Here is a 452,748-nt window from a genome sequence, read left to right as displayed (position 1 = left end):
GTTCCCATGACCTGGCCGGTCTGGGTCAACGGCACCTGGTCGGCAAGGCGGGCGATGCCGAAGTCGGTGACCTTGACCCGGCCGTCCGGCGTGATCAGCAGGTTGCCGGGCTTGACGTCACGGTGCACCAGTCCCTGGGCGTGGGCGACGGAGAGGGCACGGGCGGTCTGGGCGATCATCGAGAGTGTGCGGTCCGGCGAGAGGACCTGCTCGTGCTCGATGATGCTGCTCAGCGGCTGGCCCGGCACCAGTTCCATGACGAGGTAGGCGGAACCTTCTTCCTCGCCGTAGTCAAAGACGTTGGCGATGCCCACGTGGTTCAGCAGTGCAGTGTGGCGGGCTTCCGCGCGGAAACGCTGGAGGAACCCGGGGTCGCCTGTGTACTCCTCCTTGAGCACCTTGATGGCAACGATACGCCCGAGGATAAGGTCCTTGGCTTTCCAGACTTCACCCATGCCGCCGATCGCAATACGCGTGGTCAACTGGAATCTGCCGCCGAGGGTGATTCCCGATGTAGGCCTCACTTATTCAACACCGCCTCAAAAATCTTCTTTGCGTTCGGACTGGTTAGCTGTGCGCCGGTGGTGATGTCCACGCCCTGCATGACGACCGTGACGGACACCTGCGGATCGTTTGCCGGCGCGAATCCGGTGAACCAGGAGTTGTTCAGGCCCTCGGTTCCGAGTTCGGCGGTGCCGGTCTTGCCCGCAACTTCCACTCCGGGCACTGCCGCTCCGGCGCCGATGCCCTGGCTGACCACGCTGGTCATCCACTCGGTGATCTGGCTGGCGATCTCCGGCGTGGTGGAGGTCCGCAGCGGAACCGGCTTCGGTTCGTCGATGACGCGCAGGTCCGGCGACCGCACGGCCTTGATCAGGTTCGGTGCCATCTGCACGCCGCCATTTGCCACCGCGGAGGTCATCAGCGCGACCTGCAGCGGGGTGGCGCGGACGTCGCGCTGGCCGATGGCGGACTGGGCCAGCCCGGCGGCGTCAAGGTCCCTCGGGAAGGTGCTTACGGCGTAGTCCAGCTTGAGCTGGTCGCCGAGCTCCTGGCCCCACCCGAATCTCGCGGCCTGGTCGGCGATGGCTTCCTCGCCGAGCTTCTCAGCGATGCTGGCGAACGGAGTGTTGCAGGACTGCTGGAGCGCGAAGGCGAAGTCCGCCGTGGTCCGGGTGTAGCAGTTGCCGCCGGCGTAGTTCGGCAGCCGGTACTGGATGCCCGGGAAGGACATCTCCGCCGGGTTGGGCAGCTGGCTGTCCGCGTTGTACCTCCCGGAGCGCAGGGCCGCCGCGGTGTCCACGATCTTGAAGACCGACCCCGGAGCCAGCAGGGCGCCGGTGGGACCGCTGACGGACGGGTTCAGGTTGATGCCGGGGACCTTGATGACCTCGTTGTAGCTGGCCTGCTCCTTGGCAGCGTCCTGGCTGGCAATGCGGTTGGGATCGTAGGACGGCTTGCTGACCATGGCAAGGATGTTGCCGGTCTTGGGCTCCGTGACCACGATCGAGCCCCGCTGCCCGTCCGGGATGAGGTCGTACGCCAGCTTCTGGATCTCCGGGTCAATGGTCAATTCCACTGACGCGCCCTTGGGCTGGTTCCCCAGGAACAGCTGGCCGATGCGGTCCAGGAAGAGCTGGTCCGAGCTTCCGGCAAGCTGCGCGTCCATGGCCCGTTCCAGCCCGGTCACGCCGTAGTTCTTTGAGAAGTATCCGGTGATGCCGGCGTACAGCTCGGGCTGCGTGTAGGTGCGCTGGAATTTGCAGGACTCGCTGCCCTCAACGGATTCGGCGATGGGGGCGCCGTCCACCAGGATGGCACCCCGGTCGTTGCAGTAGTTCTGCAGAATCGCGCGCTTGTTCCAGGCGTTGGCCTTCAGCTCATCCGCACCGACCACCTGGACGTAGCTGATGGCGCCGAAGATCAGGGCGAACATGGCGATTGCGGCAACCCATGAGTGTCGTATTGCCTGGTTCACAGTTGTTTCACCGCCTCGGTGGGAGCGTCCGGAAGGGTCTGGGTGGAATTGTTACCGCTCCGGCCGCCGGTGACGGCCGGAGTGTGTGCGGCGGTCTTCTGCGCCTCGGGCGTCCTGCCCGGCTGCATCGGTGTGGTGTCCACCGGTCCGCGTGCGGTGTGCGAAATCATCAGGAGCAAGCCGACGATGATCCAGTTCGCCAGAAGGGACGACCCTCCGGCTGCGAGGAACGGCGTGGTCAGGCCTGTCAGCGGAATCAGGCGCGTCACGCCGCCGATGACAACGAAGCACTGCAGTGCCACGGCGAAGGACAGTCCGCAAGCCAGCAGTTTGCCGAACGCATCCCTCGTGCCGAGGGCCGCCCGGAAACCGCGGGTGAAGAGCAGCAGGTACATCATCACGATGGCAAACAGTCCGATGAGGCCAAGCTCCTCACCGAAGGAAGCGATGATCATGTCGCTGTTGGCAAAGGGCACGAGGTTGGGGCGGCCCTGTCCCAGCCCGGTCCCCACGAGTCCGCCGCTGGCCATCCCGAAGAGGCCCTCGACGATCTGGCCGCTGCCGCCGGGTGAGCGTCCAAACACCTCTTCGGTGAAGGCGTTCAGCCACGAATCGATGCGCAGGGCAACGTGGGAGAAGACCTGCGAAGCGAGGAAGCCGCCGCCCAGAATCAGGGAGACACCGATGACCACCCAGCTGATGCGGCTGGTCGCCACATAGATCATGACGATGAACAGGCCGAAGAACAGGATGGACGAGCCAAGGTCACGCTGGAAGATGAGGACGCCGATGCTCACGAGCCATGCCGTGATCATCGGGCCCATGTCCTTGAAACGCGGGAACTGCAGGGGGCCGATCTTCCTGCCGGCCAGCATGATCAGATCGCGGTTGGAGGACAGGTACCCGGCAAAAAATATGGCCAGCGTGATCTTGGCGACCTCGCCCGGTTGGAACGTCATGGGGCCAAGCCTGATCCACACGCGCGCGCCGAGGATTTCCCCGGCGGTGATGCCCGGCACCAGGGGAAGGATGAGCAGCAGCGCACTGGCCGCGAGTGAAATAAAGGTGAAGCGGCGCAGGACGCGGTGATCCTTGAGGAGCCAGATGACAGCGATGGCGACGGCCATGGCGATCAGTGTCCAGCGCATCTGGTTGTTCCCCGTGTCGTCCCCGGGCGCGTCCAGACGGTGGATCATGGCGAGCCCGAGACCGTTGAGGGCAACCACAATCGGAAGTATTACCGGATCGGCATACTTCGCCCGGAGGCGGAGAACGACGTGGAAGACCAGGGCGGCGACCGCAAGGAGGCTGGACTGGAACCAGAAATCGGTGTCGAAAGAGTTCTGATCGTCGATGCTGATCAGCGCGTTGGCGCCGATGCTGACCGTCAGGGCCAGCACCAGCAGGGCGAGCTCGACGTTGCGCCGCGGCTTGGGCATCGTGTCGGCGTGGGTCATTGGCCCCCCTCACAGGTTGCGGTCGGGGATGGTGAGGCGGCTGCGCCCAGGGTCGGCGTTCGCGACGGCGTCGGCTTGGGACTCGCCGTGGCGGCCGGAGCCTTGGCGGCCGCGGATGCCGTTGGTTTGGGTGTGGCCGTCGCCCTGGTGGACCGGGGTGAGGGTGACGCTGTCGCCGTGGGAGTGGGCGATGGCGTGATGCACTCATCCGCGGGTGCAGTGCTGCCTGTGCGTTCCAGGTTCTTCACGATGCGCTGCGCGTCGTAGAGGTCCCGGGCGGGCACCGTCTGGCGGACTCGCTGCTGCGAGAACTGCGGCAGGGACTCCATCCGGATGTCGGTGACGGCCTCCAGTGTGGAGAGCTGGATGGGGCCGAGGCGCTGCGAGACGCCGTTGTAGATCGCCACGCGCTGGTCGAACTCTCCGATGTAGTAGCGGGTCTGGGTCCAGGCGTAACCCAGCCACAGGCCCACTGCAAGGACCACGAGGGCTGCGGCTGCGATGCCGATGGTGATCCAGTGCCGCGGGCGCCGTTCTTGGCCGAGGTACTCCGCCTCGTCACGCACCGGTTCGGCTTTGTGGGTGAGGAGCGTGGCGGCGCGGCGGGCTACAGTGCGGCCGGCGATGGTGGGGATGGAGCCGGTTTCAGCTGCTGTGACCGCCGCGCCGACCAGCAGGTGGGGGCGTGAAGCCAGTTCCTCGCGCAGCACTTCGGCGGACAGGTGCTCGCCCAGATGCGGATCTGTGGTTGCTGTTGGTTCTTGGCCTTCGCTCTGATCTGCGTTAGCACCGTTGGGGGAGGTGCCAGTGTCCGCGTCCTGGCTCTTCTGGCCGTCAGCCCCTGGTTCCTTGGCTGATGCTGCAGCAGCGGCTGCTGCCAGTCCTGCCGCCCGGTCTTTTCCGTCCCGGTCTTTCCCGTCGGCCAGCCCCTCTGATGTGCCTGCAGCTGTGGCGGGCTTTTCCTTCGAAGGTTCCGGTTCTGCGGCTTCCGGTGACGGAACGACTTCGACGGCGGCCGTCTGGACGTCGTCGACCGTCTGCTCAGCGATTTCCAGCATGATGATGGTGACGTTGTCCGGGGCGCCGGCTTCCAGCGTCAGGTCGACGAGAGTTTCAACGCATTCGCGAATGTCCGGGGTTTCGCGGACCGTCCGCTCCACGACGTGTCCTGCCACGTAGTTCAGGCCGTCGGAGCACAGCAGCCAGCGTTCGCCGGGTTCGACGTCCAGGGTGGCGAGGTCGAGCTCCGGACTGGCGTCGACGTCCCCGAGGACCCGCATGAGGACGTTCTTGTGAGGGTGGGTTTCCGCTTCCTCCGGACGGAGCCGGCCCTCGTCGATCAGGCGCTGGACGAACGTGTGGTCCACACTGATCTGCTCGAATTCGCCGTTGCGCAGCCGGTACGCCCGCGAGTCGCCGATGTGGGCAAAGTGCAGTTTGCCCTCAGCAAGCAGCAGGGCGGTCACCGTGGTGCCCATGCCGGCGAGTTTCGGGTTGATGTGGACCAGTTCGGATAGCAAAGAGTTCGCGGTCTGGATTTCGTCGGCGAGAACGGTGCCGGCGTCGCCGTCGTAGTCGTCGGTGTCCAGGTGGATCATGTCCAAAACTGTGGCCGCGGAGGCCACGTCCCCGCCGGCGTGCCCGCCCATGCCGTCGGCAACGACGGCGAGATGCCGCCCGACGTAGGCGGAATCGTCATTCTTGGCCCTGACGCGTCCGGTGTCGGAGCGCGCGGCATAGCGCATTATCAGGGGACGCGGAGAGGCGGTCGCCTTCTCTGCGGGAGTGTCCGGAGCGGCCATGCCTATGGCCTCAATTCGATGACCGTCTTGCCGATTCTCACGGGAACGCCGAGGTCCACAGGATGGGCCCGGGTGAGCTGCTGGTCGGCCAGGTAGGTGCCGTTCGTGGAGCCGAGGTCCTCAATGAACCAGCGGCTTCCCTGCGGGAACAGCCGTGCATGCCGGCCGGAGGCGTAGTCGTCCTCCAGCACAAGGGTGGCTTCCTGGGCCCTGCCCAGCAGGATGGGACTGGCGGCCAGCGGAACGGTCCGCCCCTTGAGCGGGCCTTCGGTGACAACCAATTGACGGGCCTGCTGCTTGACGGGAGCGGGTGCCGGTTCTGCGAGCTCGGGGTTCTTTCGGACCTGCCGTGCCGTGGGGGCGCCTGTGGCGGCCTTCCGGCCGATCATGAGGTCACGGCGCATGGCGGAAACAATGCTGAAGATCAGGACCCAGAGCAGCAGCAGGAAACCAAAGCGGAGGGCGGTAATGGTCAGTTCGCTCATGGGCGGCCGCCATTGTTGGCGGGTAGGAGGCGGAAAATGATTTTGGTCCGTCCCATCGTGATGGTGGAGCCGTCGGTGAGCTCCATGCTGCCGGCTACCTTGTGCCCGTTGACGTAACTGCCGTTGGTGGATCCCAGATCCACCGCCGTCGTGGTGCCGCCCTCGGTCCTGATTTCCAGATGGCGGCGCGACACGCCCGTGTCATCGACCAAAATGTCAGCCTCTGATGAACGTCCGAGGACGATCGAGGGCGCGTTGAGTGAATACCGCTGGCCGTCGATGTCGAGAACGGGCTGCAGGCGGGCGGGTTTGCGGCTCGGTGCCGCCGGAAGGTTGGTGCGGGGCGCTGCCGCCGCAGGGCCGTTGGCCTTCTCGGTCTTGGAGGTGATTTCGAAGTCCCCGGGACGGCCGGCGTCATCGCGCCGGAAGGAAATGCGGACCGGTCCCTGCAGTGTGTAGCCCTGGCTGCGGACATGGTTGATCACTACATCGCAGAGTTCCTCGGCGAGCGGTGTTCCCCATTCCTGGGCCCGCTGGAAGTCCTCGTCACTGAGCAGCACGTCAAAGACGTTGGGCGTCAGAGTCCGCCCGGCGGCGATGGTGATGGCCTTGTGGTCTACTTCGCGGCGGAGCCGGCTGGCGATTTCCACCGGCTCGACCTGTGCCTTGGAACCGGTGGAGAAGACGCCGCGGACGGCCTTTTCGATGCCGCGCTCGACTTTGTCCAGCAAACCCATGGTCCTTCTCCTTTCCTTACAGCTGTGGGGCAGTGTGCCTTCTAAACGTCAGCTCCCAGCACACGTCACAACAGAACTTGAGCCCGCCGGTAACGGGCGCTTATACATCCGATACTACTTGCCACCCCTGTGAATGACCTTAATCCACAACGCGCCGGGGCCCCGATTCGTTCATGCGTGACGCAACTGTTGCCCGTTTCACAGGTGGTTATTCCGGCCTTGAACCGGCTTCCGGGAGGGCCCCAGTTGGCCGATTGGCGTTTTGATGCGATTGTCCGTTATGCTTGATCTCGCTGCTTTTACGAGGTTCGCAGCTCCGGACTCCGGAGCGAAAACCAAGTGGGAGAAGTTGCGCGCGAGTGGCGGAACGGCAGACGCGCTGGCTTCAGGTGCCAGTGTCCGAAAGGGCGTGGGGGTTCAAATCCCCCCTCGCGCACGCAATCGAAACACCCCGGTCTTTAGACCGGGGTGTTTTTGTATGTCCGGACTGGCAGGCTCGGGATTGCTCCGTTAAGGCTCTGCTTTGCTCAGTTAAACCAGGACACCCCGGCCGTCTGACCGGGGCGTCCCTATATATACGGGTTGCTGGCGCCCTATTTCGCTGCCGCAGGCAGCCCGATGCGTCCGTCGGCGGAGTCCGTCCCCTTATACGTGTCCCCTGCGGCTTCAGGTGACCCTGGCCCCTTGCGCTCCTTCAGGAAGTACACGAGTCCGGCTGCCAGGGTGGATGCCGCGGCGAGTGCGAAGAGCCCGGGGACCACGCTGCCGGTCTGTTCCTTGATGATGCCGAATCCGAACGGGGCCACGAAGCCGCCCAGGTTGCCCAAGGAGTTGATGATGGCGATGGCGGGGGCGAGGACCAGCGGATGCAGGGTGGACTGGGGGATCGTCCAGAACAGGGGTGAGGCGCTCTTGAAGCCCATGGCTGCGATCGCCAGGAAGACCAGGGCAAAGACAGGGGAGGCGACGGCTGCCGCGAGGGTGCCGACGGCGGCCACGAGGAGCGCGGCCACCAGCAGTGGGCGCTTGGACTTTGCCTTGTCCTGCCACTTGGCTGCGAAGTACATGGCGAAGACGGCGCACACCCATGGAATGGAGGACAGAAAACCGACGCTCAGGTCGGTGGTGCCCGGAATCTGCTTGACGATGGTGGGCAGCCAGAAGGTGTTCGCATAAATGGAGAGCTGCACGGAGAAGTAGATGCCGCAGAGCAGCAGGATCTGGGGGTTAAGGAGCATCTTCCAGCGGTTGACCTTGCCGCCGTGTGCCTTGGTGTGCTCGGCATCCTCCTGGTCGATTGCCCCCGTCAGGGCCGACTTCTCGGCAGCAGTAAGCCACTTTGCGTCGTGGATCTTTGCGTCGAGGAAGAAGAACACGGTGATGCCTACGGCGACAGAGAGCAGCCCCTCGAAACCGAACAGCCACTGCCAGCCGCGCAGGCCCAGGACATCATGAAGGCTCAGGAGGAGGCCGGCAATGGGGCCGGAGAGGGCCGCCGCCACCGATGACCCTGCGATGAAGATCGCTGTGGCCTTGCCACGCTGGCCTGCCGGAACCCAGCGGGCGAAGTAGAAGATGACGGCGGGGAAGAACCCCGCTTCAGCAGCGCCGAGCAGGAAGCGCAGAACGTAGAACATCATTTCGTTCTGGACAAACGCCATCAGGAACGACACGATGCCCCAGCTGATCATGATCCTGGTCAGCCAGACCTTGGCACCGTACTTTTCCATCATCACGTTGCTGGGAAGCTCGAAGATTGCGTAGGCGATGAAGAACAGTCCGGCTCCGAAACCGTACGCAGCGGCGCCGATCCCCACGTCAGCCTGCAGGTGGTCCTGCGCGTACCCGATGTTGGACCGGTTCAGCTGGTTGCATACGAGCATGACCAGCATGATGGGCAGCACCCGCCGGAAGAACTTCTTGGTGGCCGAAGCCAGATCCGTGACAGCGGTGTCTACAGACTGCATGGGGGAATCCTCTTTGATAGATCAGCAAGCTTGCGCTGCGGGGACGACGGGCCGGGCCGTTGTGCTCCTCGCCACAGCACCCGTTAACTGTAAACAGTGCTATTCATGCCCGTCCAACACGCATATTGCATGGCTTGATACCCAGGGAGACTGATTCCGCTAGAGCACCGCCTTGCGCCGCTCTCCCGTTGAACGCAGGCGGCAGGGAGTTACTCGCGGCCCGCGCGAAGCCGGCGCCGGGAGTTGGCGATGTGGCTGCGCATCGCAGCGGCAGCGGAAGCGCCGTCGCCCTCTGCGATGGCGGCGTAAATGGACCCGTGCTCATGGACCACCTGATCGAAGTGGTCCCGGGCGTAATGCTCGACGCCGGTCATCAGCCGGGTGCGTGGCATGGCGATCATCGTCTGGCCGAGGGAAGCGAGGCAGTCCGAGTAGAAGGGGTTCCCGGAGGCGGAGGCAACGGCGCGGTGGAACTCGTAGTCGTATTTCATGGCATGCGCTGGGTGCTCCACGCTGGCTGTGAAGTCCTCCAGCGCCTTCTGCAGCGCCTTGAGCTGCCGGTCCGTGTGGTTCCGGGCAGCCAGGGCTGCAGCTTCGGCTTCCACTCCCATCCGGAACTCCAGCAGGTGCAGGCGGTCTTCGATGCTGGCCACCGGCCGGGTACCCGCCGTCGTACCTTCTCGGGGCGGGGTCAGCGCAAAGCTGCCCCGCCCCCTTTCGGTTTCCACGAGACCTTCGGCCTGGAGCCGCGTCAGCGCCGCACGGACCACGGTGCGGCTCACACCAAATTCGCTGATCAGGGTGTTTTCGCTCGGGAGCTTCTCCCCGGGCTGGATGTCACCGTCGACGATGCGGGTGCGAAGGTCGGCGGCGAGGTCCGCGGTCAGGTTCCGGCTCATGGATCCTAGATTACGCGCCGAATTCCACCGTCTCGGTGGTCCAGGCGCGGGCCTGGTCGCTGAGTGTCACGCCGAGGCCGGGGCGGTCCGGAACCATCATGCGGCCGTTCTTGGTTTCGAGGCGCTCATTGAACAGCGGGTCCAGCCAGTCGAAGTGCTCCACCCACGGTTCGCGCGGGTACGCCGCGGCGAGGTGCAGGTGGATCTCCATGGCGAAGTGCGGCGCGAGGCCCAGACCGCGCTCATCGGCCAGGGCGGCCAGCCGCAGGAACTGGGTGATGCCGCCGACGCGCGGGGCGTCAGGCTGGATGATGTCGCAGCCGTTGGCGCTGATCAGGCCCTTGTGTTCGGCCACCGAGGCGAGCATTTCACCGGTGGCGATGGGGGTGTCCAGGACCTGGGCAAGATGGGCGTGGCCCTCGAAGTCGTAGGCGTCCAGCGGTTCCTCGATCCAGATGAGGTTGAACTCCTCGAGCTGGCGGCCCATGCGCAGGGCGGTGGCGCGGTCCCACTGCTGGTTGGCGTCCACCATGAGCGGGACGTCCCAGCCGATGTGTTCCCGGATGCCGGCCACGCGGCGCAGGTCCTCTTTGCTGTCCGGAAGGCCGACCTTGATCTTGATGCCGCCGATGCCCTCATCGATGGACTGCGTGGCGCGTGCCTTGACCTCGTCCAGGGTGGCGTTGAGGAACCCGCCGGACGTGTTGTACGTCTGGACAGCGTCGCGGTACGAGCCCAGGAGCTTGGCGAGGGGGAGCCCGGCGCGCTTGGCCTTGAGGTCGTAGAGTGCGATGTCGATGGCGGCGAGGGCCTGGGTGGCGACCCCGGAGCGGCCCACGGATGCGCCCGCCCAGAGCAGCTTGGTGTAGATCTTGCCAATGTCGTTGGGGTCCTCGCCAATGATGCCCTCGGCGACTTCCTTGGCGTGGGCGTACTGGGCGGGTCCGCCTGCGCGCTTGGAGTAGCTGAAGCCAAGGCCGGTGTGGCCCTGCTCGGTGGTGATTTCGGCGAAGAGGAAGACCACCTCGGTCATGGGCTTCTGGCGGCCGGTGAACACCTTGGCGTCGCTGATCGGGACGGACAGCGGAAGCCGTGCGGTGGATAGTTTGACGTGCCGGATCAGATCGACGGTACTCATGGGTTCTCCTTGGTCGGGGGCAACATCGCCCGTGTACCTAGGATATAAGCTTGGTACTTGTACTACAAGTTCTGGCGCTTGAGGTGGCGCTCCCCGGGCACCTGCCGGGCGGCGAACGTGCCCGGCTGCGGCTCCTGCGATGGGCAGGCGCCGCAGCCGGGCATCCACGTCGGCAGGGTTAACGGATGCCCTCGTTGGCGAATTTCTGGACGTCAGCCACGTTTTCCTTGTCCACGATGGTGGGGCCCGTCAGCACAGGCTGGCCGCCGCCGATGAGGAAACCGCCGCGCTTGAACTGCCAGAGTGCGTCGATGGCGCCGTATCCCTGCAGCCAGGGCTGCTGGTCGACCGTGAACAGGAGGGAGCCGTCCGCGATTTTCTCCGCGAGTTCCTTGTTCAGGTCGAAGCTGGCGACCTTCGCCTGGCTGCCGGCCTCAGAAACGGATTTCAGCAGGGTCAGGGTGATGGGGGCGCCGAGGCCGATGATGACGTCCGCGTCCTTAGACGCCTGCAGCTTGGCCGTAGCCGTGGAAGCGACCGCTGTCATGTCCGTGCCCGCTACGTAGAGAATTTCTGTCCCGGGCACCTTGGCTTTGACGCCGGCGCAGCGGTTTTCCAGGCCGACGTGGCCCTGGACCTGAATGACGCAGATGGGGCGCTTGAAGCCGCCCTCTGCGAGCTTTGCGCCTACTGCCTCGCCGGCAAGCTTGTCGTCGGAGCCGAAGTGGGTGAACGCGCCCAGCTGCTTCGAGACGCTTTCGCCGGCGTTGAGGCTGACGACCTGGATGCCCGCATCAGTGGCCTTTTTGATTGCATCCTTCAAAGCATCGGGGGTTGCGAGGGTGACGGCGATGCCGTCCACCTTCAGGTTGATGGCCTGCTCGATCAGCTGGGACTGCCGGGCGGCTTCCGGATCGTTGAGATACTGAAGCTCAACATTGTCCTTCGCGGCTGCTTCTTCAGCTCCCTTGCGGACAATATCCCAGAAAGTGTCCCCTGCGGGGGCGTGGGTGATCAGCGCAATTTTCATGCGCTCCGTGGTGGCCACCTGCCCCCCAGCCGCATTTCCTCCGGTCTCAGGCGTGCGGCCGCCTTGGCTGGAGCAGGCGGTCAGGGTCAGCATGGGAATGGCGACGGCAGCGACGGCGGCGCGGCGCCAGGCAAACTTCTTCACTCGTGATCTCCTTCGATCAGGCAATTCGTGTCTCGTGTTTCAGGTGGCGTGGGGTCAGGCCCGGAACCAGGGGGAGTATATGATGGACGCCACGTTTGGAGCGCTCCATAGAAGAATAGAAAGCCGTGTTTGTCCTGTCAATGGGTTTCGAGAAATTCCTGGTTCAGCTCAGGCGGGCGACGGCGCCGTGGATCCCCTGGCGATGAGGGACGGAGCAAGCAGCAGTTGCCTGCGGGGGCCCTTCGGCTCGGTGATGCGTCCCAGCAGCGCGTGGGCGGCCTCGGCGCCGATGGAGGCGTTGTGGCTGTCGATCGACGTCAGGTTGAGATAGCGCGACTCGGCCAGCGCCGTGTTGTCATAACCGACGACGGAAACGTCCGCGGGCGTCCTGAGGCCCTGCTCCTTGAGGGCCGCCAAGGCACCAAGGGCCATGGTGTCATTGGCAGCAAAAACAGCCGTCACGCCGGGATGGCCCTCCAGCAGCTCGCGGGCCGCGAGATAGCCGGCCTCTTCCGTGGTCTCGCCGGACTCACCTGCCAAGAGGGCCTGCAGGCCGGCTGCGGCAATGCCCCGGAGGTAGCCGTCCCGGCGCGCTCTGGCGGACCCGCCTTGCCCGGTGAGATGCGCAATGCGGGTGTGCCCGAGCTGGACCAGGTGCTCCACGGCCAGCTGCGCGCCCTGCACCTCGTCGCTTGCAACCACATCAGCGGTGCCTGCATCAAGCTCGCGGACGCCCGCCACGACAAACGGAACATCCAGCTTCCGCAGAGGAGACGCGGCATGGGGCTCCGCCGCGATGATCAGCCCGTCCACGTGCATGGCCAGGAAGCCATCCAGCGGATTGCGCCCGGAGAGGGCTTCAAGCTGCAGGTCAGCCACCGTGACGTTCCATCCCGCCGGATCGAGAACGGACCGCAGGCCCCGGAGCGCCTCAACGAACCAGGGGTTGTGGAAGTCGTCGATCAGCAGCCCAATGCTCCGTGTCTTGTTGGCGGCCAGTGCGCTGGCCGCCCTGCTCGGCCGGTAGCCGAGTTCGTCGATGGCTGTCTGCACCGCCTTGCGGCGCGCGCCGCTCACGTTGGGTGATCCTCGAAGCACCAGGGACACCAGCGACTTCGAAACGCCGGCGCGGTTGGCCACGTCGTAAATAGTCGGCCGGGCGGAGCCGGGGTCCGTGGAAGCTTTCACAGGCCAATCATCCCATTTCATTCGGTTCAAAAAGGGATTGACAGGACAAACCGGCAACCCTACAGTCTTATGGAGCGCTCCAAATCACAGTACAACTTTCCGGCCATCGCCGGTACCCGAGCCGCAGCGCTCGGCCAGTGTTCAAAGGAGAAACACATGAGCAAGTCACTCGGCGTCGCAGTCATCGGCGCAGGCATGGCGGGCAAGGCGCACGCAGCGGCCTACCGTACCGCCTCCACCCTGTACTCCCCGGATCTGCCCGAGATCCGGCTCGTCTCCATCGGGGACGTCAACCCCGAGTTTGGTTCCGCCGCGGCGAAGCGATTCGGGTACGAGCGGCACGACAGCTCCTGGCAGGCCATCGCTGAAGCGGATGACATCGACGTGGTCAGCGTCGTCATCGCCAACAAGCTTCACCGCGAGGTGGTCGAAGGACTCCTGGCCGCAGGAAAGCATGTCCTCTGTGAAAAGCCGCTGAGCGACACCATGGAGGACGCCCGCGCCATGGCAGAAGCCGCCCGCAGCGCGTCCTCGCTGGGCCGGATCGGCTTCACCTTCCGCCGCACACCAGGCATCGCCTACATCCGCGACCTCATCCGTTCCGGCACCCTTGGCAAGGTCCTGCACTTCAGCGGCCGGTACTGGACCGACTACGGCTGCAGCCCCCAGGCTCCCATGAGCTGGCGCTACAAGGGCGGCGCCGGCAGCGGCGCGCTTGCCGACGTCGGCAGCCACCTCGCCTATGTCGCCGAGTTCCTGTGCGGAGACATCCAGTCGGTCAGCGGTGGACAGCTGAGCACCGTCATTCCGCAGCGCCCGCTGCCGCTCGGTGCGGTCATGGGCCATGACCACTCCGCGGTCAGCGACGTCTTCGAACCCGTAGAAAACGACGACGTCGCAGCCTTCTCCGCGGAGTTCGCCTCCGGCGTCGGCAGCCTCGCCGTCTCCCGCGTCGCTGCCGGCCACGCCAACACCCTGACGTTCGAGGTGTTCTGCGAAAACGGAGCCGCACTGTTCGACCAGCGCCGCCCCGCCGAGATCGGGCTCTTCCTGAACGAGGGCGCCTCGGCCCAGAACGGCTACCGCCAAGTGGTCCTCGGACCCGAGCACCCGTACATCGCCGGCGGCCTCGCCATGGACGCCCCGAGCGTCGGGTTCGGCCAGAACGAGGCGTTCGGCTACCAGGCCCGGGCGTTCCTCGAAGAGGTGGCCGGTCTGCCCTCCGAGTCCTCGCTCCCGCGCTGCGCCAGCTTCGATGAAGGCGTGCGCAACATGGAGATCCTTGCCGCCGTCACCGAATCCGCACAGCAGGGCGGCCGCAGCGTGACCATCCCGGAACTGGCGTTCGCCTAAGCGCGGTGGTGACAGGATGACAGCCCCGGAAACGACACACGAAGCAGCCGCACCGCGGAAGTTCATGCGGAAAATCGCGTTCTTCTCGACATTCGGCGGGCTGCTGTTCGGCCACGACACCGGAGTCATCAACGGTGCCCTGCCCTTCATGCGCGAGGACCTTGCGCTGAATCCCGCTCCAGGAAGGGCTGGTGACGTCGGCGCTGCTGCTCGGGGATTCAAAACCGGCGACAAGGAAGCGCTTTTCCGCGAGGGTGGCCGCAGGGAGCCTGCCGGCACCCCTACTTCCTAGCCATTAGTGCGGCACCACCCAAACAGATTGTCATAGGAGAAAAAATGAAACTCGGCGTCTACAACGCAATCCTGCACGACCGTCCCCTGCCCGAGGCCCTCAAAGTCATTGCCAACCTGGGCCTGACCGGCATCGAGATCAACACCGGTGGATTCCTTCCTCCGGCCCACATCCCTAACATCGATGAGATCCTCACCAGCGATGCAGCGCGTGACGACTATCTGGCGATTTTCGAGGGAACGGGTGTTTCCATTGCCGGCCTGAACTGCAATGGCAACCCCCTGCACCCCAACCGGGATATCGGCGACAAGCATGCTGAGGACGTGCGCAAGTCGATCCGCCTGGCCCACCGCCTGGGCCAGAACCGTGTAGTCACCATGTCCGGGCTTCCCGGGGGTGAGCCCGGTGCCACCCGGACGAACTGGGTGGTTAACGCCTGGAACTCGGCAGCCCTCGATGTCCTGGATTACCAGTGGGAGATCGCTGCGGAGTTCTGGAAGGAAACGGACCAGCTGGCACGCGAGCTCGACGTCAAAGTCGCCCTGGAGCTGCACCCGCAGAACCTGGTCTTCAACACCGCTGACGTCTACAAGTTGATTGAGCTGACCGGCGCCACCCATGTCGGCGTCGAGCTGGATGCCTCGCACCTGTTCTGGCAGCAGATGGACCCGGTCGCGGTGGTCCGCGAACTCGGTCCGCTGGTGTTCCACGCTGCTGCGAAAGACGTCCGCGTAAACAAGGAGAACGCCGCGCTCTACGGCGTGCTGGACAACAGTTTCCGCAGGCTGTCCCCGGACGAGAACCGGACAAACCTCGGGGGCGACGAGTGGGCGAACGAGTGGCCGAAAAACTCGGCCTGGGACTTCGTTGCCCTGGGCCGCGGCCACGACACCGCCTACTGGACCGAGTTCCTGAGGGCCCTCCACGAAGTGGACCCGGACATGCTGGTCAACATCGAACACGAGGACGTCTCGCTCGGTCGGATCGAAGGCCTGGAGGTGGCGTCCAAGGTCCTGCGCGACGCCGACGCCGCACTGCGGACGTCCTTGGTTGCGCAGTAGGACTTCTCCTCTCAACGGACGGGGACGGCTTTCTTCGGAAAGCCGCCCCCTTTTTTGCCCCGGGCTCAGAAGCCTAGAGCAGGGCTTTATCGGTTTCGTCTGCTGCCTGTTTGGAGACCTCAACTGAGGCAGGCAGCCGGTCTGGATCCGACTCCGGTTGGGTGGCAGCCGAAGCGTCGGTTTGGGCTTCGGTTTGGGCGGAGCCCGACGACGGGTGGGCGGCCACAGCTGCAGCGTGCTCGGCCAGGACTCCTGTCCGGTGCCGGATCCGCAGCCGGTAGAGCAGTGCCCCGCCGATGCTCACGGCAGCCACGAACATGACGCCGCCCCACTGCAGGTACCACTCGAAGGGCGGGACCGAGTTGTAGATCTCCGGCCGCGGCCAGATCAGGTTCAGGGTCATGGCCCCGCCCCAGAGCACCGCGAGGATGTTCACGGGCAGGCCCCATTTGCCGAGCTTGAATCCTGCCTCAGAACCGTTGTCCGGCAGCGGCCACTTCTTTACGAAACGCCGCCGCAGCATCGGAACGGTGACCAGCAGGTAGGACAGGTAGATCAGCACGATGCTGATGCTGGAGAGGATCGTGAAGATCGCGGGCTGGGAGATGTTGACGATCAGCGGGATGACCGCGATGACTCCGATGACGATGGCCGCGACAGTGGGCGTCTTCCGCTCGGGGTGCACCTTGCTGAGCTGGCGGCTGAAGGGCAGGTTGTTGTCCCGGGCCATGGCGAACATCATGCGGATCGCGGCGGCGTGGACGGCGAGCGTGCAGACGGTCACGGCCACGACGATGCAGACCAGGAAGGCCTTGCCGAACGGGCCGCCCAGTACGGAGAGCACGATGTACTGCAGACCGCCGTCGGCAGCGCCCAGCTTGGGGTCGTTCAGGTCGGGGGCGGCCAGGAGCCCGCCGAGGAGGATCAGGCCGCCCAGCACAAAGGACGCCGTGATCGCACGCAGGATGGCTTTGGGAGCGGTCTTTTTCGGGTCCTTCGTCTCCTCACCGAGGGAACTGGCGGTGTCAAAGCCGTACATCACGTACCCGGATGCCATGGCGCCGATGAGGAACACCCCGAAGAAGCCAAGATCGTGGCCCTCGCCGAAGCCTGCCGTGTTGAAAAGGACTTCCGGGCCGCGCACCACATGCCAGGCAAGGGCCAGGATGAGGAGCACGGCGGCGGCGAGCTCCACGAAGACGCCGATGCTGTTGATCTTGGTCATGAGCTTCACGCCGAAGGCATTGATGAGGGTGGAGATCGAGATCATGATGCTGGCCAGCAGGACGCCGTTGACGGCGAAGTCGAACTGGCCCGTTCCGTCACCGATGATCTGGAAACCTGACCAGATCTGCGGCAGGGTGAGCTGCAGCGCCAGGGCCACGGCGCCAAGCGCCACGATCGAGGAGATCAGCAGCAGCCAGCCGGCCAGCCAGGCGAGCGTCCCTGACGAGAGCTGCTTGGCCCAGTTGTAGACCGATCCGGCCACCGGGTAGCGGCCGGCCAGTTCAGCGAAGCACAGGGCCACCATGAGCTGGCCCGCGAAAACGAGGGGCCAGGACCAGGCGTAGGCCGGTCCGGCCATGGAGAAACCAAAGTAGAACAGTTGGAAAACGCCGGTGAGGATGGAGATGTAGCTGACTCCGGCGGCGAAGCTGGCGAACTTGCCGATGCTGCGGTCCAGGGTCTGGGCGTACCCAAACTCGTCCATGCCGCTTGTATCGCTCTTACCGGATCCTGATTTGGTGGGTTCTAACATCCGAGCTCCTAAGTCGAAAAGCACGATGGTGATGTACCGCGCCCGCCATTGGACGCGGGTGAATCAACGGCCGGGCGCGGATGCGCACGGCCATTCCCCCTTCTGGTACTGCCTGGCCAGTAGTGGCCCCGCCCGCTTCGTTGCGGGATGAGCCAAACCAGCCGCTGGGTGTGGGCCGGGTGTTATGGCCCGGACCCGCGCTGATACGGGAAAAATGCAAGTGCAGGGAGCGGGCGTGATGCTCCCGCCACCAGGGTTCGCGTCACCAGCGCGGATCTCGCCTTAGGCGCGCTGCCGGTCAGGCGAGGGACGCGCTGAGCTCCGCCTTCGCCGTCGCTGTTTCCCCGGCCCGGCTGGCGCGGATGAGGTCCGCGCAGCGTTCCCCGATCATCATGACGGTGATATTGGGGTTGACCGTAACATGTTCGGGCATGACCGAGGCATCGGCGACGCGAAGGCCGGTGACGCCCTTGACCTGCAGCTCTGAGTCGAGCGGGGACATGACGTCGTCGGCTGGCCCCATGCGGACGGTCCCGACGGGGTGGTAGACGGTGTTGTGTGTCTTGCGGATGTAGTCCCGCAGTTCCTCGTCGGTCTGCGCCTCGACGCCCGGTGAGAGCTCGCGGCCGGTCCATTCGGCCATGGCAGGCTGGGCGGCGATTTCGCGGGCCTTGCGGATACCGGCCACCATGACGCGCATGTCGTGGCCCTCCGGATCGGTGAAGTACCGCGGGTCCACCGCGGGCTTGTCGCGGAAGTCGCGGCTGCGCAGCCGGACGGTGCCGCGGGAACGGGCGTGGGTGACGTTCGGGGTCAGGCTGAAGCCATTGTCCGTCGTGGGGTAGCCGTACCGCAACGTGTTCATGTCGAACGGGACGGAGCCGTAGTGCATCATCAGGTCCGGGCGGTCCAGGCCGTCCTCGGTGGGGGTGAAGATGCCGATCTCCCACCACTGCGTCGAAGTCTGCACCATGGGCTGCTTGGCCTCGAACTGCACGACGCCTTCGGGGTGGTCCTGCAGGTGCTCGCCGACGCCGGGGGAGTCCACCAGGACCTCGATGCCGTGCTCGGCGAGGTGCGCGGCGGGGCCGATGCCGGAGAGCATGAGCAGCTTGGGCGAGTCGATGGCGCCGGTGGACAGGACCACCTCGCATCGCGCCGAGAGCCGGTGGGTCCGGCCGAACCCCGAGTCCACGACGTCGACGCCGGTGCAGCGCCTGTCTGTGTCGAACACCAGTTGGCGGGCGCGCAGGCCGGTCAGCAGTGTGAAGTTCTCGCGCTCGATTATCGGGTGGATGTAGGAGACCGAGCTGGAGGAACGGGTGCCGTCCGCGCGTCGGTTGATCTGGAAAAAGTTGGCGCCGTTGATCACGGTGGTGCCGCTGTTGAACTTCGCCCGTGGAATGCCGGCCTGTTCGCAGGCGTCCAGGAGTGCGACGCCGGTGGGGTCCGCCGGGGGCACGTTCATCAGGTGCACGGGGCCTGAGTCGCCGTGGTGCGGTGCGTCCGGGCCGGCGTCCTCATTGGTTTCCAGCCGCTGGTACAGCGGCCAGGCGGCCGCAGCGTTCCAGCCGGTGGCGCCGTACTTGGACTCCCACTCGTCCAGGTCTTCCCGCGGGGCCCAGAAGGCGATGCAGGAGTTGTGGCTGGAGCAGCCACCCATGACCTTCGCGCGGGCGTGGCGCATGAAGGAGTTGCCGTTCTGCTGCGGTTCGATCGGGTAGTCCCAGTCGTAGCCGGAGTCCAGCAGCTCCATCCAGCGGTCCAGCTGCAATATTTCGGGCACCCCGCGGTCGTCCGGGCCGGCCTCCACCAGCGCCACGGACACGGCCGGGTCCTCGCTCAGCCGGGCGGCCACTGCAGCTCCGGCGGATCCGCCGCCGATGATGATGTAGTCGAACTCGCGGTTGCTGAGGGTCTCGACGTTGTTGGTATGCATCTAGTTCTCCTTGCCGGGGTCAGCGAACCAGCCGGTCACCTGCGGGCTGGTGTTCTGGTAGATGTGCTTGGCTTCCTGGTATTCGGCCAGGCCGGTCGGGCCGAGCTCACGGCCGACGCCGGACTGGCCGAAGCCGCCCCACTCGGCCTGCGGGAGGTAGGGGTGGTAGTCGTTGATCCAGACGGTGCCGTGCCGCAGCCGGCCGGCCACGCGCTGGGCCTTGCCGGCGTCCTGGGTCCAGACCGCGCCGGCCAGCCCGTAGATAGTGTCGTTGGCGGTCGCCACTGCCTCGTCTTCGGTGCGGAAGGTCTCGACGGTCACTACGGGCCCGAAGGCTTCGTCCACGACGACGGACATTCCCTTGTGCACGCGGTCCAGGATGGTTGGCTGGTAGTAGAAACCGGCGTCGTACTTCTTTCCTTCAGGCGCCGCGCCGCCGCACCGCAGCCGCGCACCCTCCTCCACGCCGCGCTGCACGTAGGCGTGGACCTTTTCGCGGTGGGCTGCGGAAATCAGCGGGCCCGTTTCGGCAGCCTCTTCGAACGGGCCGCCGAGGCAGATGCCCTGCGCGCGGCGGACCAGCTCGTCGATGAAGCGCTCAGCGATGGATTCCTCCACCACCAGCCGCGCTCCGGCGGAGCAGACCTGCCCGGAGTGCACGAACGCCCCGTTCAGCGCATTGTCGACGGCGGCGTCGAAGTCCGCGTCGGCGAACACCACGTTGGGGTTCTTGCCGCCGAGCTCCAGCGCCACCTTCTTCACGGTGCCGGCGGCGGCCGCGGCGATGCGCTTGCCCGTCTCCAACCCGCCGGTGAAGGAGACCATGTCGACGCCGGGATGTTCCGAGAGCGGTGCGCCGGCGTCCGCGCCGGCGCCGGTCACGAGGTTGGCGACGCCGTCCGGCAGGCCCAGGTCCTGCAGCAGCTGCATGGCCAGGATGGCCGTGGACGGGGTCAGCTCGGAGGGCTTGAGCACGAAGGTGCAGCCGGCTGCCAGTGCAGGCGCGATCTTCCACGCTGCTTGGAGCAGGGGGTAGTTCCACGGCGTGATCAAGCCGCAGACACCCACCGGCTCGTAGACGATTTTGCTGGCGACGGCGGGGTCCCCGGCGTCGACCACGCGGCCCGCCTGCTGCCCGGCGAGCCTTCCAAAATATTCAAAGCAGGCGGCGATGTCGTCCATGTCGATCCGGCTTTCGGCGATCCGCTTGCCGGTATCCAGGGATTCGGCGCGGGCGAACTTCTCGCGGCGTTCGCGCAGTTCCGCGGCGACTTTGAGCAGGAAGGCTCCGCGCTCGGGTGCCGGGACCGAGGCCCAGACGCCTGAGTCGAAGGCTGCACGGGCGGCAGCGATGGCGCGTTCGGCATCTTCCCGGCAGGCCTCGGACACGGTGGCGACCAGTTCGCCGTCGGCTGGGTTGCGGATTGTGCGCACAGCGCCGGACGCGGCTGCCTCCCACGAACCGTTGATGAACAGGGTGGATGCGGTTTCGGTCATGTCCCGGGCGGCATCAGGTGTGGTGTAGGTCATACGAAGCACAGTAATTGAAGTTGAACACTTGTTCAAGACTTGATTTGAACAAGTGTTCAATGCTATTTATGACCGGGTGCCGCTGCGTGAAGTGGTGTTCGGGGCTCCTGGGGCTCGACGCCCCGGGTCGCGGGGGTTGCCGCTAAGCGGCGAAGGCGATCTGCTCCGTGCGGGCGATGCTCCTTTGGATGGATGCCTTGTCTACGCCAAGGAGCGCTGTTAGCCACATGCCGTTTTGTATGACGACAATGTCGGCTGCCCGCTCCCGGCATTCATCACGGGAAAGGTCGGGTTTGGCATTTCCTATCAGCGTCGCGAGCCCATCGAGATACCGCTCAAACGCCGCTGCGTTGATCAGCGCAAAGTCATCATCGGCTTGCGCGAGAGCCCAAAGGTGGAGACGCAGAGACAGATATCGTGTGGTGAGAAGTTCCGGGCCCGCAACCCGCCGGAGGGCCTTGCGGAGCTGTTCGTCCGGGGGCGACGCCGGGTCGGGCGCGACCAGCATGAGGTCGTGCTCGTCGGTTCGGTGCAAGGCCGCACGGATCAGGCTCGACTTGTCTTCGTAGTAGTAGTTCACCAGCCCCAGTGCAACGCCGGCTTCGCGCGCCACGGCCCGCATGTTGACGCCTGAGATGCCGTGGCGAGACAGCAGGTCCAGCGCCGCTTCGAGAATGCGCGACTGCCTGTCAACTTGTTCGCCGGAGTTCACGGTGCTTGTATCCACCCGGCCAGACTATTGCCAATCCCGGATGAGTGCATCTCAGAGTGCGTTGCCGGTTAGGGCTTGGAAATTGGGAAGGGCCTGCCGGTGGCGTAGGTGGCGCTGGCTCTTTCCATGCCTGCTTTGGACCGGGTGAAGCTGGCAGCATCCCGGGCACCTGGCCAAAAGGCCAGCCAGAGGACGGCGAAGCAGCCGTGCGCATTACGTAAAGCGAGCTGCTCGAGGCGCTTCCACAATGGCCAGCTGGCCGGTCTCGGGGACACCAGGAAATTGCACCTGCAAGGGCTCAGGAGCGGCCGCCGGCGCCTCGTGAGGGGAGCGCATGCGATAAAGCGCTACTGCGGAAATGAGGAACCAAGCGACATTGGTGACCACGGACGGCCAGGCTCCGTGGAACGCGCCGTTAACAATGAAGGCACAAGAACCGAGGAGATTCGCGGTCTGGAAGCCCTTGCCAGCCTTCAGCCACCCCATGGACACAGAGAGGTACGCGGTAAGTATCGCAATCGCGCCGGCCCAGCCGGATAGTTCAAACAGCAGTTCCATGACGTCCTTTCGGTCCCCGGCGTGGGCCTTTGGCGTTGGTCCGCCCGGGCTGATCCCACTGTCCTGTAGTTTCAACAGCAATTATGGGGACGGCTTCGCTTTAGATCAATTGCATTCCACTGAAGACATGGTTTAGAACTGCTTAACATGGATATCGACCCGCGCCGGCTGCGCGTACTTCTTGCGGTGGCCCGCACCGGCGGGGTGCTGGCCGCGGCTGATGAGCTGGGGATCACGGCGTCAGCGGTGTCCCAGCAGCTCAGCAGATTGGAGGATGAGACGGGGCACGCCCTGGTCGTGCGCACCCCCAAAGGCTCAGTGCTGACACCCGCCGGCCTGGCGGTAGCAGAGGCCGGCGAGGAGATCGAGCGCGCACTCAGCGTCGCCCGCGCCCGGATGGAAGGCGGGGCCAAGATCACAGGGGTCGTGCGGGTGGGGGGATTCACCAGCTTTGTCCGCACGGTGGTGATCCCGCGTCTGCCCGAATGGCGCAGCCAGTATCCGCAATTGCAGATCCGGATCGTTGAGGACGACTTCCCTGCCCTGATGCGGCTGCTCCGCCAGCGCCAGCTCGACGCCGTCGTGGTCGAGCTCGATTCGACGACGGCCGCGCAACGATCACTGTCCGCCGGAATGACCGAGGAGCCCCTGCTGGACGAGCCATGGAAACTGGTCGTTCCGCAGGGTGCCTTGCTCACCACCGAGAACGTCGACCTTAGCCGTCTGCCACTTCCATGGCTCGGCGTCGAGCCGTCAGCCGCCAACGCTGCGGTGCTCGGTCGGCTCGGCCAGTCGACAGGTGCCCAGATGGAAACCGCGCATCAGTACCAGGACACGCTCACCGCTCTCGCACTCGTTGCTGCGGGCGAGGGCGTTGCCATCGTGCCCACCTTGGCGTTGACCGGTGTCGTCCAGGACGGGGTGGACGTCCTGGACGTCCCCGGACTGGGGACCCGGCGCATCGTTCTGCGACGGTTCGACCGGCGGCGGCCAACCAGCACGCCTGTTGACACCGTCGCGCGCCTTCTACGGGAATCTGCCGCGGCGTTCGACACCCGGTCGACATCCTGACCGCCCGCACCTTCGGACCCTCCCCCATCGATTCCGCATGCCCGGCGCCAGTAGCCATCACCGCCCTGGGCCCGACAGGGATGCCAGAAGAAATTGTTGAACAATCCTTGTCGGTGAGGCATGATGGTTGAAGAATCCAACCTGAGACGAGGGTCACATGCCTTTCATCGATCTGAACAGCGACGTCGGAGAATCCTTCGGCAACTGGACCATGGGCGACGACGCCGCCGTCTTCCGCCACGTCACCAGCGCCAACGTGGCCTGCGGCTTCCACGCGGGCGACCCGAGCACCATCGCCCGCACCTGCCGCGACGCCGCGGCCGCCGGCGTCACCATCGGAGCGCACGTGGGGTACCGCGATCTCGCCGGGTTCGGGCGCCGGTTCCTCGACTGCTCCGCGACCGAACTCGCCGACGATGTCCTGTACCAGCTCGGCGCACTCCAGGCACTCGCCCGTGCGGCCGGCGCCGAGGTCAGGTACGTCAAGCCCCACGGCGCCCTCTACAACACCATCGTGCACCACGAGGTCCACGCCCAGGCCGTCGTGGACGCCGTGCACGCGTTCAGCCCGGACCTGCCGCTGCTGCTCCTCCCCGGATCCGTGGCCCTGCAAAAGGCCGAAGCCCGGGGATTGCGCGCACTGTCCGAAGCGTTCGCGGACCGTGCTTACAACCCGGACGGAACACTGGTATCCCGCCGCGAGGAGGGAGCCGTGCTGCACGACCACCAGGCCATCACGGCGAACATGGTCCGGCTCGCCACCGAGGGAAAGATCATCACCCGTGACGGATCGGTGGTGGATGTCAGGCCGGACAGCATCTGCGTGCACGGCGATACACCGGGGGCAGTGGCCATGGCCGGCGCCGTGCGCGCCGGGCTTGAGGCCGCCGGCGTCACCGTCCGGAGCTTCGCGTGAGCATCACCGGCCTCCGCTGGGCCGGCCCCCGCGCGCTGCTCGTGGAGCTGACGGACCTCGGCTCCGTGCTGGCCCTGCACCACCGGCTGCAGGCGGAGCCCCTTCCTGGGCAGCTCGACGCCATCGCCGGCGCCGCCACCGTCCTCGTGAAATTCGCCTCGCGGTTCCACACGGGCAGTGCCCGGGAACTCATCCCGCACCTTGACCTCAATAAGCGCGTTCAGGACACCGGCAATGAGATCGCCATCGAAGTGGTGTACGACGGCGAGGACCTCGCCGAAGTAGGCCGACTCACCGGCCTGGGTGCCGACGGCGTCATAGCCGCGCACACCGGCCAGCCATGGACAGGCGCATTCGGCGGCTTCGCCCCGGGCTTCACTTACCTCGTGGGGGAAAACGACTCTCTGAGCGTGCCGCGCCGCAGCTCGCCCCGGACAGCCGTCCCCGCGGGATCGGTGGCGCTGGGGGGTGCCTTCTCCGCGGTCTACCCCCGGCAGTCGCCCGGCGGCTGGCAGCTTATCGGCCACACGACGGCTGTGATGTGGGACCTGGACCGGGAGTCTCCGGCCCTTGTCCGGCCAGGTGACACCGTCCGCTACGTGGCCGTCCGGGAATCCGTGCCGGTGCACAACGGCACAGCAGCGAAGCGGGCCGGCGCGGCAGCTGACGCCGCAGGGCCGGCCGAAAGTGCCGCCGGATCGGGCCTTACCGTTGAAGCCCCCGGCTTGCAGTCCCTCGTTCAGGACCTGGGCCGCCCGGGCCTGGGTGACCTTGGAGTGTCCCCCTCGGGCGCTGCCGACCAGCGCTCTGCACGCCAGGCTAACCGGCTTGTGGGCAACGAGCCGGGCGCCGCCGTCGTCGAAAATCTCTTGGGCGGGCTGGCCGTGCGCGCCCAAGGCGACCAGGTGCTTGCCGTGTCCGGCGCACCGGCCGGCCTGTTGATCCACGACTCCACCGGGACGCTCCTGCGGCGTCCGGCCCTGCACGCACCCTTTGCGCTGCTCGACGGCGAGACCCTCACCATCGATGCGCCGTCCGCCGGTGTCCGGAACTATCTGGGCGTGCGCGGCGGGTTCGACGTGCCGCCGGTGCTCGGCAGCCGGTCCAGCGATTCGATGTCCGGGATCGGACCCGCCCCGCTGCTACCGGGAACCTTCCTGCCCGTCGCCCCTGTGACGGGGGTCCAGCCGGTGGGGATTCCCGAAGAAGCCATGCCGGGCCGCGGCGCATCGCCCGTCCTGCGGGTGACGCTGGGGCCGCGTGATGACTGGTTCGGCCCCGATGCCATCAAGGTCCTGACCGGGCAGCAGTGGCTGGTCACCGAACAGTCCAACCGCATCGGCGTCAGGCTCGCACCGCCGGGGGACGATAAGCCGGAGCAGGGCCGCGCCCTGGAGCGTACCCGCGAAGGCGAGCTGCCGAGCGAAGGTACCGTCGCCGGGGCATTGCAGGTGCCGCCCAACGGACATCCCGTTCTCTTCCTGGCCGACCACCCGGTGACCGGCGGATATCCGGTGATCGCCGTCGTCGTGCCCGAGGACCTGCCGGTGGCGGCGCAGCTGCCGCCGGGGCAGCACGTGCGGTTCTCCGTCGTGGACCCCCACACCCTGGCACCCATCGACCAAGACACTTCCCAAGAATTTGCCGTGAGCACCGCATCCGAAGGAAACCAGCCATGAAAAAAGTCCTGATTGCCAACCGCGGTGAAATCGCGGTGCGGATTGCCCGGGCCTGCTCCGATGCGGGGCTGCAATCCGTTGCCGTCTACTCCGATCCCGACGCCGATGCCCTGCACGTGCGGATCGCGGACGAGGCGTACGCGCTCGGCGGGACCTCCAGCGCCGAGACGTATCTCGACATCCCGAAGCTGCTGGGGGTGGCCCGCCGCTCAGGCGCCGACGCCGTCCACCCCGGCTACGGCTTCCTCTCCGAAAACGCCGACTTCGCGGAGGCCGTCGTCAACGCCGGCCTGACCTGGATCGGACCGACCGCCGAGTCGATCAGAGCCCTCGGCAACAAGGTGACGGCCCGCGAAATCGCCGTCCGCGCAGGAGCGCCACTGGTACCCGGCAGCGACGGGCCTGTGGCCAACGCCGAGGAAGTGCTGGAGTTTGCCCGCGGATACGGCCTGCCGGTGGCCATCAAGGCCGCGTTCGGCGGCGGCGGCCGCGGACTGAAGGTGGCGCGGCGCATGGAGGACGTGGAAGACGCGTTCGAATCGGCGGTCCGCGAATCGACGGCCGCGTTCGGCCGCGGCGAGTGCTTTGTGGAGCGGTTCCTGGACCAGCCGCGGCACGTGGAAGCCCAGGTCCTGGCGGACACCCACGGCAACGTGGTGGTGATGGGAACCCGAGACTGCTCCCTGCAGCGCCGCAACCAGAAGCTCGTGGAGGAGGCCCCCGCGCCGTTCCTCACCCCGGAGCAGAGGTCCCTCATCCACGAATCCGCCAAAGCCATCTGCCGCGAGGCGGACTACCACGGCGCCGGAACCGTCGAGTTCCTGGTGGGCAAGGACGGCATCATCTCCTTCCTCGAGGTCAACACCCGCCTGCAGGTGGAACACCCGGTGACCGAGGAGACCTCCGGCGTGGACCTGGTCCGCGAGCAGTTCCGCATCGCCGCCGGCCATGCGCTCGAGCTGACCTCCGACCCCGAGCCCCGGGGTCACGCCATCGAATTCCGGCTCAACGCCGAGGACCCGGCCCGCGGCTTCCTGCCGGGCCCGGGGACCGTCGAGGTCTTCGAGCCGCCCACCGGCGCCGGCATCCGCGTCGATTCCGGCGTCCGCTCCGGTTCCGTGGTGCCGGGGGAGTATGACTCCCTGCTGGCGAAGCTGATCGTCCACGGCCAGGACCGCCCGCAGGCCCTCCGCCGTGCCGCGGCGGCGCTCGCGGAGATGCGGATCGAGGGGCTGCCGACCGTCCTGCCGTTCCACCGGGCTGTAGTGCGCCACCCGGCGTTCACGGCTGAGGAGGGCCTGGGGGTCCACACCACATGGATTGAGAATGAGTTCGCCGAGCACCTCGCCGCCTCTCCGGAGATTGCCCGCACCCAGCCCGGTGCCGCCCGGAAGACGTTCACCGTGGAGCTGGACGGCAAGGCCGTGCAGCTGGGGCTCCCCTCGAAGCTGTACGAAGCCCTCCTCAGCGGGGGCGGCGGCGCCGCAGGGCACCACACTGCCGGCGAAGAGGAAGAGGACGACGCCGAACTCACCTCGCCGATGTCCGGCTCGCTTGTGAAGTGGGTCGCCAAGACCGGGGACACCGTCGAGGCCGGCCAGCCGGTGGCCGTGCTTGAGGCCATGAAAATGGAAACAGTCGTGTCCGCCCACCGTGGCGGCACCCTGACGCGTGGACAGCAGGAGCCGGGTACCGCCGTCGGGCGCGGGGAGGTCCTGGCCAGCATCGCCTGACGGGGACCGATCCTTCGATAGATTGGAACGATGCCCATGAACGCAGCACTCCAAGGGATCGCCGACGGCGGCCAGGCAACCCACGCCCACACGGGGGCGTGGGTTGCCGGCGTGCTCCGTTCCCGCATCTCCGCCGGTCAGCTTCCGCCGGGAACCAAACTGTCCGAACAGAAGCTGTCCGAGGCGCTGGGCGTTTCCAGGAACACCCTGCGTGAGGCGTTCACGGTCCTTGCCGGGGAGTCTGTGGTGCAGCGGATCCCCAACCGGGGCGTCTACGTTGCCGCTCCCGGAGCGGACGATGTGCGCGAAATTTACCGTGTCCGTCGGCTGATTGAGCCTGCAGCCGTGCTGTGGGGAGACATTCCGGCTGAAGCGCTCGAGGGCCTCGAGGCCATCATCACCACGGCCAAGGACGCCAAGGCCGCGGGTTCGGTGGAGCGCATGGCCGACGCCAACCAGGAGCTGCACAAGGCCTTCGTGGCGCTCTCGGGCAGCGGATCCCTGCAGGAACTGATGGAGAAAGTGCTGGCCGAGATGCGCCTGGTGTTCCATGCCATGGCCACCACGCCGGACTTCCACAGCCACTACGTCGAGCGCAACGCCGCCCTCGTGGAGCAGATCCGCGCGGGACAGCGCGAAGAGGCAGCGGCGGAGCTCCGGCGCTACCTCGATGCGGCCGAGCACGAGCTGCTGGTGCACATCGGGGCCGTGCCGGAAGAGCCCAGTTCCGCAGAAGCCCGCCCCCCCGAAGAGCCCCACCCAACTAAGTAGCAGTTCAGGCCGTTCCCAGCGCTGGGAACGGCCTGAACTGCTACTTACTTGGGGGGTTACTTGGGGGATGGGGGGACGCGGGGGACTTTGGGACGGGGTGGGGAGGCGGCTAGGGCACGAGGTACGAGCTATCCCGGGCGTCGGTAATGAGCATGTGCCCCGGTGCATGGCCGATAGCCAGCGCCGGACGTGACTCCATCACGGCGGCCTGCGGAGTCACACCGCAGGCCCAGAACACGGGGATGTGGCCTTCAGGGATATCAACGGGGTCGCCGAAATCGGGGCGGGACAGGTCAGCGATGCCCAGCTCGGACGGGTTGCCGATATGGACCGGCGCACCGTGCACGGCCGGATAGCGGGAGGTGATGCGGACGGCGTCGGCCACCTGCGACGCCGGGACGGGCCGCATCGAGACCACCAGCGGCCCGGCCATGGCGCCGGCCGGTTCGCAGCGGACGGACGTGCGGTACATCGGCACGTTCACGCCCTGGTCGATGTGGGCAATGCGGATGCCGCCTTCCTGCAGCGCCGCCTCAAACGTAAAGCTGCAGCCGACGATGAACGTCACCAGGTCGTCGCGCCAGTAGCCGCTGATGTCCGTGGGCTCGTCCACCATTACCCCGTTTTCGTACACGGCGTATTTGGGCACGTCAGTCCGGACGTCGCCGCCGGCGAGCAGCGTACCGCTGGTCTCGCCGGCGTCGAGCACGCCGAGGATGGGGCACGGCTTGGGGTTCCGCTGCGCGAACAGCAGCACGTCGAACGCCTGTGCTTTCGGCACGATGATCAGGTTCGCCTGCGCGTAGCCGGCACTCCACCCGGAGGTGGGCGTCACCAGCCCTGCGCGGAAGAGTGAGCGGGCGTCGGTCGGTGAAAGTGCTGCCGGGTTTTCGGGCAGAACGACGGCGGGTGGCTGCTTTGCGGGCATGGTCATGCCAGGCTTCCTTTCGTTTAGCCGTTGCCGGCTAGACCCAGAGTTTGGCGAGGCCGGTGAGGGAGTTCCATCCCAGGAAAAGGGTGAGCAGCCAGGCCAGGGCGCCGATGATCAGCAGACTCTTGGGGTATTCGTAGCCGTGCATCAGATCGCGGCGGCGCCATGCGACCCAGAGCAGGACAGCGAAGCCCACGGGGAGGATGAGGCCGTTGAACGCGCCGGCGAAGATCAGCAGCTGCTGGGGTGCCTGGCCGATCAGGAGGTAGGCCACGGCGCAGACGGCGATGAAGGCCACCGTGATCAGGTTGCGCTTGCGCTCGGGGGTAGTGGACTTGGTAACGAAGGAAACCGAGGTGAAGGCCGCGCCGATCACGGAGGTGATGGAGGCCGCCCACAGGATGACGCCGAACATGCGCAGGCCGATCTCGCCGGCAGCTGCTTCAAAGGCGGAGGCCGCAAGGTTGTTCTGGGCGAGGGTCACGCCGCCTGCCACGACGCCGAGGATGGCGAGGAAGAGCAGGATGCGCATGAGGCAGGTGACCATGATGCCGAGGATGGAGCTGTGGGTGATTTCCTTGACGTGGCGCACCCCTGTGGCGCCGGAATCCAGCATGCGGTGGGCGCCGGCGTAGGTGATGTAGCCGCCGATGGTGCCGCCGATCAGGGTGGTGATGACCAGGAAGTCGACTTCCTCCGGCAGGACTGTGTTCTTCAGCGCCTCACCAAGCGGCGGTGCCGAGACGATGGCCACGTACAGGGTCATCAGGATCATGACGGCACCGAGGAGCACCACGATCTTGTCCAGGGCCAGCCCGGCCTTCTTGCTGAGGAAGATGAGGATGGCGATGACGGCGGAGATGGCGCCGCCAATCTTGGGGTCCAGGCCCATCATCGCGTTGGTGCCAAGGCCCGTGCCGGCGATGTTGCCGACGTTGAAGACCAGGCCGCCGAGGAACACCAGGCCGGCGAGGAACCAGCCGACGCCGGGGAGGACGTGGTTGCCCAGTTCCTGTGCGCGCATGCCGGAGACGCCGATGACCCGCCACACGTTGGTCTGCACTGCGATGTCCACGAGGATCGAGACGAGGATGGCGAACGCGAACGCTGCCCCGAGCTGGACTGTGAAGGCGGCCGTCTGGGTGATGAATCCGGGGCCGATGGCGCTGGTGGCCATGAGGAACATGGCGCCGAGCAGGGCGGAGCGCCTGCCGGTTTTTGCCTTGATTGTGAGATGGGTTTCCGTGGTTTCCATTGGGTCCGTCCAAGGGCTCTGGGTGACTGGAGTCACAACGGGTGTCTCCGGCCACTCTACAGACTGTTGAACAATCCGCGCAAGAGATTGTTCAACAATAATCATTTGGCGGCCACGGAGCGTTAGCGCCGCAACCGCCCGATGGGCCTATCGTGGCCCTGTGTCCCTGCTCTGGGGAAGGAGGAATTTGCCGGCTAAGGCGGACGAGTGGCAGCGGATCAGCCGACCGCCCAGGCCACGGCCAGTAACGCCCCGGCGCTGAGCAGCGTGGTGCAGAGGATCACGTCCCGGGCCACGCTCATGCCCCGGCCGTACGGGGAAGCGAACAGGAAGACGTTCTGGGCTGTGGGGAGGGCTGCCATGATGACGCTCGCGAGAAGGTGCTGCCCCTCGAGGCCGAACACAAACCGGCCCAACGCCCAGACGATGAGCGGCATGCCGGCAATCTTGAGGAAGGTCGCCACGAGGGTCTCGGTGCGCCCGTCGTCTTTCTGCAGCGGTGCCCGGCCCGCCAGCGACAGGCCGAAGGCAAGCAGCACCATGGGCACGGCACCGCCGGCAAGCATGTCGATGGGCTTCTGCAGCAGCTCCGGCTCCTGCCAGCGTGTCAGCGCCACAATGGCGCCGAGCCCTGAGGCAATGATCATCGGATTGGCGAACGGCTGGACCAGGATCCTTTTCCACGAAATTCCGGCACCACCGGAAAGACCCAGCACTGTCAGGTAAAAGGGAGCAAGAACCAGGATCTGCACCAGCAGCACAGGCGCCACGTGCTGTGCGGTTCCCACGGCGTAGAGGGAAACCGGGATGCCGATGTTGTTGGCGTTGGCGTAGCTGCTGGCCATGGCGCCAACCGCCGTCTCCGCCACCGGGCGGCGGAAGAACAGGAAACCAGCAGGCAATAAAGAAGCCCCACGATCGCTGCGGACAGCAGCGCCAGCGGGGCATCAGTTCCGAGGGCGGCCCGGATGTCGGAGCCGGCCACCACGGTGTAAAGCAGGGCAGGGTTGGTGATGTAGAAGGCAGTGCGGGTCAGCGCATTCTGGACCTCCGGGCCCAGAATGCGAAGCCTGGCAGCGAGGTATCCGACGGCGATGACTGCAGAAACGATGAGTATTCCGGAGACGACGCCGCCCACACTCTGCCCTTCTATTTATCTGTATGGTTTTTGTTTTCACTGGTGGTTCCGCACGGCCGTCTCATGTTGCGGGGAGGGACGGCCGTGCGGAAGTTTCTTGGCGCTGCAGGAAAGGACCTACCTGACGAGGCAGGGTCGCTTCGGATCGAAGGACCAGCCGTCGATGTAGTACTGCATGCCGATGCTGTCGTCGCGCGCATCCAGCCCGTGCTGCAGGTACAGCTGGTGCGCCTCGTCCAGGGCCTCGCGGTCCAGCTCGATGCCCAGTCCGGACGCGGCCGGAACCTCGATGGCGCCGCCCTTGATCTGCAGCGGTTTCTTAGTGAGGCCCTGCCCGTCCTGCCAGATCCAGTGCGTGTCCAGCGCAGTGATTTCGCCGGGGGCGGCCGCGCCGGTGTGCGTGAACATGGCCAGCGAAATGTCAAAGTGGTTGTTGGAGTGCGAGCCCCAGGTCAGGCCGAACTCCTTGCACAGCTGGGCCACTCGGACCGAGCCGTGCATGGTCCAGAAGTGCGGGTCCGCAAGCGGGATGTCCACGGCGTTGCTGCGGATGGCGTGCGCCATTTCGCGCCAGTCCGTGGCGATCATGTTGGTGGCCGTCTTCAGGCCTGTTGCACGGCGGAACTCGGCCATGACCTCGCGCCCGGAGAAGCGGCCTTCGGCGCCGCAGGGGTCCTCGGCGTAGGCCACGACGCCCTGCATCCGCTTGCCCAGCCGGATGGCCTCCTCCAGCAGCCAGCCGCCGTTCGGATCCAGCGTCACCCGTGCATCGGGGAAGCGGTTGGCCAGTGCCGTTACCACGTCCACCTCGTCGTCGCCGGACAGCACGCCGCCCTTGAGCTTGAAGTCGCTGAAGCCGTAGCGCTCCTGCGCCGCTTCAGCCAGCGCGACGACGGCTTCCGGAGTCATTGCCTCCTGGCGGCGCAGCTCTTCCCAGCGGTCCGACGGCGCGTCCTCCACGAGGTACGGAAGATCCGTCCGCTGGTGGTCACCGACGAAGAACAGGTATCCGAGCATGGGCACGGACGTGCGCTGCTGGCCGTCCCCCAGCAGTTCGGCCACCGGGACGCCAAGGAACTGGCCGTGCAGGTCCAGCAGGGCCGATTCGACGGCGGTGACGGCGTGGACGGTGGTGCGCAGGTCGAAGGTCTGCAGGCCACGGCCGCCGGCGTCGCGGTCCGCGAACTCCGCGGCGATTTCGCGCAGCAGGGAGCGGTAGCGGGCCACCGGCTTGCCGGCGATCAGGCCGCCGGCCTCCTCGATGGTGGTGCGGATCTTCTCACCGCCCGGGACCTCGCCGAGGCCGGTCCGGCCGTCGGAGTCAGTCACGATGACCACGTTCCGGGTGAAGAACGGCCCGTGGGCGCCGCTGAGGTTCATCAGCATGCTGTCGTAGCCCGCAACCGGGACTACTTCCACGCGTGAAATGACAGGCTGGCCGGTCATGCGCTGACCTCTTCTTTCTCTGCAACAGGAACAACTTCGCCGTCGATCCGGCGGTTCAGCTGCCAGGGGTTCGCGTCCTGAAGCGGTGCGGGCAGCAGTTCCTGGGGCAGGTTCTGGTAGGCGACCGGCCGCAGGAAGCGGTTGATGGCCAGCGTACCCACGGAGGTGGTGCGGGGATCGGACGTTGCCGGGAACGGGCCGCCGTGGACCATGGCGTGCCCAACTTCGACGCCGGTGGGCCAGCCGTTCACGATGATGCGCCCCACCTTCTGTTCCAACGCCGGGATCAGGCGCGCCGCCGTCGGGTAGTCCTCCTCGGTGAGCTGCAGGGAAGCGGTAAGCTGCCCCTCGATCCGGTTGGTGGCCTCCACCAGTTCCTCGGCGGAGGAGTAGCGGATGACCAGGGACGCAGCACCAAAAATTTCCGCGTGCAGCACCTGGTTGCTGATGAAGTCGCGGATTTCCGTGCCGTAGATGGCCGGTGCCGGGGCGTTCTCGGTGGGGCCGGGGGTTCCGGTCCCGACGACCGTCACGTTCTCGGCCGCGCCGAGCGCCTCGGTGCCGGAGTTCCAGGAGCCGGCAATGCCGGCGGTCAGCATGGTCTGGCCGGCGCAGGCGGCAACAGCGCGTCCGACGGCGGCAGCGAGCTTGTCGCCTGCCTCACCGGCGGGGGCGAACAGCAGGCCGGGGGAGGTGCAGAGCTGGCCGGAGCTGCCGGTCACGGCGGTGACGTACTGCTGGGCCAGGGCGTCAACGTCACCCTTGAGCGCGCCGGGGAACACGAATACCGGGTTGAGCGAGGACATCTCCGCGTACACGGGGATGGGCTCCGGGCGGGCGGCGGCGGCGCGCATGAGGGCGATGCCGGCGCTCTGGGATCCGGTGAAGCCCACGGCCTTGATGGCGGGGTCCGCCACGAGGGCCTGGCCGATGCTGCTGCCCGGGCCGTAGATCAGGGAGAAGATGCCCGGGTGCAGGCCGAGGTCGGCAACCGCCTTGGCGATGGCCTGGCCCACGAGTTCGCTGGTGCCGGGGTGGGCGTTGTGCGCCTTGAAGACCACGGGGCAGCCGGCGGCGAGGGCAGAGGCGGTGTCCCCGCCCGCCGTTGAGAAGGCCAGCGGGAAGTTGCTGGCGCCGAAGACAGCGACAGGACCCAGCGGGATCTGGCGCTGGCGGATGTCGGCGCGGGGCAGGGGTGCCCGGTCCGGGATCGCTGGGTCGATGCGCACGCCGCGGAAGTCGCCCTGGCGGACAACGTTCGCAAACAAGCGCAGCTGGCCGGTGGTGCGGGCGCGTTCACCCTGGAGCCGGGCGGCGGGCAGACCCGTCTCCTGTCCGGCGCGGATGATGAGTTCGTCGCCGATGGCTTCGATGTTGTCCGCGATGGCGTCCAGGAACGCGGCGTGGGTTTCAGGGTCAAGGGTGCTGAAGGATTCGAAGGCCTCGGCGGCGGCCGAGGTGGCGGCCTGGAGCTGCGCCTCGGTCAGCAGGGTGTAGGCCGGCTCGAGCTGTTCGTTCGTGGCCGGGTTGAAGGCGAAGGCGGTCTTGCCTTCGCCAGCGACGGTTTGTCCGGCGATCAGGGAGTGTCCGGTGAGGGTCACAGTTTGTTCCTCCTGGGTAAAGGTGGCAGCTGGCCAGTTGGCCGGCAGTTAGGAGACGGTCGGCTAGGACACAGTCGCTAGGAGACCTTGGCGATGAGTGCTTTGAGGTCGGCCAGGTCCTGCGGCGCCATGTTCTGCAGCGGTGGACGGACGCCGCCGGCGGAGCGGCCGATGGCGTCGAGGCCGCCCTTGACGATGGACACGGCGTAGCCCTTTACGCGGTCGCGGATGTCCAGGTAGGGGATGACGAAGTCGTTGAGCTTCTGGTTCACGGCAACGCGGTCGTTGTTGCGGACATCCTGGTAGAAGTCGAGCGCGAACTGCGGAACGAAGTTGTACATCGCGCTGGAGTAGGTGCTCATCCCCAACTGCAGCAGCGGGAGCGCGAAGGTCTCTGCGGTGGGGAGGCCGCCCAGGTAGAACAGGCGGTCGCCGAGCTTGGCGTACACGCGGGCATCGTGCTCGAGGTCGCCCACGCCGTCCTTGAAGCCGATCAGGTTCTCGTGCCGGTCCGCCAGGGCGGCCACCGTGGTGTCCCTGTAAATGGCGTTGGCGCGGTTGTAGATGATGACGCCGAGTGAGGTGGCACTGCAGACGGCGCTGACGTGGTCGATCAGGCCGCCCTGGTCGGCTTCCGTCAGGTACGGCGGCAGCAGCAGGATGCCCTCGGCGCCTGCGGCTTCGGCAGCGTTCGCGTTTTCGATGGCTTGGGCGGTCGAGCCGCCTGCAGACGCCAGGACCGGGACAATGCCGCCCACCTCGTCGACGGCGGCCCGCACCACGCGTGCCGATTCGGCCGGAGTCAGGGAGAAGCCCTCACCGGTGCCGCCTGCCGCGAAAAGGCCGGCGACCGGGAAGCTGGCCTGCCACGCGAGGTGCTTGCGGTAGTTTTCCTCGTCAAACTGCAGCTCGGCATCGAAGGAGGTTACGGGGAAGGAGAGCAGCCCGTCCTTGAGCGTGTTGGCAAGTTCCTGGGGTGAGTATTTGGCCACGGTGGGTCCTCCATGTCGGCGCCGCGTCGGTGCGGCGGATAAGTTCTTCCCTTCCACACTAGGCAGGCAGGTGATGCCTGTCTAAGTTCATTTTTGTATGCATTGATACCCCTCTGGCATTACTGCTCGCACTCCCGCAGAGTCAGTTCTCGCGGAACTCGAGGGACCGCAGCAGGCGGGACAGCGCTGGGTTACGGCTGCTGCGGTTCCAGATCGCATGCAGTTCCACCGGATCGCCCACGCTGCTTTTCAGTGGCAGGAACTCCACGCCCCGGACGCCCAGCAGAGTCGCAGAGTGCGGGACAAAGGCAACGCCGCGCTTGGCGGCCACGAGGGAAACCATGGTGAGGATCTGGCTGACCGTGTGGACCACGTTCGCGTGCTGGATGGGGATCATGCGGATCACGAGGTCATAGAAGTACTGGGCCTGGGTCGGCGAGTGCATGATGAGGGATTCGTTCTCGAGGTCTTCGTCGATAATGTCCCGGTCCAGATCCGCCAGGGGATGCCCGGACGGGACGGCCAGCACCATGGCCTCCCGGTACAGCAGATGGGAATCGAAGGTCTCCTTGTCGAACGGCGGCCGGGCGAGGCCGAGGTCCAGTTCGCCGGTCTGCAGGCCCATGATCTGCTCGCCAGTCACGAGTTCCTGCAGGTCGATGTCCACGTCCGGGAGGATGTCCGCGATCTCTTCAAGCAGGGGCCCGAGGATGCTGAACCCGCTGGCGGCGGTGAAGCCGATCCGCAGATGCCCGGAGCGTCCCGAGGCAATCCGCCGGGCCGTAGCAGGTGCCCGTTCCGCAAGGGCAATCAGCCGCCGGGCTTCGTCCAGGAACGCCCGGCCCGCCGGTGTCAGCTCGACTTTCCGGTTGTCCCGCTCCAGCAGTTCCGCGCCCACCGTCTTTTCAAGCTTTTGGATCTGGCGGCTCAGGGGCGGCTGCGTCATGTTGAGCCGCTCCGCTGCCCGGCCGAAATGGAGTTCCTCAGCCACAGCGATGAAGCCTGCCAGCTGGTCGAAAGTGAACATGATGCCTTCCGGGTATTACCTGATGCATATTTGGGCTTAGACATGCATCATAACGGCTCCCTACACTCGACAAGGCGGACCGGGCAGTGACCCGGTTCACAACTACTTACAGGGCCCCCGCCCCGCAGTGCAAACGAGGAGTTTCAATGACGCGCTTCCCATCCCGCCGTTCCATCATCGGAACGGCTTCCGCCGTGGCCCTTCTGGCCCTGACTGCCTGCGGCAATGTTGCCGGTGGCAGCTCCGATTCATCGAAGTACCCCAGCGGCCCCGTGAACCTCACGGTAGGGCAGGCTCCCGGCGGCAGCACCGACCTGATTGCACGCGCCGTTTCCGAAGGCGCCGCCAAGACCCTCGGCGCCCCGATGCCCGTGGTGAACAAGCCCGGCGCCAACGGCGCCCTCGCCTCCAAGGAAGTCGCCGGCAAGCCGGCAGACGGCCAGAACCTCGTCCTGCTCAACGCCTCCCTGATCACCATCACTCCGCTGGCCGTGACTCCGGACGAGGCCGTGAACATCGACGACTTCGACGTCATCGCCGGCCTGTCCCAGGACGACTACGTCCTGGTTGCCAGTGAGAAGTCGGGCTTCAAGACGATCAAGGATGTCACCGGCGCCGGCCGCAACATCACCTTCGGCACCACCGGCGTGGGCACGGGAAGCCAGCTCGCCCAGACCGTGCTGTTCAAGCAGGCCAACGTCAAGGGCACCGATGTTCCCTTCGACAGCGGCAAGCCCGCTCTGACCGCCGTCCTCGGCAACCAGGTGGAACTGGCCACCATCCAGCTCGGCGAAGCAATGCCGCAGATCAAGGCCGGCAAGGTTTCCCCGCTCCTGGTGTTCGCCGAGGAGCGCAACACCTTCCTGCCGGACACCCCCACGGCGAAGGAGTCCGGCTACGACGTTCCGGTGGCACAGTATCGGGCGGTGGCTGCACCCAAGGGAACGCCCCAGGAGGTCAAGGACAAGCTCACCGCAGCGCTGCAGGAGACCTTCAAGTCCGACGCTTACAAGCAGTTCAATGAGCAGAACCTGCTGACCCCGAAGGAAATCTCCGGCGAGGAAGTTGTCACCCAGTGGAAGGACTACGCCGCGAAGTACAAGGCCCTGGTGGAGAAGTACGACATCAGCCTCAGCGGAACGAAGTGACTCCAGTGAAGGCAACACCCGGAGTGCCCGCCGGAGAGGGCAGCCGCGCCGCTGCCCGCTCCGGCGGGGACGCCCCGCTTCCCGGCGCCCCCATTCCAGAGGCGGACCTGGATGACTTCACTCCCGAACAGCTGGCGGCGCAGTGGGAAGAGGAAAAGCCGCCGTCGGCAGGTCCCCTCGCCAACGCCGGCTCCTCCCTGGTGGTCCTCGGCCTCGGCATCGCTGCCCTTGTCCTGTCCGTGGTGATGGGACTGGGAACCCCGGCGGCGCCCCAGCCCGGGCTCTGGCCCTTCCTGATCAGCTGCGTGATGGTGGCCCTGGGTCTTTTCCAGCTGGTCATGGGCCGGCACAACCGCGACGCCGAGAAGTTCACGCGTATGTCCATGGCGCCGCTCACGGGCCTGGTGACCCTAGCCCTCATGGTGGCACTGATGCCCATGATCGGCTTCGAACTGCCGGCACTGGCACTCTGCATCGTCTGGATGCGGTTCCTGGGCAGCGAAACCTGGCGCTCCACGCTCGTGGTGAGTGCCGCCGTCGTCGGAGCGTTTTACGGGCTCTTTGTCCTGGCGCTCAACACCTCCATCCCCCATCTCTTCTAGGAGACCCCCGTGGATTTTCTGAATCCCGTGCTCAACGGATTTGCGGTTGTCCTGGAGCCCACCAATCTTCTGTACTGCCTGGTCGGCGTCGTTATCGGCATGCTGATCGGTGTGCTGCCAGGGCTGGGCCCGGCCGCAACCATCGCCATCCTTCTCCCCCTGACTTACAACGTGGAGCCCGTCACCGCCATCATCATGCTGGCCGGCATCTTCTACGGCGCCCAGTACGGCGGCACCATCACCTCCGTGTTGCTCCGCCTGCCCGGCGAGGCCTCCTCCGTGGTCACCGTCTTTGACGGCTACCAGCTGGCGAGGAAAGGCAAAGCCGGCACTGCGCTCGGCCTGGCATCCATCGGTTCGTTTGTGGGCGGCACCGCGGCCATCATCGGCCTGACCTTCCTGGCCCCGCTGGTGGCCGGCTTCGCACTCGACTTCGGACCCGCGGAATACTCCGCGCTCGCCCTGCTCGGCATTCTGCTTGTCGCCACCATCAGCAGCGGCTCGAAGACGAAGGCCCTCATCGCCGCCGCGCTGGGGCTGCTGCTCGCCACGGTCGGGCGCGATGTCTTCACCGGCGAGACCCGCTACACCTTCGGCAGCCTGGAGCTGGCCGACGGCATCGACTTCGTACCGATCGCCATGGGCGTCTTCGGCCTCGGCGAAATTCTCTACAACCTCGAGGAGCGGCACCGCGCTGCCAAGGCACCGTCCAAGGTGACCAACGTGTGGCCCTCCCGCGGCGACCTGAAGCAGGCCTCCGGCTCGATCGGCCGCGGCTCTATTTTGGGATTCTTCCTCGGCATCCTGCCGGGCGGCGGTGCCACCATCGCCTCGATGGCCTCGTACGCCATGGAGAAGAAGCGGGCCAAGGAGCCGGAACGCTTCGGCAAGGGAGCGCCGGAGGGTGTGGCCGGACCGGAGACGGCGAACAACGCCGCCGCCACCTCATCCTTCATTCCGCTGCTGACCCTCGGCATTCCCGCCAACGCCACCATGGCGCTGATGTTCGGCGCGCTGCTGATCCAGGGCGTCACCCCCGGCCCGCAGCTGGTGGATGAGAACCCCGACCTCTTCTGGGGCGTGGTGAACTCGATGTACATCGGGAACATCCTGCTGCTGATCATGAGCCTGCCCCTCGTAGGGCTGTTCGTGAAGATCCTCCGTGTCCGGGCAGCAATCCTCGCCCCGATCACGGCCCTGATCACGCTGCTGGGGGCCTACACGATCAACAACAGCATGTTCGACGTCACCCTCGTGGTGGTCTTCGGCGTCATCGGCTACCTGATGAAAAAGTTTGGCTTCGAGCCCGGACCGCTGGTCCTGGCCTTCGTGCTCGGCGAACTGCTTGAAAGCTCCCTGCGGCGTTCACTGCTCGTATTCGGCGGCGATCCCACGGGCTTTTTCGGCCGCCCGATCTCGGCGACGTTGCTCCTCGTGTTCGTCCTGGTGGCACTGATGCCGGCGATCAAGACCATGCTGGCCAAGCGCAAGACGGCTGCCGCTCAGGAGCCCGAGACAGTTCAGATTAAGGAGAAGGTATGAGCATCATCGTCGGATTCGTCCCCACACCCGCGGGCGAGGCGGCCCTGACCGCCGGCATCGCCGAAGCGCAGCTCCGGAAACAGGACCTCGTGATCGTCAACTCGGCCCGCGAAGGTGCCCTCGTGGACAAGGCTGTTGCGCCGGACGATGTGCTGGAGCGCGCCGCGCGCCGTGCCGCTGATGCCGGCGTCACGGCGTCGGTCATCCAGCCGCCATACCAGCATGACCTCGCCGACGAATTCCTCGACGTTGCCCGGGAGGCTAACGCCTCCCTGATCGTGATCGGCCTGCGGCACAGGTCGCAGGTGGGCAAGTTCATCCTGGGCAGCCACGCCCAGCGGATCCTCATGCAGGCCGACCGCCCGGTGCTGGCCGTCAAGGCCGACGGTGCGCACTTCTAGCATGTCCACCCTCGCAGTCAGCCGCCAGCCGCAGCACCAGGGTTAGCCGGTACGCATCAGCGCCGGTCCCGGCCGCAAACCTGTGTGGAGCGGGCCTGCTTTTCCCTGCGTGCGCGGAGAATGCGGCTAAGGATGGTCGGGGCCAGTGCCAGGAGCAACTTTTTCATAGCGGTACTTCCTCTTCTCGGTACTTCCACTTACAGGGAGTGATGACAAAGCGGCCGCCTCGCCAAGCCGGTGAGGCGGCCGCCGTCGTGTTCCAGGGGCTCACGTGTTTTGGACGTGGTCCTTGGCGTCGGTGGCGCTGGTTTTGACGTCGGTGACGGCGGTTTGGCCTTCGTCTTTGACGTGGGCTGCGGCGTCGGTGGCGGTGGCCTTGACGTTTTCCATGGCTTCCTGGGCTTGGTCTTTCAGGTCCTGGCCCATGTCCTTGGCTGCTTCGGTGAGCTGGCTGGTGACCGGTTCCGCGGCGCTCTTGAGGGCTTCGGCTGCTTCGCGTTCCTTCTGGCTTGGCGGGATCAGGGAGGAGACGAGCAGTCCGGCGCCGAAGGCGATCAGGCCCGCGGCCAGGGGGTTGCCCTGGGTTTTCGCGGCGGCTTTGTGCGGGGCGTCAGCGACGGCGGATCCGACGTTCTGGACGGTGGAGCTGACCGTGGAGCTGACGTTGGAGCCGGCGTCCTGGAGGGTGGAGGTGACGTTGGTTCGGGCGTCGTGCAGGGCCGATCCTGCGTTGCCGGTGGCGGAATGGAGGCTGCCGGAGGTGCTGTGGGTGGCGTGGTCGGCTGCTCCCATGACTTTCTCCTTCATTCCGGTCACGGCGTTCCTGACCTTGTCCTTGGCCTTGCCGGTCTGGCGGTGGACGATGTTTGAGGGGGTGACTTTGTCCGCGACGGCGTCCACGTTGGTGCCCAGCCGGGCGCGGGTGGCTTCGATGTCGGCGCGGATGGCGTCCGGGTTCTCGTTGCTCATTTAGTGGCCTCCGTTGGGTTTGAGGGTGGGTGGGATTTCCTGGACGGTTTCGACGGTCTGGGGCATGCCCTTGATCTTCTTGAGTTCCTTCTTGCCGATGGAGGCGAGGACCGCGGCGATGATGCCCCAGATCAGGGCGACGACGACGGCGGACCAGCCCAGGCCCATCAGCTCGCCCAGGGCGTACCAGAGGGCGATGGAGAGGAACAGGAGCACGAAGTGCCCGGCCACGCCGGCGCCGGCGAACATGCCGCCGCCTTTCCCGGCGCGGGTGGCGGACTGTTTCGCTTCGGCCTTGGCGAGCTCCAGTTCCTGGCGCATCAGGGTGGACAGGTCCCGGGTGACATCACCGAGCAGGTCACCCAGGGAATTTGAGTCCGCCTTCGCGTGCGCGGCGGTGGGAGGTGATTCCGGAACCTGGCTGCTCACAGGGGACGACCTTCCACGCGGGCGAAGGGATCGTCGTCCTCCCGCAGGGGCGTACCGGCTGCGGGCAGGGACTGCGTGGAGGCAGGAGCACCTGTACCGTGCACCGTGGGTTCATCGAAGTAGCGGTCGGCGCCGCCGCCCAGAATCATCGTCTCCTGATGGATCGGAGTAGGGGCCGATGGCGCGGAAAAAGCTGGCTGCGACGCCGGTGCCGAGGCTGCGTGGCCAGTCGCCTGGCCGTCCGATACCGGGGCGCCGGCCTGGAGGCTGCGGCCGAGGCGTCCGGCCAGCAAGCCTGCACCGGCTGCGATGAGCAGGAAGGTGCCGGGGCGCTGGCGGGCGAAGGACTTGACCTCGTTCAGCAGTGAGCCCGGATCCCGGTTGCCAAGCCAGGACGCGACGGAGTCGGAGCGTTCGGCGGCCTGGCGGATGAGGTCGGAGGCAACGCCCTGCTGCTCCGGCGCGTCGGCCATGTCGCGCAGCTGCGAGGAAATAGCGCGGATGCCCTCGGCGGCCTTCTGCTGCTGGGCCCCTGCCTGGTCCGTCAGGCCGGACTTGGCCTGGCTGAGCAGGTCCTTGGTGTTCGTCTTGACCTCGGACGCCACATTCGCGGCCTCGGCCTTGGCGGTGCCTGCCACGCTCTGGGCTGCACCCTTCGCCTCACCAGCGATGTTGGAAGCTTCTTCCTTGGCTGCTTCCTTCTTGGACGAGGAGCCATCCTGGCTGGCTGAAAAGCCGTCCGGGCTCGACGTGTATGCCGGGGCTGAAGGGGAAGCTGATGCTCCCGATCCCTGGTACGGAAGCGTGGAGGCCGGCTCTGCGGCTTGTGGCCATTGGTTCTCTGTCATCGTTGCTCTCTTTCGCAGAAGGTCGGCTGGCGATCAAGAACCAGCAGTGCTGGGGGAACAGTAAGCACGGTTACCAACTGATAGTAAGCACACTTGCTATTTGCAGCGCAAGGGATGCTGCCGTCGAAAGAAGATTACTAAGCATGCTTGTCAACCGGATGGTAAGCATGCTTATGGTGGGGGAGTGCAATGTCCGGCAGGGAGGCATTGCGACCGAAACGCATCAGAGATCCAAGGAGACACCATGCTCACCAAGGAACACATCGACGATCTGCTTCAGCGCAACGGCAACGTTCTTTCCGCAGACGGGGACAAGATCGGTTCGGTCGGACAGGTGTACGCGGATGACGCTGACGGTCAGCCTACGTGGGTCACCGTCAAGACCGGCCTCTTCGGTACTTCCGAGTCTTTCATCCCGCTGCAGGGAGCCCGCTTGGAAGGGGACGACATTGTTGTCCCTTACACCAAGGACCAGGTCAAGGACGCGCCCCGTGTGGACACCGATGGACACCTGGAGCCGACTGAGGAAGACCGCCTTTACGACCACTACGGCATCGGCGGCGGCACCCAGACCTACGCCGACACGACGGCCGGCCGGGACACGGACTACGCCGGAACCGGCACTGCCGGCGGGTTTGCTGCCGCGGATGACCGCGCAACGGGCGATGCACGCGGAACCGTGGGGCACGACACCTCAGGCCCCACAACGGACGACGCCATGACCCGCTCGGAGGAGCGCCTCCACGTGGGTACGGAAAGGGAGGCCACCGGACGGGCGCGGCTGCGCAAGTACGTCACCACCGAGAACGTGACCCAGACCGTTCCGGTGCAGCGCGAAGAAGTCCGCATCGAACGGGAACCGATCACGGACGCCAACCGGGCTGACGCCATGTCCGGGCCGGACATCAGCGACGAGGAACACGAGGTCATCCTCCACGAGGAACGGCCCGTCGTCGAGAAGGAAACCGTTCCGGTGGAGCGGGTCCGCCTTGATAAGGACACCGTGACCGATCAGGTCACCGTCGATGAGGAAGTCCGCAAGGAGCGCATCGAAACCGACGGGATCGACGAGACCCGCCGGTAGTCACGCTTGTTTTCGAGCGGCAAGTCAGGGCCGGGGCGCATGCCCTGGCCCTGACTGCTGCCTGCACTTTATGACCGTTCGTAAAGTTGCACGACAAATACCTGTGGTGCAACGTAGTGGTTCAGAGATAGTTGAACCTTTTAGCATGCTCCCTCGTGGGAGCGAGGCGTCCGGGCAGGAATGTCCTGGACGGCCGTAGCAATCCCGGGAGAAGCAACATGACCGCCCAGCACGACCTGCCCCTGACCGTCACCGTCACGGACCGCACCTCCATGGAACACCAGCTGGAGGCAGCAGTGTCAGTGGCCCGCGAACGGGCAATGCATGAGCGGAGCCGCGGCATTCTGGTGACCAGGCATGCAGTGGACAGGTTCAGCGTGGCGCTCAGCGACACCGTTCCCTTCGGCATCACCCACGAGCTTCAGGCCTGGTAGAAGCTCACCTTATATCCACGGCCGTTCACGTGTGAAGGTCCTAAAGCGTGCCTAGGGCGGGGTTCCCGGCATCGATATCCAGTGGGACGATTCCACTATGAGCGAGAAAAAAGACGAGAACCCGCCGGATCATGGTCCGCACCAACATGCCCATACGGCGCCGTCTACCCAGCAAATGCGCACTGTCGGCCAACGCCGCCGCGACGCGGAAGAGAAACTGGAGCACCATCTCCAGGAAGCCCGCCACAAGGACACTTCACACCACGCAGAGGCTGCCAAGCAGGAGGGCAGTGAATAGGGTCAGGCGTTCGATGGTGAATTGGGGTCGGCCTCGCCGCTGATGGCTGCAACGAGCCGTTCGCGGGGTCTGGCCAGATGCTCGTCCAGAAACCCCGCTGCAGCCGCGCCGTCGCCGGCCTTAATCAGGTCAAGGAGGTGCCGGTGTTCCTTGACGATGCGGTCCGGCCGGACAAGGTGCAGGCCCTGAACCTGGGCCATGCAGAGTTTGACCTGCGAGATGAGGGAGTCGTACATCCGGCTGGTTCTCGGGCTCTCCAGGCTGTCCACCAGTGCCTGGTGGAAGCGCATGTCAGGGTCGACGACGTCAAGGTCCGATCCGCCGGTGATCCGCTCCAGTTCCTCCTGCGCTACCCGGGCGCCGGCCGGTATGGACCGGGCTTCGGCCAGCTGCAGGAGCGCTGCCTTCTCGAGAAGCGCCCTGGTCTTGTAGATGTCCCGGACGTCCTCCGGGGTGAGGGTGACTATCCGCGCCGTCTTGTTGGACCGGCGTACCAGAAGCGATTCGGAGACGAGTTTTTCAATGGCGGCCTTGGCGGTGGGGCGTGCCACCTCATATTCCGCGGCCACTTCCACTTCCTTGAAGGAGGCGTCAGCGGGGTAACCGCCCCGCAGGATGCGCGACCTGATGTCTGCCGCGATGGCCTCCACGAGGGAAACAGTCATCAGTTGTGTCACCGCATCCTCCTTGTTTCCCTCGATTCTAAGCGCAGGAGAACACTCTGAATACCTGCAAGCCATGTAAACTTGCTAGACAAAATTGGATTTTCGGACTGTAATTGTTGTTCGAACCACTGATGGTCCGCGGCCCGGACCGTTCTCAATGAGGAGATGGCATGTTTGAACAGAATCTCGATCCCGCGGATGGGTCAGCGGTCCGGGGGTCCGGTGCGGCGGCTTCAAACGCCCGGCAGGACGCTTCAGCCGCTGTGCGCATCCTTATCGCTCCGGACAAATTCAAGGGCTGCCTCACGGCCGCGGAAGTTGCCGGTGCCATCCGCGCAGGGATTGACTCCGCGGGGCCGGGCGCGAGGACCCAGGTAACAATGCTGCCGCTTGCAGACGGCGGTGACGGCAGTGTGGAAGCCGCAGTGTCTGCAGGTTTTCGCTCCCTGTCCGTCCATGTGCAGGACGCTGACGGCCTCGCCCGCCCTGCCGGCATCGCCTTCGACGGGACAACTGCCGTGGTGGAGGTTGCCGGGACCTGCGGGCTCGCCACTCTCCGCGGTCCCCTTCGGCCGCTGGATGCCTCCAGCCGCGGCCTCGGGGAGGCCATGCTCGCAGCGGCGCTGTTGAAACCGAAGCGTCTCGTGGTGGCCCTCGGCGGCAGTGCCAGCACCGACGGCGGCGCCGGAATGCTTGCCGCCCTCGGCGTGCAGTTCAGGGATGCCGACGGCGGTCTGGTGGAACCCAGCGGCGGGGAACTGGAGAGGATCGTGGACGTCGACCTCAGCAACGTCGTCGATCTCACCGGGATCGAAATAATCGGTGCCAGCGACGTGACCAACCAGCTGCGCGGACCTGACGGCGCAGCCCACGTCTTCGGCCCCCAGAAGGGAGCCGATGCCGCCACGGTGGCGCAGCTCGACGCCGGGCTCTCAGCATTGGTCGAAGCCTGCAGGGGCATCCCGGTCCTCGATCCAGAAACACTGGCAGACCGTCCCGGCGCCGGCAGCGCCGGAGGAATCGGATTCGGGCTCCTCCTCCTGGGCGGGTCTCTCGTGTCCGGAGCGGACTACTTCCTGGATCTCCTCGGATTCGATGAGCAAGTGTGGGAAGCCGATCTGCTCATCACCGGCGAAGGACGCCTTGACGCTCAAACGGCGGACGGCAAGCTCATTTCCGCTGTCTGCGCGCGGGCGGAAGGAACTCCCGTGTGGGCAGTCGTGGGATGTTCGACCCTGGACGGACCGGCGGCACGGGAGCTGGGCCTGGAAGGCGTCGTTGCCCTCCAGGACCTCAGTGCGCACGATACGTCCAAGGATCCCGCCGCCGCTGCGGAACTGCTCCGGCAGGCCGGCCGAGACGTCGTCCATCAGGTGGGCGCCCTCCCCGTCAACGTGAGCTCCGTGTGAAGTAGACGCTCCAACACCTTGGTGGTGCAGGGATTCTTGAGCAGATCTTGAGCCTGCCCTGCCCCGGTCTTGATGCTCCCGAGTGAGACTGGTCACAGGCGGCCGTGCAGCAGAGACGCGGCGGCTGATTCTTGGGGAAGGATCCATTGTGGCTGGTAGCAATGTCGAGACGTACTACGAAGACTTGCTGTGGAAGACGCGGCGGGAAGGGTGCGGTCCGTCGCTTGTGGTGAGCACAAGCCAGTCTGAGGCGCTGGATGCGGGACGGCGCACGGCGGTGCGGGACCGCGTGGACCACATAATCCGTGACATCGACGGCAGGCTCCTGTGCAGGAACAGCTACAGGGACCTTCCCAACATTCGCTAGCAAGTTTCCCCGGAAAAAGCCAGGGCAAAGTAGAGACAGACAGGTCTGTCTCTACTCGCCCTGGCTTTTGCAGGCGGGATGCGACGCCGGGTCCAAGCGGGACTCAAGTAATCCAGTTGAGTGATTTACTAACGGGTCAGTAGCGTTGAAACCGGCAACCTCCGCATGTCCCCCATGTGCGGAGGTTGCTTCGTTCCGAGCTGGATGCGGCGGTGGGCAACCGCATCGGCGAGGCTCTGGTCGTGCGTCACCAGCATCAGAGCGCAGCCTTGGCTGTCCACCTGGTCCATGAGGCAGCTCATCGTTTCCTGCTGCGTGATGAGGTCCAGCCGCGAGGTCGGCTCATCGGCGAAGACAAGGGCGGGCCGGAGCAGCATGGCCCGAATGATGGCGAGCCGTTGCAGCTCCCCGCCGGACACCTGCCCCGGCATCCGCTCGAGCAGCCCGGGGGCGAGGCGGAGCGAGGCCATCAGTTCATCGAGGCGGTCCCGGCCCAGCCGGTGGCGTCTCATCACGTCGCCGAAGGAGTCCTTGAGGGCGGCGCGGGGAGCGAATGCCACCGTGGGGTCCTGGTAGAGCTTCTGCAGCCGCCCGCCGTCGAGCACGTCCGCATGCCGCACCCTGCCGGAGTCCGGCGGCAGCAGGCGCAGCAGGATGTTGCCGAGCGTCGTCTTGCCGCTGCCGCTGGGACCGCGGAGCGCGATCCTTTCCCCCTGCCGGACAGTGACGGAGAGGTCAGAGAAGAGCCTCTGCCCGCCGTAGGACTTGCTGAGCCCCTCTCCCGAGATGAGCGGCTGTCCTGACGGTTCGGCGGCTGACCCGCTGTGGGCCCAGTAATAGTTCCAGTTGACCGGCTCGGCGCCGAGCAGCTGGCGGGTGTACGGGTGCGCCGGTTCTGTGAGCACCTCCCCGGCAGGGCCCTGCTCGATGACGTGGGCGTCTTTCATCACCAGAACCGTGCCGCCGAGCTCGCGGGCAAGGTCCAGGTCATGCGTGATGGTCAGGAGGATGCCACCGCCGTCGAGGTGGCGTTGCAGCAGCGCCGCCAGCTCCCCCCGCGCAGCCACGTCCAGTCCCTTCGAAGGTTCATCGGCGATGAGTACCTGGGCGTTTCCGATAGTGGACGCGGCGAACGCGACGCGCTGGGCCATGCCGCCGGACAGTGTGTGCGGGTAGGCGCGGGTCGCGTAGCCAAGCCCGAGCGAGCCCAGCAGGGTCCGGGCCGACTGGCGTGCAGACCCCTTGTCCGATGTGAAGGAGCGGGCGCCCTCGGCGACCTGTTCCTGTACCCGCATGGTGGGGTCAAGGGACAGCACCGGTTCCTGGGGCAGCAGGGACATGACCCGCCCCCAGAGCGCCCGCCGGTTGGTCCGCTCGGCCAGGTCGCAGGTGGTGCCGTCTACGGCGAGGGATCCTTGGAGCGTGAGGCTGCCGGGCAAGGTTCCCATGATCGCGTGGGCCAGCAGCGATTTTCCGGAGCCGCTTTCGCCGACGATCGTGACGGCCTGCCCGCGCTCGAAGTGCAGATTTTCGACGTCGACAAGGGTGGTGCCACCGGCGGAGACGGCGAGGTGGCTGAGGCGCATGCTCATGTGCTGGATTCCTTGCTACGCAGGGCCAGGAGGCCCGCCAGTACGGTGGTGAGGATCAGGACGGGTGCCAGGGACATCCAGGGTGCCTCGTGGTAGTACGGGAACGCTTCGGTGATCATCAGTCCCAGTTCCGGTGTGGGCGGCTGGATTCCCACTCCGACGAATCCCAGTGTGGACAGGGCGAGGATGGACGTTCCGACGCCGAAGGTGGCCATCGTGGTCAGCTGCGGTCGCAGTTCGGGCCAGAGGTGGCGGCGCATGATGTGGACCGGGCCCAGCTTGAACAGTCCGGCGGCCTCGACGGCCGGCCCGGCGAGCACCAGTCCGCTGCGTGCGCGGACCACTCGGAAGTACTCCACCCACTGGGCCAGCGCCAGCCCGACGTAGAGTGTCCACAGGTCGCCATTCGCGACAGCGGAGAACATGAGGACCACCAGCAGGGCCGGCAGGGCGATGAATGCCTCCGACAGGCCGTGCAGCAGGGTGTCGACCCAGCCGCCGCGCCACGCAGCGGCAATGCCGGCGAGGGTTCCGGCCAGCAGGGCGGTCACTACGCACAACACGGCCATCATCAGCGACAGCTGCGTCGCATGGGCCAGGCGGGCCACGACGCTCCGGCCGAGGTGGTCCCGGCCGAGCGGCTCGGCGAGGCTGGGTGCTTCGAGGAAGCGTGACAGGTCCTGCGCAGCGTGGTCCGGCCAGGCAAGCGGGCCAAGGAGGGCGAACAGCAGCAGGAGGGAAAGCAGCGCAGCGGCAGCGTGCCGGATCCGCTGTCCTTTCACGCCTTCCGCAGGGCGGGGCAGGGTCAGCGGCAGTGTCATCGGACTGCCTCCCGAACGCGGGGACGCGGGTCAAGCGCGAGCGAGCCCAGGTCGACCACGGTGTTCAGGACGACGACGAGGAGGGCAAGTGCCAGGGCCGTCGCCTGGATCACCGGTATGTCCCGCCAAAAGATGGCATGCACCAGGGCGTGGCCCAGGCCGGGCCAGGCGAAGAGGCTTTCGACGACGACAACACCTTCGATGAGGATGAGCAGCTGCACGCCGACATACACAATCAGGGCCACACCGCTGTTCCTCAGCACGTGCCGAAAGAACACCAGCCGTTCACCCAGCCCCTTGGTGGCGGCAAAACGGACATAGTCAGACTGCCGGACCTGCACCACGGCATCCCTGGTCACCCGGGCAAAAAGCCCCGAAAGTCCGACGGCGAGCGTGGCGGCTGGGAGCACGATGTTGCCGGTTGCACCGTGGCCGGCGGCGGGAAGGGCCCCGAGCTGCACGGAGAAGACCAGGATCAGCACCAGGCCCAGGAGGAACGGCGGCAGCGCCCGCGCTGCGGAAACCCAGAGCGTCGTGAGCCGGTCCAGCAGTCCGCCCGGCCTGGCCGCGGCGAAGGTTCCGACCGTGGCGCCGACAGCCAGCCCGGCGATCAGCGCCGCGACGGCGAGCTGGATGCTGCTGGAGAGGTAGAGCCCCAGCTCTGTGCGGACGCTGGCACCCGTGACCAGCGAGGTTCCCAGATTGAGGGAGAGCAGGTCCCCGAGCCAGTCGAGGAGCTGCTGCCATGCAGGGCGGTCCAGTCCCAGCTCATGCCGCACGGCGTCGGCTGAGGCCGCGGTGACCTGGTCATAGCCGTAACGGCCTGCGGCGATGCGGAACCCGATGTCGCCCGGCAGGCTTTGAACGATGGCGAAGCAGGCAGTCGAAACGAGCAGCACCACTGCGGCGGCCTGGACGGCGCGCTCGCGGAGCACCAGGGCGACCGGGCCGGCGGCACGCCGCTGCCTGGACGTTCGCTGAAGAGTTGTTGGGATTGAAGTCTGCATGGGTTCCTACTTCGTCCAGGTAAGTTCTATGAGCCGCCAGGAGCGTTCCAGGGGATCCAGTTCCAGTCCGCTGACGCGCTTGCTGACCACTGCGCTCTGGCGGTACCAGGCGACCGGTATGACGGGCAGGTCGCGCTGCAGGATTTCGGCCACCTGCCGCCGTCCTTCCTTCAGACCCTCGGGATCGGCGCCGCTGGCCATCGTGTTCAGTGTCGACGTCAGCGCCGGGTCATGCCAGCCCATCGCTCCGTGGTCCGCGCCGTCCGCGCCGAAGTCGCCGGCGAGCGTGACCAGCGCATCGGGCACGAGGGCGTAGTTGCGGGCGTACAGGCCGAGCTCAAGGGAGCCGTCCTGGTGGCCGGCCGGGACTTCGCTGGAGTTGCCCACCTTGACGTTGAGCGTAATCCCCAACTCCTTCAGCTTTGCCTGGATGGCGGTGGCCAGAATCGGCAGTTCGGGGCGGTCCGGGAAAGTGCGTAGGGTGACGGAGAACTTCTTGCCGTCCCGTTCCAGCATGCCGTCGCTGCCTGCCCGCCAGCCGGCCTTCGCCAGCAGCTCCCTGGCTGCTTCCTCGTCGTGCTTCAGTGGCGCCACTGAATCCTGGTGCCACTCCGGGAGTGACGGCGCGAACAGCTGGGTGGCCGCCATCTCCGGGTCCCGCAGCAGGGCCGTGGCCATCGAATCGCGGTCCAGGGCCATGCTCAGTGCCTGCCGGACGCCCGTGTCCTTCAGGATGTGGTGTCCGGCGTTGACCTTGAGCAGGATGGTGCGGGGCAGGGTGACGTCCTTGATGGTCAGCTTTCCCGATTGCTTGAGACGCTGCAGGCTGGTCGGATCCATGCCGAAGGTCACGTCGGCCTGGCCGCTCTCGGCCATCAGGGCCCGGCTCTCGGCGCGGCCCACAGCCTGGTAACTCACCTCAGTAATCGCGGGCTTCTTTCCGTGCCACTGATCGAAGGCGACGAGATCGACGTCGGCCGGCTGTTCCAGCCGCTTGATCCGGTAAGGCCCGGATCCCACCACTGAAGTCACGGTGCGGTCGGCGCCGTACGAACTGGGTGCCAGAATTTGGGTGCTCGTGTGGGCCAGGACCGCGGGCAGGGGAGCGAACGGTTTTGCCAAATCCACGCGCACTGCTCCGCCGTCGGCGGCGATGGCCTTGACGGGGACTTCTGACAAGGGTGTTCCGGCCTTGGTCTTGGCGGTCTGGAGGGCGGCGGCTACGGCAGCAGCGGTGACGGGCGTGCCGTCGTGGAAGGAGGCGTCCTTGCGGAGGCTGAAGCGCCAGGAGAGTCCTCCCGGGTCCACATCCCAGCGGGAAGCGAGGCCGGGCTGCAAAACGCCGTTGATATCGGCGTCGACAAGGGTCTCCGCCACCTGCAGCCGGGTGAAAAAGCCGCCGCTGGTGGACGGGTCCAGGCTGTGAAGTTCGAACTGCCCCACCACCTTTAACGGCCGGTCAGGGTCAGTACTGGTGTTTGCACCCTCCCCGGCGCACGCCGCCAACAGCAGCAGCGCCGCCACGGACGCACCCGCCGCACTGAGTTTCCGCCACATCATTTCCAGGCCTTTCTTTGATCAATCGTTTCCATCGAAGCGTAGATGCAAATGATTATCAATAACAAATAAGTCGGGAAGCCGTCCGACTGCGGCGAATGTTAAGGGCAGCGCGGGCCGGGTAACTGAAAAGGGGCAGGAGTGATGTTCCTGGGCAGCGAAAAGCCTCCCCGGCGTAAGTCCCGGGGAGGCTGTCGATACCGCTGGGTTATCGGGATGTCAGAGGCGCTGGTGTAATTCCGCGTCTCGGCTCATCCATTCACGTCAGGTCCTCGCGCTCACCTGGACATCGTCTTCGGCGTCGAGGTGCGGATCCTTTGCGTGTGCCGGACGATGCAGCAGCGGCCGCAGGATGGCCACTGCGGCGTACAGCCCGATGGCAAGGACCACGATTGTTGCGCCCGGAGAGAGCTCCTGGAAGTAGGTGATGGACAGGCCGGTGACGCAGACAGCGGCGCCTATGCCCATCGCCGTCGTCATCGTCGCCCGGAAGGAGCGGGCGCTGAGCTGTGCGATGGCCACCGGCACGATCATCAGTGCTGAGACGAGGAGGACACCGACGACGCGCATCGAGACCGAGACGGTCAGTGCAGCCAGCACGGCCACCATGATGTTCAGGGTGCGGGTGGGGAGGCCGGTGGAGCGGGCGAAGTCCTCATCGTGGCACAGGGCGAACAGTGCCGGGCGCAGTCCCAGCCCGATGCCCAGGATGACGAGGGCCAGGCCCGCGGTGAGCCAGACGTCCAGGGTTGTGACGGTGGAAATGGAGCCGAACAGGTAGCCGGTGAGGTTCGCGGCGGTGCCCCCGGCCATGCCGATCAGCAGCACGCCGCCGGCAATGCCGCCGTAAAAGAGCAGCGCGAGGGCCAGGTCCCCGCTGGTCCGGCCCTTCTCCCTGACGATCTCGATGAGCACGGCACCGATGACCGCTGCGACGACGGCGCCTGGTATGGCCAGCAGGTCGTGCGGCGTGAGCCCGGCGGCGCTGCCCGCCAGCCAGCCCATGGCCACGCCGGTCAGGGCGACGTGTCCGATGCCGTCGCCGAGGAGTGCCAACCGTCGTTGCACCAGGTAGGTCCCCATGACAGGCGCTGAGATGCCCACGAGGACGGCAACCATCAGGCCGCGCTGCATAAGCGGACTGGACAGCATTAACAGCAAGGCGTCGATCATGGACTTCACCACTCCGAACGGAGGTCGGGGACTTTGTGTCCGGGAGGGGGCGTGTCCCCGTGGGCGTGAACGTGGTCATGGTCCGGGTGGTCGTGGCCCGGCGCCGCCGAGGGCGGCGGACCGTCGAAGACGATGCGGCCATGGCGCAGCACCACGGCCCGGCCGATGAGGCCGTGCAGTTCGCCCAGCTCGTGCAGGACGACGAGTATGGTGGTTCCCTTCGCGTGCATCTGCCCGAGCGTGAGGGCCAGCGCCTCCTTGGAGGCCCGGTCGATACCAGCAAGGGGCTCATCCAGGATGATCAGGTCGGGATCGCGGACAAGCGCACGGGCGATCAGGACGCGCTGCTGCTGGCCACCTGAGAACACCTGGACGCTGTCGTTTGCGCGGTCCAGCAGGCCCACCTGCTCCAGGGCCTCGAGGGATTTCCGGCGGGCGCCGCGGCCGGGGCGGAGGCGTTTGCCGTCGAGCAGCCCGGAGGCGACGACTTCGACGGCGGTGGCCGGCACTCCGGAGCTCGGCCCCATCCGCTGGGGTACGTAGCCGACCCGTGACCAGGGCACCGACCGGCGCGCCGCGGCGACGTCGGCCCCGAACACTTCGGCCCGGCCGGCCGTGATGGGCACGATTCCGGTCAGGGCCTTGACCAGTGTTGATTTGCCGGAACCGTTGGCCCCGAGCAGGGCAACGACCTCACCGTCCCTGACGGTGAGGTCGATTCCATGCAGGATGGTGCCGGTTTCCACCGACACGGACAGTCCATGGGTCCGGATGGGTGGCTGGGAACCGGGCACGGGCTAGGCGCAGTTCAGGGCCGCGCGCAGGGCCTCGAGGTTCTTGCGCATAACCTTTTCGTAGTCCGAGCTCTCATCACTCAAGCCCTCGAGCGGGTCAAGGACGGCTGTCTTCGCGCCAAGGTCTGCTGCAAGGGTTTCAGCGACCTTGGGGTTGACGAGGGTTTCGGTGAAGATGGTGCTCACTCCCTCATCCTTGACCACCTTGCCGATTTCCGCCAGCCTTGCCGGCGACGGCTCCGCATCCGGCGACAGGCCCGAGATGCCGACCTGCTTCAGCTTGTACTTGTCAGCGAGGTAGCCGTAGGCCTCGTGGGAGACAACCACGGTGCGGGTCTTGCATGTGGCCAGGCCCTGGCTGAAGTCCTTGTCCAGGGTGGTCAGCTTCGCGGCCAGGGCTTCGGCGTTGGCCTTGTAGGTGGCTGCGTTCGCGGGGTCGGCCTCGCCGAGCTGCCCTGCAACAGCACTGGCAGTGTGGGCGAGCCGTACAGGATCGAGCCAGTAGTGCAGGTCACCGCCTGCGTGTGCTTCGCCCGCGTGCCCGGACTCTTCGGTGTGGGCTTCCTCGGAGTGCGCTGCTTCTGTATGCGCCCCTTCGGTACCGGGCGCGGCGCCCTCGCTGGCGTGCTCAGCTTCAGAGTGGCCGGCGGGCAGCGTGGCCTCCTCCGACACGTCCAGTGCATGGTCCGGGGCGGCTTGTTTGATGGCCTCGTCTACGGCGGGCTGGAAACCGGAAAGATATACGACGGCGGCAGAGCTCTCCAGGGCGGCCACGGAGGCCGGGGGGAGCTCCAGGTCATGGGGCTCAGTGCCGGGAGGGGTGAGGGAGTCCACCTGCACGAGATCCCCGCCCACCTGTTCCGTCACGTACTGCAGAGGATAAAAGGATGCCATCACCTTCAGAGGCTCCCCGGCGCCGGCGGTGCCGCCTGAGCCGGAAGGGCTGCCGGCTGAGCAGGCCGTCAGGGCAAAGGCGGACAAAAAGGGCACAACAAGCGCGGCACGTAAACGGGGATTCATGATATCGATTCTTACCTAAATGAGAATCAGTGTCAATTGAAGAAGGTTGCGACCAAGAGTTGTATATGAGAATGATTCTCAACTAGGTTGGGTTCATGAACATAACCGTTGTCAGTTCCCTGGACGTCTTCAGCCGCCAGAAAGCTTGCGCGGCTTTGGCCGGAAATGGTCCCGAGTCGATTGTCGTGTTCCACGACCTTCTGGAAGACGGCTTGGTCATCCGACGAATTTTCAGGGAGGGGCGGCTCCTTCAGCGTGAAGAATCCAGGTTGGAACACGGCTGCCTGAGCTGCACGGTCCGCCTGGACGTGGTTCCCGCCGTGAAAAGGATGTTGGCGGAAGAATCACGCATGGTCCTGGGGTTGCCGCCGGGGGTGCCCGCCGCCACGGCGGTTCACGCACTCCTAAGGGGTCTCGGCGATGCTGTCGCTGTCGGCTCCGTAGTAGTGGCCTGCGCGCCGGACGCAGTCGAAGACCAGATCTGGGACCACCACACGCTCTTTGAGTCCGGCTACACCCCTGTTCCCGACGATGAGCGGACACCGGGGGAATTCCTCATGGGGGAGTTCGCGTTCGGTGACACCGTCGTGCTTGCAGACCCGGCCTTGGTGCCGGTCGATCCCGCAGCGCGTGCGCGTGGTGTCCAGTTGATTCGTGAACTGGCCCCGCACGCGGTGGTGACGGAAAGCGACGGCGAGCTCCGGTCAGGACGCCACCGGCTGGTTCAGGCAACGGCACGGGCGGTGCCAGGCTCTGTGCAGTTACCCGCTCACTCCTCTTCGCCTTTCCGGACCGTTGTCCAGCGGCTCGGGCGCCCGCTGCACCCGGAACGCTTCCGGCATGCGTTGGCTGCTCTCTCCGAGGGTTGTTGCTGGGTACGGGGCCGTCTTTGGGTCGCATCGGCCCCAGACTGCAGGATTGCCATACAAGGCATCGGGCCGCGGATCTGGCTGGAAGACACCGGGCCTTGGCGGGCCCACCGAAACCGGCTTCCCGCCGTCGTCCTCGACGGGCAGGACGCTCAGCGTGAAACGAATCCCGAATCCGGTGACCGCGGAACGGTTCTTGCTGTCACGGGCGATGACGTCGACCCTGCGGAAATAGCCGCCCTTCTTGCCGCCTGCGAGCTCACGGATGCTGAGCTCGCCGCTTCCCCCGGCGGCATCAATGACCCATTCGGTTTGGATCGAAAGACCGAATCAACTCAAAGGAGCAACACATGAAGGTAAGAAACTCACTGCGGGCACTGAAAAAAATCCCGGGAGCCCAGATAGTCCGCCGGCGCGGCAAAACCTTTGTCATCAACAAGAAGAACCCACGCATGAAGGCCCGCCAAGGCTGAGCCCAAGGCCTGCCTGAGGCCCCCGCGCCCGGCCCCTGGTCACGGTAGAAAGGAGGTTTCTCTCTTTTGCTTGTTGGAGTTCAGCTTCGGCAAGGCAATAGGATTTTCTGGAACACTCGCGTTTTCCAAGGGGGAGACATCCAAAGTAACGTGCGCCAGGACCCGATGACGCGGCGCGGCTGGGTCTGGCTGATTGCGGTCGGCTTCGCTGTTTCCATCGTGGGTATCATCGTTGGGCTGCAGAAGGCCGGGCCGCGCTGCGGCAGTCCCCTGGTTCCTCAAAGCCGCGAGGCCGAAATTCTCGACGCGCTCCGGCCGGGGTCGCGGGCGGCGGGCGAGTGCTACCGGAACATCGATGCGGCCGCAGTACCGACCTGGACCCTGATCGCGCTGGGCCTCGTGATGGTCCTGATTGCCGTCGTTATCCGGGTTGTGACCATCAACCGCTTCTCCACATCTGCGCCGTCCGTGGCCGCCCAGTTGGATGATCTGGCCCGCCGGTACAAGGAGGGCCTGATCAGCACCGAGGAGTTCAACGCCAAACGCGCCGACCTGCTCAACAGGTTGTAGCCCGGCCAGGCCGGGGCTGTTAGGGCAGTCGGCCGGGCCGCAGCAGCGCGGGCGTGCCTGAGGAACCGGGTTCCAGCGGCACGGGACTAATAAGCACGGCGGGCCCGCGGTGCAGGGTCCCGTTTGAGAGCGCCTGGCAGCGTATTCCTCCCCGTCCGCGCATGGCTTTGTGGGCGCCGGGGGCGAGCATCTGGTCCATCCACGCACAGGGATGGGCCGGCCGCCCGGCTTTGAGCCAGACCGTTTCCCCGCCTGTTTCCAGGGCGAAGTCGTTCCCAAGCAGCGGGGGAAGATGAGCGCCTCTGAGCACGATATTGCGCCGCGTGAGCAGCGGGTCAAAGGGGCCCGCTCCGAGTTCCGCGGCCATGGCTTCGAGCGCCTCGACGGCGATCAGGGTGACTGCGGCGTCCATATGGGCGGCCTTGCCGAAGAAGCGGTCACCCACAATTCCTTTGCCGGCCACCAGTTCGACATGGCCGGCGTCCGTAGTGGGGACGTCGGCGGCTCCTTCACTGGCGCGGCCGAAATAGGCGTGGGCCGGTGACACCAGCAGATGCAGGACCTCGACGTCGTACCTGAAGCTTGCTGTCATGCCACAAATTATCCCTGGTTGCAGGGGTACAACCATGAGGCATGCTTCTTCCGGGACGCCGTGAAGGCCGTTAGGTTAGAAGTGGTTGGAAGTACCGCGCCCTCTTATTAAAGGACGAAATCTGTGCGGACCCCCAGCGGTGTCTGCTTACAATCGACCCTAGTCAACTACTGAGGGAATCATGAAGAAACTCACCACCGCTTTGCTGGCCGCCGGGCTCCTGCTGTCCGCCTCCGCCTGCTCCTCGCCGCAGCTCTCGACCGCGGAAACCTGCGACCGGGTCAGGACCGTCGTGTCCAGCCCCACCGGAAATATGGGCAAGACCGGAATGATCAAGCTCGCGAACCAGATCCGACCGATCGAGGCTGTGTCCTCCGACGACCTGAAGCCCGCCCTGCGGGCCATCCTGGACTACGCGGACGAGTCGGTGAAGGAGCACCCTGACTCCGCAAAGCTCAACGAGCTGTCGGCCGCGTACCAGAACGCCGGAAGCACCTACAGCCAGTTCTGCAGCCAGTAGCTTCAACGCCAAAATACACCGAGAGGGACCGGATGGAATTCGGTCCCTCTCGGTGGTTAAACGCGCCGTCAGAGCTCTGCGGCCCTGGCTTCCAGAACGGCGCGGGTGCGGCTGTTCCTGGCGAGGCCGGCCGCCGTCGTAAATTCTGCCCGCGCCTCTTTGGTCCGTCCCAGCTGCGCCAGCAGTTCGGCGCGGACGCTGGGCAGCAGGTGACCTCCGCGGAGGGCGCCGTCAGAGACGAGGCGGTCCACAATGGCGAGTGCTGCGGCGGGTCCGGTCGCCATGGACACGGCCACCGCACGGTTGAGCTCCGCCACGGGGCTGGGTGCCACGCGGCCGAGCACCTCATAGAGCAGGACAATGCGCTGCCAGTCCGTCTCATCAACGCTGGGGGCAAGAGCGTGGCATTCGGCGATGGCCGCCTGCAGGGCGTAGCTCCGCCGGCCCCGCCCCAACGCCTCGGCCAGCACATCGGCGCGGGCCAGGGCGGTCCGGCCCCGGCGGATCTGGCCCCAGTCCCAGCGGGTACGGTCCTGATCCGCCAGCAGGATCGGCGTGCCGTCGGGCTTGGTGCGGGCAGCGAAGCGCGATGCCTGGAACTCCATGAGAGCCAGGAGCGCGTGCGCCTCGGGCTCGCGGGGAACGAGTCCCGCAAGGATGCGTCCGATCCGCAGCGCCTCATTGGCGAGGTCGGGGCGGATCCAGCGGTCCCCGGAGGTGGCCGAGTATCCCTCCGAGAACATTAGGTACACGACGCCGAGGACCGCTCCGAGCCTGTCGCCCCATTCGTTCGGTTCCGGGACCTCGAACGGGACCCGGGCGGCCGCGAGGGTTTTCTTGGCCCGCACGATCCGCTGCTGCACGGTGGCAACCGGAACGAGGAACAGGCGCGCGATCTCCTCCGCCGTCAGGCCTCCGACCACCCGCAGTGTCAGCGCCATCTGCGCCTCGCGTGAGAGGACGGGGTGGCAGGCCGTGAACACGAGCCGGAGCACGTCGTCCTCCACCGGTTCCCACGCCACGCCCGCCTCGTCGGCAAGTCCCTGGGCCATGGTGCGGTACTTCTCGTCGAGCTGCTCTGCGCGGCGCCAGGAGTCAATCGCCTTGCGTTTGGCGACTGCGGTAAGCCAGGCGCCGGCGTTCCGGGGAACACCCGATTCGGGCCACTGGGTGAGGGCGTCGGCGACGGCCTCCTGGGCCACATCCTCAGCAAGGCCGAAATCCCTTGTCACCCTCGCCAGCGCCGCGACGATGCGCGGGCCCTCGATGCGCCACAACGCCTCGACCCGCCGCCGCACCGCTGGATCCGGCGCGGCGGCCGCCGCTGCTTCCCCGGTCACAGCCGAGCCTCTCCTACTCCTGCGGCGGCGGATCAGGGCTGTCCCAGCTCCTGGCGCCACCCTTCCTCTTTCTGGATGTACTCGTTATCCGCGAACTCGGCGAAGTCCTCGGCCTCCTGCACACGGCGGACCTCCAGCTTGGAGCCCGGGCCGAGCGGGCAGCGGCTGGCCCATTCCTTAGCCTCTTCCTTGGACGACACCTGGACGAGCCAGAACCCATTGAACAGCTCATGCGTCTCGCCGTACGGACCGTCGGTCACCACAGGCGGCTCCTCTGAGAAGTCGACCACGAAGGCGCTGCCCTCGGAAACGTCAGCGAGACCTTCACCGCCCACCATCACGCCGGCCTTCATCATGGACTCGTTGTAGGCGCCCATCCTGTTGATGATCTCCTCGAACGGCATCTTCTTCGATGCTTCAAGGGCTTCATGGGTGGAACGCATGATGAACATGTACTTCATGGGATTCTCCTTGCCTGGACGAGGACGCCGTGTGCGTCCTTCTACTATTGCGTCGAACGGCACCGCCCGGAATCGACACGCGGCAAAAAAGTCTTTTTGCGCTACCGTCCCCGGCGGGACTGTCGCGGCTACAGCGCCGGCACCGCGGCGGACTCCTCGGAGTCAGCGGGGACAATGCCCACCGACCCGCGCCGCACCAACGTTGCGGTGAACTCCGGGGCGGCGGCCAGCGGCGGCCGGCCCTCGATCTGCCGGATGAGGGCGCCCGCCGCCGCCGCGCCCATGTCGTACACGGGCTGGGCAACCACGGTGAGGGGCGGCGTGGTGAGGCGCGTCCAGGCCAGGTCGTCGTACATCAGGAACGAGACGCCCGCAGGGATTTCAAGGCCCAGTTCCTGGATGGCCTCGACGACGCTCAAGGCGATCAGGCCGTCAGAAGCCACGACGGCGGTGGCCCGGTCCTCCGACTGAAGAACGTCGCGCGTGATGTTCCGGATGGAGCCGGCGTCGCCCGCGTTCAGGCGGACGAGGTCGGCGGGAAACGGCACTTCGGCTTCGAGGAAGGCGCGCCGCATGCCCTCCAGCCGGTCCGCGATCTGCGAGGAATCCAGGGCCATTCCTTCGCTGTAGGCAGCGTCGGTCTTCAAGGTGGAGATGAAGGCTATCCGGCGGTGCCCTGCGCCGAGGAGATACAGCGTGGACTCGTAGGAGATCCGTTCCATGTCCACGGCCACCGTATCGACGTCGAGCCCGCCCGCCGTCCGGTCCAGCAGGACCAGCGGGCGGCCGGAGTCGCGGACCCGCTGCAGGTGCCCCGTATCCACGGACGAGGCCGGTGCGACGATCAGGCCGTCCACGCGCTTGTCCAGCAGCACGCGCACCGCGTCCACTTCCGCCGCGGTGTTCTCGTCCGTGTTGATGAGGATGACGTTGTAGCCGCTTTTCTTTGCGACGTCCGTGATGCCCCTCGTGGCGAGGCCGAAGTGAGGGTTCTCGATGTCGCCCACCACCACGCCGATGGTGTGCGATTTCCCTGTGTTCATGCTGCGGGCAAGCTCGTTGGGCCGGTAGGCAAGCTCCTCCGCCGCCGCCAGCACCCGTTCCCGCACGTCGTCACTGACCGCGCCGTAGTTTCCGAGGGCCCTGGCCGCCTGCGCCTTGGACACCTGGGCAGCTTTTGCCACGTCGGCAACTGTTACGTCCCGCCGTCTTGCTCCGTCACTGCTCATGTTCACCTTCCAGGAGGGCTGTTGACGCGGCTTGTGAGTTCCGCTACATTTCTAGCAATCGATGTGAGTCCGGTCTCAATCGTAGGGACTGAGACCGGACTCAGCAAGAGCTTCATCGACCAAATCCTTCGGGCGGCCCTGACAGCACCGCCTTCCCTCCCACGATTGGACAATGCTGTGATCAAACTGAACTTCCGCCCGGCAGCTGTAGCTGCGGCAGCCCTGGCGGCGATCCTCGCCCTCTCCGGCTGCGGCGGGTCGTCCTCCGCCACTTCCAGCCCGGCCGAGAACCCGTACGGACTGATCGAACCGGGCACCATCCGCGTGGCAAGCCTGGGCGACTCCAAGCCGTACACCTTCACGGACGCGCAGGGTAACTTCACCGGCTTCGACGTCGAACTGTTCAAGGACGTGGCCCACCGCGCCGGCGTGGACAATGTTGTCTTCACCGGCCAGGACTTCTCGGGCCTGCTCGCCGCCGTCGCCAACGGCCAGTTCGACGTCGGCGTGGCCGCCATTGGCATTACGGACAAGCGCAAGGAAACCGTGGACTTTTCCGACGGCTACCTCGCCGGGTACCTGACGGTCATCACCACCAAGACCTCGGGCATCAAGGACGAGAACGGCCTCTCGGGCAAGCGGCTTGGCGTGGTCCAGGGGACCCTGCAGGAAGCCTATGCGGTCAAGAACTTCACCTCCGCCAACCTGGTCCGCTTCCCGGATAACAACACCGCCGTTGCCGCCGTCAACAGCGGATCAGTGGATGCTCACTTCCTGGACTACGAGGCCGCCAAGGCCTACCAGGAGCAGTACGGCCTGGTCAGCGCCGCGGACATCCCGTCCTTCGACGCCCCCGCAGGCTTCGCCATTGCCAAGGACAAGCCCGCCCTCAAGGAGGCGCTGAACAAGGGCCTGGCCGCGGCCATGGAGGACGGCACCTGGAAGAAGCTCTACCAGAAGTGGTTCCCGGGCTCCCCGATGCCGGAGCAGTACCTGCCCAAGGCAGAGCAGAAGGCAACCCCGGCTCCGACGGCAAGCAAGTAAGCCGGACCGATCCATCACCGGACCGGGCGGGCCGCACGCCGCGGCCCGCCCGGGAACTTCCAAACAACCAACGTCTGAGAGCAACTTATGGACTGGCTCAACATCATCAGCCGCACCTTCTTCGACATCGACGCGATGGTCGCAGTGCTGCCCCAGCTCCTCGGGGTCGGCCTCCTGAACACCCTGATCATCTCCATCGCAGCTACCATCATCGGCGTGGTGCTGGGCATGGTGGTGGCGGTCATGGGCATCGCCCGGTCACGGTGGCTGCGGATCCCCGCACGCATCTACACCGACCTCTTCCGCGGCCTGCCCGCCATCCTTACCATCCTGCTGATCGGCCAGGGCTTCGCCCGGTTCAGCCAGTCCGTCTTCGGACCCTCCCCGTACCCGCTGGGCATCATCGCCCTGAGCCTGATCGCCAGCGCCTACATCGGCGAAATCTTCCGCGCCGGCATCCTCAGCGTGGACAAGGGCCAGGGCGAGGCCTGCCGGGCCCTGGGCATGAGTTACGCCAAGTCCATGGCGCTCGTGGTGGTGCCGCAGGGCATCCGGCGCGTCCTGCCCGCCCTGGTGAACCAGTTCATCGCCATCGTCAAGGACTCCTCGTTGGTCTACTTCCTGGGCCTGCTGGTCAGCGAACGCGAACTCTTCCGCGTGGGACAGGACGCCGCGGTGGACACCGGAAACCTCTCCCCGCTGGTCATGGCCGGCATCTTCTACCTGATCATCACCGTGCCCCTGACCCACCTGGTCAACTACTTCGATGAGAAGTTCCGCACCGGCCGCCGCCGCCCCACCGCGCCCACGTCCGGCCTGAAGGAAGTCAACGAACTCGACGCGGCATCGCCGCTCACCACCGGGAGCAACACATGAGCCTCGCCAGCAGCAGCACGAGCAAGAGCAGCAGCGCCAGCAAGTCAGCCGCCGACATCGAAACCTTTCATGGCTCCAGCCTGGAACTGCGGAACCTGACGATGGCGTACGGCGACATCGAGGTGCTCCGCAACGTCAGCCTCACCGTGGCCCCGGGAACCACCACCTGCATCATCGGGCCGTCCGGCTCGGGCAAGTCCACCCTGCTGCGCGGCGTCAACAGGCTGCACGAACCCAAAAGCGGCGACGTCCTGCTCGCGGGCGAAAGCGCCCTGAAGGTCAAGCCGGACACCCTGCGCCGCCGCATCGGTATGGTATTCCAGCACTTCAACCTCTTCCCGGACCACACCGCCCTGGAAAACGTCGCCCTGGCCCTCTGGAGCGTGAAGGGCATGCCCAGGGCCGAGGCCATGGAACGTGCCCGCCGCCGGCTCGCCGAAGTTGGCCTGGCCGAACGTGCCGACCACCGCCCCCGGGACCTCTCCGGCGGCCAGCAGCAGCGCGTGGCCATCGCCCGGGCCCTGGCCATGGAGCCCGAAGTGATGCTCTTCGACGAAGCCACCAGCGCCCTGGACCCCGAACTGGTCAAGGGCGTGCTGAACCTCATGGCCGGACTCGGCAGCCGCGGCATGACCATGCTCGTGGTCACCCACGAGATGGGCTTCGCCCGCAAGGTCGCCGACCAGGTGGTCTTCATGGACGAAGGTGAAGTCGTGGAGTCCGGCACCCCCGCCGAACTGTTCGACAACCCCCGCAGCGAACGCCTGCAGCGCTTCCTTTCGGAGGTGCTGTGATGCGGCCGGTTACAGCGGCACCCGTCCGGACCGCCGTCGTCGGCTTTGGGATCTCCGGAAAGGTCTTCCACGCGCCGCTGATTGCCGCGGACCCCAAGTACTCACTGGACGTGATTGTGACGGCGGACCCGGCACGGGCCGCCGAGGCGGCCCGGCTCTATCCGCAGGCGCGGATCGTCCCGACGCCGGATGCGCTGTTTGCACTCGCCGGGGACCTCGACCTGGTCATCCTCGGCACCCCGCCGCACACGCACTTCGACCTCGCGGCCACGGCCATTGCGCACGGCCTGCACATCGTGGTGGACAAGCCCTTCGTGCCGACGTCGGCGCAGGGGGAGGAGCTGATCGCTCTGGCGGCCGACGGCGGAGTGCAGCTCACGGTGTTCCAGAACCGCCGGTGGGACGCCGACTTCCTGACGCTGCAGAAGCTGCTGCGGGACGGTGCCGTTGGCGAGGTGCGCACTTTTGAATCCCGGTTTGAATGGTGGCGGCCCGAGGGCTTCGGGAACTGGCGCGACAGCGTCTCCCTCGCGGAGGGCGGCGGGATCCTGCACGACCTCGGCGCGCACCTGATCGACCAGGCCGTCCAGCTGTTCGGCCCGGTGGAAAAGAGCTACGGGGAGACGGCCAACTACGGCCACCCTGAGGGCGCCGACACCGAGGCATTCGTGTCCCTGCTCCACGAATCGGGTGTCCGGTCCCGCCTGTGGATGAACGGGATGGCGGCCCAGGTGGGCCCGCGCTTCCACGTCCTGGGCTCGGAGGCCGGCTACACGAAGTGGGGACTGGACGGCCAGGAACCCGCGCTGGCTGCCGGGATGACGCCGTCGGATCCTGCCTACGGCGTTGACCCCCAGGAGTCTTGGGGGCTTCTGGGAGTCGACGGTGCCGCAGCACCCGTCCCCGCCGAGCGGGGCGCCTACCCCGAGTTCTATGCGCAGCTCGCCGCCGCCCTGCGGGGAGAGGGATCCCTTCCCGTCGACCCGGCAGACCCGCTCGAGGTCCTCAGGGTCATCGAAGGCATCCACGCCCTGGCGTAGCGGCCCCGCACACCTCCCGAGCCCGTGCCATCCGGCGGCGCAGCCGCCCCCATATCCCGGACGCGCCCTCGTTCCTCGAACGCGTGCGTCCCCATCAATCGTGTCCAAACTCCACAGAAAGGGAGAACCATGTCCTCCACCGCCAGCAAGCACGTCGCCGTCATCGGCGGCGGCATCCTGGGTGTTTCCACCGCCGTCCACCTGCTCCGCGAAGGCGCGTCCGTAACGCTGCTCACCGAGCGCGGCCTGGCCAGCGAGGCCACCGGACGCTCGCTCTCCTGGCTCAACTCCGCCGGCGAACGGTCCACACCGTACCACCAGCTCCGCCTTGCCGGCGTGGACCGGTACCGCACCCTTTTCGCCGCCGACCCCAGCCGGGAGTGGCTGCAGTTCGGCGGCGGCCTGATGTGGAACGCCGCCGGGGAGCGGGCCGTCACGGAGGCGCGCCACGCCTACGAGAAGTCGGTGGGCTACGACTCCAAGCTGCTGGCCCCCGAAAACATCGCCTCGGTAACGTCGGGAATCGACTCCGGCGCTGTCCCCGAGAACGCCATCTTCAACCCCGGCGAGGGCTGGGTGAGCCTGCCGGACCTCGTGGAATTCCTCATGGAGGAGTTCCACGAGCGCGGTGGCCGGCTCGTTCTGGATGCCGGCAAGGCGTCGGTAGTGGTCGACGGCGGCCGGGCAGTCGGCGTCGAGACCGCGGAGGGGGAGACGTACGACGCCGATGCGGTGCTGGTGGCGTGCGGGGCGGCGACTCCCGCCGTCGTCGCTCCCCTCGGCGTCGAGATCCCCAACGGTTCCCCGGTGTCCATGCTGGTGGTGACCAAGCCTGTGGAGCACGACGTCCGGGCCGTGATGAACACGCCGCGGGCAGCTGTGCGCCCCAACCCCGGCAGCACCTTTGCACTGGACCACGACTGGTACGAGGAGCAGATCACTGAACACGCGGACGGATCCTTCAGCATTCCGGATGAGGTGGTCCAGGAACTCGCCGATGAAGCGTCGAAGCTCATCGAGGGCAACCCGGAACTCAAGCCGGCGAGCTGGAAGATCGGCTACAAGCCGATCCCAGGTGACGGCGCACCAGTGCTCGGCGAACTGGGCCAGGTGCCGGGCTGCTTCGTGGCCTTCACCCACTCGGGGGCGACGCTCGGCCTGATCACCGGGGAACTGCTCGCGGGCGAGATCCTGACCGGCGAGAAGCACCCGATGCTGGCCACCTTCCGTCCGGCACGGTTCTCCTGAATAACCTCTAGCCGGTCGACGGTTCCTCCCGTCGCGGCTCCCCGGAGGGCTGTTGCTGGGCAGCCCTCCGGGGAGTTCGTCGCGCCCCCGGTGGTGGGTCGGGGAATCGAAGTCCTCCACGGCGTCGTGATCATGGTTGAGGAGTACCTGAGGACGCGACTGTGGTTGCCGGCGACGACTTGCTGTCAGCGCCGGAAAAGAGAATGGGCAGGCGCTCCCGCATGACGCCGATGAAGAGGGCGCCGCTGCCCTGGCGCAGGTCGCGCTGCGCTGCACGGGGGACTGTCTGTGGTGCGAGGCCTTGCCCGGCGGGAACGGCATCTGGGAACCCTCGGCGCTTCGTGAGGAGCGCTTTCCGTGCTTCATTCCCTGCGGGTGGGCTTGTGCACGGGCAGTTGAGGGTGGCGCTGGTGCCGCCTCCACTCCTCGGACCTGGAGGTGTCAGATTGAGCTCTAGACTTCCGCCGAGGGGTGTCAGGAAACACGAATCGATACTTTATCCTGACGCTTTCGCGGCCACGTCCTGACGTCAGGTTGGGGTGTGCTTCAGGCCGACATCCGGGTTGGTTGATCATGTGTATAAGTAACCGCCACCCGCTGGAACTGCGGGTGGCGGTTCCGTTGGAGGCACAACGCCTGGAGCTATGCCGTAGACGGGTTCTGGCGCTTGGTCTTGGGTCCCTTCCAGAGATGGTGTGTACGGGGGCTGCCCTCGGCGTGCACCTCACTATCCGAACGCACCACGAGCACGGGGCAGTCAGCGTGGGAAACGCAGGCCGAGCTTACGGACCCAAGATGCATGCCCAGGAAGCCTCCGTGACCACGCCGCCCAACCACCAGCAACGAGGCGCCGGCGCCGGCTTCCACTAGTTTGTCCCGTGCCGGGCCACGGATCAGTTCCTGGCTGAGATTCCTGGGTACGTCCGTCCCGAAGGCCTTGGCAACGGTATCGGCCAAAACCTTCTTTTCAGCGCTTCAGCCGCGTCGATCACGTCGAAGTCAGGGCACGTGGTCACGGCGTGCGCTTGAACTGACCCGCGACGGCGGGCGGCAGCTTGCCGTGCCCGCCGCGTCCTGGCAGCAGGTCCTGTACTACCGCAAAGACCTGTTCAGGCAGGCGGGTCTGGCGGCGCCCACAACCTATGCCGCGATCAGGGCGGCCGCGAAAAAGCTGCACACCCCCCAGTTGGCGGGCTTCGTCGCGGCCAGCAAAGCTGGGCAGCCCTTTACCCAGCAGTCTTTTGAGCACATTGCCCACGGGAACGGCTGTGAACTGGTCAGTGCGCGGGGCGTGATTACCTTTGACAGCCCGCAATGCGTCGGCGCCCTGAGCTTCTACGGCGACATGCTCAGGAACTACTCCCTCCCCGGCGTTCAGGACATCGGTACCGTCCGGAGCGCCTACTTTGCAGGCAAGGCGGCGATGGCCGTTTGGCCTACCTTCATGCTCGATGAACTGGCGGGGCTGCGGAACGACGCCAAGCCCGGCTGCCCCAAATGCGAGCACGATCCAGGCTTCCTGGTCCGGAACACGGGCGTGGTCGCGGGCATCCAGGGCGAGAGCGGCACCCGGCCGGCGCATTTTGGAGAGATCAGCTCCTGGACGGTCACCAGCGATTCGGACACCGACTGGGCACAACAGTTCGTGGAGTACATCCTGAGCGCCGGCTACACGGACTGGCTGTCCGTTGCCCCGGAGGAACGCATTCCGGTCGTACCGGCACAACTGCCAGGCCGACGGAATATATGGACGCATGGCAAGGCATGCGTGTAGGCGTCAGCAAACAGGAGCCGCTGGGCAAGTTCTACTCACCCGAAGTTCTCTCGGTGCTGCTCGACGGCGTCAACGGCCTCAGTCACTGGGGCATTCTCCAGGGCCGCGGCGATCTGGCCGGCGCCGCGATGGCTGAACTGCCCATCGCGCAGGCCGTTGGCGAGGTCACTGCCGGGACAGCCGAACCCCGTACAGCCGCCGCCAAGGCAGCCCGCACCCTCCGCTCCATCCTGCGCTCCTTGTCATGACCGGCCCCGGACAGGCTCCTCGCCACCGGGATTGCCGGCGAGCGGGGAGGACTGAACAAGGGTCACCTCGTCCCGGTCAAAGAACTTGGTAAACTCTCCAATCCGCCACCATCCAGGACCTCACCGGGCAGCGGGGGGTTTGGCCCGGCAATGGCCGCTGGTACGGGCTACTGCACTACGCAGTTGATCCACCCCACGTGCGCTGATTGCAATGCAAACTCCCCTATTTACCAGTGCTTTTACAACGCGATAACCTGCCTTTCGTCAGCCAGACTGGGCCGTGTTCAGTCAGCTCTGCTGCGCCCTGGAGCAGCAAAGGGATGGGCAGTGGCGGCACTGTCTGCTTGAGCTCGACTATCACGGCCAACAGCGCTGGTGGAGGCAGTGGCTTCCCGCGCCCCCAGGCTTGAATACCGCCTCTCCTTGCCCGACGCTTAGTTGCCTGAACCGCACACCATCACCACCCGCTCATCGTCTCATCACTTAGCGCACGTCGAAACGGTGCTGAGCCGAGCCCCGGCGAGCCTACACGTCGCGGTCCACACTGGTGCGCCCCAGACGCGGGCTCCTTTCTTATGTGGGCCGCGGCTCCTGTTCCGCGGCAAGAACTGCGAGGTCGTGGATGAGCTGTTGCACCTCGCGTTCACGGCCTTGAGGGGGCAACGTTCGCGGCGCCCGAACCGCTGCGCGCGCTGGAGCAGGAACGGGAGACGAGTCCGTGGAAATAGGTCTTGTCCATAAATGGATCATGGAGAATCACTCGTGTCATTCGTTTCCCCCGCGGCGTCGCTGTCCTTGAAACTATTCAACAGCGGACGTGAGCTCATCTTCCAGCCCCGCCTCATGCAGCGTCACAGGAAACATGCCCGGCCCCGCAAATAAGAGCTGGAGGAGTAGGGAGTGCCCGCTTCGGGGTTCCGGGCCAGGGAGTCCACAGTGCACCAGCAGTAGCGGACACCCGCCCATTCAGCTTGGCGTAATATCCGCTATCGGAGTCTGCGGAGTTACAAAACTGTATCGAGCAGAGCATGACGTCCCGCTCAGGTTGCCGGTGCTGTTTCCCTGATCCCCTGATCTTGGGCCGGGTTACCGACGGATGCGGGCCGTGGTCGGGGCAGAAGGCTGGCCAGTAGGGCAGCGGCCAGGGCAGCGGTGCCAGCGACCCAGTAGATGTGTTCAAAGGCCTGGAAGGATGGGTACTTTGTTCCGTTGACCGTCAGGGTGGATGAGGCCAACAGCACGGCTACCGCGGCGCTTCCGACGGTGGTTCCGATAACCCGCAGCACGGTGTTCAGTCCGTTGGCAGCGGCGGTGACCGTGACGGGAACGGATCCCATAATGAGGATCGGCATGGCGGCATAGGCAATGGCGTTGCCGACGCCGATGACAGCGGCTCCAAGCATCACCATCCAGAGTTCTTCGGTCAGGAACAGGCGGCCGACGTAACCGGCGGCAGAGACGAGGGAACCGATGATGAGGGCAGTCTTGGCACCGTAACGGCGGCTGCTCAGGGCGGATACGGGAGTGAAGATCACCATGGCCAGGCCGGTGGGCACCATGCAGAGGCCGGCGGCCATCACGCTCAGCCCGAAGCCGTACCCGGCCGTGGCGGGCATTTGCAGTTGCTGAGTGGTGGAGAGCAGGTTGGAGTACATCGAGTAGCCGACGAGGACCGCAACCAGGTTCGTGATGAGCACGGGTTTCCGGGCGGAGGTTCGCAGGTCCAGCATTGGCTGGCTGATTTTCAGTTCGAGCGGGACCCAGAGCGCCAGGCCAATGACCGCGGCGGCGGCCGTTGTCAGGGTTGGTGCACTGGTCCAGCCCCAGGTGCCGCCCTTGGACAATACGAGAAGTACTGCGGTCAAAGTAATGGACAACAGAATGGCGCCTCCGTAGTCGAACCTGCCGGGAGTGCGGACACAGGATGCTGGCACCACCAGGGGCAACACCGCGGTCAGGACGATGCCGGCCGCGGCGGAACTCCAGAAAATTGACTGCCAGCCGAGGAACTCGTACAGCACGCCGGCCAGCGGAAGTCCCAGCGCGCTCCCGAAACCCAGGGTGGCGCTGATCATCGCGACGGCCGGTGCCAGCTTCGTGGCGGGGATCTCTTCCCGCAGGACGCTGATGCCTACGGGGATGAGGGCTGCGGCGAATCCTTGGAGCGAGCGGCCGGTGATCATGGTCGCAAAGCTGAGATCGAGTGCGGCCAATGCCGAGCCGATGGACATCATGGCCAGGCAGACGAGCATGATGCGGCGTTTGCCGAACATGTCTGCCAGACGGGTGAGTACCGGGGTGGCGACGGCGCTGGCCAGGAGCGTGGAGGTGAGGATCCAGGAGGCGTCCTCGGCGGAGATGCCGAGCAGGCGCGGCAGGTCGGGAAGCAAGGGAACGACGGTGGCCTGCTGGAGGGTGACGGTTGTCCCGCACAGGCACAGTACCGGGACAAGGAGTCTGCTGGCGGTGCCGTGCTTCGATGCTCTGCCTCTGGTGCGAACCATTCTCTTTGACCGCCCTTCTCGTGTGTAAACGCTTCTGTGCCGCTGACTCCGGCGTAAGGGGAATCAGCGGCACAGGGAGCCGTGGAGCTGCCGTGTCCAGGGGCTTCCGGATGAGGAGCAGGGTCCTGTCAGTGGGCGGCTGGGCTGTGTTGCTTTCCTGCCGGTAGGGGTGCCGGCCTCTCTTCACTCGCTATCGCTGACTCGGTGAGGAAGGCTGAGGGGCCATCGCTGTCGGGGCCGTGCGTATTCTGCAGGTTTGCGTCTTCCACCACCGGTGCTGCCGGGGACGCTTTGGGCCCGGCGAAGCGGCGTCGGAACCCGGTGATGGCCTTCATGGCGATGACGGCCAGGATCAGGCCGAAGATGATCGCGGCTGCCGGATCAGTGACGAAGATGTTGAGGCTGCCGCCGGAAATCAGCATGGACTGGCGGAAGGACTTTTCCAGGATGGGTCCGAGGACGAAGGCCAGCACCAGCGGGCCGGGGTCGAAGCCGGTCTTGGACATGATCCAGCCCAGAACGCCGAAGGCAAGCACAACCCACATGTCAAAGGAGCTGTTGTTGATCGAGTAGACGCCGATCAGCACGATCAGCAGGGAGAATGCGACCAGGATGCCCTGACGTACGCGCAGCATCTGGATGAAGATGCCCACGAGCGGAATGTTGAGGATCAGCAGCATCAGGTTGCCGATGTACATCGAAGCGATGACGCCCCAGAAGAGTCCGGAGTGGTCGGTCATCAGCTGCGGGCCGGGGGTGATTCCATGCATGAGCAGGGCACCGAAAATCATGGCCAGCACGACGTTGGAGGGGATGCCGAGCACCAGCAGCGGAATGAACGCGGTGGTCGAGGAGGCGTTGTTGGCCGTTTCCGGTCCTGCAACGCCTTCAATGGCGCCCTTGCCGAAGCGGCTGGGGTCCTTGGCGCGGCGCTTCTCCATGGCGTAGGAGGCCAGGGAGGAGATGACACCGCCGCCGCCGGGGAGGATGCCGATAAAGAAGCCGAGAACCGAGCCGCGGCCGATGGCCCCCGCCGAGTCCTTCATGTCCCTGCGGGAGGGCCAGATGTTTTTGATCTTGGTTTTGATGATCTGGGCTTTTTCGGTCTGCTCCAGGGAACGCAGCAGTTCGCCGACACCGAACAGGCCCATCGCCACGGCCACGAAATCCAGGCCGCTCAGCAGCGGTGCCTGACCGAACGTGAAGCGTGCCGACCCGTTGACGGGATCCTGCCCGACAGTGGACAGCAGCAGGCCGACGGCGGCCATGCTTACGCTCTTGATGGTGGATCCGGTGCCCAGGGACGTGACCAGGAAGAGGCCCAGGACCATGAGGGCAACAAAGCCGGCCGGGCCCATTGACAGGGCGATCTTGCCCAGCGCCGGGGCCAGGAATGTCAGTCCGATAATGGCGACGGTGCCGCCGATGAAGGAGCCTATGGCGGAGATGCCCAGCGCCGCGCCGGCGCGGCCCTTCTTGGTCATCTGGTATCCGTCGAAGGTTGTTACCACCGAGGCGGCTTCGCCGGGCAGGCGCAGCAGCACGGAGGTGATGGTGCCCCCGTACATCGAGCCGTAGTAGATGCCGGCCAGCATGATGATCGAGGCGGTCGGGTCCATCGTGTACGTGACGGGCAGCAGCAGGGCGATTGTTGCGGTGGGCCCGAGACCGGGCAGGACGCCGATGGCGGTTCCGACCACCACCCCGATCAGGACGAACAGCAGGTTCATCGGGTCTAAGGCGACCGAGAAACCTTCACCGAGGTTGCTCAGGATATCCATTTCAGAGTCCGTTCTAGACGAAGGCGCCGAGCGCAAGGTCGGCGGGGAAGGGAACGCCGAGGAGTCGGTCGAAGATGACGTACAGCGCTGCCGGGCCTGCCACGGCGAACACCAGTGTCCAGCGCCATGACTCCCTTCCGAAGACGCGCAGCCACAGCAAGAGCATCAACACGGCCGGTATGAAGAAGCCGATCAGTTCGAACAGCACGACGAACGCGCCGAGGCTGGCGACTCCGGTTGCCACCGACAGGCTCCTGCGGCTCCAGGCCTCCAGCGGCTCATCTCCGGGCCGCACGATGAGTGCGGCTGCGCTGAGGATGATGGCCATGGAGATGATGAAAGGCCAGAGGCCTGGGGCGGGGTGGTGCAGGGTGCCCAGCTTCAACTGCCATGAACCGGCCGCTGCGCCAAGGCCCAGGGCGAGCAGGATAAGCGGAGCGATTCTGCGCCGCAAGCGCCGAGCGCCGGTGCGCGGCCTTTCCCGATCCCGGATTTCGGCGACAGCTTCCACGGGAGAAGAAACCATAGGGGCTTACCCTTCTTCATGCCGGCCGTGGCGGCCGGCGGTTGACTCGACTGGTGTTACTTGGCCAGGAGTGGCTCGTAACGGGTGCGCATTTCGCTGAAGACCTGCTGGGTCGCTGCCGCGTCCGAGAAGCTGTTCGGCACGAAACGGTCACCGATTTGGGAGATGACCTCCGCGTCCTTGCTGCAGGTTTCGATGCCGCTTTCGAGCTTGTCCGACACGTCCTGGGGAAGGCCCTTGGGTGCGAAGAGGCCGTAGACCGAGGTCGTCTTGACGTCGTAGCCGGCCTCCTTGGTGGTGGGAACCTTGGGGAAGGCCTCGGATCGGGCTTCGCCGGCGGCAGCCAGCGGGACGATGGACCCGTCTTTCACCTGGGCCTCAACATCGACGTAGTCGTTGACGAATCCGGCGTCGATGTGGCCGCCCAGCAGGTTGGTGATGAGTTCGGCGCTGCCGGAGGTGGGAACCATGGAGAACTCAATGCCGCTCTCCTTCTGCAGGCGTTTGAGTTCGGTGGCCAGCGAGCTGGTCGCTCCGGGAACACCGATGGAGATCTTTCCCGGGTTGGCCTTCGCGGCATCGAAGAGCTCCTGCAGGCTCTTGTACGGGGAGTCCTTTGGCACTGTGAAGAGTGTGGGGATCTCTGCCATGGTGCCCAGGGCTTGGAAATCGTCCTGGGAGTAGGCCAGGTCGTTGCTCATCGGGTTCAGGACCAGGGGCCCGTTGGTGCTGAGACCCACGGTGTATCCGTCCGGCTTGGCGTTGGCCAGCTTCTGCATGGCCACGGCACCGGCGCCGCTGTCAAGGTTCTCCACCACGAAGGTGCCACCCAGCAGCTTTCCCAGGCAGGCGCCGTAGGCGCGGGCCGTGGTGTCTGACGGACCGCCGGCGGCGTACGGCATGACGAACGTGACGGACTTGGTCGGGTAGCCTTCGGATGCTTTGGAAGCACCCGAGCAGGCGGTAACGGTAAGGGAAAGGCCGGCGACAGCGACGGCAGCGGAGAACAGGCGAGTCTTGTTCAAGGTAACCTCTGATGGTTTTGTCGGAAGTTGAGAGTTCACTCCGTAAGGAGTGCCCTCTCAGTAATACAGGATTGTGACCGGCGGCACAACTGCCTCCGGCATATGGTTTATTCGTTTGGCGGTGCGGCTTCGAGGCGGGGAACGCTCAGCGCCGCCCGGGGTTTCATGAAGGCGTCCCATACGGGCCCGGTCGACAGCCACCGCAGTGGGTCCATCAGGGCCAGGCTGCGCGGCACGAAGACCTTGCGGCGCCGTGCAGCCATTGCCGCCACCAGCAGTTCGGCACACGTGTCGGTGCTGGACACCACGCTGAAGGGCCATGGCAGGGAACGGCTTTCTCCTGCCCGGGTAGCGGCGCCGGAGATCATTCCAGTACTGACCCATGCCGGGTGTGCGACGCCAACGTCCACGCCCTTATGGGCCAGCTCCAGCCGCAGCGCCCCACCGAAAGCCTCCACACCGGCCTTTGATGCGGCATAGGCGTTGGCGCGCGGTACATTCTTTAGCGCGGCGGCCGAACTCATCAGCAGGTAGTAGCCCCGGTTTCTGGTGACCTCGTCCAGGGTGGCCTTGACAGTCCTGATGACCCCGCCAAGATTGATGTCCACGATCCGCAGCAAGTCATCGGTGCGGGAAGCAGAAACGGTCGAAGCGCTGCCGACGCCGGCGCAGGCAAAGACAATATCCAGCCGGCCGAAGCGTTCCACTGTCCGCTGCGCTGCGAACTGCAGGGACAAGTGGTCTGTCACGTCCGCTGCCGTGGCCAGATGGGAGCCGCCCAGCCGGGAGACGAACTGATCGAGGGCGGGCTGGTCACGGTCAACGAGCGACACGTAGGCTCCTGCTGCTGCCAGCCGCTGTGCCGTGGCGGCGGCGATACCTCCGGCGCCGCCTGTGATCAGGACGACCTTGCCGCGGAGCCTGTCACGCGCTGGCGATCGCTCCGCCCCTCTCCGACCAGCTCCTCTCAGGCCCACTATGGCGAGGGTCGAGGATCGGACTTTCATCCCATGTACGACCCGCCGTTGACGTCCACGGTGACGCCCGTGACGAAGCCGTTTTCGACGGCGGCCAGGTATTGGACGGCCTGGGCGACGTCATCGGCGAGGCCAAGCCGGCCCACTGGGATGCGGCTGAGATAGTTCCGGTTGACCTCTTCAGAGACGCCTGAAGCCATGCCGGCGTCGATACGTCCCGGGGCCACGGCGTTGACGGTGATGCCGAACGGTGCCAATTCCCGGGCGAATGAGCGCGTCAGGCCCAGCAGCCCTGTTTTGGTCGCAGCATAGTGGACACCGCCGAGCCTGCCGCCGTCTCGTCCTGCCAGCGAGGACATGTTGACGATCCTGCTGGAGCCGGTCCTTTTCATGTGCGGTGCCAGCGCCTGAATACCGAGGAACGGACCTGTGAGGTTCACTGAGAGTACGGCCGCCCACTCGTCCAGGGGGATTTCGTCACCAGGGATTTTCTGCCCGTCCCGCTTCGGGGAGATACCGGCGTTGTTGACCAGAACCGCCGATGTTTCCGGGGTGGCCTCCACCGCCTCGGCGATCCGCTTCCAGTCCCGGGGCTCGGTGACGTCACAAAGCATAGTTTTCAGGGAGCCACCCTGCGGATCCAGGTCCGTGCGGAGGTCGGCCAGGGCGGAGCCCGATGCATCCACGGCGATGACCCGGTCTCCGCTGGCCAGGAATGACTCCACGATTCTGCGGCCGATCCCACCGGCTGCACCGGTAACGACGGCTGTTCGGTATTGCTGTTCGTTCGTGCTCATGCTTTCTCCATTCTGCGTTGAACGGGGGGGCTGCCTGTCCTCAGGCAGCTTGGCCTCAGGCAGCCTTCCAACGGTGGCCGTTAAAGCACCCCGGCGAGGACCGGTTTGCCGGCTTCAACCGGGGATCCGGTCAGATACGGTTCGGGGTCGAAGGGTGCATTGACCTGGCGGAAGGTATAGGCCGGTTCCGGCCACAGGGTGGTCAGCCGTCCGTTGCGGTGGTCCACGTACCAGCTGCTGCAGCCGCCTTCGAGCCATACCGTGCCTTGGGCGAGCTGGTCCACGGTGTCCATGAACGCATCCTCTGCCTCCCCGCTCACCTCCAGCGCAGGCACCCCGGCCTCATCGCGGAAGTCCACCGCGGCCATGATGTAGTCGATCTGGGCCTCGGCGATGTAGACAGCGGAGTTATGGCCAAGCCCGGTATTGGGACCGTTGATGATCCACAGGTTCGGGAAACCGTGCACGGCCGTGGTGGCGTACGCCTGCATGCCGTTCGCCCAGCGTTCACTAAGCGGCTGGCCGTGGCGGCCGAAGATGCGGTAGGCGATGGGCAGGTCTGTGGCTTCGAAACCGGTGCAGGCGATGAGGACGTCCAGTTCATGGCTGCCGCCGTCCCTGTCGAGGACGCGGTTGCCTTCCACGCGCAGGATGCCGCCGGTTTCGAGATGGACGTGGTCCTGGGCGAACGTGGGATAGTAATCGCTCGACTTCAGGACCCGCTTGCAGCCGAATGTGTAGTCGGGGGTCAGCTTCCGGCGCAGTTCCGGGTCCTCAATCTGCCGGTGCAGATGGTCAAGGGCAACCTGGGCTGCGGCGGAGACCAGCGTCGGGGTGCCGCGGCGTTGGGCGTAGCGCTCCTCGTTGGACCAGAACATCTCTTCGCGCAGTTCCTGCATCGCCTCGGGCATCTTGCGGAAGAGACCCTTTTCCTCCTCCGTGTAGGCCCGGTCGGGGCGAGGAGTCACGTAGGGGGCGGAGCGCTGGAAGACGACGACTTCGCCGGCGACCTTCGCCACTTCGGGCAGCACCTGAATGGCGGTGGCTCCGGAACCGATGATCCCGACTCGCTTGCCCGTCAGATCAATCTCGTCTTTCCACTGTGCCGAGTGGAACAGGTGGCCGGAGAAGCCGCTGAGGCCCTCAATGTCGGGCAGCTTCGGCTCGGACAGGTGCCCGACGGCGGTTACCAGGGTTCTGGCGGTGAAGTCGCCCTTGGGGGTGGTGACGTTCCACAGCGCGGCTGCCTCGTCCCACCGGGCAGCGGTTACTTCGGCGCCGAACACGATCCGCTCAAGGAGATTCTCGTCCCGGGCCACGCTGCGCAGGTAGTCCAGAATCTCCTGCTGGGGGGCGAACATTCGGGACCACTCCGGGTTGGGGCGGAAGGAAAACGAGTACAGGTGGGAGGGCACGTCGCAGGCGGCGCCGGGATAGTGATTATCACGCCAGGTGCCTCCCACGTCCTCCGCCCGTTCAAGAATGATGAATGAGCGTTTTCCTTCGCGGGCCAGCTTCGCGCCCATGCCAAGGCCACCGAAACCGGTACCGACGATGATGACATCCACCGGTGCTTCGACTGCGGGATGCCGCGGGGTACTGTTCACTATTCCTCCAATGTGTCTTGTGTGTGCTGGTTCCGACTTGCTAGACAAAGATTGGTTCCTGAACCTCACCGGCAGGGGTAGCGGCAGGATCCGTCACGAACTCGTTGATGAGCTGGAAGAGCTGGGCCGGGCGCTCATACGGGATTGCATGTCCGCTGTCGATAACGGCGTACCGGGCGTTGGGAAGCCCTCCGAAGAGGAGCCGGGTCTGCCGGGCCGGCACCATCTGGTCATGCGCGCCGGCGATGACCAGGGAGGGGGCGGTGATGGCTGCGAGTCTGCCGCTCAGGTCGGCGACGGCGTTGAGGCGCATCTGCTCGGCGATCCCTTCCGGGAAGGTTCGGGCGTCAACCAGGGCCTGGATGTCTGCCTCGGTGCGGCCGGCCAGGAAGGGGTGGCCATAGGCCGTCCAGGTGGCAAATTCGCGCAGGAGGTCCTGATCGGAGTCGAAGAGCCGCTTCCAGATCCGGTTGCGAAGCCTTTGCTGGGTGTCGGCCCTGACCCACCCGGCCACCAGAGTCAGGCTGGCCACGCTTTCCGGGTGCGAAGCGGCCAGGTCAGCCGCGACCAGTGCGCCCAGCGAGTAACCGACCACATGGACCGGCCGCACCGGAGCCTGCTGGTCAATGACGCCGGCGACCTGCTCAGTCAATGACCCGAGGGTCAGTTCCCCGTCGGGGGTCTGGAGGTCAACGGCGAGGACCCGGTACCGGGCGGCGAGCATCGGAAACAGCGTCCGGAAGTGGGTCTTCGCGCTTCCGCCTGTTCCGTGAACCAGGACAATCGTGTCCCGCGCGTCCTCCGGTGCAAGCGTGTCATGGAAGGGAACCGACAGGGCCCCCACGTGGGCGAGACCCTCGTTTGCATCTGGATGAATCTTCAAATTCCAATCCCTTCGGGTTTGACTGGCCGGTGTTGAGAACGAGGAGGAATCCGCTCGGCTGGAGGTGCGGGCAGTAGCCCGATATTGAAAGTGCACTCCGTGCGGATTAGACTCTCATAAAAGCACACGAGTGATACGAAGCACAATCCCCTGGAAAGGGTCCCATGAGAATCTCCGGCGCGGTCCTCGAGACCATCGGCTCCCCCCGTCCCTATGCCCAGTCCCGGCCGTTGGCTGTTGCGGAGCTGGACCTCGCCGACCCAGGACCGCAGGAAGTCCTGATCAAGATGGAGGCTGCGAGCCTCTGCCACTCCGACCTCTCTGTCGTCAACGGTGACCGCCCCCGCCCGCTGCCCATGCTGCTGGGCCACGAGGCTGCCGGAACGGTCGTCGCCGCCGGCACCGAGGTCAAGGACCTCGAGCCGGGCCAGCGGGTGGTCACGGTATTCCTGCCGCGCTGCGAGGAGTGCACCAGCTGCCGTACCGGCGGCAAGCTTCCCTGCAGCGTGGGAACAGAATCCAACGGGGCGGGAAAACTGCCGGGGGGTGCCACCCGCCTTACCCGCAACGGCCAGCCTGTCCTTCACCACCTCGGCGTTTCCGGGTTCGCGACTCACGCCGTGCTGAACCGGCGCTCGGTCGTTCCGGTCGGCAGCGACATACCGCCAGCGGTCGCCGCGCTTCTTGGCTGTGCTGTGCTGACTGGCGGCGGTGCCGTCATCAACGCCGGCAAGCCCAAAGAGGGACAGGACATCATGATTGTCGGTCTCGGAGGAGTCGGCATGGCGGCGCTGCTGACGGCTGCCGCTGTTTCCTCAGCCTGGCCTGAACCCGCCCGGATCATTGGGATCGACGCGAACCCGGGCAAGCTGACCGCGGCGCGCGAACTGGGAGCCACCGAGACGTACTCTCCCGGCCTGGCGGAGGAACTGGGCATCCGTGCCCACCTCGTCATCGAGGCAGCGGGCCACCCGAAGGCCTTCGAAACCGCAGTACGGTCAACTGCGCCCGGGGGCACCACAGTGACAGTCGGACTGCCCGCTCCTGGAGCCGTGTCATCAATCGAACCCTTGGCGATTACAGCAGAAGCGCGGACCATCATCGGTTCCTACCTCGGCTCCGCAGTGCCCGCCCGCGACATCCCGGCCTACGCACAGATGTGGCGCGAAGGACGGCTGCCGGTCGAAAAGCTGGCCTCCTCCGTGATCACCCTGGACGGGATTAACGAAGCGATGGACGAACTTGCCGATGGGAACGCCATTCGCCAGATCGTGATGTTCAATTGAAACAGGAGCCCGGCGGGCTGCGAATGGCCACCCGGTACCCAACCGCTGACAGGGGCGTTAGTAAAGGAATGAAAACGATGACTTCGGAGGCCACGACCTCTGGCGCCCCCGTCGGGCTGCGGGAGAAGGCGCGAATCGAGCGCTACCGGAACATCCGCGCCGCAGCCGAGCAGCTCTTCAACGAGCGGGGCTACGAGCAAACGACGACCAAGGAAGTGGCCGAACTCGCCGGGGTTGGGGAAGCAACGCTCTTCCGCTACGTCAGTAACAAGCACGAGCTGCTCCTTCTGGTTATCGGCGAACGCATGGACATGACGCTGCAGGCCATTGAGGACGCCGACAAGGAAGTGGCTGCCGGCACCTCCACCGCCCGGGATTACGTCGAGCGGATCTACGGTATCTTCCGGGCGCGGGCCAAGTTCTACGCACTCGATCCGGAGAACGTCACCAGCTACCTGCACTACGGGTTCAAGGCCGGAAGCCAGCTCGGAGCGCAAAGCATCGCCCAGGGCGACAGGATCATCGCTCTGACAGCATCCATCCTGGACAGCGCAAGGGAAGCCGGACACCTGACCGCCGACGTCGACTCCCGGACAGTTGCGCAGAACTGCAATGGAACCTACATCCACGAGGTCCTGCGCACCCCGGCCCGGGGATTCCGGCCAGAGGACCTCTGGGAGAAACTCCTCGAGCGCCTGCGCGTACAGATCGAGCCACTCTTCCGGCTCTAAAAGCACCCGCACCAGCCAGCGACCTCCCATATCTCGGGTGCTGGGCGACCTCTTGCGACTCCGGATCAGGTCGGACCGGCCGTGCTGCCGCGGACGATGAGGTCGCACGGAAAGTCGACCCGCCGTGCCGGGCTGCCGGGGGCGTGGATGCGCTCGAGCAGCATCTTGGCCCCAGTCCGTGCCATTTCGCGGCTGGGCTGCCGGACGGTGGTGAGGCTGAAGGAGTCCCAGGCTGCCATGTCGACGTCGTCATAACCGATCACCCAGCAGTCCTCAGGCTCGATGCTGTGGGCACGGAGGGCGTCCAGGGCGCCGAAGGCCATGAGGTCGTTGGCGCAGAAGACGGCCTGCGGGCGGTCGGCGCGGGAGAGCAGCCTGCCCATGACCTGGGCGCTGATGTCGTGAGAAAACCCGCCGTGGAAGCGGAAGTGTTCGGGAACGGCATGGCCCTTTTCTGCCATCCTGCCGAGGAAGCCCTGTGCGCGCTCACGGGAGGTGCTGGCGTTTTCCGCGCCGCCGATGAAGGCCACCCGGCTTTTGCCGTGCTCCAGCAGGTAGTCGGCGACGGCGGCGCCGCCCTCTGTGTTGCTGCTGGTCACCTGGTCGCATTCCAGGCCCTCAACCACACGGTTGATCAGCACGATCGGGCTGTTCTTTTCGATGGCGGCCTGGAGTTCCAGCGAATCTTCCGTGGCGGTGGTGAAGATGACGCCGTCGACGGCGTGTTCCCGGATGGCCTTCAAGGCATCGTGGTGGCTGCCGCCGCCGGCGTTCCAGATGACCACCCGGAACCCGGCAGCGTCCAGCTCCCGGCTCAGCTCGTCGAGGACCTCCGGGTAGAACGGGTTGGTCAGGTCTGCCACTACGACGCCGATGGTGTTGGTCCGCCTGGTCTTCATCGCCTGGGCACCGGCATGCGGGACGTAACCGAGGGTTTCCATGGCCGCCTGCACCCGCGCCCTGGTGGCAGGAGCCAGCTTGGCGGAAGAGGACATGACCCGCGAGACAGTGGCCTGCGAGACCCCGGCGAGTTCAGCCACGTCGCGGCTGGTGACCATCGAAAGCGCCCTCCTTTACGTCGGTGTTCCGGCGCGATCCCGCACGGGAATGTTGGACTTCGTTTGTTTTTAGACTAGCCAAACCTCGGCCTCGCGTCGGCTGACCCCCTCGGTTCTACTGATTGGGTGACCCGTCGGGAAACCGTGGGGTGGATTGAAGAGAAGCCACGCTGTGCAAAGCCCTTCACGGGCTGCCGGGCTGCTCTCCCCGGGCCAAGTGGGTGGAGCAGGGACAGCGGAGCCCGTGGTGCGGGCTCCGCTGTTTCCGCTGGTGGCAGGGGTGGTGTTTAGGCCTTGGCTTTGGTGAACGTCTTTGTCTCTCCGATGTTTGCCAGGTCAACGTCTTTGGTTTCCTTGGCGAAGGAGACCGATACCATGGCGATGGCCGTGGAGGCGATGATGATCAGTACGACGGGCCAGGTGCCACCGCTCCACAGGACGAGGGCACCTGCCAGTGCCGGCATGAATCCGGCGAGCAGGATGGATGCCATCTGGTAGCCGATGGAGATCCCGGAGTACCGTACGGCGGTGGGGAACAGTTCGCAGTAGAGTGCCGGGAGCGGGGCGTAGACCAGTGCGTGGCCCAGCGCCAGGAACAGGGCGACGCCGAGGATGATGGCGAGCTGTTGGCCGGTGCCGATGAGGGCGAAAATCGGCCAAGCGGTCAGCATGATCGCGGTTCCGCCCAGCAGGAAGGTGCGCTTGCGGCCAATGCGGTCCGAGAGGCGGCCGAAGACCGGAATCATGATGATGTTCAGGGCAGAACCGATCATGACTGCGGTGAGGCCGTATTGCTGTGGCACTTTCAGCGTGGTGGTGACGTAGGAGAGGACGAAGACGGTGAACAGGTAGTAGTTTCCGGCTTCGGCGAAGCGGGCGAAGATGGCGATCAGCAAGGGCTTGCGGTGGTGGGCGAGCAGTTCGGTGATCGGGGCCTTGCGGTGCTGGGCCTCTTTGGCCATTTTTTCTTTTTCGGCCAGGAATTCCGGGCTCTCCGTCGCGTTGAGGCGGATGTAGAGGCCGACCGCGGCCAGCACGATGCTCAGCAGGAACGGTACGCGCCAGCCCCAGGTTGTGAAGGCATCGCCTGTCAGGGCCCCTGCCAGCGCGACGGCTGCGGTGCCCAGGAGCAGACCGCAGGAAACACCGATCTGGGGCCAGGAACCGTAGAAGCCCCGTTTACCCTTGGGCGCGTTTTCAACGGCGATGATGGCCGCGCCGCCCCATTCCCCGCCCACGGCGAAGCCCTGGGCAAGGCGCAGCACGCAGAGCAGGATCGGGGCGAGCACCCCGACCGCCTGGTAGGTGGGGAGCAGACCGATCATCGCGGTGGAGGCGGTCATGATGGCGAACGTCAGGATCAGGGTCGATTTCCGTCCGATCCGGTCCCCGAGGTGGCCGGCAACGAAGGCGCCCAGGGGGCGGGCGATGAAGCCGACGCCGAACGTGGCCAGCGCCGCGATCTGGGAGATACTCGCATCCATCGCCGGGAAGAACAGCGGTCCGAACACCAGCGCGGCGGCGGTGGCGTACACGGTGTACTCATACCACTCGACAATGGCGCCGATGGTGCCCGAGAACAGCGTCCGGCGGCGGACCTGCTCGGGTGTCATGGTTTTGGCGGTTGACATGGAGGGGGCTCCGATCGTGGGGCGGGGAGAAGTCTGAACGGCCATGGTCAGCTCTCGAAAGTGTGGTCGGACCAGGGCAGGGAGGTGCCGCGGTACTTGGCGGCCCGGACGTCGCCGGAGCGTGCGTGGCCTTCGAACCGTTCCACCCTGGACGCGCGGCCGCAGAGCTCGCCGAAGAAGGCGCTGGATTCGGTGTTGGTCACTTCCTGGTAGGTGACGGTGCGCAGGTACTTGCCGACCCAGAGGCCGCCCGTGTAGCGGGCCGCGCCGCGGGTGGGCAGGACGTGGTTGGTGCCGATGACCTTGTCGCCGTAGGAGACGCAGGTTCCTTCGCCAAGGAAGAGGGCGCCGTAGTCGTGCATCTTCCCGAGTGCCTCACGCGGGTTCTGGGTGAGGATCTGCACGTGCTCGTAGGCGTACTCATCGGCCAGTGCATAGGCGTCGTCGAGGTTCTCAACGACGTGGACCGCGCCCCAGTCGCTCCAGGCCGGTCCGGCGTAGTCGCGGGTCGGCATGTCCACGAGGATCGTGTCGATGTGCTCGATGACCTTGCGGCCCAGTTCCTCGCTGGTGGTGATCAGGACGGCGGGGGAATCAGGGCCGTGCTCCGCCTGGGAGAGGAGGTCCACGGCGACGATGAACGGGTCAGCGTGCTCGTCGGCCACAATGAGGACTTCAGTGGGCCCGGCGAAGAGGTCGATGCCGACCTCGCCGAAGAGCTGGCGCTTTGCCTCCGCAACGAAGGCGTTGCCGGGGCCGGCCAGCATGTTGACCGGCTTGATGGTCTCGGTGCCGATGGCCAGGGCCGCGACTGCCTGGATGCCGCCGAGGAGGTAGATTTCGTCTGCGCCGGCCAGGTGCATGGCAGCGACGGTGGCGTCCGGGACTTCACCCTGGATCAGCGGCGTGCAGGCCGCCACGCGCTCCACGCCGGCAACCTTGGCGGTCACGATGGTCATGTGGGCGCTGGCCAGCAGCGGGTACTTTCCGCCGGGGATGTAAGCGCCGGCAGCCTGGACCGGAACGTTCTTCTGTCCCAGGAACACTCCGGGCAGCGTTTCAATTTCGAAGTCGGAGAGGGATTCGAGCTGCTTCCGGGCCATGGTGCGGACCTGCTCCTGGACGAACGTGATGTCCTCGATGACCTGTCCAGGGACGCGGGCCATGATCTCGTCCAGCTGCTCCTGGCTGAGCAGGAACGACTCCGGCGCGTGCTTGTCGAACTTCTGCGAGTATTCCCGGACGGCCTCGTCGCCACGTTCACGGATCTCCGCGATCACAGCCTCCACAGTGGCACGGACCTCCGGGGTGCTGCCGCGGGCCACACTGCTGCGGGCGGGCTCCTTCAGCATCGTGGATTTAACGGCCGAACTGAATTCCTTTGTAACCGTCATCAGGATTACCTTCCATCGTCATTGATGGGCGACCACTGGAACGCCCCGGTCAAGCCTGTCGGCCTGTGTTACTACTACGAGCGTATACGTATTCATGAGGTGCCACAAGGGTTTTCGACAAGGTATGTATACGTATTCCTCGACGCCTGACGGGGGAGCGTAGTACCCGCCTTTGGCCGGTCCGCCCTCCCGACGCCGGCCTGACAGTCGTCCAGCGGGGCGGTTTGGTTCCAGTCGGTTTTAGTACTTAGTGGAGCATGCCATAGTCCCGCCCCACGATGGCTAAGCTCGGCGCTCCGACCTAGTTCTCCGTGGGAACACCAGGGGCGTGTTGCTCATCATCCGGTGAGGAAGACACTTTCAAATTTCAGCCACCGCTGAATTGCTTGGCTGGCGGCAACTGGCGGAGGGGACCGCGAAGGGCCTTGAGACCGTTCAGTCCAGGAAGAGAATGCCGGTGTCATCCGTGGAATGCACTGCGGATGACACCGGCCTTTTCGAATTGGCGGGCCAAAATGTCTTTAGCTAACGCCGGCCTTTTCAGTTGTGTTCTCGGAGTTCAGCGAGTCCTCCCTCTCTGCCGCGTCAAGGCGGCCACGGACCCGTTTCACCGTTTCGGGTGCCATGATCGCGGAGGCGACAGTGATGACACCGATAACGCTGAAGTACAGGATCACCCAGCCGGGTTCACCGTTGCCCGCGTTGAGCAGGGCCACCGCGACCAGCGGTGCGATACCGCCTGCCAAAACGGATCCGAACTGGTAACCCATGGAGGCGCCGCTGTAGCGGAGCTTCGTGGAAAACAGCTCGCTGAAAAAGGCCGCCTGGGGACCGTACATCGAGTTGTGGAAGACCGCGAGGCCGATGACGATCGCCAGGGTCGCCAGCAGGGCGCTGCCAGTGTCCGTCATGACGAAGTAGAGCGGGAAGAACAGCAGCCCGCCGATAGAGCCGAACAGGTACAGCGGCTTCCGGCCGATCCGGTCTGACAATGCGGCCCACAGCGGCACCGCGATGACGCCCATGGCGGAGGCGATCAGTACGGACATGGAGCCCTGGTTCGCACGGTCGGGACCGAAGGTGCGCATGATGTAGACCACGGAGAAGGTCGTGTACAGGTAAAACGCGGAGTTTTCGGCCAGACGCATGCCGACGACCAGCCAGACGCCCTTGGTTTCCTTCTTCAGGGCTTCGCCGAGCGGGTTGTGAGCGGTCTGCTTCTTGGCCACGAGGTCTTTGAAGTCCTCGGAGTCCTCAAGCTTTGCCCGGACCACGAGGCCGACCACGATCAGCAGCACGCTCAGCAGGAACGGAATGCGCCAGGCCCACGCGTCAAAGACGTCGGCCGGAACGCTGGCCTTGACGGCCAGAACAGAGGAGTTGGCCAGCAGCATGCCGGCCGGGACGCCCATCTGGGTGAAGCTTCCGAAGAATCCTCGGCGTCCTTCCGGTGCATGTTCGGTGGAAATGATGGCTGCGCCTGCCCACTCGGCGCCGGCGCCGAAGCCCTGCATGAGCCGCAGCACGGTCAGCAGGATGGGAGCCCAGACACCGATCTGCGAGTAGGTCGGGAGCAGACCCATCGCCAGGGTGGCGAAGCCCATCAGGAGCAAGGAAAGCACCAGCATCGGCTTGCGGCCAATCTTGTCCCCGTAGTGTCCCGCGAACATGCCTCCGAAGGGACGGGCGACGAAGCCGACCGCGTAGGTGAGGAATGCTAGCAGGAGCCCCGTGGCGGGGTCCTGTTCTGGAAAGTAGAGCCGGCTGAAGACACCGGTGGCTGCCAAGAGGCCGAAGATGTAGTAGTCATACCACTCGATGGTGGTTCCGGCGAAGCTGGCGAGGGACACGCGCCAGGGCACTCGTTTGGAGTTGGGCGCGTTGGTTGCAGGGAGCGTCATTGGTCTTTCTTTCGGTGGTCAAACAGGTTGTGATGGACGGCCAAGAACTTTGTGGACCTGGTTCACCAGTCCACGGCGATGTATTTGGTTTCGGTGAAGTCCAGCAGGCCCTGGTGGGCGCCTTCGCGTCCCAGCCCGCTTTGCTTGACGCCTCCGAACGGGGCGGCCGGGTCGGAGACCAAGCCGCGGTTCAGGGCAACCATTCCGCTTTCGATGCGTTCGGACACCCGCAGCCCGCGGCGGAGGTCCTCGGTGAACACATACGCTGCGAGGCCATACTCGGAGTCGTTTGCAGCTGTGATGGCTTCGTCTTCGGTGTCAAAGCCGATGACTGACGCTACGGGTCCGAAGATTTCCTCGCTAACCATGCGCGCGTGCAGCGGCACGTTGGTCACCACTGTGGGCGGGTAGTAGTAGCCGTCTCCGTCCGGCAGTTGCCCGCCGGTGAGCAGGCGCGCACCTTGCTCGAGGGCATCGCGGACCAGGGCGTCAACCTTTAGGACGCTTGCTTCGTCCACGAGCGGGCCGACCTCGGTGGAAGGGTCGGTGCCCGGGCCTACGGTGAGGGCGGCCATGCGGCCGGCCAGCCGGCTGGCGAACTCGGCCTGGATCCCGCGTTGGACGTAGATCCGGTTGGCTGCCGTGCAGGCTTGGCCCCCGTTGCGCATTTTGGCGATCATGACGCCGTCGATTGCCTTGTCCAGGTCGGCGTCCTCGAAGACCAGGAACGGTGCGTTGCCGCCGAGTTCCATGGAGCACTTGAGCACGTTGTCGGCGGCCTGGCGCAACAGGTGCCGCCCGACGCCGGTGGAACCGGTGAAGGACAGCTTGCGGACCCTCGGGTCGGCGAGGATCGGTGTCATGACGTCGCTGGTCCTGCTCGTGGTGACCACGTTGACGACGCCGGCCGGGACGCCGGCGTCGACCATCAGCTGCGCGATTGCCAGTGACGTCAGGGGAGTGAGGGTGGCTGGCTTGAGCACGGCGGTGCAGCCGGCGGCAAGTGCCGGAGCGAGCTTGCGTGTGGCCATGGCGGCGGGGAAGTTCCACGGCGTGATCAGGACGCAGACGCCGATGGGCTGGTGCTGGACAAGGATGCGGTTGGCACCGGACGGCGAGATGGATACGTCGCCGATGATCCGTACTGCCTCCTCGGCGTACCAGCGGAAGAACTCCGCAGCGTACGACACCTCGCCGCGGGCGTCGGGAAGCGCCTTGCCGTTTTCGAGGGAGATAAGGCGGGCGAGCTCTTCCCGGCGTTCGGTCATCAGGTCAAAGCAGCGGCTGAGGATTTCCGCGCGGCGGCGGGGCGGCGTGGCCGCCCATTCGGGGAAGGCGGTCGCGGCAGCGTCAACGGCGGCGAGGCCGTCCTCGACGTCGGCGTCGGCGATTGCAGTGATGACGGTCGCGTCGGAGGGGTTGACGACGTCGACACTTCCGCCGCCTGCGGCGTCCCGCCAGTCCCCCGCGATGAGCAGCTGGCGGGGGACGGCGAGCCCCTCGAGATCAAGCGGTTCCTGGGCGGAAAGGAGAGTCATGGGTGATCCTTTGCTTCTGATCAGTGGATTTATTGTCGGTGAGTTTGCGTCAGCGGAGGGTGCGGTCGCCTGTGAAAGCGGCCTGAACGATCGTGCTGACGGCTTCGAGGTCGAGCGGCACCGGGTTGTTGTCGATGAGCCGCTTGGAGTTAAGGGACAGGTGGGCGATACGGTCAAGGTCGCTTTCTTTCGCGCCCAGTTCCTCCAGCGTGGCGGGGAGTTCGATGGCGGAGATTACTTCATCGATGGCCTCGACGCCGGACAGGGCCGCGCCGCGCACGTCCATGCCCTTGGTGTCGCGTCCCAGCGCTTCGGCGATCTGCTTCAGCTGCGGCAGGATGGCGCCGAAGTTGTGGCGGACCACGTACGGGAGGAGGACGCCGACGCCGACGCCGTGCGGCGTGTGGGTCAGCGCGCCCACCGGATACTGGATGGCGTGCGCGGCCGCGGTTCCGGCGTTGCTGAGGACGATGCCGCCATAGAGGGCGGCCAGCATCATGTCTCCGCGGGCCTCAGCATTGGCAGGATCCTTGTAGGCGGTTGCCAGGCTGCGTCCCACCAGACGGATCCCGTCCAGCGCGAGGGAATCTGTCAGAACGTTCTTGCCGACGAAAACGCGTTCGTTGGCCAGCGTGGAAGTCGGCTCCCTGGTGATGGCGGTGAACGATTCGATCAGGTGCACGAATGTGTCGGCACCGGTGGCCGCAGTCAGTGACGGCGGGCACGTGTAGGTCAGCTCCGGGTCGCATACAGACGCGAACGGAATGATGTGCGGGCTGGAGATGCCCATTTTCATGCCCAGACCGGGGTCGGACACTACGGCGATAGCTGTGGCCTCCGAGCCGGTGCCTGCCGTTGTCGGCAGGGCAATAACAGGCTTGACGGGGCCGGGCACGGCGAATTCGCCGTAGTAATCGCTGGGCTGGCCGCCGTGGGTCAGCAGCACGGAGACCACCTTGGCCATGTCCATGCAGCTTCCTCCGCCGAAGCCGATGATGACGTCGATGTCCTGGCCCTTGAGTTCTTCGACGCAGGCGATGATGCCCGGGGTGGGCAGTTCAGCCTCGGTATCGCCGAAGACGCGGACGGTGAGCTTCCGGCTCTCGAGGCTCCGAACCAGCGCCTGCAACTCTTCGGAGGCGGCCAGACGCGGATCCGTGCAGACCAGCACGTTGCCGCCTATTTCCGCCGCGATATCAGCGACCGCGAACCGCTGCTGGGCGCCGACGACGATATTCCGGGGCAACCGCAGGACGCCGAAGGTTGCGGGACGGATGCCCGCAGCATGCGCACACGACATTGTGACTAACTCCTAAGGATGGGGGTCTTTCGGCTACCGGCAAGGTGCCGCAGATCTCATCGTTCCAGAGGGGTGTGACGCATCCTATGGAGCCTCATGCCACAACAGAGGAGTCTTCATGTTGCCTGGTTACACATGGCGGACTTTGCGCGGCGGCGTCAGGCGTGTTGCCTGCCCACTCCTACCGACTGCAGCCGCCACAACCGCAGGGCCACATGCACGTCCAAGGCCCGTCCGCCCCGGCGCCAGCCCGGGCCGAGGAGGGTGTCGATCCGGTCCAGCCGCTGGCGGAGCGTGTTGGCGTGGACATGCAGAGCGTTGGCAGCAGCCGTGATGGAGGCGCCGTATTCCAGGAAGATCCACGCCGTCGAGACCAACTGTGTTCCCCGTTTGCGATCGTAGTCCAGGAGCGGCCCGAGCTGGGCCGCCAGCAGTTGGGCGGCGAACGGGCTGTCCATGGCACCGAGGAGCATCCCGGCGGTGCCCAGGGCAGCTTTATCGGCTGCCTCCCCATGCCGGGCCAACGCCTGCATTGCACCCAGCACGGCGTGTGCCTCCGCGTGGGCGGCTGACAACCGGGAAAACCCCGTCACTGTTTCCGATGAGCCGACGCTGGCTTCGATGCGCTGCCGCTTCAACGCATCGACAATTGCCTGCCCGGCATCCGCACCCCCGTCCGATGCCGGGATACCCGGTCCGGCACCGCGGCGCATGGGAGGTTCGATAACGCACAAGTGCGATTCGTGCAGAGCCGTGATTCCGGAGCGGCCCTCGGCATGCCGCCTCAGCACTGCCAAAGCCCGCTGGCGCTGATCATCCCTGACTCCCACGACTCTGACGACCAGTTGGAGGTTGTCAGCGAGCCCAAACCGGCCCGCCCTCCTTCGCAGGGCCTCGGTACTTTCCGACTGGGGGTTCAGGAGCTCATCGATGAGTTCCAGTTGTAGCCGGTACTGCGCATCCTGGTACGTGCGCTCAAAGAGCAGCGCGGCGCTGAGCACCAGGGCGCTCCGCTCAAGCACCGCAAGCCGGTCCTGTGTCAGATGCCCGGCAACGATCAGCGATGCGAGGTGCTGGTCGCCGGCAACCGCGGACATCACCGTGTAGTCGCGGCCGTTAACCGTGAAGGGCATTGGCAACGTCCGCGCCGCAGACATTTCGGCCGCGCTCAATGCCGCAGGGTTGCCGAAGTCTGAACCTGTGCCGCTCCCTGCCATCGGCTCGCCCACGGGGGAGACGACGAACACTTCGGTGTCCATCGCCTCGGCCAGCAGGCGCAGCAGGTTGGGAAGGCTCTCGGTAGAGGCGAGGGTTTCCATCAGCCGTTGGTCAAGGGATGAAAGTTCCTCCAGCGCCCTCACATGGGCCAGGTTCTGGCGCTGGGCCTGGTCCAGCCGGGCAAGGGCATCCGCCATTTCGGTGAAATGGCGCGCGTTCTCAAGAGCGACAGCGGCATGCGTTCCGATGGATTCCATAAGGGCAACGTCTTCACTGCTGAAATTGTGGGCATGCCGGTCCGCGACGAGGAGCGCACCGATGACGTTACCTTCAACCCGTAACGGGACGCCCATGATGGCCTTGACTCCCTCGGCTGCGACGGCGGTATCGCTCGATTCAAGGTGCGACTTGGTTTGGTCGCTCAGGTAGTCTGCACTCTGCGAAGGCGCCTCGCCGGTCGCCACAGCGCCGAGGACGCCCTCGCCGAGGGGCATGCGGATGTTGCGGAACAACGAAGTGGCCGCACCGTCGGTCACACGGATATAGGATTCCCCGGTCCCGTAATCATTCAAGCTGAGGTACGCGATATCGCTGCCGATAAGCGAGCGGGTCCTGCGCACGATGGCCTTCAGCACAGCCTCGACGTCGCGGATGCCTGTCAGATCCGTGGCGGTGTCGTACAGGACGCGGAGCAAACCTTCCCGCCGGCTGGCCTCCCGTAACCTGGCACTGAGGCTGCGGGCAGCTGCTGCCATTGCCGAATCGATCAGATTTTTCGCCTGCATCGCTGCCAACTGTGTTTCCAGACCCTCGGCTGAGACGCCGTCACCAAGCAGAGCCAGAAGCCGCCCCAAGGCCATCCCCTCAGAAGGGGGAACAACGCCAGCTGGGACGGGCAGACTCTCTTGGGCACCCATGAGGCCATGGTAGCGCCCGCTCCCATGTACGCCTGCCAGAATCCTTGGCGGTGCTAAGGTCCCTCACTGCGGCAAGTCACGGCAGCATGCGCCGTGAAGCGAACCGACCACAAGGACAGCGGCTACCTTGAGCTTGTCGACCACGTTTACTGTCGACTTTGTCCAAATCAAATGAACGGGAGCCAAAGTAAAAGCAAAGTGAGCGCTAACACCTCCTGCCCAGCAGCGGCATGGCTGGGTGATCACAGGCCGTAACATGTGGCGACTCTGATCCGTCCATGGCAGGGGTCAGTCCAGGTTATCCACGGCTGAAAGTAGGAGCCGTTGGGGTAGCTCCCTGGCAGCAGTAGCGGTGGATAACCTATGAGAATTGTCCCCGGCTGTGGGCGGGCGGACCGGGCTTCTCGTTCAAAACGTGTATCAATTCCGGTTGTTCCGAGCACACCAGGCAAAGAGCCGTGTCAGCTTTGGCTCTGCCCCAACCTGACGAACAACCTCCGTGAGCAGTCTCCGGTGGGCCTGACGAGTCCGCTCACGCGAAGGGCTCTGTTTTCCAAAACCGCAGGCAGACCCCGCCCTAAAGCGTCTTCTAGAAGGCGCGAATGTTCGAGCTCGAATACGCAAGACTCAGACGAGCTCACCTCCTGTCCGCTCCCGGAGAGTCGCAGATAGCGCACAGGGGAGGGTCTGGTCTGTGGAAAGGCAGCCTCTGCCTGATCAACGGCGAAGGTAGTGGCGCAGGTGTGGAATGGCGAAGTCCACCTTTCCCATATCCTGCTGATTCAATCCGGTCCGCCGCTATGCGCCTGCTCCGGTACTTCGAGACCACATTAGGTTTGGACCCAATGCCTTCCCGATCTGCTCGGCGGCCGAAGGGCCGTCTTGCTCCTTTACGTGACGGCAGGCCTGCCCGGGTTCGGACTGCTCAGATGAACGCATACACGGGAAAGATCCTGGGAATCAGCGACTCCGTTGTGCCGGCAGGAGCCTCATCCGGGGCGTTCCCGGGAGCCGCGCCGGCAGCGCTCGTGGGCTCGTCATCCAGCCCGCTGCCCGGCAGGTCGCGCTGCCCGCCATTGGAGCTGCGCGCGCGGTTCATGACGGTCAAAGACATCGCACTGCCTGGCATTAAGCTGGCCCCCTCAAGCCTCCAGCCGGGAACCTCCCCCGGGCCTCCGAGACAGAATAACCCCTACCCGCGGACAAATTGAGGTTTTCATCAATTTGTAAAATGATGGAGTGTACTGATGCGGCCCAACTGCACGGTTAGGCAGGGAATTCAGTGCACACAGTCCTCCGGATGCGTTTTCCGTTTTGGGGGAGGGACTGCGTGGAGGACCCGGGGATCACGGTTCCCGGGTGCTTCCACCGGCACCCTGAGGACAGGGCACCAAAGAAGGTGCAGCTCATGCAGCCGGGCTGTCCCTTCTCCGCTTCCGGCCCCGACTCCCGACAGGGGAGACTTCCATCTTGCAGATGAAGTAGGCCTCTTTGCCGTGGGACGCCTTCAAGTGCAGCCATCAGCCAAGGCTGTCACTCTAATGGAACCCTGGTTCCGGGCCCCGGGGTGGTGATGTTGGGCCTGGTTGTCTGTCGCCCGGCAGGGGAACCCTCGTTGAACCCTTCTGGTCGTTAGACTCGGCCCATGACCGGATTCCCTCAGATACTCCAGACGGTCCTGGATACTACTGATGCGAGAGGGCTGGCGGAGTTCTACCGCCAGCTTCTCGGACTCCGGTACCGGCCAGGAGATGAGCCAACTGAGGGCATACGTGATGATGTCGGTTGGCTGGTTCTCACCGATGCGCAAGGCAACCGCAAACTTGCTTTCCAGCAGGTTGATCACCTGGAACGGACCACATGGCCCCTGCCTGATGTGCCGATGCAGATGCACCTCGATCTGACCGTTCCTGACCGGGAAACACTCGAGCATCAACATTCCAGGGCGCTGGCATTAGGGGCTGAGCTTCGTTTTGATCGTACGGACGACCCGGACGAGCCGTTGTACGTCTACGCCGATCCGGCCGGCCATCCGTTCTGTATTTTCGTAGCCTGAAGCGAGGATGAGTTTTCCGCGCGCACCCGGTAAGGACCCCGTTTGTGCATTCGAATTTGCCGCCGGCAAAAGGTTCCCGGGACGGCAGGCGACAGATCCGGTGTGGGTCAGCTAAAGTGTCCGTCCCCGGCGGTCGCAGTCGGCTCTAGCGGCTTCCGCCTCATCCCGGAAATGGCCATCATGATGGCGCACGTACGGTGACGGGTTCGACGTCGTGGAGTTCCACCAGACCTCCCCGGGGTCGGTGGCCCGGAGAGCTTCTTCACCATCCGGCAGAGCCGGTGCCGGCAGCGAAACCGCTCGGGACTTGGTGGCCAACGGGTATACGGGCCTTCAAACGGGTCGGGCCTCGGGCTCACCGGCACTGCTAAAGATCCTGGCAGGTCGCAGTTGAAACTGTGTGCCGCTCATGGTGGCGTGTTCTATCCGGTCAATCCGGAAGAATCGCACGTCATTCCGTAGATGATCCCACGCGAGCACGTACCAGACCGGGACGTTGTAGTAGAAACACTGAGCCTCGATTACGCGCTCGGTGACATTGCCCTCGCGATCTCGATACCTAATCGACGCGAGCCGGCACTTCCAGAACGCCTCAAGCAGGATGGACGTTACGAGGGCGCCAGGAGATTCGTACGCCTGCATGACGACATTGGAGGCCGGTTCGCCGACTAGGATACGGCTGCGCAGGGTCCTGATTCTGGTGGCCTGAGAGGGAGCAAAGGCGCTGGCCACCTTCCGGGTGATGGAGCGGAGATCGCCCAGGAGCAGCGGTGATTTGATTTTCTCGGCGATCGAGAGGCTCAGCAGGAGACCGAGCGCCTCGGATCGGTTGAGATGAACCCGTCCCAGGGACCAGCCGGGCTCGAGCCGAATACCGCCACCTCGGCCACGCTCGCCCTCGATAGGCAACCCACGATCCCGCAAGGCGGCTAGGTCCCGTTGTGCGGTACGCACGCTGACGCCAAGCTCGGCCGCTAGCCTGTCTGCGGTGGTCACGTCATACTGCATGAGCAGCGATCGAAGAGCCTCGAGCCGCTCGGCCCTTCCATAGGCAGGCATAAAACCAGACTGCCACACAAACCCGACAAGCACTGTCGTATTTAGCAATAGCGTTATGGATGAGGCCAGTGAAAGGAGCCACCCGTGCACATCGCACTTGCGCCGTTCCGACTCAAGGACGGCGTCACGGAACAAGCACTTGTCGCCGCATCCGACGGGTTCGAAAGGGATTTCGTCCGACGGCAGGAGGGGATCCTGCAGCGGTTCCTGGTCAAGGACGGCAAAGGAGGCTTCGCCGACGTGGTCTTCTTCTCAGATAAGGAAGCGATGACCCGTGTAGTGGAAGCTGAACAGAACAGCGAAGCGTGTGCTGCGTTCTTCTCGATCATGAGCGCCGATGACTCGCATAGCGTCTTCGAAGTGATCAAGGCCTACGGGTAAATGGTCATGACGCAGGTGCCCCTGAAGGACCAGCTGTATAACCGCGACAGTGTGCGTTCCCTCGCCTCTCGCCTCCAGTCCGTTTACCCTCAGCTGAGGGTAGACATGTTCGTTGAAGAGGTCACCGGGCGATTTGGAGAGCTGCGACTCAAGGAGCGCATCACGTGGATCGCCGAGGTCCTTGAGCGGCACCTGCCCAACCAGTACCGAGACGCCGTTGAAGTCCTGCTGCGGTCGCTCCCGGACCCAGCCGACCCAACGCTCTCCGACGGTGACTTTGGTGATTTCACCTACGCGCCCTACGGCGAGTTCATCGCCCGTGGAGGCACAGCGTTAGAGGATGTGGAGTTCTCGCTATCGGCGCTCAAGGAGATCACCACTCGTTTCTCAGCAGAGTTCGCCATACGGTCATACCTTCTGGCGCATCCCGAGGCCACCATGAAAGCACTCCTGGAATGGGCCTCAGACCCGCACTACCACGTCCGGCGTCTAGCCAGTGAAGGCACTCGTCCACGGCTACCCTGGGCCTCCCGCCTCCCTATGCCGGTGTCCGCCGGAATCCCGATCCTCGACCGTCTGTTCGCCGACCCCACGCGTTACGTCACCAGATCTGTGGCCAACCACCTCAACGACATCGCGAAGTCCGACCCGGATATGGTGGTCAGCACTCTGCAGCGATGGCAGGCGAGCGGTCAACAGCGCGCAAGCGAGATGACCTACATCACACGCCAGGCCGCCCGAACCCTGATCAAGACCGGCCACGGCCCCGCCCTGGAACTGATCGGAATCCCCACAGGGCCGCAGGTGGCGGTCACCGGAATCACTGTGCCGCCAATAGTTGAGCTGGGTGGTTCGGCCGAGATCTCCGTCAGCGTCTGCGCTTCCGAGCGGGTCGACTGCATTATCAGTTACGCAATCGTCTTTGCCGGACCACGTGGACTCCCCAGCGGACGCAAGGTCTACACGCTGAAGAGGTTGACTATCCCGGCTGGAGCAAGTGTCACGCTTACCAAGCGGCACACCTTCCGCGCCGGGATGACCACGCGGCCGATCCACCCCGGCCAGCACCGCATCGAGATTCTGACGAACGGCGTCCCCCAGGAAAGCCGGACTTTCGAAATCACCTCGCCGCCAGCCGGCCGGATAAAGTGAGCGGAAGGCGGGAACCGATCGGTCACAACGAAACCCAGAAACAACTGATGGGAAGGCCGGCACCACTGCCAACAGGCCCATCGTCGGCTCAGCGACGACGGCGATGCTCGTCGATTGGGGGAGGCCGCCAGCAAAGTGCACATCTGGTTTCTGCGATGCGCCGGAATTCAGGCAGCTACTTCTCCAACCGGTGGTGGTCCATGAGCAGCTTGGCCATGGTCCTGGCGCGGCCAGCGGCGCGGGAGTCGCCCTCGGCCGAGGCGACTATGGCTCCCTTGATCAAGATGTGAATAGACCAGGCGAAATCGTGCGGGTCGTTGAGCCCGGCCGATTCCGCGAGTTCGGCGATCTGTTGCCGCGTCCTGTCCAGGTACTGGATGCTCGCTTTCCCCAGGGGGTGGTCAGAGCCCATTTCCATCAACACGTGCAGGAAGGAGCTGACCTGGGCCGCGCCCTCGCGGAACCAGTCGTCGAAGACGTCGAAGATGGTCAGCATGGCCGCCTCGTCGCTGGTCCCGCGGCGGGCGATAGCGTTCTCGATCGCGACCGTGCGTTCCAGGTACCACTGCTCGAGGAAAGCCAGCACGACATCGTCCTTGGAGCGGAAGTGCCTGTAGAAGGTTGCCTTAGCCACGCCTGATGCGCGGATCAGTTCGTCGACTCCGACGTCGCGGATCCCGCGACGGGCGAACAGCTGGTAAGCCGCGGCAACGATCTTCTCCCGAGGACCGCCCATTGCAGGGCGTTTTAGCTGTTTAGCGCCGTTTTCTCGAGTGTCCACACACGGATACTACACAATGCCGCACAGCCCGAGACAGACCGGTCTGTCTGCTGCTTTGGAGCATGGGGCCTGTCCTGCCAACCCTGCGCTGATCCAGGCACACTTCGGAACGCCGATACCGGAAAGTTCGTCAATCTGGGGGAGCGGACTGACGGGTTGTTCTCCTCCCGGGCGCGAGGCTGGGTGCGGGAATACGGCTAGTTTTCTTGACGCAGAAGGGCCGCTGCGGGCCATTCTGAATTAGCCCGCAGGGTTGTCACGAGCCGGGAGTGACTTGCATACCATCAGTCCGTGCCAGCTTTCGTCCCGGGCAGAGCACTTGGGGGCATCCGGTCGTGTACGTTTGTTAGTCTTCCAAAACCGCACGCGCGGCTGCCGCGTCGTCCACCAGGGCTGCGCGGTCGGATCGGTCATATTTTTGGGCAACCTGTTCGCGGTGGATGCGCTTCGGGGCGTCGACGAGACCGGCGGGTACAGGGGGGTCCTTCTCATCATCGGATGACATGAGGCTCATCCTAGGGCGATGTCCGGCATCAGTGCACTCAACACACCGAAAGCGAATGCCGCGGCCGTCAACGCCCTGGGTGACTGAAATTGGCCACCGCATCAAGAAACAATCAGCCATCATCGATGGCGGAAATTCCTGGGTTGAACTGTGCCGGGTCCATTGACGCTTTCCGACAGCCCCGGCAGCGACACACGTGTCAGCGTGTGCTTTAGCCGCCCCAGGCACCCCGGCGTGCAGGTGCAATCGAAGCTGGTTCCCTTTGCGACGCGGGCCCTGTCACAACACTGGAGCATGACACCGGACCATTCCGAGGCGGGTAGGCTTTTCCCGGCGCATTTTCTGATGGCGGCGTGTCCTTCGGCGGGTGCCCGGGCAGGAAAGGCCCGTATGGTTCCTGTGGCGGCGCGTCTGCCTCTGGTGAAAATGGAGTGACCTTGACTGCCCTGAATGATCTGCCGGTAGCCGGCCCGCCGCGAAGGGCTTTCTTCCTGGTTGTGGGAGCGGCGGTGTTGACCGGTTGCACACCCTCCGGGCCCCCGCCAAAAACCAGCGAAGGTTTCACGCCCGGTCCGGCCCCGGAAGCAGCCCTTCCTACCACGGCCATGCCGCTGCCGCGGTCGTCATCCACTGCTGCTGCTCGGCCGGCATCCCCGCGGCCGGACAGAGCGAGGATTGTGTCCGCGTTCGCCGGCCGGACACCGGTCTCCTGGGGGTTGGAGCCATCCGGTGTCGCGCTCAGTCTGCCCACGGGGACCCGGGCCCTCGCCTTGACCTTTGATTGCTGCGGAGGCCCCGGCGGGGAAGGATTCGACCGCTCTGTCCTCTCGGCGCTGGTCCGCCATGAGGTCGCGGCAACTTTCTTCCTGAACGCACGCTGGGTGCGCGCAAACCCGGCTGTGACCCGGGAGCTGGCGGCCAATCCCTTGTTCGAGATCGCCAACCACGGCACCGCCCACCTGCCGCTGTCGGTGACCGGGCGGCCCGCGTACGGCATCGCCGGGACCACTCACGCCGGGGCGGTCTACGACGAGATCATGGGCGCGCAGGCGGAACTGAAGGCCGCCACGGGAAAGGTACCGCGGTTCTTCCGCTCCGGAACCGCCCACTATGATGACGTCGCCGCCGGGATCTGCCGGGCGCTCGGCCTCGTGCCGGTGAACTTCACCGTCAACGCAGACGGCGGCGCGACCTACCCGGCGGCTACAGTGATGAATGAGTTGCTTTCCGCGCGCCCGGGCAGCATCACCATCGCCCACGCCAACCGGCCCGAATCCGGCACCGCAGCCGGACTGTCCGCCGCCCTGCCCCGCATGATTGCGCAGGGCACCACGTTCATCCGGCTCTCCGAGGCCCCTCCGGTCTGACGGTCAGAGGCAGATTCCCCTCAGGCCGTTCCGTCCGCGTCTTCAGACCGCGAACCGAGTGTTCCACCCCTTTGGCCACACGGCGCCTCAGAGCGGAAAACGCCCGAGGCCTCGTCTTTCGATCTCGGCCGAACGGCACCAGGACAACGAAAGCTAGCAACTGTCCTGCTCCGGCAAACAAAAGTAGCGCCGCAAACAGGACAACGCTGGCCACAAACATCAGGACAGCCACGCCCACTGTCACCAAGAAAGTCAGATTCAAGACCAGAATCGCCGCGTCGTTCATTTCTCCTGTACCGTCCCCGAGATACGAGCCTGTCCGACACACTACCGCCCCGCTGCCCCTCCTGGACTAAACAGCAGGTGAACTCGGTCGCCTGGGCTACACCGCCCCCTGGCCCGACTGCTCTCGCCTGCCGTATCTGCCCCAGGCAGAAAGAGCAAAGGGTGCATCATGGGGAACATAAGACGCGGCGATCTAGGGGGCAATCTATGCCGTCTTCTGTGACATCGGGCCGGCTACGCCTTTCCGCGCACGCCGAGTTCGACCTCCTCATCCAAGGCATGCCCGCGACGGGGGACTAGGGGCGGTCTCCAGAAGCCCGGCTTCCTGTTGTCTACATCACACTTGGAGGTTAGGGTTGTCGATGGCTGCAATGGCGCGGCCATTTCCAAGGGAGATGATGTGGCAGAAAAGCTGAAAGTGCTGGTCCGGCTTGATCTCGATGGTTCACTGGCGCAGGTGATTGCCCAAGGCCACATCACCGCCGAGAGCCTCCAGGGCCTGTATCCCGTCATGAAGCGCACGAAGTCGATGAGTTCAGCAGCGCGCCTGGAGATCGACCTCACCCGCGCCCACATCGAACCAGATGCCCTGAACCAGCTGCGCGCCTGCTCAGAGTCGCACCATTTGCCGGCAGACGTCGATCCGCTCCAGTCCAATTACACGCTCAGGCTCGTCTTGCCCCAGTCCTCCGGCCAAGCCGCGTCACGCCTGACTCGCGCCGCCTGAAGCGCCGCGCCAAAGGCATATCCCATCCGATTGCCGCTGCAACTGCCAAAGCGCAAAGTTTCCCCCGCTGCATAACCCGCTGGATGCGGTGCATGCAAAAGTGTTCCTCCGCTATTTTAGGCGTGCCGATAACAGCGATTCCGTAAAGCCGCGCCCTTTAGGCTATGGCTAGCCGGCTGGACTGGCAGGGGAGGGCTTAGGAAAGCTTGGTCTGGCGGAGGTATTGGTAGACAGTTTCCCGGCTGATGCCGTAGTCGCTGGCGAGGACAGATTTTGGAGTTCCACTGGCCGCCCGCTGGACCAGTTCGGCCGCCCGTTCCGGTGTGAGGGTCTTTTTCCGCCCGCGGTAGGCGCCGCGTTGCTTGGCCAGGGCGATGCCTTCCCGCTGGCGCTCCCGGATCAGGGAGCGTTCGAATTCGGCGAAGGCGCCCATCACCGAGAGCATGAGGTTGGCCATGGGGGAGTCCTCGCCGGTGAAGACCAGACTTTCTTTGATGAACTCCACCCGCACCCCTTTGCGGGTGAGCCCTGGACGAGGGCACGCAGGTCATCGAGGTTGCGGGCGAGCCGGTCCATGCTGTGCACGACGACTGTGTCCCCGTTACGGGCGAACCGCAGCAGCTCAGTAAGCTCCGGTCTCGACGTGTCCCTGCCCGAGGCTTTATCCGTAAAGACCCGGTCCAGAACCTGGCCTTCGAGCTGGCGTTTCTCGTTCTGATCAAGGGTGCTTACGCGCACGTACCCAATCCGCTGACCAGCCACCAGAGCCTCCATACCCTCAACCTGTCAGATTGCGTTCTATGCCCTTTATTAGAGCAGGTCAAGATACTTGGATTGGTTGATGTCAGAGTGAGGTGTGCTTCAGGCCGACATCCGGGTTGGTTGATCATGTGTATAAGTAACCGCCACCCGCTGGAACTGGCGGGTGGCGGTTCCGTTGGAGGCACAACGCTGGGAGCTATGCCGTAGACGGGTTCTGGCCCTTGGTCTTGGATCCCTTCCAGAGATGGTGCGTACGGGGGCTGCCCTCGGCGTGCACCTCGCCATCCGAACGCACCACGAGCACGGGGCAGTCAGCGTGGGAAACGCAGGCCGAGCTTACGGACCCAAGATGCAGGCCCAGGAAGCCTCCGTGACCACGCCGCCCAACCACCAGCAATGCGGCGCCGGCGCCGGCTTCCACCAGTTTGTCCCGTGCCGGACCGCGGATCAGTTCCTGGCTGAGATTCCTGGGTACGTCGGGCCCGAAGGCCTTGGCGACGGTATCGGCCAGAATCTTCGCTTCAGCCGCTTCCGCGGCTTCGATCGCTTCGGTCGTATCGAAGTCCGGTGGTACGTAGCCAGTCTCATCCGCGTACACTGGCGGAAGTTCCCAGACGGCCACGGCGTGAATCGCGGCTTCCAGTGCAGGCGCTAATCTCGCAGCAAGGAGCAGCGCCTGTACCGAAGATTCCGAGCCATCGACGCCGACGACCACTTTTCCTTTCGTGTCCATCATTCTTCTCCCTGAATGCAATCTTTAGCTGGTTGAGGATACCCGGCCGCGCAGTTTGTCCTCGCGATGAAGGGCGGCGGCAGTCATGCGGTAGGAAAGCTTTCCTTCAAGTTGCCGGGGTTCGACCCACACTTCGAAGCCCAGCGCGGCCTCGAAGAGAGCCCTGGGTGCCCACTCGTCCGACGCCAGCCAGATCACGGAAGAGTCGGGCATCGCCCCGTCGACTCTGCCGGATCTGATGACGTTGCCGCCTTTACGGATCTCAACCGGGGCACCGATAAGCCGGTCCCATTCGTTATGGCGGTACTTGATCATCTCTCGTTCCCCTCGGGTGGTGCCACGGAAGTCGCGAGCCGGAGGACACCGGGCCGCGGCGATGGCCACCGCTTGCCCGTCCGGCACGGAAGTAATGGTGAGTTGCCGCAGGCGCGTCCCCTCTGGCTTTAAATGCTGTTTGCCAGGTGCTTCACAGCTCCGGCGGCGGTTGTCGTGGTGGAGTTTCTGATCTTTGTGCGGAGGTCTTCTTCGAATTTGTCGATGTCCGCGAGTCTGCGGAGCACGCTTTCGGCGCGTTGTATGGGTATGACGGCGACGCCGTCGTCGTCGGCGGTGATGAGGTCGCCGGGGTTGACGACCGTGCCGCCGCAGGCGACGGGCACTGAAACGGCACCTGGGCCGTATTTCGCGGGTCCGGCAGGTGAGACGCCGCGGGCCCAGACGGGCAGGCCGAGTTCCTTGATCGCGGCGCGGTCCCGGGTTAGTCCGTCGATGACGACGCCGGCGATGCCGGCGGCGAGACAGATCTCGGCCAAGAGATCTCCGAACACGGCCCTGGTGGTTCCTCCGAGCGCGTTGATGACAAGGACGTCGCCGGGTTCGGCGTCATCAAGGGCGCGGTGGATGGCGAGGTTGTCGCCTTCCCGGGTCAGTACTGTCAGTGCCGGGCCGACGCACCGGCCGGTGGCCCATTGTGATGCGATGCCGGTGTCCATGAGGTTAAGCCGGTCCATGGCGTCCCCGACGTTGGCTGTGGGGTACTGCCTCAGGCCCTGAACGAACTCCGTGACGGAGTTCGTCGAACGCTGGCCGACGGTGAGTGAACTAGTTGCTGCGTCGATAAACATGGTGTCTTTCAGAGGCTCGTAGTGTGTGTTTGTGCCGCTTCATCACACCCGCGGGTGGGTGTCTTGTGATGCTGCCGGCAGGGACGGCGAACCGAGTCGCCGGTACGGGGTTTGTTCCGCTGGTTATGCCGGTGCGGGGGCAGCGATGTTGTCTACCGTGATGTTGTTGACTGCGTGGTCTGGCCGCTGACCGGCGAGGGCCTGCTGGATGGCCTGCAGGGCGCCGGTGCCGGCGGCCAGGAAGGCCTCTTCGCTTTGCCCGGCGACGTGCGGGGTTACGATCAGGTTCGGCACATCTGCGATCTGGATCTTGGAGTGCGCGATGGGGTCCTTCATGTCCACGGACTCTCCTTCCAGGACGTCGAGTCCTGCCCCGCCCAGGTGCCCGTTCTGCAGGGCCTGGGCCAGGGCTTGTTCGTCGATGAGGCCTCCGCGGGAGGTGTTGATCAGCACTGACCCGGGTTTCATCCTGGCCAGGGCGTCTGCGTCGATGATTTGGGCGGTTTGGTCGGTCAGCGGCATGTGCAGGCTGAGAACGTCGGAGCTGGCAATGACCTGATCGAGTGTTGCGGGTGCAGCACCGGCAGCTTGGATGGCGGAATCGTGCACGAAGGGGTCATGGACCAGGACGTCCATGCCGAAGCCCTGGGCGATGGCGGCGACCATCCGGGCGATGTTGCCGAATCCGAGCAGTCCCAGTGTGCGGCCGTGCAGTTCAAAGCCGTTCATGTGGGGTTTGGCTGCTGCCCATTGCCCGGCGGTGGTTTGGGCGGTTCCGTAGGGCACTTTCCTTGCCAGTGAGAGCAGGAGGGCGAAGACGTGCTCGGCGACGGCGCGGCTGTTGCTGCCCGGGGTGGTGGTCACCCAGGTGCCGGCGTCGGTGGCAGCTTCGATGTCGACGTTGTCGGTTCCTACTCCGTGGCGGGCGATGATGCGCAGCCGGGGGGAGGCCTCAATTTTTTCCCGGTCGAAGCGTTCGGCCCGGAGCAGCACGGCGTCGATGTCGGTGCGGACGTCTTCGTAGCGGACGGCGTCCTGGCCGTAGCCGAGGTGGACCTGTCCCAGGGTGTTCAGTTCTGCCAGGACATCGGGGTGGATCTCGTCGGAGACGTAGAAGGTCGGCATGGTGTTCCTAGCGGTAAAGGTGTGAAGCGGCGGTGAGGTTGTTGTTGCGTACCGTGCCCAGCAGCACGGCCAGGCCCAGGACGCCGAAGATCATCAGCATGTAGGCGGGAATCATGGTGTTTCCGGTGTTGCCGATGAGCCAGGTTGCCACGTAGGGGGCGCCGGCGCCGCCGAGCACGGCCCCGACGCTGTGGCCGAACGCGACCCCGCTGTGCCGGACTTCGACGGGGAAGAACTCGGGCATGGCTGCGTAGGTGCCGGCCTGGCAGAGGGCGTAGGGGACCATGCCAAGGAGCAGGCCGAAGATCGCCAGTGCCAGCGAGCCGGCGTTCATGAGCATGAACGAGGGGAAGGTAAGCGCGATGTAGGCGATGTAGGAGGCTGTCAGCAGTTTCTTGCTGCCGATGCGGCTGCCCAGCTGCCCGGCAAGTGGGATCAGTAGCGCCGCGGTGGTGACGGCGATGAGGACGATGGTCGCAGCTTCGGCCTTGGTGAAGTCCAGGACGGTGCTGAAGTAGACGGCGACGTAGACGGTGCCGATGTAGGTGCCGATGTTCTGCACGAGGGCGATGAAGAAGACCTTGGTCAGGCGTGAGCGGTGGTGGCGGAACAATTCAACGATCGGGGCGCGGGTTGTCTTGCCCTTGTTCGCGCTCTGGGTGAACTCGGGGCTGTCCTCGATCTTCAGGCGCATGACCAGGCACAGGATGCCCAGCGGGATCGCGAGGAGGAACGGGATCCGCCAGCCCCAGGACTCCATTTCGGCAGCGGGCACAAAAGACGCAGCCAGTGCGGCAACGCCTGCAGCGCCGGCCTTGCCCAGCACGCCGACGCTGGGAATGAAGGAGATGTAGAGGTTGCGCCGCTCCACCGGAGCCCATTCGCGGATATAGGTGGCGGCGCCGCCGATTTCACCGCCTGCAGAGAGGCCCTGCAGCATCCGCAGCAGGCCCAGCAGGATGGGTGCCCAGATGCCGATCTGCGCGTACGTGGGCAGCAGCGCGGTAAGCCCTGCCGCGCCGCTCATCAGGATCACCGAGCCGATCAGGCTGGCGCGCCGGCCGTAGCGGTCCCCGATGCGCCCGAAGAAGATCGCGCCCAGCGGCCGGACCACGAACGCAGTACCGAAAACCAGGAACGTATTCAGCAGCCCCGCCACGGGATCACCGCTGGGGAAGAACACCACGGCCAACGTCGCGGCCACATAGCCGAAGACACTGAAGTCGTAGTACTCGATGAAAGTACCGAACGCGGCAACACCGGTGGCCTTCTTTGCCTTTTTCAGATGGAGGGCATCCGTCGCCGGGGGGACGGTCTGACTGACTTGGGGCATCTTCGCTCCTATAAAAATTGGGACAGTGTCCTAGAATGTAAGTTAAGTGTGATGTGGACCATGGTTTCTGTCAAGCGAGCTTCGCTGTGCACGCATGTCCTGGTCCTCAGGCAGGTGGTGTGCGGACGGTAGCGTGGTGAAAGCAGTCCGGGCCTTCGAGGTGAACCGGAGTATCAAGGAAGTGGTGGAACCGTAGTGAGCGAGAGCGCAGTAGCAGGGAACGAGCGCATTGTTGACGTCCTGCACGCCCTGGTGACCCGCGCAGAGGCGACCGGCGTACGGGAACTCGCTCACGCCTTGGGCGCCAGCCGCAGCACGGTAAACCGCATCCTGCTGGGGCTGGAGGAGCACGGGCTGGCCGCGGTCACCGGCAACGGAAGCTATCAGGTCGGACCGCGGCTGCGCGTCCTAGCTGCGGCACTGCACGCACGCCACCCGCTGCTGCGCAACGCTGAAGCCATCATCGAACACCTGGGCGAAGAATCCGACGCCACGGTCCTCGTCGCAGTGCACGACGCACCCCGACCCCGTGTCGTCGTCGTCGCCTGCCGGCGCCGGCCAGGGCCGATCAAGTATCTCCTCGAACCCGGAACGGTTTTGCCCCTCCACGCAGGAGCGACCGGCCGTGCAATCTTGGGCAGGCTTGGCATCAATGCCCTGGGCGACGCCCCGCTCGAGGCCGCGACCCCCGACACCGTCATTGATCGGGCGGAACTGGAGAAGCTGCTCCAGGAGGACAGAAAGGCCGGATATACGATCAGCGTGGGACAGCAGTTCCCCCTGGCCGCCGGCGTCGCCGCATCCTTTTACTGCGGGGGACTGACCGGATCTGTTTCGATCACGCGTCCGCGCTTCCTCACCAGTGATGAAGACCTGATCCGCTTCGGACCGATGGTCCAGGACGCCGCGCACGCAATAGAAGCCAAATGCGCATTACCCCAGCCGCCGGAGGATCCGAAACCCATCGACAACCCTGCCGGCTCCACCGCCCTGGTGCGCATCATCAAGCTCGTGACGGCACTGGTCGCCGAACCGTCCGGGATCACCATGGGACAGGCACTGGCCCGCCGGATCGGGGCCAACATAGCCACCACCAACCGCCTGGTCTCCACCGCGGTCTCCACCGGCGTGGCTTTGGCCCAAGGGGACACCCTGCACCCTGGCCCGCGCCTGTTCCACTGGGCCGCCCGTCTAGGTCCTACAGTCGATGTCCCCTCCGCAGCACACCCGATCCTCCATCACCTCGCCCAAGAATCCGGTGAGACCATCGGGCTGATCCAATTTCACCCCGACACCAAACACGCTGTGATGACCAGGGTGATAGACGGTGTCCGGCCGCTGCACTACGGGCTTGCATCAGGCGTTGCCATACCCCTCTACGCCGGCGCCGGCGGCAAAGCCATCCTCGCCCACTGCCCGCCGGGCGAACTGGACAAACTCGCGCTGGAACCCCTCACCGAACGCACCCAAACAAACCGTGATGCCCTCGCGAACGACCTCCAGTCCATCCGGGAGCGCGGGTGGGCGATCGGCAACGGGGAGCGCATCCCGGACGCCTTCGGCGTCAGTGCCCCCTACTTCATCAACGGCGCTATTGCTGGCTCCATCACAGCGACGGTGTCACGGCTACGACTGCCTGATCTGGACGTCGAGGCTCTCGCTCACTTGGTCCAGCGGGCTGCCCAGCGACTCACGCTGCTTCTCTCCGTACCTTAATCCGTGCCCTACGGCATCCCAAGAAGGGAACGGCGAGAGCGAACAGCCAGCGCAGAGGTTCGATGCCACGGTCGGGTGTAGTTCCACCCGATGTGAGGGCCCGCCGCACTACACCTGTTCCCGGTGTCGTGAAGTTTGATGTCCCGGGACAGGCTTGCCAGGTTCCGAAGTCGCCTGCGCTAAGTGTCAGAAGACGCCTGCACTGGCTAGTTGGTTCGGATGAGCTGATCGTCGCCTTTGCTGTAATGCACCTCTGGATGAGCTTTCACTGGATGCCTAATCAGCTCCCCGTAGCGGCTGCTGGATGCCTGTCGGCCCAGTGAGGCTTGGACTATTCCCCTTAACAGGCTTCGTCAAGCAACTCATCAAAGGGAACGTTCATGCGGTGACCGCACGTGCTTCCCATGGCTCCTGGAGGTTAGGAACGGACGAAGCGGGCGATGGCGTCGGAGGCTTCCTTGAACTTTGCTTCCGCGGCCACTCCACCGAGTTGAGCGGCGTCGAGGACGCAGTGTTTCATGTGGTCATCGAGTAGTCCCAGGGCGACGCCGCGCAGAGCGGCGGTTAGAGCTGAGATCTGGGTGAGGATATCGATGCAGTATTGCTCTTCCTCGATCATCCGGTGGATGCCCCGGGCCTGCCCCTCGATCCGTTTCACCCGGGCCAGGTACCGGTCTTTGTCAGTGATGTAGCCATGGGGCGGCTCGCCTGCGGCTTCGTGATCCCGGGTGTCCAGCGGTTGCGTGGTGGAGATGGTCATGTTTTTCCTTGTGGTGTGTGTTGTTTTACGCCGTGGGCTTCCAGTGTGCGGCGGTGTATCCGTACTTGAGGACTTGGGCTGTGAGGTCAACGGCGCAGCAGAGCCAGGCAGGCTGCTGTCCCAGCGGATCGTTCTGCTCATTGGAGCACATTGTTCCTCGGGCTTGCGGTCCCGTACTCAATGTCGATTATCTGCTGGCTGCTGGAGGAATGAGAGGGTGCTTCAGCACCATTGCTCTCAAGCTGGGCCGCGATCGATACTACGAGTCCGCCTAGAAGGAAGCCGATCAAGCCGGCGGCCAGGATGTTGGTGTTCATGGGATCCTCCGGTGGGTCCTAGTGGGAGTTTCTCAGTGGTGGTGGCCGTGATGGTCGCCGACGTCCGGCCCGGCACCACTGGCACCTGCCGGGCCATGGTGGCCATGGTCGTGGCCCTGGTGATGCTCCGTTCCGTGGCCTTGGTGGCCTTCGTGGTACTGGTGGGTCAGCGCGTGTCCCTTGCCTTTGTCGATCAGGTAGCGGTTGACCGGGAATGCGGCTGCGAAGGCTGCGCCGAGGGCAACGATCATGCCAATCCAGAAGATCGGGTTGACCAGCCCGGAGTCCATGGCGCCGGGGATGATGGCCATGACGGCGTTGTCTACGATCTCCATCACCGCGATGGAGAGGGTGTCGGCCGCGAATACGACGCTGAGGGCTGCGGTGAAGCCGAGCCCGGCTTGGATGAGCGGCAGCGTCGAGAGGGCGTAACCGAAGAGGAAAGCGAGCACGATCGCCACGGCGATGGTGATGCCGGTGGAGAGGCCCAACGCCGTGCCGATCATGAGGCCCGCAATCTCGCCGATAGCACAGCCCGTAAGGCAGTGCAGCGTAGCGCTGGCAGCCATACGGTTGGGGGGGTTCATGCTCTTCCTTTCGCAGGGATACCCCCTAAGGGTATCCATGGGGAACGCCGTGATACAAGCCTTTTGAAGTCTGAGCATTCCCGCCATACCTGGTGCAGCTTGCTGCTTGTGCGGAGCCTGCAGAGGAAAGACGGGCGACTCCGGCCAGAAATCTCGGTATGTGCGTCTTTGAGCCCAAGCGCCCCACCACCAGCACTTTGACATGTATACCCATAGGGGGTATATCTGGATCGTGTAGTCAAATACCCCACCGGGGTATGCACGAGGAAGGGATCTGGCCATGACCATCACTGAATTCCGAGTGACCGGGATGACCTGCGGGCATTGCGAACTTTCCGTTCGGGAAGGGGTTCAGGAGATTCCCGGGGTCGAATCAATTGAGGTAAGCCACCGTACGGGCAAGTTGACCGTGACCAGCAACGAGCCGTTGGAGCAGGGCGCGGTCATCGCCGCCGTCGAGGAGGCCGGCTACCGGGCGGTGCAGGCAGGATGAACGCTGCCGGACGCCTGGGGGTGTATGCCGCGGGGTTGGCGGTGGTGTTTACCGGCGCCTTCGCGGCGGCGGGAGCAGCCTTACCGGAAGAGACGGTAGCGGCATGGACACAGACAGCGGAAGGACATGAAGTGGACCAGCACAACGGCGGACATGAAGCATCGCCCGCCCAGACTGCCACCCAAGCGGCCGAGTCAATGGTCCCGGGTGTGGCCGTGGAGCAGGAGGGTTACCTGCTTCAGGAGGTTTCAGCACCGGGTGCAGTGGGGCAGGCCGGGCGCCTCTCGTTCTCGATCACTGGTCCTGACGGGGCGCCGGTCACCGAATACGAGACCGAGCACGGAAAGGATCTGCACCTGATCGTGGTGCGCTCCGACGGTACCCGGTATCGGCACGTCCACCCTGTCATGGACCAAGGCGGCCGCTGGTCCCTGCCGTGGCAGTGGGACGCAGCGGGCACCTACCGGATTTACGCCGACGGCATGCCCACAGGCGCCGGGAAGAGCCTGACGCTGACCCGGACGGTGGATGTGGCGGGGGCGTTTGATCCGGCCGCCCCGGCACCAATGACCGCTGACGAGGTTGATGGCTTCCGGGTTTCCCTGAACGGGGACCTGTCGGCCGGTGCGGCCTCGGCATTGACGGTGAGCGTTGCCCGTGACGGCAAGCCGGTCACTGATCTGGAACCCTATCTGGGCGCCTACGGCCACTTGGTGGCCTTGCGTTCCGGGGACCTGGCCTACCTGCACGTTCACCCCGAAGGGCCCGAGCCGGTCAAGGGCGAGGTTTCAGGACCGGAGGTCCAGTTTGCCGCAACGGCCCCCACTCCGGGGCGCTACTACCTCTACTTCGATTTCCAGGTCGGCGGGCAGGTCCACAGCGCCCGGTTCGTCCTTGACACCACCGGATCCGCCCACACCGCACCGAATGGCAGCACTGGCACCCCCGGCACTCCCGGCAGCGCCGGTCACGGTCACGGCGGGCACTGAACCCAACCACCACCGATTCGCCCGGCCGCTCTGACCGGGCAGCGGCAGAAAGAAGCACTCTATGTCTCAATTATCGGCCCCGTATCAGGTGCTGGGCACCGGGATCGAACTCGAGATCGGGGGCATGACCTGCGCTTCGTGCGCTAACCGGATCGAGAAGAAGCTCAACAAGCTCGAGGGTGTCACGGCCACGGTGAACTACGCCACCGAGAAGGCACGCATCAACGTCCCGGCCGGGTACGACGCGCAGGCACTTGTCGCGGAGGTCCAGAAGGCCGGCTACACCGCGACCCTGCCCGCCCCGAGGCAGGAACGGGAGATCGAAGCAGCCGACCGGCGCGACACGGAGCTGCTGGCCGTGAAGCACCGCCTGATCGGCAGTGTCCTGCTGGCCGTCCCGGTGATCGTGCTGGCGATGGTCCCTGCCCTGCAGTTCACCTACTGGCAGTGGCTGTCCCTCGCAATGGCAGCCCCGGTGATCGTTTGGGCGGGCTGGCCGTTCCACAAGGCTGCGTTCACCAACCTGCGTCACGGCACCGCCACCATGGACACCCTGGTCTCCATGGGCACGGCCGCGGCGTTCCTGTGGTCGCTCTATGCCCTGTTCTTCGGCACCGCCGGGACACCGGGTATGACGCACCCCTTCGAACTGACCGTGACGCCCACCGATGGTGCAGCGAACATCTATCTTGAGGTCGCCGCCGGGGTCATCATGTTCATCCTGGCCGGCCGGTACTTCGAGAAGCGCTCCAAGCGCCAGGCCGGTGCTGCGCTGCGCGCCCTGCTGGAACTGGGCGCCAAGGACGTAGCCGTCCTGCGGGGCGGGGCCGAGACCCGCATCCCCACGGATCAGCTCACCGTCGGGGACGAGTTTGTGGTCCGCCCCGGGGAGAAGATCGCCACCGACGGGATCGTCGTCAGCGGCCGCAGCGCCGTGGATGAGTCCATGCTCACCGGTGAATCCGTGCCCGTGGAGGTCGGTGAAGGCGACGCGGTGACCGGGGCGACGGTGAACGCCGGGGGCAGGCTGGTGGTTCGCGCCACCCGGATCGGATCCGACACGCAGCTGGCGCAGATGGCCCGGCTCGTGGAAAACGCCCAGTCCGGCAAAGCCGAGGTCCAGCGCCTGGCCGACAAGGTCTCCGGGGTGTTCGTGCCCGTCGTCATCGCCATCGCCGTGGCCACGCTCGGCGCCTGGCTCGGCGCGGGATTCCCGGTAACGGGGGCGTTCACCGCGGCCGTGGCCGTGCTCATCATCGCCTGCCCCTGCGCCCTGGGCCTGGCCACCCCGACCGCGCTGCTGGTCGGAACGGGACGCGGCGCGCAGCTCGGCATCCTGATCAAGGGCCCGGAAGTGCTCGAATCCACCCGCAAGGTCGACACCATCGTGCTGGACAAGACCGGCACCGTCACCACCGGCAAAATGTCCCTGCATGGGGTGCACACCGCACCCGGCACAGACAGGGACGAGCTGCTCCGCGTCGCCGGGGCGCTGGAGGACGCCTCCGAGCACCCCATCGCCCAGGCCATTGCCCGCGGCGCCACCGAACGCGTCGGCGCCCTGCCAGCCCCGGAATCCTTCACCAACCACGAAGGACGCGGCGTACAGGGCATCGTCGAAGGCCACCTGGTGATCGTGGGACGCGACACCCTGCTGACGGACTGGTCCCTGGCCATGCCGGCAGACCTGGCCCGCGCCAAGGCCGAGGCGGAAGCCGCAGGGGAGACCGCGGTGGTCGTGGCATGGGACGGCGAAGTCCGCGGCGTGCTCACCGTCGCCGACGCGATCAAGGACACCAGCGCCGAAGCCATCACCCGGTTCCGGTCCCTCGGCCTGACCCCCGTCCTCCTGACCGGTGACAACCGGGCCGTCGCCGAACAGGTCGCCGCCCAGGTCGGCATAGAACAGGTCATCGCCGAGGTCCTGCCCCAGGACAAGGTCGACGTCATTACCCGGCTCCAAAAGGACGGCAAGGTCGTTGCCATGGTCGGCGACGGCGTCAACGACGCCGCAGCACTGGCCCAGGCCGACCTGGGCCTGGCCATGGGAACCGGCACCGACGCAGCCATCGAAGCCGCAGACTTGACCCTGGTCCGCGGGGACCTGCGCGCAGCCGCCGACGCCATCCGGCTGGCCCGCAAGACCCTCGGCACCATCAAAACCAACCTGTTCTGGGCCTTCGCCTACAACGTAGCCGCGGTTCCGCTGGCTGCTCTCGGGCTGCTGAACCCGATGCTCGCCGGAGCTGCGATGGCGTTCTCCAGCGTCTTCGTCGTCAGCAACAGCCTCCGCCTGCGCACCTTCACCAGCCAGGCGGCCAGACTCCCACGGGCAACCACCAGCCCACGGGTGCACCAGCCGCTCGACGCCTGAACCCATCCCACCCAAACCGAAAGGACACCATCCATGGGAGACAACACCGGAAGCTGCTGCGGCGGCAGCACCACTAAGAACACCAGGCCCCAGGACCTGACCCTGACCGCCCGGCCCGCGCAGACCGATGACACCATCGCCGAATGCCAGGTCATGCCCGGCACGCCCGTGGTCAAGGCCGTCGCCGAAGCCAAGGGCCTCTACCGCGACTACCAAGGCAAGCGCTACTGGCTCTGCTGCCCCGGATGCGGACCGGCCTTCGACGCCGACCCCGCCAGATACGCCAAGGCCGGCTGAACCGAGACAGGCATCAGGAGAGGCAGGGGCGGAATTAGCTGATGTCTGCCCCTGCCACACGTTCAGCCCTGCGGTCCTGAGCCGGCACCGCCCAGACTCACGACCGCAGAGCTTCAGTGCCAAAGAGACAGACCATCAGGATCTCACCGCGCCAGCATGACCGCCTCGAGCAACTGACCCCAAGTGAGGTCCTTTCACGGGCCCGTAGCTGGCCCCCGCCCCACCGGTCCTGGTTTATTCCGCCTTGCGCCGTTGGTAGTGACGGGCGACCCGCATCCGATTTCCGCAGCGGCTGGCCGAGCACCAGCGGCGACGCGGATTGGATGGGAGGAAGAGCAGGACGCAGTCTTCGGCCTCGCACTGGCGGACCCGGGAAACCGCCGGGTCCGTGAGGAGTTCGACCAGGCCTTCGGCCAGCCACGCGCCCAGGCCTTGCGCTGTGGAGCCCAGACGTCGTCGGTCGGCAGTGATCCCGGCGGGGCCATCAGCAACCTCGAGGACGCAGGGACCCCCACGCAGCATCTGGTTGATGGCGTCCAGGTCCTCCTGGCTAAGCCGGGTTCCGCTCCGGGCGCACTCGATGGCCCGGGCCGATCGCTCCCGAACGCACTGCACAACGGCCAGCTCCGCAGGGCCGATGTTCCCGGAGAGGCCTTCAGGGCAGCGACCGGCCTCTAAGGCAAGCCAGGCGAGCAGATCCTCAGGCGTGACGAGGAAGTCGCCCTGCGCGTAACGGGTATTGACCAGGTCCAGAGCCAGCGGCTCCCCAACCAGCGGGGCAAGGGCACTCATAGGTCTAATGCTACCCGACGCGGGTTTAGGGGTTAGACTCATTCCCCGTGTGCAGCTAATGCATAAAAAGCCCAATAAGGAGTTAGATTTGTCTTCCCTTTTTCCCCGCGTCGCCTACCGCCATGTTGAACTGGACGGTGTCCGGGTGTTCTTCCGTGAATCACGCCCAGCCCAAGCGGATGCACCCGTGTTGTTGCTCCTGCATGGTTTCCCCTCGGGATCGCACCAGTTCCTCCGTCTCATTGACGCGCTCGGCTCGCGCTACCGGGTGATAGCGCCGGATCTGCCGGGGTTTGGGCATACAGGGGTCCCGGAAGGTTTCGTCTATTCCTTCGACGGCCTCTCGGGAGTCGTTGAGAGTTTCGTGCAGCACATGGGGCTGTCCCGGTTCGCGTTGTACGTCTTCGACTTTGGCGCGCCCGTCGGATTCCGGATCGCGGAGAGGCATCCGGAGTGGATCGCAGGGCTGGTGATACAGAACGGCAACGCCTACGAGGAAGGCCTGTCAGAGGCCGCCCGCGCGCTCCTCACGCTGGACCCTGCCGACCCCGCCGCCGTGCAGACACTCCAGGACCTCCTCACCCTGCCCGGAACCCGCAGCCAGTACGAAACCGGGGTAGCCGACCCCGGCCTGATCGCCCCGGACGGATGGACACTCGACCAGCACTTCCTTGAGCTCCCGGGCAGGAAGGACGCCCAGCTCTCCCTGCTGTTCGACTACCACACGAACATCACAAGCTATGGCCGCTGGCAGGAATGGCTGCGCCGGTACGCTCCGCCAACCCTCATTGTCTGGGGGCGGAACGACACCTTCTTCATTGAGCCGGGCGCCCGGGCGTACCTCCGCGACCTGCCCGGCGCGGAGCTTCACCTTTTCGACACCGGCCACTTCGCCCTCGAGACCCACCTGACGGAGATCGCACCGCTTATCGACGGTTTCCTCGACCGGTCCTGGAGCTGAAGCATGCATCCCGTCGTTGATACGCCGCCCGTCCAGCTGGCCGTCCGGCGGAGCCCCTGGTCCGTCGCCTTGGGCCTCTGCGCCGCGGCCCTGGCCGGCGTCGGGGCCAATGCGGTGATCGCACTGGCCGCACGCATCGCCGGCGTGCCGGGCAACTTTCAGCCTCTTAACCCGCCCTCGTACACCTTCCTGACGGTGTTCGGAGTGCTGTTGGGCGCGCTTGGTTGGGCCGTCACACGCGCGGTCTCGAAAAACCCGCGGAAACTACTCAGCTGGCTCGTGCCGGTGGTCGTCCTGGCCTCCTGCATTCCGGACCTGTTCCTGCTGGAGCAGGGCAGCGCGGCCGGCGTCCTTGCTGCAGTCCTCATGCACGTGGCACCGGCGGTAATTGCCGTCCCGGTCTATAAGCGGCTCCTGCCGCTTCCGTCCTGAACCAACCCGACACCAAAGCACAGGAGACTTCCATGAACACCCCCACCACAAACGACAAGTACGACCTCGCGGTCATCGGCGCCGGTTCCGCCGCAAAGGCCGCGGCGACGGAAGCCCGCCGCCGGGGAAAATCCGTCGTCATGATCGAGCGCGGCCACCCCGGCGGAACCTGCCTGAACCTGGGCTGCGTGCCCTCGAAGCATCTCCTGGCAGCTGCGGCGGCCCGTGCAGGGGCCGCCAGCAGCCGATTCCCCGGGATCACGTCCTCCGCCGGCCCTGTGGAGCTGGCATCACTGATCAGCGACAAGGACGCATTCATCTCCGAACTGCGAGAACGGGACCACGTCCACGCGACAGCACAGGCTGGCATTACGTTGCGCCGGGGCACCGCATCGTTCTCTGGTGCCGACGATACCGGCGTTTTTATCAGCATCATCGGTGAGGACGGTAGCGCCGAAAAGATCGCTGCCCATCATGCCCTCATCGCCACCGGCGCCCAACCGTTCGTCCCGCCCATTCCAGGGATCCACTCAGTTGATTATTTGACCTCCTTGACTTCAATGTCCCTGCATCAGCTGCCAGCATCGCTCGTAGTGGTCGGGGCCAACGCGATCGGGCTGGAGCAGGCACAGCTTTTTTCCAGACTCGGCGCCAAGGTCACCGTCATCGAAGTTGCGGACAGGATCGCCCCCTTCGAGGACCCCGCGATTTCTGCCGCGCTGCAGGAGGCTCTCGAGGCGGAGGGTATCGAGATACTGACAGCGGCCAACCTGACACAGGTCCAGCCGGACGGCGAAGGTGTCCTCGCCACGGTCGAGGTCAACGCCACCACCATCCGCATTCCGGCTGAACGGCTGCTTATCGCCACAGGACGACGCCCCATCACCGATGGGCTGGACCTGGACTCTGTCGGGCTCGCCGTCGGCGTGCGCGGGGAAGTTCCTGTGGACGAGCATCTGCGCACGGCCCACCCGCGCATCTGGGCCGCCGGCGACGTCACAGGACACCCGCAATTCGTCTACATCGCAGCAACACAGGGCGCCGCCGCCGTGTCCAACGCCTTCGGGGACGCTCCCCAGGCACTCGATTACACCGTGCTGCCCCGCGTGACCTTTACCTCCCCCGCCGTGGCATCGGTGGGACTGACCCCTGCCCAAGCCGACGCCGCCGGCCGCCCAGTCGAGACACGCGAACTGCCGCTCAACTTTGTGCCCCGGGCACTGATCAACCGCAAGACCTCCGGCCTGCTCAGGCTGATCTCAGATCCGGACACCGACCGGCTCCTAGGCGTCCATATGGTCGGGGAGGAAGCAGGAGAGGTCATCACTGCCGCAACCTACGCACTGTCCGCCAGCCTTACCGTCCAACAACTCGCAACTACCTGGGCCCCGTTCCTCACCATGGCCGAAGCCCTCCGGATCACGGCCCAAATGCCCCCCGCTACACAAAAATGACCCCGACGAGCGCACAGTTCACCCCTTTGCGCGCCGGAGGAACGGCCGGGCAATGCCCGGCCTGCTGCTCGGCACTTGCCTGACAGCTGTGGGTATGTCCGTACTCGCACGGTGCATATCTTGGGCCTACCACCCACCTGCTATATCGAAGAGCGGCGCGCGCGCCGAGGAGGAGTAGCTCTCCGATGACAGTGCGGGAACCAAACACACGACGAAAGGACGATTCGATGCACGACCACCAAGCGGAAGTACAGTACATGACCGATCTCAAAGAGGGCGCGCCGGAAATGGTCTCCGCGTTCTTCGCGTTCGACAAGGCGGTATTCGACAAGAACACCGGCAACCTCGATCTGGCCACCCGCGAGCTGATCGCGGTTGGCGTAGCTGTCACCACGCAGTGCGCCTACTGCATCGAAGATCACGCCAAACGTGCCATCACCGCCGGAGCCACCAGGACCGATGTTGCAGAAGCCGTTATGGTCGCTACCGCCCTGCGCGCCGGCGGAGGAGTGACCCACGGATGGAAGGCAATGATGAGCATCGCCGAGAGGGACTGAACGCCCGGGCGAGGGGCCGGACCCGTTTGATCGCACCCAGAGGCCTGTCCTGTTGGATCCTAAGGTGCCTCAAGCACGCTCCGCGCACCCTCTGGACCCCCGGCAACCTGTCCCAGTTGACGCTGGTACCCAGGGGGGGTATACAGTAGGGTAATGATACCCCCTAGGGGTATCAGTGCGAAGTGGTGGCAATTGGAGCAACTCCCCGGGACGTAGGAGACGACGTGAGACCCAAAACAAGACGCCAAAGCGGTTTGATACCTCTGCTGGTAATCGCAGCCACCCAGATGATGCTGGTGCTGGACGACTCGATTGTGAACATCGCGCTACCCAGCATCCAGCGGGAACTGGGCGTGGAAGCCCTTCACCTGCCGTGGGTCGTCAACGCCTATATCCTGGCGTTCGGCGCACTGCTCCTGCTGGGCGGGCGTATTGGCGACCTGTGGGGTCGGCGTCGCACCCTGCAGCTCGGACTAGCAATCTTCGTAGTGGCTTCCTTGGCAGGAGGGCTCGGACAGAACACAGAAATGCTCATAATCGCCAGGGCCGCCCAGGGACTGGGTGCAGCCATAGCAGCCCCCAACGCCTTGGCGCTGATTTCGACGGCGTTCCCTGACCGTAAGATGCGCGACATGGCCTTGTCCCTCTATGGGGCGATGTCCGCCCTCGGCATCGTCATAGGGCTGCTGCTTGGAGGGGTTCTGACGGACACTCTGGGCTGGCGCTGGGTGTTCTTCATCAACATCCCCATCGGCCTGTTCGTTCTCCTGGGCAGCCGATCCCTCCCGGCAACGAGCGGCCACCAGGGACAGCTCGGCATCCTCGGTGCGGTTCTGGGCACCGGCGGAATGGTAGCGCTCGTGTACGCGATCACGCGGCTCGGAGAGGCCGGATTCACCGACCCAGTGGCATTGGTCCTCTTCGGCGCTGCCGCCGTTCTGCTCCTGGTGTTCACGCTCATGCAGGCGCGCAGCAGCAACCCCCTGGTGCCGCTAAGCCTTTTCCGGGACCGCAATCGCGCCGGTGCCTATGGCACAATGCTGCTGCTGGCCATAGGCCCGATGGGAACTTTCTACGTCATCACCCTCTACCTCCAGCAGGTTCAGCAATTCAGGCCGCTCGAGACCGGTGTTGCCTGGTTGCCGTTCGCTGCCGGACTCATACTGGGCGCTGGTAGCGCCCCGAAGCTTCTGCTGAAGATAGCGCCACGTCTTGTCGCTGCGAGGGGGGCACTCCTTAGCGCCGTTGCGGCGCTCTGGCTTTCCGCCATCGCCGAAGATGCCAGCTACTGGCTGCACCTGGCACCAGCCATGTTCGTGCTCGCCCTCGGATTTGGCTTGGGCGTCATAGCGCTCACGCAGGCCGCCGTTTATCACGTTGACCAGGACAAAGCAGGGATCGCCTCGGCACTGCTTAACTCGGCCCAGCAGGTTGGCGTCGCTCTCGGTCTGGCCGTGCTGGCCGCCGTCGCCGCAACGATCTCCGCAACGCCGGAATACGCAGGTGCCACCACCACGGCGGACCTCACCGCGGGATACGGTACAGCGCTGCTGGTCGCCGCCGGCATTCTCGTCACCGCAGGGATACTGGCGCTTACAACCCTCAATGCCCAGCCGACACCCGAAGCCCAAAAATCCGACGTAAGCGCTGACGAACTGACGGTTTAAGGCCGGCTTCCCCAGTGTTTCAGGCTGCAGTGGGCGCTGGTGTTCCCATGCATGTGCTGGCTTTGGGATGTTTCCACTCTTAGGAAGCCTGTCAGCAGCTGACAGGCTTCCTAAGTTGTGAGTGGTCACTAGCTCGTTTGCGGCCCTGCTGCTGGCGTGAACCGGGGCCTTAGTACTTACCAGGGTCCGGACTGCCAGCAATCACACCTGCCCCCTGGTCACCGCCGCCGACACTATGCATGGCTGGCCGCCCCCCTCAGCCTGGCTGTCGCCTCGTCGCCCCACAGGGCAAGGTTTCGGAGGAGCCAAGGATCGGTATAGGAAGCAGCTCAAATTACCGCCAGCATCCCTGAGGTCAGAACAGGAGTGGAGCCAGCCGCGCGGCTGCCTGCTGCGCCGATGTGACGTGCGCCCTGATGGCGTCCAATCGTTCCGATGTACCGCCAAGGCATAATGCGCCTCCTGGTGGTGAACCTGGTAAGGCTATGGGAACTGCAAGACAGCAACGACCTTCCTCCAGTTCATCGACCTGCATCGCGTAGCCCCTCTTGTTGACTTCCTCAAGATCGCCTTCCAAGGACGCGAGGTTCGTGATCGTTTTGGGCGTCAATTTCTTGAGCGAACCCCCAGGAAGAACAGTCAACAGATCTTCAAGTTGCGAAAGAAATAATTTCCCTGCGGCCGACGCGTGGAGATATCGCGTCATCTCAGTTTCAGAACGCGGAGGATGGTCAGGGTCAGAATCGGCGATTTTAATGGACGCTAGGTGAAACACAACTAGGTGAACGGCAAATCGTGTTTGCCCTCGAAATTCTTCTAGGACAGCTCGGGCAGACGTTGGAACTAATGGCACCGCACTTGCAGAGATCAAGCCGGTAATTGCGTGCCCTAAAGCGAAGCCACGCAAATCCGCCGTTCTTACCAGGTATTCGTCTCCAACAAGCGCATTGAGCAGCCGATAAGCGGTAGCTGGTGGCATTGATAACACATCAGTAATATCTTTAGCGGTTGCACCGGGACCCAAACGGGCAATTGTTTCAAGAATCCGCAACGAGTTTACTGTTGCACTTGATTGCAAGCGTTCTGATCTTCCGAGATTCACAATTTCCGCCCGGAGTTCGCCGAGTGGTGAAGATCGGAAGCCCTTGTTTCATCGTATATTCCGACCTCATTCATGAGATCGGGGGAGCGCCACCGGAGAAACTGGGCATAGAGGACGCTGAGGGTGACAAGGGAGCCATAGACGCCCGCCTGGACGTTGCCTTCCTGAGCTGAGAGCGAAACCGCATTCCAGACCACGAAAGCTACGACGCCAACCGTCAGCCCTCCCAGAGCCCAGGAAAACCAGGTTCCTTCCCCGATCCGCCTGAGGAAAAAGGGCAGGGATGCGCATGCGAGAACGTAAGCACCGAGATAGCCGTAGGCGGCCAAAGTGAAGAGGTCCGTGAGCCCCTTTTCGGGTGATACGCCGGACAGGACTATGACGATGGGTACGGCGGTAATAATGGGCATGGCCGTCAAAATCGCAGCCCACGGCGTTCTGAAGGTTGGATGAGCGCGCCCGATTATTGCCGGTGCAACGCCCTCCCTTCCCATGCAAAAAAGAGTTCTGGCCAGCGCGTTGACTGAGGCAACAGTACAGGCAAAAAAAGATCCGGCGATCCCGACATCCAGCATGACCGCCATGAGGGCCGAAGTCTTGAAGGAGAACATGTCAGATAGCGGCGTTGGGCTTGAGGCGATGAAACCGGGTGCATCCTTCAGTGCGATGTCCTGTCCCGTTACCGCAAGAAGGTAGAGCACCCCGGTGACTATCGGAGTCCAACGGATCGTGCGCGGGATGTTGATAAAGGGCCGCTGGGCCTCTCCTCCCAGGGTCGTTGAGCTTTCGAAACCGACAAAAGCGCTAACCGCCACAACCACCCCGAGGGAGAGCGAATCAATATTTCCGTTCACTGAAATGAGCGAACCGAGGTCCACATGTGGTCGGGCCAGTACGAAATAAGCCGTAAGCAAAGAGGCCAGCAACAGGATCGAAACGCACTCCACCAGGAGGGTCACCTTTGCTGATATATGGATGCCGCGGACCATGAACAAGCCCGCCAGGGCAGCGGCAGCAAGGATGATCAAGGTTACGACCAGGGTTCCACCGCCGGCGGAACCCCACAGACTCTCCAAAATGTTGGCCCCGTATGTCCCGACGGCCAGCAGGCTCGCCATCGCGATCAGACCATAGCCGAAGATCATCGACCACCCCGCAGTGATAGCCGCGCTGGAACCGAGCCCCTTTGCTGTGTAGCTGTACAGGCCACTGACGGCGGCCATTCGTTGCGCCATCGGGCGCAAACAGGACGAGACCAGCAGCATCACTGCCATAGCGATCAGGAAGGACATGACGAGGTTGGTGCCCGTAGTGCCGAACACCAGAGCAGGAACAACCGACATACCGCCGGCTGGAGCAACCGCCGCCACGGCTTGAGCGAAGACGGGTATAAACGGCAGTTTCCGGCGACTGAGCCCGGCGACGGGTGAATGGGCGGATATCAAGCGGTTGCGAGGAACGGACACGGCTTCTGACTCTCAATGCAGAGGGCTGTCCATCCCGTCACTGCGGCGGTAAGGCATAAGCCCGAGATTGATTGACCATAACACTTTGCTGCGTTGACGCCCGGGGGAGCCGACATATTTCCGGCATGTTTCGGGCATGTTTCAGGCATGTTAACTGACATGGGAGAATTTGCCGGCAAATTTCCCATCTGAATTTTCAAGAAACATCTCGTTTTAGGACTTGCGCGCGGGTACCTTGGTTTGTAGCAGACATCGGGAGACGAAGATCACATCCCCGTGGTGTGGCTGCGGAGCCACCGGAATGAGACTTAGTTCGGAGTACCGCCAGGGAAGTATTTAGTCCTATTCCTCATAACAACGGAATACATTTATCTGCCCGGATAACCGCGCAAGTTCCTCGAGGGTGAGGAATTCAGGAAATTAAGGAGAACAACCATGACTGTTTACGCACAGCCCGGCACCGAGGGCTCGAAGGTCACCTTCAAAGACCGCTACGAGAACTGGATCGGCGGCGAGTGGGTTGCCCCCGTCAAGGGCCAGTACTTCGAAAACATCACCCCCGTCACCGGCAAGGCCTTCTGTGAGGTGGCCAGGAGCACGGCCGAGGACATCGATCTGGCCCTGGATGCCGCGCATAAAGCCGCGCCTGCCTGGGGTAAAGCATCGGCGGCCGAGCGCGCTGCGGTACTGAACAAGGTGGCCGACCGGATTGAGCAGAACCTGGAGCTGCTGGCCGTGGCCGAGACCTGGGACAACGGCAAGCCAGTACGCGAGTCGCTCGCGGCGGACATCCCGCTGGTAGCAGACCATTTCCGCTACTTCGCCTCAGCCATTCGCGCACAGGAAGGCCGCCTGTCCCAGCTCGACGACAACACCACCGCCTACCACTACCACGAGCCGCTCGGGGTAGTGGGACTAATCGTTCCGTGGAACTTCCCGATACTGATGGCCGTCTGGAAGCTCGCCCCGGCTTTGGCTGCGGGTAACGCCGTGGTCCTTAAGCCGGCCGAGCAGACCCCGGCATCGATCCTGGTGCTGATGGAGTTGCTGGCCGACCTGCTCCCCGCCGGTGTCCTGAACGTGGTCAACGGCTTCGGCGTCGAGGCCGGCAAGCCACTCGCGTCCAGCCCGCGGATCCGCAAGATTGCCTTCACGGGCGAGACCACCACGGGCCGGCTGATCAGCCAGTACGCGAGCCAGAACCTGATCCCGGTCACGCTCGAACTCGGCGGTAAGAGCCCCAACCTTTTCTTCAACGACGTCGCCGACTCCAGCGACGCCTTTTACGACAAGGCGCTCGAAGGCTTCACCCTCTTCGCCTTGAACCAGGGCGAGGTGTGCACCGCCCCGTCCCGCGCCCTGGTCCAGGAGGACATCTACGAGTCCTTCATGGCCGACGCCGTGGCACGGGTAGAGACAATCATTCAGGGCAATCCGCTGGACACCGAAACCCAGCTCGGAGCCCAGGCCTCCAACGACCAGCTCGAAAAGATCCTCTCCTACATCGACATCGGAAGGCAGGAGGGCGCCAAACTGCTCACCGGCGGCGCCCGCGCCGAGCTGCCGGGCGACCTGGCCGGCGGCTACTACGTCCAGCCCACGGTCTTTGAAGGCAACAACAAAATGCGGATCTTCCAGGAGGAAATCTTCGGCCCCGTCGTCTCCGTCGCAAAGTTCAGCGACTACAACGACGCCATGGAGATTGCGAACGACACCCTCTACGGCCTCGGTGCCGGCGTCTGGTCCCGCAACGGCAACATCGCCTACCGCGCAGGCCGCGAAATCCAGGCCGGCCGTGTCTGGGTCAACAACTACCACGCCTACCCGGCCGGCGCCGCCTTCGGCGGCTACAAGTCCTCAGGCATCGGGCGCGAAAACCACGCCATGATGCTGGACCACTACCAGCAGACCAAGAACCTGCTGGTCAGCTACAACGAAAACAAACTCGGCTTCTTCTAAGCCGGTCCGAGGCGGTGGGGCAGGGTGACCGTTATGTGTCCGTCCTGTCACACCACAACCTTCACACCATTCGGAACGCCGCTGGGACGATTCGACCTTGCCTCCGATGATGCCAGGAGCGATGGCACTGACCACTGAACACCAGCCAGTGGTTCTTGGAGGTCCCGAGAGCAATTCGGTTACTGGAGCCATACCCATCTGACTGTGGACGTGATGCAGGGCAGGGGGATCAGGTTCTCAGTGGAATCACGCGACGGAGTGCCCTTCCTCATCCGCTCAACCCTCATGAATTGGCCCGCCTAGACAACGCTGACAGAAGCCGACTGCACAGACCGCTGCGCTCCCCACTGGACCATCGGTCTGGGAATGTAGCAAGGAGAATGACATGACCCTCACCAGGGAACCCCAGACCTTGATCGTGCCGGCGTGCCGGAACAGGACAGCCCATCCTTTGGACCCGCCGCCCCACGATGAAATCTTCCACGCGTCCGTCCTGCAGGAAGCACAGGATGCCGCCGAACATTCCCATTCGTCAGCCTTTGAACGTCGTGAACCCTCCAAGGAAGCAAAAGCCCGATGATATTTGAAAACCTCCAGTTCCGCTACGACGGCGGAGTTGCCTGGATCACGCTGGACCGGCCGGCTGCTGCCAACGCACTGAGCATCGGCCTCGCCGAGGAGTTCTGCGCGGCCGTAGACCGCGCAAACAACAACCCTGACGTGCACGTGGTCGTTCTCCAAGGTGCCGGTAAGTTCTTCTGCGCCGGCGGGGACGTGGCGGCCATGGCCGAGGCTGAGGACCCCGCCGAATTCCTGCGCATTCTGGCCGGAAAGATGAGTGAAGGGCTGCTCGCCTTGGCCCGGTCCCGGCTTGTGACGATCGCAGCCGTTCATGGGGCAGCCGCCGGGGCGGGGCTGGCCCTGGTCCTGAACTCCGATCTGGTCCTGGCCTCCTCGAACGCATCCTTTCAAAGTGCCTATGCCAAGGTGGGGCTGACGCCCGACTGCGGCGTGTCATATCTGCTCCCCCAAGCGGTAGGTCCGCGCCGGGCGGCCGAGATCTGCCTGTCGGGCCGCGTGGTTACGGCACCCGAAGCGCTCCAGTGGGGTCTGGTCAATGAGGTGGTGGACGAATCCGAACTTCAGCTTCGGGCCGAAGAGCTGGCCCTCCGGCTCGCCGGCTCTGCCGCCCAGACGCTGGGGCCGACCAAACGCCTGCTCACCACGGCCGCCGTCGCCGCGTACAGCAAACATCTGGACGATGAAGTAGCGGCCATTTCAACCATCGTCTCCCACGAAAACACAAGGAACCGCATCATTTCCTTTGCGGGCCGCAGCAAAACCGCATCACAGGCATGACTTTCTCATCCAGCCCGATAGCAAGTCCCACGGAAACCGTGCTCCCGGAAACTCGCTGGATCTCGGGCGGCGCCCGGCCCTGATCGCCGGGCTCGTCCAGTCAGGCCTCAAGCGCAGGCAGAAGGACGCGCTGCCTGCCGTCCAAACCGAAGCAATTGGCTCCTCAGCATCACTACATCCAGAAAGAAGGACTTCCATGACCATCCCCGTTGTTGAAAGCTCCGCTCATCACCCCGGTCATCCTGCCCAGTCTCCGATAGCACCGCTGTCGGATCTGACAGCCGACGAGCTTGTCAAGATCCGGGAAATCATTTCGGCCGAACCTACCTTCACACTCACCACCCGTTTTGCCTATGTGGGGCTGGAGGAACCCCACAAGCGGGAAGTCCTCGCCTACAACGAAGGTGCCGGACCCCGCCCGGACCGCCGGGCCCGGGTGATGTTGCTGGACATGGCCACCGGTGCTTCCACCGACAACATCGTCTCCCTGGACCAGGCCCGTGTGTTGACCTCCGTGGCCATCGACCCGGCCGAGGGCCAAACGCCCATCCTGCTGGAGGAGTTCGATGCCATTGCCGGGATCTGCGCCGAGGACCCTCGCTGGGTGCAGTCCCTCGCTGACCGGGGGACCGTGCCGCAGAAGGTCGTTTGCATTCCGTTGTCCGCCGGCTCCTACGGCTTCGAGGAGGAAGCAGGGCGTCGCATCGTGCGAGTGCTGGCCTTCCGCCAGGACTATCCCGAAGATCATCCGTGGGCACACCCGCTGGAAGGGCTGTGTGCTTATGTTGACACGATCGACCGCAAAATCACCCGCCTCATCGATACCGGAGCTGTGCCGGTTCCGGCTGAGTCCGGCAACTTTGATGACCCCGCCGTGCAGGGCGAACCGCTGAGCACGCTCAAGCCCATAGAAATCACCCAGCCCGAAGGCCCCAGCTTCACTGTCGAAGGGCGGTCGGTCACCTGGGCCAACTGGAAATTTGACATCGGCTTCGATGCCCGCGAAGGCCTGATCCTGCGCAATCTGTCCTTCACAGACGAGGGTGAGGAACGGCCGGTCATGTATAGGGGCTCGATCGCGGAGATGGTCGTGCCGTACGGGGACCCTTCCCCCATCCGGTTCTGGCAAAACTACTTTGACCTCGGCGAGTACCTCTTCGGGCGCTTTACCAACTCCCTGGAACTGGGCTGCGACTGCGTAGGAGAAATCAAGTACTTCGACGCCGTTCTCAGCGACGAACTAGGAACGCCGTTCACCATCAAAAACGGCATCTGCATGCACGAAGAGGATTTTGGAACCCTCTGGAAGCATAGCGATATGTTCACCAACTCCAGCGAGGTCCGGCGCTCCCGCCGTCTGGTGATCAGCAGCTTCACCACCGTAGGCAACTACGACTACGGGTTCTACTGGTACCTCTACCTCGACGGGACCATCGAGCTCGAAGCCAAGCTCACCGGCATCCTCTTCACTTCCGGCTACAGTGAGGCCGACGCGCCCTACACTTCGGAGGTCGCACCGGGACTGGGTGCGCCCTATCACCAGCATCTCTTCAGCGCCCGACTGGACATGATGGTGGACGGCGTAGCAAATGCGGTCGACGAAGTCGACGCCGTGCGCTTGCCGTTCAGCGACACCAACGACCGGGGCGAGGCCTTCACGAAGTCGGTCATGCGCCTGGCCACAGAACAAACAGCGGCCCGTGAAGCCAAGGGATCAGTAGGCCGCGCCTGGCATATCGTAAACACTGAGAAGACAAACCGGCTGGGCCAGCCCACCGGTTACGTTCTGTACCCCGGCGACCAGCCCACCCTGATGGCCGACCCGGCATCCTCCCTCGCAGCACGTGCCGCATTCGCCACAAAGCACCTGTGGGTTACCCAATACGACCCGGCCGAGCGCTACGCTGCCGGAGACTTCGTCCACCAGAGCACCGGCGGTGGCGGCCTGCCGGCCTTCACCGCTGAGGACAAGTCCGTGGACGGCGAAGACATCGTGCTGTGGCACACCTTCGGGCCCACCCACTTCCCGCGCCCTGAGGACTGGCCGGTCATGCCTACCGACTATGCCAAATTCACCCTCAAGCCCTATGGCTTCTTTAGTAAGAACCCGGCATTGAACGTCCCGCCGAACCAGGCCACAGGGCACTACACCAACCCCTCGGCCGGCGAGACCCACGGGTGCCATAGCTAGCCATGGTTGAAGCCCTGCACCTAGGGACCGTCGGACTGGCCGCGGTCGGCGCAACCTGCGCCGCCGCGGCCAAGGGCCGGGGGAAAGTCCTCGATGTCACTAATTCGATTGTCATGCTCATAGCGATGATTGAGGCAGTCGCCGGGTTCAACCTCCTTCCGGCCGTCGGATGGTCTCTTGCCATGCTTACTGTGGCGATGGCCTCGGGTGTGCAACACCACCTCATGCGCAATCTCAGTTCCAGCCCTGAATGCGATGAGATGGCCCTCCACCGCAACATCGGCACCATATTGATGGCCGCGCTGCTCATTTGCATGGAGGCCGTCCACACTTCCTTGCCCGACACGGGACACAGCACGCACGGCTCCACAAACCCGCTGGGAATCCTTCTTGGAGCCGGGGCCGCCGCTTATGCGTTCGCCAGCCTCTGGCAAGCGTGCAGAGTCCAAAAAAGGCAGCCGCTTGACCGTATCGAGTCGGTGGCCATGGGACTTTCGGTCCTCATCATGGCCGTCATAGCTTTCTAGCACCCGGAGCTGCGGTTACAGCATCGGAAGAGATCCCGACCACCTCTCACGATCTGTATCCCTTAACAGCTGTTCGTCCGGACAAGCACTCAGCCGGGTGCAAGGAACTCGATGAAGGCGCGGTCGACTTGTACACCCAAGGCATGTCCGTAAGCATCGCGCTCTAACAACAACCAGCACCCCTGCATGGGCCCAGGCGACCTGCCGAACCATTTTGACACTGCTATCCGGTACAGGGCATGGAGCACCTGGTCTCCATGCCGGCCGGCCATCATTTACCCGTAGGAGAGTTTGAAATGCCCGCACCCGTCCACCCCGCTGAGGCCGTTCTTGGCCGCTACGCCGCTTCCGACGCCTGTGCCGCGGAGCTGCTCTGCGACGCACATGACCCCAATGCCACGGCCTTTTCCATCATCGAAGCCGACCTGTCCAGTGAGGACATCACTTACGGCCAACTCCGTGAACGTTCGGAACGGGGCGCTGCCGCCCTGGCGGAGCTGGGAGTCGGGCCGGGTGACACGGTGGCAACTTTAATGGGCAAATCCGCCGACCTCGTCGTCATGCTCCTGGCGATCTGGCGGCGTGGGGCAGTCCATGTACCCCTGTTCACGGCCTTCGCGTGGCCGGCGATTGAGCTGCGGCTCATAGCCTCGAACGCCAAGGTCGTCATCACCGACGCAAGCCAGCGCGAAAAAATCAAAGACACGACAGCCACGGTCCTGGTCGCCGGGGACCAGGCATCGGCGCCAGACCTTGCCCTGGCCCCGATGCTGAACGCCCAGCTGCCCGGTATCCCGGCCGAAGCCGTCGGAGGCGAGGGAACCCTGGTGATGCTCTTTACGTCCGGGACCACCGGCACGCCCAAAGGCGTGCCCGTTCCGGTCCGCGCGCTGGCGGGCTTCCGTCAATACATCGAACTCGGCCTGGATGTACGCGAAGATGATGTGTTCTGGAACGCCTCGGACCCGGGTTGGGCTTACGGCCTGTATTACGCGATCCTCGGCCCTCTCGCCGCGGGCCGGCGCAGTCTGCTGCTGCACGCACCGTTCTCTCCCGAGCTCAGTTTTGCTGTGCTCGAAGCGCTCAAGGTGACCAACTTCACTGCTGCCCCCACCGTTTACCGGACGATGCGTGCCAAGTCCGGGGCAAAGCCAAGGAATCTGAGACTGCGCAGGGCATCCTCATGTGGAGAGCCGCTGACACCTGAAGTGATTTCCTGGGCCGAAGAAACCTTCGGCCTGCCGGTCAGGGACCACTACGGACAAACCGAGCACGGCATGATAATCGTCAACGCTTGGCACGATGACGTACGCAAGGACCTCCGCCCGGGCTCGATGGGGCATCCCCTGCCGGGCTGGACCTGCGCTGTACTTAAAGACGGATCGGACGAATTAGCCGCTGTCGATGAGATGGGGCGGGTTGCCGTAAGCGTCTCCGCAAGCCCAATGATGTGGTTTACCGGATACCAGGACGCCCCCGAAAAAACAGCCGAGCACTTCAGCGAGGACGGCCGCTGGTACCTCACCGGTGACGCCGGAAAAACCGACGCCGACGGGTACTACTACTTCTCATCCCGAGATGACGACCTCATCATCATGGCCGGATACCGCATTGGACCGTTCGACGTTGAAAGCGTCCTGTCCACCCACCCGGCAGTCCTCGAAAGCTGTGTCATCGGGGCCCCGGACGAACTCCGGGGAGAAGTCCTCGAAGCCTATGTCGTCCTCAAAGAAGGCGTCACAGGCAATGAAGACCTTGTCTCCGAACTTCAGAACCTGGTCAAAACCCAGTACGCAGCGCACGCCTTTCCACGGCGGATCCATTTCGTTGAGGATCTGCCCAAAACACCGTCAGGGAAAATCCAGCGGTACATCCTCCGGAAACAGCGCGCCAGCCAGTAGGAAACAGCCACCAAATCGATGTCCCCCGACGCGCCCACACATGGGCATCACCACACGGAATGGAAGGATCACAGCAGCATGGGAGACAACAGTCACCGGAGAGGAGCCCGGGACCAGGACCTGACCTCCGTGGAGTCTCTGACGGATGTCCGTACTGACTACGTTGGTCACGCGGGTTACCGCTTTGCCATCCTGACGCTGGCGAACGCTCACCACCGTCCAGTAACCATGGGCCCGGCATCCTTGGCCAACTTCGAGGCAGCGGTACGTGCCTTGGACCTGGCCGGAGTGGACGCGGTGGCGGTGACCGGCACTGGCCCTGTGTTCTGCGCCGGCGCGGACCTGAAGAAAATGACGGAGGCAGCCACGTCTGAGCAAGCCGAGGACGTCGCACGCCGGGGTCTTGAGGCCTTCGGCTTGCTGGAGGCGCTTCCCGTGCCCACCTTTGCTTTCATCAACGGTCTTGCGCTGGGCGGAGGGCTGGAGCTGGCCCTGCATGCCGGCCACCGCACCGCTGCGGACTCAGTCCGGGCCCTGGGCTTTCCCGAGGTGCGGCTGGGCCTGATCCCGGGCTGGGGCGGCATCCCGCGCACGATAGCTCTTGTCGGCCCTGCGGTCACGGCCCGTCTGGTGATTACGGATTCCCTTGCTGGGAAGAACCTATCGGCGCAGACTGCCGCTGACCTTGGCCTGGTTGATGCTGTTCTTCCAGAGGACGGGTTCCTGGCCGCCTCACTGGATTTCGCGGCCGGCATCCTCGCCGGCGGGGCCATGGCCGCGGTTCCATCCCCACTGCAGTCCGACACCGCCGGCAGTCCGAAGTCCGGAGCCCCCTCCGCCGGGGTGGTTGTGGCGCTGGAGGACATCCGGACCCAGCTCGATACCCGTCTTCACGGTGCTGCTCCGGCGCCCTACCGCGCACTGGAACTCATCGCAGAAGCTGCCACGGCCCCCGCAGGGCAAGCGGACCCGACGGCGGAAATCCGGGCCTTCGGCGAACTGCTGCTCTCGGACGAGGCACGCGCGAGCATCTATGCCTTCCACCTGACGCAGTCGCTGGCGAAAAAACCTGCGGGCCGCCCCGCCGCCGAACCGCTGCCGGTGCGCGCCGTCGGCGTCATCGGGGCAGGGCTGATGGCCAGCCAGCTCGCCCTCGTCTTCGCGCAGCACCTGCGCGTGCCGGTGCAGATCACGGACTTGTCACAGGACCGTATCGACACGGCACTGGGCTGGATAACGGCTCAGCTGGATAAGCTCGTGGGCCGCGGGAGCCTGGACCAGGCCGGGGCCGAGTCTATCCGCGCCCTGGTGACGGGCGGCACCGACAAGACAGCGTTCGCCGACTGCGACGTGGTCATCGAGGCCGTCTTCGAGGAGCTGGACGTTAAGCGGGCGGTCTTCGCCGAACTGGAACCGCTGCTCCGACCGGACGCCCTGTTGCTAACCAATACGTCTTCACTGTCCATCGAGGCCATGGGTGCGGGCCTCGCCCGTCCCGGCCGGCTGATCGGTTTCCACTTCTTCAACCCCGTGGCCGTGCTGCCCTTGGTGGAAATCATCACCACCCCCCGGACGGACGAGACCACGCTCGCGACGGCATTCGATCTGGCCCGACGGCTGCGTAAGACGCCCGTGCTCGCCGCGGACACGGCAGGCTTCGTGGTCAACCGGATACTGACCCGGCTGATCAGCGAGATCCTCTCCCTGCTTGATGACGGCGCCGATCCGGAGACCGTGGACCGGGCCCTCGACCCGCTGGGCCTGCCCATGACGCCATTGCAGCTGCTGCAGTTCATTGGACCGGCCGTGCAGCTGCACATCTGCGAGACCATGCACCAGGCCTATCCGCAGCGGTTCAGCGTCAGTACCAGCCTGAAGAGGCTTGTGGCCGCGGGGCTGCCCGGTTACCTGGACGACGACGGCCGCATCTCAGCTGAGGCGGCCACGCTGCTCGCGTCGCCCGTTGCAGCAGATGCCGGTACCGTCCGTGCCCGGATCCTCGCCGCGCTGGCAGAAGAAGTCACGAAAATGCTGGATGAGGGCGTGGTGGCCGGGCCGGAACAGATCGACCTGTGCATGATCCTCGGCGCTAATTACCCCCTTCACACCGGGGGACTGACCCCCTTGCTGGACCGGGAAACGGGCACAGCATTCCATCAGGGACTGCGCGTACCCCTTCCCTCCGCCCGCTAGCCAACGACCATGGCGGTCCAAAGCTACTGGGACATATCGCCCATCACCCGTTCAAGGAGAAAAATGAACCACACTACAGAAGGACAGCTTGTCCAGGCAGAAGGACAGGTTGTCCAGGAGTTTCGCAGGAAACTCGGACTCAAGGATGTTCTCGCCCAAAGCTTGTCGGTAATTGCACCGGCAATGTCCGGGGCGTTTCTGACCTACTTGGCCGCCACGCAAGCCGGGGGAGCAACGCCGCTCTCCTTTTTGCTGGGGGCACTGGGCATGTTGTGCGTGGGGTCCGTGGTCGCTATGTTCGCAGGAAGCCTCTCCTCAGCCGGATCCATATACACCTACCTGAGTAAGGGCGCAAGTCGTACAACCGGTTTTGTCGGAGGTTGGGCATATGTGAGCGCATACCTTCTCTTCGGTGCAGGCGTGCTGGGCGGCTTCGGCTTCTTCATGTCTCAGCTCGTCGAAGTACTCTTTGGTGGTGCGGTGCAGTGGTACTGGTTCACCTTGCTCGGTATCGCCATCATCACCCTCCTCAACTTCTTCAACATTGCTGTGTCAACGAGGAACCAGCTCATCTTCCTTGTGTTGAGCATGTCGGCGATGCTCGTGGTCTCTTTCATTGTTATCGCTATTGGTTCGCCTGAGGTCAGCCTTGTCGATGGTGAGACACCGATTGCAGCAGCCGGTACAAGCTGGGATCCGACAGCCTTCTGGCCTCCCGCCGCGGGAGCCCCGTGGATCGGGGTCTTCTTCGGCATGAGCTTCGCGATGCTGTCTTTCGTGGGTTCGGAGTCGAGTGCGTCCCTCTCTGAGGAGACGCGTGATTCGAAGCGCAACATTCCCCGCGCAGTGATCGGTTCGATCCTGGTCGCCGGCATCTTCTATGTCATCGTCAGCTACGCGACCGCGATCGGCTTCGGCGTCGAGCAGGCCAGGATTGACTGGCCTGCTTCGGCGACCGGTCTCGCCGCTGTGGCTCCGAACACGCTCACCTCGGCACTGGTGCTCGCTGCCGCTGGTGGGTCAAGCCTGTTCTGCGCTTTGGGATTCCATACTGCATCGTCTCGAGTCCTGTTCGCCATGGGGCGCGAGGGCGTGCTGCCGAAGCGACTCGGACGACTGCACCCGCATTGGAACACCCCGTGGAACTCTATGATCGTGGCTATTGTGATCTGGATCCTCCTGATGGCCGGATCTGTTCTCTTCGTTGCAAAGGACGCGCAAGTGGAGCTTGCTGGAACTGATAACCATGTCACGGGAGGCATCTTCGTCTTCACGCTTCTGCTCAACTTTGGAACCCCCGTGGTGATGTTCGTGTACCTGATGCTCGGTATCACCGGGATCATTCACGGCGTGCGAAACCGCATGCGGAAGTTCATCCTGGCTGGAGTGGGAGCTGGGATATTCGCTGTGGTTGCGATACTCGGCGGTCTCTACTTCTCGTTTGTTCCGGCTGAGCCCGGTGGAGACATCCCGATGGCCCTTCGTGTCATCCCATGGGTCTTAGTCGCGATCGTTCTGGCCGGCTGGGCCTTGGCCGCCTGGACCAAGCGTGCCCGCGCTCAGGCCTGGGCCGCCATGGGTCGAGTATTCGACGAATTGTAGAAGCCCGCGCATCGGGGGACGCGGATATGGACGGGCGCTGCTGACTCACTCAGCAGGGCCCCTGCTCAACGGCCTGTGTATGAGGGACTCGGCCTCTCGCTCCATGGGAAATTCAGGCTGGTCACGGAGACAACCAGCACGGCGATGCCGGCAACAGGCATTGGATTCATCCCGGATGTCGGAGCCAGCTTCTTCCTGTCATGCCTCCCCGGGTCACTCGGGATGCCCAGCGCAGCGATCACCTCGATGGGACCGCATTCCATCCGGGACTGCGCCTACCCCTTTTCCCTCCGCCCGCTAGCCAGTGACCATAGCCGTCGACAGCTACCGGGACCCAAACTTCTCGCCCGTTACCCGTTCAAGGAGAAAAATGAACCACAGTAGAGATGTTGTTATCGTCGGTGCTGCCCGCATACCACAGGGCAGGCTGATGGGCCAGCTCGCTCCGTTGTCCGCCGTCGAGCTCGGGGGTGCAGCTGTCGCCGCAGCGGTGGATAGGGCACGTATTGAGCCTGGCATCGTCGAGGCGGTCATCATGGGACAGGTGCTTCAGGCCGGGTCCGGACAGAATCCTGCCCGGCAGGCTGCCGTCGTCGGGGGCATCCCATTGAGCGCTCACGCGGCTACCGTCAACAAGGTGTGTCTGTCCGGGATGAGCGCCATCATCGAGGCGAGCCGACTGCTGCGGCTGGGAGAGGCCGCGGTGGTGGTTGCAGGGGGACAGGAGTCCATGAGCAACGCCCCACACCTGCTGGCGGGCTCCCGTGGCGGGCACCTTTACGGTGACGCAGTGCTGATTGACTCCGCCGCCCACGACGGACTCATCGATGCCTTCGACCATGAGGCGATGGGACTGGCCACCGATCGGGCCAATGATGCCTTGGGTATCCTTCGTGCCGATCAGGACCAAGCCGCCGCCGAGTCTCACCGGCGTGCCACAGCTGCCCAGGCTGCCGGGCTCTTCGACGCTGAGATCGTCCCGGTTAAAGTGCCGCGGCGCCGCGGGGACGTCGAACTCGTAGGAAGCGACGAGGGTGTGCGTCCCGATAGCACGGCGGAGTCCCTCGCCCGGCTCAGGCCGGCGTTCTCCCCGACCGGCACGGTCACCGCCGGCAATGCCTCCCCGCTTAACGACGGCGCTGCCGCCGTCGTCCTGACCACCCGCAGCTACGCGGAGACCCACGACCTCACGATCCTTGCGACGGTGGGTGTCCCGGGGCAGACCGCAGGCCCGGACACCTCGCTGCCGGACAAACCGGCCCGCGCCATCACCAAAGCACTCGACAAGGCTGGGTGGACCGCGGAGGACCTGGACTTCGTGGAGATCAACGAGGCCTTCGCCTCCGTGGCCCTGCACTCGGCGGCACAGCTGGGCCTCGGCATGGACCGCGTTAACGTCAACGGGGGTGCGATCGCCCTTGGCCATCCCATTGGCGCCTCCGGCGCCCGGGTGGTCGTCTCGGCCGTACATGAGCTCTTACGCCGCGGCACCGGCAAAGCAGCAGTTGCGCTGTGCGGTGGTGGCGGCCAGGGCGAGGCGCTGCTGCTATCCCGCTGAGAACCGATTCAACGATCCCCACGGCGGCGCTCACCCTAAAGGAGTTTCCATGCCTGAGCCCTTAGATGACCTGCACATTTTTGAAGAATACGCGAAGAAACGCATTTCTTTCCAGCATTGTTCTCTAGAAAGGGTCTTGAAAGTAAAGAAAAGTAGTTGTCACGGAAGAAACCGCACCGGACCACCGGCCTGAACTGCAAAGAAGCAGGGACAGTCGGACTGGACGCAAACTGTGCACAAACAAGGAGACAGCCATGACTGCAGCAATTGAGCCCACCCAGCAGACGCCCGAACAGCAGGCCGCCGCGCTGGAGCTCGAGTGGACTGCCAACCCGCGCTGGGGAGGCGTCACCCGGGACTACTCAGCGTCCGACGTCGTCCGTCTCCGCGGCAGGGTCTCCGAAGAGCACACCCTCGCGAAGCGCGGCTCCGAGAAGCTGTGGAAGCAGCTCACCGAGGAACACAAGGAAGGCAAGTACACCAACGCTCTCGGTGCCCTGACCGGCAACCAGGCCGTGCAGCAGGTCAAGGCCGGCCTGCGCGCCATCTACCTCTCCGGCTGGCAGGTCGCAGCGGATGCCAACAACTCCGGCCACACCTACCCGGACCAGTCCCTCTACCCGGCCAACTCCGTCCCCACCGTTGTGCGACGCATCAACAACGCCCTGCTCCGGGCCGACCAGATCGAGTTCTCCGAAGGCGTCCAGACCGTGGAGGACTGGCTGGTCCCGATCGTCGCCGATGCCGAAGCCGGCTTCGGCGGCCCGTTGAACGCCTACGAGCTGATGAAGTCCATGATCCAGGCCGGCGCCTCCGGCGTTCACTGGGAGGACCAGCTCGCCTCGGAGAAGAAGTGCGGCCACCTCGGCGGCAAGGTCCTGATCCCCACCCAGCAGCACATTCGCACCCTCAACGCCGCACGCCTGGCCGCCGACGTCGCCGGCACCCCGTCCGTCATCATCGCCCGCACCGACGCCGAGGCCGCCACCCTGATCACCTCGGACGTGGACGAGCGGGACCAGGAATTCATCACCGGTGAGCGGACGGCGGAGGGCTTCTACAAGGTCCGCAACGGCATCGAACCCTGCATTGCCCGAGCCAAGGCCTACGCCCCGTACTCGGACCTGATCTGGATGGAGACCGGGACCCCGGACCTGGAGCTCGCCCGGACGTTCGCCGAAGCCGTCAAGAGCGAGTTCCCGGACCAGATGCTCTCGTACAACTGCTCCCCGTCGTTCAACTGGAAGAAGCACCTTGACGACGCCACTATCGCCAAGTTCCAGCGTGAACTCGGCGCCATGGGCTTCACCTTCCAGTTCATCACCCTGGCCGGCTTCCACGCCCTGAACTACTCCATGTTCGACCTCGCCCACGGCTACGCCCGCGAAGGCATGAGCGCCTACGTCGAACTCCAGGAAAAAGAATTCGCCTCCGAAACCCGCGGCTACACCGCCACCAAACACCAGCGCGAAGTCGGCACCGGCTACTTCGACGACATCGCAACCGCGCTCAACCCAAACGCATCCACCCTGGCCCTGGTGGGATCCACCGAAGAAGGCCAATTCCACTAAGAAACTTTTCCAGCTGGTTAGCAGTGGGTGACGTTTAGCGTCACCTGCTGCTCTTCAGTTGTACCTCCACCAGGAGAACTCCGATGAACAGCTTCACCGACAGCATCAACATCAACGCCATTACTTTGACTGCCCAGCCCACCTGCCGGCAAAACGAGGTTCTCACTCCGGATGCTTTGGAGTTCGTCGCGCAGCTGCACCGGGCGACTGTCGAGCGCAGGCAGGAACTGCTGCACGCCCGGCGTACCCGGCGGGCAGAAATCGCGGGAGGGCAGGACCCGCGGTTCCTCCGCGAGACTGAATTCGTGCGCAACGACCCGCACTGGCGGGTCGCTCCGCCGGCCCCGGGCCTGGAGGACCGCCGCGTGGAAATCACCGGCCCCGTTGACAAAAAGATGACCATCAACGCCCTGAACTCCGGCGCCAGGGTGTGGCTGGCGGACATGGAAGACTCCTCGACCCCCACGTGGCGGAACGTCATCAAGGGCCAGCTGAACCTCACCGACGCCCTGGAACGCCGGATCGACTTCACCACCGAGGAGGGCAAGGAATACAAGCTCCGCCCGGCAGCCGAGCTGCCCACCATCGTTGTCCGGCCCCGCGGCTGGCACCTGCCCGAAAAGCACATGCTCGTCAACGGCACCCCGATCGCCGGCGGCATCGTGGACTTCGGCCTGTACTTCTTCCACAACGCCCGACGCCTCCTGGCCCAGGGCAAGGGCCCGTACTTCTACCTGCCGAAAATCGAGAACCACCTCGAAGCCCGGCTGTGGAACGACATCTTCATCCTGGCCCAGGACCTGCTCGGCATCCCGCAGGGCACCATCCGCGCCACCGTGCTCATCGAAACCATCACCGCAGCCTTCGAGATGGAAGAAATCCTCTACGAACTGCGGGACCATGCATCGGGCCTGAACGCCGGCCGCTGGGACTACATCTTCTCCCTGATCAAGAACTTCCGCACCCGCGGGCCGCGCTTCGTCCTGCCGGACCGCGACCAGGTCACCATGACCGCCCCCTTCATGCGGGCCTACACCGAACAGCTCGTCCGGGCCTGCCACAAGCGCGGCGCCATGGCCATCGGAGGCCCTGCCGCATACGTTCCCAGCAGGAGGGATCCAGCGATAAACGCTGAGGCTTTGCTGAAGACCCGTGCCGATAAACTGCGGGAGGCCAACGACGGTTTCGACGGCTCCTGGGTGGCCCACCCCGGCCTGGTGCCGGTCTGCCGTGAGGTGTTCGATGGCGTCCTCGGCGGGCGGCCGAACCAGCTGGACCGCCTGCGCGAGGACGTCACCCCCGATGACCGCGCCCTGATCAACGTGGCCGCCACTGAAGGGACCATCACCGAACAAGGAATCCGGAACAACATCGAAGTGGGCATCCGCTACCTCGAATCCTGGCTCCGGGGCAACGGCGCGGTGACGATCCACAGCCTGATGGAAGATGCCGCCACCGCGGAAATCTCCCGTTCACAACTGTGGCAGTGGATCTACTCCCGAGCCATCACCGACCAGGGTGAAATGGTCAGCCGCCACTGGGTGGAGGAGCTCCTGGACGAGGAATTCGCCCGGCTGGAACGCTTCGACGGTGACCGCTTCGAAGACGCCCGCGACATCTTCGAGGAAGTCACCCTCAGCCAAGACTTCCCTTCCTTCCTCACCCTCCCCGCCTACGCCCGCTACCTCACGGAGAACCGAGAAAGGGCAACGGTAGAGGAACTCTCGATGGCCTAGGAAAGCGTCGGTCAGACCATAGCCATCCGTCGCAACAGGAGACTCGAAAGCCGAGAATATGGGCTGACCGCGACTCGAGTAGTGTGCCGCGACAGCGGCGACTAACTCGGCGTTTGGCTCCGCGTCCCGCTTTCGCAACCGGGACGCGGAGCGTTCGTATGTACTCCGGTCAATACGTCATAACCATTCTTATGAGCGGCCACTAAACAAATGGGCTGGACGGGCAGTACCTGCCAATCAGCTGAGGCAGCTACCTAAAGGAGCCTTCACGATGGTTTTTTCTGCAATGTCGAACGAAAGTTGGGAATATGTCAACACGACACCTACAAAGTCGGTAAACGCTGAAAAAGAGCAACGGCTTACTGCAGAAAGCACCCCTCAAATTGAAGACGCTGACGCGACAACGCCTGGCGGCGGGTTCATTGTCAGCTGCGGTGAACGGAACACTCCTACTGCCATCCCAACAGAAGACGATTTGTGCACCGACTGGCTCCAAGAAGTGCCCTGTTGATGCGGAGCGGCGCTGTCGGCATCCATGAGGGCTGCTCCGTGGCAGAGTGACACATTTCCTTGGAAACGACTGGAAGCCTCCGGCTTTTTTATTACGCCAATAACGAGGATTCCGGCAGGACGTCCCATGTCATGTTGGGGTGTGCTCCAGCCTGACGAGCGCACGCGGTTGCCCCCGGTTCTCCACACTTGTATCCCTGCTGATGCCGTGATCGCTAGCGAGGACGGTTGGGATTCCATTCGCTGCGCCCTGCATCAGCTCGGGCGCCCGTTCCACGTACGCGTGGTTTTTCCCTCAGCCATAGGCGGCGGGGCGTGCTGCTGAGCCAGAGGGGTGCCTTTCCGCTCGGTTGAATAAGGCAAACGTGAGCGGAGGTGTGACCTATGGGCCCCCGGTTCGGAGCCGGAGGTTGATGGCCGTTACGTCGCCGAGAACCACAGGTCGTTCGTGTCGTACTTAATCTGGTTTTCGAGAATGAGGTTTTGCTGCAGGGTCTTTGGGAATTGAGCAGCTGAAAGCCAGGAAGTCGCTATCGGCACGCCTGTTGGCATTGTGAGTTCGGGGGTTTGTATCGCCCGATCTCAAGCCGTTGGTACGGTACGCGGAACCGAACGGTGGAGCAGCTTGAAGGTTTGCCAGCCCTCCTCGGCGGCGGCCAAACTTTCCCGGGTGCGGGCCGGATCCACTCGGGCCAAGGTCGCGACTATCCCCTGCTGGGCGGCCATTGCTGTGGTCAGGGAGGGGAAAAAGGATGTCCCTTCCGCTGGTGTCAGGACGATCTCATCAGCGGACTGCTCAAGTGCAGGCGACATATTGTCCGCAAGGACGATTACCTTGCTGCCCCTAGCCTTTGCTTCCGCCGCGGCGATGACAGCAACGTCGTAAAGCCTCCAGTAGGAACAGACGACAAGGGTGTCGGTCGCGGTCATCCTTGCGACATGGTTGGCGATCATGGCGGGACTATCCAGGAGTTGCCGCACGGGGTAGCCGGCGATGTGAATGTTATGGACGAGGGCATGGCCGACGGCGGCGAAGCTTCCCTGAGCGGTGACGTAGATGTTTTCCGAGGAAGCGAGGATTTCCGCGATCCGACTGATGCGTTGTTCGTCGAGGTTGCGCAGCGATGTCGCAAGGGAATCGGCGTCCTGCCGCAAAGAGGCACGAAACGGTGACTCCCCGCCGCTGTGGGTTTCAGAAACTTCCAACATCGAAAGATGGGCCAGGTAGCGTGTGCGGAGGTCCCGTTGCAAATCGGGCCATCCTGCATATCCCAGGCGCTGCGCCAGCCGGGTGACGCTGGAAACACTCGTTCCGGCCAGCTCCGCCAACTCCGCGGCAGGGGCGAAGCTTGCCTTGGCCGGCTGTGTCGTGATCAGGCTGAACACCTGCTGCGTGCTGCCCCCCAGCTCTTTGCCCGGAAGGAGGGAACGCAACCAGTCATCGACCGAATCGGCATCTGTTGTAGCTGCGACACGGACAGGATGCGCTGTCACACCATCTCCTAACTGCAAGATTACTTGCAGGTACCTATTGAGTGCACAATCTATTGCACCTAGTATTCCATGTTATCTGCATCACTCACATTAGCCCCTGAGGAGATCAAGGTGTCCCTTTCCGCGCGGCTCGACCGCCTGCCATTGAGCAGGCCGCACTACGCTTTATTGCTGATCGGAGGGCTTGGCTACACCTTCGATGGAATGGACAGTGCCGTCGTAGCTTTCCTCCTACCCGACGTTCGGGAAGTCTTCTCCCTCTCGGCCGTCCAGCTGGGGATGGTCGCGTCCTCGGCCCCATTCGGTTTTCTTTTCGGCGCGTTCCTCGCCGGTTACCTGGGCGACAAGCTGGGCCGTAAGGCTGTCATGATGTACGCGCTGGCGCTGTATGCGACGGCGTCCCTGGTGGCAGCGATGTCCTGGAACTTTGAAGTCTTCCTCGTCGCCCGGATCCTGGCGGGATTGGGAGCAGGAGCCGAAAGCGCGATCATTGCGCCCTTCCTGTCCGAGTTCGTGCCGAGCTACAAGCGGGGCTGGTTCCTTGGCGCGTTGGCCGGCTTCTTCTCCTTCGGTTTCGTCGGTGCCGCCCTGATTGGACGCTTCGTCGTACCGGTGTTTCCTGATGGGTGGCGGTGGGCGCAGGTCATCACCTTCATCCCCATCGTCATGCTGTTGTGGTGGCGGCGCTCCTTGCCCGAATCCCCCCGGTTCCTGATGAACGCCGGCAGACAAGCCGAAGCTGAAAAGGTTGTAAAGACCTTCGAGGACCGTGTCCTGAGTGCCACCGGTAAGGACCTGCCGCCCGTAGACCCGAATCATGCCGTGGAGCCGGAACCTGAGAAGTTCTCTTTGGGTAAGGCGATCAAGTTCCTTTGGGGCCCGCAAATGTGGCGGATAACGTCGGTGACCTGGTTGATCTGGTTTGTCATCACATTTTCCTACTACGGGTTCTTCTCCTGGATTCCGACGCTGCTGATCAGTAAGGGCCTGACTGTCACCACAAGCTTCACCTTCTCCCTGTACATCTACCTGGCACAGATTCCGGGATATTTCAGCGCTGCCTGGGTCAACGAAAAGCTCGACCGCAAGTACACGATCGCCATCTACCTCATCGGCTCCGCCATCAGTGCATTCTGGCTTAGCTCGATGTCGGACCCGGTCTGGATTACTGCGGCCGGTATCGCGCTGTCATTCTTCCTCAACGGCACTTACGCCGGTGTCTACGCCTACACGCCGGAGGTTTACCCGACCTGGCTGCGGGCAACAGGCGTGGGCCTGAGTTCCTCCTTCGGCCGGGTAGGTTCCATTACCGCCCCGTTGCTCATCGGCATCTTCGCCGCGCAATGGGGATTCGTCGGAGTATTCGGCATGACAACAGCGGTACTGGCCATCGGGGTCATCTGCACGTTGCTCTTCGCGGTGCGCACCAAGGGCAGGTCCCTTGAGGACATCACGATGGAAGAGATCAAAGGAAAGGAAGGAGTGCGCGCATGAGCGGCACCGAAGTCCATCGCCTGCAGGACGTTGAGCGGGCTGTCAAAGAAGAGGTCGGATTCAAACTGTTCACGATCCTGGCCTTCCGGGACCAGGGCCGGCAGATGGAAAGGATCTATTCCTCCCACCCCCGTGAATACCCGGTGGGAGGACGAAAGGATGTCACCCGCGACGTTGCCAAGGACTGGTTGGACGTATGCCTGGTGGCGCAGAAACCCTTTTTCGGGCAGACCCGGGCGGATGTCGAGTGGATCTTCAAGGACGCTGACCTCATTACCAGCCTTGGCTGCGGATCCATCATCAATGCACCAATACTCCGGGCAGACACCACAGTTGCGGCGCTGAACGTCTTGGACGCCGAGGGCGCCTACACGGAGCAGGACGTGGACAAGGTGCTGGACATCGCGCGGCGATACACCGCCACAATCTTGGAAGCAGCAGGAGAATGACAATGAACAACGACCTACTAATCAAGAATGCTTCATACCTGAACGTTGCCGAAGGACGCTACGAACAGGGCGACATCAAGGTCTCCGGCGGTTCAATCACCCAAATAGGATCTGAGCTGAAGGCAGACGGCGAAACGATCATCGACGCGAGGAACAAATTCGTCCTGCCCGGCCTGATTGACTGCCATGTCCACGTAACAGCAGCCACCGCCGACCTGGGCCAGCTCGGTGAATGGTCCCCCAACTATGCGGCGTTCAACACCGCCAAGCTCATGGGCGAAATGCTGGATCGCGGCTTCACAACCGTCCGGGACGCAGCCGGTGCAGACTTCGGAATCCACGATGCCCAAGCAGAAGGACTTCTGCGCGGGCCTCGGCTGTTTTTTGGTGGTAAAGCCCTCTCGCAAACCGGTGGCCATGCGGACCCCCGTCCCCGCGGACGCGATGCCTACGACGCCGGTTCCTGCTGCCCCCACATCGGCCGTCTGGCTGATGGCGTGGACGCAGTCAGACAAGCCGCCCGAGACGAACTACGCAAAGGTGCCCACCACATCAAGATCATGGCCGGGGGAGGGGTCGCGTCACCCACCGACCGAATCGACTCCACCCAGTACTCCCTCTCCGAAATCGAAGCTGCCGTGGAGGAAGCGACAGCCGCGAACCGATACGTCACAGCGCACGCCTATACCGGCCGGGCGATTAATCGCGCCCTGCGCGCCGGTGTCCGGGGAATCGAGCACGGCAACCTGCTCGACGACGAATCTCTGGAACTGTTCAAGGAGTTCAACGCATTTCTCACCATGAACCTCGTGACCTACTGGGCACTGGAAAGGGAAGGCCGCAAGTTCGGTCTGTCCCAGGAGAACTGGGAGAAGGTCGCGGCCGTCCTCGACGGCGGCTACGAAGCGTTGGGCAAGGCCCATGAAGCAGGCATCAACCTCGCCTACGGCTCTGACCTGCTGGGCGGGATGCAGGTTCACCAAGCCAAAGAATTCACAGTCCGCGCCAAAATCATGCCCGCGATCGACGTCATCCGCAGCGCCACCACAACGGCCGCGGCACTGCTGCAGCGCGAAGGGGAGCTCGGCACCATCGCCGTAGGAGCCCACGGTGACTTCGTCATCACCTCCGAGGACCCCCTGAAAGACCTCACCGTACTCGCAGAATCACGACTGGACTACGTTATCCAAGGTGGCGCAGTCGTTAAAGCGGGAACTGCCACCGACGCTTAGACAGAATGGCTAGATTCAGTGGCAGGTGCCACCCTTGACGCCTGCCACTGAACTCTGTCTCGCCAGCCCAATGACGCGAGGTCTGCCAGTCTCGCGTGAATGCCGGCAGTCGCAGGCGGAGGACGAGTGGAAACTGTATTCGCACCAGGTGCGAACATCCCAGGGCCAACACGAATAACGTCGGTTATCGGCGTTCCAAAACGGGCGGGGAGCGCGGTCAACCGAATCCATCGCCCAGTAGACAGAAAAAGATCGGGCCGTTATATCCTTTGCTCAGCGACTTCAGACCCGCTAGGAACCCGTTCCCGTATCCATTTTCCGAACCGCCGATAACCGGCCTTTCGTCAACCTGAATTTGCTGACAGGGTCGCAGGCTATCGTCGCCGAATAGGCCGACAAGCCCAACGTCTACGTCTCCACGGTGAGCTGTTGAAGGTTCGATTTGTCCGGTCACCGTCCTCAGGTGCCGGCAGCCGCTGTCTCATCTGTGTGGCTGCCGGCACCGATTTAATGGTTAGGAGACGACCAGGGTGCCGTCCACCACGGCTTCGAGTTCGTGCAGGCGGGGCAGTGCCCGTGTAGTCAGTAGCTGCTCACGGGTCTCGGATGAGACGGCGAGGCTGTCCTTCCACAGCGAGCGGCCGGCCATGGCACCGCCTGCTCCGTTAGCGACTGCGATCTCGACCTGCTTGATGAACGTCTCGTGGTCGACTCCGGCTGATAGCACTGCCCACGGCACCCCTGCGGCGGCTTCGGTGACGGCGGCGCTGGCTTCGGCAGATCCTGGGTACTGGAGCTTGAGGACTTTCGCGCCGCATTCAACGGAGAGTCGTGCTGCGTCCGCGACGAGGCGGGGGAACGCGGCGGCGTAGTCCTGCTCGCTTTCGTCTTCCAGGCGGTAGGCCAGGATTTCGACGATGAGAAGGAGGCCTTCCTTCGAGCATTCGGTGACGAGTTCGCGGATCTCTTCAGCGACGCGTGACGTGGCGTCCTGGAGGTCCGGGCGCATGTACCAGAGCATTTTGGCGACGTCGCCCCCGAGTTCGCGCACTTTGCGCGCGGACATGCCCGGGACGAACTTCGTGTAGCGCAGGCCCTCGATTGTTTCGAAACCGGAAGCGTCAAGGCCGACGACCAGGGCGGTGTCACGGGAGAGAACGCCCTCGTCTGCTACCCGGGGGAGCGCGACTTCGGGATCGAGCAGGATCGCCGGTGCGGCGTTGCCGAGGTACCGGACCAGGTCGGCCTTTGCATCGGAGAGCTGCTGGGCGGTGATTGAGCCGGGACCTTCGGGTGCGTTCATGACGGCCTTCATGCCATTGCGCTGATCCGCGGCGACGATGAGCATCTTGCCGCCGGGGGTCGAGATCGAGGCCATGCCGCGGCGTTCAAGGGTGGTGAGCTCGTTCATTGTGTTCTCCTGTTTTGGTGGTTGTGGTCTTGTGTGGTTGGCCGGTGTGGCGTGCCGGAGCCCGTTTGAGGGCGTGCTGGTCCGACGGGCGGCCCTTGGATCGTGCGGCCCGGTGCGGAGGGAAATGCTTCGGAGGGTTTTTGTGGGCGTTCAGTGCACGGGTTCGCGGACGGCGAAGTCGTCGAGGAAGTGGTTGATCTGGTCGGGCGGGGCGAGTAGTCCGTCGATTCGGATGTGCTGGACGCCGGGAGCGCGGGTTACGTCGGGGGAGAGGAAGCGGTCGGGTTCTTTGATCTTTTCGAGGTCACGTGCTGCCCCGCGGAGTTGCATGCGGACCACGACCTCCTCTGCGGGGGTGTCCATCCAGGCCAGGTGCACGTGGGAGGCCGGGATGGCCAGGCGTTCAACGAGCCGTGCCCACGCGGCCGGGAAGGTGCGTTCGGAGGTGAAGGGGGCGACCACCACGACGCTGTTGCCCAAGCCGAGATTTTCACGGGTGGTATCAAAGAGGCAGGTGTAGCGGATGTCGTTCACGCTCGCGCGCACTGGTGGTTCGGACGTTGGTACGTCGACGAGGAACTCGCCGCCCATGTATTCGAACAACGGGTTGGTGAGTGTGTCGAGGTCGAGGTAGGTCCAGCGGAGTTCGCGGGCCAGTCCCTGCGCGAAGGTTGTCTTGCCGCTGGCGGGAACTCCGCAGACGATGATCGCTTCGGCGGTTGGTTCTTCTGTCATGGAAGTGGGATCCGTTCGGGGTTTTGCTGGTGGTTTGCTTCGCGGCGTTGTCTGCACCGCCGTCAGCGGTTGGAGTATCCGCCGTCGATTGGCAGGGAGACACCGGTGATCATGGAGGCCGCATCGCTGAGCAGGAAGACGATGGGTGCGGCGACCTCGTCGACGGTGGCCCAGCGTCCGAGGGGCATTTGTTCGAGGAAGGGCCCGCCGATTTCTGGTCGTCCCCAGTAGAAGTTGGACATGTCGGTCATGACCACTGTCGGGTTGACGCTGTTGACGCGGATGTTGTGCTTGCCCAGTTCCAGTGCGGAGACCCTGGTGATGTTGTCCAGGGCGGCTTTGGACGAGCCGTAGGAGATGTGGCCGGTGAGGGCGACGAGGCTGGCCTGGCTGGAGACATTGACGATCGCGCCGCCGTTGCCCTGCCGGATCATGGAGGGTGCGGCGTACTTGATGACCAGGAGTGCGCCGCGGGCGTTGATGCTGATGACCTTGTCGAAGATGTCGATGTCGGTATCCTGCGGCGTAGCGATTTCGCCGCCAAAGCCGCCACAGTTGACGACGCCCCACAGGTCCAGGCCTTCGATAGCGTCCTTGATGCCTTCTTCGTCTGTCAGGTCGAAGGCCAGGGGCTGTGCTCCTGTTTCGTCACACAGGGTGGCCAGTGATTCGAGTGTCCGTGCGCTGGCGATGACCTTTGCTCCCGCTGAGGTGAGCTGCCTGACAGTGGCGGCTCCGATGCCGCCGCTTGCTCCGGTGACCAGGATGGTGCGGCCGTTGAAGTCGGTCACTGCTGCTCGTGTTTCGGCGCCGGCGCCGGTTGTTACGTGGTGGTTCATCAAGTTCTCCTTGCTGGTATTGCTTGGTCGGTGAGTTCTTGGACGGCGCTGAGGGCGCCGGCGTGTTTTAGGGCTTCGCGGGCTTGACGGTAGGCGGTGGTGAAGCGTTCGTTGTGGCCTAGGTTGCCGAAGACCTCGGTCAGGTTGAGGAATGAGCCCGGCTTGCGTTGGTCGGCGCCGGCGGCTGTTTGCAATTCGTGGCGCCGCCGGTCGGTGATTTCGATTGTTGTGCCTTGTTCGTCGGCGCCTTCGAGGAACCGCGACCAGGCGGCGATGACGAGGACTGCGCGGTTGATGGGGCCTTCGCGGTCGAGCTGTTCACGGAGGACGGGCAGGAGGAATTTGGGGATCCGTTCCGAGGCGTCGACCATTTGCCGTGCGAGGGTGTCCCGGATGGCGGGGTTGGAGAAGCGGTGGAGCAGCTCTGTCCGGTAGGCGTCCAGATCGATCCCCGGTACCGGCCGCAGCGTCGGCGTTGCTTCCTCTTCCATGTAGCCAAGGATGAACTCGGCGAATAGCGGATCGGAGCAGACCTCGTGCACGTACCGGTAGCCGGCGAGGTAGCCCAGGTAGCTCATTACCTGGTGGCTGGCGTTGAGCAGCCGAAGCTTCATCAGTTCATACGGTTCAACGTCGTTGACGATTTGTACGCCCGCGTCTTCCAAGGGTGGGCGGCCGTTGGTGAAGTTGTCTTCCAGGACCCACTGTTCGAATTGTTCGGCGACGACGGGCCATGTGTCCGTCAGCCCGTATGTGTTGGAGACGGAGTCGCGGTCGGGGTCCGTTGTGACAGGGGTGATGCGGTCGACCATGGAGTTCGGAAAGGCGACGTTTTCGCTGATCCAAGCGGCGAGGTCCGCGTCTTTGAGCCGGGCGAAGGACACGAGGGCTTTGCGGGCGACGTTTCCGTTTCCTTGAATGTTGTCGCAGGACATGACGGTGAACGGGGGAGTGCCTTGCGTACGCCGCTGCGCCAGGGCGGCGGTGATGAGGCCGAACACGGAGTGTGGAACGGTGTTGGGCTCCAGGTCCTGGATGACGTCGAGGGCGTGGGGGTCGAATTCCCCGGTGGTGTCATTGATGCAGTAGCCACCCTCGGTAACGGAAAGGGAAACGATGCGGGTATCAGGAGCGGCGAGTTTGGTGATGACTGCGCCGGGGTCGTCGGGCGCGAAGAGGTATTCGGTGATGGAGCCGATGATGCTGGCGGTTTCGGTGCCGTCAGGGGCCTTCAGCACGAGGGTGTAGAGGCCGTCCTGGCTTTTGAGGGCGTCACGCATCTGTGCGTCCGAGGGAAGGACGCCCACTCCGCAGATTCCCCAGTCCGCCGAGCCGCCCTGGTTCAGGAGCCTGTCGATGAACATGGCCTCGTGTGAACGGTGGAATCCGCCGACGCCGAAATGGACGATGCCGGTCTTGACTGCCGACCGGTTGTACGTCGGAACCGGCAGCCGGTGGGCAAGTCCTGGAAGGGCCGCCTCGTTCAGGGACGTCATGTCATTCTTTCCTTCAGTGGGAGGTTGAGCGGTGCTGTTGCCCGGTTCGTAGGCACGGGCAACAGCACCGTCAGTCCGGCTGCTAGCAGGAGGACTTGTAGACGTACTGGGCACCTTCACCGCTGATGTTGTCGGCGGTGATCTGCCGGAACCCGGTCTGGATGTCCTTTTGGGTGGATTCGCCCTTGATCGCCTTGATCGCCTGCTCCACACCCTGGGTGCCTATGGATGCCGGTTCCTGGGCGATCAGTGCCTGGACGACACCGTCCTTGAGCTGTTTGACCTGGGCCGGTCCGGCGTCGAATCCGACGATCTTGACCTGGTCCTGCTTGCCGGCCTGGCGGACGCCGGTTGCTGTGCCCTCCGCGGCGAATGTGTTTGCGGCGAAGACGCCGACAATGTCGGGGTCTTTGGCCAGGGCAGCGGAAACCAGCTTGGCTGCTTCGGCGGGGTCGTTGTGGCTGTACTGCACGCCCAGGTACTGGAAGGCTGGATCCGCCTTGGCTCCCTCTTCGAAACCTGCCACCCGGGCATCCGCTGTGGAGACACCGGGGTCCGTGGAGATCACGAGCACTTTTCCGCCGTCAGGGTTGAGGTTCTTGATCGCCTTGAAAGCTTCCAGGCCCCCGCCTTTGTTGTCCGAAGCCACCGACGACGAGGCGAAGGACGGATCCTGCACGGTCGTGTCCACCAGGACGACCTTGATGCCTGCCGCTGCGGCTGCCTTCAGCGGAGCCTGCATCGCGGCAACGTCTGTGGGTGCGATGAGTATGGCGTCCGGCTTCGAGGCCACAACGGAGTCGACGATGGGCTTTTGCAGTGTCGGGTCGAATTTGGCCGGGCCCTGGGTGTTGATGGTCGCCCCGGCTTCCTTGGCGGCGGCGTCAATGCCGCACTGCATGCTGACGTAGAACTCATCGCCGGCGACACCCTGGATAAAGGCCAGCTTCGGCTGCGCCGACCCGGAGGCCCCCGCGGAGGCATTGCCGCCGGCACACGCCGAGAGGGATGTTGCGGCCAGCATTCCGGCAGCGAGCAGGGTGATCTTAGGGGTCAACTTCATTGTCTAGCTCCTCTTTGCTTTTGGTCTGTTGGGGTTTGGGGAATCAGTTGGACCGACGGCGGAAAAGCCGTTTCTTGCCTTCGTCTTTGGCTGAATGACCGCGGGCTGCGGCGGCCCGGCGCCGCTGGTCGACGTAGACGGCGGCGACGAGGACCGCGCCGACGGCGACCTGCTGCCAGAACGGCTGGACGCCGACGATCACGAATCCGTTTTGCAGGACTGCGGGGATGAAAAGCCCGACGACGGTCCCGAAGATGGTGCCGACTCCGCCGAAGAGTGAGGTACCGCCGATCACGACGGCGGCGATCACGTTCAGGTTGGTGGCTGACTGGCCTGCGATGGCCGTGGTTCCGTACTGGGACAGCGACAGGATCCCTGCGACGCCGGCCAGCGCGCCGGAGAGTGCGTAGATGGAAATCAGCTGGCGGTCGACTTTCACACCCACCCGGCGGGCCGACTCCTCATTGGAGCCGATGGCGAAGGTGTAGAGGCCGAACCTGGTCTTGTGAAGCACGATCCCGAAGGCCACGATGAGCACTATTGCGATGAGGGAAATTGTCGGCAGCGTGGTTCCGGGAACGTTGCCGTATCCGATGGTGTCCTGCAGCACCGCGGGAACTTCACGGATGACCACGCCTCCGGTGATCACCTGGGCCAGGCCCAGCGCCGCACCGAGAGTGCCCAGCGTGACAATCAGCGGCGGTACCTTGGCCTTGGCGATGAGGACCCCGTTAAGCAGGCCCCATCCGAGTCCGCAACCGATAGAAACAATGATGCCCACGAACGCCGTTCCCCACCCGGTATCACCCATGGACTGCATGACCTTGGCGGCGACGACGCCGGAGAAAACGAGGTTGGACCCAACCGACAGGTCAATGCCCGAGGTCACGATCACAAACGTCATGCCGATACCCAAGACACCGAGGATGGAGACATTCTGGATGATCTGGCGGACGTTGCCCCAGGTCGGGAAGACTTCCGGTGCCATGGCGGCAAAGATCAGGAAGATGACCAGCAGGACGAGCAGGATCTGGAAGGACTGCACCTGCAGCACTTGCCGAAGGGAATGGGTGCGGGTCAGAACGCTGGCTGTCCCTGCCATGCGGGGGGCGGCTTCGGTGGTGGTCATGAGTGTGCTCCATCAAGGGCGCCGGTCATTGCGCCCACTAGTTCTTCCACGGACGTCTTTTTTGCCTCGTAGGTGGCTACGCGCCGTCCCAGCCGGAGTACCTGGACACGGTCGGCGACGTCGATGACGTGCGGCATCGAGTGGCTGATGAAGACGACGCCCACGCCCTTGTCCCGGACGCGGCGGATCGTGTCGAGCACATTCCGGGTCTGCACGACGCCCAGGGCGGCTGTAGGTTCGTCCAGGAAGATAACGCCTTTGGCCCAGGCCACGGCGCGTGCGATGGCGATCGCCTGCTTTTGACCGCCGGACATGCTGCCAACGGGGTCAGTGAGGCTTCGTACTGTGGCGCCCAGTTCGTCAAAGGCTTCACGGGACTTCAGCCGCATGGCCTTGTTGTCCATGAATCCCAGCCGGCCCTGAAACCCGGGCTTGGGGATCTCGCGGCCCAAAAACATGTTCTGCGCCGCGTTCAGATGCGGTGCCAGGGCCAGGTCCTGATAGACAGTCTCGATACCCAGGCTGTTGGCGTGGCTGGGCGAGGTCAGCTCGACTTCTCCGCCGGCAAAAAGGATCTTGCCCGAATCCAGGGCGAGATTGCCTGAGAGTGCCTTAACCAGCGTTGATTTTCCAGCGCCGTTGTCGCCGATCAGGGCAACAACTTCGCCGGCATTGACGTCAAAGTCAGCCCCGTCGAGGGCGCGCACGTTACCGAAACTGCGCGTCAGCCCGCGCGCTTCAAGAACCGGAATGGTAGTCATGGTCTGGCACCTGTCAGATGGTGGTCGGTTGTCCCGGTCCCGGCCGGCTGGCCGGGGACACTTCGTTGTGCTGTCACTCTTGCCTTCCTCTTTTCACACTTACGCGTTGATGTCCGGCCGGTGGGTGCCGGTCAAATTGATGATCAGATCGGCCCGTTCACGGGTGCCTTCTACGATCTCGGCGTTGCGCTGGTCGCTGCCCAGCGCCCATGCCTCCGCCTCCGCGGTCGGTTTCCCAAAGGCCTGGTGGCGCCGTACGAGCCTGCGCCGCCGCTCGTCATTGCCTGTGTCCAGATACCAGACGTGGTCAATGAGTTCCCTGCCCTCGCGCCAGCCTTCGGCATCCAACAGAAGGTAGTTCCCTTCCGTGATGACCAACGGAACCCCGCGACCCACCGGGACCGCGCAGCCAATGGATTCCTCCAGGCCCCGGTCGAAGACAGGGGCATAAACCACCGGTTCCCGGTTGGATTTCAGCCGCCGGAGCAAATGCGCATAACCCCACGGATCAAACGTGTCCGGTGCCCCCTTGCGTCCATGGGAACCATGGCGGGCAAGGACCTTATTGGCCAGATGGAACGCGTCCATTCCCACCAGGGCCGCCTGATCGCCCAGGGCGGTGGCAATGGCCTGTGCAGCAGTCGACTTTCCCGCGCCGGGCGCCCCGGTGATACCCAGCAGGCACCGGGTTCCGCCGGCAGCCAACGACCGGGCCCGCTCCACCAACTCATCCAGCGTGCAGTCCAGCCGCTGCGCCCCCTGGAACCGGGCCTGCGTCTGATCTTCAGCGGTAGTCATCGCCGTCTCCTCCGTTGGTCGTGCCACGGTGAAGAAGCTGTGCTGCTACACCCTTGAAGCGCTGCCTGAAATAACTGCGGAAGGTCTTATCGCCAGTACCCTGCCCGTTTTGCAGAGGACCAATGTGACCTGCCTGACAGCAATCTTGCTGTCCCCATGTCATCGATGTCAAGAAGGTCGGGCGATTTAATGTCATCGATGACATGCGGGTGCTTGAAGTTCCCCTGAAGTTGCGGCAGGATGGGAGAGCAGGCGATTGTCACCGATGACATATGAGGTGCTCGCGAAGACATTTCCCGCGTCAGCACGTAGGACGATGCGGCTGTTCCAAGCGGACGGTGAAGGAGCCGAAGAGTGACTACCATGCAGGACGTGGCCACGCGTGCTGGCGTGAGCGCCAAGACGGTTTCCAGGGTCTTCAATGACGACCCCCATGTCACCGAAGACACCCGGGAACGCGTACAAGCGGCTATGCGGGAGCTAAAGTACGTGCCGAACATGCTCGCGCGCACTTTCCGTGAGGGCAAGTCGGCCGTCATCGGCATTGCCGTACCTGACGTGGCTGATCCCTTTTTTGCAGCCGTCACTAAGGAAATCGAGCTGGCTGCACGTGAGCAGGACATGGCAATAGTGGTGACGAGCCTGGGCAATGATCCGTCCCTGGAACGAGGCATCATCGAAACGATTGCCCGGCATCAGATTGGAGGCCTCATTATCGCCCCGATCTCCGCCGACCAGTCCTACCTGGCACGTTGGCAGGACAGCTTTCCCATCGTATTCATTGACCGTATGCCTTCGAGGTTCAACGCCGACTACTTCGTGGAGGACGATTTCGGGGGAGCGTTTGAGGCGACGCGCCACCTTATCGGGCACGGTCACACGCGCATCGCCATCGTGGGGGATTCGACAGAGGTGCCCACTACCAGGCTGCGCCTGGAGGGTTACCTTGCCGCCCTGAAGGATGCCGGACTGCCGCGTGACGAGGACCTGGTCATGCTCGGTTCGCACAGCGCGGACTGCGCGGCCCAGGCCTGCAAGGCGTTGCTGGCACTGTCGGATCCGCCGACTGCCGTCTTCTCGTCCAACGCGCGATTTTCGATCGGCGTTTTTCCGGCCCTGCAAACGATGAACCGGACTGATGTTGCGCTCATCAGCTATGGCGACTTCACAATGGCCGATGTTCTCCAACCCGCTGTCACTGTCATCGACCAAGACCCTCGCCATGTGGGACGGGTAGCTGCCGAACGCGTCCTCGCCCGGATTGCTGCCCCTACCAAGAGGTTCCGGCGCAAGAATGTTCTGCCGGTCGAACTGATCGAACGGCAGTCCTGTCGGTCTCGCCCGGCGGTCAATGCCACGGCGGACATGGCTCGCGGTCCGTAGCCACCGCTCCGCTTCCTGACCGGGCAGGGCATGACCGCTGCAGTCAAGGCAACCGGCCCTGTGGAGGACATGGCTGCAGCATCGGTCCTGCCGCTTTGAGCAGACCGGCGCAGTCCGTCATCCGGGAAAGGTTTCCGGCAGGTAGCAGAATCCAGTACAGAGAGGCGACCCTTGCTTATCAATCCCGGCTCTCCGCAAAGGGCCATTCGTGATGCATCCACGCCTCTCATTGATTTCGCGAAGGCCTCAGCTGTTCCAGGGGGCTTCGGTTTCCTTGACCGCTTCGGTGCAGTGGAAAAGAATCGCCCGCCCGAGTGCTTCATAACCGCCCGGATGACCTACTGCTTCAGCATCGCCGCCCTGGCCGGCGTTCCCGGCGTCGAACGCTTCGCAGTGCACGGGGTAGCCAGCCTGTACGGCGCATTCAGGGACGAAACCTTCGGCGGGTACGCGGGTGCACTCGGCGGCACGCCCTCATCTCAGCGCAAACGCGCATACGATACCTGTTTCGTTGCGCTAGCAGCGTCCAGCGCAGCGACCGCCGGCATCGCCGGCGCGGACGAACTGACAACGGACGTCGCCGACCTGCTCGAGACCCGCTTCTGGTCGGCCGACGCAGGTGCGCTCGTCGAATCGTGGGACCGGGAGTTCGCCGAACCAGAACCATACTGGGGCGCCAACGCCAATATGCACGGGCTCGAGGCAATGCTCGCGCTCTACGGCTACAGCCGCAACACGGCATGGAGGGATTACGGCCTGCGGATCGCCGAAACGTTCATCAACAGGCACGCCCGCGCAGCCAAGTGGTGGCTTAACGAACACTATGGACCCGACTGGACACCGCTGCCAGACTTCAACGCCGACACTCCACGACACGAATTCCGCCCCTACGGAATGACGCCCGGCCACCTGTTCGAATGGAGCCGCCTCCTTCTCCAACTGGAGTCAACATTCGACCGGCCCCCTGTCTGGCTGCGCGAAGCAGCCGCCGGCCTCTACGAAACTGCCGTCGACCACGGATGGGCCATCGACGGCAAGAAGGGCTTCGTGTATACCGTGGACTGGAACGGGCGACCCGTCATTTCCGACCGGCCGCACTGGGTGACAGCGGAGGCATTATCTGCAGCAGCGACCTGGTCTCACCTTACGGGTGACGCGCGGTATGCAGCCCAGTTCGAAGAATGGGCCGACTACGCTCAAGCGCATTTCATCGACACCGTGCACGGCAGCTGGCACCACCTTCTTGATCAAGACAACCGCCCCAGCTACGCAATCTGGTCGGGGAAACCTGACATCTACCACGCCCTTCAGGCGACTCTCGTGCCACTCCTGCCTGTTGCTGAGAGCACAGCACGAGCCATCGTTACAGCTGACATCGGTCAGCGGCAAAGTCGAGCACCAGAACCCCCTGCGAAACATTAATGCCGACCTCCGCGCAAACAGCGATCTGAATCAACATTCTGCTGCCCCGTCCTGTTTTTCGAATGCCGATAACGGAGATTTCGTCAAGCTAAGGGAAGGGTCAGGTATCCTTATTTGAACGATTTGCTCCGCGAGTCAACTCCCTTCAACGAAGTCCTCCTCCCAAAGTTTTACGGGTGACTCCTTATAAAAGGAGGCACCGCCCTGAAGCTCTGCTTGTTCCTTAAAGGCATCCTTATCTTCTTCCGTCCATCTGTTAAAGACATCTGGACTGAGGTACCAGTTGTCCGTACCGTAGGTCATCCACCATCGCACAGATCTTTTCCATGTGTCCGGTTGCCAGAGACTCAGATGCTCTTTAAAGAGGTGCCCAAATAGATCCTTATTTCGTGTTGCAAATATAACGCGGGTACCGCCCAATTCTGGAAAGACGCAGCAAACAAGGGGCATCCGTCCGAGCATTGTATTAACCGTCTCTAGTCCAGTCAGGCACACAGGGCTTGGTTCGCTAAAGACCTTCGTTACATATGGAATTGTGCTGTATCTTTTTGCATCGTAAAGCTTCTGCGTGCTTGACCGCATCTCTTGAAGTACACCAAGCGCATACTCTTTGTCCTTGTACTGCATGTCATGTCGAATTGCAGAAGGAAGGTCGACATTAGAGTCTCCTCTCTCGGCTCTTTCCACAAGCTCGCTCACGGGTCGCCCGAAGGTGTCTCGGCCAGCTTCGAGTTCATATATGGCAAGGTCAATCGAGCGCAGCAGTTGCTCCACATATTCTCGCTCGTTAGCGAGGTGTCCGCGATTCTCCGCTTGCATGAAAACCTCTTCATGATCCTGGCAATAACCTGGAAATACCGATGCGCTACGGATACTGGTTTGCTGGTACTTGAGACCTTTTGGGCCCGCCAAAGTCCATGTAACCACTTGACCATTTTGTGAGACTCGGAAGAGCCCACCCTTTCGTTGGATAGTGTGGCTGCCCACGGTCGCAGACTGGCAAGCTTTTCCTTCTGCGATCCATCTGCAGTTCTGCGGCGTCTTCCTTAATGTCTTCCAAGCATCTGCTGTTTGCTGGAATTCTCGCATCCATTCTTTGTCGTGCATGTTAGCCCCTTAGCAAGATCTTGGTACAATTATGCCATAAACTTTGAGACGGCAACACCGACTTGTTCGACTCATTAAATTGCCCAGACAACTTGGAGATAGCCGATTCTCATGACCAAAGTAATGATCAACGTGGTCCGACAGTGTTGATGCCTGAATACGCCAAGAAGCTGCCGATGAATTGCCATGGGCAGCATGAGACGGGCGTATGAAATTACTCCATTCTTGGGGGGAAAGTTTTCGTAACGTTAGATTTAGAGCGTCAGACCCTATTGCCAATACATGGCGGAGTGTCCCCTTGTATCCTGACAAGGAGTTACGTTGAGATTGGTAAAGGTCGGTCTAGGAAGTGCCACTGGTGCCATCCAGTTAGTCGCGGCCTCAAAATAGATCCCGCCCAGCTTTCCGAGGCCGCCGACCGCCAGCAGCAACCGCTTGGACCGGGCGCCAATCGAAGGCCCGTCGGAAAGACTGGGAGATGGCGCCTAGGATTCGGACGTGAGCGTGCTGGATTCCTGGTTTTCCACCAAGCCATCCTATGAAAATCAGTTCCTGCCCGTTTTCGCGGCCTACTGTGAACCGGAAGTTCTGCGATGCCGGCCAAGACTTTTCGCGGCGGCCACGCGCATCCTTTCCGGGTGTTCATACCCGCCATAGCAGCAATCAGGTGAGCGATTCTCCCGTCCTACGACAGCCCAGACCGAACGCCGATAATGGCCTTTCGTCAACCTGGCGGGCGGTTCGGTAAGCGAGCGTCCATTGCCCTGACGGTTGGCGGCAGGAGCCGCGATGCATAAGTCAGGCCAACTCATTGACTTTTCAGACGGGTTCTTTCACCTACTTCTACTCGTCCTACTCAAGCGCCCGATACTGCAGGTTCCGTCGACTAGCTAGTCCTCTCCGCATGTCGAGGGCGAAGTGGAGCGGTGCTCGACGCGGATGCCGGGTGATCCCGACCTAACGGGTGAGCCGGGATACCCTGTGCGAAGTTTGTTAGCACAATCAGGGGAAGTTCACATGCAGTTCAAGCGTTCAGCCGGTGTCTTTGTGGCCGGTGTTACTTTGACCTTGGCAGGCCCACGCTTGAGCCTTATCGGGACAACCTTTGGCACATGGTCCATTGCTTCGCTGAGGGACGGCAATATGAGTGGCGCCTTTATCGGCCTGGCAGCTCTCGGCGGACTAGTTTCCTTAATCGGGTTCATCTTGCTTGTCGTAGCCGCACACCGGGCCCTGGTGAAGATCGACGCTCTTCCCGTCGGGGCCCAATCTTCCCGGCGGGATCGGTCTCATCACGAGTAAACCCTCGCCCTTTCATCGCCCGCACCACAGTTGCCTCACAACGGCAGGTGCGGCCATGTCTCTAGCCGAAGCCGGCCCGTCCACTAAGCCTCCGCTCTGTCCCTTTGTGACAAGGTTTGGCCGGGGTGGATTTCGATGAGCCCGTGAGCGCCAGCGGTGACCTGAACAAACCCGAAGTAATCGAAGTTCTTACGCGCGCGCGGCCCTCTTTTCGACCAGCCGAAGGAACATAAAGTCTTTGCTGGCCAGGGCTCGCTGCTTGGTTCGGATTGCTGCAATAGCGTTTGCAGCGGGTGCGGCCAGCCCTAGTGCTGCTTGTAGAGCGAGTGGCATGCTAGCAAAATTTGCGGCAGCCAAGGCTATGGCGGGAGAAGAATAGGTACTGAGTTTCCCGAGCACATCATCGAAAAAGACCGCGCGAAACTGTGCCTGTCGAGACAGTTCCTCCACCTCTTCGATGGCGGGAGCAACGGAAGTCAGCCAAACCTCCTCTACGAAGTCATCGAAGGATGCATCGAGTGGATGCACCGTAGCTTCCACACTCAATTTCGACATTGCGCTGCGAAATCTGATCAATGGACCGCGCAGTCCTTCTCTAACGTCCTTCACTGCAAACCAGTCCATCGCTCTGATGCTGGGAAGTCTCTGTATCTGCCCTACAGCGAGCGAGGCATTAGCGGCACGTTTTTGCCCGCTGCCCGAAAGCATCATGTTCTGTGCGGCTGCCCCTCGCCAATATCCACGAGCATCATCGACCAACGGATAAGCGTTAGCTGCCAGAGATCGCTGCGTAAACTCAAATACTCCCACGAGCCTCTCAACCTTGGTCAGCTCACTCTCAGTGGCACCGCGAAGTCCGCGAAGTTGTGAAATGCGTGAACCGTGAAGGCGAAGAAAGGCGTTGACGCGCGAGAGGGCGGGTCCATCACCGGTCAACGTTTGCTCGACAAGATCATTTAGATCCGTGGGGTAGGAACGAATGTATTTCTTCTTTTTGTGGGGCCTGAAGTGAGTTAACGCTACTTGCGCTTGTCGAAACTTCTTGAAAGCCAGTCTGTCCTCGTTCATGGCGAGCAGAGCATTCGCTTCTACGACCAACAGCTTCAAGAACGGGAGGGATCTTTCTTCATCCTTGGAGTAGACATATCCATACCCGTCTAGAGAATCGCGCTGGATGGCAGAACCAAAAAGTTCTACAACTTGCCACCAGTCGCTCGTCTCCAGCAGGTCGTCACTCTGAGGTGCCATAAGAGTTACAGAGTCTGCATAGAGCAGGGCCTGGGCCAAGGTGGACGCCGGCGACAGCACGCCGCTCCTAGCTGGGGGCATTGACCAGAGAATCTCTATGTGCAAGGTCTTTGCTCCTGTTCCCCCGAGTGCTAACTAACTTCAGAGGATAGCTCCTAGAAGCAGTCGTGCACCGCATTCCCGGTCGACGATTCTTCGCCTCGGGCCAACCCGAAAAGACGCGCCCGCCAGGTTGTCGAGCGTGCTGCGGTCGCCTCGGTGTTTTTGCTAGGTCCCCCGATCAATTGGCATTCGTTTCAATCAGCGGATCCGAGGTTGAAAGCGGTAGGGGAGTGAGTGCCAGTCAAAGACCCTCGTTAGCCGAGCCTGAGTGGCTTCCCCTTGGTTGGGTGGACAGCGAATTTCCAGGTTGGCGGGGGCATAATGAACTGAAGCTCCGGTCAACCGCTATTTGACCGGAGCTTCGCTAGCTGGGCGAAGGGCAGCCGTAATGGGAGGAGAGCGCCCCTAAAAAGCTTGACATGTTTATTACCACATGGAGCGCTGAGCCGTTCCCAGGGCCTCTCGGGCGTCCCGATTTCACTGGGCAGTTGGCCTCTTTTGAGAACGTACTCTCGCATTCCCAGCCCAGTTGCCGCGGGCGCGGGAACAACGGGGAAAGCGTGCACGTTAGGGTCTCGTCCGAAAGAGCACCACCCGAACCCAAGAAGTGAGAAGCACCTCAGTGGCAGCCGACTACGGCAAAGTCCGTTCCGACGTCAAGGAATCCCAAGAGCGTTCTTTGGAGGATTTGCAGTCTGCGAACGCCTCGGACGCCCGGAGCCTCATCGCCGAACTGGACGAAGCCGATGCCCTCGATGACGGACTGACCCCGGGCGGCGAAATCATCTCCGATGAGCTCATCGTCCAGGTCATTCCCCAGGCCGCGGACGAGTTCACCTGCTATTCCTGCTTCCTGGTCCGGCACCGGTCCCAGCTGGCCCGTGAGAGCAATGGTCCTTCATACTGCAGCGAGTGCGATGGGTAGGGCGGCCTCTCTTTCACGCCGCAGTCGGTAAACGACGCCGGTGGATGGGCCATTTCTGCCCCCTTCCCACCGTTCTGCTGGTGAGCCGGCGTATTCGGAACCGGCGAATGCCATTGCGTCGATGGCGGTTTAGCCTCGGAGGATGTGGCTCGCCGCCGAGTCGTTGCTTTGCTGGTTGTGAGTGGTTATGAGCGAAGTGCTGCGCGGGCGAAGGCTTGCCCTGGCGCCTTGACGGTGTTTGCCTTGAGCCCGAAACGGTCGTCGAAGATGGCGAGGTTTAGCAGGACCTCGTGGGCATCGACGAGGAGTGCTTGGACGGTGTTCGGTTCCAGTTCGGCTCCGGTGTGGCTGCGCCAGCCGAGTGCTTCGAGACCGAAGGAGACGGCTTCAAGGTAGTCGGCCCATTCGGTTCGTTTCCCTGCGGCGACTTCGAGCAGGAGTAACAGCGCCGCGTCGCGGTCGGAGTCATGGCGGTGCCGGTGGGCGATGGATCGTGCGAGGAAGAGCCAAAGGCCTGCGGGATCATCGAGCAGCCGTTTGGCGGCGGATGTGAGGACGATTTTGCCTTTGATTTTGCGGATCAGGCCGAGTCGTTGAGCGCTTTCGCGCAGCTGAAGGACGGGCAGTGTCTGGTCCTCGCGGTTAGCTTTGCCGATCCAGTACTTGGCCCAGCCGAGCTCGGTCATTGCCTCGCGGACCACGGCGGGCGGCAGCCAGCCGGCGGCGGTGAGGGATAGACCGTCAGGCCCGATGCGGCGGGTGAGCCAGAGATAGGGGGCGGTCATCGCCTCGGCGACGTCTGCTTCGACCGTTGCGGGGCCGTCGAGGCCGGCGGCGTGAAGGTATGAACGGAATTCGCGTCGCAGGCCGGGAGGCATCCGGTTCGTGAGTTCTTGGGTCAGTGACTCGCTTCCGGGGCCGTGTTCGCTGGCAGAAGGGGCAGGGAACAGCAGGGTGAGCTCGTTGTCCACGGCATTGATATCCAGTTGTGCCGGGTCGAATTCCTGCCATGGCCCGGCCGTCCAAGTGACCCATGCCTTCAGGTCTTTGTGCTCTTCGTGGCCGGGGTCCGCGAGGGCGTCGAGAAGGTCGTGGTAGCCACCGATGCCGCCGGAATCTTCCAGCGGCGCCCGCCTCTCCCCGTCCAGGAGCCGCGCACTTGGGGCGTTGGCCGGCATGGGGAGGCTTCCGGTGAGTTCGAGGCGGTGGATCCAGCCGTCTCCGAAATCGTATTCATAGAACAGGGGACCGGACTCCGGGGTGAGGATCTGGCCCAGGGGCCAGTCCGTCTCCGGCAGGTCATCGTCAGAGTCTTCCATCAGGTCCAGGGGGACCCAGCGACGTGGTTCGCGTACGATCCCGTTGACGGCGCGCAGACGAACATAGGGATCGGTGTCCGTGAAGGAATGCAGGTGCGAATCCCGCCAGCCAACGGCCGCTTGCAGGACCTCATGCACCCTGTCCAGGGTCAGGGATGGGTCGATCTCGAGGAGCCGCCAGATGGCCGGTTCACTGCCCACGATCGAGACTTTTATCCGCAGCAACATCGCACCCGAATCTGGATATGGATCTCGTATCGTCACAGCACTATCCTGCCAGTCCCGGTGTTTGGGCGAGACCTCTGTCCGGGCTCGCGGTTTCCGCTGTGTTATCGCCGGTAAGAGGCGTAGGTGGCCCAGGTGTTGCCAGCTTGCTTGGCGTGCTGTTCGGTAATTTGAGTGCTGTAGCCAAGAGCCTGGGCTGCAACCGGAGGAGGCAGTGTCAGGACGAGCGCGCGAAGCGTGGCGTTCCTCGCGCCTCGTAGGTGGATGCCGTTCTCGCGGAGCTTTTTCATGAGGTGCCCCGGATGAAGATGCTGGCCGGGTCGGTATCCGGGAAAGAGCCACGCCGAGGCGCGGTTGGCGGCCGTGTTCATGTTGGGCCGGTCGGCGAGGTGCTTCTGAAGGATTTCGTCGAAGGGGTGGGGAACAGGGACTGGCTGGTCATCGAAGACGATGACGGTTTCACCTGCGCTGGTGCGGGTGATTTGCTCGCATCGCATGCTGGCAATGCGAGTGAGTGGCTGCGCGTAGAGAAGCAGCAGGACTGCTGCGGCGCGGTGGTGGAGCGGGATGTGGTGGTTGTCCAGTGTTTCGCGGAGCAGCCGGAGCCGTTCGTCCTGGTCCAGGACCGGCCGGGTTTCAGCTTTTCGGTAGGGGAATTCGATGCGGGGAAGGTGCTGGTTCCGGACGGCCCAGCGAACGAATGTCCTGGCAGTGCTGCGCGTTGTCGGTCCTGTCGCGAGCCAGTGGTCGATGTCCGCCTGCCGGCATTGGGAGGGCAGTTTCCCTCGTTCTGAGAGATGCCGGAGGAAGTCCCTGGCTACGGAGATATCCTGTTTGGCCGCCCGGGCTGCGCCCCAGTTCAGTTCGCCGGCGGCGGAGAGTTGGCGCATCCGGCGCAGGTGGTGCCAGGTGGCGAACTGTTTGATGAGGTGGCGGTGGTCCGGGTTGGTGAGCTCGGCCAGGATCCGGACCAGCCAGGTTTCAAAGTGCAGCAGGTTCCTGTCCTTAGGCTCCAGAAGTCCGTGCTCGATGAAGAGTTCCCGCAGGTGCATCGCGGTCCGCGGTGATGCGTGGTCATCGAAGGTGGCGTGGGCCAGTGGCCGGGCGCCGGTGGCGATGGCGGAAAGCAGATCGCGGCGTCCGGGTTGCGCAGCCAAGTCAGCGCGCTGCGGGGATGGGGCTGGGCGCTGATTCCCTCGTGTAGGGGCTTGAGGGGCTCAGCCACGGTGCCGGTGCCATCATCGAGGAGTTCAGTCAGGTGGTCGCGCAGGCGGCAGCGGGCGCAGCGCCGGGCCCGGTAGGGTTCTTCCTCGGCTGAACATTGGGTGCAGTGGAAGTCGGCCGGGATGCCGGCGCAGTCGACGCAGACCGGGGAGCCCGTTCCGTTCAGGCCCGGCAGCAGCCGATCGGTACCGCAGCCCGGGCAAGTGCCATGGGTCCGGGCAGCGCGCTGGTAGCAGAGCCGGCAGACCCGGCCCTCGGGCCATTTCGCCCCGAGCCTGGAGGCTGGTTTCCGGCAGCGGACGCAGAGCTTCTCTTTCGGGGTCAGCATTATTCTGCGGGGCGGACGCGGGCGCGTTTGGGCCGGATCGTCGTGTTTAGGTCAACGACTTTCGGGCCGTTCGGTGCGGGAGCGTTCACGGCGTTTTTCCGCTGCGCGGTGGCGACGGTGTGGAACTGGCACAAATCCTCGACCGTGCAGTTGAGGGCATCGCAGAGGGCGCCGAGCAGGGTCAAGGACATGCGTTCCGGTTTTTGTCCCACGAGCCGGTAGATCTGCGAGGGGGAGAGTTCGATGCCGCGTTCGACGAGCAGGGGGATGAGGTCGGAGATGTTGAACAGTCCGCGTGCGGCCATGATTTCGCGCAGCCGCCAGGAGTATTCGATGTGCTTTTTCATGGCGTGTTCCTCTGGTCGGTGCCGGTGGCTTCTGCTGCCATCTTGGTCATGGCCGCCCGCAGGGTGCGGGTGCGGTAATCGGAGGAGACGCCGGTGTAGAGGGCGGTGGTGGAGGAGTGTTCGTGTCCGACCTGTTGCTGGACGAACAGGGCGTCGTAGCCGTCCTCGATCAGGTGGGTGACGTAGGAGCGGCGCAGGGAGTGGAAATCGATGCCGTCCGCGAGCCCGAGCCCGGTCCGTAGCAGAGTGAATTCCCGGGTCAGTGAGTCGGCGCTGACCCGGCTGCTGCGCTCGGTGGGCCAGAGGGATACGTGTTCCTTACCGGTTCCGGGTGGCCGGACTTCTTCGATCCATTGCCTCAGGCAGTCCACGGCCCAGCCGGTGTGGGGGACCGTCAGGACGCTGCGGCGTTTGGGAGGTGACCCGCGCATCGCCTTGCCGTGCCGGACGTAAAGAACGCCGTATCCGCCGAACTCGGGCGCGTGCGGGTTGGTCCCGAAATCGGTCAGTTCGAGCATGCGGACTTCGTTGCGCCGCAGGCCCCAGGCATAGGCAACCTTGATGGCCGTGGCGATCCGGAAGGCCGAGATCCAGCCCTTGCGCCCCTGCTTGAGGGCGTGGTCGACCCGGTCATCGGCATAGTCGAACAGGTCCTGGAGCTCGTCCCGGGTCAGCGGGCGTTTGCGCGGACGGGCGGAGGCTTCCTGGACATGCGCGGCGGTGTTCCACTCGTGGCAGACTTGGGCCGGGTGGGTGCCGAACCGTTCCATGCATTCCTGCTCCCAGCCGTAGGCCGGATCGGTCAGATAGCCCAGGAACAGGCGAAGCGCGTTTTGGTACGCCAGGAGTGTCGAATGGCTCGCCGAGCGGACGGCACGCAGTTCCATGAAGAACTCATCGACATCGCCCACAGTCCAGGACCACGGATCCTCACCGGTAAACGAGCGGAAACGCTGGATGACCTGCTCGCGCCGGGCGATCGTCGTGAAGGCAAGGTTCCGGCTCAACTGCTGATTGCGCCACCCGTCCAGCATCGCCTGGAACATCTGCTCCGCAGGGTTAAACAGTGCCACATCCCGGGCGATCTGCTGCCCGGCTGTTCCCGCCGGCCCTGGCTGTCTGGTCACATTTCGCCTCGCATAACACGCGACACTTTCGCATATTCTGCGAGTCCAGGGCAAAACGGCCTGTAACGGCCGGGTTTTTCATTCGCTTCAGTCCGCCACGTCACGCTGATCTAGCTCCGGCAACGTGTTGCCGTCGCCCCTCCAAGAGTCGAAAACATAAGGAATCCCGGGGGTCGCCGGTGGTCGGCGGGGCAGCGGTATCAAAGTCCGTCGAATTCGCACCTGATGCGATTCGCCGGGTTCAGCTTTACATAACATTGGTTATCGGCGTCTAACCCACACGGGAGTGGAAGTAGCTGCGAGAACTCCCATGCATGAAGGAACTGGCCCGTTTCAGCAGGGTCAGACACGAGATGCGACGAACATGACGATCTGACGTCAAGCTTGAATTTGCCCTGCCGATTCCTTATCGCAGTAGGTTCCGTGCATCTAATGCATGTTTCCACGGTTTGGGCGTTGCAGAGGGCGGTGCGGTTCCGGGTTTCGTCCTGCGGATGCTGGTAATAATCCGTCCGTTGCGGCGCCTGAGAGACTTTCATCATGACCATCGACATCAAAGCCATGCTCCATCGGGTCGTTGCTGAGGTGTTCGACGAGAACTTCGCCGTGGCAAACGTTAGCTCCAGCGATGACGCCCGGCTGCACGGCGTCCATGTGAGCAACCGCTCCGACAATGAGCGCACAGCTGTTATCCGAGCCAGCTACACGTGGATGGACGCCCTCGTCCCTGAGCTGAACGTCCAGACCATCCTTTTCGACGAAGACGACGAGGAGGCGGAGAAAGAAGCCGAGCTTCGTCGGCTCTGCCTCGTCATGCGCGCCTACCTTCAAGGGGAAGGGCGCGTCGAACAGCGCCGGCGTCTCTTCCGCCGGAGCACGGTCCCGATCCTATACATCGAGGTGGACAGCCTTGAATGGCGCCTAGGTCGACACCTTTCCGCTGTGCCATACCCGTAGACCCGCAGTTTTAATGAACGGGCTACTCCCGGCTCATCGATGCCCGCGCATGCCAGTTAAATTTCGTCAGGCCGGTCCTATCCTGGTTTCCGACTCATCCCCGGGGTACTCCCAGGCCCAGCCCCCAATGCCGTTGGGAACGAAGGCAACCTCGCCGGTCGGCGTCGTCACATCAAGGATGACCAACCCGTTCAGCTTTCGGTCTTTACCAAAATAGTCGGGCAGAAGCTTAGTTCTGTCGGCAAGGCAGCCGTGCTCGATAGGAGACTCAACGGTGTTCATCTGCGTGCCGTTGGAGGCGTAGCCGTTCCAGTAGTGCGGGCGGAAACTGATCATCCCTGGCTGGCCATTGACAACCAGTGGTCCCGAAAACGTTGGGGAGGTGACGATCTCAACGGATACCGCGATGGCAACTCCATGTGGCCGGGGTGCGTTAGGTGCGTCGCATTTGACCGGCTCAATCGACGTCACCTTGAAGGTCATCGTAGGAGGGGCGTCATATCCGTCGGTAACTAGTACGGCCGTTTCACCGATCTCCTGGACCACCTGACCGCGTTCGTTTTCATTGCCGGCAGGGGCCGCATTGGGGGTGGGTCTTGCGCTCGGGGCCGATGCGGGTGCAACTGAGACTGTCGGTGCTGCCTGGGGTTGCGGGCCGGAGCATGCCGTGAGCATTAGCGCCAAGAGCGTGGTTCCGGCGACCATCCGAGAAGTATTCATTTCTCCCCATAAATAAATGGACGGAGTGATGACGTCATAGTAGCCCCAAGGGGCATCACCTGAATACATGCGGCTGCTTGCACGACCAACTGGTTTTGCCTGACTGCCGACCAAGCCTTCCCACCGGACGTTCTGCAGGCAATCGATAGCGTTCTCGCCCTAGTAGGGGATGTCCGGAAGCGCTAGACAGACCGGTCTGTCTTGGTGCGGCGAGATTGTGTATTATCCGTGTGTGGAAACTCCAGCAAGCCGGGCTGAACAGCCAAGGCGCCCTGTAACGGACGGTCCTCGGGAGAAGATCGTTGCCGCGGCTTACCAGCTGTTCGCCCGTCGCGGGATCCGCGACGTCGGAGTCGATGAACTGATCCGCGCATCAGGCGTGGCCAAGGCAACCTTCTACAGGCACTTCCGCTCCAAGGACGATGTCGTGCTGGCTTTCCTCGAGCAGTGGTACCGGGAACGCACGGTCGCCATCGAGAACGCAATCGCCCGCCACGGGACCACGGACGAGGCAGCCATGCTGACCATCTTCGACGTCTTCGACGACTGGTTCCGCGAGGGCGCGGCCCAGGTCAGCTCCTTCCTGCACGTGTTGATGGAAATGGGTTCCGACCACCCCCTCGGGAAAGCGAGCATCCAGTACCTGGACAGAACGCGGCAACAGATCGCCGAACTCGCGGAATCGGCCGGGCTCAACGACCCGCACGATTTCGCCTGGTCTATTCACATCTTGATCAAGGGAGCCATCGTCGCCGCGGCCGAGGGCGACTCCCGCGCCGCTGGCCGCGCCAGGACCATGGCCAAGCTGCTCATGGACCACCACCGGTCGCAGAAGTAGCTGCGGGAACTCCCGCACCCAAGAAACCAGACGCGCCCGGGACTATCTCACGTATCACCATGGTGATCCCGTTTCCACAGTGGGACATTAGTAGACATCGAGCAGTTCACCGGATCTTAAGGAGGCTTCCGATGTCATCCTCGGCGCAGGTCCCTGCGGGCGGTGCAACATCTCCCCCCGAGGCGAGGAAGAAGAAGGACAGGACCCATGTTCTCTATGTGGCGGTGATCGCAGCCGTCGTGCTGGGCGCTGTGCTTGGTCTGGTGGCGCCGGGCTTTGCGCAGGCGCTGAAGCCGTTGGGCGACGGTTTCATCGCGCTGATCAAGATGATGATCGCCCCGATCATCTTCTGCACCATCGTGCTGGGCGTCGGGTCGATCGCCAAGGCAGCCACGGTGGGCAAAGTGGGCGGTCTGGCGCTCGGCTACTTTATCCTGATGTCCACGTTCGCACTGGCCATCGGGCTCATTGTCGGCAACCTCGTTAAGCCGGGTGAAGGGCTCAATGTCCAGGGCGGCACCTTCGAAGCCGGAGGCGGTGAGGGGGAGGCCGCAGGAACGACGGAGTTTATCTTGGGTATCATCCCGACCACGCTGCTGTCCTCGTTGACCTCCGGGAGCATCCTGCAGACGCTGTTTGTGGCACTGCTGGTCGGTTTCGCCCTCCAGCGGATGGGCCGGTCCGGTGTGCCGATCCTCAAAGCGATCGGTTCCGTCCAGACGCTCGTGTTCCGGATCCTGGCGATGATCATGTGGCTGGCGCCCATCGGTGCCTTCGGCGCCATTGCCGCCGTCGTCGGGCAGACTGGCGTCCAGGCGATTATCAGCCTGGCGACCCTCATGCTCGCCTTCTACATCACCTGCATTGTCTTCATCGTCGTGGTACTGGGAAGTCTGCTGAAGTTCGTCACCGGGGTCAATATCTTCCGGCTGATGAGGTATCTGGCCCGTGAATATCTGCTCATTTTCTCCACTTCATCCTCCGAGGTGGCGCTGCCGCGGCTGATCGCCAAGATGGAGCACCTGGGTGTCGCGAAGCCGGTGGTCGGTATCACAGTGCCGACGGGCTATTCCTTCAACCTGGATGGCACGGCCATTTACCTGACCATGGCCGCGTTGTTCGTTGCGGAAGCTCTGGGCACGCCGTTGTCCATCGGTGAGCAGATTTCGCTGCTGGTGTTCATGATCATCGCCTCCAAGGGCGCCGCCGGCGTCACCGGCGCCGGACTGGCTACCCTGGCCGGCGGTCTGCAGTCGCACCGGCCGGACCTGGTGGAGGGTGTGGGACTGATCGTGGGGATCGACCGGTTCATGTCCGAGGCCCGGGCGCTGACCAATTTCACCGGCAACGCCGTGGCCACTATGCTGATCGGCGCCTGGACCCAGGAAATCGACAAGGACCAGGTGGAGCAGGTCCTGTCCGGTGCCTTCCCGTTCGACGAAGTCACGATGGACGAAGACCATGGCTATGAGGGTCCTCCGGAAGGCGCCTTGGAACACGAGGAGCACGAACGCGAGGCGGCCGGTGCGGCGGCCCCGCGCAGGGAGGAACGATGAAGGAACGGTCGTGCCGGCACGGGGAGTGGTCAGGAACCCGGTGATCCGGTACCCGGGAGTGCAGGCTTAGTAACCGCCGGCTGACTTCAACATCTCACCGGACGGGCTGACCAGATACCAGTCGTTGTTGACGCCCTGGCCGAGAATGTCCCCGGCCTTCGTATCCTTCGCATAGTAGTAGACCGGCATGCCGTTGATCGTGATTTGCTTTGAACCACCGGCCGCGCCGATGGTACCGATGGTGCCGGTAACGCCTTCCACTGCGGGTGCATCGGAGCTTGTCGTGACTGGGGGCCATGCCGCCGCACACTCGTCCTTGCAGGCGCTGGTGGGGGAATCCTTGACGTCCTCAGCGAAGAAATAGACGCTCTTGCCGTCCTTGTCCACGACGATAGGGCCGGCCGCCGAGGTAGCGGTCTTGAGTTCAACGCCCGCCGCCGCAGTTGTGGACACACCCGGAGCCGGAGCGGTGGCCGACGCGGGCGGTGCGCCCGTAGTGGGACTCGTCGACCCGGGATTGCCGCCGCAGCCGGCAAGCGCCGCAGCCAGGGCCAACACGGATAGGCCGATCCGCAGTTGCTTTTCCATGTCCGCTCCTTGGTCCAGTTGCTCCTTGGTTCTGCCGCTCCTACCTATCTCATTTTGCTTGAACGGCTGCATAATCAACAGGTCAGGACAGAGCCGAAGGCGTTTAACCTCACTTGATGGAGCCTGGTGCTGACCAACTCCGCTGGCAACCTCGCCAAGGAACGCCGGAACATCCGCAACCTGGCCGCCCGCCAGGTTGACGGCGTCGTGCTGTCCAGCGTCCTGATGGAACCGGACCTGGCCGACCTCGAATCGGCGGACATACCTGCAGTTCTCCTGAACCACAGTGCGGACGCGCCCGGATGCAACAGCGTCGGCGTGGATTTGGTGTCGGGCGCCAAATCCGCAGTTGAGCCACCCGATTGGCCACGGCCACACCAACATAGCCTTGGCCATGGGTACGAACACCGGAATCTATTCTCACGGCAGGGAACAGGGCTGGCTGCAGGCCCTTGCCGAAGCAGGCCTACCCGAAGGCCCCATCGTTCGGCCCTGCATTGACGCGCCGGAAACTGTCGACGCAGCCGAAGGACTAAGCCGCGTACGCGGTGGTGACTACTGGATGGGCGGGGACAGTGGGTCTTCGGTGTAGGGCGCCTCGTCCTGAGTTTCCACTGGCGATTCGTCAACGGGGCGCATCGCCTGCCAAAGCGTGACGCCGCAGGCCGCTGCTGCCGCGGCAATACCGATGATCAGCCACCACTTCCTGGGCTTGGGTCCGGGCTGGACCGCTTCCGGCGGTGCGGTCTCGACGACGGGGATGAGCCGGGCGATCCGTTCATGGAGGCGGGGGGTCACCACCTCCACCCCACCGGCAAGTTCGTCAGCAATTGCCCGCAGACTCGCCTGGATCCGAGGGGAAGCCGCCTCTATGCCGTTGTCCATTCCGCTAAGCACCCTGCGCAAGGCAGCTTCCACGCCCGGCGTGGCCCATTCCCTCCCCTTGGCCAGCTGCGTGATGAGGCTTTCCTGGAGATGGCGGGCTTGAGCCGCACGGTCAGTTCTTTCCGAGGTATGCACAGGAGCCTCCCGAGTTGGATGGATATCAGGCACAGCCTAGGGGGTCGGCGCAGGGAATAACAGCCTTGATTTACATCGAAAGCGACGGGAACTAGCCGCGGACGTGGGCCTTCGCAGACTCGGCGATGTTCTCGGTTGCTGCCCATGAGGCTAGGAGCTTGAGGGCTTCGTCGGAGGGGCTGCCGGGGATGGCGGGATAGACCGTCAGGGTGTGCCCCGGGTCCTCTTCCAGTTCCAGGACCTGGTAATTCAGTTCGAGCAGCCCGACCACCGGATGCCGGAAGAACTTTGTTCCGGCATAGTGGCGCCGGACGTTGTGCGCTGCCCAGCGCGTGCGGAATTCCTCGCTCCGCATGGAGAGTTCGCCCACGAGTTCGGCAATGCCCTTGTCGTGCGGGTGGCGGCCGGCCTCACGGCGGAGGATCGCGACGTTGGTGCTTGCTGCCCGCTCCCAGTCGGTATAGAAGTCGTGCGACCGGGGGTCAAGGAAGATGAACCGCGAATGGTTCGCGGGGCGGGCAGTGCTGCGGTACATGTCGGAGTACAGGGCGTAGCCCAAGGTGTTGGCAGCGAGGATATCCATCCTGTTGTTCCCGATGAATGCCGGTGCTCCGGTGATCGCGTCAAGAAGGTGCTGCAGCTCGGGACGCACCCCTGCGGGTACGGCGCTCGCGGCACGCTTCCGGCCCGACGTGTTGGCCGTGCGTGCGAGGTCGTAGAGGTGGTCGTGCTCCGCGCGGTCGAGTTCCAGCGCACGCGCTATTGCATCGAGCACGCTGTCCGAAACGCCGCTGAGGTTACCGCGTTCCAACCGGGTGTAGTAGTCAACGCTGACCCCGGCAAGGCGGGCCACTTCTTCCCTCCGGAGTCCCCGCACGCGGCGCCGGCCGCCGTAGGGTTCTAGGCCTGCCTGTTCTGGTGTGATGCGCCCACGGCGGGTGGAGAGGAACTGCCGTACCTCGGCTCGGTTGTCCATGAAGCCACGTTACGACGGTTCCGGAAAGCGGAGGGAGGTTCTGCCAGAACCCGTTTCAGCAGAGCCCTCCCTGCACCTGCCCATTTCGGGTGTGATGGAATCAACCCCTTTAGTAAAACCACAGGAGAACCATGACTACCGTCAAGGCTTACGCATCCCCGTCCGCCACCATGGACCTCATCCCGACGACCATCGAACGCCGCACCGTCGGCCCGAACGATGTTCTGATCGAGATCAAGTTCGCCGGCATCTGCCACTCGGACATCCACACAGTCCGCGGCGACTGGGGCCCGCAGCAGTACCCGCTGGTTCCCGGCCACGAGATCGCCGGGATCGTCACCGAGGTCGGCTCACAGGTCACCAGGCACAAGATCGGTGACAGGGTCGGCGTCGGCTGCATGGTCAACTCCTGCAAGGAGTGCGCCAACTGCCAGGCCGGCGAGGAGCAGTACTGCCTGAACGGCATGATCGGCACCTACGGCGCGGTCGACCGCGACGGGACCGTCACCCAGGGCGGCTACTCCACCCACGTGGTGGTGACCGAGGACTTCGTCGTCAGGATCCCGGACGGGATCGAGCTCGACGTCGCGGCGCCGCTGCTGTGCGCCGGCATCACCACCTTTTCGCCGCTGCGCCGCTGGGGCGCCGGCGCCGGCAAGAAGGTCGCCGTCGTCGGCCTCGGCGGGCTGGGGCACATGGCCGTCAAGCTCGCCGCCGCCATGGGCGCTGAGGTCACCGTGCTGTCCCAGTCGCTGAAGAAGCAGGAGGACGGCCTGCGTTTGGGCGCGGACCACTATTACGCCACGTCCGACGCCGGTACTTTCGAAACGCTGGCCGGCACCTTTGACCTGATCATCAACACGGTCAGCGCCTCTGTGGACATCAGCTCCTACCTGCAGCTGCTGACCCTTGACGGCGCCCTGGTCAACGTGGGTGCCCCAGCCGAACCGCTCCCCGTGAACGCGTTCGCCCTCATCATGGGGCGCCGGTCCTTCGCCGGCTCCATGATCGGCGGCATCCGCGAAACCCAGGAAATGCTCGACTTCTGCGGCGAGCACGGCATCGGCGCGGAGATCGAGGTCATCCCGGCGGACAAGATCAACGAGGCCTACGAGCGCGTCCTGGCCTCGGACGTCCGGTACCGCTTCGTGATTGACACCGCGACGTTCTAAGAGTTGGCTCTGGGAGCCGCGGGCTCTAGTTGCCGAGTGGCTGGGCGGCGAGCCGTCTCCGGAAGGGGACGGCCCGCCGTCGTTCTTCCCATCATGCACGCGTGGCGCCGGCGCGCTCGGTGTACTTTGAGGGGATGGAGGTCCTCGACTGGCTGCTCGATTCTGATCCCTCGATCCGCTGGCAGGTGCTGCGCGACCTGAAGGATGCGGCGCCGGCGGAGGTGAACGCCGAACGCGCCCGGGTTGCCGCCCATGGCTGGGGCGCCCGCCTCCTCGCGCTGCAGGGCCCCGACGGGCAGTGGGACGGCGGCACGTACTACCCGGCGTCGTTCGACGAAACAGCGCCGGGGCAGCCCTGGACGGCGACGACCTATAGCCTGCTGCTGCTGCGTGAGTTCGGCCTTGAACCGGGCAGTGACCAGGCCCGCCGGGCCGTTGCCCTTGTGCGCGGGAACAGCCGCTGGGACGAAGGCGGCCAGCCGTTCTTCCAGGGTGAAGTGGAGCCGTGCATCAATGGCATGACTGTCGCCCTGGGAGCGTATTTCGGAGAGAACGTGGACGGCGTGGTGGCTCGGCTGCTCGGTGAGCAGCTCGACGACGGCGGCTGGAACTGCGAGGCGGAAAACGGCTCAACCCGGTCATCCTTCTCAACGACCATCGACGTGCTGGAAGGCCTGCTGGAATACGAGCGGGTCGCCGGCGGGTCGCCTGCAGCTGCTGCCGCGAGGAAACGGGGGGAGGAGTACCTGCTCGAGCGCCGGCTCTTCCGGCGAAAATCCACCGGCGCCGTGGTTGACGAGGACTGGCTGCAGTTCTCGTACCCCACGCGCTGGTTTTACGACGTGCTCCGCGGGCTGGAGTACTTCCGCGCTGTCGGCGGTCCACCGGACGAGCGGGTCGGCGAGGCGGTCGAGCTGGTGCGCTCCAAGCAGCAGCCGGACGGCACCTGGCTGCTGGAGAACACCCACCCTGGGCGCATCCACTTCGCCATGGAGGACGGCGACGGGCGTCCGAGCCGCTGGAACACCCTCCGGGCGCTGCGCGTGCTCAGGTGGTACGGGGACTGAGGCGGCTGGGGCCCTGGTGCCGTCGCGAACCTGGAGAAAACCTAGGGCGGGGCCGCTGGGGTCCTGCTTCCCCCCTGAATGAGGGGAGAAGCGGTCTATCAGTTCCGAGGTTGGCCCCGGAATTTCCAACGCCGACGGCCCATGCTGGAGGAGTTCCACAGCTGAAGCTCTGCACCCGTCTTCGGCATCGGGATCGCTGGGTCCGGTCGCATTCCCCCCTGAACGCCGGACCCGGCAAACCCGGGACTTTGGGGACGTACTGAGGGGGCTTCTTTGGTTCCGGCTTCAGAGCTCCCGCAGATAGCACAGCATCCGGCAATCCGTGCCCGGCTGGAGGTTGGTGAAGCCATGGCGTTCGTAAAAGCGGCGGGTGTCGGTATCCACCTCATCGACGTTGATGTGCATTTCAGCACCGCCACGTTCACGGACCTCGCGGACCGCGGCTATCAGCAACGCCGTGCCGATGCCCCGGTTGCGCAGGCGGGGCTGGACGTAGAGCTCCTCGAGCTGGGCCAAGGCTCCGTCGTAGTACGGGGTGGGCCTCAGGGTCAGGAACGCCAAACCGGTCGGGGCGACCGGAGTTCCGGAGAGGAGGACAAGCATGTCGGTGCGGGCCAGGAGGAATTTGAACCGGGCGGCGAATTCCTCGGCGCTTGGACCAGGTGTTTCAAACTCGGTGTTGAAGTCGTAGAGCAGACGCCCGACGACACCCGCCTGCCCGGTCGATGCTATGAAGACGTCTGTGGCGGCCATGGGCCCATTCTGCGGGCCCGCCTCTACATCCGGAAGCCCTGATGCCGGGATGCTAAACGACCGTAAGGGACATTATCGACGGCCGTGCCTTCCATCGAGTCCGCGGGTGCCATCCGGCCGCAGGGGCAATAATCTACGGCCTCACCCAGACTGCTGAGCTGACGAAGCCAGACTGCTAGTGGTGTTGGGCAGAATGGCCTCGTGCGAAAATGACCGCATGACCCACAAACCGCAGCAATCCATGGCCGGCCCGGAACCAGGAGCATCCCCCGACCCCGCTTTCGAAGCCGCCTACCAAGCAGCCCAAAAGAGCGTCAGAGAGGGCGGCATCCCTATCGGAGCAGCACTCGCCCGTGACGGTGTGGTCATCGCGAGCGGACACAACGAACGAGTCCAACACGGCGACCCCATCGCCCACGGGGAAATGTCGGCACTTCGTGCGGCTGGCCGGCAGAAGACTTACCGCGACACCACGCTCTACACCACCCTCGCCCCGTGTGCCATGTGCACCGGAACCATTATCCAGTTCAAGATACCCCGGGTCGTGGTGGGTGAAGCGCGCACGTTCGACGGCGAGTTCGACCTTTTGCGATCACGTGGCGTTGAGGTGGTGGTTCTGGATGATCAGCGCTGCGTGGACATGATGCGCACCTTCCAGGAAAAGAACCCGGACCTGTGGGCGGAGGACATCGCCGAGGGGGACTAAGGACGTGCCACTGGACCAAGGTCTGCGGCGAGGTCCGTGAGGGGTTGCGCCGGACCATGCCGGCGCGGCTTGGAAAGTCAGATGGTGAGTGCTATCTTGCCGGACACCTGGCCGTTTTCCAGGTAGCGGATGGCATCCTGAGCCTCAGTGAGCGTGAAGGTCCGGTCGAGGGCTGGCGCTATTTTGCCGGCCTCGATGAGCGGGGTGAGGTCCTGAAGTTCGGCGGCACGCACCAGGCCGAGGAACGTGGTCAGCCGTTGGCTGATGAAGGGTGACAGCGCCAGGGCGCCGAGTTGCCGGTGCAGGCCTCCGGTCAGTTTCCCGCCGCCCTCACCACCGGTGATGACGGCTGTTCCTGTAGGGGTTAGGGCGCGTCGCAGGTGCGAGATCGGCGGGTTTCCCGCGATGTCCAGGATGAGGTCGTACGGGCCGGCGTCTGCGAAGTCCTCACGGGTGTAATCGATGACGTGGTCCGCGCCGAGGGTGCGGACAAACCCGACCTTGCCGGTACTGCAGACTCCGGTGACGTGGGCACCGTAGGCTTTGGCCAGCTGGACCGCGTAGCTGCCAACCCCGCCGGATGCGCCGGTGACCAGCACCTTCTGCCCCTCCCTCACCTTCCCGGCGCGCAGGCCCTGGAGGGCAGTGACCGCGGAGACCGGCACCGCCGCGGCCTGCTCGAAGGAGAGGGTCTGGGGCTTCGCGGCGAGTTTGGTCTCGGGTGCAGCGGCGTATTCGGCGAAGGAGCCACGGCCGCTGCCGTAGACCGCGTCGCCGACGGCGAACCGTGTCACGTCCGGACCCACGGCTTCTACGATTCCAGCGAGATCCAGGCCCAGAACCCGGTCTTTCGGTTTCCGGATCCCGAAAGCGAGGCGGCCCAGGTAAGGCAGACCGGTCATCATGTGCCAAACTCCGCGGTCGACGCCGGCCGCCCTGACGCGGACGAGCACGTCCTCGCCTTTGACAGCTGCAGAGCGAGGGACCTGCTCGAGTCGCATCACCTCCGGCCCCCCGTAGGTTTCCCGGACAATCGCGCGCATGTCCCCAGCGGTGCTGGTGCCCTGCCGATGTGAGCGCTCCTGCGTTTTCATAACGTTCCTTCCGATATCTGCGGGTAGTTTCGTACGCTGTACGAAAAGGGTATCGTACGATGTACGGAATCGTAAGGGCTGAGAGGATCACATCATGAAGGACGCAGCCGAGGGCGGCACGGACAGGCCAGGGCTCAGCCGCGAGAAGGTACTCCAGAAGGCCCTGGAGTTGGCAGACCGGGAGGGTATCGCTGCCCTGTCGATACGTTCGCTAGCCAAGGGGATGGGCACCAAGCCGATGACGCTCTACTACTACGTGGCCAACAAGGACCAGATCCTTGACGGCCTCGTGGACCTCGTCTTCACCGAGATCGACACACCGGAGGCTGGAGGTGAGTGGAAGGAACAGATGCGCCGCCGTGCCCACTCCGCGCGCAAAGTGTTGCGCCGGCATCCATGGGCGGTGGGGCTGCTGGAATCCCGCAAAGCTCCCGGCCCGGCAACCCTAAAGCACCACGAGGCAACCTTGGGGGCACTGCGTGCTGCCGGCTTTACCGTGCAACAGACCGCCCGGGCCTACTCGCTGCTGGACAGCTACATCTACGGGTTCGCCCTCCAGGAAGCCGCACTACCGATAGCCGGCAATGGGCCGATGGCGGAGGTGGCCGGTCCCATTATGGAACGGTTCGCGACCGGGGAATACCCACACATGGTCGAGATCGCCACGGAAGTCGTCATGCAGCCCGGCTATGACTACGGCAACGAATTCGCCTATGGACTGGAATTGATCCTTAATGCATTGGAACCAGCAAGCAAAACCCCTACCCCCGCAGCGCCCCCAGCCCCGCAATCAGCGCCTCGAGCCCCAGCGTGAACGCAACATCGGCGGGCTTATCGTGGCCCTGCTCAGCCAAGCTGCGGACGGCGCCGGTAAAGCTGGGGGTAGCGTCGGCCATGGATCCGGAATCGAAGATGTCCGCAGGCGCCGTGACGTCGTAGGCCGAGCCGAAGATGAACGACTCCAGCGCCACGATGGAAGAAACGATCCGCTCCTCACGGAAGCCGGCCTCGCGGAAGGCCGCGCTCACGGTCTCGTACATGGCCAGCGTCTGGGGCGCATTCGTCACCGGCAGCACGGCGATGACCGGGATCAGCGGCGTGTGCCGCGAAAACACGTCCCGGTAGCTCCACGCCCACGTCCGCACTGCCTCTTCCCACGGCTCGCTTCCAAACGCCGACACATCAACCAGCGCCGTGAGGTGGTCCTCCACCAGGAGCAGCACATCGCGCTTGGACTTCACGTGGTTGTACAGCGCGGACGGCGCAACGTTCAGCGCCCTCGCCAGCGCGGCCATGGTAAGGCCGTCGTAGCCCTTTTTCTCAACGAGCTCCAGCGCCGCATGCGTGATGCGGGCCTTGTCCAGCACCCCGCCCACGGGGCGGCCGGCGCGGCGCCGCCCGGCCCCCGAGCCCCCGGCAGCCCCGGCCTCCGAGCCCCCGGCAGCTCCGGCTTCAAGCCGCCTGGAAGAACGCCCCTCCGGACGCTCGCCAGCAGCGACCAAGTCTCCCGTTTCGGAGGTTCCCGGGGCGGGTGATGCCGGCATTCGTGGCCTTTCTGCACGCGGTCTTTCCCTCAGTATTCCATTGACCTCTTCCCGTGCCCGGGTGAAACCGCTATAGTTCTCATAAATGAATAGCGTTCATTTAGTGGTTCGCAGCACTCGCGGCCACCGAGAAAGGACATCATGCTGAATCTTGACCGCGACGTCGTGATCGTCGGAGCAGGCCCTTCCGGCCTCACCGCAGCCCGCGAACTGAAGAAGGCCGGCCTCACCGTCGCCGTGCTCGAAGCCCGCGACCGCGTCGGCGGCCGCACCTGGACCGACACCGTCGACGGGGCCATGCTCGAAATCGGCGGCCAGTGGGTCTCGCCGGACCAGACAGCCCTGCTGGCACTCCTCGACGAGCTCGGCCTGCAGACCTACTCCCGCTACCGCGAGGGCGATTCCGTCTACATCGGCGGCGACGGGAAGCGCGTCCGCTACTCGGGTGACTCCTTCCCCGTCAGCGCCGCCACCGCCGCCGAGATGGACAGGCTCACCGCGCTGCTCGACGCCCTCGCCGCGGACATCGGCCCCACCGAGCCCTGGTCCCACCCGAAGGCCCGGGAGCTGGACACCATCTCCTTCCACCACTGGCTCCGGAAGCACTCGAGCGACGAGGAAGCCTGCAACAACATCGGCCTCTTCATCGCCGGCGGCATGCTCACCAAGCCCGCCCACGCCTTCTCCGCCCTGCAGGCCGTGCTCATGGCCGCCTCCGCCGGTTCCTTCACCCACCTGACGGACGAGGATTTCATCCTCGACAAGCGGGTCATCGGCGGGATGCAGCAGGTCTCGCTGCTGCAGGCAGCGGAACTGGCGGACGACGTCATCCTTAACAGCCCGGTGCGCACCCTCCACTGGGAGTCCGACGGCGGCAACGGTCACCGCGTTACCGCGGTGGCCGACGGCGCCACCGTGAACGCCCGCTTCGTCATCATGGCCGTGCCGCCCAACCTGTACTCCCGCGTTTCCTTCAACCCGCCGCTGCCCCGCCGCCAGCACCAGATGCACCAGCACCAGTCACTTGGTCTGGTCATCAAGGTCCACGCTGTCTACAGCACGCCGTTCTGGCGCGAGGAGGGGCTCTCCGGGACCGGGTTCAGCGCAGGCTCCCTCGTCCAGGAGGTCTACGACAACACCAACCACGGCGACACACGCGGCACCCTCGTCGGCTTCATCTCGGACGAGAAGGCCGACGCCGTCTTCGAACTGGATGCCGCCGCGCGCAAGCAGGCGATCCTGGAATCCATCGCAGGTTTTTTGGGGGACAATGCCCTCGAGCCGGAGGTCTACTACGAATCGGACTGGGGCTCCGAGGAGTGGACCCGTGGAGCCTACGCCTCCAGCTACGACCTCGGCGGCCTCCACCGCTACGGCAAAGACCAGCACGCCCCCGTCGGCCCCATCTACTGGTGCTCCTCCGACCTCGCCGCCGAGGGTTACCAGCACGTCGACGGCGCCATCCGCATGGGCCAGGCCACCGCTGCCCGCATTGCGGCAGCGGCGGCAGTCACCGGAACGCAGGGAGCACAGGCAGCCACCGAAGCAGCCGCAGCGCCCGGTGACCGGACCCTGGAAGCGGCCGCGGCCGCCGTCGGCTAACCCGCAAGCACATTCAACGGCGAATGAAACTTGAGAGGCAATGACTTGAGCACCAAGACGGCGGTCTCCCAGGACACGCGCGGAAATCTCAGCGAAAAGGGCCTGAAGGCCGGGTCCGTGGGGCTGATCGGCGCGGTGGTGATCGGTGTTTCCTGCATCGCGCCGGCCTATACCCTCACCGCGGCGCTCGGGCCCACCGTGTCCGAGGTGGGGGTGCAGCTGCCCGCGATCTTCCTCGTAGGGTTCATCCCCATGCTGCTCGTCGCGCTCGGCTACCGGGAACTGAACAGCGCAATGCCCGACGCCGGGACCTCCTTTACATGGGCGACCCGCGCCTTCGGTCCGTGGATCGGCTGGATGGGCGGCTGGGGGCTCATTGCCGCGACGATCATCGTGCTGTCCAACCTGGCCGCGGTCGCCGTCGACTTCTTCTACCTCATGCTGGCCCAGCTGTTCGGCAACCCCGAACTCGCCGCGCTGGCCGCGAACCTGCCGGTGAACATAGCCACCACCCTGGTGTTCATCGCCGCGGCCTGCTGGGTTTCCTACCGGGGCATGGAAACCACCAAGGGCGTCCAGTACGTGCTGGTCGGGTTCCAGCTGCTGGTGCTGGGCTGGTTCGCGGTGGCCGCATTCCTGCACGTGGCCAACGGCTCCGCCTTCGATGCAACCGCCATCTCGCCCGACTGGTTCAACCCCTTGGCCGTCGACTCGTTCTCCTCCTTCGCGGCCGGCGTCTCGCTCTCGATCTTCATCTACTGGGGCTGGGACGTGACCCTGACGATGAACGAGGAAACCAGGAACCCGAAAAAGACGCCGGGCCGCGCGGCGACGGTGACCGTCGTCGTCATCATGGCCATCTACCTGACCGCCGCCCTGGCCACGCTGTCCTTCGCCGGGGTGGGGGAGGCCGGTCTGGGCACCGGGAACCCGGAGAACCAGTCCAGCATCTTCGCGGTCCTGGCCGGTCCGGTCATGGGACCCTTCGCGATCCTGATGTCCCTGGCGATCCTCAGCAGCTCCGCGGCCTCGCTGCAGTCCACGTTCGTCTCGCCTGCCCGGACCCTGCTGGCCATGGGGCACAACAGGGCGCTGCCGGCGAAGATGGGCAGGGTCAACCCGACCTTCAAGTCGCCGGGTTATGCGACGGTTGCGGCCGCCGCTGCTGCCGCCGGATTCTACGTGATCACCCGGACCACCTCCGAGAACGCCCTCTGGGATACCATCACGGCGCTGGGCATGATGATCTGCTTTTACTACGGCATCACCGCACTGGCCTGCGTCTGGTTCTTCCGGGCCGTCGCTTTCAGCAGCGCCCGGGCCTTCTTCCTGAAGTTCCTCGCTCCGCTGCTGGGCGGCGTGATCCTGCTGGTGATGTTCGTCAAGACGGCCTTCGACTCCATGGACCCCAAGTACGGCTCCGGATCGTCCGTGGGCGGGGTGGGCATGGTGTTCATCCTCGGCATGGGTGTGATCCTGCTCGGCGTGGTGGTCATGCTGGTCATGGCCAGGCTCCGCCCGGAATTCTTCCGCGGGCAGGTGCTGGCGCGGGAACGCTGAGTCGGCGCGCCGGGATTACCGAGCGCTGGCGGCGGGTGGAAAGTAAGCACGCTTACCAATAGGGTGGGGTGCAGGGAAAGTCCCGCAGCGAATGCTGAAAAGGCACTGAACAGAACGAGGTGACAGCATGACGGAAACGGCAAGCATCAGCAAGGTCACGGACATCATCAACGATTCCCACATCGGAATGTTCACCACCATCAACGAAAAAGGCGCCCTGGTAAGCCGGCCGCTGGCCGTCCAGGATGTGAAGGACGACGGCGACATGTGGTTCTTCACGGGGGAGGGGACCTCCCAGGTGGCCCACCTTGGCGCCGACCCCCGGGTCAACGTCTCCTTCGGCAAGGGCACGGAATGGGTGTCGGTTGCCGGAACCGCCGAAGTGGTCCGGGACCGGGCTAAGATCCGTGAACTGTGGAACCAGGCTGTTAAGGCATGGTTCCCGGACGGGCCCGACACTCCCGAGGTGGTCCTGCTGCGCGTGGACTCCGACTCTGCGGAGTACTGGACCAGCCCCGGCGGCACCGCGGCCACCGTGCTGCAGTGGGTGAAGTCCAAGGTCACCCACAGCCGCATGAGCGTCGGCGAAAGCGGCACTGTGGAGCTGTAGCTCCGCCGGCTTCGGCCAAACCAAGCAGCAAACAGCAACGCGGGTTCACTCCGCGCCCATCCGGGGAGGTCCGGACCGGGCGCGGAGTGACCTCGCGTTGCTGTTTATTTAGGCCTTTGTTTCATCAGCTGTTCCGCTCAGAACGCGTAGCGGATGCGGCAGTATGGCGCGATCTCCTCAATAAGCGCGGTCAGTTGCCGCACATAGCCCGCTTTGCGTCCTGACCGGTAGCGGACGTTGGTAAAGCCGTTGGACGAGACCTTCGATTCCTGGAGGTCCGGACGCCACAGCACGTTCTCGGCCTGCGGATGCCACCCCAGGTTGACCTCGTGGAGCCGCTCGTTGTGGGTCAGGAAGATGACTTCCGCCGCGAGCTGGGCCTTTGCGGCGGCTGACAGGGTGGCATCGAGTTGGCGCAGCAGCTCTTCCCAATCGCTGAGCCAGGTATCCGTAATGATGACGGGCGAGAAGTTCACGTGCACCTCGTACCCGGCATCGACAAAGGCGTTGATGGCAGCCATGCGTTCAGCCACCGGCGAGGTCCGGACGTCAGTCGATTTCGCCAAATCCGCTGGCATAAGGGAAAAGCGGATCCTGGTGTGGCCGCCGTGGTCCCAGCCGAGCATCGCCGGGTTCACGTACTTGGTGGCAAAGGAGAGTTTGGCGGTGGGCAAGTCGCGGAAGAGCGTGACGAGATCCTCCACGTTGTCGCTGATCAGCGCATCCACGGAGCAGTCGCTGTTTTCGCCGATGTCGTAGACCCAGAGTTCCGGGTCGCACTGGTTGGGCTCGAGCTTCATGCCCTGGCGTGTGGCGTGCCGTTCAAGCGCCCCGGCAATCTGGTCGATGTTCGCGAACACGGTTACCGGATTGCTGTACCCCTTGTGCCGGGGCACGTAGCAGTAGGCGCATGCCATGGCGCAGCCGTTCGCGGTTGAGGGCGCAATGAAGTCTGCGGACCGGCCGTTCGGCTTAACGGTCAGGGCTTTCTTGACGCCGAGGACCAGCGACTCCGTCTTGATGCGGGACCAGCGCGGTACGTTCGTTTCATCACCGTGCAGCTCCGGGATGTTCCAGTGGTTGTCGACAAGCACGACGTCGGCGTCCGGCCAGCGTTCGATGATCTCTTTGCCCCTGGGAAGCTCCAGTGCAGCGCGCTGCGCATAGATGCGCCGGATCTGCAGCAGCCGGTTGAATTCCATGGCCCCATTCTCCCAAGATGCCGAGGATGCGGCCGGTTATTGACCTGAATCATCAGGAGCGGCTGGGGGCTCGGTCCGGAACTTGATTAGCTTGTGCGTGCCGTCGCAATAGGGCTTTATCGCCGAGGCCCCGCACCGGCACAGGGCCACGGTCCGCCGCTGCCGCGGGACTGGTGCCCCGGATGGAGTTACGATTTCGAAGTCGCCGCGGACCAGGATCGGGCCGTCGGGACAGATGACGATCGAGCCATTGGCCGGGTTCTGCTGCTGGTCCTGATTCATGGGTACTACCGATCTGACTGGGCAAGGATTGAAGGGTGGGGAGAGGCTGCGGCGATCTTGCCGGCGTGCCTGGTCCGCAACTCTGCTGGGGAGTGCGCGGCTGTTTTGAGCCGGATCCCGGCGTAGGGGACGCCTCCTCCGATCCGCAGCACCAACGCGATCCAGCTGCAGAGGGCGCGTTCGGCAACCCAGAGCGGGGCAAACAGTATGGTCCGCGGGGGAAAGACGCACCGGCCCCGGTGGCGCCTGCGCCCGACTTCCGCCAGGATTACGGCAACGACGGCGGATCCCAGGACAGCGGGGATAGCCAGCCGGGGTGCCCGGACAATCACGCCGGTTAGCAATGGCGCCAGGGTCAGCTCCGCGCAGAGACGGCCGGGCTGGGCGAAGCTGTCGTAGGCCTGCCTGATCCGCTGTCGCAGGAAATGCCGGGACGTTGGAGGCCGGCGCGCTACGAACAGTGCAGGCAGCCGCTTTTCCAATCCGCCGGCGGCTGTGACGGTCCGGATGAGTTCAAGGTTTTCGAAAAGGACCCCACCGTATCCGTCGGTGGCAAGCAATGCGTCACGCCGGACCGCCAGCGTCCCTGGAAAGTCGTCGGCGAAGGCACGGTTGATCAGCGTACGGGCGGTATCCCAGCACGCGTGCCACGGCAGGGGGCTGAAAAAGTTCTGCGGCCGCACCACGTGGGCGTGATCCAGGGCCGCGATGACGGCAGTAAGACCCTCGTGAGTGAAGCGAACGTCGTCGTCAGCGATCACGAGTTTGTCCCGGGAACTGAGGCGCACGGCAGTCATGACGGCGGTTACTTTGCCGTTGCCTCTTGTGCCGGGCTCCGGCCGGATGTGGCGGACCGAGGCCGGAAACCGCGCTTGGTGGCCGTTAAAGAGATCCGGTGCTGACCCATCAACGACGGTCACCCGCATCCACGAGCACAGTTGCTCCAGATAGGGCACCAGCTCGTCCAGTCCGGAATCGTCCGCCCAGCGCAGCGGAAGAATGTACTCGGCAGGCAGCGGTTCTGAAAGCATCACAGGCCGGCCGGGACAGCGGCCCGAAGGGAGGACCTGCTGTTGTCCCAGGCATCCATGATCAGGGAGGACAGCCGCCCGTCGATGGCAAGGACAGCCGTGGCACCGAAAATAACGTCTCCGAGGAGGCCCGGCTCCGCCTCCACGAGGCCGCCGGCGAGATCACGTCCCGCAATTTGCTCGTGAACCGCGTCCGCCTCCACGTGCTCGTCGAAGTACCCGGTCACCTCTGCGCCGAACCCATGGCGCCGGAATCCCTGCCCGTAAAGCTGGTTGGGCCTGGACGACGTCATTTCGTAGATCGCCAGATGTCCGGCGATAGCTCCCCGGAGGCGGCGGTTCAGGCCAAACAGGGACATCATGTTCACGGCGGCCAGGGAGATTGCAGGGACAGAATCCACATACGCGCCGAAGTGGTCCTCGAGGCCCAGCCCTCTCATGGTGCGGGCAAACAATGCGCTGTGCATCCGGTCCGGGCGGCCGCCGCCGTATTCGTCAGCCTGGATCTCGACCAGCGCCGCCTTGGCCCGCCCAGTCAGCCGGGGAATCGCCCAGGTGTGCGGGTCGGCCTCCTTGAGCTGATAAATGGACTTGTGGATCAGGAACTCACGGAGTTGTTCGAGGGTCGCCTTCTTGGCGACGTAGCGGGACATGCTGGGGCCGCTTTCCTGGGCAGCAAGGCCGAACAGAATGGCCGCCACGTCGTCGCTGCTCAGCGTTCCCTCCGGGGGCAAGCGCGTCTCCGTGGTGCACCCGAGCGCTGCCGAGCGCAGGCACTCCTCAAACGGTGCCTCAATCAACTGTCGGATCCCGAGCAGTCCGGGGTTCCACTCCCAGTGGTCATCCACATCCTCCAGACCCCCGTAGTGCAGCTCATAGAGGCAGAACAGCGCCAGCTGGAAGTCTTCGTCCTCGATGATGTCCCCAGCGGCGCGCAATTGCACCGTGACCAGCTCGTGCAGGTTCGCCAGTGCCGCCGGGTCGGCGCCGGGCTGTCCGGAAAGGAGGTCGAGTAGCCCGGCACTGACGGGTCCGCGCGCTTCAGGGATCTTCATTGTTCTCCTACGCTGCCCTCAGCCGTGGGGGCTGCGGACGTTGAAATGGCGGGTGGGGTTCCGGTCAGAGGCAGCCACTGGTGACGGACCAGCACGACGGATAATAGTAAGCATGATTACTATCAGATAATCGGTCTCTTTGCTAATTGCCCGGCGGGTGACGCTGCCTTCGCCGCCGCCACTGGCGGCGTTGTGGGCCGTTTACGAGCTCTCACTAAGGCGCCATTACTAGCTCCTCCCTAGCCTGCCGCCGCCGCCGCGTGGAACGTAACGCCGCTGTCGCTGGAGACGATCAGTTCATCTGCCGTCGCCGCCCAGATCTGGAGTTTCCCGTCAGTGCCTTTCGCCGCCGTCACTGCCTGGACCTTCTCGTTGATCTTGCCCTTCGAGGTCCAGGTGGTTCCGCCGTCGGTGGAGTAGTGAACGGTGCCGTTCGGTTCGACGCCGACGGCTTCCTTGTCGTTGGCAAAGGCGGCGAACTGGATCACCGGGGATGACGGGACCGGCTTCCAGGTGCGTCCGCCGTCGGTGGAGCGCTGAAGCCCCTCCGGGAGGGTCGCGAGGACGGTGTTGGTGCCGGGGTTGCCGGCCAGCACCGCCGGCGCGAATCCGGCAGCCGCCGTCGTCCATGTTTTTCCGTCCGGGCTCGTCCACAGCTGCCCGTCGAAGGCGACAATGCCGGACTTGGTGACGGTCAGGGCGTGGAAATCGGACTTGCCCTGGCGGGAGAGTTGCTCCCAGGTCTTGCCGCCGTCACTGCTTCTGATCAGGCCCATCGGGTTGGGCATGGTGGAGTCTTTGCCCGGGTGCCCGGAGGCGTAGAAGATGCCGGTGCCGGCGGCCGCGGTGAAGCCCATCAGGTCATTGGTCGGGCCTATTTTCGTGGCCGGCCTGGTGGACATGTCGAACAGGCCCTCGTGCGTCGCCAAAAGGACCTTGCCAGTTTTGGCGTCGACGGTCAGGCCATGGACGTGTGAGCTGGGAAGGCTGCCCGCGCTGCCTCCGGACTGGGCTGTTCCGGGCACGGTTGTTCCGGTCGGTGCGGATCCGGTTGGGGCAGAAGCGGACGCGCAGGCAGAAAGGGCAAGGAGAAGGGCGGCTGCTGCGGCGGAGCCGAGGCGTGTGCGGGCGGGAAAAGGCAAGGGAACTCCTCGATGAGCGGCGGGCAGTCGGGACCCGGAGGGGAAGGGTGGGGACGAACGGTTTGGTGGTGGCGCCGGTCCCTCCACTGTTGCAGGGGGACCGGCGCCACTTGGCCGGGTCAGAGCTTGGCCAGCAGGTCCTTCATCTCCTGAATCTCCTTCTCCTGGGCGGTGATGATCGTCTTGCTTAACTCGACGGCTTCGGGGTTCTGGCCGCCGCTTTCCTCAGTCTTGGCCATCATGACGGCGCCCTCGTGATGGGCGATCATCTGGGTCAGGAACAGCTTGGCCGCCTCGGTGCCTTGGGCGGCGTCGAGCTTCTTGAGGTCGTCCGCGCTCATCATGCCGCTCATGCCGTGCCCGGCGTGCGCGCCCGCGGACGCAGTTGCAGACTCGTTCCAGCTCTTGAGCCAGCCGCTCATTTTTTCGATTTCCGGAGCCTGGGCGGCCTTGATCTGTGTGGCCAATGCGGTCACGTTGGCGGGAATGTCCTGCTTCTTGAGGATCATGTCGCTCATTTCCACAGCCTGTGCGTGGTGCGGGATCATCATCTGCGCAAACATCGTGTCTGTTGCGTTGTGGTCAGCGGCGGCCGGTGTTGTCGCAGCAGCCGATGTCTCTGCCGGGCTGGTGCTTGTTCCCGACGTGTTGCCGCCCGGGGTGGAGCAGCCGGCGAGGGTGATGACGGCTGCCATGGCGACACCGGAAAGGGTGAGGATTTTCTTGTTCATGGGAAGAAGGTCCTTTGAATCAGTCGGTGCCCTTGATTAAGGGTCACCGACGGGAGGACGGGCTGCTGCCCGCTCGGGGTAAGAACGTGTGTGCCGTGGCAGGCTGGCGCTGGATGCGGGGGCTGTGGCAGCCACGGCGCAGGGTCCTTTTACGTCCTGCTGATGCAAAGGTCGGCCGGTGACGGGCTCTCGGGAAGGTAGGCGTAACTGGAGGCGGCCACCTCGGGTGCCTGGGTTTCCGCTGCAAAGGACACGGTCGACGGCGGCGGCGCGGCCAGGGTGCCGGTGCTGCCGGACGGGATGCAGGACCCGCCCATGGCCGACATGCCTGCACATGGATCCCCGCCCATGCAGCTGCAAGCGCCTGGCGCCGGCACATCGTCATCGGGGGTAATTATGCCGGCGGTGACCGTCGGTGCATCGTCTTGGCTGTCGTGGTCATGGCTGCCTTGGCCGGGTTGCTCGGCCGCCAGGTGATGGGGCTGCGCCGCGGCACTGGAGTCTGCCATGTGATGGGGCTGCGTCGCGGCGCTGGAGTCTGCCAGGTGCATGGAGTGGGACCCGGTGAGGACGTGCATCCCGAAAATGCCGGCGATGATTGCCAGCAGCCCGGCCAGCAAGCCCGCGCGGCGCAGGAATACAGCAGCGCGGTCCGACAGGATTGCGGTCACAGTATTCGTCCTTCCGTGCAGGATGGGCTGCTTCAAGAGTAGCGGCCACGCGGCATTCCCCCAGTTGATGGATCAGCGGACGCGCCCCTGACTTACTCCCGGGCCCGGTGATTGGCGACGGAATGGTTGACACCGGCCAAGCGGTGGCGTTCGATGATCGCACGGGTCGCGCCCTGTCAGGGGAGGGGGTACTGCCGGTGCGTGTGGTGAGGAATGCCCGACCGGTGTCCCTGGTGGTCGGCGGCGGATTGCTGGTTGCCGGCGGCCTTGCCATATGGCTGGCCGCCGCACTTTCCGCCGGACCAGACGCCGGCAGGAACGTCCTGTTCACCTTCGTCGTCGCCATCTCTGCCGTGATCCAGGGCGTGATCCTGCTGTCCTGGAACCGCCGGGCCAAGCCGATGGCGCTGATGCGAGTGCAGGCAGCGGACGTCCTTCCCGGCGTCCTGCCCCTAGTTGTGGTCGCGTACGAAATTGGACATCGTGACACTCCTGGTCGCCGTTGTGGCGGCCCTTCAAGCGGGTGTGAGCGTCTGGCGCATCATCGAGCACCGGCAGGTAGTGAAGGCCGGTGTGCACCTGTCCGGCTTGCAGATCAGCTGGCTCAGGGTCATCCACATCAAGCGCGGACATGAGGCGGCCGTGAGGGAGTTGCGCACGATGTATCCCAAAATCGGCCCCCTGCACGCCGACACCGTCATCGAAAGCCTGTACCGCACCCAAGCAGACCCGCCTGACGCGGCCTGAGCCTGGCCCACTGAATCGTCTGTACCAGAGAAAGTCACATGAGCGGAGGCAGGGCGTCTGGGGCGTGGCCGAGTTCACGCGCCTGGCGGCATGGTCCTGACTCACGGTCCGGTAATTTAGCTTGTGGCTTCCCTTTCCAGCCTCCAGGGGTGCGGCGGTAAGCCGGACGCCACCGCTGACAGGATCAGTGCCGGTCGTTTCCGGCGTCTTTGTGGAGCCACTATGTGCTGCTATCCATGGCGAGCACGTTGACTGCGCCGACTTCAAATGACGGGAGCGCGTGAACGACGGGGGACCCTTGAGTAAGAACCGGCCACGGTCACGCAGGTGGCTATGGATGCTGATCGCGTCCGCCGTCCTCTGCCAGATTGCCCTGAACCTTGCCCGGCCGCTGATCTCCTACAAAGTCCTGGCCCTCGGCGGCGACTCGCTGATCGTCGGTCTTACATCGGCGTCGTATGCGCTGATCCCGGTGGCGGCCGCGTTATGGCTGGGCAGGGTATCGGACAGGCGGAGTTCCCTGCGGGGGATCGTGGCTGTGGGGACTTTGCTCCTGGCGGCCGGGCCGGTCCTGCTTTCCGTCTCCCCGTCACTGCCCGTTGTGGCAGCGGCAAGCGCGGTGCTGGGCCTCGGGCATCTCTGCTTCACGATCGCTGGACAGTCCGCGATCGCCAGGTTCGTCCCCCTCAGCCATATGGACGCCGCCTTTGGCTGGTTTACGGCCTCCTTCTCTGTGGGACAAATGGCTGGGCCGCTGCTGGCCGGCCTCGCCATGGGAGCGGCCGAAGGAGTTCCTGCCGCCGCGAGGCTGGCTGACTCGAATACCGGTCTCCTCATCGCCGGGGCCATCGCGGCGCTCGCCGTTCCGTTCACGTTTGGCACTGGCGCGAAACAGGGCCCAACGCATAAAAAGGATGAGAAGCCGTCACCTGCGCCCCGCCCGGACTCCGTGGCCTCGCTGCTGCGGTATCCCACCGTGAAGACCAACATGGTGGCAAGCCTGGCGCTCCTGGCGACCACGGACATCCTGGTCGCCTTCCTCCCGCTCCTGGGCGAGGACAAAGGCGTATCCCCGGTCGTCGTAGGCATCCTGCTCGCCACACGGGCGGCCGCCTCCATCACATCCCGCCTGCTCCTGCCGGTTCTCCTCGCCCGCTGGAGCCGGCCCGGGCTCATCATCGCCAGCCTTGCCGGCGCGGGAGCGACTCTCGCTTTGCTGCCGTGGCTGTTCGAACTTACGTGGATCGCCGGAGGTCTGCTGGCTCTCTGCGGATTCTTCCTGGGCCTGGGGCAGCCAATCACCATGACGCTCGTTACCCAGGCAGTACCGCCGGCCTCCAGAGGAGCAGCTCTCGCCCTCCGACTGCTCGGCAACCGGGCAGGCCAGGTGACCTTGCCGGCCGCAGCGGGACTGCTGGCCGCGCCGGTCGGCCCCAGCGGAGCGCTCTGGATGTCCTGCGCCGTGCTCGGCATAGCGTGCCTCCGCCGGCCGCCCGGAAAACAGGCAGGGCAACAGCGGGAGGGCGGAAACTGAAGCCGCGGATCAGCCCGTCGGCAGGGGCACGACGGTGATCTTCTCGTCTCCGGCCACGGACGTGATCCAGTCGATCACTTCCTGCCGGTCGGTGCGGTAGGAAAACCCGGTGCCCTTGCAATAGCGGTTGTGCCCGAACGAGGTGATGCCGGTGATGGTGTTTGACGTGAAGGGGCCGTAGAACAGCGGCCCGCCGGAGTCAGCTGTGCAGGTGCCGCCGCGGTCCTTGCCGTTGCCGTTGGTTTGGACGTTGTAGCCGTCGTTGCTTGAACTGGTCAGATTCGTCAGCCTGGACTCGGCCATCAGCCGTTCCCGAAACGAGGTCGTGGATACCGGATTGACCTCGGAAACTCCGTAGCCGCTGGCGGTAAACGTCGTTTCCTGTTGTCCGCGTCTGGCGGCCAGTGCGTCCAGAGTGCCCGCTGCCGCGAGGCTCGCGTACTCCCCGAGCTCAATCGGCTGCGCCAGGATCACAAGCCCGGCATCCCTGGTCTCGGGAACCGCGTCCAGCCCCTCAAAGCCGTAGTCGTGCAGCTCGCTGGACGTCGCGCACAGGGTCCCTTCCGTTTCCCCGGCACAGGTATTCGGATAGCCGGTTATGGGATCATCTTTTCCTGTCTCAGGGCTCCAGTTCGCGCCGGCGTCCTGCTGGAAGTACACCCGCGCGGAGGAGGCGCCGGCGGTGCAGTGGCCGGCGGTCAGGAACACGGTGGGCGTCAGCAGGGCTCCGGAGCACCGGTGGTGGAAGGCGCCCTTGTCGTCGTAGAAAACGACGAGCCCAACAAAGGGGTGCTCAGTGTCCTTGACGTAGTCGCCGGTGATCGCGCCGGCCGGAACCGCCGTCGTCACCACCAGCGCCGCCACTGCCACCATCGCACCGATTCCGGCGCGCAGCATTCTAGAAGTGCGCATACAAGCCTCCAGCTTCTTGTTGCACGGGAGCCGGCTGCACCAGGTGTGAGACCATGCGGCAGGCGCCAAAAAGTTGTTAGAACCATCCAGCAGACGGTGATCTAAGTTACCATTCCCGCCGGCCGCTAGACACCGCTGCTGAGCGCCGGCCGCTGTCGCGGCAGACAGCCGGCGGCGCTCCCGCCGCTATTTCCGCACGCTGCAGCGCCGCTTCCAGCTGCGCGACAGCGGACGGATAGCCACGCTCCCGGGATGACCGCAGCAGCTCCGCCTCCCGCATCGCCTTAACGAGCGCGGCGGTTTCGGGCCGGGCCACATCCGACATGTCCGGGTAGTCGATGGTGAGTGCCGGGTCCAGCTCGTAGCGTTGCCAGCGTTTCAGCACCGCATCGTGAAGCACAACGGCGGCCTGCCGGGCAGGCAGTTCGTCGCGCAGTTCCTGACGCCGCTGGCGCCGGGACGAGTACCAGCCAAGCACCCTTGGGCCGCTCCGGTAGGCGGCGACGCCGCTGGCGCAGGTAAGCGCGGCCAAGGCAAAGCCCGCCGGGGGAGAAGCCACCGCCGGGATGAGAAGCGCCGGGACAATCACGGCCGCCCCTCCGAAAAGGTCCCAGAACAGCGGGTCAGAAGGGTCGCCGTCGGACGTGGCGGCATGGTGCCGCACCGCCAGGACGGTACAGGCAGCGGCGGCAGCCAGCACGGCACCCCAAAGGATCAGCGTCAGCACCCCGAACGGGGCGGCGTCGGTTACGGCGGGCACTCCACCACCTCCAAGAGAGCGGGCCCCGGTAATCGGGCTCCACCTCAATTCCAGCCCGTCGCGCGCCGCCGGTCAATGGGGCGCCTGCCGCTGTAGAGCGGCGTCAACCGGCGGACGACTGCCGGGCGACTGGCCAGCGGAAACGGTTTGCAGCAGGCGGCCCGCGGCGTAGCGTTGGCGGCATGCGACTCAAAATGTGCAGCATCCACGTCAAAGATCCAGCGGCCGCCCACTCGTTTTACACCGGGACTCTCGGCTTCGAGACACTTATGGCGATGCCGGAATATAACCTCTACATCATCAAAGACCCGGGCTCCCAGGACTCCGGTCCGCAGAACAATGGCGCCGCTGGCGGCGATGTGGGGCTGCTGCTGGAGCCGAGTGACAACCCGATCGCGGCCGCCTACATGAACGGACTGTACGAATCGGGGCTCCCGGCCATCGTCTTCGGCGTCCCCGACGTCCGGGCCGAGCATGAACGCCTCACCGCGGCCGGCGTCCGCTTCCAGGGCGAACCCTCGGAGGACCCCTCCGGCATCTCCGCCGTGTTTGATGACGGCTGCGGCAACTACATCCAGCTGCACCAGGACTGACCGGCGCTGCAGTAGGAAGTTGCAGTAAGAAAAGGGAAGGCCAGGGGCACAGGGAAACGTGGGGTACCGGAAAGACCAGGGAAGGGGCTGAATGGACGCCGTCGACGCACTGAATGAAATCGCGTTCTGGTTGGAACGCGGCGCCGCCCCCACCTTCAAAGTCCAGGCGTTCCGGAAGGCCGCGGGCGTCATTGCGGACATTGAGCCCGATGATCTGGCCGAGCGGGTACGCGACGGCAGGCTGAAGCGGACCAAGGGCATCGGGGACACGACCTTCCAGGTCATCCGGCAGGCAGTCGACGGCGGCGTCCCCGACTACCTCGAGAAGCTCCGGCAGGGCGGCGCGAAACCGCTCGCCGCAAGCGGGGATGGTCTTCGCAGCCTGCTCCGGGGAGACCTGCACAGCCACAGCAACTGGTCCGACGGCGGTTCTCCCATCGATCTCATGGCAGACGCCGCCAGGCACCTTGGCCGCGAATACCTTGCCCTGACCGACCATTCCCCGAACCTCAAGATCGCCAACGGGCTGAGCGCGGAACGCCTCAACAGCCAGCTGGAGGCCGTGGCGGCAATCAACGATGCCTACGCCGGCCCCACGCAGGACGGCGGGGACTTCAGGCTGCTGCGCGGCATCGAAGTGGACATCCTTGAGAACGGCGAGCTGGACCAGACGCCCGAGATGCTGGCGAAGCTCGACGTCGTTGTAGCCAGCGTCCACTCGAAGCTCCGCTCGGACCGCCGCACCATGACCGAACGCATGCTCGCCGGCATCCGGAACCCGCACACCAACGTGCTCGGGCACTGCACCGGTCGCCTGCTGCAGGGCTCCCGGGGGACCCGGCCGGAATCGGAGTTCGACGCCGAGCGGGTGTTCGCGGCATGCGCGGAGGCGGGTGTCGCCGTCGAAATCAATTCCCGGCCCGAACGCCAGGACCCGCCGGACAACCTCATGGAACTCGCCCTTGAGGCAGGATGCCTGTTCAGCATCGACAGCGATGCGCACGCCCCGGGGCAGCTGGACTTCCTCCAGTACGGAGCCGAGCGGGCCGAGCGTGTGGGGGTGCCCGCGGAACGGATCATCACCACGTGGCCGCTGGAACGGCTTCTGGACTGGCTCAGGTCCGGGGATTAGCGTGCCCTGCACAGGAAACTGGAGCCTCTCCTCAAATATTAGTAAGTATGGTGACTATTCGGTTGCTGGGTGGTAAACCTTAACCATTCCGCTGAGGAAGCCCGGCGGGCCCGTCTCTCGTAGCGAGGTGAACCATGTCTTCCATGAACCCTGCGAACCAACTGGATGAGCTTGGCCAGAGGACGCTGCGGCGGGTACGCGGCCGCCTCATGCCGCTGATTGTCCTGCTGTACTTCATCGCCTATCTGGACCGGAACAACGTCGGCTTTGCCAAGCTGACCATGAGCGAGGACATCGGCCTCAGCGCCGCCGCGTACGGCCTCGGCGCCGGCATCTTCTTCCTCGGCTACGCGCTGCTGGAGATCCCCAGCAACGCCGGCATGTACAAGTTCGGCGCGCGGAAGTGGATCGCCCGCATCCTGATCTCGTGGGGCATCTTCGCCACGGCCATGGCCCTGGTCAACGGAGAAGTCACGTTCTACATCATCCGGTTCCTGCTGGGTGCCGCCGAAGCCGGCTTCTTCCCGGCCATGCTGTTCTACCTCACGCTGTGGTTCCCCGCCGCGCAGCGCGTCACCGTGCTGGGCATCTTCATCCTGGCCCAGCCGATCTCCAACGCCCTCGGCGCCCCGGTCTCCGGCCTGCTCCTCCAGATGGACGGCATCTGGGGCCTCCACGGCTGGCAGTGGCTGTACATCATTGAAGGCATCCCCGCAATCCTCCTGGGCCTTCTCACCCCGGTCCTCATGACCGACCGTCCAAGCCACGCCCGCTGGCTGGCCGATGACGAGCGTGAATGGCTCACCAAGACCATGGACGATGAACTGGCGCACCACCAGAAGGGCCAGCCGCACCACTTCCTCGCCGGCCTGAAGGACTCGCGCACCATCGCCTACTCGGCCCTGTACTTCGGCCTGGTCTGCGGCATTTATGGCCTGGGCCTCTGGATGCCGACTATCGTGGCCGCGCTCGGCAGGTTCAGCACCACCGAAGTGGGCTTCATCGTGGCCATTCCGTACACGATTGCGGCCGTCTTCGTCTACTTCTGGGGCAAGCGTTCGGACCGCACGGGCAACCGTGTCATGCATGCCAGCATCAGCATGGTGATGGCGGCCATCGGCCTCCTGGCCGCCGGCTACCTGGTGCAGGTCAACGCGATCCTTGCAATGATCGCCCTGACACTTGCGGCCATGGGCATCTACTCCGCCATTGCGCCGTTCCTGGCCATGCCCGCAACCGCCCTGGTGGGCGCTGCGGCGGCAGCCGGCCTGGCAATGGTGAACTCACTGGGTAACCTCGGCGGCTTCGTGGCCCCCTACGCGGTGGGCCTGTTCAATGACGCCACGGGCGACAACCGGTCCGGCCTCGTGTTCCTGGCGGCCTGCCTCGGCATCACGGCCATTGCCACGTTCCTTTACGCCCGCAGGCGCCCGGAGGGACACGTCAAGCCGGGCACGCCCGCCACCGTGGGCGAGGAAGCCGTGGCCGCTGACGAGTTCGACATCAAGAGCTGACGCAAACTTCAGGGCAGGAACCGGGAAACCAGGCGACGAAAGGCTGACAGTCATGACCCACCACGCAACCTTCCCGGCCGAGCGGACTGCCGTATTGACGGGTGCCGCGTCCCCGCGCGGCATTGGGCGGGCGACGGCGGAAATGCTCGCCAGCGGCGGCTGGTCCGTAGCGATTCTGGATATCGACGGCGACGCGGCAAAGAAAGCAGCGGAGGAAATCGCCGACGTCTACGGCGTCAAGGCCATGGGGGCGGGCGCGGACGTCTCTGACCAGGCGACGGTGAACGCGGCCATCAACGAGGTGGAAAGGACAATGCCACCGATCGTCGCCCTGGCCAACCTGGCCGGTATCAGCTCGCCCACCGAGTTCATGGACGAGACGCCCGAAGCTTGGGACCGGGTCTTCAAAATCAACATGACGGGCACGTTCCTGGTGACCCAGCGCGTGCTCAGGGGCATGATCGAGCGCAAACTTGGCAGGATCGTCAGTGTCTCGTCCATCTCGGCCCAGCGCGGCGGCGGCACCTACTCCAAGGTCGCGTACAGCGCCTCGAAGGCCGCGATCATCGGGTTCACGCGGGCTCTTGCCCGGGAGATGGGCCAGCACGGCATCACGGTCAACTGCGTGGCGCCCGGTCCCGTGGACACGGACATCATGGGCGGAACCCTGACCGACGAGCGCAAGGCTGCGATGTCCGCGGACATCATGGTGGGCAGGGTGGGAACCGTGCGCGACATAGCCGCGCTGATGGTCTTCCTGATGGGCGAGGACGCCGGCTACATCACGGCCGCGACCTATGACATCAACGGAGGCCTGCAGGTCTCCTGACCGGCAGCCGTTCTGTCTGGTCCGCCAGCGCTATGCCGCGATGGCCTACTCCGCCCTGGCGCGGGAATTCTTGGCTTCCTTCTTGGCGGCCTCATCCTTGACGCGTTGCGCCTCGGCCCGGACGGCCGCGTGCGTTGCCCGTTCGGTGACCAGCCACTGCGGAGGAGCCTGCAACAGCGCGGTGATTTCCGCCGTCGTAAGCGCCTCATCAACGCCGCCGCGGGCGAGGCCGCTGATGGAGACGTTCAGTTTCTGGGCCACCACCGGGCGGGGGTGCGGGCCGTTGCGGCGCAGTTCGGCGAGCCACTCCGGCGGGTTTGCCTGCAGCTCCGCGAATTCGGCGCGGGTGATGGTTGAATCCTGGAACTCCTGGGGTGTTGCGGGCAGGTAGATGCCAAGCTTCTTGGCAACAGTGGCCGGCTTCATGGACTGGGAGTTAGCAGAGGTCATGCCTCAAGGGTATCCGGCTGCCGGCAGGGGACGCACCAACGGCAGGACCGTCCGGGGCCGCCCGCCCGCTGCTGGCGGTACTGTGAACGTGTGTCCGCTGAAGAAGATCCCACGCTAGCCCCTGCCCCGCCGGAACCCGAGCAGCGGGTGCTGCGCTTTGCGTACGTTGCCGGCGTTACGCCGGGCAAATGGATCCGGCGTTGGGAAGAGCGGATGCCGGATGTTCCCTTGCGTTCCTTCATGTCCGACGGCGGCACCCAGCTTTCCGTTCTCAGCGACGGTGCCGCTGACCTCAGTTTTGTTCGCCTGCCAGTGGACCGCGAGGGCCTGAACGTCATTCCCCTGTATGAGGAACAGCCCGTGGTGGTGGCCCCCAAAGGCCATGAGATCTCGGTGTTTGAGGAAGTTGCCCTTGAGGATCTCGCGGAGGAGACCTTCCTCGATGCTGACGAGCTTGGCGGCCCGGAGACCGCCATGCAGGTGGTGGCTTCGGGCGCGGGCCTGCTGATCCTGCCCATGTCCGTGGCCCGGCACTTCAACGTCAAGGACACCGTGGCCCGCAGGCTCACCGGAGCGCCCGGCACGCAGATCGCGCTCGCCTGGCCCAGCGATGCCACGGACGAGGTGATCGAGGAGTTTATCGGCATCGTCCGCGGCAGGACGGCGCAGAGTTCCAGGCAGCCGTCCGCGAAGGTGGAAAAGCCCAAAAAGGAGCCGAAACCGGACCGCCGCGGGACCGGCGGCGCCAAGAAGCCCAAGGTCGCCCAGCGCTACGCGCCGAACCCGGACAAGGGCCGCGGCAAGGGCTCCCGGAAAAAGGGAAAGCGCTAAAACCTGCTCCGCGCACCACCTATTCGGGTGGGCCCGGGTGGTGCTTCCGCTGGCTCCTCCAAGGTTTTCAAAAGCCGGGCGACGGACGATGGCGGTGTTTAACGGACGCGTTCTGAAGTCACTGAACCGTCACTGACCACCGACCACCCCGGCGGGTGCTATGAAACCTGGATCGAACCCTACTATTCGTGACGTTGCCGTCAGGGCGCGTGTTTCACTGACCACGGTGTCCTACGTACTGTCCGGACGGCACGGCGGCACCACCAGGATCAGCCAGGCCACCCAAGACCGCGTGCTGGCCGTCGCCGCGGAGATCGGGTACGTGGCCAACCAGGCCGCCCGGGGCATGCGCCTGGGCCGCACGGACAGGGTCGCCATCGCGATCAGCGACCTTGAATGGCCGCCCGACCGGGCCCTTGCCGCGGCTGCCGCGTCCATTCTGCCCCGGCATGGCTACCAGGCCGTCCTCATTCTGGGCAACGCGTGGCGCCAATTCATGTTGTCGGGCGGAGCTGACGGGATCATCGTAGGCCTCATCCCGCCGCACATCACCGAGGACGCCACCGTCACGGAACTGGCCAAGCGCGGTGTTGCCCAGCTGGTCATCTCGGCGGACATGCAGCCCGCCGGCTTTGATGTTCTGGTTCCCGGCGTTGCTGATCCCGCTTCCTCGGCCGCCGGCGCGGAGTCGATCTCCGAAATGGCCGTGGGGATGCTGGTGGACCGGCTGGCCGGTAAAGCGCCAGTGGAGGGCGTCCGCGTGCCCGCCCCGAGGAGGCTGACGCTGCGGGGCTCGTCGCTGGACGCGTACCGCGAAACCCAGCCTGGTATTGGCGCTTTCACCCGGATCGAACGCACCTAGGGCCTGCGGTCGGTTCCGCTCAACCGGCCCCGCCGCGCTCGCGCGGCCCGGGCCCGCTCGCGCGGCCTTGGCCACGGCCGGTCATGCGGGGGAGGGCCGGTCGTGACAGGAAGGACTGGGCGGCTGCAGTTGTTCCACCGCCCGCGAGAATCTTAGCTGGCTACGGCGTAGTCACTGACGACGGCGGCTTCGTCCATGGTGAAGCCGCACTGGCAGCGGTAGGTGACGGGACGCTCGGCCGGAGCCGGCAGGGCCTCGGCGAAATCGGACAGCCCGCCCACCTGCAGGGGCTCGCGCGGAGACAGTTCGTTCGGGTCGACGATCTGCATGGGCCGGCGGCAGTGCAAGCGGGTGCTGAAGGTGGCCATGAGGCCGGTATCCAGTGCCGAAAGGATCTCTTCGGCGGGACCGGCGACTGCGCCGGTCCGGAGTGCACGCACCGTGCTGGCTGTGGCGGCCTGGCGTCCTTCAAGGGTAATCATGTTCATTCCTTTGGGCTTTGCACGGGGCCGCCGGCTTTGGCGTCCCCGCCGCGAAACTGCTTGCGGGAGTAATGCTTACCGGGTAAGCAAAGCATGCTTACTATTGGTGGCGCAAAACGGAAGCGGGGCGGAAGCGCCGGTAAGGGGCCTGCCCGGCCTAGAAATCGATGCGCATCACAGCACGCCGCGGGGTGGGCCTGCTGACCTCGGAGAACCCGGCATCCGCGAAGATGCTGCGGCTGCCAACATACAACTCACCCCACTGGAATTGCTGTCCCGGCCGGTTCACGAGGGGGTAGCCTTCGACCGCGCGGGCGCCGCGGTCACGGGCAAATCCGACGGCGGCACTCACCAGGGCGCGGCTGACACCGCGGCGCCGGAAACCGGTGCGGGTGACGAAGCAGGTCACGGCCCAGACGGAGTCGTCGGCTCTGTCCTCATTCCGGCCGGCCCAGGGGACCCGGGCGTAAAGCAGGCGCACGTACGCAGTGCGGGGCTCCACGGCACACCAGCCCGCCGGCTCGCCGTCCACATAGGCGACGAGGCCGCTGGTGGTGCGGCCCGCTGGGTTTCCGCATCCTGCCTGGCTGCGGAGGCGGTCGGCGCGTTCCTCCACCGGCACCGAGCTCCAGTCCTTGTCCCGAATTTTGAACCACTGGCACTGGCAGCCGGACGCTTCACCCCGCGTGCCCATGACCGCCCGAAGGTCATCCCATGGCGCTTCGTTTGCCGGCACTATCCGGATGTCGCCTGCCGGTCCTTGTTCCACTCCGCGGCACCGCCTCTGTTGAAACCCTGCACCCTCTCTGGACCGCCGCGCCTGCGCGGCTGGTTCCGAGGGTGCCAGCAGGTTCCCTGGAGGTCAAGGGTGGGCCAAAGCAGGAACGGCCAGCCCTCTTGGGGGCGTGCCGCAACGGTGATGCAAGAGCCCGGCCAGGAGCCGCCGTCGGGGTCTCCTCAGTGCTCCCCGCGCAGGGGTTTCCGGGCGAGCCACGCGGCGACAGCCGCGCCGGAGATGTTGTGCCACACCGAGAACACAGCCGAAGGCAGCGCGGCCAGCGGACTGAAGTGGGCGGTGGCCAGCGTCGCGGCGAGCCCCGAGCTCTGCATGCCGACCTCGAAGGCCAGGGCCCTGCGTGCCCTGTCGTCCAGCCGCCCCAGCTTGCCCGCGAGGTATCCGAGCCCGAGGCCGAAGCCGTTGTGAAGCACCACCGCGAGGAACACGATCCCGCCGGCGGCCAGGATCTTGCCGGCACTGCCGGCCACCACCACGGCCACAATGAGGGAAATAACGACGGCGGACGCCCACGGCAGCGCCGGCAGGGCCTTCGCGACGAGGTTCTTCAGATAAGCCCGCGCGAGGAGTCCGGCTGTGACCGGAAGCAGGACGGTCTTGAGGATGTCCAGCACCATGCCTCCGGCGTCGATGGTCAGGAACGATCCGGCGAGGAAAAGCACCAGGACCGGCGTGATGATGGGGGGACGAGGGTCGAGGCGCTGGCCACGGCCACTGACAGCGCCACATCGCCTTTGGCCAGGAAGGCCACGACGTTCGAGGCCGTGCCGGAGGGCGCGCACCCCACGAGGATGAGTCCCACCGCCAGCGCGGGCTCGAGCTGCAGGAAGCGGCGGGCATCGGAAATGTTGCAGGCGCCCCGGTGGTAGTGCCGCTAGAGTGCGATACTAATCAGCAACGATGGGGATTCGGGGGATGGGGAATGGTCCTGGATACGGCAACACTGCGGGTCGCCTTCGCAGTGATGGCGCTCGCGTTGGGCCTCCTTTTCTACTTCTCGGCCTACCGCCACACACGCTCCCCGTACAGCGGCTGGTGGTGTCTCGCCCTGCTGCTCTTTCTCGGGGGTTCTGCCTGCTTCCTGCTGAACGGAACGCCGCACCAGTGGTGGGCCAACACGCTGGGCAACGTCCTCCTCGTGGCCGGCGCAGGAAGCGCATGGGCAGGGGCACGTTCACTGCGCACGCCGCAATACAACTTCTGGCTCCTCGGGGCTGCGCCGGTCCTGGCAGGCGTAGCTGCGGCGGTCGACAGTCCGGGCACGAACACCTGGGCCGGAGGCGCGGTTTTCCTCGCGTGCATGTCTTTGATGATCGGGCTCACCTGCCGCGAGCTGTGGCGGCTGGAGCCGGGGTATTCAAGGGTCCGCATTCCCATGGCCATCGCGGCCGGCGGCGTATCGCTGTTCTATTTCGCCCGGCTCGTGGTCTTCCTCATTGCCGGGCCCTTCAGCCCAACGTTCATGACGTACTTCGGCTCCGCGATCACCACGCTCGTCACCATGGTGCTTCTGGCAGTGGTCTCGTTCAGCATGGCGGGACTCAGCACGGAGCAGCAGACGCGCGCCCTAAGAACCGTCGCCAGCCAGGATGGCCTCACCGGGCTCCTCAACCGGGCCACGTTCCAGGACATGGCGGCCGAACAGCTCCGCCGCCTTCAAGGGATCAAGGCCGCTGGAACCGTAATCCTGGCGGACCTGGACCGCTTCAAATCGATCAACGACACCCACGGCCATGCGGCTGGTGACCTGGCTCTGCAGGCTTTTGCAGATGCCTGCCGCGCAACCGTCCGCTCCACCGACCTCGTAGGAAGACATGGGGGCGAGGAGTTCATCATCTTTGCACCGGGGGCCAGCCCCTACCGCGCGGAAACCATCGCGGCCGAAATCAGCCGACGCCTCGCCGAGGGGTCCATTCCGGATGTCCCGACTATGCCGACCGTCAGTTACGGGATCGCCGTCGTGCCCGCGGGGACGCTCAGTCTGGAGGAGCCGATCGCCGTCGCGGATGCGGCACTTTATGAAGCAAAATCGCAGGGCAGGAACCGCGCCGTCCTGGGCTAGCGCGGCAACGTTCGGGGGTGTGACTCAACGCTCAGCTTCCGTGACGCGGGAATACGCAGGCTATGGTGTACGTTGGCTTCCCGTCAGCACAAAACATAGGAATGAGAATCTCCCCGTGGCAACCGATTATGACGAAGTACGCTCCGACGTCAAAGAATCACAGGAAAACTCCCTTGAGGCCCTGCAGTCCGCGAACGCTCCGGATGCCCGCAGCGTTGTCCGCGAGCTGGATGAAGCGGATGCCTTGGACGATGCCGTCATCCCCGGCGGCGAGTTCGTCGCCGAGGAACTGGTCGTCCAGGTAATCCCCCAGGGGCAGGACGAATTCACCTGCTACTCCTGCTTCCTGGTCCGGCACCGGTCCCAGATTGCGCGCGAAAAGAACGGGCACGCTTACTGCGTGGAGTGCGAGGGCTAGACAGGGTGCCTCCGGGCAGCTGCCCGAGGAAGCCTCATGAAGGAGCTCCGGCCAGGCCATGCTCCGTCTGAAGCGCCTCGCAGTTCTCAGCATTTTCGCGTTCTGCGTCATCACCGGGTTCTCCTTCTGGGTTCTGGGCAAGCACCGCCTCCAGCCCGCGCCGCCACAGGCGACGGCGGTGTTCGCGCCGCTCGCGGCCGACAGCGCCCATGCCGTGAAAATCAGTAAGAGCACGATCAACCCGCGGTGGCTTGCCAGGACTGCGGCGCAGGCCGGCATTCCGCCGCGCGCGCTTCAGGCCTACGCGGCCGGCGCCGCCCTGGCCAACGCCACCGCCCCGGCGTGCAGGATTGGCTGGAACACAGTCGCCGCCGTCGGATTCATCGAAACCGCCCACGGAACCTACGGCGGCGGACGGCTCACTGCTTCCGGGCTCCCGAGCCAGCCGATCGTCGGCCCCAGCCTTAACGGCGACGGATTCGCCGCCATCGCCGACTCCGACGACGGCACCCTGGACGGCGACGCGGTCTGGGACCGCGCGGTCGGACCCATGCAGTTCATTCCCGGCACGTGGCAGCAGGCAGGGCGGGACGCGAACGGGGACGGGACGGCGGATCCCCACAATATCGACGACGCCGCCCTCAGTGCTGCCTCGTACCTGTGCGCCGGCGGCCGCGACCTCACCACCGCCGAAGGGTGGACCGACGCCATCTACTCCTACAACCAGTCCGAGTCCTACGTCGCCGAGGTGGGGGAGCAGGCCAGGGAGTATGCCGAGGCTGCCGCCCGCTGATCCGCAGGGAACAAGGAGCTGAACGGCAACGTTCCGCCCTCCCGCTGCGGCCCTCCCGTTACTCCGGGGCCTATCAAGCATGACAGCGGTGACTCCCGGGTTTCAGGCCGGTAGATTGAACGGACCATTCACGCCGAGGAGTCTTCATGCCGCGCCCGCGATCGCCGCTCTTGTCCGTAGATGCCATCGTAAGTGCGGCCTTGTCCCTGGTCGATTCCACCGGCGACTTCAGCTTCCCCAGGATGGCCAGGGAGTTGGGCGTCAGCCAGGCGGCGCTGTACAACTACATCGACAACCGTGAGCACATCATCGAACTCATGCGGGGGCGCATCTTTTCCGATCGGACGCACCTCGTTACAGATAACCTCCCGTGGGAAGAGGCCCTCCGCGCCCTGGCCAGGGAATACCGCGCCCGCCTGGTGGGTCACCCGCGGCTGGTGCCGCTGCTCGTGACACAGACGATCCAGGATCTGGCTGTCATGGGCTTTTATGAGGACATGGCCACCGTTCTCGGCAACGCAGGGTTGGACGCCTCCGCCATCGTGCCCGCCATCACGACGGTGGACTACCTTGCCCTCGGATCTGCCCTTGACCTGACAGCCCCAGACGATGCCTGGTCTGCCCCGGACGACAGGTTCCCGGCTCTCTCACTCGCCGCTGCCCACCTGAAAACGCGGGAGGAACGCGCCGAGGCGGCGTTTGAATTCGGCTTGGAGGTACTGGTGTGCGGTGTCCAGCGGGCAGTCGCCAGAGCGGATTTCTGAAAGCCTTTCAGTAAAACTCTTGTGCTGGCGGACGGTGATCCTCATAATAAATGAAGGCCATTCATTTATGGCAGCATTCACTCCATCTCAATGAGGAGATCTTCATGGCACAGGACGAGACCACCAAAGGGCGCGTACCCCTGACGGCTACGAGAGGGATCTCGGTTTTCGGCATCAGTGTGGTCGGCTTCATGACCGCCAACCTTGTGCCCGTCATGATCGTTGCCCTGACAAGGGAGATCGGCTTTTCCGACGCCGAGGCGGGGACCTTGATGACCGGCTCGCTATTGGCATGTGCCCTGACGTGCCTCTTGACCTCCAAATGGGCCGCGCGCAGCGGCAGGTACGTGGTTGCCCGCGCGGGTCTGATGCTGACCGCGACAGGATTCGGCGTCGCCGCGTGCATTCCGTCACCTGGTGTTGTCATCGCCGGGGTGCTGCTTGGCGGGCTTGGCGCCGGAGGTGCGGTCTCCGCGGGCGGTGCAGCACTGGGAGCCCTGCGCAATCCTGACCGCGCATCCGGTATCAGCGGCCTGACTAACCGGGCGGTCGTGTCCGTCGTCCTCTTCGCCATTCCGGTGCTGGGAGCGGGGATGGGCAGCGCCTTCGGCCTGCTCGCAGGCCTTGCCCTGGCGGCCCTGTTCACGACTGCTTGGCTGCCGGACCGTCCATCCGACGAAGCTGCGCCCGTCCAGGTGGCCCACCCGGCGAAAACCGCGAGGACTACCACCATCGCCGGCATCGGCTTGCTGGCCTGCTTCGCGCTGTGGGCACTCAGCGAAGACTCGCTGTGGGCCGTCGCGGCCACGATGGGCGCGGACCAGGCGCACCTCGACGAAACCGGAATGGGCCTCGTGCTGAGCCTCTCCACCCTGGGTGGCCTCCTCGCTTCAGGCCTGATCGGGCTGGCAGGCCGCCGGCTCGGACGGACGGTCCCATTGGCCGTCGCGCTCCTGGCAGGTGCCGCACTGAAGCTGTTGTCCGGAATAGTGACCGATCCTGGCTGGTATCTGGCGGTGATCATCGCCTGGAACACCATCTACACTCTGGCCTTCATCTACATCGTGGCCATCGCCGCCGCCTTGGACGCTACCGGCCGTTGGTCAGCGCCGGTGCTTGGTGTTTACCTCATCGGGTCGTCCTTCGCTCCGTTCTTCGGCACAACCGTCTCGGCAGCGGCAGGTTACAACGTCCTTGGCTATTTGCTCGCCGGCATGACGCTCATCCTGATGGTTCCGTTGCTTCTGATTTCTCGGATTTCCGTGCGTAGTGAGAGCGCCCCGGCGCAGGAGCTGACCGCAGACATCAACAGAGCGGCGGTCGTCTGATGCCCGCCTCCTTTTCTACAGAAAGCACTCCGTTGACTGAACCCACGCTTTACACTAATGCCACCGTTTTCACCGCTGACGGCTCCTTCGCGGAGGCCTTCGTCGTGGAGGGCTCCCGCTTCATCCACGTCGGTGACGAGCCGGCAGCGCGCCGCGCGGCCGGGGAAGGGGCTGCCGAAGTCGACTTGGACGGAGGATTTGTCCTTCCCGGCTTCATCGACGCCCATACGCACCTGCTGATGATGGGTCAGGCCCTCCAGAAAGTTCCCTTGCGTGAGGCGAAGGACCTGGACGATCTGCAGCGCCGCCTGCGCGAGGCAGCTGCCGCCACGGACGCACCCCGGCTCCTGGGCGGACAGTGGCTCTACAGCATTCTTGACGGACGGCACCCGTGCAGGCAGATCATTGATGAGGCCGTGCCGGACCGTCCCGTCTACCTTGATGCAAATGACCTGCACTCGGTCTGGGTGAACAGTGCGGCACTGGCCGAACTGGGAATCGACGACGAGACGCCCGACCCCATCGGCGGTCAGATCGGCCGGGACCCGGTGACGGGGAAGGCCGACGGAATGCTGTACGAAACGGCGGTGCAACAGATCGTCTGGCCTGCGCTTGCGGCGCACGCCAGGGACGAGGACAGGGATGACCAGCTGGAGGCCGCCTTCGCCAACTACCTCGCGGTTGGAGTCACCGGGGCAGTGGACATGGCGGTCCAGGACGACGATATCGCTGCGTTCAAACGAGCGCTGGAACGCCACGGCGGGACTCTCCCGATCAGGGTCAAGGGCCACCTCCTCGTGTCCCGCACCGGATCTGACGCCGATAACGTGGCACAGGTTGCCAAAGCCGCCCGCCTCGCCGCTGAGCTCAATACGGAGTGGCTGCAGGTCTGTGGGATCAAGCTGATGGTGGACGGCGTCATCGACAGCTGCACTGCCGCCATGAAAGAGCCCTACGCGGACGGCTCCTCGTGCGAGCCCGTCTGGGACCGCGAATCCCTTACCCCCGTGGTGGTCGCGGCGGATGCGGCCGGCCTGCAAATAGCCTTACACGCCATTGGGGATGAAGCATCCGACATCGCACTGGACGCCTTGGAGGAGGCGTACCGCCGCAACGGTGCCGTGAACCGCCGGCACCGGATCGAGCATCTGGAGACGGTGACGGAGGCCAACGTCAAGCGGCTTGCCGCGCTGGGGGTCGTGGCATCGATGCAGCCGGTCCACGCTGATCCGGCCATTCAGGACAACTGGCGCAGCGTCCTGGGCGACCAGCGCACCGAGAGGGCCTTCCCGTGGACCGAATTCACTGCCGCCGGCGCAACCCTGGCATTGAGCACTGACGCACCCACGGCGCCCCATCAGCCGCTACCCAACATGTACATTGCGTCAACCCGGCTCTCCGCGCTGGATCCTTCCTTGGAGGCTAACCTGCCCGAATACGCCCTGGAGCTCGCCGACGCACTTTGCCATGCCACCCGCGATGCAGCCTTCTCCTGCCGGGCCGAGGACCGGCAGGGCCGCATCGCCGCCGGCTATCTCGCCGACTTTGCGGTGCTGGCCACCAACCCGCTCCAGGCCGAACCCTCCCGGCTGCTGACCAACCACGCCCGAATGACTGTCGTGGGCGGCAAAGTCGCCTTCTACGCCGGCGCCATCACAGCTGCCGACACCGCCACAGTCCACGGCAACGCCCGGGACGGGCACCACGTCCGCCAGGACGCCTGAAACGACATGCCAGACCTTACGAACCAGAGGAACATCCTGTTGAAACCGGCCACTGCTTTGCAGAGCAGCTCATCTCTCCCTGCGGAACTGACACACCACATGCCCGCCGAGTGGGAGGCCCACCACCGTACGTGGATGGCCTTCCCGCCGCCGAATGAGACCTTCGGCCCGGTGGGGAGCCCAACGCTGGACCGGGCACGCGCCGCATGGTCCAGTGTCGCGCGCACCATTGCCCGCTATGAGCCCGTCACGGTGGTCGCCGACCCCCGCGACGGGACTGCGGCACGGGAATGGTTCGGGGAGGGCATCGCCGTGGTGGAGGTCCCGCTCGACGACGCGTGGTTGCGGGACAGCGGGCCCACATTCGTCCGCCAGCCGGACGGGGCGCTGGCCGCCGTCGACTGGGTTTTCAATGGCTGGGGCGCCCAGCGGTGGGCAGCATGGGGCAGGGACCGTGAGATGGCCCGCGCCGTGGCGGCGGAAGCAGGAGTTCCGGTCCGGCCCAGCTCCCTGGTCAATGAGGGCGGAGGATTCCATGTGGACGGCGAAGGAACCGTCCTCCTGACAGAGACGGTGCAGTTGGATCCGCAGCGTAATCCGGGCGCCACCAGGGAATCCGTGGAAGCCGAGATCCACGCTGCGCTGGGGACCAGCAAGGCCATCTGGCTGCCCCGGGGACTCACACGCGACTACGACGAATTCGGCACCCGCGGGCACGTGGACATCGTCGCTGCCTTCGCCGGCCCCGGCACTGTGCTGCTGCACCGCCAGGATGACCCGGCCCACCCGGATCATGAGGTCTGCAGGGAGCTGCACGCCGTCCTCGCGGGGGAGGTGGATGCGCAGGGCCGGCCCCTGCGCATCATCGACGTCCCCGCACCCACCGTTGTGAAAGACGACGAAGGGTACGTCGACTGGTCCTACATCAACCACTACGTGGCCAATAACGTGGTGGTGCTGTGCGGCTTCGACGACCCGAACGACGCCATCGCCGCCGGGATCCTCGAACGTGCCTATCCGGGCCGGGCGGTGGAACTGGTTGATGCGCGTGACATCTTCGCCTTCGGCGGGGGCATCCATTGCATCACCCAGCAGCAACCCGCACGCGCAACGGAAGGCCGGACACAATGAGCATTTCCAATCCCATTGCTTCGTCCAACACCCGCCTGTCCACTACCGGGAGCCGGTTCAGCGTGGTGGAAGCCACCATTAAGCAGCTGCGCGGGGCGCTGGAGGGAGGCGAGGTGACCAGCGAGGAACTGGTCCGTCAGTACCTGCAGCGGATAGAGACCTATGACAGCTCCGGCATCCGCCTGAATGCGCTGGTGGTGATGAACCCGGATGCTTTTGCGGAGGCGAGGGCCTCTGACAAACGCCGTGCGGAGGGAACCGCTCTTGGCCCGCTGGACGGCATTCCCTACACCGCCAAGGACAGCTACCAAGTGCGCGGGCTGACCGTCGCCGCAGGTTCTCCTGCCTTCAAGGACCTGGTGGCGCAGCGTGACGCCTTCACCATTGAGCGCCTGCGCGAGGGCGGGGCCGTCCTGATCGGCCTGACCAACATGCCGCCGATGGCTAACGGCGGTATGCAGCGGGGTGTCTACGGCCGCGCGGAAAGCCCTTATAGCGCTGATTACCTTTCGGCTGCGTTCGCTTCAGGTTCCTCGAACGGTTCGGGCACGGCGACGGCTGCCAGCTTCGCGGCATTCGGGCTGGCGGAGGAGACCTGGTCCTCGGGCCGGGCCCCGGCGTCGAACAATGCCCTGTGCGCCTACACGCCGTCCCGGGGCGTCATTTCCGTCCGGGGTAACTGGCCGCTCGTTCCCACCATGGATGTGGTTGTTCCCCATACCCGGACCATGGATGACCTCCTGGAAGTACTGGACGTGGTGGTGGCCGACGACGCCGAAACCCGCGGTGACTTCTGGCGCATGCAGCCGTGGGTGCAGATTCCAAGGGCGTCCGAGACCCGACCTGCCTCATACCTCGACCTGGCCGTCCCGAGCGCGGCCGCCGCACGAAGCGTGCTGGCTGGCAAGCGCCTCGGGATTCCCCGGATGTACATCAACGCCGATCCCGACGCCGGCACCGCGCCGTCGCCCGGGATTGGAGGGCCTACCGGTCGGCGCATCGATACCAGGCCATCCATCATCGAGCTGTGGAATGCCGCCCGGCGTGACTTGGAGGCCGCGGGCGCCGAGGTCATCGAGGTCGATTTCCCGGTGGTGTCCAACTACGAGGGGGACCGGCCGGGCGCACCCACCATCGCCACCCGCGGCCTGGTATCCCCGGAGTACCTTCGCCGCGAGATTGTGGACCTCTCGGCGTGGGCGTGGAACGACTTCCTCGAGGCCAACGGGGATCCGCACTTGTCCCGGCTGGCCGACGTCGACGGCGGTGCCATCTTTCCCACACCGGACGGGTCCCTGCCGGACAGGTACGACGGCTTCGACGATGACATCAGCGACTACCCGGGGTGGATCCGGGAGCATGGGGTTCCATCCCTGGCCGAGATTCCGCACCTCCCCGAGGGGCTATTCGGGCTTGAGGAGACACGCCGTGTCGACTTGGAACAGTGGATGGGCCTTCTGGGGCTTGACGCCGTGGTGTTCCCCGCCGTGGCCGATGTGGGACCGGCCGACGCTGACCGCAATGAAGAGTCGGCGGACCTGGCGTGGCGCAACGGAGTGTGGGTGGCCAACGGGAACCTCGTCCCGCGGCACCTCGGCATCCCCACGGTCACGGTCCCGATGGGGATGGCAACAGACATCGCCATGCCCGTTGGCCTGACCATAGCCGGCAAGGCCTACAGTGACACCGCCCTGCTGCGCCTGGCGGCGGCGTTTGAAGCGACCGGTCGCCGCCGCGTCCCGCCGCCCCGGACAAGGTCCAACAGCGAGTGAGGCTTTTGTCAGGACAAACTCTTGACCTCGCCCTGTTGGGTGCCCTACGCTTTTTGAACCCCGCAGTTGTATGTGAAGCGCCGCCACGGCCGGCGCCCGCATGCCGGACAGTGAGGACTGCGATGGCGCGGTCCTGCGAACGGCCCCACGAAGGGCCGGACCGGCGAGATGTGGCTTCCCCAATAAAAGGCACCCGGCAGATTCCGACGAACTGCCTCAATCATGACGCACACAAGCACGCACAGAACTAGGACTCTGGAGTACCTCAATGACACAAACCGCTGGACCGCTGGTGCTGGAAGTGACCGCGGCCGATAAAGCAACTTTGCACCGCCGACTCGATCATGCCGAGGTCCTGGCACAGCAGGCGGCGATGAAGGACCGGACGGGCGGGGTGCTGATCACGCGCCACAGCCCGGACAGGTTTACCGTGGCTGTCAGCGAGACTGTGCCTTTCGGACTCACCCGGGAGCTGTCCTCCTGGTAGCTGTCCTCCTGGTAGCTGTCGTTCTGCTCTCGGCCAGGTTCGCCTGAGAGCAAGGTCCTGCCGGCGGCCGCTCAGTCGTGCGCGGCCGCCAGGACCGGCTCGCCGTTGAAGTACTCGAGCTGCCAGCCGTCAATGGCGTGGTGGTGGGCCAGGTTGAGCACGGCGTTGTCGACACTCTGGAGGGTGCGGCCGACCGCGCGGCTGAGGCTCACGCGGAGCAGCGTGCCGTGGGCGACGACCAGGATGCGGCGTCCGCTGAACTCCTCCGCGAGAGCTTCCAGCGCGGCCAGCCCGCGGGTGGCGGCGTCGTCCTCGCTCTCCGCACCGCGGAAACCGCCGGGGATGCGCAGTGCATCCAGTTCAGGGCCGTCCTGCATGCCTTCCGCGGGTCCGAAGGTGCGCTCGGTGAGCTCCGGAACGCGCCGGGTCACGCTCAGCCCCAGCCCCTCGGCTATCAGGTCGGCAGTTTCCGCGGCGCGGCTGAGCGGCGACGAGACAATAGCGTCCCACTCGTAACCGGACAGGACGGCGACGGCGTCGCGCGCCTGCTGGCGGCCGACGTCGTTCAATGGAATGTCGGTGGAACCCTGCAGCCGGCGCTGCGCATTCCAGTCGGTCTGTCCGTGGCGGATGAGGGCGAAGGTTGTAAGGGTCACGGGTTCCATTCTGCCCTGACAAGGGGCCTGCTCCCGAAACTGCAGCTAGTAAGCCGCCTGGCGCAGGAACCGACGCTTGTTCATTTCCAGGGGTACACCAGCGATTTGAGGGAACTGGGATCCTGGTCGCTTTCGAGCGCCTCCTCGACCTGGTCCAGCCCAAAACGTCCTGTGACCAGGGAATCCAGATCGACCAGGCCGCTAGAGGCGAGGTGGATCGCGGCGGGCCAGGTGTTCGTGTATCTGAAGACGCCGGTCAGGCTGATCTCGTAGTTTTGAATGTGCTCCACGGGCAATGTCATCTCCGGGTTGCCCAGCCCCACGAGCACGACATGTCCGGCGGGTCGTACGGCTTGGATCCCGGCGGAGACTGCGCTCGGCGCGCCGCTGGCATCGATGAACGCGTCGACGTCCAGCCCTGCAGTGGCCACGTCAACTGTTGCCGGATCGACGGCGCGGGTGGCTCCGTACCGGAGGGCGCGTTCCCGGCGCTCCGGCACCAGGTCGGTGACAATGACTTCCGCGGCGCCGAAAGCTTTGGCCGTCTGGGCGCAGATGATGCCGATGGGTCCCGCTCCGGCGATGAGGACCGTGTTTCCGGGCTCGACGTGGGCCTTTCGCATGGTGGTGATGGCCACCGAAAGGGGTTCGAGGAGGGCCGCGGCCTCATCACTCAGGTTATCCGGGATGGCGTGGGCGAAGGCGTCCTGGATCACGGCGTATTCGGCAAAGGCGCCGTCGACCGGCGGGGTGGCGTAGAACTCCATCCTGGGGCACAGGTTGTACAGGCCGGCGAGACATTCCCTGCACTTGCCGCAGGGACGCTGTGGCTCAACCGCGACCCGCTGGCCCACGCGGGACGGGTCAACCCCGTCACCGACGGCGGCTATGGTCCCGGATGCCTCGTGGCCAAGGACCAGCGGAGCGTCGACGACGAAATCACCGATCCGGCCGTGGCGGAAGTAGTGCACGTCCGAGCCGCAGACGCCAACAGCCGCGATTTTTACGAGCACTTCACCCGGTCCATAGACGGGAAGTTGGCGCTTTTCCATGGTGATGGTCTTCGTGCCGGCCAAAACACTTGTACGCATCGATTCAGGAAGATCTGCAGTCGACATGGGTCGTCCTTCTTTCACGGAGGGATCGCCGGAGGCGTCTATACCTCCGGCGTCTTGCATTTGGTGCGGTCAAAGCCCGGGAGCCGCGGTGGATTCCCGGACGACCAGATGCGTGGCGAGCTCGACGCGGTTGGAGTCCAGGTCTTCCCCTTTCGCTTGGCTCAGGACAGCGCGGAGGGCTGCCCGTCCCATTTCATGCAGCGGTTGGCACACGGAGGTCAGGGACGGAACTGCATCTTCCGCCAGGGTGGTTCCGTCGAAACCGACCAGGCTGAGGTCTTCCGGAATGCGGATGCCGTGCTGGCGGGCTTCCCGCAGCACGCCCACAGCGACGCTGTCGCTGCCGGCAAAGATCGCCGTCGGCCGTTTTGGTAAGGCGATCAGCCGCCTGAGTCCCTCTATGCCGTGATGGGTCCTGAATTTTCCGTGAATGATGTACTCCGGTTTCACCGGCACGCCGCTGGACGTCAGTGCGGACATGTAGCCGTGCAGGCGGGCCTGGTTGCACTCAGCTGTCTCGTGCCCGCCGAGATAAGCGATGTCCCTGTGCCCCAGCTTGAGCAGGTGTTCTGCCGCGGCCTTGCCGCCTGCCCAGTTGGTGGCGCCCACACTGACGACGTCCGGCGGAGGAGGATTGAGCGGATCTACGACGGCGACCGGAATGTTCCGCCGCCTGAGGGCCGTCAGCTGCGCCTCACTGAAATCAGAAGTCACGAGGATCAGCCCTATCCTGCCGTGGGCAACCATCCGCTCCGCCCGCCGTTCGGGGGTGAGCCCGGGCACCGGCCCGCTGCTGGAGGTGCTCATGAGGACCTCCACGCCCACAGAGGCCGCGTATTCCAGGATCCCGTTGAGGACGGCTGTTGAGTAGGCCGGTGTGAAGGCGTCAAAGGAGACTTCGACGATTGAGGGCTCGGGAGAGGCGATCCGCCGCTGCATCGGGGACTGGTAGCCGGCGTCCACCAGTGCGGCCAGGACCTTTGCCCGGGTTTCTTCCGCTACATCTTCGCGGCCGTTCACGACCTTCGAGACGGTAGGCGTGGAAACCCCCGTAAGTCTGGCAATAGCTGCCAAAGTCATCTTCTTCGGAGGTGTCGAGAGGGACACAGCCAACCGCCTTTCGAAAATGTTTCGCTGTAAAAAGTCTCATGCATAGGGCCAGTAACGTCAACTGTTACGCGGATTCACCGGCTGACAGCCCGCCGAAAGTAGCCCTTGACCGTGACCACGATCACTAGTACCTTTGCATCGTATCGAACGCTTATCGAAAAGTTTCGAGAAGGCGCGCTTCAGTTTCGTTCCCGTCTCGCAGAGGAGATGGGGCTTCAAGCCTGGGAGCCAACGACGCCCCCGAAGGATGGATGGAAGACCAATGAAATTTCGGAGACTGCACACCGCAGCAACAGCTCTCACCGCCGGTGCCCTTGTCCTTTCCCTCGCCGCCTGCGGTTCGAGCGGGCCGTCCGGCGGCTCCGTCAGCGCCGACTCTGCTTCCATGTGGGGACTCACCGGCGGCAACCAGGCGTCCCTGCAGAATTCTGTCGACGCTTGGAACAGTGCGCACAGCGACCAGAGCATCAAGGTTGAGTTCTTTGCCAACGACGCCTACAAGACCAAGGTCCGCACCGCAGTCGGTGCAGGGCAGGGCCCGACCTTCATCTACGGCTGGGGCGGCGGCGTGCTCAAATCCTACGTCGAGGCCGGGCAGGTCGAGGACCTCACCGGATTCCTTGAGGAGAATCCGCAGGTGAGGGACCGTTACCTGCCGTCCGTGCTGAAGAACGGCGAGATCGACGGCAAGACCTACGCGGTCCCCAACAACAACGCCCAGCCCGTGGTGCTCTACTACAACAAGGAGGTGTTCGACAAGGTCGGTGCCCAGCCGCCGAAGACCTGGGATGAGCTGATGGCACTGGTGCCGAAGTTCAAGGCAGCAGGCATTGCCCCGTTTTCGCTCGCCGGCCAGTCGAAGTGGCCGAACCTGATGTGGCTTGAGTACCTGGTTGAGCGCATCGGGGGACCGGAAGTCTTCGCGAACATTGCTGCCAACAAGCCCGGTGCCTGGTCCGACCCGGCCGTCGTGGAGGCCTTGACCAAGATCCAGGAACTAGTCGATGCAGGCGGGTTCGTCAACGGTTTCTCCTCCATTGCTGCCGACAGCAGCGCTGACCAGGCTCTCCTGTACACGGGCAAGGCTGCCATGATCCTGCAGGGCGGCTGGATCTACCAGGGCATGAAGAAGGACGCTCCGGAATTTGTGAGCAGCGGCAAGCTCGGTTTCACCACGTTCCCGACCGTATCCGGCGGCAAGGGTGACCCGGCGAACGTCGTGGGCAACCCGTCCAACTTCTGGTCCGTGTCCTCCAAGGCCACCGAGTCCCAGAAGGAAGCTGCCCTGAACTACATCAAGGACGGCATGTTCACCGAAAAGAACACGCAGGATCTGATCGACTCCGGTGCTGTCCCGGTGGTCAAGGGCATCGAGTCCAAGCTCGAAGCATCCCCGGACAAGGACTTCCTGACCTTTGCCTACGGCATGGCCAAGAAAGCACCCGACTTCACCATGTCCTGGGACCAGGCACTTAGCCCCGCCCAGGGAGACGCCATGCTCTCGAACCTGGACCAGATCTTCCTGAAGAAGATCACTCCCCAGCAGTTCGCGGACACGATGAACGCGACGATCGAGAAGTAACCGTGGCTTCACTGACAAGCACCCGCCGGCGGGTCCTGCGCAAGGGTCCGTCGGCGTGGCTGGCCGCCCCGGCGCTCGTGTTCTTCCTGGTCTTCGCCGTGATCCCGCTGGCCGGGGTCCTCTTCCTCAGCTTCACCAGCTGGGACGGTTTGGGCGCAATCAGGCTGGACGGCATGAACAGCTGGGCCGCCGTCCTGACCGACCCCGTGACGGGCAACGCTTTGGTGGTCACCGCCAAGATCATCATCTTCTCGTTCATTGTCCAGGCACCCATCAGCTTGCTGCTGGGAGTCTTCACCTCGGGCGGGCAGAAGTACCGCGCGGCCCTTGCGGTGCTGTATTTCCTGCCCCTGCTGCTCTCGTCAGCAGCTGTCGCGATCGCCTTCAAGGCCCTCCTCGACCCCAACTTCGGTATGGGACCCGGGCTGGGTATCCCCGCCCTTGCCCAGGACTGGCTCGGCAACTCGGACCTCGTGCTGTTCGTGGTGGTGTTCGTGATCGCCTGGCAGTTCGTGCCTTTCCACACCCTCATCTACCAGGGCGGCGTCCGCCAGATACCCGCTTCGCTCTATGAAGCAGCGCAGATTGATGGTGCCGGCCGGATCAAGCAGTTCTTCCACGTCACGCTGCCGCAGCTGAAGTACACGATGATCACCTCCTCCACACTCATGGTGGTTGGCTCCCTTGCCTACTTCGACCTGGTCTTCGTCCTGACCGCCGGCGGCCCCGGATATGCCACCCGGCTGCTTCCGCTGCATATGTACCTCACCGGGTTCAAGGCCAACGACATGGGCGCTGCCAGTGCCCTGGGCGTCATCCTCGTGGTGATCGGCCTCGTCCTGGCCCTTCTCCTGCAGCGGCTCGGCGGACGCAACCGCAGCGCAAGCCAACTCGAAGGAGCCTGACATGGCCTCGACCACACAGCTCGCAGTTCCTCCCGCGGCCCCGGCCACTCCCAGCGAGCCTCTGCAGCGCCGGGGCAGGGGTCCCGGAGCGCGGCCCAACGTTCTTGGTTCGCTGGGCGGATGGTTCTGGCTCGCGGTGATCATCCTGCCCGTCTACTACGTCGTCATCACGAGCCTGAAGGACCAGGCAGGGTTTTTCACAACCAACCCGATGATGCCGCCCACCGAGCCGACGCTGGACAACTACAAACTGGTCCTTGAGCAGGACTTCGTCCGGTACTTCACCAACAGCCTGATCGTCACCGTCGGCAGCGTGATCCCCGCCCTGCTGGTGTCATTTATGGCTGCCTATGCCATCGTGCGGGGCAGCGGCTGGTTCCTCAGCTCCACCAACAAACTGTTTCTGCTGGGCCTTGCCATCCCGCTGCACGCCACGATCATCCCGATCTACTGGATGATCACCCGCGCCCAGATGTACGACACCCTGCTGGCGCTGATCCTGCCCTCAATTGCCTTCGCCATTCCGATCTCAGTACTGATCCTGTCCAACTTCATGCGGGATGTCCCCAACGAACTGTTTGAATCCATGCGGCTGGACGGGTGCAGTGACTGGACCATGATGTGGCGGCTCGCGCTGCCGCTCATGCGCCCGGCGGTAGTAACGGTGGGCATCTACAACGCCCTGCATGTCTGGAACGGTTTCCTCTTCCCGCTCATCCTGACCCAGAGCCCTTCCACGCGCGTGCTGCCTCTTTCCCTGTGGGCGTTCCAGGACGAGTTCACCGCCAACATCCCGGCAGTGCTGGCCTCGGTGGTCCTGGCCACCCTGCCGCTGCTGGTGCTCTACGTCGTTGCCCGCCGCCAGCTGCTCAGCGGCCTGACCGCCGGATTCAGCAAGTGAGCGGTTCAGCAAGCGAGCCGGCGCAGAATGAAAGGAACACACTCATGAGTGACCGCAAGCCCCTGCGCGTAGGGATGGTGGGCTATGCCTTCATGGGCGCCGCCCACTCCCACGCCTGGCGGACCGCCCCGCGCTTCTTCGACCTGCCGCTGCAGCCGCAGCTCACGGCGCTCGCCGGCCGCAACGCCGAGGGTGTCCGCGCCGCCGCCGAAAAATACGGCTGGGACGGCGTCGAAACCGACTGGCGCCGGCTGATCGAACGGGACGACATCGACCTGGTCGACATCTGCACCCCCGGAAACACGCACGCCGAGATCGCCATCGCTGCCCTGGAGGCCGGCAAGCACGTCCTGTGCGAAAAGCCGCTGGCCAACTCCGTGGAGGAGGCTGAAAGGATGACGGCGGCCGCCGACGCCGCGGCAGCCCGCGGCGTGTATGCGATGTGCGGCTTCAGCTACCGCCGCACGCCGGCGCTGGCCCTCGCCAAACGCATGGTCGACGCCGGGAGGCTGGGACAGATCCGGCACGTCCGCGCGCAGTACCTCCAGGACTGGCTAAGCGACGCCGGCGCTCCGCTGACATGGCGGCTGGACAAGGAAAAGTCCGGCTCGGGCTCGCTCGGGGACATCGGCGCGCACAGCATCGATGCCGCGCAGTGGATCACCGGCCGCCGGATCACGGGCGTCTCCGCCCTGCTCGAAACCTTCGTCAAGGAACGCCCGGTCGGCGGAGAGTTCGTGGGTCTCGGCGGGCACGGTGCGACGGGCGAGGACATGCAGCTCGGGCCCGTCACCGTCGATGATGCGGCCATTTTCAGCGCCCGCTTCGAGGGCGGCGCTTCAGGCAGCGGAGCGTCCGACGGCGGCCCGATCGGTGTCTTCGAAGCCACCCGTTTCGCCCTGGGCCGGAAGAACGCCATGCGCCTCGAACTGAACGGCACCAAGGGTTCCCTCGCTTTCGACTTCGAGGACATGAACACCCTCTCCTTCTACGACGCCGCCGAAGAACCCGAGGCGGGATTCCGCCGCATCCAGGTCACCGAACCTGAACACCCCTACACCGGGAACTGGTGGCCCGTCGGCCACGGCCTGGGCTACGAGCACGTCTTCACCCACCAGGTGGTCGACTTCCTCACTGCGATCAGCGAGAGCCGCCAGCCGACGCCGTCGTTCGCCGACGCGCTGCAGGTGCAAAAGGTCCTCGCCGCAGTCGAAGCCAGCGCCTCCGACGACAGCCGCTGGCAGAAAGTCCCGTCATGACCCGCCCCATCACCCTGTTCACCGGCCAGTGGGCCGACCTGCCCTTTGAAGAAGTCGCCCGCCTCGCCGGCGAGTGGGGCTTCGACGGCCTGGAAATCGCCTGCTGGGGCGACCACCTCGACCCGGAGCGCGCCGTCGGGGACGACGCTTACCTCCAGGGCAGGCTCGACATCCTGGACAAGCACAACCTTAAAGTCCACGCCATCGCCAACCACCTCACCGGGCAGGCGGTCTGCGATGACCCGATCGATGAACGGCACCGTGACATCCTCTCCCCGGCCATCTGGGGCAACGGCGACCCCGAAGGGGTGCGCACAAGGGCCGCCGAATCGATGAAAACCACGGCGCGGGCAGCGGCAAGGCTAGGCGTCAAGACCGTCACAGGCTTCACCGGGTCATCCATCTGGAAATGCGTCGCCATGTTCCCGCCGGCTTCCGACGCGATGATCGAACGCGGCTACAGGGACTTCGCCGACCGCTGGAACCCGATTCTGGACGTCTTCGATGAAGTCGGGGTTCGGTTCGCCCTCGAAGTACACCCTTCCGAGATCGCCTACGACTACTGGACCGCCAAGCGCACACTGGAGGCCATCGGGCACCGGGAAGGCTTCGGCCTGAACTTTGACCCTTCGCACTTTATCTGGCAGGACCTGGACCCGGTGATGTTCCTGCAGGACTTCGCCGACAAGATCTTCCACGTCCACGTCAAGGAATCCGTCCGCCAGCTCAACGGACGCAACGGCCGGCTTGGCTCCCACCTGCCGTGGGCGGACCCGCGCCGGGGCTGGGACTTCGTCACGGCAGGCCACGGCGACGTCAATTGGGAACCGATCTTCCGCACGCTGAACGCCATCGGCTACGACGGCCCCACAAGCATCGAATGGGAAGACGCCGGCATGGACCGCCTGGTCGGAGCACCGCAGGCACTGGAGATGGTGAAAGAACTCGCTGCCATCAGCCCGCCCGCCGCTGCCTTTGACGCGGCCTTCAGCACCCGCTGAGCTGCAGCCAACAAACGAACAAACCAACGAAACCAATAAGGGAAACCCATGACAAGCGAGAACAAGACCACTCTGGTGGTGCGCGGCGGCTGGGACGGCCACCAGCCTATAGAAGCCACCGAGCTGTTCATCCCGTACCTCAAAGAGCAAGGCTACGACGTCAGGGTTGAGGAATCACCCAAAATCTACGCCGACGCAGAGTACATGGCGGGCGTGGACCTGATCGTCCAGTGCATGACCATGTCCACGATTGAAAAGGACGAATTCGAGGGACTGCGGTCCGCCGTTGAGAACGGCACCGGACTGGCCGGCTGGCATGGCGGGATCGCCGACTCGTACCGCAACACCTCCGATTACCTGCACCTGATCGGGGGACAGTTCGCCTGCCACCCGGGCAAGCACCCGGACGAACGCAAAGGCGAGCAGGCGGACAACTACGTCCCCTACACCGTCAACATGCTCCCGGCGGCCGCCGAGCACCCCATCACCGCAGGCATCGGCGACTTCGACCTCGTCACCGAACAGTACTGGGTCCTTGCCGACGACTACATCGACGTCCTGGCGACCACCACCCAAAAGGTACGCGAATGGGACCCGTGGAACCGCGAAGTCACCTCGCCCGCCATCTGGACCCGCCAATGGGGCAAAGGCCGCATCTTCGTTGCCACCCCCGGGCACCGAGTGGAAATCCTGCAGGACACCAACGTCCGCACCATCATCGAAAGGGGCATGCTGTGGGCAAGCCGCTAAACGTAGGAATCATCGGCTGCGGTGCCATCATCGCCCAGTACCTGGCCAGCTTCCGCCGGCTTCAGGAGAACAACCTCGTTAACCTCGTGGCCGTCGCCGACCTCGACGCTGCCCGCGCCCACGCGGTCGCCGACGACTACGAAGGCGTCCGCGCGCTCACCGTCGACGAGCTCCTGGCCGCGGACGACGTCGAACTCGTCCTGAACCTGACCATCCCCGCCGCCCACGCCGAGGTGGCTCTCAAGGCGATCGCCGCCGGAAAGCACGTCTACGGCGAAAAGCCGCTGGCGGCCACGACGGCGGAGGCTCGGGAAGTGCTGGACGCCGCCAAGGCAGCAGGCGTCCTCGTTGGCTGCGCCCCGGACACAGTGCTGGGCACCGGCATCCAGACGGCCCGCAAGGCAATCGACGACGGACTGATCGGGCGGGTGGTTTCCGCCACCGCCACCATGATGACCCCCGGCCACGAACGCTGGCACCCGAACCCCGACTTCTACTACCAGCCCGGCGGCGGCCCGCTGCTCGACATGGGCCCCTACTACGTTTCGGCCCTGGTCACACTGCTCGGACCGGTCGTTTCGGTGATCGGGGCTGCCAGCCACACCCGGTCCGAACGGACCGTCGGCTCTGGGCCCCGAGAGGGTGAGACCATTCCGGTGACCACCGACACCCACGTCACCGGCGTGCTGGTCCACGCCTCCGGTGCACTGTCCACGCTTGTCATGAGTTTCGACGCCGTGAAGACCAAGAGCCCCAACATCGAGATACACGGGGAGCGCGGCTCCCTGGCCGTGCCGGACCCCAACCATTTCGACGGCGACGTGCAGCTGTTCCCCCTTGGCGGCACCGAGTGGCAGGCCCTGCCGGTCTCAGCCGGATATACCGGCTCCGGCAGGGGCTTCGGCGTCGCCGACCTCGCCGGCAACCCCCAGGGGCAGGAACCGCGGGCCGGCGGCTCGCTGGCCTTCCACGCCCTCGAAATCATGGAAGGCGTGCTCAAGTCGGCGCAAAGCGGGCAGGCAGTGGCTATCACCAGCACAGCAGACCGGCCCGCCGCCGTCGAACTCGCCGCCATCGCCCGGGAAGTTCAGACAACGTCAGCCCAGTAAGCCACGCCGGCAGCCCGCAGGCCACAGCTCCCTCAGCCGGTAGAACCGGAGACTCCTTCCGTTCTGCCTGACCCACCACACTAGTTAGATAAGGCGCACCAATGAACTCGACCCCCACCCCCGCTGACCGCTTCACTTTCGGCCTTTGGACCGTCGGCTGGACCGGCGCCGATCCGTTCGGCGTCGCCACCCGTGCAGCGCTTGATCCTGTCGAAGCCGTGCATAAGCTCAGCGAACTGGGCGCGTACGGCATCACGTTCCACGACAATGACCTTGTTCCGTTCGACGCCACAGCCTCGGAACGTGAACTGATCCTGAAGAACTTCACCGCGGCCCTGGCAGAGACCGGCCTGAAGGTTCCGATGGTGACCACGAACCTGTTCAGCCACCCGGTGTTCAAGGACGGCGGTTTCACCTCCAACGACCGATCCGTCCGCCGTTTCGCGCTGAGCAAGGTTCTGCGGAACATCGACCTCGCCGCCGAGCTTGGCGCCGAGACCTTCGTGATGTGGGGCGGACGTGAAGGCAGCGAATACGACGGGTCCAAGGACCTCTCCGCGGCCCTGGACCGGATGAAGGAAGGCGTGGACACCGCAGCGGCCTACATCAAGGAAAAGGGCTATGGTCTGCGCATCGCCCTTGAGCCGAAGCCGAACGAGCCCCGCGGCGACATTTTCCTCCCGACTGTCGGGCACGGACTGGCGTTCATCGCCCAGCTCGAACACGGCGACATCGTCGGTCTGAACCCGGAAACCGGCCACGAGCAGATGGCCGGGCTGAACTTCACCCACGGCATCGCGCAAGCGCTGTGGGCAGGCAAGCTCTTCCACATCGACCTCAACGGCCAGCGCGGCATCAAGTACGACCAGGACCTGGTCTTCGGCCACGGCGATCTCACCAGCGCCTTCTTCACTGTTGACCTGCTCGAGAACGGCTTCCCGAACGGCGGCCCCAGGTACGACGGCCCGCGGCACTTCGACTACAAGCCCTCCCGCACGGACGGCTACGACGGTGTCTGGGAGTCTGCGAAGTCCAACATGGCCATGTACCTGCTGCTGAAGGAACGCGCCCTGGCCTTCCGCGCCGACCCCCAGGTCCAGGAAGCACTCACCGCCTCGGGCGTGTTCGAGCTCGGCGAGCCGACCCTCGCCGCCGGCGAAACGACCGCGGACCTGCTCGCGGACGCGGGCGCCTTCGAAACCTTTGACGCCGACAAGGCCGCCGAGCGCTCGTTCGCGTTCGTCCGGCTCAACCAGCTCGCCATCGAGCACCTGCTCGGCGCGCGCTGACGCGTCCACGCTAAGTTAGTTACCGCCGTCGTCACCGGCACCTAAACTGCCGGTGACGACGGCGGCCCTACAGAAAGAATGAACCCATGCCACTCGTCGCGGGGATCGACAGCTCCACCCAGTCATGCAAGGTGGTCATCAGGGACGCAGCGACCGGGAAGCTCGTCCGCCAGGGAAAGGCCTCCCATCCGTCCGGCACGGAAATACATCCCGAACATTGGTGGACGGCACTGCAGGAAGCCATCGCTGCGGCCGGGGGGCTCGACGACGTCGCTGCCGTCTCAGTTGGCGGGCAGCAGCACGGCATGGTCTGCCTTGATTCCACCGGCGACATCGTGCGGCCGGCTTTGCTCTGGAACGACACCAGGTCCGCAGAGGACGCCCGCGAATTGATCCTTGAAGCCGGCGACGGGGACCATGACCGCGGGGCACGCCACTGGGCCAAGACCACCGGGACTGTTCCCGTCGCGTCGCTGACCGCCACCAAACTCCGCTGGCTCGCCCGGACCGAACCGCACAATGCGGAGCGCGTTGCCGCCGTCTGCCTCCCGCACGACTGGCTGTCCTGGCGTCTTGCCGGCTACGGCCCCGGATCCGGGCACGATTCCCTCGGCGAGCTGCGCACCGACCGCTCGGACGCCTCCGGGACCGGCTACTACTCCGCGGCCTCCGGCACTTACCTGCCCGAGGTCCTGGAGCAGACCCTCGGCCACGTCCCTGTCCTGCCCGCCGTCATGGCTCCCCTCGAAACTGCAGGAAAGACCAGCGGCGGGGCGCTTATCGGCCCCGGCGCCGGGGATAACGCGGCAGCGGCCCTCGGCGTCAACGCAGGGGTGGGCGACGTCGTGATCTCCCTCGGCACCTCGGGCGTGGTGCTCGCCGTATCGGCGGCGCCGTCCGCCGATCCTTCGGGACTCGTCGCCGGTTTTGCCGATGCCACCGGGAACTACCTGCCCCTGGCCTGCACACTGAACGCGACCCGCGTCTTCGACGTGACCGCGCAGCTCCTGGGCACAGACCTGCCCGGCCTCGGAAGACTCGCCCTCACCGCCGCGCCGGGAGCAGGCGGACTGACCCTCATCCCGTACTTCGAGGGCGAACGGACCCCGAACCTGCCCGACGCCGCCGGTTCCCTGCACGGCATGACACTGGCCAACTACACGCCGGAAAACCTCGCACGCGCCGCCATCGAGGGAGTCCTTTGCTCCCTGGCGGATGGCCTTGCAGCACTGGAGACGCAGGGAGTGGAAGCGGAAAGAGTCATCCTCGTCGGCGGCGGGGCCCAGTCTCCCGCCGTGCAGCAGATAGCGGCAGAAGTCTTAGGCCGGCCCATCATTGTGCCCTCTCCCGGCGAATACGTGGCCGACGGGGCAGCCCGCCAGGCTGCTGCCGTCCTCACCGGCGATTTCCCGGACTGGGCGCTGGATGCTACGCAGATTGCCGAGCCCGACGGCGGGCCAGAAGGCAAGCAAGGGCAAGGGGACCGGCAAGCGGGGGAGGTGCTCGCCCGCTACCGCCAGCGGACGAAAGAGGCCCACCCGTCCCTCCGATAACGGAAGTTCGCAGGTGTTTTGGATGATCACGTCCGCAAAAAACAGCACACCCACCAGCAAGACCCCGGCGCGTGGCAACACGGAGTTTGAACTGCGGCACGGCGCCTACGTTGCCGCGGTCACCCTCAGGGGTGCCGCGCTGCGCAGTCTTCGCCACGAGGGGCGGAACCTCGTGGTGCCGTTCGAGCCCGGGAACACAATCCCTGATTACCGGGGCGTCATTTGTGCGCCCTGGCCCAACCGCCTGGCCGATGGGCGCTACTCCTGGGAGGGGGCTGACATCCAAGTTAGGATCAACGAACCGGAGCGCAACACCGCTTTGCATGGACTGGTTTTCGACATCCTGTGGTCGGTGGCCGAACGCGACGAATCCTCGGTGACTCTGGCAACGTCGCTCACCCCGGTGGAGGGCTATCCGTTCCCGCTGGATCTGAAGGTGCGCTACTCCCTCAGCCCCGCCGGACTTCAGGGAACTGTCACCGCGGCCAACCCGGGTTCGGCGACCGTCCCCTACGGAGTCTGCCCTCATCCCTACCTCATCGCGGGAAGCGCACCACTCGACGACTGGTCCCTTGCCATCCCCGCTGACCGGTTCCTTGACGTCACTCCTGACAGGTTGCTGCCCACGGAAGAAGTGCCGGTGGAAGGGCATGACTTCGACTTCCGCACTGAAAAAATGCTTGGCAGCAGGAGGATCGACCACGCCTTCAGCGGCATAAGCAGGGACGCCGGCGGTATCGCCAAAGTGAGTGTTTTCGACCCGTCCGGGACCGGCGTCGAACTGGCGTGGGGAAGCGAGTGGCCTTGGGTTCAGATTCATACGGGGGACAAGCCGGTGGGGCCGGACCGGCTCGGGGTGGCCGTGGAGCCCATGACCTGCCCGCCCGATGCCTTCAACAGTGGAACGGATCTGGTGCAGCTCGCGCCGGGCCAGGTGCACTCTGCCAGCTGGTCAATCCAAGCCGTGCGTAGGTTTGCCGCGTGACGGACACCCCACAATGCCCAGCCCCTGGTACGCGGTCCCGCAGCGTCAAGTACGTCCTGATGCTTGGCGCACTGGCTGCGCTCCCGGCCGTGACCACAGACATGTACCTGCCCTCCTTGCCTGCCGTGGTGGAAGACCTCGCAACCACCCAGGCCGCTGCGCAGCTCACCTTGTCCGGAACGCTCCTCGGCGGCGGGATAGGCCAGCTGGTCATCGGCCCCTTCTCGGACCGGTTCGGACGGCGGCTGCCGTTGGTCATCGGCATCTCGCTGCATGTCGTGATCTCGCTGCTGTGCTCCATCACGCCGAACATCGAAACGCTCATTGGACTGCGTGTCCTGCAGGGCTTCTTCAATGCAGCGGCAGCGGTGGTGGCCATTGCCGTCATCCGTGACCGCTTTGTGGGCTCCGCAGCCGCCCGGCTGCTCTCCCGTCTTATGCTGGTGATCGGCGTTGCCCCATTGTTTGCCCCGACCATGGGCCAAGCCATCGCCGGACTCTGGCACTGGCGTGCGGTTTTTTACGCGCTGGCGCTCATCGGTGTGGTCCTGGTTGCCATCGTGTGGAAGTTCATGCCCGAAACGCTGCCGAAGGACAGGCGCAGCCCCGGCCGGCCCCGGCACGTTGCCAGCGCCTACGGGTCCCTCCTCCTGCGGGACAGACACTTCATGGCGCTGGCCGTGATCCCGGGGCTGGGTCTGGGCATGATCATGAGCTACGTGGTGGGCTCGCCCTTCGTGTTCCAGCACGAATACGGCTTCACCGAGCAGCAGTTCGCCCTCGCCTTCGCACTCAACGGCGCCGCGCTGGTGCTCTCCGCGCAGCTCAACGCGGCGCTGGTGCGCAGGGTGCCGCCGCTCCGCCTTCTGCGCACCGCCGTCCTGGTCCAGCTGGTCCTGGCCTTGTTGCTGCTCGCGGCGGTGGCCACGGGCACCGGCGGAGCCTGGGGCCTGATGGCCGGTCTCTGGCTTGTTCTGGGGGTCCAGGGAATGATTCCCGCAAACGCCTCCGTTCTGGCCTTGCACAACTACGGACACATGGCGGGAACTGCGGCGGCGGTTATCGGAGCCCTGCAGTCCGGCGTCGCCGGACTCGTGAGCCCCCTGGTAGGACTGCTGGGCGGAAACGCGCTGTCGATGGTCTGTGTCATGATTGGCTGCTGCACCCTGACAGTGATTGTGCTTGCCGCCGGCACCCCCGCCTACCGCAAGGGCGGCTGGGCCGAGCACGCTGAACGCAGCGACGACGAGCGGGTCGTGGCCGATGGCTAGGAATGCTCCTTGGCAGCGCTCAGGGCTCTACCCGGACTGGCCGGGAATGATCAGACCTTCCCGGCCGTCACGGTGACAGTCTTGGGCGCCTGGAAGGACAGGTGCCGAATCCATTCGGGCTCGTGATCCCGCAGCCTGGCCTGAGGCAGGGCGGCGGCGGTTTCCTGGACGATGACGGTGGCTTCCAGTTCTGTCAGCCTGGCTCCGAGGCAGCGGTGGATGCCTGAACCAAAGACCAGGCCGTAGGCGGTTGGCCGCCTGCGCCGTGCCGTTCCAGCCGTTGGGGCCAGATCCTCCTCTTGCTCTCCGGGCAGGTCATGCGTGCCGGTCAGCTCAAGCAGGATTTCTGCCCCCGCCGGGATGGCCTGGCCGGCGGCCGTCGCGTCCTGGGCGCTGACGCGGCGCCAGGTGGGGACGGATGATTCAGTGGCAAGCACATGCCACACCATGGAACGGGCAGACTCCTCATCAGCCGCCTCGGCCCAGGTCACGGGGCCGGTTCCCTCCAGGAGGCGGAACAGGGTGGTGCTGATCAGCTGGGTTGTTGTTTCCTGTCCGGCGATCAGCAGGAAGTAGCCGAGCGAACAGATCTCAGGGGTGGACAACCCGTGTTCGTGCAGGGACTTGAACAGGTTGCGCCCGGGAGCGCCCACGGACTCTCCGACGAGTTCGCGCAGCCACGTGTAGAAGCCGGCGGCGCTTCCGGCCAGTTCGAGCTGCCGGTCGCAGTCGGGCCAACCCCAAAAGAGTTCCATCGAGTCGAGACCCCAGCGCTTGAGTGCCGCGAGGTCCCGCACCGGCAGCCCGAGGAGTTCGAGCATAACGACGGCCGGCGTGAACGCAGCCACAGACTGCACCAGGTCCGCCTGACCGGAACGGCCGAGCTCTCCCGCCGCTTGTGCCGCTGCCGCCCGTGCCAGTTCCCTGATCCGTGGTTCCATGGCAGCGACCTTCGCCGGCGTGAAGAAACTTCCCACCACCTTGCGGATCCCTGCATGTGAATCGGTGTCGTTGCTGGCGAGGACCGGGGGCAGGGCGAAACGCACGGACTGCAGCACGCGCAGCGCCGGCCCCGCAATGGGAGTGACGGCTATCAGGGCGTTGGCGGGGCTGAACTCCGCCGGACGGTGCAGAATGTCCCGGACTGCCTCGGGGTCGCGCACCACCAGATAAGGACACTGAGAGGATCCGACAGGCAGGTGCGCAACCGATCCCATTGCTGCCGACGCCGGGTTCACGCGGACACTCCGTCCAGCCATGCCCCTGCATCAGCCCGGAACCGGCCGGGCGGCAAGAGCGACGCCTGGTCGGGAATGGCTCCCAGCAGGGGAACGGGCAAGGACCCGAGGGCCTCGCGGTTGCTCTGGTGCACGAATTCCGGGTCAGCGGGCCAGCTCCCCAGTACGAGTCCCAGCACGTTCAGCCCGCGGGCGGCCAGCGCTTCGAGGGTCAAGGCAGTGTGGTTCAGCGTGCCAAGGGCAGGGCGGGCAACGAGCACAAACGCCGCCGCCAAAAGAGCACCGAGTCCGGCCATCGTGCCGCCGTCGGCGTCCAGCTCCACCAGCAGGCCGCCCGCGCCTTCGACCAGGACGTGGTGGTGGTCTGCCGCCAGCTCACGGATCTTCTCTGCGTGCACGGCGATGCCGGGCAGCTGCACGTGATCGACGGCGGCGGCCGCGACGGGTGCGAGGGCCTCCTGCAGGACGACTCCCGTTTCTGCTTTCACCGCGCCGGCGAGCCGGACAATCTCCGCCGTATCGGAGTCGCCGTCGGCCGCTCCTGACTGGCAGGGCTTGTAAACGGCGACGCTGCGCCCGGTTCCGGAGAGGACGGCGGCGAGGGCCGCCGTGGTGATGGTCTTTCCGACTCCGGTGTCTGTGCCGGTAATCAGAATGATGGCGGGCAGGTTCATGTGTTTTCCTCCAAGACTCTGCGCAGCACCACGCAGCTGTGTTCGATGTCCTCGGCTGAAAGGGTGGCCCGTGAGGTGAGCCGAAGCCGCGAAATCCCGCCGGGGACGGAGGGCGGCCGGAAGCACCCCACCCGGACTCCGGCGGCCCGCGCGGCCGTGGCGGCTGCAAGGGCCGCGTCGGCGGAAGGCATGGCAAGGGATTGGACGGCACCGGCAGAGGGAACGGGGTTGTCCCAGGCACCGGCGAGGCCGGACGTGAGCGCGGCTGCGTTGCTGTGCACGGACGCAGAACGCCACGGTTCCTCGCGGATGATGCGTACGGCGGCGAGGGCAGCGGCTGCTGAAGCCGGCGCCAGTCCCGTGTCGAAGATGAAGCTTCTTGCACGGTTAACGAGATGCTCGCGCAGCAGCCCGGGCCCGAGGACCGCGCCGCCCTGGCTGCCCAGCGCCTTGGACAGGGTCGCGGTGACCACCACGTTGGGGTGGCCGGCAAGGGCAGTGCCGGCCACAGCTCCGTGACCCTGGTGCGCGGCGGTGCCCGTGACTCCGAGGCTGTGGGCTTCGTCGACGAGCAGCACGGCGTCGTGCTGTTCCGCCAGGGCCAGCAGGCTGGTGAGCGGCGCCTCATCGCCCAGCACGCTGTAGACGGATTCGACGGCGACGATCGCCCGAGGTTCTGCACGGCCCGTGAGGAGGCGGCCGGCTTCGTCCAGCCGGTTGTGTCCGAACGATTCTGTGCGTGAGCGGCTGAGCCGGAATCCGTCGATCATCGAGGCGTGGCAGTGTTCGTCCGCCACGATCAGGGTCCCCGGCCCGCCGAGCGCCGTGAACACTCCGATGTTGGCGAGGTAGCCGGAGGAGAACACCAGCCCAGCCTCCATGCCGGTAAGCAGCGCCAGTTCCCGCTCCAGGTCAAGGTGGAGCTCGGTGGTCCCGGCCACGAGGCGCGAGGATGTTGCGCCCGCTCCCCACCGCGACACCGCGGCCGAGGCGGCTTCCGCCAGGCGCGGGTCCGAGGACAGGCCCAGGTAGTCGTTGCTGGCAAGATCTATGAAGCATTCGTTGGCAGCGCGGGGGAGGGGCCGGCGGGCCAGGCCCCGGCTGTCCCGCACCCTGGCCTGCCGCTCGAGCCACGCGGTCATGGCGGCGCTCATGCCGCACCACCGCGGCCGGCCACGGCCAGGTCATGAGCTCCGGCTTCGTGGACTTCGGTGACCGCGCCGACCATGCCCGCGGTGGCCTGGGCGATGTCCGCCGCCGTGCTGATGTACGGCGGCATCGTGTAGACAAGATTCCGGAACGGGCGCACCCATACGCCGCGGCGGACCGCCGCCGCCGTCACCGCGGTGACGTCGACGGCGTCGTGCAGTTCGATGACTCCGACGGCGCCGATGGTGCGGACGTCCCGGACAGCCCCAAGTTCCCCCGCAGGCGCGAGCCCGGACTCCAAACCGGAACTGATGCGGGCGACGTCCGTGCGCCAGCCGCCGTCGCCGATGAGGCCGAGGCTGGCGTTGGCCACCGCACATGCCAGCGGGTTGCCCATGAAGGTGGGACCGTGCAGCAGCGCTCCGGCCTCGCTGTTGGACACAGTGGCGGCCACGCCCGCCGTGCAGAGCATGGCGGCGAGGGACAGGTAGCCGCCGGTGAGCGCCTTGCCCACGCACATGATGTCGGGAACGACGCCGGCATGGCCGGCCGCGAACAGCTCGCCGGTGCGGCCAAACCCGGTGGCGATCTCATCGAAAATAAGCAGCAGCCCGAACCGGTCGGCGGTGAGCCGCAGCTCGCGCAGGCATTCGGCGGGGTAGCTGTACATGCCGCCGGCACCCTGGAGGACAGGTTCCACGATGATCGCCGCGAGGCCCTCATGGTGTTCTTCAGCGAGGGCCGCCACTTCCGTTGCCCACGCCTGCACCGCTTCCGTGGTTGCGGAGGCCGCGGCCGGCGGCCGCGGCGCGAAGACGTTGCCGGCCAGCAAACCGGGGAATGCGGAATGCATGCCGTCCACGGGATCGCAGACCCCCATCGCCGCAAACGTGTCCCCGTGGTACCCCCCGCGGATGCTCAAAAAGCGTTGCCGTGACGGCCGCCCGCACGCCGTCTGGAACTGCACCGCCAGCTTCAGCGCGACTTCCACGGCCACGGAACCCGAATCGGCGAGGAACACCCGCTCCAGCCCCGGCCGTCCGGCTGCAGCGGGGGCCATCTCCACCAGGTGTTCTGCCAGTTCCACAGCCGGAGCATGCGTCAGGCCGCCGAACATCACATGGCTGAAGTTATCCAGCTGCCGCTTGGCGGCGGCATCGAGCACCGGGTGGCGGTACCCGTGGATCGCCGACCACCAGGATGACATCGCATCCACGACCTCATGGCACTCGCCGTCTTCACCGCGGAGCCGCAGCCGCACGCCGTCGGCCGCCTCCACTTCCCACAGCGGAAGGTCCGGGGACGCGGGCGCATAGGGGTGCCACAGGCGCTCGCGGTCGCGCTGGATCAGACCCGCCTGCGTTGAGCCCGGCCTCATGGGACGAGCACCCCGTGCCGCGAGCACTCCGCCTGCCAGCCCAGCGGTGTCACCTGGACTTTCATCCGCCTGCGGCAGTCGGGGCAGTACCGCGGCGGCTCCAGCGCCAGCAACTCACCGCAGCGGCGGTGCCCGGACGACGGCGGGACGCTGCCGCCGTCGGCCGGGTCCCCGCAGTGCCCGCAAAACTTCGCACTGGATGAGCCTGTTGAAACCCCGTTCACAGCGACTTCTGGAATTCCTTGATGGGCATGTTCAGCTCCACGAGCAAGTTGAGGTCAGCCGTGGCGGGACGGCCCAGCGTGGTGAGGTAGTTGCCGACGATGACGGCGTTGATGCCGCCGAGCAGCCCGTCCCTCGTGCCGAGGTCGCCGAGGGTGAGTTCGCGTCCGCCGGCGTAGCGGAGCACGGTGCGGGGCATGGCGAGCCGGAACGCGGCGATGGCGCGCAGGGCGTCCTTGCCGTCCATGATCTCCTGGTTCTCGAGCGGGGTCCCCGGGCGCGGATTCAGGAAGTTGAGCGGCACCTCGTGGGGTTCCAGGGCGGCGAGCTGGGCGGCGAGTTCGGCCCGCTGTTCAAGGGTTTCGCCCATCCCGATGAGGGCGCCGCAGCACAGTTCCATGCCGGCCGCCTTGACCATGTTGCAGGTCTCGAGGCGCTCCTCGTAAGTGTGGGTCGTGACGACTTCGGGGAAGTAGCTGCGTGCCGTTTCGAGGTTGTGGTTGTAGCGGTGGACCCCCCACTCGGCCAGCTGGTCGACCTGCCGCTGGGTGAGCATCCCCAGCGAGCAGGCGATGTTGATGTCGACAGCTTGGTTGATGCGGTCGATCGCGAACTTGATCTGGTTCATGAGTTTGATGTCGGGGCCACGGACGGCGGCGACGATGCAGAACTCGGTGGCGCCGGTGGCTGCGGTTTCCTTGGCTGCCTTGACGAGTTCAGGAATGTCCAGCCAGACGCCGCGGACAGGGGAGTCGAACAGGCCTGACTGGCTGCAGAAGTGGCAGTCCTCGGGGCAGCCGCCGGTCTTGATCGAGATGATGCCCTCCACCTCGACATCCTCGCCGCAGTGCTTGAGCCGGACTTCGTGGGCCAGCTGGAGGGCTGCGGGAAGTGCATCGTCCGGAAGGCGGAGAACCTCGACCAGCTGGCTTTCGCTCAGTCCCACGCCCTCCTCGAGGACCTGTTGCCGGGCGGTCTCGAGGATTTCGTAGCGGGTCACGGGCGGGTCTGCCTGAATCGTCATTGATTTTGTTCCTTGCCTTGTAGGTGCGGATCTCTCTCAAACAGACGCTAGTTTCCAAATCGGGGCGCCATTTTGGAGGGTTTCTACAAGGAGGCAGGGCGGAAGTTTGACGGGATATGGAAGCTGTCCCCGCCGTCGAGGGAAGGCAAAACGTGCATAGGGCAGCAAAAAGCCGGCGCTCCGCTGCCCCCAAGGCAGCGCAACGCCGGCTCTGTGAGCGCACCTTATTCAGGTGCGCGGTCTTGCTTAGTCGCGGTTAGGCTGCGGGCCGCACAAAGGTGACCGGACCGGTTGCGGTGAGCCAGGACAGCGGGTGAACGATGGTCTCGTTCACGCCGTTCATGCCGCCGCTGAGCGCCTTGCCGTTTCCGACGAAGATGGCTACGTGGCCGGACTGGACAATCATGTCGCCGGGCTGGGGCGTGGAGACGACCTTGCCGTAGTTCATGAACTGCATGGGGGCGAGGTCGCCAACACGGATGCCCGAGGCGCCCAGTGCCTTCTCCACCATGGCGGTGCAGTCCTGGCTGATGCCGACCTGGGCGTAGGCCGCGGCGACCATGGAGGCGTTGATGCCGCCGGCGGCTGCGGGCGCGGGGGCCTTTGCCGGTGCCGGTGCGGACTTGACCGTGACCTTCGGCGCGGGCGCGGCCGCGGGTGCCGGAGCAGCGGCGGGGGCGGCGGCAGCAGCCTTCGGCGCTGCAGCAACCCTGGGAGCCGCAGGCGCAGCCGGCTTCTCCACAACGACGGGTGCCTTGACAACGGGGGCCGGCGTGGACTTCACGGCCGGGCGCTCGTAGGCGATGCTGACGCTGGAGCTGGCGCTCAGCGGGGCCTGCGACTGGCTGGCAGCCTCGGGAGCTGAGGCGGGGGCGGCGGCCTTCTGGGCCGGGGCGTTGGCGGCATTCGCGGCCATGGTCCCGGTGAAGGCGAGCCCCGATGCCGCGAGGACCACGGCAGCCTTGCGTCCCAGTCCTCCGGCATTTGCCGTGACTGCGCGCGATGCGGAAGCGAACGGGTTTGAACGGCCGGCCGCTGCGCGGCGGGCAGGGGTAATGCGTGAAGACATGAAGGAGCCTCTCCCGATGCCTGCGAGGTGAGCTGTCGGATTCGGATGGGAGACACCCGGCCGCGGCCTGAGGAATCAGGATCTGCGCGGCTTCACCCCAAGGCCCGCTTCGAGCGGGCCGAAAATTGGTTTCCCCGTCTCTGCCGGAAAGGTCTGCGATCGGATCCCGAGGCTGCGGCAGAGTTAGGCAATCAGCGCGGGAATGCCTTCCTCGGTGAGGAAGGCACGTCTTCTACCGTACGGGAGCCTGGAGCAAAAGTCACATTTGGGTAACAGGGGCGTGTTGTGCGAGCGATCTCAGGTTGCGCCGGGTAGGGGTGCGTCGGGAGGTGGAGTCCGCCGCGCCGCGGCCGGCTCTACTTCTTGGTCTGCCGGTAGCGTTCGATCTGCTTCAGCCGCCGCAGGAGGCTGTCGCGCCGCGGGTGCGGAACGACGTCGGGCGCTTCTGCGGTGAGGTCGATGTGCCTCGTGCCGTACTGCCACAGCAGCAGGTCATCCAGCAGCCGGTCCGGACCGGGGGAGTAGCGGTGGTCCAGGGCCTTGCGGACCTCGGTGATCCGGTTGGCGCTGAGCAGACCGGCCAGTTGCACGGTCTGGTTGAGGCCGTGGGCAGCCATGAGCTCAGCCGCCCATCCCCAGTCATCGTCCACTTTCCGGTCCACGTGCGGCAGCAGTGCGCGCCACACGTCACGGATGCGGTTGGGCGTGAGCTGGGCCGCGCCCTCGCCGTCCATGTCCCAGTAGCTGCGGACCTCCTCATAGCGCTCGTGCAGGTCAGCGAAGGCGGTCTCCACCGTTTCCAGCATGGCGGCCGTGGCCGTGAACTGCCGGTCGAAATGGGGCGTCCAGGCGCGCGGGTCCTCCGCCTTGAAGCGGATATCGTGTTCGATCTCACTCCACGCGTGCGCAAAGACGGTGCGGATCTGGCACTCGAAGAAATAGCTGCCGTTCGGCTGAACCTCAGGGTTGAAGACCTGCTGGTATTCCTTGACCACGTCGTTTTGGATGGTCCGCAGAATCAGGTGCCGGCTGGAGTAGCCGTATGTTCCGGACTCAATGGAGCCGATGTCCTTCTCGCGGTCCCCGCGGCAGTCGAAGAGCTGGCGCTGGCGCTTGATGATGTTGGCCACGGCGGCGTTTTCCGTCGGCAGCTTGGTGATCACGCGGACGCCCACCATGTCGTTGAGGGTGCGGAAGGGGTCGGGGAACTTCAGCAGGCGCGGCCCGTCCGGTTCGAGCGGCTCCTCGGTCCGCGAGATTTTCTCCCGGAATGACTCCACCGTCTTTGTCCGGCCGGTGACGAACAGAGGGGTGACCTCCGTATCCTTGAGCATGGTCCGCAGCATCAGCAGGACCTCGCGGGTGACAAGCTTCAGGGCCGGCCGGACACGCTCGTAGAGCTCCACGTTCTCCTGCACGGACTCGCGCTGGCTGACGTCCAGCCGGTCCCAGTTGCTTGCCATGGCTCCAAACTATCAAGGGCGTGTGACAGCCGGGGATGTGACGCCGGCAGGCAGCACACTTCCATGCCCAAAAGCGGCGTGCACCGAACCGGCAGCGGGGTGCATCTTACGGCAGCGGCCTGCGCACGCGCCACAGCGGGTCCGGCTTTCCGCCGATGGGAGCCAGCTCACTGTTAGGCTCGGCACATGGCTGATGTGCGCCGTCGGACTCTGCTGTCCCCTGGACAGCCGGGCACCGCGGCAGTGGCGGGCAGGGGCAAGCCTCCTGCGCGCCAGGACCCAAGGAGGATGCAGTGAAGCGGCAGAAGTACCAATACGGTGACCACCCCAGCCAGTGGGGCGAGCTCTTTCTGCCGGAAACGCCGCCCGCATCCTCGTCCCGCAATGGGAAGCGCCGGCCTGCCCGCGGCGTCGTGGTGGTCATCCACGGCGGATACTGGCGCTCGCAGTACGGAGCCGAACTGGGTGAACCGCTGGCGAAGGACCTGGCAGCCCACGGCATGCCGGCCTGGAACCTGGAGTACCGCCGGGCCGGGAACGGCGGCGGATGGCCGCACACCTTCGAGGACGTGCTGGCCGGGATTGACCGGCTGCGCGGGGTAGCTGAAGAACACGGACTGGACCTCACCAACGTCGTGGCGCTGGGGCACTCCGCCGGCGGCCATCTCGCCGTCTGGGCTGCCGGCCGTGACCGCCTCGCGGAGCTGGGCACGCCGGATGCGGACAGGCAGGTCGAGAGGAACCTCAACGGCCAGGCCGTGCGTCTGACGGGAGTGGTCAGCCAGTCGGGGCTGCTCAACCTCGCCCAGGCCGACTGGCTCGATCTCAGCAACGGGGCAGTGAGCAACCTGATGGGCGGCTCCTCCGGCAAGTACCCCAAGCGGCACAAGTACGCGGATCCCATGACCGCGGTCCCGCTGAATATCCCCGTCTACGCCGTCCACGGGCTCGAGGACACCACCGTGCCATTGAGCCAGTCGGAGGGGTACGCCGCGGCAGCCCGCGCCGCCGGCGCCCCCGTCCAGGTGGTCAAGGTTCCCGGCGACCACTTTGCCCTGATCGACCCGAAGGCCTCGTCCTACCGGAAATGCCGCGAGCTCGTGCAGGAGCTGCTGGCGATCTAACGGGAAACCCCAGTCGCGTTTGTAAGGTGCAGTTACGTTTGTAAGGTGCAGTTACGTTTGTAAGGTGCAGTTATTGGGTACGGCAGCATGCGGACCGTCCCGGCCTCCTGTTGCCCCCTGCACCTGCATGGTGGACTCTAGTAGGTGGGGGTTGCGGTAGGTTTATATATTACGATCACCGGTTTCACTAGGAGAAATACATGGGTGAATCCAACAGGTGGCGGACAATATGATTCGGCTCCGCAAGTTGGTACGCGCCACGACGGTTTTGACAACCCCGTTGGCGCCGGAGGACATCCTCGCGCTTTTCAATCCCGTCTTTTCGGCCCGCCAGCTTCGCGGCGTGGTCACCAAGGTGGTCCCCGAAACGGCGGACTCCGCCACCATCCACTTCCGCCCGGGCCGCGGCTGGAAGGCGCACAAGGCCGGACAATGGGCCCGCATCGGCGTCGAGCTCGACGGCGTGCGCCACTGGCGTTCCTACTCCCTGAGTGCTCCGGCCGGCCAGGATCCCGCCATCACGGTCAGCGACGTCGGAGCCGTCTCGGGCGTCCTCGTCCGCGAGACCAAGCCCGGTGACGTGCTGTTCCTGGCCCCGCCGCAGGGTGACTTTGTCCTGCCGGAGCATCCGCGGCCGCTGCTCATGCTCACCGCAGGGAGCGGCATCACGCCCGTCATGTCTATGGTCCGCACTCTCGTGCCGCACCGTCCGGACGCCGACGTGGTTTTGATTCACTCTGCCCGCCGACCCGAGGACAGCATCTTCCGGGGAGAGCTCTCCGAGCTTGCCGACCAGTTTCCCAACTTCCGGGTCACCCACTGGTACACGGGGGAACGCGGCCGGCTGGACTTCACTTCCGCTGCCAGGCTGGACGAGCTCTGCCCGGACTGGCGGCAGCGGGCCGCCTACGCCTGCGGCCCGGAAGGGTTCCTGGACGACGCCGAGGCGCTCTGGTCTGCTGAGGCCGCTGCCCACAAGAAGGCGGGCCCCTTCGCTGCCGACGAGATCAATCTCATTATCGAACGCTTCAACACCAGCCTCGTCGGCGGAGCAGGGCACGACGGCGGACTGGTCACCTTTGAAGCCTCCGACCGGGAGGTCGAGGCGGACGGGAACACACCGTTGCTCGATGTCGGCGAGGACGCCGGGGTCCTGATGCCCAGCGGCTGCCGCATGGGCATCTGCCACAGCTGCCTAACGCCGCTGCGAGCCGGGCATGTCCGTGACCTTCGCACCGGCGAGGTCCTCGGCGAGCCCGGCCAACTAATCCAGACGTGTGTCTCGGCAGCCGCCGGGCCCGTTAACCTCGACATCTGAGGAGCATCAACCGCATGACAGCAATATCCGACCGTACAGCCGTGAAATCGCCGTCGATCAGCACGCCGGCGGCGAAACCCCGTCCAGGGGCGCTGGCCACCTCCGGCAGCCCGCTTGTGCGCCCGCCGGCAGCCGCTCACCTCACTGACGAGCAGGTCGCCGAACTGGGCCGCGAGCTGGACGCCATCAAAGACGACATCCTCGCCAAACGCGGCGCCTCGGATGCCGCCTACATCCGGCGGGTCATCAAGGTCCAGCGCGGGCTGGAAATCACCGGCCGTGCAGCGCTCCTGATGGGCCGCAACAAAGCCGCCTGGGTCACCGGCACCACGCTGCTGAGCATGGCCAAGATCCTGGAAAACATGGAGATCGGCCACAACATCCTGCACGGCCAGTGGGACTGGATGCGTGACCCGGACATCCACTCCACCACCTGGGAATGGGACTTCGTCACCCCCGCCCGCTCGTGGCAGCACACCCACAACGACCTCCACCACCGCTGGACCAACGTCGTGGGCAAGGACAACGACGTCGGATACAACCTCCTGCGCATGGACGGCGACCAGCCGTGGAAGCCGTTCAACCTCGGCAACCCGCTCTACAACGCCATCCTGGCCCCCATCTTTGAGTGGGGCATCGCCATCTACGACCTGGAGCTGACGGAATTCCAGGAGGGCAAGAAGAGCAAAGAAGCCCTCATGAAGGACCTCAAGGCCCTGGGCAAAAAGGCGATCAAGCAGTTCACCAAGGATTACGCCGCCACGCCCGCTGTGGCCATGCTGACCGGTTCCGGCAAGCAGGCCCTCTACGGCACGCTGACCGCCAACGCCGTGCGCAACGTGTGGGCCCACGCCGTCATTTTCTGCGGCCACTTCCCCGAAGGCGCGGACACTTTCACCGAGGAAATGGTGGAAGGCGAAACGCGCGGCGACTGGTACGTGCGCCAGATGATCGGCTCGGCCAACATCTCAGGCTCCAAGTTCATGCACCTCATGACCGGGAACCTGTCCCACCAGATCGAGCACCACCTCTTCCCGGACCTCCCGTCCAACCGGTACGGCGAGGTGGCGCCGAAGGTGCAGGAAATCTGCAAGCGCTACGGCCTCCCGTACACCACGGGTCCGCTGCTCAAGCAGGTGGGCTCCTCGTGGGGCAAGGTCTTCAAGCTCGCGCTGCCCGGCAAGAAGAAGGCATAACCGGCTCGGGAGCTAGCCTCTTAGACAGGGCGGCGCAGCGGGCGGGAAGGTTCCGGTGCGCCGCTTTTGTGTGCGCGGACGTTCTTGTGTGAACCGCTTTTTTGCGGACCACCGGAGCGCCCCGCCGCGTTCTCTGGCAGAGTATGTGCATGCTCACAGTTATTGGCGAGGGCCTCGTTGACGTGGTCCAGCGGACGTCCGGAATCGAAGCCCATGTGGGCGGCAGCCCGCTCAACGTCGCCGTCGGCCTCGCCCGCCTGGGCCATCCCGTCCAGTTCATCGGACGCTACGGCCGCGACGCCTACGGCGACTCGGTCGCCGCGCACCTGAGGGCAAGTTCAGTCATGCTCCCGCTGGCCCCCGACAGCCTGCCAACCAGCGTGGCCACGGCACTGATTGACGACGACGGCGCCGCCACCTACACGTTCGACCTCACCTGGGAGCTCCCCGGCCTCGCTGAACGCCTGCCGTTCATGCTGCAGGGCAACACTTTGCTCCACACCGGCTCCATCGCCACCATGCTGGCGCCGGGCGCCGCTGAGGTGCTGGCCGCCGTCGAGCATTCCCACCCGGCGGCGACCATCAGCTTCGACCCCAACTGCCGGCCCAGCATCATCAACGATGCAGGCTACGCCCGCCGGCAGGCGGAAAAGTTCGTGACGCTCTCGGACGTCGTCAAAGCATCCGACGAGGACCTCGAGTGGCTGTACCCGGGCACCGACCCGCTCGAGTCGGCCCGCCGCTGGTTTTCCCTCGGCGGTTCCGAAGGACCCGCCCTGGTGGTGGTCACGCGCGGCGCCCAAGGACCCTGGGGCATCACCGCAGCCGGAGAGGCCGAGTTCCCCGCGCCCCGGGTCGAGGTGGCGGACACTGTCGGGGCCGGCGACTCCTTCATGGCGGCGCTGCTGTCCGGTGTCGTGGACCGCGGACTGGACGGGGCGCAGAACCGGGCGGACCTGCGTGCCCTGCCCTCCGAAGGACTCACCGCGCTCCTGGCACACGCCGCCCGCGCCGCCGCTGTCACCGTCTCCCGTGCCGGAGCCAACCCGCCCACCAGGGCCGAACTCAACCACATCGAAGAAGCAGCAGAGGAAGCAGAAGTACCCACTACCTGAAAGGCAGTTATGACATCCGACGGTCCCTTTTCGAACCTTCCCGACGTCCCCTCTTTCCAGCTTTCCAGCAGGTCCTTCGAGGACGGCGCCACCCTGGCGCCGCCGCAGCGGAGCGGCCGGCTGCACGCGGGCGGTTCTGACAGTTCGCCGCAGCTGAGCTGGAGCGGGGCGCCGCCGGAGACCAGGAGTTTCGCCGTCACGGTGTTCGATCCCGATGCACCGGGTGCCCGCGGTTACTGGCACTGGGCGGCGGTCAACATTCCCGCTGACATCGCCTCCCTGCCGGAGGGCGCAGGTGCCGAGGCCGGCCCGCAGCTCCCGCAGGGCGCCGTGCAGCTGCCGAACGACGCCGGCTTCCGCGGTTATGTGGGCGCCGCGCCGCCGCCCGGTCACGGCCGGCACCGCTACTTCATGACGGTTTACGCGCTGGATGTTGAGGACCTTGGCGTCGCAGCGGACACAGATCCGGCCAGCCTGGGACAGCAGCTTTCGCAGCACCTGCTCGGAACCGCGACGATCACCGGAATCTTCGAACGCTAACCCCTGCATCAGTGTCCGCGGAGACGGGCCTTTGTCCTCCACTGTCCGCCTCCTTGGCCTCAACTAATTAAGCGTTGCGTGTGCCAGTTGACGGGCGCAGACTGGAAAAGTCCTTGAGAGGAGTGACGTGTCATGCGCAAGAGAACGTGGATCATCGGGGCCGCAGTAGCCGGGCTGGTGCTGGGAGGCGCAACGGTTGCCGCAGCTGCCGTGAACCCCTTTGACGACGACGGGAGTGTGGACGGAAGCACGCAGAGCCCTCTGAGCCAGACCGACCGTGACAAGGCGGTCCAGGCCGCACTGGCAAAGGTGGGCCAGGGCACGGTGACTGAAGTGGAGCGGGACGAGAACCCGAATTCCGCCTACGAGGTTGAGGTGCGCCTTGCGAACGGTTCAGAAGTTGAAGTGGCTGTGGGCAAGGACTTCCAGGTTCTGAGCCAGAGCCCCGACGACTGACCAAGCGGCGGCGGGCTCCGCGTGAGCCATTGCCGGCCGGTTCATAGTCCCTGTTCTTTACGCATCTCTTTACGCACTGTAGATGCGTGTTAAGCCGTGTTGCGCCCGGAGTCCGTGCGTGTCCGCAAGCATTGTGGGCCGCCGGTTCCGGTGGTTGGTTAGGTGCACAGGCATCAAACAGAACGGGGACATTTTGATGATCACGGCTTTGGCTCAGCGGATACGCACGGAATGCAGCGCGGAACTCAGCCTGTTCCGGAACCAGGTGTTGTCCCTCATCCGGCAGGACATCGGCACCGGCGGCCTGGAAGGGGCTGCGACAGCCATGGCCCGCCGGCCTTCCCTTGCGTCGTCCGGAGTGACGGTGGAAATCGTTGGCTTTACCGGGTGGCGGCCGGCCGCCCTGGCGGCGTCGGTAGGCATCACCGTGGTGCTTCGCCTTGTTGCCGGAAATTCAATTGGTGGATGGCAGGCGGCCGGGCGGCCGGTCTACCGGCAGTCGGCGGGCGGCAGGCCAGATGCCGGGATCCTCCGGGAGGAGGCCCACGCCTGGGCGAGTGCGGTGGCGGCCGGGCCATGGGCTGCCGCCGAGTTCCTCGGCTGCGAGGAAGCGCCGGCAGGTCGGGTGTTCCACTATCTCCTGAAGGAGCATGTGGCGTTCTACACCGCCCCGGACCTGCAGGGAGCCCTGTAGGGCAGGAGCAAACACAAGCAGGATTGCACACAGAAGGAGACCCGGCGGGATGATGAACTGCTCCCCGAAAGTTGGACTGAGAAATCAGTTCTGACTTTCGGGGAGCAGTTCTATGTATGGAAGAAGTTCGTTGTCCGAGAAGCAGCGCGAGGCCGCGGTAGCGTTGTTTGAAACGGGTTGGGGTGCTTGGGCGGTAGCGACCCGACTCGGAGTAGGTAGAGGTGCCATCAAGCGTTTGTATGGTCGATGGCGGATACGCGGAGGCACGACGCTGGTGGCGAAGCCAACACGACTGGTATTTTCGTTTGAGTTCAAACTTGATGCTGTGCAGCGATACCGCGCGGGTGAGCCCAAAGTCGCCCTGACGAAAGAGCTTGGGCTGTCCTCACCGCTGTTGCTCGAGAAGTGGGCGCGACAGTACCGAAGACGAATCCCGGGACAGCAAGGAAACCTGAGTCTGAGGTAGAGCGACTGCGCCGAGAGAATGAACGCCTTCGCGCAGAGGTGGCCTTCCTGGGAAAAGTAAACGCCTTGAGGGACGAGGAACAGCGCCAAAGGTCCGCGCTGTCATCGCTCTCAAGGCTGAACACCGGTTGGAAGTTCTCCTGGACGTAGCCGGGTTAGCCCGGTCCACGTTCTTCTACCACCAGTCCCGCCTCCAAGGCCCCGATGGTCGGGCTCCCCTGAAGGCAGCCATCACAAAGGTTTTCAAGAAGAACCACGGCCGGTACGGGCACCGCCGGATCCACATCCAACTCCTCAAACAAGGATGGACGGTCGCCAAAAAGACCGTGCTGAAGCTGATGCGTACCCTGCGGCTGGTTTGCAAGGTCCGAAGCAGGAAGCGATACAACTCGTACCGGGGCGAGCAGGGCATCGTGGCCCCTAACCTACTGAAACGCCAGTTCGAAGCGGATGCCCCAAACCAGAAGTGGGTCACAGACGTGACAGAGTTCAGCGTCGGGGACCGGAAGCTCTACCTCTCACCGATCATGGACCTTTTTGACCGGCAGATCATCTCCTATGCCATTGGGACGTCACCCAACCTGGAACTGGCCAACGCCTCACTGCGCGGCGCCTTGGCCACGCTGGAAACGGGCAGAAACCCCTCGTGCACTCCGACCAGGGATTCCAATATCAGCACAACTCTTGGCGCACACTTTTGGCGGACGCCGGCGCGGTCCAATCGATGTCCCGCAAAGCCAACTGCTACGACAACGCCGTCATGGAGAACTTCTTTGGACACATCAAGGAAGAGCTCTTCCACCGTGTCCAATTCCTCAGCACGGAGGCACTTGCGGCAGCGCTGCACGAATACATCCGCTGGTATAACACCGAGAGAATCTCCACAAAGCTAAATGGCTTGTGCCCGGTACAGTACCGTGCTCAGATGCTCGCGGCTTAGGCCTCTAGTTAGCCGCAGCGCTTCTCTGGGGCTGTTTTCGAAGCTAGATAGCCACCTGGCTCTTGTCTTCCGGGCAGGCTCCATTGACCCGGCAGTTAGGCTCTGGAAATGAGCAAAGTCCGAAAGTGGCCAACTAAAGGGGCTCATCCCAATCCGCGGTGTTAGTCGGGGTCGAAGCCTCCGGTCTCGGGCAGGCATCGCGCGATGTAGTTGGTGAGGTTGCGGAAGCCGAGGGCCGCTGTCCTCGTCCTCGTCCCAGATCGGCGGGGATTGTGGTTGCTGTCGCGCCGCCGCTGGCCGCTACTAGCGCGTTTGATCGGCAGTGTCGCCCGGCGCGGGGTGTCGAAGGGCTTCCCATGCGGCGTCGGCGAGGACTCGTTCGGCGTGGGTGAGGTGTGCGGCCAGGGCGTCTGTCTCCGGTGTGGTGGAATGCCCGGAGGGTTCGATGGCGGCCCGAACGAGCTGTTCGGCGGGCCCGAGCCATAGCGCAAGGCTGTGCTCGTGCGGCAGCGATCGTAGCTCCCCGGTCGCGGCGCGTTCACCGAGCCAGCCGGCGAGCCGACCGTAAAAGCTTTCCTTGAGCCGGGCTTCTTCGCCTCCGGATATCTCGGTGACGCTCGGCTCGCGGCACTGATGCATGTACTGCATAGCGCGCGGATCGGCCCCGGCCCACCGTAGGAAGGCCACCACCAGACCGCGGACGGCGTCCTCGGTGCGCGCGTGGCGGTCAAGCTCGACGAGCAGGTCGCGATGGAAGCGCTGCAGGTGTTCCAGATAGACGGTGGCGGCCAGGCTGTGCTTGTCGCGGAAGTGGTGGTAGAAGCTGCCCACGCTCACGCCGGCCGCGGCCAGGATGTCTTCCACCCGGGTCGCCGGGACACCCCGGTCGAGGAACAGCTCGATCGCGGCGGCCGCGATGTCCTCGCGGCGCGAGCCGGGCCTGGCCCGATGGCCCGTGCTGGCAGTGGGGGTACTAGTCATTGGTCCATCCTACCCGAAGTAGAACATTCCTCGGTATCTGTGCTAGAACTTTCCTCTAGAGGTTTTTTCGGTTAATCATGGAGGGTGAGTGTTATGACGGAGTACGACGTGGAAGTGGACGGTGGCGGGGTCATGGACAAGAACACGACATCGGGACAGCGGGCCCTCGTAGTGGGCCTCGGAATCAGCGGGACAGCCTCCGCGCTGCGACTGCATCGCGCGGGCTGGGACGTGGTGGTGCTGGAGAAGGCCCCCGAGCGGCGCCGCGGCGGATACTTCATCGCCCTGTTCGGGACGGGGGTCGCCGCCGCCGAACGGCTGGGCATCGCCGATGCGGTGCCGAATCGCTTCGCTCCGGAAGCCGTGAGCTATGAAGTCGACCGCACGGGCCGGCGCCGCCGCGGTCTGAGCTACGCCGATGTGTTCGGCGGGTCTCGACTGGTGTTGCGGGGCGACATCGAAGACGCGGCCTTCACCGCCCTGCCCGACGAAGTGGAGATCCGGTACTCGACCGTGCCGATCGCGCTGGACCAGTACCTCGACGGGGTGGACGTAGAGATCCGCGACCTGACGACGGAGACGACGATCGTCGAACGGTTCGACCTGGTGGTTGGGGCAGACGGACTGCGTTCGACGGTGCGCCGGCTCGCGTTCGAGCCCGAGCAGAGCCCGATCCGTCCAATGAACTACATGATCGCCGCGTACAGCCTGCCCGAGGCGGTACCCGGCTACCGCCTACAGGACGGGCTGATCATGGCCGAGGAGGGCCGATCGGCGTGGGTGTTCCCGTTCGCTGACCGTCCGCCGACGGTGCTGCTCTCCTACCGCACCGACGACGTGGACGCCGAGTTCACCCGGCCAGCCATCGACTCGCTGCGCGCCGCTTACGGCCCTGAGCCCACCGGCTCCACGCTCGGTTGGCTGCTCGACCAGTTCGAGAAGGCCCCGGACCACCTGTTCGACTCCGCCGAGCAGGTGCACCTCGACCACTGGCACCGCGGCCGAGTCGTGCTCGTCGGCGACGCCGCGTGGTGCCTGACCGTTTACTCCGGCATGGGGGCATCCACCGGCCTGGCCGGGGCCGACCTGCTCGGCACCATGCTCGAACGCCACCCGCACGACGTGCCACGAGCGCTGCAGGACTGGGAGGACCACCTGCGCCCGTTCGTCGACCACCACCTCGGCAGCGGTGTGAACATGCGCAGTTTCTTCACCCCAGGCAACCGCGCCGAGTTGCTGCTTCGGTCCGCGATGATTCGCCTCGCCCGGCTGCCGATCGCCGGCCGGCTGGTCGCCAAGATGAGGACCAACAGTGCGGGCGTGCGGATGAAAAGTCTGGATATCGCCGCCGCTGCAGCGTGAGTGGAGTTCCTCGAATACGAGCGGGAGAACGAGGTCGTCTGGGCCCGCAACGACTTCGTCAAACGCATACTCGGACGCAAGCCGCGCACTGTGAGGTATTTGAGGTGATCAGGCATGTCCTCCCCGGCCGGCGGTGGCCAGGTTCAGGTTGTGTAGTTCGTCGACCAGGACCAGGTCCACTCGCGCCGCGGGGTCCTGATCATTGGTCCATCTTGCCCGGAGTAGAATAATCCTCGGTACCTGTGGTAGAACTTTCCTCTAGAGGTTTTGTCGGTTTTGATCCGGAAGGGTGAGTGTTATGGCGGAGTACGACGTGGTAGTGGTCGGTGGCGGGGTAGCTGGGTTGTCCGCGGCGTTGATGTTGGGGCGGTCCCGACGCCGGGTGGTGGTGGTCGATGCCGGCGAACCGCGTAATGCCCCGGCGTCGCACCTGCACGGCTTCTTGTCCCGCGACGGCATGGACCCGGCCGAGCTGTTGTCCACGGGCAGGCGAGAGGTCGCCAGCTACGGCGGGGAGCTGCTGTCGGGCCGAGCGGTCGGCATCGACCGCCTCGAAGGGGAGCGGTTCGCCGTGCGCCTGGCCGAGGGCGGGCGGCTGGACACACGCGCGGTGGTGGTAGCCACGGGGCTCCGCGATGAGCTCCCCGAGATCCCGGGCCTGCGCCAGCGGTGGGGCCAGGATGTGCATTTTTGCCCGTATTGCCACGGCTACGAGGTACGGGACAGCGCGCTCGGGGTGATCGGAGGGGAGGACCGTGCGTTCAGCCTGCGCCAGGCGCAGCTGATCCGGCAGTGGTCCGACGATATGGTGTTCTTTCCCCACCGGATCGAACTGGAGGCCCACGAGCGGGAGCTGTTGGCCGCTCGCGGCGTCCGGATCGTCGATGGCGAAGTGACGCGGATCGTGTCCGACGAGACCGGCGTCCGCGGTGTCGAGCTCGCCGAGGGTCCGATGGTCAGACGCACGGCGCTGTTCGTCGGCCCACGCTTCGTACCGTCCGACGAAATCCTGACCGCCCTGGGCTGCGAAGTTAATGACGAGGGCTGGGTCGCCACCGATCGCACCGGTCGCACCAGCATCGACGGCGTGTGGGCCCCCGGCAACGTCGTGGACCCCACCGCCCAGCTGATCAACGCCGCGGCCGCCGGATCCGCCGCCGCCATCGCGCTCAACAACCAGTACCTGGTCCCCGCCGACGTCGAGAAGGCACTCAACGGCCACACCGACCCACTACCAGCCAACTGATCCTCGGATCACCCGACCTTGTCCAGCCACAACGTCATGCCCACAACCGAAGGAACCAACATGCAGACAGCTCCCCCAGTGGCCCTCGTGACGGGCGCCTCCTCCGGAATCGGGCGGGCAGCAGCGCTCACCCTCGTGGACGCCGGCTTCGCGGTGGTCGGCACGAGCCGCAACGCGGCGAACGCCGGGCCGCTCGCCGGGGTGACGCTCCTCGATCTTGACGTGGCCAGCGACGAGTCGGTCCGCTCCCTGGTCGAGGAGGTGATCGAGCAGTTCGGCCGGATCGACGTCCTGGTCAACAACGCAGGCGTGGGCGCGGTCGGCGCCGGCGAGGAGAACTCGATCAACCAGACCAAGGAGGTCTTCGACATCAACGTCTTCGGCCTGATGCGGATGACAAACGCAGTGCTGCCCCACATGCGCGCCCAGGGCAGTGGCCGCGTGGTCAACGTCTCCTCGGTACTCGGTCTGATCCCAGCCCCCTTCACTGCCATCTACGCCGCCACCAAGCATGCGGTCGAGGGCTACTCCGAGTCCGTCGACCACGAACTTCGCGAGCACGGCGTCCGGATCCTGCTGGTCGAGCCGGCCTACACAAGCACGAGTTTCGAGGCGAGCAGCCTGGCACCCGACTCGCCCCTGCCGATCTACGCCGCACAGCGGGAGGTCTCCCGAGACGTGCTGGCCACCGCCTTGCGCACCGCCGACGACCCGGACGTGGTCGCGAAGGTTATCGTCGCGGCCTCCACCGACTCCAAGCCCAAGCTCCGGTACACCGCCGGCTCGATGGCCGCACGCGTCAGCCTCCTGCGCAGGATCGTGCCCTCGCGCGCCTTCGACAAACAAATCCGCAAGCTCAACCGACTGGCCAGCTGACCGCGTAGTTCACCCGGCGCCTGAGCAGACGCCCATGTCCAAAACCAGACAGACCGAAGCAAGCATCAGCTTCTCCCGTCTGACCACTCTTGGAAAAGGCTGACACACATGGAGTTCGAACACGTCACCTTCGACCTGCCAAACGGCACCTTTGACGCGCTGCAGGGTGGTGACCCCGATGGTCAGCCGACGCTCGTCTTGCACGGCTTCCCGGACCATCCGCCGACCGCGACGCCCTTCCTCGCCGAGCTCGGCCGCCGCGGACGTCACGTCCTCGCACCCTGGCTTCGCGGTTACGCGCCATCCCCCACCGTGGGGCCGTTCGACTTCGCATCCCTCACCAGCGACGTGCTCGCGCTGATCGACCGCTGGTCTCCGGGGCGAGCCGTGGAGTTGGTCGGCCACGACTGGGGCGCCGTGATCACATACGATGCCTGCGTCACCGCGCCGGAGCGGATCGAACGCGCGGTCACGCTCGCAATCCCCCACCCAATCACGTTCCTGAGCCGGCCGCGCCTCGCTCAGCTACGCCGGAGCTGGTACATGGGGCTCTTTCAACTGCCGGGAAGCGGCTGGATAGCCACCGCCCGCGATCTCGCCCTCATCGACCGCCTCTGGCGTCAGTGGTCGCCCAACCTCTCGCTCGATCCAGCTCTCCAGGCGGAGCTACACGAGCACCTGCGGGCGAGCATGCCCGCGCCCCTCAAGTACTACCGGGCGATGCTGCGACCCGGCATGCTTGGGGCGACGCGCCGCCTATCTCAGCCGATCACGGTGCCCCTGCTGCAGCTCCACGGTGCCGACGACGGCTGCTTCCTCCCCCCGCAGGTCGACGACCGACATCGGTTCGCCGCCCCGCACGCGCTGGAGGTCATCCCCGACGTCGGTCACTTCCTGCACATCGAGGCCCCCAAGGCGATCGCGGAACGGATCGCGGCATGGGCCCAGTAGCGGATCACTCGACCCTCGCGGCGAGACCACCGCGATGGGCTGCGCCTAGCGGACCCTGACATGGCGTTGCAGGCGGACGGCGGGATGGGGCGGATCTCCGCCCGGTGACCAACGATGCAACCCTCAACCCGGTCGGTCAGAACCGTCAGGTGAACGCTGCTCGTCGATGAAGGCGACGATCAGCCGTTGCGGGGGTCGAACTCCCCGACGAAGAATGCTGTGGCCGCCTTCAGGATCGCCACGTCCTCACGCAGCCAACGGTTCTCCGCCCGCAGCCGGCGGATCTCCTCGTTCTCCTCGATCGTGACCCCGGGCGCCGCTTCGGCAATCCCGTGTGGTTCTACCGTCGAGCCGTCAAGCGCACCACCTAGAGAGACATATGTCAGCCAACACGCCCGCGGACAGCACCTGTTGACGACCGCATACTGCCACGCGAAGAAGGCTCCGTCCCAAGTGGGGACGGAGCCTTCTCAGAAGAGCCGGTCGCTGGCCGCTAAAGTGGAGACCTCACAAATTTGAGAGTCCAACTTTCGGGGACCAGTTCACGATTCCCGCCGGGTCTCCTTTGGCTGGTTCTTTACCGCCGCCGTTTGGTTGTTGTTGGGCCGCAGTCAGTCCTTGCCGAGTCCGGCGGCGGACACCTTCTGCCCTGCATCGTCCTTCCCAGCACTGTTCCGCCCGGCGTTGTTCTCTGCTGCGTTGTTCTGTGCTGCTGTCACGCCGTTCAGCGCGGTGAGGTCGAAGATGCCGTTGATGTCGGCCTGCTTCGTGGTGCCTGCCTCCACGCCGTCCTGCAGCAGCTTCTTGAAAGCGCCGGCCAGGGGGTCCACCGTGAACAGGATGTTCTGCAGCGAGCGGTCGATGACGTCCTGTGCAAGCGCCTTGCCGGCCACGTCCTTGAGTGCCGCATTCACCTTGGTGGCCTTTTCGGCGGCCGGAGTGCCGTTGAGCCACCGCACCGCTTCAACATGGCCCTTGAGGAGCGCCTGCACGGTATCGGGGTGTTCGGCCGCAAATTTCCTGTTCACGATCAGGATGGTGGTGGGGAACTCTCCCGGCTTGCCCGTTCCGGTCCCGTCCCAGAGGTCCTTCTCGTCCACCAGGACCTTGGCGCCCGCCTGCAGCACCAGCCGGGACGCCCACGGCTCGGGCACCCACGCGCCGTCGAGCTTGCCGTTCTGGAACAGCTTCAGCGTCTGCGCGTTCTCCGTGGGATTGATCGCAACGTCCCCGCCGCCGTCGGGGTGGGTCTTGTAGCCCTGCTTGCCCAGCCAGGCGCGCAGCGCCACGTCCTGGGTGCCGCCCAACTGGGGCGAGGCCAGGGTCTTGCCCTTCAGGTCAGCTGCTGTCTTGATCTCCGGCTTCACCACGAGCTGCGCCCCGCCCGAGGCCGCCCCGGCGATGATGCTGATGGATTCGCCGTTGCTTTTGACGAACGAGTTGATGGCCGGGTTCGGGCCGATGTAGGTCGCGTCGATAGCACCGGCGTTGAGCGCTTCAACCGCGGCGGGGCCGGCGTTGAACACCTGGGTGCTGAGCTTGGTGGTGCCCAGGTTCTTCTCGATGAAGCCTTCGTTGACGCCCACCAGGGCGGGGGCGTGCGTGATGTTGCCGAAGTAACCCAGCTTCAATTCCGCGGCGGGGCTGGTGGCGGCAGTGTTGGCGGTAGCGGTCCCGGTGCTGCGGGCAGCGGTGGTTGCGACTGCCGCGCTGGTCCCGAGGAGGGCGAGGACGCCGACGGCGATGCCGGCCTGAAGCCGGCGGGGGCGCTTCGGGGTGGCGTTCCCTCCGGCGGTGATGCGGGTGGATCCGGGGTTTTCCTGCGGAGTTGTCATGGTGTTCCTTCGGTGGTCGGTGGAGGCGTTGCACCGAGATTACGGAGGGGCTCAGGCCGCCACAACGCCCGCCGTCGCGCAGGTTCACCGGGGTTCGTGGACGTTAATCCGGGGCCCCGCAGGTTCACCGGACGACGCATTCCTTCAAAATAAACGTGTCAAAAACCCTCCGGCCCCGACGTCAGGGCACCGAGGACCGCAGGAAGGAGGTGCTGGTCGCGTCCCCAGACGGGGTCGAGCACTTCGACGTACCAGGAGTCGGCGAGGAGGAGGGCCAGTGTCTCGTTGCTTTCCTCCGCCCAGTCGCGGATCTGGTCGGACTCGATCGGGGTCTCGCTGGTCCCCAGCACCGTGACCACCTCGCCGCCGTCGAGCGTTACGGGAATTGAGGCACTGCTCGCTTCCCCCGGGGCATGGGCCACGGCGACGAACTCCGTCTGTGCAGAAAGCTGCAGCAGCTGCCGCGCCGATTCCGCGGAGCAGAACCCGGTCACGTACTCCCGCTGCTTAAGGCGGGCGTCCGCGGCCAGCCCCGGCTGGGACTCCTTCGTGAAGAATCCGCTGCGGTTGATGTCGGCGAGCCGGCCCGCGATCGGCCCGGTCTCGTCGTCGAACCCAGGCGCAAGCGTTCCCGCCTGGTACTCGCTCTTGCCTTCCAGCCAGCGCGCCGTCAGTTCACCGGCGGCGGCAAGCGTTGTAGCCTGGCGCCACACCTCCCGGTCCACCAGCAGCCGCCCATAACTGTCCCGTTCGTCCGTGAAGTGATTATTCATAGTTTCGAGCCTAGACGCGGCCGCCGCCGGGCGGACAGGGGATGTGACGCAGGCGCACGCGGGATTAAGTGGCGTTACCGCTTCACTTGCATCCGTTGCCGCTCAGCTGCCCTCATCGCGGCTTGAAACGGCACCTATGGAGCGGTCGATGGGCTTAAGGTGCCCGCGCCCCGTTGCCTGCATCCCCTCCATGCGAATAGCCTGAAACCGGCAGTGTTCTTCAAACCTTGTTGGGGGGAGGCTTGAACGGCCTTCATCTCTGGGGACACTTGCCGAAGTAAGGCTGGCTCCACGGTCTCAGCACGCCTGGAGCCAGCTTTCGGCATCTGCATTACAGCATGCGCATCACAGTCCCAGTATTAAACCGGGCAGCTGTCAGAAGAGCGGGGCGAGCCCGTTCCAGCCGGGACCCACCTGGACCCGTGAAAGGAAGCCGCCGGCGCCGTTGCCGGGGTAGAGCCACAGCACGCCGGCACCGTCCCGCGCCAGCAGATCGGGGCGGCGGTCGCCGTTAAAGTCGCCAGGGCTGACGACGGCGGTCATCACATTCCAGCCGCTGCCCACCCTCATCCTGGGCAGCCAGCCGCCCGCGCCGTTCCCGCGGTAGAGCCACAGCACACCCGTTGCGCTCTCCCGCGCCAGGACGTCGGCCGCGCCGTCGCTGTTCACGTCACCGGGGCCGACGACGGCGCTGAAGATGTTCCAGCCGTTGCCGATGAGGACCCGCGGCAGGAAGCCGCCGGTGCCGTTGCCGCGGTAAAGCCACAGATTCCCGGTGCGGGTTTCCCTCGCGAGGAGATCAACCCGTTGGTCGCCGTTGAAATCGCCAGGGCCGACGATGGCGTTAAAGATGTTCCAGCCGTTGCCGATCCGGACCCGGGACAGGAATCCGCCGGTGCCGTTTCCGCGGTAGAGCCACAGATAGCCGGTGGCCGTTTCCCGGGCAAGGACGTCCAGCGGGCCGTCTCCGTTGAAGTCGCCCGGAGTCTCCAGGGCGTTGAAGATGTTCCAGCCGTTGCCGATGGGCACCCCGGGGAGCCGGCCGCCGCGGCCATTGCCGGGGTACATCCGCAGCTCGCCGGTGGCGGGAACGCGGGCAAGGATGTCCGTGTTCCAGTCGCCATTGAAGTCCGCGGTCGACCCGGAGAGGCTCGACGCCGGAACGGGCAAAGGGGTGAACGCATAGGGGTCGCAGGTCAGGTCGTAGTCCCGGGTGTCGTCGTACCACTGCGAAATGTAGACACGTCCTCCGGAGAAACTCGGCTGGCGGCAGCGGTCCAGTGCCTCACCGGGATAGTCGAGCCTGCCGGCCGTTGCCCAGACCGGCACACCTGGCAGCCGCCACGAACCGGTGATGCTTGCCCACCCTGACTCAAACGAGTAAAGGCCGTACGAGAATCTCGCATCACGCAGGCCGCGCATGAGGCCCTCGATGATGTACCGGTTTTCACGCTGCTGCACCGCCGTGGCTGTGGGCCAGGGCTGGGCAGGCCGGGGTTCGACGTCGATCCACACCACCCGCGGGGCAAAGCCGATCCTGGCCAGGCTGGCGATGGCGAACCGTGCTTCGGCGTACCCCACGTTGGAGAGCTGGCCGGCGCGCGTGGCGGAGGACCAGGGGCCCTGCGTCCTGTAGGTGGCGAACTGCGCGGGCGTGGGGAAGGCCGCCATGGTGTACGCCTGCGTGGGCTTGTTGTTGGTCCTGGCCCAGTTCACCTGGTTGGCAAGGCACGGGTTCTCGGTGAAGGGAAGCCCCTTCGTCAGGCCGATGATGACGAACTGGGACGATGCGGGCGGCAGGGGCAGGCCAAAGCCGCCGACCGCCGTCGGGCATTGCGGCCAGGAGATGTCGTGGCCCCGCAGGGACACGGCCTGGGCGGGAGGTGCGAGGGGGACGAAACCCAAGAGGAGTGCGAGGAACGCGAGCATGGCCGTAAGGGCCCGCATCCGGGATGCCCTGTTCATGCTGGCCGCCTGCCCCGGGCGCCGGCCGTTGGGCAACTGCTGACGCTCCTCCCGGGGAACATCAGCACGGGGACATCCGCTGCCGGGAAATGCAGCGTCCAATGATGAACTTTAGCGACCACCGCCACCGCTCCTTTGCCACCATCAGTTTATGGTGGCGCACGGCGGACAGCCCCGGCGGTGCCCGGAGTGTGGCCCAAATGCAATGGTCCGCGCCTGGCCGAAACCGGACGGTGTCTTCGGCTGGGCTTTTAGGCGGTTTTCAGGGCGTTGCCGTTGCCCCGGGTGCTGCCCCGGACGATGAGGTCGCACGGGAAGTTGACCCGGCGTGCCGGTTGGCCCGGGGCGTGGATGCGCTCGAGCAGCATCTTGGCCCCAGTCCGTGCCATTTCGCGGCTGGGCTGCCGGACGGTGGTGAGGCTGAAGGAGTCCCAGGCTGCCATGTCGACGTCGTCATAACCGATCACCCAGCAGTCCTCAGGCTGGATGCTGTGGGCACGGAGGGCGTCCAGGGCGCCGAAGGCCATGAGGTCGTTGGCGCAGAAGACGGCCTGCGGGCGGTCGGCGCGGGAGAGCAGCCTGCCCATGACCTGGGCGCTGATGTCGTGAGAAAACCCGCCGTGGAAGCGGAAGTGTTCGGGAACGGCATGGCCCTTTTCTGCCATCCTGCCGAGGAAGCCCTGCGCGCGCTCACGGGAGGTGCTGGCGTTTTCCGCGCCGCCGATGAAGGCCACCCGGCTTTTGCCGTGCTCCAGCAGGTAGTCGGCGACGGCGGCGCCGCCCTCTGTGTTGCTGCTGGTCACCTGGTCGCATTCCAGGCCCTCAACCACACGGTTGATCAGCACGATCGGGCTGTTCTTTTCGATGGCGGCCTGGAGTTCCAGCGAATCTTCCGTGGCGGTGGTGAAGATGACGCCGTCGACGGCGTGTTCCCGGATGGCCTTCAAGGCATCGTGGTGGCTGCCGCCGCCGGCGTTCCAGATGACCACCCGGAACCCGGCAGCGTCCAGCTCCCGGCTCAGCTCGTCGAGGACCTCCGGGTAGAACGGGTTGGTCAGGTCTGCCACTACGACGCCGATGGTGTTGGTCCGCCTGGTCTTCATCGCCTGGGCGCCGGCATGCGGGACGTAACCGAGGGTTTCCATGGCCGCCTGCACCCGCGCCCTGGTGGCAGGGGACAGCTTGGCGGAAGAGGACATGACCCGCGAGACAGTGGCCTGCGAGACCCCGGCGAGTTCAGCCACGTCGCGGCTGGTGACCATTGGGACGCCTTCCTTCTGTTGATCGTGCTTCTGTCGCATGTGCCGCACGTGTCCGCGGCAGCGTTGCCACACTGTGTTGTTGTCTCAGAGTAGTCAAACTTCCGGCAGCGCACCTGCCGGCACCCGCCCCGAGGCGGGTGCCGGCAGGATGCCGGTGTTGCTTTTCCCTTAGCGGCTGGTAGTCGGATCGTGCTCTGCGCTCAGGCCGCGGCGAAGCCGGACCTGCGGAGCGGTCTCGGGAGACCACAGCGCTCCGACGATCGTGATGACCGAGGTGAACACCATGTACAGGGCCACGAGCCAGTACCGGTCGAATTCGGGGCCGATGAGTGCGGTGGCGATCAGCGGAGCGAAACCTCCGGCGAAGACTGCGGCCACCTGCGGGCCGACGGAGGCGCCCGAATAGCGCAGCTTGGGCTCGAAGAGTTCGGTGAAGTAGGCCGGTTCCACCGAGTAGCACAGGTCGCGGCCCACGTTGCAGGTCAGGACCAGGACCAGCAGCACCATCAGGAAGTCGCCGGTCTGGACGCCCCAGAAGAACGGGAAGGCCATCAGGAGCATGGTGCCGGCACCCGCGATCACGGTGTAGCGGCGGCCCCACCGGTCAGAGACCCAGCCCCAGAACGGGATGGAGAAGATACCGAGTCCGGCCATGATCATGGTTGCCAGCAGGATGTTGTTCTTTTCCAGCAGGATGGCAGGACCGTAGGCGAGGAGGAAGGTCGTATAGATGTAGTAGTTGGCGTTCTCCGCGAACCGCATCATGATGACCTTGAGGATCGTCAGCGGGCGGGTCTTGATGACCTTGACCACGGGCAGTTTCTCGATTTCGCCCTTGCGCTTGATTTCCTCGAAGGCGGGGGACTCGTCCACGTTGCGGCGGATATAGAAGGAGAGTACGACCAGCAGGATCGAAACAAGGAACGGGATGCGCCAGCCCCAGGCCATGAAGTCTTCGGGGGAGATGATGCCACCCATGATGAAGAATGCTCCGTTGGCAAGCAGGGTGCCGGCGGGAACGCCGATCTGGGGCCAGGATCCAAAGAAACCGCGGCGCTTGGCCGGCGCGTATTCCGTGGCCATCAGTGCGGCGCCGCCCCATTCGCCGCCGACCCCGATGCCCTGCACAATCCGGAGGACCACCAGCAGGATCGGGGCTGCGATGCCGATCGTGGCGAAGTTCGGCAGGCAGCCGATGAGGAAGGTGCCGGCGCCCATGAGGCCGAGCGTCATCATGAGCATCTTCTTCCGGCCGAGCCGGTCGCCGAAGTGGGCGAAGATGATGCCTCCGATCGGGCGAGCCGCGAAGCCGATGGCATAGGTGCTGAACGAGAGCAGGATGCCCGCGAACGGGTTCACCTGCGGAAAGAACTGGGTGTTGAGGATGATGGCCGCCGCAACGCCGTAAACGTAGAAGTCGTACCACTCGATGCAACTGCCGAGCACTGATGAGACAAGCGCCTTGCGGCGCATCTTGGGATCTATTGCGGGGGGTGCGGTTATTGTCGCGGGGGCGCTCATGTAGAGACTCCTTTGTCTTCGTCCGGACAGTGAGCCCAGCCACACGGACTGGCTCGTGGTTAGGAGTGTATACGTATGCAAACCAGGAAAACAAGGTGTTGCGGTAAAAAATGTATACGTATACACTCGATTTCCAGGCAGGCCCGCGGGTCTGGCTCAGGGCGTTCCAGTGGTCGCCCATCAACGAAGATGGAAGGTAATCCTGATGACCGTTACAACAGCAATCAGCTCCGCCGTGAAGTCCACCCTGCTGAAGGAGCCCGCCCGCAGCAGCGTGGCGCGGGGCAGCACTCCCGAGGTCCGTGCCACTGTGGAGGCCGTCATTGCGGATATCCGCGAGCGCGGCGACGAGGCCGTTCGCGAATACTCACAGAAGTTCGACAAGCACGCGCCGGAGTCGTTCCTGCTCAGCCAGGAGCAGCTGGACGAGATCATGGCCCGCGTCCCTGAACAGGTCATCGAGGACATCACGTTCGTCCAGGAGCAGGTCCGCACCATGGCCCGGAAGCAGCTCGAATCCCTCTCCGACTTCGAAATTGAAACGCTGCCCGGGGTGTTCCTGGGACAGAAGAACGTTCCGGTCCAGGCTGCCGGCGCTTACATCCCCGGCGGAAAGTACCCGCTGCTGGCCAGCGCCCACATGACCATCGTGACCGCGAAGGTTGCCGGCGTGGAGCGCGTGGCGGCCTGCACGCCGCTGATCCAGGGTGAAGTCCCGGACGCCACCGTCGCTGCCATGCACCTGGCCGGCGCAGACGAAATCTACCTCCTCGGCGGCATCCAGGCAGTCGCGGCCCTGGCCATCGGCACCGAGACCATCAAGCCGGTCAACATGCTGGCCGGCCCCGGCAACGCCTTCGTTGCGGAGGCAAAGCGCCAGCTCTTCGGCGAGGTCGGCATCGACCTCTTCGCCGGGCCCACCGAAGTCCTCATTGTGGCCGACGAGCACGCTGACCCGTTCATCGTCGCCGTGGACCTCCTCTCCCAGGCGGAGCACGGCCCTGATTCCCCCGCCGTCCTGATCACCACCAGCGAGGAACTGGGCCGCAAGGTCATCGAGCACATCGACACGATCCTCGTAGACATGCCGACCCGCGACTACGCCGGACCGGCCTGGAGCGACTGGGGCGCGGTCCACGTCGTCGGGAACCTCGACGACGCCTATGCACTGGCCGATGAGTACGCCTACGAGCACGTGCAGATCCTCACCCAGAACCCGCGTGAGGCACTCGGGAAGATGCACGACTACGGCGCCCTCTTCCTTGGCGAAGGAACCTGCGTCTCCTACGGCGACAAGGTCATCGGCACCAACCACGTCCTGCCCACCCGCGGCGCGGCCCGCTACACGGGCGGCCTCTGGGTCGGCAAGTACCTGCGCACCGTCACCTACCAGGAAGTGACCAACACCGAATCCAGCGCCTTCTTCGGCGAGCTCTGCGGCCGTGCCTCCAGGGTGGAACGGTTCGAAGGCCACGCCCGCTCCGGCGACGTCCGGGCCGCCAAGTACCGCGGCACCTCCCTGCCCTGGTCCGACCACACGTTCGACAACTAAGAGGACACCAACGTGCCTAACTTCCGCCTGGACGGCAAGACAGCGCTGGTCACAGGCGCGGCACGGGGACTCGGCAGGGCCATCGCTGATGGCCTTGCCGAGTGCGGGGCCACTGTTTACGGCACCAGCCGGGATGCTGCGAGCGCCCAGCGGATCAGCGAACGATACGGAACCGCCCCCCTCGCCGTCGACGTCACCAACACCGGCAGCATTAACGGCTTCATCGACTCCCTCCTGGCGGAAAGCGGCGGCATCGATCTGCTGGTCAACAACGCCGGGATCAATGTGCCCAAGCCCGCCGTGGAGCTGACGGAGGACGACTGGGACTCGGTCATGGACACCAACCTCAAGGGCGGTTTCTTCCTGACCACCGCCTTGGCGCGGCACTGGCTGGACAAGGGCCTGCCCGGGGCGGTGGTCAACATCGCCTCCCAGGCCGGAATTGTCGGCATCGAGGAAAGGGCGGCCTACGGGACCAGCAAGGCGGGCCTGATCCACCTCACCAAGATCCTTGCCCTGGAGTGGGCGTCCGCCGGTATCCGGGTCAACGCCGTGGCCCCGACGTTCGTCCGTACGGAACTGACCGCTTCCACCCTCAGCCGCCCCGAGTGGGCCGCGGAACTCCTGTCCCGCATTCCCGCGGGGCGCTTCGGCGAACCGGAGGACATTTCCGGGGCCGTGGCGTTCCTGCTCAGCGACGCCGCTTCCCTGATCACGGGCCAGACCCTCGCCGTCGACGGCGGCTACACCATCCGCTGACCCGCCGCCGGAGTAACCACGTCCCCGCACAACCGACTGGAGCACCTTCATGAAGATCATCGACACCATCTCCAACACCGCCGTCGTCGGCTCGGGCTACATGGGCGGCGGAATCGCCCAGGTACTCGCACTGCACGGCAACAAAGTCCTGCTGGGGGACGTCGACGGCGAGACCGCCGAGCGTGCCCGCGTGCGCCTGGTGGAACAGGCGGGGCAGTTTGAAGCCCAGGGGCTGATGCCCGCAGGTGCCGCCGATACCATCGGAAAAAACCTTGCCGCTGCCGGCAGCATCGAGGAGGCTGTGGCGGAAGCGGACTACATTGCCGAGGCGGTTCCGGAGGATCCCGACCTCAAGGCCGCCATCCTCGGCCGCATTTCCGGCGCCGCCCCGGGCGGCGCTGTCATCGGCACGAACACCTCGGCGATCCCGATCGGGCAGCTGGCCAACTCCGTGAGCAGCCCGGAGAGGTTCCTCGGCGTCCACTGGATGAATCCGGCGCCCTTCATCCCCGGCGTCGAACTCATTCCCGGCCCGGACACCGCACCCGCAGTGCTGGATCTCGCAGAGGCCCTTATCCGCGGACTGGGCAAGACACCGGCACGGGTCGCGGATACCCCGGGATTCGTCGCCAACCGGCTGCAGTTCGCGCTGTACAAGGAAGCAGTCCGGATTGTCGAGGAGGGCGTTGCTGCTCCCTCGCAAATCGACGCGGTGGTGAGCAACACCTTCGGGTTCCGGCTGGCACTGTTCGGACCGTTTGCGATCGGCGATATGGCGGGACTGGACGTCTACGAATCATCGTTCCGCACCCTGGAGAAGGCCTATGGTGAACGGTTTGCTGCTCCGGAAGCGCTGGCCGCTGCCGTCGCGGAAGGCAACCTTGGGCTCAAGAGCGGGCGGGGTTTCCTGGACATTGGTTCGCAGGACAAGGCCGCGCTGCTGGCCTACCGCGACGCTGCCTACGGCCGGCTCTCGCAGCTGCGCGCTGAACTGGGAGAGGCGCCGGGGCTCTAGGGGGCGCGGGGCCAGCCGCAGGCTTAAGGCCAGTCGTTCGGGGAGCGGCGCCGGCCTGGGGCGGCCGCCCTACCTCAGCGGATATCCCTGATTCCTGCATCCCTGATGTACTGGCCCACGCGGTCGCGGGCCAGGGCTGCCCGGAGCCCGGCCAGCGCCACGGGATCCTGCAGGACAATCGACCTTCCGTCGAACGAGGTGCCCACCCCTGCCGTGGGCAGGGCGAAGAACGTGGTGTTCCTCAGCTGGAGATTGCGCAGGCTGTATGCGAGTCCTGCCAGAGCTTCCTGGTTGAGCCCGGTGCTGACGGCAACGATGCGGGAGAGGGAAGCCACGGTGTTGCGGAGGGTATCGGCGTTCGTGAGGGTCTTGGGCTGGAGGAGTTCGGCGACCAGCGCCTTGAGGAAGGTCTGCTGGTTCCGTACCCGCTGGTAGTCCCCGTCGCTGAAGGCGTAGCGTTCCCGGACGAACTCCAGGGCATGGGCGCCGTTGAGTGTCTGCAAGCCCTGCGGGAACGTGTGCCCGCTGTCGTGGGTCGACGTGAAGGGCGTCCGGACGTCAACCCGGACACCGCCAAGGGCATCGACCAGTTCCACGAACCGGCCGAAGTCGATCACGATCGAATGGTCTATGCGCTGGCCGAACAGTGCCCCGGCGGCTTCCCTCATGGCGGGCACGCCGCCCCAGGCAAGGCCGTCATTGATCTTTGAGTAGCCGTAGCCGGGGATCTCGGCCCAGAGGTCGCGCATGACGGAGATGCCGTGGACGCTCTTGCGGTCGGCCGAGACATGGACCAGGAAAAGGGCGTCAGCACGCTGGTCCGTGTCAACCCTCCGCACGGTGTCCTTCGCGTTGGTCCCCCGCGTGTCGCTGCCGATAAGCAGGATGTTCACCGGCCGTCCCCGAAGCCGGTCAGCCGGGGGTGCAGCAGGCTTCGGTTTCGGCTTCGGTGCCGGAGTGGTTTTCTTGGGCGCCGCAGCCGTGGATGTTACCGGCGGCGGCGCGGCAGGCGAAGCTGCCGGGATGTTGCTGCTGCCCTGCGGCCAGAAGTTGCAGGCTGCAAACAGCGGGACCAGAAGCCCCAGTGCCACCAGCAATGCCAGCAGTCTGGGTTGCACGCGTCGTTGCGCATCACTCATGGGATAACTATGTGCCCGCGGGGGCGCGATGGGAATGGATCCGCCGGGGCGCGTTTGCCGCCCACGTAGACTTGCACCATGCGGTTGGTAGCGAGTGACATAGACGGAACGATCCTGGGGCACGACGGCAGAATCAGCGACCGCACCGTCCGTGCCTTCCACGCCTGCCGGGAAGCCGGCGTCGAACTCGTCTTTGTGACCGGCCGCCCTCCGCGCTGGCTGCATCCCCTCGAAGAGCAGCTTGGCCACACGGGAACGGTGATCTGCTCGAACGGAGCAGTGGTGTGGGACCTCGAGGAGGACAGGCTGGTTTCCGCCCGGGCCATGGCGCTCGCTGACATGTTCGAAGCCCGCCGGATCATCAAGAGCCTCCGCCCCACCGCCCTCTTTGCCGCCGAAACCCTCACCGGCTTCCACCTGGAGCCGGGCTTCATCGAAAACGACACGGCCGAGATCCTGTCCGAATTCACCCCGGCGCCCCTGGCCCAGACACTCACCGCGGACGACGCCGTCGTGAAGTTCCTTGCCATCGTCCGCGAAGGGACAGCGGACGCCTTCCTCGCCGAGGTGGCTCCCGCCGTCGGAGGCCTTGCCAACGTCACGCACTCGGCACCCACTGTGGCCATGCTGGAGCTGTCGGTGCCGGGCATCAACAAGGCCGTCACGCTGGCTGAATACGCCGCTTCGCTGGGGATCGGCGCCGCCGACGTCGTGGCTTTCGGCGACATGCCCAACGACATCGAAATGCTCCGCTGGGCCGGTCACGGTTATGCAATGGCCAGCGGGCATCCGGAGGCGATCCGTGCTGCCGGGCAGCAGGCTCCGCATTTTGACGACGACGGCGTGGCCCAGATTCTCGAGGAAAAGCTCGCCGAGCTCGGCGTCAGCCTGCAGTAAACGGCCGTGACGCTGCCCTTTTTCTCCGCGCAGGAGAACGGCAAACCGGTCGCCATGGCGCACCGCGGGTTTTCCCTGGATGGCCTGGAGAACTCCCTGTCAGCCTTCCGGGCTGCTGTGGACCTGGGCTACCACTACCTCGAAACAGACGTGCACACCACCGCGGACGGGGTGGTGCTCCTCTTCCACGACGCGGTGCTGGACCGGGTCACGGACCGCACCGGAAGGATCACGGAGCTGACCGCCGAAGAGGTGGGCAAGGCCCTGATCCGCGGGCAGGAAACGGTCCCCACCTTCGACCAGGTCGTGGCGGCGCTTCCTGGCACCCGGTTTAACCTTGACGTCAAGGACTGGAACTCCGTCCGGAGCCTGGCAGAAGCGATAGAAAAGAACGCAGTCCATGACCGCGTGCTGATCGCCAGCTTCTCAGACCGGCGACGGCGGGCGGTACTGCGGCTGCTCAGCCGGCGCACCGCCGCCTCCGCGGGAACCGCGGCCAACGCTGCCTTCGTGGCGGTGTCCCCGCTGCTGTCCATCCCCGGCCTGCGTTTCTTCGCGCGGGTGTTCCTCGGGCGTGTGCTGCGGGACGTGGACGCACTGCAGGTACCGATCCAATACCGGGGCCTTCCCGTGGTGACGCCCGGCTTCGTCCGCCGGGCGCACGCACTGGGGCTTTACGTCCACGTGTGGACCATCAACGATCCCGCCAAGATGCACGTGCTCCTGGACATGGGCGTGGACGGCCTCGTCTCCGACCGCGCCGACCTGCTCAGGGAAGTCCTCGAGAGCCGCGGCGTCTGGTCGTGAGGCTCCTGGCCCTGCTTTATCAGCGGCGGCCTACGAGCGGCCCATTCCGGTGGTGGGGTCTTGGTCAGCCTCGGAGGGGTCGGCCCTGAGCTCGTCCGGATCGGGATCGGGAAGCCCTGCCGAACCTGCGACGTGCCCGGGCGTGCCGGAGCCTTCTGCCGCGCCGATGCCACCGGCGTCCGGAATGCCTGTTCCGGTTCCTGTGTCGCCTTCACCGGCTGCACCGGCGGTGCTTCCCGCTGCTGCGCCGCCCGTACCCGCTCCGCCGCTTGCCGCCGTTCCGGTGCCCTGCGTATAGCCTGACCCGCCGGTTCCAGCGCCTGCCGGGCTGTCGTCGTCGTCCATTGCGTTGGAACCTTCGCTGATGGAGGAGTGAACCTGGATGTCGTCGTCCTTTGCGCCCGGTTCCGGCACGTGCGCGTCATCCGTTGGCTCGGACGTTCCCGCCAGATCCTCCATGGCGTTTTCCGCTGCTTTTCCTATGCTGTCGCCGATTCCCATCAGCTTGCTCCTTCGGTCACCTCCGGGCGGGGCCCCGGAGTTCGCGGCATCTGACTGTTCCAGAATTATCAGCATGCTTACAATTAGTCCAGTGCCAGCGGGTTCCCGGGCGCTAGGCTTCACGCCCTCCCGCGGTCCCGCGTCACCTGGACATGACCAACGACGGAGGATTAAAGGATTATGAGCAGCTACCATCCCGAGAACGACCCCGCGAACCCCGACCGCGCCGCCGCCGGCGACCAGCACCACCAGGAAACCGAGCGGGAAGACACCGGGGCCTCACCCAACCCCGACCCCTTGAACGGCAACATCACAGGACTCGAGCCGGGCGGTGGCGTGCCGCCGGGAGAAACCCCGCCGGCGGAGGACCAGATGAGCCGGGACCAGGGGCACGACGAGTAATTCAGCGCTCCCGCCGCAGGCAGGGAATCACAAAAAGCACGAATCACGCATGCAGGAACCAGGGTGGGGCACGTCCCTGCCCGCCGAACTCAAGCAGGGGAGAGTGCAATGGCAGAACGGCTCGTTGCGGACGTCATGGTGGAACGCCTCGCAGCATGGGGTGTCAACAGGGTTTTCGGCTACAGCGGCGACGGCATCAACGGCTTCATGGGAGCCCTCCGCCGCGCCGGGGACAGCATGCAGTTCGTCCAGGCCCGGCACGAGGAGACAGCTGCCTTCATGGCTGTGGGCCACGCCAAGTACACGGGCGGAGTGGGCGTCGTAACCTCCACGCAGGGCCCTGGCGCCGTGCACCTGCTGAATGGTCTCTACGACGCCAAGCTGGACAGCGTTCCGTTGGTGGCCATCATCGGGCAGCAGAGCCGCAGCGTGCTGGGGTCGGCCTACATGCAGGAAATCGACCTCCTGACGCTCTTCAAGGACGTGGCTGCCCAGTTTGCCCAGATGGTCAGCACTCCGGAGCAGCTTCCCATGGTGCTGGACCGCGCCTTCCGGACGGCCCTGGAGACCCGGACGCCGTGCGTGGTGATCGTCCCGCACGACATCCAGAAGGCCCCGGCACCGGAACTTGAGCAGCAGCACGGCATCATCGTGACAGCGCCGGAATGGCAGCCGGCACGCGTGCTGCCCCACGGGGACGACCTCGCAAGAGCGGCAGAGGTCCTCAACGCCGGCAGCAAGGTGGCGCTCCTGGTGGGCCAGGGGGCGAAGCACGCCCAGGAAGAAGTGGCCGCCATCGCGGAAAAGCTGGGCGCGGGGATCACCACCAGCCTCCTGGGCAAGCCCTACATGGATGAAACGCTGCCCTTTGCCGCCGGCACTATGGGCCACCTCGGATCCACCGCCAGCGCGCACCTCCTGGGCAGCTGCGACACCCTGCTGATTGTGGGCTCGAACGACCCCTGGACCGAGTTTTACCCAAAGCCGGGGGCGGCACGTGCTGTCCAGATCGACATCGACGGCCGGAAAGTGGGCAACCGGTACCCGGTGGAGGTGGGCCTCGTGGGCGACGCCGCGGAAACGCTGCGCGAGCTGGCGGGCAGGCTCGACGGCGGCCCCAACGGTGCTGGCGGTGCTGATGGTGGTGCCGATGCCCGTACGGATGCCCGCAAGCGATGGCGGGCTGAGGTGGAGGAGCAGGTCAGCAACTGGCGCGCGCTGTCGGAGGAGCGTTCCCGCGTCCCCGCCAAGCCCGTCAACCCTGAACTCGTGGTCCGCGAACTCAGCGGGAGGCTGCCGGACAACGCGCAGGTGAGTGTCGACGTCGGAAGTTGCGTTTACTGGTACGCCCGCCAGCTCACCCTCCCGCCGGGAGTGCCGGCGCACCTGTCCGGGACCCTCGCCAGCATGGGCTGCTCCATCCCCTACGGGATCGCGGCCAAGCTGGCCCGGCCCGACCGGCCGCTGGTGGCGCTCGCCGGAGACGGCGCCATGCAGATGGCGGGTGTTGCCGAGCTGGTGACGGTGGCACACCGCTGGCAGGGCTGGGCCGATCCGAGGTTTGTGGTCTGCGTCTTCAACAACCGCGAGCTTGCCGAAGTCACCTGGGAGCAGCGGGAAACCGAGGCCGAACCGCGCTTCGGGGCCAGCCAGGAGATCCCGGACTTTCCCTACGCGGGGTATGCGGAGCTCCTGGGCCTCACGGGGATCCGGGTAGACGCGCCCGGGCAGCTGGCCGACGCCTGGGACCGGGCCTTCACGGCCGACCGCCCCGTGGTCATCGAAGTCCTGACGGATCCGGACATCCCGCTCCTGCCGCCGTTCCCCGCCGGCGCCGAAAAGCTGGACGGCATGCGGTCGGCAATCGCTGCTGAAGGGACGGAGGGGCGGGGAGCCGGTGAGCTCCTGGACACCTACGCCGCGCAGGAGGAGGCGGGCGACTGACGCGGGCTGGCGCGGAGTGCCGCGCCCCTGCCCGCATTCCGGAAACGGCACGCGCGTTCCGCAGGATGCTGGCAGGATGGTGGCATGCGCATCCTTATCGCCCCGGACAAGTTCAAGGGCTCCCTGACCGCCGTCGAAGCCGCCGCCGCCATCGCCGAAGGCGCCCTCCGGGTGTATCCCGACGCCGTCGCCACGCAGTTCCCGATCGCCGACGGCGGCGAAGGGACGCTTGAAGCGGCGGTCGCCGCGGGCTACGAAGAGCGGCTCAACGCCGTCGTCGGTCCCATCCTGGCGCCCATCGGCGCCGCATGGGCTCTGCGGAAGGACGCCGCCGGCATCACCGCCGTCATCGAAACCGCCCAGGCGTCCGGGCTGGCCCACATGGAGCCGACGCCGGAGAACGCCCTCAGGGCACACAGCTACGGCTGCGGACAGCTCATCGCGGCAGCACTGGAAGCCGGAGCCACCGAGATCGTGCTGGGCGTGGGCGGTTCGGCCATGACCGACGGCGGCAGCGGTGCCCTGCGCGCCCTGGGTCTGAAGCCGCTGGACGCGGCAGGCAACGTGGTCCCTCTGGGCGGCGGGTCCCTTGCCGACGTCGCGGCTCTCGATGCCTCCGGCCTCGACCCCCGGCTCTCAGCGGTGAACTTCCGGATCGCCGTCGATGTCCGGAACCCCCTGTTCGGCAGCACCGGCGCCGCCGCCGTCTTTGGCCCCCAGAAGGGGGCGGACGAGGACGCCGTGGAGAAGCTCGACGCCGGCCTGCGCAACTGGGCGTCCATCCTCCGGGAGGCCACCGGCAGGGACGTCAACGTTCCGGGAGCCGGAGCGGCGGGCGGGTTCCCGGCGTCCTTCCTTGCCTTCACCCAGGCCACGCTGGAAGGCGGCTTCTCACTGGTCGCCGGGCTGACCGGACTCGCCGACCACCTCCAGGGCGCCGACCTGGTGATCACCGGGGAGGGGTCCATGGATTCCCAGTCGCTGACGGGAAAGGCGCCCATCGCCCTGGCGCAGGCTGCCCGTGAGCGGGGCATCCCCGTGGTGGTGGTGGCCGGGCGGATCCTGGTCACTCCCGAGGAGTTGGCAGAACATGGAGTAGTGGCCGCAGCGCAACTGCTCGATATTGCACCCAGCCCGGCGGAGGCGATCGCGAATGCGGGGCCCTACCTGGCGCGGGCCACCAGTCAGGTGCTCGAGGGCGCCTGAGCCGGCAGCTCTTTTCCGAACTATTCGCCCGCTTCCTCGCCCTGCTTCCGCGCACTGCGGTGCAGGTGCATGGGAACGTAAGCCAGGAGGAGAACGAGCACTGCCAGCAAAACACCGCCGGCGATAAGGCCGGCGCTGCGGCCGGCTGTCACGTCGAAAACGAGTGCAGCCGTTCCCACGCTGAGGGCCGCTACGCCGCTCAACGCGATCTTGGTGATGTTGTCCGCGCTGCTCACGAGGGTTTCCTTGAGCCGCTTTCGGAAAAGGCGGCGGTGCACGCTGACCGGGAGGAGGATGAAGGCGGTGGTCAAAGCTGCCAGCGCCACGTTCACCAGGTAGAGGTTCGTCTGGAAATCGTCGAGGTCTTCGAAGCGGGACTGGAACGGCAGCGTCAGCAGGAAGCCTGCGAGGATCTGCACACCCGTCTGCAGGACGCGAAGCTCCTGGATCAGCTCCATCCAGTTCCGGTCGAGCTGCTCTTCCCGGGTCTCGTTCCGGCCGCTGCGGGCTGGGGCATCCGGATCAGTCATGCATCCTCCTCCATCCGGCCAGGCAGCTGGTGTGTGCTCCAAACCTAGGCTCAACCGCCGCCGAATTCAACAACTGATAAGTTTGCTGACTAATTGTAGGCTGGTGGTGGACTTGGTCCTCAGCGCTGCGTTAGGTTCGAAGAGCCGGCCGCCCGAAGCCTCGGAAGGGGAGCGGGAGGCGCGCAACCTGGAGCCGCCCTGATTCCGGGCGCTGAACGACCTGCCCCGTAAGTGACGAGACCGTGAATAGGTGGACGATGAGTGATTCAGCAAAACAGCCTGACCAGCCCAGGGATCCCCGTGGTACGTACCACTCAGGCCCTTTCCCCGAGCAGGAACAGAAGCAGCCGGGCCTGACCGCGCCGATGGATCCGCAGCCGGACCACGGCGAGCGGAGCTACGAGGGCAGCGACAAGCTCGAGGGCAAGGCCGCGCTCATCACGGGCGGCGACTCGGGCATCGGGAAGGCTGTGGCCATTGCCTTCGCCCGCGAAGGCGCAGACGTCGCCATCTCCTACCTTCCGGAGGAGGAACAGGACGCGCAGGACACGGCGGAATGGATCCGCAAGACCGGACGGCGTGCGCTGCTCCTTCCCGGCGACGGCCGCAGTGAGGACTTCAGCACAAAGATCGTGGATGACGCCGTCGCGGAGTTCGGACGGCTCGACGTCGTGGTGCTTAACGCTGCCTACCAGAAAAACCGGGACAGCTTCGAGTCGCTGCCCACAGAGGAATTCGACCGCGTCTTCCAGACCAACCTGTATTCCCTGATGTGGACCGCCCGGGCCGCAGTGCCGCACCTCCAAGCCGGGGCGTCCATCATCGCCACGTCCTCCATCCAGGCTTTCAATCCCTCCCCGGGCCTGATCGACTACGCCATGACCAAGGCCGCCCAGGTGGCCTTCACCAAGGCGCTGGCCCAGGAGCTTGGACCCAAGGGAATCCGCGTGAACGCCGTGGCGCCCGGTCCGATCTGGACCCCGCTCATCCCCGCGACGGAGTGGCCGGACAAGCTGCCCAAGTTTGGGCAGGACACTCCGCTGCAGCGCGCCGGCCAGCCCGCCGAGCTTGCAGCCGCATATGTGCTGCTCGCCTCCGACGCCGGCTCGTACATCTCCGGCGCCGTGCTTCCGGTCACCGGGGGCAAGGGGCTGTAAGAGACTAAGTCCAGTTATTGCCAGCTTTTCCCAGCGAACGAGTATTCAACGAGGAGGATCACATGAGCCAGGACAACCAGCAGTCGGCCCCCGAAGAGGAAGCAGGAGGATACGGCACCCCCACCGTGGAGCAGGAGATGGGCGGCAAGCAGTTCGCCCAGCCCCGCGAGGAGGAGGACTTCGACGAGGCGGGCCTGAACCAGGACAGCCCCGAGGGCGAGTCATTCCCCACCGGCACCCCGAACCTCAGCCACTTCGCTGAAGAGGACCAGGACAGCGCCGGCGAACCCGGCGCGGGCCGTTTCGGCGGGATTGACGAACAGCTCCATGCCGAGGGTGACATTTCCCGCGCAGGCTTCGATCCCGCTCCCGGGGAGGTTCCGGTTCCGCGGGAAGCCGACGGGCTGACCGGTGACGCCGCTGCGGAGGCCGCCGGTGACTCGGCGGTGCCGTCGTCGGAGGCGGAGATCGACGCGGGCAACGCCGATGGGCAGGGCGGGGGCCAGTTCTCCTCCGAGTCCGGACAGGAGGCTGCGGGAATTCCGGACGGCAGCGGCAATGATCTTCCGCAGGAAAAGTCACCGAATGACGAGGATGAAACCTTCGACGCCGGATAGCTCCCGCCGCGGCGGCCCGCGAACGGGCATTTCTGCACCGCTTTGAAACCGCTTTTAAAACCGCCAAAGCCCTGGCGCCGCCGGAATCCGGTGGCGCCAGGGCTTTGTTGGCACGGAATGTGGTGCAGATTTGCGCTGACCACGGTGCCTAGCGCTTCTTGGGGGACCTCTTGGCGGCGGCGTTGATGGCTGCCTTGGCGGCGGGAGGTAGGCCGGCCTGCTCGGTCTCGGGTTCCGTGGCGGTGCCCCGGGCCTTCGCGATGGCCTTCATGCCGTGGTAGATCACCAGGGCCGCGGCAGACCCCAGGGCGATGCCGGTGAACTGCAGGTCACCGATGGTCCAGGTGTAGTCCGCAATGCCGATGATGAGCGCGACGGCGGCGGTGGTCAGGTTCACGGGGTTGGAGAAGTTGACCTTGTTCTGGACCCAGATCTTGACGCCGAGGATACCGATCATGCCGTACAGCATCGTTGCGGCCCCGCCCAGCACGCCTGGCGGCACAGTGGCGATCAGCTCGCCGAATTTGGGGGAGAAGCTCAGCAGGATGGCGAAGGTGCCGGCCACCCAGTACGCGGCCGTGGAGTAGACCCTCGTGGCGGCCATGACGCCGATGTTCTCGGCGTAGGTGGTGGTGCCCGATCCGCCGCCGGCCCCTGCCAGTACCGTGGCGGCGCCGTCGGCCATGAGCGCGCGTCCAGAGACGCCGTCGAGGTTCTGCCCGGTCATGGCGGACACTGACTTCACGTGCCCGATGTTCTCCGCCGCCAGTACCAGGACCACCGGAACGAACAGGCCCACCACTCCGAGGTGGAATTCGGGTGTCTGGAAGTGGGGCAGGCCCACCCAAGCAGCTGCCTCCATCTTCGAATAGTCCACTTCGCCGCGAATCATGGCGGCAAGGTAGCCCACGACGACGCCCACGAGGATGCTGAGGCGGCCGATGATCCCGCGGAAGAGGACGCTCACCAAAATGATGGTGGCCAGGGTGATGAGCGCTGTCATGGGTGCGGCATCGAAGTTGTTCTTGGCTGCGGGAGCGAGGTTCAGGCCGATCAGCGCCACGATGGCGCCGGTGACGATGGGCGGCATGAGCCGGTTGATCCAGCCGGCCCCGAACTTCTGAACGATGGCGCCGATGATTGCCAGTCCGACGCCGGCCAGGACCACGCCGCCGAGGGCGCCGGGAACGCCGTACTGCTGCTGGGACGCCATGATGGGCGCAATGAACGCAAAGCTGGAACCGAGGTAGCTGGGAACGCGTCCCTGCGTGATCACCAGGAACAGCAGGGTGCCGATGCCGGAGAAAAACAAGGTGGTGGCAGGCGGCATTCCCGTGATGATGGGCACCAGGAACGTGGCCCCGAACATGGCCACCACATGCTGCATCCCCACGCCGATCGTGATGGGCCAGGTGAGCCGCTCCCCGGGTGCCACCACTTCGCCGGGGCGGACCGACTTGCCGTTGCCGTGCAGCTTCCATTTGGTTCCGAGCAAGCTCATGGCCGGGGCCTTTCAAAGGGGGTGCCCGCTGTTGGGCGTGGGATCTGTCGGAGCAACAATACCGCGCGGGGTGTCACAGGGGAGAGGCGCAGGGAGAGCCGCTAAGGGGCCATGTGCTGAAACTCACGTTTGGAAATGGACTGTTCGGGGAAGAGGATGCTGCCGCCTCCGGTTGAAACCATGGAAAGCAGGAGCGTCGCCGGTCCCGCAGGGAACGGCGGCTCAGCGAAAGGATAGCCAATGACAATTGCCCACGAAGAAGCCGTAATCGATTCCGCCGCTGTAGACGCGATTTTCGCCGAAGCACGCACGGCCAACGCCTTCACCGGCGAGGTGACGGAGCAGCAGGCCCGGGCCATCTACGAACTGACCAAGTTCGGCCCCACCGCCTTCAATTCCCAGCCGCTGCGCGTGACCTATGTCCGCTCCGACGAGGCCCGCGCCAAGCTGGTTGAGAAGCTCTTGAGCGGCAACCGTGCCAAGACGGCTTCCGCACCGCTTGTGGCGATTCTGAGCTACGACACTTCGTGGCAGGAACAGTGGGACAGCTTCCTCCCGGGCTACAACGCCCCCAAGGCCATGTACGACGCTTCCGAGGACCTGGCAGCCTCCACGGGCAACAACAACGCCCACCTGCAGGCGGGTTACTTCATTCTCGCCGTGCGTTCACTCGGCTTCGCCGCCGGGCCCATGACGGGGGCGGACTTCGCCGCCATCGACGCCGAGTTCTTCCCGGCCGGGGACCAGAAGAGCTTCCTCGTGGTCAACATCGGCCAGCCCGGTCCCGAGGCCTGGGGCGAGGCGAAGCCCAAGTTCGCCTACGAGGACGTTGTCCGCACGGTGTGATCCACGCATGATCCAGCTATAGACGAAGGCCGGGCCGCATCAGCAGCCCGGCCTTCGTCAAATCCCGCTTTTGCTAAAGCTGTCGTGTGCCCGGAACGCGCGATTGCCTCCGGCAACATGGGGGACATTCCGGAGGCAATCGGGGCAGTATTTCTGCAGTCGAAACTGCAAGGCATGCATCCGGGCCTGCTTAAAATTCTAGTCCCGTTCCGCCTTTTTTACGCCGGTGAAATGGGTCGCAGGACCGGCGGTGGCGTTTAGGAGATAACCCCGTCCACCAGTGCCTTGGCCTCCGCCTGCACCTGCTTCAGGTGGTCGGCGCCCTTGAAGGATTCGGCGTAGATCTTGTAGACGTCCTCGGTGCCGGACGGGCGGGCGGCGAACCAGGCGTTCTCCGTGACCACCTTCAGCCCCCCGATGGACGCCCCGTTGCCGGGCGCTTCGGTCAGCTTGGCGGTGATCGTCTCCCCGGCCAGCTCGGTTGCGGTGACGTCCGACGGCGACAGCTTGCCGAGCGCCGCTTTCTGCTCCCGCGTCGCAGCGGCGTCGATCCGGGCGTACACCGGGTCCCCGAACTGGTCGGTGAGTCCCTTGTACAGCTGCGACGGCGACTTGCCCGTGACAGCGGTGATCTCAGAGGCGAGCAGGGCCAGCAGGATGCCGTCCTTGTCGGTGGTCCAGACGCTGCCGTCCATCTTGTTGAAGGAGGCCCCCGCGGATTCCTCACCACCGAAGGCGCCTTCGCCGGACAGCAGGCCGGGAACGAACCACTTGAAGCCCACCGGCACCTCGACGAGCTTGCGGCCGAGGCTTTCGGCGACGCGGTCGATGATGGAGGAGGAGACCAGGGTCTTGCCGATCACCGAGCCCGGGTTCCAGCCGGTGCGGTGGCGGTACAGGTAGTCGATCGCGACGGCGAGGTAGTGGTTCGGGTTCATCAGGCCGCCGTCCGGCGTCACGATGCCGTGCCGGTCGGCGTCTGCGTCGTTGCCGGTGGCGACGTCGAAGCCGGCCCCGTCGGACATGCGGTTGATGAGCGAGGCCATGGCGGAGGGCGAGGAGCAGTCCATGCGGATCTTTTCGTCCCAGTCCAGCGTCATGAACGCCCACTGCGGATCGACCGTGGGGTTGACCACGGTGAGGTTCAGGTGGTGGCGTTCGCCGATTTCGCCCCAGTAGTCCACGGAGGCGCCGCCCATGGGATCGGCGCCGATCCGGACGCCCGCCTCGCGGATGGCGTTCAGGTCCAGTACCGAGGGCAGGTCGTCCACATAGCTGCTGAGGAAGTCGAACTTGCCAGTGGTCTCGGCCTCCAGGGCTTCGGCCACCGGAATCCGCTTCACGCCGCGGAGGCCGTTTTCCAGCAGTTCATTGGCGCGGTTGGCAATCCAGCCGGTGGCGTCCGTGTCCGCGGGTCCGCCGTGCGGCGGGTTGTACTTGAAGCCGCCGTCGGCGGGAGGGTTGTGGCTGGGGGTAACGACGATGCCGTCGGCCTGCGGGGCGCCGGCCGGGGCGTTGCGGTTGTACGTGAGGATCGCGTGGCTCAGGGCAGGAGTGGGCGTGTAGCCGTGACGGGCGTCAATCAGGACCTTCACACCGTTTGCGGCCAGGACCTCCAAGGCCGAGTTCTGCGCCGGTTCGCTGAGTCCGTGCGTGTCCTTGGCCAGGAACAGCGGGCCGGTGATGCCCTGCCCTGCCCGGTATTCCACGATCGCCTGCGTAATGGCCACGATATGGGCCTCATTGAAGGACGCCTTCAGGCTGGATCCGCGGTGTCCGGAGGTGCCAAAGGCGACGCGCTGCCCGGGATCGGCAAGGTCGGGTTTGACGTCGTAGTACGCATCCAGAAGAGCGGTCAGGTCAACAAGGTCGTGGGGTTGGGCAACTGTGCCCGCGCGGCTAGCCATGGCACCAGCATGCCAGACGACGGCGGGAGGCAACACGAGATGTCCGGAATCCGGTCCCTATGACGGAAAATGCCGGGGATCCTATGGGACGCGCCGCTGTAATGTTTTGCCTAGGACATTTCAGAGGGGATTGCGATGACAGAGCAACGCCACAACGGGGCGGACGGCGACCCGGCAGCAAGCGGTGACCAGCCGCCGTCGTACATTCCCCCGCGGGACATTCCCGCGCCGCCGCCGCTGTACCCTTCCTATGGCCAGCAGGGCCGCCAATATGGCGAGCAATACGGGCAGCATTCCCAGCAATACGGGCAGCAACCCTATTACGGCCGGCAACATGGCCAGCAGTACGGGCAGCAATATAACCCGCAGTATTCAGGACCTTACGGCCAGCCCTACGCGGGAATGCCCGCCCAGCCAAAGGGCCTGAGCATCGCCAGCCTGTGCTGCGGCATTGCTGTCTATGCAGGTTTTGGCTTCATCCTGCTGCCGCAGATCGCAGCCGTCATCCTGGGCCACATGGCCCTGCGGCGTGAGCCCTCGGGGCGCGGACTCGCCATTGCGGGCCTGGTGATGGGGTACATCGGACTCGCCCTGACTGTGCTGGCGCTCGTTGGCCTGGCGATGCTGTTCAGCGTCGCGGCCACCAGTTCCTACACCAACGCGTGAGGTCCGGGCGCTAATCCATCAGGGCCCTGACCAGGCAGCCGCTGTTGACTTTCAACCACGCCCTCCTGCGCTCGATGATGGCACCCACTCCTTCGGCCCACATCCGAGCCCAGCCTCCCCCCAATGCGCTGGCGTTGTGCTTCATGCGGCGGTAGGAAAGGCTGGCGGCCTCCGCGCCGAACTCCGGCAGCCGCAGTCTTTCTTCCGCCGTCCATCCGTAGGCATCGGCGAAGATGCGGAGCCGCCGGAACGGGTCCAGTCTTTCCCAGCCGTGCCATGCGTCGGCAGGATCCCGGAGCGGCACCCAGTGCATGGCAGTGTTGAAGGAGTCCCGGAAGGCGGTAGCGGGACCGGCAAGGTCAAAATCGATCAGGCCCACGGCCGATCCTCCGCGGACCACCACGTTTTGCGGAGTCACGTCCAGATGGCAGACCAGCCCGTCCTGCCCTGAGTGCAGGCGCCCCGCCGCTAAGGGGTGCTGCGGAAACGGGTGCGCTGAGGGGACGAAGCTGGCGGAGGCGCCGTGCAGGCGGCGCACCAATTGCGCCACGGACGCCAGCAGTTCCTCCGACTGCACCCATTTCCCGGGGACGGGACCGGCGCAGACCCCGGACAGGAATGTCAGAACGTCGCGGCCGGCCGCGTCTCGGCCCAGGAACCGCGGGGAACCTTCGAATCCGGCATCTTCCAGCCAGTCCAGATAGTCCGCCACTGCCAGACTCTGCGGCTGGCGGGGGCGCCGGACGGTGCCTCCGACCCGCACCACGCGCTGGGTGACATCGCCCGCGGGCAAAAGTTCGACGTCGGCTGCCTCCCCGGGGGAGCGGGAGTACCGGCGCTGCTCCACGGGGACGCGCGTCATTGGGGTCATCCGGGTAGCGTACGCCCCAGGCTATCCGGCCGCATCCCTAGAACCCCAGCTGAGCCGCGACCTGCAGGAGCAGTTTTTCCGAACCCGTCCTGCCAATGAGCTGAATTCCCATCGGCAGACCGGGCGCGCCGCCTCCTTCTCGGGAATCGATGGTTCTGCCCGTCCAGTGCACCGGGATGCTCACCGCCGGAAGGCCGCAGACGTTGACCATGGAGGACCAGGGCGCGAACTCGCACTGCTTCCGGTAGTCGTCATCGGCGTCCCCGGTCCACTCGGACACCGGCCAATGACCGTCGCCGTGCGCGGAACCCGTGAACCAGCCCACCGGCCGCGGGGTCTGGGCCAGCGACGGTGTCAGGATCAGGTCCCAACCGGCGTACTGGGCAACCGTGTCCCGCTGGAACTGGCGCAGGAAGGCCAGTGACTCGTTCAGTTTGGCAGCGCTGCGCTGCTGGGCGCGACGCCGGAAGGTGCGGGTGAGCGGCGCCAGCAGCGCCTCGCGCTGGGGCGCGATACGGGCTGCTCCGACCCCGGCCGTCCAGGCAGTTGTGAAGGCGGCCGGGTAGCGGTTGTCATAGCGGATGTCCGCGTTGATGACGTCGTGTCCCGCCGCCGTCAGCATCCCGACACCTGCCGCCAGCGCGTCCAGCGCCTCCTTGTCCGGTGTGAAGGGAAAGATGCCGGACCACGGACTGTCCATGCTCACGCCAATCCGCAGGGCCGGCGGCTCTTCCCCCAGTGCATTCAGGTATCCAGGGCCGTCCGGAACCAGTGCATCGAGCAGGAGCGCCGCGTCCGCAGCAGAGCGGGCGAGCGGCCCGGCAACCACCAGGCCGGCCGGATCCCCGGTGCTTTCGCCGGCGGGGACCAGTCCGCGGCCAGGCTTGAGGCCCACGAGGCCGCAGGCAGCAGCCGGAATCCGGACCGAACCGCCGCCGTCGGATCCCGGTGCGAACGGGAGCAGCTTCGCAGCCACCGCCGCCGCACTGCCGCCGGAGGAGCCGCCCGAGCTGCGGCTCAGCGCGTGGGGATTGCGCGACGGCGGCGCGATCCTGTTTTCGCTGTAGGCCGTGAGCCCGAACTCGGGCACCTGCGTTTTGCCCAGGCAGATGGTCCCGGCAGTTCTCAGGGCAGAGGCCAGGGCGCCGTCCACCGGAGCCGGCCGGCGCTCGAGGGCTGCGCTGCCGTGGGTGGTGACCACTCCGGCCACGTCGGTGAGGTCCTTGAAGGCCAGCGGCATGCCGTGCAGCGGGGCAAGCTCCTCCACCGGCCGACGTGACCGGAGCACGTCAGCAGCGGCGGCGTCCGCCAGTGCCATCTCCCCGGTGACTGTTATGAAGGCGCCCAGCCGGGGGTTGGCGGCTGTGATTCTTCCGAGGAAGTGCACGGCGGCCTCCCGCGCCGAGAGCTCGCCGGACCGCAGGTTGTCCCTGAGCTGGACGGCGGAAAGATCGTGGATCTCAGTCAAGGCAGCCCTCATTGTGCATGGTGCACACAGCCTAACGTGCCGCGGGCGGAGCGCAGGCCCGCCGGCTGGCGATACGCTGGTCTTGAGAACCTGCGGCCAAGGAGAGGATTCCCATGAGCGACTTCGATACCGTCACTGTCAACGACGTTCCGGCAGACGCTGCCATTCTGGACGTGCGCGAAGACTACGAGTGGGTGGCCGGGCACGCCGAGGGAGCGGTCCATATTCCGCTGGACCAGCTTCCCGGCCGCCTCGATGACCTGGATCCGGACCAGGACCTCTACGTCATCTGCCGCACCGGCGGGCGATCGTTCCGGGCGGCGCAGTGGCTGGTCGGGCAAGGGTACTCGGCCGTCAATGTGGCGGGCGGCATGGACCAGTGGCTTGAGTCCGGGAAGCCGCTGGTCTCGGACAACGGGCTGAAGCCTGTCATTCTGTGATCTACACCTTTCTTGGCCCCGAGGGCACGTTTACCGAGGCAGCGCTGCTGCAGGTTCCGGGTGCGGCCCAGGCCATCCGAATCCCGTCATCCAATGTGAACAGCGCACTGGACAAGGTCCGCGAGGGTTCCGCGGACGCCGCGATGGTGCCCATCGAGAACTCGGTTGAGGGCGGCGTCACTGCCACCCTTGATGCCATTGCCAGCGGCCAGGAACTGCGGATCATCCGCGAAGCACTCGTTCCCATCAGTTTCGTGCTGGTGGCCCGGCCGGGCGTGAACATAGGGCAGATCCGGCGTGTGTCCACCCACGGCCACGCCTGGGCGCAGTGCAGGTTCTGGGTGGATGCCCATATTCCCGGTGCCGAATATATTCCCGGCTCCTCCACAGCGGCCGCGGCCATGGGGCTGCTCGAGGAGGGCGCCCCCTACGATGCCGCCATCTGCGCGCCCATCGTCGCGGCCGAGCAGCCCGGTCTGCGTGTCCTCGCTGAGAACATCGGGGACAACCCGGGCGCAGTGACACGCTTCATTTTGGTCAGCCGTCCCGGGGTCCTGCCTGCCCGGACCGGCGCGGACAAGACCACCGTCGTGGTGCCGCTGCCGGAAGACCGCCCGGGTGCCCTTATGGAGATTCTTGACCAGTTCGCCACCAGGGGCGTGAACCTGAGCCGCATCGAATCACGGCCAACCGGGCAGTACCTTGGCCATTATTTCTTCAGCATTGACGCCGACGGTCACGTAGCGGACGCCCGGGTGGCGGACGCCCTCGCGGGTCTGCACCGCATCAGCCCCGCCACCCGCTTCCTGGGTTCGTACGGGCGGGCTGATGAGCAGAGCCCGGTGGTGGCCCCCCACACCTCCGACGAAGCATTCCGTGCCGCGCATGCGTGGGTGGGAGAAATTCTGGCTGGGGAAAATGTGGACGCCAGCATGGCCCGGAACATGGCCCAAAACGCTTCGCCAACAGCGTAGACAAATGCCGCTTGGAGTACTTCCCTGCCTTTGGGACTGTGCGTATGCTTGCCTGATCAAACAGGAGGTGGCCCCAACAGAAGGAGCGGGTCATGTCAGATAACACCAGAACCGACAACGACGGCCAGGGGATGATCGTCAACCCCAAGCCGACCTCGGAAAACCAGGACTGGGACGGGGACGACGCGGACCGGGCTGACCGCCTGCGCTTCGAAGAAGAGCAAGCAATGATCCGCGAACAGTCGGAGGCCCGCGCAGCTGCCCGGGCCGCAGAAGCCGCCAAGAATGCAGGCACCGCCAAGTCCGCCTAAGCGGGACTGCCGCCCTGGGTGATGCCGGGCAGTGCCCTGACCCTGATCAGCAGGGATCCTGGATCCACCTGAACTGTCACCTTCGTGGCCTCCCCGGTGATATCGCCGTCCAGCTGTGTCGGCATAGGTTCCGGACACCTGATCACAATCTTCCCGGAGCGGTAAACGCTCATCACGGGCAGGTGGCGCTTGTGCTTGAACACGATTTTGGCGTACATCGCCAGCCACCCCACCGCGCTCCGCGGGCTCATGACCACCACGTCCAGCATCCCGTCGTCGATCATGGCCTGGGGGATCAGGTCGATGCCGCCCGGAACCAGACCGCAGTTGGCGAACAGGACACTGCGGATCTTGCGGGTCTGTTCGGGCTGGCCGTCAAGCGAAATCGACACCTTCTTCCGGCGTCCCGTCAGGTGCCGCACCCCTGCTTCGGTGTAGGCGAGCCATCCGACGGTCCGCTTCAGCCCGTCGTTGGTGTCGCCCACCACCTCCGCATCCATGCCGATGCCCGCAATCACCAGAAACGCGTGGTTCGATGACCGGCCGGTCTGGGAGTTCTCGATCCCCATCCGGGCAGTATCGATGAAGCGCTGATGGCCGAAGAGGGCCGTCTGGACGCTGCCGTGGAGGTCGTACAGGTCCAGGTTCACGTTGCGCGCCAGCAGGTTTCCTGTGCCGAGCGGAATGAGACCCATCGCCACGCCGGTGTGCGCCAGCGACTCAGCCACCACGCGCACCGTGCCGTCCCCGCCGCCCACGAGAACGACGTCGGCCCCGTAGGCAAGCGCGGCGCGCACCTGCGAGTGTCCCGGGTCCTCCACCGTCGTCTCATAAAACCGCGGCTCATCCCAGCCTGCCGTGAGGCAGGCGCGCTGAATGGTGGCGCGGGCCTCGGCTGCCTTTGCCTTGACCGGGTTCAGCACCACCGCGACCCGCTGGCGCTCCAGGCCATGGGCGTGGGGATCCTCGCGCACGGGGCTCCGCGCATGCAAAGCCTTGAGGCTGCGCACACCCCACCAGCTGGAGATGGCAAAAGCCAGAGCCCCGGCGATCAGGATGTAAAGAAACAGGTCGCTCATGGTGCTTCAACACTATCCCGCCGCGCCCCGCCTCCGGGGCGGCCTGCACATTCGATACTCTTGTCTGGTGATCGACGTAAAAGACCTCAGCGAAAACCCGGACAAGTACCGTGCCAGCCAGCGTGCCCGCGGTGCGGACGAAACCGTGGTGGACGCGATCATCGATGCCGACACCGCCCGCCGTGCGGCGCTGATCCGGTATGAAAGCCTCCGCGCGGAACAGAACGTGTTCGGCAAGAAGGTGGCCCAGGCCAAGGGTGAGGAAAAGCAGGCGCTTCTCGCCGAGGTCCGCGAGCTGGCAGGGGCGGTCAAGGCCGCGTCAGCGGAAGCTGATGCTGCACAGGCCAAGCAGGAAGAACTGCTGCGCACCATCCCCAACCTCATTGAGGACGGCGTCCCCGAGGGCGGCGAGGATGACTACATCGTCGTCAAGACCGTCGGCACGCCGCGTGAATTCCCCGACTTCGAGCCACGGGACCACCTGGAGATCGGTGAGCTGATCGGCGCCATCGACATGGAGCGCGGCGCCAAGGTGTCCGGTTCACGCTTCTACTTCCTTCGTGGCGTCGGCGCCCGGCTGGAGATGGCCCTGCTGCAGATGGCCATGGACCAGGCCATCGAGGCCGGCTTCATTCCCATGATCACCCCCACCCTGGTACGCCCCGAGACCATGCAGGGCACCGGCTTCGACGTCAAGCACGACGCCGAGATCTACCGTCTCGCCGAAGACGACCTTTACCTTGTGGGGACCTCCGAAGTGCCGCTGGCCGGCTACCATGCCGACGAAATTCTCGATCTGAGTGCCGGACCCATCCGGTTCGCGGGTCAGAGCTCCTGCTACCGGCGTGAGGCCGGATCCCACGGCAAGGACACCCGCGGCATCATCCGTGTGCACCAGTTCAACAAGGTGGAGATGTTCATCTACACCACTGTTGAAGAGGCAGCGGCGGAGCACGAGCGCCTGCTGGCCTGGGAGGAGCAGATGCTGGGCAAGTGCGAGCTTCCCTACCGCGTGATCGACACGGCGGCCGGGGACCTCGGCATGTCCGCTGCCCGCAAGTATGACTGCGAGGCCTGGGTCCCCACCCAGGGCGCCTACCGGGAGCTCACGTCCACGTCCAACTGCACCACCTTCCAGGCCCGCCGCCTCAACATCCGCGAACGCGTGTTCAGCGAGGACGGCACGCCTAAGGGAACCCGTGCAGTGGCCACGCTGAACGGGACCCTCGCCACCACCCGTTGGATTGTGGCGATCCTGGAGCACCACCAGAACCCGGACGGCTCGGTCAACGTTCCCGAGGCGCTGCAGAAATACCTCGGCGGACTGCAGGTCCTGCCTGTTCTGTAGCCACGGCGCTGTCGTGTCGCAACGGCCCTAAGTCTTAACGCTGCGTTCATACTTCCTGTGGCCTGTGTCCTAGCGGCCGTCAGCAGGGTTTGGTCTACTATTGGGCATGACTATCCTGACTGAATCCTCAGCCGCTGGCAGCGAAGACCAGCGAGAAGCATCCCAGAAGCTCATGATTGCCCTGGACGTTGACGGAACACTCGTGGACCACGACGGCCACATGTCAGCGCCGGTCCGCGAAGCCGCGCAGGCGGTGGTCGCTGCCGGGCATGAGGTGATGATCGCGACCGGAAGGTCGCTCAACGCGACACTGCCAATCATCGAGCAGATTGGCATCGACCGCGGCTTCGCCGTCTGCTGCAACGGCGGCGTCACCCTGCGCCTGCATCCGGAGCTGACCGACGGCTACGAGATCATCCACAAGGCCACGTTCGATCCCGGACCTGCCCTTCGCGCGCTGCGCAAGCGGCTTCCCACTGCCAAGTACGCGCTCGAGGACGAGGACGGCAACTTCCTGTCGACGGAGCGCTTCCAGGACGCGAGTTTCGGCGTCGAAGCCATCGGCGTCGACTTCCAGACCATGGTGGAGGCCACTGCGGTGCGCGTCGTGGTGTTCAGCGCAGAGAACACCCCCGAGGAGTTCAACGAGGCCATCGAGCACATCGGTCTCGCCGGCGTCACCTACTCTGTGGGCTGGACGGCATGGCTGGACATCGCCGCGGCGGGCGTCACCAAGGCCAGCGCCTTGGAAAACCTCCGTACCCGGCTTGGTGTCGATCCGTCCAGGACTGTGGCGGTCGGCGACGGCCGCAACGATATCGAGATGCTTGCCTGGGCGAACCGCGGCGTCGCGATGGGGCAGGCCCCGGAAGAGGTGGTTGCCGCCGCGGATGAGGTCACCAAGTCCGTGTACGACGACGGCGCCGCCCACGTTCTGCACAGCCTCCTGTAGTTCCGCCTGGTCTTTCGCGACGCTCCAATGCTGTCTGAGGAATCTTCCTGCGGCAGGAGCGCTGCTACCGCACTTCGAGGATGAGCGAGAGCAGCCGTGCCGCTGCGGGGCGGGCCGCGTGCTCCTCGTTCCACTGGGACCGGGCCACCGCCTTGCTGACCGCCTGCGAGGTGATGCCGAGCTCGGCGGCCACTGCCTTCTGCTGTCCGCGCACGCCCGGGGTCAGCAGGTCCAGGACCCGCCATTCGGCCTGGCTGCGGTCGCGCACAATGTGGCCCAGCAGCCGAAGAATCGCCTCGCACTCGGCCGCCATATCGGCATAGGGACCCTCGACGGCCACGGGAATCCGCTCCTTGCTGTTGCGGAGCCTGTCCACCGCCCGGCGGGCGTAGATGAGGCTGTGGCCGCCGGCATCCTTGATCTGGTTGGGCAGCGGTTCGTTTACCGGCCCCACGCCGAGTCCCACGTACCAGCTGCCGCATCGAAGGGCGACCAGGGCGGCGTCCACTGCCTGGTGGGGACAGTCCACTATCCCCTGGACCTCGTCCTCGACCGACCGATCGAAGTCGAGGCGCGCGGGGATATGCCGGAGGTCCTTGAGCAGTTGCGGGACCCGGTCGCCGTCGCGCCGGCTGTCTGTTTGGTTGATAGTCAGCGTGAACATCGTGAATCACACTACCTGCTGGTCGCTGCGAGACAAGTTTGTCCCACCCGAACCAGGAGAGTTGTCCGTGCTGGAATTCTTGTCCCCGCCCCGAGCTGCTGTTATTCCCGGAGCGCAAAGCTTCCGCTGCCCGTATGCGGAAACAGCAGCGGCAGGCGCCGTAGCACCTGCCGCTGGTGTGTTTGAACTGACGCTTAGGCGTTGACGCGCACGTAGCTCGTTCCTGTCAGCCAGGAGGTCGGGTGAACGATGGTTTCGTTGACGCCGTTCATGCCACTGCTGATGGCCTGCCCGTTCCCGATGTAGATGGCAACGTGGCCGGAGCTGATGATCAGGTCGCCGGGCTGCGGGTTTGAAACCGGGGTTCCGTACTGGTGGAACTGCATGGGCGCAAGATCGCCCACCTGCTTGCCGATCGAGCGCAGTGCCTGCTCCACCAGGATGGTGCAGTCCTGGGTAGCTCCCAGCTGTGCACGGGCGGATGCCACGAGCGCGCCGCCGACTCCGCTGGCCGGGGTGGTGGAGGATGCCGTCTTGGTCGAAGCCGGCTTGATGGACGCGGAAGCGTGGTAAATGCCCATGCTGGCCTGCTGGGGTGCTGCCGGAGCGGCGTGCGGAACAGCAGGGGCAGCCGGAGCGGCCGGAGCGGCCGCCTGTGGAGCCGGTGCAGCGTGTGCGGCGCCCGGAATCACGATCTGGTCACCTGGGTAGATCACCGAGGACAGGGACAGCCCGTTGGCAGACAGGACGGCGTTCAGGGCAACGCCGTGCTGTGCAGAGATCGCGCCGAGGGTGTCGCCTGGCGCAACCGTGTGGGTGGCGCCGGATGCGGCAGGCGCAGCAGGTGCCGGAGCGTGAGCTGCGGTCTGGGCTTGGACGCTGGCGGTACCCGATGTCTCTGGAGCGTTGGCGCCGGCCATGGCGGGGGCTCCGACGCCGAAGACAAGGCCTGAAGCGGCGGCGACGGCGGCGGCCGGCCGGGCCATGGATGATGCGTTGGACTTCAGAGAATAGGACAGTCCCTGCAAAGCGATGGACTGAGTCGGGGTGGCGCGGTGGCGCGCGGACATGGTCTTACGTGACATGGATTTTGCCTCTCCCATGCCTGCGGGGTGAGCTGTCGGGTTCGGATGGGAGGTCACCCGGTCCTGCGTCCCTTGCGAAAGGGAGCGACAGGACTTAACCCCAAGTCCTTGGAAACCAAGGACGGTAAAGACGTGGTTCCCCCGTCCCTGCCAGTTGGATATTGCGAACGGATCCCGGTCAGCGGCAGGGCTCGGCATTCCTCCCGGGAGTGCCCCGACGGAAACCAAGGCACCGGAAGAGGCTATCCCACGAACCCGGTAAAAGTCACATTTGCGTAACGGCGCCGGTCGTTCCGGCGTGGCCTGGCAGCGAAATTCAGCCGGTTAAATTACGACGGCGGCTGGTGCGGTCCGCTTGGAACCGCACAGCCGCCGTCGTGCTGGGGAACGTTAGTGTGCTGCAGGCACGTAGCGCTTGATGGAGGCCTCGAGCTCTGCCTCTGCGGCGGCACGGTCGGCCCAGCCCTCGGCCTTGACCCACTTGCCGGGCTCCAGGTCCTTGTAGCGGGTGAAGAAGTGCTCGATTTCCTTGATCAGGAACTCGCTGACGTCGCTGACTTCCTGGATGTGGTCGAACCGGGGATCGGCCGGCACGCAGAGGACCTTGGCGTCACCGCCGCCGTCGTCGGTCATGTTGAAGACGCCGATGGGGCGGGCCTCAACGATGACGCCCGGGTGCAGATCGAAGTCCTGCAGCAGCACCAGTGCGTCCAGCGGGTCGCCGTCTTCGCCGAGGGTGTTCTCGAAGAAGCCGTAGTGGGTGGGGTACTGCATGGAAGTGAAGAGAACGCGGTCCAGGCGGACGCGGCCGGTCTCGTGGTCGACTTCGTACTTGACGCGCGATCCCTTGGGAATCTCGATGGTCACGTCATGCTTCATGGAATGCTCCTCGACGATTGCTTGGGTGTTTGCGGCACGCTGGCATCCATTTAGATTCAACGAAAAAGGGCTGTCGCTGCCGCCGACTACTATTGAGGATATAGCGAGAGGCCCAGGTTTCAGGAACTAATGGGGTAATTTCAGGACTTTGAGGACCAGCGGCATGAGGGGCACCACAGGCAAGGCAACCGGCCGCGCCAGGATCGGCAGAAGACGCAGCGGTCCGCGTAGTGCCGGCATCGGCGTGCTGCTCCGGGCCTGGCCCACCCTGCTCCTTACGGTCCTGCTCGCCGCCCTGGCCATTCCCGCCGGGATGCTGATTGCCCCCGCGCTGACGGGCCAGGCCCCGACGATGGCGGCTCCGGTGCAGACCCCTGCGTGGCAGCTCTTGCCGAAGGAGCTGTCTGTTCCCCAAGGGATTGATCCGCTCAGCACGTCAGCGCCCATTCCCTTGCCTGCGCAGGTCGCGGCCAAGCTGAACCCGGTTCTGAAGACCGACGGCGGCGGCACCTTTACGGGGGTAGTCCAGGACGCCGTCACGGGCAAAGTGCTGTTCGACCGGAACGGCGCCGCCAGCAGGATCCCGGCATCCAACATGAAGCTGCTCACCGCCGCGGCCGCACTGAAGGCCATCGGACCGGAGACGCGGTTCAGCACCAAAGCAGTGGCAGGCCCGGCACCCGGCGCAAAGTCGGGCGCGGCAAGTTCCAATTCGAGGACGGTGGTGCTGGTGGGCGGCGGAGACGTCCTCCTCACTGCAGGCGAGTCCGCCAAGGACAAGGTGCTGGGCCATGCCGGACTGGCCACTCTCGCCAAACTGACCGTGGAGTCCCTGCGCCAAGACGGGTTCCGCGGCAGGGTGGACGTCCTGGTGGACGACTCCCTCTTTACCGGCGCGCCCCTCAACACTGCCTGGAGCCCGGACGACGTCGCTGCCGGCGAGATGGCCCCGCTCTTTCCGCTCGCCCTGAATTCGGCGCGCTTCGATCCGGCCGTCACCGCTGGCCCCCGCCCGCAGGACTCAGCCCTGGCCGCGGGCGAGGCGTTCGCCGCCCAGCTCACGGCGGCCGGTGCCGCCGCGGGACTGCAGGTGGCGCCCGCCGTCGGACGTCTGGAGGGGAAAGCGGCGCCGGACGCCGCCGTTCTGGGTGAGGTGCAATCCGCGACTGTCAGCCGGCAGGTCGACCACATGCTCCAGACTTCCGACAACTACCTGGCCGAGGCCCTGGGCAGGATGGCTGCTGCCGCAACCGGGCAGCCGGCCAGCAACGAAGGCGCCGCAGCCGCCGTGCTGCAGCAGCTCGCAGGTCTCGGCGTGCCCACCGACGGCATGATTGTGGCCGATGTTTCCGGGCTGGCCCTTGCCAACCAGGTGTCGGCCCGCCAGTTCTCCGAGGTCGTGCGCGCCATCGCGGCCGGCCAGGATGCCCGGCTGCGTGCAGCGCTGGCGGGGTTCCCCGTCGCAGGCCTTACCGGAACGCTGGGGGACAGGTACGTTGACGCGTCCAGTGCGGAGGGCGCCGGACTGGTCCGCGCCAAAACCGGAACGCTGAACACTGTGATCGCGCTGAGCGGGTACGTCGTGGATGCCGACGGCCGGCTCCTGGTGTTCTCCTTCATCGGCAACGGCCTGACGCCGGGTGCCGCCGGCAACAAACTGGCGCTGGACGCGTCGGCGACGGTGCTGGCCGCCTGCGGCTGCCGTTAGACCGGGAGGGCATCCCGCGGTTGGGCCGGGGGATGTGCCCGCGGCAGGGCCGGCGGACTGCCTGACAGCTGGCTGCCCGATCCCAATTCCGGTTCCACGCGCCGGTTCGCCATGCCGGTTCGCCGGTGGGCGAACTTAAGGCGCAATTTCAGGGGCGTGTGATCTGATGGATCGTATGGAGTCAACAGCAGGCCAGACATCGGCCGCAGGCCAGACCTCTGCCCCAGCCCTGATCAATTGGGAACTTGCCGCGTCCGCTGCCGCCCGGCTGGCCCCGCCCGGACCTTCCTTGAGTCCGAGGGAGATCGGCGACGCCGTCGACCAGCTCCGTGCAGCAGCCGATGCGTCGGTTCCACACGTGCATCACATCACCGGGCTGGAAGCCGCCCGTGATCTGCGGGACTCCTCCGTCCTCGTGGTGGACCGCGCGTCCTGGTCAAGGGCGAACACCCAAAGCTTCGCCGTTATGCTCAAGCCGGCCATCGACCGGATGGTGGAGAACCGCAAGGGAACCATCAGCCCCGGCGCGGCGAGCGTCAGCGGCGCCATCACCGGCAGCCAGCTCGGCGCCGTGCTTGCGTTCCTTTCAAGCAAGGTGCTGGGGCAGTACGATCCCTTCGCAGCGCTCGCGGAAGGTTCCGGCGCCCCCTCCGGCGGCCGGCTGCTTCTCGTCGCCCCGAACATCATTGCCGTGGAGCGCGAGCTGAACGTGACGCCCGAGGACTTTCGGCTGTGGGTCTGCCTGCACGAACAGACCCACAGGGTGCAGTTCGCTGCTGCGCCCTGGCTCCGGCACCACATGCTGAATGAGATCGACAATCTCAGCAGCCATCTCCTCGGCAACGTCGACTCGCTGATGGAGCGGGCGTCAGCGGCAGCCCGGTCCCTGAAGGACAGGTCGATGACAGGCGACACCCCCGGCAGGGGAGCCATCCTGGACCTTCTGCAGAAGCCCGAGGAAAAAGAGGCACTGTCCCGTCTCACGGCCGTGATGAGCCTGCTCGAGGGGCACGCCAACGTGGTGATGGACGCTGTCGACGCAAGCATCGTGCCTTCCGTGAAGACCATCCGGCAGCGCTTCAACGAGCGCGGCAAGGACCGGGGCGTCATCGAGAAGTTCATCCGCAACCTGCTGGGCCTCGACGCGAAAATGCGCCAGTACAGCGACGGCGCCAAGTTCGTACGCGCCGTGGTGGATGTCGCCGGTATGGAGGGCTTCAATCGGGTCTGGGACTCCGCCGCGAATCTTCCCACCGAGCCGGAAATCCACGACGCCAGGATCTGGCTGGACAGGATGGGGTTCTAATTCCCGTGCAGGACACTACCGGCGGAGCCCTGGCGGGTCCCCTCCGAAGCGGACGACGGCGGCCGGGCCGCCTCGTGCCGGTCGTCGGCACCGCGCGGAAAATGCTGCAGGACGCCCTGGCCGAGGTGGGTTATCCGGACCGGATCCTCGTCGCGTGCAGCGGTGGACCTGATTCGTTGGCCCTAGCCGCGGTAGCTGCCTACTTTGCGCGCCGCGGACACGTGGACGGTCATCCCGTGGCCGTAGGCGCGGTGGTGGTGGATCACCAGCTGCAGGCGGGGTCTGCGGATGTGGCTGCCCGGACTGCCGAATCCCTCAAGGAGCTCGGCCTCAACCCGGTGCTGGTGCGTGCTGTCGATGTTGCCGCCGGCGGATTCGGGCCGGAGGCGGCGGCCCGGGACGCCCGCCATGCCGCGCTGGAAGCGGCCGCCGAGGAATGGAATGCTGGTGCGGTTCTGCTCGGCCACACGCTCGATGACCAGGCGGAACAGGTGCTGCTGGGGCTGGCCCGCGGTTCCGGCACCCGCTCCCTGGCCGGCATGCGGCCGGTGCGCGGCAAGCTGCTGCGGCCCTTCCTTGGGCTGCGCAGGGCGGAAACCCTGGAGATCTGCCGGGCCGAGGAACTCGATCCCTGGCATGACCCCAGCAACGCGGACCCCTCCTTCGCCCGGTCGCGGACCAGAGTGGAGGTCATGCCCCTGCTGGAGGAAAAACTCGGACCCGGCGTTGCCGAATCCCTGGCCCGGACAGCCGCCATCCTGCAACAGGACGCGGACTATCTGGACGAGGTGGCGGAGAGCACGTTCTCCGCACTCGCCGAGCGGTCCGGCCGGGACATCAGCCTGCCGGAAGAGGCCTTGACCGAACTCGCCCCGGCCATCCGGTTCCGGTTGATTGCCAAGGCCGCGGCCGACGTCGGAGGTCAACAGCCCAGCTACCAGCGGCTCCAGGCCGCAGAAGCGCTGCTGCGTCGGAAAGGATCCGCGGGTCCGGTCGAGCTGCCCGGGAGTGTGAGCGTCTACCGGCTTTCGCTGGCGCAGCTGGAGGCGGAAGCCCGGGAGGGCATGGAGGCCGGGGACGAGGCGGGCGCTCTAACGAAGGAGGCTTCCGCCGGAGCCGCAGGTCCCCGAGGAGGCGCACGCTGTGGGAAGCTAGTATTCCGGCTTTCCAAACCGACCCGTTTATAGTCGCACCAGCATCTAGACACCCGCATCTACACAGGAGCATTTGGTGGATTCATCCGACGTCCAGGCAGACCTCAAGCACGTTCTCTACTCCAAGGAACAGATCCAGCAGCGCATCACTGAGCTCGCGGCGCAGATTGACAAGGACTACGAGGGCCGCGACATCCTGATCGTCGGTGTGCTCAAGGGCGCCGTCATGGTCATGGCAGACCTGGCCCGGGCACTGCACTCGCACATCTCCATGGACTGGATGGCCGTATCCTCCTACGGCTCGGGCACGCAGTCCTCCGGCGTGGTGCGCATCCTCAAGGACCTCGACACCGACCTGATGGGCAAGGACGTGCTCATCGTCGAGGACATCATCGACTCCGGCCTCACCCTGTCCTGGCTCAAGACCAACCTCGAATCCCGCGGCACCGCATCCGTGGAAATCTGCACGGCCTTCCGCAAGCCGACGGCCGCCAAGGTGGAGATCGACGTCAAGTACGTAGGCTTCGACATTCCCAATGAGTTCGTGGTGGGCTACGGCCTCGACTACGCGGAGAAGTACCGCAACCTCGACTTCGTGGGTACCCTGGCGCCCCACGTTTACGAATAAGCCGTCCTGCAAGGACCTCTAGGCTTCCAACACTCCTCTTCAGGCCCTCCACTTCGCCGGGCTTCGCATTTTTGCACCTCTTTCTGTGACTCCGCCGCCGTCGAACCCGCTGAACACGGGCCCCGAGGGCGGCGGAGCTGCGACTATGCCAGGCAAAGTGGTGCAAAATTGCGGCTCGAGTGGGCTCCGCGGGTGAGAGTCGGGGCGCTGGGGCCGGTTCTGCTGAAGGTAGCGGGCCGTGCGCGGGGGAGTGGCGAGAGCCAGCCGGATCTGTTCCAGCATTTTCTCCGGGTGATGCACGCACCACGTCCTCGTATAGGTAGCGCAGCACCCGGTACCCGCCAGCCGCGCCTACGTTGTTCCGCCGGATGTCCTTCTTGAACTGGGGTTTGTTCAGGTGGAAGCCCACACCGTCGATTTCCACGATCAGGCAACCGTGGAGCACTCGACCATCACAAGGGCTTCCAGCTCGGGCAGGCACTGGAGTGCGTGGACCAGGACGTCTTTGAGCGGAAGCACCGGCGGGAGCAGCGTGGAGATATTTCCGTTGAACCTGTGGGCCGAGACACCTGCCGGCAGGCGGCGGTGGCTGGCCGCCAGGTGCGCCCGGGCCGGCTCCTTCAGCGCCCAAAGCCCATAGTGCGGCGCTGCGGATATGCAGGTGAGGGCCGCGTTGGCATCGTAGGCCTGGGCGAAGTCCGCGTCAGCCGAGGGCAGCCGGTAGACACCGTGCCGGAGTTTCGCCGGACCCCGTCATCCCGCGGCTGTAGGAGCGGGCTGGGGGCCAAAGTGGTGCAGAAATGCGAGCGGGCACGGGCCAACGCTGGCCCCGGACGCAGCCCGGGATCGCTGAAGTTATACCCCGGCACAGGCTGCCCATACCGGTGGGGACTACGCCCACAGGGAACTTTTGCTGTACCCGGTGCGTGAATTACTCCGGCGGTGTAATGCTAGAACTGACGCAGCACCACACGCGCGCGCAGACCAGGCGCCGTGCAGCACTACCAGGAGGGACGGGGCCTGCCCCCGAACAGATGAAAGCAAAGAGTTTCTTCAAGGGCCCGGGCATCTGGATCATCGTTGTGGTCGGCATGCTTCTGCTGGCCTTTGCCACGTTGGCTCCGGGCGGTGCGACGCGGATCGACACGCAGCCCGGCCTCGAGCTGCTTGCCGAGAGCGGCAAGGTTGAACAGGCAAAGATCTTCGACGGCGAGAACCGCGTGGACCTGGTCCTGAAGGACAACCTCGTCATCGACGGTCAGGACAAGGGCAAGAACGTCCAGTTCTTCTTCGTCAATGACCGCGGACCTGATGTGGTCAAGGCCGTCACGGACGCCAACCCCTCGAAGGGCTACACGGACCAGCCGGTAGAGAGCAACTGGCTGTCCGGGCTGTTCTCCCTGCTGATCCCGGTGCTGCTGCTCGGTCTCCTGTTCTGGTTCCTCCTCTCACGCATGCAGGGCGGCGGCTCCAAGGTCATGCAGTTCGGCAAGTCCAAGGCCAAGATGGTCAATAAGGACATGCCTCAGGTGACCTTCGCGGACGTCGCCGGTGCCGACGAGGCCGTTGAGGAGCTTCAGGAGATCAAGGAATTTCTGGCCGAGCCGGCCAAGTTCCAGGCCGTGGGCGCCAAGATCCCCAAGGGCGTGCTGCTGTACGGCCCTCCGGGCACCGGCAAGACACTCCTGGCCCGCGCCGTTGCAGGCGAGGCAGGCGTGCCGTTCTTCTCCATCTCGGGCTCGGACTTCGTTGAAATGTTCGTCGGTGTGGGCGCCTCCCGCGTCCGCGACCTCTTCGAACAGGCCAAGGCCAACTCGCCCGCCATCATCTTCGTCGACGAAATCGACGCCGTTGGCCGCCACCGCGGTGCCGGCATCGGCGGCGGCAACGACGAGCGCGAGCAGACCCTTAACCAGCTGCTCGTCGAAATGGACGGCTTCGACGTCAAGACCAACGTCATCCTGATCGCCGCCACCAACCGGCCCGACGTTCTGGACCCGGCGCTGCTGCGCCCCGGACGCTTCGACCGCCAGGTCTCCGTGGAAGCCCCGGACCTGATCGGCCGCGACCAGATCCTCCAGGTGCACGCCAAGGGCAAGCCGATCGCGCAGGGTGTGGACCTCAAAGCCGTCGCCAAGAAGACACCGGGCTACACCGGCGCCGACCTTGCCAACGTGCTTAACGAGGCCGCGCTGCTCACCGCCCGCTCCAACGCCAACCTGATCGATGACCGGGCGCTGGACGAGGCGATCGACCGCGTCATGGCCGGCCCGCAGAAGCGCAGCCGCGTCATGAAGGAACACGAGCGCAAGATCACCGCCTACCACGAAGGCGGCCACGCCCTCGTGGCGGCGGCGCTGCGCAACTCGGCGCCGGTCACCAAGATCACCATCCTGCCCCGCGGCCGTGCCCTGGGCTACACCATGGTGGTCCCGGAAAACGACAAGTACTCCGTCACCCGCAACGAGCTTCTCGACCAGATGGCGTACGCCATGGGCGGCCGCGTCGCCGAAGAGATCGTCTTCCACGACCCCTCCACCGGCGCCTCGAACGACATCGAGAAGGCCACGGCTACGGCCCGCCAGATGGTCACCCAGTACGGCATGAGCGAGCGAGTCGGTGCTGTGCGCCTCGGGCAGGGCGGCGGTGAGCCGTTCCTCGGCCGCGACGCCAGCCACGAGCGCAACTACTCGGACCAGATCGCCTACATCGTGGATGAGGAAGTCCGCCGCCTGATCGACCAGGCGCACGACGAGGCCTACGCCATCCTCACGGAGAACCGGGACGTCCTGGACCGGCTGGCACTGGAACTTCTGGAGCGCGAAACGCTGAACCAGTCGGAGATCGCCGACGTCTTCCGTGACATCCGCAAGCGCGACTTCCGCGAAGTATGGCTGTCCAAGGAGACGCGCCCGGTCCAGAAAACCGGTCCCGTGGAGTCCCGCCAGGAGCGCGCGGAACGCGAAGCCCAGGAGGAAGCGAAGGAGGCCCGGCTGGAGGAACCGCTGGACGCTTTGCCGCCGCATCCGCAGGGAGTTCCTGAGGACGCCACATTCCAAGGCGAAGTCACCGAAGCGGGCCCCGACGGCCACCACGGCTAAGCTCTTAGCTGTGACTCACTTCGACGACGACGACTTTTCCGCCTCCGCCGATCACTCGGCGTCGGGCGGACACGGCAAGCACAAGGTAGACAGGCCGCGCATTGAAGCGGCCGTGCGGGAGATCCTGCTGGCCATCGGAGAGGACCCGGACCGAGGGGGCCTGCAGGATACGCCCAAGCGCGTCGCCAAGGCCTACGCCGAGGTCTTTGCTGGCCTGCACCAGGATCCGGCCACCGTTCTTTCCACCACCTTCGACCTGGAGCACGAGGAACTGGTGCTGGTCAAGGACATCCCGTTCTACTCCACGTGCGAGCACCACCTGGTGCCATTCCACGGCATGGCCCATGTCGGGTACATCCCGTCGCACGACGGCAAGGTCACGGGGCTGAGCAAGCTGGCCCGGCTCGTGGACATTTTTGCCCGCCGTCCGCAGGTCCAGGAACGGCTCACCACGGAGATCGTCGAAGCTCTGGTCACATTCCTCAAGCCGCGCGGAGCCATCGTGGTGGTGGAATGCGAACACATGTGCATGTCCATGCGCGGCATCCGCAAGCCCGGGGCCAAAACCGTCACAAGCGCGGTCCGCGGGCAACTTCATGACCCGGCCACCCGTGCCGAAGCCATGAGCCTCATACTCGGAAGGTAAACAACAGACTATGGATTCCCTAGCTGCAGCACCTGGAACCGGACCCGCAACATCCCCGCTGCCCGTTCTGCGCAAACCGCGGCCGGCAGCGAAGTTTGAAGACCTGCCCACCGGCCGCACCCTGGTGATGGGCGTCCTGAACGTCACGCCGGACTCATTCAGCGACGGCGGCAAGCACCCGACCGCGGACAGTGCCATCGCCGCCGGCCTCCGGATGTTCTACGCCGGAGCCGACATCATTGACGTCGGAGGCGAATCGACGCGCCCGGGCGCAGAGGAAGTCAGCCCGGAGGAGGAGCAGCGGCGGGTCCTGCCCGTCATCGGGGCGCTGGTCAAAGCCGGCGCCCTGGTCAGCATCGACACCACCCACACCTCAACGGCGGAAGCCGCCCTCGAAGCCGGGGCGTCCATCATCAACGACGTCTCGGGCCTCAGCATCGAGCCCGGCATGGCCGAGCTGGTGGCCAGGAGCAAGGCACCCTACGTGCTGACCCACCGACGCGGCGACGCGAAGACCATGACATCCCTGACCGAATACCAGGACGTTGCCGATGACGTCGTGGCCGAACTCAGCGGCGTCCGGGACAAGCTGTACGCCGCCGGAGTCCTGCCCGAGCAGGTCATCATCGACCCGGGCATCGGCTTCTCCAAGACGGACGAGCAGAACTGGGAGCTCCTGCGGAACCTCGACCGGCTCGAGGCCATGGGCCACAAGGTGCTCGTAGGGGTGTCGCGCAAGCGCTTCCTGGGCACGCTTCTGACCGTCTCGGGCAAGGCTGCCCTCCCCGAGGAACGCGACGCCGCCACCGCAGCCGTCACGGCGATCACTGCAGCCCGGGGCGCCTGGGCCGTGCGGGTGCACGACGTCGGGTCCAGCCTTGACGCTGTGAAGGTCGCCGCACGCCTGGCGGCGCCGCAGCCCGGCAACTAATGCAGTCCGGCCAGTAAGCGGGAAGGTCTGAGCAGGAAGACGATGGACAGGATCTCACTGAGCGGTGTCACAGCCACCGGCTACCACGGGGTGTTCGATTTCGAGCGCCGCGAGGGCCAGCCGTTCGTGGTGGACGCCGTGCTGCACCTGGATTTCAGCCAGGCAGCAGCGTCCGACGATGTCAGGGACACCGCCCATTACGGTGAGGTGGCCGGCCGCATCAAGGACTGGATCACCGGTGAGCCTCTGAACCTCATCGAGGCCCTGGCCGTCAGAATGGCAGAGGGACTGCTCAAGGAATTCAGGATCAATGCCGTGGAGATCACCGTGCACAAGCCGAAGGCGCCCATCGAGGTGCCGTTCGGCGACGTCGCGGTGAGCGTCTTCCGGGAGCGCACATGAGCCCGGCGCAGCTGAAGTACACGCGGGCCGTCCTGGCCCTCGGCAGCAATCTGGGGGCGCGCAACGACACCCTGACGGAGGCCGTCGCTGACCTCGTGGACCGGCCGGAAGTCAGACTCCTCGCGGTCTCCCCGGTGGTGCAGACGAAAGCAGTCGGCGGGCCCGAAGGCCAGCCCGATTTCCTCAACATGGTGATCACCGTGGAGACATCCCTCGAGCCGCTTGAACTCCTGCGGTACTGCCAGTCCGTGGAGAACAAGCACCACCGCGTCCGGGAGGTCCACTGGGGGCCCCGGACCCTCGACGTGGACGTCATTGTTTATGGTGACGTCGAGAGCCAGGACCCGGAGCTCACCCTCCCGCACCCCCGGGCGGCCGGGCGGGCCTTCGTGCTCTACCCCTGGTCGCTGATCGAGCCGGCAGCAACCCTGAACGGCGAGCGGATCGGCGAACTGGCCGCCAAGGCAGCCGACTTCCCGGACCTCGCCCCGTTTGACGGCTTCGGCGACTTCAACGGAGTCCCCACAGCGGGAGCGGTGGAGTAGCGGTGAAGCCCCTGAACCCCCTGCTGCTCGCGGTGGTCGGACTGGCACTGGCCATCGCCGGCTGGTCCGCGGCCGTGCTGGGCAGCCGGTACGGAATGGCGACGCCGGTGCTGCCTCCCACCGGGCTCGTGACCATGGGCGTGATCGTTGTCCTGACACTCGTGATGGGCATCCGCGTCCTCCGATGGCGCAACGGCAAAAAGAAGAAAATGCTTAACCCGTTCCTGGCTGCCTGGACCCTGGTCCTCGCGCAGGCCTGCGCCTACACCGGGGCAATGCTGCTCGGCTGGCACGCGGGCATCTTCGTGCAGCTGCTGCAGATCTGGAGCCTGCGGAACAGCCAGGAGCTGACCTGGCTGGCCCTGGGCATGGCCGGCGGCGGGCTGGTCATGATCATTGTGGGGCTCGTCGTCGAACGCTTCTGCAGGATCCCGCCGGAAGACGGCGACGCAGACTCCGCCAAGGGGCTCCCGGGGCCGCGTCCCGGTAAAGCCAAAGGGGAAGGCGAATATGCCTACCGCGGCGATTGATCCGCCGGGCATTACCTGGCTCCGCGTTTCCCCCAAATATGTCACTGTCCGCCTGGTCGAGTGGGCAATTGGGAACCTGATCACCGTCGGGGTGCTCAGCCTGCCTTTGGTCTTTGTGCTGCTCGGCTGGTGGCGCTGGCCGCCGCTGTGGCTGGCCGTCGCCGTGCCGGCCTTCATGCTGGTCCTCGCCCTGTGGCGCCTGCTGCTGATTCCGCGCCAGGTCCGCGCCATCGGCTACGCCGAGCGCGACGACGACCTGCTGATCCGCGGCGGCATCTTCTTCCAGCGCGTCATGGTGGTGCCTTACGGCCGGATGCAGTACGTGGACATTAGTGTGGGGCCCGTTGAGCGCAGCCTCGGACTCTGCACGCTGAAGCTGCACACGGCCTCACCCGGAACGAACGCCTCCATACCCGGGCTGCCCACCGAGGAAGGGGCACGCCTGCGGGAGCAGCTATCGGCTCGCGGCGAAGCCAGGCTGGCCGGGCTGTGACCGCCGCCGGGCCCCCTCCCGTACAGCCTGAGAGGGCAGTGCCCGACGACGCGTGGCTCCGGGTACATCCGGCGTCACCCTTCGTGCGGGGCTGGGTGGCGCTGGCGGCCATTGCGTATTTTTTCGGACGTGATTCCTTCGAGCGGATGCTGCAGGGGCAGCCGCTCCTCGATGACCGGATAGCCGGCCGAGCCCCGTGGCTCCTGGCCGGCGGGGCGTTCTTGCTGCTGCTCGCGGTGTCCGGGTTCATCATGTCCTGGTACTTCACGCGCTACCAGGTGGCGGAGGGCTATGTCCGCGTCAACACCGGCTTCCTGTTCAGGCAGCAGCGCCAGGCGCGCCTCGACCGGGTCCAGGCGATCGACATCGTGCAGCCCCTGCTGGCGAGGATCTTCGGGCTGGCGGAGCTGAAGTTTGAAGTGGCCGACGCCGGGGAGTCCGCCGTCCGGCTCGCCTACCTCCGCGTCGACGACGCCCGGCAGTTGCGCGCCACCATCCTCGCCCGCGCGGCGGGGGTCCGGATGGAACCCGGGCAGGCCGAGGCACCCGTGCCGGAGGCACCGGAGCAGCAGGTGCTGCGCGTCCCGCCGTCGCGCCTTATCGGATCCCTGCTGCTCAGCGAGCAGAGCGTGTTCATCGCGCTGGGCGGGGTGGTGTCCGTGGCCCTGTCCGCGGTCACCGAAAACCGGGGCTTTTTCCTGTACCTGATTCCGGCGGTGCTGGGTCTGTTCGCCTCTTATTGGGGGTCATTCCACAAGGGTTACAACTTCACCGCTGCGATCTCGCCGGACGGCATCAGGCTCCGCTACGGCCTCCTCGACACCCAGGCGCAGACCCTGCCGCCTGGCCGGGTGCAGGCACTGCGGGTGATCCAGCCGCCGCTGTGGCGCTTGTTCGGCTGGTACCGGATCCAGGTCAACGTGGCAGGCTATGGAGTTGTGGGAAACAACGGCGAGGCGGGGTCCCGGACCACCCTCCTGCCGGTCGGCGGCATCGACGACGTCCTGAATGTGCTGGCTATGGTTCTTCCGGACCCGGGAACCCCTGACCCCGTGGGTGTTTTCCGCGCAGGTCTTGAGGGCCTGGGTTCCGACGGCGGTTTTGTCACCTCGCCGCGGCGGGCCCGCTTCCTCGCGCCGCTGGCATGGCGGCGGAACGGCTTCACCGCGACAGACACTGCCCTGCTCGTCCGCTCGGGGCGCTGGTGGCGGGAGCTTGTCGTGGTGCCGCACCAGCGCACGCAGTCAATGGCCCTCCACCAGGGGCCGCTGGCCCGCCGGTTCCAGGTGGCGGACCTGGTGCTGCACACCACGGCAGGCCCGGTTACGCCGAGGGTGGTCCAGGCCGGGGTGAACGAGGCACAGGCACTGTTCGACGGGCAGGCTGCCCGTGCCCGCGCTGCCCGCCGCAGGCAAACCAGTGAGCAGTGGCTGGCGCAGGTCGCACCGCAGCTGCTGGAGCAGAGAACACCCGATCAGCAGCCCACCTACCCCCAGCAGAGTTCCCTATCCCAGCAACAGGAAGGCCCGCAACGTGGCTAAGCCCGGACGCCTCGGCGTCGGAATCATCGGCGCCGGCAAGGTAGGCGCCGTGCTGGGTGCTGCTCTGCGCGCTGCCGAGCACGCCGTCGTCGGGGTTTCCGCGGTGTCCGACGCGAGCCGGGAACGGGCCGAAACGCTGCTGCCCGGTGTTCCCGTCCTTGAGGTGCAGGACATCGTTGAGCGTTCGGAGTTGGTCCTGCTGGCCGTTCCGGACGACGCGCTCGGCGGCCTGGTGGAGGGGCTGGCTAAGCTCGGGGCCTGGCAGCCGGGGCAGCTCGTCGCGCACACCTCCGGCCGTTTCGGTGCCGGCATTCTGCACCCCGTCCGTGCGGCCGGCGCCGTGCCCCTGGCCTTGCACCCGGCCATGACATTCACGGGCATGAGCCTGGACCTGACCCGGCTGCTGGACTGCACGTTCGGCGTCACTGCCGACGCCGCAATGCTGCCGATCGCGCAGGCACTGGTGGTCGAGATGGGGGCTGAGCCGGTGGTGATCGCCGAAGCCGACAGGGTCATCTATCACGCCGCCCTGGCACACGGCTCCAACCACATGGCCACCCTCGTGGCGCAGGCGGCGCAGTTGCTGGGCGAAGTGGGCGTCGAAGCCCCCGAGCGCATGCTTGGGCCGCTGCTGCGGGCTACCCTTGAGAATGCCCTCGCCTCCGGCGAATCAGCCCTGACGGGGCCGGTGGCGCGCGGCGACGCAGGGACAGTCGGCGCGCATGTGCGGGCGCTGCGGGAGCATGACGGCGGTGCCTCCGGCGACATCCTCGAGGCGTACCTGGCGATGGCCTGGGCGACGGCGCGCCGGGCCGAAGGCAGGGGGCTGCTGAAGGCGGACCAGGTTGCAGGCATCACCGAGGCCCTGGCGCTGACCGACGACGACCCAGACGGCACGAATGAAGGCGGCCCCGGGGCCAGGGGAGGACACTGAAATGGCAATCCGAATCGTCACCACCGCAGCCTCCCTCCGCGCCCAAAGCCGCCTGCTGCTGACCCAAAAGCAGGGCTCTTCCGTGGGGCTGGTACCAACCATGGGGGCGCTGCACGAGGGCCACGCGCGGCTGGCGCGCACCGCCGTCGAGCAGAACGACGTGGTTGCGGCCTCCATCTTCGTGAACCCGCTGCAGTTCGGCGAAGCGGCGGACCTCGACCGGTATCCGCGGACCCTTGAGGCCGACGCGGAACTGCTCGAGGCGCAGGGAGTGGACCTGGTATTCGCGCCCTCCGTTGAGGAGATGTACCCGGACGGGCAGCCGACGGTCCGGATCTCATCCGGCAGGCTCGGGGAAAAGTGGGAGGGCGCCTCACGTCCCGGCCACTTCGACGGCGCCCTCACGGTGGTGGCCAAACTGCTGCACCTCGGAATTCCGGCCACCGGGTTGCCCGGGGCTCAGGCCTTCGCCGCCGGCTCCGGAGGAGGGCTGCCTGCCTACCGCGCGTACTTCGGGCAGAAGGACGCCCAGCAGCTCGCGCTCGTTCGGCAGATGGTCGCCGACCTGAACTTCCCGGTGGAGATCGTCGCCGTCCCCACCGTCCGGGACGCGGACGGGCTTGCCCTGTCCAGCCGTAACCGCTTCCTGTCCCCGGAGCAGCGCGACGCCGCGCTGGTCCTGTCCCGGGCATTGCGGCTCCTCGAGGAGCGCGCCATCGCCCGCAAGCCGCTCGAGGTCGAGTCAGCCCAGGCGCTCATCGAGTCACAGCCCCTGGTGGAGCTGGACTACCTTGAGGTGGTGGATCCCCGGACGCTGGAACCGCTGGCCGAGAACTGCCGCGAGACACCGTTCCGCGGCGAGGCGCTCGCGATCGTGGCGGCCAAGGTGGGACCGGTCCGGCTGATCGACAACCTTCCGCTGTTCTCGTAGGCCCGCCGGGGAGTCTGGGGCTAGCCTGGCCGGTATCCCCGGTGGTTTTACGGCATGCGAGGCTTATCACCTCCAGTGACGGGAATGCCGGGGACCACTAGACTGTTGGAGTCTGCAGCGGCGCTGACCGCCAAACACAACTTCCAACTCCTGAGGGCCCCGCCATGTCTAGCAAAGTCACGTTAAATTCCCATGGCGAGCCGGGGCAGGAGCCTGGTTCGGTCCTTGATTCCGCGCAGCCCACTGCGGCGACCGCTCCGCCCTCCGGCGCAGCCCGTCAACCCTCCAACGACAAGATGTCCCGCGAATCGGTGACTGTCATCGTTACGCTGCTGGTGGCGACCTTCGTCGTGATCCTCAACGAAACCATCATGAACGTCGCCCTGCAGCGCCTCATGGTGGACCTTCAGGTGGATGCGCCCACAGTGCAGTGGCTGTCCACAGGATTCATGCTCACCATGGCGGTGGTGATTCCGACCACCGGCTTCATCCTGCAGCGCCTGTCCACCCGGGCCGTTTTCCTGCTGGCCATGGGCCTCTTCGCAGGCGGCACCGCGCTGGCGGCGGTGGCCCCCGGCTTCGAAATCCTCCTGCTGGCCCGCGTTATCCAGGCCGGAGGCACGGCAATCATGCTGCCCCTGCTGATGACCACCATCCTTACCCTTGTTCCCTTGGCCCGCCGGGGCGCCGTCATGGGCAACGTCAGCATCGCCATCTCCGTGGCCCCTGCCATGGGCCCGACTGTTTCCGGTCTGATCCTCGAGCACTTCTCGTGGCGCTTCATGTTCGTCTTCGTCCTGCCGATTGCGCTGGCGGCCCTGGCGATCGGTGCCCGCTACCTGACGAACGTCGGCGAGACCGAGAAGTCCAGGCTCGACTTCCTCTCCGTCGCCCTGACCGTTCCCGCGTTCGGCGGACTGGTGTACGGCCTCAGCCAGATCGGCGGAGGCCACGGCGCCGGCGGCGGCCCGGGCGCTGCAGCACTGACGGCGCTGGCGGTGGGGGTCGCCGGGCTCGTGGTGTTCGTGCTGCGCCAGCTCCGGCTGCAGAAATCGGAGGCGCCGCTGCTGGACCTGCGGGCGTTCAACTTCCGGATGTTCACCGTGTCTGTGCTGCTGCTCGTGGTGGCCATGATTGCCCTGTTCGGCGCCGTGATCCTGCTGCCCTTGTACCTGCAGGAAATCCGCGGCCTGAAGTCCCTCGAGACCGGCCTGGCGCTGCTGCCGGGCGGCCTGGCCATGGGACTGCTCGGCCCGTTCATCGGCCGGCTGTTCGACAAGCTGGGCCCCCTGCCGCTCACGGTGACCGGATCTTCCCTCCTGGTCCTGTCGCTGTGGCAGTTCTCAATGCTTGACGCCGGCACCCCAGTCTGGTGGATCGTCACCCTGCACGTGGTGCTGAGTTTGGGGCTCGCGCTGCTGTTCACCCCGGCGTTCACCACCGGGCTAAACCCGCTGCCTCCGCACCTGTACTCGCACGGCTCGGCCATCATGAGCACTCTGCAGCAGGTGGCTGGCGCGGCGGGCACCGCGCTGCTCGTGTCGATTTTCGCCGTGGTGTCGGCGGGCTCCGGCCTCGTCGCGGGGATGAGTGCCGCGTTCCTGACGGCGACAGCCATAGCCGTTGCCGCCGTCGTCCTCGCCGCGATGATGCGCAAAACGGCAGGCGCCGAAGCACCCCAGGGCGCCCCCACCCACTAAGCGCGAACGGACACTTAAGCCCCGCAGCCCAGCGCGAACGTACAGTTAAGGCCCCATTTTCCCGGCGGGAAGGGGCCTTAACTGTACGTTCGCGCTGTGGTTTGGGCGGGCTCAGCCGGCGAAGAACTCGGCGAGGTCCGTGATGAGCTTGTCCGGGGCGCGGATGACGCCGTCGTGCCCGGAGCCCGGCAGGATGGTGTAGCTGGAGCCGGAGAGGACGTCGTGGATCTGCCCGCAGGCCACCCCGAAGTAGGCCGGGCTCTTCTCGCCGACAATGATGAGGGTCTCCAGCGGCAGTTGGAGGAACGGCTCGGCGGGCATGTCGGCGGCAATGATGGCCTTGATCTCGCGGACGCCGGTGCGCATGATCTCGCGCTGCTGCTTGCCCATCGAGGTGCCTGCCGTGAGCTTGTTCGCCAGGGTCAGCATGGACAGCGGCATGCGCGACGAGAACGGGCCGGCGGCTTCGAGCCCGCGCTGCAGGACGGCGAGGGCACGGTCGTCGTCCCCGGCGGCCGTCGCCCGCTCGTACTCGAGGGTCCAGTCGGCCTTGACGCTGTGGTTCACGGACACCGCGGGATCGTAGACAGCAAGGCGTTCCACCGGCAGCGTTCGGGCGGCGTGAAGGGCCACGGCCCCGCCGAAGCTGTGCCCGAAGACGTCCGTGCTGGACGTGTGCTTCATGACGGTGTCGAGGTCGCGGATGTCGACGTCCAGGGTGTAGTCGCCCTGCTGCTCTGAGGAGGCCCCGCGGCCGCGGCGGTTGAACGTGTGGACCGGGCGGCCGAGTTCGGCACTGAGTTTCTGGGCGAACCGGGTGTAGTCGGAGGCCGTGACCATGGAGGAGATGACGACCACGACGCCGGAACCCGCCGAGGCGAGTTCCGCGCCCGTGCTGAACAGCTCGAGTTTGGCGCCGTCCGGTGTGCTGATGATCTCGCGCGTCATGCTCCGAGCCTATCTGAGGTGGAGCGCCGCTGACAGCCGGGGCAGGCCCGGAAGGGGAGTTAAAGACAAACTTGTCTACCGCCGTCGTCCGCGCCTGCTCAGCGACGGGAGGCTGCCGTCGGTGCCGTTGAGGAAGCGGGCCATCCGAACGGCGAGGCGCTTTCCCGGGCGGATGGGGCCTTCGTGCAGCTGGCCGGGCACCACGGCGAAATCGATGGCCGGCACAGCCGCTGCCAGCTGGCGGCCCGTCTCGGCGAAATACCCTGGGCTCCAGCCGCCGCTGAGCATGAGCGTGGGGGTGGACAGGTCCACGAAATCACTGATCTCCGCGTCGGCGTCCAGCACGGCCCGCATTTCCTTGACCGCTGTGGGCAACAGCTCCCGCATCTCCGCGCCGACGTTTGTCCTTGCGGACATGATGCTCAGCATCCGCAGCGCCCCCAGGGGCAGGTACGAGACGGGCCCCGCCGTTGCCAGGCCCTGCACCAGATGCGCCCAGGCATGGTTGAGCTGTCCGTCGCTGACCGCCTGCTCGAGCTCCGGGCGCCACCGGTGGTGGAGATTGCCCGAGAGGGACAGGGCCGCGTCGTAGGTCACGAGCCGCCGGATGGGCATGCTGCGGGCCGCCTGCAGGGCCACGAACCCGCCATAGCTGTGGGCCACCACATCTTCGGCGCCGGTTGCCCGCATCACGGCGGCAAGGTCGCCCACTTCGGTGGCGGCCGAATAGCCCTCCGGCTGGGCAGCGGACCCTGCCCGCCCCCGGCGGTTGTAGCAATGCACGGGACGGCTCAGCAGGATGCTGAGTTTGCGCGCGAACGGCCGGTACAGCGCGTCGGTCACCAGGGTGCCGTGGATAACGACGACGCCGGGAACCGCCGACGGGGGAGGCCCGCCTTGCGCCGTGCCTCCGTCTGCCGTGCCGCCGTCCGCGGTGGTGAGGGCAGGGGGCCGGAACGAATGCACCTCGAGCCGGCCGTCGTCGTCGTCCGTCTCAACAGTCCAAGTCTCCACATCCTGAGTCTATGCCCCACCCTCTTTAGAGTTTTTGTCCAGATAATGCCCCCAAATGGCCCCGGAGGTCCGAATATCTGGACAAAAACTCCAAGGGGGGAAGTCCCGGTAAACTTGATGCTTGTGACTTCCCAAAACACCCCCGCCCCCAAAAACGCCCCAGAGCCGCTCGACGCCAGCGAGCAGATGCGCATCCGCATGGAAAAGCGCGCCAAGCTGCTCGAACGCGGCACCGAGGCGTACCCGGTGGGCGTGGAGCGCACGCATTCCCTCAGCGAGATCCGCGAGAAGTACGCGCACCTGCAGGCAGACGACACCACGGGCGACGTCGTGGGCGTCACCGGACGCGTGGTGTTCGTCCGGAACACCGGAAAGCTCTGCTTTGCCACGCTGCAGGAAGGCGGCGTCGACGGCAAGGGCACCCGCCTGCAGGCCATGCTCAGCCTGGCCAACGTGGGCGAGGAAGCGCTCGCCGACTGGAAGGCCCTCGTGGACCTCGGCGACCACGTCTTCATCAAGGGCGAGGTTATCTCTTCCCGCCGCGGCGAGCTCTCGGTCATGGCGGAATCCTGGTCCATGGCGTCCAAGGCGCTGCGCCCGCTGCCCGTGCTGCACGCGGAACTCAATGAAGAAACCCGCGTCCGCCAGCGCTACGTCGACCTGATGGTGCGCGATGAGGCCCGCGAGATGGTTTACACACGCGCGGCCATCACCCGTTCCATCCGCGAGACCCTGTTCCGGCACAACTACGTCGAGGTGGAAACCCCCATCCTGCAACTGGTGCACGGTGGCGCCCTGGCCCGGCCGTTCGAGACGCACATGAATGCGTTCGACCAGAAAATGACCCTCCGCATCGCCACCGAGCTGTACCTCAAGCGTGCCGTGGTGGGCGGCATTGACCGTGTCTACGACATGGGGCGCGTGTTCCGCAACGAGGGCGTGGACTCCACCCACAGCCCGGAGTTCACCACCCTCGAGAGCTACGAAGCCTGGGCGGACCAGTTCGTCATGGCCGAGCGCATCAAGGAGATCATCCTCGACGCCGCCGACGCCGTGGGCGCCGGACGCATTCTGCAGACCGAAGCCGGCGAGATCAACCTCGACGGCGACTGGGCCTGGGTGTCCGTGTACCCCGGCCTTTCCGAGGCCATTGGCCAGGAGATCACCCCGGACACCCCGCTGGAGGAACTGCGGGCCGTGGCCGAGAAGCATGAGGTCAAGGTTGACCCCAAGTGGGACGCCGAGAAACTGGCCGTAGAGCTGTTTGGTGAAATCGTGGAGCCCACGCTGCTGAACCCCACGTTTGTCTACGACTACCCGCCCTCGGCCCAGCCTTTGGCCCGCCCGCACCGCGAGGACGGTCGGCTGATCGAGGCCTGGGACCTGATCATCGGCGGCATGGAGCGCGGCACCGCATTCTCCGAGCTCATCGACCCCGTCATCCAGCGCGAACGCCTCACGGAGCAGTCCAGGCACGCCGCCGCCGGCGACGTTGAAGCCATGCAGCTGGACGAGGACTTCCTCCGCGCCCTCGAATACGGTGCGCCTCCCATGGGCGGGATCGGCCTGGGCATTGACCGGTTGGTCATGCTGTTCACCGGCGCCGGCATCCGCGAAACCATCCTGTTCCCGCTCCTGAAGCCCGAGGGCCACTGACCATGGAATACGTCGCCGTCCTGCTGCCTTCCCTGGTGGTGGGCCTGCTCTTCTGGTTTGCCATGCGGGCAATCTTCAACGCTGACAAGTCCGAACGCCAGGCCGAGGCCAAAGCACAGGCCGAGGCAGATGCCAAGGCCGCGCGCGCCGCTGCCCAGGCTTCGCCTGCTGTGCCGCCTGCTGTGCCGCTGGGCGATAAGCAGCCCGGAAAGCCGGAGGATTCCGCACAGCGCGGCCCGGAGGCTATTCCGCCTGCCGGCCCATCAGGTTCTTCGAGCGAATCCGACAAATAACCGGAAGCCGTTTTTTCTCCGTTCTTCTCTCCTTCTTCGCAGTTCTTCCCTCAGGGGCGCCCCAAGGAACCGATGCGTGTTTTGACGCGTTGCCTTAATCGGGGAGATACTTTAGGTGGAAACATCCTGCTTATCTGATCACACGTCCCTTTCCAAAAGAGAGAATTTTGATGGCACAGAAAGTAAATATCGTCCTCGTTGACGATCTGGATGGGGGATCGGCGGACGAAACCGTCCGTTTTGGGCTCGATGGCGTCGGTTACGAAATTGACCTGTCATCTGCCAATGCTTCAGAACTAAGGTCTGCTTTGGAACGCTTTGTTTCAGCAGCCCGCAAGACGTCCGGCGGACGCCCTGCCCGTGGCAAGGCTGCAGGCGGACGTAACCAGGACTCTGCGCAGATACGCCAGTGGGCAAGGGAGCACGGTTACACGGTTAATGCCCGCGGCCGTATCCAGGCGGAAATCCAGGAAGCGTACCAAAAGGCCAATTCCTAGTTTGCTGTAGCTCTGAGCTATATAGGCGGCGCCCCCGGCATAGACCGGGGGCGCCGCCTTTTTAATCACCCAGCCGGCACGCAAAGGCTTTAACCCTGCTGCCTTCCTGAGGTTAAAAGATTCCCGACGCCGGAAACACCAAGAATCTCACGTATCCCTTTGCCACCATGATTCTCCTTACAATCAGGGATTCCAGCGGGTCGCGGGTTATTTTGGCGGCAACAGGAGGTATGGGCGCCGTTTCCCGGCGCTCAAACCGTCATTGGGCGATTGGCGGGGCCGGCAAATCCGTATTTGCAGGACCGGGCGAATGCGGCGCCGTCCCAGCGCCCATGTCCGCCGCTGCTGCTCCGCCCCGGAGCTGCCTCGGAGGCCGTGCGGGGGAGGGACTCACAGTGCTGCGGTTTCCCCTGTGGCGAACAAGCTCCCCAAGTCGCATCACGTCCACGTAGCATCAAAGTACGTCGTAGCTAGGAGTGTGGCGAAATGTTTGAGCGATTTACGGACCGTGCCCGTCGCGTAGTTGTGCTTGCCCAAGAAGAGGCACGCATGCTGAACCACAATTACATTGGTACCGAACACATCCTCTTGGGTCTGATCCACGAGGGTGAGGGCGTTGCCGCCAAAGCTCTTGAGTCCTTGAGCATTTCGCTCGACGGCGTCCGCGAGCAGGTGCAGGAGATCATCGGTCAGGGCCAGCAGGCCCCTTCCGGGCATATCCCCTTCACCCCCCGTGCCAAGAAGGTGCTGGAGCTCTCGCTGCGCGAGGCCCTGCAGCTCGGCCACAACTACATCGGCACGGAGCACATCCTGCTGGGACTCATCCGCGAGGGTGAGGGCGTTGCGGCCCAGGTGCTGGTGAAGCTCGGCGCTGACCTCAACCGCGTCCGCCAGCAGGTCATCCAGCTGCTGTCCGGCTATCAGGGCAAAGAGTCCACTGGTGCCGGCGTCGGCCAGAGCCAGGCGGAGGGCACTCCCGCAGGTTCAGTTGTCCTGGACCAGTTCGGGCGCAACCTGACGCAGGCTGCCCGCGAGAACAAGCTGGACCCTGTGATTGGCCGCGAGCAGGAAATGGAACGCGTCATGCAGGTCCTTTCCCGCCGCACCAAGAACAACCCTGTTCTTATCGGTGAGCCGGGCGTCGGCAAGACCGCCGTCGTCGAAGGCCTTGCCCAGGCGATTGTCCGCGGGGACGTCCCTGAGACCATCAAGGACAAGCAGCTGTACACGCTGGACCTCGGTTCCCTCGTGGCCGGCTCCCGCTACCGCGGTGACTTCGAAGAGCGGCTGAAGAAGGTCCTCAAGGAGATCCGTACCCGGGGCGACATCATTCTCTTCATTGACGAGATCCACACCCTGGTGGGTGCGGGTGCCGCTGAGGGTGCCATCGACGCGGCCTCGATCCTGAAGCCCATGCTGGCCCGCGGCGAGCTGCAGACCATCGGCGCCACCACGCTGGATGAGTACCGCAAGCACATTGAGAAGGACGCCGCGCTTGAGCGCCGCTTCCAGCCGATCCAGGTCAAGGAGCCGTCGGTCGCCCACGCGATCGAGATCCTGAAGGGCCTGCGTGACCGCTACGAGGCGCACCACCGCGTGACCATCACCGACGGCGCCCTCGCCTCGGCGGCGAACCTCTCCGAGCGCTACATCTCGGACCGCTTCCTGCCGGACAAGGCGATCGACCTCATCGATGAAGCCGGCGCCCGGCTGCGCATCCGCCGCATGACCGCTCCGCCGGAGCTGAAGGAAATGGACGAGCGCATTTCCCAGCTGAAGATGGAGAAGGAGTCCGCGATCGATGCACAGGACTTCGAAGGTGCCGCCGCGCTGCGCGACAAGGAGCAGAAGCTCATTACCGAGCGCTCTGAGAAGGAACGCCACTGGAAGACCGGCGGGATGGATGACATCTCCGAGGTCGACGAGGACCTGATCGCTGAGGTCCTGGCGAACTCCACGGGCATCCCGGTGTTCAAGCTGACGGAGGAAGAGTCCTCGCGCCTGCTGAAGATGGAAGACGAACTGCACAAGCGTGTCGTCGGCCAGGACGAGGCCATCAAGGCACTGTCCCAGGCCATCCGCCGCACCCGTGCAGGCCTGAAGGACCCGAAGCGTCCTGGCGGCTCGTTCATCTTCGCCGGGCCCACCGGCGTGGGCAAGACCGAGCTGGCCAAGGCCCTCGCCGAGTTCCTGTTCGGTGAAGAGGATGCCCTGATCACCCTGGACATGTCGGAATACTCCGAGAAGCACACGGTGTCGCGCCTCTTCGGTGCCCCTCCGGGCTACGTCGGCTACGAAGAGGGCGGGCAGCTGACCGAGAAGGTCCGCCGCCGTCCGTTCTCCGTGGTCCTGTTCGACGAAGTGGAGAAGGCCCACGCTGACCTCTTCAACTCGCTGCTGCAGATTTTGGAAGACGGCCGCCTGACCGACTCCCAGGGCCGCGTGGTGGACTTCAAGAACACCGTGATCATCATGACCACCAACCTCGGCACCAGGGACATCTCCAAGAGTGTCGCCACGGGCTTCCAGTCCGGCACCGACACCCAGACCGGCTACAACCGGATGCGTGCCCGGGTCACGGAGGAGCTCAAGCAGCACTTCCGCCCCGAGTTCCTGAACCGTGTTGACGACGTCGTGGTGTTCCCGCAGCTGACGCAGGACGAGATCATCGAGATCGTGGATATGTTCGTGATGCGCCTGGAGAAGCGCCTCAAGGACAAGGACATGGGCATCGAGCTGACCAAGGCGGCCAAGGTTCTCCTGGCCACCCGCGGTTACGATCCCGCCATGGGTGCCCGGCCGCTGCGCCGCACCATCCAGCGCGAGATCGAGGACCAGCTCTCCGAGAAGATCCTCTTCGGCGAGCTGCACCCCGGCGACATCGTGGTGGTGGACGTGGACGGCGAAGGCGACGACGCCAAGTTCACCTTCGCGGGCAACGCCAAGCCGCGCATCCCGGAGATCGCGCCGAGCGCCTAAATCCCGAACCCCTCTAAGCCCGAGCCCCCGGGCTCGGGCCCGGCAACACTCCCGAGAGACCCCGTCCGCACCCGCAAGGGTGCAGGCGGGGTCTCTTGTTGCGCCAGGCCTCCGTAAGATGGGGCCTGTGACTGACTCCTTCACCATCCGCCCCGCCCGCACCAGCGACGTCGCCTCCATCAAGAGACTCGTGGCGCCCCTTGCCGAGCAGCGGATCCTGATGGCCAAGGAGACAGTGGCGTACTACGAAAGCCTTCAGGAGTTCCGCATCGCCGAAGCGGCCGACGGCGAGGTCATCGGCTGCGGCGCACTGCACGTCATGTGGGAGGACCTGGCCGAAGTACGCACCCTGGCTGCTTCTGAGGCCTGGCGCGGCAAGGGCGTGGGCCACGTCCTGGTGGAAAGCCTCCTGAAGGAAGCAGCGGCTCTCGGCGTTTCCCGCGTGTTCTGCCTGACATTTGAGGTGGACTTCTTCAAACGCCACGGCTTCGAGGTGATGGCCGACCAGTCCGCCCTTGACCCGGAGGTCTACTCGGAACTGCTGCGCTCCCACGATGAAGGCGTGGCGGAGTTCCTGGACCTTGCCCGGGTGAAGCCAAACACGCTCGGCAACACGCGGATGATCAAGACGCTCTGATTGCCGACCCGGCGCTGACTGCAGCCCCGGCCTGATGGTGCCCGTCCGCTGCGGGAACTACCGCCGGGCCGGTGCCGGTAGTAGGGTCAAAGCACATCCAGACCGATGTCAATGAGAAGCACCGAGAGCCCAGGAGCCCGGCCGTGAAAAAGCTCATCAATGACCCGCGTGCGGTGGTGGACGAATCAGTGGAAGGATTTGGGCTTGCCCATGCCGACCTCGTCACCGTCAGCTCAGACCCTAAATATGTGACCCGCCGGGATGCGCCGGTGGCGGGCAAGGTAGGCCTGGTTTCGGGCGGTGGCAGCGGGCATGAACCGCTGCACGCCGGCTTTGTGGGCCGGGGAATGCTCGACGCCGCTGTGCCCGGCGCCGTCTTCACCTCACCGACGCCGGACCAGATCATTCCCGCCACACTCGCCGTGAACTCGGGGGCAGGCGTGCTTCACATCGTCAAGAACTACACCGGCGACGTCCTGAACTTTGAGACCGCAGCCGAGATGGCGCAGGCAGAAGGGGTCGAGGTCCGTACGGTGCTCGTCAATGATGACGTCGCCGTCGAGGACTCGCTGTACACCGCCGGAAGGCGGGGCGTGGGCGGCACCGTGCTGGTGGAAAAAATTGCCGGAGCCGCAGCGGAGCGCGGCGATGACCTTGACGCGGTGGCCGCCGTCGGTGACCGGGTCAACCAGAATGTCCGAACCATGGGTGTCGCCCTCACGGCGTGCACCGTTCCCCATGCCGGTTCGCCCAGCTTCGACCTTGACGACACGGAAATCGAGATCGGTATTGGCATCCATGGCGAGCCGGGCCGGCACCGGATTGCCATGGAACCGGCCGACGGCATCACCGACCGCCTGCTGGAACCGATACTGGAGGACCTTGGCCTCGCCTCCGGCGACAGGACCCTGCTGTTCGTCAATGGCATGGGCGGCACCCCGCTGAGCGAGCTCTACATCGTTTACCGGCGGGCTGCGCAGGTGCTGGCGGACCGGGGCGCGGTTGTGGAACGGTCACTGGTGGGCAACTACATCACGTCGCTCGAGATGCAGGGCTGCTCCATCTCGGTGCTTCGCCTCGATGACGAACTGACGGAGCTCTGGGACGCGCCCGTGCACACGCCTGCCCTGCGCTGGGGGGTGTGATGGCGGGGCTGGATGTCACGTGGGCGGTGAAGTGGCTGACGCTGTCCGCGCAGGCGATGGCTGAGCACCGCGTGGAGCTCATTGAACTGGACAGGGCCATCGGCGACTCCGATCACGGAGAGAACATGGACCGCGGCTTCCAGGCTGTCCTGGACAAACTCGCCGAGAACCCGCCGGAAACCCCGGGCGCGGCACTCAAGCTCACGGCCATGGCGCTCATGTCCAAGGTGGGCGGCGCTGCCGGTCCTCTGTACGGCACGGCGTTTCTTCGGGCCGCGACTGCACTCGGTGACACCGCATACATCGACGCACAGGCGCTGGCTGCGGCTCTTGCCGCAGCGCGGGACGGAATCGTCGCCCGGGGCAAAGCTGAACCCGGTGACAAGACGATGGTGGATGCGTGGACTCCGGCGGTTGAAGCGGCGACGGCGGCAGCATCAGCGGGCGACGCCCTTTCCGTGCTGATAGCGGCTGCTGAGGCGGCCGAGGCCGGTGCCGTGGCCACCGACCCGCTCGTGGCCCGGAAGGGCCGCGCAAGCTACCTGGGCGAGAGGAGCGCCGGGCACCGTGACCCCGGGGCGGCCTCGAGCGCACTGATTCTCCGGGCCGCGGCCGGAGCCGCTGCATGAGCGTTCGGATCGTCGTGGTGTCCCACAGCGAGAAAATTGCTGAGGGAGCAGTGGAACTCGCCGCCCAGATGGCCCCGGACGTGATGATGGTTCCGGCCGGCGGCACCTCGGACGGCAGGATCGGCACCAGCCTCGAGAAGGTGATGGCTGCCCTTGAGCAGGTCGACGGCGGCGACGGCGTCGTGGTGCTGACCGACCTGGGCTCTGCCGTCATGACCGCTGAATCCGCCCTGGAATTCGCCGGCAGCCCGTCCGGCGTCCTCCTGGCCGACGCGCCGCTCGTCGAGGGCCTCGTGGCTGCGGCCGTGGCAGCCCAAAGTGGTGCCGGCGTTCAGGATGTCCGGAGCGCGGCCGAGGCGATGGGCGCCGGCCGCAGCCAGGGGGCCGGCGCCGGTCCTGCCGCGGACGGAGGCATGCGGGCACCCGATGCGAGCGGTGACTTTGAGCTGGTCAACAAGGCTGGCATGCACGCCCGGCCTGCCGCCAAGATCGCCGGAGGAGTGGCAGGCATGGACGCGGAGGTGACGGTGAACGGCGTGGACGGCGCCTCGATGACCGGGCTCATGACCCTTGGAGCAGGAAAAGGCTCGGTCCTGCACGTCGAGGCATCGGGACCGGACGCGGAACGCGCCGTCGAGTATGTGGGAAGCCTCGTGCGGGCAGGGTTCGGGGAGCCCTGACGGCCAAGCCCCGAACCCTGCCCTGACGGCCAAGCCCTGAGGGGCGCTGTTCGGCAGATCCTGCGGCAGCTACTTGGCCGCGGCATCCTCCCGCAGGCCGCTCCCGTCCAGTACTACAGACGCGGTGATGAACCGGCCGCACTGCTCGCCGAACGGATAATTCCCGTCGGGCGTGAAGCGCAGAGTGCGGACAGGAAGCGGCCTGCCGTTGCTCAGGGTGCCGCTGACCGTGACGTTCATCGGCGATTCGCTCAGTGCCGGAAGATGCAGGATGCCTCTCTTGGTCCCGTCAGGCTTGGAGGTGGCGGAGCAGACGCTGTCCGGGCCGTAACCGTAGCCGCCCGGGGCTTCGACCGCCGGAGAGCAGCCCTGGTCCACGCTAATCGTGCCCGGCACCAACTCGAGCTTCTCGGCCTTGCAGGCGCCGTCCTGGCAGGCTTTCATGCTGAGTCCCTGCACTGCGCCGGCGTAGCCGGCTGCGACCGTCAGGGACACCCCTGGCGCCTGCGCGATCGAAGGACAGGCCACCTCAAATGTCGCGCAGCCGGACAGAAGGGCTGATGTGGAGAATGCGGCCAAGAGTACCCCTGCTTTGCGCATACTTCAGGGTAAATCCGCTGCCACCGGGCAGGACCTGGCTGCAGAAAAGTAGTGCAGACATCGTTATGCAGCTCTTCCCGGATCACGTTTGAGAACCACTTAGAGCTCCAAGGTCAGCTTCGCGTCGTATCCGGGTTCAGCCTCTCCACTTCCTGCCAGAACTCGTCCACCCGCGCATTCCAAACGTCCGGGATCTCCTGGAAGGGCTGGTGGGATTCCTCCGGCATCACCTCAAAATGTGCATCCGGTATGCGATGGGCAACGGCCTCACCCAGTTCCGGCCGGCTCATGGGATCCACTCCGCCGGCCAGGACAAGGGTGGGCGCTTTGATCTGCCCCAACCTGCTTGCCGTCTCGTGGACCACGAACGCGTCCAGGAACTTCAGGAAATCCCCGGTGGACTGCTGGTGTGGGAATGCGAGGACGTCGTCGATGATCTGGCTTACCATCCCGCTGTTGTGTGCCCTTGGCGTATAGACAAGCAGGAAGAAGAACTCCAGGAATGCGCGTTCGTCCGGTGCCGCCGTGGCCTGCCAGTGGATGGAGCGGGAGAGCGACTTCATGTACTCGTCCATTGCGGGCCAAGTGCTCTGCAGCACCAGGCTTCGCACCAGCTTTGGGTGCCGGAGAGTAAGCTCCTGGGCGATGATGCTGCCGCCGGAGAAGCCTGCGACATGCGCTGAGGAAATGCTGAGGCCCCGCAGCACTGCAGCCGCGTCGTCCGCCATCGCCTCGACGGTCGGTTGCCCCTCCGGCATGCCCGTGCGGCCCGCACCCCGGTTATCGAAGGCCGTCAACCGGTAGCGGTCCGCCAGCCCGTCCAGCTGGAATTGCCAGGACTCAACAGTGTCTCCCAGCCCGCCGATCAGCAGTACATCAGGCCCCTCGCCGATCTGCTCCGTCCAGATTTCCAGCTCCCCGGCTTGCACATACCGACCCATTCCGGCCCTCCTGTCTGGTTCGGCCGCCGGCTAAACGGTCCTGTCAGAGGCGGCACTCATTGTCCGTTGTCCGGGCACGCGGCCGAATCTATACTGTGGACACCGCGAGCTGTTCCAGTGCCTTGGCGGCTGGACCGTATCCACGGGCCGTGACACGCCAGGGAGGGGTGCGTACTGGGATGGCTATCGCCCTGCAGCGCCGACCCCGGCGAGATCAAATCCACTATTGGACCAGGGGTACCAACCCCATGGCACGGAAGCAGCAGACCGATGAGCACAATGCATCAGGGGGAGCAGGACGGCGAAGTGGACCGCGCCCTGCAGGAGTTGGGCAGGCACCTGGCGGGGTCGGTGATAGAACCTCAGGATCCGTTGTATGACGAGGCCAGGGCGGTGTGGAACGGCATGATCGACGTGCGTCCGCGGGCCGTCATCCGGGCGGGAGCCGTCGGAGACATCGATCCCGTCCTGCACATGGCCCGGCGCACCGGCCTGCCGCTTGCCGTACGCGGGGGCGGGCACAACATTGCCGGCCATGGCACTGTCGAAGGCGGTCTCGTGCTGGATTTGGGCCAGTTGCGCCGTGTGCAGATCGACGTGGAACACCGGCTCGTGACCGTCGAGCCCGGGGCGACCTTGGCGGACGTGGACCGGGCCACCGCCACGCACGGACTGGCCGTGCCGCTGGGGGTGATCAGCGCCACAGGGGTTGCCGGGCTGACCCTCGGCGGAGGGGTGGGCTGGCTGACCCGGTCCAACGGGCTGAGCCTGGACAATCTGGACTCCGCGGATGTCATCACCGCCACTGGGGAGCACCTGCAGGCCAGCGAACAGCAGAACCCCGAGCTGTTCTGGGGGTTGCGCGGCGGGGGCGGCAACTTCGGGGTGGTCTCGTCCTTCACCTTCCGCGCCCGGCCGCTGCCGGCTGCCGTACTGGGTGGAAATTTCTTCTACCGCCCGACCCGCTGGAAGAGCGCGCTGAGCGCCTTCGACCGGTGGACGCAGGATCTACCTGAGGAGATGAATCCGATCGTCTCCTTCCTGGTGTTCCCGCCCGACTTCGGGATGGGGGAGGAGCCGTGGATGATCATCGGATTCGCCTGGGCTTCGGAGAACCACCAGCCCGGGCTCCGGTTGATCGAGCAGCTGCGCGATGCCGCGCCCCCAGACGAGGAGGAAGTCGGACCGACCGCCTGGCTGGAGTGGCAGTCGGCCATGGACAGCGTTTTTCCTAAGGGCTCCCGGGGATACTGGAAAAACGTGTCGTTCTCCCGGATGGACGATGCGGCCCTCGACGTGCTGGTCGGTTTCGCCTCTGAGGTGACATGGTCCGGGACCGGGATCGATATCCACCACATGGAAGGGGCCTTCGGGCGCGTGCCGGAGGACGCCACAGCGTTTCCCAACCGCGCGGCCAAGTACTGGCTGAATATCTACGGTTTCTGGCACGACCCGGCGGAGGACGAGCGGCTGAGCGCATTCGCCCGGAAGGCCTACGCTCTCATGCAGCCGTTCGGCGAGCACGGCGAATATGTCAACTTCCTTGGAGCAGAAATCGGACAGGACGTCATCGAGGCCGCGCGTCAGGCCTACGGGCCGGACACCTACGACCGACTGGTGGCACTGAAGAACCGCTTCGACCCGCACAACCTCTTCCGCCTCAACCACAACATCGTGCCGACCTCCGCCTGAGAGAGCGCACACCGGGCAGCAAGCGGGGCGAAGGCCGCGGCACGCTGCCAGTCTTCGAGTTGCACAGCCATGCAGTGGTGGAGGCCCTATGCGGGCAGCCTGTATCCGCCCTGATGCAGCTCAGCGAGACCGTCCTCCAGGAGCCCGGCGAGTGCCCGTTCGAGCTGTTCGGGTGCAGAATTCAGCCGGTGCAGCGCCGCCAGCGGAACCGCGATCCCGGACGGTTCAAAGCCGAGGTCCGCGGCCGGCTGCTGGAACATTTCCGGGGGCACAGGCGCATCAGCCAACCTGAGCACGGCCACCACGGCTCCGCGCACCTGACGGTCGGTGCCGTGCCACGCCTGGCCTTTCGGCGTGTACGACGGCGGCGGCTCGCCCGCCGCCCGCCAGGCGCACCTGCCGCTCACCGGACACGCGGAACACTTCGGCGCGCGGGCCGTGCAGACCAAGGCTCCCAGCTCCATGACAGAAGCGTTCCATTGCACGGAAGCGCCGTCGTCGTCCGGCAGCAGCCCGGTGGCAAGCCGCATTTCCGCGGCTGTCAGGGCAGGAGCGGGGAGAGCCGTTCCTGAAAAGAGGCGGGCATGGACGCGCCGGATGTTGGTGTCCACCACGGTCTCGCGCCGGCCAAAGGCAAAGGAGGCGACGGCCGCGGCCGTGTAGCTGCCCACGCCGGGAAGTGCAAGGAGTTTGTCGTAGTCCGCCGGCACTTTTCCGCCGTGGTCGTGGCCGATAGTGACTGCCGCGGCATGGAGCCGGAGGGCGCGCCGGGGGTAGCCGAGGCGGCCCCAGGCGCGGACGGCTTCCCCCGCAGGCTCGCGTGCCAGGTCTGCGGGTTCCGGCCAGCGGCGGAGCCACTCTTCCCAGACGGGCAGGACGCGCACCACGGGGGTTTGCTGGAGCATGATCTCACTGACCAGAACGCCCCACGGCGAGCAGTCGGACGACCGCCAGGGCAGGTCGCGGGCTTCGGCAGCGAACCAGTCAGCCAGGGACTTGTGGAGTTCGGTCAGAACTTGGGTCTCAGCAGGCTCTTGGCTTTCGGGGAGCGCAGGGCTGGCGTACGGAGGCGCGACGGGACTATCGGTTGGTGTTTTGATGCCAACACTCTAGTTGAATCCCGCCACGGCATGCGGACTCGGCCCTTAACTGGCCTCCTGCCGGACGTCCACACCGGTCTCGACCCGCGGGCGAAGGCGTTTCACATGTCCGTGAAGGGTCTCGCCGCCCCGGCCGTTCGGAGCCGGCACGGCTAGGGCAACCACGAAGCTGGCGCCTTCCTGATCCACGGACCTTATGGTGAGGCTGCGTGTCCCTTCCGGAATGGAAGGGGCAAAGAACTGAAGTTGCCGGGAACCGACCGTGGCAACGTCGTCCAGCTTGTACTCCGTGCCGAAATGGTCATGGACGACGATGTCCGGTGTTTTCGGCTTGGTGCCTTTCTTTGATGCAAGATGCAGGTTTACCACGATGCCCGTGTTCCAGATTTCCACGGCCAGCACCGTGAATTCCGCTCCCTGGCTCTGATGCTTTCCAAAAGTCAGGGGCAGCAGGACTCGTTCAAGGTGACCGCCAGACAGATGATCGACCATCAGTGGTTCCTTTCCTACTCGACCCCGATAAGTGGTAACCGGGATTCAATTTTAGTAAGCCCACTGATGGTTGTCACGGGAAATCGTGCAACAAATTGAGCATCATTATCCGCCGCCCGGCGTGGTGGCAGGCGGTAATCCCCGGCTCTCCCTAGCCTTGAAACACAGCGAGGAAGGTCCCCGGCGCCCGCCGGGACCGGCCTCCAGCGCAACCAGGAACCGCGCAGCCAGTAACTGCGCAGGCAAGCCAACACGCAATGGGGACGACAAGCAGTGCAGACACCGCCAGGCAAGAAGCAGCCAAGCAAGAAGCAACCAGGCAAGCCGGCAGGCAGCGCGAAGCCTGGCGGCGCCAAGCCCGGCGCGCCCCGCAAGCCGAGCGCCGCCGTTTACCGCCGCCGTCGGCTGTTCGCCGGCGGTGCGCTGCTGCTCGTCCTGGGACTGACGGCAGGCGGTGTTGCCAGTGTCTCGGGAGCCTTGAACGCGAAGTCCGAGCAGGCTTCCTCGACCCAGACAGAAGGCCCCACCGAGAGCGGTGCCCAGGCCACGCCGTCGGCCACTCCCTCAGCAACACCGTCTGCCTCACCCGCGTGCGACCAGAAGCTGGTGACCGTCACCGCTGCCACCAACAAGGCTTCCTACGGCGCCGGTGAGAAGCCCCTGCTCACCCTGAAGGTCGCCAACGGCGGGAAGCTGCCGTGCAGGGTCAACCTGGGAACGTCGCAGATGGAGTTCCTCGTCACCAGCGGGTCCGATCGGGTCTTCTCGTCCAAGGACTGCCAGGCCGAGAGCGAGGACCTGATCAAAACCATCGCCCCGGGCAAGAGCGAGACGGCGAACTTCCCTTGGCCCCGCAACCGCTCCGTGCAGGGCTGCGAGGAGATCGCGGACGGTGTTGGCGCCGGCTATTACGTCTTCATCGCCAAGCTCGGACCCAAGGTGAGCCCGCCGTCGGTCTTCCAGCTCAGCTGACTCCCGTAATCCCACGGATTGCAACTGCCGTTTTGAGCCGCAAAAGCGGAGCAACGGATGGGGTTAGAGGAAGCGGTCCAGGAGGCTGGCCTCGGCCATCCTGCTGAGGCCTTCGCGGACGGTCCGGGCGCGCTGGTCGCCGATGCCGTCCACCGTCATGAGGTCGTCGATGGTTGCGGCCATCAGGTACTGCAGCCCGCCGAAGTGGTCCACGAGACGGTCGGCCACCGCCTTAGGAACAGCCTTGAGCCCGGACAGCAGGCGGTAGCCCCTCGGCTGCACCACGGCGTCGAGCGTTTCCACGCCGCCGGCGAAGCCAATGATGCCGGCAATCTTGCTCAGGTCGATAAGCTCTGTGGGCCCGAGGCTGAGGAGGGCGTTCACGGCACCCTCGATGTCCTCGGGCGAGGCGTTCGGCCCGGCGTAGTCGCGGATGATGATGTCGCTGCCCGGACCGCGGCCCACCGTGAGCTCGTCGAGCTGGAGGGACAGCAGCCGGCCGTCCTCGCCGAGCTCCAGCACATACTGGGAGATCTCCTCGGAAATCCGGCGCACCATCTCCTGGCGCTGCAGCGTCACCGCAACATCGCGGACCGTGACCATGGCCTCGATCTCCAGTGCGGACAGGGAGCTGGTCACCTGATCCAGGCGGGACCGGTAGCGTTCCAGCGTTGCGAGGGCCTGGTTGGCGCGGGCCAGGACCTTCTCGGAGCCCTCCAGCACGTGCCGCAGCCCGTTCACGTAGAGGGCGATGATCTGCATGGACTGGCTTACCGAGATGACGGGAACGCCGGTCTGGATGGCCACGCGTTCCGCGGTCCGGTGGCGGGTGCCGGATTCCTGGGTTTCGATGCTGGGGTCAGGGACCAGCTGCACGGCGGCGCGGAGGATGTTGCCGGCATCCTTGTCGCAGATGATGGCGCCGTCCATCTTGGCCAGTTCGCGTAGCCGCGTGGGGGAGAAATCAATGCCGATGTCGAAGCCGCCGGAGCAGATCGAGTCGATGGTCCGGTCCGAACCCAGGACGATCAGTGCGCCGGTGCGGCCACGGAGGATGCGTTCCAGTCCGTCGCGCAGCGGTGTTCCCGGGGCCACCCTCCCCAGAGTCGCCTTCAGCGATTCTTCCGGGCTCCGAGGCATAGACTTTCCCTTCAAAGGTGCAGGCGGCGCCCGCAGGTATGCCGGTTTCAGGAGTCCGCCGGCAGGATCAAAAGTGCAGGGTTTCCCGCACGCTTCATACTAGACGTAGATTACCCCAACAACCGCACGGGCAAGCCTCAAAGTGCCCCGTTGGAGCCCTCCGGGAAGGCCCTCAGGAGTGCGTCCGACGGCGGTGCGAAGGCTGGCGTTTTGGCCCGCTTTCGGCGGGGCTTCCGGCCCTGCGATAAACTTAAACCCTTGGCTTGCGCGCCCTGCAGCCTCCCGCATTCCCGATTCCAGAACCATTTCCAGGAATGCGGTTCACGAAGATTCCTTTTCCACCTTCAGGATCCTCCGCGGATCCGAGCGAAAGTAGCACCGTGTCCCAAGAAGTCCTCAGCCCCGCACGGGTCCACGAGATCCACAAGCAGGCGTCCCGGCGCCGGACCTTCGCTGTCATCTCGCACCCGGACGCCGGCAAATCCACGCTGACAGAGGCCCTGGCCCTGCACGCCAAGGTCATCGGCACTGCCGGCGCCTCCAGCGGCAAGTCCAACCGCAAGGAGACGGTGTCGGACTGGATGCAGATGGAAAAGGACCGCGGCATCTCCATCAGCTCCGCGGCGCTGCAGTTCTCCTACCGCGACACGGTCATCAACCTGCTGGACACCCCCGGCCACGCCGACTTCTCCGAGGACACCTACCGCGTGCTCGCCGCCGTCGACTGCGCCGTCATGCTTGTGGACGCCGCCAAGGGTCTTGAAACGCAGACCATGAAGCTGTTCGAGGTCTGCAAGCAGCGCAACCTGCCGATCATCACGGTCATCAACAAGTGGGACCGCCCCGGCCTCGACGCGCTGGCCCTCATGGATGAGATCACAGAGCGCACCGGCCTGCAGCCCATGCCGCTGACCTGGGCCGTGGGCATCTCCGGCGACTTCCGCGGTGTGTGGGACCTGCGCAACGACAGGTTCGCGCGGTTCCAGCGGAACAACGCCGGCGCCAGCATCGCCCTCACCGAATATTTCACCCCCGAAGAGGCTGCCGAAAGCCAGGGCGACAACTGGACGGACGCGGTCGACGAAGCCGGTCTGGTCATCGAATCCAACCTCGCCTTCGACGTCGAAAGCTTCCACGCCGGCAAGGCCACGCCCATTCTCTTCAGCTCAGCCGCGCTGAACTTCGGCGTGAAGGAACTCCTTGATGCCCTGGTGGACTTCGCTCCGCCGGCCGCGCCCCGGCCCGATATCGAGGGCAGTCTGCGCCCCGTCGAGTCCCCGTTTTCCGGCTTCGTCTTCAAGGTCCAGGCGGGCATGAACAAGGCCCACCGGGACCATGTTGCCTTCATCCGGGTCTGCTCCGGCGTGTTTGAGCGCGGCATGGTGGTCACCCAGACGCGTACCGGCAAGTCCTTCGCCACGAAGTACGCCCAGCAGGTGTTCGGCCGCGAACGCGAGGTCATCGACGAGGCCTATCCCGGCGACGTGGTGGGCCTGGTCAACGCCTCCTCACTGCGCGTTGGTGACAGCCTCTTCCTCGAAGCCCCGGTTGAATACCCGGCCATCCCGCTGTTCGCCCCGGAGCACTTCCAGGTAGCGCGCTCCAAGGACCCCAGCAAGTTCAAGCAGTTCCGCCGCGGCATCGAACAGCTCGAACACGAGGGCGTCATCCAGGTGCTGCGCTCCGACCTGCGCGGGGACCAGGCGCCGGTGCTTGCCGCCGTCGGGCCCATGCAGTTCGAGGTGGTGGAGGACCGCATGGCGCACGACTTCAGCGCACCGATGCGGCTGGAACGCCTGCCGTACTCCATGGCACGGATTACGACGGCGGATGCCATGCCGGCGCTGGCGAATGTGGTTGGCGCCGAGGTGCTGCTGCGGTCCGACGGCGAGTACCTCGCCCTGTTCAACGACGTGTGGGCCCTGCGCCGCATCGAGAAGAACCACCCCGATCTCACCCTGGTGCCGATCGGAACGCACAACCCCGCCAAATAGCGGAGGAATCCCAGCGCTGATCTAATCCGAATACCCCCTGATCCGAATTCCAGGAAGCAAGGTGTGCCATGTCTGCTGTACCCCGCCGCACGGTCGTTACCGGAGCGGGCACACTGAACCCGCTCGGTTCCACCGTTGCCGAGACCTGGGCGGCGATGCTCTCCGGCACATCCGGCATCGCCGCGCTTGACGAGGACTGGGCGCAGCCGCTCCCGGTACGGATTGCGGGCCGGGTCAAGGCCGACTTGTCGGCACTGCTCACCACCCGTGAGCTCAAGCGGATGGACCGCTGCGGGCAGCTGGCGCTCGTCGCCGCAAGGGAAGCCTGGAGCCAAGCAGGAACTCCCGACGTCGACCCCGAACGGCTCGCCGTTGTCATCGGCTCGGGCTACGGCGGCGTGGATACCATGCTCGCCCAGACCCGGGAGCTGGACAACGGCGGACCCCGGAAGGTCTCGCCGCACACACTCACCCGGCTCATGGTCAACGGCCCATCCGCCTGGGTCTCGATCGACCTTGGCGCCCGGGGCGGGGCGCGCACCCCGGTCAGCGCCTGCGCGTCAGGCGCAGAAGCGATTGCCCAGGGCGCCGAGATGATCCGTTCCGGTGCGGCCGACGTTGTGATTGCCGGAGGCGTTGACGCCTGCGTCAACGACCTGTTCATCAGCGGCTTCGCCCAGATCCGTGCCCTTTCCACACGCAATGACGATCCGCAGGGCGCGTCCCGTCCCTTCGACCGGGAGCGCGACGGGTTCGTCCTCGCCGAAGGCGCCGCCATTGTGGTGCTGGAGAGCGAGGAGCATGCACGCTCCCGCGGCGCGGAAATCCTCGGCGCCGTGGCGGGCGCGGCCGTGACGTCGGACGCGAACGATATCGTGGCCGCGGACCCTGACATGCAGCGCCGGGTCATGGAAAAAGCCCTTGCCTCGGCCGGCCTCACCGGTGCCGACATCGGATACGTGCATGCCCACGCTACCTCCACGCCCGTGGGGGACCGGCTCGAGGCGCAGGCCATCAAGGCTGTTGCCGGGAACGCCGTCCCGGTAACCTCCACCAAATCCCTTACCGGACACCTGCTCGGCGGCGCCGGCGCGCTCGGCGCCATCGCCACGCTGCAGGCCCTGCGGACCGGCGACCTGCCCGGCACCTACAACATCGGCGCCGTCGACCCCGAAGTGGATCTGAACATCCTCACCGGGACGCAGCACGGCGGCACCGCGACGGCGGGACTCGTCAATGCGTTCGGCTTCGGCGGCCACAGCGCCGCACTGGTGGTCACCCGCTCCTGAGCCGCCCGGGCTGGTTCGGAGCTCCCCTAGGACCGGCCAGGAGCTCGGAGCGGGGCTTCACCGCAGAGACTTCCGGGCCGGCTAGCTGATCAACAGGCTGAGCGCCTCGGCCAGGTGGCCGACCTCCCGCACCGAGAACCCCGACGGAACCGGGCCCGGGCCAGTGTGGCTTGCCGGCACCACCGCGTGGGTGAAGCCCAGGCGGTGGGCCTCCTGGATGCGCTGGTTGATGCCCGGAACGGGCCGCACCTCGCCGGCCAGCCCCACCTCGCCGAACGCAATGAGCCGCTGCGGCAGGGGTTTCTTGGCCTTCGCCGAGGCAACGGCCAGCGCAACCGCGAGGTCCGTGGCGGGCTCGCTGAGCTTGACCCCGCCCACCGTCGCCACATACGAATCGTCCTTGTGCAGCAGGCAGCCTGCCCGCTGCTGCAGAACGGCCAGCAGCATGGAAACCCGGGAGCTGTCCAGGCCGCTGGTGGCCCGCCGGGGCTGCGAGTTGGGGCTTTCCGCCAGCAGCGACTGCACCTCGGCCAGCAGCGGGCGGCGTCCCTCCATAGTCACCGTGATGCAAGTCCCTGAGACAGGATCCTTCGTCCGGGTGACGAACAGCCCGCTCGGATCGGCCAGGCCGACGATGCCGTCCTCGTTCAGGTCGAAGCAGCCGACGTCATCGGTGGGCCCGTAGCGGTTCTTCACCGCCCGCAACAGCCGGAGCCGGGAGTGGCGTTCGCCCTCAAACTGGCACACGACGTCGACGAGGTGCTCGAGCAGCCGGGGCCCGGCGATGGAGCCGTCCTTGGTCACGTGCCCCACCAGCAGGGTTGTCATGTTGCGGCGCTTGGCGGCGGCGATGATCGAGGCTGCCACTTCCCGCACCTGGGAGACGCCGCCGGAGCTGCCTTCGACGTCCGCGCTGCTCAGGGTCTGGACTGAGTCAACGACGAGGAGCTTCGGTTCCACCTTCTCCACCTGGCCCAGGGCCTGGCCAAGGTCGGTCTCGGCTGAAAGGTAGAGGGTGTCAGCGATCGCGTCGATGCGCTCCGCCCGCAGCTTCACCTGGGCGGCGGATTCCTCGCCCGTGACGTACAGGACGCTCTGGCCGGTGCGGGCGAACTTGGCGGCAACGTCCAGCAGCAGGGTCGACTTGCCCACGCCCGGCTCCCCGGCCAGCAGGATCACGGCGCCGGGCACCACCCCGCCGCCGAGGACGCGGTCCAGTTCGGCCACCCCGGTGGGGAGGAAGGCGGCCGTGGTGGCGTCCACCTCGGCGATGGGCCGGGCGGCCTCCAAAACTGTAGTTGCCGCCGTCGTGCGCGCCACTGCTGCGCCCGTTTCCTCAACGGTGCCCCACGCCTGGCACTCGCCGCAGCGGCCTACCCATTTGACAGTGGTCCAGCCGCATTCCGCGCACTTATAACCCGGCGCCTTGGCTGCCCGGGAAGTCTTTGTAGCCATTGCTCCACACTATCCGGCGGGTACGACATTCTTGCCCGGGGGTTCTAGGCACCCGGGTTTCGGCAGGCCTACCGCGGCTATCGGTGCGGCCGGCTAGAGCGGAGGCAGGATGTCGCGGGCCTCGCGGGAATCGACGCCGGTGGCCTCGAGCAGGTCAACCATGAGGGGCCGGAACAGCATGACCACTGTCTCGCCCTCCAGCCGCTCCACTTTCAGCAGCCGCGGATGCAGCCGGCCGGCGATGGCGCTGAGCTCGGCCCTTGCAGTGCGCAGATGGGTGCGCCGGACGCCGTCGTGCACTTCCGCCAGCCCGAGGGAGAGCTCGTCGATGGCGGCGGCGGTCTCCTGCAGTACCTCGGCGATGTTCTCCACTGCCTCGTCCGAGAGCGCGGCGTGGTTGATGGCACTGGTCAGCCGGCGCGCGAAGACCCGGCTGTTCCTTAGTGCAAGGTCGATGAAGTCCAGCGACTGCTCCAGCCGGTCCAGCTCATCGCGGTGCCTGCGGTAGGCCGGCGCCAGGGTGGCCACTTCCCCGGAGGCCCGCAGCGACTGCCGCATCCGGTCCACCAGGGGCTGGCAGTTCCGGCCGCGGACCAGGGCATGCCAGGCCTCGGTGGAATCGCTGTTCGTCAGGGCGGAGGCACATTCGCGCAGCACTTCCGCCAGTTCGTGGAGGAGCTTCCTGACGTCCTTGCGCGGTTCCTGCCGTGGATCCTTGGGCATCAGGATGGTCACGAGCAGGGCGAACACGCCGCCCACCACCGCGTCGATGCTTCGGGTGAACGGCCCGCCCGGCGGGGCCGGCAGCAGCACCACGAGCAGGGACTGCAGGCCCAGCTGCGTGGTGAAAATGGTGCCGCTGTCCAGGAACCGGGCCAGCAGGATGGAAAAGAAAAGGACGACGGCGGCCTGCCAGATCCCGGCGCCCAGCCAGTGCAGCAGGAGGTCGCCAACGGCGATGCCGATGGTGCAGCCCAGCCCCACCTCCATCACCCTGCGTAGCCGCGGGTCGCGGGAAAAACCCAGGGCGATCAGCGATGACGTGGCCGCGAACAAGGGGCCTGAATGCCCCAGGACGTACTCGGCAAACGCATAGGCCCCCACGGCGCAGACCGTCATCTGAATGGCGGGCACCAGTGAGTTGCGGCTGCGGACTATTCCCGAACGGATCCGTCCGCGCAGGAACCGTCTGCTTGCGGAAAGTCCAGTCTGGGCCATGGCTTCAGTCTATTGCGGGCGGCGCGGCCGGTTTTTCACCGGCCCCATACCGCCAGCAAAAGCGGCGCCGGCTCAGCGCGAACGGACACTTGGGGCCCCTTCCTAAAGCGCGAACGGACACTTGGGGCCCTTCCTAAAGCGCGAACGGACACTTGGGGCCCCTTCCTAAAGCGCGAACGGACACTTGGGGCCCTCGTCCGAGGGCCCCAAGTGTCCGTTCGCGCAGTGGTGCAGTGGCGCAGTGGTGCAGTGGTGCGGTGTTGCTGTGGTGCGGTGGTGCTGTGATGGTGCCGGGGCGCTGCCTACTTGTAGACGCGCACCCAGTCGACGTCCATCTGGGAGGGTGTTGTGGCGCCGCCGTTGGGGAACCAGTCCAGCTGGATCGTCTGGTGCATGGAGACGTTGGCGATGTTCGCCGGGGTGGTGTCCTCGTACCACTTCACGCCGTCGATATAGCCGGTGATCTTCGTCGGGGACCACTCCACGGCGTAGTTGTGCCACTGCCGGGTGTCGATCGCCTTCTTGGCGTAGGTGTGGACCTTGCCGTTGCCAGGGCAGGCGATGTGGTTGAAGAAACTCATCCGGCCCGGGCCGTTGTTGCCCTCGGCGTAGTCAATTTCCCAGCATTTGCCGTTGTAGGCGTCAGCGGAGTTGTCCGGCCAGAGGATCAGCACCGGGTGGTACTGCGGGTCGTTGTGGGCGACCCTCATGCGGGTCTCCCACTTGCCGTACTTCTGCCGCGCGAACTTGGCTGACATGCCGCCGGTCTTGCCCGCCGCGTCGCCCTTGATGCTCAGCGCCCCGCCGCCGACCGTGACGGCATCGCGGGAACGCAGGCCCTTGCCGGCATGGCCTTTGCCGTTGTAGACACTCCATTTGGCGCGGTCTGGCACACCCGTGTTGGAGAACTCGTCACCTGCAATGACGGGACCCCATCCCAGCGTGGTCGCGGCCTGGTTCCCGCTTCCGGTGGCGGCCGCCGGGGCGACACTGGCTGCAGGAACGGCCTTGGCCTGCTGCGCGACCGGGGCCTTGACAGGGGCAGGCGTGGGCGCTGAGGCCGCAGGCTTGGCCGCTGTTGCCGCCGGCAGAACGGACGCGGCAGGTGCCGCGGTGGCAGCCTGCGCGGCGGCAGGCTTCGGCGCAGGTGCGGAGCCGGGCTTGTCAGCGGCCTTAGCCGCAGACTTGGTTCCGGTTGCCGTCGGTACCGGCGCGGCAGGCGTCGATGCTGCCGCTTTGGTGGCTGCAGGTGTTGTAGACGCCGGGGCGGTCTCGGCCGAGAGTCCCGCAGCTGCAGCGTCAGGGCCGGATGTGCCGCCCGTGGGAGCCAGGCTGCATCCGGTCAGGGAGAGCGCGCCGACGGCCAGTACTGTGGCAAGTTTCTTGTTGAGCAAAAGACCCCTCCGGGCATCGCAGGCGCGCGGCAGCCACATCGCAGTGGTGACGCATGCCTGAAGCTTCTGTAGTCCCTTCGAAAGGACCCGAGCAGCCTTGTGCCGCTCGTTGCATCCGGGCCCGGTCATGGGCATCCGGGGCCCGCTTTCGGGCCTGACCCTCAAGGCCAGTCAGCAACGTTACTAATTCGTAATATGGGCCGCAAGCCGGGACAGACCAGTGCGGTGCAGCCCCAAAAGGGCGGGTGCACCTGCTTTTTCGACCTCCGACCTGCGTAAACATTCCTGCCGGTAGGGGGAAAGAAAGCCGCGCGGATGTGATTAACGTCGCACTGGCGGTCGGGAAGGCTGCCCAAGAAGAGGCCGCATGGGCGCGGAAACTTGTCCTGCGGACAGCAAAGTGCCGCCGTCGCAACCAGCGACGGCGGCACCTGTGTTCGGCCGGGAGGCTTAGCCGTTGATCACTTGGGGCACGCCGAGTGCCTTGAGGCCTTCGACGCCGAATTCCAGGCCGTAGCCGGACTGCTTGGCGCCGCCGAAGGGGATGCGGGGGTCCACGGCGCCGTGCCTGTTGATCCATACGGTGCCGGCTTCAATCCGTGCGGCGACTTCGCGGGCGGCGGCCAGATTCGGGGACCAGACGGAGGCGCCGAGGCCGACGTCGAGGGCGTTGGCCTTCTCGACGGCTTCATCGATGGTGCTGTAGCGGATGATCGGCAGGGCCGGCCCGAACTGCTCTTCCGCCACGAGCGGGTTGCCGTTGTCGATGTCCGCGACGAGGGTGGTGGGGTAAAAGAAGCCGGGCTGCTCGGGGTCCGGGTTTCCGCCGAGCAGGATCCGTGCCCCGCCGGCACGGGCGGCCTCCACAAGGTTGGCCACGACGTCGTACTGGGCCTTGTTCTGCAGCGGGCCGAGGACGTTGTTCTCATCCAGACCGTTGCCCATCGGCATCGTCGCCGCAACGGCTGTGAGTTCTTCGCAGACGGCGTCGTAGATGTCGTCGTGGACGTAGAGGCGCTTCAGGGCCGCGCAGGTCTGGCCGGTGTTGAGGAAGGCGCCCCAGAACAGGCCTTCGGCGATGGCCTTGGGGTCGGCGTCGGGCAGCACGATGCCGGCGTCGTTCCCGCCGAGCTCCAGGGTGAGCCGCTTGACCGTGTCCGCGGAGGACTTGATAATCGCCCGGCCGGCGGCGGTGGAGCCGGTGAACATCACCTTGCCGACGGCGGGGTGTTCGGCCAGGCGGGCGCCCACTTCGCGGTCCCCGGAAATGACGTTGAGGACCCCCTCGGGGAGTTCCTCGTTAAGGACCTTGACCAGGGCCAGGACGGAGAGGGGGGTCATCTTTGAAGGCTTGACCACGACGCTGTTGCCCATGCGCAGGGCGGGGGCGATTTGCCAGATCGTGATCATCATCGGCCAGTTCCAAGGACCGATCGCGCCAACCACGCCGATGGGCTTGTAGTGCAGCTCGGCGTACGTCTCGCCGTCGTCCACGACGACTTCCGGCTTAAGTTCGGTCGTGGCAGTGGCGCGCAGCCAGGCGGCGCAGGCGCCGACCTCGAAACGGGCGTTCGGGCCGTTCAGCGGCTTGCCCTGCTCGCGGGAGAGCAGCCGGGCGAGTTCCTCGGCGGAGCGTTCGACGGCGTCGGCGGCCGTGAGGAGCGCGGCAGACCGGGCGTCGTGGCCCAGTGCCGCCCAGGCCGGCTGCGCGGTGGCCGCGGCGCCGACGGCCTCCTCGAGGTATTCGAGGGTGTGAACGGGGGCTTCGCCTACCGTTTCCCCCGTTGCCGGATCGAGAATGGTCCGCGTCGGGCCGGACGAGGGGGTAATGGACGCAAGCAGCGCATCGTAGGTTTCCAAGATTTACTCCACTTCGAGTAGGCAAGGGCGCCAGCCGGATGGCTGAGCGGGGTTGATTCCCAGTCTGATTTACTTCCGGCTGGCTATCTTGTCTTTCTGCGCAGGACCCTTGTCGTGGGGCGAACGGCGCGGGGGAAGAACGGTCGGCGGGGGAACGGCCACGGCTTAAAGACAAAGCGTCTGGGGCCTTCCCGAAGAAGGCCCCAGACGCTGTAGACAGTGACGCGGCGTTAGCTCGCGTAGGGGTCTGCGATGCCGATGTATTGGGTGGTGGTGTATTCGGCGATGCCTTCGGAGCCGCCTTCGCGTCCCAGGCCGGATTGCTTGACGCCGCCGAAGGGGGCTGCGGCGTTGGAGATGACGCCGGCGTTGAAGCCGACCATGCCGAATTCGATCTGTTCGGCCACGCGCAGGAGCCGGTTGAAGTCGCGGCTGTAGAGGTAGGAGGCCAGGCCGTACTCGGATGCGTTTGCCAGCCGGATCGCGTCATCCTCGGTGGTGAAGGTGGTGACTGGGGCGACGGGGCCGAAGATTTCCTGGCGGAGGATCTCGGCGTTGTTCGGAACGTCGGCGAGGACGGTGGGCTGGTAGAAGTAGCCGGGCCCGTCCACGGGGGCTCCGCCGGTGACGGCAACAGCTCCGGCGTCGACGGCGGCGGCCACCAGGGCGTGGACGTCGTCGCGGGCGCCGGCGTCGATCAGGGGGCCGACCTGGGTGGAGGGTTCGGTGCCGCGGCCGGTGGCCAGGACGCCCATGGCTGCGGCGAACTTGGCAATGAACTCGGCCGCGACGGATTCGTGGACCAGAAACCGGTTCGCGGCGGTGCAGGCTTCGCCCATGTTCCGCATTTTGGCGGCCATGGCCCCTTCAACGGCGGCATCCAGGTCGGCGTCCTCGAACACGATGAACGGGGCGTTCCCGCCCAGCTCCATCGAGGTGCGCAGCACGTTCTCCGCGGCGTCGGCCATCAGGCGCTTGCCGACGGGGGTGGAGCCGGTGAAGGAGACCTTCCGCAGCCGGGAATCCTTCAGCAGCGGCCCGGAGATCCCGGAGGCGGATGAGGAGGCGACGACGTTCAGCACGCCGGCGGGCAGGCCGGCGTCGAGCATCGTCTGGGCGAAGTACTGGGCGGTGAGGGGTGTGAGTTTGGCGGGTTTGAGGACCATCGTGCAGCCGGCGGCCACGGCCGGGGCGACCTTGCGGGTGGCCATCGCCAGGGGGAAGTTCCAGGGGGTGATGAGCAGGCAGGGGCCGACGGGTTTGTGCTGGACCAGGATCTTGTTCTTGCCCTCGGGGGTGGTGAGGTAGCGGCCGTAGTCGCGGACGGATTCTTCGGAGAACCAGCGCAGGAACTCGGCGCCGTAGGTGACTTCGCCGCGGGCTTCGGCCAAAGGTTTGCCCATTTCCAAGGTCATCAGCAGCGCGAAGTCCTCGGCGCGTGCGGTGACCAGGTCGAAAGCGCGGCGCAGGATCTCCGCCCGCACGCGGGGCGCGGTCCTCGCCCAGGACGCCTGGGCTTTGTCTGCGGCGTCGAGCGCGGCGAGGGCGTCTTCGCTCGTGGCCGAGGCGAGGGTGGCAAGTACCTCCCCGGTGGCTGGATCGTGCACATCGAACGTGCCGCCGTCGGACGCGTCCCGCCACTCACCATTGATGAGCAGGCCGGTCGGCACGGACGCGAGCAGGGACGCCTCGCGCTCCTGAGTGAGGGCAGGGGAGGTTGTGGGCGAAGTGGTCATGCGGGTGTCTCCTGAGAAAGTGTGTGGGGTCCGGTGGTTGGGTCTGCCGTGGAAGAGGTTCGGCGGGCCCAACCACCGGGGTCAGTAGCTGGCGCGGGTGTCGCCGTCGGCCGGCTGGACGTACTGTGCGGCGAGTGCCTCGGAGCCGCGCGCCAGGAGGGCGACGTCGGCGCCTACCAGGATGAAGGCGGCGCCCGCGTCGAGGTAGGCGCGGGCGGTGCCGGGGGCAAAGGCGTTGACGCCCGCCGGCTTGCCGGCCGCTTGGGCGGCGGCGAGGCAGTGCTCGACGGTGGCCCGCACCTCGGGGTGTTCCTGCTGTCCCAGCAGCCCCATGGAGGCGGCGAGGTCGGAGGGCCCCACGAAGATGGCGTCCACGCCGTCGACCTTCAGGATGTCCTCCACCGCCTCAACCGCGGCCGTCGATTCGATCTGGGCGGTGACGCTGACGGTCTCCGCTGCCCGTGCGAGGTAGTCCGGGACGCGGTTCCAGCGGGCGGCACGGGCCAGCGCGGAGCCGACGCCGCGCACGCCCTGGGGCGGGTATCGGGTGGCGGCCACGGCAGCTTCGGCCTCGGCCACGGAGTTGACCATGGGGATGAGCAGGTTCTGGACACCGAGGTCCAGGTATTGCTTGATCAGCACGGTGTCGTTCACCGGCGGCCGGACCAGGGTGTGGACCGGGTAGCCGTGGATGGCCTGGAGCTGGGCCAGGATGGACTCGAGCCCGTTGGGGCTGTGCTCGGCGTCCACCAGGAGCCAATCCAGGCCGGACCCGGCGCAGAGTTCGGCGACCAGCGGGCTGCCGGAGCAGACCCACATGCCCGCCAACGGACGGCCTGCGGCGGCCAGCGCGGACCGGAAGGTGTCCTCTACTCGAAGCGGCATGTCACAGCCCCTAAAGATCCGTAGTCTGCGTGGACGGTGTCGCCCTTGTAGACCCAGAGGGGGCGGGTGAAGGAGCCGGCGAGGATGATGTCGCCGGCCTTCATGCTGTCCCCGTGCGCGGCGATCTTGTTCGCCAGCCAGTGCACGCCGTTGGCGGGGTGGTCCAGGACGCCGGCGGCCACGCCGGTTTCTTCCACAGTCTGGTTCTTGTAGAGGATGGCGGATACCCAGCGGAGGTCGACGGCGTCCGGCTTCACCGGGCGGCCGCCCACCACCATGGCGCCCATGGCCGCGTTGTCGGAGATGGTGTCCACGATGGTCCGGCCCTCCATCTCGATCCTCGAATCGAGGATTTCCAGGGCCGGAACCACGTAGTCGGTGGCGTTCAGGACATCGAAAATGGTGCAGCCGGGGCCCTTGAGCCCGTCCTTCAGGACGAACGCCAGTTCCACCTCCACCCGGGGATGGGTGTACTTGTCCCATTCCACCGAGCAGCCGGTTTCCAGCACCATGTCATCGAAGATGGCACCGTAGTCCGGTTCGGTGATGCCGGTGGCGGCCTGCATGGCCTTGGACGTGAGGCCGATCTTGCGCCCCACCAGGGTCCGGCCGGCGTCCTCGTTGCGGCGCCGCCACAGCTGCTGCACCGCGTAGGAGTCTTCCACCGTCATGTCCGGGTAGCGGGCAGTCAGGCGGGGCACAGGGGTGCGGGTCCGGCCGGCTTCGACCAGTTCGTCCGCAATGGCCTCGATCGTCTTCGCGTCCAGCATCGTTTAGACCTGGGCTCCCAGCTTGAAGCCCTCCACCGCTGAGTCTTCCTTGCGGGTGTAGGAGAAGCCGTCCGCCCCGACAGTGACTGCCATTTCGGAGGCGTCGGTGCGTTCGATGACCGGCTGCGGGTTGCCGTCGAGGTCCAGGACCAGGGATGCTTCGGTGTACCAGGACGGAACCACGGGGTTGCCCCACCAGTCGCGGCGCTGGTTGTCGTGGACGTCCCAGGTGATGGTGGGGTTGTCCGGGTCGCCGGTGTAGTAGTCCTGGGTGTAGATCTCGATGCGGTGGCCGTCCGGGTCCAGGATGTAGAGGTAGAAGGCGTTGGACACGCCGTGCCGGCCGGGGCCGCGTTCGATCCGGTCGCTGATGCGCAGGGCGCCCATCTTGTCGCAGATCTGGATGATGTTGTGCTTCTCGTGCGTGGCGAAGGCGACGTGGTGCATGCGCGGGCCGTTGCCGCCGGTCAGGGCGGTGTCGTGCACGGTCTGCTTGCGGTGCATCCAGGCGGCGTAAGTGACGCCGTCGGAATCTTTGATGTCTTCGGAGACGCGGAAGCCGAGGTCCTCGAGGTACTTGCGGCCGCGGGGGACGTCCGGGGTGACCTGGTTGAAGTGGTCCAGGCGGACCAGCTCGCCGGCGGAGTAGAGGTCGTAGCGCTGGGTGAGGCGCTCCACGTGCTCGGTCTCGTAGAAGAACTCGTACGGGAAGCCCAGCGGGTCCTCGACGCGGACGGAGTCGCCGATGCCCTTGGTGAAGCCTTCCTTGCGGCGCTCCACCCGGCAGCCGAGTTCGCGGTAGTAGGCCTCGGCGGCGTCCACCTCGGCGGGGGACTTTACCCGGTAGGCGAAGGCGGCGACGGCGGCGATGGGTCCCTGGCGCAGGACCAGGTTGTGGTGGATGAACTCCTCCAGGGAGCGTAGGTAGATGGTGTTCTCATCTTCCTCGGTGACGTGCAGTCCCAGGACGTCGACGTAGAATTCGCGCGACTTGGCGAGGTCCGTGACCACGATTTCCATGTAGGCGCAGCGGACGATGTCCGGTGCCGGGACGGTGGGGGTGGGAACGAAGTTGGTCATGATGTTCTCTCTTCTTTGAGCAGGTATAGGGGGAGTAGTTGCTAGCCCTCGTTGGCAGCGGAGGCTTCGATGCTGCCGAACTTGGGCGTATGGACGGAGCCGAGCGTGATGTGCACGGCCTGCTGGTCCGTGTAGAAGTCGATGGAGCGGTAGCCGCCCTCGTGGCCCAGGCCGGAGGCCTTGACGCCGCCGAACGGGGTGCGCAGGTCGCGGACGTTGTGGCTGTTCAGCCAGACCATGCCGGCCTCGACGTTCTGGGAGAAGTTGTGCGCCCGGGTCAGGTTCTGGGTCCAGATGTAGGCCGCCAGGCCGTACCGGGTGTTGTTCGCCAGGGCGAGGGCCTCGTCGTCGTTCTCGAACGGCGTGATGGCGACGACGGGACCGAAGATCTCCTCCTGGAAGATCCGGGCGTCGGGGGAGACATCGGCGAAGACGGTGGGGGCGATGTAGTTGCCTTCCGGGAGGCCTTCCGGCCGTCCCCCGCCGGCGAGCAGCCGGCCTTCGGACTTGCCGATCTCCACGTAGGAGGCCACCTTCTCGTAGTGCTCCGGGTGGACCAGGGCGCCCACCTGCGTCTTGGGGTCGTGGGGGTCGCCGACCACGATGTTCTTGGCGCGGGCGGCGTACTTCTCGCAGAACTCGTCGTAGATGGCGCGTTCCACCAGGATGCGCGAGCCGGCGGTGCAGCGCTCGCCGTTGAGCGAGAAGACACCGAACAGGGCGGAGTCGATGGCGGCATCGAGGTCCGCATCAGCAAAGACGACACAGGGGGACTTGCCGCCGAGCTCCATGGACAGGCCCTTGAGGTTGGCTGCTGCGTTGCGGAAGATGGTCTGGCCAGTGGTGGTCTCGCCGGTGAAGGAGATCAGCGGGACGTCCGGGTGCTTGACCAGGGCGTCGCCGGCTTCCTCGCCCAGGCCGTTGACCAGGTTGAAGACGCCGTCCGGCAGGCCTGCCTCCTTGAAGATGGTGGCCCAGAGGGAGGCGGACAGCGGAGTGAACTCGGCGGGCTTGAGGACCACGGTGTTGCCGGTGGCCAGCGCCGGGGCCAGCTTCCAGGACTCGAGCATGAACGGGGTGTTCCACGGCGTGATCAGCCCGGCGACGCCGATCGGCTTGCGGTTCACGTAGTTGATCTGCGAGCCGGGGACCTTCATGGCGTCATCGAACTGGGCCACGATCAGGTCCGCGAAGAAGCGGAAGTTCTCCGCCGCGCGCAGCGCCTGGCCCTTGGCCTGGGTGATGGGCAGGCCGGTATCGAAGGTTTCCAGTTCTGCGAGCCGGGCTTCCTGGGCCTCGACGGCGTCGGCGATCCTGTTCAGGACGCGGGCGCGCTCGCGGGGCTTCATCTTCGGCCACGGGCCGTTGACGAATGCTTCGCGGGCGGCGGCGACGGCCAGGTCGATATCTTCCTTCTGGCCGGCCGCGGCAGTGGCGTAGTTCCGGTTGGACACCGGATCCAGGACGTCGAAGGTCTTGCCGCCCACCGAGTCAACGAACTTGCCGTTGATGTAGTGCTGGATATGGGTGGGCAGGTTCTCGGGAACATAGTGCTTGGCTGCTGTTTCTACAGGGGTCGTCATCGTTGAGGTCCTAACTGCGGTCTTTGGGGCTGGTTTGGGAGAGGTAAGCGTCCAGGGTGGCGGAGCGGTGGAGTCGTGCTGCTTTTTCGATGGTGTCGGCGTCAGCGCCGGTCTCGATGAGCCGGAGCAGCGCCTCGTGTTCGTCGACGGAGCGGTGGGCCCGGCCGGGGACAAAGCGGAACGTCGAGGACCGCAATGACGCCAGCCGGTTCCAGCCCCGGTGGACGAGGTCCAGGATGTGCGGGTTCGGGCAGTGCTCAAAGAGGACACTGTGGAAGTCCTGGTTGAGCTGGGTAAACCGGACGGGATCGAAGTGCTCCAGGCATTCCCGCATTTCCGCGTTCACGGCACGTGCCCGGGCAATGTCCGCTTCGCCGATCAGGGGTGCGGACAGCGCCGTGGCCGCGCCTTCCACGATGCTCAGCGTCTGCATGGTGTAGAGGTACTCGGTCGGATCGATCCCCGCAACCGTGGCTCCAACATTGCGCTCGAACTTCACCAGGCCTTCGGCTTCGAGACGGCGGATCGCTTCGCGGACCGGGACCACGCTGAAGCCGAGGTCCTTGGCGATGGCGGCCAGGACCAGGCGGTAGCCGGGGGTATAGGTGCCTTCCACGATCCGCGCCTTGACGGCCCGGTAGGCCTGCTCGGCCTTGCTGCCCGCGGCGCTGCCAGGAGTGCTGCCGGCGGCGCTGGCGGGTGCAGTGGCTGTTTCAGTCATCTTTGCCGGCCTCCCATTCCTTGTACTTGGCGCGCCATTCGCTGTTGAGCGGATAGAGCCCGTCCACGCTGTGGCCCTGCGCCACCATCTCGGCGATGAAGACCTCTTCGCGCTCCTGGACGACGGAGTCGTGGGCGACTTCCTCGGCCAGGGCCGGCGGGATCACGAGGATGCCGTCGGAGTCGGCCACGATGATGTCGCCGGGCTGCACGGTGGTGCCGCCGCAGGCGATGGTGATGTCGGTGTCCCACGGGATGTGGCGGCGGCCCAGCACGGCGGGGTGGGGATTGGAGTAGTACGTGGGCAGTTCCATGGCGGCCACGGCGGCGAAGTCGCGGACCCCGCCGTCGGTTATGATGGCGGCGGCGCCGCGGACCTCTGCGCGCAGGGCCAGGATGTCACCGATGGTGCCGGTGCCCTTTTCCCCGCGGGCTTCCATGACCAGGATCTCGCCCTCGTTGACGGAGTCGATGGCGCGCTTCTGCGCATTGAACCCGCCGCCGTGGGTTTTGAAGAGGTCCTCGCGGTTGGGCACGTAGCGCAGGGTGCGGGCCAGGCCGACCACCCGCTTTTCCGGGCGGGTGGAGGTGAGGCCGTCGATGCTGACGTTGTTCAGCCCGCGCTTGCGCAACTGGGAGGACAGCGTGGCGGTGCAGACGCTCTCGAGCTTGGCCTTCAGCTCCGGCGTGAGGACGGAGGCCCCTGCCTCGGAGGACACAGCAGGAAGCCCCGCGGCCTCCCGGGAACCGTACGCCTCTTCCCGCTGCAGGTCATCAACTTTGGGGCCGGCACCAAAGTCCGCGAACGCCGTCGTGCCTTCCTCCACCGTGGTGGTGAGGCGGCCGGTGCTCAGCCCGCCGTCCGCAGTGCTGACTTCCACCTCCAGCACGTCGCCTGGTTTGGCGACGGACGCGCCGGCGGGGGTGCCGGTCAGGATGATGTCCCCCTCTTCGAGGGTGAGCAGCTGGGACAGGTCGGCCACGAGCCGGGCAAACGGGAAGAGCAGGTCTTCGGTGGTGTCGTCCTGGACGAGTTCGCCATTGTGCCAGGTGCGGATGCGCAGGTTGGCGGGGTCGGCGGCGTCTGCCGGAATAAGTGCCGGCCCAACCGGGGTGAAGCCGTCGCCGCCCTTGGAGCGGAGGTTCGAGCCCTTGTCCGCGTAGCGGAGGTCGTAAACGCCGAGGTCGTTGCTCGCCGTGACGGCGGCGACGTGGCTCCAGGCGTCGTCGATCTCGACCCGCCGGGCGGCCTTGCCGATGACCAGCGCGATCTCGCCTTCGTAGCCGAGGAGTTCACAGCCGGCCGGTCGCTCGACGGCGCTGCCGGTCAGGGACAGGGATGACGACGGCTTGAGGAAGTAGGAGGGCTGGGCCGGAGTCCGGCCGCGCTGTGCTGCCCGGCTGGGGTAGTTGATGTGCACCGCGATCACCTTGCGCGCTGCTGCCAGGGTGTCGTCGTTGACCTGCTCCAAAGCGTTCTCCTCATCAGGTACGAAATCGTATACGAAACATCTTGGACTGCTTTTGGATGGGCGTCAACCCCTTGCAGCGGAACTTTCCGCCAGGCCTGCATGGCTGGGCGCATGAGGCCCGCGGCGAGAAAAAACCTACTTGTAGCGCAGGTCTTATGTGACGTACAGTACTAACCCATAGCCCGTATTTCTATAATCGAACCTTGTGTTCTGATATAGAACACACCACCTGGCAGCAGAGAGCCACACAGTGAAGTGAGGAAAGCCCGTGCAGTTCCACCATCACGGTTACGTATCCGGTGACCCGCGAGTCCAGCCGGCCGCCGGCGTCGGCATAGATCGGCCCGCCGAGCTCCCGGATGAGGTTGACGTACTCATCGTCGGTTCCGGACCCGCCGGCATGCTCGCCGCCGCGCAACTGTCCCAGTTCCCCGGCGTCAACACGCGCATCATCGAGCGCCGCCCCGGCAGGCTTGCCATTGGCCAGGCCGATGGCATCCAGGCCCGCAGCGTCGAGACTTTCCAGGCCTTCGGATTTGCCGAGCGGATCATCGCCGAGGCATACCGGATCACCGAAATGGCGTTCTGGAAGCCCAGTCCCGAGGACCCCTCGCGGATCTACCGCGCTGCCCGCGCCCTCGACGACGCCACGGGCATCAGCGAGTTCCCCCACCTCATCGTTAACCAGGCCCGCGTGCTGGACTACTTCGCCGAAGTGGCGGCTACGTCCCCCACCCGCCTGAAGCCGGACTATGGCTACGAGTTCCGCAGCCTCGAGGTCGCCGAGGAAGGCCAGTACCCCGTCACCGTCACCCTCGTCCACACCGCCGGGCCCAACGAGGGCCAGGAGCGCATTGTTAGAGCCAAGTACGTGGTCGGGTCCGACGGCGCCCGGAGCAAGGTGCGTGAGTCAATCGGCTGCACGCTGGCCGGCGACCAGGCCAACCATGCGTGGGGCGTCATGGACGTCCTGGCCGAGACGGACTTCCCCGACATTCGCACCAAGTGCGCCATCCAGTCGCACGACGGCGGGTCTATCCTGCTGATCCCCCGCGAGGGCGGCTACCTCTTCCGCATGTACGTGGACCTCGGCGTCGTCCCTGAGAATGACAAAGGTGCGGTCCGCAAGACCACCATCGAGCAGATCATTGCCAAGGCCAACGATATTCTCCACCCCTACACCCTCGACGTGCGCAACGTCGCCTGGCACAGCGTGTACGAGGTCGGCCACCGCCTCACGGACCGGTTCGACGACGTCCTGCCGCAGGACCGCGGCACACGCAGCCCGCGCGTGTTCATCACCGGCGACGCCTGCCACACGCACAGCGCCAAGGCCGGCCAGGGCATGAACGTTTCGATGCAGGACGGCTTCAACATCGCGTGGAAGCTCGGGCACGTGCTCGAGGGCCGGAGCCCGGAGTCCCTGCTGGACACCTACTCGGCGGAGCGCCAGGTCGTCGCGAAGAACCTCATCGACTTTGACAAGGAGTGGTCCACGCTCATGGCCAAGAAGCCCGAGGAGTTCGAGGACCCCACGGAGCTGGAGAACTTCTACGTGTCCACCGCCGAGTTCCCGGCCGGGTTCATGACGCAGTACACGCCCTCGATGCTCGTTGCTGAGCCCGCCCACCAGGACCTGGCCGCGGGCTTCCCCATCGGCAAGCGCTTCAAGTCCGCGCCCGTCCTGCGCGTTTCCGACACCAACCCGCTGCACCTCGGCCATCAGACCAAGGCGGACGGCCGCTGGCGCCTTTACGTCTTCGCCGATCCGGCGCAGGCAGGGGCGCCGTCGCCCACCACCGACCTGGCCGAATGGCTCGCGAACTCCCCGGATTCGCCGCTGGCGGCCACACCGGAAGGCGCCGACCGCAATGCCTGGTTCGATGTGAAGGTCATTTACCAGCAGGACCACACGGGCATCGACGTGGGCGCGGTCCCGGCCGCTTTCAAGCCTCAGGTTGGTCCGTTCCGGCTCACTGACTACGAGAACGTCTTCGGCACGGACCCGCAGGCGGACATCTTCGAACAGCGCGGCCTCGACCGCGGCGGCGTCGTTGTGGTGGTGCGCCCCGACCAGTACGTGGCGAATGTCCTGCCGCTGACCGCGACGGAGGAACTCGCCGCATTCTTTGCCCAGCTCCAGCCGGGCCGGCAGCCGGAAGTGGCCCGTACCCAGGCGGACCGTCCCGTGGCCAAGCACTCCGCTACGGCTGCTGGCGCGCAGACCGTCGCCCCCACCCTCGTCGGCAACGGAGCGTAAGTATATGGCATCGCCCAGAACTGCAGGCGCGCCAGTGGCCCGCCAGCGCATGAGCCAGGCCGACCGCCGTGTGGTCGCCGGAACCATGATCGGCACCACCATCGAGTGGTACGACTTCTTCATCTTCGCCCAGGCCGCCGGCGTCGTCTTTGCCAGCCTCTACTTCAAACCCCTGGACACCGACAGCCCCGGACTCGCGCAGCTGGTTTCGTGGGCAACCATCGGTGTGAGCTTCTTCTTCCGGCCCCTGGGCGCTGTGATCGCAGGACGCCTCGGTGACCGGGTGGGGCGGAAGGCCATGCTCGTCTTCACCCTGGTAATGATGGGGGCATCCACCGCCCTGATCGGGCTCCTCCCGACATACGCCCAGATCGGCGTCTGGGCTCCCATCCTGCTGATGGTCCTGCGCATTCTGCAGGGTTTCTCGGCGGGCGGGGAGTGGGGCGGCGCAGCGCTGATGGCAGTGGAGCACGCTCCACGCGACAAGCGGGGATTCTGGGGAGCCTACCCGCAGATCGGCGTGCCCGTCGGCATGATCATCGCCACCCTGGTGCTGTTCCTGCTCCGGCTCTCGATGTCCGAGGAGCAGTTCCTTGAATGGGGCTGGCGCGTTCCCTTCCTGCTGTCGGTCGTCCTGATTGTGGTGGGTTACTTCATCCGCGCCGCCGTGTCCGAGAGCCCCGTGTTCAAGGAGATGGTGGAGCGCAAGCGCGAATCGGCCACACCGCTGAAGCAGCTGCTCCGCACGAACAAGAAGCAGGTCCTGCTGGCAGCCGTGATCTTCATCGGCAACAACGCCGCCGGTTATCTCGTGATCGCGTTCCTGTCGTCCTACGCCCAAAAGACACTGAAGATGGACGCGTCCCCGGTGCTGCTGGCCACCCTCCTGGCCTCATTCGGCTGGCTCATCTTCACTCTCTTCGGGGGAGCCCTTTCGGACAGGATCGGCCGGGTGCGCACCTTCCAGCTTGGCTACGTCCTCATCTTCGCGTGGGTGATTCCCATGTTCCTGCTGGTCGACACCCGCAACATCTGGGCCTACGGCGTGGGCATTTTCGTCCTGACGGTCGGACTGGGGCTCTCCTACGGTCCCATGTCCGCCATGTACGCGGAGATGTTCCCGGCGAGCGTCCGCTACTCGGGGATCGGCATCGGATACGCCCTGGGTTCCATCCTCGGCGGGGCCTTCGCGCCGCTCATCGCTGAAGCGCTGCTGAAGGACACCGGCTGGTCGGTCTCCATCGGGATCTACATCATGGCCCTGTGCGTCATCTCCTTCATTGGCGTCAGCCTGGTGAAGGAAACGAAGGGGGTTCCGCTGGGCGCTGAGGATTCCGACGCCGTCGAGGCGGAGCGGGTTCCCTCCTCCTAAGCAGAAAGCTCAGCCGATGGCCTGGCCGGACCTGTACTCTGCGGCGGCGTACACGCCAAGGATCCGCACCTCGGTGGTGAAGAAGTCCAGCTCCTCGAGGGCGAGCTTCAGGGACAGGTCCTCGGGGTGGCCCTCGACGTCGGCCATGAACATGGTGGCGGCAAACTCGTTGCCCACCATGTAGCTTTCCAGCCGTGTCATGTTCACGCCGTTCGTCGCAAAGCCGCCCAGCGCCTTGTACAGGGCGGACGGGACGTTGCGGACACGGAACACAAAGCTGGTGACTGCCGGTCCGGGAAGTTCGTCCCGGGCCGGCAGTTCCTTTTCCCGGGCGAGGACCACGAACCGGGTGGTGTTGGACGGGTCGTCCTCAACGCGCGAGGCCAGCACCTCCAGGCCGTAGATCTGGGCGGCCAGCGGGGGAGCGAGGGAAAGCTTGCGGGGATCGTTCCACTCGCTTACCTCCCGGGCTGATCCGGCCGTATCGCCGGCGATGACGGGCCGCAGGCCTGCCTCGCGGATCAGGCGGCGGCACTGGCCCAGGGCGTGGATATGGCTGTGGACCTCGGTTGCGGCCTCGAGCGTGCTGCCCGGGATGCCCAGCAGGTCAAAGTGGATGGGCAGGAAGAACTCGCCCACGATCTGGAGCTTGGACTGGGGCAGCAGGACGTGGATGTCCGCTACCCGCCCGGCAATGGAGTTTTCGATGGGGATCATGGCCAGGTCGGCCTCACCGCTCGACACCAGTTCGAAGGCGTCCTCGAAGCTGGCGCACGGCACGCTTTCCAGCTCGGGGAACATTTGCTTACACGCGATATTGGAGTTGGCGCCCGGCTCACCCTGGTACGCAATCTTCTGGGCCATGATCCGTATGCTTTCACGCCGAGCCCCCGCCCGCCCAAGTAAGTAGCAGCAGATGTCGTTTTCAGGGCTGGGAGCGGCCTGTGCTGCTACTTAGTTGGGTGAGGGGTGCGGGTCAGCCGAGGGCCAGCCGCATCGAGACCTGGTACCGGTCGGAGCGGTACGTCGAGATGGAGTACTCGATGGGCGTGCCGGGGTCCTCCGGGCCGGTGAAGGAGCGGCGCCTGAAGAGGAGCACCGGCGTGCCGGGTTCGATTGCCAGCAGGGCGGCGGTTTCCTCCGAGGCGGCAGCGGCCTCGACGGTCTGTTCCGCATGCTCCACCGGGTGCCCTGAAGCGGAGAGGATCTTGTAAAGCGACCCGGTCAGATCCTCCGAGAGCAGGTCCGGAAGCGGCCCGGGCGGCAGCCAGGATTCGTCAACGCTGACAGGTGTCCCGTTTGCCAGCCGCAGCCGCCGCACCTGGTATGCCTCCTGTCCCGGAAGCAGCCCCAGGTGCTCGGCGGCCGGCGCGGGCGGCTCCGCCCGGGCTGCATTGATAACCCGGGTGCTGGGTTCGAAGCCCGCCGCCCGCATGTCCTCATTGAACGAGGCCAGGTGCAGGGTCGAACGCACCAGCCCGTGCGAGACAAAGGTCCCCTTGCCCTTGATCCGCACCAGCGCGCCATCCTGCACCAGGTCTGAAATCGCCCGGCGCACGGTAATCCGGGAAACCCCGAACTGCTCCTCCAGTTGGCGTTCCCCCAGCAGGGCGTCCCCGGGGCGCAGGGTGGTGGCCACCAGGTCCTGGAGCTGCTTGCGCACCCAGACGTGTTTCAGTTCCCCTGCTTTGTCCATGGGTCTATTGTCCGGGCAGATTAAACAGGTGCCCGCCGGCTTCCACGCGCGCTCCGCTTTCCGGCGTATCGACGGCGTCCGCTGCGGTGTCGAGGATCACCACCGGACTGCACATGCTGAGGTTTTTCGACCGGACCAGCGCGACGTCGACGCTGATCATGGGGTCTCCCGCGCGGACCTGGTCACCTTTCTGCGCCAGCACGCTGAAGCCTTCGCCCTTCAGGTTGACCGTGTCAATGCCGACGTGGACCAGCACAGCCGGACCGGAGGCATGCTGGACGATGTACGCGTGGGGCATCACCTTGATGACGCGTCCGTCCAGAGGAGCGACGGCGGTCAGCACGCCGGCGTCGTCATCCGGAACGACGGCGGCGCCTCCGCCCACCAGCCCCTTGGCGAACACGGGGTCCGGCACCTCGGCCAGCGGGATGAGGCGGCCGGGCAGGGGAGAAGCCACGCTGATGGGCGTGGCGGGGGCTGCTGCACTTAGATCAGGCGTGCTCACGTCGGCCCTGCTCACAGCAGGCCTGTTCACATCAGGTCCTGGATGTCTTCTGCCAGGCTCTCGGCTTCGGGTCCCACAACCACCTGGACCACCGTACCGGCCACCATGACGCCGTGGGCTCCTGCCGCCTTCAGTGCGGCCTCGTCCACGCGGCCGGCGTCCACCACTTCGGTGCGGAGCCGGGTGATGCAGCCTTCGATCTCTTCGACGTTATCGGCGCCGCCCAGGGCGGCGAGGATGATTTCTGCTTTGGACATGTCCACTCCTATTGCTCGTTATTGCTTGTTGGCCGATCGTTCCCGGTGAAGGATGGCGCTGCAGGTTTTTCCTGTCTGAGGTTGACAACTGAGCCCAATGCGCTCCACAGTGATGACTGTCACTGGTTATAACCAGTAAGCAAGACTCTACTGAATCCCTTATCCCTGCACAAGATCTCCGCACAAGCACCCCTTTCGAAACGAGGAACACATGTCCACGGAAAATCCCTCCGCCTCCACCGGGGGTGCATCGCCGTCGCCGGCCCCAGGCAATTCCACAGGCGATTCCACGGGTAGGGCAGCAGGCACTCCCGCAGGCAAGGCCACAGGCACGGCTGAAAAAGCGCCCCAAGCTTCCGGCAAGGACAAGGGCAGCGGCAAAGCCCTGCAGAACCTGCAGCGGTTCGGCCGCAGCCTCATGCTTCCCATCGCCGCCCTTCCCGCCGCGGCGCTGCTTCTGCGCCTGGGCCAGGACGACCTGCTGGGCCGGTTCGAATCCCTGACCACCGTCGCCCAGGTGATCGGAGCCGCAGGCGGTGCCCTGTTTGAGAACCTGCCGCTGCTGTTCGCCGTCGGCATTTCCTTTGGCTTCGCCAAGAAGGGCGACGGATCAACGGCGCTGGCCGCCGTCGTCGGTTTCCTTGTCCTGACCAACGTTTTCAAGGTCATGGCCCCGCTGGTCCTGGGTCCCGCGCCTGAAGGCGGCGAGGACCCGGTCATCAACTACGGCGTGCTGGCCGGCATCGTGATGGGCCTGACCACGGCCTGGCTGTGGCAAAAGTTCCACCGCACCACCCTTCCGGACTGGCTCGGGTTCTTCGCCGGCCGCCGGTTGGTGCCCATCCTGACATCGTTCGCGGCAATCGTGATCGGCGTGGTCATGGCCCTCATTTACCCGTTCTTCAACACCGGCCTGACGGCGGTGGGCAACACCGTTGCGGACAACACCGTGGTGGGCAGCGGCATCTACGGCACCCTTAACCGTCTGCTCATCCCGCTGGGGCTGCACCACATCCTGAACTCCATCGTCTGGTTCATCATCGGGGACTACAACGGCGCCCACGGCGACCTGAACCGGTTCTTCGCCGGCGACCCCTCAGCAGGCGTCTTCATGACCGGCTTCTTCCCGATCATGATGTTCGCCCTGCCCGCGGCCGCGCTCGCCATCTGGCACGAGGCCAAACCGTCACAGAAGAAGATCGTCGGCGGCGTTATGCTGTCCACCGGCCTCACCGCCTTCCTCACGGGCATCACCGAACCGCTTGAATTCTCCTTCATGTTCGTTGCCTGGCCGCTCTACCTCGTCCACGCCTTCCTGACCGGAACCTCCATGATGCTGGTCAACTTCCTGGGCATCCACCACGGGTTCGGCTTCTCCGCCGGAGCCATCGACTACCTGCTCAACTTCGGCATCGCCCAGAATCCGCTCCTGCTGGTACCGATCGGCCTGGGCTACGCCGCGGTGTACTACGTGCTGTTCCGCTTCGTAATCCGGCGCTGGAACCTGCGCACCATGGGCCGTGAAGATGAAACAGACGAGAACGGTTCGATGGCCAAGGCCGATGCGAGCTGACCTGGCCCCGCCGGACTCTGGCGACGCCGCGCGGGGGCTGCGCGGGCGCCTCGTCACGGGCCGGCCCGGCCAAAAGGTAATCGACGACGGCACCGTGGTGATCGCCGGCAAGCGCATCCTCTGGTGCGGCCCGACGGCGGAGCTGCCCGCCGACGTCGGCGTCGAGACGGAACAGGTGCCGGTCATCCTGCCCGGCCTTGTGGACGTGCACTGCCACGGCGGTGTGGGACACACCTTCGGGGCGGATGCGGACCCCGCACGCCGCGCCGCCGCTTTTCACGCCGCCCAGGGAACGACGTCGGTGCTCGCCTCGCTCGTCTCCGCGCCTTCCAGCGTGCTGCTGGAGCAGATTGCGGTGCTGCGGGAGCTGGTGCAGGACGGCTCGCTGGCCGGGCTGCACCTGGAAGGGCCGTTCATCACCAAGAGCATGTGCGGGGCGCAGGACCCCCGCGCCATCATCGACGGCGATCCGGTGCTCCTGCAGCAGTGGCTCGATGCAGGGCAGGGCACGGTGCGTTCCGTCACGCTTGCCCCGGAAACGGCCCACTTCGCGGAGCTCGTTGACCTGTGCCGGAGCTACAGCGTGGTTCCGTCGCTCGGGCACACCGACGCAACGGCGTCGCTGACCCGGAGGGCGCTGGCAGGCGCCCTTGCCAGCATGCCCGCTGGGGGCCAGGGCGGCGGTGACGCGGATGGCGGCTTTGGCGGCACCCGCGGTCGGTGGTCGGCAACCCACCTCTTCAACCGCATGCCTCCGCTGGGTCACCGTACGCCAGGACCCATTCCGGTCCTGCTCCAGGCCGCGCAGCAGTCACCCGAACAGATGGTCCTGGAACTCGTGGCCGACGGCGTGCACCTGGACCCCGAGATCGTCCGCATGGTCTTCGGCATGGTGGGCCCCGGCGCCGTTGCCCTGGTCACCGATGCCATGGCCGCGGCCGGGATGTCCGACGGCCACTACACCCTCGGCCGGCTCGACGTGCTCGTGCAGGACGGGGTGGCCCGCCTGGTTCCGGCGGGGGACCAGGGGCACCATGGAGCGATCGCCGGCGCCACGAGCCTGCTGCTGGAAAATCTGCGCCGCTGCGTGCAGTGGGGCGTGCCGCTGGCCGATGCAGTCACGGCCGCCTCGGCAACCCCGGCGCGGCTCATGGGACTGGACCAGCCCGGCCCCGCACAGGTCGGTGCCAAAACCGGTGCCAATCAAATCGGTGCACCTCCGGTCGGTTCCATAACGGTGGGCTACCGCGCGGACGTGCTGGTCGCCACCGAAGACCTTGACCTGGTCCAGGCTTACAAGGCCGGCAGGCCACTGACTCATGAAAGGAATGCGCGTGCAGATTATTCTGTGTGAGTCCGCAGACCATGTAGGGCACCGGGCCGCCGACATCATCGAGGCCCGGGTCCGGCAAGGTCCGGCCGTGCTGGGATTGGCCACGGGAGGGTCGCCGAAGTCAACGTACCGGGAGCTCATCAGGCGGCATCGGGAAGAGCAGCTCAGCTTCAGCCAGGTCAGCGCCTTCACCCTGGACGAGTACGCCGGGCTGCCGCCGGAGCACGAACAGAGCTATTACTCCACCATCCGGCGGGAATTCACAGATCATGTGGACCTCCCGCTGGAGCAGCTCATCACCCCGCAGGGGGACGCTCCGGACCTGGTTGTCGAGGCTGACCGGTACGACGCCGCCATCGCTGCGGCCGGCGGCGTGGACGTCCAGATCCTAGGCATCGGCGCGAACGGCCACATCGGGTTCAACGAGCCGACGTCATCGCTCGTATCCCGCACCAGGGTGAAGACCCTGGCCGGAGCAACCCGGGCGGATAACGCACGGTTCTTTCCGGGAGGCGAGGTTCCGCGGCTGTGCCTGACGCAGGGGCTGGGGACCATCCGTGAAGCCAGGCTGGCTGTGCTCGTGGCCATGGGAAAGAACAAGGCCGGCGCCGTCCAGGCCATGGTGGAAGGGCCGGTCAGCGCCCACTGCCCCGCCTCGGTGCTGCAGTTGCACCGCCGGGCCGTAGTCATTCTGGACCCTGCGGCCGCGTCCCGCCTGAGCTTGCTGGACTACTACCGGGAAGCCCAGGAATTCAACGACCAGCTTGGCCAAACACCAACACGGCCCTGGCTGCAGCAGGCGCAGTTGCGCAGCTGAAAACGCGTCCGCGGCGGCTTGCCCGCCGGTGCGCTCTTGGCAGTGCGGTGCAGCGGGCAAGCCCGGTACCGCTTAGGCCTGCCCGCCCGCACCGGCCCGGAGGAGCAGCACGTCGTGGACTTCCTCCAGTGACGCCGCGATGAGATCGCGCTCCACTCCGGCGAGGTACTGGAGTACCAGACCGTCCAGGGAAGCGAACAGCGTCCTGGCCACCACCTGAACGTTACGGGTCAACCCGGACGCCATCAGGCCGTCGGCCAGGGCGCTGACGTAATTCTCGTAAAGGGCGGAGACCGCATCCGCGAGCTCTGGCCGCCGGCGCGCCTCCAGGATCATCTCGTATTGGAAGACCTGCAGTTCGGGTTCAGCCAGCAGTAACTCCAGCAGGGACTCGGTGAAGGAATGGCCGAGGGCTGCCGCTTCGCGGAGCCTGGAGGCGCTGATGGATTGCTCAGTGGCCCAGTCCAGGGCCGCCGCGATCAGGGCGTCGCGTGAGCCAAAATGATGGGCCACCAGAGAGTTGTTCACGCCCGCGGCTTCCGCAACCGAGCGGTACGTGAGGCCGCGCAGGCCTTTTGCCGCCACCACGCCCACGGCAGCGCGGAGCAGGGCGTCCTTGCCCGTCCCGTATTTCGAAAGCGTGGTGCGGGCCGGGGATGACTTCATAAGCCGAGTCTAGCCAGTGAAACAGAGGCCGGCAGCAGCCGTTGACTTAAACTAAGCATTTGCTTAGATTTGTTGCGGAGGGTGATGCAGCCCACTGATCGCTTCCCGCCCTTCCACCCCACCCGGTACCCGAACCTGTCCGGCACTGCCGCCGGCACATCACACCTGGAGCCAACGTGTCAGAACCCATTGCCTTCACCACTTCGTCTGCCCTCGATCCGAACAAAAATGAACCCTTCGAACTTGGCAAGGTCCAGTGGGTCCGCCGGCTGGGGGAGGGCGACCGCCCCGCACTCGCCTGTGGATACTGGCACATAGCGCCCGCGGAGGCGCCCGAGCCATTTGACCTGGTGATCCACGCTGACGAGACGATTTCCATCGTCGAAGGGCACCTGCGTATCGAAGTGGAGGGCGGGGAAACGTATGATCTCACTGCAGGCGGCGCCGCTTCCTTCAACAAGGGCGCGCGCACCAGATGGGCCGTCCTTGCACCCACGGTCGAATTCTTCGTGTACTCCTAGGAGCGTCCAATGGATCTCAAGACGGAACACGACCTGTACGACGTCGTCGTCGTGGGCGCCGGCTTCGCCGGGCTCACTGCGGCCCGCGAACTCAGCAGACAGGGCCTGACGGTTCATATCCTGGAAGCCCGCGACCGGATCGGCGGGCGGACATGGCTCGATCACCGACTCGGACGGGATCTGGAAATCGGCGGTACGTGGGTGCACTGGACCCAGCCGTATGTCTGGGCTGAGCTGAAACGCTACGGACTGGAAACCACGCCCAGCCCCGAGCCGGAGCGCGCCTTCTGGTGGGCGGAGGGACGTCGCCACGAGGGAGGGCCGGACCAACTGCTCAGGCTCATCGGCGAATTTAACGAGGAGTTCGTCGAGGACTCCCGCAAGTACTTTCCCGAGCCCTTCAGCCCCCTTGCCCGCGAGGATTTCAAAACGATCGATAACGTTTCCGTCTTGGAGCGGATCCGTTCACAATTCCCCGCAGGTGCGCAAAGGGACATCCTCGAGTCCTTCTGGGCGCTGAACTTTAACGGTCCGCTGGAGAATGCGGCCCTGACACAGGCCCTTCGCTGGGTTGCCCTCACCAACGGCGACTGGGCCGTGAACTTTGAAGCCTGCGCCACCTACAAAATCGCCGGCGGGACTGCCGCTCTGGCTGCAGCGATCCTTACGGACTCGAAGGCGAGCATCGAGCACGGCTTCACCGTGGAAGCCATCTCGGACGACCTGCCATTCGTTAACATCCGCAGCACGGACGGCCGGACCGTCCGCGCCCGGACTGCGATTGTCACGGTTCCGCTCCATGCCATGAAAAATGTCGCTTTCGAGCCGCCGCTGCCGACGGCGAAGGTCGAAGGCTGCATCCTGGGCCAGGTCGCCAGGGGTGCCAAGGTCTGGTTCAGGCTGCGGGGTGAACACCCGCCCTTCGTGGCGCTGGGAGCTTCCGGCTGGCCCCTGAATTTCTTCCAGGTGGAATGCACGCTCGACGGCGACACGATCGCCGTCGGATTTGGTCCCGATGCGTCAAGAATCGACATGGAGGATCCGGCCGCCGTCCAGGCCCAGCTCGAACGCCTGGTGCCCGGAGCCGAGGTGGTTGCAGTGGCCAGCCATGACTGGGTGGGCGACCCGCTGTCCGGGGAAACCTGGCCCATGCACCGCACCGGCTTTCTTTCAACCTACCTGCCCGCGATGCAGGCCCCCCATGGCCGGATCCTGTTCGCGGGCTCGGACATCGCCAACGGCTGGGGCGGATTCATCGACGGGGCAATTGAAAGCGGCATGGACGCCGCCTGCACAGCCGCCTCGCTGCTGGGAAACCGGCAGTCCCGGATGTGACTGCGCTCAGGAACAACAACTGATCGCTGCACGACAAGGCCCGGCGGGACGCCGATGTCATTCTGGAATTCATGGCGCACATCACAAGTGCCCTACCCCTCAGACCGCAAAGCCCGGGCCAAGAGCCGACAGATCAGCAGGCACCTTGCCCTCCTTATAACCCCCAGCGCTCATGACCGTTAAGAAGGATCCAATGAGTATTTCGAATTCAGAGTCCCGCACCACTGATGCGGCCCCGGCGAAGGAGCACTCCACTGCCCTCCGTGCCGGGAGCATCGGCGTGTTGGGCATTCTCTTCTTTGTCCTGTCAGCCCAGGCGCCCCTGACAGGCATCGTAGGTGCTTCACCCCTCGCAGCAGCGCTCGGCAATGGTGCCGGCGCTCCTGGCGCGTACCTCATCGTGGGCCTCGTCATCGTCATCTTCGCGGTGGGATTTGTGGCGATGAGCCGGAAGGTACAGGGCAACGGCGCCTTCTATGCCTACGTCACAGCAGCATTCGGCAGGAAGACCGGCGCGGGTGCCGCGTGGCTGGCGCTGCTGGCCTACAACACTGTCCAGGCCGCAATGTACGGGCTGTACGGCGCCGTGTTCTCGGGCCTGCTGGCCTCCGTTGGCCTGGACGTGCCCTGGTGGCTGCTGGCTCTGGTCACCATGGCCGGAGTGCAGGTGCTCGGCTCGATGAACATCGAACTCGGGGCCAAGGTGCTGGCCTTCCTGGTGGGGCTGGAAGTCGCGGTCCTGCTGTTGTTCGGTTTCACGGTGCTGTTCCGCGGCGGCGGGCCGGAAGGCCTGAGCCTCGCGGCGTCCTTCTCGCCGGAAGCCATTGCCACCGGCGCACCAGGCGTGGCCATCATGTTCGCTGTTGCCTCGATGTTCGGCTTCGAATCCACGGCCATCTATTCGGCGGAAGCCAAGGACGCGCACCGTACCGTGGCTCGGGCCACCTATCTGTCTGTGGGCGTTATTGCCATCTTCTTCTCCTTCATCTCGTGGATGCTGGTCAGCTACTACGGCCCGGCCCAGGTCGTGGATGCCGCCGGCGCTGCCCTCGAATCGGGGGACGCCACCACGTTTGTCCTGGGCCCCATGGTGGAGCTCTTCGGGCCCTGGGCGGGCACCGTCACCGGCGTCCTGCTGGTCACTTCACTGCTGGCCGGCATCATCGCCTTCCACAACGGGATCAACCGCTACCTCCACTCGCTGGCATTGCGCGGTTCCATGCCCGCCGTGGTGGCCCGGACAAACCGGCACCGCGCGCCAGCAGTAGCGGCCTGGATCCAGACAGCCACCGCCGTCGTGCTGGTTGCCCCGTTCGCCGTTCTGGGCGCGGATCCCGTTCTGAGCCTCTTCTCCTGGTTCAGCGGACTGGCTGTGGCGGCACTGCTGGTGCTGTACATCCTCTGCTCGATCGCCGTCGTCGGCTTCTTCCGCCGTGAGCGCGCGGATGGCCAGCCCTGGCAGACGCTGATTGCGCCGGCGCTCGCGGCCCTGCTGCTGGCGTGGATCCTGTTCCTCGTGGTCAGCAACTTCACCTCACTGATTGGCGGCAGCGCCGAGACGGCGACTGCCCTGCTGGTGGCCGTCCCCGCAGTCTTCATCGTCGGTGTGGTCGTTGAAGTGCTGATCGCCCGAAGGGCCGCCGGCCTGGTGCGCATCATCGGCTAACGTGCAGTCTCCCCGGACAGAGGGAGAGTGACATCGTTGGCCCGGCGCGGTTCGGAGGATCGGCGCCGGGCCAACATGCCTGCCAGCACGAAAAGGACGGCCAGCCCGGCTGCTGCCAGCGCCGCAGCATCCGTGCGGTAGGGCCAGAGCCCGGTCATCCCGAGGAACGCCGGAACGGTTGCCGACACCTGGCTCGTGAGCACAAGCGCCCAGCCGGTGAACGGCTTGATGCTGTCCAGCCCCAGTGCCAGGGACGCGAAGAAAAGGCCCCATAGCACTGACCAGCACAGCCAAAGGACCGCCAGCAGCGGATTGTCGCGAAGCCAGGCCGCGGCCAGCAGCAGTCCGAAGGCCGCCACCATCCCGCAGAACCAGCCGAGACCCCTGGAGCCCAGTCCCAGCAGGAAATCCAGTCCCACATACACGTAGGTCAGCCCGAAGAGGAACATCCCGGACGCGCTGAGCAGCACCTGTGGTCCGGCACCAGCGGCGCCGGCTGTGACGGCAGTGCCAGCCAAGTAGGTAACGCCAAGGACCAACTGCGCGCTGCCGATGACCAGGCTGAACACGGCTGCGTCCCGGGCGGGGACCACATTCAGGGCCGCGAGGCCGTTGATCAGGAGTGCTGCTCCGGAGAGGAGCAGGCAGACGTCCGTCACGGGAGAGCCTCCTCACACAACGCCGGCGCAGCCCCTGATTCCATTTTTCGAGATGTTAGTATCACATTACGGAATACTAGTGTTTTGCCCCGCCTGCTTCTGCGGCTGCGTCAGTCACAATCCGCGGGACACGCCAGCGCAGCCGGCCCGACATCCCGCCGGCGGACGGCGGCCGCTGCGGACGGGCCCCGTCCCGGACGGGCCGGCTTCCCTTGGCGGGGCTACGCCCCGGCCAGCCGGCCGTCGCCACACCGCCGGCGTAGAAACGCGGGGCAAAGAAAGAGGAGACGTTCATGGATGCACGGCTTGAGGCCATCAGGGACACTGTCCTGGCACGGAACCCCGGCGAGGCGGAGTTCCATCAGGCGGTGGTCGAGGTGTTCGAAAGCCTCGGCCCGGTTCATGACCGGCACCCCGAGCTCCTTGAAGCCGCAATCCTCGAGCGCCTCTGCGAACCGGAACGCCAGATCATCTTCCGCGTGCCGTGGACCGATGATTCCGGCCGCGTCCAGATAAACCGCGGCTTCCGCGTCGAGTTCAGCTCGGCACTCGGCCCCTACAAGGGCGGCCTGCGCTTCCATCCGTCCGTGTACCTGGGCATCGTGAAGTTCCTTGGCTTCGAGCAGATCTTCAAGAACGCCCTGACGGGCATGCCTATCGGCGGCGGCAAGGGCGGCTCCGACTTCGACCCCCGTGGACGCAGCGATGCCGAGGTCATGCGGTTCTGCCAGTCCTTCATGACAGAGCTGTACCGGCACATCGGCGAGTACACGGACGTGCCGGCCGGTGACATCGGCGTCGGCGGGCGTGAAATCGGCTACCTGTTCGGCCAGTACAAACGCATCACCAACCGCTACGAATCTGGAGTCCTGACGGGCAAGGGCATCTCCTGGGGCGGCTCGCTGGTCCGGCCCGAGGCCACCGGTTTCGGAACAGTGATCTTCACGCAAGAGATGCTGAAAACCCGTGGAATGTCCTTCGACGGCCAGCGCGTGGTGGTTTCAGGCTCGGGCAATGTCGCCATCAACGCCATCGCCAAAGCCCAGGCACTCGGCGCCGCCGTGGTGGCGTGCTCCGACTCTTCCGGCTACATCGTGGACGAGACGGGGATCGACGTCGGGCTGCTGCGCCAGATTAAGGAAACGGAACGTGGCCGCCTCAAGGACTACGCCCTGCGACGTTCCGGCGTTGCCTATGTGGAGGCCGGTTCCGTGTGGGACGTCGACGCAACGGTGGCCTTGCCGTGTGCCACCCAGAACGAGCTCGACGGCGATGCTGCCGCCCGCCTGGTGCGGAACGGCCTGCTTGCTGTCGGTGAAGGCGCCAACATGCCTTCCACGCGTGAAGCCGTGTCCGTTTTCCAGGAGTCCGGGGTGCTGTTCGGCCCGGGCAAGGCCGCCAACGCCGGCGGAGTTGCGACGTCGGCGCTTGAAATGCAGCAGAACGCGAGCCGGGACTCCTGGTCCTTCGAGCACACCGAACAGCGGCTCACGGACATCATGGTGGGGATCCATGACCGCTGCGCGTCGACCGCTGATGAGTACGGGGAGCCCGGCAACTACGTCTTGGGCGCCAATATCGGCGGTTTCGTAAAGGTGGCTGACGCCATGCTCGCGCAGGGGCTTATTTAGCCGTCCTGCATCGCTTTCGGCCGTCCGGGTACATGCCGCCGGACTCCGTGGGTGGTCCAGGGCAGAAGCCGACAGTCAGGCCCCGCGGCGCCAGTCGCTGGGTGAAACGCCGAAGGCGTCGCGGAAGATGCGGCTGAAGTGTGCGGCGTCGAGGAAACCCCAGCGCGCGGCTACGGCGCTCACCGATTTGCCCGCATGCAGCGGATCCCGCAGTTCGCGCCTGGCACCCTCAAGGCGTTGGGTCCTGATCCAGCTGGCGACAGTTGCGCCGGACTCGTGGAAGACATTGTGCAGGTGGCGGGTGGAAATGAAGTGGGCGGCGGCAACGCTGGCCGGCGACAGCAGGGGATCAGACAGGTTGGCCTCGATATATTCCCGCACGGAAGCAGCCAGGAGGGCCTGCGGCTTCATCCGATCCGGCGAGATGTCCATTTCCGCGTGCAGCATGGTGGACACCAGGTCCAGGGCGTTGGTGGCCAGCCGTGACCCGCTGGGGCCGCCCAGGACCTCCAGGTTTTCGGAGAGCTGCCGGATGAACTGCCCCACCATCCCGCTAAGCCCGGCGCTTCCCGTCATTCGCACAGCCGCGAGCTGGCCCACGTAGTCGGCGGGCAGCGACAGGGCATCGCGCGGGAACATCATCACCATCATCCGCGCCTCTTCCTCGAAGGTCAGGGTGTAGGGGCGGTTGGTGTCGTAAATCGCCAGGTCGCCCGGCCGGAGCAGGGCCTCGCGGTTGTCCTGGATCAGGAGGCCTGTCCCCTCCAGCTGGAGGTTGAGCTTGAAGTAGCGCTCGCCGGCCTGGGCAATCAGCGCCGGTGTCCGGTGAACCTCGTGGGAGGTGGCGGTGACCTCAATAATGGACAGGCGGTCCACCACCCGCGACCGCATCTGCCCGCGGAAACCGTCCACGTCCGCTGTCCTCGCCGCGAGCGGCACGAAGGACTCCGCGACCAGGTGCTTCCAGTGGTCGAACGAAGCGGCGACGCTGGACGTGAGTTCCTGGCGGGCGGGCTGGGCTGTGGCTGTTGGCATGGATGTTCCTGACGACGGCGGCCATCTGATGTTGGTTCCACGATGACTGTGTCCTGAAGCACAGTCGTTTCAGGTTAGCGTCCGATGAAGACTTTTTTCAACAGTTGGCGAAAAAAGAATTGCAGCCGAGGCTACTTGGCCAGCAGGTCCAGAAAGGACTGGAGTTGATCGGTGAGCCTGAGGTCGGGCTGGCCCTCCGCGGCGAGTGCCGCCGCGATCTGGGCACCCAGCAGCATGTTCAGCAGGTGGCCGGCGATGACGCGGTCGTCGGCCGAGGCACTCACGTCGCCGTTCTTCCTTGCCTCCGCGAGGTGCCGGACGATGGCCGCCTGCCACTGCTCCATGGATTCCTGGTGGATGGCGGCCTTTTCGGGATCGTTGATGGCCTTTTGCCAGAACGGAATGACAATGCGCGCTTCGCTGACCCGCTCCTCATCCAGCGGCAGAACCTCCAGGCAAAACGCCCTTAGGGCGGCGATTCCCGACTTGCCGGCGGTGACCTCCGCGATGCGGTCGTTGGTTCTGTTGAAGACATGGCTGAAGGCGAAGGTCAGCAGCGTGTCCTTGGTGGGGAAGTAGGGCTTGAGGGCCCCGTTGGCGAAGCCGGCTTCCGTGGCGATCTCACGCATGGTGGCACTCTCGATGCCGAGCCGCGCAATGATCCGCCAGGTCGCTCCGACCAGTTCCAGCCGGCGCTCATCGTGGTCAACAATCTTTGGCACCCGGCTGCTCCCCGTAAATCTTTTTGGCGTAAGACTCTTGTGACTTATCTTACGGACGCTTATTCTCTACAACTATAGAAAATAAAAATCCGATCCGCCAGGGTCCCGGACCGAAGGACGCCATGACGCCCTCACTCACAGATGTAGCCAGCCCTTTCCGACTGGCCACGGCCGCAGAAATTACACAAGTGCAGGACATTCTCCGCGCGGAAGGGCTCCTAGGCGCGGAGAAGCGCATCGCCTATCTCGGACTGCTGGACCCTGCCCGCGTTAGCCCCGTCCGCGGCACGGGCGCCGACGGGGCAGCCACCGGCGGTGCCACAACTACCCGCGCCGTGGACCGCCGCTTCCGGGTCTTCATCCACGACATTTCCGGCGCCCGTCCCCACGACGTCACCGTGTCCGTCACCAGCGGCACTGTTGTTTCCGCCGTCGAGCTCGACACCGCAGCCACGGGCGAACTGCCGGTCCTCGAAGAGGAGTTCGAAGTGGTGGAGGCGCTGCTGGTAGGGGACGAGCGGTGGCTGAAGGCCCTGGCCGCCCGTGACCTGGATGTCAGCAAGGTGCGTGTGGCCCCGCTGTCCGCCGGCGTGTTCGAGTACCCGGAGGAGAGGGGGCGCCGGATTCTCCGCGGGCTCGCGTTCGTGCAGAACTTCCCTGAGGACAGCGCCTGGGCCCACCCGGTGGACGGGCTGGTGGCCTACGTGGATGTGGTCAACAAGGAAGTCACCCAGGTCATCGACACCGGAATCTTCCCGGTTCCGGCTGAACACGGAAACTACACCGACCCCGAACTCACCGGCCCACTGCGCACCACCCAGAAGCCAATTTCGATCACCCAGCCGGAGGGTCCCAGCTTCACCATCACCGGCGGCAACCACATCGAATGGGAGAAGTGGAGCCTGGACGTTGGCTTTGACGTCCGCGAAGGCGTGGTGCTGCACAACATCGCCTTCCGGGACGGGGACCGGCTCCGTCCCATCATCAACCGGGCCTCCATCGCCGAGATGGTGGTTCCGTACGGCGATCCTTCACCCATCCGGTCATGGCAGAACTACTTCGACACCGGCGAATACCTCGTGGGCCAGTACGCCAACTCCCTCGAACTGGGCTGTGACTGCCTCGGGGACATCACCTACCTGAGCCCCGTCATCAGCGACGCCTTCGGCAACCCCCGCGAGATCCGCAACGGCATCTGCATGCATGAGGAGGACTGGGGCATCCTGGCCAAGCACAGCGACCTCTGGTCCGGCATCAACTACACTCGCCGGAACCGCCGCATGGTGATCTCCTTCTTCACCACCATCGGCAACTACGACTACGGCTTCTACTGGTACCTCTACCTCGACGGCACTATCGAGTTCGAGGCCAAGGCCACCGGCGTCGTCTTCACCTCGGCGTTCCCGGAGGGCGGCTCAGACAACATTTCCCAGCTCGCACCCGGGCTCGGCGCGCCGTTCCACCAGCACATCTTCAGTGCACGCCTCGACATGGCGGTTGACGGGTTCACCAACAGGGTGGAGGAGGAGGACGTGGTCCGCCAGCCCATGGGCGAAGGCAACCCGCGCGGAAACGCGTTCTCCCGCAAGCGCACCGTGCTGGCACGCGAGTCCGAGGCGGCCCGCGAAGGCGATCCCCGCAGCGGCCGGACCTGGATCATTTCCAACCCCGAATCCCGCAACCGCCTTGGAGAACCGGTGGGCTACAAGCTCCACTCCGAAGGACAGCCAACGCTGATGGCCGACCCGGAATCCTCCATCGCGCGCCGGGCCGCGTTCGCCACGAAGGACCTGTGGGTCACCCGGTACGCCGACGACGAGCGCTACCCCACCGGCGATTTCGTCAACCAGCACTCCGGCGGTGCCGGCCTGCCGTCCTACATCGCGCAGGACCGGGACATCGACGGACAGGACATCGTGGTGTGGCACACCTTCGGGCTCACCCACTTCCCCCGCGTCGAGGACTGGCCGATCATGCCCGTGGACACAGTGGGCTTCAAGCTGCGCCCCGAAGGCTTCTTCGACCGCAGCCCGGTACTGGATGTTCCCGCGTCCGCCCAGGGGGCCAGCCACTGCCAGCCGTCAGGTGACCACTGCCATGGCTGAGCGGTTTCCGCTGCGGGGGTTCCAGGCATGACTTCGGCAGCACTCCCGGCACTAGTTGCCTCCGGAAGCGTTGCCGAGGGACGCGTCCGGGGAGCGGGGGGCCGGGCGGCCGGCACTCTGCTCCACTCCCGGGTTTGCGCCGTGGTGACCGCCGCGTCCTGCCTAGCCCACGTGTGGCTCGCTGCCGGCAACCACCATGGCCTGAGGCTCAACGCGCTGATGCTCGTGATGGTGGCGGTCTGCGTGCCGTGCGCCGTCCACGTGTGGCGCCAGAGCAGTGTCTCCGCCCTGCGCCGGATAATGGCCTCGGGGGTCGCGATGGCGGCAGTCCATGCCTTCCTGCTGCTTGCCCCGGGCGGTTCGGTCCACAGCCACGCCGCGGCAGCGCCGGTGGTGTCGGCGGCGGCGGCAGGATCGGAGGGACACGCTGCCGCCGGGTTGCTTGCGGTCATCGCCCTGGAAATGACGACGGCGTTCCTCGCCGCGACGCTCGTGGCCCGCCTCCGCCCCCGCAGCTAGCGCGAACGTACACTTATGGCCCCACGGCCCGGCGCGAACGTACAGATACGGCCCCGCCAGCCGGCGCGAACGTACGGATACGGCCCCTACCAGCTTCGAAGCCTTGGGGGAAACAGGGCCTTAAGTGTCCGTTCGCGCTTCGAAGCGTGGGGAGACAGGGGCCTTAAGTGTCCGTTCGCGCTTGGAAGCGTTGGGAGACGGGGGCCTTAAGTGTCCGTTCGCGCTTAGATGCCGAAGAGTCCGATGATCAGCCCCATCACCAGGTAGGTCACGAGCTCATGGGCGCAGTTCAGTGCGGTGAGGCCAGCGGGGCGGCCCTCGAAGGCGTCGTGTGTGATGAAGCGGGCCGCCGTGAAGCCTGCCCACAGTATGACGGCAGTGATGAGGGAATTGCCCAGGAAGCTGCCGCCGTAAAATTCCTGCGCGATGGCAACGGATCCCGCCAGGACAAGGGCGCTGACAAAACTCACTGCGAGGGTGATCAGGATGGGCTTGACGGCATCCTTCGCTTCGCCGCTCGGCGAGACCTTGGCCACGCGCATCCAGTAGTTGCCGAAGACCTTGGGCGTGTACCAAAGCGACCCCACGACCATCGTGGACAGCGTCGCAACCAGGACCGCCCAGATGTTGATTTCAGGAACCATGTTCCACTCCTCACTTCGTTCGTTTATCGGCGGTGATGCCGCCTGTCCTGATACTCAGTCTTCTCCCTCCGCCGTCTACGGCGCCAGACGCCGGTAGCTCGAGCCGAAGTGGATTAGCGGATCGGGCGCCTCAGCCGGTGCAGCATCGGTGCCCATGGAAAGGACTTCGCCGACGATGATCAGGTGTGTGGCGGCCTGGTGCACGGACACAGTGCGCAGCTCGAAGTAGGCAAGCGCACCGTCGAGAATCGCCGAGCCGGTGGCGGGGCCGCGCCGGAACGGGACCTGTGCCAGCAGTCCCTGCAGCGGAGTCCCTGGGCTCGCGAGCCAGTTGGCCGCACCCTGATGCTTGCCTGAGAGCAGGCTCAGCGCCCATACACCTGCTTCCTCCACGGCCTCGCCGATGCGAGATTCGGCGTAGAGACTGACCAGCATCGTGGGCGGGTCATAGGAAACGGACAGGAATCCGGTGACGGTCGCAGCATAATCGCGGTTGCGCAACGTAGAGGACACCACTCCTACCCCTGCCGCGATGTCGGCGCTCAGCCTGCGGTACAAGTCGACGGCGGCATCGGAAGGCCGGCTGCCATCCACGCGGTGGGCTTCCAGGTTCCCGGGGGTCTCCATACGGCACATCGTGCCACATGGGCGCTGCACTACGACTGCGGCGCGTCCAGCGCAATGGGAACCGGGCATCTGTAAGCAAACATCCCGCCGTCGTTAATCCTCCGTTCACCTTGGACCCCAATACTCGTTACCTGGGGCCCATACCTTCGATGAAGGCAAACGCATCAGCGTGTCAGGTCGTCTCCGGGCCGGACCGCACAGAAACCCTGGAAGGGGCACACCCAGTGAAGTCATTCCGCTTCAGCCGCCACACGGCCATTGCTGTCATCGCAGCCGGCGCACTCGCGCTTACCGCCTGCGGCTCGGACAATCCCACCGCGGCCACAGGGGGCCAGGCCGGCTCCAAGGTCACCGGTACCCTGACTGGCATCGGCTCCTCTGCACAGGGCGCGGCAATGGATGTCTGGAAAACCAACTTCGCCACCGCAAACCAGGGGGTCACCGTCCAGTACTCGCCGGACGGCTCCGGCGCCGGCCGCAAGGCCATCCTCGACGGCTCGGCGCAGTTCGCCGGATCCGACGCCTATCTGAAGGACGAGGAACTGGCCCAGTCCAAGGAACAGTGTGGTCCGGGCGGGGCCATCGACATCCCCGTCTACATTTCGCCGATAGCCATTGCCTTCAACATCCCGGACGTCATGGAGCTGAACCTCGATGCCCCGACGGCTGCCAAGATCTTCCGCGGCGAGATCAAGAAGTGGAATGACCCCGCCATCGTTGCCCTGAACCCGGATGCCAGTCTTCCGGACCTGCAGGTCACGCCCGTCAGCCGCTCCGATGACTCCGGCACCACCACGAACTTCACGGAGTACCTCGAAGCAGCCGCTCCCGAGGTCTGGAAGGACGAAGCGGACGGCGTGTGGCCCGCTGCCCTCGAAGGCGAGAACGCCAAGGGCACCTCAGGCGTGGTCAAGACCGTCACCGACACCCCCGGGGCCGTCACGTACGCGGACGACTCCGCCGTCGGCGGCAAGCTTGGCACCGCCAAGATCAAGGTCGGCTCCGAGTTCGTTGAAATCTCGCCGGAAGCTGCCGCCGCGGCCGTTGACGCCGGCAAGCCGGTTGCAGGCCGCGCCGAAAACGACACCGCCATTGACCTGGACCGCACCACCACTGAGTCCGGCGCTTACCCGATCGTCCTGGTGTCTTACCACGTCGTCTGCTCGACGTACGACACGCAGGAGACCGTTGACCTGGTCAAGGCTTTCGAGAAGTACGTCGTCTCCGAAGAGGGCCAGCAGGCCGCCGCTGAGTCAGCCAAGTCTGCTCCGCTGTCCGCCGCACTCAGCACCAAGGCCACCAAGGCCATCGAATCCATCAAGGTCAAGTCGTAAGGTTTGAACTGAACGCTGCGGTTCCCCGTCCAGCCGCTTGGCTGGGCGGGGAATTAGCCGTGTAAAGAGCACTGCTGCCTTCATGATCCGCAGTTCCACACCACCAACACCCGAAGGGCCAGGTATGACCGTCACCTCCCTGACCAAACCCCAAGGCGCAGGACGCGTCGGGGATAAAGTCTTTTCCGGAGCCGCTTTGGCAGCAGGATGCCTCATCCTTGCCGTGCTGTTTGGCGTTGCGCTCTTCCTCGTCATCCAGGCCATTCCGGCGTTTACCGCTCCGGCCGAGGACATCCAGGGCGGAGAAGGATTCTTCGCCTACATCTGGCCGATCGTGATCGGCACCCTGATTGCCGCCATCATCGCGCTTGTCATAGCCACCCCCGTGGCCATCGGTGTGGCACTGTTCATCTCGCACTATGCCCCGCGCAGCCTGGCCTCGGGGCTGGGCTATGTGGTCGACCTGCTGGCGGCCATCCCGTCGGTCATCTACGGCGCCTGGGGTGCAGCGTTCCTGGCGAAGGAAATAGCACCGGCCTACGACTGGCTGGCGGCCAACATGGGTTGGCTCCCCATCTTCCAGGGACCCGCCTCCGCTACCGGCAAGACCATCCTGACTGCCGGAATCGTGCTCTCCGTCATGGTGCTCCCGATCATCACCTCCCTGTCGCGCGAGATCTTCCTGCAGACCCCCAAACTGCACGAGGAAGCCGCTCTGGCCCTGGGCGCGACGCGCTGGGAAATGATCAAGATGTCGGTCTTGCCCTTCGCCCGCCCCGGCATCATCAGCGCCGTCATGCTCGGCCTCGGCCGCGCCCTCGGCGAAACAATGGCTGTGGCGCTCGTGCTTTCCTCCGGCGCCCTGACCGCAAGCCTGATCCAGTCGGGCAACCAGACCATCGCCGCCGAAATCGCCCTGAACTTCCCCGAAGCAAGCGGCCTGAAGGTGAGCACGCTCATCGCCGCCGGTCTGGTCCTGTTCGTGATCACGCTTGCCGTCAACATGATTGCCCGGTGGATCATCAACCGGCACAAAGAATTCTCGGGAGCCAACTAAATGACCTCCACCCTCACCCCGGTCCGCAAGCGGTCCGCACTGACTAAAGGGCAGCTGCCCAAGTACGCCCCCTACGTCGTGCTGGGCGTTGCACTCGTCGTCGCTGCCGCGCTGCTGGCCCTGATCGGCTTTAACGCCTTCGGCTGGGGAATCGTCTCGGCGATCCTCTTCGCCGCCGGCCTCGTCGGCTGGAGCGCCGCTGTCGAGGGCGCCCGCAAAGCCAAGGACAAACTGGCCACCTGCCTTGTGGTGGGATCCTTCCTGGTCGCTCTGCTTCCGCTCATCTCCGTCATCTGGACGGTCATGGCCAACGGCATCCCGGGCCTCATGGCCCCCGGTTTCCTGCACTATTCGATGAATGGCGTCACCGGTGTCTACGACAACAGGGCCGCCGAGGACGGTGCACCCGTCATCGGAGGCATCTACCATGCGCTGCTCGGCACGGTGGAAATCACCCTGCTGGCCACTCTGATCTCCGTCCCGGTGGGCCTGCTGACCGCCATCTACCTGGTGGAGTACGGAAACGACCGCCCGGTGGCCCGCGCCATCACCTTCTTTGTGGACGTCATGACCGGCATCCCGTCCATCGTGGCCGGCCTCTTCGCCGCCGCCTTCTTTTTCGCCGTCGTGGGGCCCGGCACCAAAACCGGTGCCGTCGCCGCCGTCGCGCTTTCCGTGCTGATGATCCCGGTGGTGGTCCGCTCCAGCGAGGAAATGCTGAAGATCGTGCCCAACGAGCTGCGCGAGGCGTCCTACGCCTTGGGCGTCCGCAAGTGGCGGACCATTCTCAAGGTGGTTATTCCGACGGCGATCTCCGGCATCGCGTCGGGCGTCACCCTCGCAATCGCCCGGGTCATCGGCGAGACGGCTCCCATCCTGGTCACCGCGGGCTTCGCCACGAGCATCAACACCAACGTGTTCAGCGGCTGGATGGCCTCCCTGCCCACGTTCATCTACACCCAGATCCTGAACCCCACCTCGCCGTCCAACCCGGATCCTTCCTCGCAGCGGGCCTGGGGCGCCGCCCTGGTGCTCATCATCCTCGTGATGCTGCTCAACCTCGGCGCCCGCCTGATCGCCAGGATCTTTGCCCCGAAGGCCGGCCGCTAACCGGCGTTTTCCAAGGGCAGCACAGGGCCCGCCACTAATTCCCGCCGTTCCGCATCGAACCCCCGGGATCTAGACTTCAATTCATACGAGCAAGTTAAGGAACATCATGTCCAAGCGCATCGACGTCAAAGACCTGAACGTGTACTACGGCAATTTCCTGGCCGTCGAGGACGTCAGCATCAACATCGAGGCCAAGTCCGTCACCGCGTTCATTGGCCCATCCGGCTGCGGCAAGTCCACCTTCCTCCGCACCCTGAACCGCATGCACGAGGTGCTGCCGGGTGCCCGCGTCGAGGGGGAAGTACTGCTCGACGGCGACAACCTTTACGGCCCCGGCGTGGACCCCGTGACCGTGCGCACGCAGATCGGCATGGTGTTCCAGCGGCCCAACCCGTTTCCCACCATGTCCATCCGCGACAACGTGCTGGCCGGCGTGAAGCTGAACAACCAGAAGATCTCCAAGGGCGAAGCCGATGCCCTCGTGGAGCGGTCCCTGCAGGGCGCCAACCTGTGGAACGAGGTTAAGGACCGGCTGGAAAAGCCCGGCTCCGGCCTGTCCGGCGGCCAGCAGCAGCGCCTGTGCATCGCCCGCGCGATTGCCGTGGAACCCCAGGTCATCCTCATGGATGAGCCGTGCTCAGCCCTGGACCCGATCTCCACCCTGGCTGTCGAGGACCTCATCAACGAGCTCAAGGACCAGTACACCGTGGTCATCGTGACCCACAACATGCAGCAGGCGGCCCGCGTTTCGGACAAGACGGCGTTCTTCAACATCGCCGGCACCGGCAAGCCGGGCAAGCTCATCGAATACGCCGAGACCAGCACCATCTTCAACAACCCGGGCCAGAAGGCTACGGAAGACTACGTCTCCGGCCGCTTCGGATAGTCCCCACCGGCTCCCAACCTTCGCAAGCTCAGGCCGGGGCCCTCGCCGGCGTGGCCCCAACCAACTCACCGCACACCGTCGGTTGCCCCCAACTGCCCTCTTGAACGCTGAAACGGGCAGAAGCGGAGCAGCCGATGCGTGTCTAAGCGGGGGTCAGGTCCCGGCCAGGGGGGAGAGGGCCAGTGCGAGCACGAATGCGCCCGCGGCGGTAACCACGGGCGTCAGGAGCCACAGGGACAGGATCCGCGCCACGATCTTGCGGTGCGTCCCGGGCACCGGCTGGTTTTCGCCGGCACCGAGCACGCCGGACGTGACGGTGTGGGTGGTGGAGATGGGCAAGTGCAGGCCGATGGCCCCGATGAAGAGCAGGAACGCGCTGAAGGACTGGGCTACCACACCGCGCAGCGGATCAATCCTGATGAGCCGGTGCCCCAACGTGTGGGAGATGCGCCAGCCGCCGAAGAGCGTTCCTACCGTGATCATGATGGCGGAGAGCATCGCGATCCATAAGGGAATGGAACCGCCGTCGCTGTATCCGGCCGCCAGGACCGCCAAAAGGAGAACTGCCCCAACGCGCTGGCCGTCCTGCAGCCCGTGTCCGAAGGCAACGGCTCCTGCCGTGATGGACTGAGCGGCCCGGAACCGCCGGTTGATCACATTCGGCTGCGCGTAGCGGGCTGCCCAGGTCACGGGATACACGAGCAGGTAGGCCCCGACGAAGGCTATGACGGGGGACAGGGCCAGTGGCAGCACCACCTGGAACAGGAGAGACTGGTCCACGCCGGCCACCGCATTGCCGCCTACCAGGACGCTGGCCGTTCCAGCGCCGGCAAGGCCGCCCACCAGGGCGTGCGTCGACGAGGACGGAACGCCGCGCCACCAAAGGTGCAGCCCCCAGATGCACGCGCTGGCCAGGCCGGCCACGAGGATGCTGAGGCCGCTGTCGCCCTGCGGGAGGGTGACCCAGTTCTCGCTGACTGCAACAGCGAAGCCGGAGCTAAGGAGCGCCCCGATGAAGTTGAAGACCGCCGCGAGCAGCACTGCCACGGTTGGAGTCAGTGCGCGGGTCCGGACGGCCAGGGCCACGGAGTTGGAGACGTCCCGGAAGCCGTTGATGAAGGCAAACGAGGCGGCGAGTGCCACCACCAGCGCGAAGATGAACGGCGTCACCTCATGATTCCTTGACGATGATGCTGCCCACCTGGGTGGCAACGCGCCGCATGTCCTTCGTGACATCCACCAGCTGGTTGGCAATGTCCCTGTTCCGGGCGTATTGCGTGGCCTTCATGTCCTTGAGCATGTCCGCGACCCAGACCCGGTGCGTACGTTCAGCACGTTTCGCCAAACGGAGGATCTCGATCCAGTAGTCCTCCAGGTCGTCGAGGTTGTTCAGCCGGCGCATCGCATCCGCCGTGAGTTCGGCCTGGCGGGTGATGATCTCCAGCTGGTCGGCTGCCCGCTTCGGCAGCCGGTCCAGCTTGTACAGCGCCACGAGCTCGGCCGCGGCATCGAGCTTCTCCATGGCAGCGTTGAGGCAGAGGGACATCCCGTACATGTCCTCGCGGGGAAGTGGGTTCACGAAGCTGGTCCGCATGTGCGTCAGCAGGGCGAACTGCAGTTCGGCGGTTTTGGCCTCATGGTTGTGCATGTCCTCCACGAGCCGGTCATGTTCGGAGGCCGGGGCGCCCAGGATTTCCGCCAGGGTGCCGCTCGCCAGGACAATCTGATGGGCCTGCTGCGACAGGAGGTTCAGCCCGGCGGGCTCCTGGGGAAAAAGGCGCAGCTTCATGAGTACCGGTCTCCGGAGGATCGTCAGGACGGGGAACAACGGGCTGTATGACTTGACGCCCCGCCCGCGGCTAGTCAGTACTTTACCGGGAGCTGTATCCGGGGCATGAAAATGGTGCCGAACCGGATACGCCTCTCGGCGGTAGGCCGCTCTAGGCGGCTAAATGTTGAAGCCCGGGGGTTTCGCGGCTCGGCACCAGTTTTAGTGTTCTACGTCGGCCCGACCAAGTCAACATTGACAGATCCGGCCCGATGGGTCAGTCGAGTTCGCCCAGCCGCCATGCGTTGGCGGCGTGCTCGAGGTCCTCGGCGGTTTTCACCAGCAGGTGGGAATTCCGCGTCAGCTTGCGCGCGTGGCCCTCGTTGCTGTGGTCGGCGCCGTCGGCGATGGTCGCCTGCCCGAGCGCAACCACGCGGCAGAAGGCTGCGGAACGTTCCAGCGCGACGTCGAAATCGCCGTCGAACGCGCCGGACAGGATGGCGTCCGCCATCGTCTTCATTTCATCCGCCCCCGGCGGTTCGGCCGCTCCGGCGACGACGTTGGAAACCTGCGCGGTGTCCTTGCCCGCTTTGAAGTAGACCGAGATGCGCTCAGGGTCCTGGACTGTCGCCGCGCGCAGGGCGTACAGCCGCCACAGGGCGCCAGGCAGGGAACGCGCCGGACTCTCGGCCCACATTTCGGCGATGGCTTCGAGCCCCTGTTCGTCGGCGAGTTTGACCAGGCGCCTGGTGACCACGGGATCGTCACTGTCGCGGCCGTGGCGGACCAAGGCCTGGGCGGCCAGATGGGCTGCTTCGGAAACCCGCGCCGGGTCCGCGCCGCCGGCGAAAGGCTCGAAATCAATGGGCGCAAAAGGTTTGGGTTTGTGGTGCCGTTCCGCCCCGCCCGGCCCGCTGGTTCCTGCTTTGTCGCTCATGGTCCCCACGCTACTCCTGTGACGTACGGTAATCGAGCATGAGGTTCGGGGCTCCCCGGCTCCGCCTTTTGGTGAAGAACAAATCGGACGACGGCGGCAGCCGCTTCCGTAAGTGGCGCGCCCCGGACTGGGGTACAGTATTAACGTCCAGAAATGGACTGGAACTGACACGCGTCGTGGATGGTGACATTGCATGTCGCCTATGCTCGATGCACGGTTAGTTTGGGCCTTTAGCTCAGTTGGTAGAGCATCGGACTTTTAATCCGTGGGTCGTGGGTTCGAGCCCCACAGGGCCCACTCTTTTAGCGAAGAGTGGACAGTCCCCGGCTTCCTGGTCAACAGGGATCCGGGGACTTTTTGCTGGGCGGGCAGGCGCCGCATCCGCGGGTCATTCGTGCTCGCGCACCGGGTAAAGCAGAATAAGCCCATGACAAAGAGCAATGCGCGGATGCCGCGGCTTGAGGATGTTGCCGGCCGCGCCGGGGTCTCGCACCAGACTGTGTCCCGCGTGATCAACAACCATCCAAACGTCAGCAAGTCCACCCGGGAGAGGGTGGAGGCTGCCATTGCCGAGCTGGGGTACCGGCGCAATCCTGCCGCCCGCAGCCTTGTCACCCGGAAGTCCCAGACGATCGGTGTCCTCGGCAGTGAGCTTTCCCAGTACGGCCCCGCAAACACCCTGCTCGGCGTGGAGCAGGCCGCCAGGGATGCCGGCTATTTCGTCAGCATTGCGGCATTGAGGACAGTGAGCCGCGAGGCCATATCCGACGCTGTCCGGCATTTCATGGACCAGTCCGTCGACGGCATCGTGGTGATCGTGCCGCACTCTGAAACCCTCCTTGCACTGGCTGAACTGAAGCCCGGCGTTCCCGTGGTGGCCGTGGGCTCCCTGGGCAGCGAGGCCGTCAGCGGCGCGATGGTGGACCAGAAGCGCGGCGCCGAGCTCGCCGTCGGACATCTGATTGAACAGGGCCACCGGCTGATTGGCCACATCGCCGGCCCCCAGGACTGGATTGACGCGGTGGCGCGCGCCGAGGGCTGGAGCGAGGCGCTGCGCTCGGCCGGCCTGGACGACAGCCTCGTACTCGAGGGGGACTGGAGTGCCGGCAGCGGCTACGAGATTGGCCGCAGGCTCGCCAGGGACAGGAACGCTACTGCGCTGTTTGTCGGCAACGACCAGATGTCCCTGGGCCTGCTCCGGGCCTTCAGCGAGGCCGGCGTCCGCGTGCCAGAGGATGTGTCCGTGGTCGGCTTTGACGACCAGCCCGAGTCGGGCTACTTCACGCCGCCGCTCACCACAGTGCGCCAGGACTTCGAAGAGTTGGGGCGGCGCTGCATGGACCTGATGCTCAGTGCCATCGAGAACGGTGAGAGCGTAAGCACCACCGTCGTGGAGCCTGAACTCGTGGTCCGGCGGAGCACAGCAGCGCCCGCCTGATCGCGCAGATGATACCAATGCCGAAGCAGCTCTTCCGGCTGCTCGCCCATGGCACTTGACGGCCTGTGTTGTTAGCGCTCACAATAGTTCCAGCCCGCAAAGTGGACGGGCGGCTACTTGGAGGATTCATGGACGTCACAGACGGCAGCGAAAACTATGTCATCGGGGTGGACTACGGCACCCTGTCCGGCCGGGCCGTGGTGGTGCGGGTCCGCGACGGCAAGGAACTCGGCAGTGGTGTCTTCAACTACCCGCACGCCGTGGTTACCGAAGCGCTCCCGGCGGATGTGGCAGGGGTGGCACATGGAACGGCCGCCCGTCTCCCCGGGGAATGGGCGCTGCAGGTGCCCGACGACTACCGGGAGGTGCTCCGGCATGCCGTTCCCGCCGCGATCGCAGACGCCGGGATCGACCCGGCCGCCGTCGTCGGAATAGCTACAGACTTCACCGCCTGCACCATGGTGCCGGTCAAGGCAGACGGCAGGCCGCTGAATGAGGTGCCGGGCTTCGCCAACCGGCCGCACGCGTACGTCAAGCTGTGGCGCCACCATGCGGCGCAGGGCCAGGCTGACCGCATCAACGCGCTGGCCGCCGAGCTCGGCGAATCCTGGCTGCCGCGGTACGGCGGGCTGATCTCGTCGGAGTGGGAGTTCGCCAAGGGGCTGCAGCTGCTGGAGGAGGATCCTGAGGCCTACGCCGAGATGGACCACTGGGTGGAGGCTGCCGACTGGATCGTCTGGCAGCTTTGCGGCAACTACGTCCGCAACGCCTGCACCGCCGGGTACAAGGGCATCTACCAGGACGGCCGCTATCCGTCCGATGCCTTCCTCGCTGCCCTCAATCCGCAGTTCAAGGACTTTGTTAGCGCTAAACTGGCGCACAGCATCGGCCGCCTGGGTGATGCCGCCGGCTATTTGACGGCCGAGGCGGCAGCCTGGACGGGGTTGCCGGAGGGAATCGCGGTGGCCGTGGGCAACGTGGACGCACACGTCACTGCGCCGGCTGCCAAAGCCGTGGAGCCGGGCCAGCTGGTGGCCATCATGGGCACCTCCACGTGCCACGTCATGAACGGCGACGAACTGCACGAAGTACCCGGCATGTGCGGCGTCGTGGACGGCGGCATCGTCGACGGGCTCTGGGGCTACGAGGCCGGCCAGTCAGGGGTGGGCGACATCTTCGGCTGGTTCACCCAGTACGGGGTGCCGCCGGAATACCACCAGGCGGCCGCCGCTGCCGGGCAGGGCATCCATGAATACCTGACTGACCTGGCCTCGGGGCAGGCGATCGGCCAGCACGGCCTGGTCGCCCTGGACTGGCACTCGGGCAACCGCTCGGTCCTCGTGGACCACGAGCTCTCAGGTGTGCTTGTCGGCCAGACCCTGGCGACCCGCCCCGAGGACATCTACCGGGCGCTGCTCGAAGCAACGGCCTTCGGCACCCGCACCATCGTCGATGCCTTCCGGAATTCCGGTGTCCCGGTGAAGGAGTTCATCGTGGCTGGCGGCCTGCTCAAGAACCGGCTCCTCATGCAGATCTACGCCGACGTGACCGGCCTCCAGCTCTCTACCATCGGCTCCGCCCAGGGCCCGGCCCTGGGCTCTGCCATCCACGCGGCCGTTGCCGCCGGGAAGTACGCCGATGTGCGGGCCGCATCCGCGGCCATGGGCGCTGCCCCCGGTGCCGTCTACACACCCATCCCGGACAACGTTGCCGCGTACGAGGAGCTGTTCCGCGAGTACCGCACCCTGCACGACTACTTCGGCCGGGGAACCAACAACGTTATGCACCGGCTGAAGGCCATCCAGCGCAACGCCGCCGCGGAATCCCAGTCTGCCCTTGCCCAGTCGCTGGACAGCGAGGCGGTGTCAGCATGAGCGCGCTGCTGGAAACCATCGCCCGCATCCGCCAGGAGGTCTGCGGGCTGCACGCGGAGCTGACCCGGTATGGTCTGGTGGTGTGGACGGCCGGGAACGTGTCCGGCCGGATTCCCGGTTATGACCTCATGGTTATCAAGCCTTCCGGCGTCTCCTACGATGACCTGAAGCCCGGGCTCATGGTGGTCACTGACCTCTACGGCACCCCGGTCAGCAGCCTGAGCGCCGACACCGACGGCGTCCCGGCAGTCTGGGAAAATCCGGACCTTTCGCCGTCGTCGGACACTGCTGCGCACGCCTATGTTTACCGCAACATGCCCGACGTCGGCGGCGTAGTCCATACCCACTCCACCTATGCCACGGCCTGGGCCGCGCGCGGCGAAGAAATCCCCTGCGTGCTGACCATGATGGGCGACGAGTTCGGCGGACCCATCCCGGTCGGGCCGTTCGCACTGATCGGGGACGACTCGATCGGGCGCGGCATCGTGGAGACGCTGCGGGGATCGAACTCGCCGGCCGTGCTGATGCAGAACCACGGGCCGTTCACCATCGGCAAGGATGCCCGCTCCGCCGTGAAGGCGGCCGTGATGTGCGAGGAAGTTGCCCGTACGGTCCATGTGTCCCGGCAGCTCGGCGAACCGCTGCCCATCGACCCCGGCCAGATCGAATCGCTCTACGACCGCTACCAGAACGTCTACGGCCGCTAGTTCCGGCCCTGCACACCAAAGACTTTTCAAAGGAGACCCAATGTCCAGCGCCAACAACACCTCCCTCGAGCACTACGAGGTCTGGTTCCTCACCGGCAGCCAGCACCTCTACGGCGAGGACGTCCTGAAGCAGGTCGCCGCCCAGTCCCAGGAGATCGCCGCGGCCCTGAATGAGTCCTCGGACGTCCCGGTCAGGCTCGTCTGGAAGCCCGTGCTCACCGACTCGGACGCGATCCGCCGCACAGCGCTGGAGGCCAACTCGGACGACTCCGTGATCGGCGTGACGGCCTGGATGCACACGTTCTCCCCGGCCAAGATGTGGATCCAGGGCCTGGACCTGCTCCGCAAGCCCCTCCTGCACCTGCACACCCAGGCCAACGTGGAGCTGCCGTGGGCGGACATCGACTTCGACTTCATGAACCTGAACCAGGCAGCGCACGGCGACCGCGAGTTCGGCTACATCCAGTCCCGGCTCGGGGTGCCGCGCAAGACCGTCGTTGGGCACGTGTCCAACCCGGAGGTGGCCCGCCAGGTCGGTGTCTGGCAGCGCGCCTCCGCCGGCTGGGCCGCCGTCCGGACACTGAAGCTGACCCGCTTCGGGGACAACATGCGCAATGTCGCCGTCACCGAAGGTGACAAGACCGAGGCGGAGCTCCGCTTCGGTGTCTCGGTCAACACCTGGTCCGTGAACGAACTCGCCGACGCCGTGCACGGCGCTGCGGAGTCCGACGTCGACACCTTGGTCGCAGAGTACGAGCGGCTTTACGACGTGGCACGTGAGCTGCGCTCCGGCGGAGCCCGCCACGAATCCCTCCGCTACAGCGCCCGCATCGAGCTCGGACTGCGCAGCTTCCTCGAAGCCAACGGCTCCGCCGCTTTCACCACCTCGTTCGAGGACCTCGGCGAACTGCGGCAGCTGCCGGGCATGGCCGTCCAGCGGCTTATGGCCGACGGCTACGGCTTCGGCGCCGAGGGCGACTGGAAAACCGCCATCCTGGTCCGCGCGGCCAAGGTCATGGGCGCCGGACTGCCCGGCGGCGCCTCCCTGATGGAGGACTACACCTACCACCTGGCGCCTGGCCAGGAGAAGATCCTTGGCGCACACATGCTCGAGGTCTGCCCCTCCCTGACGGCAGCCAAACCGCGCGTCGAAATCCACCCGCTGGGCATCGGCGGAAAGGAAGACCCGGTACGCATGGTCTTCGACACCGACGCCGGACAGGGCGTCGTCGTGGCCCTGTCCGACATGCGCGACCGGTTCCGCCTCGTCGCGAACGCCGTCGACGTCGTCGATCTTGACGAGCCGCTGCCCAACCTCCCGGTGGCCCGCGCGCTGTGGTCTCCGAAGCCCGACTTCGCCACCTCCGCTGCGGCCTGGCTGACGGCAGGCGCCGCGCACCACACCGTCCTCTCCACCCAGGTGGGCATGGACGTGTTCGAAGACTTCGCCGAGATCGCGCAGACCGAGCTCCTCACCATCGACGAAGGCACCACTATCAGGCAGTTCAAGAAGGAACTCGCCTGGAACGCCGCCTACTACAAGCTGGCCGGCGGGCTGTGACCGGGTCACTGGCTGCGACCGAACACACGATCCGGGCCGGGGAGTACACCGCCGCCGTCACGGCGCACGCCGGCGCCCTGCGGATGCTGCGCCACCGGGAACGGGACCTGATCGTTCCGTTCCCGGAAGGCGGGCCCATCCCTGATTTCAGGGGCATCATCGCCGCGCCCTGGCCTAACCGCATCGCAGACGGGCGGTACGCGTTCGACGGGACCGAGTACGAGGTTCCCGTCAATGAGCCCGAACGCGGCTGCGCCCTCCATGGACTCGTGTTCCCGCTGGACTGGACTTTGGAGTCGCACGACGATTCCTCGGTGACCCTCTCCTGCACCCCGGAGCCGACGGCGGGATACCCGCACGCACTGCGCATCGCCGTCGAGTACCGGCTGTCCGAAGACGGCCTGAACAGCCGTGTCACCACGGCAAATATCGGCGGTACCGCGGCGCCATACGGAGTCTGCCCGCACCCGTATCTGGTGGCGGGGCCGGCGCCCCTCGAGGAGTGGACCCTGGAAGTCCCCGCCGGAAAGTTCCTCGAGGTCACGCCCGACAGGCTTCTCCCGAAGGAAACCCGGCCAGTGGCGGGCCACGAGTTTGATTTCCGCATACCGCGCACCGTCGGCGCCACGGAGATCGACCATGCGTTCACCGGCATAACGTTCGACGGCGGCGGGCAGGCCCGCGTGCTGGTGCGGGACCCCGGCGGAACCGGCGTCGGAATATCCTGGGACCGGAAGTGCCAATGGCTCCAGATCCACACGGCGGACAAGCTGCCCCCGGCCCTCAACAGGCTGGGCCTCGCCGTGGAACCCATGACCTGCCCGCCCGATGCCTTCAACAGCGGCGTGGATATGATCCGGCTGGAGCCCGGTGCGGTCCACCAGGCCGCTTGGAGCATTTTCGCCCTGTGACAACCACTCCCACGCCGCGTCCTCCTGTGATGGAGGACGTGGCGAGCCTCGCCGGCGTATCCCACCAGACGGTATCCCGGGTGCTGAACGCTCATCCGAACGTCACAGCGCGGACCCGTGCGCGTGTGGAACACGCCATCGCCGAGCTCGGATACCGCCCTAACACCGCAGCCCGCAGCCTTGTCACCCGGCAGTCCCAAGCCATCGGAGTCCTGGCTGCCGGCACCGCCCAGTATGGTCCTGCAAACACATTGCTGGGCGTCCAGCAGGCGGCCCGGAATGAGGGCTACGCCGTCAGCATGGCCAGCCTCAGCGCAGTGACGCCGGCGGGCATCAACGATGCCCTGGAGCACTTCCTGCTGCAGTCCGTGGACGGGATCGTCGTGATCGTTCCGCACGAGGCCATGCTGAAATCACTGCGTGCAGTCCGAATGGGCGTCCCGCTCGTTGCCGTGGGCTTCGGCGCCGGTGAAGGCCTGACGGTCGTGGCCGTGAACCAGCGCGCGGGCGCCGCGCTCGCCGTCGAGCACCTGGTGAACCTGGGTCACTCCGCCATCGCCCATATCTCAGGCCCGCAGGACTGGATCGACGCCGCCGCACGCGCGGACGGCTGGCGGCGCACCCTGCACCAGGCGGGACTGCCGGCGGCCGTGCTGATCCAGGGGGACTGGAGCGCCGAAAGCGGCTACCGGGCCGGACAGGAGCTGGCAGCCGCGGGAAACGCCACGGCCGTCTTTGCGGCGAACGACCAAATGGCCCTGGGAGCCCTGCGGGCCTTCGGCGAGGCGGGCCTGCGCGTTCCCGAGGACGTCAGCGTTGTGGGCTTCGACGACCAACCCGAGGCCGCGTACTTCGTTCCGCCCCTGACCTCGGTCAACCAGGGCTTCAAGGAACTCGGAGCGCGCTGCATCCGGATGCTCCTGTCCGACATGGCTCAAGGCCGTTCGGAAGCCGCGTCGGTCCTTACTCCAAAGCTGGTTGTCCGGGCCTCGACGGCCGCGCCAGGGCGGTGACTGCAATCCATGCCCTGCCAGGAAGCGGAGATATGTCACCAATTTGTGTCTTGCTTCACAGCTTTCGCGCAGATAGTATTGCTCCTAATTGTTAGCGCTAACAGAAGTGTTGGGGCAACCGGGATCTCTGATTCCGGTACAACAGCTCCGGTGCCGTTCCTTGCGGAACGGCCTCGGTACGCCGGACACAAGTGGCCGGCTCCGGCGGAAAGCACATACGCTTTCCGCTCAAGCACCGATTCGTGGCCCAGCCAGGCCACGGAAGGAGAAAAACGTGAGAATCAAGAAACTCCTGGGCGCCGTCGCCGTCGTCCTGGCTGTTACGGTGGGCGCCACCGGCTGCGGCAGCCGGCCCGGCACCGCCGCTTCAACCGGCAGCGCCGACGCTGCCGGTGCACTGGTGGGGATCTCCATGCCGACGCAGACGTCGGAGCGGTGGATCGCCGACGGCAAGAACGTCTCGGAATCCCTGACCAAGCTCGGCTACAAGACGGACCTCCAGTACGCCAACGACGACATTCCCACCCAGGTCTCACAGATTGAGAACATGCTTACCAAGGGTGCCAAATCCCTGATCATCGCCGCGATCGACGGCACCACGCTGACGGATGTCCTGGCCAAGGCCAAGGAGCAGAACGTCAAGGTCATCGCCTACGACCGGCTGATCAACGGCACGCCGAACGTGGATTACTACACGACCTTCGACAACTATGAGGTGGGCGTCCAGCAGGCAACGTCCCTGTTGACGGGCCTGGGTCTGATCGACGCTTCGGGCAAGAAGGTGGAGGGCAAGGGTCCGTTCAATGTGGAGCTGTTCGCCGGCAGCCCGGATGACAACAACGCGAACTTCTTCTGGACCGGGGCCATGGACACCCTGAAGCCGTACATGGAGGCCGGCACCATCAAGGTCCCCAGTGGCCAGACCAAGTTCGAGCAGGCCGCGATCCTGCGCTGGCAAGCGGCAACCGCCCAGAAGAGGATGGAAGACATCCTCACCGCCGCGTATGGTTCCGGCAAGAAGCTCGACGGCGTGCTGTCGCCGTACGACGGCCTGTCCATCGGCATCATATCCGCGCTCACCAGCACCGGCGGCTACTCCAAGGGCGCACTTCCGGTCGTGACCGGCCAGGACGCAGAAAAGGGCTCCGTGAAGTCCATCGTTGCCGGGGAGCAGTACTCCACCATCTTCAAGGACACCCGCAAGCTCGGCGAGCAGGCCGTGAAGATGGTGGATGCCGTCCTGAAGAGCGAGGAGCCGGAGACCAACGACACCGAGACCTACAACAACAAGGTCAAGGTGGTTCCGGCCTACCTGCTGAAGTCCGTCATCGTCACCAAGGACAACTACAAGCAGGAACTCATCGACTCCGGTTACTACACCGACGCCGACATCAAGTAGCAGCGCCTTATCCAACAGATAAGCCGGGGGCCCTGCAGCCGCAGGGTCCCCGGGCTTATTCAGCAGATGAGCTCCCCTGACAGGTCAGTTCATCGAAAAGAGCAGCGGGAATTCATCATGAACGTACCCATTCTTCAGATGCGAGGGATCACCAAGACCTTCCCCGGCGTCAAAGCGCTCCAGGACGTCACCCTGACCGTGAACCGCGGCGAGGTCCACGCGATCTGCGGCGAAAACGGGGCAGGCAAATCCACGCTGATGAAAGTGCTTTCAGGCGTGTACGCACACAACACCTTCGAGGGGGAGATCCTCTTCGAGAATGAAGCGTGCGACTTCACGTCCATCAGCGACAGCGAAAAGCGGGGGATCGTGATCATCCACCAGGAACTGGCCCTGAGCCCGTACCTGTCCATCGCGGAGAACATTTTCCTGGGAAACGAACTGGCCTCCCGGGGCTGGGTGGACTGGCGCAAAACCAACCTGGAAGCGGCCAAGCTGCTCGCCCGCGTCGGCTTGGACGAAAACCCGGTTACCCCGATCCAGCACATCAGCGTAGGCAAGCAGCAGCTCGTTGAAATCGCCAAGGCGCTGTCCAAGGAAGTGAAGCTGCTGATCCTGGACGAGCCCACAGCCGCCCTGAACGACGAGGACTCGGACCACCTGCTGGACCTCATCCTGCACCTGAAGGGCCAGGGTGTCACCAGCATCATCATCAGTCACAAACTGAACGAAATCCGCAAGGTCGCGGACGCCGTCACCATCATCCGGGACGGCAAGTCAATCGAGACGCTGCGCCTGGACCAGGGCCAGATCACCCAGGAACGCATCATCCGCGGAATGGTGGGCCGGGACCTGGACAGCCTGTACCCCGAGCGGGAACCACAAATCGGCGAGGAAGTTCTGCGCATCGAGGACTGGACAGTCCAGCACCCGCAGGACCACACACGCACTGTGGTGCACAACGCCAGCCTGAACGTCCGCAAAGGCGAAGTCGTCGGGCTCGCCGGCCTGATGGGAGCCGGCCGCACGGAATTGGCCATGAGCGTCTTCGGGCGCACCTACGGCCGGGCCGTCTCCGGAAAGGTGTTCAAGTACGGCAAGGAGATCAGCACCTCCACCGTCCCCGAGGCCATTCGCCACGGCATCGCTTACGCCACCGAGGACCGCAAGCACTACGGCCTGAACCTGATCGAGGACATCAAGCGCAATATCTCAATGGCTGCCCTGCCCAAGCTCGCCAAGCGCGGCTGGGTGGATAAGAACCAGGAAACCACGGTGGCCAACAGCTACCGGAAGAGCATGAACATCAAGGCGCCCTCCGTTGCCGCCATCACCGGCAAGCTCTCCGGCGGTAACCAGCAAAAAGTGGTCCTGAGCAAATGGATGTTCTCCGATCCCGACGTGCTGATCCTGGACGAACCCACCCGAGGCATCGATGTCGGGGCCAAGTACGAGATCTACACGATCATCGCCGAGCTCGCCGCGCAGGGTAAAGCCGTCATTGTGATCTCCTCCGAACTCCCCGAACTCCTGGGCATCTGCGACAGGATCTACACGCTGTCAGCAGGCCACGTCACGGGTGAAGTCCCCATCGCCGAGGCCTCCCAGGAAACCCTTATGCACTACATGACCCAAGAGAAGGAATAACGAGCCATGTCCGCCCTACGAGAATCCCTCGGCTTCCTGGCAAGCCGCCTCCGCCAGGTCGGCATCTTCGTCGCCCTGATCCTGATTGTCCTGCTGTTCCAGGTCCTCACCGACGGCATCCTGCTGCAGCCGCAGAACGTCACCAACCTCGTCGTCCAGAACAGTTATATCCTCATCCTCGCCATCGGCATGGTCATGGTGATCATCGCCGGGCACATCGACCTCTCAGTCGGCTCCATCGCCGGCTTCATCGGCGCCGTCGCCGGCGTCATGATTGTCCACTGGGGCTGGGCCTGGTGGGCCGCGATCCCCGCGTGCCTTCTCGTCGGCGCCCTCGTGGGCGCGTGGCAGGGATACTGGATCGCCTACGTCGGAATCCCCGCGTTCATCGTCACCCTCGCCGGCATGCTCATCTTCCGCGGGCTGACCCTGATCACCCTCAAGAACCAGCAGATCACCCCCTTCCCGGACGAACTCCGGGCCCTGGGCGGCGGCTTCCTCCCGGACATCTCCGGCGGCACCTCCGTGCTCGAATGGCTCACCGTGATCCTTGGCGTTGGCGGCACCGCGGCCCTGCTCTTCCAGGCCATCAAGGAACGCCGGATCCGCCGCAGGTTCAACCTGGAAAACGAACCCATGGCCTGGTTCGCCACCAAGACCGCGTTCATCGCCCTGCTGATGCTCGCCATCACCTTCCTCCTCGCCAGCTACCGCGGCACCCCGATCGTGCTGATCGTCCTGGCCGGGCTGGTGATCGCCTACTCCGCGCTGATGAACAACAGCATCTTCGGCCGGCACACCTACGCCATCGGCGGGAACCTGCACGCCGCGGAACTCTCCGGCATTAAGACCAAGGCCGTCACGTTCCGGCTCTTCGTGAACATGGGCGTCCTGGCCGCGCTCGCCGGCCTGATCTTTACCGCCCGCCTCAACTCGGCCCAGCCCGCCGGCGGCACCGGCTTTGAACTGGACTCGATCGCCGCCGCCTTCATCGGTGGAGCAGCGGTCCAGGGCGGTATCGGCACCGTCGCCGGGGCCATGATCGGCGGCCTCATCATGGGCGTCCTGAACAACGGCATGTCCATCCTCGGCCTTGGAACTGACTACCAGCAGCTGATCAAGGGCCTGGTGCTCCTGCTCGCCGTCGGTTTCGACATCTTCAACAAGAACCGCGCCGGCGGCGGATCCTCCGTCGCCAAGCGGTTCAGGCTCAAGACCACCCCGCCCGCCACTGAGCAAACCACATCCGAGGCGCCGCCCAAACCAGCCGAGCGCGCTCAAACACCCGCCGAACCGGCTCCTCCCGTGGCAGCAGGCAGCCGCCCGTAAGGCGATGCCTAACCGGCCTCATCCCGACCCGCATCAGCCACCAGCGCCCCTCCCGGTTACAACCGCGGGAGGGGCGCTTGTGTTTGGTTGATCCATACGGGAGATTGTGGAGATCTACATCGTCTCCGGCGATCAGGATGTCCTCATCCGGATCGTGGCCGCGTCCCACGACGACCTGCAACACGACCTGGATTCGATCTCCCGGACCGGACCGGCGCGGGGGCGAGGACACGCAGCGCCATTGTGCTGCAGACCCACTTCCAGAACCGGATGCTGCCCCTCGTCGGCCAAGCCGGCCGCGCAGCGGGATGAACCGCAGGCGGGTGCACGCCAGTGGACCGCAGGCGGACGCACATACTCAGCGGATTAGCTCTGAGCGGTTCTTAAACAAGCGTGCAGGGCCGGCGGAAGACCGCCGACCCTGCACTTTGCACGCTGCATTCTTGTACCCGCCACATCACCGGCGGTTCGCACTAACCGCGCGCCCCGCGTGAGGGAGGACTAGGAGCGGAGGAAGAACGTGGCCGCCGGCCGCTCGTTCTTGCCCACCTTGGCCAGCGCCAGGATGCCGTCCCTGAGCGTGAGGTAGGAGCCGGGGAAGTCGACCGACTCAAAAGACATGCCTGCCCGGTTGGAGAGCCCGGCCCGTTCGAGGAAGCCTGAGGACGATCCCTCGGTGGCAGCGATGGTGACGGCTGAACCCTGCACCCGGAGATAGCGTCCCTTGGTCAGGACCGGCTCGATGACCACCGAGTTCTTCTTGGCGTAGCCCGGGGCAATCCGGAACTGGGATGCCCCCAGAGCGGGCGCGGCGGCAGCCGCAACATTGACGCCGTCGCGCGCCAGGAAAGTACCTAAAGCGCCGGCAGGTTCCAGGCGCACCGGAAGTTCGCCGTCGCCAACCGGTACACCGAAGTTGGGTGTGCCGTCGGCATTCCAGTGCAGCCGCTGGACACGCGCGTGCCGGTTGGGGTCGTAGAGGGGGTCGCCGACGATGGCGCGGTAGGACCGTGCGTGGTAGACGAGCACGTCGTTGCCCGCCTCGTCGACCGTGAAGGAGTTGTGGCCCGGGCCGTACTGCTTCGACCCCTCGTTGGTGGTGAAAACTGGGGTGGGCGTCTTCGCCCAGGAAGCGGCGTCCAGCAGGTCGGCATTTTCGTCCGCTGTCAGGAGTCCCATGCAGTAGTTGGCATCAGTGGCGCTGGCGGAGAAGGTGACGAAGATGCGGCCGTTCCGCTTGATCACCGCAGCCCCTTCGTTGACTTTGAAACCGCGCGTCTCCCAGTCCATCGTCGGGACGGCGATGCGGACTGGTGCGCTGGAAAGAGCGGTTGGCGACGACATCGAGGCGATGTACAGGCTGGAATTCACGCCTGTGTCGCTCTGCGCCCAGAGGAGGTAGCGCGTGCCGGCGTGTTCGAAGGTGGTGGCATCCAACGAGAACGTGTCTGCATGGGTAAACACGCGGACTGGCGGTTCCCACTCCGCGGTGGTGGGGTCAGCTGCCGCCGTCGAAATGACATAGATGCGCACCCGGAAGACATCATTGCTGTCGCCGGCAGCGAAGTAGATGTGCCACTTCCCGTCGAAATGGTGCAGCTCGGGCGCCCAGATGTGGCCGCCCATGGTGCCGGACGCGGGACGCGTCCACACCACCGCTTCCCCGGCGCTGCCGAGTCCGGCGATGGTGGGGGAGGAGCGCACGATGATCCGGTCGTACTCCGGGACCGAGCCAGTGAAGTAGTACTTCCCGTCCGTGTGCTTCATGAGCCACGGGTCGGCACGCTGCGGAACTACCGGGTTGATCACGGGAACTGGGCCGGCGGGCGCGGCAGCGGCGGCGGGCGCCCCCACCAGGGCTCCGCCTCCGGCTCCGGCGACAGCAAAGGCGGCGGCCGCGGCTGTTCCGGAGCCGAGGAACACACGGCGGGAGAAGTGGCGGTTAACGGAATCATTCATGCTGAAAAACGACCTTTCGACGTGCGGGAGGGAACGAGGTAGGTGAGGCAGGGCAGTCAGGCAGCTTTCCTGGCGAAGAGCCGCTGCAGCAGGATGAAGACGAGGAGCAGTCCGCCGATGACGATCTTCGTCCACCAGGAACTGAGGGTTCCGTCGTAGGCGATGAAGGTCTGGACAATCCCGAGCACGAGCACCCCGACGACCGATCCCAGGACATAGCCGGTGCCGCCGGTCAGCAGCGTGCCGCCGATGACCACGGCCGCGATGGCGTCGAGTTCCATGCCCTGGGCGGCGAGGCTGTAGCCGGAGAGGCTGTAGAAGGAGAACAGGATGCCGGCGATCGCGGAGCAGAGGCCGCTCAGCGCGTAGACCAGGATCTTGGTGGCCTTCACCGGCAGGCCCATCAGCATCGCGGAGTGCTCGTTGCCGCCGATCGCATAGACGGTCCGGCCGAAACGCGTGTGGTGCAGGATGAAGAAGGCCACGGCCACGATCCCGAGGGCCAGCAGGACGCCCGGCGAGACGAAGAGGTCCCCGGGAAGGGGAATCTGCGCTTGGGCCATGCCCGTGAAGAACGGCTCGTTAACCGGGATGGAGTCGAGGCTGATGACGTAGCAGAGGCCGCGGGCCAGAAACATGCCGGCCAGGGTGACGATGAAGGGCTGGATGTCGAAGTACTGGATGATCAGCCCCATCAGGAGCCCGAGTCCGCCGCCGATGAGCAGCACCAGGACGATGACGGCCCCGGGATTCCAGCCCTGCTGGAGGAGCGTGGCGCTCACCATCATGGACAGTGCCACGACGGCCCCCACCGAAAGGTCGATGCCGCCGGTGAGAATCACAAAGGTCATGCCGACGGCGAGCACAATGAGGAAGGTGTTGTCGATGAACAGGTTCAGGAACACCTGCCCCGAGAGGAAGCTCGGGTACATGCCGGCTCCCACGGCAAACATGGCGATGAACAGGCCCACGGTCGCAAGGGTTGGGGCGTAGCGGGCGCCTCCGCGCAGGCGGGTGCGCGCCGGTGACGGCTTCTTGACGGTCAGGGGCGTAAGCGTGGAGAGGAGGGACATTAGATTGCGACCTTTTCCTTTGCGGCTTCCTTGGCGGCGGGCTTGGGCGCCGCCCTAAGGCGGCTGAGCAGGTTCCGCGCCTTCGGCGCCTGCAGGAGGCAAACGGTGATGACGACGAGGGCCTTGAACACCAGGGTCACCTCCGGCGGGATGCCCAGGGTGTAGACAGTGGTGGTCAGCGTCTGGATGATGAAGGCCCCGACGACGGTCCCCACCAGGGTGTACCGCCCGCCTGCCAGCGAGGTGCCACCGATGACCACCGCCAGGATGGCGTCCATCTCGATATACAGGCCGGCATTGTTCGCGTCGGCCGCCGTGACGTTGGAGCTGATCATCAGGCCGGCGATCGCGGCGCAGACGGCACTGAAGATATAGACGATCCAGATGATGTTCCGGGAGCGGAGCCCGGCCAGGCGGCTGGCGACGGGGTTGATGCCGACGGCTTCAATCAGGGTTCCCAGCGCAGTGCGCCGGGTGAGGACGGCCGCCGAAGCGAACACTGCCGCCGTTATGAGGATGGAGATCGGCAGGGTGAACAGGTACCCGGCGCCGATCGACTTGTAATGGTCGTTCGACACGGAGACGATCTGGCCGCCGGTGATGAGCTGGGCCACGCCGCGGCCCGCCGTCATGAGTACCAGGGTGGCGATGATCGGCTGCACTCCGATGGTGGACACCAGGAATCCGTTCCACACGCCGAGGACCAGGCCGGCGATCACGGCGATGAGAACGGCTACGGCGGCCGTCACCGGCGAACCGGGATCAGGAGCGGCTGCGATGTACGCGCACGAAGCCGCGCCGGCGATCGCCACCACTGCGCCTACCGACAGGTCGATGCCCCTGGTGGCGATGACGAGGGTCATTCCCAATGCAATAAGGATGGTCGGAGCGCCGTTGCGCATGATGTCGATGAGGCTGCCGTAGAGGTGCCCGTCCTGCATCCTGAGGCTCAGGAAGTCTGGCCGGAACACCTGGTTCAGCAGCAGCAACGCGGCGAGGGCGATCACCGGCCACGCAAGGCGGTGTTTGAGAAGGGACTTCACTGGGCACCTCCGGCGATGACCGTCATGACGTCTTCCACGGAGACGTCGTCGTTACGAATTTCGGCAACCATGGTCCTGTCCTTGATCACGGCGATGCGGTCGCTCACGCGCAGGACTTCCTCGAGCTCCGACGAGATGAAGAGGATGGACATCCCGTCCGCCGCGAGCTGGTTGACGAGCTTCTGGATCTGGGTTTTCGCCCCGATGTCGATGCCGCGCGTCGGCTCGTCGAGGATCAGGAGTTCGGGATGGGTGACCAGCCAGCGTGCGAGGAGCACTTTCTGCTGGTTCCCGCCGCTGAGGTTGCGGATAAGTGCGTCGGGGTTGGCCGGCCGGATGTCGAGGGCTTCGATGTATTCGGCCACCAGTTCGTCCTGGACGCGGCGCGGGATGCGGCGCGCCCAGCCCTTGCTGGCCTGCATCGCCAGAACGAGGTTGTCGCGCACGGGCAGGTCTCCGATGAGCCCTTCCTCTTTGCGGTCCTCCGAGCAGAAGGCAATGCGCTTGTCGATCGCCGCGCGCGGGGAACGGATCTTCTGGCTGGTGCCCTTGACCTTGATGGAGCCTTGGTCGGCCTTGTCGGCACCGAAAATGAGCCGGGCAATCTCAGTCCGGCCGGCACCGAGCAGACCGGCCAGGCCCACAACCTCACCCGGATGGATGGACAGGTCGACGCCGGATACCGACCCTTTCCTGCCGAGCCCCCGGGCCTCGATGAAGGGTGTTCCGCCCACGCCGTTGCTGGCGCGCGTCCGGGCAGGAGCCTGGTCCAGTTCGGCGAGAACCTCCATGTCCTTGCCGATCATCTTCGAGATAAGGCTCATGCGGGAGAGGTCTCGGGTCATGTATTCGCCCACGAGTTTGCCGTTCCGGAGGACGGTCATGCGGTCCGAGATCTCGTAGACCTGTTCCAGGAAATGGGAGACGAACAGAATGGCGACGCCGCGGTCGCGGAGGTCCCTGATGACGCGGAACAGCTGGCTGACCTCGTCGGCGTCTAGGCTCGACGTCGGTTCATCCAGAATGAGGACCTTGGCGTTGATCTCCACCGAGCGGGCGATGGCGATCAGCTGCTGGACGGCGATGGAATGGGTGGACAGCAGCGATCCGGGATCGATGTGGTCCAGCTGCAGCTCGGCCAGGACCTCCCGAGTCCGGGACCGCACGCCTTTCCAGTCGATGGAACCGCGGCGGCGCGGCTCGCGGCCCAGCAGCACGTTTTCTTCAACAGTGAGGTTGGGGCAGAGGTTGACTTCCTGGTAGACGGTGCTGATGCCGGCCGCCTGCGATTCTCCGGGCGTTGAGAACCGCTTCTGTTCGCCCAGCACCGTGATGGTGCCGGAATCAATGGTGTACACGCCGGTGAGGGCCTTGATCAGTGTGGACTTGCCGGCGCCGTTCTCTCCCATCAGGGCGTGGACTTCACCTTGAAAGAGGCGGAAGTCAACGCCGTCGAGCGCCTTAACTCCTGGGAATCCAATAGCTATGTCGGCCATCTCGACGACCGGAACGATTTCGTTCATCCTCATGTCTTTTCTGTGCTGGGCCTGCCGTGCGGCGGGCTGCCGTGCCGCGCTGTGTCTTGCCATGCGGCGGTCCGCACGGACGTTCAGGGACGCTGCGGCTTAATAGGGGCGGCTGGCCAGAACCTGCTTGGCCTGCTCCTGCGTGAAGGTGGTCTCCTCGGTGACGACGCGCTCCGGCACGCTTTCGCCTGCCACTACCTTCTTGGCCAGATCCATGAGCTGGTCGCCGAGCATCGGGCTGCACTCGACGATGTAGTTGATCTTGCCGTTGCTCAGGGCGGTCATGCCGTCCTTCACGGCGTCGATCGTGATGATCTTGATGTCCTTGCCGGGAACCTTGCCGGCCGCTTCGATCGCCTCGATGGCACCCAGGCCCTCGTCGTCGTTGTGGGCGAACACGACGTCGATGTCCGCGTTGTTCTTGAGGAAGGCCTCCATGACCTGCTTGCCCCCGCTGCGGGTGAAATCACCGCTCTGGGAGGCGATGATCTTCAGCTTCGGGTCTGCCTTGATGGCCTCCTCGAACCCTTCCTTGCGGTCATTCGCCGGTGCGGATCCCGTGGTGCCCTGGATTTCCACGATGTTCACGGTGTCGGTTGCGGACTTGGACTCCTCGACCAGCCAGGTTCCTGCCTTCTTGCCTTCCTCCACGAAGTCAGAGCCAAGGAAGGTCTTGTACAGCGTCTTGTCCGAGGAGTCCACGGCCCGGTCCGTCAGGATGACCGGAATCTTGGCGTTCTTGGCTTCCTTCAGGACCGTGTCCCAGCCCGACTCCACCACGGGTGAGAAGGCGATGACGTCCACCTTCTGCTGGATATAGGAGCGGATAGCCTTGATCTGGTTCTCCTGCTTCTGCTGGGCATCGGAGAATTTCAGGTCCACTCCGGCTTTCTTCGCCGAATCCTGGACCGACTTGGTGTTGGCGGTCCGCCAGCCGCTTTCGGCGCCCACCTGGGCGAAGCCCATGGTGATCTTGTCGTCACCGGAGTTGCCGGCAGCGCTGCCAGCGCCAGCGGTTCCGCCGCAGGCAGTGAGGGTAAGCATTGATGCGGCGGCCACCGCAAGCAGGGATTTCTTAAACACAACATCCTCCCGGAAGCGTAGTTACATGCAGGCGGGAGACTTCTAACACCGCCGTTGCTGCAAGTGAGCTGATGCGCTCTGCGACTCATTGTGAACGCTAACAATTAGGCGCGTCAAGTAGCTCCAGTCACATTTTCCAAGCGTTCGTAGTGGGCCCGCCAATTTTCCAGACCCTCCTTTACAACGGCGGGGAGATGCCGAATACTCATGTCCGGCAGCGGTTGTTAGCGTTCACACTTCCGGAACGGCACTGCAGCCAGACCGACGTCGTCCGTCCTGACGCGGGCAATGCTCTGACGCCGCCGTGCAGCTGCAGCAGGGAATGCTGCCGTGCCGCTGGTTCAAAGCGCCGGCGAACCGTTCAAAGGAGAAAGGCCATCCCTTCCATGCCATCCAAACCATCAATACCCGCACGACGGGCATGCACCATGGTGCTTGCGGGCTCACTGGCGGCAGCGCTGCTGTCGTTGGCGCCAGCCTTGGGCGCGAACGCCGAGTCCAGTGAGAACCGGACCATCAGCATCAACGCCGCCGGAACCGGGCCGTCGATTGATTCGACCATGTACGGAGCCTTTTACGAGGACATCAACCAGGGCGCCGACGGCGGCATCTACGCGGAACTCGTCCAAAACAGATCCTTTGAATTCAACTCAGCCGATAACCGCACCTACACGCCAATGACAGCGTGGGAAACCCTGCGGCGGGGCAGTGACGGAACAGTCGCCGTCGTCAATGACGCTAATCGGCTGAACGAAAAGAACCGGAACTACCTGCAGATTGACGCCAGTGCTGCCGGCGCGGGAAGCGGCGCCGGAGTGGGTGTGCGCAACAGCGGCTGGAACGCAGGGCAGAAGCTCGAGGCACACAGGAAGTACAACTATTCGGTGTGGGCCCGTACCTCCAACGCTGCCGGATCCACTCTTGCCGTCACCCTGGAGACCCCGGAAGGCGCCCGTCTGGACATCGCCACCATCAAGGTCAAGGGTGACCGCTGGGCCAAATACGAGGTGAGCCTCTCGCCCAAGTCCTCCACGGGCGCCGGGCGGCTCGCCACACTTGTCCAGGGCACCGGCACCGTGCGGCTCGACATGATCTCCCTCTTCCCCAAGGACACCTGGAACGGCAGGGAAAACGGCCTCCGCAAGGACCTTGCCGAGAAGATTGCTGACCTGAACCCCGGATTCCTGCGCTTCCCCGGCGGCTGCATCGTCAACACCGGAAGCTACGACACGTACTCCGCCCCCAACTACACCCGGGCCCGCACCTACCAGTGGAAAGACACCGTCGGTCCGGTGGAGCAGCGCCCGGCAAACCGTAACTTCTGGGGTTATAACCAGACCTACGGACTGGGCTACATGGAGTACTTCCAGTGGGCAGAGGACCTGGGGGCCGTCCCCGTGCCTGTGGTGCCGGTAGGCGTAACCGGCTGCGGCGACACCAAGCAGGCGCCGGACCAGGCAACCCTGGACCGCTATATCCAGGACACGCTTGACTTGATCGAGTTCGCCAATGGCGACGCCAGCACGGAATGGGGTGCCAAGCGCATCGCCTACGGCCATCCTGAGCCGTACAACCTGGACCGCATCGGGCTGGGAAACGAGGAGTACAAGCCGGAGTTCAAGGAATACTTCACCCAGTTCTACAACGCCGTCCGGAAGGCGCACCCCGAGATCAGAATCATCGGAAACACCGGGCCGTTCAGCCAGGGCCCTGAATTCGACGACCTCTCCAAATTCAACGCAGAGACGGGTGTCGACTTCGTCGACGAGCACTACTACAACGAACCGTCCTGGTTCCTGAACAACAACGACCGCTACGACTCCTACGACCGCAACAGCTACAAAGTATTCCTCGGTGAGTACGCATCGCGCGGGAACAAGCCGGACAACGCCCTCGCCGAAGCCTCCTACATGACCGGCCTCGAACGGAACGCGGACGTGGTCAAGATGGCCTCCTACGCACCGCTGATTGCGAACGAGGCCAACATCCAGTGGAGCCCGGACCTGATGTTCTTCAACGGCACGTCCGTCCGGACCACTCCCAACTACGAGGTCCAAAAGCTGTTCATGAACAACGTCGGCACGCAGGTTGTGCCGAGCACGCAGGACAACCCGGCCTCCACCGTGGTGCCGATTTCCGGCAAGATCGGCCTGTCCACCTGGGCCACCTCCGCACGGTATGACGACGTCAAGGTCACCGGCCAGGACGGCACCACTCTGTTCAGTGACGACTTCTCGGGCACGGCGGCGGGGTGGACCGGCAACGGCACCGGATCCTGGTCCATCCAGGACGGCGCCTACGTCCAGTCAAGCACCACCGCCCAGAACACCATGATGACGGCCGGAAGCGCGGACTGGAGCAACTACACGCTCAACACCAAGGCTACAAAACTGGCTGGCTCGGAAGGCTTCCTCGTATCCTTCGGCGTCAAGGACACCGGAAACTACTTCTGGTGGAACCTGGGCGGCTGGAACAACTCGAAGTCCGTCGTCGAGAAGGCCGTCAACGGCGGCAAGACCAACGTCATCGAAAAGAACACCGTGATCGAAACGGGACGCGAATACGACATCAGGATCGAGGTCACCGGCCGTATCGCCAAGCTGTACCTCGACAACGTTCTGTGGGGCACGGTGGACGATACGCAGGCCGACCCCGTCTATTCCGTTGTCACGAAGGACGCTGAGTCGGGCGACACGATCGTGAAGGTGGTCAACACCTCAACCGCACCGACCCCTGTTGACATCAAGGTCACGGGCGCGGCCAACATCAGCACCACGGCCGCGGTCACCACCCTCACGCAGACCGCGGACGGGCAAAACCTCGCCCCGGCCGCCAGCACCTTCAGCGGAGCCGGCACGCAGTTCACCTACGAGTTCGAGCCAAAGTCCGTCACCTTCATCCGGCTCGCAGAAGCCCGGAAGTAGGCGGCACACCAAAGCCGCGGCTTTGACCGGGAGGCCCGGCTGGACTGAACAGCCGGGCCTTCCCCTTTCCAACCGGCGCGTTCCAACCACTGCGGCTCCTGCCGCCCGAACGAAAGTGTCTCAATGCTCCCTACCCACTCACGGGCCCGCACGGGTCCGGCACTGATTACCGCCGCAGCGCTGGCGCTCGGCGGTCTGGCCGCTGCAGCGCCAGCCTCCGCCGCCGTCGACGACGGGCTGGTCCTGAAATACAACCTGACGGAAGCTGCGGGGACCGTCGCGGAAGACAGTTCCGGGAACGGCCGCGACGGCACGATCAGCGGTGACGCCACGCGGCTGGGCAGCGAAGGCCTCCAGCTCGGCGGAACAAACGGACATGTCCGCCTGCCTGGCGACGTCATGCGCGGACTGAACTCGATCACGGTCTCCACAGAAGTCAAAATCGCACCCGATCAGGGCACCCCTTACTTCATCTGGGGGATGGGCAACACCACCAACGGCACCGGCAACGGCTACCTCTTCACCACCGGCAATTCCTACCGGACCTCCATCGCCAGCGGCAACTGGGCAACCGAGCAGACCACCAGCGCCAACCGGGACCTGGCACGTGGCGCCTGGAAGACCATCACCTACACCCTGGGCTGGGGAACCGCCGTCCTCTACGAGGACGGCACCGAGGTCGCCCGGAGGACCGGCGTCACCATCACGCCCGGGAGCATCGGGGGCGGAACGACGACGGCCAACTACCTCGGGCGGTCTGTCTACAGCGGTGACAAGTACCTCAAGGGCCAGGTCCGCGACTTCCGTATCTACAACCGCGCCCTGTCAGCCGGCGAAGTCCGCGAGCTCGGGTACGTTTCCCCGGAGCAGCGCGTTGCCCTCGACCTGCAGGAGCTCTCGCTTGGGGACACCTCCGCCGTGACGGCCAACCTGAAGCTGCCCCTCGCCGGGCCCAACGGTTCGGCCTACACCTGGTCGTCCTCGGACCCCGCCGTCGTCTCCCCGCAGGGAGCCGTAACCCGGCCTGCCCACGGAACAGGAAACGTCGCTGTGACGCTGACAGCAACGGCGGCCTCAGGGGAAGCCGCGGCCACCAAGACGTTCTCAATCACGGTGCTGGAGGACATCAGCGACGTGCAGAAGGTCAGTGAGGCCTCCACCGCCCTGAATGTGTGGGACGCCAATGCCATCCGTGGAAACGTCACGCTTCCCACGGCCGGGCTGCACGGCACCAAGGTGGCATGGGAGTCGAGCGACGAGCCGGTGATCACGGCCACCGGCGAGGTCACCCGCCCCGCGTACGGCAGCGAACCGGCGAAACTCAACCTGCACGCGACCGTCAGCATCGGCAAGACGAAGGTCAGGAAGAAGTTCCGCGTAACTGTGCTGCCGCTGCCGAACGCGGAGGCCAAGGAGGGCTATGCCTTCGCATACTTCACCGGCAATGATCTTGCCGGGGAGAACATCTTCATGGCCGCCAGCCGCGGCAACGACGCGCTGAAGTGGGACGAACTGAACGGCGGAAAGCCGGTCCTCAAGTCGGGCCTCGGCACGAAGGGCCTGCGCGATCCGTTCATCATCCGCTCCCCGGAGGGCGACAAGTTCTACATGATCGCCACGGACCTCTCCATCGGCAGCGGCACCAGCTGGGATTCCTCGCAGCGCCAGGGCAGCCAGTACATCGAGGTGTGGGAGTCGACGGACCTGGTGAACTGGTCCGAACAGCGGCACGTGAAGGTCTCGCCGGACGCCGCGGGTAACACCTGGGCGCCGGAAGCGCACTACGACGAGAAGATTGGCGCCTACGTCGTGTACTGGGCCTCCAAGATCTACGCCGGGAGCGACCCCAACCACACCGGCGGCACGCACAACAAGATGATGTACTCCACCACGCGTGACTTCCGCACGTTCACCGAGGCCAAGGTGTGGAACGACCCCGGCAACTCGGTGATCGACTCCACAGTCATCAAGGAGGGTGACACCTTCTACCGGTTCACCAAGGATGAGGGCCGTGTCTCCGGTTGCCTAGACGTCATGCAGGAAAAGTCGGACGACCTGCTGGCCGTTGACCTGCCCGCCACGAACCCGCGCAACTGGACGCTGATGGGCAACTGCATCGGCAAGAATGCCGGAACGGGTGGCGTGGAAGGGCCCACCGTCTTTAAGTCCAACACCGAGGAGAAGTACTACCTGTTCGTCGACGAATTCGGCGGCCGTGGCTACATTCCCCTCGAAAGCACGAGCCTCGAAAACCCGGACTGGAAGCTGTCAACCAACTATGAGCTGCCCCGCGCTCCCCGCCATGGCACGGTCCTGCCCGTGACCAAGACCGAGCTGGAACGCCTGCGCGGCCAGCTCGGCTGACGCTGAATGACGTACTTCTGAACCAGCCAAGGGGCTCCGCCGGCAACGGCGGGGCCCCTTGCTTTATGCCTGCTCAGGACGCCCGCTAGGAAGCCGGGCGGGCAACCAGCTGGACCTTGACCTCCTGTGTTTCCGTTCCCCGCCGAAATTCAACCGTCACGGCCTGGCCTGGGCTCTTGCTCCGCAGTGCTGCCAGCAGGTCCTCCGGAGACGCGACCTCATCGCCGTCGAGCCTTATGATCACGTCGCCGGCACGCATGCCGGCTTTCGCCGCCGGACCGCCCTCCTGGACGGAAAGCGCCAGCGCCCCTCGGGTGTCGGGCAGGCCGAGTTCGTTGGCGATCGGCTCGGTAATCTCCGCCAGCCCCAGGCCGATGAATGCGTGGTCGGCGGTGCCGTCCTCGCGGAGCTGGTCCGCGACCTTAACAGCGGTGGCGGCCGGAATCGCAAAACCAAGGGCAACCGCACCGGTCGACGGCGGGATGTAGGCCTCGCTGATTCCGATCACCTCGCCCCGGCCGTTTACCACCGCGCCGCCGGAGTTGCCGGGGCTGATTGCGGCGTCGGTCTGGATCAGGTCCACGAGGGACTGGCTGCTCGACGCCGAGCCCGGGATCTCGCGGTGCAGTCCGGAGATGATGCCGGACGTCACGGTGTTCTCGAATCCCAGTGGCGACCCGATGACGATGGCCAGTTCGCCTATCCGGGGCAGGTCGGTCTGGAACTTGGCGGCCGGGAGGCCTGTACGCTCGGCCTCCACGAGTGCAAGGTCCGAGATCTCGTCGGTGGCCCGCACCTTGCCGGCCACCCTCCGGCCATCCGCGAAGCCCACCTCGACGTTCTGGCTTCCGCGCACCACATGCTCGTTGGTGAGGATCAGTCCGTCCTCGGAGTAGACCACACCGCTTCCCAGGCCGCCGCGGCCAGTAAACACAGTCACCACCGACGGCTGGACATTGGTGACGATCGTGGGGATGTCGGCCGGGCCCTGCGGAGCAGCGGGGGCGGAACCTGCCTGTCCTGGCGACTGCCTCTGAGTTCCCCCAGATGCGGTACCGCCGGGAGACTGAGCGGCGGGAGACCCGGGAGATTGCGTGGTGCCGGGCTCCGGGCCCTGCGTGACGCCCGTGCATCCGGAGGTTGCCGCGAGCACCGCTGCTGCTGCGATCACCCCGAGGAGGCGGAACGGACGGGTGGATTGTGCGTGCCTGGAGTCCATGGAAGTTCCTCCTGCCGGGCTTGTGGAAGCTGCTTAAACGCTAAACCCGGCGCGCAGCGCGGGCCAGAGCGGATCCCTGGCTTTCCGAGCGCAACCCTTATGGCATTCAGCCCGCCCGCGCCGTGAGACTTTCCTTCCCCGCTTCCAGCCCGGATTCCGGCCGCGTTTCCTGCCCGCACACGTCCTGCTCCGCCGGTCCGATGGCGTCCGCCGGTTCGACGGTCAGGCCATAGAGGGCTTCAAGCGCTGCAGTATAGTCACCGTGACGGCCGGAGGCCGCGAGTTCCCGGGCGCGTGCGGTGGGTATGTGCATGAGCTGGCGAACCACCCGGCGCACCGCGAATTCCACGGCTTCGGCAGTGGCGGGGCAGGCATGCTGGTTCCGGATCCGCTCCAGCTCACCCGCGAGCACCTGCTGCATGTGGCTGCGCAAGGCCACAATCGCGGAATCCATCTGGCGCGCCTGCCGCTCCTCCTCGAACCGAAGAGAGGCCCGCCGGACCAGCACGGTGGCCTCCTGAACCGCGGCGGAGTGCTCACGCGGTGATGCGAGCCGCACGTCCTCAAGCGTGATCAGGTCAATCCCGGGAATGTTCCCGGTTTCCGGTTCAAAGTCCCGGCTTAAGGCCAGATCGACGACGACGAGACGCCCCTGGGTGCCCTGCCGCCAGCGCCTGAACTCGTCTGTTCCCAGACGGGATCCGCGGCCGCTGCAGCCGATCACCACGTCCGCATTTCGGATCGCGGCCGGCAGCTCCGCCTGCGACAGGGCAGCAGCGCCGCGGTTCTCAGCGAAGCCCCCGGCCCGGCCGGACCAGGAAAACACGGAGACGTTGGAGCAGTGCCCGGCGGCCAGCAGCGCCAGGGTCGACCCGGCGTAGGCGCCCGTGCCGATCACCACCACTGACAGCCCGGCCGTGCCGACGCGGCCCTGCTTGGCTGCCGCCAGGTCGAGGGCCACTGAAACCATTGAACGGCCGGCGTCACCCAGTTTCGTCATGGAGCCGACGTCCCGTGACGCGCGGGATGCCGCCTGGAACAGCCGGATCAGTCCGCCCCCTGCGGTACCTGTCTCCTGCGCCGCCACCAGCGCCCGCCTGAGCTGGCCCGCGATTTCCCGCTCGCCGACCACCGCCGAATCCAGGCCGGCACCCACCGAAAAGAGGTGCTCGGTCATCTCGTGGCCGGACAGGAAATCCAAGGATCCGCCCAGTTCGCCTTCGGGAACTCCGGAGCAGCTGCTGATGATTGATACGACGCCGTCCCGTGCAGCAGCCGCGTCAGATCCAGCCGCAAGCTCAAAGTAGACCTCGAACCGGTTGCAGGTCGAGAGCACCACGGCCCCCGACACATCCGGTGAGCCGGTCACGGCCCCGGACGTGACCCGCCGGGGGCCCGAGCCCAACCGGGCAAGGAAGTCCAGTCCGGCCGCGCGGTGTGACGCTACCAGCGCAAACAATTGGCCGCCCGGGGAATCCTGCCCCGGGGCATGCCCTTCCGATGGCGCGCCTTTAAGACCTTTTGACACAACAGCCCCCTGTTTCCCCAGTTTTCCGCGACGAGGAGTCCCGGCCCTGTGGCCAGGCGCCGTTGCCCGGCCACAGAGCTTGCCTTGGAGTCAGGGTGGGCCCCCCACCTTGGAAAATTCTTGCGCGTGGGGCGGTGCATGCGGCTTCTGCGAGATGCACTTGGGGCGTCGCCACCCCCTGAGGAAATTCCATGAGCGATTCAGCTGGGCGTCCGGGTCTTTGGTCCCGCACGTTTTTCAGGCGGATTTCATGGGTATCTGAGATATAAGACCCGCAGCCGGAAGAACGGAAAGGACCGCAATGATTGCACTCCTGATCATCGACATGCAGAACGCCTATTTCGAGGATCCCGGACTGGCTCCTCGTCGGGAGGAACTGGTCCGTGCCTGCAACCGACTCATCAGCGACTTTACCGGGAAGGGGGCTAAGGTCCTGCTGGTAGGCACCGAACACGAGCGGGACAAGTCCACCTGGTCGCTGAACATGCTGGAGGACGACCAGGGGTTCATTTTCCGCGGATCGGACCAGGCGGATTTTGTCCCCGGCCTCGAGGTGGACGGGCTGCCCCGCCTGGTCAAAACACGCGACAGCGCCTTCACCGGGACCGACCTCATCGCGAGGCTGCGGAACTGGGGCGCAGAGGAACTGGTGCTCGCGGGTGTCGCCACGCATAACTGCATCGCCCAGACCGCGGCCGATGCCTTCGCACACAACTTCCGCGTCATCTATGCCGAGGAGGCCATGGCATCAGGCAACGAGCGTGCCGCGGCTGACATGCTGCGCATTCTGACGGACGAATACCGCCAGCCGGTGCTGCCGACGGACGACATCGCGAAACGCCTCGACGCCATTTGACCATCGAGGGCCGGATCTATCTTCGCCCGGATTCATCCTTGAAATCTGGCGGAAACTTCCGCGGATTACCCTGATCACACACTACCGCCGGTGCTGTGCAGCACAGCCGTGGACGCTGCCACGACATGCGGAGGTGCCCGCTGAGGAAGGGAATCCGGAATGCATCTGCTGCCCCGCGAGCAGGAAAAGCTCATGATCGTGGTCGCCGCCGACCTCGCCCGCCGCCGCCAGTCCCGGGGGCTCCAGCTGAACTATCCGGAGGCCGTGGCAATCATCAGCTACGAGTTGCTCGAAGGTGCCCGGGACGGGCGGACGGTGGCTGAGCTGATGAGCTACGGAACCACCCTCCTGAGCCGCGACGACGTCATGGAAGGTGTCCCCGAGATGATCCATGACGTCCAGATCGAAGCGACCTTCCCTGACGGCACCAAGCTCGTCACCGTCCACGATCCCATCCGATAGGGGCAGCATGATTCCGGGAGAGTATGTCCTGCGGAGCGAACCCTTGACCGTCAATGCGGGACGCGAGGCGATCGCCGTCGTTGTTGTCAACACCGGCGACCGCCCCGTCCAGGTGGGCTCGCACTACCACTTCGCCGAGGCGAACCGTGCTCTGGAGTTTGACCGGATGGTGGCTCACGGCCGCCGGCTCGACATTCCCGCAGGCACGGCTGCCCGGTTCGAGCCCGGCGATAGCCGGACCGTAAGGCTGATCGCGCTCGGGGGCAGCCGCGAGGTTTTCGGGCTGAGCAACGCGGTCAACGGAAGCCTGGACCCGGCACAGCCAGCGGCAGGGGGAGCGCAATGAGTTTCGAACTTCCCCGCAAGCAGTATGCCGACCTTTACGGCCCGACGACGGGCGACGCCATCCGTCTGGCGGACACCGAACTGTTCCTCGAGATCGAAAAGGACCTCACCATCTACGGCGAGGAAGCGGTGTTCGGCGGCGGGAAGGTAATCCGCGACGGCATGGGCCAGAACGGCCAGGCAGTCCGGGATGAGGACATACCCGACACAGTAATCACCAACGCCGTCATCCTGGACTACACCGGCATCTACAAGGCGGACGTCGCGCTCAAGGACGGCCACATCTTCAAGATCGGCAAGGCCGGCAACCCGCAGATCACCGACGGCGTGGACATCGTGATCGGGGCCAGCACAGAGATCATCGCGGGGGAGCGCAAGATCCTCACCGCCGGCGGCGTAGACACCCACATCCACTTCATCTCCCCGGGCCAGGTACCGACTGCCCTCGCGAGCGGCGTGACCACCATGGTGGGCGGCGGCACGGGTCCGGCCGAAGGCACCAAGGCCACCACCGTCACCCCGGGCAAGTGGCACATCCAGCGGATGCTGCAGGCCGCCGAAGGGATGCCCATCAACATCGGACTGTTCGGCAAGGGGCACGCGTCCGCCGTCGAACCGCTGGCGGAGCAGATCCTGGCCGGCGCCATCGGGCTGAAAGTCCACGAGGACTGGGGTTCCACCACCTCCTGCATCGACAACTCGCTGAAGGTGGCCGACGAATACGACGTCCAGGTGGCCATCCACACCGACACGCTGAACGAGTGCGGCTTCGTGGAGGACACTATCAGAGCCATCGGCGGCCGCGTCATCCACACGTTCCACACAGAGGGAGCGGGAGGCGGGCACGCGCCGGACATCATCAAAATCGCCGGACTGCCGAACGTCCTGCCCGCCTCTACAAACCCGACGCTGCCGTACACGCGCAACACCATCGAAGAGCACCTGGACATGCTCATGGTGTGCCACCACCTCAACCCGGGCATTCCGGAGGACGTGGCGTTCGCGGACTCCCGCATCCGCGCAGAGACTATTGCCGCCGAGGACGTCCTGCAGGACCTCGGGGTCTTCGCTATCACCTCCTCCGATTCCCAAGCCATGGGCCGCGTGGGCGAGGTGATCACCCGCACCTGGCAGGTGGCGGACAAGATGAAGAAGCAGCGCGGTGTTTTGAAGGATCCTTCCGATGGAACGCACGGCGCTCTAAACGGCAACGGCGCGGAGAGCGACAACTTCCGGCTCAAGCGCTACGTGGCGAAGTACACCATCAACGCCGCCATCGCCCAGGGCATGGCCGGCTCCATCGGATCTGTGGAGGAGGGCAAGTTCGCAGACCTGGTGCTCTGGGATCCGGCCTTCTTCGGCGTGAAACCCGAGCTCGTGCTCAAGGGAGGCCAGATCGCCTACGCCCTGATGGGCGACGCGAACGCCTCCATTCCCACGCCGCAGCCGCGGACGATGCGCCCGATGTTCGCTGCCTACGGGAAAGCGGTGCAGCAGTCCTCCATCACGTTCCTGTCCCAGGCCGCCATCGACGCCGGGGTGCCGGAGGAGCTGGGCCTGCAGAAGGTAATCCGGCCCGTCTCCGGCATCCGGTCGCTGTCCAAGGCCGACCTCAAGTACAACGACGCCACCCCGGACATCCAGGTGGATCCGGAAACGTACGAGGTGATTGTGGACGGCGAGGACGTCACCTGCGAACCCTCGGACGTGCTGCCCATGGCCCAGCGCTACTTCCTCTTTTAGGAGCCCCGCGTGATCATCGAGAAAGTCCTCGGTAACCTGCACGACCAGCCTGCGGGGACGGCCCCGTACGCCGGGCTGCATAAGGAAAAAGTGGTCCTGCCCAGCGCCCAGCTGGTCAAGCGCATCCAGCGCGTCACCACAGACCACGGCAAGGACATCGGCATCCGGCTTTCAGCCGGCTCGGCGGACCTGCGCGATGGGGACATCCTGCACGTGGCCGAAGCCAGCATGATCGTAGTGTCCGTGCTGCCCAGCGACGTCCTCGTCATCGCGCCGCAGACCATCCACGAGATGGGTGTAGTGGCGCACTCCCTTGGCAACCGCCACCTGCAGGCGCAGTTCTTCGGCGGCTCGTCCGAATACGGTGCCGAGGTCATGGTGTGCCAGTACGATCACACGGTGGAGGACTATCTCAAACACGTCGGGGTGCCCTACGACCGCCAGGAACGTGTCATGCGCGTCCCGTTCCGCCATGCCGAACACAGCCACTGAATCCGGGGCACCCGCCGGTCGGGCAGGCGCCGCGGTTCCGACAGGGTCAACCAGCGGCAGTTATCAGCTCGCCCTGCAGCAGTTGACCGATTCTGCCCTTCCTACTGGGGCGTTCGCGCATTCGCTGGGGTTTGAGACCTACATCGAGCGCGGACTCATCCACGATGAGGAGTCCTTTCGGGTCTGGCTCAGCGCGTTTATCTCACAGCAGCTGACCTACTCCGATGGGTTGGCCATGCGGTTCCTCTACGAAGGAGTCCCCGTGGCCGAACTGGATGAGCTATTGAATGCCCAGCTCCTGCCGCGGCAGCTCCGCGAGGCCAGTGTCAAGATGGGCGGCCGGCTGCTGGAGATCGGCTCCGAGGTCTTTCCTTCTGCCGAGCTGGAGGAGTACCGGAGCCTGGTGACCGAGGGCCGTGCTGCCGGCCACCAGCCGCTGGCGTTCGCCGTCGTCGCGCGTTCACTGGGAGTGCCTCTGCCGGAAGCGCTCGCCGCGTACCTTTTCGCGACGGTCACCTCGCTGGCCCAGAACGCTGTCCGCGCCATTCCGCTGGGACAGAACGCCGGCCAGCGATTGCTGCGTAAAGCAGCCGACGACGTCGCTGCCGCCGTCGGGGAGATCAGTCACCTCACGCTGGACGACTTCGGGGCCGTCAGCCCCGGACTTGAAATTTCGCAGATGCGCCACGAGCGCCAACGAGCCCGCATGTTCATGAGCTAGTAGGAGAAGAGAATGTCTGAACCCATCAAGATCGGCATCGGCGGCCCTGTCGGTGCCGGCAAGACCCAGCTCGTTGAGCGGCTCACCCGGCATATGAGTGGTGACATCTCCATGGCCGCCATCACCAATGACATCTACACCATCGAGGACGCCAAGATCCTCGCAGCCAACGGCATTCTCCCCGAGGACAGGATCATCGGCGTTGAGACCGGCGGCTGCCCCCACACGGCCATCCGCGAAGACACCTCCATGAACACCGCAGCCATCGAAGAGCTGAAGAAGCGGCACCCGGACCTGCAGGTGATCTTCGTGGAGTCCGGCGGCGACAACCTTTCCGCCACCTTTAGCCCCGAACTCGTTGATTTCTCGATCTACATCATCGATGTTGCCCAGGGCGAGAAGATCCCGCGCAAGGCCGGACAGGGCATGATCAAGTCCGACCTCTTCATCATCAACAAGACCGACCTCGCACCCCACGTGGGTGCCGACCTCGCCGTAATGGAGCGCGACTCCCGCGAGTTCCGCGGGAGCAAGCCTTTCTGCTTCACCAACCTCAAGACCGACGAGGGCCTCGACGCGGTCATCGAATGGATCCGCCGCGACGTCCTGATGCTCGATCTGGCGCAATGAGCACGGCGTCAGCCCCATCACCGGCGCCGATGGGGGAACTCGGCCTGCGCATCGAAACCCGTGCGGGCAGGTCCTTTGCCACGCAACAGTTTCACCAGGGCGCGCTGCGGGTCCTTCGGCCGAATTACCTGGACGACTCGGGGCAGGTTTGCTATGTCATGGTCAACCCGGGCGGGGCGTATCTCGGGGCTGACCTGTACGTCATCGACGTGGACGTGCAGGACGGGGCTCAGCTTCTCCTGACAACACAGTCGGCCACCAAGATTTACCGGACTCCGGGATCGTTCGCGCAGCAGCGGATGACGCTGCGGCTGGGGGAGGGCGCGCAGCTGGAGCTGGCTCCGGACCAACTCATCGCCTACCGGGAGGCCAGCTACCGGCAGAACACGCACGTCACGGTGCACCCGTCGTCGAGCCTCATCATGGCCGAGGTGGTCACGCCGGGATGGTCACCGGACGGCGCGTCGTTCCGGTACGAGGAGCTCCGGCTCCGCAACGAGATTCGGGTGGAAGCGGATGCTGGGGAAGAACGCCACGGCAATACTGAGTTGCTGGCCCTCGACAACGTGCTGCTCCGCCCACCCCTCAACGACGTCACCGGACTGGGCTTCATGGAGGGCTTCAGCCACCTGGGATCGCTCATCGTGGTTGACCAGCGAGCAGACCAGACGCTCGCTGACGAACTCCACCAGGTCACGGCTGGATACGACGCCTACACAGGAGTCTCCCTGACCGCGGCCAAGGCAGGAACAAGGGCGCTGGTGCTCCGCGCCCTGTCCAACAGCACCGAAGAGCTGAACCGTCTGTTGCGTGCAGGCACGACATTGCTGAGGCATTGTTGGTACGGTCAGGAACCGCTGAACCTGAGGAAGTACTGATGACAGCCCTGAACCAGATGGCTGCGATTTCGGCACTCTACCGCCGGCGTGGGCAGTTGCCGCTGCGGACGCGCCTACTGGTCACCTTGGGTGCGGTGGCAGCGTTGCATGCGGCCGCCGTCGTGCTCCTGTTCTCAGGTCCCGCAGGAGGTGGCCAGCCGCTGGTCCTCGGCCTTGTCCTGACTGCCTATCTGGCAGGCGTGAAGCACAGCTACGACTGGGACCACATTGCCGCGATTGACAACTCCACCCGAAAGTTCGTGGCCGAGCACAAGGACCCGGTAAGCGTGGGGTTCGCTTTCAGCCTTGGCCACAGCTCGGTGGTGGTGCTGGCCGGTGTCCTGCTCGTTGCGGGAGCTTCCCTGGTGGGCAGCCTCATGACCGAGGGCACGGCCGGAAATACGGCGCTGGGCCTGATCGGCAGCGGCGTCTCGGGGCTCTTTCTGCTGGCGATGGGTGTCTTCAACGGTTCGGCCTTCCTCCAGGCGGCCAAGGCCTACCGGAGCGCCGGTGCCGATCAGGGCGTGAGTGCCGTGGACCTGGGGACGAAGGGCTTCGTGGCACGGCTCCTGGCCCGGCCGCTGTCGCGCGTGCAGCGGCCGGGGCACATCTATGTCATCGGATTCCTGTTCGGCCTCGGTTTTGACACCGCCACCACCATCGGGCTGCTGGTCATGACGACGGCGGCATCGCTCGCCGGGGTTTCCCCGCTCGCCCTGCTGGCGCTTCCGCTGTCCTTCGCATCGGCGATGACACTGTGCGACACAGTCAACGGGATGGCCATGATGCACATGTACCGATCGGCGCTACGTCATCCCCTCCGGAAGCTGGGTTTCAACGCAGTCATCACCGGACTTTCTGCGGTGTCAGCGCTGTTCATTTCCGTCATCACCCTGGGCGGCTTCTGCGCCGCCGCCTTTGGGCTGCGGGATCCGCTGACCAGCTGGCTCGGTGCCATTGACCTGGGCGACGGTGGACTGGTGCTGGTAGGAGTGCTGCTGGCCGTTTGGGCGCTGAATGCCGTGCGCAGGCGGTTATCGGCCTAAGCCGGCTCCTCAACGCGAGCAGGCTGGCCGCTCAAACCGGTCACCGGCCTGCGCAGGGACCCGGCCACACCCGTCAGGCGACGACGGCGGCAGGCGCCGGTACATCCTCCGTCAGATCCGCGAGCAGTTCGTCGGCCGTTGGTGGGTTGGCTCCGGGCCGGCGGACCGTTATGGCCGCGGCCTTTGAGGCAGTCCGGCCGAGGGATTCCAGTACCGCGGGCGCGAGGCCATCTGCTCCGCGGGCGAGCAGCCCGTAGATCAGGGCGGCCATGTAGGAGTCGCCGGCTCCGATGGTGTCGGCCACCACGGAGGTAATGGAAGGAATGTGCAGCCTGGTGGCGGGTGTTGCCAGCAGGGAGCCTTCGGATCCGCGGGTGACGACGGCGAGTCCTGCGCCGAGTTCGAGAACCCGCGCCGCGGCGTCCTCCAGGGCCAGCCCGGGGTAGAGCCAGCGGGCATCTTCGTCGCTGAGCTTGACCACGTCGGTCAGCGGGACCAGGTCCTCGAAAATCGAGCGCGCTTCGACGTGGCTGCCAAGGAGCGCGGGCCGGATGTTGGGGTCGTAGGTGATCATGCATTCGCGGTGTGACTGCTCCAGGAGCGCCTTGACCGCGGCAGCGCCGGGCGCCAGGAAGGTGGCGATGGATCCGGTGTGGAGCACCTTGGGAAGGAATGCGGGAGCGACCGGCTGGAGCTCCCAGCTGATGTCGAAGTCGTAGCGTGCGGACCCGTCGGCGGCGAGGGTGGCAGTGGCGGAGGCCGTGCGGCCCTGTGACTTGGAACCGGGAAGAAGTTCGACGCCGGCGCCCGCCAGGTGCGCGGAAATCGCTGCCCCGCGGTCGTCGTCGCCGATTGACGTGAGGAGTGCTGTGCGGACGCCGAGGCGGCCCAGTCCGTAGGCGACGTTTGCGGGAGAGCCGCCCGGGTGCTCGGCGGTGCCGGCGGGGGAGGTCACGACGTCGACAAGTGCTTCGCCGATCACGATGACGTCCGGGCTTGCCGCGGGAGTGCTGGGGTGTGTCCTGAGCATGGGGGGCCTTTCATGGAGCCGTCCGCGGGCCTGATGGAGGCCCGCGGACGGTGTGTTGGAAAACCGGTGTGTTGGAAAACCGGTGTGTGGAAAACCGGGAGTGCTGGAGAACCCGGCGTTATCGGCGGCCTGGGGTCAGGCCGTAGCGGCACCGGTCATAATCGCGACGGCGTCCGTCATGGTGTGGGATTGCGGGGTGATGGTGGCGGCGCATTTGCCGAGCCGCTGGATGTGGATCCGGTCGGCGACGTCGAACACGTGGGGCATGTTGTGGCTGATAAGGATCACCGGCAGGCCCCTGTCCCGCAGGTCCCGGACGAGCTGGAGGACCTGGTTCGATTCCCTGACGCCGAGGGCGGCCGTGGGTTCGTCGAGGACCACCACCTTGGAGCCGAACGCTGCGGCGCGGGCCACAGCTACGGCCTGGCGCTGGCCGCCGGACAGGTTCTCCACCGGCACCGTGACGTCCTGCAGCGTGGAAATCCCGAGCCGCGTCAGCTCCTCCTTGGCCTTGCGCCGCATGCCCTTGGTGTCGAGGACGCGGAAGATCTTTCCCAGCGGGCCGGGCACGCGCTCTTCCCGGCCCAGGAAGAGGTTGGAGGCGACGTCGAGGGCAGGGGAGACCGCCAGGTTCTGGTAGACGGTTTCGATGCCGTGGGCGCGGGCGTCCTGGGGGCGCTTGAAGTGGACCGTCCGGCCGGAGACCTTCAGCTCCCCGGAGTCGGGGATTTCGGCTCCGGTGAGGCACTTGATGAGCGTGGATTTGCCTGCGCCGTTGTCGCCGATGACCGCCAGGACTTCGCCGGGGTAGAGGTCGAGGCTGACACCGTCCAGACCCACGACGCGGCCGAAGGTCTTCACGAGGTTCCGGGCCTGCAGGATCGGCTGGCGGACCTCGGTGCCGGCCGGCTGGAGTTCGGTGGCGGTCATGACTTCACCTTTCGGATCCACTGGTCGATGGACACAGCGAGGATGATGAGGACGCCCACGGCCAGGGTCTGGTAGAGCACGTCCAGGCCGGCCAGGGACAGGCCGTTGCGGAACACGCCGACGATCAGCGCGCCCAGGAGGGACCCCCAGACGGAGCCGCGGCCGCCGAAGAGGCTGGTTCCGCCGATCACGACGGCGGTGATGGAGTCCAGGTTCAGGTCCACGCCGGCGTTGGGGCTGGCTGCGTTCGTGCGGCCGATCTGGATCCACGCGCCGATGGCGAGTACGGCCCCGGCGGCGAGGTAGACGCTCATCAGGACCCGGTTCACCGGGATGCCGGCCAGGCGTGCGGCTTCCTTGTCATCGCCGACCGCGTAGACGTGCCGGCCCCAGGCGGTTTTGCCCAGGATGAAGGCGACCGCCACGTAGAGCAGGAGCATCATGACCACGCCGGTGGAGATGCGGACGGGGCCCACCGGGAAGGTGCTGCCGGTCCAGGTGAGCAGGTCCGGCATGCTGGAGCCGCGGACTGTGGAGCCGCCCGAGTAGAGCAGGGTCAGGGCGATGAAGATGTTCAGCGTTCCGAGCGTGACGATGAACGGGGGGAGCCGGAACCTGGTGACCAGGAAGCCGTTGACTGCCCCGGCTGCGAGCCCGACGGCGAGGCCGAGGAGGAGCGCCAGAGGTGCGGGTGCCCCGCTGCCGGTGGCCAGCTGCGCGACCACCATGGAGGCCAGGATCATTACGGCGCCCACCGAGAGGTCGATGCCGGCGGTCAGGATGATGAGGGTCTGGGCGATGGCGAGCGTTCCCACCACCGAGACCTGCTGGGTGATCAGGGACAGGTTCTCCACCCGGAGGAACCGGTCATTGAGGAGCCCGAAGACCACCACTGCGACGAGCAGGACGATGGCGGGGCTGAGGGCAGGGTAACGGTGGAGGACGTTGCGGATACGGCTGAGCGGGGTCTGGCGGTCGAGGAACTCCTCGGCCAGGTCGGCCTGCCCTGTGGGCGGGCCTGCGGTTTGTTGCTGGGTCACGGTGGCTCCTGTCATGGTCCGGTTACTTGCCCCAGCAGATCTTGGAGGCTTCTGAGGTGGTGATGCTCTTGACGCCGTCGGCAGGGGTGTCCGTGACCAGCTCGACCCCGGTGTTGAAGAAGTCCAGGCCCTCGGAGTTGGCCGGCTTCTCGCCGGTCTTGGCGAGGTCCACGATCGCCTTCACTCCCAGCTCTGCCATCTTGACCGGGTACTGCTGGGCTGTGGCGCCGATGACACCGGACTTCACGTTGTCCACGCCGGTGCAGCCGCCGTCGACGGAGACGACGAGCACGTCCTTTTCCTTCCCGGCCGACTTCAGTGCTTCAAACGCGCCGGCAGCGGCGGGCTCGTTGATGGTGTAGACCACGTTGACGTTCGGGTTCTTGGCGAGCAGGGTCTCCATCGCCGTGCGGCCGCCGTCTTCGGCGCCCTGCGTTGCCTGGCTGCCGACGATCTCGTACTCGCCGCCCTTGCCTCCGGTGTACTTGCCCGTCTTGGCCTCGTCACCGTTCTTCTTCGCATCGGCGGTGTCGATGCCGAGGCCGGTGAGGAAGCCCTGGTCGCGGTTGTAGTCGACCGAGACCACCTTGTCATCGAACAGGTCCAGCAGCGCGATGGTGGCCTTCTTGCCGTTCAGCTGCGCTGCCGTCCACTTGCCGATCAGCTCGCCGGCCGCGAAGTTGTCCGTGGCGAAGGTGATGTCTGCGGCCTCTGCCGGGTCCGGCGGGGTGTCCAGGGCGATGACGAACAGCCCGGCGTCCTTGGCCTTCTTGAGGGCGTCCACGACGGAGGGCCCGTTGGGCGTAATCAGGATGCCCTTGTCTCCCTTGGAGATGGCGTTTTCGATTGCCTGGATCTGGGTCTCCTCATCGCCGTCGGCCTTTCCGGCTGCGAGCTTGAGGTCCACGCCGCCGGTTTCGGCGGCCTTCTTCGCGCCGTCCTGCATGGACACGAAGAACGGGTTCGAGGTGGTCTTCACGATCAGGGAGACGCCGACCTTCTCGGAAGAGGATGCATCGCCGGTGGAGGATGTGGCCGTGGAACTTCCCCCGCAGGCAGTGAGGCTCAGCGTGCCGAGGGTCAGGACAGCACCGATGGTGAGCAGTCGGTTGGTGACCGTGCGCGGGGCTTTGGAACTCAACATTGAATCTCCTGGTTTCGTGGCACTTCCTGTGCCTGACAACGATGTCAGGCATCATGTAATCAGCGTCACAGGATAGAGTCAAGATAAATTCGATGATGAAGGATCAAGCAATGACAACGATGTCTAATCGTTATCCGGCCGAGGGTGCCAAGAACCGGCCCACCATGCGCCATGTGGCGGCACTCGCCGGCGTGGGCATCAAGACAGTTTCCCGGGTGATGAACGATGAGCCGGGCGTCTCCGAAGCTACCCGGAAGCGGGTTCTCGGCGCGTCCCAGCAGCTCAACTACCAGCTGGACATGGCCGCGGGCAGCCTCCGCCGCGCCGGCCGGCAGACGCTCTCCATCGGGCTCTTACTGCCGAGCGTGGCGAACCCCTTCAGCTCGGAAATCCACCGGGCCCTCGAAGACACACTGACGGCCCGCGGCATGGCCGTTTTCGCCGCCAGCCTCGACGACGACCCCGAACGCGAGAAGGCCCTGGTTGCAGCATTCCTGGGAAGGCGCGTTGACGGCCTCGTCCTGACGCCCATCGCCAAGAGCCAGTCCTACGTCATCCCCGAGCATTCCCGCGACCTCCCCATGGTTTTTATCGACCGCGAACCGGTGGGAATCGAGGCGGACGCCGTGGTGACGGACAACGCCGTCGGGGCAGCCAAGGCCGCCGCGCATCTGATCGCGCACGGCCACAGAAAGCTTGCCTATTTGGGTGACCGGAGGGACATCCAGACCGCCCGCGAACGGAAGCGCGGCTTTGTGGAGGAGCTCGGGCGCGCCGGCATCCCAACCTCGGCGGTCCCTGTCCTTGAGGGCCTCCACGATGAAGAATCTGCGCGGCAGGCAGCCCTGGAACTGCTCCGGTCCGAGGACCCGCCCTCGGCCATCTTCTCAAGCCAGAACCTTGTCACCTTCGGTGTTATGCGTGCCCTGAAGGAGTTGGGTGCCAGCAGGGACGTGGCACTCGTGGGATTCGACGACTTCACCCTCGCCGACATGATGGACCCCGGCATCACCGTCATCGCCCAGCATCCCGAACGGATCGGCAAGCTCGCCGCCGAGCGGCTCCTGGCCAGGATCGATGGCGACACCCAGGCCCCTCAGACTTACGTTGTTCCGTCGGAGCTCATAGAACGCGGATCAGGAGAACTTGAACCACGCTGATCCTGGAATCTCCAGGCGCATTGCAAACCTCAGGAAGGGAAAACCATGACCAAAACGTTGTATGCAGAATTCACCGTGAAGCCCGGCAGCGAGGACCGGGTGGCGGCCATGATGCGCGAACTGACGGAGCACGTGCGGCGTGAGCCGGGAAACCAGCTGTTCCTGCCCTATACGCGGGAGCACAACCCGCGCGAGTACTTTGTCTTCGAGGTGTACGAGGACGATGCCGCCTTCCAGGAGCACATCAGCGCGGACTACGGCGCCCGTTTCAACGGCGAGCTGGCGGAGCATATCGAGGAGGACGGCTCGGTGCTGACCTGGCTGCAGCCGGTCAGCTGAGACTTCCCCGGATAGAGATAAGGGCTGGTGCCCGCACATTGGTGCGGGCACCAGCCCTTTTTTCGGGAAGGAGCTCTGGCCTTAGCGGCGGCCCCTCTTGGTTGTCGTTGTTTCCGCGCCGAACATCGACTCGGCCATGGGCTTGATGGTTACGGATTTCAGCTGCGCCGTGCCGCCTTCGGCGAAGAGGGCAACCTGGTTGGCTCCCTGTTCGGGAAAGACCTGGTCCGTGATGGTGCGCAGGCCGTTCTGGGCAAAGACCTCCACGGAGGACCGATCGACGTAGATTCGCAGGGTCACGTTGCCGGAGGCGTCGGGGGTCACCGGAGCCGAGTCCACCGAGGCGAACAGCGGGTGGAAGGAGGTGTTTCCGGAATTCCTCCGGTCCACGTACACCTTCCCTGCTGCTTTGTCGTAGCCGATGACGGTCGAGGAGTTGCCGTTTCCGAGGACCGTAATGCCGCTCTTCGCCGCGGTGCCCGGAGCGAGAGTCACGTCTATTCTCTGGACATCGCCCCAGGCGGCAGACGGCAGCACGTGCGTGCCCGGCGTAATGCTCCGCGCACGCTTCTCCGCGTAGCTGATCCTCGTGGCAAGCTTGTCCGCCTGCGGCACGGCCTTCTGGACCAGGCGCGGGCCGGCCGCCGTCTGGGTCAGGCCCACCTGGCGGGGCAGGGACATGGCGCTGCGCCACGGCGAGGTGGGGATGGCGTTGGCGTAATCCCAGTTGTTCATCCAGCCCAGCATGACGCGCTGATCCTGAGGCATGTTGCCGAAGGAGACGGACGCGTAGTAATCCCTGCCGTAATCCAGCCAGTCGTACGTCTCGAGCCGCGGCGTTGCGGGGTGTGAGGATGCAATGAATTCGTCGGCAAGAATATGGCCCCAGCCGAACCGGTTGTTGTCCACCACGCGGATGCTGGCCTGCCGGCCCTTGAACTCAGAGACGTTCCAAGACGCCCAGTCCAGGACCTCGCTGTTGGCGCCCGTGGCGGTGCGCACCACCTTCCCGTCGACCACGAGGTTGACCGTCGTCTCGTCCGACCGCGGCACGGCGGCCTGGTCGGTCAGCATGACATGGTCAAGGGTCAGGTGTCCCCATCCTCCGGTGGCCTGGTCCACGATCCGCAGCCGGGCCTGTTGCCCGGCGAACTCGGATACATCCCAGCCCTTCCAGTTGAGGGCACCTGCGTCGTCGCCGGCAGCGGTTCTGACGACGGTGCCGTTCACGAGCAACTGGACCTCCAGCAGCTGGCCCGAGGCCGCATCCCGGTGCCCGCCGCCCACAAGCATGCTCATGAAGTTCCGGGACAGGGTGAACGACGGCGAGGTCATGGTTCCCTGCCTGTCGTCACCGGGAGCCGCACCGGTGTCGAACGTGTTGATGCGCTTGGTGCCGATGTAGAAGTCACCTCCTGACGTGGCCGGCTGGTAATTCGGTGCCAGGTCGCCGGTTCCGGTCCAGCCGGCCTCGGCCATGGTGCTGCCGTCCGGAACTTCGAAACCGCTGAACAGCAGGTCGCCGGGAGGGGGCGTGTTGTCCAGCTTGTCCGAGACCCGCGGGTGCTGTCCGCCGCCGACGAGGAAGTTCAGGTAGTCATTCGTCACCGTGAACGCGGGCGAATCCATGGATCCCAGCGGCCAGTCGCCGTCGTTGAAGGAATTGATCAGGCCCGCGCTCGCAAACCCGGCAACCGCGTTCTGCCCCGGCAGGGTTCCTGCGGCCGGAGCGTCTCCGAACGGGCCGTTCACGCGGTTGCCGGGCTCATTGCTGACGGTCCAGCCACCGTACGTGCCGTCGTTGAACCCGGCGAGCGGGGTCCCGGCGGGCAGCCCGTCGCTTGCCTTGGTGGTTTCGGACGTGAACGTGGTGCCGTCGAAGTCGCCCACGAAGTACTGGCCGGCCGATCCTCCGGCCACGCCGCCGGGGTTGATGTTGACCACCATGACCCATTTGACGTTGCCCGGGTCGCCGTCGACGGCCAGGGGGAAGAGGTCCGGGCACTCCCACAGCCCGCCGGTAGCGTTCGCCGGGCCGAATTCGCTGAGCAGTGACCAGTCCTTGAGGTTGGCGGACTTGTAGAGCAGCACCTTGTGTTCGGTTGCCTCGACGGCAGCCATCACCCAGTACCCTCCTCCGTTCGGGGAGTCGTACCAGAAAACCTTGGGGTCGCGGAAGTTCGCCGAATTGCGGTTCAGGACGGGATTGGCGCTGTATTTGGTCCACGTTTGGCCCTCGTCCAGGGAGTAGGCCAGTGACTGCGCCTGAAGCCCTTTGTAGGGGGAGGCGTCCTTGTACGCGCTGGTAAAGATGGCAATCATCGGCGGGTTTTCCGCGGTGCCGAAGCCGGACGTGTTCTCCTTGTCCACCACAACGCTGCCCGAGAAGATGTCCTGCTGGTCGTCGGTGGGAATCGCGAGCGGCTGCTCCTTCCAGTGCATCAGGTCAGTGGAGGTGGCATGGCCCCACGACATGTTGCCCCACGTGTTGCCCGATGGATTGTGCTGGTAGTACAAGTGGTAAACGCCGTTGTAATAGACCATCCCGTTGGGATCGTTCATCCAGTTTTGCTTCGGCGTGAAGTGGACTGCCGGCCGGTATTGCTCGTCCCCGAGACCGGGTGCTGTCACGGCGGGCATTAAGGCCGACGCCGGACCACCTCCTGCCAGGGCCGGGCCCGCACCTGCCAGTGCGGCCGTGAGGCTGAGACCCGCCAGGGTCAGCGCGGAACATGCCTGTATTTTCCGTACGTTATTGCTGTGCATTTCGCAGAGGTCGCCCTTCATTGCGCGTGCCTTGAGGCCAAGACAACGTTGTCAGTGCAACGAACGCTAAGTTAAGTCCACGGGACAAGTCAACGGATTTTCTGGATCATTCAAATCCTGCGAAATCAAGCATTTTTATGGGCGTCGCATAGCTCCAAGTGCCACTGTGCACCAACGAGGAGGGCGGATCGCCGGGGGTCAGAAAATGGTGACACCGATGTCGGAACCGGGACTGCAGAAGCAGCGCGGCCATTCGCTGTGTGCCCGGGCTCCAAGGCTCCGTTGGTAGTGTAGGACGTATGAAATCTCGTCGTGCTGCCTTGGTCCTGGTTCCCGCGCTGCTTTTGGTGGCTGGCTGCAGCCAGGCCGAGGAAGCGGTGCAGAACGCTGCGAGTTCCGCCGCTTCGGGTGTAGCCAATGCGGCGGCGGAGCAGGTGAAGGGCCAAATCTGCGCGTTGCTGGAGGACGGCTTCGTCAGCGCTTCGGACAAGGCCGTGCTCACCGGGCTTGTGGCCGGCGCGGAAACCGCAGGTGTTCCCACCGAGATCACAATCCCGTTGAAGGAGATCGCCGAAGCCGGCGACGCTGTGCCCACCGAATCCGTGAAGCAGCTGCAGGAGGCATGCACGCAGGCCTGATGTCCGGCTGGCGTCCACGGGGCACTGCCCTGCAATAATCGGAACCAACAGTTGCCCGGGAGCTGGAAAGCGGCCGGAGCGCTGAATGTATTGGCCGATTACAGCAGATGAGGGCGGACATCCATGAAGGCTTCCAGCCAGCAGTATGAGCCAGCTTCCGGAGCGGCGGCACCGCTTTCCGAAGCTCCAGTAACTTCCGGCGCTCCCGTGAACCGCGAGCTGCTGCATTGGCTCGCAGACGCACACGGCGTGGGAACCACCTACCAGGGCTGGGACGGGCTGCCGCATGAGGTTGCCCCCGGCACCCTGATCCGGGTCCTGGCGGCGCTGGGGGTGCAGGCGGACACCAACGATCTGATTGAGAAAGCCCTCGCTGACGCGGAACTGGCGCCCTGGCGGCGGGTGCTGCCTCCCGCCGTCGTGATGCAGGAAGGGGAACCGGCGGAGGTGCCGGTTCACGTCCGGGCCGGTTCCGCCGTTCGCGTGACCGTCGTGACGGAGGACGGGCGGAAGCTTGACGCCGTGCAGCAGGAGCACCTGACGGAGCCTCGTGACGTGGATGGCATCACTGTGGCCCGCTCCACGTTCCAGCTTCCGGGGAGCACCGGGCTGGGGTGGCACACCCTGCGGGCGGAATCGGAGGGCCAGGTTTCCGAGGCCACACTCGTGGTGGTGCCCTCCCGGCTCACCACAGCGGCACAGCTCGAAGAGCGCCGGGGATGGGGTCTGGCCACCCAGCTGTATTCCGTCCGGTCCGAGCGCTCCTGGGGCGTCGGCGACTTTGCAGACTTGGCCGACCTCACGGCTCTTGCAGGTTCCCGCGGTGCCGACTACGTGCTCGTGAACCCCCTGCACGCCGCCGACCCAGTGCCGCCCGTGGAGCCTTCGCCGTATTCACCCTCCACCCGGCGTTTCTTCAACCCCTTGTATCTGCGGATCGAGGCGGTCCCCGAGCTGGCGTACCTGAAGCCGAAGAAACAGATCGCCATTCATGACCTCATGAAACAGGCGCGGAAGCTGAACGAGGACGGCTCTCGGATCGACCGGGACTCCTCCTACGCCGCGAAACTAGCGGCGCTGGAGCTGCTGTACGGGGTACAGCGCTCGCCGTCCCGGCAGCGCGCCTATGAGGACTTTTGCCGGACCGCTGGCCGGGGACTGGATGACTTCGCTCTGTGGTGCGCTATCCGTGAGGATATCGACGCCGATGATCCCTTCTGGACGGACCCTGCCGCCGCGCCGGGATCCCCGCTGGTGGAGAAGCTGCGCGTGGAGCTTGAACACCGGATCAGCTTCCACCGCTGGCTGCAGTGGCTGTGCGACGAACAGTTGGAATCCGCGCAGGCTGCTGCCACGCGCGCCGGGATGCGCCTTGGAGTGGTGCACGACCTTGCCGTCGGCGTGGATCTGCAAAGCTCCGATGCGTGGACACTGCAGGGTGTTCTCGCGCCGGGTGTCAGCGTCGGCGCGCCGCCGGACATGTACAACCAGTTGGGACAGGACTGGCACCAGCCGCCGTGGCACCCGACCCGTCTGGCGGAGGCCGGGTACCGTCCTTTCAGGGAAATGCTGGCTACGATCCTGCGGCATTCGGGCGGGATCCGGGTGGACCACATACTGGGCTTTTTCCGGCTCTGGTGGATACCGGCCGGCAATACGCCCGGGAACGGGGCATATGTCCGTTTCGACCATGACGCCATGATCGGGATCCTGGCGCTGGAGGCCCAGCGCGCCGGTGCCGTGGTGATCGGCGAGGATCTGGGCACTTTCGAACCGTGGGTGCGTGATTACCTAGCCGCCCGCGGCGTCCTCGGCACCTCCATCCTGTGGTTTGAGAACGACGGCGACGTCCCCCTGCCGCCTGAAAAGTACCGTGTGCAGGCGCTCTCGAGCGTGAACACCCACGACCTTCCTCCGACGGCGGGCTATCTGGCGGGCGACCACGTGACGCTGCGCAGCGGGCTGGGCCTGCTGCAGCGGCCGGCCGAGGAAGAGCGCCTCGAACACAACGCCAAGCTCGACAAGATGATGCATCTGCTGCAGCAGCGGGGACTGCTTCCGGCCGGCGATACCGGCAGCGAAGAGGAACGGATCGAGGCGCTGCACCGCTTGCTGGCGCAGTCACCGTCCGTCCTGCTGGGCGTGGCCCTGGTTGACGCCATAGGGGAGCGCAGGGTGCAGAACCAGCCGGGAACAACCTCCGCGCAGTACCCCAACTGGCAGGTGCCCCTGGCGGATTCGGACGGCGACCCGGTGCTGCTCGACAGCCTCGGCAGCAACGAGAGGTTCAACTCACTCCTTGCTGCAGTGGAGGAGTCGATCCGGGGCCAATAGAAGCCGGAGACAATAGGCCCGGCTGGATTGTCAGGCCGGTTAACGCAGTGCGCACCCGGGGTAACCCCGGGTGCGCACTGTGCTTTTCCTTACCCTCTGGCGTCAGTCAGCCGTCAGGATTCGGTCTTAGCCTGCTGTTATCAGGTGCGTGCCGTGGTCGTAGCGGAAAGTGACCGGACCAATGCCGTCGTGGTCCAGGACGATGTTCGCGCCACCAGGGGCTCCGCCCTGGCCGTAGTTCTCATCCCAAGACCCGTTGATGGCGGCCTTGAACTCGTACTTGCCTGCGGGCAGCTCGGCTGTCAGCTTCCAGATGTTGTCCGCAGGATCCAGCGCCATGAACGCGGACTCACAGGCCGGCTGCCAGTCCCCAGGGCATCCCATCTCACTGTTCAGGTCACCTGCGACGGCTACAGACTTCGGCTGCTGCACGGCCGCGGTTCCCACGGTCACGGTCCGCACGCCGCTGGTCGCGGTGTACCCGGGACCTCGCAGCGTCGCCCGGTAGCTGACCGTGGTTCCTTCGGGAGTCCCTGTGAGGTCGTCCGCCAGCGTGTAGTCGGGGGACGATGCATCGGGCGCACCGATGGCTGTCCATTTCCCCTCTGCGATCCGCCGCTCGAAGCTCACAACGTGGCTGGCCTTTTCCGGATCCGCGGTGGCCACCACCTTCACCTTGCCGTTGACGGTGGCGCCTTCCTTCGGCTCCTGGATAGCCAGCACCGGTGCCGGGACGGTGGCGCTGCGGACACTGCTGGTAGCGGTGTGGCCTCCGTTATCGAGCACGACTGCGCGGTACTTGAGGGCGGCTCCCGGCCGCAGCGAGGCAACATCGTGAAAGACCCGGTACGGAGCGGAGTCGTCCGTGCCGATCGACTCCCATTGTCCGCCCGCTGCTTTCACCTGGAAGGTGACCTGGTAGAAGGAGGTACCGTCGACGTCGGCCGTCACCTGCATGCGGCCATTGTCGCCGGGGGAGGTGGCCGTGGCGGCCGCCGTCGCGGGCGCCTGGAGGGACACCGCGGGGACTGACTTGGAGTGCGGGATCCTGACCGAGGACTTGTAGACGATGGCGGACAGCGGCGGAACCGTCACCGTCAGCTTGCCGTCTGCGGACGTCTTGGCCTCAGCGGCAGCGTCACCGTAAACAAGGCTGTAGTTGCGCTTGGTGATGAAGGTGGGAATGGCCGCAGTCTGAGGCTGCTCGCTGTTGTTCAGCGCCACCACGTATTCGCGCTGGTCCTTGGCATCGGTCCGCGAGAAAGCGTAGATGCCCGGGCCATCGGAGGCGTAGCGGTGCTGGTGCGCGCCGGTTCGCAGCGCCGGGTGCTCCCTGGTCAGCTTGGCCAGCTCACTGATCTTGCCGTAGAGCGGGTGCCCGGTGTTGAAGTTGTCGGTGGCGTGTGTGGCGTCGGTCCCCAGCAGATCGTCGTCGAGGTACTCAGGCACCTGGCTGGCGAACAGCGTCTGGCGTGCGTCCTGGTCACCGCCCGGGCCGGTAAAGCCCTGCTCGTCGCCGTAGTAAATCACGGGATTTCCACGCGAGAAGTACATGAGTTCGTGGGCCAGCTCATCGCGGGTGACGCGTTCGGCGTCGCTGGCGCCCGGGTTGTCTGTGGTGATGAAGCTGCCGATGCGGCCCATGTCGTGGTTACCGAGGAAGGTGGGCAGCTGGTAGACGTTGGAGTCTGCGTCGGTGTACCAGTCGTCCCCGGCGAAGAAGGTCTCCAGCTGGCGGGCATCCTGGCTGCGGGACGCGAAGTTGCGGGCCGCATCCTGGAAGGGGAAGTCCAGCACCGCCTGCATCTTGTTCCGGGTGGTGAACTGGGACGTGAAGCTCTTCGTCGTGTCGAAGACCTCGCCGAACATGAAGAACTCATCTTTGCTCTGCTCCTTGGCGTAGCCGAGGACCTCGGGGCCGAACTTCTGCCAGAACTCGTTATTGACGTGCTTCATGGTGTCGATCCGGAAGCCGTCGATGCTGAAGTCCTTGATCCAGGCCTTGTAGACGTCGGTCATGCCCTTTACGACGGCGGGATGTTCCGTGAAGAGGTCATCGAGGCCGAAAAAGTCGCCGTAGAGCGAGTTCTCGCCGGCGAAGGTGGTGTCACCGCGGTTGTGATAGAGGGTGGAATCGTTGAGCCAAGAGGGCACCTTCAGGTATTTTTCCTCGGGTTCCAGTACCGGCTTGTAAGGGAATGAGGTCTGTGGGTCCAGCTTCGGGAAGTTTGCCGCGCCCGCGAAGTCCCGGTCATCGAAGGCCTTTCCGGAAGCCGTGCGGTAGGGGACCTGGTCCTTGGACACGTAGCCGGCCCGTGCACCCTCCTCGTACCCGATCACGTCCGCCGTGTGGTTGGTGATGATGTCGAAGTACACCTTCATACCGCGCGAATGGGCTTCGTCAATGAGGTTCTTCAGCTCGGCGTTGGTGCCCAGGTGCGGGTCGATCTGTGTGAAGTCGGTGACCCAGTAGCCGTGATAGCCCGCGGATTTGTCCTCCGGCTGCACGGCCTTGTTCTTGAAGCTGGGCGTCAGCCAGATGGAGGTGGTGCCCAGGCCCTGGATGTAGTCGATTTTGTTCAGCAGCCCGTTCAGGTCGCCGCCGTTGAAGTATCCCTTGCGTGTGGGGTCGAAGCCGGACTCGTTGGGATCGGCTCCCAGGCCGCCGTCGTCATTCGCGGTGCTTCCGTTGCTGAACCTGTCGGCCATAACGAAGTAGAAGTTCTCGTCGCTCACCGGCGCTCGCAGGGACTGCAGTCGCGACGGCGTCTTGGCTGCCGGCCCGGCGTTCTTTGCCTCGGTTGCGGCCCGCACATCCTGCGCCGGCTGCGTCCTTGGCGCCCACTGAGTGTGTGGGGTCGCCTGGGTATCCGGGGCCGCCTGGGCCGGGAGGCCGGACCCCGCCAGCAGCACGACGGCGGAGGCGGCCGCCGCGAGCGTTCGGGCGAGCACGCTGGTGGCCGGATCAGGATTCTTCGCCCGTGGGCGGAAGTATCTGTGGACAGGGTTGGAAAACATGGATGAGACCTTCCGCGAAGCGACGCTGCTGCTTTATATGGAATCTAAATTTAGTTCCTCGAGTATTTTGTGGCGAAGAGCACGGGAAGGTCAACACCCCCGCCCGGAATGGTGGCCTCAAAGTCCCGCCTGCTGGCGGTGGGCGGAGCGGGGAAGATGCTTGGGCGCGCGGCATCGGCCATTACAACTGCCCGCCCCCTGCTGTAATGGTGTTTACAAATTTTGTGTTGCTTCTCGATCTGGCTTAGCTTGCCACAACCAGCGCTGTAGGGGAACCCGTAACTAGCCGGCTTTGAACTTCTCCCGGCATGCCGGAAACGGGGTCGAGCCGGAAGGTGGTCACGTCATGGGAACGCTCGTGGGCGACGTGCAGCCATCCATTGCGGACCAGGTGATGGCGGGGCCAGTCGCCGCCGCTGGAATAATCCACGAGGGGGCGTATCACTCCGGGCGAACCGTCCACATCCAGCACGCAGATGCGGTTGGAACCGCGGACTCCCACGTAGGCGTGTTTGCCGTCCGACGACAGGGCAATCTCCGCGGCTGAGTCGCCGTCCTTCGCCCCGCCCGCCGTCGCCGGCGCCTGGCCGACGAGTTCGAAGGAGCTGGATCCGTCAGCAACCCGCGCCGCGAACACCTCGATCGAATATTCCGTAACCACAAGCACGGCTCCGTCCGCGCGCTGCACCAAATGCCGGGGACCACTGTCCTTGGGAAGCACCACTTCGTGATCCAGCGTGAGGCCGGCTCCGGCTCCATAAGTCCAGACGCGCAGCAGGTCGTGACCCAGGTCCGTGGTCATCAGCCGGCCGTCTGCGAGCATTAGGCTGGCGTGGGCACGGCTTGGCCGTCCATCGTCATAGGGATCCGTCGAAGGCGCCGCTGAAAAGCGCGAGGTGATGCCGCCGTCGTCGTCCAGTTCGAAAAGCAGCACCTGACCGTCGCCCCAGCAGGCGACGACGAGGAACCTCCCCTCGTGGCCGACGGCAACGTGACAGGCGGCTTCCCCCGCGGGCCATGGCTCGCCGACGGCCTCCAGCCCGAACTCGCCCCGCCGGCGGTAAGCCTGTACCGAGGCAGTGCTCTCACCCACGGCGTAAACGAGCGGCAGGGACGGATGGACGGCAACGAACGACGGCGAATCGGCCTTCACAGCGGTGCCGCGCCAGGTGAGGGTTCCGTCGGAAGCAGCGGAGATGGCTCCTATGCCGGCACCGTGTCCGCCGCTGTCGGATGTGTACGAGCCAGTCCAAATGAGCGGGTGGTTTTCGCTTGGCGTCATGGCTCTATCTTGCCAAGCTCTTCTGCTTTTCGGGTCGGATACGATGAAGATTCACGCGCACTGATGCGCACTTTTCAGAGTCGGGGAGGTGGGAACCGTTATCGCAATGCCAGCCGGGGTTTTCCCTGCCCGCCGCCCGGGCCGCCGGGGCTAGTGGTGCACGGGATGCCCATCGTTCAGTCGAGGGATGTTCCCATGTCACCTGATTTTCCACCCTTTTCTGCCATCATTGCCCGGCTTCGTACCGCAGGTTGTGTGTATGCGGAAGAGGAAGCGGCGCTCCTGCTCGCCGCCGGGTTCACCGCCGGGCAACTGGCTGTTGCCGTTGAGCGGCGCAGTGCAGGTTTTCCCTTGGAGCACATTTTGGGCTGGGCCGAGTTCTGCGGCCTGCGGGTTGCTGTGGAGCCCGGGGTCTTCGTTCCCAGGCGCCGCACGGAGTTGCTGGTCCGTGAGGCCGCTCGGATCCTGGGGGCGCCGTTGGCGGCAGCGGAGGCTTCCGTATCTACTGCATCCGGTGCACCTGCTGCCGCTCCGGTCGTCGTGGACCTGTGCTGCGGATCAGGTGCGGTGGGGCTTGCGCTGGCACAGCTTGTGCCCGGCATGGAGCTGCATGCCTCCGATATAGACCCTGCTGCTGTGCGGTGTGCCCGCCGCAATGTTCTTCCCGTCGGCGGCAACGTTCATGAAGGGGATCTTTACTCGGCCCTGCCTGCCCAGCTCAGGGGACGCATGGACATCCTGGCTGTCAACGCGCCCTACGTTCCCACCCAGTCCATCGGCTGCATGCCCTCCGAAGCCCGAGTCCACGAACCCCGGGTTTCCCTGGACGGCGGACCCGACGGGCTCCACATCCAGCGAAGAGTAGCCGGGCAGGCCCGCTCATGGCTTCGCCGGGGCGGACATTTGCTCATCGAGACGAGCCGGCGTCAGGCCCGGGGGACCGCAGCGGCCATGGTCAGAGGGGGGCTGGCACCCCGCATCGTGCAGTCCGAGGAGCTCGACGCCACGGTGGTGGTGGGCCTTCGGCCGTAGGCAGTCCTGCCGGATGCAACGCCGCAGATCAACGCAAGCACCGCCGTCGGACGAAGCAGTGTCCTCAACGGCGGTGCTGGAGTATTGGCCAGGAGCAGAAACTCCTGAATCAGGGTCCCTTTGCAGTGAAGGTGAGCGGGGCGGGCGTTGCGCCCTGCCCCGCTCACCTGTACCGCGTCCCCCATTGGCTTCCATGGGAAAACCCTGTCACATGGGACTGACAATTAAGCGGGTGCCAAAAACGGGCACCGGAGTTCCCGACCGGGACGGGGCCCGGGAATGGACAGGACTGTTAAAGCTTCTTGTCTCCGACATGTGCTTCGGGGCCAGCATTAGCGGTTCCGGCATCGTCGGAGGGAACATCCGAAGTCCCAAGATTCACCGTCTCGGGGTGCGTGCTGTGTGCGGGGATATGCTCGCTCTCGGCAGCATCGCCGTCGGGCAATCTACTGCCGGAGGTGCTTCCCGGGGTGCCTGACTTGGACGAGTCGCGGTGCATCGCCGAACCCAGGACGGTTCCTGCGCGGCGGGCCGCTTCGGAAAGCTGGTCGCCCACCTCCGGTGCCTTTTCCTTGACGACTTCAGTGGCCGCCGTGACTTTGTCCTGGACGGGCTTGCTGTCCCAGATGCTCGTGGCACGGGCTTTGAGCTTGTCGTACGCTGCCCGGCCGGACCTCGATCCGAGGACGTAGCCTGCGGCAATTCCGGCGCCGAAGAGAAGTTTGGATTTCATGATGAACTCCTGCTCTTTAGAGGGATATGTACGATGTGGAAGCTGAGCCGGCAGGGGCGTCAGCTATGAAAACAGCCCCGGGAAATGTCCCGGGGCCGCTTTCGGGCCGCGCTCCGACTAGCGGACGCTGCGACGGGTGACCATGCCGTAGATCAGCAGGACGATGATCGCCCCGCCGATGGCCAGCAGCCAAGTGGACAGTGAGAAGAATTCGTTGATTCCCACTCCGAAGAGTGCGCTGCCGATCCACCCGCCAAGGAGAGCTCCAACGACGCCAAGCACCAGCGTCATCAAAAGACCGCCGCCCTGCCGGCCGGGGAGGATCGCTTTAGCGATGGCTCCGGCAATTAGGCCCAGAATCAGAAATGCGAGAAAACCCATTTTTATCGTCCTCTTCCTTATAAAGGAGGCACCCGGTGTGCCGGGTACGCTTCGCCCTTCTCCCTAATACTAAACATGCTTACTATTTTTCTGCCAGTCGGTATCCGAAGAAAACTGACTTTCAGAGCGCTTTTGGAGGGAGCATCAGTGGCCTTGAACATCTGAGTTAACTCCGGCCTCAGGCCCTTCATCCAGCGTCTCTAGCGCGATTAGGTCCTCCGCGTCCAAGGCGAACCCAAAGACGTCGATATTTTCCTTAAGTCTTTGAGGATCGGCGGACTTGGGGATGGTTACCAGACTTTGTTGAACGTGCCAGCGCAGCACCACCTGACCTTCCGTTTTCCCGTGTTTCTTCGCGATCCGGCCCACCACTGGCGCGGAGAGCAGGCCCGAGCCTGCCCCCAGGGGGCTGTACGATTCCGTGACGATGCCGTGGTGCTCGTTGTAGGCGCAGTCAGCCGTGCGGGTGATCGAGGGGTTGAGCTGGATCTGGTTGACGGCGGGAGTCACGTCCGTTGCCCGCATGAGCTGCTCAAGGTGTGAGGGTTTAAAGTTCGAAACGCCGATCGAGCGGGCCTTGCCGTCAGCCTGCAACCGCTCAAACGTCTCCCAAGTGGAGATGAATTCGCCTCTGCGGGGCAGCGGCCAATGGATCAGCAGCAGGTCCACGTACTCCAGCTGCAGTCTTCTCAGCGAACCTTCGAGGCCGGCGGCGGCCCTGTCCCCGCCCTGGAATTCGCCGTCCAGCTTGGTGGTGACGAAAAACTCTTCACGGTCGATTCCGCTCCTGCGGAACCCTTCGCCAACTCCCGCCTCGTTTCCGTATTTCACCGCGGTATCGATGTGCCGATAGCCGGCTTCTACTGCATGGACGACGGCGTCTGCCACCTGGCGGTCGTCCAGCGGCCAAGTGCCAAGACCGATCTGTGGAATCCGGTTACCATCATTCAGCTCGATCAGCGGTGAGAGTACCATTCCAAAAGTCTTTCCCATCAACTTCTATTTGCACAGAGCCGACGGGTCAATTATGCCTGTTTGTGCCTTGGGGGAGCCTGAGGGCGGGGGCGTTCTGTGGATCCTCTTGTGGTTCTGGCACCGGAGGTCTCTGCAAGAGCGCTTGCCTGGCGACTGCCGTTGGCCGGCAAAAACGAGTTGAGGAAAACGGCCTGCAGGTCAGTTGTGGTGCGCAGGGGCCTTGGTAAGCAACTCTTACATGGACCGTAAACTCCCTCCTTTTAGACGCACGTGTGCCGCGGCAGTATGGACTAAGCGCCAGAGCGCTGGTATCCCTTGGGTGTGGCCAGCCAGCGGCGGCGCCGGAACGACGCCATCCCGCAGGCAGGCATTCCCAGACGCAAAGGATCCTCACCATGAGCCAAGCTTCCGACGATTCCAGGCAGGATTCCCCCGGGGATCCTCAGGAAAACACGCCGCAGGGGTTCCCCTTTGACCCGGAACAGGATCCGCCGTCGGAGGAGCCGCCGATTCCACCGCAGGGCTCACCGGGGCCGCCCACCCTGCCAAACGGAGAACCCGATGAGCCTGCCCTGGAGGATCCGCAGCGCCCGCCGGAACGCTAGAGCTGGCTGTGTGCCGCGGTGGCGGGGTCGCCTCCCACGCGGGAACCGTCTTCCAATGCGTTGATCGACGCGACCGCGGCCTCATCAAGAGTGATGGACGCGGCCGCGAGGTTCTCCTGCATCCGTTCCGGTGTGGATGACTTGGGAATGGCGATGGTACCTGTGGCAAGGTGCCACGCCAGGATGATCTGGGCAGGAGTGGCGTTCCGCTCCTCAGCCAGGGCAGTAACCGTGCTGGCCTGGAGGTCCGCTCCCTGCCCGAGCGGGCTGTAGGCCTCGACGGCGATGCCGAGTGAGCGGCTCTTTTCAGCCAGTGCGGTCTGCTGGAAGGTCGGGTGGACCTCGATCTGGTTCACGGCGGGCACAACGTCGCCAGCCGCGAGCACGCTGTCCAGGTGGCCTTCCAGGAAGTTGGATACGCCGATGGCCCGTGCTTCCTTGTTGCCATAGATCTTCTCCAAGACCTGCCACGCCTCGGTGTACAGGCCCTGTGCAGGCACCGGCCAGTGGATGAGGTAGAGGTCAACGTAGTCGAGACCCAGTGCCTTCAGGCTGTTCTGGAAAGCCTCGTGAGCGCTCCCTTGCTCGCCGTTCCGGAGCTTCGTGGTGACGAACAGTTCTTCGCGCGGGATTCCGGAGGCGGCAATAGCGGCACCGACACCGGCCTCATTGCGGTAGGCCGCGGCGGTGTCGATGTGCCGGTAGCCGGCCTCGAGTGCGTCCTCGACGATCCTCTGGGTTTCCTCCGGCGGCACCTGGAAGACGCCGAAACCCAGCTGCGGGATGCTGACGCCGTTATTCAGCGTGAGGTGTGGAATCTGGGACATGTCGGTACTCCTTGGGGTTCTGGATACTGAAGGCTGTGGCTAGAGCCTATGCATTCTGCGGCCCGTCGTGCTGCTTTTCGCCCCTGGTTCACTTTCGAGTGAGGCGCGGCGCCACTGTGCTGCTGCCCATGCCGCGGGCGCGATTCTGGCCATACGCCCATTGGGCTTGCGCGTCGGCCTTCCTAGCCTTGGAGGAGAACACCAAGCACAATCACCAAGGATGGCATTCAACGATGAAACGCATCGCACTGCTCAAGGCGCGCCAGGCAGCGCTGGCTTCAACCGGAACGCATTGCCCGGCCTCCGGTTTGTGGATTCCGGAGGGGGCGCCGCAGGAAGCCCACACATTCTTCGAGGGCCAAGTCCTGCCCTCCTACCAAGGCGAACCCACCATGTGGCGGCGGTTGTCCGCGGCCAAGGATTCATGAGCCGGCAGGCGGAGCTGCAGGTCCGGCAGCCGGGGCTGCAGCTCCAGCAGCCCGAGCTGCAACAGCGGAAGGCCCGGGCAGTACCGCGTCCCGCCTCGGCTGTCACCCGCCTGGCCCCGGACCAATGGGCGGAGCTGGCTCCGGGCGAAGCGGTATGGGTGGAGAGTGCGGGTTACGGCTTCGAGGCCGGGCACGTGGACGATGTCTCCCAGCACCAGAAGATTATCTGGGTTGACTTCGCAGGCCGGGGCCGCCGTCTGCTCTGCAGCGGCGACCCGATTCACGTGTGGACCAGCGACCTGACCGAGGAAACAAAGGCTGCTCCGGCAGGCTTATGCGGATAAGAGCAGGCGCATTAAAAACAGAGGCTGGAGCGCCGTCAGCGCTCCAGCCGGAAGCCGAGCTTGATGGTGACCTGCCAGTCAGCGATCTGGCCGTCCTCGAGGTGGCCGCGGATTTCCTTGACCTCGAACCAGTCCAGGTTCCGGAGCGTTTTGGCCGCCTCAGCTACGCCGTTGCGGACAGCAGCGTCCACGCCTTCGGTTGAGGTGCCGACAATTTCGGAAATGCTGTACGTGTGGTTAGGCAACTTCGCTCCTCGTGATCGTCGTCGATACCCGGCTGCGGGCCGTTCCTGCAGAGTATCGGAAGGAGCGGGCTGGGACTAGGTGTTCGCCGACCCGGCTTCCAGTACGTAGCTTCTGAGGTCATCAAGGGTCTGCTGCATGTGGGAGTCCATGGCATTCCGTGCGCGCTGGGGATCCCGGGCCGCCAAGGCATCGGCAATGTTCTGGTGGTGGCCGATCGCGTGTTCCTGGATCTGGGGTACCTGGGACGTTTCCGTCCGGCGCTTCTCAAGCACCCGGTGGAGGGGCTCGAACAGGACTGCGACAAACACATTCTCCGAGGCCTGCAGGATGAGATCGTGGAAGGCAAGGTCGGCCGCCACGAAACCGGCCAGGTCGTTCGCCTCATGGGCTTCCCGCATGTCCTGCACGCGGGCATGCACTTCCTTGAGCTCGGCATCCGTGATGCGCTGCGCCGCAAGTTCACAGGCGCCGGTTTCCAGCATCCTGCGCAGCTCGATCAGCTGGACGGCCGCCGCCGGACCATTCTGCCCCTCGGACGCTGCCCGGAGCACAGCCTCCAACGACGACCAGCGGTTCAGCGGGTTCACGAACGTGCCCCGGCCCCGCTCCACGCTGAGGATCCGCTGTGCCTCGAGTGTCTTCATGGCCTCGCGGACGGTCATCCGGCTTACCTCGTGCCGGGCGCTGAGCTCCAGCTCGCCGGGTACGCTGGCGCCTGGCGGGAATTCGCCGGCAATGATGCGGTCCAGGAGTTCGTCCGCGACGACGCCGACCAGTGATTTCCGTGCCATCTTCTCCGCCCAGCGTTCTTTCTGATATGTCTGACAAGTCTACTTGCGTAGGGCTGTGCCTTATGCCACACTAGCATCAAACGACAGATGTCTGACATCTGATCTAGAAATATCCGAATATCGTTTCGACACAACGGAGTGCACAGTGCCCCTTGAAGCAGACATCCTGGCCGCCTTCCCCGCGGAGCTCGAGATCCCGGCGCAGCAGGTGGCCGACGCGGTCGCCGCTTCAGCCGCTACTTCCCCGCGCGTCCTGGTGGTCCTCGACGACGACCCCACCGGGACGCAGTCAGTTTCTGATCTGCCCGTGCTCACCCGGTGGGAAGTCGAGGACTTCACGTGGGCTCTGCATCAGGGCAAGCCTGCGGTGTACGTCCTCACCAACACCCGCAGCCTGGACCCCGAAGAAGCGGCAGCCCGGAACGAGGAAATCGTGCGGAACGCGCTGGCCGCTGCCCAGAAGGGCGAGGAGACTCTCCGCCTGGGCTTCGTCAGCCGCAGTGACTCGACGCTGAGGGGCCATTTCCCGCTCGAACCGGACGTCATTGCCGCCAGCGTCGCCGCCGGGAGCGGCGAGGCGACCGACGGCGTGGTCATGGTTCCAGCCTTCCCGGACGCCGGGCGGGTCACCATCGGCGGTGTCCACTACATGCGCGGCACCGGCGACGACGCGGACCAGCTCATTCCTGTTGCCGAGACCGAATTCGCCAAGGACGCAACGTTCGGGTTCACCAACTCCGAGATGGCCAGGTACGTCGAGGAGAAATCGCAGGGCCGGTACGCCGCAGACTCGGTGATTGTGCTGGACCTCAACATCATCCGTGCCGGCGCCGCAACCGGTGACGCGCAGGTTTCCGCGAAGGCCATCGCCGATGCGATCGACTCCGCCACAGCGTCCACCCCGATCGTGGTGGACATCGTGACAGAGAACGACATGCGGGCCCTGGCCCTTGGGCTCGAGGAAGCGGAACGCCGCGGCAAGAAGCTCCTCTACCGCGTTGGCCCGCCCTTCATGCGAGCCCGCATCGGCCAGGACATCCGCCGCGAGCTCAGCGGCGAGGAAGCGTATGCCGGCAATACTCCGTCGGAGGCCGGCGGCTTGATCGTGGTCGGCTCGCACGTCGGCGTCACCACACGGCAGCTGAAAGTGCTGACGGATCAGCACAGCTCTGCCAGCATTGTGGAGATCGACGTCGAAAAACTGCTTGGGGACGACGCGGACAACCATCTTGACCAGACGGTGGACGCCGTGGTCGAAGCACTTCGCAGCGGTGACGTCATCGTGCACACGAGCCGACTGCTTATCAAGACGGATGACCCCGCCGAAAGCCTCCGGATCGCCCGCACCGTGTCCGCCGCCGTCGTGGCCGTGGTGAATCGCACGCTGAAGACCTTCCCGCCCCGGTTCGTCATTGCCAAGGGCGGAATCACGTCCTCGGACGTAGCCGCCCACGGCCTTGAAATCCGGCACGCGATCGTCCGTGGGCCCATGCTTCCGGGCATTGTCAGCCTTTGGGAACCGGTGGACGGGCCAGCCAAGGGCATCCCGTACATCGTTTTCGCCGGCAACGTTGGCGACGACCAGTCCCTGGCCCAGGTCACGCGCAAGCTCAGCAACACCTTCTAATTCCCCGGAAACGCTGGTTTGAACCGTGCCTTCGACTGGCCCAATCAGCGGAACACGCACAACGCCAAATTCAATGGAGAACATCATGCCTTCGAACTACACCGTCACCGTCCTTGGCCTCGGCGCCATGGGCCTGCCGATGGCCACGCGCCTGGCCACCCAGCTCACCGTCCACGGCTTCGACATTGCCGAACCCCGCCTGCGCCTGGCTGAAGACGCCGGGATCCGCACCTTTGCTTCGGCGCGGGAGGCCACCGAAGGCGCGGACGCCCTGCTGCTGGCGGTCCGGAACACCGAACAGCTCAACGACGTCCTCTTTGGCGAAAACGGTGTGGCGGCCGTCCTCAAGCAGGGCGCCGTGGTCATCCTCACGAGTACCGTGGGCACGGAAGCGATCCCGGCCACCGTCGCGCGGTTGGCGGAGTCGGGGGTTTCCCTTATTGACGCGCCGCTCTCCGGCGGCCCGAAGCGCGCCGGCGACGGCGACCTGCTGATCGTGGTCGGTGCCGAGCCGGCCGCCCTTGAAACCGCCCGCCCTGTCCTCGAGCTGCTCGCTTCCACCCTGACCGTCGTGGGGGACAAGCCGGGGGATGGTCAGGCGCTGAAGACCGTGAACCAGCTGCTGTGCGGCATCCACATCGCTGCCGCTGCCGAGGCCATGGCGCTCGCCGATGCCCTGGGCCTGGACCAGGCGAAGACCCTCGCCGCACTTGAGGCCGGCGCCGCCGGGTCCTTCATGTTGTCCAACCGCGGCCCGCGCATCCTGGAGGCCTACTCCGAGGAGGGGGCCGAGGTACTCAGCCGCCTGGACATCTTCGTCAAGGACATGGGCATCGTGGGCAAGGCCACCCGCTCCGCCGGCCTGGCAACCCCTGTTGCCGCCGCGGCCGAGCAGCTTTACCTGCTCGGCCAGGCCCACGGCCTCGCCGCCGCCGACGATTCCGCCGTCATCAAGGTCGTGGCGCCGACGAAGCGGACGGCGCTCTGATGCGCGCACGGCTCGATGAAATCGTCGCTTCTGCCCTCCAGCAGGGTTCGGCCGTACCGGCCTTCACCTGCTACGACTTCACCACGGCCATGGCAGTGGTCAGCGCGGCAGAGGAGTCAGGCCGCGGCGTCATCCTGCTCGTGGCCCCAAAGACCGCAGCGACACCCAACGGATTGAGGCTGATCACCGCACTGAGGGGCCTGGCCGATGCAGCCGCCGTACCAGTGTCCGTGCAGCTGGACCATGCCTCGGACCTTGACGTCATCCTGGCTGCCGTCGCGGCCGGCGCCGACTCAGTCCTGGCAGACGGATCCTCGTTGCCCTACGAAGACAACATCGCGCTGGTCCGCCAGGTGCGCGCAGAGCTGACCGCCCGGGGGAGGGCCGACGTCGTCCTTGAAGCGGAGCTCGGCGGGCTCGCCGGTGACGAGGACCGCGCCTTCGGCGAAGGCGCAGAAGGGGACGCCGCCGGAAACGACTCCATCGGCCTCACCGATTCCGCACAGGTGGAAGACTTCGTGGCGCAGACCGGGGCGCAGCTGTTGGCGGTCGCGGTGGGCAACGTCCACGGCAAGTACAAGGGCAAGCCCGAACTGCGGTGGGAAGTGCTGCAGGATATCGCCGTGCGCACCCACATTCCGCTGGTGCTCCACGGGGCGTCCGGCATCCCGGGGGAGGAACTGGTCAAGGCCCCGGCCATGAACGTGGGCAAGGTCAACTTCAACACCGAGCTGCGCACTGGAGTCCTGTCCACGCTGGAGACGGAGACTGCCGCGCACCGCGCGGACGGCGAGAACCTCCAGGGCCTGCTGGCCCGCTGGAACGATTCCGCCAAGGATTTCGCTGCTTCGGCGCTGGCGATGCTGACGCGCTAACGCTTACCGCTGGAGCTGGTCCACTTGCGAGCCTTCATGGCGCAAAATGGACGTAGCAGCGACTTTAGTGTTGGTAAGGGGCGCCATGGAGGGTTCACCGCAGCGGCCAGGGCCGGGGGACGGCCCGCCAGGACCGGAACGTGACCTGACCATAGACCTGGCACGTTTCATCTGTCTTGCACTGGTGGTGGTCGGGCACTCGATGATGGCGAGTCCTGTGCTCCACCCCGACGGCACGGTGACCACGGAAAACACCCTGGCGGAGCAGGACTGGTTCGAACCGGTCATCTGGATTTTCATGGTGATGCCGCTGTTCTTCGTTGTGGGCGGGGTCACCGGGCTGCAGGCATGGCGCCGCATGCAGGCCCGGGGAGGCACCGGATACCAATTCGCCCAGGCGCGGCTCCTTCGACTCATCCGGCCCGCTTCGGCGCTGCTCGCGGTGATGTTCGTCGGGCTGTCGGGTGCCTTGCTCCTTGGAGTCGACCCGCAGGTGGTGGGGCTGATGGCCAGCGGCGCCGGCATGCCGCTCTGGTTCCTGGCAGCCTACCTTGCCGCGCAGCTGAACATCCCGCTGCTGGCCCGGCTCCACCGGCGCGCGCCGTGGATCACGCTCGGCGCGCTTGCAGCGCTGGTGGTGGCCGTCGACTGTCTGCGCGGTGCGATGCCGCTGCTGGCCTACGTCAACATGCTCTTCCTGTGGTGCGCGGTGCAGCAGCTCGGATTCTTCGTGGCCGACGGTTTTTTCGCCCGGCGGAGCATCTCGTGGCTGGTGGGGCTGATCGCGGCCAGTAATCTTTTGCTGCTCATCGTCACCGGCCTGCGCCTTTACCGGGACAACATGCTGGTCAACCTCAATCCGCCCAACTTCTGCCTGTTGCTGCTGGGCGTTTCGCAGGCCGCAGCGCTTCAGCTGTTCCGCCCATCGCTCGACCGGGTCGCCTCAGTCGCCTGGGTCCAGTCGACAGTGGCGCTTGTGGGACGCCGGGCCATGACGATTTACCTCTGGCACTTGCCCCTGCTTGCCGCCATGACCGGCCTGCTGCTGCTCACGGACTTTCCCAAGCCCGCCTCAGCCACCGCCGCCTGGTGGTGGTCCCGGCCGCTGGTGATCCTCGCCGTCATAGCCCTCCTCCTGCCCGTCATCGCCCTGCTCGGGCGGCTGGAGGAACGGCCGACGGCGGCAGTCCACTCCCGCGGCCGGCCACCCGCCGCAGTGGTGACGGCCGCCGTCGTCGTCTTCATCCCCGTGGTGGACGCTGCGGTCAACGGCCTCACGCTGCCCCTGCTGGGCGGCGGTGCCGCCTGCTTCGCACTGGCGGTCCTGCTGCTGGGCCGCGTCCCCGCCCGGACAAAGGAAGCATTGCCAGCAAAGTCTTTAAGTGCCAATGTCGAACCATGACGGAGAACACGGTATCCACCGAGGACCACTTCACCCCGGATGTCACCACCTTCCGGAACGATAAACTCCACCGCTACGAGCTGCACGTTGGGGGAAAGCTTGCGGTGCATATCCGGTTCATTGACAAGCCTGGTCATGTTGACTTCATTCACACCGAGACGGCGGAAGGGTTCCAGGGCCAGGGCCTCGCCAACGTGCTGGTGCATTTCGCGCTGGATGATGTTGTCGCCGCGGGCAAGCGGATCATTCCGCACTGCCCGTTCACGGCGCGGTACCTCCGAAAACACGATGTGTACAACCAGTGCATCGACTGGCCCGAGGAGGCAGCACCGACGCTCCTGGGAACCTGAACGCGGACTTGTGAGCCCTCCGACATTTCCGTACGATCGGACTCGGGCTATGCAGTTGGCTCGCGGACTTTCTTCTGGAGAATGCTGTGAATCACAAACTGCGTGTCCGCGTGCGGGTTGATCTGGATCCGGACGCGTCACCCTTGAAGCCGGTAGCTGCCTCACCCAGGCGAATTTCCCCGTACTGTTCAACCTGCTGCCCTGCGCCCCTGCGGGATGAAAACTTGCCGGACTCGTCGAAGCGGGGAGCGCCACATGAATGAAGCAGATCTCGCCCGGTACCTGGATGAAACCGTCGACCCGGCCGCGGCAGTCACTGCCCTGCCCGATTCATCCCTGGCCGAACTGGCTGACGCTCTTTACCGCCACCTGGACACACCCAACCCCGCTTTCGGCGCTCACTCCTGGTACACGCAGGTGGCAGAGGAGCTGCAGCTGCGGCGGCTAACGGGGGAGGGCCTGCTGGGCGGGGAGTCGGCTGCCCAGCCCGACGACCTTGGGCCGGCTGGGCCAGCCGGCCAGGAAGTGCCGGCCGGCTAACTGCGCTCCACGGGCAGCCCCCTGTGACTGCCCGCCACTACTGCCGCCCCGGGCGGGCGAGGCGACATCACCGTACCGGAGGAAATTACGACGGCGCGGACTGCCTTTCGCGGCTGCGGCGCCACTGGCCCGCATGCCAGAAGAGCAGTCCCATGATGCCGAGCAGCCCTGCGAACAGCAGGAAAGGCGCGAACGTCATCCACATGTAGCCGGTGGGTGTTGAGTCAGCTGACCCCGGCGTGTTGAGCACCTCCTGGGCAATGGTGAACGCCCCGAAGGCGGCCAGGATCAGGCCGGCCGCGACTGCCCAGAGCGCCACTATGAACGGGTTGATGGACAGGCGCGTAGCTTGGCCGGAGCCCTCCATGCCCGCCTGGGCCAAATTCCCCGCCGCGCCCCCGGCCGCGCTCCCCGGGCCATAGGCTCCGGAGCCCGAACCGCCGTCGGCCCGGCCGTATCGGGTCGGATTACCCAGCGCATCCATCTCACGGAAGTTCAGCGGGTCAGAGCCTGCCTCGGACATATCCCCTGCTTTCTGCCGTGGCCGCGGCTTGCTTCCGGCGCACAGACTTGGTGGAACCGCTGCATGAAAACGACTGGTTGAAACCCTGGTCGAACTCTACTCCCGCATGCCCCAGCCCGGCCATGGGCTGGTGGCGGCCTGCTCCCAGGACTGGGTGGGGGTGCGGGCGGGAGGGCATTATGTTCCTTCGGTGGCGGTGCCCAAAGTCAATGACTCCCGCAGGCAATACAAAAACCGTGGAAACTCGCGCTTTTCTGGGAATACATCATAAAAGTTTGACTAAAAGGACTACCTAAGTAAGGCTGTCCTTGCTCTAAGAGTTTCCAAAGCCCGAGAAGAGGATGACCACTGTGACGCTGCAGCCCCCTGTCCGTGAGAGACCCGCGCAGGAGATACCCGTTGAAGGAGATGCCGCCGATTTAACCGGCGGGAACGCGGGCCATCAGGAGCAGGAGTATCCCGACTTTGGATCCCGTGTAGAGCTCGCTTTGTCTGCCAGCAACCACCTCTTCAATTCCCGCAACGCTCCCCGCTACGTGGCACAGGTGCTGCAGGGGGTCACCGCCGTGGCCACCAAACTCGAGCGGACCACCCAGCCGTTCACCGGCGTCGGGCCTGCGGAAATGAAGCGCCGCATCGGCGAGGTCGATCTCGAGAAGCCGCTGCCGGATACGGCGGCCGCGCTGGAAGAGCTCGAAGACGTTTACCTGCGTGACGCCGTCTACTTCCACGATCCCAAGTACGCCGCCCACCTGAACTGCCCAGTGGTGATTCCGGCGCTCGTGGGGGAGACCATCCTCTCCGCAGTCAACTCGTCCATGGACACGTGGGACCAGAGCGCCGGCGGCACCATGATCGAACGGCGCCTCATCGAATGGACAGCGCAACGACTGGAACTCGGCACCGCCGCGGACGGCGTCTTCACCTCCGGCGGAAGCCAGTCCAACTTCCAGGCCCTCCTGATAGCCCGCAACCATGCCGTAGCGGCCTTGCGGCAGAACCCCGCGGCGGCAGGGCTCAGGCTCCCGGCGCTGCTGGAAAAGCTGCGCATCTTCACCTCCGAGGACAGCCACTTCAGCATCAGGAAGTCCGCCTCCATGCTGGGGCTGGGCTACGACGCTGTGGTCCCCGTCCGCTGCGGCAGCGACCACAGGATGGACCCCGCCTCCCTGGCAGAGGCGTTGGCCGATGCAAACGGGAACGGTCTGGTGCCCATGGCGGTGGTGGCCACCGCCGGCACCACGGATTTCGGCGCGGTGGATCCGCTCGCCGAGGCGTCCGCCCTGGCCCGCGCCTACGGCTCCTGGTTCCATGTGGACGCCGCGTACGGCGGCGGCCTGGTGGTGTCGGGACGCTACGGGCATCTTCTGAAGGGCATCGGCCTGGCGGATTCCGTCACCGTGGACTTCCACAAGACGTTCTTCCAGCCCGTCAGCTCCAGTGCCTTGCTGGTCCGGGACGGTGGCATGCTCCGCCACGTGACCTACTACGCGGACTACCTGAACCCGGAAGCCGCGGCGCGTGCCGACATCCCCAACCAAGTGGACAAGAGCATCCAGACCACGCGCCGCTTCGATGCGCTCAAGCTGTGGCTGACGCTGCGGATCATGGGGGCCGACGCTATCGGTGCCCTGTTCGACGAAGCGATTGATCTCGCCGCAAGGGTAGGCGCCCTGCTGGCGGCGGACCCGGACTTCGAACTGGCCGCAAAGCCCCAGCTCAGCACGCTCGTATTCCGCTACCGCCCGCTGCTCGACGACGGAACGCGGCTTTCCGATGATGCCGCCGACAGCGTGAACCCCGCCATCCGGGCACACGTCTTTGCTTCCGGCAAGGCCGTGGTCGCCGGTACCAAGGTGGACGGACGCCACTTCCTCAAGTTCACCCTCCTCAACGCCGAGGCCACACTGGAGGACATCAGCGAAATTATCGAGCTGCTCCGCGGGACGGGTGGAGGACTGCTGAAGCGTCAGGAGGTGGCGGCGTGAGCACCGCTCCCTCCACTTCCTCCGGCAGCACCCACATTTACGACTTCGCCGGAATCGGCGTCGGCCCCTTCAACCTGGGGCTCGCTGCCCTGACTGAGCCCGTCAAGGGAGTGGACGGGGTATTCCTAGAGCGCCGGCCGTCCTTCGACTGGCATCCGGGCATGATGCTGGAACCCGCGCACCTGCAGGTACCCTTCATGGCCGACCTCGTGACGCTCGCCGATCCGACGTCGCCCTATTCATTCCTGAACTTCCTCAAGCAGACCGGGCGCCTTTACCGCTTTTACATCCGGGAGAATTTTTATCCGCTGCGCGCGGAGTACAACCAGTACTGCCAGTGGGTGGCGGGACAGCTGGACTCCGTGCGCTTCGGTACGGACGTCAGGGAGATAACGTACGACGACGGCGTGTACCGGCTCGCGGTGGACGGACCTGGCGGTCCCGACGTCGTGCTTGCCCGGCGGCTGGTTCTTGGCACCGGGACGTCGCCGTACGTTCCGGATGCCTGTGCCGGAGTGGTGGATGCCGGCGGGCCTGTCCTGCACAACGCCGAGTACCTGCTCCGGAAAGCCGAACTCCAGCAGCAGCGGAGCATCACGATCGTCGGCAGCGGCCAAAGCGCAGCTGAGATCTACTACGAGCTGCTGCAGGAAGTCGACGTCCACGGGTATCAGCTGAACTGGGTCACGCGATCCGGCCGGTTCTTCCCGCTGGAGTACACCAAGCTCACGCTGGAGATGACGTCCCCGGACTACGTGGACTATTTCCACAGTCTCCCGCAGGAGCGGCGGGACGGTCTGATCAGGAGCCAAAAGAACCTGTACAAGGGCATCAACTCCGAACTCATCGACGCTATCTACGACCTGCTGTACACCAAGAGCCTTACTGGCCTTACCGACACCAGGCTGCTGACCCATTCGGCCCTGACCGGGGCGGCCTGGGATCCGGCAGCCGGAACGCACACGCTTGAGCTGCGGCACGAGGAACAGGATGCCAGCTACAGCATCGAGAGCGATGCCGTGGTACTGGCCACCGGCTACTCCTACCGCGAGCCCGCCTTCCTCGCCGGGATCACCGACCGCATCTCCCGCGACAACAGCGGCAGGTTCGCGGTGGACCGCAACTATTCCATCGGCGTCGTACCCGGAGAGATTTTTGTCCAGAACGCGGAGCTGCACACCCACGGCTTCGTCGCGCCGGACCTCGGCATGGCCGCCTACCGGAATTCGTGCATCCTGCGCGAAATCACCGGTAGCGAGGTTTACCCCGTGGAGCGCAGCATCGCGTTCCAGGAGTTCGGGGCGCCGGCCGCCGTTCACCAGCCAGACATCCAACACCTACCCGAGCAGATGGAGTTTTCCATGTCCCAGCCCCACTTCCAGTCGGCCAGCCAGGCGGCCGCCCAGATCGGAGAAACCGCATGAGCACGTCAGCAGCCATCGACCTGCAGGTCCTGTCGGACGCGGCCCACGTGGACGCGGTGCTGCGCTGCTGGGTCCGCGAGCGCAATGTGACGGTGACTGAGGACGGCATCTTCACGGCTGTCCCCGGCACGGCGCTGAACGTGAGCGCCCGCTGCACCCACGTCTCCCGGACAGGCCTGCACAGCTTCACCGACGTCGCCGTGGTGAAGCCGGACGGCAGCCGTCAGGCAGTGGGCGCCGAGGAGCTGCTCGCGCTCCTGACCACCGGGGCGGAACCCCAGGAGCGTTCGCTGCTGCTGCAGCGGACCCGGGAATCGATCGGCAACATCAGCCTCTTTGCCGGACGGGACAGGGGCGCGGTGCCGGTTTTGGACGGACCTTTGTTTCTCACCGGGGAGCGGTCCCTGCTCCTCGGCCACCTGCAGCACCCCGCTCCGAAAAGCAGGGACAACCTCAGCGCGGCTGAACTGGAAGCGTACTCACCTGAGCTCGGGGGCCAGTTCCAGATGCACTGGTTTGAGGCGCACCGTTCCGTCGTCACCCAGGACCAGGCGGCAGGCGCCCCCTCGCTGGGCGGGAAGGATGTGCACAAGCTGCTGGCAGACATCGCCGGACACCGCCCCGCGCCCGACCACGTGCTGATCCCGGCACACCCGTGGCAGGCGCAGGCCGTGCAGCAGCGCCCGGCGGTCCGGGAACTCATGGCTGCTGGACTGCTGCGGCCGCTGGGCCCACTGGGTGATGAATGGTGGGCCACCTCAAGCCTGCGCACCCTTTTCCACCCGGATCATTCCGTCATGCTGAAGCTGTCCCTGGGCCTCAAGATCACCAACTCCGTCCGGGAAGCCACGGCAACGGAACTCAAACGCGGCGTCGAAGTGAACCGCCTGATCGATGCCGGCTACATCACCCACAGCGACCCTGGCTTCACCATCGTCCGGGATCCTGCGTCGGCCGCCGTTATCGACCCTTCCGACCCCAGCGGCGGAACGCTGACCGGGCTCGACGTCTCCCTCCGCGAGGTACCGGACGGTGTGGACCGCTTTGTGTGCCTGGCCGGACTGATCGCACCCTCGGCGCCCGCCGGCCCGGACACCTGGGGACCCAGTCTCCTGGCCCGCTGGTGCGGCGACCCGCTCGGGTGGCTTGGCAGTTATGTTGACCGCGTCCTCGTGCCGATGCTCAGACTTTACACCGGCACCGGCATCGGACTTGAAGGACACCAGCAGAACACTCTGGTCCGGCTGGACGCCGAAGGCTGCATCACCGGCGGCGCATACCGGGACAACCAGGGCTACTATCTGGCCGCCTCCCGGCTGGGTGACGTCCTCGCCAGCACTGGCGGGGAAAGCAGCACCCTTGCCGTTGTTGACGACGCCATTGTGGATGACCGGCTGACTTACTACCTCCTGCACAACCAGACACTCTCCCTGGTTGGGGCGATGGCGGCGGAAGGGATGGCAGACGAGGAACTGCTGCTGGCGGTGGTGCGGGAAAGGCTGCAGGCGGCGCTCCCCTCCCTGGCCGAGGCGGGTCCGGCCGGACCCCGGCTGGTGAACCGCTGGCTGACAGCCCCGTCCCTCCCCTGCAAGGCACATCTTGCCACGCGTCTCGCCGGAATTGATGAGGTGGTGGCGCCGCTGGATGCCCAGTCCGTGTACCTTGAGGTTCCCAACCCTCTGGTGGTGGGCGCATGACGGCTTTGAGGTGGACCCGGGACGTGCCGGTGGACGGCCTGGTCTTGCGGCAGGCCACACCTGCTGACGCCGAGGACCTCGCCGCCCTGATGGCCGAGCCGGACGTCGAGCAGTGGTGGCACCAGGCCTGGGAGAAGGACCGGTGGGCGGAGTACATCGCCGGTCTGGTACGCGACCCCAACAGCCTGCCGCTTACGCTTGCTGATGACGGCCGCGCAGTGGGATACGTCGAGGTCTACAGGGTGGCAACCGACATCCTTGGCCAACACGTGGCACACCGCCCGGCGGACCTTGGAATGCACCTCGCCCTCGGAGAGCTTGCGCGCGGACGGGGACTGGGAGCACGCCTGATCCACAGCGTCCTGGACGCCGCCACCGGGATCCTGGACGGCTGCGGCCGCCTGGTGGCCGAGCCGGACGCCCGGAATACCCGGTCGCACCGGGCGTTCGTGGCTGCCGGCTTCACCGCGGCCGGTACCGTGCAGCTGCCGGACAAGACCGCGTTGCTCGTGGCAGCGGAACCGGGTCTGGCCGGGCGCGCCGGTCAGGAAGCCGTCTCCGCTCACGATGCGAACGAAGGAGCCCTGCTGTGACCCCGCCATCCGCGAAACTGCTGGCCAAGCTGATCGGAGCACTGCTCTCCGAGGAACTGCTGCGTGCCGGGCCCCTGAAGCCCGCCGGGTCTGCAGACTCGGCAGAGGAGGCAACCGCCGAGCTGCTCCGGCTCGACCTCGAGACGGCCTCCTACCTGTTCACTGCCGGCCGCACGGGATTCGGCTCCTACACCGTTGACCCTGGGACCGTCCGCCGGGTCAGCCGCGGGGTGCTGGGCGAGGACGAGAGCGAACCGGCGGATGACCCGGGCCGGTTCGTGATGGATGCGGCCGGCTCGCTGGGACTGACCGGAACCACCGTCGCCAATTACCTCGCCGAGCTCTCTGCGACGCTCGCTGCCGATGCCCGGCTGGCTGCGACAGGAGTTTCTGCGAAGGAACTGGTCCGCCTGCCGCACGCCCGTATGGAAGGGCACCTGACCGGTCACCCCTTGCTGGTGGCCAACAAGGGGCGGCTGGGGTTCTCGGCCTCCGACTGCGAACACTATGCCCCGGAGGCACGCAAGCCGCTGCGCCCCGTGTGGCTGGCCGTTTCCCGGCGGCTGGCAGAGTTCCGCGCCGTGCCATCAATGTCAGAGCAGGACCTGCTGGACCGGGAACTCGGGCCGGGGGAGCAGGAACGCTTCAGGACGGTGCTGCGCGACAGCGGGGCCGACCCCTCCGGATACGTGCTGGTCCCGGCGCATCCCTGGCAGGTGGATCACGTGGTGCAGCAGCTGTGGTCCGGCAGCGTGCTGTCCGGGCAGATCATCGTCCTCGGGGAGTCGGAGGACGAGTATCTGCCGACACAGTCGATCCGCACGCTGGTAAACATCGACGAGCCGGGCCGGCTCCAGATCAAGCTGCCCTTGAAGATCCTCAACACCTCCGTATACCGGGGCATCCCGCGGCACTGCACGCTGGCGGCGCCGGTGACCACGCACTGGATGCGTTCCCTCTGGGACGCGGACCCGTTCCTTGGCCGGCACACGGTGCTGCTTGGCGAGGTGGCCTCGGTCACTGTCAGGCACCCCCACCTGGCGGACTTTCCGGGCATCCCGTATCAGTGGGACGAGACCCTGGGCTGCATCTGGCGGGAGCCTGTGGACCCTGCGCTGGGTGAAGGCGAGACGGTGTGGCCCCTGGCGATGGTGCTGCATGAAAATCCCGCGGGTGACACCGCAGTTGCTGCCCTGGCGGAGCTCTCCGGGCGGGAACTTCGGGAGTGGCTGGAGGCACTGGTGTCCGTAACGGTGCGGCCGCTGCTGCACCTCCTGCACACCTATGGGGTGAGCGTAAACCCCCACGGTGAAAACCTGATGATCATCTGCGACGCCGAGGGAATGCCGAGCCGGCTGGTGATCAAGGACCTCGTCGACGACGTCTGCGTCAGCACGGATCCTGTGCCGGAGCGTTCCTGGGAGCCGGACGGGCATGTGCGCGTCCTGCCGCGCAAGCCCTGGCACGTGCTGCGCCAGTACATTGTGGACGCGCTGTTCCTTGGTGTCTGGGGTCCGCTCGGCGAACTGCTGGATTCCTGCGGACTGGCGGTGACGTCGGCGGACCTGTGGAACCTGACCCGGGACGTCATCACCGAGTATGCGGACACGAACCCCGGACAGGCTGCCCGCCTCGCAGCCACCGGATTCCTGGGGAAGGAGTTCGGACGCTACCCGCTCAACGGGTACCGTCTGCGCCTGGGCTACACCGACCTCGACACACGGCCGCCGGTGCCGAAGGCCGGCACAATGCCGAACCCGATGTACAGGCCAAATCCGATGACTAGGGAGTAGGGGAGGTACCGGGCAGCCCTTCGAGGTAGTTCTTCCCGGGGCCGGGCGCTCCGGGAAGGACTACCGCTTTCCTGCACTGTCATTTACGGGAGACTGCCGCTTACCCGGTGTGTCGTCCAGTGAGTTTGTCCCGGAGCCGATCGACCATACCGATGCCTGCTCCGACCGTCTTATGGAACAGTTCGGAGTGCGGCGCACTGGGGTGCGGCCGCGTCGGTGCGAGCTTCTTGGCGCTCTGCACTTTTTCGCCGAGATCGACCAGCTTCTCTTTTGGGATGTGGGAGCGCAGCTTCGGGAACTGTTCTAATTCCTCGTCGCCAGCATGGTGGGTCAGCTGGGACTCCAGTTCCCGAACCAGTTCCATGAAAGTCTGATCCGAAGGATCGGCGCCTTCTATCCGCTTCATCAGCTTGACGATATCGTCGTGCTCCTTCTTGTCGTGCTCGACTTCCCCGGAACCGTTTGGCACGTGCTCTTCCATGGCGGGGTAGACGAACATTTCCTCGGCGACGGCGTGACGCATCACTTCCGCGATCAAAGTGTCGGCCAGGTTCCTGCGCTCATTGGCATCGGATGTCAGTCCGATCTGGCCTATGAGCGCAATCATCTCGCGGTGGTCGGCAGTGAGGATGTCAACGACATCCGGCTTTGTCGCGTCCGTATTGGTTTCGGCCATGACAGGTCCTCCCGTTGATTGTTGCGTGTTCAGGGGCGCTACGAGGGCCAACGTATCACCGGGCAACCACCAGATCCATGGCCCGATCAACCTCACCTCCCAAGGCCGGGCTACCGGGCGGATTGCCTGGACCATAGGATGCCCTTGTCGCTCCCGCTGCTCGCAGCAACGGACGGCGGGAGCGGTACGGCGCAGGAAGGCGGAGCACCGAATGGCACGAATGCCACACGCAACAGTGGACGTGACCGCCGCCGTCGTCCGCCGACTCATCCGGCAGCAACGGCCCGACCTCGCCGGCCGCTCCGTGGTCCGGATAGCCAATGGCTGGGACAACGCGACCTTCCGGCTCGGCGGTGAACTGGCAGTCCGGCTGCCCCGCCGGCCCGAGGCCGTGCCCCTGATCCTGCACGAGCAGCAGTACCTGCCCGGAATCGCCAGCCGCTCGCCGGCGGCGGTTCCCGTTCCCGTTCATGCCGGCCGGCCGACGCCGTACTTTCCTTTGCCTTGGAGCATCCTGCGGTGGGTTCACGGTACCCCTGCGGTTGGTGTCGGACCGGGGAATCGGGGGCCGGCCGTTGACGGTCTTGCAGCCTTTCTCATGGCCCTCCATGTGCCCGCCGCAGCAGGAGTCCCGGTCAATCCTTTCCGAGGTGTCCCGCTGAGAGACCGTGGGGCGGTTGTGTTGGAACGGCTCGAGGACAGGGAACGGTACCCGCAGGCAGCAGAACTGAGGGCGCTGTGGGCGGAGGCCTGCGCAGCCAAAGCGTGGGACGGTCCGGCCATGATGCTCCATGGGGACCTTCATCCCGCCAACATTCTGCTGGAGGCCGACGGTTCACTGGCAGGCGTAATCGATTTCGGCGATGTCGGTGCCGGGGACCCGGCTGTCGATCTTGCCGTGGGATGGTTGACGTTCGACGCCGGCGCCCGCAAGCGGTTCATCGGCGCCTTTGGCCCCTCAACAGACAGGGATACCTGGGTGAGGGCACGCGGCTGGGCTCTGGTCCTGTCCACCGCCATGGTGAGCAACTCCGATGACAATCCGCGGATGCTAGCCGTGGGAGAGTTCGGGCTGAGACAGGTGCTGGAAGGGCAAGGCTTCCTGCTGTGAAGGCAGTCCCCGGCATGAAGGGCGGCGCTAAGCTAGCGTCATGACCACAGCCCTCATCACCGGTGCCACCGCTGGTCTCGGTGCGGAATTCGCCCGCCAGCTCGCAGAACAGGGCCATGACCTGGTGCTCGTCGCCCGCGACGAGTCCCGCCTGCAGTCCACGGCCGCGGAACTTGGACGCCGGTACGGGACCGCAGCGGAGGTGCTGTCTGCGGACCTGACCGACGACGCAGGCGTGGCCGCCGTCGTCGAACGTCTTTCCGATGCGTCCCGACCGGTGGAAGTGCTGGTGAACAATGCCGGGATCGGGCTCCTGGAGGACTTTGACCGGAACAGCATCGAGGACGAGAAGAAGCACCTGAAACTGCACGTCCAAACCGCGATGGAACTCAGCCACGCCGCCCTGCAGGGGATGCTGGCGCGCGGTTCCGGGCGCATCATCAACGTGGCGAGCGTCGCTGCGTTCCTGCCGCGGGGATCGTACTCGGCTGCGAAGGCGTGGCTGGTGAGCTTCAGCCGTTGGGCCAACCTCGCCTACGGGCCGCGGGGAGTGAAGGTCACGGCGCTGTGCCCGGGGTTCGTCCACACCGAATTCCACGACAGGATGGGGATGGACAAATCCGTGGCCCCCGGCTGGACCTGGCTGCGGCCGGCCAGGGTGGTCCGCGAAGGTTTGGCGGACAATGCGAAGGGCAAGGCGGTTTCGGTTCCGACCAAGCGCTACAAGGTCCTCGCCGCCGTGGCGCGGGTCCTTCCGGACCGTGTCACTGCCGGGCCGCCGAGGAAGCCGAAGGAACCGCGGGAGGATTCCGGCGCGACCGGATAAGCACCACAACGAGGATGCCGGTCCCAGCGCCCACGAGCGTTTCCACGCCGCGCTCCGCGATGAGCACAGTGGGGTCTGAGGGCGCGGCCAGATGGGTCATGAGGAGAATGACGGGCGTGAAGGAAACCATCGCCAGTCCGTAGTGCCTCGTCATGAACAGCTCCGTGGTGAACTGGAAAACGATCACCAGCACCGCGAGGACAGCCGCCTCGGCGCCGGGGAAGAGGGGCAGCAGGGCCACCGGCCCCGGCAAAAGAACGACGGCGACAATCACCAGCCCGAGCAGGGTTCCGATGATGCGGTGGATACCGCGGTGGACGCTGCTGGGCAGGTCCGCGCCTGCGAGCGGAACAGCGGCAGCCGCCATCGCCCAGTGCGGGTGGCCGCTGCCGGAGAGCACGCCAATTGCGCCGGCCGCGCCGACTGCAACGATGTAGCGCGCCGCGTGGACGGCGGCCTTGCGCCGGAGCTGCCCCTGCAGCCGGCTGGTGGTCCTCCGTGCACCCGGGTTCCAGGTACGGCCCCGGATCCAGCCGCCGAAACCGATGAAGAGCGAGAACGCCGCGGACGCGGCTGCGATCAGCAGCGCAACATACCAGGGGACAGCGGTGGGAACCGAGGCGCAGGCGCCGAGGGCGAGGATGCCGAAAAAGGGTCCGTTAGGTTTGAGCCGGACCCTGTCGGAGTAGACGGATCCCGCGCCGGCAAAGGCGGCCTCCACCAAAACCAGCCACCAGCCGTGCAGGTGGTTGATGGAGAGCACCACTCCGATAGTTACCCCGGACAGCAGCACGAGCGCTGCCTGTAACTGGTGCCTGAGCCGGAGCTGGTGCCGCTCGTTCCGCCCGTACATGCCGGTCAGTGCCCCGCAGACGGCGTAGATGGTCAGGTCCGGCCGGCCGATGACCAAGAGGAGGAGCGAGGGGACGGCTACGCTGACGGCCACCCTCAGCGCGGAGAGGTGGTCGTTGTTGGCAGGGCCAAAGCTGTGGAGTTCCCGGACGTGGCGGAGTACCGTCCGCACCGCAACTCCTTCCACACCGGTAGCTTTTCCCGGCCGTCGGCTGAATCTTCCTTTGAGAACGTAGCACCCGGCAGATGAGGGGGCTGCATGTTCATTAAGGGGACGCAACAAAGGCCTGTCCCGCATGCTTCCCCCAAGGACAGCACGCCGGACAGGCCTTCATCACGGACGCCGGGCTACGGCAGCATCAGGCGTTGGCAGGAACCTTCGCCTCGTCAGGGTCGGCGCTCTCGTCCTCGCCCCTTTCAGGGTCGGCCTTCTCGGCGTCCACTGTCTCGAACGGCAGTTCGTCGAGGTCAATCAGCGGGTTCTCGTCCTGGCCCGCAACGAGCTCGCGGGCCTCGGCGGCGGTGTCCACGCTGGGCATGGAGCCAGGCAGCGGGCGCTGCGCCGACTCCTTCAGGAAGTAGATGGCTACCGCACCGATGGCCGAAGTGGCCATCAGGTAGTAGGCCGGCATCATGTCGTTGTCTGTCGCCGAGATCAGGGCGGCAACGATGAACGGGGTGGTGCCGCCGAAGATGGCTACGGAGAAGTTGTAGGCGATGCCCATGGCGCCGTACCGGCTGGACGTGGGGAACTGGGCAGGCAAAGCCGACGCGAGGTTGGCAACGTAGAACGTCACCGGGAAGGCCACGAGGGAGAGACCCGCCAGCGTGGACCAGACACTGCCGATGCCGATCAGCATGAACGCCGGGGCGGCCAGCACGATGGTGCTCAGAGCTCCGATCCACAGCACGGGGCGGCGGCCGATGCGGTCGGACAGCTTGCCTGTCAGCGGAATGCACAGGCTCATGATCACCAGGACCGGAATGGTCAGCAGGGTGCCGTGAACAGGGTCGTAGCCCTTGGACTCCGTGAGGTACGTCGGCATGTAGGAGGTCAGCGCATAACCGGCGGTGTTTGCTGCGGCCACGAGGATCATGGCCACGATGATTGAACGCCAGTATGCCTTCACAATGCCAACCGGGCCCTTGGCAGCGGCCACGTCTCCTGCAGCAGCGTCCTTGGCCAGCTCTTCCTGGGCATCCAGGGTTGCCTGGAACTGAGGGGATTCCTCGATCTTGCTCCGGAAGTACACGGCGATCAGGCCGAGCGGACCGGCAAGCAGGAACGGCAGGCGCCAACCCCACTCTTCCATCGCGGTCTGGCCAAGCGTCAGCTGCAGCCCGGAAACCAGCGCGGCACCGAGGGCAAAGCCGAGGTAGCTGCCAAGATCCAGGAAGCTGGCGAAGAAGCCGCGGCGCTTGTCCGGGGCGTATTCACTGACGAACGTGGTTGCGCCGGCGTATTCACCGCCGGTGGAGAAGCCCTGGACGATCTTCAGCAGCACCAGCAGCCCGGCCGCCCATATGCCGATCTGGGCGTACCCGGGGAGCAAACCGATGGCGAACGTGCTCGCGGCCATCAGCATCAGGGTTGCAGCGAGGACCTTCTGGCGGCCGATCTTGTCACCAAGCCAGCCGAAGATCACTCCGCCGAGCGGGCGGGCGATGAAGGTCGCGGCGAAGGTGCCCAGCAGGAACAGCGTCTGGACTTTGGTATCGGCCTCGGGCAGGAACACAGGGCCCATGGTGGTAATCAGGTAGCCGAACACGCCGACGTCGTACCACTCCATGGTGTTGCCCACGATGGTGCCGCCGAGCGCCTTCTTCAGCATGGGCTGGTTTACAACATTGACGTCGGACTCCTTGAGCCTGCGACGTGCGAGTAGCTTCGGTTTTTTCACACCCTGGGGTGCCGCTTGGTTGGTTCCGCCGGCATTAACAACGCCTGCTGAAGAGTCGGTCGTGCTTCGGTCTGTGGGCATTTGGGCCGCTCCTGTGGAGGTCATTTGCTTGCGACTTTTGGCTGCCCCGCTCCGGGCAGGCCTTCAATTTTACGCGATTTCCATAGCAATTGAGAGCCTGGTGCCGTATGATCCGGGGTTTTGGCCCCGATTGCGTACCGGATCCGACCCTGTTTTTCCCGCGTTTGGCCCCGTCATTCCGCGGATCCCGCCGTCTTGCAGACTTCGTTACCAAAAATTTTTGTTGACAGGCCCGTTTTGGGCCCATTTTCCGGGGTAGAGGCCGCATGCGGTGCCGGGATTCTGCTCCGGCTCGCGCCTCAGAGTGCCTCGGATTCTGCGGGCATAGTGCTCCCAGTGGGGCGCCTCCAGCGGGCGGAGTTGAACCATTTTGTGCAGGTGCTCGTCTGTTCGGATAAGCGGATCCGGCAGCGTGGACTGTGGACCGTCAACTGGAATCGAAACGGGTCGGGGGTGTTCGGCGTGGACTACGTGGTCAGCGGTCTGCCACTGCACGTCTTGGTGGTGCATGGCACGGTGGTCCTCGTGCCGCTTGCTGCTGTGTGCACGCTGCTGAGCACCGTGTGGCCGGAGGCCCGGAGGCGGCTGGGCATCGTGACCCCGCTCCTTGCACTGGTGGCCCTCATCCTGGTCCCCGTCACCCAGCAGTCCGGCGAGTGGCTCATGCAGCGGGTGGATACAACCCCCGCCATCACCACCCATTCGAATCTCGGCGGCACGCTGCTTCCGTGGGTCATCGGTGTGTTCATTGTGGCGGTGGTGCAGTGGCTGTGGTTCCGGTACGGAACGGCCCAGGCTGAAGGGCTTGGGAGGAAGCTTGGAACCGCGGGTTCCCGCGCTGCGGGAGTGGTCGCCGTCGTGCTTGTCCTTGTCCTCTGCGGCGGAACTGTCTACAGGGTGGTGGAGATCGGCGAAGCCGGATCGCGCGCGGTCTGGGAGGGTTCCTTCACGAACGGGCAGGACTAACGGCTTCGCAGGGGTTCCCGCCCCGCCGGTTTCTGCCTATGGTTGAGCCATGGGAACACTGATCTTTGAGTAGCGGCACGGCTGAATAGCCGGCACGGCGGCTGTCCTTGCTTGTCATTGCTGGGCGCCGTGGCCTCGCCGCCCCGCCTCCACATCACAAAATCCACGCCTGTTGAGGCTCAGCCTCCGGGTGTTCCGGTCTCGCCGAGATTAACTGCGGCCACTGGGCTACCCCGAAGGCAGCCAGGCAACGGCTTCATTTCATCGCGGAAAGGAAGAACAAATGGCTGATAAGAGCAAAGGGCATTCCATCAAACCGGAGGTGGCTGCACACCTGGTCGAGTCCATGGACCGGCCGCCGCTGCCGACTCCCGAAAGCATCGCCGTCACCGCGGCCATGGCCGGCGGGCACCAGTGGCCCGACGGCAACGGCAAGCACCGCCACCCCAAGGACCGCGGGTCGAGCCGCGGCCGCGTGGGTCAGGGAGCGGCAGTGACTGCAATCCACCGGACGAGCAGGCCCCAGATGCCGCACTCGTCCTAGTTCTGGACGGTTCCACCACCCCGGGACCCTGGTCCGAGGGATTCTCCCGACGACTCGCAAAGGGTCTGGGGACACTCAAACGGTCTGGGGACATCGAAGTTTCGGTGTCCCCAGACCACTTCCGCGTCCTGGGTCCATTTCCGCGTCGGGAAGCTGACGGGCCACCGCGCCGATCAGTGCACGATGCGGTTCCGTGCACGACGCCGATCGGTGCGGGATGCTGTGCAAGGCGGGATGCTGTCAGGGCCGGGCGGTCTCAGTGACGACGTCCTCGGGCTTCTTGTCCAGCCGCCAGCCGCGCCATACCGGATGCCGCAGCTTTCCAGAGCTGGTCCACTCGCCGAAGGTCACCTCGCCTACGAGGTCGGGCTCCACCCAGTGGGCACCTGCAGCGTCGAGGGCAGGCACTTGGTCGAAGGGCGATGTTTCCCGGCTCAGCCCGCTCATGGTCTGGCGCAGTTCCTTCAGTTCCCGGGTGCTGAAACCAGTGCCAACGCGGCCCACGTAGCGCAGCTTCCCGCCGTCGGGCACGCCCAGCAGCAAAGCGCCCACGGTGTCCGACCGCTCACCCTTGCCAGGCCGCCAGCCGCCCACCACAACCTCCTGGGTCTGTTCGATCTTGAGCTTGATCCACAGCCGGCTCCGCTGCCCGCTGACGTAGCGGCTGTCTGTGCGTTTGGCCATGACGCCTTCCAGACCGAGCTCGCGGGCGCTCTCCAGTATGAGCTCCAGCCGCTCGTCCAGCGTTTCCGACAGCAGCACGGGGCAATCCGCGGGGCGGTAAAAGTCCTGCAGCCTCGCCCTTCGTTCCTCGAGAGTGCGCCGGCGCAGGTCTTCGCCGTCCTCGGACAGCAGATCGAAGAGCATGAGCTGCACGGGAATGTTCGCGCGGGCCTTCTTCACGTCGCCGGGTTTGGTCAGTTTCATCCGGCCCTGCAGGAGGCCGAAGTCTGGCCTTCCGCGGGGCCCGAGGGCGACGATCTCACCGTCGGCAATGAAATCCTGCGGGGGCCAGCAGTTTCGGTCGGTCAGTTCAGGGTAGCTGGCGGACATGTCGTTGCCGTTGCGGCTGAGGAGCCGGACCTTCTCGCTGTCCGCCACCACGAGGGCCCTGATGCCATCCCACTTCAGTTCGAAGGACCAGTCGCTGCCGTGGAGGTCGGCCGGCGTCCCTGCAGTTGCCAGCATCGGTGTCGGGTCCTCAACGATGATGCTGCTTTTGCTGGCGGCGGTGCTGCGTACGGCTCCGGTTTTCTGGGCAGCCGAAGTGCGCGCGGCTTCAGCCTTGCCCGATTTAGCCTTGCCCGCTTCGGCCTTGGCCGGTTCAGACTCGTCGGTGTCAGGTTTCGTTGTTCCGGACGTGTCCTTTCCCGCCTCACCGGTCCCTGACACTCTCCCGATCCTGGCCGCGGAGGACAGGGTTCCGCGCTTGCCGCGCACCCCATGCGGCTTGTCCATCAGGTGGATGAGCCACTGCCCCTGCTCACCCTGGCCCTCCCCGGTGTGGATCAGGGCAAACTTCCTGGTGCCCCCGAGGCCGCCGCCTTCCCGGCCGGTCAGCGTGACGATCACTTCCTTGCCGTTGACCCACTTTTCCAGCTCGTAAACACCTTTGTCCCAGATGGTCATGTTTCCGGCGCCGTACTGGCCCTTGGGGATCGTGCCCTCGAAATCGGCGTAGTCCATCGGGTGGTCTTCGGTCTGGACGGCCAGGTGGTTCTTCGAGCCGGTCTCGGGCACGCCTTTGGGCAGCGCCCACGACACCAGCACGCCCTCGTGCTCCAGGCGGAGATCGTAATGGAGCCTGCTCGCATGGTGCTCCTGGATCACGAAGACTTCCTTGCCGTCCCTGCCGGTCTTGCCCTGATGTTGCCCCTTGCCCTTCGCGGACCGGGAGCTGTGGTGCTTTTCGGCAGTAAACGGTTCGGGAGTTTCGTTTTGGGACCGCAGGGACCGGTATTTGTTCAGCCTCGGATCGTCGTGGCCCCCGCTGCGGCGCGCACCGCCGTCGGACTTTCCGCCGGAACCGTGCCCTCCAGCCCCGTGCCCGCCTGCCCCGCCGCCCCCGGCGGTGCTTCGGGCGGCATGGCTGCTGGCCTCATCGACGGCGGCGAACGGGTCCTTGCCGCTGCCGACCCGGCGCATGACCTCCTCATAGTCAAGGTGCCTGAGGGAGGGGGATGACAGCTCGCGCCAAGTACGGGGGGAGGCCACGGTGGGGGTGGGCCGGCCCCGCAGTGAGTACGGAACGATCGTGGTCTTGGAGGCGTTGTTCTGGCTCCAGTCCACGAGAACCTTGCCGGTCCTCAGCGACTTCTTCATGTCACTCACGGCCAGGTCGGGGTGGTCGGCCTCCAGAGCCCGGGCGAGTTCGTGCGCAAAATCGGAAATCTGATCGGACGTTTGGGTGCCGTCCAGTGCCGCATACAGGTGGATGCCCTTGCTCCCGCTGGTCACGGGCATCGGATCCAGCCCCACGTCCTGCAGGATGGCCCGGGCCAGCCTCGCCACTTCGGCGCATTCCTGCAGTCCTGCGCCCTCGCCGGGGTCCAGGTCAAGCACGATCCGGTCGGGGTTGAGGACGTTGCCGTGCGAGTCCACCCGCCACTGCGGGACATGGATTTCCAGCGAGGCGATCTGCGCCAGCCACGCCAGGGTGGCGGGGTCGTTGACCAGGGGGTAGTAGTTGGTGCTGGTCTTGTGGGTGATGGCTGCCCTGGGCACCCAGCCGGGGGTGGAATGGTCCAGGTTCTTCTGGAAGAACATCTGCCCCGGCTCTTCCGCCGTTCCCACGCCGTGGACCCACCGCTTGCGCGTCGCAGGCCGGTCCGCCGCGGCAGGGATGAGCACAGGCGCCACCGCCGCGTAATAGGCCAGGACATCGGCCTTGGTTGTGCCCGTTGCCGGGTAGAGCACTTTGTCCAGGTTTGTCAGGGTCAGTTCTCGCCCGGCGACGCGGACACGTTCCTTACCGCCGGCCACGGGGCTTCACCTCTGGGGCAGGGTGATGTTGACTGTTCTCATGAGAGCGATCTGGAAAGGCGCCATTGCGTTCGGGCTGGTCAACGTCCCGGTCAAGGTGTACAGCGCCACCGAGGACCACGACATCAGCCTCCATCAGGTGCACAACGCCGACGGCGGCAGGATACGGTACCAGCGCCGCTGCGAGGTCTGCAGCAAGGTGGTGGACTACGCGGACATCGAGAAGGCCTACGAGGACGACGGCCGCACGGTGATCCTGACCCGTGACGAGCTCAAAGCCATTCCGGCGGAAAACAGCCACGAGATCGAAGTGGTGCAGTTTGTGCCGTCCGAGCAGCTCGACCCCGTCATGTTCGAGAAGAGCTACTACCTCGAACCCGACTCGAAGTCGCCCAAGGCCTACATGCTGCTGCGCCGGGCACTCGAGGACACCGACCGTGTAGCCATAGTGCAGTTTGCGCTGCGGGACAAGACGAGGCTGGGCGCCCTGCGGATCCGCGACGACGTCCTGATGCTGCAGGCCCTGCTGTGGGCGGATGAGGTGCGCGAGGCGGAATTTCCCTCCCTGGACACCTCCATCCGGATCTCCGCCCAGGAGCGCGAGATGTCCGCTGCCCTCGTGGAATCCATGGCCTCCGACTTCGAACCGGAGCAGTTCACGGACGACTACCAGGCCCAGCTGCGCCAGCTGATTGAAGCCAAGCTGGAGAAGGGCGACGCCCTGGATACCGAAGAAACCTTTGGCGCCGAGGCCGGGGAAGGGGGTACCGGCGAAGTGATCGACCTGATGGAGGCGCTCAAACGAAGCCTGGACCGGAAGCGCGGAGCCGGCAAGCAGGCGGCTGGGGGCGGGGCCGACGAGGAATCCGATTCTGACGAAGACGAGACCGAGGAGGCCGAGGACACCGGGACTGACAGCAGCACCGGCTCCGGCAAGGGCACTTCCCGCAGCAGCTCGTCCGGCAGGAGTGCGGCGGGCAAGGGAACATCCGGCAGCCGCACCACGGCCAAGGCCGACAGCGCCGCTAAGTCCGGGACCTCCAAGTCCGCCGGCAGCAGGACAGCAAGCGGCAAGAGCGGGGAAGGCACCTCTTCGGGGGCAGCCAAGGCCCCGGCCAAGACTGCATCGCGGTCCACCTCGAAGCCGGCAGCCAAGACCGATCCCAAGTCTGGAACGGCCGCCAAGACGGCTTCGAAGTCGACGGCCACGAAAGCCGCCTCTACCAAGACGGCAAGGAAGGGCGCTTAAGGCGGGCAGCGTGCCGGTGGCCATGGAGCCGGCTGTGGCCATCGTTCCCTCCGGGATTCCTGTTGCTCGCCTTGCCTACGGTGCGTCGACTTCTCCGCGGTCCACTGAGGCCCGCCAGGCGCCGGTCTCGATGCCGCGTGATTCGATGAACTCCTTGAAGCGCAGCAGGTCGGATTCCACCTGGCTTTCATCCACGTGTGCTGCGGCTCCGGTCCTCTCGAGCAGGCCCTCGGGCTCCCAGTCGAGCTCCACGTTGACCCGGCAGAGGTCCTTGCCGAGGCTGTCGAACGTCACGCGTCCGGCATTGCGGGGCTTGTCCTTGCTGACCCACGCTATGCACTTGTCCGGCGTCTGCTCCAGGATCTGGGCGTCATACTCGCGCTTGATTCCCGCCACCTTGGTGCGGAAGTGCAGGGAAGTCTCGTCGATCTGTTCCACAGACTCGACGCCCTTCATGAACTCGGGGAAGGACTCGAACTGCGTCCACTGGTTGTAGGCCGTGCTGACCGGAACCTGGACCTCAATGCTTTCGTGCAGGGTTGCCACTCTGTCATCCTCCTTCAGCCCGGGTCTCCGGTGCGGTCTTGAACGGCGGTGCGGCGTGAACTGCCTCCCATGGCGGCGCCATAATTCCAAGCTAGTTGGGCCGCAGGGCAAAAACAACTCACTAGTAAGTTTGCTTACCAGTGACTTCGAGCGCCCGGAAACACAACAGCCGGCCCCTGCCTGCCCCCGGGAAGTCGGGAACGGGCAGGGAGCCGGCCGCAGTGAGGCTGCTGGATCCTACTCGGCGTCGTGGTCCGTCTCGAGGATCTGGACCAGGCGGTCGAGGGCTGCGTCTGCACCGTCGCCCTCGGCCCGGAGCACCACAACGTCGCCGTGTGAGGCGCCGAGGCTCATCAGGGACAGGATGCTGGCGGCGTCCATTGCCTCGTCTGCCGGCTCACCTTCGCGGGCGATGGTGATGTCGAGGTCAAACTCGCCGGCTGCTTCGGCGAAGATAGCTGCCGGGCGTGCGTGCAGGCCTACTCGGCTGGCGACGGTTGCGGTACGTTCGGACATTTCTGCTCCTTGCAATTTGCAGTGTGGGTTTAGGTGCTGAAGGTCAGCGGGTCAGACAGAAACAGGGACGCTCTCCACCGTATCAACGGGCTTGCGGGCAGCCCAGCGCTTGAGGGCAAGCACGATGAGGGCGGTGACCACCGTTCCGGCCAGGATCGAGAGGACGAACATCAGGACGTTGCCGATGGCGAAGAACACGAAGATACCGCCGTGGGGTGCCTGCGACGTGACGCCAAAGGCCATGGCGAGCGCGCCGGTGACGGCACCGCCGGCCATGCTGGCGGGGATGACGCGCAGGGGATCTGCAGCGGCGAACGGAATGGCGCCCTCGGAAATGAAGGAGGCACCGAGCAGCCAGGCTGCCTTGCCGTTCTCGCGCTCCGCAAGGCTGAAGAGCTTCTTGTCCAGGACGGTTGCCAGGGCCATCGCCAGCGGCGGAACCATGCCCGCGGCCATCACGGTTGCCATGATCTGCCACGGTGCCTGGTTGGTGGCGCTGCCGGCGCTCAGGCCGGCGACGGCGAAGGCGTAGGCCACCTTGTTGACCGGGCCGCCGAGGTCGAAGCACATCATAAGGCCGAGGATGATTCCGAGGACCACGGCGGAGGCGCCGGTCATGCCGGAGAGCCAGCCGTTCAGCCCGGCGGTGAGGCCTGCGATCGGGCCGCCCAGAACCATGAACATGAGGCCGGAAGCGACAATGGAGGCCAGCAGCGGAATGATGACGACGGGCATCAGGCCGCGGAGCCAGCGCGGTACCTGCCAGGTCCCGATCAGGTGCGCGATGTAGCCTGCGAGCAGGCCGCCGATGATGCCGCCCAGGAAGCCGGCATCCATGAAGCTGGCCACAGCACCGGCGACGAAGCCCGGTGCGATACCTGGCCTGTCGGCGATTGCATAGGCGATGTACCCGGCAAGTGCCGGCACCAGGAAGCCCATGGACAGGGCGCCGATCTTGAACATCACGGCACCCAGGTAGATGGCGAGGCCACCTTCGGGAAGGTTCCCGAAGTTGTTCTCGAGCACAACGGTGTCTGCGACCTCGGTGATGTCGTAACCGCCCAGGAGGAAGCCGAGGGCGATCAGCAGGCCGCCGCCGGCGACGAACGGAATCATGTAGCTGACACCGGTCAGCAGGGCCCTCTTGAGCTTCTGGCCAATGTGCTCGCCCTTTTCAGCGGCTTCCTGTTCGGCCTGCTCCTCGGCGCCAAAGTGTGGAACCCGGCGGGCATTGGGGTTGTCCGCGGCGTCCAGCGCTTCCTGCACCATCTTTGCGGGTTCGTCGATGCCGCGCTTGACCGGGGCGTTGATGACGGGTTTGCCGGCGAACCTCTCCTTGCCGCGCACGTCCACGTCCACGGCGAAGATCACAGCGTCGGCTGCCTCAATGACGGCCGGATCCAGGGGCTTGGCGCCCGAGGAACCCTGGGTTTCCACCTGCAGGTCGACGCCGGCTTCCTGGGCGGCTGCCACGAGGGAGTCGGCAGCCATGTAGGTGTGGGCGATGCCGGTGGGGCAGGCCGTAACGGCGACGAGGCGCTTGGGCCCGCTCTTGGCGGTGGCGCCGCCCGTAGCGCCCGGGGTGGCAGCTGCAGATGCGCCTGCCCCGCTGGCTACCGGGTTGCCTGAGGGAGCGGCGGCCGCGTGTGCTGCCGGCTTGTCCGCCAGGGCGTTCTCAACGAGTTCAACGATCTCGGCCTGGCTGGATGCGGCGCGCAGGCCGGCAGTGAAGTCCTTTTTGATCAGGGACCGGGCGAGCTTGGAGAGGAGCTTCAGGTGTTCCTGGTCCGCGCCAGAGGGAGCTGCGATGAAGAAGATGAGATCCGCGGGGCCGTCCTTTGCACCGAAGTCGACCTTCTGCGACAGCCGGGCCATGGCCAGCGTCGGTTCGATCACTGCAGCCGAACGGCAGTGGGGGATGGCGATGCCGCCGGGAACACCGGTGGCAGTTTTCTGTTCGCGGGCGAAGGCATCGGCGAAGAGGCCCTCTACTTCGCTGGCACGGCCAACGGCGGCGACCCGGCCTGCGAGATGCCGGATCACGTCCTCGGGCGAATTGCCCAGGTTCTGGTCGAGCTCGACCAGGTCGGTGGTGATGAGCTGAGTCACTGTCAATCCTTCCGGAGAGCCGTGATGGTTACGGCATCGGGGGTGGTTTGGTGGACTGCCGGGACGGTGGAGCCCGGCAGGGAAGCGGCTGCGGCGCCGTGCGCAACAGCCTGACGGAGGCAGTCAGCCGGGGCGGCACCCTGGCCGGCGGCGAGCAGGTAGCCGGCCAGCGAGGAATCGCCTGCACCGACCGTACTGACCGCGGTGACCGGCGGATGCGTGGCCAGCCACGCGCCGTCGGCCGTCACAAGAACAGCGCCCTTTGAACCGAGCGTTGCCAACACGGCTCCCACACCGGAACGCACGACGGCGGCGGCGGCCGCGGCGGCAGCCTCCGGATCCGCTTCGAGCTCCTCAGCCGTGCTCACCGAGGCGAACCCTGCTGCGGCAGCAAGCTCCGCGAGTTCCTCGGCGTTGGGTTTGAGCAGATCCGGTTTCCCGGAAACCGCTCCTTGCGCATCATCCGCGACGGCCGCGGCGAGCGGTGCCCCGGAGGAGTCAACGGCAATCTGCGGCACCCCGGCTCCGGCGTCCGCCGACCGGAGCCGACGGGCGACCGTGGCATAGAAACCGGCGGGAACTCCGGGCGGGAGCGATCCCGCAAGGACCACCCAGCTGGCGCCTTTGGCATGTTCCAGCAGCAGCCCGATCAGGGCCTCCTGGGCCTCTTCATCGAGCACCGGGCCGGGCTCGTTGATCTTGGTGGTGACCCCGCCCGGCTCCGTAAGCGCCACGTTGGTACGCAGCGGCTCGTGGATGGAGAGGGCAGCGAAGGGCACCTTGGCATCGCGCAGTCCGGCAATGACTGGGTCCGAATCTCCCCCTGGAAGGACAGCAACCGTTTCAAGTCCGGAAGCCACGAGGGCGCGTGAGACGTTGACTCCCTTGCCGCCGGACTCCTGGCTGACGGACACGGCGCGCTGCACTTCGCCGCGTTCAAGCGGTCCGGGAAGCGCCACGGTGCGGTCGAGGCTGGGGTTGGCTGTGAGCGTGACAATCATGCGACGACCACCTCCACGCCGGCGTCTGCAAGCGCCGCGGCTAGTTCTCGGCTGGGTTTGCTGTCAGTGATCACTGTGTCCAGATCTTTCAACGAGGCGAACTGGACCAGCGTTTCCGCATCCAGCTTGGACGAATCGGCCAGCACCACAATGCGGCGGGCCGAATGGACGAAGGCGGCTTTGACGGCTGCCTCTTCGGGGTCGGGCGTGCTGAGGCCAAAGCTGGCGTGGATCCCGTTGGTCCCCACGAAGGCAATGTCCGGGCGGAGCCGGCAGGCCGCGTCAACGGTCGACTGGCCTACAGCTGCTTGGGTCAGTCCACGGACGCGGCCGCCCAGGAGCTGCAGCGCGATGCCCTTGGTGCTGGCGAGTTTGGCGGCGATGGGAACGGCGTGCGTGATAACCACGAGTTCCTGGTTGTCCGGCTCATTGGCTGCCCCCTTCCCTGCGGACGGTCCGGCGCTGCGGCGGGCCAGGATGTCGGCGAGCACTTCTGTGGTGGAGCCGGCGTCGAGCACGATGCTGCTTGAGGGGCCCTGGGGCAGGAAGGCGAGGGCGGCCTCTGCGATGCGGAGCTTTTGCGACTGGCGCTGGACCGTGCGCTCGAGGATGCTTTCTTCGGTTGTGCTGAAACGGTCAGCGGAGACTGCGCCTCCGTGGACGCGGCGGACGGTGCCGGCAGCTTCCAAGGCGGCGAGATCGCGCCGGACGGTCTCGGTGGTGATGCGGAAGCGCTCGGCGAGGTCAGTGACGCTGGCGCGGCCGCTGGCGGCAACGAGCCCTGCGATCTGCTGCTGACGCTCCTCGGCGAACACATACCCTCCATTGCGTAAGTACTGCCTGCGTGGTTACTGCAGTGACTGCCATCACATGATCTGCAACTACTTGACTTTATCTTCGTTCATGTTGCTTTGTCAATGAAAAACAACATGAAACCAAAAAGCCGGGCCGGACCCGGAAGGGTCGGCCCGGCATTCCGGTGCTAATGATGGACTTTTCGGTGAGCCGGAGGGCTGGCGGAAGGTCCATGGGGACGGGTTACAGGTTTCCGTCGCGGCTTTCGTTGCGGGTGATGCGCTCGCCGGTGTTGGGATCAACCACCGAGCGGGTTTCGCTGACGCGCCGGCTCCGGCCGGGGTTGGCCAGGATGAGGGACGCGATCAGGCCGATGACGCCCACGGCCATCAGGATGTACCCGATCAGGGTCTGGTCGACATAGGGAATGAGGCCGGGGGTGACGGCCCAGGCCAGGATGGCACCCAGGGCGATGAGGAAGATAGCGGAACCGATTCTCATGACGTGCTCCTTGCATTAGCGGACTTCTCGCAACGTGGGTCGTGCCGGCCAAACGTCTATTAAATTCTGCGTCTATCAGATGCGTTGAAACGTCGCTTACTAAGCATGCTGTTAATCGTCAGGCTACATCCCGGGAATCGCACTTTCAATCAAACGCGCAGGTCAGCGCGGACATGGACTTCGATAGGCTGGTCCGATGGAAACGGTGGTGTGGTCGAAGCCGGCCAGCGAGCGTGCGGGGACCCCCTTGCTGGTGATGATGCACGGCTACGGCAGGGACGAATCGCGGATGGTAAACCTGTTCAACCATGTCCCCGCCGAGTTCACCTGCGCTGCGCTGCGGGCGCCGATGCCCATCGCGGATGGCTATGGCTGGTTCCTGCTCGACTACTTCCTGACGAACGACTTCGCGGATGTCATTGCCGCTGCCAATTCTGTTCTGACCTGGATTGACTCGGTCAAGGACGGGCACAGCAGTGTGAGCCTGCTGGGATACTCGCAGGGAATGGCCATGGCAAGCACCCTGCTGAGGCTGCGGCCGCAGGCGTTTCCGGCCGTGGTGGGGCTGTCCGGCTTTGTCCTGAACAACGATCTGTTGGGACTTGGTGAATCTTTTGACGTCCGGCCGCCGTTTTTCTGGGGGAGGGACAAGGCCGACCTCGTGATCAACGACGATGCCATCGAGTACACCGCGGAGTGGCTGGAAGCCCATACCCAGCTCACCGCCCGCACCTACCCCGGGATGGGGCACGGCATGTGCAAAGCGGAAATGGTTGACGTCAGCGCCTTCCTCCGGCACTACGTCCAGTAGCAGAGCCATGTGCGCCCGCAGCCATGGCGACTAAAACGGGAGTTAAAAACAGTTGCGGGGCAAATTTGCAAGCGCTTACACTCATCTCTGGCCGTCACACCGGTCCTCGATAAGCGCTGAAGGGGCCGGACCACGGAATGCAGGCAGCAGTAACGGATGACACGTTTGCCGTGACAAGCCTGCGGCCTCATCATGGAAGTAGACGTTTCCCAGAGTCTTGCGCTGCACACCATCGAAGCTGTGCCGGCCGGGGTCTGTGCCGTTCACAGCGACAGTGTCCCTCAAAACGATGCTGCCGCTCTAACGACGGCTGCTGAATTGTTCGCGCCGAATGACCTGCGCACCACAAAATTCCGCCAATGGGGGCGGACCCACCCTGCATGGTCCCCAACCAGTGCTGCCCTCCCTCCGAAAGGAAACTGCACCAGCCATGACTGAACGACCCAACGCCAGCGGCCATCCCGGCGCCAGCTCCGGCAGCACCCTGCCCAGCTGGACCACCGCCTCAGCCATTCTTTTCGACCTCGACGGCGTCCTGACGCCCACGGCTGTGGTGCACGAGCGCGCGTGGCAGGAGCTTTTCGACGGCTACCTCGCCTCCGTGCCCGGGAAGCCCGGGTACCGTGAGAGTGACTACTTCGACCACATCGACGGCAAGCCCAGGTTCGACGGCGTCCGTGACTTCCTGACCTCCCGCGGCATCGAACTTCCGGAGGGGCCAACCGATGACCACCCGGACAACGAGACGGTCCAGGGGCTGGGCAACCGGAAGAACCTTATCTTCAACGACATTGTCAGCGCTGGCGTAGACGCCTATGAGGGGTCGGTGCGGTTTCTCGAGGCTGCGCTTGCCCGGGGGCTCAAGGTCGCCGTCGTCTCATCTTCGCGCAACGCGCCGTCGGTGCTGCACGCCGCCGGCCTCGACGCCCACTTCACGGTGGTGGTGGACGGCGTGGTGGCGGCAGCGGAAGGCCTTCCCGGAAAGCCCAGCCCCGCCACATACGAATACGCCGCCCGGCTTCTGAAGCTGCCCAGCGAAGCCTGCGTGGTGGTCGAAGACGCAGTATCCGGCGTCCAGGCCGGCAGGGCAGGCAGCTTCCACTCCGTGATCGGGGTAGACCGGGGTGCAGGCAGGCAGACCCTGCTCGAGGCCGGGGCCACGCTTGTGGTGAACGACCTCGACGAACTGCTCTAGCTCCGCCTCTCCACGCTTTACGCCAGGTCCCCAACCCTGGCCGCACCTCCAAACGCATAAGGAACGCCACTCATGGCACTCATCACCGCTGACCGCGTCCGCTTCCCCAATGACCCATGGAAGCTCGTGGAGACGCGCCATGTCCCCGGCAACGCCGGCGCTCTGGAAACGCTCTTTGCCCTCGGCAACGGCCACATGGGCGTCCGCGGTGCCCACTGGGCTCCCGCCGATTCGGAGCTTCCCGGCAGCTTCATCAACGGCTTCCACGAAATCTGGGACATCAAGCACGCTGAAAATGCCTTTGGTTTCGCCCGCACCGGACAGCGCATCCTGTACATCCCGGACGCCAACAACTTCACCGTGATCATCGACGGCGAATCGCTCAGCCTGGCCGAGTCCACGGTGCTGGACTACCGCCGCACCCTCGACTTCGGCTCGGGAATCTATGAATGCCGTGTCGTGTGGCAGTGCCGGTCCGGCGCCACCGTCACCACCGTGGAACGCCGCGCCGTGGGCTTCGAGTCGCGCGGCTGCCTCGGCATCTCGCTGGAGCTCTCCGCGGACCGCGCGGTTTCCGCCGACGTCACATCGTCCGTGGTGAACCGGCAGGACCAGACGGTTGACGACCACTCGGCGCATGACCCCCGCCGCGCCGGCCGGCACGCCGGCCGTGTCCTGCTGCCGGTGAAGCTCGACGGCGGTGACGGCTCGCTTCGTCTCTCGTGGGAAGCCGCGGAGTCCAGGCAGCGGGTGGGAATCGCCGTCGACCACTGGACGTCCGCCGGGCACCAGCCGTTTGACACCCAGGTGGACCAGGACGAGAGCAGCGTCCGGTACGTGCTGGCTGTGGGAGCCGACGAAAGTTTCACGCTGGAAAAGAGCGTCAGCTACGCAGTGGCCGCCAGCACCAGGGAGTTCCTGCCGGGCACGGCGGATGCCCAGGCCGGGGATGACCCGGCGGAGGCCGCCGAGGCAGCCCTCAAAACCGTCCCGGAGGTCTTTGCGGAAAGCGAAGCCCACTACCGAGGCTACTGGGCCACCGCCGACATCAGGCTGGGAGGCCAGCCGGAGCTGCAGCAGGCGATCCGCTGGAACCTTTTCCAGCTCGCCCAGGCCACAGCCCGTGCAGGCGTTGCCGGAATCCCCGCCAAGGGAGTCAGCGGGTCGGGCTATGACGGGCACTACTTCTGGGACCAGGAGGTGTACCTCCTGCCGTACATGACGTACACCAACCCCGACGGTGCCCGCCAGGTGCTCGAGTTCCGGCACGGCATGCTGCCCGAGGCGAAGATCCGGGCCAAAGAGCTCAGCGTGGACGGTGCGCTGTTTCCATGGCGCACCATCAACGGGCTTGAAGCCAGTGCCTATTACGCCGCCGGCACGGCCCAGTTCCACATCGCCGCTGCCATCGCCTTTGCCGCCAACAGGTACGTGTGGGCGAGCGGCGACGCTGAATTCCGCAGCGGCATGGGGGCGGACCTGCTCATCGAAACCGCGCGCATGTGGGCGTCGCTGGGGTTCTTCGGCAAGGACGGCCAGTTCCACATCCACGGGGTGACCGGACCGGACGAGTACACGGCCGTGGTGAACGACAACCTCTACACCAACGTCATGGCGCGGTTTAATCTGCGGGCTGCGGCGGCGCTGGACCATCCGGCGGTTGACGACGCCGAGCGGCAGATGTGGCAGGCGGCGGCGGACCGGATCCAGCTGCCCTTCGACGAGCGTTTCCAGATCTATTCCCAGGACAATGACTTCATGACCCTGGAGGCGTGGGACTGGACGACGCCCCGTTCCAAGTACCCGCTGCTCCTGCACTTCCACCCGCTCGTGATCTACCGCCACCAGGTGCTCAAGCAGGCGGACACCGTGCTGGCAATGTTCCTGCAGTGGCAGGAGTTTTCGGCCGAGGAGAAGCGCCGCGCGTTTGATTTCTACGATCCCATCACCACCGGGGACTCCACTCTTTCGGCCTGTGTCCAGGGCATCATGGCTGCCGAAGTCGGTTACCGGAAGGCAGCCCTGGACCACTTCACCAATGCCGCGTTCATCGACCTGGACGACACCCACGGCAACACGATCGACGGCGTACACATCGCCTCGACGGGCGGCGTGTGGAGTTCGCTGGTGTGCGGCTTCGCCGGACTCCGCGACCAGGGTGCGGTGCCGTATTTCGACCCGCGCCTGCCGGAGGAATGGGACAGCCTGTCGTTCCACCTGAAGATCCAGGGCCGGCTGCTCCTGGTGGACCTCGACCCTGCCGGCATCACCCTCCGTGTCCTGGAGGGGGAGCCGCTGGACGTCGATGTCCGGGGAGGGGCGCACTCTGTGGGTGCGGACCCGGTGCGCGTTGCCCTCGATCCTGTTGAGGTGCCCGAGCCTTCGGTGTTCCCCAGCGGCCCGCCCACGGCAAGCATCCCGGTGGTACGCGCCCGCGCCTGACGGCTAAGGCCTGGCGTCTGCCTCTGCGTCTGCGTCTGCGTCTGCGGGGGCATCGTGGCGCCGGTCCAGCGGGTGGGCTGTCTCGTCCGCCGGCATGTGCGCGGCAACCACTGCCACGATTGCCATCAGGGGGCAGACGCCGCCGGCGAAGAGGAAGATCGCCCAGATCGGGAACACTTCCGCGGCGGGTCCCGCTAGGGCCATGGACACCGGCATCAGGGCCAGGGAAACAAAGAAATCCAGGCTCGAGACCCTGCCCAGCAGGTGCGCCGGAACGCGCCGCTGCAGCAGCGTGCCCCAGATGACCATGCCCACGCTTCCGGTGGCGCCGAAGATGAAAACAGCCAGTGCCAGCACCCAGAAGCTGTCAATGATGCCAACCGCGGCCAGCGGCAAACTTCCCGCGCCCCAGGAAACCATCATCACCGTCAGGTAGCGGCGTGGCAGCCGGAAGGAGGCCGTGACGAGAGAGGCAATGGCGCTGCCCACGCCCATGATGGCCAGCAGGAAGCCGAACATCCGCGAGTCACCGTTGAGCTGGTCCCGGATAACGAACGGCAGCAGCACCTCGATGGGGCCGATAAGGAAAAGAACCGAAATGCATGCCCACAGCAGGGTCCAGAGCAGCCAGGGCGTCCGGACGGTATAGCTGATGCCTTCCCGGAGGTCGCGGAAGAACGAGGATTTCTCCGGTTTCCCTTTGTCCGGGGCGGGCTCAGAGGCCAGCGCGGCGCCGGCTTCCGCTGCGGCGGGACGCAGGAAGTTCAGAATGACAAAGGCCAGCAGATGGCACGCAGCCACGCCCGTTACCGCATGCGACGGCGAAAGAGCAGCAACGATGAGCCCGGCCGCCGCCGGGCCCGCGGCCTGCTGCAGCATAGGACGCATGGTCCCTTCCATCCCGTTCGCCGCCAGCAGGTCTCCGGGCGGCAGGATCCGGGGCAGGATCGCCGAGTAGGCCGGGAAGAAGAACGCGGCTCCCACGCCGAGCACGAAGGCCCCCACCGCGAGGTGCCACAGCTGCAGCCAGCCGGCCAGGGCCAGGCCGCTGACCGTGGCAATCACCGCCAGGTTGGCCCCTTCGACGGCGATGATGAGCAGCCGCTGTGGAAAGCGGTCCGCGGCGATTCCGCCGGCCAGGACGAACGCCACCAGTCCCACACTTCCGGCGGCAGCGACTACGGAGAGTTCGAGCGGCCCGCCGCCGAGCTGGATGACCTGGTACACCATGGCGACGGCCCACATACCTGAACCAAAGATGGAAACAGCCAAGGCGGCAATCAGAACACGGTACTCGCGGTGGACAAAGGGGCGGAGCGCTTTGGGCAATGGCACGGTGCAATCTTAGGCCGGGCAGCTCAACGGGGTAAGCGGTGCTGGGATAGGCTCGGGGCATGGGGAACGGAATGGCCGCAACGGCGCGGCGCAACGTGGCATTGATCGGCGCCAACTATGGCCTGGCACTGCACCCCGTGGACCGGGACGGAGTCCACGTCCCGGGTGAACCGGCGAGTTGCTTTGCGACCTTCTGGGTTGCCGAGTGGTCTAAATGGGGGAGTGGGACGGCACTGCTGGTGGCCACACTCCAAGGGTGGCGCAGCTACGGTCCGGATGAGCTATTCGCCTCAACCCTCGCCAGCGAACTGACGCGGTACTTCCCCGAGGCTGCCCGTTTTCCGCTCAATGCCATCAGCCACACCGAGGATGAGTTTCACGTGCAGCTGAACCTTGAGCAGGGGTTCAAAGCCACAGGCCGCCGTGCCGCACTGGAGATCTACGGCGTGCTGGACCGGCGGCAGTTCGCAGCACCTGATTTCCAGCTCGGGCCTGCCAGCGCCTCGATGAGCAATGTCTACCTGCCGTGCAGAGCAGGCCGGTTGTCCGAGTTCGGCATTGAGTGGCCGGGTGCCCCCACGGTCTATCCGGGTCCGCGGGGTCCCTCCTCATCGGCATATCTTGCCGTGGCAGAATCCTGGACGGTCTAGGGCGACCGGAGAAATCATCAGCAGGGTGACTAATGTTAATGCAGGCAGCAGCTGGACGGCTGACTGCGGACCGAGGCAGAGGGGAAGACGGCAATGCGAAGCAACCCGGCAATGAAGATGGCCCAGGAGGCCGCCCAGAAGGCGGTGTTCGATTCGGAAGGCAAGCCCAAACCCGGGGTCCATAATTTCCTCCTCCGGGCCATCGAGGTGCAGCGTCCGCTGGTCCTTGGGAACCTGAAGCGGCTGCAGCGGCAGCATCCCAGGGCTACGGCGGCCCAGCTGGCTGACATCCTGGAGCGTGATTACCTGAGGGCCGTTACCGGCGGAGGAGCGGCGGTGGGTGCCACGGCGCTGGTCCCCGGGATAGGCACCATCGCGTCCCTGGGCCTGTCCGCGGCAGCCACGGTCGGTTTCCTGTCAGCGACGGCGCTGTACGCGGCGTCACTCGCGGAGCTGCACGGGATCCGCATGGTGGATCCAAACAAAGCCAAGACTCTGGTGATGGCCATCATGCTCGGCGAGGAAGGCACTTCGCTCCTCGGATCCCTGACCGGACAGGCAATGGCACAGGGAGCCAGGGGAGGCCAGTCACTCGGCGACATCATTGGCCGCAGCGGTTCAGCCTC

The 452,748-nt window shown here is 65.4% G+C and carries 417 protein-coding genes, 2 tRNA genes, 7 pseudogenes and 2 riboswitches (2 of these 428 running past the window's edge); of the genes and pseudogenes, 228 read left to right on the top strand and 198 right to left on the bottom strand.

Features of this window, described 5'->3' with window-relative positions; genetic code table 11:
- The 6 genes in view from ACIP9X_RS03695 to ACIP9X_RS03670 are tightly spaced (at most 2 nt apart) and all read right to left on the bottom strand, a layout consistent with a single transcriptional unit that may run on beyond the window.
- A protein-coding gene (locus ACIP9X_RS03695) for a protein kinase (protein WP_400478357.1) crosses the window boundary here: on the bottom strand, window positions 1–524 show its 5' portion. It extends 1,327 nt beyond the left edge of the window; only the first 524 of its 1,851 coding nucleotides appear in the window; it begins with the start codon at window positions 522–524; its stop codon lies off the left edge, out of view.
- Complete coding sequence (locus tag ACIP9X_RS03690; RefSeq protein WP_400478356.1) at window positions 521–1,978, bottom strand: peptidoglycan D,D-transpeptidase FtsI family protein; 1,458 nt, start codon at window positions 1,976–1,978, stop codon at window positions 521–523. The genes ACIP9X_RS03695 and ACIP9X_RS03690 overlap by 4 nt, the downstream gene beginning before the upstream one ends.
- Window positions 1,975–3,435, bottom strand: coding sequence for an FtsW/RodA/SpoVE family cell cycle protein (locus ACIP9X_RS03685; RefSeq protein WP_400478355.1), 1,461 nt, complete (start codon window positions 3,433–3,435; stop codon window positions 1,975–1,977). Before ACIP9X_RS03685 ends, ACIP9X_RS03690 begins: the two co-directional genes overlap by 4 nt.
- Window positions 3,432–5,237: a PP2C family protein-serine/threonine phosphatase gene (locus tag ACIP9X_RS03680; protein WP_400478354.1), complete on the bottom strand. Its 1,806-nt coding sequence runs from the start codon at window positions 5,235–5,237 to the stop codon at window positions 3,432–3,434. The genes ACIP9X_RS03685 and ACIP9X_RS03680 overlap by 4 nt, the downstream gene beginning before the upstream one ends.
- A 2-nt stretch (window positions 5,238–5,239) precedes the next feature.
- On the bottom strand, window positions 5,240–5,722 hold the full coding sequence (locus tag ACIP9X_RS03675) for an FHA domain-containing protein (protein ID WP_400478353.1): 483 nt from the start codon (window positions 5,720–5,722) through the stop codon (window positions 5,240–5,242).
- Window positions 5,719–6,459 carry an FhaA domain-containing protein gene (locus tag ACIP9X_RS03670; RefSeq protein WP_400478352.1) on the bottom strand — a complete coding sequence of 247 codons (741 nt, stop codon included), beginning with the start codon at window positions 6,457–6,459 and terminating at the stop codon, window positions 5,719–5,721. Before ACIP9X_RS03670 ends, ACIP9X_RS03675 begins: the two co-directional genes overlap by 4 nt.
- Before the next feature lie 353 nt (window positions 6,460–6,812).
- On the opposite strand from ACIP9X_RS03670, the gene ACIP9X_RS03665 reads away from it, so the two are divergent.
- Window positions 6,813–6,895 (top strand) — tRNA-Leu (locus ACIP9X_RS03665).
- Window positions 6,896–7,052: 157 nt separating this feature from the next.
- Here the strand turns inward: ACIP9X_RS03665 and ACIP9X_RS03660 are convergent.
- The 5 genes from ACIP9X_RS03660 to ACIP9X_RS03640 all read right to left on the bottom strand — a co-directional run bounded on the left by ACIP9X_RS03660 (window position 7,053) and on the right by ACIP9X_RS03640 (window position 12,825).
- Window positions 7,053–8,426 carry an MFS transporter gene (locus tag ACIP9X_RS03660; protein ID WP_400478351.1) on the bottom strand — a complete coding sequence of 458 codons (1,374 nt, stop codon included), beginning with the start codon at window positions 8,424–8,426 and terminating at the stop codon, window positions 7,053–7,055.
- A 209-nt stretch (window positions 8,427–8,635) separates the two neighbouring features.
- Window positions 8,636–9,325 carry a FadR/GntR family transcriptional regulator gene (locus tag ACIP9X_RS03655; RefSeq protein WP_400478350.1) on the bottom strand — a complete coding sequence of 230 codons (690 nt, stop codon included), beginning with the start codon at window positions 9,323–9,325 and terminating at the stop codon, window positions 8,636–8,638.
- A 10-nt stretch (window positions 9,326–9,335) separates the two neighbouring features.
- Window positions 9,336–10,463: a mandelate racemase/muconate lactonizing enzyme family protein gene (locus ACIP9X_RS03650; protein ID WP_400478349.1), complete on the bottom strand. Its 1,128-nt coding sequence runs from the start codon at window positions 10,461–10,463 to the stop codon at window positions 9,336–9,338.
- Between the two features lie 178 nt (window positions 10,464–10,641).
- On the bottom strand, window positions 10,642–11,637 hold the full coding sequence (locus ACIP9X_RS03645) for a substrate-binding domain-containing protein (protein ID WP_400478348.1): 996 nt from the start codon (window positions 11,635–11,637) through the stop codon (window positions 10,642–10,644).
- A gap of 168 nt (window positions 11,638–11,805) precedes the next feature.
- Window positions 11,806–12,825 carry a LacI family DNA-binding transcriptional regulator gene (locus ACIP9X_RS03640; protein ID WP_400478347.1) on the bottom strand — a complete coding sequence of 340 codons (1,020 nt, stop codon included), beginning with the start codon at window positions 12,823–12,825 and terminating at the stop codon, window positions 11,806–11,808.
- Between the two features lie 156 nt (window positions 12,826–12,981).
- Here ACIP9X_RS03640 and ACIP9X_RS03635 point away from each other — a divergent pair, with 156 nt between their 5' ends.
- From ACIP9X_RS03635 to ACIP9X_RS03625, 3 genes and pseudogenes are all read left to right on the top strand, one after another.
- Window positions 12,982–14,178 carry a Gfo/Idh/MocA family protein gene (locus tag ACIP9X_RS03635; RefSeq protein ID WP_400478346.1) on the top strand — a complete coding sequence of 399 codons (1,197 nt, stop codon included), beginning with the start codon at window positions 12,982–12,984 and terminating at the stop codon, window positions 14,176–14,178.
- Window positions 14,179–14,242: 64 nt separating this feature from the next.
- Window positions 14,243–14,393, top strand: a pseudogene (locus ACIP9X_RS03630) (MFS transporter); the annotation flags it as partial.
- A 121-nt stretch (window positions 14,394–14,514) separates the two neighbouring features.
- Entirely contained in the window at window positions 14,515–15,531 is a 1,017-nt protein-coding gene (locus ACIP9X_RS03625; RefSeq protein WP_400478345.1) for a sugar phosphate isomerase/epimerase family protein, read from the top strand.
- Between the two features lie 73 nt (window positions 15,532–15,604).
- On the opposite strand, the gene ACIP9X_RS03620 is transcribed toward ACIP9X_RS03625, so the two are convergent.
- The 5 genes from ACIP9X_RS03620 to ACIP9X_RS03600 form a co-directional block, all read right to left on the bottom strand.
- Window positions 15,605–17,290: an APC family permease gene (locus ACIP9X_RS03620; RefSeq protein ID WP_400478344.1), complete on the bottom strand. Its 1,686-nt coding sequence runs from the start codon at window positions 17,288–17,290 to the stop codon at window positions 15,605–15,607.
- A gap of 298 nt (window positions 17,291–17,588) precedes the next feature.
- On the bottom strand, window positions 17,589–19,229 hold the full coding sequence (locus ACIP9X_RS03615) for a GMC family oxidoreductase (RefSeq protein WP_400478343.1): 1,641 nt from the start codon (window positions 19,227–19,229) through the stop codon (window positions 17,589–17,591).
- The gene (locus ACIP9X_RS03610; RefSeq protein ID WP_400478342.1) at window positions 19,230–20,759 is read right to left on the bottom strand and encodes an aldehyde dehydrogenase family protein; all 1,530 of its coding nucleotides are present in this window, start codon (window positions 20,757–20,759) and stop codon (window positions 19,230–19,232) included.
- Between the two features lie 142 nt (window positions 20,760–20,901).
- Entirely contained in the window at window positions 20,902–21,486 is a 585-nt protein-coding gene (locus ACIP9X_RS03605; RefSeq protein WP_400478341.1) for a TetR/AcrR family transcriptional regulator, read from the bottom strand.
- Between the two features lie 198 nt (window positions 21,487–21,684).
- Window positions 21,685–22,029: a YgjV family protein gene (locus ACIP9X_RS03600; protein ID WP_400478340.1), complete on the bottom strand. Its 345-nt coding sequence runs from the start codon at window positions 22,027–22,029 to the stop codon at window positions 21,685–21,687.
- Between the two features lie 147 nt (window positions 22,030–22,176).
- Between ACIP9X_RS03600 and ACIP9X_RS03595 the strand changes: the two genes are divergently transcribed.
- From ACIP9X_RS03595 to ACIP9X_RS03575, 5 genes are all read left to right on the top strand, one after another.
- Complete coding sequence (locus ACIP9X_RS03595; protein ID WP_400478339.1) at window positions 22,177–23,100, top strand: LysR family transcriptional regulator; 924 nt, start codon at window positions 22,177–22,179, stop codon at window positions 23,098–23,100.
- Window positions 23,101–23,257: 157 nt separating this feature from the next.
- Window positions 23,258–24,016: a LamB/YcsF family protein gene (locus ACIP9X_RS03590; protein WP_400478338.1), complete on the top strand. Its 759-nt coding sequence runs from the start codon at window positions 23,258–23,260 to the stop codon at window positions 24,014–24,016.
- Window positions 24,013–25,695 carry a 5-oxoprolinase/urea amidolyase family protein gene (locus ACIP9X_RS03585; RefSeq protein WP_400478337.1) on the top strand — a complete coding sequence of 561 codons (1,683 nt, stop codon included), beginning with the start codon at window positions 24,013–24,015 and terminating at the stop codon, window positions 25,693–25,695. Before ACIP9X_RS03590 ends, ACIP9X_RS03585 begins: the two co-directional genes overlap by 4 nt.
- Window positions 25,692–27,428: an acetyl/propionyl/methylcrotonyl-CoA carboxylase subunit alpha gene (locus tag ACIP9X_RS03580; RefSeq protein ID WP_400478336.1), complete on the top strand. Its 1,737-nt coding sequence runs from the start codon at window positions 25,692–25,694 to the stop codon at window positions 27,426–27,428. The genes ACIP9X_RS03585 and ACIP9X_RS03580 overlap by 4 nt, the downstream gene beginning before the upstream one ends.
- 30 nt (window positions 27,429–27,458) lie before the next feature.
- Window positions 27,459–28,199: a GntR family transcriptional regulator gene (locus tag ACIP9X_RS03575; RefSeq protein ID WP_400478335.1), complete on the top strand. Its 741-nt coding sequence runs from the start codon at window positions 27,459–27,461 to the stop codon at window positions 28,197–28,199.
- Between the two features lie 109 nt (window positions 28,200–28,308).
- Here ACIP9X_RS03575 and ACIP9X_RS03570 read toward each other — a convergent pair whose 3' ends face one another.
- The 7 genes from ACIP9X_RS03570 to ACIP9X_RS03540 all read right to left on the bottom strand — a co-directional run bounded on the left by ACIP9X_RS03570 (window position 28,309) and on the right by ACIP9X_RS03540 (window position 36,589).
- Window positions 28,309–29,127 (bottom strand): putative hydro-lyase, encoded by an 819-nt coding sequence (locus tag ACIP9X_RS03570; RefSeq protein ID WP_400478532.1) that lies wholly within the window; start codon window positions 29,125–29,127, stop codon window positions 28,309–28,311.
- Window positions 29,128–29,164: 37 nt separating this feature from the next.
- Window positions 29,165–30,385 carry an NRAMP family divalent metal transporter gene (locus ACIP9X_RS03565; protein WP_400478334.1) on the bottom strand — a complete coding sequence of 407 codons (1,221 nt, stop codon included), beginning with the start codon at window positions 30,383–30,385 and terminating at the stop codon, window positions 29,165–29,167.
- A gap of 218 nt (window positions 30,386–30,603) precedes the next feature.
- Entirely contained in the window at window positions 30,604–31,287 is a 684-nt protein-coding gene (locus ACIP9X_RS03560; protein ID WP_400478333.1) for an AEC family transporter, read from the bottom strand.
- A gap of 353 nt (window positions 31,288–31,640) precedes the next feature.
- The gene (locus ACIP9X_RS03555) at window positions 31,641–32,969 is read right to left on the bottom strand and encodes an enolase C-terminal domain-like protein (RefSeq protein WP_400478332.1); all 1,329 of its coding nucleotides are present in this window, start codon (window positions 32,967–32,969) and stop codon (window positions 31,641–31,643) included.
- Window positions 32,966–34,570: an aldehyde dehydrogenase (NADP(+)) gene (locus ACIP9X_RS03550; RefSeq protein WP_400478331.1), complete on the bottom strand. Its 1,605-nt coding sequence runs from the start codon at window positions 34,568–34,570 to the stop codon at window positions 32,966–32,968. The genes ACIP9X_RS03555 and ACIP9X_RS03550 overlap by 4 nt, the downstream gene beginning before the upstream one ends.
- Window positions 34,571–34,647: 77 nt before the next feature.
- Window positions 34,648–35,562, bottom strand: coding sequence for a 5-dehydro-4-deoxyglucarate dehydratase (kdgD, locus tag ACIP9X_RS03545; protein WP_400478330.1), 915 nt, complete (start codon window positions 35,560–35,562; stop codon window positions 34,648–34,650).
- Between the two features lie 142 nt (window positions 35,563–35,704).
- Window positions 35,705–36,589 carry a LysR family transcriptional regulator gene (locus tag ACIP9X_RS03540; protein WP_400478329.1) on the bottom strand — a complete coding sequence of 295 codons (885 nt, stop codon included), beginning with the start codon at window positions 36,587–36,589 and terminating at the stop codon, window positions 35,705–35,707.
- 146 nt (window positions 36,590–36,735) lie between these two features.
- Between ACIP9X_RS03540 and ACIP9X_RS03535 the strand changes: the two genes are divergently transcribed.
- From ACIP9X_RS03535 to ACIP9X_RS03520, 4 genes are read left to right on the top strand one after another with little or no spacing between them, the layout of a single operon-like run.
- On the top strand, window positions 36,736–37,737 hold the full coding sequence (locus tag ACIP9X_RS03535) for a Bug family tripartite tricarboxylate transporter substrate binding protein (protein WP_400478328.1): 1,002 nt from the start codon (window positions 36,736–36,738) through the stop codon (window positions 37,735–37,737).
- A gap of 5 nt (window positions 37,738–37,742) precedes the next feature.
- Window positions 37,743–38,339, top strand: coding sequence for a tripartite tricarboxylate transporter TctB family protein (locus ACIP9X_RS03530; protein ID WP_400478327.1), 597 nt, complete (start codon window positions 37,743–37,745; stop codon window positions 38,337–38,339).
- A gap of 9 nt (window positions 38,340–38,348) precedes the next feature.
- Window positions 38,349–39,881, top strand: coding sequence for a tripartite tricarboxylate transporter permease (locus tag ACIP9X_RS03525; RefSeq protein ID WP_400478326.1), 1,533 nt, complete (start codon window positions 38,349–38,351; stop codon window positions 39,879–39,881).
- On the top strand, window positions 39,878–40,282 hold the full coding sequence (locus ACIP9X_RS03520) for a universal stress protein (RefSeq protein WP_400478325.1): 405 nt from the start codon (window positions 39,878–39,880) through the stop codon (window positions 40,280–40,282). The genes ACIP9X_RS03525 and ACIP9X_RS03520 overlap by 4 nt, the downstream gene beginning before the upstream one ends.
- Before the next feature lie 267 nt (window positions 40,283–40,549).
- Here ACIP9X_RS03520 and ACIP9X_RS03515 read toward each other — a convergent pair whose 3' ends face one another.
- Genes ACIP9X_RS03515 through ACIP9X_RS03505 form a run of 3 tightly spaced genes read right to left on the bottom strand, consistent with a single transcriptional unit; the run spans window position 40,550 to window position 42,528 of the window.
- Window positions 40,550–41,251 (bottom strand): DUF3618 domain-containing protein, encoded by a 702-nt coding sequence (locus ACIP9X_RS03515; protein WP_400478324.1) that lies wholly within the window; start codon window positions 41,249–41,251, stop codon window positions 40,550–40,552.
- A complete protein-coding gene (locus tag ACIP9X_RS03510) occupies window positions 41,252–41,680 on the bottom strand; it encodes a phage holin family protein (RefSeq protein ID WP_400478323.1) in 429 nt (142 codons plus the stop codon).
- Complete coding sequence (locus ACIP9X_RS03505; protein WP_400478322.1) at window positions 41,677–42,528, bottom strand: hypothetical protein; 852 nt, start codon at window positions 42,526–42,528, stop codon at window positions 41,677–41,679. The genes ACIP9X_RS03510 and ACIP9X_RS03505 overlap by 4 nt, the downstream gene beginning before the upstream one ends.
- 244 nt (window positions 42,529–42,772) lie before the next feature.
- Between ACIP9X_RS03505 and ACIP9X_RS03500 the strand changes: the two genes are divergently transcribed.
- The 3 genes from ACIP9X_RS03500 (at window position 42,773) to ACIP9X_RS03490 (ending at window position 44,344) form a co-directional block, all read left to right on the top strand.
- On the top strand, window positions 42,773–43,612 hold the full coding sequence (locus tag ACIP9X_RS03500) for a PRC and DUF2382 domain-containing protein (protein WP_400478321.1): 840 nt from the start codon (window positions 42,773–42,775) through the stop codon (window positions 43,610–43,612).
- A 218-nt stretch (window positions 43,613–43,830) separates the two neighbouring features.
- The gene (locus tag ACIP9X_RS03495; protein WP_400478320.1) at window positions 43,831–44,046 is read left to right on the top strand and encodes a hypothetical protein; all 216 of its coding nucleotides are present in this window, start codon (window positions 43,831–43,833) and stop codon (window positions 44,044–44,046) included.
- A gap of 97 nt (window positions 44,047–44,143) precedes the next feature.
- A complete protein-coding gene (locus ACIP9X_RS03490; protein WP_400478319.1) occupies window positions 44,144–44,344 on the top strand; it encodes a hypothetical protein in 201 nt (66 codons plus the stop codon).
- 2 nt (window positions 44,345–44,346) lie between these two features.
- Here the strand turns inward: ACIP9X_RS03490 and ACIP9X_RS03485 are convergent, their stop codons facing one another.
- Entirely contained in the window at window positions 44,347–45,021 is a 675-nt protein-coding gene (locus tag ACIP9X_RS03485) for a GntR family transcriptional regulator (RefSeq protein ID WP_400478318.1), read from the bottom strand.
- A 158-nt stretch (window positions 45,022–45,179) separates the two neighbouring features.
- On the opposite strand from ACIP9X_RS03485, the gene ACIP9X_RS03480 reads away from it, so the two are divergent.
- Complete coding sequence (locus tag ACIP9X_RS03480; protein ID WP_400478317.1) at window positions 45,180–46,418, top strand: glycerate kinase; 1,239 nt, start codon at window positions 45,180–45,182, stop codon at window positions 46,416–46,418.
- Between the two features lie 148 nt (window positions 46,419–46,566).
- On the top strand, window positions 46,567–46,785 hold the full coding sequence (locus tag ACIP9X_RS03475) for a DUF2188 domain-containing protein (RefSeq protein ID WP_400478316.1): 219 nt from the start codon (window positions 46,567–46,569) through the stop codon (window positions 46,783–46,785).
- A gap of 128 nt (window positions 46,786–46,913) precedes the next feature.
- Here the strand turns inward: ACIP9X_RS03475 and ACIP9X_RS03470 are convergent, their stop codons facing one another.
- The 7 genes from ACIP9X_RS03470 to ACIP9X_RS03440 all read right to left on the bottom strand — a co-directional run bounded on the left by ACIP9X_RS03470 (window position 46,914) and on the right by ACIP9X_RS03440 (window position 54,749).
- Window positions 46,914–48,377 carry an ABC transporter ATP-binding protein gene (locus ACIP9X_RS03470; RefSeq protein WP_400478315.1) on the bottom strand — a complete coding sequence of 488 codons (1,464 nt, stop codon included), beginning with the start codon at window positions 48,375–48,377 and terminating at the stop codon, window positions 46,914–46,916.
- Window positions 48,374–49,198: an ABC transporter permease gene (locus ACIP9X_RS03465; RefSeq protein WP_400478314.1), complete on the bottom strand. Its 825-nt coding sequence runs from the start codon at window positions 49,196–49,198 to the stop codon at window positions 48,374–48,376. The genes ACIP9X_RS03470 and ACIP9X_RS03465 overlap by 4 nt, the downstream gene beginning before the upstream one ends.
- Window positions 49,195–50,205: an ABC transporter permease gene (locus ACIP9X_RS03460; protein ID WP_400478313.1), complete on the bottom strand. Its 1,011-nt coding sequence runs from the start codon at window positions 50,203–50,205 to the stop codon at window positions 49,195–49,197. The genes ACIP9X_RS03465 and ACIP9X_RS03460 overlap by 4 nt, the downstream gene beginning before the upstream one ends.
- A gap of 6 nt (window positions 50,206–50,211) precedes the next feature.
- Window positions 50,212–51,765, bottom strand: coding sequence for an ABC transporter substrate-binding protein (locus tag ACIP9X_RS03455; RefSeq protein ID WP_400478312.1), 1,554 nt, complete (start codon window positions 51,763–51,765; stop codon window positions 50,212–50,214).
- Between the two features lie 261 nt (window positions 51,766–52,026).
- Complete coding sequence (locus ACIP9X_RS03450; RefSeq protein ID WP_400478311.1) at window positions 52,027–52,935, bottom strand: metal ABC transporter permease; 909 nt, start codon at window positions 52,933–52,935, stop codon at window positions 52,027–52,029.
- Window positions 52,936–52,940: 5 nt separating this feature from the next.
- Window positions 52,941–53,687 (bottom strand): metal ABC transporter ATP-binding protein, encoded by a 747-nt coding sequence (locus ACIP9X_RS03445; protein ID WP_400478310.1) that lies wholly within the window; start codon window positions 53,685–53,687, stop codon window positions 52,941–52,943.
- 45 nt (window positions 53,688–53,732) lie between these two features.
- The gene (locus ACIP9X_RS03440) at window positions 53,733–54,749 is read right to left on the bottom strand and encodes a metal ABC transporter solute-binding protein, Zn/Mn family (RefSeq protein ID WP_400478309.1); all 1,017 of its coding nucleotides are present in this window, start codon (window positions 54,747–54,749) and stop codon (window positions 53,733–53,735) included.
- Window positions 54,750–54,844: 95 nt separating this feature from the next.
- Here ACIP9X_RS03440 and ACIP9X_RS03435 point away from each other — a divergent pair, with 95 nt between their 5' ends.
- The 3 genes from ACIP9X_RS03435 to ACIP9X_RS03425 all read left to right on the top strand — a co-directional run bounded on the left by ACIP9X_RS03435 (window position 54,845) and on the right by ACIP9X_RS03425 (window position 56,661).
- Window positions 54,845–55,972 (top strand): GTP-binding protein, encoded by a 1,128-nt coding sequence (locus ACIP9X_RS03435; RefSeq protein WP_400478308.1) that lies wholly within the window; start codon window positions 54,845–54,847, stop codon window positions 55,970–55,972.
- Window positions 55,969–56,091: a type B 50S ribosomal protein L36 gene (gene ykgO, locus ACIP9X_RS03430; protein ID WP_050053273.1), complete on the top strand. Its 123-nt coding sequence runs from the start codon at window positions 55,969–55,971 to the stop codon at window positions 56,089–56,091. The genes ACIP9X_RS03435 and ykgO overlap by 4 nt, the downstream gene beginning before the upstream one ends.
- A gap of 150 nt (window positions 56,092–56,241) precedes the next feature.
- Complete coding sequence (locus ACIP9X_RS03425) at window positions 56,242–56,661, top strand: SHOCT domain-containing protein (protein WP_400478307.1); 420 nt, start codon at window positions 56,242–56,244, stop codon at window positions 56,659–56,661.
- Window positions 56,662–56,680: 19 nt separating this feature from the next.
- On the opposite strand, the gene ACIP9X_RS03420 is transcribed toward ACIP9X_RS03425, so the two are convergent.
- On the bottom strand, window positions 56,681–57,253 hold the full coding sequence (locus tag ACIP9X_RS03420) for an MOSC domain-containing protein (RefSeq protein ID WP_400478306.1): 573 nt from the start codon (window positions 57,251–57,253) through the stop codon (window positions 56,681–56,683).
- A gap of 181 nt (window positions 57,254–57,434) precedes the next feature.
- Between ACIP9X_RS03420 and ACIP9X_RS03415 the strand changes: the two genes are divergently transcribed.
- On the top strand, window positions 57,435–57,773 hold the full coding sequence (locus tag ACIP9X_RS03415; RefSeq protein WP_400478305.1) for a hypothetical protein: 339 nt from the start codon (window positions 57,435–57,437) through the stop codon (window positions 57,771–57,773).
- A gap of 68 nt (window positions 57,774–57,841) precedes the next feature.
- Here the strand turns inward: ACIP9X_RS03415 and ACIP9X_RS03410 are convergent, their stop codons facing one another.
- The 3 genes from ACIP9X_RS03410 to ACIP9X_RS03400 form a co-directional block, all read right to left on the bottom strand.
- Window positions 57,842–59,113 (bottom strand): RNA polymerase sigma factor, encoded by a 1,272-nt coding sequence (locus tag ACIP9X_RS03410; protein ID WP_400478304.1) that lies wholly within the window; start codon window positions 59,111–59,113, stop codon window positions 57,842–57,844.
- 32 nt (window positions 59,114–59,145) lie between these two features.
- Complete coding sequence (locus ACIP9X_RS03405) at window positions 59,146–59,574, bottom strand: YciI family protein (protein ID WP_400478303.1); 429 nt, start codon at window positions 59,572–59,574, stop codon at window positions 59,146–59,148.
- A 128-nt stretch (window positions 59,575–59,702) separates the two neighbouring features.
- Window positions 59,703–60,803 (bottom strand): LacI family DNA-binding transcriptional regulator, encoded by a 1,101-nt coding sequence (locus ACIP9X_RS03400; RefSeq protein ID WP_400478302.1) that lies wholly within the window; start codon window positions 60,801–60,803, stop codon window positions 59,703–59,705.
- A 177-nt stretch (window positions 60,804–60,980) separates the two neighbouring features.
- Here ACIP9X_RS03400 and ACIP9X_RS03395 point away from each other — a divergent pair, with 177 nt between their 5' ends.
- The 5 genes from ACIP9X_RS03395 (at window position 60,981) to ACIP9X_RS03375 (ending at window position 65,805) form a co-directional block, all read left to right on the top strand.
- Complete coding sequence (locus ACIP9X_RS03395) at window positions 60,981–61,847, top strand: ABC transporter substrate-binding protein (RefSeq protein WP_400478301.1); 867 nt, start codon at window positions 60,981–60,983, stop codon at window positions 61,845–61,847.
- 87 nt (window positions 61,848–61,934) lie between these two features.
- A complete protein-coding gene (locus ACIP9X_RS03390; RefSeq protein ID WP_400478300.1) occupies window positions 61,935–62,723 on the top strand; it encodes an amino acid ABC transporter permease in 789 nt (262 codons plus the stop codon).
- A complete protein-coding gene (locus ACIP9X_RS03385; RefSeq protein WP_400478299.1) occupies window positions 62,720–63,517 on the top strand; it encodes an amino acid ABC transporter ATP-binding protein in 798 nt (265 codons plus the stop codon). Before ACIP9X_RS03390 ends, ACIP9X_RS03385 begins: the two co-directional genes overlap by 4 nt.
- Window positions 63,517–64,557 carry a Gfo/Idh/MocA family oxidoreductase gene (locus ACIP9X_RS03380; RefSeq protein WP_400478298.1) on the top strand — a complete coding sequence of 347 codons (1,041 nt, stop codon included), beginning with the start codon at window positions 63,517–63,519 and terminating at the stop codon, window positions 64,555–64,557. The genes ACIP9X_RS03385 and ACIP9X_RS03380 overlap by 1 nt, the downstream gene beginning before the upstream one ends.
- A gap of 129 nt (window positions 64,558–64,686) precedes the next feature.
- On the top strand, window positions 64,687–65,805 hold the full coding sequence (locus ACIP9X_RS03375; RefSeq protein WP_400478297.1) for an NAD(P)/FAD-dependent oxidoreductase: 1,119 nt from the start codon (window positions 64,687–64,689) through the stop codon (window positions 65,803–65,805).
- Between the two features lie 642 nt (window positions 65,806–66,447).
- Here ACIP9X_RS03375 and ACIP9X_RS03370 read toward each other — a convergent pair.
- On the bottom strand, window positions 66,448–66,672 hold the full coding sequence (locus tag ACIP9X_RS03370; RefSeq protein ID WP_400478531.1) for a universal stress protein: 225 nt from the start codon (window positions 66,670–66,672) through the stop codon (window positions 66,448–66,450).
- 193 nt (window positions 66,673–66,865) lie between these two features.
- Here ACIP9X_RS03370 and ACIP9X_RS03365 point away from each other — a divergent pair, with 193 nt between their 5' ends.
- Together ACIP9X_RS03365 and ACIP9X_RS03360 are read left to right on the top strand one after the other, a co-directional pair.
- Window positions 66,866–67,579, top strand: a complete 714-nt coding sequence (locus ACIP9X_RS03365; RefSeq protein ID WP_400478296.1) for an ABC transporter substrate-binding protein — start codon at window positions 66,866–66,868, stop codon at window positions 67,577–67,579.
- Entirely contained in the window at window positions 67,552–67,827 is a 276-nt protein-coding gene (locus ACIP9X_RS03360) for a hypothetical protein (RefSeq protein ID WP_400478295.1), read from the top strand. The genes ACIP9X_RS03365 and ACIP9X_RS03360 overlap by 28 nt, the downstream gene beginning before the upstream one ends.
- Window positions 67,828–68,867: 1,040 nt before the next feature.
- Here ACIP9X_RS03360 and ACIP9X_RS03355 read toward each other — a convergent pair.
- The 8 genes from ACIP9X_RS03355 to ACIP9X_RS03320 all read right to left on the bottom strand — a co-directional run bounded on the left by ACIP9X_RS03355 (window position 68,868) and on the right by ACIP9X_RS03320 (window position 77,927).
- Entirely contained in the window at window positions 68,868–70,331 is a 1,464-nt protein-coding gene (locus ACIP9X_RS03355) for an MFS transporter (protein ID WP_400478294.1), read from the bottom strand.
- Window positions 70,332–70,459: 128 nt separating this feature from the next.
- Window positions 70,460–72,112, bottom strand: a complete 1,653-nt coding sequence (locus ACIP9X_RS03350; RefSeq protein ID WP_400478293.1) for a tripartite tricarboxylate transporter permease — start codon at window positions 72,110–72,112, stop codon at window positions 70,460–70,462.
- Window positions 72,113–72,125: 13 nt separating this feature from the next.
- Window positions 72,126–72,638 carry a tripartite tricarboxylate transporter TctB family protein gene (locus tag ACIP9X_RS03345; RefSeq protein ID WP_400478292.1) on the bottom strand — a complete coding sequence of 171 codons (513 nt, stop codon included), beginning with the start codon at window positions 72,636–72,638 and terminating at the stop codon, window positions 72,126–72,128.
- A 56-nt stretch (window positions 72,639–72,694) separates the two neighbouring features.
- Window positions 72,695–73,663, bottom strand: coding sequence for a tripartite tricarboxylate transporter substrate binding protein (locus ACIP9X_RS03340; RefSeq protein WP_400478291.1), 969 nt, complete (start codon window positions 73,661–73,663; stop codon window positions 72,695–72,697).
- A gap of 107 nt (window positions 73,664–73,770) precedes the next feature.
- Entirely contained in the window at window positions 73,771–74,670 is a 900-nt protein-coding gene (locus ACIP9X_RS03335; RefSeq protein ID WP_400478290.1) for an SDR family NAD(P)-dependent oxidoreductase, read from the bottom strand.
- On the bottom strand, window positions 74,667–75,437 hold the full coding sequence (locus tag ACIP9X_RS03330) for an SDR family NAD(P)-dependent oxidoreductase (protein ID WP_400478289.1): 771 nt from the start codon (window positions 75,435–75,437) through the stop codon (window positions 74,667–74,669). The genes ACIP9X_RS03335 and ACIP9X_RS03330 overlap by 4 nt, the downstream gene beginning before the upstream one ends.
- Window positions 75,438–75,517: 80 nt before the next feature.
- Window positions 75,518–77,044 carry a flavin-containing monooxygenase gene (locus tag ACIP9X_RS03325; protein ID WP_400478288.1) on the bottom strand — a complete coding sequence of 509 codons (1,527 nt, stop codon included), beginning with the start codon at window positions 77,042–77,044 and terminating at the stop codon, window positions 75,518–75,520.
- 40 nt (window positions 77,045–77,084) lie between these two features.
- Window positions 77,085–77,927 (bottom strand): alpha/beta fold hydrolase, encoded by an 843-nt coding sequence (locus tag ACIP9X_RS03320; RefSeq protein WP_400478287.1) that lies wholly within the window; start codon window positions 77,925–77,927, stop codon window positions 77,085–77,087.
- Between the two features lie 164 nt (window positions 77,928–78,091).
- Here ACIP9X_RS03320 and ACIP9X_RS03315 point away from each other — a divergent pair, with 164 nt between their 5' ends.
- Window positions 78,092–79,213: an alcohol dehydrogenase catalytic domain-containing protein gene (locus ACIP9X_RS03315; protein ID WP_400478286.1), complete on the top strand. Its 1,122-nt coding sequence runs from the start codon at window positions 78,092–78,094 to the stop codon at window positions 79,211–79,213.
- Window positions 79,214–79,290: 77 nt separating this feature from the next.
- Window positions 79,291–79,944, top strand: coding sequence for a TetR/AcrR family transcriptional regulator (locus ACIP9X_RS03310; RefSeq protein ID WP_400478285.1), 654 nt, complete (start codon window positions 79,291–79,293; stop codon window positions 79,942–79,944).
- A 65-nt stretch (window positions 79,945–80,009) separates the two neighbouring features.
- Here ACIP9X_RS03310 and ACIP9X_RS03305 read toward each other — a convergent pair whose 3' ends face one another.
- The 8 genes from ACIP9X_RS03305 to ACIP9X_RS03270 form a co-directional block, all read right to left on the bottom strand.
- A complete protein-coding gene (locus ACIP9X_RS03305) occupies window positions 80,010–81,002 on the bottom strand; it encodes a LacI family DNA-binding transcriptional regulator (protein ID WP_400478284.1) in 993 nt (330 codons plus the stop codon).
- A gap of 287 nt (window positions 81,003–81,289) precedes the next feature.
- Complete coding sequence (locus ACIP9X_RS03300) at window positions 81,290–82,633, bottom strand: MFS transporter (protein ID WP_400478283.1); 1,344 nt, start codon at window positions 82,631–82,633, stop codon at window positions 81,290–81,292.
- Between the two features lie 47 nt (window positions 82,634–82,680).
- Complete coding sequence (gene hisD, locus ACIP9X_RS03295) at window positions 82,681–84,027, bottom strand: histidinol dehydrogenase (RefSeq protein ID WP_400478282.1); 1,347 nt, start codon at window positions 84,025–84,027, stop codon at window positions 82,681–82,683.
- A gap of 521 nt (window positions 84,028–84,548) precedes the next feature.
- A complete protein-coding gene (locus tag ACIP9X_RS03290) occupies window positions 84,549–85,928 on the bottom strand; it encodes an MFS transporter (protein ID WP_400478281.1) in 1,380 nt (459 codons plus the stop codon).
- Window positions 85,929–85,990: 62 nt separating this feature from the next.
- Window positions 85,991–87,466, bottom strand: a complete 1,476-nt coding sequence (locus ACIP9X_RS03285; RefSeq protein WP_400478280.1) for an NAD-dependent succinate-semialdehyde dehydrogenase — start codon at window positions 87,464–87,466, stop codon at window positions 85,991–85,993.
- 49 nt (window positions 87,467–87,515) lie between these two features.
- Window positions 87,516–88,766 carry an iron-containing alcohol dehydrogenase gene (locus ACIP9X_RS03280; protein WP_400478279.1) on the bottom strand — a complete coding sequence of 417 codons (1,251 nt, stop codon included), beginning with the start codon at window positions 88,764–88,766 and terminating at the stop codon, window positions 87,516–87,518.
- 158 nt (window positions 88,767–88,924) lie between these two features.
- Window positions 88,925–90,838 (bottom strand): helix-turn-helix domain-containing protein, encoded by a 1,914-nt coding sequence (locus ACIP9X_RS03275; protein WP_400478278.1) that lies wholly within the window; start codon window positions 90,836–90,838, stop codon window positions 88,925–88,927.
- A 988-nt stretch (window positions 90,839–91,826) separates the two neighbouring features.
- Entirely contained in the window at window positions 91,827–92,015 is a 189-nt protein-coding gene (locus ACIP9X_RS03270; protein WP_400478277.1) for a hypothetical protein, read from the bottom strand.
- A 531-nt stretch (window positions 92,016–92,546) separates the two neighbouring features.
- Between ACIP9X_RS03270 and ACIP9X_RS03265 the strand changes: the two genes are divergently transcribed.
- Window positions 92,547–92,957, top strand: coding sequence for a VOC family protein (locus ACIP9X_RS03265; RefSeq protein ID WP_400478276.1), 411 nt, complete (start codon window positions 92,547–92,549; stop codon window positions 92,955–92,957).
- Between the two features lie 333 nt (window positions 92,958–93,290).
- Here ACIP9X_RS03265 and ACIP9X_RS03260 read toward each other — a convergent pair whose 3' ends face one another.
- Window positions 93,291–94,016, bottom strand: a complete 726-nt coding sequence (locus ACIP9X_RS03260) for a helix-turn-helix transcriptional regulator (RefSeq protein ID WP_400478275.1) — start codon at window positions 94,014–94,016, stop codon at window positions 93,291–93,293.
- Between the two features lie 84 nt (window positions 94,017–94,100).
- Between ACIP9X_RS03260 and ACIP9X_RS03255 the strand changes: the two genes are divergently transcribed.
- Both ACIP9X_RS03255 and ACIP9X_RS03250 read left to right on the top strand, forming a co-directional pair.
- The gene (locus ACIP9X_RS03255) at window positions 94,101–94,397 is read left to right on the top strand and encodes a hypothetical protein (RefSeq protein ID WP_400478274.1); all 297 of its coding nucleotides are present in this window, start codon (window positions 94,101–94,103) and stop codon (window positions 94,395–94,397) included.
- The gene (locus ACIP9X_RS03250; protein WP_400478273.1) at window positions 94,398–95,549 is read left to right on the top strand and encodes a DNA alkylation repair protein; all 1,152 of its coding nucleotides are present in this window, start codon (window positions 94,398–94,400) and stop codon (window positions 95,547–95,549) included.
- Window positions 95,550–95,724: 175 nt separating this feature from the next.
- Here the strand turns inward: ACIP9X_RS03250 and ACIP9X_RS03245 are convergent, their stop codons facing one another.
- On the bottom strand, window positions 95,725–96,330 hold the full coding sequence (locus tag ACIP9X_RS03245) for a TetR/AcrR family transcriptional regulator (protein WP_400478272.1): 606 nt from the start codon (window positions 96,328–96,330) through the stop codon (window positions 95,725–95,727).
- A gap of 346 nt (window positions 96,331–96,676) precedes the next feature.
- A complete protein-coding gene (locus tag ACIP9X_RS03240; protein WP_400478271.1) occupies window positions 96,677–96,835 on the bottom strand; it encodes a hypothetical protein in 159 nt (52 codons plus the stop codon).
- Between the two features lie 677 nt (window positions 96,836–97,512).
- Here ACIP9X_RS03240 and ACIP9X_RS03235 point away from each other — a divergent pair.
- Window positions 97,513–98,202 carry a polysaccharide deacetylase family protein gene (locus tag ACIP9X_RS03235; RefSeq protein WP_400478270.1) on the top strand — a complete coding sequence of 230 codons (690 nt, stop codon included), beginning with the start codon at window positions 97,513–97,515 and terminating at the stop codon, window positions 98,200–98,202.
- 685 nt (window positions 98,203–98,887) lie between these two features.
- The gene (locus tag ACIP9X_RS03230) at window positions 98,888–99,214 is read left to right on the top strand and encodes a hypothetical protein (protein WP_400478269.1); all 327 of its coding nucleotides are present in this window, start codon (window positions 98,888–98,890) and stop codon (window positions 99,212–99,214) included.
- A 196-nt stretch (window positions 99,215–99,410) separates the two neighbouring features.
- Here ACIP9X_RS03230 and ACIP9X_RS03225 read toward each other — a convergent pair.
- The 6 genes and pseudogenes from ACIP9X_RS03225 to ACIP9X_RS03200 form a co-directional block, all read right to left on the bottom strand.
- Window positions 99,411–99,976, bottom strand: a pseudogene (locus tag ACIP9X_RS03225) (recombinase family protein).
- Window positions 99,977–100,172: 196 nt separating this feature from the next.
- Complete coding sequence (locus ACIP9X_RS03220; RefSeq protein ID WP_400478268.1) at window positions 100,173–100,712, bottom strand: universal stress protein; 540 nt, start codon at window positions 100,710–100,712, stop codon at window positions 100,173–100,175.
- 21 nt (window positions 100,713–100,733) lie between these two features.
- Window positions 100,734–101,024 (bottom strand): hypothetical protein, encoded by a 291-nt coding sequence (locus tag ACIP9X_RS03215; protein WP_400478267.1) that lies wholly within the window; start codon window positions 101,022–101,024, stop codon window positions 100,734–100,736.
- 128 nt (window positions 101,025–101,152) lie between these two features.
- Window positions 101,153–101,833, bottom strand: coding sequence for an RraA family protein (locus ACIP9X_RS03210; RefSeq protein ID WP_400478266.1), 681 nt, complete (start codon window positions 101,831–101,833; stop codon window positions 101,153–101,155).
- Window positions 101,834–101,956: 123 nt separating this feature from the next.
- Complete coding sequence (locus ACIP9X_RS03205; protein ID WP_400478265.1) at window positions 101,957–102,958, bottom strand: hydroxyacid dehydrogenase; 1,002 nt, start codon at window positions 102,956–102,958, stop codon at window positions 101,957–101,959.
- Between the two features lie 7 nt (window positions 102,959–102,965).
- Window positions 102,966–104,291 (bottom strand): MFS transporter, encoded by a 1,326-nt coding sequence (locus tag ACIP9X_RS03200; protein WP_400478264.1) that lies wholly within the window; start codon window positions 104,289–104,291, stop codon window positions 102,966–102,968.
- A gap of 195 nt (window positions 104,292–104,486) precedes the next feature.
- Here ACIP9X_RS03200 and ACIP9X_RS03195 point away from each other — a divergent pair, with 195 nt between their 5' ends.
- Window positions 104,487–106,007, top strand: a complete 1,521-nt coding sequence (locus ACIP9X_RS03195; RefSeq protein WP_400478263.1) for an IclR family transcriptional regulator — start codon at window positions 104,487–104,489, stop codon at window positions 106,005–106,007.
- A gap of 418 nt (window positions 106,008–106,425) precedes the next feature.
- On the opposite strand, the gene ACIP9X_RS03190 is transcribed toward ACIP9X_RS03195, so the two are convergent.
- From ACIP9X_RS03190 to ACIP9X_RS03175, 4 genes are read right to left on the bottom strand one after another with little or no spacing between them, the layout of a single operon-like run.
- Window positions 106,426–106,767 (bottom strand): metal-sensitive transcriptional regulator, encoded by a 342-nt coding sequence (locus ACIP9X_RS03190; RefSeq protein WP_400478262.1) that lies wholly within the window; start codon window positions 106,765–106,767, stop codon window positions 106,426–106,428.
- A gap of 25 nt (window positions 106,768–106,792) precedes the next feature.
- A complete protein-coding gene (locus tag ACIP9X_RS03185) occupies window positions 106,793–106,918 on the bottom strand; it encodes a hypothetical protein (protein WP_400478261.1) in 126 nt (41 codons plus the stop codon).
- Window positions 106,905–107,084, bottom strand: coding sequence for a hypothetical protein (locus ACIP9X_RS03180; RefSeq protein WP_400478260.1), 180 nt, complete (start codon window positions 107,082–107,084; stop codon window positions 106,905–106,907). The genes ACIP9X_RS03185 and ACIP9X_RS03180 overlap by 14 nt, the downstream gene beginning before the upstream one ends.
- Before the next feature lie 32 nt (window positions 107,085–107,116).
- Window positions 107,117–107,671, bottom strand: a complete 555-nt coding sequence (locus ACIP9X_RS03175) for a DUF4396 domain-containing protein (RefSeq protein WP_400478259.1) — start codon at window positions 107,669–107,671, stop codon at window positions 107,117–107,119.
- 280 nt (window positions 107,672–107,951) lie between these two features.
- Between ACIP9X_RS03175 and ACIP9X_RS03170 the strand changes: the two genes are divergently transcribed.
- The 4 genes from ACIP9X_RS03170 to ACIP9X_RS03155 all read left to right on the top strand — a co-directional run bounded on the left by ACIP9X_RS03170 (window position 107,952) and on the right by ACIP9X_RS03155 (window position 111,824).
- A complete protein-coding gene (locus tag ACIP9X_RS03170) occupies window positions 107,952–108,164 on the top strand; it encodes a heavy-metal-associated domain-containing protein (protein ID WP_400478258.1) in 213 nt (70 codons plus the stop codon).
- Window positions 108,161–109,153, top strand: coding sequence for a heavy-metal-associated domain-containing protein (locus ACIP9X_RS03165; RefSeq protein WP_400478257.1), 993 nt, complete (start codon window positions 108,161–108,163; stop codon window positions 109,151–109,153). Before ACIP9X_RS03170 ends, ACIP9X_RS03165 begins: the two co-directional genes overlap by 4 nt.
- A 61-nt stretch (window positions 109,154–109,214) precedes the next feature.
- The gene (locus tag ACIP9X_RS03160; RefSeq protein WP_400478256.1) at window positions 109,215–111,527 is read left to right on the top strand and encodes a heavy metal translocating P-type ATPase; all 2,313 of its coding nucleotides are present in this window, start codon (window positions 109,215–109,217) and stop codon (window positions 111,525–111,527) included.
- A 33-nt stretch (window positions 111,528–111,560) separates the two neighbouring features.
- Window positions 111,561–111,824, top strand: coding sequence for a YHS domain-containing protein (locus ACIP9X_RS03155; RefSeq protein ID WP_400478255.1), 264 nt, complete (start codon window positions 111,561–111,563; stop codon window positions 111,822–111,824).
- Window positions 111,825–112,058: 234 nt separating this feature from the next.
- On the opposite strand, the gene ACIP9X_RS03150 is transcribed toward ACIP9X_RS03155, so the two are convergent.
- Window positions 112,059–112,616: a CGNR zinc finger domain-containing protein gene (locus ACIP9X_RS03150; RefSeq protein ID WP_400478254.1), complete on the bottom strand. Its 558-nt coding sequence runs from the start codon at window positions 112,614–112,616 to the stop codon at window positions 112,059–112,061.
- A gap of 88 nt (window positions 112,617–112,704) precedes the next feature.
- On the opposite strand from ACIP9X_RS03150, the gene ACIP9X_RS03145 reads away from it, so the two are divergent.
- The 5 genes from ACIP9X_RS03145 (at window position 112,705) to ACIP9X_RS03125 (ending at window position 117,687) form a co-directional block, all read left to right on the top strand.
- Entirely contained in the window at window positions 112,705–113,577 is an 873-nt protein-coding gene (locus ACIP9X_RS03145) for an alpha/beta fold hydrolase (protein ID WP_400478253.1), read from the top strand.
- 3 nt (window positions 113,578–113,580) lie between these two features.
- Window positions 113,581–114,009 carry a DUF6069 family protein gene (locus tag ACIP9X_RS03140; RefSeq protein ID WP_400478252.1) on the top strand — a complete coding sequence of 143 codons (429 nt, stop codon included), beginning with the start codon at window positions 113,581–113,583 and terminating at the stop codon, window positions 114,007–114,009.
- A gap of 32 nt (window positions 114,010–114,041) precedes the next feature.
- On the top strand, window positions 114,042–115,463 hold the full coding sequence (gene merA / locus ACIP9X_RS03135; RefSeq protein WP_400478251.1) for a mercury(II) reductase: 1,422 nt from the start codon (window positions 114,042–114,044) through the stop codon (window positions 115,461–115,463).
- Between the two features lie 227 nt (window positions 115,464–115,690).
- The gene (locus ACIP9X_RS03130; RefSeq protein WP_400478250.1) at window positions 115,691–116,020 is read left to right on the top strand and encodes a carboxymuconolactone decarboxylase family protein; all 330 of its coding nucleotides are present in this window, start codon (window positions 115,691–115,693) and stop codon (window positions 116,018–116,020) included.
- Between the two features lie 224 nt (window positions 116,021–116,244).
- On the top strand, window positions 116,245–117,687 hold the full coding sequence (locus tag ACIP9X_RS03125) for an MFS transporter (RefSeq protein ID WP_400478249.1): 1,443 nt from the start codon (window positions 116,245–116,247) through the stop codon (window positions 117,685–117,687).
- A 355-nt stretch (window positions 117,688–118,042) separates the two neighbouring features.
- On the opposite strand, the gene ACIP9X_RS03120 is transcribed toward ACIP9X_RS03125, so the two are convergent.
- Complete coding sequence (locus ACIP9X_RS03120; RefSeq protein WP_400478248.1) at window positions 118,043–118,738, bottom strand: IclR family transcriptional regulator; 696 nt, start codon at window positions 118,736–118,738, stop codon at window positions 118,043–118,045.
- Between the two features lie 47 nt (window positions 118,739–118,785).
- Window positions 118,786–120,255 carry an APC family permease gene (locus tag ACIP9X_RS03115; RefSeq protein WP_400478247.1) on the bottom strand — a complete coding sequence of 490 codons (1,470 nt, stop codon included), beginning with the start codon at window positions 120,253–120,255 and terminating at the stop codon, window positions 118,786–118,788.
- Between the two features lie 435 nt (window positions 120,256–120,690).
- On the opposite strand from ACIP9X_RS03115, the gene ACIP9X_RS03110 reads away from it, so the two are divergent.
- The 14 genes and pseudogenes from ACIP9X_RS03110 to ACIP9X_RS03045 all read left to right on the top strand — a co-directional run bounded on the left by ACIP9X_RS03110 (window position 120,691) and on the right by ACIP9X_RS03045 (window position 137,363).
- Window positions 120,691–122,214 carry an aldehyde dehydrogenase family protein gene (locus ACIP9X_RS03110; RefSeq protein ID WP_400478246.1) on the top strand — a complete coding sequence of 508 codons (1,524 nt, stop codon included), beginning with the start codon at window positions 120,691–120,693 and terminating at the stop codon, window positions 122,212–122,214.
- 156 nt (window positions 122,215–122,370) lie between these two features.
- Window positions 122,371–122,517, top strand: a pseudogene (locus ACIP9X_RS03105) (DUF779 domain-containing protein); the annotation flags it as partial.
- Between the two features lie 82 nt (window positions 122,518–122,599).
- Window positions 122,600–122,794 carry a hypothetical protein gene (locus ACIP9X_RS03100; protein ID WP_400478245.1) on the top strand — a complete coding sequence of 65 codons (195 nt, stop codon included), beginning with the start codon at window positions 122,600–122,602 and terminating at the stop codon, window positions 122,792–122,794.
- Window positions 122,791–123,573 (top strand): enoyl-CoA hydratase/isomerase family protein, encoded by a 783-nt coding sequence (locus tag ACIP9X_RS03095; RefSeq protein ID WP_400478244.1) that lies wholly within the window; start codon window positions 122,791–122,793, stop codon window positions 123,571–123,573. The genes ACIP9X_RS03100 and ACIP9X_RS03095 overlap by 4 nt, the downstream gene beginning before the upstream one ends.
- 196 nt (window positions 123,574–123,769) lie before the next feature.
- Window positions 123,770–125,764 (top strand): primary-amine oxidase, encoded by a 1,995-nt coding sequence (locus ACIP9X_RS03090; RefSeq protein ID WP_400478243.1) that lies wholly within the window; start codon window positions 123,770–123,772, stop codon window positions 125,762–125,764.
- A 2-nt stretch (window positions 125,765–125,766) separates the two neighbouring features.
- On the top strand, window positions 125,767–126,291 hold the full coding sequence (locus ACIP9X_RS03085) for a hypothetical protein (protein ID WP_400478242.1): 525 nt from the start codon (window positions 125,767–125,769) through the stop codon (window positions 126,289–126,291).
- 296 nt (window positions 126,292–126,587) lie between these two features.
- Window positions 126,588–128,192, top strand: a complete 1,605-nt coding sequence (locus tag ACIP9X_RS03080; protein WP_400478241.1) for an AMP-binding protein — start codon at window positions 126,588–126,590, stop codon at window positions 128,190–128,192.
- 78 nt (window positions 128,193–128,270) lie between these two features.
- Entirely contained in the window at window positions 128,271–130,385 is a 2,115-nt protein-coding gene (locus ACIP9X_RS03075) for a 3-hydroxyacyl-CoA dehydrogenase NAD-binding domain-containing protein (protein WP_400478240.1), read from the top strand.
- Between the two features lie 63 nt (window positions 130,386–130,448).
- A complete protein-coding gene (locus tag ACIP9X_RS03070; protein ID WP_400478239.1) occupies window positions 130,449–131,987 on the top strand; it encodes an APC family permease in 1,539 nt (512 codons plus the stop codon).
- Window positions 131,988–132,062: 75 nt separating this feature from the next.
- Complete coding sequence (locus tag ACIP9X_RS03065) at window positions 132,063–132,371, top strand: enoyl-CoA hydratase/isomerase family protein (RefSeq protein ID WP_400478238.1); 309 nt, start codon at window positions 132,063–132,065, stop codon at window positions 132,369–132,371.
- Window positions 132,358–133,545, top strand: coding sequence for an acetyl-CoA C-acetyltransferase (locus tag ACIP9X_RS03060; protein WP_400478237.1), 1,188 nt, complete (start codon window positions 132,358–132,360; stop codon window positions 133,543–133,545). The genes ACIP9X_RS03065 and ACIP9X_RS03060 overlap by 14 nt, the downstream gene beginning before the upstream one ends.
- A gap of 254 nt (window positions 133,546–133,799) precedes the next feature.
- Entirely contained in the window at window positions 133,800–135,116 is a 1,317-nt protein-coding gene (aceA, locus tag ACIP9X_RS03055) for an isocitrate lyase (RefSeq protein WP_400478236.1), read from the top strand.
- An 83-nt stretch (window positions 135,117–135,199) separates the two neighbouring features.
- A complete protein-coding gene (gene aceB / locus ACIP9X_RS03050; RefSeq protein WP_400478235.1) occupies window positions 135,200–136,852 on the top strand; it encodes a malate synthase A in 1,653 nt (550 codons plus the stop codon).
- Window positions 136,853–137,123: 271 nt separating this feature from the next.
- Window positions 137,124–137,363: a hypothetical protein gene (locus ACIP9X_RS03045; protein ID WP_400478234.1), complete on the top strand. Its 240-nt coding sequence runs from the start codon at window positions 137,124–137,126 to the stop codon at window positions 137,361–137,363.
- 581 nt (window positions 137,364–137,944) lie between these two features.
- Here the strand turns inward: ACIP9X_RS03045 and ACIP9X_RS03040 are convergent.
- Window positions 137,945–138,856: a MurR/RpiR family transcriptional regulator gene (locus tag ACIP9X_RS03040; protein ID WP_400478233.1), complete on the bottom strand. Its 912-nt coding sequence runs from the start codon at window positions 138,854–138,856 to the stop codon at window positions 137,945–137,947.
- A 111-nt stretch (window positions 138,857–138,967) separates the two neighbouring features.
- Between ACIP9X_RS03040 and ACIP9X_RS03035 the strand changes: the two genes are divergently transcribed.
- Genes ACIP9X_RS03035 through ACIP9X_RS03025 form a run of 3 tightly spaced genes read left to right on the top strand, consistent with a single transcriptional unit; the run spans window position 138,968 to window position 142,031 of the window.
- On the top strand, window positions 138,968–140,350 hold the full coding sequence (locus ACIP9X_RS03035) for an MFS transporter (protein ID WP_400478232.1): 1,383 nt from the start codon (window positions 138,968–138,970) through the stop codon (window positions 140,348–140,350).
- On the top strand, window positions 140,347–140,799 hold the full coding sequence (locus ACIP9X_RS03030; RefSeq protein ID WP_400478231.1) for a hypothetical protein: 453 nt from the start codon (window positions 140,347–140,349) through the stop codon (window positions 140,797–140,799). Before ACIP9X_RS03035 ends, ACIP9X_RS03030 begins: the two co-directional genes overlap by 4 nt.
- A 2-nt stretch (window positions 140,800–140,801) precedes the next feature.
- Window positions 140,802–142,031: an amidohydrolase family protein gene (locus tag ACIP9X_RS03025; protein WP_400478230.1), complete on the top strand. Its 1,230-nt coding sequence runs from the start codon at window positions 140,802–140,804 to the stop codon at window positions 142,029–142,031.
- A gap of 514 nt (window positions 142,032–142,545) precedes the next feature.
- On the opposite strand, the gene ACIP9X_RS03020 is transcribed toward ACIP9X_RS03025, so the two are convergent.
- From ACIP9X_RS03020 to ACIP9X_RS02985, 8 genes are all read right to left on the bottom strand, one after another.
- Window positions 142,546–143,442 (bottom strand): hypothetical protein, encoded by an 897-nt coding sequence (locus tag ACIP9X_RS03020; protein ID WP_400478229.1) that lies wholly within the window; start codon window positions 143,440–143,442, stop codon window positions 142,546–142,548.
- 150 nt (window positions 143,443–143,592) lie between these two features.
- The gene (locus ACIP9X_RS03015; protein ID WP_400478228.1) at window positions 143,593–144,177 is read right to left on the bottom strand and encodes an AAA family ATPase; all 585 of its coding nucleotides are present in this window, start codon (window positions 144,175–144,177) and stop codon (window positions 143,593–143,595) included.
- A gap of 62 nt (window positions 144,178–144,239) precedes the next feature.
- Window positions 144,240–145,016, bottom strand: coding sequence for an SDR family oxidoreductase (locus ACIP9X_RS03010; protein ID WP_400478227.1), 777 nt, complete (start codon window positions 145,014–145,016; stop codon window positions 144,240–144,242).
- A complete protein-coding gene (locus ACIP9X_RS03005) occupies window positions 145,016–146,512 on the bottom strand; it encodes a mannitol dehydrogenase family protein (protein ID WP_400478226.1) in 1,497 nt (498 codons plus the stop codon). Before ACIP9X_RS03005 ends, ACIP9X_RS03010 begins: the two co-directional genes overlap by 1 nt.
- An 82-nt stretch (window positions 146,513–146,594) precedes the next feature.
- A complete protein-coding gene (locus ACIP9X_RS03000) occupies window positions 146,595–147,575 on the bottom strand; it encodes an ABC transporter substrate-binding protein (protein WP_400478225.1) in 981 nt (326 codons plus the stop codon).
- A 43-nt stretch (window positions 147,576–147,618) separates the two neighbouring features.
- Window positions 147,619–148,704, bottom strand: a complete 1,086-nt coding sequence (locus ACIP9X_RS02995) for an ABC transporter permease (RefSeq protein ID WP_400478224.1) — start codon at window positions 148,702–148,704, stop codon at window positions 147,619–147,621.
- Window positions 148,701–149,465 carry an ATP-binding cassette domain-containing protein gene (locus tag ACIP9X_RS02990; RefSeq protein WP_400478223.1) on the bottom strand — a complete coding sequence of 255 codons (765 nt, stop codon included), beginning with the start codon at window positions 149,463–149,465 and terminating at the stop codon, window positions 148,701–148,703. The genes ACIP9X_RS02995 and ACIP9X_RS02990 overlap by 4 nt, the downstream gene beginning before the upstream one ends.
- Window positions 149,466–149,564: 99 nt before the next feature.
- Window positions 149,565–150,263 (bottom strand): nucleoside/nucleotide kinase family protein, encoded by a 699-nt coding sequence (locus tag ACIP9X_RS02985; protein WP_400478222.1) that lies wholly within the window; start codon window positions 150,261–150,263, stop codon window positions 149,565–149,567.
- 363 nt (window positions 150,264–150,626) lie between these two features.
- Here ACIP9X_RS02985 and ACIP9X_RS02980 point away from each other — a divergent pair, with 363 nt between their 5' ends.
- Window positions 150,627–151,646 carry a LacI family DNA-binding transcriptional regulator gene (locus ACIP9X_RS02980; protein ID WP_400478530.1) on the top strand — a complete coding sequence of 340 codons (1,020 nt, stop codon included), beginning with the start codon at window positions 150,627–150,629 and terminating at the stop codon, window positions 151,644–151,646.
- A gap of 171 nt (window positions 151,647–151,817) precedes the next feature.
- Entirely contained in the window at window positions 151,818–153,068 is a 1,251-nt protein-coding gene (locus ACIP9X_RS02975; protein WP_400478221.1) for an AGE family epimerase/isomerase, read from the top strand.
- A 135-nt stretch (window positions 153,069–153,203) separates the two neighbouring features.
- Here ACIP9X_RS02975 and ACIP9X_RS02970 read toward each other — a convergent pair whose 3' ends face one another.
- The gene (locus ACIP9X_RS02970) at window positions 153,204–154,175 is read right to left on the bottom strand and encodes a hypothetical protein (protein WP_400478220.1); all 972 of its coding nucleotides are present in this window, start codon (window positions 154,173–154,175) and stop codon (window positions 153,204–153,206) included.
- 1,491 nt (window positions 154,176–155,666) lie between these two features.
- Window positions 155,667–156,785, bottom strand: a complete 1,119-nt coding sequence (locus ACIP9X_RS02965) for a hypothetical protein (RefSeq protein WP_400478219.1) — start codon at window positions 156,783–156,785, stop codon at window positions 155,667–155,669.
- Window positions 156,786–157,449: 664 nt separating this feature from the next.
- On the opposite strand from ACIP9X_RS02965, the gene ACIP9X_RS02960 reads away from it, so the two are divergent.
- On the top strand, window positions 157,450–157,752 hold the full coding sequence (locus ACIP9X_RS02960) for a DUF4193 domain-containing protein (protein WP_400478218.1): 303 nt from the start codon (window positions 157,450–157,452) through the stop codon (window positions 157,750–157,752).
- Between the two features lie 185 nt (window positions 157,753–157,937).
- Here ACIP9X_RS02960 and ACIP9X_RS02955 read toward each other — a convergent pair whose 3' ends face one another.
- From ACIP9X_RS02955 to ACIP9X_RS02940, 4 genes are all read right to left on the bottom strand, one after another.
- A complete protein-coding gene (locus tag ACIP9X_RS02955) occupies window positions 157,938–159,299 on the bottom strand; it encodes a plasmid pRiA4b ORF-3 family protein (RefSeq protein ID WP_400478217.1) in 1,362 nt (453 codons plus the stop codon).
- A 101-nt stretch (window positions 159,300–159,400) separates the two neighbouring features.
- A complete protein-coding gene (locus ACIP9X_RS02950) occupies window positions 159,401–160,453 on the bottom strand; it encodes a hypothetical protein (RefSeq protein ID WP_400478216.1) in 1,053 nt (350 codons plus the stop codon).
- 394 nt (window positions 160,454–160,847) lie between these two features.
- Window positions 160,848–161,195, bottom strand: a complete 348-nt coding sequence (locus tag ACIP9X_RS02945) for a helix-turn-helix domain-containing protein (RefSeq protein ID WP_400478215.1) — start codon at window positions 161,193–161,195, stop codon at window positions 160,848–160,850.
- Window positions 161,192–162,322: a tyrosine-type recombinase/integrase gene (locus ACIP9X_RS02940; protein ID WP_400478214.1), complete on the bottom strand. Its 1,131-nt coding sequence runs from the start codon at window positions 162,320–162,322 to the stop codon at window positions 161,192–161,194. Before ACIP9X_RS02940 ends, ACIP9X_RS02945 begins: the two co-directional genes overlap by 4 nt.
- A gap of 540 nt (window positions 162,323–162,862) precedes the next feature.
- On the opposite strand from ACIP9X_RS02940, the gene ACIP9X_RS02935 reads away from it, so the two are divergent.
- A complete protein-coding gene (locus ACIP9X_RS02935; protein ID WP_400478213.1) occupies window positions 162,863–163,279 on the top strand; it encodes a hypothetical protein in 417 nt (138 codons plus the stop codon).
- A gap of 66 nt (window positions 163,280–163,345) precedes the next feature.
- Here the strand turns inward: ACIP9X_RS02935 and ACIP9X_RS02930 are convergent, their stop codons facing one another.
- Window positions 163,346–163,984 carry a hypothetical protein gene (locus ACIP9X_RS02930; RefSeq protein WP_400478212.1) on the bottom strand — a complete coding sequence of 213 codons (639 nt, stop codon included), beginning with the start codon at window positions 163,982–163,984 and terminating at the stop codon, window positions 163,346–163,348.
- A 247-nt stretch (window positions 163,985–164,231) separates the two neighbouring features.
- Between ACIP9X_RS02930 and ACIP9X_RS02925 the strand changes: the two genes are divergently transcribed.
- On the top strand, window positions 164,232–164,837 hold the full coding sequence (locus tag ACIP9X_RS02925) for a TetR/AcrR family transcriptional regulator (protein ID WP_400478211.1): 606 nt from the start codon (window positions 164,232–164,234) through the stop codon (window positions 164,835–164,837).
- 131 nt (window positions 164,838–164,968) lie between these two features.
- Window positions 164,969–166,393: a cation:dicarboxylate symporter family transporter gene (locus ACIP9X_RS02920; protein WP_400478210.1), complete on the top strand. Its 1,425-nt coding sequence runs from the start codon at window positions 164,969–164,971 to the stop codon at window positions 166,391–166,393.
- Between the two features lie 66 nt (window positions 166,394–166,459).
- Here ACIP9X_RS02920 and ACIP9X_RS02915 read toward each other — a convergent pair whose 3' ends face one another.
- Window positions 166,460–166,981: a hypothetical protein gene (locus ACIP9X_RS02915; RefSeq protein WP_400478209.1), complete on the bottom strand. Its 522-nt coding sequence runs from the start codon at window positions 166,979–166,981 to the stop codon at window positions 166,460–166,462.
- 117 nt (window positions 166,982–167,098) lie between these two features.
- Here ACIP9X_RS02915 and ACIP9X_RS02910 point away from each other — a divergent pair.
- Window positions 167,099–167,471, top strand: a pseudogene (locus ACIP9X_RS02910) (substrate-binding domain-containing protein); the annotation flags it as partial.
- Between the two features lie 65 nt (window positions 167,472–167,536).
- On the opposite strand, the gene ACIP9X_RS02905 reads toward ACIP9X_RS02910, so the two are convergent.
- Window positions 167,537–168,001 carry a hypothetical protein gene (locus ACIP9X_RS02905; RefSeq protein ID WP_400478208.1) on the bottom strand — a complete coding sequence of 155 codons (465 nt, stop codon included), beginning with the start codon at window positions 167,999–168,001 and terminating at the stop codon, window positions 167,537–167,539.
- 91 nt (window positions 168,002–168,092) lie between these two features.
- Window positions 168,093–168,977 carry a helix-turn-helix transcriptional regulator gene (locus tag ACIP9X_RS02900; protein WP_400478207.1) on the bottom strand — a complete coding sequence of 295 codons (885 nt, stop codon included), beginning with the start codon at window positions 168,975–168,977 and terminating at the stop codon, window positions 168,093–168,095.
- 131 nt (window positions 168,978–169,108) lie between these two features.
- Here ACIP9X_RS02900 and ACIP9X_RS02895 point away from each other — a divergent pair, with 131 nt between their 5' ends.
- Both ACIP9X_RS02895 and ACIP9X_RS02890 read left to right on the top strand, forming a co-directional pair.
- Window positions 169,109–170,149, top strand: coding sequence for an NAD(P)-dependent alcohol dehydrogenase (locus ACIP9X_RS02895; protein ID WP_400478206.1), 1,041 nt, complete (start codon window positions 169,109–169,111; stop codon window positions 170,147–170,149).
- A gap of 134 nt (window positions 170,150–170,283) precedes the next feature.
- A complete protein-coding gene (locus tag ACIP9X_RS02890; protein ID WP_400478529.1) occupies window positions 170,284–171,216 on the top strand; it encodes a hypothetical protein in 933 nt (310 codons plus the stop codon).
- A gap of 285 nt (window positions 171,217–171,501) precedes the next feature.
- Here ACIP9X_RS02890 and ACIP9X_RS02885 read toward each other — a convergent pair whose 3' ends face one another.
- Window positions 171,502–171,969: a GNAT family N-acetyltransferase gene (locus ACIP9X_RS02885; RefSeq protein WP_400478205.1), complete on the bottom strand. Its 468-nt coding sequence runs from the start codon at window positions 171,967–171,969 to the stop codon at window positions 171,502–171,504.
- A 217-nt stretch (window positions 171,970–172,186) separates the two neighbouring features.
- Between ACIP9X_RS02885 and ACIP9X_RS02880 the strand changes: the two genes are divergently transcribed.
- Entirely contained in the window at window positions 172,187–172,675 is a 489-nt protein-coding gene (locus ACIP9X_RS02880) for a nucleoside deaminase (RefSeq protein WP_400478204.1), read from the top strand.
- Window positions 172,676–172,752: 77 nt separating this feature from the next.
- Here the strand turns inward: ACIP9X_RS02880 and ACIP9X_RS02875 are convergent, their stop codons facing one another.
- Window positions 172,753–173,769, bottom strand: coding sequence for an NAD(P)-dependent alcohol dehydrogenase (locus ACIP9X_RS02875; protein ID WP_400478203.1), 1,017 nt, complete (start codon window positions 173,767–173,769; stop codon window positions 172,753–172,755).
- Window positions 173,770–173,863: 94 nt separating this feature from the next.
- Between ACIP9X_RS02875 and ACIP9X_RS02870 the strand changes: the two genes are divergently transcribed.
- On the top strand, window positions 173,864–174,583 hold the full coding sequence (locus ACIP9X_RS02870) for a TetR/AcrR family transcriptional regulator (protein ID WP_400478202.1): 720 nt from the start codon (window positions 173,864–173,866) through the stop codon (window positions 174,581–174,583).
- On the opposite strand, the gene ACIP9X_RS02865 is transcribed toward ACIP9X_RS02870, so the two are convergent.
- Window positions 174,531–175,313 (bottom strand): TetR/AcrR family transcriptional regulator, encoded by a 783-nt coding sequence (locus ACIP9X_RS02865; RefSeq protein ID WP_400478201.1) that lies wholly within the window; start codon window positions 175,311–175,313, stop codon window positions 174,531–174,533. The genes ACIP9X_RS02870 and ACIP9X_RS02865 overlap by 53 nt on opposite strands.
- A gap of 141 nt (window positions 175,314–175,454) precedes the next feature.
- On the opposite strand from ACIP9X_RS02865, the gene ACIP9X_RS02860 reads away from it, so the two are divergent.
- From ACIP9X_RS02860 to ACIP9X_RS02850, 3 genes are all read left to right on the top strand, one after another.
- Complete coding sequence (locus ACIP9X_RS02860; RefSeq protein WP_400478200.1) at window positions 175,455–176,915, top strand: flavin monoamine oxidase family protein; 1,461 nt, start codon at window positions 175,455–175,457, stop codon at window positions 176,913–176,915.
- 45 nt (window positions 176,916–176,960) lie between these two features.
- Window positions 176,961–178,475 carry an APC family permease gene (locus tag ACIP9X_RS02855; RefSeq protein WP_400478199.1) on the top strand — a complete coding sequence of 505 codons (1,515 nt, stop codon included), beginning with the start codon at window positions 176,961–176,963 and terminating at the stop codon, window positions 178,473–178,475.
- Window positions 178,476–178,602: 127 nt separating this feature from the next.
- Window positions 178,603–179,085: a pyridoxamine 5'-phosphate oxidase family protein gene (locus ACIP9X_RS02850; protein ID WP_400478198.1), complete on the top strand. Its 483-nt coding sequence runs from the start codon at window positions 178,603–178,605 to the stop codon at window positions 179,083–179,085.
- 137 nt (window positions 179,086–179,222) lie between these two features.
- Here the strand turns inward: ACIP9X_RS02850 and ACIP9X_RS02845 are convergent, their stop codons facing one another.
- The 7 genes from ACIP9X_RS02845 to ACIP9X_RS02815 form a co-directional block, all read right to left on the bottom strand.
- Window positions 179,223–180,287, bottom strand: a complete 1,065-nt coding sequence (locus ACIP9X_RS02845) for a spore photoproduct lyase family protein (protein ID WP_400478197.1) — start codon at window positions 180,285–180,287, stop codon at window positions 179,223–179,225.
- A gap of 36 nt (window positions 180,288–180,323) precedes the next feature.
- Window positions 180,324–180,569: a CDGSH iron-sulfur domain-containing protein gene (locus ACIP9X_RS02840; RefSeq protein ID WP_400478196.1), complete on the bottom strand. Its 246-nt coding sequence runs from the start codon at window positions 180,567–180,569 to the stop codon at window positions 180,324–180,326.
- 5 nt (window positions 180,570–180,574) lie between these two features.
- Window positions 180,575–181,600, bottom strand: a complete 1,026-nt coding sequence (locus ACIP9X_RS02835) for a glycosyltransferase (protein ID WP_400478528.1) — start codon at window positions 181,598–181,600, stop codon at window positions 180,575–180,577.
- Complete coding sequence (locus ACIP9X_RS02830; RefSeq protein WP_400478195.1) at window positions 181,600–182,655, bottom strand: iron-containing redox enzyme family protein; 1,056 nt, start codon at window positions 182,653–182,655, stop codon at window positions 181,600–181,602. The genes ACIP9X_RS02835 and ACIP9X_RS02830 overlap by 1 nt, the downstream gene beginning before the upstream one ends.
- Before the next feature lie 239 nt (window positions 182,656–182,894).
- Entirely contained in the window at window positions 182,895–183,797 is a 903-nt protein-coding gene (locus tag ACIP9X_RS02825) for a F510_1955 family glycosylhydrolase (protein WP_400478194.1), read from the bottom strand.
- A 119-nt stretch (window positions 183,798–183,916) separates the two neighbouring features.
- Window positions 183,917–184,528 carry a DUF305 domain-containing protein gene (locus tag ACIP9X_RS02820; RefSeq protein WP_400478193.1) on the bottom strand — a complete coding sequence of 204 codons (612 nt, stop codon included), beginning with the start codon at window positions 184,526–184,528 and terminating at the stop codon, window positions 183,917–183,919.
- A 149-nt stretch (window positions 184,529–184,677) separates the two neighbouring features.
- Window positions 184,678–185,199: a hypothetical protein gene (locus tag ACIP9X_RS02815; protein ID WP_400478192.1), complete on the bottom strand. Its 522-nt coding sequence runs from the start codon at window positions 185,197–185,199 to the stop codon at window positions 184,678–184,680.
- Between the two features lie 483 nt (window positions 185,200–185,682).
- Between ACIP9X_RS02815 and ACIP9X_RS02810 the strand changes: the two genes are divergently transcribed.
- Both ACIP9X_RS02810 and ACIP9X_RS02805 read left to right on the top strand, forming a co-directional pair.
- On the top strand, window positions 185,683–185,946 hold the full coding sequence (locus ACIP9X_RS02810) for a hypothetical protein (protein ID WP_400478191.1): 264 nt from the start codon (window positions 185,683–185,685) through the stop codon (window positions 185,944–185,946).
- 337 nt (window positions 185,947–186,283) lie between these two features.
- Window positions 186,284–187,480, top strand: a complete 1,197-nt coding sequence (locus tag ACIP9X_RS02805; RefSeq protein ID WP_400478190.1) for an MFS transporter — start codon at window positions 186,284–186,286, stop codon at window positions 187,478–187,480.
- A 9-nt stretch (window positions 187,481–187,489) separates the two neighbouring features.
- On the opposite strand, the gene ACIP9X_RS02800 is transcribed toward ACIP9X_RS02805, so the two are convergent.
- Window positions 187,490–188,392, bottom strand: coding sequence for a trypsin-like serine protease (locus ACIP9X_RS02800; protein ID WP_400478189.1), 903 nt, complete (start codon window positions 188,390–188,392; stop codon window positions 187,490–187,492).
- A 106-nt stretch (window positions 188,393–188,498) separates the two neighbouring features.
- The gene (locus ACIP9X_RS02795; RefSeq protein WP_400478188.1) at window positions 188,499–189,152 is read right to left on the bottom strand and encodes a hypothetical protein; all 654 of its coding nucleotides are present in this window, start codon (window positions 189,150–189,152) and stop codon (window positions 188,499–188,501) included.
- Between the two features lie 182 nt (window positions 189,153–189,334).
- Here ACIP9X_RS02795 and ACIP9X_RS02790 point away from each other — a divergent pair, with 182 nt between their 5' ends.
- The 4 genes from ACIP9X_RS02790 to ACIP9X_RS02775 all read left to right on the top strand — a co-directional run bounded on the left by ACIP9X_RS02790 (window position 189,335) and on the right by ACIP9X_RS02775 (window position 193,220).
- Window positions 189,335–189,745 carry a VOC family protein gene (locus ACIP9X_RS02790; protein WP_400478187.1) on the top strand — a complete coding sequence of 137 codons (411 nt, stop codon included), beginning with the start codon at window positions 189,335–189,337 and terminating at the stop codon, window positions 189,743–189,745.
- A 91-nt stretch (window positions 189,746–189,836) separates the two neighbouring features.
- A complete protein-coding gene (locus ACIP9X_RS02785) occupies window positions 189,837–190,877 on the top strand; it encodes a PHP domain-containing protein (protein ID WP_400478186.1) in 1,041 nt (346 codons plus the stop codon).
- Window positions 190,878–191,011: 134 nt separating this feature from the next.
- A complete protein-coding gene (locus ACIP9X_RS02780) occupies window positions 191,012–192,391 on the top strand; it encodes an MFS transporter (protein ID WP_400478185.1) in 1,380 nt (459 codons plus the stop codon).
- A 52-nt stretch (window positions 192,392–192,443) separates the two neighbouring features.
- Window positions 192,444–193,220 (top strand): SDR family NAD(P)-dependent oxidoreductase, encoded by a 777-nt coding sequence (locus ACIP9X_RS02775; RefSeq protein ID WP_400478184.1) that lies wholly within the window; start codon window positions 192,444–192,446, stop codon window positions 193,218–193,220.
- Window positions 193,221–193,265: 45 nt separating this feature from the next.
- Here the strand turns inward: ACIP9X_RS02775 and ACIP9X_RS02770 are convergent, their stop codons facing one another.
- Complete coding sequence (locus ACIP9X_RS02770; RefSeq protein ID WP_400478183.1) at window positions 193,266–193,670, bottom strand: DUF5997 family protein; 405 nt, start codon at window positions 193,668–193,670, stop codon at window positions 193,266–193,268.
- A gap of 90 nt (window positions 193,671–193,760) precedes the next feature.
- Between ACIP9X_RS02770 and ACIP9X_RS02765 the strand changes: the two genes are divergently transcribed.
- The gene (locus ACIP9X_RS02765) at window positions 193,761–194,501 is read left to right on the top strand and encodes a LysR family transcriptional regulator substrate-binding protein (protein ID WP_400478182.1); all 741 of its coding nucleotides are present in this window, start codon (window positions 193,761–193,763) and stop codon (window positions 194,499–194,501) included.
- A 226-nt stretch (window positions 194,502–194,727) separates the two neighbouring features.
- Window positions 194,728–195,363 (top strand): LacI family transcriptional regulator, encoded by a 636-nt coding sequence (locus ACIP9X_RS02760; protein ID WP_400478181.1) that lies wholly within the window; start codon window positions 194,728–194,730, stop codon window positions 195,361–195,363.
- 152 nt (window positions 195,364–195,515) lie between these two features.
- Here ACIP9X_RS02760 and ACIP9X_RS02755 read toward each other — a convergent pair whose 3' ends face one another.
- The 3 genes and pseudogenes from ACIP9X_RS02755 to ACIP9X_RS02745 form a co-directional block, all read right to left on the bottom strand.
- The gene (locus tag ACIP9X_RS02755) at window positions 195,516–195,845 is read right to left on the bottom strand and encodes a hypothetical protein (protein WP_400478180.1); all 330 of its coding nucleotides are present in this window, start codon (window positions 195,843–195,845) and stop codon (window positions 195,516–195,518) included.
- Window positions 195,846–196,002: 157 nt separating this feature from the next.
- Complete coding sequence (locus ACIP9X_RS02750) at window positions 196,003–196,614, bottom strand: GNAT family N-acetyltransferase (protein WP_400478179.1); 612 nt, start codon at window positions 196,612–196,614, stop codon at window positions 196,003–196,005.
- Between the two features lie 188 nt (window positions 196,615–196,802).
- Window positions 196,803–197,467, bottom strand: a pseudogene (locus ACIP9X_RS02745) (bile acid:sodium symporter family protein); the annotation flags it as partial.
- A 96-nt stretch (window positions 197,468–197,563) separates the two neighbouring features.
- Here ACIP9X_RS02745 and ACIP9X_RS02740 point away from each other — a divergent pair.
- From ACIP9X_RS02740 to ACIP9X_RS02700, 9 genes are all read left to right on the top strand, one after another.
- A complete protein-coding gene (locus ACIP9X_RS02740; protein ID WP_400478178.1) occupies window positions 197,564–198,703 on the top strand; it encodes a diguanylate cyclase in 1,140 nt (379 codons plus the stop codon).
- Between the two features lie 115 nt (window positions 198,704–198,818).
- Window positions 198,819–199,121, top strand: a complete 303-nt coding sequence (locus ACIP9X_RS02735) for a DUF4193 domain-containing protein (protein ID WP_400478177.1) — start codon at window positions 198,819–198,821, stop codon at window positions 199,119–199,121.
- 58 nt (window positions 199,122–199,179) lie between these two features.
- Entirely contained in the window at window positions 199,180–199,914 is a 735-nt protein-coding gene (locus ACIP9X_RS02730) for a lytic transglycosylase domain-containing protein (protein ID WP_400478176.1), read from the top strand.
- A 146-nt stretch (window positions 199,915–200,060) separates the two neighbouring features.
- Window positions 200,061–200,678, top strand: a complete 618-nt coding sequence (locus ACIP9X_RS02725) for a TetR/AcrR family transcriptional regulator C-terminal domain-containing protein (protein WP_400478175.1) — start codon at window positions 200,061–200,063, stop codon at window positions 200,676–200,678.
- Between the two features lie 104 nt (window positions 200,679–200,782).
- Window positions 200,783–202,006: an MFS transporter gene (locus ACIP9X_RS02720; protein WP_400478174.1), complete on the top strand. Its 1,224-nt coding sequence runs from the start codon at window positions 200,783–200,785 to the stop codon at window positions 202,004–202,006.
- Window positions 202,007–202,038: 32 nt separating this feature from the next.
- On the top strand, window positions 202,039–203,730 hold the full coding sequence (locus ACIP9X_RS02715) for an amidohydrolase (protein WP_400478173.1): 1,692 nt from the start codon (window positions 202,039–202,041) through the stop codon (window positions 203,728–203,730).
- 99 nt (window positions 203,731–203,829) lie between these two features.
- Window positions 203,830–204,861: an agmatine/peptidylarginine deiminase gene (locus ACIP9X_RS02710; RefSeq protein WP_400478527.1), complete on the top strand. Its 1,032-nt coding sequence runs from the start codon at window positions 203,830–203,832 to the stop codon at window positions 204,859–204,861.
- Window positions 204,858–206,633, top strand: a complete 1,776-nt coding sequence (locus tag ACIP9X_RS02705; RefSeq protein ID WP_400478172.1) for an amidase — start codon at window positions 204,858–204,860, stop codon at window positions 206,631–206,633. The genes ACIP9X_RS02710 and ACIP9X_RS02705 overlap by 4 nt, the downstream gene beginning before the upstream one ends.
- A 268-nt stretch (window positions 206,634–206,901) precedes the next feature.
- Window positions 206,902–207,120 (top strand): hypothetical protein, encoded by a 219-nt coding sequence (locus tag ACIP9X_RS02700; RefSeq protein ID WP_400478171.1) that lies wholly within the window; start codon window positions 206,902–206,904, stop codon window positions 207,118–207,120.
- A gap of 71 nt (window positions 207,121–207,191) precedes the next feature.
- On the opposite strand, the gene ACIP9X_RS02695 is transcribed toward ACIP9X_RS02700, so the two are convergent.
- The 3 genes from ACIP9X_RS02695 to ACIP9X_RS02685 form a co-directional block, all read right to left on the bottom strand.
- Complete coding sequence (locus ACIP9X_RS02695; protein WP_400478170.1) at window positions 207,192–207,785, bottom strand: histidine phosphatase family protein; 594 nt, start codon at window positions 207,783–207,785, stop codon at window positions 207,192–207,194.
- 71 nt (window positions 207,786–207,856) lie between these two features.
- The gene (locus ACIP9X_RS02690; RefSeq protein ID WP_400478169.1) at window positions 207,857–208,894 is read right to left on the bottom strand and encodes an NAD(P)-dependent alcohol dehydrogenase; all 1,038 of its coding nucleotides are present in this window, start codon (window positions 208,892–208,894) and stop codon (window positions 207,857–207,859) included.
- A gap of 69 nt (window positions 208,895–208,963) precedes the next feature.
- The gene (locus tag ACIP9X_RS02685) at window positions 208,964–209,974 is read right to left on the bottom strand and encodes a LacI family DNA-binding transcriptional regulator (protein WP_400478168.1); all 1,011 of its coding nucleotides are present in this window, start codon (window positions 209,972–209,974) and stop codon (window positions 208,964–208,966) included.
- A 292-nt stretch (window positions 209,975–210,266) separates the two neighbouring features.
- On the opposite strand from ACIP9X_RS02685, the gene ACIP9X_RS02680 reads away from it, so the two are divergent.
- The 11 genes from ACIP9X_RS02680 (at window position 210,267) to ACIP9X_RS02630 (ending at window position 222,609) form a co-directional block, all read left to right on the top strand.
- The gene (locus ACIP9X_RS02680) at window positions 210,267–211,586 is read left to right on the top strand and encodes an extracellular solute-binding protein (protein WP_400478167.1); all 1,320 of its coding nucleotides are present in this window, start codon (window positions 210,267–210,269) and stop codon (window positions 211,584–211,586) included.
- Between the two features lie 2 nt (window positions 211,587–211,588).
- Window positions 211,589–212,491, top strand: coding sequence for a carbohydrate ABC transporter permease (locus tag ACIP9X_RS02675; protein WP_400478166.1), 903 nt, complete (start codon window positions 211,589–211,591; stop codon window positions 212,489–212,491).
- A gap of 1 nt (window position 212,492) precedes the next feature.
- Window positions 212,493–213,392 carry a carbohydrate ABC transporter permease gene (locus ACIP9X_RS02670; protein ID WP_400478165.1) on the top strand — a complete coding sequence of 300 codons (900 nt, stop codon included), beginning with the start codon at window positions 212,493–212,495 and terminating at the stop codon, window positions 213,390–213,392.
- A 44-nt stretch (window positions 213,393–213,436) separates the two neighbouring features.
- Window positions 213,437–214,651 carry a Gfo/Idh/MocA family protein gene (locus ACIP9X_RS02665; RefSeq protein ID WP_400478164.1) on the top strand — a complete coding sequence of 405 codons (1,215 nt, stop codon included), beginning with the start codon at window positions 213,437–213,439 and terminating at the stop codon, window positions 214,649–214,651.
- The gene (locus ACIP9X_RS02660; protein WP_400478163.1) at window positions 214,648–215,652 is read left to right on the top strand and encodes a sugar phosphate isomerase/epimerase family protein; all 1,005 of its coding nucleotides are present in this window, start codon (window positions 214,648–214,650) and stop codon (window positions 215,650–215,652) included. The genes ACIP9X_RS02665 and ACIP9X_RS02660 overlap by 4 nt, the downstream gene beginning before the upstream one ends.
- A gap of 48 nt (window positions 215,653–215,700) precedes the next feature.
- Complete coding sequence (locus tag ACIP9X_RS02655; protein ID WP_400478162.1) at window positions 215,701–216,402, top strand: ThuA domain-containing protein; 702 nt, start codon at window positions 215,701–215,703, stop codon at window positions 216,400–216,402.
- A complete protein-coding gene (locus ACIP9X_RS02650; RefSeq protein ID WP_400478161.1) occupies window positions 216,387–217,511 on the top strand; it encodes a Gfo/Idh/MocA family protein in 1,125 nt (374 codons plus the stop codon). Before ACIP9X_RS02655 ends, ACIP9X_RS02650 begins: the two co-directional genes overlap by 16 nt.
- Before the next feature lie 101 nt (window positions 217,512–217,612).
- Window positions 217,613–218,800 carry a xylose isomerase gene (gene xylA, locus ACIP9X_RS02645; protein WP_400478160.1) on the top strand — a complete coding sequence of 396 codons (1,188 nt, stop codon included), beginning with the start codon at window positions 217,613–217,615 and terminating at the stop codon, window positions 218,798–218,800.
- Between the two features lie 86 nt (window positions 218,801–218,886).
- Window positions 218,887–220,353 (top strand): xylulokinase, encoded by a 1,467-nt coding sequence (gene xylB / locus ACIP9X_RS02640; RefSeq protein WP_400478159.1) that lies wholly within the window; start codon window positions 218,887–218,889, stop codon window positions 220,351–220,353.
- Window positions 220,354–220,375: 22 nt separating this feature from the next.
- Entirely contained in the window at window positions 220,376–221,338 is a 963-nt protein-coding gene (locus tag ACIP9X_RS02635; RefSeq protein ID WP_400478158.1) for an aldose 1-epimerase family protein, read from the top strand.
- Entirely contained in the window at window positions 221,335–222,609 is a 1,275-nt protein-coding gene (locus tag ACIP9X_RS02630) for a multidrug effflux MFS transporter (protein ID WP_400478157.1), read from the top strand. The genes ACIP9X_RS02635 and ACIP9X_RS02630 overlap by 4 nt, the downstream gene beginning before the upstream one ends.
- Window positions 222,610–222,659: 50 nt before the next feature.
- Here the strand turns inward: ACIP9X_RS02630 and ACIP9X_RS02625 are convergent, their stop codons facing one another.
- The 7 genes from ACIP9X_RS02625 to ACIP9X_RS02595 form a co-directional block, all read right to left on the bottom strand.
- A complete protein-coding gene (locus tag ACIP9X_RS02625) occupies window positions 222,660–223,826 on the bottom strand; it encodes a cytochrome P450 (RefSeq protein WP_400478526.1) in 1,167 nt (388 codons plus the stop codon).
- A 17-nt stretch (window positions 223,827–223,843) separates the two neighbouring features.
- Window positions 223,844–224,521 carry a dethiobiotin synthase gene (bioD, locus tag ACIP9X_RS02620; protein WP_400478156.1) on the bottom strand — a complete coding sequence of 226 codons (678 nt, stop codon included), beginning with the start codon at window positions 224,519–224,521 and terminating at the stop codon, window positions 223,844–223,846.
- Window positions 224,518–225,663, bottom strand: a complete 1,146-nt coding sequence (locus ACIP9X_RS02615; RefSeq protein WP_400478525.1) for an 8-amino-7-oxononanoate synthase — start codon at window positions 225,661–225,663, stop codon at window positions 224,518–224,520. Before ACIP9X_RS02615 ends, bioD begins: the two co-directional genes overlap by 4 nt.
- 8 nt (window positions 225,664–225,671) lie before the next feature.
- Window positions 225,672–227,048: an adenosylmethionine--8-amino-7-oxononanoate transaminase gene (locus tag ACIP9X_RS02610; protein ID WP_400478155.1), complete on the bottom strand. Its 1,377-nt coding sequence runs from the start codon at window positions 227,046–227,048 to the stop codon at window positions 225,672–225,674.
- Between the two features lie 220 nt (window positions 227,049–227,268).
- Complete coding sequence (gene bioB, locus ACIP9X_RS02605) at window positions 227,269–228,294, bottom strand: biotin synthase BioB (protein ID WP_400478154.1); 1,026 nt, start codon at window positions 228,292–228,294, stop codon at window positions 227,269–227,271.
- A gap of 256 nt (window positions 228,295–228,550) precedes the next feature.
- Window positions 228,551–229,363, bottom strand: a complete 813-nt coding sequence (locus ACIP9X_RS02600) for a hypothetical protein (protein WP_400478153.1) — start codon at window positions 229,361–229,363, stop codon at window positions 228,551–228,553.
- Window positions 229,364–229,366: 3 nt separating this feature from the next.
- Window positions 229,367–229,563: riboswitch (cyclic di-AMP (ydaO/yuaA leader) on the bottom strand.
- 156 nt (window positions 229,564–229,719) lie between these two features.
- The gene (locus tag ACIP9X_RS02595) at window positions 229,720–230,826 is read right to left on the bottom strand and encodes a GTP pyrophosphokinase family protein (RefSeq protein ID WP_400478152.1); all 1,107 of its coding nucleotides are present in this window, start codon (window positions 230,824–230,826) and stop codon (window positions 229,720–229,722) included.
- Window positions 230,827–231,119: 293 nt separating this feature from the next.
- On the opposite strand from ACIP9X_RS02595, the gene ACIP9X_RS02590 reads away from it, so the two are divergent.
- The 9 genes and pseudogenes from ACIP9X_RS02590 (at window position 231,120) to ACIP9X_RS02550 (ending at window position 238,674) form a co-directional block, all read left to right on the top strand.
- Window positions 231,120–231,950: an alpha/beta hydrolase gene (locus ACIP9X_RS02590; RefSeq protein WP_400478151.1), complete on the top strand. Its 831-nt coding sequence runs from the start codon at window positions 231,120–231,122 to the stop codon at window positions 231,948–231,950.
- A 229-nt stretch (window positions 231,951–232,179) separates the two neighbouring features.
- Window positions 232,180–233,268 (top strand): ferredoxin reductase, encoded by a 1,089-nt coding sequence (locus tag ACIP9X_RS02585; RefSeq protein WP_400478150.1) that lies wholly within the window; start codon window positions 232,180–232,182, stop codon window positions 233,266–233,268.
- A 14-nt stretch (window positions 233,269–233,282) separates the two neighbouring features.
- The gene (locus ACIP9X_RS02580) at window positions 233,283–234,464 is read left to right on the top strand and encodes a fatty acid desaturase family protein (RefSeq protein ID WP_400478149.1); all 1,182 of its coding nucleotides are present in this window, start codon (window positions 233,283–233,285) and stop codon (window positions 234,462–234,464) included.
- Window positions 234,465–234,613: 149 nt separating this feature from the next.
- Window positions 234,614–235,579: a carbohydrate kinase gene (locus ACIP9X_RS02575; RefSeq protein WP_400478148.1), complete on the top strand. Its 966-nt coding sequence runs from the start codon at window positions 234,614–234,616 to the stop codon at window positions 235,577–235,579.
- Between the two features lie 9 nt (window positions 235,580–235,588).
- Entirely contained in the window at window positions 235,589–236,119 is a 531-nt protein-coding gene (locus ACIP9X_RS02570; RefSeq protein ID WP_400478147.1) for a YbhB/YbcL family Raf kinase inhibitor-like protein, read from the top strand.
- Between the two features lie 132 nt (window positions 236,120–236,251).
- Window positions 236,252–236,575 (top strand): PepSY domain-containing protein, encoded by a 324-nt coding sequence (locus ACIP9X_RS02565; RefSeq protein ID WP_400478146.1) that lies wholly within the window; start codon window positions 236,252–236,254, stop codon window positions 236,573–236,575.
- 196 nt (window positions 236,576–236,771) lie between these two features.
- Window positions 236,772–237,269: a hypothetical protein gene (locus tag ACIP9X_RS02560; RefSeq protein WP_400478145.1), complete on the top strand. Its 498-nt coding sequence runs from the start codon at window positions 236,772–236,774 to the stop codon at window positions 237,267–237,269.
- A gap of 593 nt (window positions 237,270–237,862) precedes the next feature.
- Window positions 237,863–238,303, top strand: a pseudogene (locus ACIP9X_RS02555) (IS3 family transposase); the annotation flags it as partial.
- A gap of 77 nt (window positions 238,304–238,380) precedes the next feature.
- Window positions 238,381–238,674 carry a transposase gene (locus tag ACIP9X_RS02550; RefSeq protein WP_400478144.1) on the top strand — a complete coding sequence of 98 codons (294 nt, stop codon included), beginning with the start codon at window positions 238,381–238,383 and terminating at the stop codon, window positions 238,672–238,674.
- Between the two features lie 303 nt (window positions 238,675–238,977).
- Here ACIP9X_RS02550 and ACIP9X_RS02545 read toward each other — a convergent pair whose 3' ends face one another.
- Complete coding sequence (locus ACIP9X_RS02545; protein WP_400478143.1) at window positions 238,978–239,655, bottom strand: TetR/AcrR family transcriptional regulator; 678 nt, start codon at window positions 239,653–239,655, stop codon at window positions 238,978–238,980.
- A 93-nt stretch (window positions 239,656–239,748) separates the two neighbouring features.
- Here ACIP9X_RS02545 and ACIP9X_RS02540 point away from each other — a divergent pair, with 93 nt between their 5' ends.
- The 4 genes from ACIP9X_RS02540 to ACIP9X_RS02525 all read left to right on the top strand — a co-directional run bounded on the left by ACIP9X_RS02540 (window position 239,749) and on the right by ACIP9X_RS02525 (window position 244,090).
- Complete coding sequence (locus ACIP9X_RS02540; protein ID WP_400478142.1) at window positions 239,749–241,017, top strand: FAD-dependent monooxygenase; 1,269 nt, start codon at window positions 239,749–239,751, stop codon at window positions 241,015–241,017.
- Between the two features lie 298 nt (window positions 241,018–241,315).
- A complete protein-coding gene (locus ACIP9X_RS02535; protein ID WP_400478141.1) occupies window positions 241,316–242,263 on the top strand; it encodes an NAD(P)/FAD-dependent oxidoreductase in 948 nt (315 codons plus the stop codon).
- A 60-nt stretch (window positions 242,264–242,323) separates the two neighbouring features.
- On the top strand, window positions 242,324–243,139 hold the full coding sequence (locus tag ACIP9X_RS02530) for an oxidoreductase (protein WP_400478140.1): 816 nt from the start codon (window positions 242,324–242,326) through the stop codon (window positions 243,137–243,139).
- Window positions 243,140–243,247: 108 nt separating this feature from the next.
- Window positions 243,248–244,090, top strand: coding sequence for an alpha/beta fold hydrolase (locus tag ACIP9X_RS02525; RefSeq protein WP_400478139.1), 843 nt, complete (start codon window positions 243,248–243,250; stop codon window positions 244,088–244,090).
- Between the two features lie 150 nt (window positions 244,091–244,240).
- Here ACIP9X_RS02525 and ACIP9X_RS02520 read toward each other — a convergent pair.
- From ACIP9X_RS02520 to ACIP9X_RS02495, 6 genes and pseudogenes are all read right to left on the bottom strand, one after another.
- A pseudogene (locus ACIP9X_RS02520) lies at window positions 244,241–244,401 on the bottom strand (IS3 family transposase); the annotation flags it as partial.
- A 300-nt stretch (window positions 244,402–244,701) separates the two neighbouring features.
- On the bottom strand, window positions 244,702–245,925 hold the full coding sequence (locus ACIP9X_RS02515; RefSeq protein WP_400478138.1) for an ABC transporter substrate-binding protein: 1,224 nt from the start codon (window positions 245,923–245,925) through the stop codon (window positions 244,702–244,704).
- A gap of 158 nt (window positions 245,926–246,083) precedes the next feature.
- On the bottom strand, window positions 246,084–246,698 hold the full coding sequence (locus ACIP9X_RS02510; RefSeq protein WP_400478137.1) for a DUF6919 domain-containing protein: 615 nt from the start codon (window positions 246,696–246,698) through the stop codon (window positions 246,084–246,086).
- Between the two features lie 375 nt (window positions 246,699–247,073).
- Entirely contained in the window at window positions 247,074–248,663 is a 1,590-nt protein-coding gene (locus ACIP9X_RS02505) for an FG-GAP-like repeat-containing protein (RefSeq protein WP_400478136.1), read from the bottom strand.
- Window positions 248,664–248,914: 251 nt separating this feature from the next.
- On the bottom strand, window positions 248,915–249,925 hold the full coding sequence (locus tag ACIP9X_RS02500) for a LacI family DNA-binding transcriptional regulator (protein ID WP_400478135.1): 1,011 nt from the start codon (window positions 249,923–249,925) through the stop codon (window positions 248,915–248,917).
- Window positions 249,926–250,093: 168 nt separating this feature from the next.
- The gene (locus tag ACIP9X_RS02495) at window positions 250,094–251,446 is read right to left on the bottom strand and encodes an MFS transporter (protein ID WP_400478134.1); all 1,353 of its coding nucleotides are present in this window, start codon (window positions 251,444–251,446) and stop codon (window positions 250,094–250,096) included.
- A 205-nt stretch (window positions 251,447–251,651) separates the two neighbouring features.
- Here ACIP9X_RS02495 and hisD (ACIP9X_RS02490) point away from each other — a divergent pair, with 205 nt between their 5' ends.
- The 3 genes from hisD (ACIP9X_RS02490) to ACIP9X_RS02480 are packed head-to-tail and all read left to right on the top strand — an operon-like array spanning window position 251,652 to window position 254,772.
- The gene (hisD, locus tag ACIP9X_RS02490) at window positions 251,652–252,998 is read left to right on the top strand and encodes a histidinol dehydrogenase (RefSeq protein ID WP_400478133.1); all 1,347 of its coding nucleotides are present in this window, start codon (window positions 251,652–251,654) and stop codon (window positions 252,996–252,998) included.
- Window positions 252,999–253,010: 12 nt separating this feature from the next.
- Window positions 253,011–253,757 carry an SDR family NAD(P)-dependent oxidoreductase gene (locus ACIP9X_RS02485; protein WP_400478132.1) on the top strand — a complete coding sequence of 249 codons (747 nt, stop codon included), beginning with the start codon at window positions 253,011–253,013 and terminating at the stop codon, window positions 253,755–253,757.
- A gap of 49 nt (window positions 253,758–253,806) precedes the next feature.
- On the top strand, window positions 253,807–254,772 hold the full coding sequence (locus ACIP9X_RS02480) for a 3-hydroxyacyl-CoA dehydrogenase family protein (protein WP_400478131.1): 966 nt from the start codon (window positions 253,807–253,809) through the stop codon (window positions 254,770–254,772).
- A 74-nt stretch (window positions 254,773–254,846) separates the two neighbouring features.
- Here the strand turns inward: ACIP9X_RS02480 and ACIP9X_RS02475 are convergent, their stop codons facing one another.
- Window positions 254,847–255,911, bottom strand: coding sequence for an LCP family protein (locus ACIP9X_RS02475; RefSeq protein ID WP_400478130.1), 1,065 nt, complete (start codon window positions 255,909–255,911; stop codon window positions 254,847–254,849).
- Between the two features lie 78 nt (window positions 255,912–255,989).
- Here ACIP9X_RS02475 and ACIP9X_RS02470 point away from each other — a divergent pair, with 78 nt between their 5' ends.
- A complete protein-coding gene (locus tag ACIP9X_RS02470; protein WP_400478129.1) occupies window positions 255,990–256,808 on the top strand; it encodes an HAD family hydrolase in 819 nt (272 codons plus the stop codon).
- A 6-nt stretch (window positions 256,809–256,814) separates the two neighbouring features.
- Entirely contained in the window at window positions 256,815–257,615 is an 801-nt protein-coding gene (locus ACIP9X_RS02465) for a glycerophosphodiester phosphodiesterase family protein (protein ID WP_400478128.1), read from the top strand.
- Between the two features lie 30 nt (window positions 257,616–257,645).
- Here ACIP9X_RS02465 and ACIP9X_RS02460 read toward each other — a convergent pair whose 3' ends face one another.
- Entirely contained in the window at window positions 257,646–258,116 is a 471-nt protein-coding gene (locus tag ACIP9X_RS02460) for a hypothetical protein (RefSeq protein ID WP_400478127.1), read from the bottom strand.
- A gap of 180 nt (window positions 258,117–258,296) precedes the next feature.
- Between ACIP9X_RS02460 and ACIP9X_RS02455 the strand changes: the two genes are divergently transcribed.
- The 3 genes from ACIP9X_RS02455 to ACIP9X_RS02445 all read left to right on the top strand — a co-directional run bounded on the left by ACIP9X_RS02455 (window position 258,297) and on the right by ACIP9X_RS02445 (window position 261,668).
- On the top strand, window positions 258,297–258,518 hold the full coding sequence (locus ACIP9X_RS02455; RefSeq protein ID WP_400478126.1) for a DUF6480 family protein: 222 nt from the start codon (window positions 258,297–258,299) through the stop codon (window positions 258,516–258,518).
- A 108-nt stretch (window positions 258,519–258,626) separates the two neighbouring features.
- Window positions 258,627–260,462: a thiamine pyrophosphate-requiring protein gene (locus tag ACIP9X_RS02450; protein WP_400478125.1), complete on the top strand. Its 1,836-nt coding sequence runs from the start codon at window positions 258,627–258,629 to the stop codon at window positions 260,460–260,462.
- 84 nt (window positions 260,463–260,546) lie between these two features.
- Window positions 260,547–261,668: a glycerate kinase gene (locus ACIP9X_RS02445; RefSeq protein WP_400478124.1), complete on the top strand. Its 1,122-nt coding sequence runs from the start codon at window positions 260,547–260,549 to the stop codon at window positions 261,666–261,668.
- A 20-nt stretch (window positions 261,669–261,688) separates the two neighbouring features.
- Here ACIP9X_RS02445 and ACIP9X_RS02440 read toward each other — a convergent pair whose 3' ends face one another.
- The gene (locus ACIP9X_RS02440; protein WP_400478123.1) at window positions 261,689–262,198 is read right to left on the bottom strand and encodes a DUF6328 family protein; all 510 of its coding nucleotides are present in this window, start codon (window positions 262,196–262,198) and stop codon (window positions 261,689–261,691) included.
- Between the two features lie 257 nt (window positions 262,199–262,455).
- On the opposite strand from ACIP9X_RS02440, the gene ACIP9X_RS02435 reads away from it, so the two are divergent.
- Complete coding sequence (locus ACIP9X_RS02435) at window positions 262,456–263,355, top strand: SDR family oxidoreductase (protein ID WP_400478122.1); 900 nt, start codon at window positions 262,456–262,458, stop codon at window positions 263,353–263,355.
- A 62-nt stretch (window positions 263,356–263,417) separates the two neighbouring features.
- Window positions 263,418–263,972 (top strand): hypothetical protein, encoded by a 555-nt coding sequence (locus ACIP9X_RS02430; protein WP_400478121.1) that lies wholly within the window; start codon window positions 263,418–263,420, stop codon window positions 263,970–263,972.
- 148 nt (window positions 263,973–264,120) lie between these two features.
- Here ACIP9X_RS02430 and ACIP9X_RS02425 read toward each other — a convergent pair whose 3' ends face one another.
- A complete protein-coding gene (locus tag ACIP9X_RS02425; RefSeq protein WP_400478120.1) occupies window positions 264,121–265,473 on the bottom strand; it encodes a uracil-xanthine permease family protein in 1,353 nt (450 codons plus the stop codon).
- A gap of 240 nt (window positions 265,474–265,713) precedes the next feature.
- Here ACIP9X_RS02425 and ACIP9X_RS02420 point away from each other — a divergent pair, with 240 nt between their 5' ends.
- Entirely contained in the window at window positions 265,714–266,319 is a 606-nt protein-coding gene (locus ACIP9X_RS02420; protein WP_400478119.1) for a malonic semialdehyde reductase, read from the top strand.
- Between the two features lie 257 nt (window positions 266,320–266,576).
- On the opposite strand, the gene pgm is transcribed toward ACIP9X_RS02420, so the two are convergent.
- Entirely contained in the window at window positions 266,577–268,226 is a 1,650-nt protein-coding gene (gene pgm / locus ACIP9X_RS02415) for a phosphoglucomutase (alpha-D-glucose-1,6-bisphosphate-dependent) (RefSeq protein WP_400478118.1), read from the bottom strand.
- Window positions 268,227–268,361: 135 nt separating this feature from the next.
- Between pgm and ACIP9X_RS02410 the strand changes: the two genes are divergently transcribed.
- Window positions 268,362–268,892 carry a DUF4190 domain-containing protein gene (locus ACIP9X_RS02410; protein ID WP_400478117.1) on the top strand — a complete coding sequence of 177 codons (531 nt, stop codon included), beginning with the start codon at window positions 268,362–268,364 and terminating at the stop codon, window positions 268,890–268,892.
- Window positions 268,893–268,902: 10 nt separating this feature from the next.
- On the opposite strand, the gene ACIP9X_RS02405 is transcribed toward ACIP9X_RS02410, so the two are convergent.
- Together ACIP9X_RS02405 and ACIP9X_RS02400 are read right to left on the bottom strand one after the other, a co-directional pair.
- Entirely contained in the window at window positions 268,903–269,763 is an 861-nt protein-coding gene (locus ACIP9X_RS02405; protein ID WP_400478116.1) for a phosphotransferase, read from the bottom strand.
- Window positions 269,764–269,800: 37 nt separating this feature from the next.
- Window positions 269,801–271,231 carry an amidase gene (locus ACIP9X_RS02400; RefSeq protein ID WP_400478115.1) on the bottom strand — a complete coding sequence of 477 codons (1,431 nt, stop codon included), beginning with the start codon at window positions 271,229–271,231 and terminating at the stop codon, window positions 269,801–269,803.
- Between the two features lie 113 nt (window positions 271,232–271,344).
- Between ACIP9X_RS02400 and ACIP9X_RS02395 the strand changes: the two genes are divergently transcribed.
- The 3 genes from ACIP9X_RS02395 (at window position 271,345) to ACIP9X_RS02385 (ending at window position 272,956) form a co-directional block, all read left to right on the top strand.
- Window positions 271,345–271,671 carry a rhodanese-like domain-containing protein gene (locus ACIP9X_RS02395; RefSeq protein WP_400478114.1) on the top strand — a complete coding sequence of 109 codons (327 nt, stop codon included), beginning with the start codon at window positions 271,345–271,347 and terminating at the stop codon, window positions 271,669–271,671.
- Window positions 271,668–272,645, top strand: a complete 978-nt coding sequence (gene pheA / locus ACIP9X_RS02390; RefSeq protein ID WP_400478113.1) for a prephenate dehydratase — start codon at window positions 271,668–271,670, stop codon at window positions 272,643–272,645. Before ACIP9X_RS02395 ends, pheA begins: the two co-directional genes overlap by 4 nt.
- Before the next feature lie 92 nt (window positions 272,646–272,737).
- A complete protein-coding gene (locus ACIP9X_RS02385; protein ID WP_400478112.1) occupies window positions 272,738–272,956 on the top strand; it encodes a hypothetical protein in 219 nt (72 codons plus the stop codon).
- On the opposite strand, the gene ACIP9X_RS02380 is transcribed toward ACIP9X_RS02385, so the two are convergent.
- Window positions 272,953–274,035, bottom strand: a complete 1,083-nt coding sequence (locus ACIP9X_RS02380) for a diacylglycerol/lipid kinase family protein (RefSeq protein WP_400478111.1) — start codon at window positions 274,033–274,035, stop codon at window positions 272,953–272,955. The genes ACIP9X_RS02385 and ACIP9X_RS02380 overlap by 4 nt on opposite strands.
- Before the next feature lie 67 nt (window positions 274,036–274,102).
- On the opposite strand from ACIP9X_RS02380, the gene serS reads away from it, so the two are divergent.
- Together serS and ACIP9X_RS02370 are read left to right on the top strand one after the other, a co-directional pair.
- The gene (serS, locus tag ACIP9X_RS02375) at window positions 274,103–275,383 is read left to right on the top strand and encodes a serine--tRNA ligase (protein ID WP_400478110.1); all 1,281 of its coding nucleotides are present in this window, start codon (window positions 274,103–274,105) and stop codon (window positions 275,381–275,383) included.
- A 106-nt stretch (window positions 275,384–275,489) separates the two neighbouring features.
- On the top strand, window positions 275,490–276,335 hold the full coding sequence (locus ACIP9X_RS02370) for an HAD family hydrolase (RefSeq protein WP_400478109.1): 846 nt from the start codon (window positions 275,490–275,492) through the stop codon (window positions 276,333–276,335).
- A gap of 64 nt (window positions 276,336–276,399) precedes the next feature.
- On the opposite strand, the gene ACIP9X_RS02365 is transcribed toward ACIP9X_RS02370, so the two are convergent.
- The 3 genes from ACIP9X_RS02365 to ACIP9X_RS02355 all read right to left on the bottom strand — a co-directional run bounded on the left by ACIP9X_RS02365 (window position 276,400) and on the right by ACIP9X_RS02355 (window position 278,963).
- The gene (locus ACIP9X_RS02365) at window positions 276,400–276,999 is read right to left on the bottom strand and encodes a hypothetical protein (protein ID WP_400478108.1); all 600 of its coding nucleotides are present in this window, start codon (window positions 276,997–276,999) and stop codon (window positions 276,400–276,402) included.
- A gap of 194 nt (window positions 277,000–277,193) precedes the next feature.
- Entirely contained in the window at window positions 277,194–278,084 is an 891-nt protein-coding gene (locus ACIP9X_RS02360; RefSeq protein ID WP_400478107.1) for a LysM peptidoglycan-binding domain-containing protein, read from the bottom strand.
- Between the two features lie 2 nt (window positions 278,085–278,086).
- Window positions 278,087–278,283, bottom strand: a riboswitch (cyclic di-AMP (ydaO/yuaA leader).
- 191 nt (window positions 278,284–278,474) lie between these two features.
- On the bottom strand, window positions 278,475–278,963 hold the full coding sequence (locus tag ACIP9X_RS02355) for an inorganic diphosphatase (protein WP_214968320.1): 489 nt from the start codon (window positions 278,961–278,963) through the stop codon (window positions 278,475–278,477).
- 163 nt (window positions 278,964–279,126) lie between these two features.
- On the opposite strand from ACIP9X_RS02355, the gene dacB reads away from it, so the two are divergent.
- From dacB to ACIP9X_RS02280, 15 genes are all read left to right on the top strand, one after another.
- Window positions 279,127–280,671 (top strand): D-alanyl-D-alanine carboxypeptidase/D-alanyl-D-alanine-endopeptidase, encoded by a 1,545-nt coding sequence (gene dacB, locus ACIP9X_RS02350; RefSeq protein ID WP_400478106.1) that lies wholly within the window; start codon window positions 279,127–279,129, stop codon window positions 280,669–280,671.
- A 175-nt stretch (window positions 280,672–280,846) separates the two neighbouring features.
- On the top strand, window positions 280,847–281,977 hold the full coding sequence (locus ACIP9X_RS02345; protein ID WP_400478105.1) for a zinc-dependent metalloprotease: 1,131 nt from the start codon (window positions 280,847–280,849) through the stop codon (window positions 281,975–281,977).
- Between the two features lie 101 nt (window positions 281,978–282,078).
- Window positions 282,079–283,164, top strand: a complete 1,086-nt coding sequence (gene tilS / locus ACIP9X_RS02340) for a tRNA lysidine(34) synthetase TilS (RefSeq protein WP_400478524.1) — start codon at window positions 282,079–282,081, stop codon at window positions 283,162–283,164.
- A 43-nt stretch (window positions 283,165–283,207) separates the two neighbouring features.
- The gene (hpt, locus tag ACIP9X_RS02335; RefSeq protein ID WP_400478104.1) at window positions 283,208–283,759 is read left to right on the top strand and encodes a hypoxanthine phosphoribosyltransferase; all 552 of its coding nucleotides are present in this window, start codon (window positions 283,208–283,210) and stop codon (window positions 283,757–283,759) included.
- Window positions 283,760–284,793: 1,034 nt separating this feature from the next.
- A complete protein-coding gene (gene ftsH / locus ACIP9X_RS02330; protein WP_400478103.1) occupies window positions 284,794–286,860 on the top strand; it encodes an ATP-dependent zinc metalloprotease FtsH in 2,067 nt (688 codons plus the stop codon).
- Window positions 286,861–286,870: 10 nt separating this feature from the next.
- Window positions 286,871–287,506: a GTP cyclohydrolase I FolE gene (gene folE, locus ACIP9X_RS02325; RefSeq protein WP_400478102.1), complete on the top strand. Its 636-nt coding sequence runs from the start codon at window positions 286,871–286,873 to the stop codon at window positions 287,504–287,506.
- A gap of 10 nt (window positions 287,507–287,516) precedes the next feature.
- Window positions 287,517–288,437, top strand: a complete 921-nt coding sequence (folP, locus tag ACIP9X_RS02320; protein WP_400478101.1) for a dihydropteroate synthase — start codon at window positions 287,517–287,519, stop codon at window positions 288,435–288,437.
- A 42-nt stretch (window positions 288,438–288,479) separates the two neighbouring features.
- Window positions 288,480–288,839, top strand: coding sequence for a dihydroneopterin aldolase (gene folB, locus ACIP9X_RS02315; RefSeq protein ID WP_400478100.1), 360 nt, complete (start codon window positions 288,480–288,482; stop codon window positions 288,837–288,839).
- Entirely contained in the window at window positions 288,836–289,384 is a 549-nt protein-coding gene (gene folK, locus ACIP9X_RS02310) for a 2-amino-4-hydroxy-6-hydroxymethyldihydropteridine diphosphokinase (protein ID WP_400478099.1), read from the top strand. The genes folB and folK overlap by 4 nt, the downstream gene beginning before the upstream one ends.
- A gap of 2 nt (window positions 289,385–289,386) precedes the next feature.
- Window positions 289,387–289,914 (top strand): DUF3180 domain-containing protein, encoded by a 528-nt coding sequence (locus ACIP9X_RS02305; RefSeq protein ID WP_400478098.1) that lies wholly within the window; start codon window positions 289,387–289,389, stop codon window positions 289,912–289,914.
- Window positions 289,895–290,407 carry a PH domain-containing protein gene (locus tag ACIP9X_RS02300; protein ID WP_400478097.1) on the top strand — a complete coding sequence of 171 codons (513 nt, stop codon included), beginning with the start codon at window positions 289,895–289,897 and terminating at the stop codon, window positions 290,405–290,407. Before ACIP9X_RS02305 ends, ACIP9X_RS02300 begins: the two co-directional genes overlap by 20 nt.
- Complete coding sequence (locus ACIP9X_RS02295; protein ID WP_400478096.1) at window positions 290,404–291,948, top strand: PH domain-containing protein; 1,545 nt, start codon at window positions 290,404–290,406, stop codon at window positions 291,946–291,948. Before ACIP9X_RS02300 ends, ACIP9X_RS02295 begins: the two co-directional genes overlap by 4 nt.
- Window positions 291,941–292,882, top strand: a complete 942-nt coding sequence (locus ACIP9X_RS02290; protein ID WP_400478095.1) for a Rossmann-like and DUF2520 domain-containing protein — start codon at window positions 291,941–291,943, stop codon at window positions 292,880–292,882. The genes ACIP9X_RS02295 and ACIP9X_RS02290 overlap by 8 nt, the downstream gene beginning before the upstream one ends.
- A gap of 1 nt (window position 292,883) precedes the next feature.
- A complete protein-coding gene (locus tag ACIP9X_RS02285) occupies window positions 292,884–293,813 on the top strand; it encodes a 4-phosphopantoate--beta-alanine ligase (protein WP_400478094.1) in 930 nt (309 codons plus the stop codon).
- Between the two features lie 164 nt (window positions 293,814–293,977).
- On the top strand, window positions 293,978–295,513 hold the full coding sequence (locus ACIP9X_RS02280; protein WP_400478093.1) for an MDR family MFS transporter: 1,536 nt from the start codon (window positions 293,978–293,980) through the stop codon (window positions 295,511–295,513).
- Window positions 295,514–295,624: 111 nt separating this feature from the next.
- Here ACIP9X_RS02280 and ACIP9X_RS02275 read toward each other — a convergent pair whose 3' ends face one another.
- Window positions 295,625–296,461, bottom strand: coding sequence for an alpha/beta fold hydrolase (locus tag ACIP9X_RS02275; RefSeq protein ID WP_400478092.1), 837 nt, complete (start codon window positions 296,459–296,461; stop codon window positions 295,625–295,627).
- Window positions 296,462–296,536: 75 nt separating this feature from the next.
- Complete coding sequence (locus ACIP9X_RS02270) at window positions 296,537–297,475, bottom strand: alpha/beta fold hydrolase (protein WP_400478091.1); 939 nt, start codon at window positions 297,473–297,475, stop codon at window positions 296,537–296,539.
- Between the two features lie 117 nt (window positions 297,476–297,592).
- Between ACIP9X_RS02270 and lysS the strand changes: the two genes are divergently transcribed.
- The 8 genes from lysS to dhaM all read left to right on the top strand — a co-directional run bounded on the left by lysS (window position 297,593) and on the right by dhaM (window position 305,991).
- Window positions 297,593–299,131 carry a lysine--tRNA ligase gene (lysS, locus tag ACIP9X_RS02265; protein WP_400478090.1) on the top strand — a complete coding sequence of 513 codons (1,539 nt, stop codon included), beginning with the start codon at window positions 297,593–297,595 and terminating at the stop codon, window positions 299,129–299,131.
- Between the two features lie 2 nt (window positions 299,132–299,133).
- Window positions 299,134–299,424, top strand: a complete 291-nt coding sequence (locus ACIP9X_RS02260; RefSeq protein WP_400478543.1) for a hypothetical protein — start codon at window positions 299,134–299,136, stop codon at window positions 299,422–299,424.
- Between the two features lie 170 nt (window positions 299,425–299,594).
- The gene (locus ACIP9X_RS02255; RefSeq protein ID WP_400478089.1) at window positions 299,595–299,921 is read left to right on the top strand and encodes an Lsr2 family protein; all 327 of its coding nucleotides are present in this window, start codon (window positions 299,595–299,597) and stop codon (window positions 299,919–299,921) included.
- 486 nt (window positions 299,922–300,407) lie between these two features.
- Complete coding sequence (locus ACIP9X_RS02250) at window positions 300,408–302,900, top strand: ATP-dependent Clp protease ATP-binding subunit (RefSeq protein WP_400478088.1); 2,493 nt, start codon at window positions 300,408–300,410, stop codon at window positions 302,898–302,900.
- 127 nt (window positions 302,901–303,027) lie between these two features.
- On the top strand, window positions 303,028–303,537 hold the full coding sequence (locus tag ACIP9X_RS02245; protein WP_400478087.1) for an amino-acid N-acetyltransferase: 510 nt from the start codon (window positions 303,028–303,030) through the stop codon (window positions 303,535–303,537).
- Between the two features lie 143 nt (window positions 303,538–303,680).
- The gene (dhaK, locus tag ACIP9X_RS02240) at window positions 303,681–304,682 is read left to right on the top strand and encodes a dihydroxyacetone kinase subunit DhaK (protein ID WP_400478086.1); all 1,002 of its coding nucleotides are present in this window, start codon (window positions 303,681–303,683) and stop codon (window positions 304,680–304,682) included.
- Window positions 304,682–305,311, top strand: a complete 630-nt coding sequence (dhaL, locus tag ACIP9X_RS02235; protein WP_400478085.1) for a dihydroxyacetone kinase subunit DhaL — start codon at window positions 304,682–304,684, stop codon at window positions 305,309–305,311. The genes dhaK and dhaL overlap by 1 nt, the downstream gene beginning before the upstream one ends.
- The gene (gene dhaM / locus ACIP9X_RS02230) at window positions 305,308–305,991 is read left to right on the top strand and encodes a dihydroxyacetone kinase phosphoryl donor subunit DhaM (RefSeq protein ID WP_400478084.1); all 684 of its coding nucleotides are present in this window, start codon (window positions 305,308–305,310) and stop codon (window positions 305,989–305,991) included. The genes dhaL and dhaM overlap by 4 nt, the downstream gene beginning before the upstream one ends.
- A gap of 69 nt (window positions 305,992–306,060) precedes the next feature.
- Here dhaM and ACIP9X_RS02225 read toward each other — a convergent pair whose 3' ends face one another.
- The gene (locus tag ACIP9X_RS02225) at window positions 306,061–306,486 is read right to left on the bottom strand and encodes a hypothetical protein (protein WP_400478083.1); all 426 of its coding nucleotides are present in this window, start codon (window positions 306,484–306,486) and stop codon (window positions 306,061–306,063) included.
- A gap of 218 nt (window positions 306,487–306,704) precedes the next feature.
- Window positions 306,705–307,532, bottom strand: a complete 828-nt coding sequence (locus ACIP9X_RS02220) for an alpha/beta fold hydrolase (protein WP_400478082.1) — start codon at window positions 307,530–307,532, stop codon at window positions 306,705–306,707.
- 270 nt (window positions 307,533–307,802) lie between these two features.
- Here ACIP9X_RS02220 and ACIP9X_RS02215 point away from each other — a divergent pair, with 270 nt between their 5' ends.
- On the top strand, window positions 307,803–309,224 hold the full coding sequence (locus tag ACIP9X_RS02215; RefSeq protein WP_400478081.1) for an FAD-binding oxidoreductase: 1,422 nt from the start codon (window positions 307,803–307,805) through the stop codon (window positions 309,222–309,224).
- Between the two features lie 86 nt (window positions 309,225–309,310).
- On the opposite strand, the gene ACIP9X_RS02210 is transcribed toward ACIP9X_RS02215, so the two are convergent.
- Complete coding sequence (locus tag ACIP9X_RS02210) at window positions 309,311–310,129, bottom strand: A/G-specific adenine glycosylase (RefSeq protein WP_400478080.1); 819 nt, start codon at window positions 310,127–310,129, stop codon at window positions 309,311–309,313.
- A 240-nt stretch (window positions 310,130–310,369) separates the two neighbouring features.
- Window positions 310,370–310,816, bottom strand: a complete 447-nt coding sequence (locus tag ACIP9X_RS02205; protein ID WP_400478079.1) for a hypothetical protein — start codon at window positions 310,814–310,816, stop codon at window positions 310,370–310,372.
- A 273-nt stretch (window positions 310,817–311,089) separates the two neighbouring features.
- Here ACIP9X_RS02205 and ACIP9X_RS02200 point away from each other — a divergent pair, with 273 nt between their 5' ends.
- Window positions 311,090–311,788, top strand: coding sequence for a hypothetical protein (locus tag ACIP9X_RS02200; RefSeq protein WP_400478078.1), 699 nt, complete (start codon window positions 311,090–311,092; stop codon window positions 311,786–311,788).
- 63 nt (window positions 311,789–311,851) lie between these two features.
- Here ACIP9X_RS02200 and disA read toward each other — a convergent pair whose 3' ends face one another.
- Entirely contained in the window at window positions 311,852–312,928 is a 1,077-nt protein-coding gene (gene disA / locus ACIP9X_RS02195; protein WP_400478077.1) for a DNA integrity scanning diadenylate cyclase DisA, read from the bottom strand.
- Window positions 312,929–313,308: 380 nt separating this feature from the next.
- On the opposite strand from disA, the gene ACIP9X_RS02190 reads away from it, so the two are divergent.
- Together ACIP9X_RS02190 and ACIP9X_RS02185 are read left to right on the top strand one after the other, a co-directional pair.
- Window positions 313,309–314,922 (top strand): peptide chain release factor 3, encoded by a 1,614-nt coding sequence (locus tag ACIP9X_RS02190; RefSeq protein WP_400478076.1) that lies wholly within the window; start codon window positions 313,309–313,311, stop codon window positions 314,920–314,922.
- A 68-nt stretch (window positions 314,923–314,990) separates the two neighbouring features.
- Window positions 314,991–316,211, top strand: coding sequence for a beta-ketoacyl-[acyl-carrier-protein] synthase family protein (locus ACIP9X_RS02185; protein WP_400478075.1), 1,221 nt, complete (start codon window positions 314,991–314,993; stop codon window positions 316,209–316,211).
- A gap of 81 nt (window positions 316,212–316,292) precedes the next feature.
- Here ACIP9X_RS02185 and radA read toward each other — a convergent pair whose 3' ends face one another.
- From radA to ACIP9X_RS02130, 11 genes are all read right to left on the bottom strand, one after another.
- A complete protein-coding gene (gene radA / locus ACIP9X_RS02180; protein WP_400478074.1) occupies window positions 316,293–317,666 on the bottom strand; it encodes a DNA repair protein RadA in 1,374 nt (457 codons plus the stop codon).
- A gap of 93 nt (window positions 317,667–317,759) precedes the next feature.
- Window positions 317,760–318,884, bottom strand: coding sequence for an FUSC family protein (locus tag ACIP9X_RS02175; protein WP_400478073.1), 1,125 nt, complete (start codon window positions 318,882–318,884; stop codon window positions 317,760–317,762).
- A gap of 302 nt (window positions 318,885–319,186) precedes the next feature.
- Entirely contained in the window at window positions 319,187–320,278 is a 1,092-nt protein-coding gene (locus ACIP9X_RS02170; protein WP_400478072.1) for a glycoside hydrolase family 16 protein, read from the bottom strand.
- Window positions 320,279–320,728: 450 nt separating this feature from the next.
- Entirely contained in the window at window positions 320,729–322,138 is a 1,410-nt protein-coding gene (locus tag ACIP9X_RS02165; RefSeq protein ID WP_400478071.1) for an aldehyde dehydrogenase family protein, read from the bottom strand.
- Window positions 322,139–322,368: 230 nt separating this feature from the next.
- A complete protein-coding gene (locus ACIP9X_RS02160; RefSeq protein ID WP_400478070.1) occupies window positions 322,369–323,874 on the bottom strand; it encodes an NAD-dependent succinate-semialdehyde dehydrogenase in 1,506 nt (501 codons plus the stop codon).
- An 81-nt stretch (window positions 323,875–323,955) separates the two neighbouring features.
- Window positions 323,956–324,759, bottom strand: a complete 804-nt coding sequence (locus tag ACIP9X_RS02155; protein WP_400478069.1) for an HpcH/HpaI aldolase/citrate lyase family protein — start codon at window positions 324,757–324,759, stop codon at window positions 323,956–323,958.
- Entirely contained in the window at window positions 324,744–325,529 is a 786-nt protein-coding gene (gene hpaH, locus ACIP9X_RS02150; RefSeq protein WP_400478068.1) for a 2-oxo-hept-4-ene-1,7-dioate hydratase, read from the bottom strand. The genes ACIP9X_RS02155 and hpaH overlap by 16 nt, the downstream gene beginning before the upstream one ends.
- A gap of 3 nt (window positions 325,530–325,532) precedes the next feature.
- Window positions 325,533–326,609, bottom strand: a complete 1,077-nt coding sequence (gene hpaD / locus ACIP9X_RS02145) for a 3,4-dihydroxyphenylacetate 2,3-dioxygenase (RefSeq protein WP_400478067.1) — start codon at window positions 326,607–326,609, stop codon at window positions 325,533–325,535.
- 41 nt (window positions 326,610–326,650) lie between these two features.
- A complete protein-coding gene (gene hpaE, locus ACIP9X_RS02140) occupies window positions 326,651–328,192 on the bottom strand; it encodes a 5-carboxymethyl-2-hydroxymuconate semialdehyde dehydrogenase (RefSeq protein ID WP_400478066.1) in 1,542 nt (513 codons plus the stop codon).
- Window positions 328,193–328,202: 10 nt separating this feature from the next.
- Window positions 328,203–328,913 carry a GntR family transcriptional regulator gene (locus tag ACIP9X_RS02135; RefSeq protein WP_400478065.1) on the bottom strand — a complete coding sequence of 237 codons (711 nt, stop codon included), beginning with the start codon at window positions 328,911–328,913 and terminating at the stop codon, window positions 328,203–328,205.
- Complete coding sequence (locus ACIP9X_RS02130; RefSeq protein WP_400478064.1) at window positions 328,906–330,384, bottom strand: fumarylacetoacetate hydrolase family protein; 1,479 nt, start codon at window positions 330,382–330,384, stop codon at window positions 328,906–328,908. The genes ACIP9X_RS02135 and ACIP9X_RS02130 overlap by 8 nt, the downstream gene beginning before the upstream one ends.
- 268 nt (window positions 330,385–330,652) lie before the next feature.
- Between ACIP9X_RS02130 and ACIP9X_RS02125 the strand changes: the two genes are divergently transcribed.
- Together ACIP9X_RS02125 and ACIP9X_RS02120 are read left to right on the top strand one after the other, a co-directional pair.
- Window positions 330,653–332,644, top strand: coding sequence for an FAD-binding monooxygenase (locus tag ACIP9X_RS02125; RefSeq protein ID WP_400478063.1), 1,992 nt, complete (start codon window positions 330,653–330,655; stop codon window positions 332,642–332,644).
- A 4-nt stretch (window positions 332,645–332,648) separates the two neighbouring features.
- Window positions 332,649–334,016, top strand: a complete 1,368-nt coding sequence (locus tag ACIP9X_RS02120; RefSeq protein ID WP_400478062.1) for an MFS transporter — start codon at window positions 332,649–332,651, stop codon at window positions 334,014–334,016.
- Window positions 334,017–334,025: 9 nt separating this feature from the next.
- Here ACIP9X_RS02120 and ACIP9X_RS02115 read toward each other — a convergent pair whose 3' ends face one another.
- The 4 genes from ACIP9X_RS02115 to ACIP9X_RS02100 form a co-directional block, all read right to left on the bottom strand.
- On the bottom strand, window positions 334,026–334,880 hold the full coding sequence (locus tag ACIP9X_RS02115; RefSeq protein WP_400478061.1) for a prephenate dehydratase: 855 nt from the start codon (window positions 334,878–334,880) through the stop codon (window positions 334,026–334,028).
- Between the two features lie 112 nt (window positions 334,881–334,992).
- Entirely contained in the window at window positions 334,993–335,712 is a 720-nt protein-coding gene (locus ACIP9X_RS02110; RefSeq protein WP_400478060.1) for a GntR family transcriptional regulator, read from the bottom strand.
- 4 nt (window positions 335,713–335,716) lie between these two features.
- The gene (locus ACIP9X_RS02105; protein ID WP_400478059.1) at window positions 335,717–336,217 is read right to left on the bottom strand and encodes a PTS glucose transporter subunit IIA; all 501 of its coding nucleotides are present in this window, start codon (window positions 336,215–336,217) and stop codon (window positions 335,717–335,719) included.
- A gap of 26 nt (window positions 336,218–336,243) precedes the next feature.
- Window positions 336,244–336,474, bottom strand: coding sequence for a glucose PTS transporter subunit EIIB (locus tag ACIP9X_RS02100; protein ID WP_400478058.1), 231 nt, complete (start codon window positions 336,472–336,474; stop codon window positions 336,244–336,246).
- A 211-nt stretch (window positions 336,475–336,685) separates the two neighbouring features.
- On the opposite strand from ACIP9X_RS02100, the gene ACIP9X_RS02095 reads away from it, so the two are divergent.
- From ACIP9X_RS02095 to nagB, 3 genes are read left to right on the top strand one after another with little or no spacing between them, the layout of a single operon-like run.
- Entirely contained in the window at window positions 336,686–338,047 is a 1,362-nt protein-coding gene (locus tag ACIP9X_RS02095; RefSeq protein WP_400478057.1) for a PTS transporter subunit EIIC, read from the top strand.
- On the top strand, window positions 338,037–339,401 hold the full coding sequence (locus tag ACIP9X_RS02090; RefSeq protein WP_400478056.1) for an N-acetylglucosamine-6-phosphate deacetylase: 1,365 nt from the start codon (window positions 338,037–338,039) through the stop codon (window positions 339,399–339,401). Before ACIP9X_RS02095 ends, ACIP9X_RS02090 begins: the two co-directional genes overlap by 11 nt.
- Window positions 339,382–340,197 (top strand): glucosamine-6-phosphate deaminase, encoded by an 816-nt coding sequence (gene nagB / locus ACIP9X_RS02085; RefSeq protein WP_400478055.1) that lies wholly within the window; start codon window positions 339,382–339,384, stop codon window positions 340,195–340,197. Before ACIP9X_RS02090 ends, nagB begins: the two co-directional genes overlap by 20 nt.
- A gap of 72 nt (window positions 340,198–340,269) precedes the next feature.
- Here the strand turns inward: nagB and ACIP9X_RS02080 are convergent, their stop codons facing one another.
- Window positions 340,270–340,863: a TetR/AcrR family transcriptional regulator gene (locus ACIP9X_RS02080; protein WP_400478054.1), complete on the bottom strand. Its 594-nt coding sequence runs from the start codon at window positions 340,861–340,863 to the stop codon at window positions 340,270–340,272.
- Window positions 340,864–341,039: 176 nt separating this feature from the next.
- Here ACIP9X_RS02080 and ACIP9X_RS02075 point away from each other — a divergent pair, with 176 nt between their 5' ends.
- From ACIP9X_RS02075 to ACIP9X_RS02065, 3 genes are all read left to right on the top strand, one after another.
- Window positions 341,040–341,384, top strand: coding sequence for a cupin domain-containing protein (locus ACIP9X_RS02075; RefSeq protein WP_400478053.1), 345 nt, complete (start codon window positions 341,040–341,042; stop codon window positions 341,382–341,384).
- Window positions 341,385–341,393: 9 nt separating this feature from the next.
- Window positions 341,394–342,719: a flavin monoamine oxidase family protein gene (locus ACIP9X_RS02070; RefSeq protein WP_400478052.1), complete on the top strand. Its 1,326-nt coding sequence runs from the start codon at window positions 341,394–341,396 to the stop codon at window positions 342,717–342,719.
- Between the two features lie 193 nt (window positions 342,720–342,912).
- Window positions 342,913–344,385, top strand: a complete 1,473-nt coding sequence (locus tag ACIP9X_RS02065; RefSeq protein ID WP_400478051.1) for an APC family permease — start codon at window positions 342,913–342,915, stop codon at window positions 344,383–344,385.
- Here the strand turns inward: ACIP9X_RS02065 and ACIP9X_RS02060 are convergent.
- Window positions 344,382–345,044, bottom strand: a complete 663-nt coding sequence (locus tag ACIP9X_RS02060) for an AmiS/UreI family transporter (protein ID WP_400478050.1) — start codon at window positions 345,042–345,044, stop codon at window positions 344,382–344,384. The genes ACIP9X_RS02065 and ACIP9X_RS02060 overlap by 4 nt on opposite strands.
- Before the next feature lie 293 nt (window positions 345,045–345,337).
- Between ACIP9X_RS02060 and gdhA the strand changes: the two genes are divergently transcribed.
- A complete protein-coding gene (gene gdhA, locus ACIP9X_RS02055) occupies window positions 345,338–346,675 on the top strand; it encodes an NADP-specific glutamate dehydrogenase (RefSeq protein WP_400478049.1) in 1,338 nt (445 codons plus the stop codon).
- Between the two features lie 75 nt (window positions 346,676–346,750).
- Here the strand turns inward: gdhA and ACIP9X_RS02050 are convergent, their stop codons facing one another.
- Both ACIP9X_RS02050 and ACIP9X_RS02045 read right to left on the bottom strand, forming a co-directional pair.
- On the bottom strand, window positions 346,751–347,710 hold the full coding sequence (locus tag ACIP9X_RS02050) for a helix-turn-helix domain-containing protein (protein ID WP_400478048.1): 960 nt from the start codon (window positions 347,708–347,710) through the stop codon (window positions 346,751–346,753).
- Between the two features lie 131 nt (window positions 347,711–347,841).
- The gene (locus ACIP9X_RS02045; RefSeq protein WP_400478047.1) at window positions 347,842–348,432 is read right to left on the bottom strand and encodes a TetR/AcrR family transcriptional regulator; all 591 of its coding nucleotides are present in this window, start codon (window positions 348,430–348,432) and stop codon (window positions 347,842–347,844) included.
- 122 nt (window positions 348,433–348,554) lie between these two features.
- Here ACIP9X_RS02045 and ACIP9X_RS02040 point away from each other — a divergent pair, with 122 nt between their 5' ends.
- Both ACIP9X_RS02040 and ACIP9X_RS02035 read left to right on the top strand, forming a co-directional pair.
- Window positions 348,555–350,537 carry a primary-amine oxidase gene (locus ACIP9X_RS02040; protein WP_400478046.1) on the top strand — a complete coding sequence of 661 codons (1,983 nt, stop codon included), beginning with the start codon at window positions 348,555–348,557 and terminating at the stop codon, window positions 350,535–350,537.
- Between the two features lie 27 nt (window positions 350,538–350,564).
- Window positions 350,565–351,056: a hypothetical protein gene (locus tag ACIP9X_RS02035; RefSeq protein WP_400478045.1), complete on the top strand. Its 492-nt coding sequence runs from the start codon at window positions 350,565–350,567 to the stop codon at window positions 351,054–351,056.
- A gap of 224 nt (window positions 351,057–351,280) precedes the next feature.
- Here ACIP9X_RS02035 and ACIP9X_RS02030 read toward each other — a convergent pair whose 3' ends face one another.
- Entirely contained in the window at window positions 351,281–351,700 is a 420-nt protein-coding gene (locus ACIP9X_RS02030) for a DUF1761 domain-containing protein (RefSeq protein ID WP_400478044.1), read from the bottom strand.
- Window positions 351,701–351,775: 75 nt separating this feature from the next.
- A complete protein-coding gene (locus ACIP9X_RS02025) occupies window positions 351,776–352,327 on the bottom strand; it encodes a flavin reductase family protein (protein WP_400478043.1) in 552 nt (183 codons plus the stop codon).
- A 224-nt stretch (window positions 352,328–352,551) separates the two neighbouring features.
- On the opposite strand from ACIP9X_RS02025, the gene pstS reads away from it, so the two are divergent.
- The 4 genes from pstS to pstB all read left to right on the top strand — a co-directional run bounded on the left by pstS (window position 352,552) and on the right by pstB (window position 356,714).
- Window positions 352,552–353,661, top strand: a complete 1,110-nt coding sequence (gene pstS / locus ACIP9X_RS02020) for a phosphate ABC transporter substrate-binding protein PstS (RefSeq protein WP_400478042.1) — start codon at window positions 352,552–352,554, stop codon at window positions 353,659–353,661.
- A gap of 124 nt (window positions 353,662–353,785) precedes the next feature.
- Window positions 353,786–354,718: a phosphate ABC transporter permease subunit PstC gene (gene pstC, locus ACIP9X_RS02015; protein ID WP_400478041.1), complete on the top strand. Its 933-nt coding sequence runs from the start codon at window positions 353,786–353,788 to the stop codon at window positions 354,716–354,718.
- Window positions 354,719–355,828, top strand: coding sequence for a phosphate ABC transporter permease PstA (pstA, locus tag ACIP9X_RS02010; protein WP_400478040.1), 1,110 nt, complete (start codon window positions 354,719–354,721; stop codon window positions 355,826–355,828). It begins immediately after the preceding gene.
- A gap of 106 nt (window positions 355,829–355,934) precedes the next feature.
- A complete protein-coding gene (pstB, locus tag ACIP9X_RS02005; protein WP_400478039.1) occupies window positions 355,935–356,714 on the top strand; it encodes a phosphate ABC transporter ATP-binding protein PstB in 780 nt (259 codons plus the stop codon).
- Between the two features lie 153 nt (window positions 356,715–356,867).
- On the opposite strand, the gene ACIP9X_RS02000 is transcribed toward pstB, so the two are convergent.
- From ACIP9X_RS02000 to ACIP9X_RS01990, 3 genes are all read right to left on the bottom strand, one after another.
- Window positions 356,868–357,884: an anion permease gene (locus tag ACIP9X_RS02000; RefSeq protein WP_400478038.1), complete on the bottom strand. Its 1,017-nt coding sequence runs from the start codon at window positions 357,882–357,884 to the stop codon at window positions 356,868–356,870.
- A 1-nt stretch (window position 357,885) separates the two neighbouring features.
- Window positions 357,886–358,503, bottom strand: coding sequence for a DUF47 domain-containing protein (locus ACIP9X_RS01995; protein WP_400478037.1), 618 nt, complete (start codon window positions 358,501–358,503; stop codon window positions 357,886–357,888).
- 256 nt (window positions 358,504–358,759) lie between these two features.
- Window positions 358,760–359,419 carry a hypothetical protein gene (locus ACIP9X_RS01990; RefSeq protein WP_400478036.1) on the bottom strand — a complete coding sequence of 220 codons (660 nt, stop codon included), beginning with the start codon at window positions 359,417–359,419 and terminating at the stop codon, window positions 358,760–358,762.
- Between the two features lie 224 nt (window positions 359,420–359,643).
- On the opposite strand from ACIP9X_RS01990, the gene ACIP9X_RS01985 reads away from it, so the two are divergent.
- From ACIP9X_RS01985 to ACIP9X_RS01935, 11 genes are all read left to right on the top strand, one after another.
- Window positions 359,644–359,716 (top strand) — tRNA-Lys (locus ACIP9X_RS01985).
- Between the two features lie 130 nt (window positions 359,717–359,846).
- Window positions 359,847–360,857 carry a LacI family DNA-binding transcriptional regulator gene (locus tag ACIP9X_RS01980; RefSeq protein ID WP_400478035.1) on the top strand — a complete coding sequence of 337 codons (1,011 nt, stop codon included), beginning with the start codon at window positions 359,847–359,849 and terminating at the stop codon, window positions 360,855–360,857.
- Between the two features lie 128 nt (window positions 360,858–360,985).
- Window positions 360,986–362,731: a ribulokinase gene (araB, locus tag ACIP9X_RS01975; RefSeq protein ID WP_400478034.1), complete on the top strand. Its 1,746-nt coding sequence runs from the start codon at window positions 360,986–360,988 to the stop codon at window positions 362,729–362,731.
- Window positions 362,728–363,438, top strand: a complete 711-nt coding sequence (locus ACIP9X_RS01970; protein WP_400478033.1) for an L-ribulose-5-phosphate 4-epimerase — start codon at window positions 362,728–362,730, stop codon at window positions 363,436–363,438. Before araB ends, ACIP9X_RS01970 begins: the two co-directional genes overlap by 4 nt.
- Before the next feature lie 40 nt (window positions 363,439–363,478).
- Window positions 363,479–364,999: an L-arabinose isomerase gene (araA, locus tag ACIP9X_RS01965; protein WP_400478032.1), complete on the top strand. Its 1,521-nt coding sequence runs from the start codon at window positions 363,479–363,481 to the stop codon at window positions 364,997–364,999.
- Window positions 364,996–365,910, top strand: a complete 915-nt coding sequence (locus ACIP9X_RS01960) for an aldose 1-epimerase family protein (protein ID WP_400478031.1) — start codon at window positions 364,996–364,998, stop codon at window positions 365,908–365,910. Before araA ends, ACIP9X_RS01960 begins: the two co-directional genes overlap by 4 nt.
- Before the next feature lie 29 nt (window positions 365,911–365,939).
- Complete coding sequence (locus ACIP9X_RS01955) at window positions 365,940–366,923, top strand: LacI family DNA-binding transcriptional regulator (protein ID WP_400478523.1); 984 nt, start codon at window positions 365,940–365,942, stop codon at window positions 366,921–366,923.
- 274 nt (window positions 366,924–367,197) lie between these two features.
- The gene (gene chvE / locus ACIP9X_RS01950) at window positions 367,198–368,322 is read left to right on the top strand and encodes a multiple monosaccharide ABC transporter substrate-binding protein (RefSeq protein WP_400478030.1); all 1,125 of its coding nucleotides are present in this window, start codon (window positions 367,198–367,200) and stop codon (window positions 368,320–368,322) included.
- Between the two features lie 117 nt (window positions 368,323–368,439).
- Window positions 368,440–369,969, top strand: a complete 1,530-nt coding sequence (mmsA, locus tag ACIP9X_RS01945) for a multiple monosaccharide ABC transporter ATP-binding protein (RefSeq protein ID WP_400478029.1) — start codon at window positions 368,440–368,442, stop codon at window positions 369,967–369,969.
- A 6-nt stretch (window positions 369,970–369,975) separates the two neighbouring features.
- The gene (gene mmsB / locus ACIP9X_RS01940) at window positions 369,976–371,298 is read left to right on the top strand and encodes a multiple monosaccharide ABC transporter permease (RefSeq protein WP_400478028.1); all 1,323 of its coding nucleotides are present in this window, start codon (window positions 369,976–369,978) and stop codon (window positions 371,296–371,298) included.
- A gap of 106 nt (window positions 371,299–371,404) precedes the next feature.
- A complete protein-coding gene (locus ACIP9X_RS01935; RefSeq protein WP_400478027.1) occupies window positions 371,405–371,668 on the top strand; it encodes a hypothetical protein in 264 nt (87 codons plus the stop codon).
- 131 nt (window positions 371,669–371,799) lie between these two features.
- Here ACIP9X_RS01935 and ACIP9X_RS01930 read toward each other — a convergent pair whose 3' ends face one another.
- From ACIP9X_RS01930 to ACIP9X_RS01905, 6 genes are all read right to left on the bottom strand, one after another.
- The gene (locus ACIP9X_RS01930) at window positions 371,800–373,257 is read right to left on the bottom strand and encodes a family 43 glycosylhydrolase (RefSeq protein WP_400478026.1); all 1,458 of its coding nucleotides are present in this window, start codon (window positions 373,255–373,257) and stop codon (window positions 371,800–371,802) included.
- Between the two features lie 56 nt (window positions 373,258–373,313).
- Complete coding sequence (gene yjfF, locus ACIP9X_RS01925) at window positions 373,314–374,330, bottom strand: galactofuranose ABC transporter, permease protein YjfF (protein WP_400478025.1); 1,017 nt, start codon at window positions 374,328–374,330, stop codon at window positions 373,314–373,316.
- Complete coding sequence (locus ACIP9X_RS01920; RefSeq protein WP_400478024.1) at window positions 374,330–375,373, bottom strand: ABC transporter permease; 1,044 nt, start codon at window positions 375,371–375,373, stop codon at window positions 374,330–374,332. Before ACIP9X_RS01920 ends, yjfF begins: the two co-directional genes overlap by 1 nt.
- Window positions 375,370–376,896, bottom strand: coding sequence for a sugar ABC transporter ATP-binding protein (locus ACIP9X_RS01915; RefSeq protein WP_400478522.1), 1,527 nt, complete (start codon window positions 376,894–376,896; stop codon window positions 375,370–375,372). Before ACIP9X_RS01915 ends, ACIP9X_RS01920 begins: the two co-directional genes overlap by 4 nt.
- Before the next feature lie 102 nt (window positions 376,897–376,998).
- Window positions 376,999–377,982 carry an ABC transporter substrate-binding protein gene (locus tag ACIP9X_RS01910; RefSeq protein ID WP_400478023.1) on the bottom strand — a complete coding sequence of 328 codons (984 nt, stop codon included), beginning with the start codon at window positions 377,980–377,982 and terminating at the stop codon, window positions 376,999–377,001.
- A gap of 361 nt (window positions 377,983–378,343) precedes the next feature.
- Complete coding sequence (locus ACIP9X_RS01905; RefSeq protein ID WP_400478022.1) at window positions 378,344–378,544, bottom strand: hypothetical protein; 201 nt, start codon at window positions 378,542–378,544, stop codon at window positions 378,344–378,346.
- On the opposite strand from ACIP9X_RS01905, the gene ACIP9X_RS01900 reads away from it, so the two are divergent.
- Window positions 378,543–380,906, top strand: a complete 2,364-nt coding sequence (locus tag ACIP9X_RS01900; protein ID WP_400478021.1) for an alpha-L-arabinofuranosidase C-terminal domain-containing protein — start codon at window positions 378,543–378,545, stop codon at window positions 380,904–380,906. The genes ACIP9X_RS01905 and ACIP9X_RS01900 overlap by 2 nt on opposite strands.
- Before the next feature lie 123 nt (window positions 380,907–381,029).
- Window positions 381,030–383,270, top strand: coding sequence for an immunoglobulin-like domain-containing protein (locus ACIP9X_RS01895; protein WP_400478020.1), 2,241 nt, complete (start codon window positions 381,030–381,032; stop codon window positions 383,268–383,270).
- Window positions 383,271–383,355: 85 nt separating this feature from the next.
- On the opposite strand, the gene ACIP9X_RS01890 is transcribed toward ACIP9X_RS01895, so the two are convergent.
- On the bottom strand, window positions 383,356–384,489 hold the full coding sequence (locus ACIP9X_RS01890) for a S1C family serine protease (protein WP_400478019.1): 1,134 nt from the start codon (window positions 384,487–384,489) through the stop codon (window positions 383,356–383,358).
- Between the two features lie 106 nt (window positions 384,490–384,595).
- On the bottom strand, window positions 384,596–385,948 hold the full coding sequence (locus tag ACIP9X_RS01885; protein ID WP_400478018.1) for a glutamyl-tRNA reductase: 1,353 nt from the start codon (window positions 385,946–385,948) through the stop codon (window positions 384,596–384,598).
- A gap of 370 nt (window positions 385,949–386,318) precedes the next feature.
- Here ACIP9X_RS01885 and ACIP9X_RS01880 point away from each other — a divergent pair, with 370 nt between their 5' ends.
- The 9 genes from ACIP9X_RS01880 (at window position 386,319) to ACIP9X_RS01840 (ending at window position 393,190) form a co-directional block, all read left to right on the top strand.
- Window positions 386,319–386,873, top strand: coding sequence for a cysteine hydrolase family protein (locus ACIP9X_RS01880; protein ID WP_400478017.1), 555 nt, complete (start codon window positions 386,319–386,321; stop codon window positions 386,871–386,873).
- Window positions 386,874–387,032: 159 nt separating this feature from the next.
- Window positions 387,033–387,335, top strand: a complete 303-nt coding sequence (locus ACIP9X_RS01875; RefSeq protein ID WP_400478016.1) for an urease subunit gamma — start codon at window positions 387,033–387,035, stop codon at window positions 387,333–387,335.
- Between the two features lie 7 nt (window positions 387,336–387,342).
- Complete coding sequence (locus ACIP9X_RS01870) at window positions 387,343–387,681, top strand: urease subunit beta (RefSeq protein ID WP_400478015.1); 339 nt, start codon at window positions 387,343–387,345, stop codon at window positions 387,679–387,681.
- Window positions 387,678–389,423 carry an urease subunit alpha gene (gene ureC, locus ACIP9X_RS01865; RefSeq protein ID WP_400478014.1) on the top strand — a complete coding sequence of 582 codons (1,746 nt, stop codon included), beginning with the start codon at window positions 387,678–387,680 and terminating at the stop codon, window positions 389,421–389,423. Before ACIP9X_RS01870 ends, ureC begins: the two co-directional genes overlap by 4 nt.
- A 9-nt stretch (window positions 389,424–389,432) precedes the next feature.
- On the top strand, window positions 389,433–389,915 hold the full coding sequence (gene ureE / locus ACIP9X_RS01860) for an urease accessory protein UreE (RefSeq protein WP_400478013.1): 483 nt from the start codon (window positions 389,433–389,435) through the stop codon (window positions 389,913–389,915).
- On the top strand, window positions 389,896–390,636 hold the full coding sequence (locus ACIP9X_RS01855; protein WP_400478012.1) for an urease accessory protein UreF: 741 nt from the start codon (window positions 389,896–389,898) through the stop codon (window positions 390,634–390,636). Before ureE ends, ACIP9X_RS01855 begins: the two co-directional genes overlap by 20 nt.
- A gap of 12 nt (window positions 390,637–390,648) precedes the next feature.
- Window positions 390,649–391,266 (top strand): urease accessory protein UreG, encoded by a 618-nt coding sequence (gene ureG / locus ACIP9X_RS01850; RefSeq protein ID WP_400478011.1) that lies wholly within the window; start codon window positions 390,649–390,651, stop codon window positions 391,264–391,266.
- Window positions 391,263–392,144 (top strand): urease accessory protein UreD, encoded by an 882-nt coding sequence (locus tag ACIP9X_RS01845; protein ID WP_400478010.1) that lies wholly within the window; start codon window positions 391,263–391,265, stop codon window positions 392,142–392,144. Before ureG ends, ACIP9X_RS01845 begins: the two co-directional genes overlap by 4 nt.
- The gene (locus ACIP9X_RS01840) at window positions 392,144–393,190 is read left to right on the top strand and encodes a HoxN/HupN/NixA family nickel/cobalt transporter (RefSeq protein ID WP_400478009.1); all 1,047 of its coding nucleotides are present in this window, start codon (window positions 392,144–392,146) and stop codon (window positions 393,188–393,190) included. Before ACIP9X_RS01845 ends, ACIP9X_RS01840 begins: the two co-directional genes overlap by 1 nt.
- 73 nt (window positions 393,191–393,263) lie before the next feature.
- Here ACIP9X_RS01840 and ACIP9X_RS01835 read toward each other — a convergent pair whose 3' ends face one another.
- The 4 genes from ACIP9X_RS01835 to ACIP9X_RS01820 form a co-directional block, all read right to left on the bottom strand.
- Window positions 393,264–394,220 (bottom strand): carbohydrate kinase, encoded by a 957-nt coding sequence (locus ACIP9X_RS01835; protein WP_400478008.1) that lies wholly within the window; start codon window positions 394,218–394,220, stop codon window positions 393,264–393,266.
- A 135-nt stretch (window positions 394,221–394,355) separates the two neighbouring features.
- Window positions 394,356–395,150, bottom strand: a complete 795-nt coding sequence (locus tag ACIP9X_RS01830) for an ATP-binding cassette domain-containing protein (protein WP_400478007.1) — start codon at window positions 395,148–395,150, stop codon at window positions 394,356–394,358.
- Window positions 395,147–396,190 (bottom strand): ABC transporter permease, encoded by a 1,044-nt coding sequence (locus ACIP9X_RS01825; protein WP_400478006.1) that lies wholly within the window; start codon window positions 396,188–396,190, stop codon window positions 395,147–395,149. Before ACIP9X_RS01825 ends, ACIP9X_RS01830 begins: the two co-directional genes overlap by 4 nt.
- A 22-nt stretch (window positions 396,191–396,212) precedes the next feature.
- The gene (locus ACIP9X_RS01820) at window positions 396,213–397,334 is read right to left on the bottom strand and encodes a substrate-binding domain-containing protein (RefSeq protein ID WP_400478005.1); all 1,122 of its coding nucleotides are present in this window, start codon (window positions 397,332–397,334) and stop codon (window positions 396,213–396,215) included.
- Window positions 397,335–397,498: 164 nt separating this feature from the next.
- On the opposite strand from ACIP9X_RS01820, the gene ACIP9X_RS01815 reads away from it, so the two are divergent.
- Together ACIP9X_RS01815 and ACIP9X_RS01810 are read left to right on the top strand one after the other, a co-directional pair.
- Window positions 397,499–398,494, top strand: a complete 996-nt coding sequence (locus ACIP9X_RS01815; protein WP_400478521.1) for a LacI family DNA-binding transcriptional regulator — start codon at window positions 397,499–397,501, stop codon at window positions 398,492–398,494.
- A 45-nt stretch (window positions 398,495–398,539) separates the two neighbouring features.
- Entirely contained in the window at window positions 398,540–398,833 is a 294-nt protein-coding gene (locus ACIP9X_RS01810; protein WP_400478004.1) for a putative quinol monooxygenase, read from the top strand.
- An 81-nt stretch (window positions 398,834–398,914) separates the two neighbouring features.
- Here ACIP9X_RS01810 and ACIP9X_RS01805 read toward each other — a convergent pair whose 3' ends face one another.
- Window positions 398,915–401,620 carry a GH32 C-terminal domain-containing protein gene (locus tag ACIP9X_RS01805; protein ID WP_400478003.1) on the bottom strand — a complete coding sequence of 902 codons (2,706 nt, stop codon included), beginning with the start codon at window positions 401,618–401,620 and terminating at the stop codon, window positions 398,915–398,917.
- A 278-nt stretch (window positions 401,621–401,898) separates the two neighbouring features.
- On the opposite strand from ACIP9X_RS01805, the gene ACIP9X_RS01800 reads away from it, so the two are divergent.
- Complete coding sequence (locus tag ACIP9X_RS01800) at window positions 401,899–402,237, top strand: hypothetical protein (RefSeq protein ID WP_400478002.1); 339 nt, start codon at window positions 401,899–401,901, stop codon at window positions 402,235–402,237.
- A 123-nt stretch (window positions 402,238–402,360) separates the two neighbouring features.
- Window positions 402,361–404,571 (top strand): 4-alpha-glucanotransferase, encoded by a 2,211-nt coding sequence (malQ, locus tag ACIP9X_RS01795; RefSeq protein ID WP_400478001.1) that lies wholly within the window; start codon window positions 402,361–402,363, stop codon window positions 404,569–404,571.
- Window positions 404,572–404,697: 126 nt separating this feature from the next.
- On the opposite strand, the gene ACIP9X_RS01790 is transcribed toward malQ, so the two are convergent.
- Both ACIP9X_RS01790 and ACIP9X_RS01785 read right to left on the bottom strand, forming a co-directional pair.
- Window positions 404,698–407,589 (bottom strand): alpha-amylase family glycosyl hydrolase, encoded by a 2,892-nt coding sequence (locus tag ACIP9X_RS01790; protein ID WP_400478000.1) that lies wholly within the window; start codon window positions 407,587–407,589, stop codon window positions 404,698–404,700.
- A gap of 244 nt (window positions 407,590–407,833) precedes the next feature.
- On the bottom strand, window positions 407,834–408,871 hold the full coding sequence (locus tag ACIP9X_RS01785) for a lactonase family protein (protein ID WP_400477999.1): 1,038 nt from the start codon (window positions 408,869–408,871) through the stop codon (window positions 407,834–407,836).
- Window positions 408,872–409,066: 195 nt separating this feature from the next.
- Here ACIP9X_RS01785 and ACIP9X_RS01780 point away from each other — a divergent pair, with 195 nt between their 5' ends.
- Complete coding sequence (locus ACIP9X_RS01780) at window positions 409,067–409,903, top strand: putative protein N(5)-glutamine methyltransferase (protein WP_400477998.1); 837 nt, start codon at window positions 409,067–409,069, stop codon at window positions 409,901–409,903.
- Between the two features lie 292 nt (window positions 409,904–410,195).
- Here ACIP9X_RS01780 and ACIP9X_RS01775 read toward each other — a convergent pair whose 3' ends face one another.
- From ACIP9X_RS01775 to ACIP9X_RS01765, 3 genes are all read right to left on the bottom strand, one after another.
- A complete protein-coding gene (locus tag ACIP9X_RS01775; protein ID WP_400477997.1) occupies window positions 410,196–410,636 on the bottom strand; it encodes a hypothetical protein in 441 nt (146 codons plus the stop codon).
- A 117-nt stretch (window positions 410,637–410,753) separates the two neighbouring features.
- Window positions 410,754–411,017 (bottom strand): GlsB/YeaQ/YmgE family stress response membrane protein, encoded by a 264-nt coding sequence (locus ACIP9X_RS01770; protein ID WP_400477996.1) that lies wholly within the window; start codon window positions 411,015–411,017, stop codon window positions 410,754–410,756.
- A 144-nt stretch (window positions 411,018–411,161) separates the two neighbouring features.
- Entirely contained in the window at window positions 411,162–411,992 is an 831-nt protein-coding gene (locus ACIP9X_RS01765; protein ID WP_400477995.1) for an aldo/keto reductase, read from the bottom strand.
- A gap of 395 nt (window positions 411,993–412,387) precedes the next feature.
- Here ACIP9X_RS01765 and ACIP9X_RS01760 point away from each other — a divergent pair, with 395 nt between their 5' ends.
- Window positions 412,388–412,597 carry a hypothetical protein gene (locus ACIP9X_RS01760; protein ID WP_400477994.1) on the top strand — a complete coding sequence of 70 codons (210 nt, stop codon included), beginning with the start codon at window positions 412,388–412,390 and terminating at the stop codon, window positions 412,595–412,597.
- On the opposite strand, the gene ACIP9X_RS01755 is transcribed toward ACIP9X_RS01760, so the two are convergent.
- Complete coding sequence (locus ACIP9X_RS01755; RefSeq protein WP_400477993.1) at window positions 412,594–413,424, bottom strand: aldo/keto reductase; 831 nt, start codon at window positions 413,422–413,424, stop codon at window positions 412,594–412,596. The two genes, ACIP9X_RS01760 and ACIP9X_RS01755, sit on opposite strands and share 4 nt — an antisense overlap.
- Before the next feature lie 233 nt (window positions 413,425–413,657).
- Here ACIP9X_RS01755 and ACIP9X_RS01750 point away from each other — a divergent pair, with 233 nt between their 5' ends.
- Together ACIP9X_RS01750 and ACIP9X_RS01745 are read left to right on the top strand one after the other, a co-directional pair.
- The gene (locus ACIP9X_RS01750) at window positions 413,658–413,852 is read left to right on the top strand and encodes a hypothetical protein (protein ID WP_400477992.1); all 195 of its coding nucleotides are present in this window, start codon (window positions 413,658–413,660) and stop codon (window positions 413,850–413,852) included.
- Window positions 413,849–414,196, top strand: a complete 348-nt coding sequence (locus tag ACIP9X_RS01745; RefSeq protein ID WP_400477991.1) for a hypothetical protein — start codon at window positions 413,849–413,851, stop codon at window positions 414,194–414,196. The genes ACIP9X_RS01750 and ACIP9X_RS01745 overlap by 4 nt, the downstream gene beginning before the upstream one ends.
- 35 nt (window positions 414,197–414,231) lie before the next feature.
- Here ACIP9X_RS01745 and ACIP9X_RS01740 read toward each other — a convergent pair whose 3' ends face one another.
- Both ACIP9X_RS01740 and ACIP9X_RS01735 read right to left on the bottom strand, forming a co-directional pair.
- Complete coding sequence (locus ACIP9X_RS01740; protein ID WP_400477990.1) at window positions 414,232–414,441, bottom strand: dodecin; 210 nt, start codon at window positions 414,439–414,441, stop codon at window positions 414,232–414,234.
- A 75-nt stretch (window positions 414,442–414,516) separates the two neighbouring features.
- A complete protein-coding gene (locus ACIP9X_RS01735; RefSeq protein WP_400477989.1) occupies window positions 414,517–415,233 on the bottom strand; it encodes a FadR/GntR family transcriptional regulator in 717 nt (238 codons plus the stop codon).
- A gap of 145 nt (window positions 415,234–415,378) precedes the next feature.
- On the opposite strand from ACIP9X_RS01735, the gene ACIP9X_RS01730 reads away from it, so the two are divergent.
- The 6 genes from ACIP9X_RS01730 (at window position 415,379) to ACIP9X_RS01705 (ending at window position 421,015) form a co-directional block, all read left to right on the top strand.
- The gene (locus tag ACIP9X_RS01730) at window positions 415,379–416,860 is read left to right on the top strand and encodes a four-carbon acid sugar kinase family protein (protein WP_400477988.1); all 1,482 of its coding nucleotides are present in this window, start codon (window positions 415,379–415,381) and stop codon (window positions 416,858–416,860) included.
- 85 nt (window positions 416,861–416,945) lie between these two features.
- Window positions 416,946–417,848: an NAD(P)-dependent oxidoreductase gene (locus tag ACIP9X_RS01725; RefSeq protein WP_400477987.1), complete on the top strand. Its 903-nt coding sequence runs from the start codon at window positions 416,946–416,948 to the stop codon at window positions 417,846–417,848.
- Window positions 417,848–418,723, top strand: a complete 876-nt coding sequence (locus ACIP9X_RS01720; RefSeq protein ID WP_400477986.1) for a class II fructose-bisphosphate aldolase — start codon at window positions 417,848–417,850, stop codon at window positions 418,721–418,723. Before ACIP9X_RS01725 ends, ACIP9X_RS01720 begins: the two co-directional genes overlap by 1 nt.
- Window positions 418,724–418,808: 85 nt before the next feature.
- Window positions 418,809–420,125, top strand: a complete 1,317-nt coding sequence (locus tag ACIP9X_RS01715) for an acyltransferase (RefSeq protein ID WP_400477985.1) — start codon at window positions 418,809–418,811, stop codon at window positions 420,123–420,125.
- The gene (locus ACIP9X_RS01710; RefSeq protein ID WP_400477984.1) at window positions 420,122–420,475 is read left to right on the top strand and encodes a GNAT family N-acetyltransferase; all 354 of its coding nucleotides are present in this window, start codon (window positions 420,122–420,124) and stop codon (window positions 420,473–420,475) included. Before ACIP9X_RS01715 ends, ACIP9X_RS01710 begins: the two co-directional genes overlap by 4 nt.
- Before the next feature lie 255 nt (window positions 420,476–420,730).
- Window positions 420,731–421,015 carry a hypothetical protein gene (locus ACIP9X_RS01705; RefSeq protein ID WP_400477983.1) on the top strand — a complete coding sequence of 95 codons (285 nt, stop codon included), beginning with the start codon at window positions 420,731–420,733 and terminating at the stop codon, window positions 421,013–421,015.
- An 85-nt stretch (window positions 421,016–421,100) separates the two neighbouring features.
- Here ACIP9X_RS01705 and ACIP9X_RS01700 read toward each other — a convergent pair whose 3' ends face one another.
- Entirely contained in the window at window positions 421,101–421,538 is a 438-nt protein-coding gene (locus ACIP9X_RS01700) for a hypothetical protein (protein ID WP_400477982.1), read from the bottom strand.
- Between the two features lie 350 nt (window positions 421,539–421,888).
- Here ACIP9X_RS01700 and ACIP9X_RS01695 point away from each other — a divergent pair, with 350 nt between their 5' ends.
- From ACIP9X_RS01695 to ACIP9X_RS01675, 5 genes are read left to right on the top strand one after another with little or no spacing between them, the layout of a single operon-like run.
- Entirely contained in the window at window positions 421,889–423,526 is a 1,638-nt protein-coding gene (locus ACIP9X_RS01695) for a pyridoxal phosphate-dependent decarboxylase family protein (RefSeq protein WP_400477981.1), read from the top strand.
- A complete protein-coding gene (locus ACIP9X_RS01690) occupies window positions 423,523–424,950 on the top strand; it encodes a lysine N(6)-hydroxylase/L-ornithine N(5)-oxygenase family protein (RefSeq protein ID WP_400477980.1) in 1,428 nt (475 codons plus the stop codon). Before ACIP9X_RS01695 ends, ACIP9X_RS01690 begins: the two co-directional genes overlap by 4 nt.
- Window positions 424,947–426,647, top strand: coding sequence for an IucA/IucC family protein (locus ACIP9X_RS01685; protein ID WP_400477979.1), 1,701 nt, complete (start codon window positions 424,947–424,949; stop codon window positions 426,645–426,647). The genes ACIP9X_RS01690 and ACIP9X_RS01685 overlap by 4 nt, the downstream gene beginning before the upstream one ends.
- Window positions 426,644–427,240 (top strand): GNAT family N-acetyltransferase, encoded by a 597-nt coding sequence (locus tag ACIP9X_RS01680; RefSeq protein ID WP_400477978.1) that lies wholly within the window; start codon window positions 426,644–426,646, stop codon window positions 427,238–427,240. Before ACIP9X_RS01685 ends, ACIP9X_RS01680 begins: the two co-directional genes overlap by 4 nt.
- Complete coding sequence (locus ACIP9X_RS01675; RefSeq protein ID WP_400477977.1) at window positions 427,237–429,033, top strand: IucA/IucC family protein; 1,797 nt, start codon at window positions 427,237–427,239, stop codon at window positions 429,031–429,033. Before ACIP9X_RS01680 ends, ACIP9X_RS01675 begins: the two co-directional genes overlap by 4 nt.
- A 100-nt stretch (window positions 429,034–429,133) precedes the next feature.
- Here ACIP9X_RS01675 and ACIP9X_RS01670 read toward each other — a convergent pair whose 3' ends face one another.
- A complete protein-coding gene (locus ACIP9X_RS01670; RefSeq protein WP_400477976.1) occupies window positions 429,134–429,709 on the bottom strand; it encodes a hemerythrin domain-containing protein in 576 nt (191 codons plus the stop codon).
- A 211-nt stretch (window positions 429,710–429,920) separates the two neighbouring features.
- On the opposite strand from ACIP9X_RS01670, the gene ACIP9X_RS01665 reads away from it, so the two are divergent.
- A complete protein-coding gene (locus ACIP9X_RS01665; RefSeq protein ID WP_400477975.1) occupies window positions 429,921–430,820 on the top strand; it encodes an aminoglycoside phosphotransferase family protein in 900 nt (299 codons plus the stop codon).
- A 40-nt stretch (window positions 430,821–430,860) separates the two neighbouring features.
- Window positions 430,861–431,646 (top strand): SDR family NAD(P)-dependent oxidoreductase, encoded by a 786-nt coding sequence (locus tag ACIP9X_RS01660; RefSeq protein ID WP_400477974.1) that lies wholly within the window; start codon window positions 430,861–430,863, stop codon window positions 431,644–431,646.
- On the opposite strand, the gene ACIP9X_RS01655 is transcribed toward ACIP9X_RS01660, so the two are convergent.
- Both ACIP9X_RS01655 and ACIP9X_RS01650 read right to left on the bottom strand, forming a co-directional pair.
- On the bottom strand, window positions 431,585–432,670 hold the full coding sequence (locus ACIP9X_RS01655) for an FUSC family protein (RefSeq protein WP_400477973.1): 1,086 nt from the start codon (window positions 432,668–432,670) through the stop codon (window positions 431,585–431,587). The genes ACIP9X_RS01660 and ACIP9X_RS01655 overlap by 62 nt on opposite strands.
- A gap of 187 nt (window positions 432,671–432,857) precedes the next feature.
- On the bottom strand, window positions 432,858–434,480 hold the full coding sequence (locus ACIP9X_RS01650) for an MFS transporter (protein ID WP_400477972.1): 1,623 nt from the start codon (window positions 434,478–434,480) through the stop codon (window positions 432,858–432,860).
- A 336-nt stretch (window positions 434,481–434,816) separates the two neighbouring features.
- Here ACIP9X_RS01650 and ACIP9X_RS01645 point away from each other — a divergent pair, with 336 nt between their 5' ends.
- Together ACIP9X_RS01645 and ACIP9X_RS01640 are read left to right on the top strand one after the other, a co-directional pair.
- On the top strand, window positions 434,817–435,446 hold the full coding sequence (locus ACIP9X_RS01645; RefSeq protein ID WP_400477971.1) for a DUF2231 domain-containing protein: 630 nt from the start codon (window positions 434,817–434,819) through the stop codon (window positions 435,444–435,446).
- A 283-nt stretch (window positions 435,447–435,729) separates the two neighbouring features.
- A complete protein-coding gene (locus tag ACIP9X_RS01640; RefSeq protein ID WP_400477970.1) occupies window positions 435,730–435,990 on the top strand; it encodes a hypothetical protein in 261 nt (86 codons plus the stop codon).
- A 240-nt stretch (window positions 435,991–436,230) separates the two neighbouring features.
- Here the strand turns inward: ACIP9X_RS01640 and ACIP9X_RS01635 are convergent, their stop codons facing one another.
- A complete protein-coding gene (locus tag ACIP9X_RS01635; RefSeq protein WP_400477969.1) occupies window positions 436,231–438,972 on the bottom strand; it encodes an ATP-dependent DNA ligase in 2,742 nt (913 codons plus the stop codon).
- 40 nt (window positions 438,973–439,012) lie between these two features.
- On the opposite strand from ACIP9X_RS01635, the gene ACIP9X_RS01630 reads away from it, so the two are divergent.
- Window positions 439,013–440,221, top strand: a complete 1,209-nt coding sequence (locus ACIP9X_RS01630; RefSeq protein ID WP_400477968.1) for a Ku protein — start codon at window positions 439,013–439,015, stop codon at window positions 440,219–440,221.
- A gap of 75 nt (window positions 440,222–440,296) precedes the next feature.
- Here ACIP9X_RS01630 and ACIP9X_RS01625 read toward each other — a convergent pair whose 3' ends face one another.
- The 6 genes from ACIP9X_RS01625 to ACIP9X_RS01600 all read right to left on the bottom strand — a co-directional run bounded on the left by ACIP9X_RS01625 (window position 440,297) and on the right by ACIP9X_RS01600 (window position 445,689).
- Complete coding sequence (locus ACIP9X_RS01625) at window positions 440,297–440,767, bottom strand: SRPBCC family protein (RefSeq protein ID WP_400477967.1); 471 nt, start codon at window positions 440,765–440,767, stop codon at window positions 440,297–440,299.
- Window positions 440,768–441,004: 237 nt separating this feature from the next.
- Window positions 441,005–441,283, bottom strand: coding sequence for an HPr family phosphocarrier protein (locus ACIP9X_RS01620; protein WP_076799084.1), 279 nt, complete (start codon window positions 441,281–441,283; stop codon window positions 441,005–441,007).
- Window positions 441,284–441,334: 51 nt separating this feature from the next.
- Window positions 441,335–443,392, bottom strand: coding sequence for a fructose-specific PTS transporter subunit EIIC (locus ACIP9X_RS01615; protein ID WP_400477966.1), 2,058 nt, complete (start codon window positions 443,390–443,392; stop codon window positions 441,335–441,337).
- 2 nt (window positions 443,393–443,394) lie between these two features.
- On the bottom strand, window positions 443,395–444,393 hold the full coding sequence (locus ACIP9X_RS01610; RefSeq protein ID WP_400477965.1) for a 1-phosphofructokinase family hexose kinase: 999 nt from the start codon (window positions 444,391–444,393) through the stop codon (window positions 443,395–443,397).
- Window positions 444,390–445,208, bottom strand: a complete 819-nt coding sequence (locus ACIP9X_RS01605; protein ID WP_400477964.1) for a DeoR/GlpR family DNA-binding transcription regulator — start codon at window positions 445,206–445,208, stop codon at window positions 444,390–444,392. The genes ACIP9X_RS01610 and ACIP9X_RS01605 overlap by 4 nt, the downstream gene beginning before the upstream one ends.
- 223 nt (window positions 445,209–445,431) lie before the next feature.
- A complete protein-coding gene (locus ACIP9X_RS01600) occupies window positions 445,432–445,689 on the bottom strand; it encodes a DUF6458 family protein (protein ID WP_400477963.1) in 258 nt (85 codons plus the stop codon).
- A 196-nt stretch (window positions 445,690–445,885) separates the two neighbouring features.
- Between ACIP9X_RS01600 and ACIP9X_RS01595 the strand changes: the two genes are divergently transcribed.
- From ACIP9X_RS01595 to ACIP9X_RS01585, 3 genes are all read left to right on the top strand, one after another.
- On the top strand, window positions 445,886–446,500 hold the full coding sequence (locus tag ACIP9X_RS01595) for an alpha/beta hydrolase (protein ID WP_400477962.1): 615 nt from the start codon (window positions 445,886–445,888) through the stop codon (window positions 446,498–446,500).
- A 430-nt stretch (window positions 446,501–446,930) separates the two neighbouring features.
- Window positions 446,931–447,695 (top strand): HAD family hydrolase, encoded by a 765-nt coding sequence (locus tag ACIP9X_RS01590; RefSeq protein WP_400477961.1) that lies wholly within the window; start codon window positions 446,931–446,933, stop codon window positions 447,693–447,695.
- Between the two features lie 72 nt (window positions 447,696–447,767).
- The gene (locus tag ACIP9X_RS01585) at window positions 447,768–450,137 is read left to right on the top strand and encodes a glycoside hydrolase family 65 protein (protein ID WP_400477960.1); all 2,370 of its coding nucleotides are present in this window, start codon (window positions 447,768–447,770) and stop codon (window positions 450,135–450,137) included.
- 3 nt (window positions 450,138–450,140) lie between these two features.
- Here the strand turns inward: ACIP9X_RS01585 and ACIP9X_RS01580 are convergent, their stop codons facing one another.
- On the bottom strand, window positions 450,141–451,472 hold the full coding sequence (locus ACIP9X_RS01580) for an MFS transporter (RefSeq protein WP_400477959.1): 1,332 nt from the start codon (window positions 451,470–451,472) through the stop codon (window positions 450,141–450,143).
- A 59-nt stretch (window positions 451,473–451,531) separates the two neighbouring features.
- Here ACIP9X_RS01580 and ACIP9X_RS01575 point away from each other — a divergent pair, with 59 nt between their 5' ends.
- Entirely contained in the window at window positions 451,532–452,122 is a 591-nt protein-coding gene (locus ACIP9X_RS01575; RefSeq protein WP_400477958.1) for a hypothetical protein, read from the top strand.
- 111 nt (window positions 452,123–452,233) lie between these two features.
- Window positions 452,234–452,748: the 5' portion of a hypothetical protein gene (locus ACIP9X_RS01570; RefSeq protein WP_400477957.1), read on the top strand. Its footprint extends 256 nt past the window's final position; only the first 515 of its 771 coding nucleotides appear in the window; the start codon lies at window positions 452,234–452,236; its stop codon lies off the right edge, out of view.

It is taken from the genome of Arthrobacter sp. NPDC093125 (assembly GCF_044754225.1).
Classification (GTDB): domain Bacteria; phylum Actinomycetota; class Actinomycetes; order Actinomycetales; family Micrococcaceae; genus Arthrobacter.
Note: the sequence above shows the minus strand (reverse complement) of the source record. Positions and strands in the feature narration are given on the sequence as shown.

Excerpts from the sequence above, each read along its gene's own strand:
- ACIP9X_RS03685 (WP_400478355.1), bottom strand. The coding sequence starts at position 3,435 with ATGACCCACGCCGACACGATGCCCAAGCCGCGGCGCAACGTCGAGCTC.
- ACIP9X_RS03680 (WP_400478354.1), bottom strand. The coding sequence starts at position 5,237 with ATGGCCGCTCCGGACACTCCCGCAGAGAAGGCGACCGCCTCTCCGCGT.
- ACIP9X_RS03675 (WP_400478353.1), bottom strand. The coding sequence starts at position 5,722 with ATGAGCGAACTGACCATTACCGCCCTCCGCTTTGGTTTCCTGCTGCTG.
- ACIP9X_RS03670 (WP_400478352.1), bottom strand. The coding sequence starts at position 6,459 with ATGGGTTTGCTGGACAAAGTCGAGCGCGGCATCGAAAAGGCCGTCCGC.
- ACIP9X_RS03660 (WP_400478351.1), bottom strand. The coding sequence starts at position 8,426 with ATGCAGTCTGTAGACACCGCTGTCACGGATCTGGCTTCGGCCACCAAG.
- ACIP9X_RS03655 (WP_400478350.1), bottom strand. The coding sequence starts at position 9,325 with ATGAGCCGGAACCTGACCGCGGACCTCGCCGCCGACCTTCGCACCCGC.
- ACIP9X_RS03650 (WP_400478349.1), bottom strand. The coding sequence starts at position 10,463 with ATGAGTACCGTCGATCTGATCCGGCACGTCAAACTATCCACCGCACGG.
- ACIP9X_RS03635 (WP_400478346.1), top strand. The coding sequence starts at position 12,982 with ATGAGCAAGTCACTCGGCGTCGCAGTCATCGGCGCAGGCATGGCGGGC.
- ACIP9X_RS03625 (WP_400478345.1), top strand. The coding sequence starts at position 14,515 with ATGAAACTCGGCGTCTACAACGCAATCCTGCACGACCGTCCCCTGCCC.
- ACIP9X_RS03620 (WP_400478344.1), bottom strand. The coding sequence starts at position 17,290 with ATGTTAGAACCCACCAAATCAGGATCCGGTAAGAGCGATACAAGCGGC.
- ACIP9X_RS03615 (WP_400478343.1), bottom strand. The coding sequence starts at position 19,229 with ATGCATACCAACAACGTCGAGACCCTCAGCAACCGCGAGTTCGACTAC.
- ACIP9X_RS03610 (WP_400478342.1), bottom strand. The coding sequence starts at position 20,759 with ATGACCTACACCACACCTGATGCCGCCCGGGACATGACCGAAACCGCA.
- ACIP9X_RS03600 (WP_400478340.1), bottom strand. The coding sequence starts at position 22,029 with ATGGAACTGCTGTTTGAACTATCCGGCTGGGCCGGCGCGATTGCGATA.
- ACIP9X_RS03595 (WP_400478339.1), top strand. The coding sequence starts at position 22,177 with ATGGATATCGACCCGCGCCGGCTGCGCGTACTTCTTGCGGTGGCCCGC.
- ACIP9X_RS03590 (WP_400478338.1), top strand. The coding sequence starts at position 23,258 with ATGCCTTTCATCGATCTGAACAGCGACGTCGGAGAATCCTTCGGCAAC.
- ACIP9X_RS03580 (WP_400478336.1), top strand. The coding sequence starts at position 25,692 with ATGAAAAAAGTCCTGATTGCCAACCGCGGTGAAATCGCGGTGCGGATT.
- ACIP9X_RS03575 (WP_400478335.1), top strand. The coding sequence starts at position 27,459 with ATGCCCATGAACGCAGCACTCCAAGGGATCGCCGACGGCGGCCAGGCA.
- ACIP9X_RS03570 (WP_400478532.1), bottom strand. The coding sequence starts at position 29,127 with ATGCCCGCAAAGCAGCCACCCGCCGTCGTTCTGCCCGAAAACCCGGCA.
- ACIP9X_RS03565 (WP_400478334.1), bottom strand. The coding sequence starts at position 30,385 with ATGGAAACCACGGAAACCCATCTCACAATCAAGGCAAAAACCGGCAGG.
- ACIP9X_RS03555 (WP_400478332.1), bottom strand. The coding sequence starts at position 32,969 with ATGACCGGCCAGCCTGTCATTTCACGCGTGGAAGTAGTCCCGGTTGCG.
- ACIP9X_RS03540 (WP_400478329.1), bottom strand. The coding sequence starts at position 36,589 with ATGTTCACTTTCGACCAGCTGGCAGGCTTCATCGCTGTGGCTGAGGAA.
- ACIP9X_RS03535 (WP_400478328.1), top strand. The coding sequence starts at position 36,736 with ATGACGCGCTTCCCATCCCGCCGTTCCATCATCGGAACGGCTTCCGCC.
- ACIP9X_RS03520 (WP_400478325.1), top strand. The coding sequence starts at position 39,878 with ATGAGCATCATCGTCGGATTCGTCCCCACACCCGCGGGCGAGGCGGCC.
- ACIP9X_RS03515 (WP_400478324.1), bottom strand. The coding sequence starts at position 41,251 with ATGAGCAACGAGAACCCGGACGCCATCCGCGCCGACATCGAAGCCACC.
- ACIP9X_RS03505 (WP_400478322.1), bottom strand. The coding sequence starts at position 42,528 with ATGACAGAGAACCAATGGCCACAAGCCGCAGAGCCGGCCTCCACGCTT.
- ACIP9X_RS03500 (WP_400478321.1), top strand. The coding sequence starts at position 42,773 with ATGCTCACCAAGGAACACATCGACGATCTGCTTCAGCGCAACGGCAAC.
- ACIP9X_RS03495 (WP_400478320.1), top strand. The coding sequence starts at position 43,831 with ATGACCGCCCAGCACGACCTGCCCCTGACCGTCACCGTCACGGACCGC.
- ACIP9X_RS03490 (WP_400478319.1), top strand. The coding sequence starts at position 44,144 with ATGAGCGAGAAAAAAGACGAGAACCCGCCGGATCATGGTCCGCACCAA.
- ACIP9X_RS03480 (WP_400478317.1), top strand. The coding sequence starts at position 45,180 with ATGTTTGAACAGAATCTCGATCCCGCGGATGGGTCAGCGGTCCGGGGG.
- ACIP9X_RS03470 (WP_400478315.1), bottom strand. The coding sequence starts at position 48,377 with ATGAGCATGCGCCTCAGCCACCTCGCCGTCTCCGCCGGTGGCACCACC.
- ACIP9X_RS03465 (WP_400478314.1), bottom strand. The coding sequence starts at position 49,198 with ATGACACTGCCGCTGACCCTGCCCCGCCCTGCGGAAGGCGTGAAAGGA.
- ACIP9X_RS03460 (WP_400478313.1), bottom strand. The coding sequence starts at position 50,205 with ATGCAGACTTCAATCCCAACAACTCTTCAGCGAACGTCCAGGCAGCGG.
- ACIP9X_RS03455 (WP_400478312.1), bottom strand. The coding sequence starts at position 51,765 with ATGATGTGGCGGAAACTCAGTGCGGCGGGTGCGTCCGTGGCGGCGCTG.
- ACIP9X_RS03450 (WP_400478311.1), bottom strand. The coding sequence starts at position 52,935 with ATGATCGACGCCTTGCTGTTAATGCTGTCCAGTCCGCTTATGCAGCGC.
- ACIP9X_RS03440 (WP_400478309.1), bottom strand. The coding sequence starts at position 54,749 with ATGAATCCCCGTTTACGTGCCGCGCTTGTTGTGCCCTTTTTGTCCGCC.
- ACIP9X_RS03435 (WP_400478308.1), top strand. The coding sequence starts at position 54,845 with ATGAACATAACCGTTGTCAGTTCCCTGGACGTCTTCAGCCGCCAGAAA.
- ykgO (WP_050053273.1), top strand. The coding sequence starts at position 55,969 with ATGAAGGTAAGAAACTCACTGCGGGCACTGAAAAAAATCCCGGGAGCC.
- ACIP9X_RS03420 (WP_400478306.1), bottom strand. The coding sequence starts at position 57,253 with ATGACAGCAAGCTTCAGGTACGACGTCGAGGTCCTGCATCTGCTGGTG.
- ACIP9X_RS03415 (WP_400478305.1), top strand. The coding sequence starts at position 57,435 with ATGAAGAAACTCACCACCGCTTTGCTGGCCGCCGGGCTCCTGCTGTCC.
- ACIP9X_RS03405 (WP_400478303.1), bottom strand. The coding sequence starts at position 59,574 with ATGAAGTACATGTTCATCATGCGTTCCACCCATGAAGCCCTTGAAGCA.
- ACIP9X_RS03400 (WP_400478302.1), bottom strand. The coding sequence starts at position 60,803 with ATGAGCAGTGACGGAGCAAGACGGCGGGACGTAACAGTTGCCGACGTG.
- ACIP9X_RS03390 (WP_400478300.1), top strand. The coding sequence starts at position 61,935 with ATGGACTGGCTCAACATCATCAGCCGCACCTTCTTCGACATCGACGCG.
- ACIP9X_RS03385 (WP_400478299.1), top strand. The coding sequence starts at position 62,720 with ATGAGCCTCGCCAGCAGCAGCACGAGCAAGAGCAGCAGCGCCAGCAAG.
- ACIP9X_RS03380 (WP_400478298.1), top strand. The coding sequence starts at position 63,517 with ATGCGGCCGGTTACAGCGGCACCCGTCCGGACCGCCGTCGTCGGCTTT.
- ACIP9X_RS03375 (WP_400478297.1), top strand. The coding sequence starts at position 64,687 with ATGTCCTCCACCGCCAGCAAGCACGTCGCCGTCATCGGCGGCGGCATC.
- ACIP9X_RS03360 (WP_400478295.1), top strand. The coding sequence starts at position 67,552 with ATGGACGCATGGCAAGGCATGCGTGTAGGCGTCAGCAAACAGGAGCCG.
- ACIP9X_RS03355 (WP_400478294.1), bottom strand. The coding sequence starts at position 70,331 with ATGGTTCGCACCAGAGGCAGAGCATCGAAGCACGGCACCGCCAGCAGA.
- ACIP9X_RS03350 (WP_400478293.1), bottom strand. The coding sequence starts at position 72,112 with ATGGATATCCTGAGCAACCTCGGTGAAGGTTTCTCGGTCGCCTTAGAC.
- ACIP9X_RS03345 (WP_400478292.1), bottom strand. The coding sequence starts at position 72,638 with ATGGTTTCTTCTCCCGTGGAAGCTGTCGCCGAAATCCGGGATCGGGAA.
- ACIP9X_RS03335 (WP_400478290.1), bottom strand. The coding sequence starts at position 74,670 with ATGAAAGTCCGATCCTCGACCCTCGCCATAGTGGGCCTGAGAGGAGCT.
- ACIP9X_RS03330 (WP_400478289.1), bottom strand. The coding sequence starts at position 75,437 with ATGAGCACGAACGAACAGCAATACCGAACAGCCGTCGTTACCGGTGCA.
- ACIP9X_RS03315 (WP_400478286.1), top strand. The coding sequence starts at position 78,092 with ATGAGAATCTCCGGCGCGGTCCTCGAGACCATCGGCTCCCCCCGTCCC.
- ACIP9X_RS03310 (WP_400478285.1), top strand. The coding sequence starts at position 79,291 with ATGACTTCGGAGGCCACGACCTCTGGCGCCCCCGTCGGGCTGCGGGAG.
- ACIP9X_RS03305 (WP_400478284.1), bottom strand. The coding sequence starts at position 81,002 with ATGGTCACCAGCCGCGACGTGGCTGAACTCGCCGGGGTCTCGCAGGCC.
- ACIP9X_RS03300 (WP_400478283.1), bottom strand. The coding sequence starts at position 82,633 with ATGTCAACCGCCAAAACCATGACACCCGAGCAGGTCCGCCGCCGGACG.
- hisD (WP_400478282.1), bottom strand. The coding sequence starts at position 84,027 with ATGACGGTTACAAAGGAATTCAGTTCGGCCGTTAAATCCACGATGCTG.
- ACIP9X_RS03290 (WP_400478281.1), bottom strand. The coding sequence starts at position 85,928 with ATGACGCTCCCTGCAACCAACGCGCCCAACTCCAAACGAGTGCCCTGG.
- ACIP9X_RS03285 (WP_400478280.1), bottom strand. The coding sequence starts at position 87,466 with ATGACTCTCCTTTCCGCCCAGGAACCGCTTGATCTCGAGGGGCTCGCC.
- ACIP9X_RS03280 (WP_400478279.1), bottom strand. The coding sequence starts at position 88,766 with ATGTCGTGTGCGCATGCTGCGGGCATCCGTCCCGCAACCTTCGGCGTC.
- ACIP9X_RS03270 (WP_400478277.1), bottom strand. The coding sequence starts at position 92,015 with ATGTCTTTGACCGTCATGAACCGCGCGCGCAGCTCCAATGGCGGGCAG.
- ACIP9X_RS03265 (WP_400478276.1), top strand. The coding sequence starts at position 92,547 with ATGACCGGATTCCCTCAGATACTCCAGACGGTCCTGGATACTACTGAT.
- ACIP9X_RS03260 (WP_400478275.1), bottom strand. The coding sequence starts at position 94,016 with ATGCCTGCCTATGGAAGGGCCGAGCGGCTCGAGGCTCTTCGATCGCTG.
- ACIP9X_RS03250 (WP_400478273.1), top strand. The coding sequence starts at position 94,398 with ATGGTCATGACGCAGGTGCCCCTGAAGGACCAGCTGTATAACCGCGAC.
- ACIP9X_RS03240 (WP_400478271.1), bottom strand. The coding sequence starts at position 96,835 with ATGTCATCCGATGATGAGAAGGACCCCCCTGTACCCGCCGGTCTCGTC.
- ACIP9X_RS03220 (WP_400478268.1), bottom strand. The coding sequence starts at position 100,712 with ATGATGGACACGAAAGGAAAAGTGGTCGTCGGCGTCGATGGCTCGGAA.
- ACIP9X_RS03215 (WP_400478267.1), bottom strand. The coding sequence starts at position 101,024 with ATGATCAAGTACCGCCATAACGAATGGGACCGGCTTATCGGTGCCCCG.
- ACIP9X_RS03210 (WP_400478266.1), bottom strand. The coding sequence starts at position 101,833 with ATGTTTATCGACGCAGCAACTAGTTCACTCACCGTCGGCCAGCGTTCG.
- ACIP9X_RS03205 (WP_400478265.1), bottom strand. The coding sequence starts at position 102,958 with ATGCCGACCTTCTACGTCTCCGACGAGATCCACCCCGATGTCCTGGCA.
- ACIP9X_RS03200 (WP_400478264.1), bottom strand. The coding sequence starts at position 104,291 with ATGCCCCAAGTCAGTCAGACCGTCCCCCCGGCGACGGATGCCCTCCAT.
- ACIP9X_RS03190 (WP_400478262.1), bottom strand. The coding sequence starts at position 106,767 with ATGACCATCTCCACCACGCAACCGCTGGACACCCGGGATCACGAAGCC.
- ACIP9X_RS03185 (WP_400478261.1), bottom strand. The coding sequence starts at position 106,918 with ATGTGCTCCAATGAGCAGAACGATCCGCTGGGACAGCAGCCTGCCTGG.
- ACIP9X_RS03180 (WP_400478260.1), bottom strand. The coding sequence starts at position 107,084 with ATGAACACCAACATCCTGGCCGCCGGCTTGATCGGCTTCCTTCTAGGC.
- ACIP9X_RS03175 (WP_400478259.1), bottom strand. The coding sequence starts at position 107,671 with ATGAACCCCCCCAACCGTATGGCTGCCAGCGCTACGCTGCACTGCCTT.
- ACIP9X_RS03170 (WP_400478258.1), top strand. The coding sequence starts at position 107,952 with ATGACCATCACTGAATTCCGAGTGACCGGGATGACCTGCGGGCATTGC.
- ACIP9X_RS03165 (WP_400478257.1), top strand. The coding sequence starts at position 108,161 with ATGAACGCTGCCGGACGCCTGGGGGTGTATGCCGCGGGGTTGGCGGTG.
- ACIP9X_RS03160 (WP_400478256.1), top strand. The coding sequence starts at position 109,215 with ATGTCTCAATTATCGGCCCCGTATCAGGTGCTGGGCACCGGGATCGAA.
- ACIP9X_RS03155 (WP_400478255.1), top strand. The coding sequence starts at position 111,561 with ATGGGAGACAACACCGGAAGCTGCTGCGGCGGCAGCACCACTAAGAAC.
- ACIP9X_RS03150 (WP_400478254.1), bottom strand. The coding sequence starts at position 112,616 with ATGAGTGCCCTTGCCCCGCTGGTTGGGGAGCCGCTGGCTCTGGACCTG.
- ACIP9X_RS03140 (WP_400478252.1), top strand. The coding sequence starts at position 113,581 with ATGCATCCCGTCGTTGATACGCCGCCCGTCCAGCTGGCCGTCCGGCGG.
- merA (WP_400478251.1), top strand. The coding sequence starts at position 114,042 with ATGAACACCCCCACCACAAACGACAAGTACGACCTCGCGGTCATCGGC.
- ACIP9X_RS03130 (WP_400478250.1), top strand. The coding sequence starts at position 115,691 with ATGCACGACCACCAAGCGGAAGTACAGTACATGACCGATCTCAAAGAG.
- ACIP9X_RS03110 (WP_400478246.1), top strand. The coding sequence starts at position 120,691 with ATGACTGTTTACGCACAGCCCGGCACCGAGGGCTCGAAGGTCACCTTC.
- ACIP9X_RS03100 (WP_400478245.1), top strand. The coding sequence starts at position 122,600 with ATGACCCTCACCAGGGAACCCCAGACCTTGATCGTGCCGGCGTGCCGG.
- ACIP9X_RS03095 (WP_400478244.1), top strand. The coding sequence starts at position 122,791 with ATGATATTTGAAAACCTCCAGTTCCGCTACGACGGCGGAGTTGCCTGG.
- ACIP9X_RS03090 (WP_400478243.1), top strand. The coding sequence starts at position 123,770 with ATGACCATCCCCGTTGTTGAAAGCTCCGCTCATCACCCCGGTCATCCT.
- ACIP9X_RS03085 (WP_400478242.1), top strand. The coding sequence starts at position 125,767 with ATGGTTGAAGCCCTGCACCTAGGGACCGTCGGACTGGCCGCGGTCGGC.
- ACIP9X_RS03080 (WP_400478241.1), top strand. The coding sequence starts at position 126,588 with ATGCCCGCACCCGTCCACCCCGCTGAGGCCGTTCTTGGCCGCTACGCC.
- ACIP9X_RS03075 (WP_400478240.1), top strand. The coding sequence starts at position 128,271 with ATGGGAGACAACAGTCACCGGAGAGGAGCCCGGGACCAGGACCTGACC.
- ACIP9X_RS03070 (WP_400478239.1), top strand. The coding sequence starts at position 130,449 with ATGAACCACACTACAGAAGGACAGCTTGTCCAGGCAGAAGGACAGGTT.
- ACIP9X_RS03060 (WP_400478237.1), top strand. The coding sequence starts at position 132,358 with ATGAACCACAGTAGAGATGTTGTTATCGTCGGTGCTGCCCGCATACCA.
- aceA (WP_400478236.1), top strand. The coding sequence starts at position 133,800 with ATGACTGCAGCAATTGAGCCCACCCAGCAGACGCCCGAACAGCAGGCC.
- aceB (WP_400478235.1), top strand. The coding sequence starts at position 135,200 with ATGAACAGCTTCACCGACAGCATCAACATCAACGCCATTACTTTGACT.
- ACIP9X_RS03045 (WP_400478234.1), top strand. The coding sequence starts at position 137,124 with ATGGTTTTTTCTGCAATGTCGAACGAAAGTTGGGAATATGTCAACACG.
- ACIP9X_RS03030 (WP_400478231.1), top strand. The coding sequence starts at position 140,347 with ATGAGCGGCACCGAAGTCCATCGCCTGCAGGACGTTGAGCGGGCTGTC.
- ACIP9X_RS03025 (WP_400478230.1), top strand. The coding sequence starts at position 140,802 with ATGAACAACGACCTACTAATCAAGAATGCTTCATACCTGAACGTTGCC.
- ACIP9X_RS03020 (WP_400478229.1), bottom strand. The coding sequence starts at position 143,442 with ATGAACGAGCTCACCACCCTTGAACGCCGCGGCATGGCCTCGATCTCG.
- ACIP9X_RS03015 (WP_400478228.1), bottom strand. The coding sequence starts at position 144,177 with ATGACAGAAGAACCAACCGCCGAAGCGATCATCGTCTGCGGAGTTCCC.
- ACIP9X_RS03010 (WP_400478227.1), bottom strand. The coding sequence starts at position 145,016 with ATGAACCACCACGTAACAACCGGCGCCGGCGCCGAAACACGAGCAGCA.
- ACIP9X_RS03005 (WP_400478226.1), bottom strand. The coding sequence starts at position 146,512 with ATGACGTCCCTGAACGAGGCGGCCCTTCCAGGACTTGCCCACCGGCTG.
- ACIP9X_RS03000 (WP_400478225.1), bottom strand. The coding sequence starts at position 147,575 with ATGAAGTTGACCCCTAAGATCACCCTGCTCGCTGCCGGAATGCTGGCC.
- ACIP9X_RS02995 (WP_400478224.1), bottom strand. The coding sequence starts at position 148,704 with ATGACCACCACCGAAGCCGCCCCCCGCATGGCAGGGACAGCCAGCGTT.
- ACIP9X_RS02990 (WP_400478223.1), bottom strand. The coding sequence starts at position 149,465 with ATGACTACCATTCCGGTTCTTGAAGCGCGCGGGCTGACGCGCAGTTTC.
- ACIP9X_RS02985 (WP_400478222.1), bottom strand. The coding sequence starts at position 150,263 with ATGACTACCGCTGAAGATCAGACGCAGGCCCGGTTCCAGGGGGCGCAG.
- ACIP9X_RS02980 (WP_400478530.1), top strand. The coding sequence starts at position 150,627 with ATGCAGGACGTGGCCACGCGTGCTGGCGTGAGCGCCAAGACGGTTTCC.
- ACIP9X_RS02970 (WP_400478220.1), bottom strand. The coding sequence starts at position 154,175 with ATGCACGACAAAGAATGGATGCGAGAATTCCAGCAAACAGCAGATGCT.
- ACIP9X_RS02955 (WP_400478217.1), bottom strand. The coding sequence starts at position 159,299 with ATGTTGCTGCGGATAAAAGTCTCGATCGTGGGCAGTGAACCGGCCATC.
- ACIP9X_RS02945 (WP_400478215.1), bottom strand. The coding sequence starts at position 161,195 with ATGAAAAAGCACATCGAATACTCCTGGCGGCTGCGCGAAATCATGGCC.
- ACIP9X_RS02935 (WP_400478213.1), top strand. The coding sequence starts at position 162,863 with ATGACCATCGACATCAAAGCCATGCTCCATCGGGTCGTTGCTGAGGTG.
- ACIP9X_RS02930 (WP_400478212.1), bottom strand. The coding sequence starts at position 163,984 with ATGGTCGCCGGAACCACGCTCTTGGCGCTAATGCTCACGGCATGCTCC.
- ACIP9X_RS02920 (WP_400478210.1), top strand. The coding sequence starts at position 164,969 with ATGTCATCCTCGGCGCAGGTCCCTGCGGGCGGTGCAACATCTCCCCCC.
- ACIP9X_RS02915 (WP_400478209.1), bottom strand. The coding sequence starts at position 166,981 with ATGGAAAAGCAACTGCGGATCGGCCTATCCGTGTTGGCCCTGGCTGCG.
- ACIP9X_RS02900 (WP_400478207.1), bottom strand. The coding sequence starts at position 168,977 with ATGGACAACCGAGCCGAGGTACGGCAGTTCCTCTCCACCCGCCGTGGG.
- ACIP9X_RS02895 (WP_400478206.1), top strand. The coding sequence starts at position 169,109 with ATGACTACCGTCAAGGCTTACGCATCCCCGTCCGCCACCATGGACCTC.
- ACIP9X_RS02890 (WP_400478529.1), top strand. The coding sequence starts at position 170,284 with ATGGAGGTCCTCGACTGGCTGCTCGATTCTGATCCCTCGATCCGCTGG.
- ACIP9X_RS02885 (WP_400478205.1), bottom strand. The coding sequence starts at position 171,969 with ATGGCCGCCACAGACGTCTTCATAGCATCGACCGGGCAGGCGGGTGTC.
- ACIP9X_RS02880 (WP_400478204.1), top strand. The coding sequence starts at position 172,187 with ATGACCCACAAACCGCAGCAATCCATGGCCGGCCCGGAACCAGGAGCA.
- ACIP9X_RS02875 (WP_400478203.1), bottom strand. The coding sequence starts at position 173,769 with ATGAAAACGCAGGAGCGCTCACATCGGCAGGGCACCAGCACCGCTGGG.
- ACIP9X_RS02870 (WP_400478202.1), top strand. The coding sequence starts at position 173,864 with ATGAAGGACGCAGCCGAGGGCGGCACGGACAGGCCAGGGCTCAGCCGC.
- ACIP9X_RS02865 (WP_400478201.1), bottom strand. The coding sequence starts at position 175,313 with ATGCCGGCATCACCCGCCCCGGGAACCTCCGAAACGGGAGACTTGGTC.
- ACIP9X_RS02860 (WP_400478200.1), top strand. The coding sequence starts at position 175,455 with ATGCTGAATCTTGACCGCGACGTCGTGATCGTCGGAGCAGGCCCTTCC.
- ACIP9X_RS02850 (WP_400478198.1), top strand. The coding sequence starts at position 178,603 with ATGACGGAAACGGCAAGCATCAGCAAGGTCACGGACATCATCAACGAT.
- ACIP9X_RS02845 (WP_400478197.1), bottom strand. The coding sequence starts at position 180,287 with ATGGAATTCAACCGGCTGCTGCAGATCCGGCGCATCTATGCGCAGCGC.
- ACIP9X_RS02840 (WP_400478196.1), bottom strand. The coding sequence starts at position 180,569 with ATGAATCAGGACCAGCAGCAGAACCCGGCCAATGGCTCGATCGTCATC.
- ACIP9X_RS02835 (WP_400478528.1), bottom strand. The coding sequence starts at position 181,600 with ATGCTTTCAGAACCGCTGCCTGCCGAGTACATTCTTCCGCTGCGCTGG.
- ACIP9X_RS02830 (WP_400478195.1), bottom strand. The coding sequence starts at position 182,655 with ATGAAGATCCCTGAAGCGCGCGGACCCGTCAGTGCCGGGCTACTCGAC.
- ACIP9X_RS02820 (WP_400478193.1), bottom strand. The coding sequence starts at position 184,528 with ATGAACAAGAAAATCCTCACCCTTTCCGGTGTCGCCATGGCAGCCGTC.
- ACIP9X_RS02805 (WP_400478190.1), top strand. The coding sequence starts at position 186,284 with ATGCTGATCGCGTCCGCCGTCCTCTGCCAGATTGCCCTGAACCTTGCC.
- ACIP9X_RS02800 (WP_400478189.1), bottom strand. The coding sequence starts at position 188,392 with ATGCGCACTTCTAGAATGCTGCGCGCCGGAATCGGTGCGATGGTGGCA.
- ACIP9X_RS02790 (WP_400478187.1), top strand. The coding sequence starts at position 189,335 with ATGCGACTCAAAATGTGCAGCATCCACGTCAAAGATCCAGCGGCCGCC.
- ACIP9X_RS02785 (WP_400478186.1), top strand. The coding sequence starts at position 189,837 with ATGGACGCCGTCGACGCACTGAATGAAATCGCGTTCTGGTTGGAACGC.
- ACIP9X_RS02780 (WP_400478185.1), top strand. The coding sequence starts at position 191,012 with ATGTCTTCCATGAACCCTGCGAACCAACTGGATGAGCTTGGCCAGAGG.
- ACIP9X_RS02775 (WP_400478184.1), top strand. The coding sequence starts at position 192,444 with ATGACCCACCACGCAACCTTCCCGGCCGAGCGGACTGCCGTATTGACG.
- ACIP9X_RS02770 (WP_400478183.1), bottom strand. The coding sequence starts at position 193,670 with ATGACCTCTGCTAACTCCCAGTCCATGAAGCCGGCCACTGTTGCCAAG.
- ACIP9X_RS02755 (WP_400478180.1), bottom strand. The coding sequence starts at position 195,845 with ATGATTACCCTTGAAGGACGCCAGGCCGCCACAGCCAGCACGGTGCGT.
- ACIP9X_RS02740 (WP_400478178.1), top strand. The coding sequence starts at position 197,564 with ATGGTCCTGGATACGGCAACACTGCGGGTCGCCTTCGCAGTGATGGCG.
- ACIP9X_RS02730 (WP_400478176.1), top strand. The coding sequence starts at position 199,180 with ATGCTCCGTCTGAAGCGCCTCGCAGTTCTCAGCATTTTCGCGTTCTGC.
- ACIP9X_RS02725 (WP_400478175.1), top strand. The coding sequence starts at position 200,061 with ATGCCGCGCCCGCGATCGCCGCTCTTGTCCGTAGATGCCATCGTAAGT.
- ACIP9X_RS02720 (WP_400478174.1), top strand. The coding sequence starts at position 200,783 with ATGGCACAGGACGAGACCACCAAAGGGCGCGTACCCCTGACGGCTACG.
- ACIP9X_RS02710 (WP_400478527.1), top strand. The coding sequence starts at position 203,830 with ATGCCCGCCGAGTGGGAGGCCCACCACCGTACGTGGATGGCCTTCCCG.
- ACIP9X_RS02705 (WP_400478172.1), top strand. The coding sequence starts at position 204,858 with ATGAGCATTTCCAATCCCATTGCTTCGTCCAACACCCGCCTGTCCACT.
- ACIP9X_RS02700 (WP_400478171.1), top strand. The coding sequence starts at position 206,902 with ATGACACAAACCGCTGGACCGCTGGTGCTGGAAGTGACCGCGGCCGAT.
- ACIP9X_RS02695 (WP_400478170.1), bottom strand. The coding sequence starts at position 207,785 with ATGGAACCCGTGACCCTTACAACCTTCGCCCTCATCCGCCACGGACAG.
- ACIP9X_RS02690 (WP_400478169.1), bottom strand. The coding sequence starts at position 208,894 with ATGTCGACTGCAGATCTTCCTGAATCGATGCGTACAAGTGTTTTGGCC.
- ACIP9X_RS02685 (WP_400478168.1), bottom strand. The coding sequence starts at position 209,974 with ATGACTTTGGCAGCTATTGCCAGACTTACGGGGGTTTCCACGCCTACC.
- ACIP9X_RS02680 (WP_400478167.1), top strand. The coding sequence starts at position 210,267 with ATGAAATTTCGGAGACTGCACACCGCAGCAACAGCTCTCACCGCCGGT.
- ACIP9X_RS02670 (WP_400478165.1), top strand. The coding sequence starts at position 212,493 with ATGGCCTCGACCACACAGCTCGCAGTTCCTCCCGCGGCCCCGGCCACT.
- ACIP9X_RS02665 (WP_400478164.1), top strand. The coding sequence starts at position 213,437 with ATGAGTGACCGCAAGCCCCTGCGCGTAGGGATGGTGGGCTATGCCTTC.
- ACIP9X_RS02660 (WP_400478163.1), top strand. The coding sequence starts at position 214,648 with ATGACCCGCCCCATCACCCTGTTCACCGGCCAGTGGGCCGACCTGCCC.
- ACIP9X_RS02655 (WP_400478162.1), top strand. The coding sequence starts at position 215,701 with ATGACAAGCGAGAACAAGACCACTCTGGTGGTGCGCGGCGGCTGGGAC.
- xylA (WP_400478160.1), top strand. The coding sequence starts at position 217,613 with ATGAACTCGACCCCCACCCCCGCTGACCGCTTCACTTTCGGCCTTTGG.
- xylB (WP_400478159.1), top strand. The coding sequence starts at position 218,887 with ATGCCACTCGTCGCGGGGATCGACAGCTCCACCCAGTCATGCAAGGTG.
- ACIP9X_RS02635 (WP_400478158.1), top strand. The coding sequence starts at position 220,376 with ATGATCACGTCCGCAAAAAACAGCACACCCACCAGCAAGACCCCGGCG.
- ACIP9X_RS02625 (WP_400478526.1), bottom strand. The coding sequence starts at position 223,826 with ATGGGATCGGTTGCGCACCTGCCTGTCGGATCCTCTCAGTGTCCTTAT.
- bioD (WP_400478156.1), bottom strand. The coding sequence starts at position 224,521 with ATGAACCTGCCCGCCATCATTCTGATTACCGGCACAGACACCGGAGTC.
- ACIP9X_RS02615 (WP_400478525.1), bottom strand. The coding sequence starts at position 225,663 with ATGACCGCGTGGCTCGAGCGGCAGGCCAGGGTGCGGGACAGCCGGGGC.
- ACIP9X_RS02610 (WP_400478155.1), bottom strand. The coding sequence starts at position 227,048 with ATGAGGCCGGGCTCAACGCAGGCGGGTCTGATCCAGCGCGACCGCGAG.
- bioB (WP_400478154.1), bottom strand. The coding sequence starts at position 228,294 with ATGACGATTCAGGCAGACCCGCCCGTGACCCGCTACGAAATCCTCGAG.
- ACIP9X_RS02600 (WP_400478153.1), bottom strand. The coding sequence starts at position 229,363 with ATGTCTTCACGCATTACCCCTGCCCGCCGCGCAGCGGCCGGCCGTTCA.
- ACIP9X_RS02595 (WP_400478152.1), bottom strand. The coding sequence starts at position 230,826 with ATGGCAAGCAACTGGGACCGGCTGGACGTCAGCCAGCGCGAGTCCGTG.
- ACIP9X_RS02585 (WP_400478150.1), top strand. The coding sequence starts at position 232,180 with ATGATTCGGCTCCGCAAGTTGGTACGCGCCACGACGGTTTTGACAACC.
- ACIP9X_RS02580 (WP_400478149.1), top strand. The coding sequence starts at position 233,283 with ATGACAGCAATATCCGACCGTACAGCCGTGAAATCGCCGTCGATCAGC.
- ACIP9X_RS02575 (WP_400478148.1), top strand. The coding sequence starts at position 234,614 with ATGCTCACAGTTATTGGCGAGGGCCTCGTTGACGTGGTCCAGCGGACG.
- ACIP9X_RS02570 (WP_400478147.1), top strand. The coding sequence starts at position 235,589 with ATGACATCCGACGGTCCCTTTTCGAACCTTCCCGACGTCCCCTCTTTC.
- ACIP9X_RS02565 (WP_400478146.1), top strand. The coding sequence starts at position 236,252 with ATGCGCAAGAGAACGTGGATCATCGGGGCCGCAGTAGCCGGGCTGGTG.
- ACIP9X_RS02560 (WP_400478145.1), top strand. The coding sequence starts at position 236,772 with ATGATCACGGCTTTGGCTCAGCGGATACGCACGGAATGCAGCGCGGAA.
- ACIP9X_RS02545 (WP_400478143.1), bottom strand. The coding sequence starts at position 239,655 with ATGACTAGTACCCCCACTGCCAGCACGGGCCATCGGGCCAGGCCCGGC.
- ACIP9X_RS02540 (WP_400478142.1), top strand. The coding sequence starts at position 239,749 with ATGACGGAGTACGACGTGGAAGTGGACGGTGGCGGGGTCATGGACAAG.
- ACIP9X_RS02535 (WP_400478141.1), top strand. The coding sequence starts at position 241,316 with ATGGCGGAGTACGACGTGGTAGTGGTCGGTGGCGGGGTAGCTGGGTTG.
- ACIP9X_RS02530 (WP_400478140.1), top strand. The coding sequence starts at position 242,324 with ATGCAGACAGCTCCCCCAGTGGCCCTCGTGACGGGCGCCTCCTCCGGA.
- ACIP9X_RS02525 (WP_400478139.1), top strand. The coding sequence starts at position 243,248 with ATGGAGTTCGAACACGTCACCTTCGACCTGCCAAACGGCACCTTTGAC.
- ACIP9X_RS02515 (WP_400478138.1), bottom strand. The coding sequence starts at position 245,925 with ATGACAACTCCGCAGGAAAACCCCGGATCCACCCGCATCACCGCCGGA.
- ACIP9X_RS02510 (WP_400478137.1), bottom strand. The coding sequence starts at position 246,698 with ATGAATAATCACTTCACGGACGAACGGGACAGTTATGGGCGGCTGCTG.
- ACIP9X_RS02505 (WP_400478136.1), bottom strand. The coding sequence starts at position 248,663 with ATGAACAGGGCATCCCGGATGCGGGCCCTTACGGCCATGCTCGCGTTC.
- ACIP9X_RS02500 (WP_400478135.1), bottom strand. The coding sequence starts at position 249,925 with ATGGTCACCAGCCGCGACGTGGCTGAACTCGCCGGGGTCTCGCAGGCC.
- ACIP9X_RS02495 (WP_400478134.1), bottom strand. The coding sequence starts at position 251,446 with ATGAGCGCCCCCGCGACAATAACCGCACCCCCCGCAATAGATCCCAAG.
- hisD (WP_400478133.1), top strand. The coding sequence starts at position 251,652 with ATGACCGTTACAACAGCAATCAGCTCCGCCGTGAAGTCCACCCTGCTG.
- ACIP9X_RS02480 (WP_400478131.1), top strand. The coding sequence starts at position 253,807 with ATGAAGATCATCGACACCATCTCCAACACCGCCGTCGTCGGCTCGGGC.
- ACIP9X_RS02475 (WP_400478130.1), bottom strand. The coding sequence starts at position 255,911 with ATGAGTGATGCGCAACGACGCGTGCAACCCAGACTGCTGGCATTGCTG.
- ACIP9X_RS02470 (WP_400478129.1), top strand. The coding sequence starts at position 255,990 with ATGCGGTTGGTAGCGAGTGACATAGACGGAACGATCCTGGGGCACGAC.
- ACIP9X_RS02460 (WP_400478127.1), bottom strand. The coding sequence starts at position 258,116 with ATGGGAATCGGCGACAGCATAGGAAAAGCAGCGGAAAACGCCATGGAG.
- ACIP9X_RS02455 (WP_400478126.1), top strand. The coding sequence starts at position 258,297 with ATGAGCAGCTACCATCCCGAGAACGACCCCGCGAACCCCGACCGCGCC.
- ACIP9X_RS02450 (WP_400478125.1), top strand. The coding sequence starts at position 258,627 with ATGGCAGAACGGCTCGTTGCGGACGTCATGGTGGAACGCCTCGCAGCA.
- ACIP9X_RS02445 (WP_400478124.1), top strand. The coding sequence starts at position 260,547 with ATGCGCATCCTTATCGCCCCGGACAAGTTCAAGGGCTCCCTGACCGCC.
- ACIP9X_RS02440 (WP_400478123.1), bottom strand. The coding sequence starts at position 262,198 with ATGACTGATCCGGATGCCCCAGCCCGCAGCGGCCGGAACGAGACCCGG.
- ACIP9X_RS02435 (WP_400478122.1), top strand. The coding sequence starts at position 262,456 with ATGAGTGATTCAGCAAAACAGCCTGACCAGCCCAGGGATCCCCGTGGT.
- ACIP9X_RS02430 (WP_400478121.1), top strand. The coding sequence starts at position 263,418 with ATGAGCCAGGACAACCAGCAGTCGGCCCCCGAAGAGGAAGCAGGAGGA.
- ACIP9X_RS02425 (WP_400478120.1), bottom strand. The coding sequence starts at position 265,473 with ATGAGCTTGCTCGGAACCAAATGGAAGCTGCACGGCAACGGCAAGTCG.
- ACIP9X_RS02420 (WP_400478119.1), top strand. The coding sequence starts at position 265,714 with ATGACAATTGCCCACGAAGAAGCCGTAATCGATTCCGCCGCTGTAGAC.
- pgm (WP_400478118.1), bottom strand. The coding sequence starts at position 268,226 with ATGGCTAGCCGCGCGGGCACAGTTGCCCAACCCCACGACCTTGTTGAC.
- ACIP9X_RS02410 (WP_400478117.1), top strand. The coding sequence starts at position 268,362 with ATGACAGAGCAACGCCACAACGGGGCGGACGGCGACCCGGCAGCAAGC.
- ACIP9X_RS02405 (WP_400478116.1), bottom strand. The coding sequence starts at position 269,763 with ATGACCCCAATGACGCGCGTCCCCGTGGAGCAGCGCCGGTACTCCCGC.
- ACIP9X_RS02395 (WP_400478114.1), top strand. The coding sequence starts at position 271,345 with ATGAGCGACTTCGATACCGTCACTGTCAACGACGTTCCGGCAGACGCT.
- ACIP9X_RS02385 (WP_400478112.1), top strand. The coding sequence starts at position 272,738 with ATGTCAGATAACACCAGAACCGACAACGACGGCCAGGGGATGATCGTC.
- ACIP9X_RS02380 (WP_400478111.1), bottom strand. The coding sequence starts at position 274,035 with ATGAGCGACCTGTTTCTTTACATCCTGATCGCCGGGGCTCTGGCTTTT.
- ACIP9X_RS02370 (WP_400478109.1), top strand. The coding sequence starts at position 275,490 with ATGACTATCCTGACTGAATCCTCAGCCGCTGGCAGCGAAGACCAGCGA.
- ACIP9X_RS02365 (WP_400478108.1), bottom strand. The coding sequence starts at position 276,999 with ATGTTCACGCTGACTATCAACCAAACAGACAGCCGGCGCGACGGCGAC.
- ACIP9X_RS02360 (WP_400478107.1), bottom strand. The coding sequence starts at position 278,084 with ATGTCACGTAAGACCATGTCCGCGCGCCACCGCGCCACCCCGACTCAG.
- ACIP9X_RS02355 (WP_214968320.1), bottom strand. The coding sequence starts at position 278,963 with ATGAAGCATGACGTGACCATCGAGATTCCCAAGGGATCGCGCGTCAAG.
- dacB (WP_400478106.1), top strand. The coding sequence starts at position 279,127 with ATGAGGGGCACCACAGGCAAGGCAACCGGCCGCGCCAGGATCGGCAGA.
- ACIP9X_RS02345 (WP_400478105.1), top strand. The coding sequence starts at position 280,847 with ATGGAGTCAACAGCAGGCCAGACATCGGCCGCAGGCCAGACCTCTGCC.
- tilS (WP_400478524.1), top strand. The coding sequence starts at position 282,079 with ATGCTGCAGGACGCCCTGGCCGAGGTGGGTTATCCGGACCGGATCCTC.
- ftsH (WP_400478103.1), top strand. The coding sequence starts at position 284,794 with ATGAAAGCAAAGAGTTTCTTCAAGGGCCCGGGCATCTGGATCATCGTT.
- folP (WP_400478101.1), top strand. The coding sequence starts at position 287,517 with ATGGATTCCCTAGCTGCAGCACCTGGAACCGGACCCGCAACATCCCCG.
- folB (WP_400478100.1), top strand. The coding sequence starts at position 288,480 with ATGGACAGGATCTCACTGAGCGGTGTCACAGCCACCGGCTACCACGGG.
- folK (WP_400478099.1), top strand. The coding sequence starts at position 288,836 with ATGAGCCCGGCGCAGCTGAAGTACACGCGGGCCGTCCTGGCCCTCGGC.
- ACIP9X_RS02300 (WP_400478097.1), top strand. The coding sequence starts at position 289,895 with ATGCCTACCGCGGCGATTGATCCGCCGGGCATTACCTGGCTCCGCGTT.
- ACIP9X_RS02285 (WP_400478094.1), top strand. The coding sequence starts at position 292,884 with ATGGCAATCCGAATCGTCACCACCGCAGCCTCCCTCCGCGCCCAAAGC.
- ACIP9X_RS02280 (WP_400478093.1), top strand. The coding sequence starts at position 293,978 with ATGTCTAGCAAAGTCACGTTAAATTCCCATGGCGAGCCGGGGCAGGAG.
- ACIP9X_RS02275 (WP_400478092.1), bottom strand. The coding sequence starts at position 296,461 with ATGACGCGCGAGATCATCAGCACACCGGACGGCGCCAAACTCGAGCTG.
- lysS (WP_400478090.1), top strand. The coding sequence starts at position 297,593 with ATGCTTGTGACTTCCCAAAACACCCCCGCCCCCAAAAACGCCCCAGAG.
- ACIP9X_RS02260 (WP_400478543.1), top strand. The coding sequence starts at position 299,134 with ATGGAATACGTCGCCGTCCTGCTGCCTTCCCTGGTGGTGGGCCTGCTC.
- ACIP9X_RS02255 (WP_400478089.1), top strand. The coding sequence starts at position 299,595 with ATGGCACAGAAAGTAAATATCGTCCTCGTTGACGATCTGGATGGGGGA.
- ACIP9X_RS02250 (WP_400478088.1), top strand. The coding sequence starts at position 300,408 with ATGTTTGAGCGATTTACGGACCGTGCCCGTCGCGTAGTTGTGCTTGCC.
- dhaL (WP_400478085.1), top strand. The coding sequence starts at position 304,682 with ATGGCGGGGCTGGATGTCACGTGGGCGGTGAAGTGGCTGACGCTGTCC.
- dhaM (WP_400478084.1), top strand. The coding sequence starts at position 305,308 with ATGAGCGTTCGGATCGTCGTGGTGTCCCACAGCGAGAAAATTGCTGAG.
- ACIP9X_RS02220 (WP_400478082.1), bottom strand. The coding sequence starts at position 307,532 with ATGGGTCGGTATGTGCAAGCCGGGGAGCTGGAAATCTGGACGGAGCAG.
- ACIP9X_RS02215 (WP_400478081.1), top strand. The coding sequence starts at position 307,803 with ATGAGCACAATGCATCAGGGGGAGCAGGACGGCGAAGTGGACCGCGCC.
- ACIP9X_RS02210 (WP_400478080.1), bottom strand. The coding sequence starts at position 310,129 with ATGCTCCAGCAAACCCCCGTGGTGCGCGTCCTGCCCGTCTGGGAAGAG.
- ACIP9X_RS02205 (WP_400478079.1), bottom strand. The coding sequence starts at position 310,816 with ATGGTCGATCATCTGTCTGGCGGTCACCTTGAACGAGTCCTGCTGCCC.
- disA (WP_400478077.1), bottom strand. The coding sequence starts at position 312,928 with ATGCCTCGGAGCCCGGAAGAATCGCTGAAGGCGACTCTGGGGAGGGTG.
- ACIP9X_RS02185 (WP_400478075.1), top strand. The coding sequence starts at position 314,991 with ATGTCTGCTGTACCCCGCCGCACGGTCGTTACCGGAGCGGGCACACTG.
- radA (WP_400478074.1), bottom strand. The coding sequence starts at position 317,666 with ATGGCTACAAAGACTTCCCGGGCAGCCAAGGCGCCGGGTTATAAGTGC.
- ACIP9X_RS02175 (WP_400478073.1), bottom strand. The coding sequence starts at position 318,884 with ATGGCCCAGACTGGACTTTCCGCAAGCAGACGGTTCCTGCGCGGACGG.
- ACIP9X_RS02160 (WP_400478070.1), bottom strand. The coding sequence starts at position 323,874 with ATGACCACTTCGCCCACAACCTCCCCTGCCCTCACTCAGGAGCGCGAG.
- ACIP9X_RS02155 (WP_400478069.1), bottom strand. The coding sequence starts at position 324,759 with ATGCCGCTTCGAGTAGAGGACACCTTCCGGTCCGCGCTGGCCGCCGCA.
- hpaH (WP_400478068.1), bottom strand. The coding sequence starts at position 325,529 with ATGCTGGACGCGAAGACGATCGAGGCCATTGCGGACGAACTGGTCGAA.
- hpaD (WP_400478067.1), bottom strand. The coding sequence starts at position 326,609 with ATGACCAACTTCGTTCCCACCCCCACCGTCCCGGCACCGGACATCGTC.
- hpaE (WP_400478066.1), bottom strand. The coding sequence starts at position 328,192 with ATGACGACCCCTGTAGAAACAGCAGCCAAGCACTATGTTCCCGAGAAC.
- ACIP9X_RS02135 (WP_400478065.1), bottom strand. The coding sequence starts at position 328,913 with ATGACTGAAACAGCCACTGCACCCGCCAGCGCCGCCGGCAGCACTCCT.
- ACIP9X_RS02120 (WP_400478062.1), top strand. The coding sequence starts at position 332,649 with ATGGCATCGCCCAGAACTGCAGGCGCGCCAGTGGCCCGCCAGCGCATG.
- ACIP9X_RS02115 (WP_400478061.1), bottom strand. The coding sequence starts at position 334,880 with ATGGCCCAGAAGATTGCGTACCAGGGTGAGCCGGGCGCCAACTCCAAT.
- ACIP9X_RS02110 (WP_400478060.1), bottom strand. The coding sequence starts at position 335,712 with ATGGACAAAGCAGGGGAACTGAAACACGTCTGGGTGCGCAAGCAGCTC.
- ACIP9X_RS02100 (WP_400478058.1), bottom strand. The coding sequence starts at position 336,474 with ATGTCCAAAGCAGAAATCATCCTCGCCGCCCTGGGCGGCGCCGATAAC.
- ACIP9X_RS02095 (WP_400478057.1), top strand. The coding sequence starts at position 336,686 with ATGTCCACGGAAAATCCCTCCGCCTCCACCGGGGGTGCATCGCCGTCG.
- ACIP9X_RS02090 (WP_400478056.1), top strand. The coding sequence starts at position 338,037 with ATGCGAGCTGACCTGGCCCCGCCGGACTCTGGCGACGCCGCGCGGGGG.
- ACIP9X_RS02080 (WP_400478054.1), bottom strand. The coding sequence starts at position 340,863 with ATGAAGTCATCCCCGGCCCGCACCACGCTTTCGAAATACGGGACGGGC.
- ACIP9X_RS02070 (WP_400478052.1), top strand. The coding sequence starts at position 341,394 with ATGGATCTCAAGACGGAACACGACCTGTACGACGTCGTCGTCGTGGGC.
- ACIP9X_RS02065 (WP_400478051.1), top strand. The coding sequence starts at position 342,913 with ATGAGTATTTCGAATTCAGAGTCCCGCACCACTGATGCGGCCCCGGCG.
- gdhA (WP_400478049.1), top strand. The coding sequence starts at position 345,338 with ATGGATGCACGGCTTGAGGCCATCAGGGACACTGTCCTGGCACGGAAC.
- ACIP9X_RS02050 (WP_400478048.1), bottom strand. The coding sequence starts at position 347,710 with ATGCCAACAGCCACAGCCCAGCCCGCCCGCCAGGAACTCACGTCCAGC.
- ACIP9X_RS02040 (WP_400478046.1), top strand. The coding sequence starts at position 348,555 with ATGACGCCCTCACTCACAGATGTAGCCAGCCCTTTCCGACTGGCCACG.
- ACIP9X_RS02035 (WP_400478045.1), top strand. The coding sequence starts at position 350,565 with ATGACTTCGGCAGCACTCCCGGCACTAGTTGCCTCCGGAAGCGTTGCC.
- ACIP9X_RS02030 (WP_400478044.1), bottom strand. The coding sequence starts at position 351,700 with ATGGTTCCTGAAATCAACATCTGGGCGGTCCTGGTTGCGACGCTGTCC.
- ACIP9X_RS02025 (WP_400478043.1), bottom strand. The coding sequence starts at position 352,327 with ATGGAGACCCCCGGGAACCTGGAAGCCCACCGCGTGGATGGCAGCCGG.
- pstC (WP_400478041.1), top strand. The coding sequence starts at position 353,786 with ATGACCGTCACCTCCCTGACCAAACCCCAAGGCGCAGGACGCGTCGGG.
- pstA (WP_400478040.1), top strand. The coding sequence starts at position 354,719 with ATGACCTCCACCCTCACCCCGGTCCGCAAGCGGTCCGCACTGACTAAA.
- pstB (WP_400478039.1), top strand. The coding sequence starts at position 355,935 with ATGTCCAAGCGCATCGACGTCAAAGACCTGAACGTGTACTACGGCAAT.
- ACIP9X_RS01995 (WP_400478037.1), bottom strand. The coding sequence starts at position 358,503 with ATGAAGCTGCGCCTTTTTCCCCAGGAGCCCGCCGGGCTGAACCTCCTG.
- ACIP9X_RS01990 (WP_400478036.1), bottom strand. The coding sequence starts at position 359,419 with ATGAGCGACAAAGCAGGAACCAGCGGGCCGGGCGGGGCGGAACGGCAC.
- ACIP9X_RS01980 (WP_400478035.1), top strand. The coding sequence starts at position 359,847 with ATGACAAAGAGCAATGCGCGGATGCCGCGGCTTGAGGATGTTGCCGGC.
- araB (WP_400478034.1), top strand. The coding sequence starts at position 360,986 with ATGGACGTCACAGACGGCAGCGAAAACTATGTCATCGGGGTGGACTAC.
- ACIP9X_RS01970 (WP_400478033.1), top strand. The coding sequence starts at position 362,728 with ATGAGCGCGCTGCTGGAAACCATCGCCCGCATCCGCCAGGAGGTCTGC.
- araA (WP_400478032.1), top strand. The coding sequence starts at position 363,479 with ATGTCCAGCGCCAACAACACCTCCCTCGAGCACTACGAGGTCTGGTTC.
- ACIP9X_RS01955 (WP_400478523.1), top strand. The coding sequence starts at position 365,940 with ATGGAGGACGTGGCGAGCCTCGCCGGCGTATCCCACCAGACGGTATCC.
- mmsA (WP_400478029.1), top strand. The coding sequence starts at position 368,440 with ATGAACGTACCCATTCTTCAGATGCGAGGGATCACCAAGACCTTCCCC.
- mmsB (WP_400478028.1), top strand. The coding sequence starts at position 369,976 with ATGTCCGCCCTACGAGAATCCCTCGGCTTCCTGGCAAGCCGCCTCCGC.
- ACIP9X_RS01930 (WP_400478026.1), bottom strand. The coding sequence starts at position 373,257 with ATGAATGATTCCGTTAACCGCCACTTCTCCCGCCGTGTGTTCCTCGGC.
- yjfF (WP_400478025.1), bottom strand. The coding sequence starts at position 374,330 with ATGTCCCTCCTCTCCACGCTTACGCCCCTGACCGTCAAGAAGCCGTCA.
- ACIP9X_RS01915 (WP_400478522.1), bottom strand. The coding sequence starts at position 376,896 with ATGAACGAAATCGTTCCGGTCGTCGAGATGGCCGACATAGCTATTGGA.
- ACIP9X_RS01900 (WP_400478021.1), top strand. The coding sequence starts at position 378,543 with ATGTACGGAGCCTTTTACGAGGACATCAACCAGGGCGCCGACGGCGGC.
- ACIP9X_RS01905 (WP_400478022.1), bottom strand. The coding sequence starts at position 378,544 with ATGGTCGAATCAATCGACGGCCCGGTTCCGGCGGCGTTGATGCTGATG.
- ACIP9X_RS01895 (WP_400478020.1), top strand. The coding sequence starts at position 381,030 with ATGCTCCCTACCCACTCACGGGCCCGCACGGGTCCGGCACTGATTACC.
- ACIP9X_RS01890 (WP_400478019.1), bottom strand. The coding sequence starts at position 384,489 with ATGGACTCCAGGCACGCACAATCCACCCGTCCGTTCCGCCTCCTCGGG.
- ACIP9X_RS01880 (WP_400478017.1), top strand. The coding sequence starts at position 386,319 with ATGATTGCACTCCTGATCATCGACATGCAGAACGCCTATTTCGAGGAT.
- ACIP9X_RS01875 (WP_400478016.1), top strand. The coding sequence starts at position 387,033 with ATGCATCTGCTGCCCCGCGAGCAGGAAAAGCTCATGATCGTGGTCGCC.
- ACIP9X_RS01870 (WP_400478015.1), top strand. The coding sequence starts at position 387,343 with ATGATTCCGGGAGAGTATGTCCTGCGGAGCGAACCCTTGACCGTCAAT.
- ureC (WP_400478014.1), top strand. The coding sequence starts at position 387,678 with ATGAGTTTCGAACTTCCCCGCAAGCAGTATGCCGACCTTTACGGCCCG.
- ACIP9X_RS01855 (WP_400478012.1), top strand. The coding sequence starts at position 389,896 with ATGCCGAACACAGCCACTGAATCCGGGGCACCCGCCGGTCGGGCAGGC.
- ureG (WP_400478011.1), top strand. The coding sequence starts at position 390,649 with ATGTCTGAACCCATCAAGATCGGCATCGGCGGCCCTGTCGGTGCCGGC.
- ACIP9X_RS01845 (WP_400478010.1), top strand. The coding sequence starts at position 391,263 with ATGAGCACGGCGTCAGCCCCATCACCGGCGCCGATGGGGGAACTCGGC.
- ACIP9X_RS01840 (WP_400478009.1), top strand. The coding sequence starts at position 392,144 with ATGACAGCCCTGAACCAGATGGCTGCGATTTCGGCACTCTACCGCCGG.
- ACIP9X_RS01835 (WP_400478008.1), bottom strand. The coding sequence starts at position 394,220 with ATGCTCAGGACACACCCCAGCACTCCCGCGGCAAGCCCGGACGTCATC.
- ACIP9X_RS01830 (WP_400478007.1), bottom strand. The coding sequence starts at position 395,150 with ATGACCGCCACCGAACTCCAGCCGGCCGGCACCGAGGTCCGCCAGCCG.
- ACIP9X_RS01820 (WP_400478005.1), bottom strand. The coding sequence starts at position 397,334 with ATGTTGAGTTCCAAAGCCCCGCGCACGGTCACCAACCGACTGCTCACC.
- ACIP9X_RS01815 (WP_400478521.1), top strand. The coding sequence starts at position 397,499 with ATGCGCCATGTGGCGGCACTCGCCGGCGTGGGCATCAAGACAGTTTCC.
- ACIP9X_RS01810 (WP_400478004.1), top strand. The coding sequence starts at position 398,540 with ATGACCAAAACGTTGTATGCAGAATTCACCGTGAAGCCCGGCAGCGAG.
- ACIP9X_RS01805 (WP_400478003.1), bottom strand. The coding sequence starts at position 401,620 with ATGAAGGGCGACCTCTGCGAAATGCACAGCAATAACGTACGGAAAATA.
- ACIP9X_RS01800 (WP_400478002.1), top strand. The coding sequence starts at position 401,899 with ATGAAATCTCGTCGTGCTGCCTTGGTCCTGGTTCCCGCGCTGCTTTTG.
- malQ (WP_400478001.1), top strand. The coding sequence starts at position 402,361 with ATGAAGGCTTCCAGCCAGCAGTATGAGCCAGCTTCCGGAGCGGCGGCA.
- ACIP9X_RS01790 (WP_400478000.1), bottom strand. The coding sequence starts at position 407,589 with ATGTTTTCCAACCCTGTCCACAGATACTTCCGCCCACGGGCGAAGAAT.
- ACIP9X_RS01785 (WP_400477999.1), bottom strand. The coding sequence starts at position 408,871 with ATGACGCCAAGCGAAAACCACCCGCTCATTTGGACTGGCTCGTACACA.
- ACIP9X_RS01780 (WP_400477998.1), top strand. The coding sequence starts at position 409,067 with ATGTCACCTGATTTTCCACCCTTTTCTGCCATCATTGCCCGGCTTCGT.
- ACIP9X_RS01775 (WP_400477997.1), bottom strand. The coding sequence starts at position 410,636 with ATGAAATCCAAACTTCTCTTCGGCGCCGGAATTGCCGCAGGCTACGTC.
- ACIP9X_RS01770 (WP_400477996.1), bottom strand. The coding sequence starts at position 411,017 with ATGGGTTTTCTCGCATTTCTGATTCTGGGCCTAATTGCCGGAGCCATC.
- ACIP9X_RS01765 (WP_400477995.1), bottom strand. The coding sequence starts at position 411,992 with ATGGTACTCTCACCGCTGATCGAGCTGAATGATGGTAACCGGATTCCA.
- ACIP9X_RS01760 (WP_400477994.1), top strand. The coding sequence starts at position 412,388 with ATGAGCCAAGCTTCCGACGATTCCAGGCAGGATTCCCCCGGGGATCCT.
- ACIP9X_RS01755 (WP_400477993.1), bottom strand. The coding sequence starts at position 413,424 with ATGTCCCAGATTCCACACCTCACGCTGAATAACGGCGTCAGCATCCCG.
- ACIP9X_RS01750 (WP_400477992.1), top strand. The coding sequence starts at position 413,658 with ATGAAACGCATCGCACTGCTCAAGGCGCGCCAGGCAGCGCTGGCTTCA.
- ACIP9X_RS01745 (WP_400477991.1), top strand. The coding sequence starts at position 413,849 with ATGAGCCGGCAGGCGGAGCTGCAGGTCCGGCAGCCGGGGCTGCAGCTC.
- ACIP9X_RS01735 (WP_400477989.1), bottom strand. The coding sequence starts at position 415,233 with ATGGCACGGAAATCACTGGTCGGCGTCGTCGCGGACGAACTCCTGGAC.
- ACIP9X_RS01725 (WP_400477987.1), top strand. The coding sequence starts at position 416,946 with ATGCCTTCGAACTACACCGTCACCGTCCTTGGCCTCGGCGCCATGGGC.
- ACIP9X_RS01720 (WP_400477986.1), top strand. The coding sequence starts at position 417,848 with ATGCGCGCACGGCTCGATGAAATCGTCGCTTCTGCCCTCCAGCAGGGT.
- ACIP9X_RS01715 (WP_400477985.1), top strand. The coding sequence starts at position 418,809 with ATGGAGGGTTCACCGCAGCGGCCAGGGCCGGGGGACGGCCCGCCAGGA.
- ACIP9X_RS01710 (WP_400477984.1), top strand. The coding sequence starts at position 420,122 with ATGACGGAGAACACGGTATCCACCGAGGACCACTTCACCCCGGATGTC.
- ACIP9X_RS01705 (WP_400477983.1), top strand. The coding sequence starts at position 420,731 with ATGAATGAAGCAGATCTCGCCCGGTACCTGGATGAAACCGTCGACCCG.
- ACIP9X_RS01700 (WP_400477982.1), bottom strand. The coding sequence starts at position 421,538 with ATGTCCGAGGCAGGCTCTGACCCGCTGAACTTCCGTGAGATGGATGCG.
- ACIP9X_RS01685 (WP_400477979.1), top strand. The coding sequence starts at position 424,947 with ATGAGCACGTCAGCAGCCATCGACCTGCAGGTCCTGTCGGACGCGGCC.
- ACIP9X_RS01680 (WP_400477978.1), top strand. The coding sequence starts at position 426,644 with ATGACGGCTTTGAGGTGGACCCGGGACGTGCCGGTGGACGGCCTGGTC.
- ACIP9X_RS01670 (WP_400477976.1), bottom strand. The coding sequence starts at position 429,709 with ATGGCCGAAACCAATACGGACGCGACAAAGCCGGATGTCGTTGACATC.
- ACIP9X_RS01665 (WP_400477975.1), top strand. The coding sequence starts at position 429,921 with ATGGCACGAATGCCACACGCAACAGTGGACGTGACCGCCGCCGTCGTC.
- ACIP9X_RS01660 (WP_400477974.1), top strand. The coding sequence starts at position 430,861 with ATGACCACAGCCCTCATCACCGGTGCCACCGCTGGTCTCGGTGCGGAA.
- ACIP9X_RS01650 (WP_400477972.1), bottom strand. The coding sequence starts at position 434,480 with ATGCCCACAGACCGAAGCACGACCGACTCTTCAGCAGGCGTTGTTAAT.
- ACIP9X_RS01640 (WP_400477970.1), top strand. The coding sequence starts at position 435,730 with ATGGCTGATAAGAGCAAAGGGCATTCCATCAAACCGGAGGTGGCTGCA.
- ACIP9X_RS01630 (WP_400477968.1), top strand. The coding sequence starts at position 439,013 with ATGAGAGCGATCTGGAAAGGCGCCATTGCGTTCGGGCTGGTCAACGTC.
- ACIP9X_RS01620 (WP_076799084.1), bottom strand. The coding sequence starts at position 441,283 with ATGTCCGAACGTACCGCAACCGTCGCCAGCCGAGTAGGCCTGCACGCA.
- ACIP9X_RS01610 (WP_400477965.1), bottom strand. The coding sequence starts at position 444,393 with ATGATTGTCACGCTCACAGCCAACCCCAGCCTCGACCGCACCGTGGCG.
- ACIP9X_RS01600 (WP_400477963.1), bottom strand. The coding sequence starts at position 445,689 with ATGAGAATCGGTTCCGCTATCTTCCTCATCGCCCTGGGTGCCATCCTG.
- ACIP9X_RS01595 (WP_400477962.1), top strand. The coding sequence starts at position 445,886 with ATGGAAACGGTGGTGTGGTCGAAGCCGGCCAGCGAGCGTGCGGGGACC.
- ACIP9X_RS01590 (WP_400477961.1), top strand. The coding sequence starts at position 446,931 with ATGACTGAACGACCCAACGCCAGCGGCCATCCCGGCGCCAGCTCCGGC.
- ACIP9X_RS01585 (WP_400477960.1), top strand. The coding sequence starts at position 447,768 with ATGGCACTCATCACCGCTGACCGCGTCCGCTTCCCCAATGACCCATGG.
- ACIP9X_RS01575 (WP_400477958.1), top strand. The coding sequence starts at position 451,532 with ATGGGGAACGGAATGGCCGCAACGGCGCGGCGCAACGTGGCATTGATC.